Consider the following 449,648-nt stretch of genomic DNA (forward strand, 5'->3'; position numbering starts at 1 on the left):
GCGGACGTAAAAAAGGCGGGAGCAATGGCTTGCTTCCGCCTTTTTTGTTTCACGCGCAGATCACTGCTTCTCGAGCAACCATTTGCGTTCACCCGGGCTGAACTGCGGCTGTTCATCCGCCAGCGCCGTGTTCACGGCCTGCAAAATTTCCAGCTCCTTGCCCTTGCGAACGAAGATCCAGTTGTTGCCCTGGCCGTTCTGCTGCAGCCACATGCTGTCGTTGCCGCTGCTCATCGATGCGCAGTCGCCCGCCAGGCACAAGGCGTAGCGGTCGGCACCCGGCAGGCCGGAGACTTGTCCGTCAGCCTGGAATTGCACAGTGGCGCCTTCGCCCTGGCCGCTGGCGATGGTCCAGTTGCCGCCCAGGTAGGCCGAGTACAGCGCACGTTCGAAGCTGGCGCCGATCGGTGCGCCTTCCGGCACCGGAATCTGCGCGCGATCGAAGAGCTGCTGGGGTTCGTTTTCGCTGGCAGCCTGATGCAACTGACCGCCGTCGCGTTTCAGTTCGCTGCCGGAGCTGCCGTAGAAGTCGACTTTCCAGGCGCCGGACTGTTCGCCCTGCAGCCGTCCTTCGACGTTCTCGAAACCGTTGGTGAAGCGGGCCTGGCCGGCCTTGGTGTTGATGTCCCATTCCAGGTTCGGGCCGTAGGCCTGAAGCGCTTCACGCAGGGGGCCGCCCTTGGCGGCGGCATCGATGGCGACCTGATTGATCCAGGTGCCGCTGATGTCACGGTCGGCAGGGTTGCTGGCGCAACCGCCGAGGAAAATGGCGAGCAGCGAGAGAGCAAGCGCTTTGCGCATGGTGGAATCCTTTCAAAACCTTTTCTTTACCGCAGAGCAGTCGGCGCGACCTGAAGGGCCGCGCCGTGCGCATTACTCGATGACCAGAATGGCATCCATTTCAACCTGCGAACCCTTTGGCAGGGCAGCCACGCCGATGGCGGCGCGCGCTGGGTACGGCTGGTCGAAGTATTTGCCCATGATCTCGTTGACCTTGGCGAAGTGGCTCAGGTCGGTGAGGAAGATGTTCAGCTTGACGATGTCCTTGAACGAACCGCCGGCGGCTTCGGCCACGGCTTTCAGGTTCTCGAAGACCTGGACGGTCTGGGCTTCGAAGCCTTCGACCAGTTCCATGGTTTTCGGGTCCAGCGGGATCTGGCCCGACATGTAGACAGTGTTGCCAGCCTTGATCGCCTGGGAGTAAGTGCCGATGGCGGCCGGGGCCTTGTCGCTGGTGATAACGGTCTTGGTCATGTATGACTCCTTGTAATGGTGGGCTCAGGCACGCATGCGGGTGATGCGGATCACCCCGGTCAGTGCGCGCAGTTTCTTGATCACGCGGGCCAGGTGCACACGGTCGTGGACGCTGACCACCAACTGAACGACGCTGATGCGGCCATCGCGCTCGTCCATGCTGATTTTCTCGATATTGCCGTCGGCCGCGTTGACGCTGCTGGCCAGCAGGGCGATCAGGCCGCGCTGGTGTTCCAGCTCGACGCGCAGTTCGACGTTGAATTCGCCGGTGACATCCTTGGCCCACGAGAGCTGGATGCATTTTTCGGGGTTGTGGCGGATTTCGCTGATATTGCGGCAGTTGTCCAGGTGCACGACCATGCCTTTGCCCGCCGACAGGTGACCGACAATCGGGTCACCCGGGATTGGCGTACAACATTTGGCGTAACTGAGGACCAGACCTTCGGTACCGCGAATCGCCAGCGGGCCTTCCGGGCTTGGCAATTGTTCGCCTTCGCCCAACAGGCGACGCGCCACGACGTAGGCCATGCGGTTGCCCAGGCCGATGTCTTCGAGCAGGTCTTCGATCAGTTCGAGACGGTACTCGGTGAGCATCGCCTTCACGCGTTCGGCCGGAATCTGTTCCAGCGCGCTGTCGAAACCGTTGAGCACCTTGTTCAGCAGGCGTTCGCCGAGGCTGATGGATTCGGAGCGGCGTTGCAGTTTCAGCGCATGGCGGATGTGGGTCCGCGCCTTGCCGGTGACCACGAAGTTGAGCCACGCCGGGTTCGGCCGAGCGCCGGGAGCGCTGACGATCTCGACCGTGGAGCCGCTTTGCAGCGGTTCGGACAGCGGCGCGAGACGACGGTTGATCCGGCAGGCGATGCAGCTGTTGCCGACGTCGGTGTGTACCGCGTAGGCGAAGTCGACCGCCGTGGAGCCTTTGGGCAGCTCCATGATCCGGCCTTTGGGCGTGAACACGTAGACCTCGTCCGGGAACAGGTCGATCTTCACGCTCTCGATGAATTCCAGCGAGTTGCCGGCACGTTGCTGCATTTCCAGCACGCCCTTGACCCACTGACGGGCCCGGGCATGGGTGCCTTTCGGCTGCTCGTCGCCGCTGGATTTGTACAGCCAGTGGGCGGCGATGCCGTTGTTGGCCATCTCTTCCATTTCGCGGGTGCGGATCTGGATTTCGATCGGTACGCCGTGCATGCCGAACAGGGTGGTGTGCAGCGACTGATAGCCGTTGGCCTTGGGGATCGCGATGTAATCCTTGAAGCGACCCGGCAACGGTTTGTACAAATTATGCACAGCACCCAGCACGCGGTAGCAGGTATCGACCTTGTCGACGATGATCCGGAACGCGTAGACGTCCATGATCTCGTTGAAGGCTCGACGCTTGCCGCGCATTTTCTTGTAGATGCCGTAGAGGTGTTTCTGGCGACCGCTGACTTCACCCTGGATGCCGTCGATGGCGAGGCAATGGCCAAGGGATTCTTCGATCTTGTTGACGATTTCCTTGCGGTTGCCCCGGGCGCGTTTGACCGCCTGGTAGATCCGCGCGGAACGCATCGGGTGCATGGCCTTGAAGCCGAGGTCTTCGAACTCGATGCGGATCGCGTGCATGCCCAGGCGGTTGGCGATGGGTGCGTAGATCTCGAGGGTTTCCTTGGCGATGCGCCGGCGCTTTTCGCCGGACAGCACTTCCAGCGTGCGCATGTTGTGCAGGCGGTCGGCGAGCTTGACCAGGATCACGCGAATGTCGCGTGCCATGGCCATGGCCATTTTCTGGAAGTTTTCAGCCTGGGCTTCGGCCTTGGTCTCGAAGTTCATCTGGGTCAGTTTGCTGACCCCGTCGACCAGTTCGGCCACGGTTTCACCGAACTGCGCTTGCAGCGCTTCCTTGGCGATACCGGTGTCTTCGATCACGTCATGCAGCATCGCAGCCATCAGGCTCTGATGGTCCATGTGCATGTCGGCAAGAATGTTTGCCACGGCAAGGGGATGCGTGACGTACGCCTCGCCACTGCGGCGGCGTTGGCCGTCGTGGGCTTGTTCGGCGTAGAAATACGCTCGGCGGACCAGGTTGACCTGGTCATTGCCGAGGTAGGTCGATAAGCGATCGGCGAGGGCGTCTATGCTCGGCATGATGTCTCCTGCCGTAGGCTGTGATCCCGCGCCGTGCTACGTCGACCAGGCATAGGCTTAGACGGCCTCGTTGGACTCGTCCTCGAACGCAGCGAAGACCGGGTCTTCGTGGACGATTTCCTGCTCGGCGATGAACTCGTAGCTCATCAGGCCTTCAGCGATTTCACGCAGCGCAACTACGGTCGGTTTGTCGTTTTCCCACTGTACCAGGGGCTCTTTGCCGCCGGTGGCCAGTTGACGGGCACGCTTGGTAGAGAGCATGACCAGCTCAAAGCGGTTTTCCACGTGTTCTAGGCAGTCTTCAACGGTTACGCGGGCCATGGTATTCCTCGGAGCGAATGCAATATGCGCGCTGCCCGGTTGGGCGAGCGGACTCAACAGTTTAAAAAATCACCAGCGATTAGGGAAGCGCTGATTTTTTGACCAGACTCTTCAACGCGCTGCAAGTGCCAATGTAAAGCCCTTGCAGCGGTTTTGGGAAGTGCTGTTTCAGCCCAGCAATTCAGCCAGCAATTTGCCGAAACGCACCTGTTGGCGTTTCTGTTGCAGCTGATTGGCGCGGAAAATCGCTTTCAGATCGTCCAGCGCGTGGGCGAAATCGTCGTTGATGATCAGGTAGTCGTACTCGACGTAGTGGCTCATCTCGCTGACGGCTTCACGCATCCGGCCGTCGATGATCTCGTCGCTGTCCTGGCCACGGTTGGTCAGGCGCTGGTGCAGGGCCTGCAGCGATGGCGGCAGGATGAAGATCGAGCGGGCCTGGGGCATCAGCTTGCGCACTTGCTCGGCGCCTTGCCAGTCGATTTCCAGAATCAGGTCGTGACCTTCATCCAGAGTCTGCTGCAGGCGGCTTTGCGAGGTGCCGTAGAAGTTGCCGAAAACTTCGGCGCGTTCGAGGAAGTCGCCGTGCTCGCCCATCTTCACGAACTCTTCGCGGCTCACGAAGTGATAGTTCACGCCGTCCACTTCGCCCGGGCGCATGGCGCGGGTGGTGTGGGAAATCGAGACGCGGATTTCCGGGTTGGCGTCGGTCAGGGCCTTGACCAGGCTGCTCTTGCCCGCGCCCGAAGGGGCGGAAATGATGTACAGGGTGCCGGTGCTGTGGGTCATGTCTGTTGCCTTACTCAATATTCTGCACTTGTTCGCGCATCTGCTCGATCAACACCTTGAGGTTGACCGCCGCCTGGGTGCTGCGCGGGTCGAAGGCCTTGGAGCCCAGTGTGTTGGCTTCGCGGTTGAGCTCCTGCATCAGGAAATCCAGGCGCCGGCCGGCGGCACCGCCGGATTTCAGCACCCGGCGAACTTCGATGATGTGGGTGCTCAGGCGATCCAGTTCTTCAGCCACGTCGCTCTTTTGCGCGAGCATGACCATTTCCTGTTCCAGACGCTGCGGGTCCATCTCGGCCTTCATGTCAGCGAAGCGGTCGAGGACTTTCTGGCGCTGGGTGGCGAGCATCTGCGGAACCAGTTCGCGCAGGGTCACCACGTCTTCCTCGATGGAGGTCAGGCGATCGTTGATCAGACGTGCCAGCTCCGCGCCTTCGCGCTCGCGGCCGGCCTTGAGGTCTTTCAGGCCTTGATTGAACAGGGCCAGCGCCTCGGCGTTCAGCGCTTGCGGGTCGGTGGCGTCGGCGACCAGCACGCCCGGCCAGGCCAGCACTTCCAGCGGGTTCAGCGCCGCCGGGTTCTTGATCAGGCCGGCGACGGTTTCGGCAGCGGCGACCAATTGTGCAGCGCGCTCGCGATCCACTTGCAGCGGCTTGCCGGTGCTTTCCTCGGTGAAGCGCAGGGTGCATTCCAGTTTGCCGCGCGACAGGCCCTGGCGCAGGGCTTCGCGGACGGCGCCTTCGAGGTCGCGAAACGATTCCGGCAGGCGCAGGTGGGGTTCCAGGTAGCGGCTGTTGACCGAGCGCAGCTCCCAGCTCAAGGTGCCCTGAACGCCGGCTTTCTCGACGCGGGCGAAGGCGGTCATGCTGTGCACCATGGGGTGACCTCGCGATACAGATCGGCGCGAATTGAAGCTTCGCAGCTCGATATCAATGAATTTAAGCCGACTGGCAGCAAAGGCGCAGGATTGTAGCGCAGTGCGGCAGATGCGCCCAAACACACGGTGTGACAAAGGGCTGCAGGCCGTCGGCGAAGCGCGTTTCAGGGCCCTGGATCGACGGCCGGAATTTTTAGGCAGTGCCCAGGCGCGGTGCGCAGCTCTATAATGCTCCGCAGTTTTCCGTCCCCAGTACAGGTATCTCCTATGAAACGTCCAAGTGGTCGCGCTGCCGATCAGCTCCGCTCGATCCGCATTACCCGCAACTACACCAAGCACGCCGAAGGATCGGTACTGGTCGAATTCGGTGATACCAAAGTCATCTGCACCGTCAGCGTCGAGAACGGCGTACCGCGTTTCCTCAAAGGTCAGGGCCAGGGCTGGCTGACCGCCGAGTACGGCATGCTGCCGCGCGCCACCGGCGAGCGTAACCAGCGTGAAGCGAGCCGCGGCAAGCAGGGCGGCCGCACCCTGGAAATCCAGCGTCTGATCGGTCGCTCCCTGCGCGCTGCGCTGGACATGTCCAAGCTGGGCGACGTCACCCTGTACGTCGATTGCGACGTGATCCAGGCCGACGGCGGCACCCGCACTGCGTCGATCACCGGCGCCATGGTTGCGCTGGTCGATGCGTTGAAAGTGATCAAGAAGCGCGGCGGCCTGAAGGGCGGTGACCCGCTCAAGCAAATGATCGGTGCCGTTTCCGTGGGCATGTACCAGGGCGAACCGGTGCTGGATCTGGACTATCTTGAAGACTCCGCCGCAGAGACTGACCTGAACGTGGTGATGACCAGCACCGGCGGCTTCATCGAAGTGCAGGGCACTGCCGAAGGCGCACCGTTCCAGCCTGAAGAGCTGACCGCGATGCTGGAGCTGGCCAAGAAAGGCATGAACGAGATCTTCGAACTGCAAACGGCTGCACTGGCCGACTGAGCCGGTTCGTAACCCGCAAGGAGGACGTGATGAGTGATGAGCAAGAGTTGCTGCCCAAGCCGAGCCACGAGGTTCGCCAGTGGGCAATGTTTTGTCACTTGTCCGCCTTGCTGGGGATCTGGGTTCCGTTCGGCACGCTGATCGGTCCGTTGATCCTGTGGCAGATGAAGCGCGAGACGGATCCGTTTATCGATGCCCAGGGCAAGGAAGCGCTGAATTTTCAGATCACCGTGGCGATTGCTTCGATGATCTGCTTCCTGCTGATGGTGCTGATCATCGGATTCGTGTTGTTCGGCCTGCTCGCCATTGGCGCGCTGGTGTTGACGATCATCGGCGGCGTAAAAGCCAATGAAGGTTTTCCGTACCGTTACCCATTTACCTGGCGCTTGATCAAATAGCATTCAGCCGAAATGTGCATGTTGGAATAATTAGTTCTGCATGTTTAAAAGCCCTGACTTGTCAGGGCTTTTTTGCAACTAAATAAACCTGAATTCCTCGTAGGAATAATCTGCCTGCGATGAATGGCAGAAGAATTTTATATATTCATCAGCCTTACATTTTTAGTCACAACTGCAATGCCTTGATACGGCCAAAGGTCATTGGCAGCATGACTTTGCGCTTGTTAAGGTTGTCGCACGTCATATTCCTTCAGAAATATTTCGATATATTCAGGCCATCGAAGGCTCTTGAATTTCAGTGTTTCCAGTGTTGAAACAGCCAGCCGATTCGTGAGGCGTATCCAGGGAAAAGTTCGCCTCCGACTATATAGCCAAGAATAATCCCGATGATTCAGCTCGATTTTTACGGCACGCTCGTGGCCGCTTCCCTTGTACTTCTGCTGGGGCGTGGTCTTGTTACCCGTGTTGGTGTACTGCGCAATTTCAATATTCCCGAACCTGTCGCGGGTGGCCTGTTGGTTGCTCTGGTTCTTCTGGTATTGCGAGCGCTCGATATAGAAGTCCGGTTCGATACCTCGTTGCAGGCGCCGCTGATGCTGGCGTTTTTTGCCACTATCGGTCTGAGTGCAGACTTCGCCAGCCTGAAGAAGGGCGGTCGCGTAGTCGGGATATTTCTATTGGCGGTCACCGGCCTCCTGATCCTGCAGAACGCCATGGGCATCGGACTCGCCACAATGCTTGGGCTCGATCCGCTGATGGGGCTGTTGACGGGCTCAATCACGCTGGCCGGTGGTCACGGAACTGGCGCCGCGTGGGGAACGGTATTCAGCGAGAAATACGGTCTGGCTTCAGCCTCCGAGCTGGCAATCGCCTCGGCGACATTCGGTCTGGTGCTGGGTGGGCTGATCGGCGGGCCGGTTGCTCGTCTGCTGATCAAGCGGGTCGAGGTGCCGGGTTGCCACGCGCAGGAGGCGCCGCGCCTGCCAAAGGGTTTTGAACAGCCGAACAAGGAGCGTTCGATCACGCCATTCTCGTTCATCGAAACCCTGGCACTGATCGCGGTCAGCCTGCTGGTCGGCACTCTGTTGAACGGGCTGCTGCATGGCACGGCATTCGAGTTGCCGACATTCGTTTGTGTCTTGTTCGTGGGCGTCGTGCTGCGCAACGGCCTCTCTGCGTTTGGTCTGTATCAGGTCTTCGAGCGGGAAGTCTCGGTGCTGGGCAACGTCAGCCTGTCGCTGTTTCTGGCGATTGCGCTGATGTCGCTCAAGCTGTGGGACCTGGCAGCGCTGGCGTTGCCGATCTTCATCATTCTGGCGGTACAGACACTGGTCATGGCGCTGTTCGCGGTATTCGTGACGTTCAGGGTGATGGGCCGCAACTACGATGCGGCGGTGCTGGCGGCCGGCCATTGCGGTTTCGGCCTCGGTGCGACGCCGACCGCCATCGCCAACATGCAAGCGGTGACGCAGCGTTACGGGCCTTCGCAGATCGCGTTTCTGGTCGTGCCGATGGTGGGGGCATTCTTCATCGATATCATCAATGTCATCGTGATCAAGTTGTACCTGGCGCTGCCGTTTTTCGCTGCGGTCTAAAGCACATTTCAGACTGAGGCTGATGCATAAAAAATGCCCGTATCCTGCGATACGGGCATTTTTTCTACTGCGAAACGACGCTTAGATGGTCAGCGTCCAGTCGTAGTCGACGATCAGCGGCGCGTGTTGCGAGAACCGAGGCTGACGCGGCAGGCGTGCGCTGCGCACGAAGCGCCGCAGGCCCGGGGTCAGGATCTGGTAGTCGAAGCGCCAGCCAAGGTTCAGCATCTCGGCCTGTTCGTTGTCCGGCCACCAGCTGTACTGGTCGCCTTCGCGGCTGACTTCGCGCAGGGCGTCGACGTAGCCCATGTTGCCGACAATCTCGTCCATCCAGGCGCGTTCTGGCGCCAGGAAGCCCGGAGATTGCTGGCTGTCGCGCCAGTTCTTGATGTCGAGCTTCTGCTGCGCGACGTACAGCGAGCCACAATAAATGTACTCGCGACGTTTGCGCCGCTGTTTGTCCAGGTACTTGCCGAAGTCGTCCATGAGCTTGAACTTCTGGTTCAAGTCCTCATCGCCGTTCATCCCCGAAGGAAGCAGCAAGGTGGCAATACTGACTTTGTCGAAATCTGCTTGCAGGTAGCGCCCGTAGCGGTCGGCCGTCTCGAAACCGAGACCGCTGATGACAGCCTTCGGTTGCAACCGCGAATACAAAGCCACGCCGCCTTGGGCAGGGACTTCAGCATCGCAGGCATAAAGGAAGTAGCCGTCCAGTTGGAAGGCTGGGTCATCCAGTTCAAAGGCGGAGGCACGGGTGTCCTGCAGGCAGATGACGTCGGCATTCTGTGCTTGCAGCCAACTGAGCAAACCGCGCTCGACTGCAGCCTGAATACCATTGACGTTCACACTGATGATCCGCATAAATGGCCCCAAAAATCGCGTGCGTGTATGATACACGGCGTCAAGCTAATTAGCTAAATCCGTGGTATTTGGGGTTTTTTTCATGCAAGCGTATCAGCGCGATTTCATTCGTTTTGCCATCGATCGCGGCGTTTTGCGCTTCGGTGAGTTCACCCTGAAGTCCGGACGCACCAGTCCTTACTTCTTCAACGCCGGCCTGTTCAACTCGGGTTCTGCACTGGCGCAGCTGGGTCGTTTCTACGCCGCAGCCATCGCCGAGAGCGGTATTCCGTTCGACGTGCTGTTCGGCCCGGCCTACAAAGGCATCCCGCTGGCGGCAACCACTGCCGTGGCGCTGGCCGAACACCACAACCGTGACCTGCCATGGTGCTTCAACCGCAAGGAAGCCAAGGCCCACGGCGAGGGCGGCAGCCTGGTCGGCGCACCGCTGACCGGTGAAGTGCTGATCATCGACGACGTGATCACCGCCGGCACCGCGATCCGTGAAGTGATGCAGATCATCGCTTCCCAGGACGGCGCCAAGGCCGCCGGCGTGCTGATCGCCCTGAACCGTCAGGAGCGCGGCAACGGCGAGCTGTCGGCGATTCAGGAAGTCGAGCGCGATTTCGGCATCCCGGTCATCAGCATCGTGTCGCTGAACCAGGTGCTGGAATTCCTGGCTGACGATCCGCAGCTCAAGCAGCACCTGCCAGCCGTTGAAGCCTATCGCGCCCAGTTCGGCGTCTGATCACTTCTTCCAGGCAAAAAAAGACCCCGCTCAGTCAGGCTGAGCGGGGTTTTTTTATTTACGCGATCGCTTAAGGACGCTTGCGATTGCTGATCAGCGTGCCCACACCGGTGTCGGTGAAGATTTCCAGCAGGATCGCGTTCGGTACACGACCGTCAATGATCAGCGAGCTGCCCACGCCGCCCTGAACCGCTTCCAGTGCACAACGGATCTTTGGCAGCATGCCGCCGTAGATGGTGCCGTCGGCGATCAGGTCGTCGACCTGCTGGGTGCTCAGGCCGGTCAGCACGGTGCCCGACTTGTCCATCAGGCCGGCGATGTTGGTCAGCAGCATCAGCTTCTCGGCTTTCAGCGCTTCAGCAACCTTGCCGGCCACCAGGTCAGCGTTGATGTTGTACGACTCGCCGTTTTCACCCACGCCAATCGGCGCGATCACCGGAATGAAGTTGCCTTTGACCAGCAGGTTCAGCAGTTCGGTGTTGATCCCGACCACTTCGCCCACCTGACCGATGTCGATGATTTCCGGCTGGGTCATCTCCGGGGTCTGGCGGGTGACGGTGAGCTTCTTCGCACGAATCAGCCCGGCGTCTTTGCCGGTCAGGCCGATGGCGCTGCCGCCGTGACGGTTGATCAGGTTGACGATGCTTTTGTTGACCTGGCCGCCGAGGACCATTTCCACCACGTCCATGGTCGCCGCGTCGGTGACGCGCATGCCGTCGACGAAGTGGCTTTCGATCGACAGGCGCTTGAGCAGATCACCGATCTGCGGGCCGCCGCCGTGAACCACGACCGGGTTGATGCCGACGGCTTTCATCAAGACGATGTCGCGGGCGAAGCCGGTTTTCAGCTCCTCGCTTTCCATCGCGTTGCCGCCGTATTTGATCACCAGGGTCTTGCCGACATAACGTCGGATGTAAGGCAACGCTTCGGACAGGACCTTGGCGGTTTGGGCGGCGGCTTCGCGTTCGAGGGTCATTCAGGGCTCCGGGTGAATCAGAACGGTAGTTGGAGATCAGGTGCAACGCGTTTCAACTGGGCATGGAACACAGCCTTGATGCGCTGCAATTCAGCCTCGTCATCGGCCTCGAAGCGCAGCACCAGCACCGGTGTGGTGTTGGAGGCGCGCACCAGGCCCCAGCCTTTGGCGTAATCGACCCGCACGCCGTCAATGGTGGTCAGGTCGGCGCCTGGACCCCACTGCGCATCGTGCAGTGCATCAATGATGCTGAATTTGCTCTCTTCGGTCACATGGATATTGATTTCCGGCGTGGAAATATCGTTCGGGAAGGTCGCGAACAGCGTTTCCGCGTCGGATTTTTCCTTGCTGAGGATTTCCAGCAGCCGTGCGGCGCTGTAAATGCCGTCGTCGAAACCGAACCAGCGTTCCTTGAAGAAGATGTGCCCGCTCATTTCTCCGGCCAGCAATGCGCCGGACTGTTTCATTTTCTTTTTGATCAACGAGTGACCGGTCTTCCACATTAACGACTGGCCACCGTATTCCTTGATCAGCGGAATCAGGCGACGGGTGCATTTGACGTCGAAGATGATTTCCGCGCCCGGATTGCGCGCCAGCACGTCGCGGGCAAACAGCATCAGCAGACGATCCGGGAACACGATGGTGCCGGTGTTGGTCACCACGCCGACGCGGTCGCCGTCGCCGTCGAAGGCCAGACCGATGTCAGCTTTGGTTTCCTTGACCTTGGCGATCAGGTCGACGAGGTTTTCAGGCTTGCCCGGGTCCGGGTGGTGGTTCGGGAAGTTGCCGTCGACTTCGCAGAACAGCGGGATGACTTCGCAGTTCAGCGCTTCGATCAGTTGCGGGGCGATCACGCCGGCCGCGCCGTTGCCGCAGTCGACCACGACTTTCAGGCGCCGGGCCAGTTTGATGTCCTGGACGATTTCGGTGGTGTAGCGGTCGAGGATCTCGACCTGGGTCACGCTGCCCTGGCCGCTGCTCAGGTTGCCGGTCTTGAGGCGCTCGTGCAGGGCCTGGATCTGTTCGTTGGCGAGGGTGTCGCCGGCGATCACGATCTTGAAGCCGTTGTAGTTCGACGGGTTGTGGCTGCCGGTGAGCATTACGCCGGATTTGCCGGCCAGCACGTTGGCGGCGTAGTACAGCGCCGGGGTCGGCACCAGGCCGACGTCGCTGACATGGCAGCCGCTTTCGGCGATACCGCGGATCAGCTCGGCAACCAGCTCGGGGCCGGACAGGCGGCCGTCACGGCCGACGGACACGTTCGGTTCACCCTGGGCCAGGCTCTGGGAGCCGATGGCGCGGCCGATCCAGTAAGCGGTTTCGGCATTGAGGAATTCCGGCACGGTGCCGCGAATGTCATAGGCGCGGAAGATGCTGTCGGGAAGCTTCGGGGCGACTTGGGCGGGGGTGCTCATCTGCGGAAATGCTCCATCTCGAAAGTGGCGGGACACACCGACGAATCATCTCGGCGGCAGGCTCAAACTGAAGGGTATGACGGCGGTTTTCACAGAGAGTTCGTGGTGTGAAAGGGCCATGACGCCTTGTCCGGCGTGGCTTTGGCCTGCCAATGCCTTGATTTTCGGCGCTAAACCTTGCAGATGACATTTTGAATTTCGTGGCAAGCAACGCGTACTCGCCACGACAGGTTTTCAGCCGATTACTTGGTGCCGGAGTGGCCGAAACCGCCAGCGCCACGCTCAGTTTCGACGAACTCTTCAACCATTTCGAAGTGCGCCTGCACCACCGGCACCAGCACCAGTTGCGCCAGACGTTCGCCGACCGGCATGGTGAATTCGGTCTGGCCCCGGTTCCAGCAGGACACCATCAGCGGGCCCTGGTAGTCGGAGTCGATCAGGCCGACCAGATTGCCCAGCACGATGCCGTGCTTATGGCCCATGCCCGAGCGCGGCAGGATCAGCGCGGCGAGGTTCGGGTCACCGATGTACACCGACAGCCCGGTAGGGATCAGCACGGTTTCACCCGGCTTGATCACGATGTCCTTTTCCAGCATGGCGCGCAGGTCGAGGCCGGCGGAGCCCGGTGTGGCGTATTGCGGCAGCGGGAATTCGGTACCGATGCGTGGGTCGAGGATCTTGGCTTGCAAAGCGTGCATGTAAATTAAACCTGGTTCAGACGTTCGGCGATAAAAGTGACGAGCTGGCGAGCAATCTTGCTCTTGCTGGTCTGGGCGAAAACCGTGGCGTGCAGCCCACGGTCGATGACGCTGCAGGCGTTTTCTTCGCTGTTGAAACCGATGCTCGGGTTGGCGACGTCGTTGGCGACGATCAGATCGAGATTCTTGTCCTTCAGCTTGCGTGCAGCGTAGTCGAGCAGGTGTTCGGTCTCGGCGGCGAAGCCGACACTGAACGGACGGTCGGGACGGGTCGCGATGGTGGCCAGGATGTCCGGGTTACGCACCATTTGCAGGACGAAGCCGTCACCGCTCGTAGGGTCTTTCTTCAATTTTTGCGGGGCGACGACTTCCGGACGGTAGTCCGCAACCGCCGCCGAGGCGATGAAGATGTCGCAAGGGATCGCGGCTTCGCAGGCAGCGAGCATGTCGCGGGCGCTGACCACGTCGATGCGGGTGACGCGATCCGGCGTCGGCAGGTGCACCGGGCCGCTGATCAGCGTGACGCGGGCGCCGGCTTCCACCGCCGCTTCCGCCAGGGCGAAGCCCATTTTGCCGGAACTGTGGTTGGTGATGTAGCGCACCGGGTCGATGTTTTCCTGGGTCGGGCCGGCGGTGATCACCACATGCTTGCCGGTCAGTGCCTGACGCTGGAAGCAGTCTGCCGCGAGCTGGGCCAGGTCGGTGGCTTCCATCATGCGGCCCATGCCGACGTCGCCGCAGGCCTGGCTGCCGGAGGCCGGGCCGAAGGTCTTCAGGCCACGGCTTTCAAGGAGTTGCAGGTTGGCCTGGGTCGCCGGGTCGCGCCACATGGCCTGGTTCATGGCCGGGGCGACAGCGACGATGGCGTCGGTGGCCAGCACCAGGGTGGTCAGCAGATCGTTGGCGATGCCCTGGGCCAGTCGGGCCAGCAGGTCGGCGGTGGCCGGGGCGATCAGCACCAGATCGGCCCATTTGGCCAGTTCGATGTGGCCCATCGCCGCTTCGGCGGCCGGGTCGAGCAGATCCAGGTGAACCGGGTGGCCGGACAGGGCCTGCATGGTCAGCGGGGTGATGAATTCGCTGCCGCCACGGGTCATGACCACGCGCACTTCGGCGCCCTGATCGATCAGGCGGCGCACAAGGTCGGCGCTCTTGTAGGCAGCGATACCGCCGCCGACGCCCAGAACGATGCGTTTCCGATACAGCCGCTGCATAGGTCTGCCTTTCATTTCGTTGGTGACATGCGTGGCGAAACCCCCTCCCCAGGGTGAATTCGCCCGCAAAAAAGATGGGCTACGATATCACAGCGACCGCTACGGAACAGCGGCGCCCACAGACAAGGAATGTGTATGAGTATTCGCGATTGGCCGGCGGCGGAAAGGCCGCGGGAGAAGCTGTTGGAACAGGGCTCGGGAAGTCTTTCCGATGCCGAATTGCTGGCGATTTTTCTACGCACCGGCGTATCCGGTAAAAGCGCGGTGGATCTGGCGCGACACTTGTTGAGTCAGTTCGGCAGCCTGCGGGCGTTGCTGGAGGCAGATCTCGGCGCGTTCAGCGAGCAATTGGGCCTGGGGCCGGCGAAGTTTGCCCAACTGCAGGCTGTGCTGGAGATGGGGCGGCGACATCTGGCCGAGCGCATGCGGCAGAAAACGGCGCTGGAGAATCCACAGGTGGTCCGTGATTACCTCAAGGCCATGTTGCGCCACGAGCCGCACGAGGTGTTCGGCTGCCTGTTTCTGGACTCCAAACATCAGGTGCTGACCTTTGAAACGCTGTTTCGCGGCTCGATCGACAACACTGCGGTGCATCCCCGGGAAGTGGTGAAGCGCTCGCTGGCCAATAACGCGGCAGCCGTGATCCTGTGCCATAACCACCCGTCGGGTAACACCGATCCCAGTCAGGCTGATCGATTATTGACCAAGCGATTGCAGAAGGCTTTGGAGCTGATCGACGTTCGGGTGCTCGATCACTTCGTCGTTGGCGATGGGGAACCGTTGTCGATGGCGGAGTGTGGCTGGATGTAGCTTGCAGCGACTGCAGTCGCTGCAAGCCGGGGCGGATTACTTGAGGGTGACCTTGGAGTAATCCTGCCGCCCGAACGGGCTCACCGAGTAACCCTGCACGTCTTTACGCGTCAGGGCGTAGGCGGTCGGATGCGCCAGCGGCAACCACAGCGCCTGTTGCTGGATCTGCGCCTGCGCCTGTTCGTAGAGCTTGGTGCGCACGCCCTGCTCACTGGTGGTCTTGCCGGCGCTGATCAGTTTGTCCAGGTCGGCGTTGCAGTAGCGGGCGAAGTTGGTGCCGGACTTCACTGCCGCGCAGGAAAACTGCGGGGTGAGGAAGTTGTCCGGGTCGCCGTTGTCGCCGGCCCAGCCCATGAACAGCAGGTCATGCTCGCCAGCCTTGGCACGACGAATCAGTTCACCCCATTCGATCACGCGGATTTCCGCCTGAATGCCGATTTCCGCCAGATCCGATTGCAGCAGTTGTGCACCCAGGCTCGGGTTCGGGTTGAGCAGGCTGCCGGACGGACGCGTCCAGATGGTGGTCTGGAAACCGTCCTTCAGTCCGGCCTTGGCCAGCAAGGCCTTGGCTTTTGCCGCGTCATGCGGGTAACCCGGCAGATTCTTCGCGTAGCTCCAGGTGTTCGGTGGGTACGGGCCGTTGGCGGGTTCGGCGGTGTCTTCGAACACAGCTTTCAGGTAGTTGGCCTTATCGAAGGCGAGGTTGATCGCCTGACGCACTTCCGGCTTGTCCAATGGTGGATGCTGACTGTTGATGCCAACGAAAGCAGTCATGAACGCGTCAGTCTTTTCGACTTTCAGCGTCGGCTCTTCCTTCGCGGCCTGTACGTCCAATGGTTTTGGCGACAGGGCGATCTGACACTCGTTACGCCGCAGTTTTTGCAGGCGCACGTTGGCGTCCGGGGTGATGGCGAAGATCAACGGATCCACCGCAGGCTTGCCGCCAAAGTAGTCCGGGTTGGCCTTGTAGCGGATCGAGGCGTCTTTCTGGAACCGGGTGAACACGAACGGGCCGGTGCCGATCGGCTGGCTGTTGAGCTTGTCGGTCGCGTTGGCCTTGAGCAGCTTGTCGGCGTATTCGGCGGAATAGATCGAGGCGAAACCCATGCTCAGGGTCGCCAGGAACGTTGAGTCCGGATGATCGAGGGTGAAGCGCACGGTCAGCGGGTCCAGTGCGTCGATCTTCTTGATCAGGCTCGGCAACTGCATCGATTGGGCGTGTGGAAAGCCGCTCTGGGCAACCTTGTGCCACGGATTGGCCGGGTCGAGCATGCGGTCGAAGCTGAATTTGACGTCTTCGGCAGTCAGTTCACGGGTCGGCTTGAAGTACTCGGTGCTGTGGAACTTCACCTGCGGGTGCAGTTTGAATATATAAGTCAGGCCGTCGGTGCTGACTTCCCAGCTGTCGGCCAGGCTCGGGACCACTTTGCCGGTTACCGTATCGAAGTCCACCAGGCGGTTCATCAGCACATCGGCCGAGGCGTTGGTGGTGGTCAGCGAGTTGTACTGCACCACGTCGAACCCTTCGGGGCTGGCCTCGGTGCACACGCTCAGGGCGGCGGCATGGGCCAGGGGGCTCAGCAATAACGGGGCGAGCAACAGGGGGAGGGCAGCGAGGCGCATGGTCGGCTTCCTTTACAGATCGAAGGCCCATCTGCAAGTGCAGTCTGGAAAAGGCCTACCCTAGTGGTCGCGATTGCAAATGACTATCCCCTTTTTGCATTTTCGGGGCCTGAAGACTGAGGATTTGTCGGAAGTGGCGGCAGGAAAAGTCTCGAATGCGGGTATGATCGGTTTTCTTCGACGAATGGTAAAAATTGCCGCCAGCCTTTGCCCAAGGCGCTTGCAGGCAGAAAAAGCGGCTTTTTGGCCATTCATTGCACACGGAAAGTTGTTGCTCCGTGGTCTTTCTGGTATAAAGCAGCGCTCTTTTCTAGGGGCCCGGTTCCTTCGCTTGTAGGTGTAGCCGGTAAGACCTCTAAAGAATCGCGGCGCCTGGCGCCACAATGACTAGAGATTAAGCGGCCAACCCATGCCGGGTTGGGCATGTGGTTTTAGAGGGCTGAGGCATGTCTAGAGTATGTCAAGTTACCGGTAAGGGTCCGGTAACCGGGAATAACATTTCCCACGCAAACAACAAAACCCGTCGTCGTTTCCTGCCGAACCTGCAGCATCACCGCTTCTGGGTTGAAGAAGAGAAACGTTTCGTACGCCTGCGCGTTTCCGCCAAAGGCATGCGTATCATCGACAAGCGTGGCATCAGCGTTGTGCTGGCCGAGCTGCGTCGCGACGGCAAGATTTAAGGGAGCTAATCATGCGTGAATTGATTCGTTTGATTTCGAGCGCCGGTACTGGTCACTTCTACACTACCGACAAGAACAAGCGTACTACCCCGGACAAAATCGAGATCAAGAAATATGATCCGGTTGTTCGCAAGCACGTGATCTACAAGGAAGGCAAAATCAAGTAATTGATTTTTCCCGACTTACGAAAAAGGCCCGTATCTCACGATACGGGCCTTTTTTGTTGCCTGGCGAAAGGCTTCAGGCCTTCTGTTCGAAGATCACGTAGACCTTGCGGCATGCCTCCAGCACTTCCCAGGTGCCACGGAAGCCAGCCGGAATCACGAAGCGGTCGCCGACACGCAAAGTCTTGGCATTGCCTTCGCCGTCACGCAGCACCGAAACGCCCTGGAGGATTTCGCAGTATTCGTGTTCGGTGTAATTCACCGTCCACTGACCCACCGCACCTTCCCACACGCCGACGCCCATTTGCCCGCAAGGGCTGTCGTACTGATTGAACACCGCTTGTTCGGGATCGCCCTTGAGTACTTTGGCCGGGTCCGGGCGGTAGCGATCGGCCTGGTCCATGGTCAGGCTGATGTCGACGACGTTCTGGATGTTCATTGTTGTTTTCTCCTGTGATGACGGCGCGATGGCTTGAAAGGGCCAAAGTCTATGTTGATTAAATTGAACGCCGCAAGGCGATATAGAAGCCTTATGTCAAATATATTGAAACAACCCCGGCCGCTGGTTTAGGGTGGCGGGTGCCTTGGGCCGAAAACAGGCTGGCCGGGCAGAATTCCTGAGGACGCCGGCGAAGATCGCGCGGCGCTCGTATTCAACAAGAGGAGGACACTCGAATGACCACCCTGACTCGTGCCGACTGGGAACAACGCGCCCGCGACCTGAAGATCGAAGGCCGCGCCTACCTCAATGGCGAGTACACCGATGCCGTCTCCGGCGAGACCTTCGAGTGCATCAGCCCGGTCGATGGCCGTCTGCTGGGCAAGATTGCCAGCTGTGACGCCGCCGATGCCCAGCGCGCCGTGGAAAACGCCCGCGCCACGTTCAATTCCGGTGTCTGGTCGCGCCTGGCGCCGACCAAACGCAAAGCCACCATGATCCGTTTCGCCGGTCTGCTCAAGCAGCACGCCGAAGAGCTGGCCCTGCTCGAAACCCTCGACATGGGCAAGCCGATCAGCGATTCGCTATACATCGACGTGCCGGGTGCCGCGCAAGCCCTGAGCTGGAGCGGTGAAGCGATCGACAAGATCTACGACGAAGTCGCCGCCACCCCGCACGACCAACTGGGTCTGGTAACCCGCGAGCCAGTGGGCGTGGTCGGTGCCATCGTGCCGTGGAACTTCCCGCTGATGATGGCCTGCTGGAAGCTCGGCCCGGCGCTGTCGACCGGTAACTCGGTGATCCTCAAGCCGTCGGAAAAATCCCCGCTGACCGCCATCCGCATCGCCGAACTGGCGGTCGAGGCCGGCATACCGAAAGGTGTGCTGAACGTGCTGCCGGGTTACGGCCACACCGTCGGCAAGGCGCTCGCTCTGCACAATGACGTCGACACCCTGGTGTTCACCGGTTCGACCAAGATCGCCAAGCAACTGATGATCTACTCCGGCGAATCGAACATGAAACGCGTCTGGCTGGAAGCCGGCGGCAAGAGCCCGAACATCGTGTTTGCCGATGCGCCGGACCTGCAAGCCGCCGCCGAATCCGCCGCCAGCGCCATCGCCTTCAACCAGGGCGAAGTCTGCACCGCCGGCTCCCGTCTGCTGGTCGAGCGTTCGATCAAGGACAAATTCCTGCCGATGGTGATCGAGGCGCTGAAAGCCTGGAAACCGGGCAACCCGCTGGACCCGGCCACCAACGTGGGTGCGCTGGTCGACACCCAACAAATGAACACTGTGCTGTCCTACATCGAGTCGGGCCACACCGACGGCGCCAAACTGGTGGCCGGCGGCAAGCGCATCCTTCAGGAAACCGGTGGCACCTACGTCGAGCCGACGATTTTCGACGGCGTGAGCAATGCGATGAAGATCGCTCAGGAAGAGATCTTCGGCCCGGTGCTGTCGGTCATTGCCTTCGATACCGCCGAGGAGGCGATCAACATCGCCAACGACACGCCTTACGGTCTGGCGGCAGCGGTCTGGACCCAGGATATCTCCAAGGCGCACCTGACCGCCAAGGCACTGCGTGCCGGCAGCGTGTGGGTCAACCAGTACGATGGCGGCGACATGACCGCACCGTTCGGCGGCTTCAAGCAGTCGGGCAACGGCCGTGACAAGTCGCTGCACGCGTTCGACAAATACACCGAGCTGAAGGCGACCTGGATCAAGCTGTAAAACGTTGAGGGAGCCTGCTCAGGCGGGCTCCCGAACGATACAAAGATCCCTGTGGGAGCGAGCTTGCTCGCGATAGCGGTGTATCCGTCAGCAAATCGGCTGAATGTGAAACCGTTTTCGCGAGCAAGCCCGCTCCCACAGTGTTTTGTGGTGCACATAAAAATTATCCACAGGAGCGTGGACCATGCGTTGGGCGACGTATTTCGCCGTGTTGGCGTCTGTCTTGAGTGTTGGCCTGGCCCTTGGCGTCAGCATGCCGCTGGTGTCGTTGCGTCTGGAGGGCTGGGGTTATGGTTCGTTCGCCATCGGCGTGATGGCGGCGATGCCGGCCATTGGCGTGTTGCTGGGGGCGAAGGTTTCCAGTCATCTGGCGGCGCGCTTCGGCACGGCGAATCTGATGCGTCTGTGCCTTTGGGGCGGGGCGTTGTCCATCGGTTTTCTGGCGCTGCTGCCGAGCTACCCGATCTGGCTGGTGCTGCGGCTGATGATCGGGGTGATCCTGACCATTGTCTTCATCCTCGGCGAGAGCTGGATCAATCAACTGGTGGTCGAGCAGTGGCGCGGGCGATTGGTGGCGCTGTATGGCAGCAGTTATGCGCTCAGCCAGCTGTCCGGCCCGTTGCTGCTGGGCGCACTTGGCACCGAGCATGATTACGGCTTCTGGGTAGGTGTCGGCCTTTTGATCGCTGCGCCACTTCTGTTGCTGGGTCGCAGCGGTGCGCCGAGCAGTGAAGCCAGCAGCGTGACCTTCGGCGATCTGTGGGGGTTCAGTCGCGAATTGCCGGCAATTGCCTGGGCGGTGTCGTTGTTCGCCGCGTTCGAGGCGATGATCCTGACCCTGTTGCCGGTGTACTGCCTGCAACAGGGCTTCACGGCGGAAATAGCGCTGGCGATGGTCAGCACCGTGGTGGTGGGCGACGCGCTGCTGCAATTGCCCATCGGTGCGCTGGCCGACTACCTGTCGCGGCGAACCTTGTTCGCCGGTTGCGCCGTGGTGCTGATGCTGTCGAGTCTGGCGATCCCGATGCTGATCGACACCCTGCTGATCTGGCCGTTGTGGGTGCTGTTCGGCGCCAGTGCCGGTGGCTTGTTCACCCTGTCGCTGATCCTGATCGGCGAGCGCTACCGTGATGACGCGCTGGTGCGCGCCAATGCGCATGTCGCGCAGCTGTGGGGTGTTGGTTGCCTGATTGGCCCGTTGGCGGCGGGGGCGGGCAGCCAATGGATCAGCGGGCACGCGTTGCCGTGGTTCATGGCGGCCGGGGCGTTCGGGCTGGTGATTCTGCTGTCGCGGCAGGGGGCGTTCGGCAAGGTGCCGGAGCCTGCCTGATGACCCGGCTGGAGCGGACGGCTACAGCATCCGCTCCAGTCCCACCGTGGTGCTGAACCACGCATTGAAGCGCCGCCACCAGCTGCCGGGTTCCTTGGTCAACGTGTGCATCTGACCGTTGTCTTCGGTGACCCAGACGACTTTCCCGTCCTGAAGTTTTGCTTCATAGCTCAGCGCTGGCGCCATGCCCTGCAAGGCCAGTTCCCGAACGTGGGCAGCCAGTTCGGGACTGTCCACCAGCACCCCGACTTCGGTGTTCCACAGCACCGAGCGCGGGTCGAAATTGAACGAGCCGATGAACGCTTTTTTTCCGTCGAAGATCATCGCCTTGCTGTGCAGGCTGGAATCCGAGCCGCGAAACGATTTGCTGTAAAACAGGTGCGGGCCGCTGCCGAAGTTATCCCCGGGCTGGCGCCGCAGCTCATACAACTTCACGCCATGTTCCAGCAATGCCTTGCGATAGGGCGCGTAACCCCCGTGCACCGCCGGCACGTCGGTGGCTTCCAGCGAGTTGGTCAGCAGGCTCACCGAAACGCCCGCATCGGCACGGCCAGTCAAGTAAACCAGCCCTGGCTGACCCGGCACGAAGTAGGCGGAAATCATCATCAGCTCCTTGGTGACGCCCCGCAGCTCCGGTGCCAGTTGTGTGGTCAGCAGCAGTTGCGGATCCGGCTCGCCGTCCGCCAGCACCTTGCTCGGTGCATCCCACAGCGCCTGGTTCCAGGCCCAGATCAGCTCCCGGCGCCAGATGTCCATGCGCGGATGGGTAGTGAAGGTCATCAATTGCTGATACAGCGCGTGGTTCTGTTTGCGGGTTTCTTCGAGGGACTCTTCCAGGCGCGTGCGGGTGTTCTGCAGATCTTTGGCCGAGGGCTTGCTGGAGAGAAATTCCTCGATCGGCTTGCTCAGGGCGCTGTTCCAGTACTGATCGAAGCCGTGCCCGAGCTGTTCGGCGACCGGCCCGACGCTGAGCATGTCGATGTCGGTGAAGTTCAGGTTGGGCTCGGCATCGAAATACTCGTCACCCAGATTGCGCCCGCCGACAATGGCGGCGCTGTTGTCCGCCAGCCACAGTTTGTTGTGCATGCGCCGGTGTTGCTGCGACAGGTTGAACAGGCGGCCTGCGGCACGGGTCACGCCAGTGCTGCGGCCCAGGTGCAGTGGATTGAACAGGCGGATCTGGATATTCGGATGCGCCGCCAGCGTGGCGATGATCAGGTCGAGGCCGTCGCTGGTGGTGTCGTCCAGCAGGATGCGTACCCGTACGCCACGGTCGGCAGCCTTCAGCACTTCTTCCACCAGCATCCGCGTACTGATGCCGTCGTGGACGATGTAGTACTGCAAATCGAGGCTGCTCTGGGCGTTGCGGATCAACTCGGCACGGGCGGTGAAGGCTTCGGTGCTGTTGGACAGCAGGCGAAAGCCGGACTGGCCTTTGTACGGCGCCGCCTGGGCCTGGATAGAGCGGCCGAAGCTCGATGCAGAGGCCGGCAATGCCTGGCTTGGCTCGCGCGGCACGTCGAGGGTCGCGCAACCGCCCAGGAACGAGGCGAGTAGCAGCAGAGCGAGTAGGGGCTGTCTGAAGCTCACGTAGGATCGTTCCGATTGGCGGCAAGGGTCGGCATATGGACGCGGGTCTCTGGAAAAAGGTCAGTCGGCTTCAGCGAGCAGCTTGATCGCCGCCGCACCGACTTTGCGCACGGCTTCTTCGATGAGCGGTGTCGGCTTGGCAGCGTAGTTCATGCGCAGGCAATTGCGGTACTTGCCCGAGGCGGAAAAAATACTGCCGACAGCAATCTGTACGCCTTGATCGTGCAGTGCGCGATTCAGTTTCAGCGTATCGAAACCTTCCGGCAGTTCGACCCAGAGCATGAAGCTGCCCTGCGGGCGGCTGGCGCGAGTGCCGGCCGGGAAATAACGGGTCACCCAATCGATCATCACGTCGCGATTACGCTGATATTGCGTACGCATCCGCCGCAAATGTGGTTCGAAGTGCCCGGCTTTCAGAAACTCGGCGATGGCGATCTGCGGTTGTGGCGCGGTGGAGCCGGTGCTGATGTATTTCATGTGCAGCACCCGCTCGAGGTATCGACCCGGCGCGACCCAGCCGATACGCAGCCCCGGCGCGAGGGTCTTGGAGAACGAACTGCACAGCAACACACGGCCGTCTTCGTCGAAGGATTTGATCGTACGTGGGCGCGGATAGGTGTAGGCCAGTTCGCCATACACGTCGTCCTCGATGATCGCCACGTCGAAGCGCTGGGCCAGCGTCAACAACGCGCGTTTGCGCGACTCCGGCATGATGTAGCCGAGGGGGTTGTTGCAGTTGGGCGTGAGCTGGATGACCTTGATCGGCCACTGCTCCAGTGCCAGTTCCAGGGCTTCGAGGCTGATGCCGGTGAGCGGGTCGGTGGGGATTTCCAGGGCTTTCATGCCCAGCCCTTTGAGGGTCTGCATGGCGCCGTGAAAGCTTGGCGAATCCACCGCGACGATGTCCCCCGGCTCGCAGATCGCGTGGATGCTGGTGGACAGCGCTTCGTGGCAACCGGTGGTGACGACGAGGTCGCTGGCGCTCAACTGGCAACCCGAATCGAGCATCAGCCGGGCGATCTGCTCGCGCAGTTCGAGGGTGCCGTGGATATTATCGTAATACAGACCGGGCATGTCCTGGCGGCGACTGATACGGGCCAGCCCGCGCAGCAGCGGCTTCATCGTCGGTGACGAGATGTCCGGCATGCCGCGACCGAGCTGCACCACGTCCTTGCGCGGCACGGCGCGAATCAGTTCCAGCACCTGATCCCACTGGGAAATCTCCACCGGACGCTGGGCCGGACGCCCGATGGCCGGCAGTTCCGGTAGCTCGCGGCCAACCGGCACGAAGTAGCCGGACTTGGGTTTTGGCGTGGCCAGGCCGCTGTCTTCCAGCATTCGATAGGCCTGCTGCACCGTGCTCAGGCTCACCCCATGTTCTACGCTCAAGGCGCGCACCGACGGCAGGCGATCGCCAGGACGGTAGAAGCCTTGTTCGATGCGGGTGCCGAGCAACTCGGCAAGGTTCACATACAGGGTCATGGCACTGCCTCGATGCAGGTGATTCGAAAAACCAGTACAGATGCGGCGTAAATCGACAATTCAGTCCCGGAGACAGCAAATCTGTATGGAAATAATACAGATGTGTTGAATCTGTAATGCTTTTGTCGGCCCGCGCATCATGGAATCTCTGGCTACCCAAGTAAACAGGAGCGACAAAAATGAACGGCTTGAGCGATGTGCGGCTGACGTTACACAGTCAGGAACTGGAGGCAGGGCAACAGGACAACGCGCGCAACGAGATGCTGCGCAACGCGCCGTCCGGCCTGAGTCGCTGGGGTCTGTTCTGGCATCGTCTGCACACACGCAAAGCGTTGCTGGGCCTGACACCGGAACAGCTCAAGGATGTCGGGCTGACCCGGGAGCAGGCGCTGGAGGAGGGGTTGAAGCCGTTCTGGCGGATCTGAGATCTGTATCAGGATTGTTCCCACGCTCTGCGTGGGAACGATCTCAGACCAGTTCTTTGAGCCGATGCCACAACATCCCCAACGCCAGCAACGGCGAGCGCAGATGCTTGCCGCCTGGGAAGGTGATGTGTGGCACTTTGGCGAACAGATCAAAGCCGCCACTGTGCTGGCCGCTGATGGCCTCGGCCAGCAACTTGCCCGCCAGGTGCGTGGCATTCACGCCGTGGCCGGAATAGGCCTGGGCGTAATACACGTTCGGCTGATCGCTTATCCGGCCAATCTGCGGCAGGCGGTTGGCACCGATGCCGATCATCCCGCCCCACTGATAATCGATCTTCGCCGAGGCGAGCTGCGGGAACACCTCCAGCATCTTCGGCCGCATGTACGCGCCGATGTCTTTCGGGTCTCGCCCCGAGTAATGGCAGGCACCGCCGAACAACAGGCGACGGTCCGCCGAGAGCCGGTAGTAATCCAGCGCCACCCGTTGATCGCAGACCGCCATGTTCTGCGGCAGCAGGGCGTGGGCCTGTTCTTCGCTCAGTGGTTCAGTGGCGATGATGTAGCTGCCGGCCGGCAGCACCTTGCCGCTGAGTTGCGGATTCAGATTGTTGAGATAGGCATTGCAGCCCAGCACAAGGGTCTTTGCCCGCACCGAACCTTGCGCCGTATGGACCCGGACTTCGGGGCCGTAGTCGATGCGGGTGACCGCCGATTGCTCGAACAGCTTCACCCCCAGTTGCTGCGCTGCTGCGGCTTCGCCTAGTGCCAGGTTCAGCGGATGCAGATGGCCGGAACCCATGTCGATCAAGCCACCGACATAGCGTTTGGAGCCGACCACGGTGTGCATCTCGTTGGCCTGCAGCAGGCGGGTTTTGTAGCGGTAACCGAGGCCGCGCAACTCTTCAGCGTCTTCGGCAAAGCCTTCCAGGTCGGAAGGTTTGTTGGCGAGGTCGCAGTAACCCCAGGTCAGGTCGCAGGGGATCTGAAACTTCTCGACGCGCTGTCGGACGATTTCCACCGCTTCCAGTCCCATGAGTTTCATCTGACGCACACCGTCGGCGCCGATCACGTTGGCGAACTGATCGAGGCCGTGACCGACCCCGCGAATCAACTGTCCGCCGTTACGGCCGCTGGCTCCCCAGCCGATCCGGTGCGCCTCCAGCAGCACCACGCTCAAGCCGCGCTCGGCCAGTTCCAGCGCGGTGTTCAGCCCGGAGAAGCCGCCACCGACCACGCACACGTCCGCGATCAGCTCACCTTGCAGCACCGGATGGTTGGGCTGCGGCAGGCTGCTGGCGGCGTAATAAGAGGCAACGTGGGGTTGGCTCGCGAAGGCTTGGGCGCGGGCATTCATGGGCGTCATCCTGAGCGGGTGTCGAGAAAATTTGACGGAGCATAAGCCGCAGGCCCGAGGCCGGGCAACATTGGTCGGCCTGTGGTGTCTGGATCGCGGCTTTTGCGGCACAATTGCCGCCTATTCCGCTCCGGTTACCGCTGCAATGAGCTGCAACAGTCAGAAAATCCGCACCCTGCGTCAGCAGATTCCCACGTTCGAGTGCGTGCCGGGCTGTCACGACTGCTGCGGGCCGGTGACCACTTCGCCCGAGGAAATGTTCCGGCTGCCGCGCAAGACCCGCGCCGAGCAGGATGCGGCCATGGAAGAACTCAACTGCGTACACCTGGGGCCGAACGGCTGCACGGTGTATGACGAACGGCCGCTGATCTGCCGCTTGTTCGGCACCACCCGGACCTTGCCGTGCCCCAACGGCCGGCGGCCGGTGGAGCTGATTCACCCACGGGTCGAGAAGCAGGTGTTCGAATACATGGCCGAGAACCGGCAGGTGCTGGTCTGAGCGATCAGTCCGGAATCGGCAGGCTCAGACTCTCTTTCACTTCTTCCATCACGATGTAGCTCTTGGATTCGCGCACGTGCGGCAGCTTGAGCAGGATGTCGCCCAGCAGCTTGCGGTACGAAGCCATCTCGGAAATCCGCGCCTTCACCAGATAGTCGAAATCCCCTGACACCAGGTGGCACTCCAGCACGTGGGGCAGTTTCAGCACGGCGCGTCGGAACTCTTCGAACGTGTCGCCGGATTTGTAGTCGAGGCTGATCTCGACGAACACCAGCAGGCTGCCCTTCAAGTGCTGCGGATTCAGCCGGGCGTTGTAGCCCATGATGATCCCCTCGCGCTCCAGCCGCCGCACCCGCTCCGTGCATGGCGTGGTGGAGAGCCCGACCTTCTCGCCCAGTTCAGTGAATGAAATCCGCCCGTCCGCCTGCAGGATCCGCAAGATGTTGCGGTCGATCTTGTCCAGCTCACGTTTGGTCTGAGTGTTGGTACGCATAGGGGATGCGCCTCCGTGAAAAGGGTTTTTGCCGAGAATTGTCGCCAAATATAGGCGCTTATACAGTGAAAAGCACTGGCGAATCTTTTTTACACTGCGCGCATCATTGCTCTAACAACAGACGTACGCGGCACGCCGCGAGAGGGATACAAAAATGCGCGTTATGGTCTTGGGTAGCGGCGTCATCGGTACCGCCAGTGCTTACTATCTGGCCCGTGCCGGGTTTGAAGTGGTGGTGGTCGACCGGCAGCCAGCCGCGGCCATGGAGACCAGTTTCGCCAACGCCGGCCAGGTCTCGCCGGGCTATGCCTCGCCGTGGGCTGCGCCGGGCGTTCCGCTCAAGGCCATCAAGTGGCTGCTGCAACGCCACGCGCCGCTGGCGATCAAGGCCACCGCCGACATTGACCAGTACCTGTGGATGGCGCAGATGCTGCGCAACTGCACCGCCAATCGTTACGCGGTGAACAAGGAGCGCATGGTGCGTCTGTCCGAGTACAGCCGCGACTGCCTCGATGAACTGCGCGCCGAAACCGGCATTGCCTACGAAGGCCGCAGCCTGGGCACTACCCAGCTGTTCCGCACTCAGGCGCAACTTGATGGCGCCGCCAAGGACATCGCCGTCCTGAAAGAGTCTGGCGTACCGTTCGAAGTCCTCGACCGCGCCGGCATTGCCCGCGTCGAGCCGGCGCTGGCCAGCGTCACCGACATCCTCGCCGGTGCCCTGCGCCTGCCGAACGACCAGACCGGCGACTGCCAGATCTTCACCACCCGCCTCGCCGAAATGGCCGTGAACCTGGGTGTGGAATTCCGTTTTGGTCAGGACATCCAGCGCCTCGACTTCGCCGGTGACCGCATCAACGGCGTGTGGATCGACGGCAAGCTGGAAACCGCCGACCGCTACGTGCTGGCCCTCGGCAGCTACTCGCCGCAATTGCTCAAGCCGCTGGGCATCAAGGCCCCGGTTTATCCGTTGAAGGGCTACTCGCTGACCGTGCCGATCACCAACCCGGCCATGGCCCCGACTTCGACCATTCTCGACGAGACCTACAAGGTCGCGATCACCCGTTTCGACAACCGCATCCGCGTTGGCGGCATGGCGGAGATCGCCGGTTTTGACCTGTCGCTGAACCCGCGTCGGCGCGAAACCCTGGAGATGATCGTCAACGACCTTTATCCTCAGGGCGGCAATCTGGCCGAAGCGAGTTTCTGGACCGGCCTGCGTCCAACCACGCCGGACGGCACCCCGATCGTCGGCGCCACCCCGTTCAAGAACCTGTTCCTGAACACCGGTCACGGCACCCTCGGCTGGACCATGGCGTGCGGCTCCGGTCGCTTGCTGGCTGACCTGATGGCGAAGAAAAAGCCGCAGATCAGCGCCGAAGGCCTCGATATTTCCCGTTATGGCAACAAGACCCAGGAGTCCGCAAAGCATGGCAATCCAGCGCCAGCTCACCAATGAGCGCATGAGTCAGATCGTCAGCCACAACGGTACGGTGTATCTGTCCGGGCAGGTCGGCGATGACTTCAACGCCGGTGTCGAACAGCAGACCCGCGACGTACTCGCCAATATCGAGCGTCTGCTGGATCTGGCCGGGACTGACAAGCAGCATCTGCTATCGGCGACGATCTACCTGAACGACATCGAGGCGCACTTCGCCGGAATGAACTCGGTGTGGGATCAGTGGCTGCCCAAAGGCGCCGCGCCGGCCCGGGCCACCGTCGAAGCGAAGATGGCCAAGCCGAGCATTCTGGTCGAGATCTCCATCGTCGCCGCGTTGCCGTAAACCGTTGTAAAGATCCCTCTCCCGGTGCTGTTGGCGGTTCACGTCGTCAGCCAGCGCCGGTTTTTATTCCCATGACCGCCAAGAAGTCTGCTGCCATGCGTCCTGCCCGTGCCCTGATCGATCTAGAAGCCCTGCGTCACAACTACCGTATCGCCCGTGAAATCACCGGTGCCAAGGCACTGGCGGTGATCAAGGCCGACGCCTACGGCCATGGCGCAGTGCGTTGCGCCCAGGCGCTGGAGGCTGAAGCGGACGGCTTCGCGGTGGCGTGTATCGAAGAAGCCCTGGAGCTGCGTGCCGCCGGGATTCGTGCGCCGGTGCTGTTGCTTGAAGGCTTTTTCGAGGCCGATGAGCTGGCGCTGATCGTCGAGCACGATTTCTGGTGCGTGGTGCATTCGCTGTGGCAGCTCGAAGCCATCGAGCAAGCGGCGTTGAGCAAACCGATCACCGTGTGGCTGAAACTCGATTCGGGCATGCACCGCGTCGGCCTGCATCCGAAGGATTACCCGGCGGCTTACCAGCGTCTGCTGGCCAGCGGCAAAGTGGCGAAAGTCGTGCTGATGAGCCACTTCGCCCGGGCCGATGAGCTGCATGAGCAAAGCAGTGCCGATCAGGTTGCCGTGTTCGAAGCCGCACGTCAGGGCCTGGCGGCCGAAGTCAGCCTGCGCAACTCGCCGGCGGTGCTGGGCTGGCCGCAGATTCACAGCGACTGGGTACGCCCGGGCATCATGCTCTACGGCGCCACCCCGTTCGAAGAAGCCAACGCCGTGGCCGATCGCCTGCAGCCGGTGATGACCCTGGAATCGAAAGTCATCAGTGTGCGCGAACTGCCGGCCGGCGAGCCGGTGGGCTATGGCGCAAAATTCATCACCGACAAACCGATGCGCATCGGCGTGGTCGCCATGGGTTACGCCGACGGTTACCCGCGTCAGGCACCGACCGGTACCCCGGTGATGGTGGCCGGCAAACGCAGCCGCATTCTGGGCCGCGTGTCGATGGACATGCTGTGCATCGACCTGACCGACGTACCGGAAGCAGGCCTGGGTTCGACCGTCGAGCTGTGGGGCAAGAACATCCTCGCCAGCGACGTGGCGAAGTGGGCGGACACCATTCCGTACCAGATCTTCTGCAACCTGCGCCGGGTCCCAAGGCTCTATTCCGAGGGTTGAGGCCCGGGCCGGGCCCAAGTGTTGTAAATACTGAACGCTGTCGCCATGATAACGCTCAATATTTCTACAACACTCAGGAGGCCCAAGCCTTGGACGTCGGTGAACGACTGCAATCGATCCGCAAGCTCAAAGGGCTTTCCCAGCGTGAGCTCGCCAAGCGCGCGGGCGTCACCAACAGCACCATTTCGATGATCGAAAAGAACAGCGTCAGTCCTTCGATCAGTTCGCTGAGGAAAGTGCTGGGCGGGATTCCCATGTCCATGGTCGAGTTCTTTTCCGAAGAAATCCTCCAGGAAAAACCGACCCAGATCGTCTACAAGGCCAACGAGCTGATCGACATTTCCGACGGTGCCGTGACCATGAAACTGGTCGGCCGCGCGCACCCGAGCCGGGCCATCGCGTTCCTTAATGAAATCTATCCACCGGGCGCCGATACCGGCGAAGAAATGCTCACCCATGAAGGCGAGGAAACCGGGATTCTGGTGGAAGGTCGTCTGGAACTGGTGGTGGGCCTTGAAACTTTTATCCTCGAAGCCGGCGACAGCTACTACTTTGAAAGTACCAAGCCGCATCGTTTCCGTAATCCGTTCGACGCACCGGCGCGACTAATCAGCGCAGCCACGCCGGCGAACTTTTAAACCGAGAGACGCCAGGCCACTGCGGCAAAGGTGTCCGGACTGTTTGACCGATGCGCAACAAGACCCCTTTAACTTTGGGGTTGTTTCAGTGTGGCGGGCTACCCGCTATACTTGCGCCCGCCTGCGAACCGTGGCCGCAGGCGTGAATAGCCACCATTGAGGGTGAACGCGTGAATCTAATTATGAAAATGCTGGCTGCACCAGCAACCGTACTGGCCCTCTGGGCTGTCAGCGCTCAAGCTGCGACGAATGACGACATTGCCAAACGCCTCGAGCCTGTCGGCCAGGTGTGTGTTCAAGGGCAAGAGTGCAAGGGGATGGAAGTCGCCGCTTCGGCAGGCGGCGGTGGCGGCGCCAAGACGCCGGATGAAGTGATTGCCAAACATTGCAACGCTTGCCACGGCACCGGCCTGCTGGGCGCACCGAAAATCGGTGACGCGGCAGCCTGGAAAGACCGTGCCGATCACCAGGGTGGCCTCGACGGCCTGCTGGCCAAAGCCATCACCGGCCTGAACTCGATGCCTCCAAAAGGCACCTGCGCCGATTGCTCGGATGACGAGCTGAAGGGCGCGATCCAGAAGATGTCCGGCCTGAAATAAGCCACGCTTCTGACGAAAAAAACCGTCTTCGGACGGTTTTTTTGTGCCTGCGATTCCGGCCTGAGGCTGTTCATTGCAGCAAACAACCGGCAATCTCGGTCGTACCTCTATTCACGGAACGGGCAGGAGGCTTCAGATGGTGCAGTTGTGTTCGATCGAACAGGCAGTGGACGACGTGCTGGCACGGTTGCCGGCGCATATCCACATGGGTCTGCCGCTGGGGCTGGGCAAACCCAATCCCTTCGTCAACGCGCTGTACCGGCGGGTTGCCGGATTGCCCGAGCGGCAGCTGACGATCTACACCGCCCTGTGCCTCGGTCGTCCGGCCCTGGGCGATGGCTTGCAGAAGCGCTTCATCGAACCCTTCGTCGAGCGGGTGTTCGGTGATTACCCGGAGCTGGATTTCCTCGCCGATCTGCGCCGTGACAGCCTGCCGGCCAACATCCGCATCGAGCAGTTCTTCATGCAGCCCGGCAGCCTGCTCAATAGCGCGCCGGCCCAACAGGATTACGTCAGCAGCAACTACAGCCACGCGGCCCGCGACATCAACGCCGCCGGGCTGAACCTAGTGGCGCAGTTGCTCGCCAGCAGCAGCGAACATCCCGACCGCCTGAGCCTGAGCTGCAACCCGGACATCACCCTCGACCTGTTCCCGATGATCGCCAAGCGCCGGGCGTCGGGGGAGACGATTCTGCTGGTCGGCCAGGTGCACACCGAGTTGCCGTACATGCCGGGCGATGCCGAAGTCGACATCGACACCTTCGACGTGCTGATCGACGAGAAGGACAGCAGCACGCTGTTTTCCACACCGAACATGCCCGTCGGCTTTCAGGATCACTTCATCGGTCTGCACGCCAGCACCCTGGTACGTGATGGCGGCACCTTGCAGATCGGCATCGGCTCGATGGGTGATGCGCTGACCGCTGCGTTGCTGGCGCGTCAGGCTGATAATGCCGGCTACCGGGAGTTGCTGGCCGATGTGAACCTCAGCCAGTGGGCGCAACTGATCGAACGCGAGGGTGGCACTGAGCCGTTCGCCAAAGGCCTTTACGGCTGCAGCGAAATGTTCGTCAACGGTCTGCTGGTGCTGGCGGACGCCGGGATCATCCGGCGCAAGGTCTACCCGGACGTGCAGACTCAGGAGCAGGCCAACGCCGGCACCCTCGACGAGGCGGCGCAAACCGACGGCATTTCAGTGCATGGCGGTTTCTTCCTTGGGCCGCGCAGTTTCTATGAGCGTTTGCGCGAGCTGCCCCACAGCAAACGTCTTGAATTCAACATGACCCGCATCAGCTACATCAACGAGCTGTACGGTCAGGAAGAACTCAAACGCCTGCAACGCGTTGATGCGCGGTTCATCAACACTGTGTTCACCATGACCCTGCTCGGCGCGGGTGTAGCGGATCAACTGCAGGATGGTCGGGTGCTGAGCGGCGTCGGCGGGCAATACAACTTCGTCGCCCAGGGCCATGCGCTGCACGATGCGCGGTCGATTCTGCTGCTGCGCAGCTGGCGCGAATCCGGTGGCGATGTCAGTTCGAACATTGTCTGGGAATATGGCCACTGCACGATTCCACGGCACCTGCGCGACATCGTGGTGACCGAGTACGGCATCGCCGATCTGCGTGGCAAGTCCGATGCGGTGGTAATCGAAGCGTTGCTCAATATCAGCGACTCACGCTTCCAGCAGGGCCTGATCGAACAGGCGCAGAAGGTCGGCAAACTGCCGAAGGACTTTCGCCTCGATCCGCGCTTTACCGACAACACCCCGCAACGCTTGCAGGCGATTGCTGCGCGGCATCCGAACCTGTTTCCGGAGTATCCGCTGGGCTGCGATTTCAATGAGGTCGAGAAGGATCTGTTGCGGGCGCTGAACTGGCTGAAGAGCAAGTTCAAACTGACGGAGATTCTGGAGCTGGGCAAGGCAGCGCTGGATGCGCCGGAGGCTTCGCTGTATCCGGAGCATCTGGCGCGCATGCAGCTCACCCACCCGGAAGGCCTGAAGGAAGACCTGTTTCAGCGGTTGTTGCTCACTGGCCTGAAGGCCACCGCGCAGTAGCATCCGCCGCATCCATGGATGCGGCGGCAAGCTTGTGCCTTTCAGCGATTACTCGATGAAAGTAACCACGCCATCCTTCAGCGATTTCACGCGAGCCAGCGACTCGACGCGGTAACCCTGCGAATCCAGTTCCGCACGGCCGCCCTGGAACGACTTCTCGATCACGATGCCCAGGCCTGCGACGGTGGCGCCGGCCTGCTTGATGATCGAGATCAGCGCCTGGGACGCCTTACCGTTGGCCAGGAAGTCGTCGATGATCAGCACGCGGTCGCTGCTGGTCAGGTGACGCGGGGAGATGGCCACGGTGCTTTCGGTTTTCTTGGTGAACGAGTATACGGTCGCCGACAGCAGGTTTTCAGTCAGGGTCAGGGACTGTTGCTTGCGGGCGAAGATCACCGGCACGCCGAGGTTCAGACCGGTCATGATCGCCGGGGCGATGCCCGACGCTTCGATGGTGACGATCTTGGTGATGCCGGAATCCTTGAACAGCGAGGCGAATTCGTCGCCGATCAGCTTCATCAGGGCCGGGTCGATCTGGTGGTTCAGGAAGGCGTCGACCTTCAGGACCTGGTCGGAAAGCACGATGCCTTGTTCGCGGATTTTCTGGTGCAATGCTTCCATGAAGCTGTCCTCATTTGGCGCTTTGTGCGCCGAAGGTCTAGTAAAAAGTGGTCAATTCTAGCGCTTTAACATCGCGCGTATATCAGCCAGTGCGCTGTTGCCCCGCACGGCTTTGACTTCGGTCGGTGTGTCGTCGTTGCCTTCCCAGGCCAGGTCGTCCGGCGGCAGCTCATCGAGGAAGCGGCTGGGCGCGCAGTCGATGATCTCGCCGTATTGTTTGCGCTTGGCGGCGAAGGTGAACGCGAGGGTCTGGCGCGCGCGGGTAATGCCCACGTAGGCCAGGCGGCGTTCTTCTTCGATGGTGTCGGCTTCGATACTGGAACGGTGCGGGAGGATTTCCTCTTCCATGCCCATGATGAACACGTAAGGGAATTCCAGTCCCTTGGACGCATGCAGGGTCATCATCTGCACGCCTTCGGCGCCGTCTTCCTCTTCCTGCTGACGTTCCAGCATGTCGCGCAGGACGAGTTTGCCGATGGCGTCCTCGACGGTCATTTCGCCGTCTTCGTCTTTTTCCAGGGTGTTCTTCAAGGCCTCGATCAGGAACCAGACGTTGCTCATCCGGTAGTCCGCGGCCTTGTCGCTGGAACTGTTGGTGCGCAGCCAGTTCTCGTAGTCGATGTCCATGACCATGCTGCGCAGGGCGGAGATCGGGTCTTCGCCGGCGCACTGCTCGCGCACCTTGTCCATGAAGCGCTTGAAGCGCGACAGGCGATCGGTGAAGCGACTGTCCAGATGTTCGCCCAGGCCGAGTTCGTCGGTGGCGGCGTACATCGAGATCTTGCGTTCGGTGGCGTAGTTGCCGAGTTTTTCCAGGGTCGTCGAACCGATTTCCCGGCGCGGCACGTTGATTACGCGCAGGAAGGCGTTGTCGTCGTCCGGGTTCACGATCAGGCGGAAGTAGGCCATCAGGTCTTTCACTTCCTGGCGCCCGAAGAAGCTGTTGCCGCCGCTCAGGCGGTACGGCACTTGATGGTGCTGCAGTTTCAGCTCGATCAGCTTGGCCTGGTAGTTGCCGCGATAGAGGATCGCGAAATCGCTGTACGGACGGTCGGTGCGCAAGTGCAGGCTGAGGATTTCCATGGCCACGCGCTCGGCTTCGGCGTCCTCGTTGCGGCAGCGGATCACGCGGATCTCGTCACCGTGGCCCATCTCACTCCACAGCTGCTTTTCGAATTCGTGGGGGTTGTTCGAGATCAGTACGTTGGCACAGCGCAGGATGCGGCTGGTGGAGCGGTAGTTCTGCTCCAGCATCACCACTTTCAGGGACGGATAGTCGTCCTTGAGCAGCATCAGGTTTTCCGGCCGCGCGCCACGCCAGGCGTAGATCGACTGGTCGTCGTCGCCCACCACGGTGAACTGGTTGCGTTTGCCGATGAGCATTTTCACCAGCAAATACTGGCTGGCGTTGGTGTCCTGGTATTCGTCCACCAGCAGGTAACGCACCTTGTTCTGCCACTTTTCGAGGATGTCGGCGTGTTCTTCGAAGAGTTTTACCGGCAGCAGGATCAGGTCGTCGAAGTCCACCGCGTTGAACGCCTTGAGCGTGCGCTGGTAGTGGGTGTAGACGATGGCGGCGGTCTGTTCCTTGGGGTTGCGGGCGTTTTCCAGGGCCACGGCCGGCAGGATCAGGTCGTTTTTCCAGGCGCCGATCATGTTCTTGATCTCGTCGACGCCGTCGTCGCCTGCGTATTCCTTCTGCATGATGTCGGTCATCAGCGACTTGACGTCGGTTTCGTCGAAGATCGAGAAACCGGGTTTGTAGCCCAGCCGTTCATGTTCCTTGCGGATGATGTTCAGGCCCAGGTTGTGGAAGGTACAGACCGTCAGGCCGCGACCTTCGCCGGCACGCAGCAGGGTGCCGACCCGTTCCTTCATCTCGCGCGCGGCCTTGTTGGTAAAGGTCATGGCGACGATGTACTGGGCACGGATGCCGCAATTCTGGATCAGGTGCGCAATCTTGCGCGTGATCACGCTGGTCTTGCCGGAGCCAGCACCGGCGAGCACCAATAGAGGGCCGCCGACGTAGTTCACGGCTTCTTGCTGCCGGGGATTGAGTCGGGACATACGAAAATTCGGGAGTCGTTGACGAAATGGGCCGGCATTTTAACAGGCTCAGCGATTTGTGCTGCTCTCTCCGACTTGTGACGCACCACGCGATTCAAATTTGCCGGTTTTGATACTTTCACGCAGGATGCGCGGTGATTTTGCGGCTAATGTTCTCATTCGTGACACAAAATAACGTTTTGATAACCGTTGTCATTTGGTCATTGGTTGGCAGAACGGCATAATGCCCGCCGCCCACATCATTGCAGAGTCTAGGGAGTCAGCTTGACTACGCCTGTCGAACCCTTGCGTTTGCTGCTACTGGCCGAAGAGCCAGCGTGGACAGCGTTATTGCGCGAGTGTCTGGCTCCGTTGGGGAGCGCGGCGGTGCTGATCAGCGCGCCGAGCTGGGAGTCGGTCAGCAGTCTGTTCGAAGACAACCGCCATGCGGTGTTGTTGACCGTTCCCGCCTTGCAGCCGGCCCCCGGCCGTTGCAGCCTGCCGACGGTGTTGCTGCTGGAACACGAACCGGCGACCGCGCCCGATGGCGTCAGCGACTGGCTGGTGTTCGATGCCCTCGATGCCGGCATGCTTCGTCGTTGCCTGCGCCATGTGCGCGAACGCGGCGTGCTGGAAAACACCCTGCAACGCCTGGCCGAACAGGATCCCTTGACCGGCATCGCCAACCGTCAGGGCTTTCAGACCTTGCTGACTGCGCGCCTCGCCGAAAATGACGGTCGCGGCCTGGCCCTCGGGCACCTCGATCTCGACAACTTCCGCTACGCCAACGACGCCCTCGGTCATCAGGCCGGCGACCGGTTGATCCTGCAAGTGGTCGCCCGGCTGAAAAGCCAACTGGAGGCCGGCGATCAACTGGCGCGCCTGGGCAGCGATGAATTTGCCCTGCTGATCGACACCCGCCGTGCTCCGCAACGGGCCGAATGGATGGCCGAACGCATCACCGAAGCCCTGGCCGAGCCTTACTGGATCGACGGTGAAAGCCTGCTGATCGGCTCCAGTCTGGGCATTGCACACGCCCGCGCCCAAGGTGGCGCCGATCCATTGATGTGGCATGCGCATATCGCCATGCAACAGGCCAAAAGCACTCAGGGCTGCACTTTTCACATCTTCAACGAACGAATCAACCGTAACGCCCGGAGCATTGCGGATCTGGAAAGCGAACTGCGCCGGGCGTTGCGCCGCGACGAACTGGAGCTGCATTACCAGCCACGCCTGGACATGCAGGACGGCCAGATCGTCGGCCTCGAAGCCCTGGTGCGCTGGCGTCACAGCGAACGCGGCCTGTTGCCGCCAAGCGAATTCGTGCCGCTGGCCGAGCAGAGCGGTCTGATCGTGCCTCTGGGTTACTGGGTGATTTCCCGGGCCCTGCGCGACATGCAGGCGTTGCGCGAGCGCGGATTGCCAGCGCTGCACATGGCGATCAACCTGTCGTTCCGCCAGTTTCAGGACAGCCAGTTGCTGCCGACGCTCAGCCGCTTGATCGCCGAGCGTGGGGTCGAGGCGCAATGGCTGGAATTCGAACTCACCGAAACCGCCGTGATGCGCCGCAGCGACCTGGTCAAACAAACCATGGACGCTCTCGGCCGCCTCGGCGTGCGCTTTTCGCTGGATGATTTCGGCACCGGGTTTTCGTCGTTCGTGCACCTCAACAGCCTGCCGATCACCTTGCTGAAGATCGACAAGAGCTTCGTCGGCGGCATGGAACAGCGCGAAGAGAACCGCAAGCTGGTGCACGCAATGATCAACCTCGCGCACAACCTGCACCTGGAAGTGGTGGCCGAAGGGGTGGAAACCCGGGAGCAACTGGACCTGTTGCGCGGATTCGGCTGCGATCAGGTACAGGGTTACCTGATCAGCAAGCCGTTGCCGTTGGCGGAACTGGTTGACTATCTGATTGCTGACGCCAGCCAGCCTCCGCTGGGAATTGTGGTCTGACTAAAAGGCTTGCGGGAGCAGGATTGCTCCCGTAGCCCGTCACTCCGGCTGAGCGATCTTGAATCCTCGAGATTGCGGCTCCAGTCGAATCATCCGCTTCATCTTCCATTCGAACGCCAGCGTCAGGCTGATCGCCGCGCAGGCCAGGCCCAGCGCCAGACCCCACCAGACGCCGGTCGGCCCCCAGTGCAGATGGAATGCCATCATCCACGCCGCCGGTGCGCCGATCAGCCAGTAGCAACCGAGCCCGACCAGGAAGGTGGTCTTGGCATCCTTGAGCCCACGGATGCAGCCCATGGCAATCGTCTGCGTGCCGTCGAACAGCTCGAACCACGCCGCCACCGCCAGCAGGCTCACCGCCAGCCGAATCACCTCGGCAAACGCCGGGTCGTTATGGTCGAGGAACAAACCGACCAGCTGATTCGGCAGCAACCAAAACACCATCGCAAACCCCAGCATCACCACTGCACCGAAGACGATGCCGACCCGCCCGGACATCCGCGCATCGTTCAATTGCCCGGCACCGTAATGCTGGCCGACGCGCATTGTGATCGCGTAGGACATTCCCGCCGGCACCATGAACGCCACCGAGACGATTTGCAGGGCGATCTGGTGCGCCGCCAGTTGGGTACTGCCCATGGTGCCCATGCACAGCGCCGCGAAGGCGAACAGCCCGACTTCCACCGCGTAGGTTCCGCCAATCGGCAGGCCCAGGCGCCAGAGTTCTTTCAGGTACTGCCGGTTCGGCCGCGACAGGCCCTCGCGCAGCGGGTAAGCGTCATAGGCCGGATGCCGGCGGATATGCCACGCCAGCCCCAGCGCCATGCAGTTGGCGACTATCGCCGTAACCAGCCCGATCCCCGTCAGCCCCAGTTTCGGCAGGCCGAACATACCGGTGATCAACGCGTAATTGAGCAGGAAGTTGGCCACGGTGCCGGCGAGGCTGATGACCATCACCGGCGTCGCCCGGCCGATGGCACTGGTGAAACCGCGCAGGGCCATGAAGCTCAGGTAGCCGGGCAGGGCAAACGGCAGGGCGATCAGAAATTGCCCGGCCGCGTTGACGTTGGTCTCGGTCTGGCCGAACAGCAACAGCACCGGTTTGAGGTTCCACAGCAGCAGCCCGGCGCCTAGCGCCATCAGCCACGCCAGCCACAACCCGGCCTGGGTCAGTTTAGCGGCGCCGATGATGTCGCCGGCACCCTGACGGATTGCCACCAGAGTGCCGACCGCCGCGATCACGCCGATGCAGAAGATCGACACGAACGAGTAACTGGCCGCGCCCAGACCGCCGCCGGCCAGCGCTTCGGGACTGAGGCGGGCCATCATCAGGGTGTCAGTCAGCACCATCAGCATGTGCGCCAACTGCGAGGCAATCAACGGCCCCGCCAGCCGCAGGATGGCCCAGAGTTCGGTACGCACAGGACGCTGCATGGTGTTCACATCCGTATAAAAGAGGGAGCAAGAGACCGTCGATTCTCAAGGTTTGGCGCGGGTTGCACAAAGGGATAAAAAGGATGGGTGGCATGATTCAAACTCATCCAGGAGCAATTCTGCTAAGTTGGCGCAATCCCGCCATTGGAGCGCTGTGCATGTCCCGTCGTCTTCCACCCTTGTATGCCCTGCGTGCATTCGAAGCTGCGGCGCGGCACAGTTCGTTCACCCGCGCCGCCGAAGAGTTGTCGATCACTCAAAGTGCGGTGAGCCGGCATATCCGCACGCTCGAAGAGCACTTCGCCTGTCGGCTGTTCCACCGCAGCGGACGCAACCTGCAACTGACCGAGTCGGCGCGTCTGCTGTTGCCGGGCATTCGTGAGGGGTTCGCCGCACTGGAGCGAGCCTGCAATACCTTGCGCGCCGAAGATGACATCCTGCGCATGAAAGCCCCGTCGACCCTGACCATGCGTTGGTTGCTGGCGCGGCTCAGTCGCTTCCGCCATTTGCAGCCGGGTAATGAAGTGCAACTGACCAGTGCCTGGATGGACGTGGACTCGGTGGACTTCAACAACGAACCGTTCGATTGCGCGGTGCTGCTCAGCGACGGGCATTTTCCGCCGGACTGGGAGGCCAGCCTGTTGTTCCCGGAAGAGCTGATCCCGGTAGGTGCGCCCAATCTGCTCAATGATCAGCCCTGGGATGTGGCCCGACTGGCCTCCACCGAATTGCTGCACCCGACCCCGGATCGCCGCGACTGGCGCAGCTGGCTGGAGCACATGGGGTTGTCGGATCAGGTATCACTCAAGGGCGGGCAGGTGTTCGATACCCTGGAACTGGGGATGATCGCGGCCGCCCGGGGTTATGGCGTGTCCATGGGCGATCTGCTGATGGTGGCCGAGGATGTGGCGCAAGGACGTTTGAGTCTGCCGTGGCCGACGGCGGTCGCCAGCGGCCTGAATTACTACCTGGTGTGGCCAAAGACCCGTCCGGGAGGTGAACGTTTGCGCCGGCTCAGTGATTTCCTTCAGGGCGAAGTGCGGGCGATGGAACTGCCGGTGGTCGCGCGCTTGAGCTGAAACGTTCGAGCCGCCACAATGCCGGCCCCGGGCCATAACCCTGCTGTGCGCTCAAGTATTCGCTTTCACCGCCGAATACGTCCAAGTGGAACCGTCGTGCCGGTTCTGCGCATCACCCCCATTATTAGAATTTTTCCGAGCCGCGATCAGGGAGGATCCGCAGACTCGGCCAGGAGCTGTCCATGTCTCAACCTCGCGCCCGGATCGCCTCGCAGCTGGGCCTTGCGCTCGCCGTGATACTGGCGGTTGTCATCAGTGGCAGTACGGTGTTCGCCCTGCGTTCGCTGGACACCGCCAACCTCGCCACCCGTGAAGAACATCTGGCCAGCGAAGCACGTCTGCTCGCCGACCAGTTGAGCACCTTCCACGGCACGCTGCGTGAAAGCACCCAGCGTCTGAGCGGGTTGTTCGAGAAGCGCTTCAGCGCGGGACTGAGCATTCACCCGGACGAGCCGGTCAGCGTGGCGGGCACCCAGACCCCGGGCCTGCACCTGGGCAGCGAAGTGTTGAACAACAACTTCAAGGAAGTCGACGAGTTCAAGCAGATGACGGCGGGCGTTGCCACGCTGTTCGTGCGCAGCGGCGAAGACTTCGTGCGGGTCAGTACCTCGCTGACCAAGCAGGACGGCAGCCGCGCCATCGGCACCTTGCTCGATCACGCCCACCCGGCTTACGCGAAGTTGATGGCGGGGCAAGGCTACGTCGGCCGCGCGCTGCTGTTCGATCGTTCCTACATGACTCAGTACACCCCGGTGCGTGACAGCAGCGGCAAGGTGATCGCTGTGTTGTTCGTCGGCTTCGACTACACCGACGCGCAGAACGCTCAGTTCGACAACCTCAAGCGCTTCCGCATTGGCCAGAGCGGTTCCCTGGCGCTGCTGGACGAGCAGAACAAATGGCTGGTCGCGCCAGCGGGCGTGCAGGCGCCGGATCAAGCGGTGCCCGTGGTGAATGGCCTGGCGAAAGCACCGGGCAAGGGCCGGTTCTGGAGCGACAAGTCCGAAGACTTCTACAGCATCGCCGTGCCGTTCGAAGGTGGGCCGTGGTCGGTGGTGGCGAGCATGCCGAAGTCCGAGATCCGCGAAGTGACCTGGAGTGTCGGCATCCAGTTGGCCATCGGCAGTCTGCTGGCGATGCTGATCGCGGTCGGTTCGGCAGTGTGGCTGCTGCGTAGCAAGCTGCAGCCGCTGGGTGATCTGGTGCGTCAGGCCGAAGCCCTGGGTGCCGGCGATCTGAGCGTGCGCCTGAATGTGTCGAGCAACGATGAAATCGGCCAGTTGGCCCGTGCCTTCAACCAGATGAGCCAGGCCCTGTCGACCATGGTCGAGCACATCCGTCGCGCTTCGGAAGAGGTCAACAGCCGTGCGCAGGCACTGTCCGGTCTGTCCGGTGGCGCCTATGAAGGCATGGAGCAGCAGTCCGGCGAAATCACCAGCATGGCGGGTGCGGTTGAAGAGTTTTCCGCCACCTCGCTGAACATTGCCGACAACATGGGCAACACCCAGCGTCTGGCCCAGGAAAATGCCCAGCAGACCCAGATCGGTCGCAGCTCGATGGAAGAAGCCTCTTCCTCGCTGGAGCAGATTGCCGGCGCGCTGAACACCACGGCGACCGTGATCAACACCCTTGGTCAGCGCTCCCAGGAAATCGGCGGCATCGTCAGCGTGATCACCTCGATTGCCGAACAGACCAACCTGCTGGCGCTCAACGCGGCCATCGAAGCGGCCCGTGCCGGCGAGCAAGGTCGCGGCTTTGCCGTGGTGGCCGATGAAGTGCGTAATCTGGCGTCGCGCACCCGCCAGGCGACCGATGAAATCTCCGGGATGATCCACAGCATCCAGCAGGAAACCGGCAACGCTATCAGCACCATGGAACAGGGCAACGTGCTGATGCAGGAAGGCCTGTCGCGTAACGCCAACGTTGCTTCGGCGCTGGCGCGGATCGATGAGCAGAGCCGCTCGGCGGGTCAGCAGTTCGCCGCGATCACTACCGCGACTCAGGAGCAGAGCAGCACCGCGACGCTGCTCAGCAGCAATCTGCAGAGCATTGCGATGGCCAACAGTGAGCAGCGTGAGGTGGTTTCCAATCTGGCGGTAACCGCTAAAGAGCTGGAGAAGCTGGCGGCGGATTTGCGTTCCGAGGTTGATCGCTTCCGCTGATGCGTCTCTGAAAAAGCTATCGCGAGCAGGCTCGCTCCCAAAGGATCTGTGTTGGTCCTGTGAGAGCGAGCCTGCTTGCATTTGGGCTCTCCAAAAACTCAGTACCTACTGAGTCGCCGGCCGATACTGCAACGCTTCGGCCAGATGCGCGCGATTGATATCCGCGCACGTTTCCAGATCCGCCAGCGTCCGCGCCACCTTGAGCAACCGATGCGCCGAGCGCAGCGACAGGGTTAGCCTTTCGCACGCCGTTTCCAGCCAGGTTTCATCGGCTGTGGATAACTTGCAGTGCCTCTTTAGTCCCGGCAAATCGAGAAACGCATTGGCGCAACCCTGGCGCTTTTGCTGGCGTTCGCGGGCCTCGGCGACCAACGCCGCCGCACTGGCACTGTCCTCTCCCGGTTTCACCGCTGGGTTCAACGCTGTGGCTTCCCGCGCCACCGTCAGGTGCAAGTCGATCCGGTCCAGCAACGGCCCCGACAGCTTGTTGCGGTAGCGCTGCACCATGTCCGGTGTGCACGAGCACTTGCCGCTTGGCTCGCCAAGATATCCACAGGGGCAGGGATTCATCGCCGCCACCAGCTGGAATCGTGCGGGAAACCTTACCCGCTCCTTGGCTCGGGCAATCACGATGCAGCCGGATTCCAATGGTTCGCGCAAAACCTCTAGCACCTTGCGATCAAACTCCGGCAATTCATCGAGAAACAGCACACCGTGATGGGCGAGGGTGATTTCGCCGGGTTGCGGTTTTGAGCTGCCGCCGACCAGTGCCGGTCCGGAGGCCGAGTGATGCGGCTGGCGGAACGGACGCTGCGGCCAATGAGTGAGCGGCGTGCCGCTGGCGACAGACTGAATCGCCGCTACCTCCAGCGCTTCACTCTCGGCCAGCGGTGGCAGCAATCCCGGCAAACGACTGGCCAGTAGCGTCTTGCCCGTCCCCGGCGGCCCGCTGAACAGCAGATTATGTGCGCCGGCAGCGGCAATCAGCAGCGCCCGTTTGGCGGCGAGTTGGCCTTGCACTTCATTCAGGTCGGGATAGGGTTTGGTGGCATGGATCAGCCCATCCGAGACATAAGGCTCAACCGGCGTATGCCCATTGAAATGCGCCACTGCCTCCAGCAGATGATCCACCGCAATCACCCTCAGTCCCGACGCCAGACAAGCCTCCTCGGCATTCGCCCGTGGCACCACCAGCGTCCTCCCGGCCTTGCGCGCCGCCAGCGCCGCCGGCAACACCCCGCGCACCGCCCGCACTGCGCCGGATAACGCCAGCTCACCCAGGCATTCCACATCATCCAGCGTCAATGTCGGCACCTGCACACTCGCCGACAGAATCCCCAGCGCAATCGCCAGATCGAACCGCCCGCCATCCTTGGGCAGATCCGCCGGCGCCAGATTCAGGGTGATCCGCCGCGCCGGAAACTGCAGCCCGGAATTGATGATCGCGCTGCGCACCCGGTCCTTGCTCTCCTTCACCGCTGCTTCGGGCAGGCCGACCATGGTCAGAGAGGGCAAGCCATTGGCCAGATGGACTTCAACGGTGACGGCGGGCGCATCCACGCCAATCTGGGCGCGGCTGTGGACGATGGCGAGGGACATGGTCGTTCCTTGAGTTGAATCGGGGGCCGCTTCCTGCGGTTTTTTAAGGGTAGTCGGGGAGGAGGGAGTTGAAGGGACAGTTGCCTGGGCAAAGCTTCACTGGATGTTGCCGGAATCGAAACGACTAGTCTTCAGGCGTAAAAAAACCGCCTACTAGACGGTCTTTTAATGCGGGATTCAGGTTCCGCCACCGGCGAGCCAGCCATCAGGCTCCAATTCTTTGCCATAGGCTGCTGCGACCTTCAAAAAGTGCCGCTGACTGGCAGAAACCGTATCGGCCAAACTGGGCGTTTCCGCACGAAGCCTGGATGCGAGTAACGGCTGTTTTTTCTGTTTCTTCTGTTTCATAGACACCTCTCGTGTCTGTGTTCTGTTTGGATCAGGCCGCAGAGGGTAGCGAAGGCTGGGATACTCACGTAATCAGGCGTGGGGGTCAGTCCTTGTAGGACGGTACTTATGTAAGTGAAGGACGTTGGTTCGGGCGAATTCAGGTTGATACGGCTTGGGAGCTAAAAGTTCGCTGCGACTACTCCACAGAAAACCGATTGTCGCACCTATCTCGAGGCGAAAAAAAACCGCCTTGAGGAGGCGGTTTTTAGTTGCAGGCTTCGGTGAGGCCAAGGCCTGCGCATCCTTAGTGGACACACTCACGTTCGCTGAGGGTATGCAGGTTTGCTTCTTGATGCAAGCGTCAAAGCCACTTGGCGCCCATCAGGACATGAGGTGTCAGATAAGCCGGGAAAACATGCTTAATGGCTTGATACAACTTGTTTAAATGCATTTTGAAGGACTGCAATACCATCCGCTGCGACGATGCCCACTCATGGAGTGTTCACGGAGTGTGGCCGGGAGCGTAAAAATTTCATGTCCCTCGACACGGTGTGAGACCCGTGCCGGTGCTTTTTCGGGGGATCCACACCCGGCCGCCTTGGTGGGCACACTCACGTGTAGTCCCGAAGGTGTTCGTACGCCGGAAAGAGCATCGGAGGTTTGGCCCCACGCAAGGAGGGCCAAAATATGTCTAAGTTTCTTAAACATATGTGGCGCCTCGTCAGGATCGCGCTATGGGCTTTTCGCCTGTACGAGATTCTGCGAGACCGTTGGAATAATTCGCTGTAGGAATTGAACCGACGGAAACCGCTCCTGCCTCGGCAGGAGCGGTTTTAGCTTCTTGTCTCACTCAGCCGGCGGCGTCAACTTCGCTTCCATCTCCGCTACCTTCGCCTCAAGGCTCTCAAGCCGGGCGCGAGTGCGCGCCAGTACCACCATCTGACTATCGAATTCTTCCCGGCTCACCAGGTCCAGTTTGCTGAAGGCACTTTGCAGCAGCATCTTGAACTGGCTTTCGATTTCGGCTTTTGGCAATGGCGTGTCGCCGCTGAACAGGCGGGAGGCGGTGCCGCTCAGGGCGTCGAGGAAGTCTTTGGGCGCGAGCATGGGATATGTCCTGGAAACAATGGCCGGCAGTGTATCACGCAGTGTCTATAGTCATTCGCGCGGGCCGGGATGCACGCTTTTCGCGCAAAAGGACGAACGGCTGCGCACCGTTGTTGTGCGTATCCCGTGTGCCATTTCGGTGATGGCATCGATGGCCGCGGCCAAGGGATTGAAATCAGGGGATTTTGGCGAGATGGCAAGCTTTCTGCTTAGTCGGTAGTGACCCATGCACTGATGCAGTCGCTGTGACGAATGCAGTGCGCCGGACGGGACGGGGAGTTTCGTCGGGAGCGGTTAGCTGGCGTCAGTCGGGCGGGTAGGGCCGACGATGCGTTACAAAGCCAGGCACTGCGCTTAGACTTGAGTCGGGTTTGTTTTCCTGGGGCAAGTCCACCAATTCGGGAGAGAGTTTCATGAAGCTAGTCACTGCCATCATCAAGCCGTTCAAGCTGGACGACGTGCGCGAGTCGCTGTCCGAAATCGGCGTGCAGGGCATTACCGTAACTGAAGTCAAAGGCTTCGGCCGGCAGAAGGGTCACACCGAGCTGTATCGCGGCGCGGAGTATGTGGTCGATTTTCTGCCCAAGGTGAAAATCGACGTTGCCATCGACGACAAGGATCTGGATCGGGTTATCGAGGCGATAACCAAGGCTGCCAACACCGGCAAGATCGGTGACGGCAAGATCTTCGTGGTCAATCTGGAACAGGCGATTCGCATCCGTACCGGCGAAACCGATACCGACGCGATCTAAACGCCGCCACAAACCCAACGCCCCAGGAGAAAACAATATGACTCTGCGTAAATTCGCAGGGCTAGGCGCCCTGTTGTCCATCGTAATGCCCGGCCTGGCTCTGGCGGCAGATCCGGTGGCGCCTCCAGTCCTCAATTCCGGCGATACCGCCTGGATGCTGACCTCGACGGCCCTCGTGCTGTTCATGACCATTCCGGGCCTCGCGCTGTTCTACGGCGGCATGGTGCGGTCGAAAAACATTCTTTCCGTGATGATGCAGTGCTTCGCCATTACCGGCCTGGTCACCATCCTGTGGTTCATTTATGGCTACAGCATGGCGTTCGACACCACCGGGATGGAAGCCAACGTCGTCAACTTCAACTCCTTCGTCGGCAGTTTCGGCAAGGCCTTCCTCGCGGGCGTCACCCCAGCCAGTATTACCGGCCCGACGGCGCTGTTCCCTGAAGCGGTATTCGTTACCTACCAGATGACCTTCGCCATCATCACCCCGGCGCTGATCGTCGGTGCCTTCGCCGAACGTATGAAGTTCTCCGCGATGCTGGTGTTCATGGGCGTCTGGTTCACCCTGGTTTACGCGCCGATTGCACACATGGTCTGGAGCGGCCCGGGTTCGCTGTTGGGTGACTGGGGCGTGCTCGACTTCGCCGGCGGCACCGTAGTGCACATCAACGCCGGTATCGCCGGTCTGGTGGCGTGCCTGGTACTGGGCAAGCGCAAAGGTTTCCCGACTACCCCGATGGCGCCGCACAACCTCGGTTACACCCTGATGGGCGCGGCGATGCTGTGGGTCGGCTGGTTCGGCTTCAACGCAGGTTCCGCTGCAGCCGCCAACGGCACCGCCGGCATGGCGATGCTGGTCACTCAGATCGCAACCGCCGCCGCTGCACTGGGCTGGATGTTCGCCGAGTGGATCACCCACGGCAAACCGAGTGCACTGGGTATCGCGTCGGGCGTGGTTGCCGGTCTGGTTGCAATTACTCCGGCGGCGGGCACCGTGGGCCCGATGGGCTCGCTGATCATCGGTCTGGCCGCTGGCGTGGTGTGCTTCTTCTGCGCCACCAGCCTGAAACGCAAACTCGGCTATGACGACTCCCTGGACGCCTTCGGCGTGCACGGTATCGGCGGTATCCTCGGCGCAATCCTCACCGGTGTGTTCGCTGCACCTGCGCTGGGTGGCTTCGGCACCGTCACCGACATTGCTTCCCAAGTGTGGATTCAGTGCAAAGGCGTCGGCTTCACGGTGATCTACACCGCGATCGTTACCTTTATCATCCTCAAGGTGCTGGATGCCGTAATGGGTCTGCGCGCTACCGAGGAAGAAGAATCGGTAGGCCTGGACCTGGCACAACACAACGAGCGCGGCTACAACCTGTAAGAACGCGCCTCAAAAAACTTGCCCGGTTCGCCGGGCATTTTTTTGTCCGGAATTTGTCATCCCTGATGTGGCTGAATGGATTTTTCGTACTGCTTTGGTCGTGTTTACGACGGGTGTTTTTCTACGGCCAATGGCTTACATCATTGAAGGAATATTAGGGCCTTTGTTTTTTTTCAGAGCGCGCTAGAATGCGCCCCGAACGTGCGGAGAACTGTATGTGGCAACAGACTCTGATAACCCTGCGGGCACGGCCCCGGGGCTTTCATCTGGTAACGGAAGAGTTGCTCGCCGGACTGCCCGAACTCAAGGCATGCCGGGTCGGTCTGTTGCATTTGTGGCTACAGCATACCTCGGCGTCGTTGACCATCAACGAGAACGCCGATCCGGCGGTACGTCGCGACTTCGAACGATTTTTCAATCGTCTGATCCCACAAGGAACAGACGGCTATGAGCATAACGACGAAGGCCTGGACGACCTCCCGGCGCACTTCAAGGCCAGCGTGCTGGGCGGCCAGATCAGTTTGCCGGTAACGGCGGGTCGACTGGCACTGGGCACCTGGCAAGGCGTTTACCTGGGCGAGCATCGCGATCATGGCGGTGCCCGTAAAGTCCTCGCCACCTTGCACGGTGAAGGGGCATAAACCGTTGGTCACCAATGGTTACCGATTTTTTTACGGCGACTTTCGACAGTCGTCAAAGCTGGTCTATAACTAATCTGCTTTTCGCAAGTCATGAGGTAGAACATGAGCGACGATGATCTGGAAAACGACGACCTCGAAGTAGGCGACGAAGACGAGGCCGAAGACGGTCTGGAAGCGGCAGCGGAAGACGTTGCTGAAGACGATGGCGGTGACGATACGCCGGCCCCTGCTGCCAAAGGCAAGGCCAAGGCTGCGGTGTCGGTCGACGAGTTGCCGAGCATCGAAGCCAAGAACAAGGAGCGCGACGCCCTGGCCAAGGCCATGGAAGAGTTCCTTGCCCGTGGCGGCAAAGTGCAGGAAGTGGAGGCCAACGTGGTCGCCGATCCGCCCAAGAAGCCGGACAACAAGTACGGCAGCCGCCCTATCTGAGGCGTGCCGCTTGCTTGCTGAAAAAGCCCGCCGTCGCTGCGGGCTTTTTCATGGGCGAAAGAAATCTAGCCGCGGCTGTTCCAGCGGGCGAGCACGGCGGGAAGGTCGGTCAGGCTGCGAATCTCCGCATCCGGCAAGCGCTCCGCTTCCCAGACCTTGCCTGCCGGGTTGAACCAGATCGCACGCAAGCCCGCCTGCTGTGCTCCGGCAATGTCATCCCCCGGATGATCGCCGATATGCACCGCCGCTTCGGCACTCACGCCACCGCGCTGCAGGGCTTCATGAAACAGGCGCGCATCCGGCTTGGCGATACCGATGTCTTCGGCGCACAGCGCAAATTTGAAGTAATCCGCCAGCCCGAGACGACGCACATCGGCATTGCCGTTGGTGACCACGCCGAGGGCGTAGTGTTTGGCGAGGGTTTCCAGGATCGGCTCGACTTCCGGGAATACCTCGATCTGATGCCGCGCATGCAGAAACACTTCAAAACTCTTGTCCGCCAGATTCGACGCTTCGTCGTGGGCATATCCGGACTCTTCCAAAGCATGGAACAGCACTCGCCGGCGCAACGCGCTGATGCGGTGCTTGAGACCCGGTTCGCTGGCCAGCACGCGCTCGCGGATCGACCACAGATGTTCCACCGGCACCGCGCCAAGTTTCGGCGCATGTTCGCTCAGCCATTCGCGCAAAACCGCTTCGGCGCTGACGATCACCGGGGCGGTGTCCCACAGGGTGTCGTCGAGGTCGAAGGTGATCAACTGGATACTCATGAATCATCGCCTTTCATGCGTTTGGCCCGTGGGTGGGCGCTGTCGTAGACCGCCGCCAGATGCTGGAAGTCCAGGTGGGTATAGATCTGGGTGGTCTTGATATCCGAGTGGCCGAGCAGTTCCTGCACCGCGCGCAGGTCCTGGGAGGACTCCAGCAAATGGCTGGCGAAAGAGTGCCGCAGCATGTGCGGATGCAGGTTCTGCCCCAGTTCGCGCTCGCCGGCCAGTTTGACCCGTACCTGAATCGCTCGTGGCCCGAGGCGCCGGCCTTGCTGGCTGACGAACACCGCGTCGTCCGCCGGGTTGGTCAGCGCCCGCAACGGCAGCCATTGCTCCAGCGCTTCCCGGGCCTTTTTGCCGACGGGCAACAGACGCGTCTTGCTGCCCTTGCCGAGCACCTGAACCATGCCGTCGGCGAGGTCGAGCTGATCGAGGTTGAGCCCGGTCAGCTCCGACAGGCGCAGGCCCGAGGAATAGAACAATTCCAGAATCGCCTGATCGCGTCGGGCCAGAAAGTCGTCCTCGACCGCGCCTTCAAGCAGTTGCAGCGCCCGGTCGGTGTCGAGGGTTTTCGGCAGGCGGCGCTCGCCTTTGGGCGGTGTCAGGCCGGTGGCCGGGTCGTGATCGCAGAGACCTTCGCGATTCAAATAATGATAGAGCCCGCGCACTGCCGAGAGCAGGCGTGCCAGGCTGCGGGAGGACTGGCCCTGGGCATGCAGGCGGGCGATCAGGCTGCGCAGGCGCTGGATGTCCAGGGCCTGCCAGCTGCCGACGTTCTGTTTGTTGCACCAGCCGAGGACTTTATCGAGGTCGCGGCGGTAGGCCGACAGCGTGTGCGGCGACACCTGCCGCTCACTGCGCAGGTGTTCGCAGTAAGCGTCCAGTTGTCGTTCCATGCTCAGCGTACCGAGCGCAGGGAGCTGTTGACCCGTGGCAGCACGCGGCCCATGACTTCGGCGATGTAGCTAAGGAACAGCGTGCCGACCGAACTTTTGTAGTGCTGCGGATCACGGCTGGCGATGGCCAGGATTCCGTGAATGCCCTGGTGGCTGACGGCGACCACGGCGGTGGAACCGATCTGCTTGCGCTGTTCTTCGCCGAACAGGAAGTCCAGCTCGTGTTCACGCAGGCTGCCGCTGACGCTCTTGCCTTCGGTGAGCAGGCCGCCGATGGCAGTCTGCGCGTCGGCGTGAGTGACCCAACGGCCGACCGGAGCCGGGTTGTCACCAAGCAGGATCAGGCTGACGAAGGGCACCTGAAAGTCCTGGCGCAGACTGTCTTCGACGCTGATTACCACGTCTTCCAGTGTAGCGGCGTCCATCAGGGCGAGGATCAGGCGGCGGGTCTTGTCGAACAGGCGATCGTTGTCCCGGGCCACGTCCATCAAGTGCGAGAGGCGGTGACGCATCTCGATGTTGCGGTCGCGCAGGATGGACATCTGTCGCTCGACCAGCGACACGGTATCGCCGCGACGATGGGGGATGCGCAGGGACGGCAGCAGCTCTTCGTGCTCGACGAAGAAGTCCGGATGAGCCTCCAGGTACGCGGCAACCGCTGCCGCCTCCAGGCTCTCGGACGCTGTTTCACCGGACTGTCGGGCGGGTACCTGAGGCTTATCGGTCATGGCTTCTGCTCACTCAAAGACGGACTTGTCCTTCGTATACACGCACTGCCGGACCGGTCATCAGCACCGGTTGGCCGGGGCCTGCCCATTCGATGGACAGGCGCCCGCCCGGCAGGTCGATCAATAGCGGCGAATCCATCCACCCCTGGCTGATCGCAGCTACAGCAGCAGCGCAGGCGCCGGTGCCGCAGGCCTGGGTTTCCCCGGCACCGCGTTCCCAGACGCGCAGTTGTGCGCGATTACGGTCGATGACCTGGAGAAAGCCGACATTGACCCGCGCCGGAAAGCGCGGATGGTGTTCGATCTTCGGCCCCAGCTCATGCACCGGTGCGGTGTTGATGTCCTGCACGCGCAGTACTGCGTGGGGGTTGCCCATCGACACTGCCGCCAGTTCCACCGATGTACCGTCGACATCGACCTGATAGCTCAGGGCCTGCTCGCTCGCCTGGAACGGAATGTCCGCCGGCACCTGACGCGGCGCGCCCATGTTCACGCCGATCTGGCCGTCGTTACGCACGTCCAGCTCGATGATGCCGCCCTTGGTCTCGACGCGGATCTGCCGCTTGGCGGTCAGGCGCTTGTCGAGCACGAAGCGGGCGAAGCAGCGTGCACCGTTACCGCACTGTTCGACTTCGGAGCCGTCGGAGTTGAAGATCCGGTAACGGAAATCCACGTCCGGATTGCTCGGCGCCTCGACGATCAGCAACTGGTCGAAACCGATGCCGGTGTGCCGGTCGCCCCACATTTTTGCGTGCTTGGGCTGAATGTGCGCGTGCTGGCTGACCAGGTCGAGGACCATGAAGTCGTTGCCCAGGCCGTGCATCTTGGTAAAACGCAGCAGCATGGGGTTACTCCGGCAGCAGGCTTTCGCCGGCAAACAGCTCGGCCACGGTCTCGCGGCGACGCACTTCAAATACCTGATCGCCATCTACCAGCACTTCGGCGGCACGACCGCGAGTGTTGTAGTTGGAGCTCATCACAAAGCCGTAGGCACCGGCCGAATGCACAGCCAGCAGGTCGCCTTCTTCCAGCGCCAGTTCGCGATCCTTGGCGAGGAAATCGCCGGTCTCGCAGATCGGGCCGACCACGTCGTACTTGCGTGCTGCGGTGTCGCGCGGCTTGACCGCCGTCACGTCCATCCACGCCTGGTACAGAGCCGGGCGGATCAGGTCGTTCATCGCCGCATCGACGATGGCGAAGTCTTTGTGCTCGGTGTGCTTGAGGTACTCGACCTGGGTCAGCAGCACGCCGGCATTGGCGACGATGAAGCGGCCCGGTTCGAACACCAGCGCCAGGTCACGACCGACCAGACGCTCGCGCACGGCCTTGATGTAATCGGCGGCCAATGGCGGCTCTTCATCGCGGTAACGCACACCCAGGCCACCACCGAGATCGATGTGGCGCAGGTGGATGCCGCAATCGCCCAGGCGATCCACCAGATCGAGCAGGCGATCGAGCGCATCGAGGAACGGTGGCAGGGTGGTCAGTTGCGAGCCGATGTGGCAGTCGACGCCGACCACTTCCAGGTTCGGCAGGTGCGCGGCACGCACGTACACGTCTTCGGCGTCGGCGATGGCGATGCCGAACTTGTTCTCTTTGAGACCGGTGGAAATGTACGGGTGGGTGCCGGCATCGACGTCCGGGTTCACGCGCAGGGAAATCGGTGCACGAACGCCCAGTTCGGCGGCGACTACTTGCAGGCGCTCCAGCTCGTCGGTGGATTCGACGTTGAAGCAATGCACGCCGACTTCCAGCGCGCGACGCATGTCGTCACGGGTCTTGCCGACGCCGGAGAACACGATCTTGTCAGGGCTGCCGCCGGCGGCCAGGACGCGTTCCAGCTCGCCACGGGAGACGATGTCGAAACCGGCGCCGATGCGGGCCAGGACATTCAGTACACCGAGGTTGGAGTTGGCCTTGACCGCGAAGCACACCAGGTGCGGCATGCCGGCCAGCGCATCGGCATAGGCCAAGTACTGGGCCTCGATGTGGGCGCGGGAGTAGACGTAGGTCGGTGTGCCGAAGCGGTCGGCGATGGCGGACAGCGCCACACCTTCCGCGAACAGTTCCCCGCCACGGTAGTTAAAAGCGTCCATGGCGATCCCTTATTGGTAAACGTCGTGCTTGTGTGCTTTGGACGACTGCTTTTGCGAAGACTGGGCTTGTGCAGCCGGGTCCTGATCGTCATCCGGCAGGTACAGCGGGCCTTTCTGACCGCAGGCCGAAACGAGACAGGCAACCGCGACGAGCGCAGCAAGGGAAGAGATCAGGCGCTTCATGGCGAAATCCTTGAATATGCGTTAATTGCGCCGGAGTATACCGGCCACCCGGCAGCTTGCCTATGCGACGGAACTCCCGTCCGGCGGGGCTCGCCCGCAGGCGGGTCGATCAAGTGCAATCCTTGTGGGAGCGAGCCTGCTCGCGATGGCATCGACATATTCAACATCCGGGTGTCTGATCCACCGCAATCGCGAGCAGGCTCGCTCCCACAAGGGACAGTGCAGACAGGGTTGTTGGTCGTTATCCTTTGCAATCGGCTGGCAGCGTCCGTATCTTGCGGCGCTTGAGCCTGATCAGACATTTTTTGAGGTTGCCGCAATGAGTTTGTCCGAAGCCCGTTTCCATGATCTGGTCGATGCCACCCAGCAAGCGCTGGAGGACATCTTTGATGAAAGTGGCCTGGATCTGGATATGGAGAACTCGGCCGGTGTGCTGACTATCAAGTTCGACAACGGCAGTCAGTTGATCTTCAGCCGTCAGGAGCCTCTGCGTCAGTTGTGGCTGGCTGACCGTTCCGGTGGTTTCCATTTCGACTATGACGAGCAGGCCGGCAAGTGGGTCTGCGAGAAAACCGAAGAGCTGCTGGGCGAAATGCTGGAGCGCATCGTCTGGGAGCGCGCCGGCGAAAAACTCGATTTCGACGAAATCTGAGATGACGACCGCGCCACGCCCTGCCAAGCCGCTCTACAGCAACGTCAGCCCGGCCGTGCCTTCGCCGTGCACCGGCGTGTGTCGGCTGGATGAGCAGAAGGTCTGTCTCGGCTGCATGCGCCATGTCGAAGACATTCGTGAATGGCGATCAGCCAATGACGAGCGCCGTCGGGTGATTTGCGCGCAAGCGACTCACCGCAGGCAGCACTCCGGGACGTAGCTTGTATATTTTTTGAGCTGTGATAGTGTCCGGAAACGCCTCAACCCATCGAGGCCTGGTGAAAACCCCGTCTTTTTTGGCGGGGTTTTGCTTTTTTTGTGTGCAGAAGAAAGGAGTCTGCCCGGATCATGACCGCACCTTCCATCACCCTTACCCGTCTGGACGTGCAACGTCTGGAACGCCTGATCGACAGCCTGGATGACTCGCTGCCGGGCGTGATCGCGCTGCAAACCGAGCTGGACCGCGCCGATACCCTGGTCGGCCACGATGAAGTGCCCGCCGATGTCGTGACGATGAATTCCCGTGTGCACTGTCGCGAAGAAGGCAGTGGCAAGGACTACCACCTGACCCTGGTCTATCCGAAGCACGCCAACGCCGATGAAGGCAAGATCTCGATCCTGGCCCCGGTCGGCAGCGCGCTGCTGGGCCTGAAGGTTGGTCAGCACATCGACTGGCCGGCACCGGGCGGCAAGACCCTGAAGCTGACCTTGCTGGAAGTCGAATCGCAGCCGGCCAACGGCGGCGATTTTCCGGAGTAACCCCGCCTCAGACCTGCTCGAGCGCCTCGTTCAGAGAGCGTTCCAGGTCGGCCTTGTAACGCAGATACAGATTGCTCGAACTCTGCCCGTCACCGATCACACCCGACAGGTCCAGGTCGGTGATGTAGCAGCGGTAGCGCTCGGTTTCCCGGCGCTGACCGACGATTTCCCGGGCGACCACGCTGAACAGCTGGTCGCCATGTTCCAGTTCGCAGAACTCCCGCTGATTGCAATACAACGTGACCTGCACTTCGCCCGGTGCGGCTTTGCCGATGATCGCCTGCACGTCGTAGAACGGTTTGTTGACTGGCGTCTGCGGCGCCGGGCGCATTTCGACCCGTCGTGCGCGCCCCGGTCCTGATGGCAATAACTGGTAATACAAGATTTCAAGGCTGGCGGCATGGTTTGAATCCATGGGCAGCAGTGCTTCGCGCCGGAACTGGATCGATTGCAGGAAACGCTGCAACGGCACCAGCAGACTTTGCTCGTCGTGATAGGGCAAATGCTGTTGCCACAGTGCGTTGAATTCGTCGAGCACGTACAGCTCGGCCGTTTGCTCGGTGATCCGGTAAAACACCTGAATGCATTCGGGCTGGCCCATCGGCAGGATCAGCGCGAGGTCGTGGTCTTCCAGCGCCATCGGGTCCAGGTGCAGCGGGCTGTAGCGCGGTTGCTCCTCGCCGAGGTAATCGAGCAGTGCCGGCAGGGTGGCGAGGGCGACATGGCTGACCTGGCCCGGCACCAGTTCCAGCACGTGATAGTGCTGCTGCACCTGAATCAGGTAGCGGTGATTCAAGTCGCTGAGCAGCAGGTTCTGTGCGGTATCGACGATCTCTTCCACCCGGCGGGCGATGAATTGCGCGCGGTTGTGGCAGAAGCAACGCACTCGCAGCGAGGGCTGTTGCGGTCCGCGCGGCAGGTTGTTGAGGTAATCGCGCAGGCAGTCGAGCAGCGCATGCGGGCCGTCGAAGCGGTTGACCAGCACTTCGTTCCAGCTGTTGAGCGTGACCTGATCGAGGGTCAGCACCAGGTTCTCGCGCACGCCGGCATAGCTCAGGGAGTCCGTGCGTTCGGTGGTCATCAGGATGTTCAGGTCGCGGTGATGCTTGAGCGGATCGACCCCGACATTCACCAGAATCAGCACTTCGCTCGGCACGCTGGCCCTCAGCAGCGGTTCTTCGGCAACGGTCGGCAAGGGCAGGGCGATGCTCTGCTGCAGGCTGCCGAGCAGATTGAACAGCTCGAACTCGCTCATGTCGCTGGTGCCGGGGTGCAGGGCCAGTCGGGTGCTGCTGTCGATCACGCCGTTGCGATGACACCAGGTCAGCAGTTCCAGCAACTGGCGGCTGCGCTTGATCGGCGCGAAATGCTCCCACTCCAGCGCCGTCAGGCTGCCGTTGTACAGGCCCCACTGGGTTTGCCCGGGTTCCTTTTTATTTGGCGACTGCACCAGGGTCAGGGTGTCTTCGGCCAGGTCCGGGGCGATGCCGGGATTGATGAACTCGACTTTGTCGGCCTTGCGTTCGAACGCGGCATACAGGCGCCGACCGAGAACGTTGAGGTCACGTTTGTTGATCAGGCTGACGGTCTGCTCGGTGCGGGCGAACTGGGTCAGGAAGCGATAGCTGTAATTCAGCTCGTTGACCAGAGCCCGGCGCTCGGCGCTGACCTGTCGCACTTTCCACTGGCTGCGGCTGTCGAGCAGCGCCAGTTGCCGCTGATCCCAGTGCCATTCGCTGGCCAGTCTTTCCAGCAACGAACGCTGCCAGCTCTGGGTGCGGCTGTTGCCGGTGAGCTTGCGGTTGACCTTGAGGTACAGCGCACGGCGTACCAGTTCCAGGCGTTCGGGTTCATTGCGGGCGGTGAGGTATTCCTCGATCCGGCGGTAAACCACCATGTACGGATCCAGCTCGTCGAGGTCGAGCCGGTTGGCGAATACCGCCTGCTTGAAGCGCAGGCTCAGGCACTGCACCTGCGGATGTTCGCTGGCGTAGACCTCGATCAGCAGCAGCTTGAGCACCGACTTGTAAGGCGACTCGATGCCCTTGAACAACTGCCACAGCCCGGCGCCCACGAATTCGCCCGGCGGAATGTGCGCCAGTGGGCCGAGGTCGAGGGTTTCATCGTTGCGGATGAAACGCTTGGAGATCAGGGTGTGGGTGTACTGGTCGTATGCGCGCTCTTCGTAGACCGGCACCAGCCACCAGATCGGCGTGCGCCCGGCCAGCCAGATCGCGGTGCGGTAGAACTCGTCCAGCAGCAGATAGTGCTGGGTGGTGCCGCAATCTTCGGAACTGAGCTGGGTATCGCGCTCGCCTTTGACGAAACGCACCGGGTCGATCAGAAAGAAATGCGCCTCCGCACCCTGACTCGCGGCCCAGGCTTCGAGCAACTGGCATTTTTTACGCAGCTCGGCGAGTTCGCTGTCGCTCAGGTCGGGTGCGTGGCAGACCCACACGTCCATGTCGCTCTGGTCGGCCTGGGCCAGGGTGCCAAGACTGCCCATCAGGAACAGTCCGTGAATCGGTCTTGGCGGGTTGCTGCCGTGGCGCGGCTTGTAGGAAAACGAACGCGTCAGGCGCTGGGCTTCGGTGAGTGCGTCGGCGTCCGGCTCGTAATTCGACAACCCGGCCGGCGTGCTGCCCGAAACATAGCCGGGCAGCAGTGGATGATTGACGTGGAAAAACAGCGGCAACAGGGTCAGCACGCTTTGCTGGCGCGTCGACAGGCCTTCGAGGGCCCGGTTCAGGCGGCCTTCGTTGAGTTTGAGAAAGCGTGCGCGCAGCTGGCTGAGTACCTTGCGGTCGATTCCCTCGTCCAGGTCGGGGCGGATTTCATGGGTGCGGGTCATGTCGACTCAAACCGGCTCGCAGGGCTCGGAGGCAGAGGGTCACGGAATGCGAGGGAGTTTAGCGCCTGTGCAACGCGAGCATTAAGCTGAATTTGTTTTTTGACGCCAGATTTCCACCGCGTGACGGTGGCGTGCGGCCGGGCTGGCCCGCGGAAATCCCGTGGCGGAGGTTTCCGTGGGCAAAGTCGGGAGGATCAGGCGGTTTGTTGCTCTTTCAGAATCGTCAGTACGGTCTGCACGTTTTGTGCGGCATCACGACCGAGACTGGTCAGGTAACCGCCATCAGGCTGGTCTGTCAGTTCTTTTTCAAAGAGGCGTTGGGCAGCAGCGATGTGCTTCGGGGCAGCGGTCTGATGAATTTTCAGACCTTCCTGGGAACTGTCCAGGTTGAAGAGTGCGAGGACTTCCAGTTCGGCAACCAACTCAGGGGTAAGCGACATAAGGACTCCAGACTTTCTAGGAATTGGACGACAGCGCCCCTAAGGTGAACCTGCCGGCGCGGCCTGTCCAGTGTGCGCCAGGGTTTTTGTCTCGGGGGTGGATTCCAGTGTAGTCAGGGGCCGGGAGAAGGCCGGATGGAAGGGTGACAAATTGTGTGGGAGCCAGGCAGCTCCCACATCGGGCTGCCCGGTTAAGCCTTTTCCGGTGGCAACTCAGGCAGGGCGCGAAGGGCCGCTTCGTACCATTCGGTATTGAACGCGCGGTCGTCATCGAGCATGGCGTCGATTTCGTAGGCCAGGACGTGGGCCATCAGGTTCAGGATGTCTTCGCGCTCGTAACCGACGAGGGTCAGTTTGTTGAACGTGGCCTTGGCCGCTGGCGGGTTGTCGCTTTCGATCTGGTTTTCGATGGCTTCGATCAAAGTGCTCTCGGTGAACTCTTCTTCGTCGTTATCGATGTCTGTCGGCTCGCTCATGGCAGGCTCCTCAAGGAAAGGCGCAGTTTACCCGCATTCAGCGGCGTGATGCTGCTGGCGGGATTCTCCGGAGCGATCTATAAACAGGCACTGCCCACCCCGCACGGCCTGGAGGCTATGTGATGTTCAAGCTCTACGGATTCTCAGTCAGCAACTACTACAACATGGTCAAACTGGCGCTGCTGGAAAAAGGCCTGCCGTTCGAGGAAGTCACGTTCTATCCGACGCCTACGCCTGAGTCTCTGGCCATCAGCCCGCGCGGCAAGGTGCCGGTGCTGGGCGCCGAAGGTGGCTACATCAACGAAACGATGGTGATGCTCGAATACCTCGAAAGCAGCCAGAAGGGTGTTCCGCTGCTGCCGGCCGAGCCGTTTGCGCGCGCCCAGGTGCTGGCGGTGGCCAAGGAAATCGAGCTGTACATCGAGTTGCCGGCCCGTGCCTGTTACGGCGAAGCGTTTTTCGGCGCGGCACTGCCGGAGGCGATCAAGGAGAAGACCAAGGCTGAATTGCTGCTGGGGTTTGCGGCGCTGGGCCGTCACGGCAAGTTTGCCCCGTATGTGGCGGGCGACAGTTTGAGCATCGCTGACTTGTACTTCCTCTACAGCGTGCCGTTGGCGGCTGCGGTGGGGCACAAACTGTTCGGTCTGGATCTGTTGGCTGACATGCCGAAGGCCAAGGCACTGCTGGAGCGACTTGAGCAGAATCCGCATGTACAGAAGATTGCAGCGGACAAGGAAGCGGCGATGCCGACGTTTTTGGCGATGATCGCAGCCAAAAAGTAGAAATTTGTTCTGACGCGAGTTCGCGAGCAAGTCGATGATTCGACTTGCCCGCGATGCTTTTAGCGGCTGGCGATCAATGCCTGACCGCGAGCTACGGCAGCCTTGACCTGCGCCGGCGCAGTGCCGCCGATGTGGTCACGGGCATTCACCGAGCCTTCCAGGGTCAGCACGGCAAACACGTCCTGCTCGATCTGGTCGCTGAACTGACGCAGTTCTTCCAGGCTCATCTCCGCCAGATCCTTGCCGGTGTCGACGCCGTATTTCACGGCATGGCCGACGATTTCGTGGCAGTCACGGAACGGCAGGCCGCGGCGAACCAGATAGTCGGCCAGATCGGTGGCGGTGGAGAAGCCGCGCAACGCCGCTTCACGCATGATCGCGTGCTTCGGTTTGATCGCCGGGATCATGTCGGCAAAGGCACGCAGCGAGTCGCGCAGGGTGTCGGCGGCGTCGAACAGCGGTTCCTTGTCTTCCTGGTTGTCCTTGTTGTAGGCCAGCGGCTGGCCTTTCATCAGGGTCAGCAGGCCCATCAGAGCGCCGAACACACGGCCGGTCTTGCCACGTACCAGTTCCGGCACGTCGGGGTTTTTCTTTTGCGGCATGATCGAGCTGCCGGTGCAGAAGCGGTCCGGCAGATCGATGAACTGGAACTGCGCGCTGGTCCACAGCACCAGCTCTTCGGAGAAGCGCGACAGGTGCATCATCGCGATGCTCGCCGCCGAGCAGAATTCGATGGCGAAGTCACGATCGGACACGTTGTCCAGCGAGTTGCCGCCGACAGCGTCGAAGCCCAGCAGTTGTGCGGTGTATTCGCGGTCGATCGGGTAGGTGGTGCCGGCCAGCGCGGCGCTGCCCAGCGGCATGCGGTTGGTGCGCTTGCGGCAGTCGACCAGACGCTCGTAGTCGCGGCTGAGCATTTCGAACCAGGCCAGCATGTGGTGACCGAAGGTCACAGGCTGTGCGGTCTGCAGGTGGGTGAAGCCCGGCATGATGCTCGCGGCCTCACGCTCGGCCTGCTCCAGCAGGCCTTTTTGCAGGCGGGTGATCTCGGCCAGGATCAGGTCGATCTCGTCGCGCAGCCACAGGCGGATGTCGGTGGCGACCTGGTCGTTGCGGCTGCGGCCGGTGTGCAGCTTCTTGCCGGTGATGCCGATGCGGTCGGTCAGGCGTGCCTCGATGTTCATGTGCACGTCTTCGAGGTCCACGCGCCAGTCGAACTGGCCGGCCTCGATTTCGCCCTGGATGGTCTTCAGGCCATCGATGATGCTGTCGCGCTCGGCATCCGTCAGCACGCCGACCTTGGCCAGCATGGTGGCGTGGGCGATCGAGCCCATGATGTCGTGGCGATACAGGCGCTGGTCGAAAGTGACGGAGGCGGTGAAGCGGGCGACGAAGGCGTCGACGGGTTCACTGAAGCGGCCGCCCCAGGACTGATTGGTCTTGTCAGTGCTCATGAATTCGCTCGTATCGGCTTGAAGAAAGAAGGCGTGAAACGCTGGCGCGGATAATAACAGGGTTGCCAATCCTGTCGTTGACACTGGTCGATACGTTTTTTTCTCATCTCTGCGTTCATAGTCGCCGCCGGTTCCGGGGGATTTGCGCAAGGATATTTTCCGATTGAGCAATATCGGCCCGGCGAGCGTCTACAGTAGGACTAAGGGTCGGCGCGACTGTGGATCGTGCAAAGGTCTGGCCGCCGACTATAAGAAGAGAGGGGTGGGTGTTTTGACCATCGGCATACCCTGCGTAAAACGCAGACAGACGCGAGCTTCGAGTGGTGCGTCCCGGGTGTCGGCAAATATTGCCGGCCGACGTACGGCACTTTTTGGCGCTCGCGCTAGTCTTAGCGTGGATCGCGGTGACGGACGTCACTCCACTTGTCTACGCTATCCTTGTGCGAGACTCACGCAGGAATCCAGCGCAATATGAATGTCCTGATCGTTGATGACGAACCACTGGCCCGCGAGCGCCTCGCCCGAATGGTGAGCGAGCTCGAGGGCTACACAGTCCTGGAGCCCAGCGCCACCAATGGCGAAGAGGCGTTGGCACTGATCGACAGCCACAAGCCGGATATCGTGCTGCTCGATATCCGCATGCCGGGCCTCGACGGCCTGCAAGTGGCTGCCCGGCTGTGCGAACGCGAAACCCCGCCCGCCGTGGTGTTCTGCTCCGGTATCGATGAATTTCCCTTGGAGGCCCTGCAGGCCAGCGCCGTGGGCCATGTGGTGAAACCCGTGAGAACCGAACATCTGCAGGAAGCCCTGAAAAGGGCCGAACGTCCGAATCGGGCTCAGCTATCGGCCCTGACCCGTCCCGCCGCCGAAAGCGGCAATGGTCCGCGCAGTCATATCAGCGCCCGAACCCGCAAAGGCATCGAACTGATCCCGCTGGATCAGGTGGTGTATTTCATTGCCGATCACAAATACGTGACCCTGCGTCATGAAGCCGGTGAAGTCCTGCTGGACGAGCCGCTCAAGGCCCTGGAAGACGAATTCGGCGAGCGCTTCGTGCGGATCCATCGCAACGCGCTGGTGGCTCGGGACCGCATCGAGCGGCTTCAACGCACACCACTGGGGCACTTCCAGCTGTTCCTCAAAGGCCTGAACGGTGATGCGCTGATCGTCAGTCGCCGGCATGTGGCGGGCGTACGTAAAATGATGCAAGGGCTTTAGTCCGCAGGCGTCGGGCGGCTCTCAATTCTTTTCACCAGGCATTGCCGGCCAGGGAGGCCACGCCGTTTCTGATTCAGGTCAAAGTGGATTTGGCTGAGCTGTTATTATCCGCCGTATCTATTCAGTACGGATTGATCCATGTCCTCTCGCGAAATCCGCATCGCCACCCGCAAAAGTGCACTGGCCCTCTGGCAGGCCGAATACGTCAAAGCCCGTCTGGAAGCAGCCCACCCGGGACTGCTGGTGACGCTGGTGCCCATGGTCAGTCGCGGCGACAAGCTGCTCGATTCCCCCCTGTCGAAAATCGGCGGCAAGGGCCTGTTCGTCAAGGAACTGGAAACCGCGCTGCTGGAAAACGAAGCCGACATCGCCGTCCATTCGATGAAAGACGTGCCGATGGACTTCCCCGAAGGTCTCGGTCTGTTCTGCATCTGCGAGCGCGAAGACCCGCGCGATGCCTTTGTCTCCAATACTTTTTCCAGCCTTGATGCGTTGCCGGCCGGCAGCATCGTCGGTACCTCCAGCCTGCGTCGCCAGGCACAGTTGCTGACCCGTCGTCCCGACCTGGAAATCCGTTTCCTGCGCGGCAACGTCAACACCCGTCTGGCCAAGCTCGATGCCGGCGAGTATGACGCGATCATCCTCGCGGCGGCCGGCCTGATTCGCCTCGGCTTCGAAGATCGCATTACCTCGGCGATCAGCGTCGACGACAGCCTGCCGGCCGGTGGCCAGGGCGCGGTGGGTATCGAATGCCGCAGCGCCGACACTGAAATCCACGCCTTGCTCGCACCTTTGCATCACGCCGATACGGCTGACCGTGTGAGCGCCGAACGTGCCCTCAACAAACACTTGAATGGCGGTTGCCAGGTGCCGATTGCCTGCTACGCCGTGCTCGAAGGCGAGCAATTATGGCTGCGTGGTCTGGTCGGCGAGCCGAGCGGTGGCAAGCTGTTGAGTGCCGAAGCCCGGGCGCCGCGCTCTGACGCTGAAGCGCTGGGTGTGCAGGTGGCTGAAGATTTGCTGCGCCAGGGTGCCGACGACATTCTCAAGGCTGTCTACGGCGAGGCAGGTCACGAGTGACGACCTGGCGCCTGCTGCTGACGCGCCCCGCTGACGATTGCGAGGCGCTGGCCGAGGTACTGGCCGGGCAGGGGATTTTCAGCAGTTGCCTGCCGCTTTTGGAGATCGCGCCGCTGCCGGTCTCTGACACAATGCGCCAGACCTTTGCCGGATTGTCGCGCTTTAGCGCGGTGATCGTGGTCAGCAAGCCGGCGGCGCGCATCGCTGGGCAATTGATCGATGCCGTGCCGGGCATGCCCTGGTTCAGCGTTGGCGCAGCGACGGCGCAGATTCTTCGGGATCGGGGTCTCGATGCGCATTGCCCGGACGAGGGCGATGACAGTGAAGCCTTGCTGCAATTGCCGCGTCTGCTCGAGGTCGTTGCACAGCCCGGCGCGCAGGTGTTGATCCTGCGCGGAGAGGGTGGTCGCGAGCTGCTGGCCGAGCGCCTGCGCGCGCTTGGTGCTAGTGTCGAGTATCTGGAACTGTACCGCCGTGACCTGCCGGACTATCCGCCGCGGGAACTGCCCCGACGGATTGCGGCGGAACGCCTGAACGGGCTGGTGGTCAGCAGTGGACAGGGTTTTGAGCACCTGCGTCAGTTAGCCGGTGATACTTGGCCGGTGCTTGCGCAGATGCCGTTGTTTGTTCCAAGCCCAAGGGTCGCCGAGCAGGCACGTGCCGCCGGGGCCCGAACAGTTGTGGATTGTCGCGGCGCCAGTGCCGCGGCCTTGCTGACGGCGTTACGGGAGCATCCCGTGCCCGTTCTCTAATGCAAAGGATGGATACGTGAGCGAAACAGCCTTGCCTAAAGATGACGTTCAACCTGTGATTGATGCACCGGTTGATGCACCGCCACCGGCCGCTGAACCGCGCCGAGGCAACGGATTGGCCATAGTCGCGCTGCTGCTCGGCGCCGCCGGTATTGCGGTGGGTGGCTGGGGTGTCTGGCAGGTGCGACATCTGCAAGCCAACACGCAGGAGCAATTGAGTCAGGTGCAGGCGTTGAATGATCAGGCCCAGAACCTGAAACTCAACGAGCAGCGTCTGACCGAACGTCTCGGACAACTGCCGGGCGCTGACGAGCTCGCCGAGCGCCAGCGTCTGGTCACGCAACTCCAGGGCGATCAGCAGCGCCTCAATCAGCGCCTGGAAACCGTCCTCGGGGCTAGCCGCAAGGACTGGCGTCTGGCCGAGGCCGAGCATCTACTGCGACTGGCCAGCCTGCGTCTTTCTGCCTTGCAGGACATCAGCAGCGCTCAGGCTCTGGTGCAGGGTGCCGACGATATTCTGAAGGAGCAAAACGATCCCGGTTCGTTTGCCGCGCGTGAGCAAGTGGCGAAAACCCTGGTGGCGTTGCGCAGTACCGAGCAACCCGATCGTACTGGACTGTTCCTGAAGCTGGGCGCGCTGCGCGATCAGGTCATCGGGCTCACCGAACTGGCGCCCGAATACAAGGATCGCGGCGATTCGCTGCTGGGCCTGACCTCCGACGGCGACGGTGCCAGTCGCTGGTCGCAGTGGTGGGATCAGATCTCGCGCTACATCCGCATCGATTTCAATGCCGACAAGAACGTGCGGCCGCTGCTTGCCGGCCAGAGCCTGAGCCAGGTGCGTCTGGCCCTCAGCCTTTCGCTGGAGCAGGCGCAATGGGCGGCGCTCAACGGTCAGGCAGCGGTCTACACCCAGGCACTGACTGAAGCGCGGGACGTGCTCAAGGGTAATTTCAACCCGGACAACCCGCAGAGCAAAATCATGCTTGAGCAGGTCGCGGAGTTGAGCAAGCAGCCGGTCACGGTTGTTACGCCGGATCTGGCGGGCACCCTCAGCGCCGTGCAGGCCTATCTTGAGCGCCGTAACGTCAACGCTGAAGACTCGGTGAAACCCTTCGCCAAACCTGCCGCCACCGCGCAGGAGGCCACGCCATGAAGCGTCTGTACGTCATCGTGTTTCTGGTGATCGCTGCGACGGCGGCCCTTGGTCTGGCGATTGCCGAGCATTCCGGTTACGTATTGGTGGCCTACAAAAGCTTCCGCTATGAGTCGAGCCTGTGGGCGACGTTGGCGCTGGTGGCGGTGCTCTGGCTGCTGATCTGGGGCATCAAGGCGCTGGTCGAGCTGGTGCTGACTTCCGGTGGCGTGGTCAATCCATGGTCGCGCCGCAACCGCAGCCGTCGTGTGCAAGTGGCGATCGAGCACGGTCAACTGGACCTGGCCGAAGGTCGCTGGGCCAGCGCCCAGCGTCACCTTTATCGGGCTGCCGAGGCCGAGCGCCAACCGTTGCTGTATTACCTCGGTGCCGCCCGTGCTGCCAACGAGCAAGGCAATTACGAGGAAAGTGATCGTCTGCTGGAGCGCGCACTCGAGCGTCAGCCTCAGGCCGAACTGGCGATTGCCTTGAGTCATGCGCAACTGCAAACCGACCGTGGTGATACCGAAGGTGCGCTGGTGACCTTGCAGGCCATGCGCGAGCGTCATCCGCACAACGTCCAGACCCTGCGTCAGTTGCAGCGTCTGCATCAGCAGCGCGGTGACTGGTCGGCGGTGATCCGCATGCTGCCCGAGCTGCGCAAGGACAAGGTCCTGCCGCCTGCCGAACTGGCCGAGCTGGAGCGTCGCGCCTGGGGAGAGAACCTGTCGCTGGCGGCACATCGCGAAGAAGATGGCGCGGTCGGTCTGCAATCGCTTAATCGCGCCTGGCAGCAACTGACCTCGTCACAGCGTCAGGAGTCGCCACTGGTACTGGCCTACGCCGAGCAACTGCGTCAGCTCGGCGCGCAGGTCGAGGCGGAAGAGGTGTTGCGCAACGCCCTCAAGCGTAAGTACGACAGCCACCTGGCGCGCCTTTATGGCCTGGTGCGCGGCAGTGATCCGGCGCGTCAATTGCAGGTGGCCGAGGGCTGGCTCAAGGAGCATCCCGCCGACCCGAGCCTGCTGCTGACGCTCGGCCGACTGTGCCTGCAAGCCAGTCTGTGGGGCAAGGCGAGGGACTATCTGGAAAGCAGCCTGCGTACGCAGCGCAACCCGGAAGCCTGCGCGGAGCTGGCGCGACTGCTGGCCCGGCTGGGTGATACCGAGCGCAGCAACCAGCTGTTCCAGGAAGGTCTGGGATTGTTGGACGAACGCCTGCTGGCCGCGCCTTTACCGGTGCAGGCTCACGCCTGAGTGGATGGGGGAGTGCGCTCCCTCGCCCATATTCTCGACTGAATAGTTACCGCTATTTCACTTCTGAGGCAAAGTCCTACAGAGCCCTACATTCTTTCCTCTCGCCTCTGTCGGGATTTCCCTACATCTCTGGTGAAGTGTCGCCAGTGACCTGCCTTGAAAGGCCGAGGCCCTTTCCTCTACCGTAACTGCCTGTCTTTATTGTTACGGATAACCCATGTCGTTGACCTGCTCACGCTCCCTGTTTTTTATGGCTTTCACGGCGGGAACACTGGCGCTGGGAGCTTCCTATTACCTCGAGTACGCGGTGGGTCTCGTGCCGTGCAGCCTGTGCCTGGTGCAACGGCTTTTCCTGAGCATTCTCACCACCTGCTGTGGTGTGGCGGCGGTGCACGGGCCAGGGCGCTTCGGCCTTTCGCTCTACTGGTCCGGTGCGCTGGCGGCCAGTCTCGGCGCAACCATGGCTGCATGGCGGCAGGTGCTCCTGCAAAGCGATTCGCTGCATCATCTGGCACAGTGCGCGCCCGGCACCGAGGAATTATTCAGTCACCTGCCTTGGCTTTGCGCCCTGGCGCGGATGTTCACTGACAGCGAGGATTGCTCGCAAATGTCCTGGACGCTGTTCGATCTGAGCGTTCCGGAGTGGAGCCTGCTGTTCTTCGTCGCCATGTCGATTCTTGCGGTTTACCAATTGCTGCGACTGGCCTGGAGCGCTCTGCAGCGACCGCTCAGCGGCGAAGCGTCGCACCGGGGGCTGGTCAGGGATTAAACACTTGTATGAACTTTCTCTCCTGCGTACCTTGAAGCCACAGGCGTGCGGGCATAATCTGGCCCGCACGTGTCATTGGATTTGTGTTGCTCGATGACGCTCTGCCCGAACGCCTCTCAAAGCAATAGCCACAAGAAGGGGCGCGGGTGTAGGGCAGCATGACCCACAAGGGAAGAGAGATCGCCATGCTCGAAAGTTGTCAGAATGCTCAGGAACGTTGGGGTGGAGTTCATCTGCTGATCGACCGCTGGCTCCAGGAGCGTGAGGAACTGATCGCTGCCTACGACAAGCTGGGCGCAGAACCTCAGGCACTGTCCGAAGATCGAAAGCCCTTGCAGGAATTCTGCGGCGTACTGGTCGATTACGTGTCGGCCGGGCACTTCGAAATCTACGAACAGCTGACGGGCGAAGCCAAGGCCTTCAACGACAAGCGCGGCCTGGAACTGGCCGAGACGATCTACCCGCGCATCGATGTCATCACGGAAAAACTGCTGGCCTTCAACGATCTTTGCGATGAAGGCAAATGCGTTGCCGAAAAATTCAAGGAGCTGGGTGGGCTGCTCCACGAGCGCTTCGAACTGGAAGACTGCCTGATCGAAGTGCTGCATACCGCCCACAAGGAAGAGGATCCGGTTCAGGCCTGAACCGGTCCCGCAAGACACAAGAACGGTGCGCCAACAGCGCACCGTTTTTTATTGGGCGATCAACTGGTCGCGCCACGCAATTCGACTTCGAACACCAGCGGTGTGAACGGCGCGATCAAGTCGCCGGCACCATCGGCGCCGTAAGCCTGATCCGATGGAATCACCAATCGCCATTTCGCACCCACCGGCATGTTTTGCAAGGCAGTGCGCCATCCGGCGATCACGCTGTCGAGATTGAACCACTGCGGCTGAGTGTTCTGGTCGAACACGGTGCCATCCGGCAGCCGACCGATATACAGCACTTGTACTTTCCCGTCAGGGCCGGCCTTTGGGCCAGTACCCGGTGCCAGTTCGGTCAGCAGGATGCCGTCGGCCAACGTCTTCACCCCGGGCTTGGCTTTTTCTGCGGTGAGAAAGCGTTGTTCGTTTTCCATCGCAGCTTCAGTCGAAGGGATGGCTGCATGCTCGGCCGTCTGCGATTCGTGATCCGCCAGAATCTGTTCGATCCGCGCCTCGCTCAAAGCGAGCGGCTTGCCTTGATAGGCCTGTTGCAAGCCTTCGATCAATGCCTGGATCTGCAGTTGCGGAACCTCCTGGCGCAGCCGTTCACCGAGGCTCGCGCCGAGACTGTAGGCCAGGTCGTGGGCATCGTTCGCGGTGTTTTTTTCGTCGGCCTGGACCGCCGAAAAGATCATGCAGAGGGATAAAAAAAGGTAGCGCGACATGGGCACTCTCCGTCCTGAATTGCGGTGGATTATGCCAGCGCGAAGCTCTGCAACGGTGAACTGCTTTGAGCAATGTGCAGAAGTTTTTCGTGAGCCTGCAACCGAGTGCATTCGATACTGTCAACATGCCCTAGCGGCGGTAGCAGCAGAGGTCTAGTATGAGCCGCACTCACGTCAGCCAGGAGGTAAACCATGTCGGCCACCAAGAAGCCTGTAAACACTCCGTTGCACTTACTCCAACAGCTCTCGGGCAGCCTGCTCGAACATCTGGAAAACGCTTGCTCCCAAGCCTTGGCTGATGCTGAAAAACTGCTCGCCAAACTGGAAAAGCAACGCGGCAAGGCACAAGAAAAACTGCACAAATCCCGCACCAAATTGCAGGACGCAGCCACAGCCGGTAAAGCCAAGGCGCAGACCAAGGCCAAGGCTGCCGTGAAGGAACTCGAAGACCTGCTCGATGCGCTGAAGGATCGTCAGTCCGACACCCGCAGCTACATTCTGCAACTCAAGCGCGATGCCCAGGAAAGCCTGAAACTGGCCCAGGGTGTCGGTCGTGTACAGGAAGCCGTCGGCAAGGCGTTGTCCCTGCGCTCGGCAAAACCGGCAGCGGCGCCCGCGAAAAAAGCGGCCGCCAAACCTGCCGCAAAAGCACCGGCCAAAGCGCCAGTGAAAGCCGCCGCAAAACCTGCAGCGAATAAACCCGCAGCCGCAAGCACTGCGAAACCTGCGGCTAAAACCACCGCTGCAAAACCAGCTGCCGCCAAGCCGGTTGCCGCAAAACCAGCCGCTGCCAAACCTGCTGCGCGAACCGCTGCTGCAAAAGCGGCTCCGGCAAAAACCGCAGCTGCCAAACCGGCTGCTAAACCAGCCGCCAAAACCGCCGCCAAACCGGCAGCAAAACCAGCAGCCAGAACTGCTGCTGCCAAGCCTGCGGCCAAAACCGCTGCCAAACCGGTTGCAGCCAAACCCGCTGCCAAAGCTGCAGCGAAACCAGCGGCCAAGCCTGCGGTAAAAGCAGCGGCCAAACCTGCTGCTGCCAAGCCTGCTGCGAAACCAGCCGCCAAACCGGCTGCCGCTGCCAAGCCTGCAACTGCCGCCGCCAAACCAGCGACCGCCGCTAAACCGGCCGCCAAGCCAGCCGCAAAACCTGCTGCAAAACCAGCAGTGAAAAAACCAGCCGCTGCCAAGCCAGCGGCAGCCAAACCGGCCACCGCTCCTGCTGCCAAACCTGCCGCTCCGGCAACCCCGGCTGCGACTACAGCACCTGCATCGGCCGCCACTACCTCGACCACCGCAACCACGCCATCCTCGGCGCCGGTGTCGAGCGTCGCCAGCAACCCGTCCAGCGCTTCCTAAGCGCCGGTCGCCGCGACGCGCAGCACTTGCAGCGCGTCGCGGTTCAGGTTGGCCGCAGGGCCGGCCAGCACTTCCAGCCAGTCACTCGATTCCTTCGAGTTACGCTTCCATCCCTGTGCTACGCCTTCAAGTCGCGACAGCAACGCGCGCTCCGCCTCCAGTTCCAGCCCCTTGATCTGCTCGCGCATACCCTTGAGCACAGGATCGGTGTCGGCCAGGTCTTTCCACTGCATGCGCATCGCGCGCAGCGGTTGAACCACCTCTTTGTCCCAAGGGATGGTCAGCTCTTGAAGCTGCCTCGTGCGTACCTCGTCGCAGGTCGCATCGCGCTGTTCCAGCCACAAACCACACAGCATCAGGCACACATTGGCCCCCGCCGATTGCAGGCGCAGGCAGGCCTCCTCCACGCCGGGGCGGGCGTAGACGGCAAGGGCAAAGCTCCACAGGTCAGAGGACATCGTGCTACTCGCGCCAGTTGTGAGCGAAGCTGGTAGACTCCGCCGCCATTATGATCCGACTTCAGAACCTGACTTTACAGCGTGGCCCGCAACGTCTGCTAGAAGACGCCGAGCTGACCCTGCACGCCGGCCACAAAGCCGGCCTCATCGGTGCCAACGGCGCCGGCAAATCCAGCCTGTTCGCCTTGCTCCGCGGTGAGTTGCACCCGGACTCGGGCGACTGCCTGCTGCCGGCCGACTGGCGTATCGCCCACATGCGCCAGGAGGTCGACACCCTCGAGCGTCTGGCGGTGGATTACGTGCTCGATGGCGACCTGCGCCTGCGCGAGGTCCAGCGTGATCTCGCAGCGGCCGAAGAGGCCCACGACGGGGCTGCTCTGGCACGCCTGCACGCGGAACTCGACAGCGCCGACGGTTACACCGCCGACGCGCGGGCGCGCAAGTTGCTGGCCGGTCTCGGTTTCACCAACGAGCAGATGGATCGTCAGGTAGGAGATTTCTCCGGTGGCTGGCGGATGCGTCTGAACCTTGCGCAGGCTTTGATGTGCCCGTCAGACCTGCTGCTGCTCGACGAACCGACCAACCACCTGGACCTCGACGCCATCATCTGGCTCGAAGAGTGGCTGAAAAGTTACCCCGGCACCTTGTTGCTGATTTCCCACGACCGGGATTTCCTCGATGAAGTCGTCGATCACGTGGCTCACGTCGATCAGCGCAAACTGGTGCTCTACCGTGGCGGCTACACCGCGTTCGAACGCGCCCGTGCCGAGCGTCTGGCCCAGCAGCAACAGGCCTACGAGAAGCAGCAGGCGCAGCGTGCGCACATGGAAAGCTACATCGCCCGGTTCAAGGCCCAGGCCACCAAGGCCCGTCAGGCCCAGAGCCGGATCAAGGCGCTGGAGCGCATGGAAGAGCTGTCGGCGGCCCACGTCGATTCGCCATTCGATTTTGTGTTCCGCGAGTCGACCAAGATCTCCAGCCCGCTGATCGACCTGTCCGATGCGCGTCTGGGTTATGGCGAGAAAACCGTGCTGGAGAAGGTCAAGCTGCAACTGACCCCCGGTGCGCGAATCGGTCTGCTCGGCCCCAACGGCGCCGGTAAATCGACTCTGATCAAGAACCTCGCCGGCGAGCTGTCGCCGCTGGCCGGGCGCCTGACTCGCGGCGAGAACACGGTGGTCGGCTACTTCGCCCAGCATCAGCTCGATTCGCTGGATGCCAAGGCCAGCCCGTTGCTGCACCTCCAGCGTCTGGCGCCGACCGAACGCGAGCAGACCCTGCGCGACTTCCTTGGCGGTTTCGACTTCCGTGGGGCGCGGATCGACGAGCCGGTGCTGAATTTCTCCGGTGGCGAAAAGGCCCGTCTGGCCCTGGCGTTGATCGCCTGGGAACGGCCGAACCTGTTGCTGCTCGACGAACCGACCAACCACCTGGACCTGGAAATGCGCCTGGCGCTGACCATGGCGTTGCAGGAATTCAGTGGCGCGGTGCTGGTGGTTTCCCACGATCGGCATCTGCTCAAGAGCACCACCGACAACTTCTTCCTGGTCGCGGACGGCAAGGTCGAAGAGTTCGATGGCGACCTCGAAGACTACGCCCGTTGGCTGGTCGAGTACCGTCAGCGCAACGCCCCGGTCAGCAACACGCCGGTGAACCCGGACAAGACCGACAAGAAGGCCCAGCGTCAGGCCGCCGCTGCGTTGCGTCAGCAACTGGCGCCGCACAAGCGCGAAGCCGACAAGCTCGAAGCCGAGCTGGGCAAGCTGCACGAGAAACTGGCCAAGGTCGACGCCAGCCTCGGCGACAGCGATCTCTACGAGCCGGCGCGCAAGAACGAATTGCGTGACCTGCTGGCTGAACAGGCCAAACTGAAAGTCCGCGAAGGCGAACTTGAAGAGGCGTGGATGCAGGCGCTGGAAACCCTGGAAACCATGCAGGCGGAGCTGGAGGCGCTGTCCTGATGGACGCGTTCAAGCTACCGCTGCCGGCGGTGTGGATCGAGCCGATCTGGCTGGGTGTGCAGATTCTGCTAATCCTGCTGGCCGGCTATTTCGCCCAACGTGTCGTCGCCCGATTCCTGACCCGCCTGGGCGAGAAGTATCCGTTCCCGCCGCAGTTGCTGATGCCGCTGCGCGGTGGTCTGCGCTGGCTGATCATGGGCAGTGCACTGATCTTCGTGCTGGAACGGCTCGGGGTCTCGGCCACGGTATTGTGGACAGCGTTGTCGGGCTTCGTCGCGGTGGCGGCGGTGGCGTTCTTCGCCATGTGGAGTGTGCTGTCGAACCTGCTCTGCGCGATTCTGATCTTCACCGTCGGCCCGTTTCGTCTGGGCGATGTGGTGGAGCTGGTGGACACCACCGACAAGCCCGGCGTCAAAGGGCGGGTGGTGGCGATCAATCTGCTCTACACCACGCTGATCGAGGCCGAAGAGCTCGGCACCGGCAGCGCCATGGTGCAGGTCCCCAACAGCCTGTTCTTCCAGCGTTCGGTGCGACGCTGGCGTGGCACGGATGTATTCCCTTCCAGCGGTTTCGAAAAGTGATCGGGCGCCGGCCACGTTGGTCGGCGGCCGCAACATCCTGAAAAAATCGGTAGTCATCCAGCCTGAATCCCATTAGCTTGGACGTTTGTCACGAGTCTGAGTCGAGGTGTGCGATGGAGCTTCAAACATGGCTGGCGTTTTTTGCCGCGTGTTGGGTAATCAGCCTTTCTCCGGGCGCCGGCGCGATTGCGTCGATGTCCAGCGGTCTGCAATACGGTTTCTGGCGCGGTTACTGGAACGCCCTGGGCCTGCAACTGGGCCTGGCCCTGCAGATTGCCATCGTCGGTGCCGGTGTCGGCGCGATCCTCACCGCTTCGGCCACGGCGTTCCATGCGATCAAATGGTTCGGCGTCGCCTACCTGGTTTACCTGGCGATCAAGCAGTGGCGCGCACTGCCGATGGATATGAGCGATGACGCGGCGGTACGCCCGATCGGCCGGCCGATGGCGCTGGTGTTCCGTGGGTTCCTGGTCAACATCAGCAACCCCAAGGCCCTGGTGTTCATGCTGGCGGTGCTGCCGCAGTTCATCAATCCTCACGCACCGCTGCTGATCCAGTATGTGGTGATCGGCGTGACCATGATCTGCGTAGACCTGATCGTCATGGCCGGCTACACCGGTCTGGCGTCGAAGGTGCTGCGTCTGCTGCGCACACCGACCCAGCAAAAACGCATGAACCGCACCTTTGCCGGGCTGTTCATCGGTGCAGCGGCGTTCATGGCGACGTTGCGCAAAGCCGCCGCGTAAAGCGGGCAGGCATAAAAAAAGGCGACCTTTTCAGGTCGCCTTTTTCGTTTCCGGCGGTCGGTCAGTGAAGAATCACTGGCGCCGTATCACGCGGCAGATTGTTGCGCTGCTGCGGTTCACGCGGCTGCTCGTAACCGCCACCGCCGAGCTGCATGCTCAGTTGTCCGGCTACGTCTTCACCCAACGCCTTCGAGACATCACGCACTACCCGTGGGCGGTTCAGCGAGATCTTGATGTCGCGGTGGTTCACCAGTTTGGTGTCCTGCGCTTCTCCCATCGCCGTGAAGGCCGAGGTGATCTCGTAGGTCTTGGTGTTGATCAGGCTGAAATCCGCCACCAGCGTCAGGCCCAGTACGGCTGAATAGCTGTCGGTATTGGCCAGCTCGTTCATGTCCTGGGTGAAGTCGATGTCGGAAACCGTACCGAACAGCACGTAGTCGGCGCCCTTGAAGTTGCCGGCCTTGATCCGCTTGATCACATCGTAGATGTCACCCTTGGACGAGGCGGTGTACGGCGTGCCCTGAATCAACTGGAACATGCCGGTGCGCAGGATTTCACCCTTGATGTCGCCGGTGAATTTGCGCAGTTCGGCCTGCTCGATGTAACTGGTGTTGGATTCGAACTCGTCGTAGCTCGAAGAACCGCTGGAGCTGTAGTAGCCCTCGCGGTAATTGTTCTTCGACGAAACGACGTGGATGTATTGCTCCACGCGTTCCTGGTACGCCAGATCCGTTACCGCGACTTTCGGGGCCGCTTGCGCGCTGAACGCGCAAGCCAGGGCCATCATGCCAATCCATGCGCGCATCGATTAACGCTCCGTGGTTTTGCGGATCTCTTTCTCGTCCATCCACTCGGCCAGACCGCTTTCAACGTCGATCAGTTGCAGGCTGAATTTGTAGAAGACGTCCTTGTAGTCGCTGCTGCGCTTGACGATCGAGCTGATCGAACCTTCAAGACGGTATTTGGCAGCGATCATGTTGCCAGTCTTGGCCACGGTGCTCTTCTTGTACAGGCCGCTCTGGTTTTGCAGCTTGAGCTGGTCGACCTGGCTCTGCATCGCGGTGTTGTCGCTGGCGAAACGGGCGGTGCCGGACTTCATCAGCTGAGTCTTGATGCTGGTGGTGATTTCACGGGTGTCGATGTATTCGCTGGTCTTGTTCTTCACGTCGTAGACCTGCACCACCGGGCGGCCCTGCAGAATGCCGGACTGGGCCAGGGAGCGGGTCATCGATTCGGCGATCATCTGCAGGTCGGTCGAGCCGAACTCGTTGGTCACGGTTTCAACGGCCTTGGTGTCGCCGTAGCTGATGTTTTTGCTGCCCAGGGTCGGCGAAGTGTTGGCGCAACCGGAGGCCAGCAGGGCGAGGACGGCGATGAAGGAAAAGCGTGCAAACATGGGAATGCTCTCTGAATCGGGAATAGGGTGTCGGGCTTAAGGCGTCTTGAGTTCCAGACGGAAATCCACGGCTTTCGGTGTCGGGGCGATGCCCTGGATGAAGCTGGTCTGGGCGCCGTACATCATCTGGCTCTTCCAGACTTCTTCTTCGGCGATCGGGAAACCTTCCGCGCCGAGCCAGGCGAAGCGGTAGTAGAACGTCTTGTTGCTGTTGAGGGTGTTGGTCAACTGCACATTGACGGTCATGAAGCCGTTCTCACGGGCGACGCGCATGGCGCCGACCGCGATGTGTTTCTGCGGGCCCATGGCCACGACCTTGCTCGCGGCGCTGCCCGGCTCCGGCGGTGGCGGGGTGGCGCAGCCGCTGGCCAGCACGGCGAGGGCGGCGACGGCGAAGAGTTTGAAACGCATGCAAAGACTCCGTTCTTAAGGTTGTTTGAGGCTGGCTACGGCGGTGGTGCCGGCGCTCGGGGTCACGTGGGCGGCGAGGCCGGCGGCGAACACCTGATTGCCGACGGCGCGCAGGGTGACGACCTGGTAACGCTGATCGACGGTAACTTTGACCTGCGTGCCACCCACGGCGCTCGGCAGAGTAACCTGATGCTCACCCTTTTTCAGGCGCAGACGTACCACTTGAGTGGTGTCCGGCAGGGTACGCCATGTACGGGTATCGGCACCTTCGAGCACCGCTGAAGAGATACCCACGGCCAGACCCGCCAGCGGGTTGGTTTCGTTGATCTTCTTCTGCGCCACGCCTTTGGTGATTGCCCGCACCATGGTGCGCACGATGATGCCCGGCATGTCATCGCGCAGGGCGCGGCGGGACATGGCGGTGGTGCTGTTGAGGGCGGTCAGGTTCAGTTGCTGGCCGTCGACGCCGATCTGCGCGAAGGTCGCGGTGGAGGTGTCAGGCTTGATGATCGGGAACGACAGCGGGGTGATCACCACGTTGTTGGAGATCGGCAGCGGCAGCGGTACGCGGATCGAGTCGCGGGCCGGTGCCAGACCGCTTTGCACCACGATCAGGACGTCGCTGTCATCGCTCTTGACCGGTTTGTCGAGGTTGACCAGCGCCTGCTCCAGCAGCGGCGTGTTCGGACGCAGCTCGGCCGCCTTGCGGTAGCCCGGCGCAGCCAGGTCTTTTTCATCCAGGGCTTCGTAGACGAAACCGGCCAGGTAATGGCTGAACGCACTCTGGTAGCTGTTCTTCAGGCCGACCACTTCCGGCGCGTCGAGGCTGGCGACCGGGTAGCCCTGCAGGTCTTTGTACTGGGTCTTGATGCCTTCTTTCTCGGCTTCCTCTTCGCTCTTGAGGTATTCCTTGTCACGCAGGTCGGCGATCACGGCTTCACGTTCGTGAGTCTTCTTGATCGCGGTGCGGGCGCCGTCGAAATCGTTGACCGCCAGCAGGTTCAGGGCCATCTGCGTGGTCAGCATGACTTTTTCGTAGTCGTAGCCTTCGTAGCGACGGACCTTGTCGTTGACCAGGAAGCTGCCGAACTGGGCCAGGTATTTGTCGGTGTCGAGCTTGACCGAATCTTCCCACTTGCCCACCACCTGGTCGGCGCTGGTCCAGGCGTTCTGGCTGCCGGACAGGTCGCCCTTGGCGCGCAGCAGTTCACCTTTCTCGAAGTAATAGAGCAGGTCCTTGTCCGGGCCGGTGTTGTTCTTTTCCAGCAGGGTCAGGGCGGCGTCGACGTTGCCGGTAGCCAGTTGCTGATTGGTCTGGGCCAGTTCGGAATCGTAGTTGCGAAACGCCGAACAGCCGGACAGCAGAGTGACTGCGCCAAGCGCGATCAGAGTGGGAGCGCGGAATGCCATGGGGTACTTCTTCCATGAGTAGCGACAGCCTCGGGTGCGGGTCGGGCTGCTGGGACCGATCGGCAGTGGCGCTGGCCTCCTGCCAATTCCTCATAAACAGAGGAGCTTTAATGCCGCGTCGCGATAACGAGGGCGCGGCATTATAAGCGGGCGATGCTGGCTATGTAATAGCTTTTTAATTGCACTGGTTAGTTAGATGCCATTACTTATTTCAGGCCGGATACCACGCGGCTTTCCACTGAAACGGGCGCCTGGAAAGCACTGCCGTTGGCATAGATTCGGTCGCCCAGGGCACGCAGGCCGATGATCTGGCGATCCTGATCGATGCGGATTTTCAGCGGTGCGACACCGGGTGCGGTTGGCAGGCTGATCGAGTGTTCGCCTTTCTTCAGACGCAGGCGCAACACTTGAGTGAGGTTGGGCAGGGTGCGCCACGTACGGGTGTCTGCGTGCTCGAATCCATCGTAATGGGTCACGTACGACGCCTTCGCCGGGTTGCGCCGATTGTCGGTGCCCTGGACGTCTGCGGCGAGGAACGCTCGATAGGTGGTGCGCTGAATGATCCCGGGCATGTCGTCACGCAGGGTGCGCAGGGACATGTCGGTGATGTTGTTGACCGTGATCAGCTTCTTTTGGCGGCCATCGAGGTTTATCTGATTGAAGGGCTGGGTGGAGGTGTCGGGCACCATCACCGGAAACGACACATTGGCGACGATTACCTGACCGTCTTCAAGCTTCACCGGATATGGCACGCGCACCGAGCTGCGAGCCGGTGCCAGCCCGCTTTGCACGATGATCAGCACGTCGCTTTCGCCGGCCTTGAGCCCGGGGCTGTCGAGGTCACGCAAGGCCTGTTGGAAGAACGGCATGTCAGGACGCAGTTCAATGGCCTGACGATAACCCGGGGCCGCCAGATCCTTTTCGCCCAGGGCTTCATAAGTGAAGCCGGCCAGATAGTGGCTGAACGCACTTTGATAGCCGTTCTTCAGGGCGATGACCGCCGGCGAGTCCAGCATGACCACCGGGTAACCTTGCAGGTCCTTGTAATGCACACGGGCGCCCTGGTCCTTGGCGGCGTTTTCAACACGCTCGTATTCGAGCTCTCGCTGCCGGGCGATCAGTGTTTCGCGCTCGTGGGTCTTCTTGATGTCCGCACGAGCGCCATCGAAGTCATTCACGGCCAACTGATTCAGGGCCATTTGCGTGGTCAGCATGACCTTCTCATAGTCATAGCCATCGTAGCGACGAATCTTGTCGTTGATGATGCTGCCCCATTGATTGCCCAGGGCGGAAAGCAGCTTGTCGCCAGTGGTTTCAATGGCGTCCTGGCGCTGGATCACCATCTGTTCGGCGTTGCGCCAGGCGACCTGACTCTGTGGCAACTCGCCGGCGGCGCTGAGCACTGCACCTTTTTCGAAGTAATACAGCAGGTCTTTTTCTTCATCCGGGTTATGCGCCTCGATCAGGGCCAGCGCACCGTCGGTGTTGCCCGCTTTCAACTGATCGGTTGTCTGTTCCAGTTCCAGGTCGTAATTGCGGTAGGCCCCGCAACCGCTCAGTTGCAGGACCGCGCTCAACAGCAAGGGGAACAGCAGGCAATGGCGCATGACCACGAGATTTTCCTTAATCGAAAGGGACGAAAGGCGACGCAGTATAGAGGCGAGTGATGGCTATGTGCTGCAGCACAATGCGCATAATTCCGGTGCGTCCAATGAGAAAGCTTGAGTCGGGCTCCCCCGACGTGAACAATGTGTTACTTCGCATTTCCAATTGAGACCCCTTCATGACTGCCTCGTCCCGATTCCTGGCCTGGCTGGTGTTCCCGTTGTTTGCCCTGAGCAGCTTCAATCTGCTGGCCGATACCGTGGAAGGCGCGCCGCAAGCGCTGCACCTGCTCGATTACATCAGCGCCGATTACCCGCCAACGGTAGAGGCAGGCAAGGTCATCGACGATGCCGAATACCGTGAACAACTGGAGTTCACCCGGGCGCTGCAGGGCTTGATTGCCGGCATGCCGGCCAAACCGGAGAAGGCCGGCCTGGAGCAGGGCATCGACGCCCTGCTGGCTGCCATCACCGCGAAGCAGGACGGCGCGGACGTCGCCCGTCAGGCCCGGCAACTGGGGGCGAAACTGGCGGTGGCCTATGAGGTCAGCCAGGCGCCGATCATCACCCCGGACCCGACCCGTGGTGCGCCGCTCTATACCCAGCACTGTTCGGTGTGTCATGGCGCCAACGGCGCCGGCGATGGCCCTGCGGGTGTCGGTATGGAGCCCGCGCCGGCCAACCTGCGTGATGCCAGGCGTCTGGATCATCTGAGCCTCTACGCGATCTACAACACCCTCGGCCAGGGCGTCGAAGGCACCGACATGCCGGCCTTCGCCGATCAACTGGACGACCGTCAGCGCTGGGACCTGGCGACCTACATCGCCCAGTTCAGTGCCGACCCGGCCACGGCCAAATCCGAAAAGACCTACAACATCGCCGACCTCGCCCGTCAGACGCCGGCCGAAGTGCAGGCCGCCGAAGGCCCGGCCGCCGCCGCGACTTTCCGCGCACAACGGGCACAACCACCGCAGGTCAAGCGTGGCCCGGCGCAGTTGCTCGACTACACCGCCGCGACTCTGGACAAGAGCCTTGCCGCCTACCGCGCCGGCGAGCGTGATCAGGCGTATGACTTGTCCGTCGCCGCCTATCTGGAAGGCTTCGAACTGGTTGAAAGTTCGCTGGATAACGTCGACGCCAATGTGCGCAAGGACACCGAAAAATCCCTGATGGCCTACCGGCAATCGCTGCAGGACGGCTTGTCGGCGGAGCAGGCCGAGCAGCGTCTCGACGCGGCCAAGGCCAAGCTCAAGGAGTCCGCCGATTTGCTGGGCAGCGACGGTCTGAGCTGGTCGCTGAGCTACATCTCCGGGCTGCTGATTCTGCTGCGCGAAGGCCTGGAAGCGATTCTGGTGCTGGCGGCGATCCTCGCGTTCCTGCGCAATACCGGCCAGCAATCGGCGGTGCGCAGCGTCAATGTCGGCTGGGGCCTGGCGCTGTTGGCCGGTCTCGGTACCTGGGCGCTGGCGGCGTACGTGATCGATGTCAGCGGTTCCCAACGCGAACTGCTGGAAGGCGCCACGGCGCTGTTCGCCAGTGTCATGGTGCTGTGGCTCGGGGTGTGGATGCACGACCGTCGCCACGCGGCAGCCTGGCAGGATTACATCAAGCAGAGCCTGGTCGGTGGCGGCGGGCGTTTCGGCTTCGCGATCCTGGCGTTCTTCTCGGTGTACCGCGAGCTGTTCGAAGTGATCCTGTTCTACGAAACACTGTGGCTGCAGGCCGGTCCTGCCGGACATGACGCGGTACTGGCCGGTGGTGCGACGGCGCTGGTGCTGCTGTTCGGTCTGGCGTGGGTGATCCTGCGCGGCTCGGCGAAACTGCCGCTGGCGCTGTTCTTCAGCATCAATGCGGGGCTGCTGTGCGCGCTGTCGGTGGTGTTTGCCGGTCATGGTGTGAAGGCGTTGCAGGAAGCCGGGATCTTCGGCACCCGGCCGGTGGCGTTCTTCGATTTCGAATGGCTGGGGATTCATGCCGACGCCTACTCGCTGGCGGCGCAGGCCGTGGCGATAGCGGCGATTATCGTGCTGTACGGCCGCAGCCGGGTGGCGGAAAAGCGCCGAGTGGCGGCCTGAGATGATGCGCGTATGGATCGATGCCGACGCCTGCCCGAAGATGGCCAAGGAGTTGGTGGTCAAGTTCGCCCTCAAGCGCCGCTTCGAGGTGGTGCTGGTGGCGGGGCAGCCGCAAAGCAAACCGGCGCTGGCGATCGTCAAGCTGATCGTGGTGCCGAGCGGTCCGGATGCGGCGGATGATTATCTGGTGGAGCACGCGGTGCCGGGCGAACTGGTGATCTGCAGCGATATCCCGCTGGCCGACCGGCTGGTGAAGAAGGGCGTGGCAGCGCTGGACCCGCGAGGCAAGGAGTTCGACGCGCAGAACATGGGTGAACGGCTGGCGACACGCAACCTGTTCACCGATCTGCGCGAGCAGGGCCAGGTCAGCGGCGGCCCGGCGCCGTTCGGTGACCGGGAGAAGCAGGCGTTCGCCAATGCTCTGGACCGGATCCTGACGCGGCTGGCGCGCCAGTCCTGAGTCTTTGATCGTTCCCACGCAGAGCGTGGGAACGATCGCTATCGCCAATCAGGCGTCGTTTTCGTGGGTCAGCTCAAGCACGCGATCCACCAGCTTGTTGATCCCCGAAGCCGCTTCACTGATCGACTGCGCCAGCATGTAGGCCGGGGTGGTCACCAGTTTGCGCGCCTTGTCTTCGATGATGTCGGTCACGGCGCAGTCTTCGTGGGTGGCGCCCATCTTGCCGATGGCCTTGGCCGTCTCCGCGTCATTGCCGATGGTGCAGGTCACGCCCGGGCCGTAGATCTTGGCGGCCAGTGCCGGCGAAATGCACATCAGGCCCACCGGTTTGCCCGCTTCGGCAAACGCCTCGGTCAGCGCCAGCACGTCCGGCTGAACGCAGCAGCCAGCGCCGTCGACGGCGAAGTTCGACAGGTTCTTCGCTGCACCAAAACCACCGGGCACGATCAGCGCATCGAAATCATCGACATCGGCTTCACGGACATCCTTGACGTTGCCCCGGGCGATGCGCGCCGACTCCACCAGCACGTTGCGCGACTCGGGCATCTCTTTGCCGGTGAGGTGGTTGATCACATGCAATTGCGCGATGTCCGGGGCGAAACACTGCACCTGGGCGCCGCGCTGATCGAGGCGCAACAGGGTGATGACACTTTCGTGGATCTCGGCGCCGTCGTACACGCCGCAACCGGACAGGATCACTGCAACTTTTTTGCTCATGGGTTTCTCTCCAGATTCATGGCGCTAAATGTCCACTAATTTGTCGTTCGTTGCCATAGGGCCAGGTCGTGGCTACACCTAGGATCTGTGCACACGGATCTCGATCAGGGCGCGTCATGAACTTCATTCTGTATGCGGTGCCGTTTTTCTTCGTATTGATCGCGGCCGAGCTGATCGCCGACCGTTGGCGCGGGGTGAGCAACTATCGCCTGGCCGATGCGGTGAACAGCATCAGCACCGGGGTGTTGTCGACCACCACCGGCCTGCTGACCAAAGGCGTGGGGCTGGTGACCTATGGGTTTGCCCTGGAGCATCTGGCGCTGCTCAGGTTGCCGGGGGGCAGTGTCTGGACGTGGGTCTTCGCTTTTGTCCTCTACGACTTCTGCTACTACTGGCTGCACCGCATGGGGCACGAGCGGAACATTCTCTGGGCCGCTCATTCGGTGCATCACCAGAGCGAGGACTACAACCTGTCCACCGCCTTGCGCCAGACCAGTACCGGGTTTCTGCTGGGCTGGATCTTTTACCTGCCGATGGCCGTGCTTGGCGTGCCGCTGCTGGTGTTCGTCAGTGTCGCAGCGATGAACCTGCTGTATCAGTTCTGGGTGCATACAAAGCACATTCCCAAGCTCGGCTGGTTCGAATGGATCTTCGTCACGCCGTCCAATCATCGGGCTCACCATGCACAGAACGCTCTCTACATGGATCGCAACTACGGCGGGGTGTTCATTATTTGGGATCGTCTGTTCGGCTCGTTCCAGGAAGAGGACGACAACGAACCGGTGATTTTCGGCGTGACCACACCGCTGGCGAGCTGGAATCCGCTGTGGGCCAATGTGCAGTTTTACGCGCAGCTGTGGGACGACGCGCGGCGCGCCGGGAGCAAACGGGACAAGCTGCGGATCTGGTTCATGCGTACCGGATGGCGCCCGGCGGACGTGGCGGCGAAGTACCCGATGCACAAGCCGGACTTGAGCCGGTTCCGCAAATTCGAAGTGCCGTTGGGCGCCCGACAGCAGTGGTACGTGCTGCTGCAATTCGGCGTGTATGTGGCGCTGGGCAGTTACCTGATGAATCTGGAGCGCAGCCTGTCGACCGGCGCTCTGGTGCTGGGCTGGGGCGCGGTGGCGTTCGGTTTGTTTGTGTTGGGCGTGGCCCTGGAGAATCGCCCGTGGGCGTTGAGGCTGGAGTTGCTGCGGCTGGCGGCGAATCTGCCGCTGGTGTGGCTGGCGCCGCAGGTCGGGCTATGGCCGGCCAGCCCCGAGGTCTGGGCCGGCCTGCTCGGTTACAGCCTGCTCAGTGGCATCGGGCTGTATTACTGCCGCCAGCGGTTTACTCGGCTGGCGTCTTAGGTTCGGCGGATTTGGCCTGTTCGGCTTTGTGCCGTTCGGCCTTGGCCAGTTGCTCGGCCTGCTCGTCCTCGTAGACCTTCTTGGCCAGCCGGGCATTCTTGAACCGGCGGCGCAGCCACAGGCCGACGCCCAGCACCAGCAGCGCACCGAGCACCCACAGTTCATATTTCTTGATGCTGCCCAGCATGCCTTCAAGCACCGCACCGAAGTGGTATGCAGCGGCAGCCAGGGCGGCGGCCCAGATCGCCGCACCAATGCCGTTCAACAGCAGATAGCGTCCCGGCGGGTAGCCCGACAGGCCGATCGCCACCGGCATCACCGTGCGCAGGCCGTAAACGAAGCGGAAGCTCAGGACCCAGATGTCCGGGTGCTTGCGGATATGCTCCAGCGCGCGGTCGCCCATCATTTGCCAGCGCGGTTTGCGCGCCAGCAACTTGCGCCCGTGCTTGCGGCCCAGGAAGTACCACAGCTGATCGCCGGCATAGCTGCCGAAGAACGCCACGACCACCACCAGGTTGATGTCCATGTAACCACGGAACGCGAGGAAGCCCGCGAGCACCAGGATGGTTTCGCCTTCGAAGAACGTGCCGAGAAACAGGGCAAAGTAGCCGAAGTCATGCAGAAATTGTTGGAGCATTGTCTGGGTGCTGGCGAAATGAACGCGCAGCCTAACCCTTCGGACACATTCAGGAAAGTGTCGAAATGTGTCTCGACGTTAACATTTCCTACAACGACAATGGATTGCGGCTACATGTCACAGGGGTGCACATAACTGTAATACGACCGTCATAATGGCCGCTTATAACTGCCACACTCGCCCGTCTGCGCGGGCTCAGGAGTCTGCCGTGAGCTTTACCCCAGCCAACCGCCTGTTCCCTGCCACCCGCCTGCGTCGCAATCGCCGTGATGATTTTTCCCGGCGGCTGGTGCGTGAGAACGTGTTGACGGTCGATGACCTGATCCTGCCGGTGTTCGTGCTCGACGGTGAAAACCGCCGCGAAGCCGTGGCTTCGATGCCGGGTGTCGAGCGCCTGACCATCGACCTGCTGCTTGAAGAAGCGGCGAAATGGGTCGAGCTGGGGATTCCGGCGCTGGCGCTGTTTCCGGTCACGCCACCTGAACTCAAATCCCTTGATGCCGCCGAAGCGTGGAATCCCGAAGGCATCGCCCAGCGCGCCACCCGTGCCCTGCGTGACCGCTTCCCGGAGCTGGGGGTGATCACTGATGTCGCCCTTGATCCGTTCACCACTCATGGTCAGGACGGCATTCTCGACGAAGAAGGCTACGTGCAGAACGACATCACCGTCGATGCACTGGTCAAACAGGCGTTGTCCCACGCCGCCGCTGGCGCCCAGGTGGTGGCCCCGTCGGACATGATGGACGGTCGCATCCAGGCGATTCGCGAGGCGCTGGAGCTGGCCGGTCACGTCAACGTGCGGATCATGGCTTACTCGGCCAAGTACGCCAGTGCCTATTACGGTCCGTTCCGCGATGCCGTAGGTTCGGCCGCGAACCTGGGCAAGGCGAACAAGGCTTCCTACCAGATGGACCCGGCCAACAGCGACGAAGCGTTGCACGAAGTGGGCGCGGACTTGTCTGAAGGCGCGGACATGGTCATGGTCAAACCCGGCATGCCTTATCTGGATATTTTGTTCCGGGTAAAAGATGCCTTCAAAGTGCCGACGTTCGTCTATCAGGTTAGCGGCGAATACGCCATGCACATGGCGGCGATCCAGAATGGCTGGTTGAGCGAAGGCGTGATCCTCGAATCCCTGACCGCCTTTAAACGTGCCGGCGCTGATGGCATCCTGACTTACTTTGCTGTCCGTGCCGCTCAATTGTTACGAGAGCAGAAATAGCCCTCCCAGGAACATTCGATGAATACCGAAGGACTCACTGAAGTTGCCGTAAAAGAAGCTCAACCCGTGGTCGAGCAGATTACCGAAACCCCGCCGGAACTGGAGCCTGCGCCACCCGCGCAGGCGGCAGAGCCCGCTGCGGCGGCCCCGGCGATCGCGATTCCCGGCCTGGATGACAGCAGCCTGTATATCCACCGGGAATTGTCGCAACTGCAGTTCAACATCCGCGTGCTGGAACAGGCGCTGGACGAGTCCTACCCGTTGCTGGAGCGGCTGAAGTTCCTGCTGATCTTCTCCAGCAACCTCGACGAATTCTTCGAGATCCGCGTCGCCGGCCTCAAGAAGCAGATCACCTTCGCCCGTGAACAGGCCGGCGCCGACGGCCTGCAACCGCATCAGGCCCTGGCCCGCATCAGCGAACTGGTGCACGGTCATGTAGACCGCCAGTACGCGATCCTCAACGACATCCTGCTGCCGGAGCTGGAAAAGCATCAGGTGCGCTTCATCCGTCGCCGTTACTGGACCACCAAGCTCAAGACCTGGGTGCGCCGTTACTTCCGCGACGAGATCGCGCCGATCATCACCCCGATCGGCCTCGACCCGACGCACCCGTTTCCGTTGCTGGTGAACAAGAGCCTGAACTTCATCGTCGAGCTCGAAGGCATCGACGCCTTTGGTCGCGACTCCGGTCTGGCGATCATCCCGGCGCCGCGTCTGCTGCCACGGATCATCAAGGTGCCGGAAGAAGTCGGCGGCCCTGGCGACAACTATGTGTTCCTGTCGTCAATGATCCACGCTCACGCCGATGACCTGTTCCAGGGCATGAAGGTAAAAGGCTGCTACCAGTTCCGCCTGACCCGGAACGCCGACCTTGCGCTCGACTCCGAAGACGTCGAAGACCTGGCCCGCGCCCTGCGTGGCGAGTTGTTCTCCCGTCGTTACGGTGACGCCGTGCGCCTGGAAGTCGCCGACACCTGCCCGAAACACCTGTCGGACTACCTGCTCAAGCAGTTCAACCTGAGCGAGACCGAGCTGTATCAGGTCAACGGCCCGGTCAACCTGACGCGTCTGTTCAGCATCACCGGTCTGGACAGTCATCCGGAGCTGCAATACACGCCGTTCACCCCGCAGATCCCGAAACTGCTGCAGAACAGCGAGAACATTTTCAGCGTCGTCAGCAAACAGGACATCCTGCTGCTGCACCCGTTCGAGTCGTTCACCCCGGTGGTCGACCTGCTGCGTCAGGCCGCGAAAGACCCGCACGTTCTGGCCGTGCGCCAGACCCTGTACCGCTCCGGCGCCAACTCGGAAATCGTCGATGCGCTGGTGGACGCCGCGCGTAACGGCAAGGAAGTGACGGCGGTCATCGAGCTGCGGGCGCGCTTCGACGAAGAATCCAACCTGCAACTGGCCAGCCGACTGCAGGCGGCCGGTGCGGTGGTGATCTACGGCGTGGTCGGCTTCAAGACCCACGCCAAGATGATGCTGATCCTGCGTCGCGAAGCCGGCGAGATCGTGCGTTACGCGCACCTCGGCACCGGTAACTACCACGCCGGCAACGCCCGTCTGTACACCGACTACAGCCTGCTGACCTCCGACGACGCCTTGTGCGAAGACGTCGGCAAACTGTTCAGCCAGTTGATCGGCATGGGCAAGACGCTGCGCATGAAGAAGCTGCTGCACGCGCCGTTCACCCTGAAGAAGGGCATGCTCGACATGATCACCCGCGAGACGCAATTCGCGCTCGACGGCAAACCGGCGCACATCATCGCCAAGTTCAACTCGCTGACCGATCCGAAGATCATCCGCGCGCTGTACAAGGCCAGCCAGTCCGGCGTGCGCATCGACCTGGTGGTGCGCGGCATGTGCTGCCTGCGTCCAGGCATCGCCGGGGTTTCGCACAACATTCACGTGCGCTCGATCATCGGTCGCTTCCTTGAACACACCCGGGTGTTCTACTTCCTCAACGGTGGCGAGGAGCAGATGTTCCTCTCCAGCGCCGACTGGATGGAGCGCAACCTCGACAAGCGCGTCGAGACTTGCTTCCCGGTGGAAGGCAAGAAGCTGCTGACCCGGGTCAAGAAAGAGCTGGAGCTGTACCTGACCGACAACACCCACAGCTGGAGCCTGCAGTCGGACGGCCGCTACATCCGCAACACGCCGACCGGCAACCAGAACCCGCGCAGTGCGCAGGCGACGCTGCTGGAGCGGTTGGGCAGCCCGATTCTGCCGGTGAGCAGTTGACCGCAGGTCTCAAGGCAATAAAAAAAGGCGATCCATCCGGATCGCCTTTTTTGTGCCTGCCTTTGACTCAGTGCACGGTCAGGACAACGCCCACCCGCGTCAGCCACTCGGCCTCAAGCGCGAAATCCGCCTGGGTCAGCTGGTTTTCATCCAGCCAGTTCTCCGGGAATTCCACGTCGAGGTTGTCGCCATTGGCGTGCAACGCGACCTGCGGCATGGTCTGGGTGCCGCGAATGTGGTGGAACAGGATCGCGAAGCGCAGCAGCACACACAGGCGGATCAGCTTGTCGCCGTCCTCGCCGAACTCGGCGAACTTGTCCTTGGGAATGTTGCGGCGGTGGCCGCGCACCAGCAAGGCGAGCATTTGCTGGTCTTCGCGGGAGAACCCGGCGAGGTCCGAGTGCTCGATCAGGTAGGCGCCATGCTTGTGGTAGTGGTAGTGAGCGATGTCGAGCCCGACTTCGTGCACTTTCGCCGCCCAGCCCAGCAGTTCGCGCCAGATGCCGTCGTCCAGCTCCCAGTCCACGGCAACTTGGTCGAAGGCATGCAGGGCTTTGCGCTCGACCCGTGCGGCCTGTTCCAGGTCGACGTGGTAGCGCTCCATCAGCGAGGTCAGGGTGCGCTCACGCACATCTTCGTGATGATGACGGCCGAGCAGGTCGTAAAGAACGCCTTCACGCAGCGCACCTTCGCAGTGATCCATGCGTTGCAGTTCGAGGGCGTCGAAGATCGCTTCGAGGATCGCCAGACCGGCCGGGAAGATCGCACGACGGTCAGGCTTGATGCCTTCGAAGTCGATCTTGTCGACGTCGCCGAGCTTGAACAGGCGACGCTTGAGCCACGCCAGACCTTCGGCGTTCACTTCGCCAGTGCCATGTCCGCCGGCCTTCAGCGCCAGGCCGATAGCGCGGATGGTGCCCGAGGAGCCGATGGCTTCATCCCAGGTCAGGCGGTGCAGGGCGTGCTCGATGCTCATGATTTCCAGCCGCGCCGCCGTGTAGGCCTGGGCGTAGCGGGCCGGGGTGATCTTGCCGTCCTTGAAGTAGCGCTGGGTGAAACTCACGCAGCCCATTTGCAGGCTTTCGCGCAGCAGCGGCTCGAAACGCTGCCCGATGATGAATTCGGTACTGCCGCCGCCGATGTCGGCGACCAGACGTTTGCCCGGGGTATCGGCGAGGGTGTGGGACACGCCGAGGTAGATCAGGCGCGCCTCTTCACGGCCGGAGATGACTTCCACCGGGTGCCCGAGGATTTCTTCGGCGCGGTGGATGAACTCCAGGCGGTTGCGCGCTTCGCGCAGGGCGTTGGTGCCGACGATCCGCACGGCGCCCAGCGGCATACCGTTGATCAGTTGGGCAAAACGCTTCAGGCAATCGAGCCCGCGCTGCATGGATTCTTCGTTGAGATGGCGCTCATCGTCGATGCCGGCGGCCAGCTGAACCTTCTCCCCGAGACGTTCGAGAATACGGATTTCGCCGTTCTGGGCCTTGGCCACGACCATGTGGAAGCTGTTGGAGCCCAGGTCGATCGCAGCGATCAGGGACAGATTCTTGGCTTGGGATTGCGGCATGGTCTGGGGGTCTCGGTCGATAACCCTGACATCGTGCCACGATCAAAGGCTGCCGCCAACGCGCATGGTTCAAACCCTTGATTTAGCGCACTGATGGCCTGCTTTCAGCCTGTGGCTTCTGCGGTTCCGATGAAGTTCGCCAGCTCCGGCGTCTGCGGATCGGCAAACAGCACCTTCGGGTCGCCCACCTCATGCACCTTGCCCTGATGCATGAACACCAGTTTGTCCCCGACCTCCCGGGCGAAGCGCATTTCGTGGGTGACCATGATCAGGGTCATGCCTTCCTTCGCGAGCTGGCGGACCACGCTGAGCACTTCGTTGACCAGTTCCGGGTCCAGCGCCGAGGTGATCTCGTCGCACAGCAGCACCTTGGGCGACATTGCCAGCGCCCGGGCAATCGCCACGCGCTGTTGCTGGCCCCCGGAAAGCCGATCCGGGAACGCATCGAATTTTTCACCCAGGCCGACGCGCTCCAGCATCTGCCGCGCCAGTTCTTGCGCCCTGGCCTTGGGCACTTTCTGCACCACTTGCGGCGCGAGCATCACGTTTTCGCCCACCGTCAGGTGCGGGAACAGGTTGAACTGCTGAAATACCATCCCGACTTTCTGCCGCAGGCTGCGCAGGTCGGCGCGGGCGGCGTCGAGGTATTCGCCGTCGACTTCGATCACGCCGTCGTTGATCGACTCAAGGCCATTGAGGGTGCGCAGCAGGGTGGATTTGCCCGAGCCGCTGCGGCCGATGATCGCCACCACCTGACCTTCCTCGACGCTCAGGTCGATGCCTTTGAGTACGTGGTGATCGCCGTAGTATTTATGCAGGGCGGAAATTCTAAGCAGAGGCATGCAGTCTCCTTTCCAGGTAGCGCGCACTGAGGGACAGGGGGTAGCAGAGCAGGAAATAGCCAGCGGCAACGAGGCCGTAGACCATGAACGGTTCGAAGGTGGCGTTGGCGAGCATGCCGCCGGTCTTGGTCAATTCGGTGAAGCCGATGATCGAGGTCACGGCGGTGCCTTTGACCACCTGCACCGAGAAGCCCACGGTCGGCGCCACGGCGATGCGCAGCGCTTGCGGCAGGATCACGTAGCGCAGTTGCTCCAGCGGATTGAGCGCCAGGCTCGACGAAGCCTCCCACTGGCCATTGGGAATCGCCTCGACGCAACCGCGCCAGATCTCCGCCAGATAGGCGCTGGTAAACAGCGTCAGAGCAATCGCCGCCGCCATCCACGGCGAAATCTCGACCCCGGCCAGCGCCACGCCGAAAAACACCAGAAACAGCTGCATCAACAGCGGCGTGCCCTGGAACAGTTCGATCCAGGTGCGGGCGATGCTGCTGGGTAGCGGGTTTTTCGAGATGCGCATGATCAGGATCAGCAACCCGACGATCCCGCCGCCGATGAACGCCACCAATGACAGCGCCAGCGTCCACTGCAGGCCGGTGAGCAGGTTGCGCAGGATGTCCCAGAACGTGAAGTCGCTCATTGGCTGCACCTTGCGCTGCTTTTCGACAGGTAGCGCCGGCCGAGCCAGTTCAGCAACTGACGGATCAGCAGCGCCATGCACAGATAAATGAGGGTGGTCAGGGCGTAGGTTTCAAAGGCGCGGAAGTTGCGCGACTGAATGAAGTTGGCGGCGAAGCTCAATTCCTCGGTGGCGATCTGCGAACACACTGCCGAGCCGAGCATGACGATGATGATCTGGCTGCTCAGGGCCGGCCAGACCTTGCCCAGTGCCGGCAGCAGCACCACGTGCCGGAACGCTTCGAAACGGCTCATCGCCAGTGCTGCCGCGGCTTCCAGTTGCCCGCGCGGGATCGCCTGTATGCCGGCGCGGATGATCTCGGTCGAGTACGCACCGAGGTTGATCACCATCGCCAGCACCGCCGCCTGCCACTCGGAAATCTGCACGCCGAGGGACGGCAGGCCGAAGAAGATGAAGAACAGTTGCACCAGGAACGGCGTGTTGCGGATCAGCTCCACATACACGCCGAAAATCGCCGAGAACGGGCGGATGTTCCACGCCCGCACCAGCGCCCCGACGATGCCCACGCCTACGCCAAACAGCGCGCCAATGGCCGTCAGCTCAAGGGTGAACAGCGCCCCGCGCAACAGCAGGTCGGTGTTTTCCATCACCGGCAAAAAATCGAACTGATAGGCCATGAAAGTCTCCCGCGTCGCCGGTCAGAGGTCGGCCGGCAGCGGCTCTTTGAGCCAGGTCTGCGCGTTCTTTTCCAGCGCGCCGTCAGCCTTGGCGCTGGCCAGGATCTCGTTGACCTTGCCCAGCAGCGCCGGCTCGTTCTTGTTCACGCCGACGTAGACCGGCGAATCCTTGAGCTTCACTTTCAGCGCGGGCACGCGTTTCGGGCTCTTTTCGCTGATTGCGACCATCACCACGTTGCCGCTGGCGATCAGATCGACCTGGCCTGCGAGGTAGGCGGCGATGGTCGAGTTGTTGTCTTCGAAGCGTTTGATGGTCACGCCTTCGGGGGCGACCTTGGTCAGTTCGATGTCTTCGATGGCGCCACGGGTGACGCTGATGGTCTTGCCCTTGAGATCGTCCAAAGTGCTGACCACTGCATCCGGCGGGCCGAACACGGCGAGGTAGAACGGCGCGTAGGCACGGGAAAAGTCGATGACCTTCTCGCGCTCGGGATTCTTGCCGAGGCTGGAAATCACCAGATCGACCTTGCCGGTGGTGAGGAACGGGATGCGGTTGGTGCTGTTGACCGGGGTCAGTTCGAGTTTGACCTTGAGCTGGTCGGCCAGCAGTTTCGCGGTGTCGATATCGAGGCCGCGCGGCTTCATGTCCGGGCCGACCGAGCCGAAGGGCGGGAAGTCCTGAGGCACGGCGACTTTGAGGGTGCCGCGTTTGACCACGTCGTCCAGACCGTCGGCATGGGCGGGGGCCTGGCTCAGCATCAGACCGGCAAACAGGGCGGCGAGGAGGGCGCTGTAACGCTTCGTCATGGACAATCTCCGGATCGGCGGGAAGTGAAATCTGCGATCGGACAGAGCACGGGCCGTGCCAAGCCAGCAATCTGGTCCCGCAAAGCCACGGGTTTAGCGGGTTTGTTCGGTCTTACTGGTCTGAACAGTCAGGTCGGGTTTCGCACTGCGATAGCGCATCCATGCGCACCGTCGAACCCCGCTGGGGCACGACTTGCCTGATGCCTCGAATAGCTTTACAACTGGCCGCACCTTGGCCTGGTCCGTCTGGAAAACCATGAACTCGATCTCCCGCGCCGTACCCGAAGTGGCGCTGCAAGCGATCCGTAAACTGATTACCGAGCAGGGCTTCGGCCCCGGCGATGCGCTGCCCTCGCAACGGGATCTGGCGGTGCAGCTGGGGGTCAGCCGGGCGTCGCTGCGCGAGGCGTTGTCGTCCTTGAGTGCGCTGGGCGTTGTCAGCATCCAGCCGGGCAAGGGCGTATTCGTGCAGTCGCCGGTGGAGCTGCCACGCGGGGAGGGCGCGCCGGCCTGGCCGTTCGCAGCCCAGGCCTCGCCGCTGGAGATCTTCCAGTTGCGCTATGCGCTGGAAGGGTTCGCGGCCGGGCTGGCGGCGGTGACGCTGAGCACGTTCGATCTGGACGAACTGGAGGACAATGTCGCCGCCATGCGTGAGCAACTGCGTGCCGGCGACTTCGAGGCGGCGGCGAAACTGGACTTCGAATTCCACCAGCGGATCCTGCGGGCCAGCGGCAATCAGGCCATGCTGAGCATCCTCACCGCCAGCGCCGAGATCTTTCTGGAGAGCCAGAAACTACCGTTCATCCGCGCCGAACGGGCCATGGAAACCTGGCAGGAACACCGCAAGATCCTCCGCGCCCTGGCCCGCCGGGCCTCCGCAGCCGCCCAGAAAGCCATGCAGGAGCACGTGCGCAACGCAGCGCTGCGCACCGGAATTTCCTTCATTGCCCCCGCCGGCGCGTGACTTGAGCTATACCCAAACTCATCGAGTGCCATAGCAAGACTCAATCATCTGCGGCTTCCTGAACAAGGGAAGGGCGGCTATGATGGGCCACGTTTTTTTGCTTACAACCTGGAGAATTCCATGAGCAGCGATCTGATCAAACACGTTAGCGACGCTAGCTTCGAAGCCGACGTACTCAAGGCCGAAGGCGCTGTCCTGGTCGACTACTGGGCTGAATGGTGCGGCCCTTGCAAAATGATCGCTCCGGTTCTGGACGAGATTGCAGAGACTTACAAAGGCAAGCTGACCGTTGCCAAACTGAACATCGACGAAAACCAGGAAACCCCGGCCAAGCACGGCGTACGTGGTATTCCGACCCTGATGCTGTTCAAGAACGGCAACGTGGAAGCGACCAAGGTCGGCGCTCTGTCGAAGTCGCAACTGGCTGCTTTCCTCGACGCCAACATCTAAGCGTCGCGGTAAAGACTGTCCTCAAAAAGCCCCGCAAATCGCGGGGCTTTTTGCGTATTCAGGGCTAGACGCTCCGAAACTCAGGTGATACATTCGGCCCCGCACTGGTTTCTCCACTGCCCCCTGCTAGCCGTCGCCGACGCACTCCTTTTCGAACAAGTACGCGATCCTGTCGCCTTCTCCGCGGCGCGGCCTCATTAAGCCAAAAGCTTAATTTCCCCCCCTCCATAAATGATTACGTCATTCCTATATGAATCTGACTGAACTCAAGCAAAAGCCGATTACCGAACTGCTCGAATTGGCCGAACAGATGGGCATAGAAAATATGGCCCGTTCGCGCAAGCAGGACGTGATTTTCTCCCTGCTGAAAAAGCACGCTAAAAGCGGTGAGGAAATCTCCGGTGATGGCGTGCTGGAGATTCTCCAGGACGGCTTCGGCTTCCTGCGCTCCGCTGACGCTTCCTACCTCGCCGGCCCTGACGACATCTACGTCTCGCCGAGCCAGATCCGCCGTTTCAACCTGCGCACCGGTGACACCATCGTTGGCAAGATCCGGCCGCCGAAGGAAGGCGAGCGTTATTTCGCCCTGCTCAAGGTCGACACGATCAACTTCGATCGTCCTGAGAACGCGAAGAACAAGATTCTCTTCGAGAACCTGACCCCGCTGTTCCCGAACGTGCGCATGAAGATGGAAGCCGGTAACGGTTCCACCGAAGACCTGACCGGTCGAGTGATCGACCTGTGCGCCCCGATCGGCAAAGGCCAGCGTGGTCTGATCGTTGCTCCGCCGAAAGCCGGTAAAACGATCATGCTGCAGAACATTGCAGCGAACATCGCCCGTAACAACCCTGAAGTTCACCTGATCGTGCTGTTGATCGACGAACGTCCGGAAGAAGTGACCGAAATGCAGCGCACCGTGCGCGGCGAAGTGGTTGCCTCGACCTTCGACGAGCCGCCGACCCGTCACGTGCAGGTTGCTGAAATGGTGATCGAGAAGGCCAAGCGCCTGGTCGAACACAAGAAGGACGTGGTGATCCTGCTCGACTCCATCACCCGTCTGGCCCGTGCCTACAACACCGTGATCCCGAGCTCCGGCAAGGTGCTGACCGGTGGTGTCGATGCCCACGCCCTGGAGAAGCCGAAGCGTTTCTTCGGTGCTGCGCGTAACATCGAAGAAGGCGGCTCGCTGACCATTATCGCCACCGCGCTGGTTGAAACCGGCTCGAAGATGGACGAAGTGATCTACGAAGAGTTCAAGGGTACCGGCAACATGGAACTGCCTCTGGACCGTCGCATCGCCGAGAAACGTGTATTCCCGGCCATCAATATCAACAAGTCCGGCACTCGCCGTGAAGAGTTGCTGACCGCCGACGACGAACTGCAGCGTATGTGGATCCTGCGCAAGCTGCTGCATCCGATGGACGAAGTGGCGGCCATCGAGTTCCTGGTCGACAAGCTGAAAACGACCAAGACCAACGACGAATTCTTCCTTTCGATGAAGCGCAAGTAACATCGTCGGTAGAGTCCGGAAAAAGGCGTCCCCAGGGGACGCCTTTTTTTTGCCTGTTTTTTGTCCTGGCTATGGGAGGTTCGCGATCTGGTAAGGTCAGTGTGTTGGCAAAACAACAATCAGCCCCCGAGGCTGTACAAAAAACAACCATCTGATTGGCATCAAGGATTTATGAGCACTCTCGCTTATCGAAGGGATATCGACGGCTTGCGCGCAGTCGCAGTGATTGCCGTGGTGCTGTTCCACTTTGGCGTCCCGGGATTCACCGGCGGATTTGTCGGTGTGGACGTGTTTTTTGTGATTTCCGGCTACCTGATCACCTCGATCATCTGGAACCAGCGCCAGGCTGGGCGTTTCAGCTTCGTCGAGTTCTGGGCCCGGCGTGCCCGGCGGATCCTGCCGGCGCTGTTTGCGATGATCGTCGCGGTGCTGGCGGTGGGCTGGTTCCTGCTGGCGCCCAAGGACTACGAGGAACTCGGGCGCTCGGTGCGTTACCAGGTGACCTTCGTCTCGAACATTCTGTTCATGCGTCAGGACGGCTATTTCGACGTCGCGTCGGATCTCAAGCCGCTGCTGCACACCTGGTCGCTGGCGGTGGAAGAGCAGTTCTACATCCTTTTCCCGCTGTTGCTGACGCTGTTGTCGAGCCGACTGAAACACTGGCGGCTGGCACTGTTCGGCGTATTGCTGCTGTCGTTCGGGCTGAGTGTGTGGGCGGTCCAGCATTATCCGGAGAAGGCGTTCTTCCTGTTGCCGATGCGGGCGTGGGAGTTGCTGGCCGGTGCGATGCTTGCCGTCGCGCCCCGGCATTCATGGCGTCTCAAACCGATGGCTGCGCAGTGGCTGAGCCTGCTGGGTATGGCGCTGATCCTGCTGGCCGTCTTCGGGTACGACAAACGCACGCCATTTCCCGGTGTCGCCGCGCTGCTGCCGGTGCTGGGCGTGGTGGCGCTGATCCTCGCCAACGGTCATCGAGAGACGCTGATCGGTCAATTCTTGAGCAGTCGGGTGATGGTCGGCCTCGGCCTGATTTCCTATTCCTGGTACTTGTGGCACTGGCCGGTGTTTGTGTTTTCCAGTTATGCCAGCGTCGAGGAGCCGGGTGTGCCGGACATCGCAGGGTTGATCCTGCTGACGCTGGTGCTGGGTTATCTGTCATGGAAGTTCGTTGAAACACCGTTCCGCGAGCGTCGCCTGCTGGCCGGGCGTCGACAGGTTCTGCTGGCCGGTTTCTGCGGCATCCTGGTGCTCGGACTGGCCGGGCAAGCCCTGCGCTGGACCGATGGCTTGCCGTCGCGTCTGTCCGAACAGGCGCTTCAATATGCCAAGGGCCGCGAGTGGCGGCCGGAGCTGATGGCGTGCCTGACCGATGACAAGGCACCGGACGACAAACTGTTCTGCCATTACGGTGTGGAAAACCTGCCAGCCCAGGCGATGGTCTGGGGCGACAGCCACGCTACGGCATTCATTCCAGTGCTGGAGGACGGTGCGCAAGCCCATGGCGTCAGTGTGATCCTCGCCAGCTCTGCCGGTTGTATTCCGGTCGAAGGGCTGGAAACCGATGCGGCCTGCACGCATTTCAATCGGCGTGTCGAGCAGCGGTTGAGCGCGCAACGTATCAGCGATGTGGTGCTGGTCGCACGTTGGAGCCTCTATCTGTATGGCGACGCCAAAGGCGATCTCGACCACGTGCTCAGAAAGCCGGATGGCAAATACGACCGTGCCGTCGCTGAACAACGTCTGGCCGATGGTCTGCGCGCGCAGCTTGCTCAATTGCGTGAGGGCGGGCATCGGGTCTGGCTGGTGAAGGAGGTGCCATTGCAGGCGTTCAGCCCGCCGTATCGCCTGACACGCCTTGCAATGCTGGGCCACCCGGTGGATGGCGTTGGCCTGACCATCGGCGAACATGACAAGCGTCAGGCATTCATCAGCCGCTTGTTCGCCCAACTGGCGCAGGATCCGATGGTGCGGGTGATCGATCCGGCGCCACGGCTTTGCGATGAAAACGGTCTGTGTCGCGCCGAGCTCGACGGCTATTCGCTGTACAAGGATGACAATCACCTGTCGGAAGTCGGCGCGCGATTCGTGGCGCCGATCCTCGAACCGCTGTTTGTCAGCCTGCAGGCCGGCAAAAATCCGGGTAACGGCCAGGTGAATGCAGCCAAGTAAGCAGTGACGGGCTGCCAGCGACCGGCATAGCAGGTAGGATGTACGCCTATTTTGAGGGTGCCATCGTCAATGAAATTCAAGGATCTTCGGGATTTCGTGCAGCAGCTTGAGCAGCGCGGAGAGTTGAAACGCATCCAGATTCCCGTCTCGCCGGTGCTGGAAATGACCGAGGTGTGCGACCGCACACTGCGGGCCAAGGGCCCGGCGCTGCTGTTCGAGAAACCCACCGGCTATGACATTCCGGTGCTCGGCAACCTGTTCGGCACCCCCGAGCGGGTCGCCATGGGCATGGGTGCCGAGTCCGTCAGTGAGCTGCGCGAGATCGGCAAGCTGCTGGCGTTCCTCAAGGAACCGGAACCGCCGAAGGGCTTGAAGGACGCGTGGTCGAAGCTGCCGATCTTCCGCAAGATCATCGCGATGGCGCCGAAAGTCGTCAAAGACGCGCCGTGCCAGGAAGTGGTCATCGAAGGCGATGACGTCGATCTGGCGATGCTGCCGGTGCAGACCTGCTGGCCGGGCGACGTGGCGCCGCTGATCACCTGGGGCCTGACCGTCACCAAAGGCCCGAACAAGGACCGGCAGAACCTCGGCATCTACCGTCAGCAAGTGATCGGCCGCAACAAGGTCATCATGCGTTGGCTTAGCCACCGTGGCGGTGCGCTGGATTTCCGTGAGTGGTGCGAGAAACACCCGGGCCAGCCATTCCCGGTGTCCGTGGCCCTTGGCGCGGATCCGGCGACTATTCTCGGCGCCGTCACCCCGGTGCCGGACAGCCTCTCCGAATACGCCTTCGCCGGTCTGCTGCGCGACAGCCGCACAGAGCTGGTGAAGTGCCGCGGCAACGACCTGCAAGTGCCGGCCACCGCTGAAATCATCCTTGAAGGTGTGATCCATCCGGGTGAGATGGCCGACGAAGGCCCGTACGGCGACCACACCGGCTACTACAACGAAGTCGACAGCTTCCCGGTGTTCACCGTCGAGCGCATCACCCACCGGATCAAGCCGATCTACCACAGCACCTACACCGGCCGTCCGCCGGATGAGCCGGCGATTCTCGGCGTGGCGCTGAACGAAGTGTTCGTGCCGATCCTGCAGAAGCAGTTCCCGGAGATCACCGACTTCTACCTGCCGCCGGAAGGCTGCTCGTACCGCATGGCCGTGGTGACGATGAAGAAGTCGTATCCGGGCCACGCCAAGCGCGTGATGCTGGGTGTCTGGTCGTTTTTGCGACAGTTCATGTACACCAAGTTCGTTATCGTCACCGACGACGATATCAACGCGCGGGACTGGAACGACGTGATCTGGGCCATCACCACGCGCATGGACCCCAAGCGCGACACGGTGATGATCGACAACACGCCGATCGACTACCTCGACTTCGCTTCACCGGTGTCGGGCCTCGGCTCGAAGATGGGCCTGGATGCGACCCACAAGTGGCCGGGCGAAACCACTCGCGAATGGGGCCGCGTCATCGTCAAGGATGACGCTGTCACCCAACGGATCGATGCCATCTGGAATCAGTTAGGAATAGATTGATGCGTGTAACCCTGCAGCCCTCCGGAGCGGTGCTCGAGATACGGCCCGGAGAGCGGATTCTCGATGGTGCGCGGCGCCTGGGCTACGAATGCCCGCAAAGCTGCCGCAACGGCAATTGTCATGTATGCGCAGCGCTGCTGGTGGAAGGCCGGGTCGAACAGGCCGGCAAGGTGCATGACCACGGCGAGTTCTACACTTGCATAGCGCAGCCGCTGGAAGACTGCATCCTGCTGTGGGATGGCGTGCTTGCGCTGGGAGAACTGCCGGTGCGCAGCCTGTCGTGTCAGGTCATCGAATGCCGGGACGTCGGTGGCGACACCTGGCGCGTGCGCCTGCGGGCGCCGGCCGGCAAGCCGCCGCGTTATCACGCCGGTCAGTACCTGATGATCGAGCGCGAGAGCGGCGAGAAATCAGCCTTTTCCATGGCCTCGGCGCCCCACGGCGGTCGAGATCTGGAAATCCACGTACTGGCGCGCGAAGCCAGTGCCCTGAGTCTGATCGAGCAACTGCAGCGCAATTCCATGGTGCGGGTCGAACTGCCGTTCGGCGACACCCATCTCGCGGAGTTGCCGGACGGGCCGCTGGTGCTGATCGCCGCCGGCACCGGCATGGGCCAGATCCACAGCCTGATCGAACATTGCCGGGCCAACGGCTTCAAGCATCCGGTGCATTTGTACTGGGGCGTGCGTCGTCCGGAAGATTTCTATGAAATCGAGCATTGGGACGAATGGCTGAAGCTGCCCAACCTGTTCCTGCACAAGGTCGTCAGCGATCAATGCGGCTGGGAAGGGCGCTGCGGGATGTTGCATGAGGCGGTGTGCGAGGACTTCCCGGATCTGAAATCCCTGCATGTCTACGCCAGCGGCTCGCCGGCGATGGTCTACGGCACCCTGGATGCGCTGGTGGAAGCCGGGATGGATGCCCACCAGATGCGCGCCGATGTGTTTGCATACGCGCCGCGCTCTTGAGCCGCGCTGTACCTTTCTAGAACCGCACGCCCGTTGTCACCATGGCCGCGTTGGCGCCGAGAAACACCAGCTCGGCGCCCAGCGGGCCATAGTGGGTGCCGACCGACGGAATGATCACCGGTGCAACGCCGAAGTGATTGAGCGGGATCTTGTCCTTGTAGTCACCCCGATAGCCCTGCAACAACCCGCCCGTGAGTTTCACGTACACCGGATAATCGGCGCTCTCGAAGCGTTTGCCGGCATAGGCGTAATTGGAGCGCTGACTGAACGAGTTACGGAAAGTTGCCCCGCCAAATACCCAGCCGGAAGCCTGATTGCGTTCAATCCCGATCAAGTCCTGATGATTATTGTGTTCGGGGTCGGGTGAGTAATGTTTGGTGTAGACACTGGTTTGTGCGTACCAGAAACCTTTGTCTTCCTGGGAGTCATCCGTGGCCAGTGCCTGGCCGGTCTGAATCAATAAAAGTGCGGCCAAAAGCCTCGTTGTGTTCATCGTGCAGCCTCGGTTGAACGGGTTGGCTTGCGCCAGAGGAAAGCCGTTTTACGCAGGCGTTCAGCGACGGTAAATATGGGAAGTCCGAAATTTTAGTAGGAAAAATCCCGGGACTTCATGAACGAATCCTGAACGAAGAGAGGGCTTAACGATATTTCATTCGGGTATTTAAGATATCTGCGCAATGGTATTAGGCTATATCAAACAAGATAGCCCTCGCGGATAACCCCGAATTAGCGCTATCAAAGGTGTCATACATCCTTTAGCACTTTTCGTTTTACAGTTACTGCTATATGTTCTATCAAGCGAATTGTGCTTACATCTTGTAATACTTGCGGGGCCGAACACTTCCGTCATGACAGCCATAGAATCTGCTTTTCTGAATCTGGCTTACCCTCCGCGGCTCGATCTGGGTCCGCAGCTGACTCACGAACAACTTCTCGCTTCCATGCAATCGACCATGGCACGCCACAAGGGCGGGCCGGTGTGGCTGTTCGCGTATGGTTCGCTGATCTGGCGGCCTGAGTGTTCGGCGGTGGAACGGGTGCGCGGGCGAGTACATGGCTACCATCGCGGCTTGTACCTGTGGTCCCACGAACATCGCGGTACGCCGGAAATGCCGGGGCTGGTGTTCGGTCTGGATCGCGGCGGTTCGTGCAGCGGCTTTGCCTACCGGTTGCCGGAAGACAACCTCGACAGTGCGCTGTATGCGCTGTGGAAACGCGAGATGCCGTTCCCGTCCTATCGCCCGCACTGGCTCAACTGCCGTCTTGAAGATGGCAGCCAGGTACAGGCCTTGGGGTTCGTGTTGGAGCGACACCTGCCCAGCTATGCCGGCAATCTGCCGGATCATGTGCTGAGCCAGGTGTTCGAAAGCGCTTGCGGGCGTTACGGCACCACTCGCGATTATGTCGAGCAGACCGCTCACGCCCTGCGCAGCCACGCCATGCCAGACCGGAATCTGGAGGCGCGGCTCAAGCGCTGCAAGTCAAAAGCCGATCAGGCGACTGCTTCGCGGCTCTGACTGGCGACTTGCTTGTGCCACAGGGTCGGGGCCAGGAAGGCCATCGACAGCAGGCAAGCGCCCACCAGCAGCACGAAACCGCCATCCCAACCGAAGTGGTCCACGGTGTAGCCCATGGCGGCACTGGCCGCGACCGAACCACCCAGATAACCGAACAGGCCGGTGAAGCCTGCGGCAGTGCCGGCGGCTTTCTTCGGTGCCAGTTCCAGCGCCTGCAGACCGATCAGCATCACCGGGCCGTAGATCAGGAAGCCGATCGAGAACAGCGCGATCATGTCGATGGTCGGGTTGCCGGCCGGGTTCAGCCAGTAAACCAGGGTCGCCACGGTCACCAGGGCCATGAACACCATGCCGGTCAGGCCACGGTTGCCACGGAAGATCTTGTCCGACATCCAGCCGCACAGCAATGTGCCCGGAATGCCCGCCCACTCATAGAAGAAGTACGCCCACGAAGTCTTGTCGACGTCAAAGTGCTTGGCTTCCTTGAGGTAGGTCGGCGCCCAGTCCAGTACGCCGTAGCGCAGCAGGTAGACGAACACGTTGGCCATGGCGATGTACCAGAGCATTTTGTTGCGCAGCACGTATTTGACGAAGATTTCCTTGGCGCTGAATTCGTCTTCGTGGCTGGCGTCGTAGCCTTCCGGGTAGTCGTTCTTGTACTTCTCGATCGGCGGCAGGCCAACCGATTGCGGGGTGTCACGCATGGTAATGAAGGCAAATGCCGCCACCGCCAGGGCTACCGCCGCCGGTACATAGAACGCGGCGTGCCAGTCGTTGAACAGGCCCATGCCGATCAGGAACAGCGGGCCGATCAGGCCGCCGCCGACGTTGTGTGCCACGTTCCACACGGACACCACGCCACCGCGCTCCTTCTGCGACCACCAGTGCACCATGGTCCGTCCGCTCGGCGGCCAGCCCATGCCCTGGGCCCAGCCGTTGATGAACAGCAGGATGAACATCATGGTCACGCTGGACGTTGCCCAAGGTGCGAAACCGAAAATGAACATCACCCCCGCCGAAACCAGCAGGCCGAACGGCAGGAAGTAGCGCGGGTTGGATCGGTCGGAGACCAGGCCCATGAGGAACTTGGACAAACCGTAGGCAATGGCGATGGCCGACATCGCCAGACCCAGTTCGCCGCGGGTGTAACCCTCGTCGATCAGGTACGGCATGGCCAGGGAGAAGTTTTTGCGCAGCAGGTAGTAACCCGCGTAGCCAAAGAAGATACCGGCGAAGATCTGCCAGCGCAGGCGTCGGTAGGTACTGTCTATTTTTTCTTCAGGCAATGGAGCCTGATGTGCGGCAGGTCGAAAGAAAGCAAACATTCAAGAGCTCCAGATTTCTTGTTTTGACTGCGGATGCGAATGTTACAGTTTCGTTACCGAAAATAGCACCGGTTCCCATCGGCAAAACAGCGGAAAATGTTGGAAGTCGCATGTTCTTTTACGAACCTGTCGCTCTGCTGTAAGAACAGGGCGTTTTCACCACTTATGAACATGGGGTGGCATAGACTCGCGATCCGTCGATCGACTGATCAGCAGAGATGAATGATGGCTTTGAAGGTTCGCATGCTCATGCGCCGATTATTAGCGGTGGCGGTTATCGCCGCTGCGGTGCTGGGATTGATTTACGCCGATCACCCTGCCCGGTCCGGTTTGCGCAATGCCACGGTGCTGATCATCCGTCATGCGGAAAAGCCGACTGAAGGATCGGTGCTCAATGCCCGGGGCGAAGAGCGGGCTCGCGCCTATGCCGACTATTTCAATCCATTGAAGCTCGATGGCCAGACACTGACTCCGGAACGGCTGATTGCCGCCGGCGACACTCCCGAGAGCTCCCGCTCACGTTTGACCCTGACGCCGCTGGCCGAGCGTCTGAACCTGTCTATCGAGCAGCCCTACATCAACGGCGACGTACATGAGCTGGTCAAGCTGTTGCGCAAGAGCAATCAGGCGCCGGTCATCCTGATCGCCTGGCACCACGGGCGCATCAACAAACTGATTGGTGCGTTTGGTGGCGACAGCACGGCCCTGATGGGGCAGAAAAAATGGCCGGACGAGGTGTACGACTGGATGCTCGTGCTGCGTTTCGATGACAAGGGCCAGATCATCAAGGCTGATAGCCGGAAGGTTCTGGAGCACCTGTTGCCGGGCGACGCTGTGGATTCTCCCGGCAACAAATGACGGCTCCGAGGTGCTTCAGCGCACCTGCACCACAACCTTGCCCACAGCCTTGCGCTGTCCAAGATCATTGATCGCCTGTGCCGCCTCGCTCAGTGGATACACCTGCGACACCAGCGGCTTCAGCTTGCCCTCGGCGAACCAGGCGAACAGTTGCTGGAAGTTCGCTGCGTTGTCCTGTGGCTGGCGTTGGGCGAAAGAGCCCCAGAACACACCGAGCACCGCTGCACCCTTGAGCAGTGCGAGGTTGACCGGGAGTTCGGGGATGCGGCCGCTGGCGAAGCCGACCACCAGCAGGCGGCCGTTCCAGGCGATGGCGCGGATGGCCTGGTCGAACAGGTCGCCGCCGACCGGGTCGTAGATCACGTCGGCGCCCTGGCCGTCGGTCAGGCGTTTGATTTCGTCCTTGAGGCTGGTTTCGCTGTAGTTGATCAGTTCGTCGGCACCGGCAGCCTTGGCCACGGCGAGTTTCTCGGCGCTGCTGGCGGCGGCGATGACCCGGGCGCCCATGGCTTTGCCGATTTCGACGGCGGCCAGGCCAACGCCGCCGGAGGCACCGAGTACCAGCAGGGTTTCCCCCGGTTGCAGGTTGCCGCGCTGCTTGAGTGCGTGCATCGAGGTGCCGTAGGTCATGCTGAACGCGGCGGCGGTGTTGAAATCCATCGACGGCGGGATCGGCAGCACGTTATAGCCCGGCACCGCCACCTGCTCGGCGAAGCTGCCCCAGCCGGTCAGGGCCATGACCCGGTCGCCAATCTTGAGGTGACTGATCTTTTCGCCGACTTCGCGGACCACGCCAGCCGCTTCGCCACCCGGGGAAAACGGGAAGGGCGGCTTGAACTGGTACTTGCCCTCGATGATCAGCGTGTCCGGGAAGTTGACCCCGGCGGCGTGCACGTCCAGCAGGATTTCATTCTTCTTCGCGACAGGACTGGCGACGTCTTCCAGCACCAGCGATTCGGCAGGGCCGAAGGCTTTGCACAGCACGGCTTTCATCAGGGCTATTCCTTTGGGAGTGATGGCCGATAAGTGTAGGTGTGGCAGTCAACGGGTCAACGAGCATGCCCGGCCCTGATAGTCCGCCATAAGCTTGTGCTTGCGCGGCGGGTCGTTATGCTAGGCCGCAAACCGGATAAGGAGCGAATTGTGAAAGCGTGGATCATGTTGTTGCTGGCCCTGTCTCTGCCTGTGGCAGCGCTGGCCGAAGAAGCCAAAGAAGGCGAGGCGCCGAAGGTCAACTACATCACCCTGAGTCCGCCGTTCGTGGGCAACTACGGGCTGGACGGCACGCCGAAGCTCAAGGTCTACAAGGCCGACGTGGCGTTGCGGGTGACCGGCGACGAAGCGACCAAACTGGTCAAGGCCAACGAGCCGCTGATCCGCAATCAACTGGTGGCGCTGTTCACCCAGCAGACCACCGACGCGATGGGCAGCATCGAAGGCAAGGAAAAGCTGCGTCAGGAAGCCTTGAAACAGACCCAGCAAGTGATGAATGACGAGACCGGCAAGCCGGTGGTTGAAGATCTGTTGTTCAACAACCTGATCATTCAATAACAACTTTGCTGTCCGGGCTGGCCAAATCGCGAGCAGGCTCGCTCCCACAGGGTTCATGTTGATCACAACGTTGTGATTCAACAAAGATCCATTGTGGGAGCGAGTCTGCTCGCGATGGCATCTAGAGCGGCACCAACCGTCTACGGATTCAACGCGATAACCGCCGCCCATTGCTCGGCCGTCACCGGCATCACCGACAGCCGCGAGCCCTTCTGCACCAGTGGCATCTCGGCCAGCGCGGTCTGCTGCTTCAGATAATCCAGCTTCAACACCCGGGCAAACGTCTCGACATGGGCGACATCGATCGCACTCCAGGCGTTTTTCTCCGGCGTGGCTTTGGGGTCGAAGTAGTGGCTCTCCGGTTCCAGTGCGGTGGGATCCGGGTACGCGGCTTCGATGATCCTGCCGATTCCGGCAATCCCCGGCTCCGGGCAGCTGGAGTGATAGAAAAAGAACTCATCCCCCACCGCCATGGCCCGCAGGAAATTGCGCGCCTGATAGTTGCGCACCCCGTCCCAGCGCGCCTTGCCGAGTTTTTCCAGACCCTTGATCGAGAGTTCGTCGGGCTCGGATTTCATCAGCCAGTAGGCCATGGTGGTTGCTCCTGAAACGGTCATTGGGCAGGTTGTCGGGCAATTTTATGACAAACCGACAGTCGGTTGACGCCAGCATTTGCGCAGAGGTTCACGTTGTCGCAAAATGCCGGCCTTTAAAGCTTGACGCTGCTGCACGGCCTACGAATGGAAACCGCTGCTGTCATCGTGATGATGTGCCTTGAGGGGGGCAATCGATGAAACGCAAACCGGATTTGCTGTGGACTTTGGTGATTTTGTTCGGCCTTGGCGTCGTGACCACCGGTTATGCGCAAAGTCTGTGGGCCAACAAGGCCGATGCTCCGATTGAAGTGGCGCAACAAGTACAGCAGTCGACTGCGTTCAAACGCTGATCCCGTCTTCCCGACGCCGCTGATTCCCTCGCGGCGTCTACCCTGCGAAATACCACGCCTTGTCGGTCACCGTTCCCTGCAACGGTACATCCCAGCTGGCCTGCGCCAGTCGTTCGACTTTCTGACATTCATGGGCCAGACCCAGCAGCGTCGGCTTGCGCCAGTTCTGGCGGCGAGCCAGATACGCGAGGCTGCGATCGTAGAATCCGCCGCCCATCCCCAGGCGTCCGCCGACATCGTCAAATCCCACCAATGGCAACAACACCAGATCCAGTGCCCAGATCTTGCGCTGACGGGCGACATTGACCCGAGGCTCGAGAATACGGAAACGGTTGGGCCGCAGCTTTTCGCCGGGGCGGATCTGCTGAAAGACCATTTTGGTCCGCGGCCAGGCACTCAACACCGGCAGGTAGGTTTTCTTGCCGCGGCGCTGGGCGGCGCGCAGCAACAGGCGCGGGTCGATCTCGCCGTCGGTGGGCAGGTACAGGGAAATGTGTTTCGCCCGGCGAAAGTGCGGGTCTTGCGCCAGTTGTTTGTACAGACCTTCGGCGGCCTTACGTTGCTGACTTGGCGTCAGGGAGCGGCGGGCCTTGCGCAGCAGGCGGCGCAGTTGGGGACGGGGCAGCAGCGCGGGTTCGGTCATGGTCGGCTTCGGCAGGGTGGGGACGAAAACGTACGCATAAAAAATCCGATGCCGGCATGCACCGGCATCGGATTCGAATCAGGCTCCCCGGATGAGCCGCTGTCGACTTAGCCCTTGAACCCGAGAGTTCAAGGTGGAGGATGCAGTAGGCTTTAAGGCTTTCCGTCTGGCGGACATGCACACCAGCCCAACGTGCAACCCCCAGGGTAGTGCAAATCGGCTCAGGGACATCGTCAACTGGCAAGCACCCCAGGGAGTGCGGCGAGTATACCTCAAGCGGCCTGGCGAATCAGCCCTTGCTGATGTCCGGATCGTCGGCCAACACCAGATCGACACGATCGAGCAAGTCACGCACCTGTTCACGGGTCGAGCCGCTGGCCTGGATGTCCGGACGCTCTTCTTTGTGCAAGAGATCGTGGGTGATGTTCAGGGCGGCCATCACGGCGATGCGGTCGGCGCCGATGACTTTGCCGCTGCTGCGGATCTCGCGCATCTTGCCGTCCAGGTAACGCGCGGCACTGACCAGATTGCTGCGTTCTTCCTGGGGACAGATGATCGAATATTCTTTGTCGAGGATCTGCACGGTAACGCTATTGCTTGAACTCATGAGTCTTGCTCCAGGGCCTTGAGGCGCGAAATCATCGACTCGACCTTACGCCGGGCGATTTCGTTTTTTTCAATGAGGTGCGCGCGTTCCTCGCGCCAGGTCTTTTCCTGAGCTAGTAAGAGTGCGTTTTGACTCTTTAGTTGCTCGACCCGAGTAATCAGCAGTTCGAGTCTGGCCATCAGCGCTTGCAGGTCGGTGTCTTCCATTGTGTCCACTGATTCGGTCTGATGGGTTTGGCTGGGGGACAGCCTTTAATGGTCTTGGCGAGTCTGTCGATGTAGGATACAAGGCCTTCATTCTAGACATAGCGCCGTCTGGCGCCTAGCTGCCCATGCCCATTCAGAATTCCCCGTACCAAGCCTTCGCCACCCTGCTGACTGCCAGCGGTCACAACGTCTCGCCTGCCGAACTGCATGGCCTGCTGCTCGGCCGCAGCTGCGCCGGTGCCGGCTTCAATGCCGAAGAGTGGCTGATCGACGCCGCCGAGCTGCTCGAAAGCGAGCCGCAGGACAACGTTCGCAACGCGCTCATCGGCCTGCAGGAAATGGTCAAGGGCGAGCTCACCGGCGACGACGTGACCGTCGTGCTGCTGTTGCCGACCGATGACGTGCCGCTGGCCGATCGCGCTGCCGCACTGGGCGAATGGTGCCAGGGCTTCCTCACCGGTTTCGGCCTGAACTGCCGCGACAGCAGCATGCTGAGCACCGAGGCCACCGAGGTGTTGCAGGATCTGGCAGCGATCTCCCAGGTGCAAGATGCCCTGGAAGAATCCGAAGACGGCGAAAGCGACTACATGGAAGTCATGGAGTACCTGCGTGTAGCGCCGCTGCTGCTGTTCTCCGAAACCAAGAAAGCCGACGTGCCGCCAGCCGCCAAGCCGTCGCTGCACTGATCGCGTGCCAGGGAAAGCCATCTGCCCATGATCCATATCCCGAAAGCGGAATACGCCCGTCGCCGCAAGGCACTCATGGCGCAGATGGAACCCAACAGCATCGCCATCCTGCCCGCCGCTGCGGTTGCCATTCGCAACCGTGACGTCGAGCACGTCTACCGCCAGGACAGCGATTTCCAGTACCTGAGCGGTTTCCCCGAGCCGCAGGCAGTCATCGTCCTGATGCCCGGTCGTGAGCACGGCGAATACGTGCTGTTCTGCCGTGAACGCAATGCCGAACGGGAACTCTGGGACGGCCTGCGCGCCGGCCAGGAAGGCGCGATTCGCGACTTTGGCGCCGACGACGCGTTCCCCATCACCGACATCGACGACATCCTGCCGGGCCTGATCGAAGGTCGCGACCGGGTGTATTCGGCCATGGGCAGCAACCCGGAATTCGACCGTCATCTGATGGACTGGATCAACGTGATCCGCTCCAAGGCGCACCTCGGCGCCCAGCCGCCGAACGAATTCGTTGCCCTGGATCACCTGCTGCACGACATGCGCCTGTATAAATCGGCAGCAGAAGTGAAGGTGATGCGCGAAGCGGCGCGGATTTCCGCCCAGGCTCACATCCGCGCGATGCAGGCCAGCCGTGCAGGGCTTTACGAGTACAGCCTCGAAGCCGAGCTGGATTACGAGTTCCGCAAGGGCGGGGCGAAGATGCCGGCCTACGGTTCGATCGTCGCTGCCGGGCGCAACAGCTGCATCCTGCATTACCAGCAGAATGATGCGTTGCTCAAGGACGGTGACCTGGTGCTGATCGACGCCGGTTGCGAAATCGACTGCTACGCCAGCGACATCACCCGTACGTGGCCGGTCAACGGCAAATTCTCGGCCGAGCAGAAAGCGATCTACGAATTGGTATTGGCCTCGCAGGAAGCCGCGTTCGCCGAAATCGCCCCGAACAAGCACTGGAACCAGGCGCACGAAGCCACGGTTCGGGTGATCACCGCCGGGCTGGTGCAGCTGGGGTTGTTGCAGGGCGAGGTGGACGAGTTGATCGCCTCCGAGGCCTACAAGGCGTTTTACATGCACCGCGCCGGCCACTGGCTGGGCATGGATGTGCATGACGTCGGCGAGTACAGGGTCGGCGGCGAATGGCGGGTGCTGGAAGTCGGCATGGCGCTGACCGTGGAGCCGGGCATCTACATCGCCCCGGACAATCAGAACGTAGCGAAGAAATGGCGCGGCATTGGCGTGCGCATCGAGGACGACGTGGTAGTGACCAAGAGCGGTTGTGAAATCCTGACCGGCGGTGTGCCGAAAACCGTCGCCGAGATCGAAGCCCTGATGGCGCAAGCACGGACCTGCGCGGCATGAGTCGGGTCAATCTGGCAATCATCGGTGGCGGCCTGGTCGGCGCCAGTCTGGCGTTGGCCTTGCAGGCCGGAGCCAAGGCCCGGGGCTGGAAGATCGTGCTGATCGAACCGTTCGCCCCCGGCGACAGCTGGCAGCCGAGCTACGACGCACGTTCGTCGGCGCTGTCCTTTGGCTCGCGGCAGATTTATCAGCGGCTGGGCGTGTGGCAGGAAATCTCCCGCCGCGCCGAGCCGATCAAGCAGATTCATGTGTCCGACCGTGGACGTTTCTCCACTGCCCGACTGTCGGCGATGGAAGAGGGCGTTCCGGCGCTCGGCTATGTGGTGGAAAACGCCTGGCTCGGTCATAGCCTGTGGCAACACCTCGACAAAGACGTGATCAGTTGGCGCTGCCCGGCGGAAGTCACCCGCATGGAGCCGCTGCCGGACGGCTATCGCCTGACCCTCAACGATGAGACCACGGTCGAATGCGATCTGGCGGTGCTCGCCGATGGCGGCCGTTCGGGTCTGCGCGAACAACTGGGCATCAATGTGCGCAAGCGCCCGTACAACCAGAGCGCGCTGATCGCCAACATCACCCCGAGCGAAGCGCACAACGGCATGGCTTTCGAGCGCTTTACCGACGAAGGCCCGATGGCGCTGCTGCCGCTGCCGGAAAACCGCTGCGCGCTGGTCTGGACCCGTCTGGGGATGGACGCGCAACGTCTGGCGGAGCTGAGTGATCGTGATTTCCTCAGCGAGCTGCAAGGTGTGTTCGGCTATCGCCTCGGTACTTTGAAACAGGTCGGCGCGCGGCATCTGTATCCGCTGTCGCTGGTAGAGGCCGAAGAGCAGGTGCGATCGCATCTGGCCGTCCTCGGCAACGCCGCCCACAGCCTGCACCCGATTGCCGGGCAGGGTTTCAATCTGTCCCTGCGTGATGCCGATGCCTTGGCCGCCGCGCTGCTGGCCAGCGATAAACCGCTGGGGGATTTCGCCACGCTGCAGGCCTATCGCGAGCGCCAGCGCCTCGATCAGGACCTCACCGTAGGTTTTTCCGATCAGGTCACGCGCCTGTTCGGCAGTACTCAGCCGCTGGTGTCGCTGGGGCGCAACATCGGCCTGCTCGGCCTCGATCTGCTGCCGCCGGCCAAACGCTGGTTCGCCCGTCAGGCCATGGGGCTGGGGACGCGTCCGGATGCGTGAGTGGCTGATCAAACAGTTTGGCAAGGCGCGGCTGATGCGCTGGATCATGACGTTCTACCCGCCGTACTTCGGCGCCGGTGTCCGGGTGAAGCACATCAGCGATGACTTTCGTGACATCCAGGTCTCGATGGGCCTGGGCTGGTACAACCGCAATTACGTCGGCACCCAGTTCGGCGGCAGTCTGTATTCGATGGTCGATCCGTTTTTCATGTTGATGCTCATGGAGAACCTCGGGTCGAAGTACATCGTCTGGGACAAGGCTGCCGACATTGATTTCATTGCGCCGGGCAAAGGCCCGGTGTTCGCCCGGTTCAACATCGACGACACCCTGCTCGACGAGATCCGTCGGCAGACCGCCAGTGGCGAGAAATACCTGCCGCAGTTGCAGGTCGACATTCATGACGGCGCCGGCAACCTGGTGGCGCGGGTCGGTAAAACCCTTTACGTGCGGCTCAAGCCGCAAGCGAGACAGGCTTAAAGCATGGAAATGCGCGCAGATGTGCTGATTGTCGGAGCCGGAATGGTCGGCAGCGCCCTGGCGCTGGCGTTGCAGGACAGCGGGCTGGAAGTCATGCTGCTCGACGGCAGCCCGCTGAGCGTCAAACCCTTCAATGGCGATGCGCCGTTCGAGCCGCGAGTCAGTGCGTTGTCGGCGGCCAGCCAGCGGATCCTCGATCGCCTCGGCGTGTGGGACGGCATCGTCAACCGACGCAGCAGCCCTTACACCGACATGCATGTCTGGGACGGCAGCGGCACCGGGCAGATCCATTTCTCGGCCAGCAGCGTGCACGCCGAAGTGCTCGGCCACATTGTCGAAAACCGCGTGGTCCAGGATGCCTTGCTCGACCGTCTGTACGATTGCGATCTCGGCCTGCTGGCCAATGCGCGGCTGGAGCAGATGCGCCGCTCCGGTGACGACTGGCTGCTGACCCTGGCCGACGGTCGCACCCTGCGCGCGCCGCTGGTGATCGCGGCAGATGGTGCCAATTCCGCCGTACGTCGTCTGACCGGCGTCGCCACTCGTGAGTGGGATTATCTGCATCACGCTATCGTCACCAGCGTGCGCAGCAGCAAACCGCACCGCATGACCGCGTGGCAGCGTTTCACCGATCACGGGCCGCTGGCGTTTCTGCCGCTGGAGCGTGACGGCCAGCAGGACTGGTGCTCGATCGTCTGGTCGACCACGCCGAGCGAAGCAGAACGGCTGATGGCGCTGGATGAAGCGGATTTCTGCCGTGAACTGGAGCGTGCCTTCGAAGGTTGCCTCGGCGACGTCATCAGCGCCGACCCGCGTCTGTGCGTGCCGCTGCGTCAACGCCACGCCAAGCGCTACGTGGCCGAAGGCCTGGCGTTGATCGGCGATGCCGCGCACACCATCCACCCGCTGGCGGGGCAGGGCGTGAACCTCGGTTTCCTCGACGCCGCTGTATTGGCCGAAGTGCTGTTGCAAGCCAACGAACGCGGCGAACGCCTGGCGGACGTGAAAGTGCTGAGCCGCTACGAGCGTCGGCGCATGCCGCACAACCTGGCGCTTATGGCAGCGATGGAAGGCTTCGAGCGGTTGTTCCAGGCCGATCCGCTGCCGCTGCGCTGGTTGCGCAACACCGGACTGAAAATCGTCGAGCAGATGCCCGAGGCCAAAGCGCTGTTCGTACGCGAAGCATTGGGGCTGACCGGGGACTTGCCAGCTCTGGCCAAGGTCTGACGAACGTCGTGCAACATCTGGTAACTCCTTGGGAAAGTGTTCGATTGAGCTGGTAAATGTGAGTCCTTATCATTTGGACCACTTTTCCCGACCGAGAGATCACTCCCATGTTGGCATCCAAGCGTGTTCTGACCGCACTGGCCCTGACCCTGATCGGCAGCACTGCCGCCCAGGCCGCCGACGAGGTGGTGGTCTACTCGTCGCGTATCGATGAGCTGATCAAACCGGTGTTCGATGCCTACACCGCCAAGACCGGGGTGAAGATCAAGTTCATCACCGACAAGGAAGCGCCGCTGATGCAGCGGATCAAGGCCGAAGGCGAGAACGCCACCGCCGACCTGCTGCTGACCGTTGATGCCGGCAACCTCTGGCAGGCCGAACAGATGGGCATTCTCCAGCCGTTCACTTCGAAAACCATCGACGCCAACATTCCCCTGCAATACCGCTCGTCCAGCCACGCCTGGACCGGTCTGAGCCTGCGCGCACGGACCATCGCCTATTCCACCGAGCGCGTGAAGCCGGGCGAGCTGACCACCTACGAAGCGCTGGCCGACAAGAACTGGGAAGGCCGTCTGTGCCTGCGGACGGCGAAGAAGGTCTACAACCAGTCGCTGACCGCCACCATGATCGAAGTCCACGGCGCCGAGAAAACCGAGAAGATCCTCAAGGGCTGGGTCAACAACCTGTCCACCGACGTGTTCTCCGACGACGTTGCGGTGCTGGAGGCGATCAACGCCGGCCAGTGCGACGTCGGCATCGTCAACACCTACTACTACGGTCGCCTGCACAAGCAGAAACCGGATCTGCCGGTGAAGCTGTTCTGGCCGAACCAGGCGGATCGCGGTGTGCACGTCAACCTGTCGGGCATCGGTCTGACCAAACACGCGCCGCACCCGGAAGCCGCCAAGGCACTGGTCGAGTGGATGACCACGCCTGAGGCGCAGAAGATCTTCGCTGACGTGAACCAGGAATTCCCGGCGAATCCGGCGGTGAAACCTTCGGAAGAAGTGGCGGCGTGGGGGCAGTTTGTCGCCGATACGCTGCCGGTCGAAGTGGCGGGCAAGCGACAGGCTGAGGCGATCCGGATGATGGATCGGGCGGGCTGGAACTGACGCTGCGAGTCGAATCGCCGCAAGCGTGACGCGCAGCGTCACACGATACGTGCCCACGCAACGCGTGGGCACAATCATTCAACGAGAGTTTTTCCTTGGCCCACCCCGCCCAGCGCCGCTGGTACCCCATCGTCTTCGCCATCGCCGCGTTGGTGCTGCTCCCTCTCAGCGTCCTCCTGCTGTCATGGCAGACCATCGACCAGCAGATCTGGTCCCACCTGTGGGAAACCCAGATGCCACGCCTGCTGGGCAACACCCTGACGCTGGTCTTCGGCGTAGGTGTCGGTGTGACGTTGATTGGCGTAAGTCTCGCCTGGCTCACCAGCCTCTGCGAATTCCCCGGCCGGCGCTGGCTCGACTGGGCGTTGATGCTGCCGTTCGCGATCCCGGCCTACGTGCTGGCGTTCGTGTTCGTCGGCCTGCTGGATTTCGCCGGTCCCGTGCAAAGCCTGCTGCGCGAATGGTTCGGAACCGGTCTGCGTCTACCGCGCGTGCGCTCCACCGGCGGGGTGATCCTGGTGTTGGTGCTGGTGTTCTACCCCTACGTTTATCTGCTGGCGCGCACCGCGTTTCTCGCTCAAGGCAAAGGCCTGATGGAAGCGGCGCGGGTGCTCGGCCAGTCACCGTGGCAGGCGTTCTGGCGCGTGGCATTGCCGATGGCGCGACCGGCCATCGGCGCTGGCGTGGCGCTGGCACTGATGGAAACCCTGGCGGATTTCGGCGCGGTGTCGGTGTTCAACTTCGACACGTTCACCACCGCAATCTACAAGACCTGGTATGGCTTCTTCAGTCTGTCGAGCGCTGCGCAACTGGCCAGTCTGTTGTTGCTGGTGGTGATGCTGGTGCTGTACGGCGAACGTCGCGCCCGCGGTGCCAATCGGGCGAGCAACGAGCGGCCGCGGGTCAAGGCGTTGTATCACCTGCGCGGGCCCAAGGCCTGGGCGGCAACCGGCTGGTGCAGTCTGGTGTTCGCCTGTGCGTTTGTCATTCCGGTGCTGCAGTTGATGGTGTGGTTCTGGCAGCGCGGGCGTTTCGATCTGGATGAGCGTTACGCCGGGCTGATTCTGCACACCCTGTATCTGGGCGGCATGGCGGCGTTGATCACGGTGAGCGTGGCGATGTTGCTGGCGTTCGCCCGACGTCTGGCGCCGACCCCGGCGATCCGTTCCGGCGTCAGTCTGGCCAACCTCGGCTATGCGTTGCCGGGCTCGGTGCTGGCGGTGTCGATCATGCTGGCTTTCAGTTATCTGGATCGTGAGCTGGTGATTCCGCTGTCCGGCTGGCTCGGCGGTGCGGGTAAACCGTTGCTGCTGGGCAGTCTGGCGGCGTTGCTGATGGCTTATCTGGTGCGCTTCGTGGCGGTGGCCTACGGGCCGCTGGAAAGCAGTCTGGCGCGTATACGGCCTTCTTTGCCTGAAGCGGCACGTAGCCTGGGTGTCAGTGGGCCGCGACTGTTTTTCAAAGTGTATCTGCCGTTGCTGCTGCCCGGCACGCTCAGCGCCGCGCTGCTGGTGTTCGTCGATGTACTCAAGGAAATGCCCGCCACCCTGCTGATGCGCCCGTTTGGCTGGGACACGCTGGCGGTGCGCATCTTCGAGATGACCAGCGAAGGCGAATGGGCGAGGGCGTCGTTGCCGGCGCTGACGCTGGTGCTGGTCGGGTTGTTGCCGGTCATCGGACTTATCCGCCGCTCGGCGCACCGAAACACTTAGTCGTCAGTCCTGAATCATGCGGCTACAATGCGCGGCATTCGGTGCGGTCCGTCTGACAGACCCTGTCGCTGAAATCGGCTGAAAGCCTTCTTCTACAGGGCTTTCAAACCGTGCAGCAGCGCTCCGCACCTTCGCCACGCCCGGAAGGAGAAACCCATGGGACAGCGTACGCCTCTGTATGACCTGCATCTCGCCCTCGGCGCGAAGATGGTCGATTTTGGCGGTTGGGACATGCCACTGCATTACGGCTCGCAGGTCGAGGAGCACCACGAGGTGCGTCGCGATTGCGGGGTGTTCGATGTATCCCACATGACCGTGATCGATGTCGCCGGTAACCAGGCCAAGGCCTGGCTCCAGCATTTGCTGGCCAATGACGTCGAACGCCTGCACAGCCCCGGCCGTGCGTTGTACAGCACGATGCTCAACGAGCGCGGCGGCATCGTCGACGACATGATCGTCTATCGCCTCGAGGACGGTTACCGACTGGTGGTCAACGCCTCGACCCGCGATCAGGATCTGGCCTGGATGCAGGCTCATCTCACCGGCTTCGAGGTGCAGCTGCAAGAGCGCGCGGATCTGGCGATGCTCGCCATTCAAGGCCCCCATGCCCGGCACAAGATTGCCGAACTGGTAACCCAGTCCCGCGCCAATCTGATCCAGATGCTCAAGCCATTCGAAGGCCAGGTCGATGGCGACTGGTTCATTGCGCGCACCGGCTACACTGGCGAGGATGGTCTGGAAATTGCCCTGCCGGCCGACCAGGCCCCCGGATTCTTCAACGATCTGGTGGGCGCCGGCATTTCTCCCATTGGGCTCGGTGCCCGCGACACCTTGCGGGTGGAGGCGGGGATGAACCTCTACGGACAGGACATCCATCAGGACGTTTCGCCGCTGGCCTCGAACATGGCCTGGAGCATCGCCTGGGAACCGGCCACGCGCCGCTTCATCGGTCGCGATGCGCTGGAAGCGGAAAAAACCGCCGGCGTGCAGCACAAGCTGGTGGGTCTGGTGCTCGAGGAACGCGGTGTTTTGCGTGCGCATCAGGTGGTTCGTATCGCTGATGTTGGCGAAGGAGAGATCACCAGTGGTAGTTTCTCTCCTACGCTTAGCAAGTCGATTGCCCTGGCGCGTGTACCGATGGCGACTGCCGACCGCGCCGAAGTGGAAATCCGTGGCAAGTGGTATCCGGTGCGAGTGGTCAAACCGACCTTCGTCCGTCACGGCAAAACCTTGATCTAACCTTTTCCGGCGGGCACGACCGCTGACAATTTCTTGAGGACACCGAGCATGAGCAATATCCCCGCCGACCTGCGTTTTGCCGAAAGTCATGAATGGGCGCGCCTTGAAGCCGACGGCACCGTCACCGTGGGCATCAGCGATCACGCACAGCAAGCGCTGGGCGACGTGGTGTTTGTCGAGCTGACTGAAGTCGGCAAGGTGTTTGCTGCCGGTGATGCGGCAGGTGTTGTCGAGTCGGTGAAAGCCGCTTCCGACATCTACTCCCCGGTCGGCGGTGAAGTGATTGCGGTCAACGAAGAGCTGGCGGATTCGCCGGAGCTGCTGAACGAAGAACCGTACAGCTCGTGGATCTTCAAGCTCAAGCCAAGCGACAAGTCCGAGCTGGACAAGCTGCTCGACGCCGCTGCCTACAAGCAGTCCATCGGCGAGTAAGCGTCACGCAACACCGCAAAGCCCCGATCCGTCGGGGCTTTTTTGTGGGCGCAGCTTTTTATCGGGGACGGCTCAGGCGTTGCCCAATACCGCTTTGACCGCCGCCACCGAGCGCTCGACATCGGCTTTGGTCATGGTCGTGAACATCGGCAACGACACGATCAACCGGCCGACCCGTTCGGCAACCGGCAACATCCCTTCCTTGAAACCGCGCTCGCGGTACAGGCTCAGCAAATGGATCGGTGGATAGTGATAACCGATGCCGATCCCCAGCGCCTGAATCTGCTCCATGAACGTGGCCCGCGCCGGCAAGCCGTCTTTGCGCTCCGGCAATACCAGCTGGAACAGGTGCCAGTTGCTGTTGGTGAAATCGGCCGGCGGCAGTTGCGCGCCGTACGTGGCTTCGAAGTCGTCGCCAAAGCATTTGAAGTAGTGGCGGGCCAGTTCCTGGCGATGGGCCGTCAGCGCTTCGATGTGAGCGAACTGGCCGAGGCCGATGGTCGCTGCGACGTCGGTCATGTTGAACTTGCCGCCCAGCACATCGACGTCCAGGCCGTCGAAGCCGGTGCGGGTGACGCCCTGCAGGCGATATTTCTCCGCCAGACGCGCTTCCTCGGGCGTGTTCAGCACCAGGCAGCCACCCTCGGAGCAGGTCACGTTCTTGTTGGCCTGGAAGCTGAACGACACGAAGTCACCGGTGGCGCCGATGCGCTGGCCGTTCCAGCTCGAACCCAGGGCCTGGGCGGCGTCTTCGACGATGCGCAGGTTGTGCTTTTTGGCGATGGCGTACAGGCGCTCCATGTCCACCGGCAGCCCGGCGAGGTAGACCGGGATGACGGCTTTGGTGCGCGGCGTGATGGCCGCTTCCAGTTTATCCAGGTCGATGTTGCGGGTGACCGGATCGATGTCGGCGAACACAGGGGTGGCGCCCACTTCAAGAATCACGTTGGCTGTGGCCACCCAGGAGATCGGCGTGGTGATCACTTCGTCACCCGGTCCGATGCCGGCGATGCGCAGGGCAATCTCCATGGTGCAGGTGCCGGAGTTGAAGGTACGTACCGGACGACCGCCGAAATACTCCGACAGTTGCGCTTCGAAGGCCTGGACCTTCGGCCCGCTGGTGATCCAGCCGGAACGCAGGACATCGCCGACGGCAGCGATGGTGGCTTCGTCGATGACAGGTTTGGAAAACGGCAGAAACGGCAGTTGGCTCATGAGGATTCGATCATCCAAGGGTTGGGCGCGTGTTACAGGTGCCACAGCATGCCCCGTTCGACCACCCGCCGCCAAGCCGTCCACGACAGTATCGACTGCTATGCTGGTTTGACCGTGTTGCATTGACGCCGAGCGCCAGCCAAGAGAGAGCCCGTCATGTCCCAGTTGCCGTCCTTGAGCCAGTTACGCGACCCCCATGCCTTCCTGCGCCGTCACCTCGGCCCCGATGCCGCCGAGCAGCAGGCCATGCTCGACAGTCTGGGCCTGGGCAGCCGGATCGAACTGATCGAGCAGACCGTTCCGCCCGCCATCCGTCTCAACCGCGAACTGGACCTGCCGCCCGCGCTGGACGAGCAGGCCGCGCTGACGAAACTGCGCGGGTACGCCGAGCAGAATCAGGTCTGGACCAGCCTGATCGGCATGGGTTACCACGGCACCCTCACGCCGACGGTCATTCTGCGCAACGTGCTGGAAAATCCCGGCTGGTACACAGCCTATACACCGTACCAACCGGAAATCGCCCAGGGCCGGCTCGAAGCGTTGCTCAACTTCCAGCAACTGACCATCGACCTCACCGGTCTGGAACTGGCCAACGCTTCGCTGCTCGATGAGGCGACTGCGGCCGCCGAGGCCATGGCGCTGGCCAAGCGTGTGGCGAAGTCGAAGAGCAATCTGTTTTTCGTCGATGAAAACTGTCATCCGCAAACCATTTCGGTGGTGCAGACCCGCGCCGAGGGCTTCGGTTTCGAGCTGATCGTCGACGCTGTGGATAACTTGAAGCAGCACCAGGTATTCGGCGCTCTGCTGCAATATCCCGACACCCACGGCGAGGTCCGCGACCTGCGTCCGTTGATCGATCACCTGCATGCGCAACAGGCACTGGCCTGTGTCGCGGCCGATCTGCTGAGTCTGTTGATGCTGACCCCGCCGGGTGAACTGGGCGCCGATGTGGTGTTCGGCTCATCCCAGCGTTTCGGCGTACCGATGGGGTACGGTGGGCCGCATGCGGCGTTTTTCGCCAGTCGCGAGGAGTACAAACGGGCGATTCCCGGGCGCATCATCGGCGTGTCGAAAGACGCGCGGGGCAACGTTGCGCTGCGCATGGCCCTGCAGACCCGCGAGCAGCACATCCGCCGGGAGAAGGCCAATTCGAACATCTGCACCGCTCAAGTACTGCTGGCCAACATCGCCAGTTGCTACGCGGTGTACCACGGGCCGGAAGGCCTCAAGCGTATTGCCCAGCGAGTCCATCGGTTGACCTGCATCCTCGCTGCCGGCCTCGAGCGGCATGGCATCAAACGCATCAACGAGCATTATTTCGACACGTTGACCCTGGACGTCGGTGGCGCGCAGACCGCGATCATCGAAAGCGCTCAGGCTGCGCAGATCAATCTGCGGATTCTCGGTCGCGGCCACCTGGGCCTGAGCCTCGATGAAACCTGTGACGAGAGCACCGTCGGCAAACTGTTCGATGTGCTGCTGGGTGTCGATCATGGGCTCAACGTCGAGGAACTCGAGGCCGAAGCCTTGGTTTCCGGGATTCCTGACAACCTGCAACGCAGCTCGCCGTACCTGCGCCACCCGGTGTTCAACGCCCATCACAGCGAAACCGAGATGCTGCGCTACCTCAAGCAACTGGAGAACAAGGATCTGGCGCTCAACCAGTCGATGATTCCGCTTGGCTCCTGCACCATGAAACTCAACGCCACCAGCGAGATGATCCCGATCACCTGGCCGCAGTTCGCCAACCTGCACCCGTTCGTGCCCCGGGAGCAGGCCGTCGGTTACACGCTGATGATCGAAGAGCTGGAACGCTGGTTGTGCGCGATCACCGGGTTCGATGCGATCTGCATGCAGCCCAACTCCGGGGCCCAGGGCGAATACGCCGGGTTGCTGGCGATCCGCAAATACCACGAAAGCCGCCACCAGGGCGGGCGCGACATCTGCCTGATCCCGTCTTCGGCTCACGGCACCAACCCGGCCTCGGCGCAGATGGCCGGGATGCGCGTGGTGATCGTCGAGTGCGACGAGGCGGGCAACGTCGATCTGGATGACCTGAAATCCAAGGCATCCGAGGCGGGAGACAAGTTGTCGTGCCTGATGGCGACCTACCCGTCGACCCACGGCGTGTACGAGGAAGGCATCAGCGAAATCTGCGAAGTTATCCACAAGCACGGCGGCCAGGTGTACATGGACGGTGCCAACCTCAATGCCCAGGTCGGGCTGGCGCGGCCGGCGGACATCGGCGCCGACGTCTCGCACATGAACCTGCACAAGACTTTCTGCATCCCCCACGGCGGAGGCGGGCCGGGCATGGGACCGATCGGCATTCGCGCGCATCTGGCACCGTTCGTCGCCAATCACCCGGTGGTGCCGATCGACGGCCCACAGCCGCAGAACGGCGCGGTGAGCGCAGCGCCCTGGGGCAGTGCGAGCATTTTGCCGATCAGCTGGATGTACATCGCCATGATGGGGCCGCAACTGGCGGACGCCAGCGAAGTGGCGATCCTTGCGGCGAATTATCTGGCGCAGCATCTGTCCGGCGCCTTCCCGGTGCTCTACACCGGGCGCAATGATCGGGTGGCCCATGAATGCATTCTGGATCTGCGGCCGCTGAAAGCGCAGACCGGCATCAGTGAGGAGGACATCGCCAAGCGCCTGATGGATTACGGCTTCCATGCGCCGACCATGTCGTTCCCGGTGCCGGGTACCTTGATGGTCGAGCCGACCGAGAGTGAATCCAAGGCTGAACTGGACCGCTTCATCGGCGCCATGTTGAGCATCCGTGCGGAAATCACCGAAGTGCAGAACGGTAACTGGCCGGCCGAGGACAATCCGCTCAAGCGGGCGCCACATACGCTGGCCGATATCACCGGCGTCTGGGAACGGCCCTACAGCATCGAGCAGGGCATCACGCCGGATGCGCACACAAAGGCGCACAAGTACTGGCCGGCGGTAAACCGGGTGGACAACGTCTATGGCGACCGCAATCTGTTCTGCGCCTGCGTGCCGGTGGACGATTACCGCTGATCGGCGGGCAAAAAAATGCCGCTCAAATGAGCGGCATTTTTGTGGGCGACAGATTTATTCCGAAGCCACGGCGTTCTTCGCCAGGATCGCGTTCGCCAGTTCCATGTCCGTCGCCTGCAGGCCCGGGTTGTCGGCGCGGACTTTCTGCATCGCGGCTTCCAGGTACGGGCCACGGATGCCGCCATCGCTGGCAACGAAACTGCCGGCGTCATCCTGGGCGGCGACGATCAGCTTGTGATCCTTGAAGGTCAGGTACGTCGAGCCGGTGGTGGCGCCGGACGAAATGACGTTACGCCAAAAGCTGTCAGCCATTGCCGAACCGACGGGCAGAGACAGCAGGGCAAGGGTGGCGACAGCAAGTTTGAGACGCATGAGGGATGACTCCACTGGTGTTGAATAACGGCTTGGATCGTCATTTCGACGATCCGGTTCCGTGAAGGGCTATTTCTGCTCGCTCTGCGGCGTCACCCGCAGCACCTCCTCGATGGTTGTCAGGCCCGCCGCGACTTTCTGCGCGCCGGACAGCCGCAGGCTGCGCATGCCTTCCTTGAAAGCCTGGCGGCGGAGCGCCGTCAGATCGGTATCGGGGCTGATCAGCCCCTTGAGGCTGTCGGTCAGCTGCATGATTTCGTAGACCCCGGCGCGGCCGTGATAGCCGGTGTCTCGACATTCCAGGCAGCCGATGGCCCGTTGCGCGTTGCCCGGCAGCGGCGCCTGCCACGGCCGGGTCAGGGTTTGCCAGTCCTCCTCGGCGACAGGCAGCGGCGCCTTGCAGTGCGGGCACAGTGTGCGCACCAGACGCTGGGCCATGACCCCGAGCACCGTGGCCTTGATCAGGTAATGCGGCACGCCGAGTTCCAGCAGGCGGCTGATGGCGCTGGGTGCGTCGTTGGTGTGCAGGGTCGAGAGCACCAGGTGCCCGGTCAACGCAGCCTGGATCGCCATTTCGGCGGTTTCCAGGTCGCGGATCTCGCCAATCATGATGATGTCCGGGTCCTGCCGCATCAGCGCTCGCACCCCGGCGGCGAAGGTCAGGTCGATGTTGTGTTGCACCTGCATCTGATTGAAGGCCGGCTCGACCATCTCGATCGGGTCCTCGATGGTGCAGAGGTTGACCTCCGGGGTCGCCAGCTTTTTCAGGGTGGTGTAGAGCGTGGTGGTCTTGCCCGAACCGGTCGGGCCGGTCACCAGAATGATGCCGTTGGGCTGCCGGGTCATGTCCTGCCAGCGCCGCAGGTCGTCGGCGGAAAACCCGAGCTGGTCGAAATCCTTGAGCAGCACTTCCGGGTCGAAGATCCGCATCACCATCTTTTCGCCGAACGCGGTGGGCAGGGTCGACAGGCGCAACTCGACCTCGCCGCCGTCCGGGGTCTTGGTCTTGACCCGGCCGTCCTGGGGTTTGCGCTTCTCGGCGACGTTCATCCGGCCGAGGCTTTTCAGGCGACTGACGATGGCCATCGTCACCTGCGGCGGAAACTGATAGACGTTGTGCAGCACGCCGTCGATGCGAAACCGTACCGTGCCTTGCTCGCGCCGTGGCTCGATGTGGATATCGCTGGCCCGCTGCTGGAAGGCGTACTGGAACAGCCAGTCGACGATGTTGACGATGTGCGCGTCGTTGGCGTCCGGCTCCTGATCGCTGGCGCCGAGGTTGAGCAACTGTTCGAAGTTGCCGAGGTTGCTGCCCGGCTGGTCGGCATTGCTGGCGCCGCTGACCGATTTGGCTAGGCGAAAGAACTCGACGCTGAAGCGCTGGATGTCCGCCGGGTTGGCCACCACCCGTTTGACCGGCAGTTTCAGCACGTGGGTCAGATCGGCTTCCCAGCCCCTGACGTAAGGCTGGGCGCTGGCCACGGTCACCGCATCGCGATCAACCGACACCGCCATGATCTTGTGGCGCTGGGCAAAGGCATAGGACATCAGCGGCGTGACGGCGGCGACGTTGATCTTCAACGGGTCGATCCGCAGGTACGGCTGGCCGGCCTGCTGCGCCAGCCACAGGGTCAGGCTTTCCAGGTCCAGGTGCTTGCCCGGGCGGCTGAGGTCGTCCAGTTGCTGGCCGGCGATGAATTCCAGCGGATGTATCTGACCGTGGGTCGCCTGCCGACGGCGGGCATTCAGTGCGTGTTCGGCCGAGTCCTGGCTGATGAAGCCCTGGGCGACCAGTTCACGCAAGACATCATTGAGATCCAGCCAGCGGTCCTGAGTGGCGAGTTGAACGGACATGCGGGCTCCTTTTGAACGACAGTCCGCAAAGGATAGTCGTGGCCCCGCCGACCGTTGGGCCACTACCCGACAAAGGCGTTTCCGCTTTTGTCAGCCAGCCGCCTGAGCCGGCGCGTCCCACGCCGCATCGGGGTTCTGCAGATTCACCGAGCAGACGCTGATCAGGTTACGAAGTTTTTCCGCGATCACCTGGGCGCGGTGCCAGCTCAGGCCACCCATGACGATGTCGATGGACAGCAGGTCGTCCAGACGCTGGACATTGACCTGTTCCGGGGTGAGGAACTGCAGGGCGAACAGGTTCAGCACCCGCACCAGCAGATCCGGTTCGGCCTCGGCCAGTATCTGGTACTGCGCAAGGCAATGGGCGTTGCTGACGTTCCACACATCGGCACGGGGCGCTGGGGTGTTGACGGCTTCGAGGTGTGGCATGGCGAGTCTCCGGAATCAGTGGAGAAATTTTTACATTCGATGCCGGGCATTTCTTGTCTAAGATGAGCCGATTGGCCGGTTGATAGGGTTGATCAATTCGGTATTGGCTGATTCTGAGGATTATTTATGCACAGCGAACTGGACAGCTACGACCGGCGCATTCTCGCCCTGCTGCAAGAGGACGCTTCCCTGTCCAGCGCACAGATCGCCGAACAGGTGGGCCTGTCGCAATCGCCGTGCTGGCGGCGGATTCAGCGGATGAAGGAGGAGGGGATCATTCGCGGCCAGGTGACCTTGCTCGATCGCAAGAAAATCGGCCTGAACACGCAGATCTTCGCCGAAATCAAACTCAACGCCCACGGTCGTTCGAACTTCACCGAATTCACCGAGGCGATTCGCGGTTTTCCGGAAGTACTGGAGTGTTACGTGTTGATGGGGGCGGTGGATTTCCTGCTGCGGATCGTCGCGGCAGATATCGAGGCATATGAGCGGTTCTTCTTCGAGAAGCTGTCGCTGGTGCCGGGGATTCAGGAAGTGAACTCGATTGTGGCGCTGTCGGAGATCAAGTCGACGACGAGCCTGCCGGTACTGCGCTGAATATGCTGGCCTCATCGCTAGCAGGCTAGCTCCCACAGTTGGAACGCATTTCTCTGTGGGAGCGAGCCTGCTCGCGAAAGGGGTGTTACATGCGCAGCAGCATTTTCCAGGCGCGATTCTGGTAAACCGCAATCGCCTGATGCTTGCGTGCATCGAGCAGCTCATCGGTGATGGTCGGCTCGTTGGCCAGTTGCGCCAGTTTGTTCAGCTCGCCGTACAGACGATCCATTTCCGGGATTTCCAGCACGTTGCGCGCGTGGTGCAGCCAGACCTGGATGCGTTCGATGCGCGGCAGCTGCTCGGCCAGATCTTCCGGCTGCTGCTGATAACGCTGCAATTGCAGGGAAGTGGCTTCTTCGCCCAGCAGGCGCGGCAGCCAGCTCTGCAATTGCGCGGCACCCTGGCGATTGCCACGGGTGTTGCGGTCGGCAGCCCAGGTGCGGGCCAGCAACCAGCGCGACGTGTTCAGCGAGAACAGGCCCCAACGCGGATCTTCCAGTTCCTCGAGGAACTGCTCTGGCGCGGCTTTGCGCACGTCTTCGTCTTCAAGGCCGACCTGCACCAGCGGGCGCCAGTCTTCCAGCAATGCATCCAGCGCCACGCGCAGGTCGTGGGTCGACTGACGCGGCGCGGCCTGGCCGAGGCTGCTCAGCAGGGCGCGCATTTCCGCGAGGCTCTCGACCCAGTCCTGCAGCAGGCGCCAGTGGCCGTTGAAGCGATACTGTTCGGCCAGACGCTGGCTGCTGCCGAGCAGGTGCCAGCTCAGGGCGGCGAAGGCATCGTCCAGCGGGGTTTCGGCGGTGATGGCCGGCGCCGGCAGACTCAGCGAGTAGCTGTTGGCGTCGTACAGGCGATAACCGCGCTCGGCCTTGCTGATGTCGCACGGCATCAGGACCAGGGTTTCGGCCAGTTCGGCGGCCAGTTCCAGCAGCGCGGCAGGCTCGCCTTCGCGCAGTTCCAGTTCCAGCTCGCAGATTTCTTCTTTCTGTTTGCCGACCACCACGTGACCCAGGTCCAGCGCGGCTTCGATGACCACTTTGGTCTTGCCACGGCCCCAAGCGATTTCGGCGCGCTCGCGGACGAAGTCGGTGGTGAAGATCGGCTTAAGGGTTTTCTTGTCCAGCTCGGCGAGGGACTCGGGCCAGCATTCGCCGTCGAGTTTCTTCACGTCGAGCTTGGCCTTGGGCAGGTGCCAGTCGTATTCGTTACGCTCGGACAGGCCGGCAACGCTCTGGCCACGGGTCTTGAGGGTCTGAATCACTTCTTCGCCGTCCTTGCGCAGGCGCAGGGCAACCTTGGCCCGGGCCAGGTCACGCTCGGGCGTGTCGAAGTATTGATTCATCAACTCACGGCGTTCCCAGCCACTTTTGTTGCGTTTTTTCAGGAGAGGGTGCTCGCGCAGGGCGGCGAGGGTTTCGCGGCTGACGCGGAGTTTGATTTCGGTTTCTTTCTGCATGGCCGGAAAATCCAGGATCGGGAGCGCAGCCGGGGGAATGTGTGGCTGCCAAGGTCGTGCAGTGTACAGGACTGAACCTTCCTACGCTTTGCGGCGGTTTATTCTCGGCGCCGGATGGTTCTATGATGGACTTCAATCCGGGAGTTGGAGTCAGCGATGCCTTTGCCATCCATGCAAGACCAGTTCGCTGCACTGATCGCCGTGCCGTCGGTCAGCTGCACCCAGCCGAACCTGGATCAATCCAACCGGGCGGTGATCGATCTACTCGCGGGTTGGCTCGGCGATCTGGGTTTCAGCTGCGACATCCAGCAGGTCAGCCCCGGCAAATTCAACCTGCTCGCCAGTTTCGGCAGCGGCCCCGGCGGGCTGGTGCTGGCCGGGCATAGCGACACCGTGCCCTACGACGATGCGCTGTGGAAAACCGATCCGTTGAAACTCACCGAAGTCGACGGCCGCTGGGTCGGCCTCGGTAGTTGCGACATGAAGGGCTTTTTCGCGCTGATCATCGAAGCCGTGCAACCGCTGCTAGACCAGCCGTTCAAGCAACCGCTGCTGATCCTCGCTACCTGTGATGAAGAAAGCTCGATGTCCGGCGCCCGGGCGCTGGCCGAAGCGGGGCGGCCGCTGGGCCGGGCGGCGGTGATCGGCGAGCCGACCGGGCTCAAGCCGATCCGCATGCACAAGGGCATCATGATGGAGCGCATCGATATCCTCGGGCAGAGCGGCCATTCGTCGGATCCGCGTCTGGGGCACAGCGCTCTGGAAGCCATGCACGACGCCATCGGCGAACTGCGTGGCCTGCGCCTGCTGTGGCAGCGCGAATTCAACAACCCGCAGTTCAGCGTGCCGCAGCCGACCATGAACTTCGGCTGCATCCATGGTGGCGACAACCCCAACCGCATCTGTGGTCAGTGTTCGCTGGAGTTCGATCTGCGACCGTTACCGGGGATGGACCCCAAAGTCTTGCGCACCGAAATCCTGCGCAAGCTCAACCCGGTCGCCGAGCGGCATCAGGTGAAGATCGATTACGCGCCGCTGTTTCCCGAGGTACCGCCGTTCGAGCAGTCCGAGGACGCCGAGCTGGTGCGAATCGCCGAAAAACTCACCGGCCATACGGCCGAAGCGGTAGCGTTCGGCACCGAAGCGCCTTATCTTCAGCGCCTTGGCTGCGAAACCATCGTGCTCGGCCCCGGCGACATCGCCTGCGCCCATCAGCCGGACGAGTACCTTGAAATGTCACGTTTGCAGCCTACCGTGCATCTATTGCGGCAGTTGATCGAACATTACTGTCTCAAAGCTGTATAAATTGCCGTCCTGCCAACCCGTATTCATGAGGAGAGCGCGCGTGTCGCCAAGCCTGTTCCGACGATAACCATCAGCCCGCTGTGCGTTTTCCGTTTCGCCCTTTTTCCGGCTGCTATTTATTACAGGCCCAGGTTCATGCCCGAATACGTCAATTGGCTTCGTCACGCGTCTCCTTATATCAATGCCCACCGCGACTGCACCTTCGTCGTCATGCTGCCCGGCGACGGCGTGGAGCATCCGAATTTCGGCAACATCGTCCATGACATCGTGCTGCTGCACAGTCTTGGCGTGCGACTGGTGCTGGTGCATGGCTCACGTCCGCAGATCGAAACCCGCCTCGCCGCGCGCGGCCTGACCCCGCATTACCACCACGGCATGCGCATCACCGATGCCGCGACGCTGGAGTGCGTGATCGACGCGGTCGGTCAACTGCGCATCGCCATCGAAGCGCGGCTGTCGATGGACATGGCCTCGTCGCCGATGCAGGGCTCGCGCCTGCGCGTGGCCAGCGGCAACCTGGTGACTGCGCGGCCGATCGGCGTGCTGGAAGGTGTCGACTATCACCACACCGGTGAAGTGCGCCGGGTCGACCGCAAGGGCATCAACCGTCTGCTCGACGAGCGCTCCATCGTGTTGCTGTCGCCGCTGGGTTACTCGCCGACCGGTGAGATCTTCAACCTGGCCTGCGAAGACGTCGCCACCCGCGCCGCCATCGACCTGGGCGCCGACAAACTGCTGCTGTTCGGTGCCGACCTCGGTCTGATTGACGAAAACGGCAAACTGGTGCGCGAGCTGCGCCCGCAACAGGTGCCGGCGCATTTGCAGCGTCTGGGCAGCAACTATCAGGCAGAACTGCTGGATGCCGCCGCCGAAGCTTGCCGTGGCGGTGTGGCGCGCAGTCATATCGTCAGTTATGCCGAGGACGGCGCGCTGCTGACCGAACTGTTCACCCGTGACGGTGGCGGTACGCTGGTGGCCCAGGAGCAATTCGAACTGGTGCGTGAGGCGGCGATTGAAGACGTCGGCGGCTTGCTCGACCTGATCAGCCCGCTGGAAGAACAGGGGATTCTGGTGCGTCGCTCTCGTGAAGTGCTGGAACGCGAGATCGAGCAGTTCAGCGTGGTCGAGCGCGAAGGGATGATCATCGCCTGTGCGGCGCTGTATCAGATTGCCGATTCGGATGCCGGTGAACTGGCGTGCCTGGCGGTGAATCCTGAGTACCGCCATGGCGGTCGCGGTGATGAATTGCTCGAGCGCATCGAGACCCGGGCCCGGGCGCAGGGCCTGAAGACTCTGTTCGTCCTCACCACTCGCACCGCCCACTGGTTCCGCGAGCGCGGCTTCGAGCCGAGCAGCGTCGAGCGCCTGCCGGCGGCCCGGGCTTCTCTCTATAACTATCAGCGCAATTCGAAGATCTTCGAAAAGTCCCTGTGATGTGCGATTGCCCCCACGGGATGCGTGGGGGCAATGCTTTTATTCAGCTACAAACTTCGCACTGACATAAGGTGAGTAATCGGGCAGGACGCTTTCGACCTTGCCTTGTTCCTTCAAAAATTTTGCCGTCTCGCCAATCGCCTTCGCCGTGCCGCCGTCCAGCAGCGCCGTGGTCTGTTGCGCCTTGGCATCGGGGAACGCCGAACCCGCGAGCAATTCCGGGACGTCGGCGGCGTTGGCACCAGTCAGTTTGGCGATTTTCTGCACCGGTACCGAGTCGGCAGTCCAGCTGTCTTTATGGGCGGCGTAGTCGGCGAACGAGTCCAGCGTCACTTTGGCGAATTTGGCCACGACCTCCGGATGTTTCTCGGCAAAGTCCTTGCGCGCGACCCAGACTTCGAAGGTCGGCGCGCCCCACTGGCCTACCTGGGCGGCGTCGGTCAGGGTTTTGCCGGTCTTGCGGATTTCACCCAGTGCCGGCGACCAGACAAAGGCGCCATCGATGTCCCCGCGTTTCCAGGCTGCCGCGATTTCTGCGGGTTGCAGGTTCACCACTTTGACTTTCGAGGTGTCCAGGCCCCAGTGCTTGAGTGCACCAAGCAGGCTGTAGTGGGAGGTGGAGACAAAGGGTGTGGCGATGGTCTTGCCGATCAGATCATCTGGTTTGTCGATACCACTGCCGTTGCGCACCACCAGGGCTTCGGCGGCATTGATCTGTGCCGAAACGATGAAGGCAACAATCGGCAGATTACGCGAAGCGGCGGCCGCCAGCGGACTGGAACCGAGGTTGCCGATTTGTACGTCACCGGAGGCGATGGCTGTCACTACTTCCGGACCGCTATTGAAACGGCGCCAGTCGATTTTCTCGCCTATGGTCTTCTCGTAAACGCCATCGGCCTGGGGGACTTTGCTTGGATCGATGCCGGTCTGGTAGCCGACAGTGAGGCTGGAAGCATGGACAGAAAAAGAAATCAGCGCTGACACACAAACTGTAACAAATTGACTAGATAGTGCACGTTTGGCCATGATGGCGTCGCCTTTTCGATAGGGTTTGACGAATCGGGGTTTCGCCAAAGCTAAACGATCTAAAAAAAGGCTAATAAATACCATTTAGGAATGAGCTTAGGCGCCGATACGCTGTATCCCGGTACAGATGGCCACTATTTGGACATATTCCTTAACGGTATTAAAAAGAATTAATAAATTCTTTTTGGGTTTATCTGGAAGTCTTTACCCTGCAAGGACCAAATAACTGCGATTAGACCTTGGTCGTAGACACACAAGGTTACGATTGACTTGTCAGTCACGGTCTGGCGCTAATCGCGCATCTTAGGATCCAGGGGCATCAGACTCCGGACCAGGAACACAAGAATTAGAAACGAGAGGAGCGATACATGAACAAGTCCACCTTGGCCCTGGCCGTGGCCGTAGGGGTTATTGCGCAGCAGGCAGGCGCAGCCGGTTTCATCGAAGACAGCAAGGCCACCTTGGGGCTGCGTAACTTCTACATCAACACCGACAACCGTGATGGCACTGGTCCGAACAAGAACGAAGAGTGGGGCCAAGGCTTCGATCTGCGTTTCATCTCGGGTTACACCCAGGGCACCGTCCAGTTCGGCGTTGACGCCATCGGTCTGTACGGCCTGCGTCTGGATTCCAGCCCGGACAAGAGCGGCAACTCGACGGGTACCGCTTCCGGCGGCACCATTTTCCCGAGCGATGGCAACCGTGCCGTGCATGACTTCGCCAGCCTGGGCCTGACCGGTAAGGTCAAGATCTCCCAGACCGAGCTGAAGGTCGGTACCCTGATGCCGAACAACCCGGTCATCAAGTACAACGATGGTCGTCTGCTGCCGCAAACCTTCACCGGTGGCGAGCTGAAGTCCAACGAAATCAAGGACCTGACCCTGACTGCCGGTCAGATCGAATCCGCCAAGGGCCGTAACTCCAGCAACGACGAAAACCTGTCGATCGCTGGTGCGAACGCCGGTTCGAACTACGACAAGGGCGTGTTCAGCAACAAGTTCTACTACGCCGGTGCTGACTACAAGCTGACCAAGGACCTGACCGCCTCGTACTACTACGGCGAGCTGAAAGAGTTCTACTCGCAGAACTTCCTGGGTCTGGTACACAACTGGGCCATCGGTCCGGGCGTACTGAAAAGCGACCTGCGCTACTACCGCAGCCGTGACAACGGCAACAACGGTGACACGCCTGCGTACTTCACCAGCGGCTACTACGGCGGCAAGACCGTCAAGGGCAAGGTCGACAACGATCTGTACAGCTACCTGGCACTGTATTCGGTTGAAGGTCACACCTTCGGCGCCGGCTACCAGTACACCAAGGGCGACAGCGACTTCCCTTGGCTGAACCAGGGTGACGGTTCGTCCAACAGCACCATCACCGACATGCAGATCCAGAAGTTCGGTCGTGCCGGCGAGCGTACCTGGCAGGCTCGCTACGCCTATGACTTCGCCAAGGTCGGCGTACCTGGCCTGACCGCCGGTGTGATCTACCTGCGTGGCGATAACATCGACACTCCGCTGGGCGAAAAAACCGAGTGGGAACGTGACCTGACCGTTGGTTACGTGATTCCGGAAGGCCCGCTGAAGAACCTCGGCGTTGCCTGGAAGAACGCCATGTGGCGCACCGACCTGGCGAACACCCGTTCCCAGGACGAAAACCGCCTGATCGTCAGCTACTCGATCCCGCTGCTGTAATAGCGCTCGAGCAACCGACGTAAAAAAGCCCCGTCCGGCATCGCGCCGGACGGGGCTTTTGTGTTTTCGGGTCAGGCCCACCCCCGTAGACCTTTCCCGACATTTCCCTCTTTACAGCAACTCAAGGCCTTCTCGAACCTTGGGGCCGATGTTCGGCGCGTTGCCGGCGAGCGTCCAGTGAACAGAAGTTTAATATTCGTAAATGATCTAGATATCTAGTTATTTATTCTTTTTATGAATTGCAAATCCCGAGCTACAGTTGAGGTCTCCAACAACTCATCAGGAGCAGCACCATGAGCCTCAGACTCGGCGATATCGCCCCCGATTTCGAACAGGATTCCAGCGCCGGCAAGATTCGTTTTCACGAATGGCTGGGCAATAGCTGGGGCGTGCTGTTTTCCCATCCGGCGGACTTCACCCCGGTGTGCACTACGGAGCTGGGCTTCACCGCCAAGCTCAAGGATGAGTTCACCAAACGCGGCGTGAAAGCCATCGCGCTGTCGGTCGATCCGGTGGATTCGCACCACAAGTGGATCGAAGACATCAACGAAACCCAGAACACCCTCGTCAATTTCCCGATCCTGGCCGATGCCGATCGCAAGGTGTCCGATCTCTACGACCTGATTCACCCGAATGCCAGCGACACCCTGACCGTGCGCTCGCTGTTCGTGATCGATCCGAACAAGAAGATCCGCCTGACCATCACCTACCCGGCGAGCACCGGGCGCAACTTCCACGAAATCCTGCGGGTAATCGACTCGCTGCAACTCACCGATAACTACAAGGTGGCCACCCCGGCCAACTGGCAGGACGGTGACGAAGTGGTGATCGTGCCGTCGCTCAAGGATGAAGACGAAATCAAGCAACGCTTTCCGAAAGGCTATCGCGCGGTGAAGCCGTACCTGCGCCTCACGCCACAGCCGAACAAATAACCTTTCTCGGATCGCTCCCAGGCTCTGCGTAGGAGCGATCGGCAAAAACCACGATGCAGGGTTTCAGGCCGTTTTCACGGCCTGTTTTTTTGCCCGGAGAAAAGTGAAACGCATATCTCCATAAAGAATAACCAAATGAATAAATATGATTTATGGATATATGAATCAGCTGATAAGGTCACTCTCATTGAAGCGAGATCGCAACCCGCGAATCGCCGGTAATGCTCAAGGAATCGTCTGAATGCTGGTCGTCTCACTCGGTGGCAGTCCCAGTCAACGCTCCCGTTCCGGGGTGTTGCTGGAGCGCTCGCAACGCTGGTTACAGCAGCAAGGGGTGGAAGTGGTGAGTTATCAGGTGCGGGACTTCCCCGCCGAAGACCTGCTCCACGCCCGCTTCGACAGCCCGAAGGTGCTCGACCTGCTGCAACAGATTGAAAACGCCGATGGCCTGCTGATCGCGACGCCGGTCTACAAGGCGTCGTTCTCCGGCGCACTGAAGACCCTGCTGGATCTGCTGCCGGAACGCGCACTGAACCACAAGATTGTCCTGCCGATGGCCACCGGCGGCAGCATCGCCCACATGCTGGTGGTCGATTACGCCCTCAAACCGGTGCTGTCGGCGTTGAAGGCCCAGGAAATGCTGCAAGGGATTTTTGCCGAGGACAGCCAGATCGCTTACGGCGAAGGCAGTGCTGCGGCGCAGCTGGCGCCGGCTCTGGAACAGCGGCTGCACGAAGCGCTGGACCAGTTTGTCAGCGCCATGGCCCGCCGGCCGAAGCCGCTGGAGCCGGGTCTGTTGAATGAACGTTTGTTGAGTGCTCGCTGGAGCATTTGAGCCACATCGAAACTTGAAGTACTGGCCTTACTCGCCCGCCAACGGGCAAGCAGGTGCAGCCAAAACCCAACAGCAAAAAGGAGAGCGCTATGCGCACTGTATTTTTGCGTCGTGGTCTGGTCGCTCTGTTTGCTGCGGCTGTCACCTTCGGCGCCATCACTCAAGCCCAAGCCGAGACGTTACGAATCGGTTATCAGAAGTACGGCACTCTGGTGCTGCTCAAGGCCAAGGGCACCCTGGAAAAACGTCTCGCCGCCCAAGGCGTCGACGTGCAATGGACTGAGTTCCCCGGCGGCCCGCAACTGCTGGAAGGTCTGAACGTCGGTTCCATCGACTTCGGCGTCACCGGCGAAACCCCGCCGGTCTTCGCTCAGGCGGCCGGTGCCGACCTGCTCTACGTCGCTTACGAGCCGCCCGCACCCAACAGCGAAGCGATCCTCGTGCCGAAAGACTCGCCGATCAAATCGGTGGCGGATCTGAAGGGCAAGAAAGTCGCCCTGAACAAAGGCTCCAACGTCCACTACCTGCTGGTGCGTGCGCTGGAAGACGCCGGCCTCAAGTACACCGACATTCAAACCGTATTCCTGCCGCCGGCCGATGCCCGCGCCGCGTTCGAACGTGGCAGCGTCGACGCCTGGGTCATCTGGGACCCGTACCAGGCCGCCGCCGAGCAACAGCTGCAAGCGCACACCCTGCGCGACGGCAAAGGCATCGTCGACAACCACCAGTTCTACCTGGCGACCAAACCCTACGCACAGAAAAATCCAGAGGTGATCAAGACCCTCGTGGAAGAAGTGCGCGCCGTCGGTGAGTGGTCCAAGGCCAATCCACAAGACGTCACCCAACAGGTCGCGCCGCTGCTCGGCTTGCCGGCAGACATCACCCTGACCTCGGTGAAACGCCAGGGCTACGGCGCGTTGTTCCTGACCCCGGAAGTGGTCGCCGCGCAACAGAAAATCGCCGACACCTTCTACCAGCTCAAGCTGATTCCCAAGCCGTTGAGCATCAAGGACGTGATCTGGACCCCACCGGCCGCTGTGGCCCAAAGCTCGGTCACCCAAGCCCAGTAAATCGAATCCCCAAGGAGACCACTCCATGAGCCTCAACATCTTCTGGTTCCTGCCTACCCACGGCGACGGCCATTACCTTGGCACCGCCGAAGGCGCCCGCGCCGTCGACCACGGCTATCTGCAACAGGTCGCGCAAGCAGCGGATCGCCTGGGCTTCGGCGGCGTGCTGATTCCCACCGGCCGCTCCTGCGAGGACTCGTGGCTGGTGGCCGCATCGCTGATCCCGGTGACTCAGCGTCTGAAGTTTCTGGTCGCCCTGCGCCCCGGGATCATTTCCCCGACGGTGGCAGCGCGTCAGGCCGCGACCCTGGATCGTCTGTCTGGCGGTCGTGCGCTGTTCAACCTGGTGACCGGTGGCGATCCGGAAGAGTTGGCCGGCGACGGTCTGTTCCTTGATCACGAAGCGCGCTATCAGGCGTCGGTGGAATTCACCCGGATCTGGCGCCGGGTGCTGGAAGGCGAAACCGTGGATTACGACGGCGAGCACATCAGCGTGAAGGGCGCCAAATTGCTCTATCCGCCGATCCAGCAACCGCGCCCGCCGTTGTACTTCGGCGGATCTTCGGAAGCCGCACAGGATCTGGCCGCCGAACAAGTGGAAATGGTCCTGACCTGGGGCGAGCCGCCAGCAGCGGTGGCCGAGAAGATCGAACAGGTTCGCGCCAAAGCGGCCAAGCTCGGTCGCACCGTACGCTTCGGTATTCGTCTGCATGTGATCGTGCGGGAAACCAACGCCGAAGCCTGGCAAGCGGCGGACCGTCTGATCTCGCATCTGGACGACGACACCATCAAGCGTGCCCAGGCTTCGCTGGCGCGGTTCGACTCGGTCGGCCAGCAGCGCATGGCCGCGCTGCATGGTGGCAGCCGCGACAACCTCGAAGTCAGCCCCAACCTTTGGGCCGGCGTCGGTCTGGTGCGCGGCGGTGCCGGGACGGCACTGGTTGGCGACGGCCCGACTGTGGCCGCTCGCGTGAAGGAGTACGCGGCGCTGGGCATCGATACCTTCATCTTCTCCGGTTATCCACATCTCGAAGAGTCGTATCGCGTGGCCGAGCTGCTGTTCCCGCACCTCAATGTCGAGCGTCCGGAACTGCCGAAAAGCGCGGGTTACGTCAGCCCGTTCGGCGAGATGGTGGCCAACGACATTCTTCCCAAAGCCGCGTCCCAGAGCTGAGGCGCCGCCATGAAGAAATTTATCCACAGCCTCGCGCCCTGGGCGTTGCCGGTGTTGCTGCTGGCGGTGTGGCAGTTGTCGGTGTCGGCGGGCTGGTTGTCGACGCGGATTCTGCCGGCACCGGTGGCGGTGATCGAAGCGGGCGTGAGCCTGGTGCGCAGCGGCGAAATCTGGACGCACCTGGCAATCAGCGGCTGGCGCGCCGCGCTGGGCTTCACCATCGGTGGCAGCATCGGCCTGGCGCTGGGCTTCATCACCGGTCTGTCGAAATGGGGCGAGCGCCTCCTCGACAGCTCGGTGCAGATGATCCGCAACGTGCCGCATCTGGCGCTGATTCCGTTGGTGATCCTGTGGTTCGGCATCGATGAGTCGGCGAAGATTTTCCTGGTGGCGTTGGGCACGTTGTTCCCGATCTACCTCAACACCTATCACGGCATCCGCAACGTCGACCCGGCGCTGGTGGAAATGGCCCGCAGTTATGGCCTGTCCGGTTTCAGCCTGTTCTGGCAGGTGATTCTGCCGGGTGCACTGCCTTCGATTCTGGTCGGTGTGCGCTTCGCCCTGGGTTTCATGTGGCTGACGCTGATCGTGGCGGAAACCATCTCCGCCAGCTCCGGCATCGGTTATCTGGCGATGAACGCCCGGGAGTTCCTGCAGACCGACGTGGTGGTACTGGCGATTCTGCTCTACGCGGTGCTCGGCAAACTGGCCGACCTCGCGGCCCGTGGACTTGAGCGTGTGTGGTTGCGCTGGCATCCGGCGTATCAAGTGGCGAAAGGAGGTGCGGCATGACGGCTCAACAACCTCCACGCCTGCTGCGCGGGATTCCGCTGGCGGTGCGCAACCTGCAAAAGACCTTCGGCGCGCGGCAGGTGCTGCGTGACATCGACTTGCACATTCCGGCGGGGCAGTTCGTCGCCGTGGTCGGGCGCAGCGGATGCGGCAAAAGTACCTTGCTGCGCTTGCTCGCCGGCCTCGATCAACCCTCCGGCGGCGATTTGCTGGCCGGGGCTGCACCGCTCAGCGATGCCCGTGAAGACACCCGATTGATGTTCCAGGAAGCGCGGCTGCTGCCGTGGAAAAAGATCATCGACAACGTCGGTCTCGGCCTCAAGGGCAACTGGCGTCCTCAAGCCCTGGAAGCGCTGGATGCCGTCGGCCTGGCGGATCGCGCCAATGAGTGGCCGGCGGCATTGTCCGGCGGGCAGAAGCAGCGTGTGGCGCTGGCCCGGGCCTTGATCCATCAACCGCGTCTGCTGTTGCTCGACGAGCCGCTGGGCGCACTGGACGCGCTGACCCGGATCGAGATGCAGCAACTGATCGAGCGTCTCTGGCAACAGCATGGCTTCACCGTGTTGCTGGTGACCCACGATGTCAGCGAAGCGGTGGCGATTGCCGACCGGGTGATTCTGATCGAGGACGGCGAAGTCGGTCTCGACCTGCAAGTGGAGCTGCCGCGCCCTCGGGTCCGTGGCTCCCATCGGCTGGCGGCGCTGGAAACCGAAGTACTCAACCGAGTGTTGTCCCTGCCCGGCGAGCCGCCGGCGCCGGAACCCGTTTCACCCTTGCCTACGCAACTGCGTTGGGCTCAATAACTCAAGCAAACGACAGGAATCAATGCCATGACTATCAAAGCCATCAACGTACGCAACCAGTTCAAAGGCGCGATCAAGGAGATCGTTCTCGGCGACGTGCTGTCGGAAATCGACGTGCAGACCGCCTCCGGCATCGTCACTTCGGTGATCACCACCCGTTCGGTCAAGGAGCTGGAGCTGGAGGTCGGCAGCGAAGTGATCGCCTTCGTGAAATCCACCGAGGTGTCCATCGCCAAGTTATAAGCCTGTGAGTAAAAAACAACCCCGGAGGGTGTGAGCCCTTCGGGGTTTTTCTTGGCTTGAGATCGGTGGTGCTGCCTTCGCGAGCAAGCTCGCTCCCACAGTGATTTGTGGTGCTCGCAGAATCTGTGGGTGGCACTGAACCTGTGGGAGCGAGCTTGCTCGCGATGAGGCCGGCGAATGTGCTAGAGGATTCTTTTGGGCAGATAGGGCGGCAGATACAAGCCGATGTAGGCATCGAACACGCGCATCCCTTCCTCGGCCATGCGCGGGGTGATCTGCCCGTGCTGCTGCACCGAGCGGGCGTAGACGCGGTCGCCCAGTTCCATCGCCAGCGCGAACACGTCCACGTCATCCGGCAGCTTGGGAAGTTCGAAGTGATGATCGAACAGCTTGTGCATCAGGTCGCCCAGTTCGAGGTCGTGCTGGCGGTCGGCCTGGGTAACTTCGGTAAGGCCGTGCTGCGCGAGGATGAGTTGGCGGGCGGCGGCGTCTTCGTCGTAGATCTCCAGCATCCGTTGCTCGACCAGCCGGGACAGGTCGCGCCAGTCGCGCAGGGCGTCGTGATCGATCGGCGCTTGCAGGCAGGCGCGGAAGGCGGCGTGGACATCTGCCGTCAGACCTTCGAGCAACGCCGGGACGCTGGCGAAGAAGTGGTAGACCGAGGAGGGCGGGATCTGCGCCCGTTCGGCCACGCTGTAGACCGACAGGCTCGCCACGCCCTCGGCGGCCAGCAGCGTGCGCGCGGCGTCGAGTATCGAATCGATTCGTGCCTGACTGCGGGCACGGGGTTTGCGGACGGGGGCGGGACGCGTCATGAAAGTCTCCTGCGGGGCAGCGGGCATTGTACGCAGAGCTTGAATCTCTGCCACAGAGGCCAATAAAAAAACGCCGCGGGCTGTGAAGCCAACGGCGTTTTCATGTGCTGCAGTCCGCTTAAACGGTGTGCAGGTACCAGTTGTATTCAAGGTCGGAGATGGAGTGTTCGAACTCCTCCAGCTCGCTTTCCTTGCAGGCGACGAAGATATCGATGTATTTCGGATCGATGTACTTGGCCATCACCTCGCTGTCGTCCAGCTCGCGCAGGGCATCGCGCAAGTTGTTCGGCAGGCTCTGCTCGTTCTGCTCGTAGCTGTTGCCTTCGGTCGGGGCCGGTGGCTCGATCTTGTTGGTCAGGCCGTGATGCACGCCCGCCAGTACCGAAGCCATCAGCAGGTACGGGTTGGCGTCGGCGCCGGCAACGCGGTGTTCCAGGCGGACCGCGTCGGCGGAGCCGGTCGGTACGCGCAGGGCCACGGTGCGGTTGTCCAGGCCCCAGCTCGGCGAGTTCGGCACATAGAACTGTGCGCCGAAACGACGGTAGGAGTTGACGTTGGGGCAGAGGAAAGCCATCTGCGCGGGCAGGGTCTCGAGCACACCGCCGATCGCGTGACGCAGCGCGGCGTTCTGCTCGGGATCCTCGCTGGCAAAAATGTTTTTGCCATCTTTGTCGAGAACCGAAATGTGCACATGCAGACCGTTGCCTGCCTGGCCAGGGTACGGCTTGGCCATGAAGGTGGTGTCCATTTCATGGTCGTAGGCGATGTTCTTGATCAGACGCTTGAGCAGGACCGCGTAGTCGCAGGCCTTGATCGGGTCGGCGACGTGGTGCAGGTTCACTTCGAACTGCGCCGGGGCACTTTCCTTGACGATGGCGTCGGCCGGGATGCCTTGCTCTTTCGCACCTTCCAGAATGTCCTGGAGGCAGTCGACGTATTCGTCGAGGTCGTCGATCAGGTAGACCTGGGTCGAATGCGGGCGTTTGCCGGAGATCGGCGAGCGTGGCGGCTGAGGGCGGCCGTTCACGTTTTCCTGGTCGATCAGGTAGAACTCGAGTTCGAATGCGGCGCAGATGGTCAAGCCAAGCTCGTCAAACTTTGCAACAACTTGACGGAGCACTTCGCGCGGATCGGCGAAGAAAGGGTCGCCTTCGAGTTCGTGCATGGTCATCAGCAGTTGCGCGGTAGGACGCTTTTGCCATGGCTCGTTGCACAGGGTATCGGGGATTGGATAGCAGATACGGTCGGCGTCGCCGATGTCCAGGCCCAGGCCGGTGCTTTCCACCGTCGAACCATTGATATCCAGAGCAAATAGAGAGGCCGGCAGGTTGATGCCTTTCTCGTAAACCTTGTGGAGGCTGGTGCGTTCGATGCGCTTGCCGCGCACCACACCATTCATATCCGCAATCAGAAGGTCAACGTACAGAACCTCAGGATGTTCCTTAAGGAACGCGTTCGCTTCGTTAAGCTGAACGGCACGCGGGGGTACCGACATGATGCAACACCTTTGTTGTTAAAAATATCAATCATTGATCTTTTCTGGTTTCAGTCAACCCGAACGGCATGCCGAAGTCAAGCGAGGCCTTTTTTGCCCCGAAAAAGCGCCGCGAGGGCATTTATGGGGCACTTTGGGGCATTTTTTCATCCGTGAAAGACGCGCCACCCGCAGGCTTGAGCAGGCCGTGTTGTATTTTTTACGGGGGTGTTGTGTAAAAAAATGAACAAGGCTAAGCTCGGGTCAAACCCATAACAGCAATAATACCGGGGTGCTTCATGTCTCGCCTGCCGTTAATCGGCGTCACCGACTGCTCCGTGCAGTGCGGTCTGCATGCTTATCACATCAGTGGCGACACGTCCGTCCGCAGCGCAGCCGACAGCCAGGCTCGCATTCTGCCAGCGATCTCTTTGTCCATGGCGGATCAGGCGCCGGCGTCCGATATTCTGGACGCGGGGAAGGGCATCCTCTTCAGCGGTTCTCCTTTCAATATAGATCTCTTTCCTGCTCCCGGCCTGCACCGCGCCCGTCGCCGTGCCCGTGATTCTGCACACCCTGGATGTGCACAGGAAATGCAACGCCAGCGTAAAGGGCAGGTAAGCTCCTCCTTCATTGTCGATGCGCGGTGCCAGGCGTAAGCCGGTACTGCGCGCAAACAAGCCCCCTTTAACGCGACGCCCCGTGCGTCAAACCTGCCTGACACGTGTCAGGAGACTCAGCCCAGAGGCATTTATGAGCAACAACCTCGACCAGCTCACCGATTGGTTGAAAGACCACAAGATCACAGAAGTCGAATGCATGATCGGCGACTTGACCGGCATTACCCGGGGCAAGATCTCGCCGACCAACAAGTTCATCGCCGAAAAAGGCATGCGCCTGCCAGAGAGCGTTCTGTTGCAAACGGTGACCGGCGACTACGTCGAAGACGACATCTATTACGAACTGCTCGACCCGGCCGACATCGACATGATCTGCCGCCCCGACCAGAACGCCGTGTACCTGGTGCCATGGGCCATCGAGCCGACCGCCCAGGTGATCCACGACACCTACGACAAGCAAGGCAACCCGATCGAGCTGTCGCCGCGCAACGTGCTCAAGAAAGTCCTGAAACTCTATGCCGACAAGGGCTGGCAGCCGATCGTGGCGCCGGAAATGGAGTTCTACCTGACCAAGCGCAGCGACGACCCGGACTATCCGTTGCAGCCACCGGTCGGCCGCTCCGGGCGTCCGGAAATCGGTCGCCAGTCGTTCTCGATCGAAGCGGCGAACGAATTCGATCCGCTGTTCGAAGACGTCTACGACTGGTGCGAATTGCAGGAGCTGGACCTCGACACGCTGATCCACGAGGACGGCACCGCGCAGATGGAAATCAACTTCCGTCACGGCGATGCCCTGTCTCTGGCCGACCAGATTCTGGTGTTCAAGCGCACCATGCGTGAGGCTGCTCTCAAGCACAACGTGGCCGCGACCTTCATGGCCAAGCCGATGACCGGCGAGCCGGGCAGTGCGATGCACCTGCACCAGAGCATCATCGACATCGAGACCGGCAAGAACGTGTTCTCCAATGACGACGGCACCATGAGCCAGCTGTTCCTGCACCACATCGGTGGCTTGCAGAAGCTGATCCCGGAACTGCTGCCGCTGTTCGCACCGAACGTCAACTCGTTCCGCCGCTTCCTGCCGGACACCTCGGCACCGGTGAACGTGGAGTGGGGCGAAGAAAACCGCACCGTGGGCCTGCGCGTACCGGATGCCGGCCCGCAGAACCGCCGGGTGGAAAACCGCCTGCCGGGCGCCGACGCCAACCCGTATCTGGCGATTGCCGCGAGCCTGCTCTGCGGCTACATCGGCATGGTCGAAGGCATCAACCCGAGCGCGCCGGTGGTGGGCCGTGGTTACGAGCGCCGCAACCTGCGCCTGCCGCTGACCATCGAAGACGCGCTGGAGCGTATGGAAAACAGCGCAACCATCGAGAAATACCTCGGCAAGACCTTCATCACCGGCTATGTCGCGGTCAAGCGGGCCGAGCATGAAAACTTCAAGCGCGTGATCAGTTCCTGGGAGCGTGAGTACCTGCTCTTCGCCGTCTGATACGCCGGGCGCGGCGGCCAGCCGCCGCGCCTTCACCGATAACAAGGAGAATTGGCATGACCAGCAACAACCCGCAAACCCGTGAGTGGCAAGCCCTCAGCAGCGATCACCACCTGGCCCCGTTCAGCGACTTCAAGCAGCTGAAAGAAAAGGGTCCGCGGATCATCACCAACGCCAAGGGCGTGTACCTGTGGGACAGCGAGGGCAACAAAATCCTCGATGGCATGGCGGGTCTGTGGTGCGTGGCGATCGGTTATGGCCGCGATGAGCTGGCGGATGCTGCCGCCAAACAGATGCGCGAACTGCCTTACTACAACCTGTTCTTCCAGACCGCGCACCCGCCGGCACTGGAACTGGCCAAGGCCATCGCCGACGTGGCGCCGGAAGGCATGAACCACGTGTTCTTCACCGGCTCCGGCTCCGAAGGCAACGACACCATGCTGCGCATGGTTCGCCACTACTGGGCGATCAAGGGCCAGCCGAACAAGAAAGTCATCATCAGCCGCAAGAACGGCTACCACGGTTCCACCGTGGCCGGCGCGAGCCTGGGCGGCATGACCTACATGCACGAACAGGGCGACCTGCCGATTCCGGGCATCGTCCACATCGCCCAGCCGTACTGGTTCGCCGAAGGCGGCGACATGACCCCGGAAGAGTTCGGGATCTGGGCCGCCAATCAGCTGGAAGAGAAGATTCTGGAAGTCGGCGTCGACAACGTAGGTGCCTTCATTGCCGAGCCGATCCAGGGCGCCGGCGGTGTGATCATTCCGCCAGACACCTACTGGCCGCGCATCAAGGAAATCCTCGCCAAGTACGACATCCTGTTCGTGGCGGACGAAGTGATCTGCGGTTTCGGCCGTACCGGCGAATGGTTCGGCAGCGATTTCTACGACCTCAAGCCGCACATGATGACCATCGCCAAGGGCCTGACGTCCGGCTACATCCCGATGGGTGGCCTGATCGTGCGTGACGAAGTGGTGGCGGTGCTCAACGAGGGCGGCGATTTCAACCACGGCTTCACCTACTCCGGTCACCCGGTGGCGGCGGCGGTGGGTCTGGAAAACATCCGGATTCTGCGCGACGAGAAAATCATCGAGCGCGCCCATGAAGAAACGGCACCGTATTTGCAGAAACGTCTGCGCGAACTGAACGATCACCCGTTGGTGGGGGAAGTGCGCGGAGTCGGTCTGCTGGGGGCCATCGAGCTGGTGCAGGACAAGGCCACTCGCAAGCGTTACGAAGGCAAGGGTGTGGGCATGATCTGCCGCCAGTTCTGCTTCGACAACGGACTGATCATGCGCGCCGTGGGCGACACCATGATCATTGCGCCGCCGCTGGTGATCAGCAAGGCGGAGATCGATGAGCTGGTGACCAAGGCACGCAAGTGCCTGGACCTGACCCTCAGTGCATTGCAGGGCTAAGTGCTAGGCTCTGAGCGATGGAGCTGTTGCGCTGTCGCTCGGAGCAGTTGGAAAGGCTGGTCTTTTCTTGAAAGACCGCCTCGTATCTTGCCAGACTAGCCGCGGTTCCAGTTGTCCGGGTTCGGCCGCTGAACAAAGTGGTTCAAAAAAGAAAAATTTGGAGCATGACGCATGAAGGCATTAGGTAAAAAGCTTGCTGGCAAGACACTTCTGGCCCTGTCCGTCGCGGGCATGATGGCGGGCGCGGTTCACGCGGACGACAAAGTGCTGCACGTCTACAACTGGTCCGACTACATCGCTCCGGACACCATCGCGAACTTCGAGAAAGAGTCGGGGATCAAGGTGGTCTACGACGTATTCGATTCCAACGAAACCCTGGAAGCCAAGCTGCTGGCGGGCAAGTCCGGCTACGACGTGGTCGTGCCGTCCAACAACTTCCTGGCCAAGCAGATCAAGGCCGGCGTGTACCAGGAACTGGATCGCTCCAAGCTGCCTAACTGGAAGAACCTGAACCAGGACCTGCTCAAGGCCGTGTCGGTCAGCGACCCGGACAACAAGCACGCCTTCCCGTACATGTGGGGTTCGATCGGCATCGGCTACAACCCGGAGAAGGTCAAGGCTGCGCTGGGCGTCGACAAGATCGATTCCTGGGACGTGCTGCTGAAGCCGGAAAACATCGCCAAGCTCAAGGGCTGCGGCGTGAGCTTCCTCGATTCGCCGACCGAAATGCTGCCGGTCGCGCTGCACTACCTGGGCCTGCCAACCGACTCCCAGAAGAAAGAAGACATCAAGAAAGCCGAGGACCTGTTCCTCAAGATTCGTCCTTCGATCACCTACTTCCACTCCTCCAAGTACATCTCGGACCTGGCCAACGGCAACATCTGCGTAGCGGTCGGCTACTCGGGTGACGTGCAGCAGGCCAAGTCCCGTGCCGCCGAGGCCGGTGACAAGGTGAAAGTCAGCTACGCCATTCCGAAGGAAGGCGCTGGCAGCTTCTTCGACATGGTCGCCATTCCGAAGGATGCCGAAAACGTTGAAGGCGCCTACAAGTTCATGACCTTCCTGCAGAAGCCTGAAGTCATGGCCGGCATCACCAACGCCGTACGCTTCCCGAACGGTAACGCTGCTGCAACACCACTGGTAGAGAAAGACATCACCAGCGATCCAGGCATCTACCCGCCAGCCGACGTGCAGGCCAAGCTGTATGCCATCGCCGATCTGCCGGCGGCAACCCAGCGTGAAATGACGCGCAGCTGGACCAAGATCAAATCCGGCAAATAAGCCGGTTTGAAGCCGCAACCGCTGGCCGTCGCCTTCACCCGGGCGGCCAGCGGTGCAATTAAATGACAGAAAGTTTTGCTGGAACGGTTTTTCGAGGGTAAGTTGCGCGCCGGTTTTGTTGCCGGGCAACCGTGACTGTCATGCAGCGCGGGGCAACTTGGGCCCAACTAAATTAGAGGACCTCCACTTGCCTATTTTTTCTTCTTTGCGCAATGCCCTGCTGGCCGCTGCCGGCCTGACGTTCGCTGTCGGTGCCCAAGCCGCCGGTACTGTGCATATTTATAACTGGTCGGATTACATCGGCGAGACCACCCTGGCCGATTTCCAGAAAGAAACCGGGATCAAGCCGGTCTACGACGTGTTCGATTCCAACGAAACCCTGGAAGGCAAACTGCTCGCCGGGCGTACCGGCTACGACGTGGTCGTGCCGTCGAACCACTTCCTTGGCAAGCAGATCAAGGCGGGCGCGTTCCAGAAGCTCGACAAGGCGCAACTGACGAACTACGCCAATCTCGACCCGGTGCTGCTCAAGCGCCTGGAACAGAACGACCCGGGCAACCAGTACGCCGTGCCGTACCTGTGGGGCACCAACGGCATCGGCTACAACGTCGACAAAGTCAAAGCCGTGCTCGGCGTCGACAAGATCGATTCCTGGAGCGTGCTGTTCGAACCCGAGAACATCAAGAAGCTGCACAGCTGCGGCGTGGCGTTCCTCGATTCGGCCGATGAAATGATGCCGACCGTGCTCAACTACATGGGCCTGAACGCCAACAGCACCGATCCCAAGGATTACGAGAAAGCCACGGCCAAATTGCTGGCGGTGCGCCCTTACGTGACCTACTTCCACTCCTCGAAATACATCGGCGACCTGGCCAACGGCGACATCTGCGTGGCCATCGGTTTCTCCGGCGACATCTTCCAGGCCAAGCACCGTGCCGAAGAAGCCAAGAAGGGCGTCAACATCGCCTACGCCATCCCGAAAGAGGGCGGCGCCCTCTGGTTCGACATGCTGGCGATTCCGAAGGATTCGGCCAACGTCAAAGAGGCCCACGCCTTCATCAACTATTTGCTGAAACCTGAGGTGATTGCCCAGGTCAGTGATTACGTCGGTTACGCCAACCCCAACCCGGGTTCGGACAAGCTGATGGAGCAGTCCATCCGCACCGACGAAGCGGTTTATCCACCGCAGGCCGTCCTCGACAAGACCTATGTGTCGATCGAGTTGCCACCGAATATTCAGCGTTTGATGACCCGCAGCTGGACCAAGGTCAAGTCGGGTAAATAACGCGCAAACCATCCTGGGTTCGTCTTGCGTGGGCGAACTGCACTCTTTTTTTTCTGGGAGTTTCGTAAATGGCAGTTGCCTCCGGCGCCTATAAGAAAGCCCTCGAGGGCGACCAGACACCGAAACAGGTGCTGGTTAAAATCGACCGGGTCACGAAGAAGTTCGACGAGACGGTTGCCGTGGACGATGTGTCCCTGGAAATCAAGAAGGGCGAGATCTTCGCCCTGCTCGGCGGTTCGGGATCGGGCAAATCCACTCTGCTGCGGATGCTGGCAGGGTTCGAACGGCCCACGGAGGGGCGCATTTTCCTCGACGGCGTCGACATCACCGACATGCCGCCGTACGAGCGACCGATCAACATGATGTTCCAGTCCTACGCCCTGTTCCCGCACATGACCGTGGCGCAGAACATCGCGTTCGGCCTCAAGCAGGACAAGATCCCGGCAGCCGAGATTGACGCCCGCGTGGCCGAGATGCTCAAACTGGTGCAGATGAGCCAGTACGCCAAGCGCAAGCCGCACCAGTTGTCCGGCGGCCAGCGTCAGCGTGTGGCGCTGGCGCGTTCCCTGGCCAAGCGGCCGAAGCTGTTGCTGCTCGACGAGCCGATGGGCGCATTGGACAAGAAACTGCGTTCGCAGATGCAGCTGGAGCTGGTGGAAATCATCGAGCGCGTCGGCGTGACATGCGTGATGGTGACCCACGACCAGGAAGAGGCCATGACCATGGCCGAGCGCATCGCGATCATGCACCTGGGCTGGATCGCCCAGATCGGCAGCCCGATCGACATCTACGAGACCCCGACCAGCCGTCTGGTCTGCGAATTCATCGGTAACGTGAACATCTTCGAAGGCGAAGTGATCGACGACGCCGAAGGCCACGCGACCATCACCTGCAAGGACCTCGACCGGCAGATTTACGTCGGCCACGGCATCAGCACCTCGGTGCAGGACAAGTCCGTGACCTACGCTATCCGTCCGGAGAAGCTGCTGGTCACCGCCGAAATGCCGACCTGCGAATACAACTGGTCCAGCGGCAAGGTGCACGACATCGCCTACCTCGGCGGGCACTCGGTGTTCTACGTCGAATTGCCGAGCGGCAAGCTGGTGCAGTCGTTCGTGGCCAACGCCGAGCGCCGTGGCGCACGTCCGACCTGGGGCGATCAGGTGTACGTGTACTGGGAAGATGACAGCGGCGTGGTACTTCGCTCATGAACATGCGCAAATTCAAACGCCGGCTCAATCGAATAATTCCCGGTGGCCGCCAACTGGTCATCGGGGTGCCGTTCATCTGGCTGTTCCTGTTCTTCATGCTGCCGTTCTTCATCGTTCTGAAGATCAGCTTCGCCGAAGCGGACGTGGCCATCCCGCCGTACACCGAGATCTACACCTACGCCGAGCAGAAGCTGCAGTTGCTGCTGAACCTGGGCAACTACGCGATGCTCGGAGACGACGAACTGTACATCTCGGCGTACCTCGGTTCGCTGAAGATGGCGTTCTTCAGCACGCTGCTGTGCCTGCTGATCGGCTACCCGATGGCCTACGCCATCGCCAGCGCCCGCAAGGAAGTGCAGACGGTGCTGGTGCTGCTGATCATGATGCCGACCTGGACCGCGATCCTGATCCGCGTCTATGCGTGGATGGGCATCCTCAGCAACAACGGCCTGCTCAACGGTTTCCTGATGAGCATGGGCTTGATTGACGAGCCGCTGCAGATCCTCAACACCAACCTCGCGGTGTACATCGGCGTCGTCTATTCGTACCTGCCGTTCATGATCCTGCCGCTGTACGCCAACCTGGTGAAGCACGACACCAGCCTGCTGGAAGCCGCGTCCGACCTGGGTTCGAGCACCTTCAACAGCTTCTGGAAAATCACTGTTCCGCTGTCCAAGAACGGGATCATCGCCGGCTGTATGCTGGTGTTCATCCCGGTGGTGGGCGAGTTCGTGATCCCGGAACTGCTCGGCGGTCCGGAAACCCTGATGATCGGTAAAGTGCTCTGGCAAGAGTTCTTCAACAACCGTGACTGGCCGGTGGCGTCCGCCCTGGCGGTGGTGATGCTGGCGATCCTGATCGTGCCGATCATCCTGTTCAACCGCAGTCAGGCCAAGGAAATGGAGGGTAAAGAATGAAGCGCTTCCGTTTCTCCAGCCTGATGCTGGTGCTCGGCCTGTTGTTCATCTACCTGCCGATGCTGATCCTGGTGATCTACTCGTTCAACGCCTCGAAGCTGGTGACAGTATGGGGCGGCTGGTCGATCAAGTGGTACGTCGGCCTGCTCGACAACACCCAGTTGATGGGCTCGGTGGTGCGCTCGCTGGAAATCGCCTGCTACACCGCCGTCGCGGCAGTGGCGCTGGGTACGCTGGCGGCATTCGTGCTGACCCGCATCACCCGTTTCAAGGGCCGTACGCTGTTCGGTGGCCTGGTCACCGCGCCGCTGGTAATGCCCGAGGTGATTACCGGTCTGTCGCTGTTGCTGCTGTTCGTAGCCATGGCACAGATGATCGGCTGGCCCCAGGAGCGTGGCATCGTCACCATCTGGATCGCCCACACCACGTTCTGTGCGGCGTATGTGGCGGTGGTGGTGTCGGCGCGTCTGCGTGAACTGGACCTGTCGATCGAAGAGGCGGCGATGGACCTGGGCGCGCGGCCGTGGAAGGTGTTCTTCCTGATCACCATCCCGATGATCGCGCCGTCGCTGGCAGCGGGCGGCATGATGTCGTTCGCCCTGTCGCTGGACGACCTGGTGCTGGCGAGCTTCGTGTCCGGCCCGGGTTCGACGACCCTGCCGATGGAAGTGTTCTCGGCGGTGCGTCTGGGCGTGAAGCCTGAGATCAACGCCGTGGCCAGCCTGATTCTGCTGGCGGTGTCGCTGGTGACCTTCATGGTCTGGTTCTTCAGCCGCCGTGCCGAAGAGTCGCGCCGCAAGGCGATCCAGCAAGCCATCGAAGAAGGCGCTGCCGATTCGTGGAAACAACCGGACGTGCGCCGGGCGCAGACGCCGGAAGCGGCTTAAGTCTGCAAACACAAAAAACCTCGCGACCGGTAACGGCCGCGAGGTTTTTTTATGCCCGTCAGGAAACCCAGGGCGACTGGCGAATGACCTCGACGAAATTCATCGGCTTGAACCCCGGCGCCTGATCCTTCAGCACGTCGGTCTTCACATTGCCGAACGTGGTCTGCGGACGATGACGCAAGCCGTCGGCAAACGCGCAGATGATGCACTCCTTGAAACCCTCGCCCCGTGGATGCGCATGCACCACCGCCTCGCGCTGCACCGTGGTGAACGCCGCGTAGTCCATGCCCAGTACATCCATCTCGACACCCGCCGTCACCAGCGCCACGGTCGGACGCAGATGCTTCGGTACGCCCGGCGTGGTGTGCAGGGCGATCGACAGCCAGACCTGTTCGATGTCGTCGTCGCTCAACCCGTAGGGCTTGAGAAACGCCACTGCCGCGTTGGCGCCATCGACTTCGAAGCGCTCGTCATCGCTGCGGTGACCTTCGACCAGACCCAGATCGTGAAACATCGCGCCGACGTACAGCAGCTCCGGATCGTAGGCCAGTTGCCGGCGTTCGCCGCTCAAGGCGCCGAACAGAAACACCCGGCGCGAGTGGTGGTAAAGCAGGTCGGATTCGATGTCGCGGATGTATTCGGTGGTGGCCCGGGCCAGGGCGCTGTTGGGGATCTGGATACCGGCGATGGTCGTGGTCATGTTGAGCTTCCTCGTCGAAAACGCCGTCACGGCGCTGATGGAGAAAGTCTGTTCCCGGGGGCAAAACCGGACAATCGATCCATGGCTGCGATCCTTGCCATTCCACCTGCAAATCGTGCCAGCTCGCTTCTGCCGCGCGGATTGGCTAGGGTTGGCGCTGATCCGCCATTCCCAGGGAGCCGACATCACCATGAACAGAACCGTCGCCATCGTGGTGTTCCCCGGCGTGCAGGCGCTGGACGTCAGCGGGCCCATGGACGTGTTCGCCGAGGCCAATCGCTTCCTGGCGCTGGAGGATCATTACCGGCTCGAAGTGATTGGTGTGGAGCGCGGATTGATGGCTTGCTCCAACGGGCTGACCCTGAGTGCTCATCGGCATTTCAGCGACGTGCAGGAAGCCTGCGATTTACTGCTGGTGGCGGGTGGGCCGCAGTTGCCGTTCCTGGATTTCGGCAGCACGTTCGATGCCTGGTTGCGCGAGGCTTGCGGGCGGGCCCGGCGGTTCGGTTCGATCTGCAACGGTGCGTTCATGCTCGCCCGTGCCGGGTTGCTGGACGGGCGCACGGTCACCACTCACTGGAATGACGCCGAGGCGCTGGCGCAGTTGTGCCCGTCCAGTCGGGTCGAAGCTGACCGGCTGTACGTCGAGGATGACCAGCTCTACACCTCGGCGGGTGTGACGGCGGGGATCGATCTGTCGCTGTACCTGCTGGCGCGTGATTACGGAGCCGAAGTGGCGCTGAGCGTGGCCAAGCGGCTGGTGGTGTTTACTCAGCGCTCGGGTGGGCAGTCGCAATTCAGCCCGTTCCTCACGCCCCACGCCGAACCGACGTCGGCGGTGGCGATGGTGCAGTTGTATGTGCTGGCCAACCTCACCGGCGACCTGACCATCGCCGACCTGGCGAATGCCGCGAACATGAGTGCGCGGAATTTCTCCCGGGTGTTTGCCCGGGAAGCGAAAGTCACCCCGGCGGAGTTCGTCGAACGGGCGCGGGTGGATGCGGCGCGGGTGATGCTCGAAAGCACCACTGCGCCGCTGAAGACCGTGGCGTATCAATGCGGGTTTCGTGATGCGCAACATATGCGCAGCGTGTTCAACCGGAGGCTGGGGGTGACGCCGCAGCAGTTTCGGTTGAATTTTGCGGCGATGGTTTGAGCGGCGCTTATTGCGCCGCTCGCGCCGGCAACAGCTTCAAGGTGCTGCGCGTATTCGCCGTCACCTCTTCATCACTGAAATGCGCCTGCACATACATCCCGTCCACATACGCCTCCGCCTGATCGTCATAGTGGCTGTCGAACGGCACGCCGCTCTGGCCGACCGGGTTGATGGTCAGGCTGTGGGCAGGATCAGCGAAGTCCACCAGCCGCCGGGTCGACGGCCCATAGGTCACCGGCCACGGCGCTGGTCCGATCTTCGCCGAGAGGTTGTTCGGTACTTCATGGGAGCCCGGTGCGGCGAATGGGCCGACATTGAAAATCCGGTCCAGCGGTTTCTGCTGCCCCAGCGGATGACCATGGGTCAGCGTGTGTGCCTTGCCCCATTGCCAGCCGGAGGCATCGTCGCCGAGGGTCTGTTTCAGGTGCGTGATGCTGGCCTGCCACGCGGTGCGCACGGTGTCGGCGCGAGTTTCCTTGCCCGGGGTGTTGCGGTTGTCCCACCACGGTGAGTCGGCGTTCGCCGCCAGTCGCGGCAGCGCTGCGTCGAGCACCCGGGTCGACAGCAGAGTCTCGAACATGTCGTTACCCAGCTCATCGCGCATCGCCGCGTCGGCCAGGTCGTAGAGGAACTGGTTGAACACCGTCGCGCTGACCGAATCCAGCGGGTAGTCGCCTTGCCACTGCGCCAGTTGCTCGACCAGTTTCAGCTGCGCCGGGTCGGTCACCACTTCACGCAGTACCGGCAACAACGGCGCCAGCACGCGCGGGCCATAGCCGGTGGTGGTGCCCAGTTGCAGCTTCTGGTTGGCTTCGTTATCCCACTTCACATTCTTGTCGGCGAGCTGGCGGTTAAGTTGCTGGCCACGGTCGGCGAGGTTGTAGTAACCGGGAATCTCCATGCCGGTCGGCGATACGGGCTGGAAGTTGGCCGAGACGATATAGCCCCGCGCCGGGTTCTCCTCCTGCGGGTTGGCGCTGAACGGGAAGTAGCCGTCCTTGTCCGCCTGATTGCTGCTGCCGTCGAGGATGAACTCGGGTTTGACCCCGGCCGGCCGCTTGGGCAGCAGCGCCGAAGCCCACCAGGCGATATCGCCCTTGGCGTTGGCGTAGACGATGTTCAGCCCCGGTGCCTGCACCTTGGCCGCTGCGGCGCGGGCCTTGGCCAGGGTGTCGGCGCGGTTGAGCTGGTAGAAGCCTTCGAGAATCGGGTTCGGCGTTTCGAGGAATGCCCACCACATCGCGATCGGGGTTTTCCTGGCCGCAGTGCCAAGGGCGTCGTTGACGATGGGCCCGTGAGGCGACTGGCGCAGGGTGATGGTCACCGGCGCCTGGCCTTTCACCGCGATCTGCTGCTCGGTGCTGACCATGTCGGTCCACTGGCCGTGATACCAGACCTGATTCGAGTTGTCCGGATTGACCTTCTCGGCGATCAGGTCCAGGTCATCGTTCTGGAACATGGTCAGGCTCCAGCCGAAATCCAGGTTGTGCCCCAGAAACGCAAACGGCACCAGCGCCTGATGATGGCCGTAGAGTTCAAAACCCGGTGCCGACAGCTGCGCTTCGTACCACACCGACGGCACCGAGAAACGGATGTGTGGATCGCCGGCCAGCAAAGCCTTGCCGCCCTTGCTGCGACTGCCGGCGATCACCCAGGCGTTGCTGCCTTCGAATTGCGGCAGACCGTTGTCGATCAGCGCCTGCTCACTGAGGCGGGCGAGGGCGTTCAGGTCTTTCCAGTCATCGGCAGCGAGGGCCGGTGGAGTGCCGGCGCGGCCCTTGGCGAGCACGCCCTTGGGCTGCCAGTCGAGGTCGAAGACGTTGAGGTAGTCGGCGCCGAGCTGATCGCGCACGTAGGTCAGCAACGGTTCGGTGCGAAACGCGGCAGCGAAGCTGTAAGCCATGTAGCCGGCGACGCTGATGGTGTCTTCGGCGGTGAACGGCCGCTTGGGGATGCCCAGCACGTCGAACTCGACCGGGGCTGCGTGCGAGTCCTGATACTGGTTGATGCCGTCCAGATAGGCTTGCAGGGCCTTCCACGCCGGTGACTGCTTGTCGAGGCCGGCCACGTAACTGGCGGCGCGCTCACGGATGCGCAGGCTGCGGAACAACTTGTCGGTGTCGAGCAGCTTCGGCCCGAGCACTTCCGCCAGTTCGCCACGGGCGAGGCGGCGCATGGCTTCCATCTGGAACAATCGGTCTTGGGCGTGCACGTAGCCGAGGGCGCGATAGAGGTCGGTTTCGTTTTCGGCACGGATGTGCGGCACGCCGCGCTCGTCGTAACGCACCGTCACTGATCCCTGCAGGTTGCGCAACTCCACCTGGCCCTGACGCGTCGGTTGCTTGCTGTACACGTACCAGCCGCCGGCGGCGAGCAGGACAACGATGAGCAAGGCAAGAACGGTGAAGACGCGTTTCATGGTGACTCCTTGTGCATTCGGGATTGCCGCCCGTCGGGCTGCAAACAATTAGCACACGCCTCGTGTGCCGTGCATCGCTGTCCTTGAAATGTCCGGAATGCCTTACTTCGTCTCCACCGGCCACGGGCAGTAGCAACCGACCGCGAGCGTGTGGGTGGCATTCACCGGACGATCATCACTCAACGCCTGCAGGATCGGTTCGATAAAACTGTTGCTGGAGTTACAGGTCAGCCCTTCGCTGTAAGGCCCGAAGTACGCCAGTTTGCCGCTGCGGTCCCAGATCGCCACGGCCGGGCTGGCGGGGATCTGTTCGGAGCCGGGCAGCACCGCGATGGTCTTGAGATTGCTGAGGGTGGCGGGCAACTGACCGTGGCTGCCGGCCTTCTGCACGGCGAAGAACTCCACGCCCTTGGGGCCGAACTGTTCGACCATCTCGGTCAGGTGCTGTTGATTGCCGACGTTGCACGGGCAGGCCGGGTCCCAGAAATGCACCAGGCGGATATTGCCGGGGCCGGCGAGGTCGTCGGGCAGGCGCAGCGGGTCGCCGGAAAACACCGCGGTGTGTTCGCTGAACGCCCGCAGATAGCGGCCCTGAAACCAGTCGTACGCGGCCCACAGCACACCGGCACACACGATGGCGAGCAGGCTGGCAAACAGTGCGGTGCGGTAGGGCGGGCGCATGGTTTTCGGTCCTCGAGAGCGCGCTAGCTTGCCATGCTTGCTTCTACAGATGAATATCGCAGGCCGATAAAGTCTGTTTACCGTTCTGGAATTGCCCATGTCTGTTGCTTTCGATCCCGATCATCTGCGCGCAAGCCTCAAGCCGTTGGCCGAGTGGCAGCCGTTGTCCGAGGAGGCGAAGGCGTATCAGCGGTTCTACCAGACCGACTTCCCGGAGCGCGATGTCTGGCGTGGCATGGGCCGCTTCGACGTCGATGGTTATGAACTCGTCAGCCATTGCTGGTGGCCGGCGGAAACGGCCAAGGCCACGCTGTTTCTGGTGCACGGTTTTTATGACCACACCGGCCTCTACCGGCATGTGATCGAGTGGGCGCTGGATCTGGGGTTTGCGGTGATTGCCTGTGACTTGCCCGGGCATGGCCTGTCGAGCGGGCCACGGGCGAGCATCCGCGATTTCTCCGAGTATCAGGATGCGCTGCAGGGGTTGTTCGCCGAGGCGCGCTCGATTGCGTTGCCGCAGCCGTGGCACCTGTGCGGGCAAAGCACGGGCGGTGCGATCATTGTCGATCACGTGCTCAATCACGGTGAGAACAGCCCGGCCCAGGGTCAGTTGATTTTGCTGGCGCCGCTGGTGCGCCCACGGGCCTGGGGTTGGTCGCAGTTCAGTTATTACCTGTTGCGGCCCTTCGTTCGGGGCATCGCCCGGCGCTTCAGCGAGAACTCCAACGACCCGGATTTCCTGCCGTTCCTGCAGGCCGATCCGTTGCAGCCAAAGCGCCTGCCGACCGCGTGGGTCGGGGCGTTGTCACGCTGGATCAAACGGGTGGAATATGCGAAGAAAAGTCCGCGCCGGCCGCTGATCGTCCAGGGTCAGGCAGACATGACCGTGGACTGGCAGCACAACCTGCAAGTGATGAAATGGAAGTTCGACCGGCCGCAGATTCTGCTGCTGGCCGAGGCGCGGCATCACCTGGCCAATGAAACGGCAGAGATGCGCGAGGAGTATTTCGAGTTCTTGAACAAGCGGATCAAGGGCCGCAATCCCTAGATCACTGACTGAGGTTCGAGGTGCTCTGGCCGACGGCCAGCCCGGCACGAATCGCCGCCAGCGCGGCCTGATAGTAGGCCTTGCCCTCGGTGGACTCGGCAAAGGTCGCGAACTCTTCCAGCTCTTCATCCGACAGATCGCGATAAACGTACAGCAGCGTGTTGTTCAGGTCGGCGCCGATCTGATCCATCAGGCGCTGACGTTGACCGTTCAACATGCCCTGAGCCTGACCGCCACCGAGCAGGCCGGGAATCATCGAACTCAGGCTGTCCGCTGCCACGCCGGCAATCGCCAGGCTGACTTCGGCACCGGCCTCGCGGGCAGGCAGGGCCTGGGCGAGGTGGCCGATGATCAGCAGGCGGCTGTCGCTGGCCGGCATCTTCGGCAGGCCCTTGGCGTTTTTCGCCAATTGATCGCGACGGGTCGCCAGCAGTTCGGCGGCGACGATCTTCTTGCCCAGCGGCGACTGAAAGAACGACAGGGCCGGTTTCGGATCGGCGAGGTTCTTGCGCAGTTGCGCTTCGGCCCGTTGATCCACGGCCTGCGGAGCAAAACGCTGATTGCTGTTGTTCACCAGCGCCTGAAACACCGCCGGCGGCAGGCTGCTCTGGTAACGCTGTTGCGCGGCGCTCAGGGCGTCATTGAAATGCGCACGTTGGTCCGGCCAGCCGGCGACCTTGTACAACTGGTCGTGGCCGTCTGCCCAGGCGGGCAAAACGCAGAACATCAACAGTGAAAAAAGCAAACGGCGCATAGGGACTCCTGTCGGCAGCGGACTATTCTCCGTGCGGTGCCAGTACTTGTCGAGAATTCGTATCAAGCCGCCGCGTGGCTCTGTCGGAATTCTTGCCGCAGGCATACTATGCGCGCCATGCAAATATCCTCTGAACACCCGCTGCTGTTACGTATCGTCGACGACCTGGCCGAGCGTGGCTGGTCGCAGCAGAACATATTCCTGCCTGCGGATCTGACCCGCGCGCTGGCCGCCGAGTGCCGTAAACGTGAGGCCGAAGGTGAACTGGCACCGGCGGGCGTCGGGCGCGGGCCGTTTTCGGAGGTCCGCGAGGGCATTCGCGGCGACCATATCCAATGGATCGATCCCGGCCAGGCCGAGGCCAGCGACCGTTATCTGAACCTGATGGACAGCCTGCGCGAGGCGCTCAATCGCGGGCTGTTCCTCGGTCTGGAAGACTTCGAATGCCATTTCGCCCTGTACCCGCCGGGTGCGTTCTACCGCAAGCACGTCGACCGTTTTCGCGACGATGACCGGCGCATGGTTTCGGCGGTGATCTACCTCAACGATGGCTGGCTGCCGGAGGATGGCGGGCAGTTGCGCATGTATCTGGAAGGTGACCGGGTCCATGACGTGCAACCCTCCGGCGGTTGTCTGGTGGTGTTCCTCTCTGGTGAAGTGCCCCACGAAGTGTTGCCGGCGCAACGCGAGCGCTTGTCGTTGACCGGCTGGTTCCGTCGTCGCGGCAACGAGCCGTTCTGAGATGCAGAAGATCCTCGTCAGTCGCTGCCTGCTCGGCCATCGCGTGCGTTACGACGGTGGGGCCAGCGGGCCGTTCGATCTGCTGGAACAGTGGATCAGTGAGGGACGCGTCGTACCGTTGTGCCCGGAAGTGGCCGGCGGCTTGCCGACGCCTCGGGCGGCGGCGGAGATTCCGGGCGGGCAGGGCAGTGAAGTGCTCGATGGCCTTGCGGCGGTGATCACCACCGAAGGCGAGGACGTCAGTACGCAATTTCTCAACGGTGCTCGCCAGGCACTGGAGCTGGTGCAGAAGCACGGGATCCGGGTGGCGGTGCTCAAGGCCAACAGCCCTTCGTGCGGGAATCTGCTGACCTATGACGGGACGTTCAGTGGGGTGAAGGTGAGTGGCGAAGGGGTTACTGCTGCGTTGCTGAAGCGCCATGGCGTGCAGGTCTTCAGCGAACTCGAACTGCCGCAGGCTGCACAAGCGCTCAAGGCACTCGACTAGACACCGTCACTTCAGGTCTTCAGAGGCCTGCACGCTCAACCACTTCTGCGACAACGCCTCCAGCCGCCCATCCGCCCTGATCCGCTGCAACGCATTCTCTAAACTCGCCTGAAACGCCGGGTTGCCCTTCTGAAACGGAATCGCCAGATCCACCGGCGGCCCGACCTTCGGTTTCTCTTCCGTCAGCGCCTGGACCAGCACCAGCGGGCGGGGCTGTTCATCCTTTTTCGCCAGCAACTGCGCATTGACCTGCGTGTAAGGTTGGCTCACGTCGAAACGATCCTTGAGTTCCGGGGTCAGTGCTATGTGGTTGAGCGCGACGTCGTACTTGCCGCTTTCGACGCCCTGGAGCAGATCGGCTTCGTCGGTGACGATGAAGTCGGCGCGCACATCCAGCTCGTTGGCCAGCTGTTGCCCAAGCTCGACCTCGAACCCCGTGAGTGTGTCGCCGTCCTTGAAATTGAAGGGCGGTGTATTAGCCTCTAGGGCTATGCGCAACTCGCCACGGTCGTTGACGTCATCAATCAGTTCGGCTTGAGCCAGAGGGCTCAGAAGGGGTAGCAGGCAGATCAGGCCAGGCAGAAAACGCATGGTCACTCCTTTGAAATCATTGTCGCGGCCTGTTGGTCAGGCTCGCTTTGCTATGGTTGTCGAGTGCCTTCGACAACGAATGGTCATGAAGTTGTCATGACCGCGCGGATTTTACGGAAAAACTGGAGAAGAGAATGAAAACATTCATGTCACGTGCTGCTTTGGCTGGTTTGCTGATGGGCGTTTCGGTGCTGGCCAGTGCGGCCACGCCTGCGCCGAAGGGGGCCGAAGTGTTCATCGTTTCTCCCGAAGACGGAGCAAAGGTTTCGCAGACCTTCACCGTCAAGTTCGGCACCAAGGATGTCGCGCTGGCACCGGCCGGTGATGCCACGCCGAATACCGGTCACCACCATCTGCTGATCGACGCCAAGGAAATCGTTCCGGCCGGCGCAGTGGTGCCGACCGACGCCAACCACATGCACTTCGGCAAGGCCCAGACGTTCGCGGAAATCAAACTGGCCCCAGGCAAGCACACCCTGCAGCTGGAGCTGGGCGACAAGAACCACATGGCTTTCGACCCGCCCGTGGTCTCGAAGAAAATCACCATCACCGTGGAATGATTTTTCCACCGGCATGAAAAAGGGAGCCCCGAGGGGCTCCCTTTTTTGTGGCTCAGCGCCGGATCAGAACAACACGCGGCTACGGATGGTGCCGTTGACGTGTTGCAGCTTCTCTTGCGCCAGCTCCGAGTACTCGGCGTCGACGTCGATCACCACGTAGCCGACCTTCTCGTTGGTCTGCAGGAACTGACCGGAGATGTTGATGCCGTTTTCGGCGAAGACCTTGTTGATCTCGCTCATCACACCCGGGATGTTCTCGTGGATGTGCAGCAGACGGTGCTTGCCAGGGTGAGCCGGCAGGGCCACTTCCGGGAAGTTCACGGACGATACCGAGGTGCCGTTGTCGCTGTACTTGACCAGTTTTTCTGCCACTTCCAGACCGATGTTGGCCTGCGCTTCAGCGGTGGAGCCACCGATGTGCGGGGTCAGGATCACGTTGTCCAGGCCGCGCAGCGGGCTTTCGAACTCTTCGTCGTTGGAGCGTGGCTCGACCGGGAACACGTCGATGGCGGCGCCGATCAGGTGCTTGTCCTTGATCGCAGCAGCCAGGTGATCCAGCTCGACCACGGTGCCGCGTGCCGCGTTGATCAGGATGCCGCCCTTCTTGATGGCGCGGATTTCCTTCTCGCCGATCATCCACTGGGTCGCAGCGGTTTCCGGAACGTGCAGGGTGACGATGTCGGACATGCCCAGCAGCTCGTGCAGGTTGCCGACCTGGGTCGCGTTGCCCAGCGGCAGCTTGGTCACGGTGTCGTAGAAGAACACCTGCATGCCCAGACCTTCAGCCAGGACCGACAGCTGAGTACCGATCGAGCCGTAGCCGACGATGCCCAGTTTCTTGCCACGGATCTCGAAGGAGTTGGCTGCGGACTTGATCCAGCCGCCACGGTGGCAGGAAGCGTTTTTCTCAGGGATGCCGCGCAGCAGCAGGATCGCTTCGGCCAGCACCAGCTCGGCCACGGAGCGGGTGTTGGAGTACGGTGCGTTGAACACGGCGATGCCGCGCTCGCGGGCCGCTTCCAGGTCGACCTGGTTGGTGCCGATGCAGAAACAGCCGACTGCCACCAGCTTCTTCGCGTGATCGAAGATCTCTTCGGTCAGTTGGGTGCGCGAACGAATGCCGATGAAGTGAGCGTCAGCGATCTTTTCCTTGAGCTGGTCTTCCGGCAGGGAGCCAGTCAGGTATTCGATGCTGGTGTAGCCCGCCGCCTTGAGGACGTCGACAGCCGATTGGTGGACGCCTTCGAGAAGAAGGAACTTGATCTTGCTCTTATCGAGAGAAGTCTTGCTCATCTGCGTAAACCTGTATCCCGGAGAAAAATGGCAGGGAGGGGAGCAGCCTGGAGCTGACCCGCACGGCAAGAATGCCGTCGCCGCAGAACAGGCCTTGGGCACTGGCCTGCGGGGTCGGTATGCTAGCATAGCCGCCCCGCTAATCACTCATTCCTGCGACGTGAAGCGTTCTCAGGATGACCATGAATTGTTCGAGAGTTCTGTCGATGACCAATCCTGCCCTGATTGATGAACTGAAGACCCTGGTCGAGCCTGGCAAGGTCCTGACCGATGCCGACTCCCTGAACGCGTACGGCAAGGATTGGACCAAGCACTTCGCCCCGGCGCCAAGCGCCATCGTGTTTCCCAAGAGCATCGAGCAGGTGCAGGCCATTGTCCGCTGGGCCAACGAACATAAAGTGGCGCTGGTGCCATCGGGCGGGCGCACCGGTCTTTCCGCCGCTGCCGTTGCCGCCAATGGCGAAGTGGTGGTGTCGTTCGACTACATGAACCAGATTCTCGACATCAACCTCACCGACCGCACCGCCGTGTGCCAGCCGGGCGTGGTCACCGAGCAATTGCAGAACGCGGCCGAGGAACATCACCTGTACTACCCGGTGGACTTCGCTTCGGCCGGTTCCAGCCAGATTGGCGGCAACATCGGCACCAATGCCGGCGGAATCAAGGTCATTCGCTACGGCATGACCCGCAACTGGGTGGCGGGCATGAAAGTGGTCACCGGCAAGGGCGATGTGCTGGAACTGAACAAGGACCTGATCAAGAACGCTACCGGCTATGACCTGCGACAACTGTTCATCGGCGCCGAAGGCACCCTCGGTTTCGTGGTCGAAGCCACCATGCGCCTGGATCGTGCACCGAAAAACCTCACCGCGATGGTCCTCGGCACCGCCGATTTCGACTCGATCATGCCGGTACTCCACGCCTTCCAGGGCAAGCTCGACCTGACCGCGTTCGAATTCTTCTCCGACAAGGCATTGGCCAAGGTCATGGGTCGTGGCGACGTGCCGGCACCGTTCGAGACCGACTGCCCGTTCTATGCCTTGCTGGAATTCGAGGCGACCACCGAAGAAGTGGCAAACAGTGCCCTGGAAACCTTCGAGCATTGCGTGGAGCAGGGCTGGGTGCTGGACGGCGTGATGAGCCAGAGCGAAACCCAGTTGCAGAATCTGTGGAAGTTGCGCGAGTACATCTCCGAAACCATCTCCCACTGGACGCCATACAAGAACGACATCTCGGTCACCGTGTCGAAAGTCCCGGCATTCCTGCGAGAAATCGACGCGATCGTCGGCAAACACTATCCGGATTTCGAAATCGTCTGGTTCGGCCACATCGGCGACGGCAACCTGCACCTGAACATCCTCAAGCCGGACAACCTGAGCAAGGACGAGTTTTTCGCCAAGTGCGCCACCGTCAACAAATGGGTGTTCGAAACCGTCGAGAAGTACAACGGCTCGATCTCCGCCGAACACGGTGTGGGCATGACCAAGCGCGATTACTTGACCTACAGCCGCTCGCCGGTGGAAATCGAATACATGAAAGCGGTCAAGGCAGTGTTCGACCCGAACGGCATCATGAACCCGGGCAAGATCTTCGCGGTTTGATTGGCAATCCCTGATGAATCAATGAAGGCAGGAGTCGGTAATGAGCTATCAGCACCAGTATGTCGACGGTACGCGGATTCATTTTCCGCTGGGGAAAGTGGTGTGCATCGGCCGCAACTACGCCGAACACGCCAAGGAACTGGACAACCCGGTCCCTACCGAGCCGCTGCTGTTCATCAAGCCGGGCAGTTGCGTGGTGCCGCTGGAAGGCGGTTTCAGCATTCCGACCGAGCGCGGCTCCGTGCATTACGAAGCGGAAATCGCCGTGTTGATCGGCAAGCCGCTGTCGACCAAACCGAGTCGTGAAGAAGTGCTGGACGCGATCTCCGGTTTCGCCCCGGCGCTGGACCTGACCCTGCGCGACAAGCAGGCCGAACTCAAGTCCAAGGGCCTGCCGTGGGAAATCGCCAAGTCGTTCGACGGCGCGGCGGTGATTGCCCCGTTCGTGGCCGGCAGCACCTTTGCCGACCTGACCGACATCGGCATCCGCCTGACCATCAATGGCGAAGTGCGCCAGGACGGCAACAGCAGCGCGATGCTCAACCCGATCGTGCCGATGATCCAGCACATGGCCGGTTGCTTCTCGCTGCAGGCCGGTGACGTGATCCTCACCGGCACGCCGGTGGGCGTGGGGCCGCTGAACGTTGGCGATGACATCGTGCTGGAACTGCCGGGCGCCAGTCGCTTCACCAGCAGCGTGCGCTGATCCGGGCATCGCGTTCCCGAGCGGGAGGTCGCCGGTTTGAGTTGAAAGCTCAAGCCGGCAACCTCCCGTTTTTGTTTTGTGATCGAGCCTGCAAAGACGCAGGGCAATCCCGCCATTTGCCGTTTTTTTCACATCTTGTCCGGATAATTCCGGTCATCCTGGCGTCTGAGCCGGCCTCTTTGTGCTATTACCCATAGCCTGAATTTTCGGAACGCGTCCTCTGATGTCATCTCAAACTCAGCTCAACCCTGCCCGTCGTTCACGTTTCGCCCTGCGCTGGTATTACTGGCTGTTGCTGGTGGTTGCTGCCGCTTACGGTCTGGCGCATGCCATGCATTGGGATGACCGCGGCCTGCTCTGGGTGCGCGAGCGATTTGAAAGCCCGACCGAGCGCAAGGAAAGTGTCTGGCTGCCGGACTATCGGGTGGTGATTGACGGCAAACTGCTGCCGGGCATGGAAAAGGACGAGGCCTCGGACCTGTCCTACGACCCGCAGACCAAGACCCTGTTTTCGGTGATGGGCAAGAATCCGTTCCTGGTCGAGCTGACCTTGCAGGGCGACGTGCTGCGCAAGATGCCGCTGGTGGGCTGGATCAATCCGGAAGGCGTGACGGTCATGGGCAATGGCTTGCTGGCCATCGTCGACGAGCGTGAGCACATGCTGTCGATCGTCAAGGTCGATGCCGATACCCGCGAGCTGAAGCGCGACGATTTCCCGAAATACGACCTCGGTCCGTCGAAAAACCAGAACAAGGCCTTCGAAGCCATCACCTGGGACGCCCGCAATCAACGACTGTTGCTGGGCGAAGAGCGTCCACCGGCGTTGTTCACCTGGAAAAGCGACGGCAGCCAGACCCTCACCGGCGACAAGCAGAAGCTGCCAAACGACGATCTGGACATCCGCAACCTCTCGGCGCTGGCGATTGACCCGCGCACCGGCCATACCCTGGTGCTGTCCGCCGACTCGCACCTGCTGCTGGAGCTGGACGAGAAGGGCGAGCAAGTCAGCTTCATGACCCTGCTCGGCGGTTTCAACGGCCTCAAGAACACCATTCCCCGCGCCGAAGGCGTGACCATGGACGAGCAGGGCACGCTGTACATGGTCAGCGAGCCGAACCTGTTCTACCGCTTCGAAAAGCAGAAATAACCAGCCCGCCGCCGCAAGGTTGTCGTTCCGGGCAAGTGGCCTTTAAGCTTCGATTCAGACAGGCGTGATATTTCATCCGCCTGTTTTGATCCCGAGCCCTGTCCGCATGCGTCGATTTGCCCGTCCCAAGCCACTTCTGATCATCCTTTCGGTGATTGCCCTGATCGCATTGATTGCGATCGGCCAATACCTGCGTCTGTTCGAGCGCGCCTGGTTCAACCTGCAAAGTCACTGGCAGCCCCACAGCATTGAAGCGATCAATCTGGATCAGTACCGCGTGGACATCGAGGCCCGGGTCATCGAGGGGCTTAACGATGACGTCTCCGCGCTGACCTACGATCCGGTGCGCAAGAGCCTGTTCACCGTCACCAACAAGAATGCCGAGCTGATCGAGCTGTCGCTGGAGGGCCGGATCCTGCGTCGTGTCGCGTTGATCGGCTTCGGCGATGCGGAAGCGGTGGAATTCATCAGCGCCGATACCTACGTCATCAGCGACGAGCGTCAACAGCGTCTGATCAAGATTCATCTGGAGCAGGGCACGACGTTCCTTGATGCGGCGGACGCCGAGCAGATGACGCTCGGCGTGCACATGAGCGGCAACAAGGGATTCGAAGGCCTGGCCTACGACTCGGTGGGCAAGCGTCTGTTCGTGGCCAAGGAGCGCGATCCGATGCTGATCTACGAAGTGCACGGCTTTCCGCACTTCAATCCGGAGAAATCCTACGCGGTGCATGTGATCAACAACCCCAAGCGCGACGCCGGGATGTTCGTGCGTGACCTGTCGAGCCTGCAATACGACGAGCGCAGCGGCCATCTGCTGGCGCTGTCGGACGAGTCGCGGCTGATTCTGGAACTGGATGTGGACGGGCGCCCGTTGAGCACGATGTCGTTGAGCGGTGGCCGGCAAGGACTGAAGAAAACCGTGCCGCAGGCGGAAGGTATCGCGATGGATGATGACGGGACGTTGTATCTGGTGAGCGAGCCGAATCTGTTTTATGTCTTCAGAAAGCCAGAGCAGAACTGACATTCTTCTTTGACCCCCTGTGGGAGCGGGCAGGCTCCCACAGGATCTTCAGGCTTACTCGGCCTTCAAAGTCTTCACGCCTTCGCTGGTACCCAGCAACAGCAGATCCGCAGGACGTGCCGCGAACAGGCCGTTGGTGACCACGCCGACGATCGCATTGATCTGCGCTTCCAGCTCCACCGGGTTGGTGATCTGCAGGTTGTGCACGTCGAGGATGATGTTGCCGTTGTCGGTCAGCACGCCTTCACGGTAGACCGGATCGCCGCCCAGCTTCACCAGTTGGCGGGCGACGTGGCTGCGCGCCATCGGAATGACTTCCACCGGCAGCGGGAACGCGCCGAGCACCGGCACCAGTTTGCTGCCGTCGGCGATGCAGATGAAGGTCTTGGCCACGGCCGCGACGATCTTCTCGCGGGTCAGGGCTGCGCCGCCGCCCTTGATCAGGTTCAGGTGCTCGTCGCTTTCGTCGGCGCCGTCGATGTAGAACTCCAGGTCGCTGACGGTGTTCAGTTCGTACACCGGAATCCCGTGGCCCTTGAGGCGCGCGGCGGTGGCTTCGGAGCTGGCGACCGCGCCATCGAACGCACCCTTGTGCTGGGCCAGGGCGTCGATAAAGCAGTTGGCGGTGGAGCCGGTGCCGACGCCGATGATGCTCTTGTCGTCGAGTTTCGGAAGGATGAAGTCGACGGCGGCCTGGGCTACGGCCTGTTTGAGTTGATCCTGGGTCATGCGGGCTCCGGAAGCGGGCAAGGTAAGAACGGAAAGGCCGGCATTATAGCCGCAAGCCGGGCTAAAACCTCTGGATTCGTGTGGTCGTGCGCCCAAAAGCCGGGTTAGACTCGTTGGTCCCGCCCAATCGCCAGTGATGCTTTCCGATGCTCGAACAGTACGTCAAGAAGATCCTCACCTCGCGCGTTTATGACGTTGCCGTAGAAACCCCGCTGCAGAACGCTCGCCAGCTCTCCGAGCGGCTGGGCAACGACATCTGGCTCAAGCGCGAAGACTTGCAGCCGGTGTTCTCGTTCAAGATTCGCGGCGCCTACAACAAGCTGACCCAGTTGAGCGACGAAGAACGCGCCCGTGGCGTGGTCACCGCGTCGGCGGGCAACCATGCGCAGGGCCTGGCCCTGGCGGCGAAAGTGCTGGGCGTGAAAGCGACCATCGTGATGCCCAAGACCACCCCGGAAATCAAGGTCGAAGGCGTGCGTTCCCGTGGCGGCAAAGTGGTGCTGCACGGGGATTCGTTCCCGGAAGCCCTGGCCTACTCGCTGAAACTGGTCGATGAAAAAGGCTACGTCTACATCCACCCGTACGACGATCCGCACACCATTGCCGGGCAGGGCACCGTGGCGATGGAAATCCTGCGCCAGCACCCGCAGCCACTGGACGCGATCTTCGTGCCGGTGGGCGGCGGCGGCCTGATCGCCGGCATCGCGGCCTACGTGAAATACCTACGGCCGGACATCAAGGTCATCGGCGTCGAGCCCGACGACTCCAACTGCCTGCAGGCAGCGATGGCGGCGGGCGAACGCGTGGTACTGCCGACCGTGGGCATCTTCGCCGACGGCGTGGCGGTGGCGCAGATCGGCCAGCACACCTTCGATATCTGCAAGGATTACGTTGATGAGGTGATCACCGTCAGCACCGACGAGATCTGCGCGGCGATCAAGGACATCTACGACGACACCCGCTCGATCACCGAGCCGGCTGGCGCCCTCGGCGTGGCCGGGATCAAGAAGTACGTCGAACAGCGCGGCGTCAGCGGCAAGACTTTCGTCGCCATCGATTCCGGGGCCAACGTCAACTTCGACCGCTTGCGCCACGTTGCCGAGCGCGCCGAGCTGGGCGAGGGCCGCGAAGCGATCATCGCCGTGACCATTCCGGAGAAGGCCGGCAGCTTCAAGGCGTTCTGCGAAGCCATCGGCAAGCGCCAGATCACTGAATTCAACTACCGCTACAACACCGGCAGCGAAGCGCACATCTTCGTCGGCGTGCAGACTCACCCGGAAAACGATCCGCGCAGCGCACTGCTGGCGAGCCTGACCGAGCAAGGTTTCCCGGTACTCGACCTCACCGACAACGAACTGGCCAAGCTGCACATCCGTCACATGGTCGGCGGGCGTGCGGCGCAGGTGGTCGATGAAGTGGTGCTGCGCTTCGAGTTCCCGGAGCGTCCGGGCGCGCTGTTCAACTTCCTCAACAAGCTCGGCGGGCGCTGGAACATCTCGATGTTCCACTACCGCAACCACGGCGCGGCGGACGGTCGTGTGGTCGCCGGCCTGCAGGTGCCTCACGACGAGCGACATCTGGTTCCCGCAGCACTGGCGGAAATCGGCTACCCGTACTGGGACGAAAGCGACAACCCGGCCTATCAGCTGTTTCTTGGCTGAGCGGCTACGCTGATGGGCAGGCCATAAGGAAATTCGACAATGGAAACGTTAACTGCCCTGAAAACGGCGCACATGGTCGCTACCGTGGTTTTGCTGGCGAGTGCGCTGGGGCTGGGCGTCTGGGTTTTGCTGGCCCGGCGCAAGGGTGATGCGACGGCGGGCAGCCGCACCTTGCAGCGGCCACGGGTGTTCGTCTGGCTGCTGATGGGCCTGGCGCTGCTGAGCATGCCGTTCACCGGCTGGTGGATGGTGCATCTGGTGGGCTGGCCGTTGGGGCAGACGTGGATTCTGGCCTCCAGCGTGCTGTACACCGTGGCGGCGCTGGCGTGGTTCTGGCTGCTGGTGCGCTTGAACCGCTTGCGCAAGACGCCGGGCGGTGTGGGCAGGTTCAGCTTTGCCCTGGCGCTGTTCAGTTTTGTCTGCTTTGTCGCGATTGCCGGGTTGATGGGCGCCAAGCCGGTTTAAAGCCCGGCGCCCGATCTCGAGATCAATCGCGCAGCGAGATGACCGACCAGCCACGCTTCTCGGCTTCGGCCCGCAGATTCGGATCCGGATCAACAGCGACCGGATTCACCACCTGCTCCAGCAGCGGCAAGTCGTTCATCGAGTCGCTGTAGAAGTAGCTGTCTTCCAGCGAATGCCCGGTCTCTTCCAGCCAGCGGTTCAGGCGCGTCACCTTGCCTTCGCGGAAGCACGGCACGTCGGTGCTGCGCCCGGTGTAGCGGCCGTCCTGCATCTCGCACTCGGTGGCGATCAGGGTTTCAACGCCCAGGCGCACGGCGATCGGTGCGGTGACGAAACGGTTGGTGGCGGTGATGATCACCAGTTTGTCGCCGGCGTCGCGGTGCTTTTTCAGCAGCTCGACCGCTTTTGGCAGCATCAGTGGCTCGATGCAGTCGCGCATGAAATCGCTGTGCCATTGCTCGAGCACGGCCATGTCGGTGCGGCCGAGGATTTCCAGGCAGAAGTTCAGGTACGCGGCGTTATCCAGTTTGCCCGCCAGGTAATCCTGGTAGAACTCGTCGTTGCGCGCCTTGTAGGCGATCGGGTCGAGGAAGCCGCGTTCACACAGATAGTCGCCCCAGGCGTGATCGCTGTCGCCGCCCAGAAGGGTGTTGTCCAAATCGAATAAAGCCAGGCGCATTGCAGTTACCCGCTGAAAAGTCAGTAAAAAGGCCACAAGAATACGGTCTTTTCACAAGAGTGCACATAAGCTCGGAACCTTCGTTGCCGCCTTCACAAGCTTTGTGGAACAATGCGGCGACATGCGTTTGCGAGGTTGTTGCCGTGATCGACCCCGATGGTTTCCGTCCTAATGTCGGGATCATTCTGACGAATGACGCCGGACAGGTGCTATGGGCTCGCCGTATCAATCAAGATGCCTGGCAGTTTCCACAGGGAGGAATCAATCCCGAGGAGACGCCGGAAGACGCCTTGTACCGCGAGTTGAACGAAGAAGTGGGCCTGGAACGCGAAGATGTTGAAATTCTCGCCTGTACCCGGGGCTGGTTGCGCTATCGTTTGCCGCAACGTCTGGTGCGAACCCACAGCCAACCGCTGTGCATCGGCCAGAAACAGAAGTGGTTTCTCCTGCGCCTGATCTCCAACGAGCAGCGGGTGCGGATGGATTTGACCGGTAAACCGGAGTTCGATGGCTGGCGCTGGGTCAGCTATTGGTATCCGCTGGGCCAGGTGGTGACATTCAAGCGCGAGGTGTATCGCCGCGCTCTCAAAGAGCTTGCCCCGCGCCTTTTAGCGCGCGACTGACGACGGAGTTCGACCCCGAGCCATGCTCAATACGCTGCGCAAGATCGTCCAGGAAGTTAACTCCGCCAAGGATCTCAAGGCGGCGTTGGGGATTATTGTGTTGCGCGTCAAAGAGGCCATGGGCAGCCAGGTCTGCTCGGTCTATCTGCTTGATCCCGAGACCAACCGCTTCGTCCTGATGGCCACCGAGGGCTTGAACAAGCGCTCGATCGGCAAGGTCAGCATGGCACCCAACGAAGGTCTGGTCGGCCTGGTCGGCACGCGTGAAGAACCCCTGAACCTCGAAAACGCCGCGGATCACCCGCGCTACCGCTACTTCGCCGAGACCGGCGAGGAGCGCTACGCCTCGTTCCTCGGGGCGCCGATCATTCACCACCGCCGCGTCGTCGGCGTGTTGGTCATCCAGCAGAAAGAACGCCGCCAGTTCGATGAAGGTGAAGAAGCCTTCCTCGTGACCATGAGCGCGCAGCTCGCCGGTGTAATCGCCCATGCCGAGGCCACCGGTTCGATCCGTGGCCTGGGCCGTCAGGGCAAGGGCATCCAGGAAGCCAAGTTCGTCGGTGTTCCGGGCTCGCCGGGTGCGGCGGTCGGTACGGCGGTGGTCATGCTGCCGCCAGCCGACCTCGATGTCGTGCCGGACAAGTCTGTCGACGACATCGATGCCGAAATAAAACTGTTCAAGAAGGCGCTTGAAGGCGTGCGCGCCGACATGCGCAACCTGTCGACCAAACTGGCCACCCAGTTGCGTCCCGAAGAACGCGCGTTGTTCGACGTGTACCAGATGATGCTCGACGACGCGTCCCTCGGGAACGAAGTCAAAACCGTGATCAAGACGGGTCAGTGGGCCCAGGGCGCGCTGCGTCAGGTGGTGACCGACCACGTCAATCGTTTCGAATTGATGGACGATGAATACCTGCGTGAGCGGGCGTCGGATGTGCGTGACCTCGGTCGCCGTCTGCTGGCCTACCTGCAGGAAGACCGCACGACCAACATGGTTTTCCCCGACAACACCATCCTGGTCAGTGAAGAGCTGACCGCCACCCAGCTCGGTGAAGTGCCGGAAGGCAAGCTGGTGGGGTTGGTCTCGGTACTGGGTTCGGGTAACTCCCACGTCGCGATCCTGGCCCGGGCCATGGGTATTCCGACGGTGATGGGTGTCGTCGACTTGCCGTACGCCAAGGTCGATGGCATCCCGATGATCGTCGACGGGATCAAGGGCGAAATCTACACCAACCCGAGTGAAGTGCTGATCAAGCAATTCGCCGACGTGGTGGAAGAAGAGAAGCAACTGGCGCTGGGCCTCGATACCCTGCGCGACTTGCCGTGTGTGACCCTCGACGGTCACCGCATGCCGCTGTGGGTCAACACCGGCCTGCTGGCGGACGTGGCGCGGGCGCAGAAGCGTGGTGCCGAAGGTGTCGGTCTGTACCGCACCGAAGTGCCGTTCATGATCAACCAGCGCTTCCCGAGCGAGAAGGAACAACTGGCGATCTATCGCGAGCAGCTCGCCGCGTTCCACCCGCAACCGGTGACCATGCGTACGCTGGACATCGGCGGTGACAAGGCGCTGTCGTACTTCCCGATCAAGGAAGACAACCCGTTCCTTGGCTGGCGCGGGATCCGCGTCACCCTCGACCACCCGGAAATCTTCCTGGTGCAGACCCGTGCGATGCTCAAGGCCAGCGAAGGCCTGAACAACCTGCGGATCCTGTTGCCGATGATCTCCGGCATCCACGAGCTCGAAGAAGCGTTGCACCTGATCCACCGGGCCTGGGGCGAAGTGCGCGACGAAGGCACCGATGTGCCGATGCCGCCGGTGGGCGTGATGATCGAGATTCCGGCGGCGGTCTACCAGACCAGAGAGCTGGCGCGGATGGTGGACTTTCTGTCGGTGGGTTCCAACGACCTCACCCAGTATCTGCTGGCCGTGGACCGCAACAACCCGCGTGTGGCCGACCTCTACGACTACCTGCACCCGGCGGTGCTGCAAGCCTTGCAGATCGTCGTGCGCGACGCCCATGCCGAAGGCAAGCCGGTGAGCATCTGCGGCGAGATGGCCGGTGACCCGGCGGCAGCGGTGCTGTTGATGGCGATGGGCTTCGACAGCCTGTCGATGAACGCCACCAACCTGCCGAAGGTGAAGTGGATGCTGCGTCAGATCAACCTGAGCAAGGCCAAGGATCTGCTGGCGGAACTGATGACCATCGACAACCCGCAAGTTATCCACAGCTCGCTGCAACTGGCGCTGAAGAGTCTCGGGTTATCGCGGATGGTCAAACCGCTCTGAACAAAAGATCGCAGCCTTCGGGCTGCGATTTTCAGAGATTGATCTCCACTTCCCCCAGATGCCCGCCGTACGGCCCGAAACTGCGTTCCACCATCCGCCGCGTCCCGTCCGCCTGCACGATCAGCGCCGTACTCGCCCGCGTTCCGTAGCTCTGGCTGGCAATGAACACACTCGACAGCAGCGATTCGGTCGCCAGCCCCACGCCGGTATCCGGCAGCTCGGCGAAAGGTGCCGTCTGCGCATCCCCCAGCAACGCGAGCAATTGCTTGGGCTGCGGATCATCCAGCACCGCACTCAATGCCGCCTTGGCCTTGAGCAGTTTCGGCCACGGTGTATCCAGCCCCGCGTTTGAAAGTCCATAAATGCCCGGCTGCAACATCACCGGTTCCGAAGACCGGGCGTTGAAATGCCACATCTCGTGGGCATTGCCCAGCAGCAGATTGAACCCGGCATATTCCGGCGAACGGGCGACAACGTCGGACAAATAGTCATCGATCGACAGGTTTCCGGTCAGAAACCCCGCCACCAGTTCACCCCGGGAACGCCGGGCCGGAGGCTGATGCGGATCGCGGATATTGGTCAGCGCGGCAAAGCGGCCGCTGGCGCCGAGGCCGAGCCAGGTGCCGCCGGCCTCCAGATCCCGTCCGGCATGAACCTGCGGCGACTCGGGCCACTGGGCCAGCGGCAGGCTGGGCCGGGCGTAGAATTCGTCACGGTTGGCCGCGACGATCAGCGGCTGGGCATGCCCGGGCCGCCAGGCGAAAACAATCAGGCACATAAGGTGGTCCTTGTGTGTTTTTTGCCCACTCTACGCAGACATCGTCCGTGCATCCATCGCCAGTGGAGCCGAAGGCCATGCATCCGTTACCATGCCGCTCCGGTTTTGGGATGCGCCTCTGGAGGCAGTCATGGAATTTCTGCTCTATCTGGCGCTGGGTGCCTGTGCAGGCGTACTGGCGGGGCTGTTCGGGGTTGGCGGCGGGATCATCATCGTCCCGGTGCTGGTTTTCAGTTTCACCTTGCAGGGCTTCGATCCGTCGATCCTGACCCACCTGGCCGTCGGCACGTCGCTGGCGACGATCATCTTCACCTCGGTCAATGCCGTGCGTGAGCATCATCGGCGCGGGGCGGTGCGCTGGCCGATTTTCGCCTGGATGACCGTCGGGATCCTGCTCGGTGCCGGTTTCGGTGCGCTGACCGCTGAAGCGATCTCCGGGCCCAACCTGCAGAAGATCATCGGTGTGTTCGCCCTGGTGATCGCGGCGCAGCTGGCACTGGACGTCAAACCCAAGGCCAGTCGAACGGTGCCGGGCAAATTCGGTCTGACCGTGGCCGGCAGTGTGATCGGCTGGGCGTCGGCGATTTTCGGCATTGGCGGCGGCTCGCTGACCGTGCCGTTCCTGACCTGGCGCAGCGTGCCGATGCAGCAGGCCGTGGCGACTTCGTCGGCCTGTGGCCTGCCGATCGCCTTGGCAAGTGCAATAAGTTTCATGATTCTGGGCTGGCATGATCCGTTGCTGCCGGCCCATAGTCTCGGGTTTGTGTATCTGCCGGCGCTGCTGGGCATTGCGCTGACCAGCATGGTGTTCGCCCGGATCGGCGCGCGGCTGGCGCACAAGTTGTCGCCGAAGTTGCTGAAACGGCTGTTCGCCGCTTTGCTGTTCTGCGTGGGGCTGAGCTTTCTGTTCTGAGGCGTCTGTTCCGAGCAGGCCACAATCCTGGCTTAATCCTGAGGTGGCAGCGTCGCCCGGGAATTTTGAAGATTTGAACTCTAACGAGGAGTCGCAATGCTGCCTTACCCGCAGATCGACCCGGTGGCCCTGGCCATCGGTCCGCTGAAAATCCATTGGTACGGCCTGATGTATCTGGTCGGCATCGGCGGTGCGTGGCTGCTGGCGTCGCGCCGGCTCAACCGTTTCGACCCGACCTGGACCAAGGAAAAACTCTCCGACCTGGTGTTCTGGCTGTCGATGGGGGTGATTGTCGGCGGGCGACTGGGCTATGTGCTGTTCTACGATCTGAGCGCCTACATCGCCAACCCGACGCTGATTTTCGAAGTGTGGAAGGGCGGCATGTCGTTCCACGGCGGCTTCATCGGCGTGATGCTGGCGGCGTTGTGGTTCGGCAAGCGTAACGGCAAGTCGTTCTTTCAGCTGATGGACTTCGTGGCGCCGATGGTGCCGATCGGTCTGGGCGCCGGGCGTATCGGCAACTTCATCAACGCCGAGCTGTGGGGCAAGGCCACCGACGTGCCGTGGGCCATGGTGTTCCCGCCGTTCAGCGACCCGGCGCAACTGCCGCGTCACCCGTCGCAGCTGTATCAGTTCGCGCTCGAAGGCGTGGCACTGTTCCTGATCCTCTGGCTGTTCTCGCGCAAGCCGCGCCCAACCATGGCGGTCTCGGGCATGTTCGCTCTGTTCTATGGCATCTTCCGTTTCATCGTCGAATTCGTCCGCGTGCCGGACGCGCAATTGGGCTACCTGGCCTGGAACTGGCTGACCATGGGTCAGATCCTCTGCGTACCGATGATCATCGGCGGGCTGTTCCTGATCTGGCTGGCCTACCGCCGTGCCCCGTCGGCGCCGGTTGCACCGACAGCTTAAATATTCGAACCCCGGCGCAGTTGGCCGGGGCTCAAGGACACAGGTAACTCATGAAGCAATATCTCGATCTGGTGTCGCACGTCATCAACAACGGCACCAAACAGGCCAACCGTACCGGCGTGAACACCATCAGCTTTCCGGGCGCGATGCTGCGCTTCGATCTGCAGGAAGGTTTCCCGGCGATCACCACCCGCAAGATGGCCTTCAAATCGGCCATCGGCGAGATGTGCGGCTTTCTGCGTGGCGTGAACAACGCCGCCGAATTCCGTGCGCTGGGCTGCAAGGTCTGGGATCAGAACGCCAACGAAAACGCCCAGTGGCTGGCCAACCCGTTCCGCCAGGGCGAAGACGACCTCGGCGAAATCTACGGCGTGCAATGGCGCAAATGGCCGGCGTACAAGCAGATCCCGCTGAGCAACACCGCCGCCATCGAACAAACCCTGAGCAACGGCTACAAGCAGATTGCCCAGGGCGAAGAAGACGGCCAGGCCTACGTGGTGCTGTACAAAGCCATCGATCAGGTGCGCCAGTGCGTCGACACGATCATCAAGGACCCGGGCAGCCGCCGCATCCTGTTCCACGGCTGGAACTGCGCCCAGCTCGATGAAATGGCTCTGCCGCCGTGCCACCTGCTGTACCAGTTCCACCCGAATGTCGAGACCAAAGAGATTTCTTTGACCCTCTACATCCGCTCCAACGACCTGGGTCTGGGCACGCCGTTCAACCTCACCGAAGGCGCTGCGCTGCTGAGCCTGATCGGTCGCCTGACCGGCTACACGCCGCGCTGGTTCACCTATTTCATCGGTGACGCCCACGTTTACGAAAACCACCTCGACATGCTCAACGAACAGCTCAAGCGCGAGCCGTTCGCCATGCCGAAGCTGAAGATTTCGGATCGTGTGCCGGAGTTTGCCAAGACGGGCGTGTACCAGCCGGAATGGCTGGAGCTGGTGGAACCGAGCGACTTCTCGCTGGAAGGCTACGAGCACCATGCACCGATGACTGCGCCGATGGCGGTCTGATGCACGAGTGACAAAACACTGAGGGAGCCAGATGGCTCCCTCAGTCGTTTCCGGGGTTCTTAATGGCCGTGACTGCGGCCCACGTGGGAATGCTCGACCTCCGTCGCCACAACCCCGCCACTCACCTCCAGCCGTTGCAAGATCCCGCATTGATCCGCTTCCGGCCCTTCGCCACAACGCTGGCGCAGGTCGAGCAGTTGCGTCTGCAACGCCAGCAACCCGTCGATCCGCGCCTTGACGTGCTGGATGTGCTCGTCGATCAGCGCATTCACGCTTTCGCACTGATCCTGCGGGCTGTCGCGCAAGGCGAGCAGGCTGCGGATTTCTTCGAGGGTCATGTCGAGGGTGCGGCAGTTGCGGATAAAGGTCAGGCGTTCGGCGTGGGCCTGGGTGTAGACGCGGTAGTTGCCGTCGCTGCGAGCTGGCTCCGGCAGCAGGTTTTCGCGCTCGTAGTAGCGGATGGTTTCCACGGCGCAATCGGTCTGTTTCGCCAGTTCTCCGATCTTCATGACGGCAATCTCCAAAAGGGTGCTTGACCCTATAGTGGCTACAGGGTCTTTACTTGGCAACAGGCACCTTCATGGACGCGACCAATGAGCGATTCCCAGCACACCCACAAATCCCACGCGGGACACGACCACAGCCACAAATTGCAGCCTGTGCATAAACACGACCACGGCGCTGATTCCTGCTGTGCATCAAAAGCCGCAGCCCCGTCGCTGATTCAACTTAGCGAGGCGAAAAGCGCCGACGCCCGGTTGAGCAGTTTCCGTATCGAAGCGATGGATTGCCCGACCGAACAGACGCTGATCCAGAACAAGCTCGGCAAACTGGCCGGGATCCAGCAGCTGGAATTCAACCTGATCAACCGCGTGCTCGGCGTGACTCACAGCCTGCCGGACACCGCGCCGATCATCGACGCGATCAAATCCCTCGGCATGCAGGCCGAGCCACTGGAAGCGGGCGTTGATGCCCCGGCCGCCGCCCCGGTGAAAAAACACTGGTGGCCACTGGCGCTGTCCGGCGTCGGTGCGCTCGCTGCCGAAGTGATCCACTTCACCAGCACTGCCCCGACCTGGGTGGTGGCGATCATCGCGCTGATCTCGATCCTCAGCGGCGGCCTGACCACCTACAAGAAGGGCTGGATCGCCCTGAAGAACCGCAACCTCAACATCAACGCCCTGATGAGCATCGCCGTGACCGGCGCCGTGTTGATCGGCCAGTGGCCGGAAGCGGCGATGGTGATGTTCCTGTTCACCGTGGCCGAGCTGATCGAAGCACGCTCGCTGGACCGCGCGCGCAACGCCATCAGTGGTCTGATGCAGATGACGCCAGAACAGGCAACTGTGTTGCAGGCGGACGGCAACTGGGTCGAACTGGATGTGAAAAGCATCGATCTCGGCGCCCGTGTGCGAGTGAAGCCCGGTGAGCGTATTGCGCTGGACGGTGAAGTCGTCAGCGGCAGCTCGACCATCGATCAGGCGCCGATCACCGGTGAAAGCCTGCCGGTGGAAAAAACTGTCGGTGACAAAGTGTTCGCCGGCACCATCAACCAGGCCGGTTCGCTGGAATACACAGTGACCGCAGCGGCGAACAATTCCACCCTGGCGCGGATCATCCACGCCGTGGAACAGGCGCAAGGCGCGCGGGCGCCGACTCAGCGCTTCGTCGATCAGTTCTCGAAAATCTACACCCCGGTGGTCTTTGTTCTGGCCCTGGCCGTGGCGATCATCCCGCCGCTGTTCATGGGCGCTGCATGGTTCGACTGGATCTACCGCGCTTTGGTGCTGCTGGTGGTCGCGTGCCCGTGCGCACTGGTGATTTCCACCCCGGTGACCATCGTCAGCGGCCTCGCCGCAGCGGCGCGCAAAGGCATTCTGGTCAAGGGCGGCGTGTACCTGGAGGGTGGTTTCAAGCTCGACTATCTGGCCCTCGACAAGACCGGCACCATCACCCACGGCAAACCGGTGCAGACCGATTACCTGTCCCTCGACCCGACAGCCGACGCCACAGCCCCGGCCATTGCCGCCGCGCTGGCCGGGCGTTCCGATCACCCGGTGTCGCTGGCCATCGCCAATGCGGCTGTGGATAAAGGGTTCGCGCCGCTGGTTGTGGGTAACTTCGAAGCCCTGGCCGGGCGCGGTGTGAAAGGTGAGGTCAACGGGCAGGCCTACCATTTGGGCAATCACCGACTGGTGGAAGAACTGGGCCTGTGCTCGCCGCAACTGGAAGAAAAGCTGTTCGCGCTGGAGAAACAGGGCAAGTCCGTGGTGTTGCTGCTCGACCGTTCCGGCCCGCTGGCGCTGTTTGCCGTGGCCGACACCGTCAAGGAAACCAGCCGCGAGGCGATCCGCCAGTTGCACGATCTGGGCGTGAAAACCCTGATGCTGACCGGCGACAACGTCCACACCGCGCAGGCGATTGCGGCGCAGGTCGGGATCGATCAGGCCAAAGGCGACTTGTTGCCGACCGACAAACTGCAAGCCATCGAAGACCTGTATGCGCAGGGCCGTCGGGTCGGCATGGTCGGCGACGGCATCAACGATGCGCCGGCACTGGCGCGGGCCGAGATCGGTTTTGCGATGGCAGCGGCCGGTACAGATACGGCGATTGAAACCGCCGATGTCGCCCTGATGGACGACGATCTGCGCAAGATTCCGGCCTTTATCAGCCTGTCCCGCAACACGGCCAGCATCCTGAAACAGAACATTGCGTTGGCATTGGTGATCAAGGCTATCTTTCTTGGGGTAACCTTCGCCGGGCTCGCCACCATGTGGATGGCGGTGTTTGCCGACATGGGCGTAAGCCTGCTGGTGGTGTTCAACGGTTTGCGCCTGCTGCGCAAATAGAGGAAGAGGGACAGTTGTGCTGAGTGCCGAGCTGAAAGCGTTTTACATGGTGGCCCGCCTGGGCAGCATCACGCTGGCGGCGAAAAAGCTCGGCCTCAGCCAACCGACCGTGACCACCCAGATCCGCAATCTGGAAAGCCAGTATTCGGTGGAACTGTTCTACCGTGGTGGCCGGCGCCTGAGTGTCAGCGACGAAGGCGCGCGGCTGTTACCGATGGTCAAGGCGCTGTTGCAGCAGGAGGCCGATATCGAATTCTTCCTGCGCAACAGCGGCCAGGTGCAGGGCACGCTGCGCATCGCCGCCACGGCGCCGTATTACATCCTCGATCTGGTGAAGACCTTTCGCGAGCGCCTGCCGCAGGTGGAGGTGTCGGTGGAAATCGGCAATTCACAGCAAGTGCTGGAAGCGCTGGAGGATTACCGGGTGGATGTCGCGGCCTCGTCGCAGTTGCTCGACGATGCGCGGCTGATCCGCCGGGTGCTCGGCAGCGATCCGCTGGTGCTGGCGGTGCATCGCAATCACCCGCTGGCGACGCACGACCATGTGACGCTGAACGCGCTGGCCGGGCATACCCTGTTGATGCGTGAACCGGGCTCGACCACCCGTCGCCTGACCGAAGAGTTGCTGGCCGGCGCGGGAGTCAGTTTCGGGCCGTTGCTGGAGATCGGCAGCCGCGAATCGATCCGCGAAGCGGTGCTGCGCAACATCGGCATCAGCATCATCGCCCGTCAGGAAGTGCCGCACGATCCGCAGTTGCGGGTGCTGACCCTGGAGAATGCACCGCAGATTCCTGAATATCTCTACTGTCTCAAGGAACGCAAGAACGCCCGGTTGCCGGCAGCGTTTCTCGGGCTGGCGCAGGAAATGTCTCCGGCCTGATCAACCCAAATCCCTGAATACCACTATCGGTCGTTTTTGCCTTGTTGCCATATGACCGACGCATTACAACTCTAGGATTCGTCTCATCTGCTTGATGAGGCCTGTCCATGAACCCTGCAATCGCAACTGCCCTGACCAACCCCGGCGCCCCGATGAAAGTGCGCGGCGTGCAGAAGCGCTTCGGCGCCTTCACGGCGCTGGATAACGTCTCCCTCGATGTCGCGGCCGGTGAGCTGGTGTGTCTGCTCGGCCCGTCGGGTTGCGGCAAGACCACGCTGCTGCGTTGCATCGCCGGTCTGGAGAAGCAGGACAGCGGCGAGTTGTACCTCGGCGATCGCGACGTTTCCCACCTCGCGCCGCAGGCCCGGGACTACGGCATCCTGTTCCAGTCCTACGCGCTGTTTCCCAATCTGACCGTCGAAGCGAATATTGCCTACGGCCTCGCCGGCAGTGGTCGCGATGAAGTGCGCCGTCGTGTCGGTCAGATGCTGGAGCTGGTCGGCCTCAGCGGCAGTGAGAAAAAGTACCCGGGCCAGTTGTCCGGCGGCCAGCAGCAGCGTGTGGCGCTGGCCCGTGCCTTGGCGCCGGCGCCGTCGCTGCTGTTGCTCGACGAACCGATGTCGGCCCTCGATGCCCGGGTCCGCGAGCATCTGTGCACCGAGCTGCGCCAACTGCAACGCAACCTCGGCATCACCACCCTGATGGTCACCCACAATCAGGACGAAGCCATGCTGATGGCCGACCGCATCGCCGTGATGAACAACGGCAAGGTCGAGCAGTACGCCACCCCGCAGGAAATCTACAACCGCCCGGCCACGCCGTTCGTGGCCGAGTTTGTCGGCCAGGGCAACTGGCTGCCGTTCCAGCGCAGCAGCGACAGCCACGCCAAGGTCGGCGGGATGAACCTGCGCCTGGCCGACGGCAGCGTCCATAGCCCGTCGGGCCGACTGTTCTGCCGCCCGGAAGCGATCAACGTCAATCCGCTGGTGCATGAGGAAAACCTGTTCCCGGCCAAGGTCCGCGAGATCACTTTCCTCGGCAACCGCTGCCGCATGAGCTTCGAACTCGATCAATTGCCCGGCCACGCCTTGCTCGCCGAACTGGCGCCTGAAGCCATGCCGCGCCTCGGCGCCCAGCAGATCATGGTCGCCTTGCCGCCACGCAGCCTGCAGGTGTTTGCCTGATGAACAGCAACCTCGCACTGCCGCTACCGCAAAAGCAGGCGCGGCAGGTGTCCGGGGCCGAGGTCGGTGACCGGATCTTCGTCCACGGCGGCAAACTCCTGCTGCTGGTGCTGCTCGGTGTGGCGGTGCTGTTGCCATTGCTGGCGATCTTCTGGCGCGGTTTCAGCAGCGAAGCCGGGCAGGGCGGTGGCTGGCTCGCCGCGAAGGAGCTGGTGACCAGCGACAATTTCCACTGGCTGCTCGGTAACAGCCTGAAAGTTTCCCTCAGCGTGGCGGCGATCGTCGTACCGCTGGCCTACCTGTTTGCCTACGCCTTGCAACGCACATTGATTCCGGCAAAAGGCATCTGGCGCGGGATTTCCCTGCTGCCGCTGATGGCTCCATCGATGCTGCCGGGGATTGCGCTGGTCTATCTGTTCGGCAATCAGGGCATGTTGCGCGGGCTGCTGTCGGACAACATCTACGGCTTCTGGGGGATTGTTCTGGGTGAGGTGATCTACACCTTCCCACACGCCTTGATGATTTTGCTGTCAGCCCTGTCGCTGGCGGATGCGCGACTGTTCGACGCTGCGTCGAGCATGGGCGCCAGTCCTGCGAAAGCCTTTCGCAGCATTACGTGGCCGGCGACTCGCCAGGCCGTGTTCGCCGCGTTCTGTCTGGTGTTCACCCTGACCATCACCGATTTCGGTGTGCCGGTGGTGGTCGGTGGCGACTATCAAGTGCTGGCGCTGGAAGCCTACAAAGCGGTGGTCGGCCAACAACAATTCGGTCGCGGCGCCTTGATCGGCATGGTTCTGCTGCTGCCGGCACTGTTCAGCTTCGGTGTCGATGCCTGGCTGCGTCGTCGTCACGGCGACTCCATGAGCGGCCGCGCCCAGGTGTTCAAACCGGCGCCGTCGAAGAAGCGCGACGCCTGTTATCTGGCCATCGTCCTGCTGATCAGCGCGGCGTTGCTGCTGGTGTTCGGCATGGCGGTGTTCTCGTCGCTGGTGAAGTTCTGGCCGTACAACCTGTCGCTGTCGCTCAACCACTACCAGTTCAACGAAACCGCCGGCGGTGGCTGGCTGGCCTACGGCAACAGTTTGAAGATGGCGCTGGGCACGGCGTTGATCGGTAGCGTGCTGATCTTCACCGGCGCCTACCTGATGGAAAAGACCCGCAGCCAGCGCGGGCTGAATCTGACGCTGCGCATGCTCAGTTTCGTACCGATGGCGGTGCCGGGCCTGGTGCTGGGTCTGGGTTATGTCTTCTTCTTCAACCTCACCGGCAACCCGCTGCACGTGTTGTACGGGACCATGACCCTGCTGATCGTCTGCACCATTGCTCACTATCTGACCACTGCGCAGATGACCGCCACCACCGCGTTGCGTCAACTCGATGCCGAATTCGAAGCCGCCGCGCTGTCGCTCAAGGCGCCTCTCTACCGGCATTACCTGCGGGTCACCGTGCCGATCTGCCTGCCGGCGCTGCTGGACATCGTGCGCTACCTGTTCGTCTCGGCGATGACCACCGTTTCCGCCGCAATCTTCCTCTACAGCCCCGACACCATCCTCGCGGCGGTGGCGGTGCTGAACATGGATGACGCCGGCAACGTCGGCGGCGCGGCGGCGATGTCGACCCTGATTCTGTTCACCTCGGCGGGCGTGTCCTTGCTGCTGGCGTGGGCTTCGCGCGGCTTGCTGCGCCGTTCCCAGGCCTGGCGGCAAACGGCGCCCGGTCACTGATTCCAACCCCGTTCAACTCACCTACAGGAAAACGATCATGTTCAAGCCTATGGCCCTGGCCGCTGCTGTGCTCGCTACTTTCAGCCTGAATGCCTTCGCGGCAAAAACCGAGTTGACGGTGTACACCGCCCTCGAAGCCGAACAGCTGACCGCCTACAAGGCTGCGTTCGAAAAAGCCAACCCGGACGTCGAGATCAAGTGGGTACGCGACTCCACCGGGATCATCACCGCCAAACTGCTGGCCGAAAAAGAGCGTCCACAGGCTGACGCGGTGTGGGGCCTGGCGGCGTCGAGCCTGGCGATCCTCGACCAGCAAGGCATGCTGCAAAGCTATGCGCCGAAGGACCTGGGCAAGATCGGCGCAAACTACCGCGACGCCGCCAACCCGCCAGCCTGGGTCGGTATGGACGTCTGGGCCGCGACCATCTGCTTCAACACCGTCGAGGCCGAGAAGCAGGGCCTGACCAAACCGGTGAGCTGGCAGGACCTGACCAAGCCTGAGTACAAAGGCAAGATCGTGATGCCGAACCCGGCCTCGTCCGGCACCGGTTTTCTCGACGTCAGCGCCTGGCTGCAAACCTTCGGCGAGAAACAGGGCTGGGCCTACATGGACGGTCTGCACCAGAACATCGGCCAATACGTTCACTCCGGTTCCAAGCCTTGCAAACTGGCGGCGGCGGGCGAATTCCCGATCGGGATTTCCTTCGAGTACCCGGCCGTTCAGCTGAAGCGCCAGGGCGCGCCACTGGACATCATCCTGCCGAAGGAAGGCCTTGGCTGGGAGATCGAAGCGACTGCCGTGATCAAAGGTACGCCGCATGAAGAGGCTGCGAAGAAACTGGCCGACTTCTCCGCCAGCGCCCCGGCGATGGATCTGTACAAGGAAAACTTCGCCGTCCTCGCCCAGCCGGGCATTGCCAAGCCGCAGACCGAACTGCCGGCCGACTACGAGCAGCGCCTGATCAAGAACGACTTTGCCTGGGCCTCGAAGAACCGCGACGAGATCCTGACCGAATGGCGCAAGCGCTATGACGGCAAGTCCGAAAAAGTCGCTGCCAAGTAAGATCTTCATCGACTGACAGGGCCCCATCGCTGGCAAGCCAGCTCCCACAGATTTGGCGGTGCTCACACAATGTGTGTTTCACACCGGCCAATGTGGGAGCTGCGGTTCGACGATTCGACTTGCCAGCGATGGCGGTCTCGCATTCAGAGCACTTCTCAATGACACAACACAAAGACTTGCTGATTGTAGGCGCCGGCATCCTGGGCCTGTCCCACGCTTATGCCGCCGCCAGACGCGGTCTCAAAGTCACGGTTTTCGAGCGCACCGCCACGCCAATCGGCGCCTCGGTACGCAACTTCGGCCAGGCCCTGGTCACCGGCCAGCCACCGGGCCCGATGCTCGAACTGGCCAAGGCCAGCCGCGAAATCTGGGGCCAGTGGGCGCAGCTCGCCGGCCTGCAACTCAAGCGCAACGGCTCGTACCTGTTCGCCCGCACCGAGGCCGAAGAACATTTGCTCGAAGCCTTCTGCGCCGGTCGCGCCGTTGAGCACGACTACCGCGTCGAATTGCTGCGCGGTGCCGCGCTGCGTGATCTGTACGGCGGCCAGTTCAGCCATCACCGCGCCGCACTGCACGGCATGGACGATCAACAGCTGTATTCCCGGGAAGCGATTCCGGCGCTGATCGAATACCTGCGCCGCGAACTCGGCGTCGAGTTTCACTTCTCGACGCTGGTACGCGATGTCGAACCGGGGAACCTGCACAGCACCGCCGGGATCTTCACCGCCGAGCAGATCATCGTCTGCTCCGGCCACGATTATCAGACCCTGCTGGCCGAGCCGATTGCCGCCCTCGACCCGCAGATCTGCCGCCTGCAAATGCTCCGCGCCCGGCCGCAGATTGACCTGAACCTGCAACACGCCTTGCTCACCGGCCTCAGCTGCGTGCATTACGGTGCCTTCGCCGACTTGCCGGAAGCGGCGGCGGTGCAGGCGCAGATCCTGCGTGAGCAACCGCACTTGCAGGAAAACGGCATTCACCTGCTGATCAGCCCGACGCCTTACGGCGAACTGATCATCGGCGACTCGCACCATTACGGCAGCGATCCGTCACCGTTCAACGCCGAGCAGGTCGACAACTGGATGCTCGAACTGGCCGAACAGACCCTCGGCTGCAAGGTGCAAGTGGTCGAGCGCTGGCAGGGTGTCTATGGTTCCCGGGGGCCGGGGCCGTTTTCGTTCCTGCGTCCGGCGCCGGGGCTGAGTGTGGCGCTGATGCACAGCGGCGTCGGCATGAGCGTCGGCCCGGCCATGGCCGAGCGCAATGTCGCACAGCTTTTTGGAGAGCGTTGATGTTGAATCACGAGCAAGTCATTGACCGGGTGTTCGGGCTCTATGAGCGGTTCGGCGCCAGCGACTACATCGGCGAACCGGTGTCGCAGATCGAGCACATGTCCCAGGCGGCGCAACTGGCCATCGCCGAAGGCTTTGACGATGAAGTGGTACTCGCCGCGTTCTTCCACGACATCGGCCATTTGTGTGCCGAAGGCGCGGAGAACATGGGCGGTTATGGCGTGGTCAGCCACGAACGCCTCGGTGCAGATTATTTGCGAGAGGCCGGATTCAGCGAGCGCCTGGCACGGCTGGTGGAATATCACGTCCAGGCCAAGCGCTATCTGACGCTCAGGGAACCGGGCTATTACGAACGCTTGAGCGAAGCCAGCCGCCGCACCCTGGAATATCAGGGCGGGGTGATGACCGAGGCTGAAGCCGATGCGTTCGAGCAGGACCCGCTGTGTGCCGTCAGCCTGCGGATGCGTCAGTGGGATGAGCTGGCGAAGGAGATGGCCGTGCCGGTGATGGATTTGGGCGTGCTGAAAGACAAAGCGGCGCGGGTTCTGGCGGCCTGAGGTCAGCCGCTACAAATCTACAGCCAACGACTCGATCTGCTCCTGCCGTTCCGCCTGATTCAGCTTCGGATGAGGATTGAGCGAAGACCACTGCGGATGCGCCCGGGCCTTGCCCAAAGCCTCGGGCAGCTTGCCTTCGCGCCAGGTTTTGTCCTGCGGCGTTGCCACCTGAATGCTGTCCAGTGCCGCATGACCCCGAGCATTCAGCGCCTGCAGCAGTTGTCGCTGACGCAGAGCCAACAAGCGCAGCACGTTGTCATCGACCGTCAGTTCCCGCTGCCCTTTGATCTTGCCCAGCAGACGATTGCCATAACTGCGGGCGGTTTGCAGAGCGCCGCCGGCAATCGCGCCGGCCAGGGCGGCGGCGCCGAGGGTGATGCCGCCCACCAGCAAATCCACCCCCGCACCGGCGGCCGCACCGGCCGCAATCCCGCCGCCGACCCGCACGCCCAGTTGTTTGAGGGTTTCCGGGTTGAACAGGTCATCGCCCCAGCGGCCGTCGAGCAACGGCAGATCGCTGGCGGCGGCGTCTTGCGGGCGGAAGGCGTAGAGCTTGAGCAGTGCTTCGACGCATTTTTGTTCGCGCTGGCGCACGGCCTTGCGCAGTTCGCTGATGGCCTGTTGTTCCTGCTCGGCGTTGCTCGCCACGCTGCGTCGGCACGCGGCGCAATCGATCAACAGTTCGGCGATCAGGCGCGCCGCGCTTTGCTCGCGGGCGAGGCGTTGGGCTTGTTGATCGGCGATCAGCCGTTCAAGTTGCGGACGGGCGTTTTCCAACAGCAACGCGAGGCTTTCATACAGCCGCCGCTCTCCGTCCTCGGGCGGGGCGACGCTGTCGAAACGCACCAGTGCATGCAGGCCGAGACGCGCCAGCGCTTCACGCCAGTCCGGTTCGCGGTGGTTGGCGCTGCTGACGAAATTCAGCACCGGCAGCAACGGTTTGCCGCAACTGGCCAGCACTTCCAGTTCGTCGCGGTACTTGGCCAGCACCGGTTCGCGGGCGTCGATCACATACAGGCCGGCATCGGAGTCGAGCAGTTGCCGCAGCACTTTGGCTTCCTGTTCGAAACGCTGGCGCGCTTCGCTGCCATCGAGAAACCGCGCCAGCCGCGCCGGGCCGTCGAGGCGTTCGCCGGGGCGCTCCAGTCGCTCGAGAAAATCCAGCAGGGCGATGGCGTCTTCCAGGCCCGGTGTGTCGTAGAGGTCGAGCAGCGGTTCGCCATCCACCGACAACCGAGCGCCTTCGACATGCCGCGTGGTGCTCGGCCGATGGGAGACTTCGCCGAAGCCGACGTCGCGGGTCAGGGTGCGCAACAGCGACGTCTTGCCGACGTTGGTGTGGCCGACCACCGCCAGTTTCAGCGGCGCTTTCCAGGCATCAGTCATGTCCGTGCTCCAGCCAGTTCAACGGGGCGCAATCGGCAAACGGCAGCTCCAGCTGTTGCAGCGCCACGTGCCAGTCACCGAGGCGCTCGGCGTCCAGCGCCTGTCCTTGTGGCGCCTGCAACAGCCAGACCCGGGTCGCGGCGGCATTGCGCGCCAGTTCGGCGATCAGTGCCAGGCTGCCGCGATCCGGCGAGCGTCGTGGGTCGCAGGCAATCGCGAGACGTGCCGGCGGGAAACGGCTGAGCTGTTCGAGCAGTTTGTTGCGCGATTCCCGGCTGTCGAGGATGCCGGCGTTGCTGACGTTTTTCGGCAGCGCCGGTGGCCATGGGTGTTGATCGTCGAGCTCGATTGCCACCAGCAACGCGCCATCGCTGGCGTGTTCGCCAACGGTGCTTTCGACGCGGTGCAATTGCGCAGGCTCGGGGTCGGTGATGCCGAGGCGTTCGCTGGTCGGCATCAGGCGTTCGCGCAGTTGGGCGTAGCCGGGCAGGTTCAAGTCCAGGCGCAACGCAGCCTTGCCGCTGTTCCAGCGCCAGAAGCAAAACAGCGCCAGCAGCAGACGCGGCAGCACGCCGTACACCACCAGCACGCCGACCAGCCAGGTCGCCCAGGCCTGACGGGCGCTTTCGATGTTCAGCGCGGTGTCGCCGCTGGCGCGGATCATGTCCACGGTCGGCACGTTGAAGCCCAGCAGCGCCGGCAATGCGCCGAGGGCCTGGGTCATGTTGATGAACGTGTCGGCGCTGAGAATCGTGGTTTCCCAGACGAAGCCGTAGCGCCGGGTCGCCATCAGCGTCAGCAGCAGAACCAGCGCGCTGACCATCGCCAGCAACCACAGGCCATTGACCAGTGTGCCGAGCGCCCAGCGATTGAGTTTCTTGCGTTGCAGCATCAGCAACAAGGCCGGAGCCAGTTGCGCCGCCTTGGCGTCGCGGGCGAGTTTTTCACTGAGCCACAGCCACAAGCGGCCGAGGGTGGCGCCGTGTTCGCCAGCGAAGACCAGCCCCAGCGCCCAGCTCAACAGCAAGATCAGATTCAGCCCGAGCAGACTGCCCAGGGCCCAGAACACATTGACCGGCGTCTGTCCCAGTGCGGCGAAAGCCAGGCCGGCACCGCTCAGTACCGCGAAGATCGCCAGCAGCACCAGCGCCAGACGCGCGCCTTGCAGCCAGTGTTTGAGCGCAGAGGTCAGGCCATCGCGCTCGGCCAGCCAGAGGGCGCGGCGTTGAATGCGTCCCGGCAGGTCGCCGCCGGCCGCGCGGGCCAGGCGATTGGCTTCCTGATCGTCCAGCGGGCCTGCGTGTTCTTCGCGCAGGCGCACGGTTTCGGTGAGCCAGAGGTTTTGCAGTGGAGTCAGTTCAGTCACGCGGCATCCCGATGCTTGATTGAGCCGTGAGCATAACCGCTGTGGCGCTTATCGGGGTAAGCGCGGCTCTGGTATCCTCGCCGGCATGACTAAATCACTCCCCCTCAGCCTGATCGCGGCCCTCGGTGAAAACCGCGTGATCGGCGTCGACAACAGCATGCCCTGGCACCTGCCGGGGGACTTCAAATACTTCAAGGCCACGACGCTCGGCAAACCGATCATCATGGGTCGCAAGACCTGGGATTCGCTGGGTCGTCCGTTGCCGGGCCGTCTGAACATCGTAGTCAGCCGTCAGCAGGATCTGGTGCTGGAAGGTGCGGAAGTCTATCCGTCGCTGGAAGCCGCCGTGGTTCGCGCCGAAGAATGGGCGAAAGAACAGGGCGTCGACGAGTTGATGCTGATTGGCGGGGCGCAACTGTATGCGCAGGGACTGGCCCAGGCGGATCGTCTGTATCTGACCCGTGTCGCGTTGAGCCCGGAAGGCGATGCGTGGTTTCCGGAGTTCGATCTGAGCCAGTGGAAACTGGTATCGGACGTGCCGAATCCGGCTGAAGGCGACAAACCGGCTTACCACTTCGAAGTCTGGGAAAAAGCCTAAGAGCATCGCTGGCAGGCCAGCTCCCACATTGGAATGCATTTCCCTGTGGGAGCGAGCCTGCTCGCGATAGCAATCTGTCAGACGCTACTTACGCCTGAGCAAGCTCCGCATGCTCATCGGCCTCCAGCAGGGCCTTGTCGGTCTGCTGCATCACCTGGCTGGTAATCGCGCCAGCGGTGATCGAACCACTTACGTTCAGCGCCGTACGACCCATGTCGATCAGCGGCTCGACCGAAATCAGCAACGCCACCAGCGAAACCGGCAAGCCCATGGCCGGCAGCACGATCAGTGCCGCGAAGGTCGCGCCGCCGCCCACGCCCGCCACACCGGCCGAACTCAAGGTCACAATCGCCACCAGCGTCGCGATCCACAGCGGATCCAGCGGGTTGATGCCGATCGTTGGTGCAACCATCACCGCCAGCATCGCCGGGTACAGGCCGGCGCAGCCGTTCTGGCCGATGGTCGCGCCGAAGGACGCGGCGAAGCTTGCCACCGATTGCGGAATGCCCAGACGACGGGTCTGCGCTTCGATGCTCAGCGGGATGCTCGCCGCGCTGGAGCGACTGGTGAAGGCGAAGGTCAGCACCGGCCAGATCTTGCGGAAGAAACGCAGCGGGTTGATCCCGGCCGCCGAGACCAGCAGACCGTGCACGACGAACATCAGGCCCAGACCGAGGTACGACACCACCACGAAACTGCCGAGCTTGATGATGTCCTGCAGGTTGGAACCGGCCACCACTTTGGTCATCAGCGCCAATACGCCGTACGGGGTAAGCTTCATCACCAGGCGCACCAGGCGCATCACCCAGGCTTGCAGGGTGTCGATGGCGTTGATCACTTTCTGACCTTTCTCGGTGTCATCCTTGAGCAGTTGCAGCGCGGCAACCCCCATGAACGCGGCGAAGATCACCACGCTGATGATCGAGGTCGGCTTGGCCCGTGCCAGGTCGGCGAACGGGTTCTGCGGGATGAACGACAGCAGCAGTTGCGGCACATTCAGGTCGGCGACCTTGCCGGCGTAGTCGGTCTGAATGGTTTGCAGACGGGCCATTTCCTGCGTGCCGGCGACCAGGCCTTCGGCGGTCAGGCCGAACAGGTTGGTCAGGCCGATGCCGATCAGCGCCGCAATCGCCGTGGTAAACAGCAACGTGCCGATGGTCAGGAAGCTGATCTTGCCCAGCGACGACGCGTTGTGCAGACGGGCTACGGCGCTGAGGATCGAGGCGAACACCAGCGGGATCACGATCATCTGCAGCAGCTGCACGTAACCGTTGCCCACCAGATCGAACCAGCCGATCGAGGCTTTCAGCACCGGGTTGCCAGCACCGTAGATCGTGTGCAACGCGACGCCGAACGCCACACCCAGCACCAGGGCGAGCAGGACTTTTTTCGCCAGGCTCCACGAGGTGTGGCGGGTTTGCGCCAGACCGAAGAGCAGGGCGAGGAACACCAGTAAGTTGAGAATCAGAGGCAGATTCATGAGGACTCCAGAAAAGACTGTGCCAACAACCTTCCGGGGCTGTTGCGAACCGGCAAGCCTAACAGTTTGATTTCCAATGATTTAATACCGAAATCAAAGGTCGTCCGTCGTTTTTGGAATAAGCGGGTGTCGCTCTCGGGGATGCAGTTGGCGCAAAAGGGACGTGGACGGTCGCTGACAGACGGTAACTGTCACACTGATTTGTTAGCGTCGATCTCTTTCAATCGGGGAGAAACGCAGAATGAAGTTCGCACCTAAATTGCTGGCTGCCGCACTCTGCTTCGGCCTTGTTGGCCAAGCGTTCGCCACTGACCTCAAGCACTGGCCGGCGGACCAGGCCAAGGCGCTCGACGCGATGATCGCGGCCAACGCCAACAAGGGTAACTACGCGGTGTTCGACATGGACAACACCAGTTACCGCTACGACCTCGAAGAGTCGTTGCTGCCGTTCATGGAAAACAAGGGCCTGATCACCCGTGACAAGCTCGACCCGTCGCTGAAACTGATCCCGTTCAAGGACACCCCCGACCACAAGGAAAGCCTGTTCAGCTACTACTACCGCCTCTGCGAAGTCGACGACATGGTCTGCTACCCATGGGTGGCGCAGGTGTTCTCCGGCTTCACCCTCAAGGAACTCAAAGGCTACGTCGACGAAATGATGGCCTCGGGCAAACCGGTGCCGGCGACGTATTACGAAGGCGATGTGGTGAAGAACATTGACGTGCAGCCGCCGAAAGTCTTCACCGGTCAGGCCGAGCTGTACAACAAACTGATGGAGAACGGCATCGAGGTCTACGTGATGACCGCCGCCTCCGAAGAGCTGGTGCGCATGGTCGCGGCCGATCCGAAGTACGGCTACAACGTCAAACCGCAGAACGTGATCGGCGTGAGCACCTTGCTGAAGAACCGCGAGACCGGCGAACTGACCACTGCGCGCAAGCAGATCACCGCCGGCAAGTATGACGAGAAGGCCAACCTTGGCCTCGAACTGACCCCGTACCTGTGGACCCCGGCGACCTGGATGGCCGGCAAGCATGCGGCGATCCTGACCTACATCGACGAATGGAAAAAACCGGTGCTGGTGGGCGGTGACACCCCGAGCAGCGACGGCTACATGCTGTTCCACAGCGTCGACGTGGCCAAGGGCGGCATTCACCTGTGGGTCAACCGCAAGGACAAGTACATGACCCAGCTCAACGGCATGATGGCCAAGCACGCAGCGGCCCAGGCGAAAGAAGGTTTGCCGGTGACGGCGGACAAGAACTGGGTGATCGTGAAGCCGGAAGAGATCCAGTAAGCCTCAAGGCAAAAAAATGCCCCGCACTTGGCGGGGCATTTTTGTTTCTGCGATTTGACGCTTACAGGCCGTCGAGCATCGCCTTGTTACGCACCGCACCCTTGTCGGCGCTGGTTGCGAGCAGGGCGTAGGCCTTGAGGGCGGTGGTCACTTTACGTGGACGCTTCTCGATCGGTTTCCAGCCTTTCTTGTCCTGCTCGACCCGGCGTGCCGCCAGTTCTTCGTCGCTGATCAACAGGTTGATCGAGCGGTTCGGAATGTCGATCAGCACCTTGTCACCGTCCTGCACCAGACCGATCGCGCCGCCAGCTGCAGCCTCAGGCGAAGCGTGGCCGATGGACAGACCGGAAGTGCCGCCGGAGAAACGGCCGTCGGTCAGCAGGGCGCAGGCTTTGCCCAGGCCCTTGGATTTCAGGTACGACGTCGGGTAGAGCATTTCCTGCATGCCCGGGCCGCCTTTCGGGCCTTCGTAGCGAATGATGACGATGTCGCCTTCCTTCACTTCGTCGGCGAGGATGCCGCGCACGGCGCTGTCCTGGCTTTCGAAAATCTTGGCGTTGCCTTCGAAGACGTGGATCGACTCGTCGACACCGGCGGTTTTCACCACGCAGCCGTCCAGGGCGATGTTGCCGTACAGCACGGCCAGGCCGCCTTCTTTCGAATAGGCGTGTTCGAAGCTGCGGATGCAACCGTTTTCACGGTCGTCGTCCAGGGTTTCCCAGCGGGTCGACTGGCTGAACGCGGTTTGCGTCGGAATGCCGGCCGGGCCTGCCTTGAAGAAATGGTGCACGGCTTCATCGTCGGTCTGGGTGATGTCCCACTTGGCGATGGCTTCTTCCATGCTGCGGCTGTGCACGGTCGGCAGGTCGGTGTGCAGCAGGCCGCCACGGGCCAGCGAACCGAGGATGCTGAAGATGCCGCCGGCGCGGTGCACGTCTTCCATGTGGTACTTCTGGATGTTCGGCGCGACCTTGCACAGCTGCGGCACCTTGCGCGACAGACGATCGATGTCACGCAGGTCGAAGTCGATCTCGGCTTCCTGGGCGGCGGCCAGCAAGTGCAGGATGGTGTTGGTCGAACCGCCCATGGCGATGTCGAGCATCATCGCGTTTTCGAACGCCTTGAAGTTGGCGATGTTGCGCGGCAGTACCGACTCGTCGTTCTCGCCGTAGTAGCGTTTGCACAGTTCGACGATGGTGCGGCCGGCCTGCAGGAACAACTGTTCGCGGTCGCTGTGGGTGGCCAGGGTCGAACCGTTGCCCGGCAATGCGAGGCCCAGGGCTTCGGTCAGGCAGTTCATCGAGTTGGCGGTGAACATGCCGGAGCACGAACCGCAGGTCGGGCAGGCGCTGCGCTCGTACTCGGCAACCTTCTCGTCAGAAGCGCTGGAGTCGGCGGCGATGACCATGGCGTCGACGAGGTCGAGACCGTGGCTGGCCAGTTTGGTCTTGCCGGCTTCCATCGGGCCGCCGGAAACGAAGATCACCGGGATGTTCAGGCGCAGGGCGGCCATCAGCATGCCGGGGGTGATTTTGTCGCAGTTGGAGATGCAGACGATGGCGTCGGCGCAGTGGGCGTTGACCATGTACTCGACGGAGTCGGCGATGATCTCGCGGCTCGGCAGCGAATACAGCATGCCGTCGTGGCCCATGGCGATGCCGTCGTCCACGGCGATGGTGTTGAATTCTTTCGCCACGCCACCGGCGCGTTCGATTTCACGGGCAACCAGTTGGCCCAGATCCTTCAGGTGCACGTGGCCCGGTACGAACTGGGTGAAGGAGTTGGCAATGGCGATGATCGGCTTCTTGAAGTCGTCATCTTTCATCCCGGTGGCGCGCCACAGTGCGCGGGCGCCGGCCATGTTGCGGCCATGGGTGGATGTTTTCGAGCGGTAATCTGGCATGGAGCACTCCGGGCGGCTAATCAGGTATCAAAAGGGAGTGAGCTTCTATTGACGTCTGGAACACTCAGAAATGGCCGTGTGTCCTGAAGTTGCCGATGACGTTGCGGGATCGCCGCTGGTCTCAGCCTGAGCTCATAAACCCGCCGGGGATGAATGGCGATGAATCTCGCGATTCTACACCGCTGGCGTCAGGAGGGAATGGCGCAAAACGTTGTTCCAGTGCTGACGCCGCGTGTGGAATGACGACCGGCAGGATTAATCGCTGTGTGGTTGCCCCACCAGATCGTTGCGCCGACTGATCCGCGCGTTCAATGCCAATGCTACCCCGCTGAGTATCACGAAGCTGTAGCCCAGCGTGGATTGCAGATTGGCCGGGCTAAGGCTGATCAAGGCACTGATCAACCCGCCGCAGATGAAGATGATCGTGCTGCCGGCCGAAGCCGAAGTGCCGGCGTTGTCCGGAAACAGGCTCATGGCCCGGGAGGTGGCAGCCGGCCGGGCGATGGTGGTGCCGGCGGTGCAGATCAGCATCGGGATCAGCACGGTTGCCGGTGCCAGTGCAAAACTCGACGACAGGTACAGCATGGTCACGCCGGCGAACAGGATCAGGCTCAGACCGACAACCATCTGCTGGCCGCTGCTGATGCGCCTGCTCAGCACGCTGGCGAGGATGCCTCCGGTGACGTAAGCCGCACCGTAGATCAGCAGGATCAACGAGAACTCGTAGGCGGACAATTGCAGCCGGTCCATGAAGATCAGCGGCGAGATCACTATGAATGAAAAGTGGCAGGCGAACGCAAATGCCGAAATCAGCCAGTAGCCGACGAAGTCGAAATCTCCCAACACCCGTCGGTAAGCCGTGAGGAAGTTTGTGCGTGTGCCGCGGGTGGTTGGTCGGGTGTTCTCCAGAAACAGCCAGGCCTTGAGCAGTACGACAGCTGATAACGCGATGAACACCCAAAAGCTGCCACGCCATCCCAGTGTTGCCTGCAGGAACGTACCGGCAAGAGGCGACACCGAGATGAAAATCCCGCCGGCGGTCACCATCAGGATTCGCAGGCGATCGCGTTCCTCGCCTTCGAACAGATCCTGGACCAGCGCCTGGGACAGCACGAAGCAACCGCAGCCCAGCGCCTGCACGACCCGGAACATCAGGAACAGCGAATAGTCAGTGGTCATCACGCAGCCGAGGGCGCCAAGCATTGAAACGCTCATGCCCGCGAGCAGCAAACCCTTTCGCCCGATCACATCCGACAGCGGCCCGATCAGCAACTGAGCGAAAGCGATGCCGACGGCGAACAGGCTGATGGACAGCGCGATGTCCGCCGGGGTGCTGCGAAAGTGTTCAGCCAGAGCCGGAAACGAAGGCAGCAGGACATCCAGCGGAAAAACACCCAGCAACACCATCGCCAGCAACAGGCTGACGGCCCCGCGACGCTGTCGGGTCGTCACCCCGGATTTTCCTTTATCCATCGATCAATCCCGCCCTGGCGAAAAGTATCTGGTTGTAAGGTTCAGCGAAAAATCCGGCTTTCTTCAGTGCATTCAATGTGGCGATGCTGCCCGTCCGGGCACGTCGTCGGGAGGCTTGCGCTGTTGTCAGGCTTTCGAGTATTTCCAGCACGGCACCGTTGGCAATCCCGGCATCGCACAGACTTTGTCGCAGCCACTGTTCATCGGTTTCGAAGAAAATCCCGAAGATCTCGAGCAGGGTGGTGGCGGCGAACGTTCGTTGCTGCAGCCCCAGATGCAACCAGAGGTAATGGAACACTTCGGTGAAGTAGCGACTGTGGCGCGCCTCGTCGGTGAGGTGATCGCGCAGCATGTCGTTGACCCCGGACACCAGGCTGTCCCGGCAGACGTCGAGCAGTTCCCGGGCAATGATGGTTTCCGAGACGAAGCCGAGCAGAAACCCTGTCAGCGGTCGCTGCTGCGGGAGGGTTTCGTCGATCAGCCTGATCATGCGGGTGATCCGCCTGGGCATCACCGGGCGCCCGGTGATGCCGTAGAACCCGGCGATCTGTTCCGCGACCTGATTTGAGAACAGGGCGTGGTAGCCCTCATCGGTGTAGAGCTGCAGCGCGGCGGATTTCATGGGTGGCGGAACATCGACCGGCAGTCCGCCGTGGACGATGACTTCCACGGCGCGATTGACGATGCGGTGTTCGAGCAGGGTGGTGTAGTCGAGAAAGTGCACCAGATGATTGGCCGTGAGCCGGTGCACTACCGAGCGGCCCGCAGCTTCGATGGCCGGGTGGGCGAGGTAGGGCAGAAATGCCGGCGGGAACCAGTGACGGGTTTCCAGTTGTTGCGCTATGTCATCCGGCAAGCGGTAATCGTGGGCACTGGCACGCACGGATGCGCGAGTGTTCCAGTCGCCCAGTGAAAACTCGAAGGCCGGGGCCTGGGAGAGAAGGCTCATGCTGGCGTCTCACGCAGCAGATCGCGCATTTCCTGGCACATCGCCTGACCGTCGCTTTCTCCGCAACCGACGAAGAACAAAGGTTGTTCCGCACTGTTCTCGAGTTTCAGCAACGTCTCGACCAGGTCGTCGGAAAACGCACCGGTCAGCCAGGTGTTCATGCCCAGGGCAGTGGCCACCAGTTGAAACGTCTGTGAGAGGTGCCCGGATTCGACGAATGCCATTCGGTAGGCGCGCGAGTGCGGGTATTTCCACCAGAGCCTGTCGAAGCGGGCGGTGATGAACAGGCCCAGTGGCAGATTATTGATGAAGTGCTGACCTCCCAGCAGATTGCCCGGCGCTGTGTCGGGCAAGGGGTTGACCAAGCTCAGGGCGTGTTCGGCCGGGTGGTAGGCGTATACGCCCGGTGGCAGTCCGTCGACGTTCTGCACCAGCACAAAACCGGCGCAGGCATTGAGGCCGCCCCCGGAAGGGCTGCTGCGCCGCGCGCCAAGCCCTTCGGCGATGCTGTCGTCGCGGTCGGCTTCGCGTTCTCGCAGGTAACCGAGGGACAGGTACAGCAAGGTGCCGACATCGTCCAGCGACAGGGGGGCGCCGGTGAAGGATCGGCAAGTCTTTCGCCGGATCAGTGAACCCGACAGGCTGTCGTCCTTCAATGCCAGAGATGCGGGCAGGGCGATGAGTGCGTTCGGGCCGGTGTCTGCAGGGACGTCCGACGGAGGCGAAGTGGCAAGCACTGTGGTGCAGTGTTCGAGGTATTGCCTGGACCATTCCTGAATATTTCGGGGCGTGTGTTCGCAGGGAATGTTCCGCGTGCCGATATGGTAGATCCTGGACAGTTCATCCCAGCCCCAGTCCGGCGCTGCGATTTTTGTAGAAGTCAGTATTCCGGCATTTAGAAGTTGCGCGTCTATTGTGTTGTCGCTGTCATATAAGGCTGGCTCGTGAATAAGTTGTGCCAGTCGAAAAGAGTATTCGAGGTCAAGTTCGTGCTGGGTATGGTCTTTGTAGTTCCAGACTATCTGGCCGGGCGTTCGTGGCAGTATGAATAAATAAGGATTTATATGCATGTTGGGGCACGCTGCTCTGGATGAGTGTTTTGCCAGAGGCGCTGGGTAGCCGGCATACCCAGCGCCAACCTTACTTAACGGGCTTTAGGTGCGACCAGAAAAGCCAGGTTTGCGAGGGTGCGGGATTCCAGAGTAATTGCTTTCATGATTGAACTCCTTGTTCGTTGTTGCTTCGTGGTTAGTTGGTGCCACCTTCGTGGTGACGACTTAATAATAGTTTGTAATGGATTAATCGCAAGCAAATATTAAGTAGGAATAATCCAGTAATTTTGTCGGAGTGATCTTTGGCTGGAAGTAAGTGTGTAAGTTGAATGCCACTAAATAGAATAGTTAAGGAAATGTCCTGCACGACGGCAGGACGATAAATGTAGGAAAGCAAAGTGCAAGACAAAAAGAAGGGGAGCCCATGGGCTCCCCTTTCGACAGCATCAATGCCGTGCGTCTGTCAGCTGTTCGGCAGCAGACGGCAGGTGATGCTCTTGATGTAGCGGGTTTCCGCAATGGCCGGGTGCACCGGGTGATCCGGGCCCTGACCGCCGCGTTCCAGCAACTGGATGTTGCGATCCAGGTGACGGGCGCTGGTCAGCAGGATGTTCTGCAGATCGTCTTCCGGCAGGTGCATCGAGCACGAAGCGCTGACCAGGATGCCGTCCTTGTTGAGCAGGCGCATGGCTTGCTCGTTCAGGCGGCGGTAGGCGCCTTCACCGTTTTTCATGTCCTTCTTGCGTTTGATGAACGCAGGCGGGTCGGCCACGATCACGTCGAAGCGTTCTTCGCTGGCCTTGAGTTCCTTCAAGGCTTCGAAGACGTCGCCTTCGATGCAGGTCATCTTGTCAGCGAAACCGTTCAGCGCGGCATTGCGCTCGACGCCGTCGAGGGCGAAGCCCGAGGCATCGACGCAGAACACTTCGCTGGCGCCGAATGCGGCAGCCTGCACACCCCAGCCACCGATGTAGCTGTACAGGTCCAGCACGCGTTTGCCTTTGGCGTAAGGCGCCAGGCGTGCGCGGTTCATTCGGTGGTCGTAGAACCAGCCGGTCTTCTGGCCCTGGATCACCGGGGCTTCGAATTTCACGCCGTTCTCTTCCAGAGCAACCCACTCCGGCACCAGGCCGAACACGGTTTCGGTGTAGCGTTCCAGACCTTCGGCGTCACGGGCGGCGGAGTCGTTCTTGAACAGAATGCCGCTCGGCTTGAGCACCTGGGTCAGTGCCGCGATCACGTCATCTTTATGGGCTTCCATGGTGGCGGAAGCGATCTGCACCACGAGGATGTCGCCGAAACGGTCGACCACCAGACCCGGCAGCAGGTCGGAGTCGCCGTAGACCAGGCGATAGAACGGTTTGTCGAACAGGCGCTGACGCAGGGAAAGCGCCACGTTCAGGCGGTGCACCAGCAGCGACTTGTCCAGCGGCAGCTTGATGTCGCGCGACAGCAGGCGGGCGCAGATCAGGTTGTTCGGGCTCATGGCCACGATGCCCAGCGGCTTGCCGCCGGCGGCTTCGAGGATGGCCTGGTCGCCGGCCTTGAAGCCGTGCAACGGGGTGGCGGCCACGTCGATTTCGTTGCTGTAGACCCACAGGTGGCCGGCGCGCAGGCGACGGTCGGCGTTGGCTTTGAGGCGCAAGCTAGGCAGGGACATGACGTCGCTCCGGAAAAAAGAGCGGGAGTATACCGTGTTGCGACGCAGGCGGGTTCGGTGCTGGACATGTGGCGTACAGGCGCGGCGCGCAAACGGACGAAGGCAGAATTCTGTCCATGGTCTTGAATGAAAGTTTCCGCCGATCTGCCCCTGATGTGTCGTTCGTCGGTTTTTAGGGGTTAGAATCGCCGCCTGTCCAAGAGTATGTACTTATGTCCCAAGAGCTGACCACCGAACAGATTCAACAGTCCCTGCAAGGCATCAGCGTGCCGGCGCAACCGCAGATCATGGTGGATCTGCAAATGGAGCAGTACATGCCCGACCCGGATCTGGAGACGATCGCCAAGCTGATCTCCCAGGATCCCGGCCTGTCCGGCTCTCTGCTGAAAATCGTCAATTCGCCGTATTACGGTCTGAGCAACAAGATCACCTCGATCAAGCGCGCGGTGAACCTGCTGGGCAGTCGTTCGATCATCAATCTGATCAACGCGATGTCGATCAAGGGCGAGATGAACGATGACACCATCGTCACGCTCAACCGTTTCTGGGACACCGCCCAGGACGTGGCCATGACCTGTCTGACCCTGGCCAAGCGCGTCGGTACCGAGGCGAGCGACGAGGCTTACGCCTTGGGCCTGTTCCATGACTGCGGCGTGCCGCTGATGCTTCAGCGTTTCCCGGATTACATGACGACGCTCGAAAAGGCCTACGCCAACGCGAGTGCCGAACGCCGGGTCGTGGACACCGAGAACGATGTCTACAACACCAATCACTCGGTGGTCGGTTACTACACTGCCAAGTCCTGGCGCCTGCCGGAGCATGTCAGTGCGGCCATCGCCAATCACCACAACGCCATGGCGATCTTCAGCGATGAGACTTCGCGCAACAGCCAGATGAAAAACCTGCTGGCGATCCTGAAAATGGCCGAGCATATCTGCGCGTCGTACCGGGTGCTGGGCAACCAGAGCGAAGACTTCGAGTGGCAGGCGGTCGGGCCGCTGGTGCTTGAATACATCGGTCTTTCGGATTACGACTTCGAAACCCTGAAGCAGACAATCCGCGAACTCGGCGCACACTGATCAAGACACTCAAGATTCGAGACGCTCATGCCTGAATTGCCGGAAGTCGAAACCACCCGCCGCGGCATCGCCCCGCACCTGGAAGGCCAGCGCGTCAGCCGGGTGATCGTGCGTGACCGGCGGCTGCGCTGGCCGATTCCCGAAGACCTCGATGTGCGCCTGTCCGGCCAGCGCATCGTGCTGGTCGAACGGCGCGCCAAGTACCTGCTGATCAATGCCGAAGTCGGCACGCTGATCAGCCATCTGGGCATGTCGGGCAATTTGCGATTGGTAGAGGTCGGGATGCCGGCAGCCAAGCATGAGCATGTCGACATCGAACTGGAGTCCGGTCTGGCCCTGCGTTACACCGATCCGCGGCGTTTCGGCGCGATGCTCTGGAGCAACGACCCGCTCAATCACGAATTGCTGATTCGCCTGGGGCCGGAGCCGTTGACCGATCTCTTCGACGGCGAGCGGTTGTATCAGCTGTCACGTGGCCGGTCGATGGCGGTCAAGCCGTTCATCATGGACAACGCGGTGGTGGTGGGGGTCGGCAATATCTACGCGACCGAAGCGCTGTTCGCCGCCGGCATCGATCCGCGCCGCGAAGCCAAGGGCATTTCCCGGGCGCGTTATCTGAAGCTGGCGATCGAGATCAAACGCATCCTCGCCGCCGCCATCGAGCGCGGCGGCACCACGTTGCGCGACTTCATCGGTGGCGACGGACAGCCGGGGTATTTCCAGCAGGAGCTGTTTGTCTACGGCCGCGGTGGCGAACACTGCAAGGTCTGTGGCACGGGCCTGCGGGAAGTGAAGCTGGGCCAGCGGGCCAGTGTCTTCTGCCCACGCTGCCAGACCTGACGAAAAGCTGAAAAAGTCCTACGGTCTATAGTGAGTTGTCTCACTGTTCAGCCCGAAGGATCGTGCCATGAAGTCCTCGCAAGCCCTGCTCCTCGCACTGCTGCTGTGTTCCAGCCTGATCGTTCAGGCCACGGAAGGCGGCAGCGGTGATCCGCGATACGCCATCCAGAATCCACCGGCCTACGCCATGATCGGCGATCTGCTGATTGCCCGTCCCTTGCTGGTGGCGGCGACAGTGATCGGTGCAGGCGTGTTTGTGGTGTCGTTGCCGTTTACCGCGCTGGGTGGCGGTGTCGGCGATGCGGGGGAGGCGCTGGTGGTGGCACCGGCGAAAGCGGCGTTCGTGCGTTGCCTGGGCTGTACCGGGGAAGGATTCGAGCAGCGTGAATGACGTGATCGCAGCCTGGCGCTGCGATCACGGTCAGAGACTCAAGCCTTGCCGGTAATCTTGCGGTATTTCTCCATCAACTGTTCTTCAGTCTCCGGATGGGCTTCGTCCAGTGGAATGCAATCCACCGGGCAGACCTGCTGGCACTGCGGTTCGTCGTAGTGGCCGACGCACTGGGTGCACAGGTTCGGGTCGATCACGTAGATCTCTTCGCCCTGGGAAATGGCGGCGTTCGGGCACTCAGGTTCGCAGACGTCGCAGTTGATGCAATCGTCGGTGATGATCAGGGACATGCTAACTCCAGCCGGGGCGGGGAGCCCGGGCGCTATGAATCAATGCGCGCAATTGTGCCGCATTGGCGCCCGCAGTGCACGCGGGCGCCGTTTGAACGGTCGTTACTTCTTGAAGCGCAGGGTCAGGGCGTCAGCCACGGCCGGGTGGACGAACTTGCTGATATCGCCGCCCAGGGCTGCAATTTCCCGCACCAGGGTCGAGGAAATGAACGAATAACGCTCGGACGGGGTGAGAAACAGGCTCTCCACATCCGGCGCCAGCTGGCGGTTCATGTTGGCCAGCTGGAATTCGTATTCGAAGTCCGACACCGCGCGCAAACCACGCAGGAACACATTGGCGTTCTGCTCCTTGGCGAAATGCGCCAGCAGCGTCGAGAAGCCGACCACTTCCACGTTGGGCAGGTGTTTGGTGACCTCGCGGGCCAGCTCGACCCGTTGTTCCAGCGGGAACAGCGGATTCTTCTTGGGGCTGGCGGCGACGGCGATGATCACATGGTCGAACAGGCGCGAGGCGCGTTCGACCAGATCGCCATGGCCCTTGGTAATAGGGTCGAAGGTACCTGGGTACAACACTCGGTTCATCGCGTCGTCCTGGCGGGAATCCGTTGGGGAGTCGGATGGTATCGCAGCCGTCCCGGTCGGCCAAGTCGCCTTTTGGGTAAGAAAGCACTATGGACTGTACGAATCTTCGGCTTTTTCACGGGTTTTTCAGCCGTTCGCCGAGGGATGTCGCCAGTTGCGCCGTCAGACCATACACCGACAACTGCGGGTTGGCGCCGATGCTGGTGGGGAACAGCGAGCCGTCGTGAATCGACAGATTGCGCAGCTGATGATGGCGGCCAAGGCTGTCGGTGACGGCGGTTTTCGGGTCTTCGCCCATTGCGCAACCGCCCATGACGTGGGCGCTGCCCAGGCGGGTGCGGTACAGCTCAAGGCTCAAGCCGTCGATCATTTTGCGCGCCTCGGCCAGGCTGTTCACATAACGCGCATCGGCGTGCATCGGCATCACCGCTTTGGCGCCGCCGGCGAACTGGATCTCGGCCATGACGTGGAAGGCCCGGCGCAAACCGTCCCAGGCGTAGGACGAAACCTGATAGTCGAGCACCGGCGAACCATCCCCGCGCAACTCGACACTGCCGCCCTGGCTGTCCTGATGAAAGCCGTCACGCAACAACGCCAGCATGGCGTGGGTGTGCGGAAGATCCGCCATGTGCTGTGCGTTTTCCTGGCCGAAGCCGCCGAGCAGGGTGGCGGCCAGCGCCGGGTGCAACGGCGGTACTTCGAGTTTGAAGGCCATCGGCCCGGTAGTGCCGTCCTTCCACTGGAAATGGTCGGAGTAGATCGACTGCGGCGCTCCGTAAAACGGGTTGATGATCTCGTCGAAGCGCCCGGCGGACATGTTCACCGGGTGCAGAAAGGTGCGTTTGCCGAGGCGTTGATGCGGATCCGGCGCGTCCGAGCGCAGCAGCAGGGCAGGGCTGTTGATACCGCCGCCGGCCAGCACGCAATGGCGGGCCTTGACCGTGATCTTGCGCCCGGTCGGCTCGACGCAGCGCTCGTCCATCGCCACGCACTGCAGCCCGGTGACCTTGTCACCGTTGATCAGCAGTTTTTCGGCGCGGGCCAGATAGAGCAGCTCGCCGCCCTTTTCCAGGGTCGCCGGAATGGTCGTGACCATCATCGACTGCTTGGCGTTGGTCGGGCAGCCCATGCCGCAGTAGCCGAGGTTCCAGCAGCCGCGCACGTTGCGCGGGATCACGTGCCAGCTGTAGCCGAGTTGTTCGCAGCCTTTGCGGATTACGTCGTTGTTGGCGTTGGGCGGCACCATCCACGGGGCGACGCCGAGGCGTTGCTCCATTTTTTCGAACCACGGCGCCATGTCGGCGGGGCTGTGGCCATTGACGTTGTGTTCTTTGGCCCAGTGTTCGAGGGTCGGCTCGGGCGTGCGAAAACTCGAAGTCCAGTTGATCAGAGTTGTGCCGCCGACCGCACGACCCTGAAGGATGGTGATCGCGCCGTCCTTGCTCATGCGGCCGATGCCTTCCTGATAGAGGCTGCTGTAAGCCTTGTCTTCCAGCATCTTGAAGTCGCTGCTGGTCTTGAGCGGGCCTTCTTCGATCAGCAGCACTTTATAGCCGGCGGCGCTGAGGATTTCCGCCGTGGTGCCGCCGCCGGCACCGCTGCCGATGATGGCAACGTCGGCTTCCAGGGTCAGGTCGTCGGTCAGTTGCGCGCCGTTGTAGGTTTTCCAGCCACGGGCAAGGCCTTCGCGAAACGGGTCGGGTACGGGCATCAATCAGGCTCTCTTATTATTGTTCGGAGGCGTCGCAGGTCTTAAACCGTGGGCGGGCCGGGGTAACCGCAGTGCGCCCAGGACTCGGCGCGGGTGTACCAGGCCATCATCACCATTTGCTGCAGGGAGCTGTGGCCCATGCGCAGCAGGCTCAACGAACTGTTTTCCCAGCGCTCGAGAAAGTGCCGGATCGCCTCGGGGCTGGCGTTTTCCCAACTGCCCCAGATGCCGGTCAGCGGTCCCCGGGTCACGGCCATGCCCAGCACATCGAACAGTTGCCGGGTGAGCTTGAGCATTTCCGGTGACAGGTGATCGAGGCTGTAGTCCAGGGACTTCAGGGTTCCGTCGACAGCGGCGGGCATCTTTTCCACCGCGACGGCGCCCTCCAGCATCACCGGAATCAGCGCACGCAGAAACAGCAGGTCACCGCTGCGCAACGTGGCGAATCCGTTGGCCGACACGCTCGATGAGCAGCCGCTGAGGCTGGCACCAAGGCCGGCAGTGGCGAGGAAAGCCGTGGCGCCGAGGCTGAACTTCAGCAGGCCACGGCGCGAGAGGGCAGGTGTTTCGGTCAGGCTTGGGTGCATTGTTGTTATTACCCGGCGGTGACGTTAGCGAATGAACAGTTTCTGGATCAGTTTCTGAATGGATTTGCCGTACGGCGGGTAAATCAGCTTCGCCGCGTTGAAGCGCTGTTTAACCAGCACACCCTTGGCCTTGCTGAAGGTCAGAAAACCTTCGTGCCCGTGGTAATGCCCCATCCCCGACGGCCCGATGCCGCCGAAGGGCATGTCGTCCTGGGCTACATGCAGCAGCGTGTCGTTGAGGCAGACGCCGCCGGAGTGGGTTTCGTGGAGCACGCGATTCTGTTCGCGTTTGTCGTAGCCGAAGTAGTAAAGAGCCAGAGGACGTGGGCGCTGATTGATGTAAGCAAATGCCTGATCCAGATCCCGGTACGGCACGATCGGCAGCAGCGGGCCGAAGATTTCGTCCTGCATCACCGTCATCTCGTCGCTGACGTTCAGCAGCAGGCTGTGCGGCATGCGCCGGCCCTGGCCCTGCTCGAACAGCGGAATCAGCAGTGCGCCCTTGCTGGTGGCGTCGCTGAGGTAGCTGTTCAGTCGAGCCAATTGGCGCTCGTTGATGATCGCGGTGTAGTCCGGGTTGTCGGCGAGTGTCGGATAAAACCCGCGCACGGCCTGGCGATAGGCTTCGACGAAGCCGCCGACCCGTTCTTCCGGCACCAAGACGTAGTCCGGCGCCACGCAGGTCTGGCCGGCGTTGAGGGTCTTGCCGAAGGCGATGCGTTCGGCGGCGTCCTTGAGCGGCACGTCGTGGGAGACGATGGCCGGGGATTTGCCGCCCAGTTCCAGGGTCACCGGCGTGAGGTTTTCCGCCGCCGCGCGCATCACGTGCTTGCCGATGCTGGTGGCGCCGGTGAACAGCAGGTGATCGAAGCGCAGTTTCGAGAACGCCACGCCGACATCGGCCTCGCCCAGCACCACGCAGACCAGGTCTTCGGGGAAAATCCGCGCCAGCAATTCCTTGAGCAGCATGCCGGTGGCCGGGGTCGATTCGCTGAGCTTGAGCATCACCCGGTTGCCTGCCGCGAGCGCGCCGGTCAAAGGGCCCATGGCCAGGAACAACGGGTAGTTCCACGGCACGATGACGCCGACGACGCCCAGCGGCTGATACACCACTTTCGCCGATGCCGGCTGGAAGGCGACGCCGACCTTGCGCCGTGAAGGTTTCATCCACTGGCTGATATGCCGGCTGGCGTAATGAATGCCGTGCAGACTCGGCATCAGCTCGGCGAGCAGGGTTTCATCGGCGCTGCGGTGGCTGAAATCCGAACTGATCGCCTCGATCAATGCCTGCCGTTCGCTGCTCAGCAGATCGCGCAAGGCCTTGAGCCACTGCTGACGCTGGGCGGCAGGCGGCATCGGGTTGGCGGCGTAGGCGGCGCGCTGCGCGTCGAACAACCGGTTGAGCTCTTCCAGCGGCTGTTGCAACGATTGCAGGTAGGCAATATCGGCGGTCATTGTCGGCTCCGGATTTGTTGTCGTGAGGAACTTTCTAGAGTCTATGCTCTAGAAAGTCAAATGACTTCCTTGGGCATCATGGTTTTATCCCGTTCCGGTTAGGTCGTAAGATGCCCCCCAACGCACTCTGAATTAAAGCTCAAGCCATGGCCCCACGGATCAAAACCAGCGAGCGCATCGTGCAGAACAGCCTCGAGCTGTTCAATCAGCAGGGCGAGCGCAGCATCAGCACCAATCACATCGCGGCCCACATGGAGATTTCTCCGGGCAACCTGTACTACCACTTCCCCAACAAGCAGGCGATCATCGCCGTGTTGTTCAGTGAGTACGAAAGCCTTGTGGACAGCTTCCTGCGCCCGCCTCAGGGGCGTGCGGCGACGGTCGAAGACAAGCGTTTCTACCTCAAGGAACTGCTGTCGGCGATGTGGCGCTACCGCTTTCTGCACCGGGATCTGGAGCACCTGCTCGACAGCGATCCGGACCTGGCCGGGCGTTACCGGCGCTTTTCCCAGCGCTGCGTGATTCAGGGCGCGGCGATCTATGAAGGTTTCGTCGCTGCCGGCATCCTGAAGATGGACCGGGTGCAGATCGAATCCCTGACCCTCAACGCGTGGATCATCCTCACCTCCTGGGTACGCTTTTTGTGCACGACCCGGGAAAATTCCAATCACCTCAGCGAGCAGGCCATTAAACGTGGCGTGTATCAGGTGCTGGTGCTGGAAGCGGGATTTGTCACCGATCAGGCCCGTGATGAGGTCAATGCACTGTTCGAAGAATTCTACGTACCGTTGGCCCAGGCCCTTGAAGAAAGGTCCTGACCCATCCGCTCACAGGAGTCGTTCGCTATGCCGATTGCGCAACTGATCAGCCCGACCACGCTGGATGCCCGCAAGGAGCAACCGGGGCTGGTGATTCTCGATTGCCGTTTTGCCCTCGAAGACCCGGATTACGGCCAGCGCAGCTATGCCGAAGGGCACATTGCCGGGGCGAGTTTCGCCGATCTTGAACGTGACCTGAGCGGGCCGGTGACCAAGGGCGTGACCGGACGTCATCCGCTGCCGGAGCCGGCGGCGTTGATCGAGCGCCTGCAAGCCTTCGGTATCAGCAACGACAGCGACGTGGTTCTGTATGACGACGGCCCCGGTGCCTACGCGGCCCGGGCCTGGTGGTTGCTGGCATGGCTGGGCAAGCGCGACGGCGTGTTCATTCTCGATGGCGGGCTCAAGGCCTGGCATGCGGCCGGCCTGCCGCTGAGCCTGGATGCGCCTTCGGTGGCGCGCGGGACGTTCAGCGGGCAGCCGGACAAACATCTGCTGCTCAGCGCCGAGCAATTGCAGCAGCGCCTCGGCCAACCGGCCCTGACCCTGCTCGATGCCCGCGCCCTGCCAAGGTTCAAGGGTGAAGTGGAGCCGATCGACCCGATCGCCGGGCACATTCCCGGCGCGCAATGCGCGGCGTTTACCGACAACCTGGGCAGCGACGGACGTTTCCTGCCGGCGGATCAACTCAAGCAGCGCTTTGCCGCGAAACTCGGCGAGCGTTCGCCGAACGATCTGGTGGCGTATTGCGGTTCCGGGGTGACGGCGTGTCACAACCTGTTTGCCCTGTGTCTGGCGGGTTATCCGTTGGGTACGCTGTATGCCGGATCGTGGAGCGAGTGGATCAACGAGCCGTCGCGCGGTATCGCCACGGGCGAGTAAGCGCGTTCAGCGCTCCAGCCGCGCACTGCGATAGGCCGCTGGCCCCACGCCATAAACCTGTTTGAACTGCCGGCTCAGATGGCTCTGGTCGGCAAAGCCCAGTTGCGTGGCGACTTCCACCGGCAGGCAGCCGCTCTGCAACAAACCCCGTGCGCAGGCGATCCGCTGTTGCATCAGCCAGGTGTGCGGCGGCATGCCGGTGGCGCGGCGGAATACCCGGGCGAAGTGGAAGGGCGACAGGTTCACCGCTGCCGCCAGTTCTTCCAGGGAGGGGGGCGCCGCCAGTTGTGCGTGCAGCAACTCCTTGGCCATCACCACTGCGCGGTGTTCTTTTCCGGGTTTGCCGTTGATCTGCACCGCCGCGTGACGTTGCAGCAGCAGCATCATCATTTCGCGCCACACCGTCTGCTGCTGCAGCGCGGTGGCGGGGCTTTCCAGCAAGCGGTGCAACTGGCTGAAGCCGTTGACCAGATCCGGGTCGCGATACAGCGTCGCGCCAAAGGCCGGCATTGGTGCGGTTGGCAGCTCCAGTTCTTCAAGCAGCGAAACAATCTTGTCGGTATCCGGATAGAACGCCCGGTACAGCCAGCCGTCCTCGGTGCCTTTGTGGCCGGTGTGCAATTCATCCGGGTTGATCAGCACCAGCGTTCCGCTGCCAGCCAGGTGTTCGGCACCGCGATAACGGTAGCGCTGGGCGCCGGCCATGATCATGCCGATCACGTAGCCGTCGTGGACGTGCGGGGCGAAACGATGCTCGATGTAGCGCGCCGAGAGCAGCTCGACGCCGGCCAATGGCGCGGTTTGCCAGAAACGGATCGACTCGCCCTGATCGCTCATGCCGTCACCCGCGCCCCGATTCGGCCAGCCATTGGGGGATGCGCCGCTCCAGGTAATAACCCGGTTGGCGGAATGAGCCGTCGACGAAGCCGACATGCCCGCCCCGGGCCTGCAATTCAAACGCGGTCGAACTCGACAACTCACTGGCCTGCGGCAGGCTGTGGGGAAATACGAACGGGTCGTCCGCCGCCTGAATGATCAGGGTCGGCGTGCGGATCTCGCCCAGAAAGTAGCGGCTCGATGCCCGCCGATAATAATCCTCGGCATCGGCAAACCCGTGCAGCGGCGCGGTCACCCGGCCATCGAAATCCCAGAAGGTGCGCATGTTTTCCAGCGAGCCGAGGGCGGCCAGTGCGGCAAGACCATCCTCACGGCCGTCGTGCTGGAACTGGCGCTGCTTGTTCTTGATGTAGGCCACCATCTCGCGCATGAAATGCGCCTGATAGACCTTCGAAAACCCCTGGCCGATACGGTCGGCGCATTGATCCAGTCGAAACGGCACCGACACCGCTACCGCGCCAAGTACACCGCTGGCGCTACCGGTTTCCCCCAGATGCTTGAGCAGCACGTTGCCGCCAAGGGAATAACCGACCGCATACAGCGGCGCCAATGGCCGCTTGGCTTTCAGGTGCTTGATGGTTTCGGCGAGGTCTTCGCTGGCACCGGAATGGTAGCTGCGCGGCAACAGGTTCGGTTCGCCCGAACAGCCGCGCCAGTTCAGCGCCACACTGGCCCAGCCTTGGGCGGCGAGCGCTGCCTGAATCCCGGCGACGTAAGGCGAGTTGGAAGAGCCAGTCAGCCCGTGCAGCACCAGCACCAGAGGCGCTTCGGCGCTGTGCGGGCCATGCCAGTCGAGGTCGAGAAAATCGCCGTCCTCCAGCCACACGCGTTCGCGCTGGCGATCAAGGTGCACGGTCTTGCGCCACAGCGGCCCCCACAAGGTTTGCAGGTGCGGATTGCCGAGGCCGAAGGCGGGGATGAACGGTTTTGACGAAGGGGACACGATTGCTCTCGATGCAGCGCAGCGAGCCTCGGCTGAAGCTCGCCGCTTTTTCAGGCCGGTCGGTTAACCGGCGATCACTGCCATACGTTGCCACAACGCGTAGTACACCCGCCCGGATTTCTGTTCACGGTGCAGGCGCCAGTTGCCTGGCAGGCCGAGGGTCGATGGCGCGGTTTCGCTTTCAGTGTAGATCCACGAATCATCGGCCAGCCATTGGCGCTCTTCCAGCAGCGCGCAGACGGCAGGCAGCAGGTTCTGGTTGAACGGCGGGTCGAGGAACACCAGGTCGAACGCGGTCGCGGTCTGGGTTTCCAGGTAGCGCAAGGCGTCGGCGGTCTGCACCTGGCCGTTGGTGCAGCGCAGGGTGCCGAGGTGTTCTTTCAGGCTGGAGACGGCGACATGGCTGGCATCCAGCGCCTGGCCCATGGACGCGCCACGGGACAATGCTTCCAGAAAAAGCGCGCCGCTGCCGGCGAACGGATCGAGCACCTTGGCCCCGGCAACGTACGGCGCGAGCCAGTTGAACAGAGTTTCACGCACACGGTCCGGCGTCGGGCGCAGGCCCGGTGCATCCGGGAAGCTCAGTTTGCGGCTGCGCCACTCGCCGCCGATGATGCGCAACTGGTTCACACCGTTGTGCAGTTTTTGTACAGGTTTCTTTGGACTGGCCATTAATGCTCCGGAACCCCGAGCGGCTGCTCGGCAGGTTTATCAGATGGGGCCGGTAACGGCTTTTGCGGCACGGTCGGGCCAGCGCTGACGATGACCATTTTGTCCGTGCTCAAGTGTTTGTTCAGGGCGTCGCGGACCTGCTCGACCGTCAGGCTCTGGGACTGACGCATGAAGTCGTCCAGATAGCTCAGCGGCAGATTGTAGAAGCCCATGGCGCCGAGCTGGCCGACGATATCGGCGTTGCTGGCAGTGGACAGCGGGAAGCTGCCGGCCAGTTCGCGCTTGGCGTCGTCGAGTTCTTTCTGGGTCGGGCCAGTCTTCAGGTAGTCGGCGAGCACGTCCTGCACCAGTTTCAGGGTGCCTTCGCTCATTTCCGCGCGGGTCTGCAGATTGATCATGAACGGGCCGCGTGCCTGCATCGGGCTGAACGCCGAATACACGCCGTAGGCCAGGCCACGCTTCTCGCGGACTTCGCTCATCAAGCGAGTGCCGAAGCCACCGCCGCCGAGGATCTGGTTGCCCATCGACAGTGCGGCGTAGTCCGGGTCGTCACGGTCGATGCCCAGTTGCGCGAGCATCAGGTTGGTCTGCTTCGACGGGAACTCGATGTGACCGACGCTGGCCTTCGGCTCCTGCGGCTGAGCGATCTTCGCCAGCGCCGGGCCTTTCGGCAGGGCGGCGGAGACCTGATTGGCAATCGCCTCGGCTTCGCTGCGGGACAGATCGCCGACCAGCGCAATCACCACGTTGCCGGCGGCATACGCTTTGGCGTGGAACTCACGCAGTTGCGCCAGGGTGATCTTCGGCACGCTTTGCGCGCTGCCATCGCTGGAGTGCGCGTACGGGTGATCGCCGTACAGGCGCTTCATCAACTCCAGGCTGGCGAGTTTGCCGGGGTTCTGTTTCTGGTACTCGAAACCGGCGAGCATCTGGTTCTTGATGCGTGCGAAGGAGTCGGCGGGGAAGGTCGGTTTACCGATCACTTCCGAGAACAGTTTGAGTGCCGGCTCGCGTTTGTCGGCGGCACTCAGGCTGCGCAACGAAACGATGGCCATGTCCTTGTAGGCGCCGTTGCCGAAATCCGCGCCGAGGCCTTCGAAGCCCTGGGCAATGGCGCCGACATCCTTGCCGGCCACGCCTTCGTTGAGCATGGCGTTGGTCAGCAGGGCCAGGCCCGGCGCGTTGTCGTCCTGGCTGCTGCCGGCGGAAAAGATCAGGCGCATGTCGAACATCGGCAGTTCGCGAGCTTCGACGAACAGCACCTTGGCGCCTTCGGCGGTGTTCCAGGTCTGTACGTCGAGTTTGCGGCTGGCCGGGGCCTTGCCGTCGAGTTCGGCCAGCGATTGCAGCTTCTGGCTGGACTTGGCGTTATCCAGCGCTTCGCTGGCGTTGCTGTTGTCGCTCGGCGCCAGATACAGCGCGGCGGAGCCAATGACTGCCACGGCGATCAGGCCGAGCAGCAGGCGTGGGGTTTTGCGCTCACTCATGAGTCGTCTCCAGTGGCAGGACGTGGGCGACGCTGAGACGTTCGCGGGTGAAATACAGCTTGGCGGCGTTCTGGATGTCTTGCGGGGTGACGCTTTCCAGATCGGCCAGTTCTGTGTCCATCAATTTCCACGACAGGCCGACGGTCTCCAGTTGGCCGATGGCGGTGGCCTGGCTGGTGATCGAATCGCGTTCGAAAACCAGGCCGGCGATGACTTGCGCACGCACGCGCTCCAGCTCTTCAGCGGACGGTGCAGTGGTTTTCAGCTGTTTCAGCAGTTTCCACAGGCCGGCTTCAGCCTGGGCCATGGTCTTTTTCTTCTGGGTGTTCGGCGTGGCCGACAGGGTGAACAGGCTGTCGCCGCGAGTGTAGGCGTCGTAGCTCGACGAACCGCCGGACACCAGCTCTTCGCCGCGCTCCAGCTGGGTCGGGATGCGTCCGCTGTAACCGCCGTCCAGCAGCGCCGAGATGAGGCGCAAGGCGTTGATCGAGCGCTTGTCTTCGGCGGTGGCCAGGCTCGGCACGTTGAAACCGAGCATCAGGCTGGGCAGTTGGGTCTGCACATGCAGGGTGATCTGGCGTTCGCCGGGTTCGGCCAGTTCCAGCGGTTGCTTCGCTGGCGGCACGTCGCGTTTCGGGATCGGCCCGAAGTAGCGCTGGGCGAGGGTTTTCACTTCGTCCGGGGTCACGTCGCCGACCACCACCAGCGTGGCGTTATTCGGCACATACCAGGATTGGTACCAGTGGCGCAGCTCTTCGACTTTCATCCGGTCGAGGTCGGCCATCCAGCCGATAGTCGGCGTGTGATAACCGCTGGCCGGGTAGGCCATGGCCTTGTAGCGCTCGTAGGCCTTGGACATCGGCTTGTCATCGGTGCGCAGGCGGCGCTCTTCCTTGATGACTTCGATTTCCTTGGCGAACTCGTCGGCCGGCAGGCGCAGATTGGCCATGCGGTCGGCTTCCAGTTCGAAGGCTACGCCCAGACGGTCGCGGGCCAGCACCTGGTAGTAGGCGGTGAAGTCATCGCTGGTGAAGGCGTTTTCTTCAGCGCCGAGGTCACGCAGGATCAGCGAGGCTTCGCCGGGGCCGACTTTCTCGCTGCCCTTGAACATCATGTGCTCGAGGGCGTGGGACAGACCGGTCTGGCCCGGGGTTTCGTAGCTGGAGCCGACCTTGTACCAGACCTGCGACACCACCACTGGCGCGCGATGGTCTTCGCGCACGACGACTTTCAGACCGTTGTCGAGGGTGAATTCGTGGGTCGGTTGCAGGTCGGCCGCCAGGGCCGAAAGGGGCAGACAGACTGTGCTGAGCAGCAGGCCTGCGGCGCGGCGGGCTAGAGCATTCATTCGTTTTTAAACCTGTTCGGCTGCCCGCTTGGTCTTAGCCTAGGCGGGCGAGGAGGTGCTAGGATACTGATCCGTTTTACTGGCGGCCACGCCTATCAGGCCACTGATCGGTCTATAGGTTGTACGGGTTACCGGCAGAAGCTTTGAGTTTGTCAGCTAAACTCTGCGTTTTCGCCGACGATGCCGTTCCAGTCCTTCGTATTTACAGACCTTTGAGGTGCTTTTGGCGCCTCGACAAAATGTTGCGCGTGAACAAGCTGGGTGAAACACAGTCTGTTCTGCATCGAATATTTATTTGCCGGGGCGCCCCTGTGGCGCGTCGCTACCGTGAGATAGCCGTCCTCCATGTTTGGTTCCAACGACGACAAGAAGACCCCAGCTGCGGCTGGCGAGAAGAAAAGCCTGTTCGGATGGCTGCGCAAAAAGCCGCAGGAACCCGTCGTCGAACAGCCGACTGCCATTCCTGAGCCAGCCCCGGCACCAGCACCTGTCATAGAAGAAGTGCCGGCGCCGGTTGTGCTGCCGATTGCCGAACCGGTGTTGCAACCGGTGGCCGAAGTCGAGCCTGAGGCGCCGGCTGCCGCTGAGCTGCCGCTGACCCCGGCTGCCCAGCCATGGTTGACCTTGCCCGTGGCGGAAGAGCCGGTGGCGCTGGTCGAAGAGGCTGCGCCGCACATCACGCCGCCGATTCCGGCAGCGGTTGCATTCACTCCCGAGCCTGTTCAAGCGCCGGTGGTCGAACCTGCTCCTGTCATTCCCGAGCCGGTGGTCGCTGCGCCGGTTGCACCGATTGTCACTGCGCCCGAGCCTGCACCTGCACCTGCACCTGCACCTGCACCTGCACCTGCACCTGCACCTGCACCGGTCGTCGCTGCGCCTGTCGCTGTCGTCGAAACCCCGGTGGAGGCGCCTCGCACCGAAGAAACCAAGGCCGGCTTCTTCGCCCGCCTCAAGCAAGGCCTGTCGAAGACCAGCGCCAGCATCGGCGAGGGCATGGCCAGCCTGTTCCTCGGCAAGAAGGCCATCGATGACGATCTGCTCGACGATCTCGAAACTCGTCTGCTGACTGCCGACGTTGGTGTCGAAGCCACTTCGGTGATCATCCAGCGTCTGACCCAGAAGGTCGCACGTAAAGAGCTGGCCGATTCCGACGCGCTGTACAAATCCCTGCAGGCCGAGCTGGCCGCGATGCTCAAACCGGTCGAGCAGCCGCTGAAGATTGCTTCGCAGAACAAGCCGTTTGTGATCCTCGTGGTTGGCGTCAACGGCGCCGGCAAGACCACCACCATCGGCAAGCTGGCGAAGAAGCTGCAACTGGAAGGCAAGAAAGTCATGCTCGCCGCCGGTGACACCTTCCGTGCTGCGGCGGTCGAGCAGTTGCAGGTCTGGGGCGAGCGCAACAAGATTCCGGTGATCGCCCAGCACACGGGCGCGGACTCGGCTTCGGTGATCTTCGACGCCGTGCAGGCCGCCAAGGCCCGTGGCATCGATGTGCTGATCGCCGACACCGCCGGTCGCCTGCACACCAAAGACAACCTGATGGAAGAACTGAAGAAGGTTCGCCGGGTGATCGGCAAGCTCGACGCCGATGCGCCGCACGAAGTGCTGCTGGTGCTCGACGCCGGTACTGGCCAGAACGCCATCAACCAGGCCAAGCAATTCAACCAGACCGTCGAACTGACCGGCCTGGCGCTGACCAAGCTAGACGGCACCGCCAAGGGCGGGGTGATTTTCGCCCTGGCCAAGCAATTCGGCCTGCCGATCCGCTACATCGGCGTCGGTGAAGGCATCGACGATCTGCGTACCTTTGAAGCCGAACCCTTTGTCCAGGCACTGTTTGCCGAGCGGGAGCGTTCATGATTCGTTTCGAACAGGTCGGTAAGCGCTACCCGAACGGTCACGTCGGCTTGCATGAGCTGAGCTTTCGAGTCCGTCGCGGCGAGTTCCTGTTTGTCACCGGCCACTCCGGTGCCGGTAAATCCACGTTGTTGCGCCTGTTGCTGGCGATGGAGCGTCCGACCAGCGGCAAACTGCTGCTGGCCGGGCAAGACCTGAGCACCATCAGCAATGCGCAGATTCCGTTTCTGCGTCGGCAGATCGGTGTGGTGTTCCAGAATCACCAGTTGCTGTTCGATCGCACGGTGTTCAACAACGTCGCGCTGCCGTTGCAGATCCTCGGGCTATCCAAGGCGGAAATCGCCAAGCGCGTCGATTCGGCACTGGAGCGCGTGGCGCTGTCGGACAAGACCGATCTGTACCCCGGCGATCTGTCCACCGGTCAGCAACAGCGCGTCGGCATCGCCCGCGCCATCGTGCACCGCCCGGCCCTGCTGCTGGCGGACGAACCGACCGGTAACCTCGACCCGCGTCTGGCGGCCGAGATCATGGGCGTGTTCGAAGACATCAACCGTCTGGGTACCAGCGTGCTGATCGCCAGTCACGACCTGGCCCTGATTGCGCGCATGCGCCATCGCATGTTGACCCTGCAACGCGGCCGATTGATCGGCGACGGGGAGGCAGGCGAATGAGTGCAACACGTAGTCCGAAGGTTTCCGAGCGTGTGGCCCCTAAGGCCGCCGATCCGCAGCCGCCGAAGAAGAAAAAGCACGACGAGGACGATGGTCCGGATTTCGCCACGCTGTTCCACGCCTGGATCGAAAGCCACCGTGCCAGCCTGCTGGACAGCCTGCGTCGCCTCGGCAAGCAGCCGATCGGCAGCTTCTTCACCTGCATGGTGATGGCGGTTGCACTGAGCCTGCCGATGGGCCTGTCGTTGTTGCTGAACAACGTCGAGCGTCTGGGCGGTTCGTGGCAGCGTGCGGCGCAGATCTCGCTGTATCTGGAGCTTGACGCCAGTTCGGCTCAGGGCGAGAAGCTGCGGGATCAGATCAAAGGCATGCCCGGCGTCGCTGATGCTGAATATGTCGGTCGCGATCAGGCGCTGGAAGAATTCCAGCAGCAGTCCGGACTGGGCGAAGCACTGCGCGAGCTGCCGGAAAACCCGCTGCCGGGCGTTGTGCTGGTGACGCCGAACGAGGTCGACAAGCCGACCCTGGAAGCATTAAGACAAAAACTTTCCGAACTGCCCAAGGTACAACAGGCGCAACTTGATCTAGTCTGGGTCGAGCGTCTGGCGGCCATCCTCAAGCTCGGCGACCGCTTTGTCTTCGGTCTGACGGTGTTGCTGGTTTCCGCATTACTTTTGGTGATAGGCAATACCATTCGTCTTCATATTGAAAACCGCCGCACCGAGATAGAAGTGATTAAACTCGTCGGCGGCACCGACAGTTATGTGCGTCGTCCCTTCCTTTATATGGGCGCGTTGTATGGCTTCGGTGCGGGGCTGCTGTCCTGGGGTGTGCTGGCGTTCGGCCTGAACTGGCTGAACGACGCGGTGGTCGGGCTGGCCGGCTTGTACGGCAGTGATTTCGCACTGGCCGGAGTGCCAGTTGCCGACGGTCTGTCGCTCTTGCTTGGCGCGGTGCTGTTGGGTTATATCGGTGCATGGATTGCAGTCGCACGTCATCTCAGGGAGCTGGCGCCGAAGTAGAATCTTTTTTGCGCGTGATTGACCTTGCGGTTTTTTGGGAACTTGTACCTGAGTTCCCGGTCAATTTTTCGCAGTGCCGAAAGGCGCGAGTATGTAAGTCGGAGGTTTTTTCGTATGACCAATTCTTTGCAACCTGCGTATGCATTGGTTCCGGGCGCAAACCTGGAAGCCTATGTGCACACCGTCAACAGCATTCCATTGCTGACGCCGGAGCAGGAGCGTGAACTGGCCGAGAGTCTCTACTATGAGCAGGATCTTGGGGCGGCTCGGCAGATGGTGCTCGCCCACCTGCGATTTGTCGTACACATTGCCCGTAGCTATTCCGGCTACGGTCTGGCTCAGGCTGACCTGATCCAGGAAGGCAACGTCGGCCTGATGAAGGCCGTGAAGCGTTTCAACCCGGAAATGGGCGTACGTCTGGTGTCCTTCGCGGTGCACTGGATCAAGGCCGAGATTCACGAATTCATCCTGCGCAACTGGCGGATCGTGAAAGTCGCGACCACCAAGGCCCAGCGCAAGCTGTTCTTCAACCTGCGCAGCCAGAAGAAGCGTCTGGCCTGGCTGAACAACGAGGAAGTCCACCGTGTGGCGGAAAGCCTCGGCGTCGAGCCCCGTGAAGTGCGTGAGATGGAAAGTCGCCTGACCGGTCATGACATGGCCTTCGACCCGGCTGCCGAAGCTGACGACGACAGTGCTTTCCAGTCGCCGGCCAACTACCTGGAAGACCACCGGTACGACCCGGCGCGTCAACTGGAAGATGCCGACTGGAGCGACAACTCCAATCACAACCTGCACGAAGCGCTGGAAGTGCTGGACGAGCGCAGCCGCGACATCCTCTACCAGCGCTGGCTGGCAGAAGAGAAAGCCACGCTGCACGACCTGGCGCAGAAGTACAACGTGTCGGCCGAGCGGATCCGTCAGCTCGAGAAGAGCGCGATGAACAAGCTCAAGTTGTCGATCGCCGCGTAACCGGTGGTCCGGCAATAAAAAACGCCCCGATCAGTGATGATCGGGGCGTTTTTGTGTGCGCTTCAGAAACTCATTGGGCCCAGGGTGCGCGGCGTGAATCATCGAGTGTCAGCAGATAGCTGTCGCCACCCAACTGGCTCATCTGCTGGCGAATCCATCCGGCCCGACGCGAAACGTAGGAAGTCGGGTGACTGGCGCTCCAGACCCGGGGATTGGGTAGCACGGCTGCCAGATAGCTCGCCTGCTGGCGGGACAATGACTTGGCAGAAACGCCAAAGTGATGCCGTGCCGCTGCTTCAGCGCCAAATACGCCGTCATCCCACTCGACACTGTTCAGGTACACCTCAAGTATCCGCTGCTTGGGCCAGAACACTTCGATCAGCGCGGTGAACCAAGCTTCCAGGCCTTTGCGCAGATAGCTGCGGCCGGACCACAAGAACAGGTTCTTCGACACTTGCTGGCTCAGGGTACTGGCGCCGCGAATCGAGCCGCCGAGTTCGTTGTGGGCCAGTGCGGCCTTGATCGCACTCAGGTCAAAACCCCAGTGCTCGGGGAATTTCTGGTCTTCGCCGGCAATCACCGCGACCTTCAGGTCATCGGAGATCTCGTCCCACGGCTTCCAGGTGCGTTGCAGATCGATCGGCTCGCCGTCGACCCAGGATTCGATCTTGCGCTCGATCATCAGCGCCGTGCCCGGTGGCGGCACAAAGCGAAACACCAACACCAGCAATACGCTGCCGCCCGCGAACCAGAGCAGGGCCTTCGTGAAACGACGGAGAAATAAACGCAGCATAGAGATGGCTTGGCCGAACCGGTTGAGCGGGCCATTATACAGACCCTGCCGATCGAGTCTGAGTGGAGTTCTACATGCTGCGTAGCTTTCTGATGCTGGCTGCCTTCTTTGGTTTCACCGGTGTCGGCCTCGGCGCATTCGCCGCCCATGGCCTGAAAAACCGCCTGACCCCCGAGTACCTCGCAATCTTCCACACCGGCGTCACCTATCAACTGGTGCATGCGCTGGCGCTGTTCGGTGTGGCGCTGCTGGCCACGCAGCTTCAGGGTCGCTTGGTCGCCTGGGCCGGTATCTCGTTCACCGTCGGCATCCTGCTGTTTTCCGGCAGTCTGTACCTGCTGACCACCGTCGGCATCGGCAAGCTCGGCATCATCACTCCGTTCGGTGGCCTGGCGTTCCTGATCGGCTGGCTGTGCCTCGGACTCGCCGCCTGGCGCCTGCAGCCAACCGCTTGACGCTTGGTGCTGACCTTTAGGTCATGATCGGGCTAGAATGCCACCCCCTAAAAAGTGATGGCGGCGTTGCGCATGCGCATTCAGTTGAACGGTGAATCCTTTGAACTGCCCGACGGTGAAACCGTTGCGGCCCTGCTGACCCGTCTGGACCTGACCGGACGCCGCGTCGCGGTCGAACTCAATCTGGATATCGTCCCGCGCAGCCAGCATGCCGACACCACATTGAATGACGGCGACAACGTCGAAGTGGTGCATGCCATCGGCGGCGGCTAGTCGCCAGGCCTGCATGGGCCGAGAATTCTGCAAGACCCTCACCCCAACAGAGGATTTCCCATGAGCATCGTTCGTAGCGACAAGCCTTTCGTTCTGGCCGGTCGTACTTACCAGTCGCGTTTGCTGGTCGGTACCGGCAAGTACCGTGACATGGAAGAAACCCGCCTGGCCATCGAAGCCTCGGGTGCCGAGATCGTCACCTTCGCGGTGCGCCGCACCAACCTGGGCCAGATCGAAGGCGAGCCGAACCTGCTCGAAGTGCTGTCGCCGGATCGCTACACCTTCCTGCCGAACACCGCTGGCTGCTACGACGCGGTCGAGGCCGTGCGCACCTGCCGCCTGGCCCGTGAACTGCTCGATGGCCATAATCTGGTGAAGCTGGAAGTGCTGGCCGACCAGAAAACCCTGTTCCCCAACGTGATCGAAACCCTCAAGGCCGCCGAAGTACTGGTCAAGGAAGGCTTCGACGTGATGGTTTACACCAGTGATGACCCGATCATCGCCCGGCAACTGGCGGAAATCGGCTGCATCGCGGTCATGCCGCTGGCCGGCCTGATCGGTTCGGGCCTGGGGATCTGCAACCCGTACAACCTGCAGATCATCCTCGAAGAAGCCAAGATCCCGGTGCTGGTGGATGCCGGTGTCGGTACCGCTTCCGATGCCACCATCTCCATGGAGCTGGGCTGTGACGCCGTGCTGATGAACTCGGCCATCGCCCACGCCCAGCAGCCGATCATGATGGCCGAAGCCATGAAACACGCGATCGTCGCGGGCCGCCTGGCCTACCTCGCCGGCCGCATGCCGAAAAAACTCTATGCCAGCGCCTCTTCGCCGCTGGATGGTCTGATCAAGTAAGAGCTATTGATGACTGAATCGAACGACACGCCAATCCAGACGGAAGAAGGCGACGAGCGCCAACACCGCCGCATCAAGAGTTTTGTGATGCGCGCCGGGCGCATGACCGAAGGCCAGCAGCGTGGCCTGGATCAGGGCGCGCCGAAGTTCGTCCTGCCGCTGGCCGATGCGCCGGTGGATTACGATCAGGTGTTCGGCCGTTCCGCGCCGCGTTCGCTGGAGATCGGTTTCGGCATGGGCCACTCGCTGCTGGAAATGGCAGCCGCTGCGCCGGAACAGGATTTCATCGGTGTCGAGGTTCACCGTCCGGGTGTCGGCGCGCTGCTCAATGGCGTGCTGACCCAGGGCCTGACCAACCTGCGGGTCTACGATTGCGACGCGATCGAAGTACTGAACCGCTGCATCGCCGACAACAGCCTCGATCGCCTGATGCTGTTCTTCCCGGATCCGTGGCACAAGAGCCGTCACCACAAGCGCCGCATCGTTCAAGCGTCTTTCGCTGAACTGGTGCGCAGCAAGTTGAAGGTTGGCGGCATTCTGCACATGGCCACCGACTGGGAACCGTATGCCGAATACATGCTGGAAGTGATGAACGTCGCCCCGGGCTATCGCAACCTCGCCGAAGACGGCAAGTGCGTACCACGCCCGGCCGAACGCCCGATCACCAAGTTCGAACGCCGTGGCGAACGTCTTGGGCATGGCGTGTGGGATCTGAAGTTCGAGAAACTCGCTTAAGCATCACGCAATAAAAACTGTGGGAGCGAGCTTGCTCGCGATTGCGGTCTGACAGTCAACGAAGATGTTGAATGTTATGACGCTTTCGCGAGCAAGCTCGCTCCCACAGTTGTTTTGTGTGTGCTGAAAATCAGCGGCGGTCGGCGACCACGCCGATCAAAACCAACACCACCAACAACACCGGCGCCAGACTGTAGTTGTTGAACTGGCTCAGCCCCTTCACCACCCAAGGGGTGGCGTAGATCAGCGCCGCGCCGCTGCCGATCATGCACAGCTGGGCCATCAGCGGGACGCGCAGGGCGCCGGCGATGCTGCCCAGGCGTTGCTCGACCCAGCCTTTGAAGTCGGCGCCGAACAGCACCAGCAGGCAGCCCACCAGGGCCAGCGCGATTTCCGAGAGGTTGCTGCGGCTCCAGCGGGAGACAGTGGCGAGCAGGTCGAGTATCAAATCCATGCGGTTTCCCCGGGAGCCATTCAGCTCAGAAATTTCTGCAGCAAATCGTTGAGAAAGAGTTGTCCGCGCTCGGTGGCCGCCAGACGTGACGGTTCGACCTGCAATAGACCGCTTTGTTCGGCCTCGCGCCGGTGTTCGTCGAGGCTTTCCAGCGGCAGGCCGGTGCGCTCGGGATACAGGCGTGATTCGACGCCGGCGGTCAGGCGCAGGGCGTTCATCAGGAACTCGAAGGGCATCTCGTCGTTGGTCAGGGCTTTCTCGCCGGCCTGGAAGCTTTTGGCCGGGTTGAGGTAGTCCTTCGGCAAGCGCGTCTTCCAGGTGCGTACGATGCGCCCGTCCGGATGGCTGAGCTTGCCGTGGGCGCCGGCGCCGATGCCGATGAAGTCGCCGAAACTCCAGTAGTTGAGGTTATGCCGCGCCGGACGACCCGGTTGGGCGTAAGCGGAAACTTCGTATTGCGCGTAACCGTGTTCGGCCAGCAGCGCCTGTCCGGCCTCTTGAATGTCCCACAACGTGTCGTCTTCCGGTAGCACCGGCGGCTGGTTCCAGAACACGGTGTTCGGCTCCAGCGTCAGCTGATACCAGGAAATGTGCGTCGGTTTCAGTTCGATGGCCTGGCGCAGATCGCTCAAGGCATCGTCCAGCGACTGGTCCGGCAGGCCGTGCATCAAGTCGAGGTTGAAGTTATCGAATCCGGCCTGGCGCGCCATGCCGGCGGCACGCACCGCTTCATCGCCGTTGTGGATGCGGCCGAGGGCCTTGAGCTTTTCCTGCTGGAAGCTCTGGATACCGATCGACAGGCGATTGATCCCCAGTTTGCGGTAAGCGACGAACTTCTCTTGCTCGAAAGTCCCGGGGTTGGCTTCCAGGGTGATTTCGATGTCATCGGCAAACGGGATGCGGTGTTTCACGCCTTCGAGCAAGCGGCCCAGTGCTTCGGCACTGAACAGGCTCGGTGTACCGCCGCCAAAGAAGATCGAACTCAACTCGCGGCCGTACACCGCGTGCAGATCCTGATCCAGGTCGGCGAGCAGCGCATCCACATATTCCCGTTCCGGCAGCACCGGGCTGGCAGTGTGGGAGTTGAAATCGCAATACGGGCATTTGCGCACACACCACGGGATGTGGATGTACAGCGCCAGGGGCGGCAGCGTCGGCAACGGCGCCCGAGGCGAAGAGGCGGCGCCACCGACGATCAGTGGCGACGCAGAAGAATCACGGGTCATTTCAAGCCCAGACGCTGGCGCAGCAGATCCATTGCACGGGCGCGGTGGCTGATCTGGTTCTTGTCGCTCGGGCTCAGCTCGGCGCTGGACACGTTACGCTCCGGCACCCAGAACAGCGGGTCGTAGCCGAAACCGTGCTCGCCGCTGGCGGCGGTCAGGATGCGCCCGTGCCACAGGCCTTCACAGAGGATCGGCAGCGGATCGTCGGCATGACGCACCAGCGCCAGCACGCAGACGAACTGCGCGCCGCGCTCGGCTTCAGGCACGTCCTTCAAGGCGTCGAGCAGTTTGGCGTTGTTCGCCGCGTCGCCCTTGCCGTCGGCGTAGCGCGCGGAGTAGATGCCCGGCGCACCGCCGAGGAAATCTACCGCCAGACCCGAATCGTCGGCCAGCGCCGGCAGCCCGGAGATGCGCGCGGCATTGCGCGCCTTGAGGATCGCGTTCTCGACGAACGACAGACCGGTTTCTTCCGGCTCCACGCTGCTGAACTCGCCGATCGAGCGCAATTGCACCGATTCGCCGAGCATGGCCTGGAGTTCCTTGAGTTTGCCGGCGTTATGGCTGGCCAGTACGAGTTGCTTGAGGTTCATCATTCGCCGGGGAAAAGCTCTTGGTTGAAATTGATGGTGTTGATCTTGTCACCGTTCTGCACCTTGATTTCGAAGGTGCGGGTTTCCTGCTGTTCCACCGGGTACTGGGCGATGTAATAGATTGCGCCCTGTTCGGTGACCTGGCGGAAATTCAGGGTCACGGTCTGGCTGGTCAGATCTTTCACAGTGCCGGTGACGTTGGCGATCAACGGCTTGCCGTCCTTGATCACCGAGACATTGATCACGCCCTGATTCTTGCTGCGGATCAGCTCGGCAGCCTTGGCGATGTCCGGTTGCAGGTAGGTCGAGTTGAAAGTGTTGTAGTGCACCGTCACGTCGCCGAAGGTTTCCTGGCGCTCGCTCTTGATGGCATCGGCTGCCATGGCCGACAGGCTCAGGCAGGCGGCCAGCAGCGTGGTAATCAGGCGTCCCATGTTCGTTCTCCTCGCAATGTCGTGGTTCAGACCGCGATTTTGTGATCCTGCAGCCCCGGGCTGCTGACGCGGTAGATACCGATCTCACCTAACAGATTAGGCCATAGCTTACTGGCCCACCCGTGGCGGTGCTGTTGATCCACGGCAAGCCGATCAATGACCTTCGCTTCACGTTCGCGACAAAGTTCTTCAAAGTCTTCGAAGGTGCAGAAGTGAATGTTCGGCGTGTTGTACCAGGTGTACGGCAGGAACTCGGACACCGGCATCCGGCCCTTGCTCGCCAGATACCAGCGGCAGCGCCAGTGGCCGAAGTTGGGGAAGGTGATGATGCACTGGCGACCGACCCGCAGCATTTCGTCGAGGATCTTGTCCGGGTAGTGCACGGCCTGCAGGGCCTGAGTCATCACGACCACGTCGAAGCTGTTGCTGGCGAAGTTGCCCAGACCCTTGTCCAGGTCCTGCTCGATGACGTTGATGCCCTTGGCCACGCACTCGGCAATGTTGTCCGGGTCGTTTTCCAGGCCATAACCGGTGACCTGCTTGTGGTCGCGCAGCCAGGTCAGCAACTCGCCGTCACCGCAACCGAGGTCGAGCACGCGGCTGCCGGCGGGGATCCATTCCTGGATGATTTCCAGATCAGCTCTCATGGCTTGTTCACACCGTAATTCGGTTCATGTAATTGCCGAACGCCTGCAAATAACGCGGGATCGGAATCAGGAAGGCGTCGTGGCCCTGAGGCGCGTCGATTTCCAGGTAGCTGACGTCCTTGCGCGCGGCCATCAGTGCGTCCACCAGTTCCCGCGAGCGGGCCGGAGAGAAGCGCCAGTCGGTGGTGAACGACATCACGCAGAACCTGGCTTTCGCGCCTTCGAAGGTTTTCGCCAGGTTATCGTCGAAGTTCGCCGCCGGATCGAAGTAGTCCAGCGCCTTGGTCATCAACAGATAGGTGTTGGCATCGAAGCGCCCGGAGAATTCTTCGCCCTGATAGCGCAGGTAGCTTTCGACCTGAAACTCGACACTGTGGAAGTCGTAGTTGAGCTTTTCGCTCTTCAGGCCACGACCGAATTTCTCGCCCATGGAGTCGTCGGACAGGTAGGTGATGTGCCCGACCATTCGCGCCAGCATCAGTCCGCGCTTGGGAATCACGCCTTGTTCCTGGAACGAGCCGCCGTGGAATTCCGGGTCGGTGAGAATCGCCTGACGCGCCACTTCGTTGAAGGCGATGTTCTGCGCCGACAACTTGGGGGCCGAGGCGATGGCCAGGCAGTGGCGAACGCGATCCGGGTAAGTGATGGTCCATTGCAGCGCCTGCATGCCGCCGAGGCTGCCGCCGATAACCGCCGCCCACTGGCCGATGCCGAGCAGGTCGGCCAGCCGTGCCTGGCTGTGCACCCAGTCTTCCACGGTCAGCACCGGGAAATCGGCGCCAAACGGCTTGCCGGTGTCCGGGTTGAGGCTGCTCGGGCCGGTGGAGCCGTTGCAGCCGCCGAGGTTGTTCAGGCTGACCACGAAGAACTTGTTGGTGTCGATCGGTTTGCCGGGGCCGATGCAGCTGTCCCACCAACCGGGCTTGCGGTCGTCGACGCTGTGGTAACCAGCGGCATGGTGGTGGCCGGACAAGGCGTGGCAGATCAACACGGCGTTGCTCGCTTGCGCGTTCAGTGTGCCGTAGGTTTCGTAGATCAGGTCATAAGCGGCCAGCGAACGGCCGCAGGCCAGGGCCAGCGGTTCGCTGAAGTGCGCCGTTTGCGGCGTCACCAGACCAACAGAATCGGGGGGAAAGGCAGTTGGCATCGACCCTGCTCTCGTTGAAATGAGGCGTAAGTCTAAAGAGCATGGGGGTTAGCAGCAAGCAGCCCTCACCCTAACCCTCTCCCGGAGGGAGAGGGGACTGATCTCGGTGTTCTTTGGAGCTGCACCGGCCTGAGTCATCGAGTTAAACCCAGGGTTTGAAAACAACACAAATCGGCTCCCTCTCCCTTGGGAGAGGGCTGGGGTGAGGGGCAGGAGGCACTGCGGTTGTTCAGGAGGAGCGCGCGACCAATCCCGGCAAATCCGGCATCTTCTTCGGCGAGCATATCTTCACCCGCTTCTGCCGGTTCAACTCACCACTGATCAGACTCACCTGACTCTTGGAAACCCCAAAAGCCTTGGCCAGAAACCCCATCAGATACGCATTGGCCTTGCCCTCGACCGGCGGAGCGGTCAGGCGGATTTTAAGGCGATCACCGTGCAGCCCGGCGAAGTCATCGCTGCGGGCTGCCGGTTGCAGGTGACACTCGAGGATCAGGTCGTCACCGTCCCAACGGAACCAGCTCACATCAACAGGCGCAGGATTTCCGGCATCATCGTCATCGCCGCGAGGTTGTTGATCACCAGCATGTCGATCAGCTTCAGCGCGAGGAAGGCGAAGATCGGCGACAGGTCCAGGCCGCCCATGCTCGGCAGGAAGCGACGGAACGGCGCCAGGGCCGGTTCGCAGATCTGGTTCACCAGCTCGGCGCCCGGGTTATGGCTGCCCGGAGCGACCCACGACAGGATCACGCTGATGATCAGGGCGAAGAAGAAAATCTTCAGGAACAGCGCGGTCACGCCGATGATCGACCAGATGAACAGTTGCAGCGGGTTGCCAGTGGTGCCGTAGGTCAGCAGCAGGGTCAGTGCCATCAGTGCCAGTTGTACGAGGATTGCCAGCACCAGCGAGGACATGTCGAGGCCGAACAGGCTCGGGATGATCCGGCGCAGTGGCTTGAGCAGCGGCTGGGTCGCCTTGACCACGAACTGGCAGAGCGGGTTGTAGAAGTTCGCTCGTACCAGTTGCAGGACGAAGCGCAGCAGCACGATCAGCAGGTACAGGCTGCCGAGGGTTTGCAGCACGTAGACCGCTGCGGTGTTCAATCCAATCATGTAAGGCTCCTTATTTGCCCAGTTGTTCGGCCATCTCGGCCGAGCGGTGCGCGGCGGCGCCGAGTGCTTTTTCCACCAGGGCTTCGAAGCCGCCGGCCTGGAACGATTTGATCGCAGCTTCAGTGGTGCCCGCTGGCGAGGTCACGCGGCGGCGCAGTTCGGCGGCGTCGACGTCGCTGGAAACGGCCATGTGCGCGGCGCCCAGCGCGGTTTGCAGGGTCAGTTGCTCGGCGGTTTCCTTCGGCAGGCCGAGTTTGACGCCGGCAGCGGTCATGGCTTCGATCAGCAGGAAGAAGTAGGCCGGGCCGGAACCGGAGACGGCAGTGACCGCGTCCAGTTGCTGCTCTTCGTTCAGCCACAGGGCGATGCCCACGGCGGACAGCAGCTCTTCAGCCTGCTGGCGTTGTTCGGCGCTCACTTCGCCGGTGGCGTACAAGCCGCTGACGCCCTGACGCAGCAGCGCCGGAGTGTTGGGCATGCAACGCACGATCGGCTGCTCGCCAAGCCATGCAGTCATGCTGGCGCAGGTGATGCCGGCGGCGATGGACACCACCAGTTGATTCGGCTTCAGGCTTGGGCGAATCGCTTCGCACACGGCCTTCATGGCCTGCGGCTTGACTGCCAGCACGACAACGTCGGCGCCGTCGATGGCCTGGGCATTGTCGGCGAAGGTTTCGATGCCGTGCTCGGCGCTGACCCGGTTGCGGGTCTCTTCGCCCGGATCGCTGGCGCGGATGTGTGCGGCTTCCAGACCCTTGGCCCGCAGGCCGCCGATCAGGCTGGCGGCCATGTTGCCGGCACCGATAAAGGCAATACGCGTGTTGCTCATGTCAGGTCCTTATCTGGAAATCATCAAGATTGGGAGTAGTCGCGAGCGCCAAACAGGGCCGTACCGATACGGACCCAGGTGGCGCCCTGGGCAATGGCCGACTCGAGGTCGTGGCTCATGCCCATGGAAAGTGTGTCGAGCGGCAGATCGAGGCCGGCCTGCAATTTCTGGACAGCGGCAAATGCGGCATCCTGCTCGGCGCGATCTTCGGTCGGCTCGGGAATCGCCATCAGCCCGCGCAACTTCAAGCGCGGCAGGGCGCTGATGGCCAGGGCCAGGGCCGGCAGGTCGGCCGGGGTGCAGCCGGACTTGCTGGCCTCACCGCTGACATTGACCTGAATGCAGATGTTCAGTGGCGGCAGATCTGCCGGACGTTGCTCGGACAGACGTTGGGCGATTTTCAGGCGATCCACGGAGTGCACCCAGGCGAAGTGCTCGGCAATCGAGCGGGTCTTGTTCGACTGAATGGGGCCGATGAAGTGCCAGATCAAGGGCAGGTCGGCCAGTTCGAGCTGTTTGCCCAAAGCTTCCTGCAGATAGTTCTCGCCAAAGTCGCGCAGGCCGGCGGCGTACGCTTCGCGCAGGGCTTGGGCGGGTTTGGTCTTGCTCACGGCCAGCAGCTGGACGCTGTTTTCATCGCGGCCGGCGGCTTTGACGGCTGCCTTAATGCGCGAACTAACCTGGAGAATGTTGTCTGCTATCGTGGACATCAAGAGGCGCCAGCGGTCTGAAGGTTCGCGGCATTCTACTGGAATTGAGGGACGCTATGGATATCACTGAACTGCTGGCCTTCAGCGCCAAACAGGGCGCTTCCGACCTGCACCTGTCGGCCGGACTGCCGCCGATGATCCGCGTGGATGGCGATGTGCGGCGGATCAATCTGCCGGCGCTGGATCACAAGCAGGTGCATGAGCTGATCTACGACATCATGAACGACACCCAGCGGGTGGAGTACGAGAAACATCTGGAAACCGACTTTTCCTTCGAGGTGCCGGGCGTAGCGCGGTTTCGGGTCAATGCCTTCAACCAGAACCGTGGCGCCGGCGCAGTGTTCCGCACCATCCCGTCGAAAGTGCTGAGCATGGAAGACCTCGCCATGGGCGACGTCTTTCGCAAGATCACCGACGCCCCGCGTGGTCTGGTGCTGGTGACCGGGCCGACCGGTTCCGGCAAGTCCACCACCCTGGCGGCGATGATCGATTACCTCAACACCCACCGTCATCACCACATCCTGACCATCGAAGACCCGATCGAATTCGTCCACGAATCGCGCAAATGCCTGATCAATCAGCGTGAAGTCCACCGCGATACCCGCAGTTTTGCCACGGCACTGCGCTCGGCGCTGCGGGAGGACCCGGACGTGATCCTGGTGGGCGAGATGCGCGACCTGGAAACCATCCGCCTGGCGCTGACCGCTGCGGAAACCGGGCATCTGGTGTTCGGCACGCTGCACACCACCTCGGCGGCCAAGACCATCGACCGGGTGGTGGACGTGTTCCCGGGGGATGAGAAGTCCATGGTGCGCTCGATGCTGTCGGAGTCGTTGCTGGCCGTGGTGTCGCAGACGCTGATCAAGAAGATCGGCGGCGGCCGGGTGGCGGCCCACGAGATCATGCTGGGAACGTCGGCGATCCGGAACCTGATCCGCGAGGACAAGGTGGCGCAGATGTATTCGGCGATCCAGACCGGCGGGGCGCTGGGGATGCAGACACTCGACATGTGCCTGAAGGATCTGGTGACCATGGGCCTGATCAGTCGCGAACACGCGCGGGAGAAGGCGCGGACGCCGGATAATTTCTAGTGGCGAAAAAAAACGCAGCCCGAGGGCTGCGTTTTTTGTGATCTGCAAGGATCAGCGTTGAACCACGCGCATTTGCTTGCCGCCCGGCTCTTTCGGCAGCACGCGCTTGGCAACCACGTAATGCTGTTCCCAATACGGCTTGTTCAGCGTATCGATGCTCACCGCTTTGCCACGGCGCGGCGCGTGGATGAAGCGGTCGTTGCCCAGGTAGATGGCAACGTGATTGACCCGACGGCTCTTGATGTTGAAGAAAATCAGGTCGCCAGGCTTGAGGTCCTTGCGCTCGACTTTCTCGCCATGACCGCTGGCCATGGCATTCGAGGTGCGCGGCAGGTCGAAAGTCGCGTCGTTGAACGCGTATTTCACCAGGCCGCTGCAGTCGAAGCCTTTACTCGGGCTGCTGCCGCCCCAACGGTAAGGTGTACCGAGGACGTTCACCGCACGACTGAGGACGTTGCTGCTTTCCTTGTTCGCCATCGGTGGAACCAGCTTGCCGTGACTCTTGCTGGCGAGCGTGGTGTGTTTCGTTTGTTTGCCTTTGTTCGAAGGAGCAGAGGCATGGGATTTGGGAGTGAAACCGTTAACGTTGGGAAGACGTTGCTCACGATTGGTGGCGTGGGCGGCCAGTGGCATTAATAGGCAAATAGTTAGCCATGTCTTGAAAAATGGACGCATTAGGCAGGGCTCTTATGTGTTAGCGCGCAACTTTATAACAGCTTTTTTGTCCCTTCCGAGGCCGTTGGTCGATTCAAAAGGCGGGCAACGGAACCAAACAAGCGGCAAATAGACGCAATTGTCGGACAGAAGTCAGGTGCTATAAGGCTTTGACGGACCACAAGGTAGCATTTGCCGTACGTCGGCTACATGTAAAAAAGTCACAAAGAATTAAAGAAAATTTATCTATCGCGTGTATCGAGGTCTTCATGAACCGCTATCAACTGCCCCGTGTGAAGGAAAAGGACACCCATAGCAAGGTGATCGGATACCTGTTGTGGATCTTCGGTTTTACCGGGTCGCACCGCTTCTATTACGGCAAGCCGGTGACCGGCACGATCTGGTTTTTCACCTTCGGCCTGCTGGGAATTGGCTGGCTGATCGACGTGTTCCTGATCCCGGCGATGGACCGGGAAGCGGACCTGCGCTTTGCGGCGGGGCCCATCGAATACAACGTGGCGTGGATTCTCCTGACGTTCCTCGGCGCGTTCGGCGTGCACCGGATGTATCAGGGCAAGTGGATCACAGGTTTGCTGTACCTGCTGACCGGCGGGTTGTTCTTTCTGGGTGTGCTGTATGACTTCTGGACGCTGAATGATCAGGTGTCGGTGCGTAATGCCGAAGGGCGGGGCGCTTTTCAGTAAGTGATGGCGAGGGGAGAACCGCCGGCGCAGTTCGTGCGCTGGCAGGTGCCCCTTCGACTTCCGGTCTTGCATCTGTGCTATTTCGATTGCGCGAAGGTTTGCATTTGGAAAGCGACAAACGTAAGGGCAGTGACACCATAAAGTATTGCAATGACGGTGTGATGGGGCATGGACCAGTACACAATCCTGTCAACCAGAATCAATAGCGATAGTGTTGCAGTCAAGTAGGCTGATATTTTCAGTAACAGACCTCCGGGCGAATTGGTGTGTGCCCAGCCTAATAGGAGAATCTGCAGTAGGTGCATTATTGCAAGTGTCAGGAAAATCATCAGCGTCACACCAATGGGCAAGCCAATTGAATCCTGGCTTATGTCATAAGTTTGTGATTTGAGATTTTCTATTAGTACGAGCACTCCTGCACAAGATGTAAGTACGAGAGCGATCGGGTATAGATATCTCAATAATCTGCAGGTCCTGTCCATTCGCTCTCCATCGTTCGGATGTCTGTAAGAATGCTGAAGCTTACTGGGCAGGATTAAACCCGGTTCCGCTCAGCCTTATTTTATGGTCGCCGAAAATGTCGATCTCATAATGCGTTCCGGAAAATACTCTACCTGCTGTTGTTAATAACTCAAGGGCAGTTGATCTGTTGCTTGCGTCGAAGTCGTAAGTGTCAGTATAAGCTCTGATAACGCCATCAAAAACCCAGGATCCTGTGTTGTCTCTGGTGAAGTTTCCTTCCATCTTTATCGTTATTCTTCCTAGATAAGCTCCGGTGACGTTGCTGTCATTGATGGTAGCGTAAGGAATCCTGGGGTCGGACAAGTAATAAGTACCAGCTTCTCGAGTGCTTGCAATAGAGCTTGCCAGTAATGGCAGTTCATTGGCTCTGACGTTCAGGCCAATGTTGTTGATGTTGACCCTCATCCTCTCACCATTTCCCCAGAGATAATGAGCGAAGGCTTTGATCGGGCTGAAGGTGCCTCCGGAAAGCTCGGTTGTGAGCGTTTCGTAATTCAGGTTGTACGGAGCCGTCGCTGCGACTTTGATCAAAGCTTCTATGGGGCTTAGTTTTTGCTGTGCCGCAAATGAATCAGCCAAGCTGAAGTTAATGACTTTGTTCTTGAAATAACCATGGCTGATAATGGTGGAGCTGTTCAATAAGAAGTTGTCGCTTTCCGTGATCCTCCAGAGATCGCGGATTCCACCCAGAGCATCGTTGTTAATTGCCTTGTTCACCATTTGCAGTTCATAGGTGAAGGCTTTGATTCCGGATTTCATCTCAAGCCAGGCATGAAACATATCCATTTCTGCTGAGGTTATTGCGGGACCATTGCTCAGTGGCAGTGAATAGGTTTGACCGTCATGGGTGATGATGGCCTCTCCTGCGCCCTGCCAATCTGCTGTTGCATAGGTTCCCCATCTGAAACCGGAGTCGACTGTAAAACCGCCAGAGTTTCCTGTTGTACCTCTGGTGATAATAGGGGGAAGCGTAAGTCCATTTTTCATGTGCTTATCCTTGTGGGTATTAGTTATCCTTCTGACGGTTTCATGTTAATGACTCTATGTAGATGTTACCTATGAGAACTTTGTAGGCTGTTTCTGATTGTATCGAGGCTGTTTTTACAGGGCGGGTGTGAAGCGTCGGAGATTTCTATATGGCGGGTAGCCGCTTTCCTGCGCCACTTGGTGCAGATCTATCGGCAGGCGTCGGGTGAGGGAGATGTGATGTTGCGAACAGTGACTTTGAGCGAAACTTTTCCAATACGGATGTTTGTCGCTATCCAATGAAGTCAAAGAGGTAGCAGGCCATTGCAGCCTGCTACCTCCAGTCTTCATGCCTGATGGCTGATCCGGCCATCCACCAGCGTGTAACGCACCACACCCGGCAGGCTGTGGCCGAGGAACGGGCAGTTCTCGCCCTTCGACAGCCAGCTCTCGCCGGCCACGGTCGAAGCCTTCGGATCGAACAGCACGATATCCGCCGCGCCGCCCACTGCCAGCTTGCCTGCCGGCAGGCGCAGGGCCTCGGCCGGGCCGGCGCTCAGGCGTGCCAGCAGGGTCGGCAGGTCCAGCAGACCGTCCTCGACCAGCGTCATCGCCAGCGGCAGCAGCAGTTCGACGCTGCTGATGCCCGGTTCGGTTGCGCCGAACGGTGCCAGTTTCGCATCGCGCTCATGGGGCTGGTGATGGCTGGAAATCGCCGAAACCACCCCGGACTTCACTGCTTCACGCAGACCGTCGCGATCCGCGCGGGTGCGCAGCGGCGGTTGCACGTGATACAGGCTGCTGAAGTCGATCAGCGCTTCGTCCGTCAGGATCAGCTGATACAGGGCGACATCCGCCGTGACTTTCAGGCCACGGGCTTGGGCCTGAGCGATCAGGGCCACGCCGCGAGCGCTGGTCAGTTGACTGAAGTGCGCGCGCACGCCGGTCTGCTCGACCAGCAGCAGATCCCGAGCCAGGGCCACGGTTTCAGCGGTTTCCGGGATACCCGGCAGGCCGAGGAAGCTGGCGGTGGCGCCTTCGTGGGCCAGGCCACCGTCGGCAAGGTCGTGATCCTGGGAGTTGAAAATCACCGTCAGGTCGAAGGTTGCCGCGTAATCCAGCGCCCGGCACAGGGTGCGGGTGTTGCGGAAGCTCTCCAGACCGTTGCCGAACGCCACGCAACCGGCGTCGCGCAGGGCAACCAGCTCGGCCAGCTGCTCGCCGTCCAGGCCTTTGCTCAGAGCGCCGATCGGGAACACCTTGGTGTTGCCGGCCTCGCGGGCGCGGTCGAGGATCAGCTCGGCCACGGCGGAGGTGTCGAGCACCGGTTTGGTTTTCGGCGGGCAGCACAGGCTGGTCACGCCACCGGCTGCAGCCGCGCGGGTTTCGCTGGCGATGGTGCCTTTGCGGCTGTAGCCCGGCTCGCGCAGGGCAACGTTCAGGTCGACGAGGCCCGGAGCGGCGACAAGGCCTTGGGCGTCGATGGTTTCCACAGCGGAGAAACCGGCCGGTGCCGCGCCGAGGGCGACGATCTTGCAGGCTTCAACGTGAATATCGGTGATTTGATCCAGGCCGCTGCTTGGATCGATGACGCGGGCGCCGAGAATGCTGAGCTTCACTGGGCGTTCTCCTGCTCGAATTGACGCTGCGCGGTTTGTCCGCTCATGGCCATGGACAGCACGGCCATACGGATCGCGATGCCATAGGTAACTTGATTGAGGATTACCGAGTGCGGGCCGTCGGCCACCGCCGACTCGATCTCCACGCCACGGTTGATCGGCCCAGGGTGCATGACGATGCAATCGGGCTTGGCGCCGGCCAGGCGCGCGGTGGTCAGGCCAAACAGGCGGTAGAACTCGCCTTCGCTCGGCAGCAGGCCGCCGGTCATGCGCTCACGCTGCAGGCGCAGCATGATCACCACGTCGACGTCTTTCAGGCCTTCGGTCATGTCGGTGTAGACCTTCACGCCGTACTGCTCGATGCCGATCGGCAGCAGGGTTTTCGGCGCGATCACGCGGATGTCCTGGCAACCGAGGGTCTTCAGGGCGAGCATGTTCGAGCGCGCCACCCGCGAATGCAGGATGTCGCCGACGATGGCTACCGAGAGGTTTTCGAAGCTGCCCTTGTGCCGACGGATGGTCAGCATGTCGAGCATGCCCTGGGTCGGGTGGGCGTGACGGCCGTCGCCGCCGTTGATGATCGCCACCTGCGGGCAGACATGCTCGGCGATGAAGTGCGCAGCGCCCGAATCACCGTGGCGTACGACGAACATGTCGGCGGCCATGGCTTCGAGGTTGCGCAGGGTGTCGAGCAGGGTTTCGCCCTTGCTGGCCGACGAGGTCGACACGTTCAGGGTGATCACGTCCGCCGACAGCCGCTGGGCCGCCAGTTCGAAGGTGGTGCGGGTGCGGGTGGAGTTTTCGAAGAACACGTTGCACACGGTCTTGCCGCGCAGCAACGGGACCTTCTTCACGGCCCGGGCACCGACTTCGAGGAACGAGTCGGCGGTGTCGAGGATTTCCGTCAGCAACTCGCGGCGCAGGCCGTCGAGCGAGAGGAAGTGGCGCAGCTGGCCCTGATCATTGAGCTGCAGCGGGCGCTTGGTATCTAGAGGCGTCATCGCGAAGGGGACTCTCAATAGGGCGGATTAAAGGGCAAGGTCTTGCAGTTCGAGGGCCAGCTCCGGGCCGGACAGCTTGACCCGTTCGTGAGCGGCCAGCGACAGGGTCGCGCCGACCACGTTCGGGCGGATCGGCAGTTCACCGGCGTCCAGGTCCAACAGGCAGACCAGCGTCACGCTGGCCGGGCGGCCGTAGTCGAACAGTTCGTTCATGGCGGCGCGGATGGTCCGGCCGCTCATCAGTACGTCGTCGATCAGCACCAGATGCTGGCCTTCGATTTCGAAGGGCAGGGCGGACGGGCGCACTTGCGGGTGCAGGCCGTTCTGGCTGAAGTCGTCGCGGTAGAAGGAGACATCCAGCGTACCCAATGGCGCATCGTTGCCCAGCTCTTCGAGCAGGGCCTGGGCGACCCAGACACCGCCGGTGCGGATGCCGATGTAACGCGGTTCGCTGATACCACGCTGGGCAAGGTGCGCCTTGAGGCGTGTCGCCATCTGGCTGATCAGATCGGCGGGATTGGGCAGGCTCATGGTTGCTCCTTCTCGGGGTCGAGCCGGTTCTCGCGAACCGGGGCTCGGGTTGTAGCCAAAAGAAAAGCGCCGTAGCGCTTGTCAGGATTCAAACAGTGCGGTGTTTTCGTCGAGCCAGCCCTGCAGCAGCAGGGCGGCGGCGATGGCGTCCACCGGGTTGTCGCGGTAACTGCCTTTCTGCCCGCCGCGCACCAGTCGTTCGCCCTTGGCTTCGAAGGTCGTCAGGCGCTCGTCGTGGGTATAGAAGGGCAGGTTGTAGCGGCCGTTGAGGCGGCGGGCGAATTTCTCGGCGCGGGCGCACATCTCGCTGGGCGTGCCGTCCATGTTCAGCGGCAGGCCGACCACCACGGCATCGGGTTTCCATTCCTTTATAAGGGCTTCGACCTGATTCCAGTCCGGCACGCCGTTCTGCGCCTTCAAGGTACACAGCTCGCGAGCCTGGCCGGTAATCACCTGGCCGACCGCCACGCCGATCTGTTTGGTGCCGTAGTCGAAGCCGAGGATCAGGCGCAGGGCCATCAGGCGTGCCCTGCCTGGCTGGTCAGCAGGTTGAGGTTGATCCCCAAGTGCTTGGCCGCCGCTTCCAGGCGCAGTTCGCTGCTGGTGTTGAACAGGATGTCGGCGTCGTACGGGCAGGTCAGCCAGGCGTTGTCGGCCATTTCAGCCTCCAGTTGACCGGCTTCCCAACCGGCGTAGCCGAGGGTGATCAGGCTTTTCGCCGGGCCGACGCCGTCGGCGATGGCGAACAGCACGTCTTGCGAGGTGGACAGTGCAAGGTCGCCCTCCAGCTCGACAGTGGCCTGGAACGTCTTGCCCGCCGGATGCAGCACGAAACCGCGATCGGTCTGCACCGGGCCGCCGATGAAGATCGGCACATGCTGGCACAGCGCTGGCGGATCGATGTCCGGGCGCAGTTGCTCGAGGATGTCGGCCAGATTCAGCTCTTGCGGTCGGTTGACCACCAGCCCCATTGCGCCATTGGCCGTGTGCTCGACGATGTAGGTCAAGGTGTGGGCAAAGTTCGGGTCGGCCATGTGTGGCATGGCGATCAGGAAGTGATGCTTGAGGTAGCTGGGGCTGACGTTTTTCATGTGCGGTAGTGTGGCGTTCGGGGGGCGAACTGACAAGCTGGAGCGGTCAAAAGATCGGCTCAGTTGCTGGACAGCCGGTCGCCCCGGGCGAATTTCCAGGTGCGGATGATTTCCAGTCGGTCGATGTCCGACAGGTCGCCGGTAAACGGTGCGAAAGGCGCGGCCAGCCGCACGATGCGCTGCGCCGCCTGATCCAGCAGCGGCTGGCCGGAGGATTCCAGCACCAGCACTTCATACAGCGAGCCGTCGCGGTTGATCGACACCATCAGGCGCAGATTGCCGTAGATCTGTTGGCGACGGGCTTCGTCGGGGTAATTGAGGTTGCCGATGCGCTCGACCTTCTTGCGCCATTCGTCCTTGTACCAGGCGCCCTTGTCGCGCATGGTCGAGGCCGCGCTCAGGCGGTGGATGCGCGGGCGCTTGGCGTACAGCTGTTGTTCGTTGGCCAGTTCGGCTTCGAGGCTGGCGATGTCGCTGGAGAGCTGCGAGCTGTCGAAAGTCGGGGCATCGACCGTCGGTTTGGTCTCGGTCTTGGCTTCTTCTTTCTTGGTCGGCGCTTTTTTCGGTTTCGGCGCGACGGTGGTCACGGCCGCCTTGGGCGCCGCTTCCTGCACTTCCGGCTTGGCGGCCGGCGGCGGGGTGACTTTCTTGACCTGATTGTCCTGGAACGGCGCGACCTCGGTGGTCTTGGGGATCGCCTTCTTGTCGAGGGTGCCGCTGCCTTCCTGGTTTTCCTGAGCGAGGAAATCGGCCTTCTTGGGCTTGGTTTCGCTCTTGAAGGTAGCGAGGGTGATTTCCAGGGTTTTGCTGATCTGCTTGGGCTCGACCATGGTGAAGCCCACGCCGAGCAGCAGCGCCAGATGGATCAACGCCGCGAGAAACAGGGTAAATCCGAGGCGATCGACCGGGCGCACGCCGCGGTGGGCGAGTTCAGCAGGCAGATCGGACGGAAGTGTCATGACAAGAAAACCAACATCGCGTTTTTCACAGGCCGCGCATGATAACGCAATGTTGGTTTCACGCCTTGGGCTTCAAGCATCAAGCGACAGGCTGCATGTGATGTGCATCAAGCTTGCAGCTTTTTCTCGATGGCATCCATCAGCATTCCGCCGATGTCGGTGCCGAAGGCATTGTCGATCTCGCGGATGCAGGTCGGGCTGGTGACGTTGATTTCGGTCAGGTGCTCGCCGATCACGTCGAGGCCGACGAACAGCAGGCCCTTCGCGCGCAAGGTCGGGCCGACCTGAGCGGCGATCCAGCGATCCTTGTCGGTCAGCGGACGGGCTTCGCCTCGGCCGCCGGCGGCGAGGTTGCCACGGGTTTCGCCCTGGGCCGGAATCCGCGCCAGGCAGTAATCCACCGGCTCGCCGTCGATCATCAGGATGCGCTTGTCGCCGTCCTTGATTGCCGGCAGGTAGGCCTGGCCCATGATCTGCTGGGTGCCGAGGGCGGTCAGGGTTTCCAGAATCACCGACAGGTTCGGATCACCGACGCGGTGACGGAAGATCGAAGTACCGCCCATGCCGTCCAGCGGCTTGAGGATCACGTCGCCATGCTTGGCGGCGAATTCACGCAGCACGTCGGCGCGGCGGCTGACCACGGTTGGCGGCGTGCACTGCGGGAACAGGGTGGCGAACAGCTTTTCGTTGCAGTCGCGCAGGCTCTGCGGCTTGTTGACCACCAGTACGCCGGCGGTTTCGGCCTGTTCGAGCAGGTAGGTGGAGTAGACGAACTCCATGTCGAACGGTGGATCCTTGCGCATCAGGATCACGTTCAGGTCGCTCAGCGGCAGATCCTGTTCGGCGCCCAGTTCGAACCATTTTTCCGGGTTGGCGAAGACTTTCAGCGGCTTCATCCGTGCCCGTGCCTGACCTTCACCTTGATAAAGGTCTTTCTGTTCCATGTAGAACAGTTCCCAGCCGCGCTTCTGCGCCGCCAGCAGCATGGCCAGCGAGCTATCCTTTTTATAGGAAATGCTGGCGATTGGGTCCATGACTATCCCGACGCGAACGCTCATTGGGTTTTCCTCGAAAATTGGCTACCGGATCGGTATGAAAAAAGTGCCGCCAGAGTGGCTCCGGGCGGGTTTTCGGTCAAGGAAAAACCCGTCGATAGATTGCTTCTGGAGACTGTGCTAAAAAGGCTCCCAGCCGTGCTGGCCCTTGAACATCAAGGGTTTCCAGCCATCAGTCATCGCAAAACGGACAAATTGATTCGCAAAGGCGACGGTAGAGCCCCCTTATGGAACAGCAGTCCAGCGCCTTGAAGGTCATGGTGATCGACGACTCGAAAACGATTCGTCGCACCGCCGAGACCCTGTTGAAAAATGCAGGGTGCGAAGTCATCACGGCGATTGACGGTTTCGACGCCCTGGCGAAGATCGCCGACAACCACCCCGGGATCATTTTTGTCGACATCATGATGCCGCGTCTGGATGGTTATCAGACCTGCGCTTTAATCAAGAACAACAGTGCCTTCAAGGCGACGCCGGTGATCATGCTGTCGTCCCGCGACGGGCTGTTCGACAAGGCCAAGGGGCGGATTGTCGGTTCCGATCAATTTTTGACCAAACCTTTCAGCAAGGAAGAACTGCTCGACGCGATTGCGGCCCATGTTCCGGGCTTTGCCGCTGATTTGCCGCAGTAAGACACGCACAGTGACGCTCGGCCAGCGGGCCCGGTGTCGACAAGAAAAATGGGGAAGACCATGGCACGTATTCTGATCGTCGATGACTCGCCGACCGAAATGTACAAACTGACCGGCATGCTGGAAAAGCACGGCCACGAAGTGTTGAAAGCCGAAAACGGCGCCGACGGCGTGGCCCTGGCCCGTCAGGAAAAACCCGACGCGGTGCTGATGGACATCGTCATGCCCGGCCTCAACGGTTTCCAGGCGACCCGCCAACTGACCAAGGACGCTGAAACCAGCCATATCCCGGTCATCATCATCACCACCAAGGATCAGGAGACCGACAAGGTCTGGGGCACTCGCCAGGGCGCCAGGGATTACCTGACCAAACCGGTCGACGAAGACACGCTGATCAAGACCCTGAACAACGTGCTGGCCGGTTGATCGCGCCGCCATGAGCGAGTCGCTGACCGCGTTCGAACTGTTGTGGCAGATCGACCAGCGCTGTCGCCTGCTGGCGGCGGAGCTGCCGTCGCAACCCGCGCGCCAGGATCGCTGGAGCGGCATCGGCTTTCGCCTCGGCGAGCACTGGTACGTCGCGCCGATGGGCGAGGTCAGCGAAGTGCTGCCCGAGCCGCGCTTCACCCAGATGCCGGGGGTAAAGCCCTGGGTCAAGGGCGTCGCCAATCTGCGCGGGCGGTTGTTGCCGATCATGGACCTGTGCGGATTCTTCGGCCATGAGCTGTCACCGATGCGCAAGCAGCGGCGGGTATTGGTCGTGGAACATCAGGACGTTTTTGCCGGTGTACTGGTCGATGAGGTTTTCGGCTTGCAGCACTTCGAGCAGGACAGCTTCGAACCCGTCTCGATTCGCAAGCGGCAAGGCTCCAAGGGCGAGTTCGTCAAAGGCTATTTCCGGCGCGAGCAGAACTGGCGGGTTTTCAGCCTGTTTGCGCTGGCGCAGTCACCGAGTTTCATGCACGTCGCGGTTTAACAGGCGAGGACCGATGATCAAAGCAAAAACCAGCAAGCCCGCAGAAGGCTCGCGCAGCCGCTCGCAGATCATCGTGCTGTTCATCGCGCTGATCGTGTTCATCATGCTGCTGTTCGCCAATTTCGCTTACCTCAACACCCAGGCCAACTACGACAAGCAGTACATCGGTCACGCCGGCGAGCTGCGGGTGCTGTCGCAACGGATCGCCAAGAACGCCACCGAAGCCGCCGCCGGCAAGGCTGCAGCGTTCAAGTTGCTCAGCGATGCGCGCAACGATTTCGCCCAGCGTTGGGGTTACCTGAAGAAGGGCGACCCGGCCACCGGCCTGCCACCCGCGCCGTCCACCGTGCGCCCGGAAATGCGCGCCGTGCAGCTGGACTGGGAACGCCTGCTGAAAAACACCGACGCCATCCTGTCCAGCGAACAGACAGTGCTGTCCCTGCATCAGGTCGCTGCGACCCTGGCCGAAACCGTGCCGCAGTTGCAGATCGAATACGAAAAGGTCGTCGAAATCCTCCTGCAACGCGGCGCCCCGGCGGCGCAGGTGGCGATGGCCCAGCGGCAGTCGCTGTTGGCCGAGCGGATTCTCGGTGCGGTCAACACCGTGCTCTCCGGCGATGAAAACTCGCAACAGGCGGCCGATGCCTTCGGCCGTGACGCCACGCGCTTCGGTCAGGTGCTCAACGGCATGTTGCAAGGCAACCCGACGCTGAAGATCAGCCAGGTCGAGGACCGTGATGCCCGTGCGCGTCTGAGCGAAATTGCCGAGCTGTTCCAGTTCGTTTCCGGTTCGGTGGATGAAATCCTCGAAACCTCGCCGGAGCTGTTCAAGGTCCGCGAGTCCGCGACCAACATCTTCAGCCTGTCGCAGACCCTGCTCGACGAAGCCTCGCACCTGGCCACAGGTTTCGAGAACCTCGCCGGCGGGCGCAGTACCGACACCATCGGCGGTTACGTGCTGGGCCTGCTGGCGCTGGCGTCGATCATCCTGATCGGCATGGTCATGGTCCGGGAAACCAACCGTCAGTTGCGCGAGACCGCCGAGAAGAACGAGCGCAACCAGAACGCGATCATGCGTCTGCTGGACGAAATCGAAGACCTCGCCGACGGCGACCTGACGGTGACCGCCTCGGTGACCGAAGACTTCACCGGGACCATCGCCGACTCGATCAACTATTCCGTCGACCAGTTGCGCGATCTGGTGGCGACCATCAACCTCACCGCCGGCCAGGTCGCCGCCGCCGTGCAGGAAACCCAGGCCACCGCCATGCACCTGGCCCAGGCCTCGGAGCATCAGGCCCAGCAGATTTCCGAAGCCTCGACGGCGATCAACGACATGGCCCAGTCCATCGATCAGGTGTCGGCCAACGCTGCCGAATCCTCGGCGGTGGCCGAGCGTTCGGTGGAAATCGCCAACAAGGGCAACGAGGTGGTGCACAACACCATCCACGGCATGGACAACATTCGCGAACAGATCCAGGACACCGCCAAACGCATCAAGCGCCTGGGCGAGTCGTCCCAGGAAATCGGCGACATCGTCAGCCTGATCGACGACATTGCCGACCAGACCAACATCCTTGCGCTCAACGCGGCGATTCAGGCGTCGATGGCCGGTGACGCCGGGCGCGGTTTTGCGGTGGTGGCCGACGAAGTGCAACGGCTGGCCGAACGTTCGTCCGCCGCGACCCGGCAGATCGAGACGCTGGTGCGGGCGATCCAGACCGACACCAACGAAGCCGTGATTTCCATGGAACAGACCACCACCGAAGTGGTGCGCGGTGCGCGGCTGGCGCAGGATGCCGGTGTGGCCCTGGAAGAAATCGAAGGCGTGTCCAAGACCCTCGCGGCGCTGATCCAGAGCATTTCCAACGCGGCGCAGCAGCAGACGTCTTCGGCCGGGCAGATTTCCCTGACGATGAACGTGATCCAGCAGATCACCTCGCAGACTTCGTCCGGCTCCACGGCCACCGCCGAAAGCATCGGCAACCTGACGAAAATGGCCAGCCAGTTGCGGCGTTCGGTGTCCGGGTTCACCTTGCCGGCGGCGGTAACGCCCGCCACGGGCAAGGCGTGAGGCCTGCGGGCGAGATCATGTCGAGCGGAGTGGTTATGGGCGACCGGCACGACTACGTGGCCCTCGAATGGGTCAAGGGCGAAATTGCCGAAACGCTGAGGCAGGCGCATCAGGCCATCGAAGCCGTGCTCGACGATCCGCAGTCGGTGCCCGGGCTGGACGAGTGCCTGGCGTGCATCCATCAGGTCCACGGCAGTCTGCAGATGGTCGAGTTCTACGGCGCGGCCTTGCTCGCCGAAGAGATGGAGCATCTGGTCGAAGCCCTGCAGAACGACCGCGTCAGCCACCGCGACGAAGCCTTGCACCTGCTGTTGCAAGCCTTCGGCCAACTGCCGACCTACCTCGACCGCGTACAAAGTGCTCGCCGTGACTTGCCGCTGGTGGTGCTGCCGCTGATCAACGATCTGCGCAGCGCCCGGGGCGAAAGCCTGTTGTCCGAGACCAGCCTGTTCAGCCCGCAATTGCCGGAGTTGCCGCCGCTGAGCCAGGACGCGCTGGCCCTGCTGGAACCGGCGGATCTGCCCAATGTGTTGCGCAAGTTGCGGCAGATGTTGCAGATGGCGTTGGTGGGCCTGCTCCGCGAACAGGACGACCAGACGCACCTCGGTTACCTGAGCAAAGTCTTCACCCGCCTCGAAGCCTTGAGCGGCGATTCACCCTTGAGTCCGTTGTGGCAAGTCGCCTCGGCGCTGGTCGAAGGCATGCGCGAAGGGCGGATCGCCAACAGCCCGGCCCTGCGCAGTCTGTTCAAGGACGCCGACAAGGAACTCAAGCGCCTGCTCGAACAAGGCATGGCCGGCCTCAACCAGCCACCGCCGCCCGAGCTGTTCAAAAGCCTGCTGTTCTATATTGCCAAAGCCGAACATCCCACCGGGCAGATGCTGACCATGAAAGATCGCTACTCTCTGGACGACGCGTTGCCCGACAGCGCGATGGTCGACGAAGAACGCGCGCGCCTGGCCGGCCCCGACCGCGATGCGATGCGCTCGGTGCTCGCGGCGTTGTGCGAAGAGCTGGTGCGGGTCAAGGAGCGCCTCGACCTGTTCGTGCGCAGCGACCGCCAGCACACCTCGGATCTGGACAGCCTGCTGGCGCCGCTGCGGCAGATCGCCGACACCCTCGCGGTGCTCGGTTTCGGCCAGCCGCGCAAGGTCATCATCGATCAATTGGCGGTGGTGCTCAGCCTCGCTCAGGGCCAGCGCGAACCGAACGACGCCACGCTGATGGATGTCGCCGGCGCCTTGCTCTATGTCGAAGCGACCCTGGCCGGGATGGTCGGCACGGTGGAACCGGAAAGCCCGGAAGACTCGCGCCTGCCGACCACCGATCTGACGCAGATCCACCAGATCGTGATCAAGGAAGCACGCATCTGCCTGCAACAGGCCAAGGACATGATCGTCGACTACATCGACGCCGACTGGGATCGCCAGCAACTGCAACCGTTGCCGGCGCTGCTGACCCAGGTGCGTGGCGCGCTGGCGATGATTCCGTTGACCCGTGCGGCGAGCCTGCTGGAAGCCTGCAACGGCTTTATTCGCGAGCATCTGCTGCTCGATCCCCACGAGCCGGGCTGGCAGCAGCTGGATAACCTCGCGGATGTCATCACCAGTATCGAGTATTACCTCGAACGCCTGACCGATGACCCGCAGGCGCCGAGCGAGCAATTGCTCGATGTCGCGCAGAAGAGCCTGGCCCGTCTCGGCTACTTTCCTGACGAGCCGCCCAGCGAACAGCATGTGCCCGTGCTTGAGGACGTGCTCAGCCCCAGCGAAGCACTGGTGATGCAGGACCTGCAGGAACTCGATGACCCGCAAATCGCCCAGTCGCTGGCCGATGTGCTGGCCAGCCCGGTGTCGGCAGTCAACCCGCCCGCGTTGACCACGCCCGGCAGCCTGCTGCCGCCACCCGCCGATGAAGAACCGGTGGACGACGAGTTGCGTGAAGTGTTCCTCGAAGAGACCGAGGAAGTGCTCGATGTGCTGCGCGACTACCTGCCGCGCTGGACCGCCGACCCGCAGGACCGCGCAGCCCTGAGCGAACTGCGTCGGGCGTTCCACACCCTGAAAGGCAGCGGGCGAATGGTCCGTGCGCTGGTGCTCGGCGAACTGGCCTGGGCGGTGGAAAACCTGCTCAATCGTGTGCTGGAACACAGCGTCGAACCGGGCCCGGCGGTGCAGCAACTGCTCGCCGATACGCTGCTGTTGCTGCCGGACCTGATCGCCGAATTCGCCATCAATGGTCAGCGTCAGCGTCAGGATGTCGATCACCTCGCGGCCCGGGCCCACGCCTTGGCCAAGGGCGACACGCCGCTGCCGGCCGAAGACGTGGAAGACGTCGCGGCGCTCGATCCGCTGTTGCTGGAGATTTTCCGCAACGAAGCCGAAACCCACCTCGCCAGCCTCAACCGCTTCCTCGATCAGGCCGCCGAACACGTGCCGTTGCAGGCCAGCGATGAACTGCAGCGAGCGCTGCACACCCTCAAGGGCAGCGCGTCCATGGCCGGCGTATTGCCGATCGCCGAACTGGCAGCGCCGCTGGACAAACTGGCCCGGGAATTCAAGGCTCATCAACTGGCCCTGGACCTCGACGAAGTTGAACTGCTGCTGGAAGCCGAAGGCCTGTTCCGCGTCGGTCTGCGCCAGCTCAAACACGACCCACTGGCACCGATTGTCGGTGCGCAGTCGCTGATCAAACGCACCGAAACCCTGCTGAGCGAACGCCTCGAATCCATCCTCAATGCTCCGAGCAGTGCTCTGCGGGTCAAGCGCGATCCGCAGCTGATCAACAACTTCCTCGCCCAGGGCATGGACATCCTGCTCGACGCCGAAAACCTCTTGCAGCGCTGGCAGCAGCATCCCGGCGAACGCCAGGAACTCAGTGCGCTGCTGGATGAACTGACGACCCTCGGCGAGGCCGCGCACCTGGCGGATCTGCTGCCGGTGGACGTGTTGTGCGAAGCCTTGCTGGATTTGTATGGCGCGGTGGAAGAAAGCAGCCTGGCGGTCAGCGAGCGGTTTTTCCATGAGGCGCAGCAGGCCCACGAAGCGCTGATCAACATGCTCGACGAACTGGCTGCCGGCCAGGAAATCACCCCGCAACCGCAGCGCATCCGTGCGCTGCACGAACTGCTCGACGAAGGACTCGACCCGTCGGCCATGGGCCTGATCCGCAGCGACGGCAGCCGTACCCTGAGCATTTCCGAACTGGGCAGCGCCACTGCCGAACTGCAAAAAAGCACCAGCGGAATCGGCGCGGATGACGAGATCGTCGAGATCTTCCTCGAAGAAGCGGTGGACATTCTCGACAGCGCCGGGCAAGCCTTGCAGCGCTGGTTGAACGACCCGGAAAACGGCGCGCCGCTGTCGTCGCTGCAACGGGACTTGCACACCCTCAAGGGCGGTGCGCGGATGGCCGAGGTCGAGGCGATCGGCGACCTGGCCCAGGAGCTGGAAAACCTTTACGAAGGACTGGTGGATCGCCGCTACACCCACAGCGACGCTCTGGGCCGACTGTTGCTGCAAAGCCATGAACGACTGGCGTTGTACCTCGATCAACTGCATGACCATCAACCGCTGAAACCGGCGCCGGACCTGATCGACGCGATCCGCCAGTTCCGTCAGGGCCAGTCAGGCGCTTCCGAGACGCCGCCGGAGGCCGCCAGCCATGACGCCGCCGGACACGACCCGGAGCTGCTGGAAATCTTCCTCGAAGAAGGTTTCGACATCATCGAAAACTCCGGCGCCGCGCTGTTGCGCTGGCAGGCCGAACCCGGCAACCGCCAGGAAGTGGAAACCCTGCTGCGCGATCTGCACACCCTCAAGGGTGGCGCGCGGATGGTGGAAATCGGCCCGATTGGCGACCTCGCCCATGAGCTCGAATACCTTTACGAAAGCCTGTCCTCCGGCACCCTGCAAAGCAGCGTCGAACTGTTTGCCCTGTTGCAGCGCGGCCATGACCGGTTGGCGCAGATGCTCGATGCGGTGCGCGCCGGCCAGCCATGCCCGCCGGCGGATCGACTGATCGGCGCAATCCAGAATTTCAGCCACCCGGTGGCGGTGGAAACGCCTGCGCCGATACTGCCGGTGCCCTTGAAGACCGAACCTGCCGCGCCCGCTGCCGAGGCCGGCGCGGACATGGTCAAGGTCTCCGCCGAACTGCTCGATGAGCTGGTTAACCTTGCCGGCGAAACCTCGATTTTCCGTGGGCGTATCGAGCAACAGGTCAGCGATGCGCAGACCGCGCTGAACGAAATGGAAACCACCATCGAGCGTATGCGCGACCAGTTGCGCCGGCTCGACACCGAAACCCAGGGGCGGATCCTCAGTCGTCAGCAAGTGGACGCCGAACGCCTGGGCTACGAAGAATTCGATCCACTGGAAATGGATCGTCATTCGCAGTTGCAGCAGTTGTCCCGGGCGCTGTTCGAATCCGCCTCCGACCTGCTCGACCTCAAGGAAACCCTCGACCGCCGCACCCACGACGCCGAGAACCTGCTGCAACAGCAAGGCCGGATCAACACCGAATTGCAGGAAGGCCTGATGCGCACGCGTATGGTGCCGTTCGAGCGCATGTTGCCGCGACTCAAGCGCATCGTCCGTCAGGTCGCTGAAGAGCTGAACAAGGACGTGGCGTTCACCGTCGGCAACGCTGAAGGCGAGATGGATCGCAACGTTCTCGAACGCATGGCGGCGCCGCTGGAGCACATGCTGCGCAACGCCGTCGACCATGGTCTGGAACCCGCCGAGGTGCGACTCGCTGCCGGCAAACCGGCTCAGGGTCAGATTTCCCTCGACCTGTCCCGCGAGGGTGGCGACATCGTTTTCGACATCCGCGACGACGGCGCCGGCGTGCCGCTGGACGCCGTGCGACGCAAGGCGATCAAGCGCGGCCTGCTGGCGCCGAACGCGGAAATCAGCGACCGCGAAGTGTTGCAGTTCATCCTGCAACCGGGATTCTCCACCGCCGAGAAAATCACCCAGATTTCCGGGCGCGGCGTGGGCATGGACGTGGTCCACGAAGAAGTGCGGCAACTGGGCGGCACCATGAGCATCGACTCAGTGCCGGGGCAGGGTGTGCACTTTCGTATTCGCCTGCCGTTCACCGTGTCGGTCAACCGTGCGCTGATGGTGCAGTGCGGTGAGGATCAATACGCAATTCCGCTGAACACCATCGACGGCATCGTTCGCGTGTTGCCGAATGAACTGGACGGGCATTTCCGTCACGATCCGCCGCGCTACGAGTATGGCGGCCAGCGTTATGAACTGTGCTATCTGGGCGAACTGCTGAAAACCGCGCCACGGCCGAAATTGCTCGGCCAGAGCCTGCCGCTGCCGGTGCTGCTGGTGCAATGCAACGACCGGCACATCGCGGTGCAGGTCGACGCCATGGCCGGCACTCGGGAAATCGTGGTCAAGAGCCTCGGCCCGCAGTTCGCGGCGGTGCAGGGCGTGTCCGGGGCGACGATCCTCGGCGATGGCCGGGTGGTGCTGATTCTCGATCTGCTGGCGCCGATCCGCGCGATGCAGGCGCGGTTGCCGCAGCGTCCGGCCGGTCACGAAATCGAGAGCGAGCCGCAAAAACCGTTGCTGGTGCTGGTGGTCGACGACTCGGTCACCGTGCGCAAGGTCACCAGTCGTCTGCTCGAACGCCACGGCATGAACGTACTGACCGCCAAGGACGGGGTCGATGCGATGTTGCTGCTGGAAGAACACATGCCGGACCTGATGCTGCTCGACATCGAAATGCCGCGCATGGACGGCTTCGAAGTGGCGACCCAGGTGCGCCACGATGAACGCCTGCAACACCTGCCAATCATCATGATCACCTCGCGCACCGGCCAGAAACACCGCGACCGAGCCATGGCCATCGGCGTCAACGACTACCTCGGCAAGCCGTACCAGGAATCGGTGCTGCTCGAAAGCATTGCCCTGTGGAGCAAAAAACATGCATGAGCGGCGTCATAACCAACGCTCCAGTCAACTCACCGGGCTGTTGCTGCCGCTGGCGGATCGCAACCTGATCCTGCCCAATGTCGCCGTCGCCGAGCTGATCGACTACCAGTCCAGCGCTTTCGATCTCGATACACCGCCGTGGTATCTGGGCCGGGTGACCTGGCGCGAGCGGCAGATTCCGCTGCTGAGTTTCGAGTCGGCGTGCGGCAACAAGATCGTCATCGGCGAACGGGCACGGATCGTCATCCTCAACGCCCTCGGCGGATTGCCGACGCTGCGTTTCATTGCCTTGCTGGTGCAGGGGATTCCGCGTTCGTACAAGCTCGACAGCCAGTTGAGTTATGTCGACGTGCCGCTGTGCGCGCTGGAGCAGGCGGCGGTGCAGGTCGGGGAACAGGTGGCGAAGGTGCCGGATCTGTTGGCGCTGGAGACGTTGTTGGTGGATGCCGGCCTGGCGTGATCGTTACTCCAGGCGTAACGATCACGCGCCGCGCTTGATTGATGCCCCCACCCGACACTCCTAAGGTAGCTCCACGACAGCGAACCCCGTGGAGTGAGCATGACAACAACAATTTCCCCCGACTCGCGCTGGACGCGGCGGCGCGACGAGAAGCAGCGGCGCCTCGACAAGGTGCGCGGGCTGGCCGACGGTGCGGTGTTGCCCAGCGACAGGATCGTCGCGGCGCTTGAGGCGCTGATCCTGCCCGGCGACCGTGTGGTGCTGGAGGGCAACAACCAGAAGCAGGCGGATTTTCTTTCCCGTGCTTTGGCCAAGGCCGATCCTGAAAAGCTCCACGACCTGCACATGATCATGCCCAGCGTCGGCCGCTCCGAGCATCTGGACCTGTTCGAACGCGGCATCGCCCGCAAGCTCGACTTTTCCTTTGCCGGCACCCAGAGCCTGCGCATCAGCCAGTTGCTTGAAGACGGCCTGCTGGAAGTCGGCGCGATCCACACCTACATCGAACTCTACGCCCGGCTGGTGGTGGACCTGATTCCCAACGTCGTGCTCTCGGCCGGGTTCATGGCCGACCGTGCCGGCAACATCTACACCGGCCCGAGCACCGAAGACACCCCGGCGCTGATCGAACCGGCGGCGTTCAGCGACGGCATCGTCATCGTCCAGGTCAATCAACTGGTGGACGACGTCAGCGAACTGCCTCGTGTGGACATTCCTGCGTCGTGGGTGGATTTCGTGGTGGTGGCGGACAAACCGTTCTACATCGAACCGCTGTTCACCCGCGATCCGCGCCACATCAAGCCTGTGCACGTGTTGATGGCGATGATGGCGATTCGCGGCATCTACGAAAAACACAATGTGCAGTCGCTGAACCACGGCATCGGTTTCAACACAGCGGCCATCGAATTGATCCTGCCGACCTACGGCGAATCCCTCGGCCTCAAGGGCAAGATCTGCCGCAACTGGACCCTCAACCCGCACCCGACGCTGATCCCGGCCATCGAAAGCGGCTGGGTCGAAAGCGTGCACTGCTTCGGCACCGAACTGGGCATGGAAAACTACATCGCCGCCCGTCCCGACGTGTTCTTCACCGGCCGCGACGGCTCGCTGCGTTCCAACCGGATGTTCTGCCAACTGGCCGGGCAATACGCGGTGGACCTGTTCATCGGCGCGACCCTACAAGTCGATGGCGATGGCCATTCCTCTACCGTGACCCGTGGGCGCCTTGCCGGTTTCGGTGGCGCACCGAACATGGGCCACGATCCGCGCGGCCGGCGTCACGGCACCCCGGCGTGGCTCGACATGCGCCATGACGATTCGCAGCAACCGATGCTCGAACGCGGCAAGAAGCTCGTGGTGCAAATGGTCGAGACCTTCCAGGAGGGCGGCAAACCGACTTTCGTCGAAACCCTCGACGCGGTGGAAGTAGCGAAGAAAAGCGGCATGCCGCTGGCACCGATCATGATCTACGGCGACGACGTCACCCACCTTCTTACTGAAGAAGGCATCGCCTACCTGTACAAGGCGCGTTCGCTGGAAGAGCGTCAGGCGATGATCGCCGCCGTCGCGGGTGTCACCGCCATCGGCCTGCGCCACAACCCGAAAGACACCGAGCGCATGCGCCGCGAAGGGCTGATCGCCTTGCCCGAAGACCTCGGCATCCGTCGCACCGATGCCACCCGCGAATTGCTCGCGGCGAAGAGCGTGGCCGATCTGGTCGAGTGGTCCGGCGGCCTCTATAACCCGCCCGCCAAGTTCAGGAGCTGGTAATGCACGCACTCAACCTGAAAGCGAAACCTGTTTCCTTGGCCGACCGGTTAGCGGATCTGGCCGTGGATGCGCTGATCGACGAAGCCGACCTGTCGCCGAAACCGGCGCTGGTCGACCGTCGCGGCAACGGTGCGCACACCGACCTGCACCTGGGATTGATGCACGCCTCGGCGTTGGCGTTGTGGCCGGCGTTCAAGGAAATGGCCGAGGCCGCGCTGGAGTTTGGCGAGATCGGCTTGCCGCTGCGCGAAGCCATTGGGCGCATCGGCCGTGAAGGCGAACAAGCCATGCTCGCCACCACCCACGGCGTGAATACCCATCGCGGGGCAATCTGGGCGCTGGGCCTGTTGGTCACGGCTGCTGCGCTGGAGACGAAATCCACCAGCGCTGGCGCCGTTACTCTGCGCGCTGCACGTCTGGCGTTGCTCGATGACCGTGATGCGCCGCGCCCGCTGAGCCATGGCGCGCAAGTCGCCCAACGCTACGGCGCTCGCGGTGCCCGGGAAGAAGCGCAGCTCGGCTTCCCGTCCGTGGTGCAACGCGGTCTGCCGCAGCTCAAGCGCAGCCGCGCCGCCGGCCATGGCGAACAGAACGCCCGGCTCGATGCCTTGCTCGCAATCATGACCGACCTTGCCGACACCTGCGTGCTGTACCGCGCCGGCGAACCGGGCCTGCACGCCATGCAACACGGCGCCCGGGCGGTGCTCGATGCCGGTGGCAGTGCCAGCCTCACAGGTCGCCGCCGCCTGCACGAACTGGATCAACAACTTATCGCATTGAATGCCTCGCCCGGTGGCGCCGCCGACTTGCTCGCCGCCACGCTGCTGCTCGACCGGTTCGAGCGCGACGGCATCCTTCAGGGAGCGTTTTGATGGAAACCTTATCCTTTGAATTCCCCGCCGGGCAGCCGCCACGCGGTCGGGCGCTGGTCGGTTGTGTCGGCTCGGGCGATCTGGAAGTGCTGATCGAACCGGGCCTCGCCGGCAAGCTCACAATCAATGTGCAGACCTCGGTCAACGGCGCGCAGCAGCGCTGGCAGCATCTGTTTGCACGGATGTTCGACGGCACCACACCGCCGGCGATGGCCATCGATATCCACGACTTCGGTGCGACGCCGGGCGTGGTTCGCCTGCGACTGGAACAAGGCTTCGAGGAGATCGGCCATGACTGATACCTCGGCACTTCTGCACAAACATTCGTTCGTCGAACTCGGCGCACGGCAGCGGGCAAAAGCCTTGCTCGACGCCGGCACCTTCCGCGAACTGCTCGATCCCTTCCAACGCGTCATGTCGCCGTGGCTCGAACGGCAGGGCGTAGTGCCGCAGGCCGATGACGGCGTGGTGATCGCCAAGGGCAGCCTTGACGGTTTGCCGGTGGTGATCGCGGCGATTGAAGGTGCGTTTCAGGGTGGCAGTCTCGGTGAAGTCGGCGGCGCCAAAATCGCCGGCGCGCTGGAACTGGCCGCCGAAGACAACCGCAAAGGCATTCCGACCCGCGCCATCCTGCTGCTGGAAACCGGCGGTGTGCGCTTGCAGGAAGCCAACCTCGGGCTGGCTGCGATTGCTGACATCCACGCGGCAATTGTCGACTTGCAGCAGTACCAACCGGTGGTTGGTGTGGTGGCCGGCAGCGTCGGTTGCTTTGGCGGGATGTCGATTGCCGCCGCCCTGTGCAGCTACTTGCTGGTGACCCAGGAAGCACGCCTCGGCCTGAACGGCCCGCAGGTGATCGAGCAGGAAGCCGGGATCGAGGAATACGACTCCCGCGACCGGCCCTTCATCTGGAGCCTGACCGGTGGCGAGCAACGTTTCGCCAGTGGCCTGGTGGACCGTTATGTCGCCGATGACGTGGCGCAGATTCGCCAGCAGGTCGGCGAGTTGTTGCAACAGGGCTTGCCGCTGCAACCGCGCAGTCAGCGGGCCGAGTGGTTCCTGCAACGGCTGACGAGCCTGGACACTGACAAGCAAATCGAGCCTTCGGTGGTTCGCGATCTGTATCAAGGAGAGCGCTCATGAGCGGTTATTCCGTGCGCGGTTTGAACTGGTTCAACGCCCTGAGCGCTGGCGCGAATGCCGTTGAAGGTTTGCCGCCCTCGCTGAAGGTCGCCGACGGGGCACTCGGGCGTTTTATCGCCGTGGTCGCCGATCCGGACAACCGTTTCCCTCGGGCTCGCAACGGCGAAGTCGGATTGCTCGAAGGCTGGGGCCTGGCCAAGGCTGTGGATGATGCGATCACCGCCGACCAAGACAAAACGCAAAAACGTCCCTTGATCGCCATCGTTGATGTGCCGAGCCAGGCCTATGGTCGCCGCGAAGAAGCCCTCGGCATTCATCAGGCCCTGGCGGGTGCGGCGGACGCCTACGCTCGCGCGCGTCTGGCCGGGCATCCGGTGATTGCGTTGCTGGTGGGCAAGGCCATGTCCGGGGCGTTTCTCGCTCATGGAAATCAGGCCAATCGCTTGATCGCCCTGCGTGATCCGGGGGTGATGGTGCATGCGATGGGCAAGGCTTCGGCGGCGCGAGTGACCTTGCGCAGCGTCGAAGAGCTGGAAGCCCTGGCCTCCAGCGTGCCGCCGATGGCCTATGACATCGACAGCTATGCCAGCCTCGGATTGCTCTGGGAAACCCTGTCGGTGCAGCAGATCGAACAGCCGACAGCGGAGGATCTGGCACGAGTCGGCGAATGCCTGAAGCAAGCCATCGGTGATATTGGCGCAACGGATCTGAGCAATCGTCTCGGCGCGAAAAACCGTGAAGCCTCCAGCCGTGTGCGTGAACTGCTGAGGGCGCAGTGGTGAACATGCCTCTGGCCCACGACCTGCTGTGGGGCATGACGCCGGCGCAGTTGCCGGCGGATGCGCCGCAGTGGGCGATTGATTCGCTGGCTGCCGGGCAGCCGGTGGTGGTGCGGCGGGCGCTGAGTGAAGACGGGTTCGTGGCGGTGGGCGTGCGCGGTCGTTTGCGCGAGCAGCGGCTGGCGGCGTTCATGCCTGTCGATTCGATTGCCTGTCGGGTCAGTCCCGAGGCGCTTTGTCAGGTCGAGAGCGAGCGTGATCTGCCAGTCATGCAGGCGCTCCGGCAACTGCGGCCGATGCTCGATGATTGCGGTTGGATCTGGGGCGTCAGTGGCAGTGCCGGGTTTGAACTGGCGAGCGGGTTTGCAGCCATGCACGAGGCCAGCGATCTCGACTTGATCCTGCGTACACCGCAACTCATCACCCGTAATCAGGCACGCAAACTGGTTGCGATTTTCGATCAAGCAATCTGCCGGGTCGACATGCAATTGCAGACGCCATTCGGTGCCGTCGCCCTGCGCGAGTGGGCCGGAAACGCTTCGCGGGTGCTGCTGAAAAACGCCCATGAAGCCTGTCTGGTCAGCGACCCATGGAACCCGCAGGAGCAGGCAGCGTGAGCAGTCTGCTGGTGTTTCCCGGCCAGGGTGCGCAGCAGCCCGGCATGCTCCAGCGTTTGCCTCGGGAAACGCTGATCGAGGCCAGCGATAGCCTGGGGGAAGATGTCTTGCGGCTGGATTCGAGCGAAGCGTTGCGCAGCACCCGGGCGGTTCAGCTTTGCTTGCTTATCGCCGGCGTCGCGGCCTCGCGGCAGTTGCTGCAGGACGAACTCACCGCAGATTACGTCGCCGGTCTGTCCATCGGTGCGTATCCGGCAGCGGTTGTCGCCGGAGCGTTGCGCTTCAGTGATGCGCTGCATCTGGTCAGCCTGCGCGGTGAGTTGATGCAGCAGGCTTATCCACAGGGCTTCGGCATGACCGCGATCATTGGTCTGCAATTATCCACAGTCGAAACGCTGCTGGCGCAGGTGCACGGCGCAGAAACACCGGTGTACCTGGCCAACATCAACGCCGATAACCAGGTGGTGATTGCCGGCAGCGACAAGGCGATGCAAGCAGTCGCCGAGCTGGCGCGCAGCCGTGGCGCCGGGCTGGCAAAACGTCTGACGGTCAGCGTGCCGTCGCACTGCCCGCTGCTGGATGAACCTGCGCAAACACTCGCCGAAGCGTTCAAAAAGGTAGAACTGAAAACACCGAAAATCGCTTACCTGAGCGGCAGTCGCGCAAGGCCTGTGACCAAGGTAGAAGCGCTGCGCGACGACCTCGCCTTCAACATGTGCCGCGTGGTGGACTGGCGCGGCACCGTGCAAAGCGCCTACGAGCGCGGCGTGCGACTACAGATCGAACTGCCGCCCGGTGCGGTGCTGACCGGGCTGGCGCGCCGGGTGTTCGAACAGGGCACTGTCACTGCCTTCGACAGTGCCCGGCTCGACACCTTGCAGACGCTGTTGCGTGAGGAGGAGGGCAGAAGAATCTAAATCACCGACTCAGGCTTCGAACAACAAAAACAACATTCGACGATGCACTTTGAGGACTACAACAATGATTATTTACGGTGTGGCGCTGCTGGCGATCTGTACGCTGGCAGGGGTGATCATGGGTGACCTGCTCGGCGTGTTGCTGGGGGTCAAATCCAACGTCGGCGGGGTCGGCATCGCCATGATCCTGTTGATCTGTGCGCGGCTGTGGATGCAAAAACGCGGCGGCATGACCAAGGACTGCGAGATGGGCGTCGGCTTCTGGGGCGCCATGTACATTCCGGTGGTGGTGGCGATGGCCGCACAACAGAACGTCGTCACCGCCCTGCACGGCGGCCCGGTGGCGGTGCTGGCGGCAATCGGTTCGGTGGTGGTCTGTGGTTGCACCATTGCCCTGATCAGCCGCACCCACAAGGGTGAACCCTTGCCCGACGAGCCGACGGAAGTCTCCCCGGTCGGCACACCGGTAGGAGGTCGCTGACATGTGGGATCTCATTGAAAAAGGTCTGGAACACAACGGTCTGATCACTGCGTTCGCCTTCGTCGGCGTGATCATGTGGGTCTCGGTGATTCTCTCCAAACGCCTGACGTTCGGGCGGATTCACGGCTCGGCGATTGCCATCGTCATCGGCCTGGTGCTGGCCTGGGTTGGCGGCACCATGACCGGTGGGCAGAAAGGCCTGGCGGATCTGTCGCTGTTCTCCGGCATCGGCCTGATGGGCGGCGCGATGCTGCGGGATTTCGCCATCGTTGCTACCGCGTTTGAAGTGCAGGCGACCGAGGCGAAGAAGGCCGGGTTGATTGGCGTGATCGCGCTGCTGCTGGGCACGATCCTGCCGTTCATTGTCGGCGCGTGCATGGCTTACGCGTTCGGTTATCGCGATGCCGTGAGCATGACCACCATCGGCGCAGGCGCGGTGACTTACATCGTCGGCCCGGTGACCGGCGCGGCGATTGGCGCGACCTCGGATGTGATGGCGCTGTCGATTGCCACCGGGTTGATCAAGGCGATTCTGGTGATGGTCGGCACCCCGGTGGCAGCGCGCTGGATGGGCCTGGATAACCCGCGTTCGGCGATGGTGTTTGGCGGGCTGGCCGGGACCGTGAGTGGCGTGACGGCGGGGCTGGCGGCGACGGATCGGCGGTTGGTGCCTTATGGGGCGTTGACGGCTACGTTTCATACCGGGCTTGGGTGCTTGCTCGGGCCATCGCTGTTGTTCTTCATTGTTCGCGGGATTGTTGGCTGACTTCTGAAGATCGTTCCCACGCAGAGCGTGGGAACGATCATTGTGAGCCTTGGCGATTGGCATACATCCGACACTCCGCCAGCAACGCCAGCAAATTCGGATCCCGTTCCTTGGCCTTCAAAAACACCACCCCGATGTGCTGCTGCAACCGGTACTTCTCCTGCAACGGAATCAGCTTCACCCGATTCTCGTACACCGCTGCAATCCTCCCCGGCAGCAACGCATAACCCACCCCCGAGCTGACCATGCTCAGCAGGGTGAAGATGTCGTTGACCTGCATCGCCACTTTCGGCTCGAACCCTGCTTGCCTGAACACCCGGATACCGTCCTGATGGGTGGCGAAGCCTTGCGTCAGGGTGATGAAGGTTTCGTCGCGCACCTCTGCCAGATCCACTTCGTTGCGCTGGGCGAAGCGGGAATCGGCCGGGGTGGCGAGGAAGATGTCGTCGGAAAACAGCGGAATCTGCTCGCAGTCCGGATCGTTGACGCTGTCGTCCAGCGACACCAGGATCGCGTCGACTTCCATGTTTTTCAGCTTGTAGAGCAGGTCGATGTTCGAGCCGAGGATCAGGTCGATGTTGAGTTCGCTGCGGCGGATCTTCAAACCCATGATCAGCTGCGGCACGGTCTTCACCGTCAGCGAATACAGCGAGCCGAGCTTGAAGCGTTCGGCCGAGAACCCGGCGGCTTCGCGGGTCAGGCGCACGCTTTCGACCACATCCTGAATCAGCTTCTGCGCCCGCTCTTCGAGTACGTAGGCACTTTCCAGCGGCGTCAGGTTGCGTCCTTCGTGCTTGAACAGCGGGCAGCGCAAGGCGCTTTCCAGCGAATGGATCGCGCGGTGCACGCTGACGTTGCTGGTCTGCAACTCGGCGGCGGCGCGGGCGAGGTTGCCGGTGCGCATGAAGGCGAGGAACACCTCGAGTTTCTTCAGGGTCAATTCTTCGTCGATCAGCATGGCGCGGACTCTTCTTGGTATCGCTCGATTGTGCCCAAATATCAGGACAGGTGCAGGCCCGCGTTGAACGGAAACATTGCGCTTTTACGCTCAAGGCCCGAGCCTTGCGCGCTGCGGTAATGAAATCGAGGTGTGCGACACATGTATCACGGAGAAAAACTGAACGCCTGGACGCATCTGGTCGGGGCGGTAGCGGCGTTTGTCGGGGGCGTCTGGATGCTGGTGATCGCCAGCCTCGACGGCAGCCCGTGGAAGATCGTCAGCGTGGCGATTTACGCCTTTACGTTGCTGGTGCTCTACAGCGCATCGACCGTGTACCACAGCGTGCGCGGGCGCAAGAAAGCGATCATGAAGAAGGTCGATCACTTTTCGATCTACCTGCTGATCGCCGGCAGTTACACGCCGTTCTGCCTGGTGACCCTGCGCGGGCCGTGGGGCTGGACGTTGTTCGGGATCGTCTGGGGGCTGGCGCTGATCGGCATCCTGCAAGAGATCAAGCCGCGCTCGGAGGCGCGAATCCTGTCGATCGTGATCTACGCAGTGATGGGCTGGATCGTGCTGGTGGCGGTCAAGCCGCTGATCGCAGCGCTCGGGACGGCGGGGTTTGCCTGGCTGGCCTCGGGCGGCGTGCTATACACCGTGGGGATCATCTTTTTTGCCCTCGACCATCGCTTGCGGCATGCCCACGGGATCTGGCATCTGTTTGTGATCGCCGGGAGCCTGCTGCACTTTGTGGCGATTCTGTTTTACGTCCTTTAAGGGCGCATCAGTCGGTCGAGTTGTTCCCGGGCGCGCTGACTGAAGATCTCCAGCAAATCATTCAAGGTGTGGGGCGGTGGCTCGGTGGCGCGGGTCACGGCGTACAGCGTGATCGGCAGCGGTGGGGCGAGCGGGCGGATAGTGGTGGTGGCCGATGAGGCACCGAGCGCGGTGAACGGATCAATCACCGCCACGCCAGCTCCGGATTCAACCATCGCCCGGGCCAGTGAGTACGTCTGCACGGCGATCCGCACCCGAGGCGGTGGCTCGACCGCTTCCAGATAATTGTCGAGGCGCGCAGCCAGTGGATCGGCGCTGGACAGCCCGATCAGCGGCGCCCCGGCCAGAGCCATCAGCGGCAACGGCTGACCGGCGTCTTCCTCCGGCCAGTAACCTTCCGGCGCCAGCGCTACCAACACACCCGCTGCCAATGCCTGCGCCTTCAGCCCCGGATGATCCGGCAACTGCAACGTCAGCGCCACGTCCACTTCGCGCATCAGCAGGTTCTGCATCAGCTCGCGGCTGTGGGCGCTGGACAGTTCGCAGGCGATGTCCGGGAACTGCGCTGTCCATTGCCGGATCGCCGGCGGCAGCAACGACAGCGCCAGCGCCGGGGTCGCGCCGATCCGCAGGCTGCGGCCGGGTTCGCGGCGCAGGCTCTGGGCCAGGCGCCGTACGCCTTGCAGGCTTTCCGTGACCTTGTCGACTTCGCGCTCCAGTTCAAGCGCTTCCGGGGTCGCCTGCAATTTGCCGCGCACCCGCAGAAACAGCGGAAAGCCCAACTGCTGCTCGGCGTGCTGCAGCACCTTGGTCACCGCCGGTTGCGAGACGTGCAGCAACTGCGCAGCGGCACTGACCGAGCCGGTCTGGCGGATGGCCTGGAAAATCTCGATGTGACGAAGGCGCATGGCAAGTCCATAACCTTTGTTTATAGGTCTGGCATCTTTATTCATTGTTCGGCGCCTGTCACCTCACCCTAACCTCGGCCTCGTCTTCAAAAAGAATTAGGGACGGACATGGCTCAGCGTGTGTGCATCATCGGCGGCGGCGTGATCGGGTTGGCAACGGCCTATGCGCTGGTGCGCGACGGCTTCGAGGTGACGGTGGTCGAGGCGCGGCAGTCGCTGGGCAGCGAAACCAGTTTTGCCAACGGCGGCCAGTTGTCCTACCGCTATGTGGCGCCGCTGGCCGATGCCGGCGTGCCGTTGCAGGCCATCGGCTGGATGCTGCGCGGCGATTCACCGCTCAAGCTGCGCCCGCGCCTGGACCCGGCGCAGTGGCGCTGGATGGCGTCGTTTCTCGCTGCGTGCCGTACCTCGGTCAACCGGGAAAACGCTGCGCATCTGTTGCGTCTGGCGCTGTTCAGCCAGAGCACGCTGAAACACTGGCGTGAGGACGACGGACTCGCCGGCTTCAACTGGCGGCGCAACGGCAAACTGGTGACCTTTCGCAACGCCGCCAGCTTCGACCATGCACGCAAGGGCCTGGCCGACCCGCAGCAACAGCAGGTGTTGTCCGCTGCCGAATGTGCGCAACTCGAACCGGCATTGACCAAGGCACCGTTCGTGGGCGCGATCTACACGCCGGATGAAGAAGTCGGCGACTGCCACGGTTTTTGCCAACAGTTGGCGGCGCGATTGAAGGCGTCAGGCCGCTGCGAGTTTCGCCTCGGTCAGACAGTCACCGGCATCCGTCACAGCCACGGCACCGTCACGGCCATTGAGCTAGGCGATGAAGCGCTTGCGGTCGAACAACTGGTGATCGCCGCCGGCCATCGCAGCCCGTCGCTGGCGCTGCCTGGCCTGCGCCTGCCGCTCTATCCGCTGAAGGGCTACAGCCTGACCGTGCCGATTGGCAGCGAGCATCGGGCGCCGGACGTGAGCATCACCGACTACGACCGCAAGATCGTCTACGCGCGCATCGGCGAACAGTTGCGCGTGGCGGCCATGGTCGACATCGTTGGTTTCGATCCGGCGGTGGACCCCGAGCGACTGGCACTGATCAAGCGCCAGGCCCGCGACACCTTTCCCGATGCCGGCAACTACGACGCCGCCGTCGAATGGGCCGGCATGCGCCCGGCCACCCCCACTGGCGTTCCGCTGCTGGGCGCCACCGCCTATCGCAATCTGTGGCTCAACCTCGGCCACGGCGCGCTGGGTTTCACCTTGGCCTGCGGCAGTGGGCAGTTGCTCAGCGAACTGATCGCCCAGCAGCGCACATCCATTGATCTGCACGGGTTCAATCCCCGTGCGGCGTGAACATCCAACTTCGAAAAGGATTGATCCATGAGTATTCAACGCTTGCACACCAACCCGCGCCTGTCCGGCGCCGTGACCTTCGGCGACCTGGTGTTTCTTTCCGGCCAGGTCCCGGGCGATGCCAGCGATGCAGGCAATCAGACCCGCGAAGTGCTGGCGAAGATCGACGCCTTGTTGGCCGAGGCCGGCAGCGACAAGGATCACCTGCTCAGTGCAACCATCTACCTGAAAGACATCACCGCCGACTTCGCCGCGATGAACGAGGTCTGGTCAGCGTGGCTGTCACCGGGACAGGCGCCAAGTCGCACCACGGTACAAGCCGAACTGGCGCGACCGCAGGTGCGGGTGGAAATCACGGTCACGGCGGTGCGTCGCTAAAACACTCAACACCCACAACGGAGAATAACAATGCAAAAAATCACGTTGCTCGGCTGCACACTGGCGCTGGTTTTCGGTGCTCAGGCACAGGCCAATGAAGTGTCGCTGACCGGTACGCTTGGCAAGATCGCCAGCGCCAACAGCATCACCTTGGGGTATCGCGATGCGTCGGTGCCGTTCTCGTATGTGGGCGATCACACCGGGCAGCCGATGGGGTATTCGGTGGAGCTGGCGGGCAAGATTGTCGAGCGTATCAAGCAGCAACTGGCGCTGCCGGAGCTGAAGGTGAAGTACAACCTGGTGACATCGCAGACGCGGATTCCGCTGGTGCAGAACGGCACGGTTGATCTTGAGTGCGGCTCCACCGGGGTGACGGCCGAGCGGCAGAAACAGGTCGCGTTCTCCTACGGTTTTATCTATGTCAAAGGGCAGTTGCTGACCGCCAAGGACAGCGGCATCCACAGCTTCGATGACCTGCGCGGCAAGAACGTGGTGACCACCGCCGGCACCACCAACGAGCGCTATTTGAAGAGCTACAACCTCGACCACAAATTGAACATGTTCGTGATCAGTGCCAAGGATCACGGCGAGGCGTTCCAGATGCTGCAATCGGGGCGCGCGGCAGCGTTCTACATGGACGACGCATTGCTCTACGGTGAACGGGCCAAGGCGCGGGATCCGCACAACTGGGTCGTGGTGGGGGAGGAGCAATCGCGGGAAATCTACAGCTGCATGGTGCGCAAGGATGACCCGCAATTCCTCGCGCTGGTGAACGGCGCGCTGGCGGATCTGTACAGCTCGGGGGAGATCAACGGGATCTACCGCAAGTGGTTCGAACAGCCGATCCCGCCGAAGGGTTTGAACCTTGAGTTCCCGATGACCAGCGAACTCAAGGCAATCATCGCCAGACCGATCAGTGATCCGGTGCAGTGACGGCTTAGAAATCACCCCACAGTTGCTGCGCCACTGCCAGCGCCACAACCGGCGCGGTCTCGGTGCGCAGCACGCGCGGGCCGAGGCGGGCGGCGTGGAAACCGTTGGCCTTGGCCTGCTCGACTTCGGCGTCGGACAAACCGCCTTCGGGGCCGATCAGGAACGCCAGAGACGATGGTTTGGCATGGCTGACCAACGGCTCGGCCACCGGGTGCAGGACCAGTTTCAGTTCGGCTTCGGTCTGTTTCAGCCAGTCGGCCAGCAGCACCGGCGGATGTATCACCGGAACCCGAGAACGACCGCATTGCTCGCAGGCGCTGATCGCCACCTGACGCCAATGCAGCAGGCGTTTGTCGGCGCGTTCGTCCTTGAGCCGGACTTCGCAGCGTTCGCTGAAAATCGGAGTGATTTCATTCACGCCCAGTTCGGTGGCTTTCTGGATCGCCCAGTCCATCCGCTCGCCCCGGGACAGACCCTGGCCGAGATGGATGTGCAACGGTGATTCGATCTGGCCGGCGAACTGCTCGTCGATCTGCACCACGACACGCTTCTTGCCGACTTCCACCAGCGATCCGCGAAATTCATGGCCGGAGCCGTCGAACAACTGCACCGCATCGCCCTCGGCCATGCGCAGCACGCGGCTGATGTAATGCGCCTGGGCTTCCGGCAGTTCGTGTTCGCCGGTGCTGAGCGGGGCGTCGATAAAGAAGCGGGACAGTCTCATTCGGAGTCTCGAAAAAATTGTAAAAGTCTGGCGGCCCTATCACTGGCAAGCCAGCTCCCACAGGTCTACGCAATTCCCTGTGGGAGCTGGCTTGCCAGCGATGACATTAGTCCGATCACCGCTGAAGCTTAAGTGAAATAGATCAGCCCGGATCACGGAACCCGGGATGGAAATCCTTCGGCACGGACACGCTGACGCTGTCACGGGTGGCGATGTCGATGCCTTCGCTGGCGACTTCGGCGAGGAAGTCGATCTGCTCCGGGGTGATCACGTACGGCGGCAGGAAATACACCACGCTGCCCAGCGGACGCAGCAACGCGCCACGCTCCAGGGCATGCTGGAACACCTTCAGGCCGCGACGTTCCTGCCATGGGTAGGCCTCTTTCGTGGCCTTGTCCTTGACCATCTCGATGGCCAGCACCATGCCGGTCTGACGGACTTCCGAAACATTCGGATGATCCACCAGATGCGCCGTCGCAGACGCCATGCGTTGCGCCAGCGCCCGATTGTTCTCGATCACGTTGTCCTGTTCGAAAATATCCAGGGTCGCCAATGCCGCCGCGCAGGCCAGCGGGTTGCCGGTGTAGCTGTGTGAATGCAGGAAGGCGCGCAGGGTCGGGTAATCGTCGTAGAACGCGCTGTATACCTCATCGGTGGTCAGGCACGCCGCGAGCGGCAGATAACCACCGGTCAGGGCTTTGGACAGGCACAGGAAGTCCGGGCGGATGCCGGCCTGTTCGCAGGCGAACATCGTCCCGGTGCGTCCGAAACCGACGGCGATTTCGTCGTGGATCAGGTGCACGCCGTAACGATCACAGGCCTCGCGCAGCAGCTTGAGGTACACCGGGTGATACATGCGCATGCCGCCGGCGCCCTGGATCAGCGGCTCGACGATCACGGCCGCGACGCTGTCATGATTTTCCGCCAGCGTCTGCTCCATGGCCGCGAACATGTTGCGCGAGTGTTCTTCCCAGCTCATGCCCTGCGGGCGCAGGTAGCAGTCCGGGCTCGGCACCTTGATGGTGTCCATCAGCAGCGCTTTGTAGGTCTCGGTGAACAGTGGCACGTCGCCGACTGCCATCGCCGCCATGGTCTCGCCGTGGTAGCTGTTGGTCAGGGTGACGAAGCGCTTCTTGCTCGGCTGGCCGCGGTTGAGCCAGTAGTGAAAGCTCATTTTCAGCGCGACTTCGATGCAGGACGAACCGTTATCGGCGTAGAACACCCGGTTCAGGCCTTCCGGCGTCATCTTCACCAGACGCTCGGACAGCTCGATCACCGGCTGATGGCTGAAACCGGCCAGAATCACGTGTTCCAGCTGATCGACCTGATCCTTGATGCGCTGATTGATGCGCGGATTGGCGTGGCCGAACACGTTGACCCACCAGGAACTGACGGCATCCAGGTAGCGCTTGCCTTCAAAGTCCTCAAGCCACACGCCTTCACCGCGCTTGATCGGGATCAGCGGCAGCTGTTCGTGGTCTTTCATCTGGGTGCAGGGATGCCACAGCACCGCGAGATCGCGTTGCATCCACTGGTTGTTCAGGCCCATGTTCAGTCTCCTCGAGGCGGCTCGCGTCAGGCGCGGGCAAACAATCGCGCAAGCCTATGCAATGCGTCGCGCCGGGACAACCCATTGCGTCGATTGAGCTACTTTGTATGGGCCGATAGACGTCGCTGGCGGCGTTTTGATGGCTGACGTATTCTTCGCGGTTCTTTGGGTCGACTGACCCGCAAAACTGCTTTTTCCTACGTGTTTTTCCGGAGTTCGCTGAATGTCTGTCGGTTGGCTGCGCGCCTGTGCGCTTGTGGTGTTGGGGCTTTTCAGCGTTACGGCGCTGGCCAAGGAAAAAACCGCGATCGTGATCGGCGGCGGCCTGTCGGGCCTGACCGCGGCTTACGAACTGCAGAACAAGGGCTGGCAGGTCACGCTGCTGGAAGCCAAACCGAGCCTGGGCGGTCGCTCGGGCATGGCCACCAGCGAGTGGATCGGCAACGACAAGGCCCAGCCTGTGCTGAACAAGTACGTCTCGACTTTCAAGCTGAGCACCACGCCGGCCCCTGAATTCGTGCGTACCCCGGGTTACCTGATCGATGGCGAGTATTTCTCAGCCGCCGATCTGGCCACCAAGCAACCGGCCACCGCGCAGGCGTTGAAAACCTTCGAGAAAACCCGTGACGATCTGGCGCGTTCGATCGACGATCCGCAGAACCCGGCGGCGACCAACACTCTTCACGCGCTGGACCAGATCAACGTGTCGAGCTGGCTCGACAAGCAGAACCTGCCTGCCACCGCGCGTCAGCTGATCAACCAGGATATCCGCACCCATTACGACGAACCGTCGCGTCTGTCGCTGCTGTACTACGCACAGCAGAGCCGCGTTTATCGCGGCGTGTCCGACCGTGACATGCGCGCTTCGCGTCTGGTCGGCGGCAGCCCGGTGCTGGCCCAGGCCTTCGTCAAGCAGCTGAAAACCATCAAGACCAGCTCGCCGGTTTCCGCGATCGTCCAGGACAAGGACGGCGTGACCGTCAAGGTCGGCAGTGTGGGCTATCAGGCAGACTACGTCGTACTGGCGGTGCCATTGCGCGCCCTCGACAAGATCCAGCTGACCCCGGCCCTGGATGCCCAGCACCTGGCCGCGATCAAGGGCACCAACTACGGCTGGCGCGACCAGATCATGCTGAAGTTCAAGACGCCGGTCTGGGAAAGCAAGGCGCGGATGTCCGGCGAGATCTACAGCAACACCGGTCTGGGCATGTTGTGGATCGAGCCGGCCCTGAAGGGCGGCGCCAACGTGGTGATCAACCTGTCCGGCGACAACGCCCGCGTCATGCAGGCCTTCGGCGACAAGCAGATGGTCGATCAGGTGCTGATTCGTCTGCACGCGTTTTATCCACAGGCCCGTGGCGCGTTCACCGGTTATGAAATCCGCCGCTACAGCACCGACCCGTCGACTGGCGGTTCGTACCTGGCCTTCGGCCCGGGCCAGATCAGCAAGTACTGGCGCCTGTGGGAGCGTCCGCTGCAGCGCGTAGCGTTTGCCGGCGAGCACACCGACACCCTGTATCCGGGCACCCTGGAAGGCGCGCTGCGCACCGGTCAGCGTGCGGCCAGTCAGGTTGAAGACCTGGCGGCAGGCAAATCCTTCGAACCGATCAAGGTCGGCCCGGCGGCCGCCACCGCAGCAGCGGCAGCGGGTGCGGCCACGGCGGCGAAGAAAGGCAACTTCTTCACCAACCTGTTCGGTGGTTCGGATGACGAGAAGAAACCAGAGCCAGTGAAAGCCCCAGAGCCGACACCTGCTCCAGCCGCTCCGGCGCCTGCACCGACTCCGGCCCCTGCGCCAGCCCCGGTTGAAGCGCCGAAGCCTGCGGCTCCGGTGAAAGCCGAGCCAGCCAAGAAAGCACCGGCCAAGCCAGCAGCGAAAAAACCTGCGGCCAAGACCGAGGCGAAAAAAGCCCCGGCCAAACCGGCAGCGAAAAAGTCTGAACCGGCGAAGAAGCCAGCGGCCAAACCGGCTGCGGCCCCGGCGGCAGCGACCGATACCAAAGCGCAGTAAGGCTTTGCGGTGAATGAAAAAGCGCGGCTTTCAGGCCGCGCTTTTTTATTGCCTGTGAAACAGCGAGCATCCTGTGTTTGCTCGCTCGCCAGCTAATCTCCCGTCACACTTTTCACCTTTAATCTTTCCTTAACTCACTTGTTCAAGACTCTTGATCGTATTTCTCGATATTTCAAAGCGAAATTTTCCGCTTTAATTCGATAGATAACTCGCTAGTCTTGGTTCGCAGTTCTCACAGGATTTGGGCAATGCAGCTACGTAACTCTTCTTCGCGCTACGGTTGGGTCAGCATCTTCATGCACTGGGGTGTGGCGCTGGCGGTCTTCGGGCTGTTCGCGCTGGGCTTGTGGATGGTGGGGCTGGATTACTACAGCACCTGGCGCAAAGACGCGCCGGATCTGCACAAGAGCATCGGTCTGGTGCTGCTGGCTGTGATGGTGTTGCGGGTGCTGTGGCGCTTTATCAGTCCACCGCCGCCAACGCTGCAGAGCTACAGCCGCATGACCCGCATCGGCGCCAGGTTCGGCCACGGGTTTCTGTACCTTGCGCTGTTCGCCGTGATGATTGCCGGTTACCTGATTTCCACCGCAGACGGTGTCGGGATTCCGGTGTTTGGCCTGTTTGAAGTTCCTGCACTGGTTTCCGGACTACCGGATCAGGCAGATACCGCCGGGGTGATTCACTTGTACCTGGCGTGGGCGCTGGTAATTTTTTCCGGCCTCCATGCGTTGGCAGCATTGAAGCACCACTTTATCGATCGTGATGCGACCCTCACTCGAATGCTCGGTCGCAAAGCCTGAAGCTCAACCTCGACTCAAAGGAAAAGAAAGCATGTTGAAAAAGACTCTGGCCGCTCTGGCAATCGGTTCTGCCGTGCTGTCCGCCAACGTAATGGCCGCTGACTACACCGTCGACAAAGAAGGCCAGCACGCCTTCGTCGACTTCAAGATCAGCCACCTGGGCTACAGCTACATCACCGGTACCTTCAAGGACATCAGCGGCAAGTTCAGCTTCGATGCTGCCAAGCCTGAAGACAGCAAGATCGAGTTCGACGTGAAAACCGCCAGCGTGTTCACCAACCACGCCGAGCGTGACAAGCACATCGCCAGCAAAGACTTCCTGGACGTGGGCAAATTCGCTGACGCCAAGTTCGTCTCCACCAGCGTCAAATCCACCGGCAAGAACGCCGATGGCAAAGACACCGCCGACGTGACCGGTGACCTGACCCTGCACGGCGTGACCAAGCCGATCGTGGTCAAGGCCACTTTCCTGGGTGAAGGCAAGGATCCATGGGGCGGCTACCGTGCCGGCTTCGAAGGCACCACCAGCATCAAACGTTCTGATTTCGGCAAGATGATGGACCTGGGTCCACAGTCCGACAAAGTCGACCTGTACATCTCGTTCGAAGGTGTCAAAGCGAAGTAATTTTCGCCAGACATACAAAAACGCCCCCGGTCTTGCGACCGGGGGCGTTTTTTATTGCCTTGTCGAAACTCAGCGATTGCGGGTCAGCAAGGCCGGTTTCTCACCGCGTGGGCGGCTTGGCAGTTGATCGAGCTGCTCAGGCGTCGGGAAGCGGTCGGCTTTCGATTCCTTGTGCATGATCTTCGGGCCGCTGCTGCGCGGGTTCTGCACGGCCGGTTCGGCACGTTGCTGATCGTCACGGGCCGGACGGCGGTTGCGCGAGTTTTCGTCGCGGCGACCCTGGCCGTCACGCGGGGCACCGTTGCGCGGGCCGTTGCGTTTGCCCGGCGGGGTGCCGGTGCTCGAACCGTTGCTGTTGCGCGGGCCGTTCTGACGACCTTGCGACTGACCGCCGCGTGGAGCGCCCGAACCTGCACCCTGCGCCGGAGCGCCTGGGCGACGGTTGCGACCACCGGCCGGAGCCTGCTTCGGCACGTAATCAACGCGGTTACCGAAGTTATCGATATCGTCGTCGAGGAACTCGTCCGGTGCACGATCAGCCGCAGCACGTGGCGGCTGGCTTGGCTGACGCTGTTCGCGGGCCGGGGTGCCTTCGCGTGGTTTTTGCTGACGGGCTGGACGCTCGCCACGCTCACCGCGTTCGCCGGCAGGTTTTTCCTTGCCCTTGTCCTTGCCTTTGTCTTTACGACCGCCACCACCGCCGCCGCCATTCGGGCCGTCGCCGCGCGGGCCACGACCGTTACGCGGGTTGCGCATGTCCGGACGCTCGCGCACTTCAGGTTTCTCGGCCTCGATGGTGCTGGCATCGAAGCCCATCAGGTCGCCGTCGGCGATTTTCTGCTTGGTCATGCGTTCGATGCTTTTCAGCAGTTTCTCTTCGTCCGGCGCAACCAACGAGATCGCTTCGCCCGAACGACCGGCACGGCCGGTACGACCGATGCGGTGCACGTAGTCTTCATCGACGTTCGGCAGTTCGAAGTTGACCACGTGTGGCAACTGGTCGATATCCAGGCCGCGGGCCGCGATGTCGGTGGCAACCAGAATGCGTACCTGGTTGGCCTTGAAGTCGGCCAGGGCTTTGGTGCGGGCGTTCTGGCTCTTGTTGCCGTGGATCGCCACAGCCGGCAGGCCGTGTTTGTCCAGGTACTCGGCCAGACGGTTGGCGCCGTGCTTGGTGCGGGTGAACACCAGCACCTGTTCCCACGCGCCGGCGGTGATCAGGTGAGCCAGCAGCGCACGCTTGTGGCTGGCCGGCAGGCGGAAGACGCGTTGTTCGATGCGCTCGACCGTGGTGTTCGGCGGCGTCACTTCGATGCGTTCCGGGTTGTGCAGCAGCTTGCCGGCGAGGTCGGTGATGTCTTTGGAGAAGGTCGCCGAGAACAGCAGGTTCTGGCGCTTGGCCGGCAGGCGGGCGAGGACTTTCTTCACGTCATGGACAAAGCCCATGTCGAGCATGCGGTCGGCTTCGTCCAGCACGAGGATTTCAACGTGGGACAGATCGATGCTGCCCTGGCCGCACAGGTCGAGCAGACGACCCGGGCAGGCAACCAGTACGTCCACACCACGGGACATTGCCTGAACCTGCGGGTTCATGCCGACGCCGCCGAAGATGCAGGCGCTGACGAATTTCAGGTCACGGGCGTAGATCTTGAAGCTGTCGTGTACCTGGGCCGCGAGTTCGCGGGTCGGGGTCAGGACCAGGACGCGCGGCTGGCGCGGGCCGTGGCGCTGGGATTTGTCCGGGTGACCGTTGGGGAACAGCCGCTCCAGGATCGGAAGGGCGAAACCGCCGGTTTTACCGGTACCTGTCTGTGCCGCAACCATCAGGTCGCGACCTTGCAACACGGCGGGAATGGCCCGCTGTTGCACCGGAGTAGGCTCGGTATAGCCCGCGTCTTCGATAGCGCGGACCAAAGCCTCGGAGAGACCGAGGGAAGCAAAGGACATGAGTAATCCTGTTTTAGTTAGGGCTTGGCCCAATGGGAGTCTTGCCTGGCGCGAATGGCGTTTAAGAGGACGCAATCCCGTCCGGTCCTGCTGCGGTTCCGAAGGCACGTCCGGAGCGCTCGCGCGGGCTGAAAAGCTGCGCTGTAGCGGGTCGGGAGGCCTGTAACGGTTCCGGGCGTCCGGGCGTGAGCCTGGCGGGAACGCCGGAGTATAACAGAGCAATCACCGCGCGCCGCTTTCCTGCTGCTCAACGGTTTTGCCGCTGGCGGTGGCGCTGCTCAAGGGTTTTTCCGAAACCGGGGCTGCACCGTAGCGCGCGCTCAACTCGGCATAGGCCGGTTCACGCTTGAAACGCTTGAGCTCGGCGCCGAAGCGTTGCACCAGCAAATCCATCCCCGCATTGCGCCGTACGGCCAGAAACTGGCTCTGGCGGCTGATGACGGTGGGGTTTTCGGTGATCTGATCGCGGATATTCAATTCATCGAGCAAATGCTGACCCACGCGGCGATCGGTGATCAGCAGGTCGATGCGCCCGCGCACCAGTTTGCCGAAATTGGCTTCGTGGGTCGGGGCCGGTTCCCGGTTGAACAGGGTCGATTCACTGAAGTCCGGGCTGTACAGATAACCCGGCGAGGTGCCGATGGTCAGGCCCTTGAGGTCTTCAAGACTGCGAAAAGGGTGCGGTCGGTCGTTGGCGTAGAACATCACGAACTCGACGTCCGACAGCGGTTCGCTTGGGTAGAGCAGGGTGGCGTCGCGTTCGTCGCTGTGAAAGATGTCCAGCGCACCGTCGGCCTGGCCGGTTTCGAGCATCGACAGGCAACGCTTCCATGGCAGGAACTGCCACTCGACATCGATGCCCAGACGTTTGAACACGATGGCGGTGGTTTCGTAGTCCAGCCCGAGGTTCTTGCCGTTTTCTTCGTAAACGTACGGCGCCCAGGGTTCGGTGACGATACGCAGCTTCTCGCCTCGAGCCGCAAAGCTCAGGCAAGCAAAAACCAGCACGGCGAATAACTGCGTGATCAAAGGCATGACTTGAGATTACGACGAGAAACGCCAAAGAGCCAGAAACTGGCTGCAGAAGCTCTGTTTCGGGCCTTAAAAGCAAAAGATCGCAGTTGCGACAACCCACCAGGAGCTGTCGAAACTTGCGATCTTCTGTTGTTGCATGAAGCGTTCAGCTTGAAGCGTACAGCGGTCTCAGCGTGGCAACTTCAGGTTGTTCCAGATCGCCAGGCTCGGTTCGGCCTGGTTCATGGAATAGAAGTGCAGGCCAGGCGCGCCGCCTTGCAGCAGGCGTTCGCACATTTCGCTGACGACTTGTTCGCCGAAGCGCTGAATGCTCTGGCTGTCATCGCCGTAGGCTTCCAGTTGCTTGCGGATCCAGCGCGGGATTTCCGCACCGCAGGCATCGGAGAAGCGCGCGAGTTTGCTGTAGTTGGTGATCGGCATGATCCCCGGTACGACTGGAATGTCTACGCCCAGCGCCTGCAAACGATCGACGAAGTAGAAGTAGCTGTCGGCGTTGAAGAAGTACTGGGTGATCGCGCTGTCGGCGCCGGCACGGGCCTTGCGCACGAAGTTGGCGAGATCGTCTTCGTAGTTGCGCGCTTGCGGATGCATCTCCGGGTAGGCGGCGACTTCGATGTGGAAATGATTGCCGGTTTCTTCACGAATGAATTCAACCAGTTCATTGGCGTGACGCAGCTCGCCGCTGGTCATGCCCATGCCGGACGGCAGGTCACCGCGCAGAGCGACGATGCGCTTGATGCCGGCAGCCTTGTACTCGTTCAGCAGGCCGCGCAGGTCGTCCTTGCTGTCGCCGACGCACGACAGGTGCGGTGCGGCGGGGACTTTGACTTCGCTTTCCAGCTGCAACACGGTGTTCAGCGTGCGGTCACGGGTCGAGCCGCCCGCGCCGTAGGTGCAGGAAAAGAAGTCAGGGTTATAGGTGGCCAGCTGACGGGCAGTGGCGAGCAGTTTTTCATGCCCGGCATCGGTCTTGGTCGGGAAGAACTCGAAGCTGTAGCGACGGTCTTGGGACATCGGGGGACCTCCAGTCACGAGCGGCAAGCTACAAGCTTCGAGAGAAGCGGAGGTGCGCTGATCTCTCGTGCGTGAAACCTGCTGCCTGAAACTGTTTTGAAATAGGGGCAGAGCTCTCAAGCTTCGTACGGCAAGTTCGGCTTTTGACCTTGCTTGCCGCTTGAAGCTTGAAGCTCGCAGCTGCTCTTAGTAGCGGTAAGCGTGCGGCTTGAACGGGCCTTCGACGGTCACGCCGATGTAGTCAGCCTGTTGCTTGGTCAGTTGAGTGACCACGCCGCCGAAGCCGCGAACCATTTCCAGGGCCACTTCTTCGTCGAGTTTCTTCGGCAGTACTTCAACGGTCAGGCGCTCGGCTTTCTGGGCTGGCGACAGGTCGGCGTACTTCTGGCCGAACAGGAAGATCTGGGCCAGAACCTGGTTGGCGAACGAACCGTCCATGATACGGCTTGGGTGACCAGTGGCGTTGCCCAGGTTCACCAGACGGCCTTCGGCCAGCAGGATCAGGTAGTCGTCGTTCTGCGCGTCGAAAGCGCCCGGGCCGGTACGGTGGATCTTGTGTACCTGTGGCTTCACTTCTTCCCATGCCCAGTTCTTGCGCATGAAAGCGGTGTCGATTTCGTTGTCGAAGTGACCGATGTTGCAGACAACGGCGCGCTTCTTCAGGGCTTTGAGCATGTTCGCGTCGCAAACGTTGACGTTACCGGTGGTGGTCACGATCAGGTCGATCTTGCCCAGCAGCGCTTTGTCGATGCTTGCTTCGGTGCCGTCGTTGATACCGTCGATGAACGGCGAAACCAGTTCGAAACCGTCCATGCAGGCCTGCATGGCGCAGATCGGGTCGACTTCGGACACTTTAACGATCATGCCTTCCTGACGCAGGGACTGGGCCGAGCCCTTGCCCACGTCACCGTAGCCGATGACCAGCGCTTGCTTGCCGGACAGCAGGTGGTCGGTACCACGCTTGATGGCGTCGTTCAGGCTGTGACGGCAGCCGTACTTGTTGTCGTTCTTGGACTTGGTCACCGAGTCGTTGACGTTGATGGCCGGGATGCGCAGTTCGCCCTTGGCCAGCATGTCCAGCAGACGGTGTACGCCGGTGGTGGTTTCTTCGGTCACGCCGTGAACGCGGTCCAGAACCTGTGGGTACTTGTCGTGCAGCAGCTGGGTCAGGTCGCCGCCGTCGTCGAGGATCATGTTGGCGTCCCATGGCTGGCCATCCTTCAGGATGGTCTGCTCCAGGCACCACTCGTACTCTTCTTCAGTCTCGCCTTTCCAGGCGAAAACCGGGATGCCGGCAGCGGCGATGGAAGCGGCGGCCTGATCCTGAGTCGAGAAGATGTTGCAGGACGACCAGCGAACTTCGGCACCCAGGGCAACCAGGGTTTCGATCAGCACGGCGGTCTGAATGGTCATGTGGATGCAGCCGAGGATTTTTGCGCCTTTCAGCGGCTGCTCGGAAGCGTACTTGCGACGCAGACCCATCAGGGCCGGCATTTCCGATTCGGCGATGATGGTTTCGCGACGGCCCCAGGCAGCCAGGGACATGTCGGCAACTTTGTAATCGTTAAAATCTGCAGGCGTGATAACAGCGCTCATGAGAGCCTCCATTCGTAATGTATGCGAATGGGCGCCGTTGTGCGTTTAGTGTCCGGCCTGAGCCAGTCAACGCCCCATCCGAGCCTGACAGGTTGAACCTGCTGCAGCGCCCCTCGGACAGGTGGCGGGAAAACGGTATCAAGCGAACGTTACCGTTTTGAAACGGGGGCGATTATAGCCGTCTAGACTGATCTTCCAAAGGGTTTCTGTCGGCCAGATGAAGATCATTAATAGCGACCATAGTAGAAGCCTCATGGAGCATGACCGCTCAGTCTGCCAAGATGGCCCCATCATTCGGCAAGACGCTCAGGAGTGAAGATGAATTTCCACACCCGCAAGTGGGTAAAACCCGAAGACCTCAACCCCAACGGCACCCTGTTCGGCGGCAGCCTGCTGCGCTGGATCGACGAAGAGGCGGCGATCTACGCCATCGTTCAACTGGGCAACCAGCGCGTGGTGACCAAGTATATTTCCGAGATCAACTTCGTCAGCGCCTCGCGCCAGGGCGACATCATCGAACTGGGCATCACCGCCACCGAGTTCGGCCGCACCTCGATCACCCTGACCTGTGAAGTGCGCAACAAGATCACCCGCAAGAGCATCCTGACGGTCGAGAAGATGGTCTTCGTCAACCTCGGCGAAGACGGCCTGCCGGCGCCGCACGGGCGGACAGAGATCAAGTACGTCAAAGACCAGTTCAAGGATGAAACGCCCGTTACCGAGTAATCGGCGCGTCCCGTAGAACGGAAGCCGAATGGCGCGTGTCGTAGCTTTATGATCCCGCCACCGGTTTCCCGCCATGACTACGCCAACAGACGGCAAGACCCCCGACCTCTCGGCCAAGGAACAACACGAAGTCGAGAAAAACCAGCCGCCCCGGGCGGCGGTCCTGCATGAAATCATCCGCAAACAGGGCGACCAGGAACTGGAGCGCAGCATCGCCGCGCTGTGGTGGTCGGCGTTGGCGGCCGGGCTGACCATGGGCCTGTCGCTGATGGGCATGGGCCTGCTCAACTCCCGCCTGCCCGAGGGCGACGAGTTCAAGGTGATCGCCAGCTTCGGCTACTGCGCCGGTTTTCTCGCTGTGATCCTCGCACGCCAGCAATTGTTCACCGAAAACACCCTGACCGCTGTTCTGCCGGTCATGACCAAACCGACGCTCGGCAATTTCGGCCGCTTGATCCGGCTCTGGACCGTCGTGCTGTTCGGCAACCTGTGCGGGACGATTCTGGTGGCCTACGTGATGCTCGAACTGCCGATCTTCGACAGCAAGACCGATGCGGCTTTCCTCGAAATCGGCCGCAAGGTCATGGAAAACCATGCGAGCCAGATGTTCGCCAAGGGCATCGTTTCCGGCTGGATGATCGCCACCATGGTCTGGATGATCCCGTCCATGGAGAGCGCGAAGATGTGGATCATTATCCTCATCACCTACCTCATGGCGCTGGGCGACTTCACGCACATCGTGGTGGGTTCGGCGGAAGTGTCGTATCTGGTGTTTGCCGGTGAATTGCCGTGGAGTGATTTCTGGGCGGTGTTTGCCGGGCCGACCTTGGCGGGGAATATCATCGGTGGCAGTTTCATCTTCGCCCTGATCAGCCATGCGCAGATCCGCAGCGAAAGCGGCAAGCCGAAGGAGTCTGCGGATCAGGCGGAAAAGCCCGACCCGCAGCAGATCAATAAATGATCAGTGGTGCGCAGGTTCGGCAATTGTTGCCGGTTCATCGCGGGTGGCGTGCTTGACCAGTTTGCCAATGGTCAGACCCTGCAGCAGGATCGACGACAGCACCACGATGTAGGTGATGCTCAGTAGCAGATCGCGCTCCGGGCCCAGCGGCAGGGCCAGGGCCAATGCCACCGAAACCCCGCCGCGCAAACCGCCCCAGGTCAGGATCCGGATGGTGCCGCGCGGAACGGTGCGCCAGCGCCGCAACAGGACAATGGCCGGGGCCACGGTGAGCAGGCGCGACAGCAGAATCGCCAGCGCCAGCAGGCTTGCCGCCGCCACGTGCAGCCAGTTGAACGGCAGCAGCAACAGCTCCATGCCGATCAGCGCGAACAGCAGGGCGTTGAGCATGTCGTCGAGCAACTCCCAGAAACCGTCCAGGTACTTGCGCGTCATGTCGTTCATCGCCAGGTTGCGCCCCAGGTTACCGATGATCAGACCGGCGACCACCATCGCAATCGGTGCCGAGACGTGCAGTTCGGTGGCCATTGCCGAGCCGCCGATCACCAGCGCCAGGGTCAGCATGACTTCGATCTGGTGCTGCTCGATGCTCTTGATCATCAAGTACACCAGATAACCGATCAGCCCGCCGAACAGCACGCCGCCGATGGCTTCGTGGGCAAACAGCATGGCGGTGGCGCCGATGGTCGGGGTTTCACCCAGTTGCGCGATGCCCAGCAACACGGTGAACACCACCACGGCAGTGCCGTCGTTGAACAGCGATTCGCCGACGATGGTGGTCTTCAACGGCTTCGAGGCGTTGGCCGTCCGCAACACGCCGAGTACCGCGATCGGGTCGGTCGGGGAGATCAGTGCGCCGAACAACAGGCAGTAGAGGAAGCTCACGTGCCAGCCGAACAGGGCGAAGATGTAGTAGGCGAGGCTGCCGATCACGGCGGTGGCGATCAATACACCGAAGGTCGCCAGCAGGCCGATGGGCCAGCGATAGCTGCGCAGGTCGTTCAGGTTGACGTGCAAGGCGCCGGCGAACAGCAGGAACGACAACATCCAGTTCATCAGCAGATCGCCGAAGTCGATCTGGCCGATCAGTTGCTGCACGCGCTCTTCGAGGCCGGGATAACCCAGCAGGCTCAAGCCTTGCAGCAACAGGGAAAACATCAGTGCGGTAACCATCACGCCGATGGTCGGCGGCAAACCGATGAAGCGGAAATTCACGAAAGTGAGGAGGGTGGTGAGGCAGATGAAAGCGGCGACAAGTTCAAGCATCCGGGGTCCTTTGGATGGGGGGTGAAAAGACAGCGCACCTGTTCATGGGCGCAAGGGTTGGATGGGTAGACACCGGGCGGGGGCACAATTGTGTGACCCGGGCAGGTTTTTTTGGCATTTGTCTGTGCGCAACCGGGTGTGGCGAGGTCGCTTGACGTATAAACAGCGCCTGACACATCGCGAATCAAAGACCTGATCAAATGGCTCGGGTTCAAAAACAAGAATGAAGGAGTGACACGTGCTGGCGACAGCTCTGGTGTTGGTGGCGGCGCTGTTGCACGCCGCGTGGAATACCCTGATCAAGTTCAGCGCCGAGCGGTTGCTGGTGGTGGCCTGCATGGACACCGTGGCGCTGTTGTTCGTCGCGCTGGCGTTTCCTTTCATCAGCCTGCCGCCGCAGGAAATCTTGCCGTGGATTCTGGCGTCGGCGGCGTTCGAGCTGCTTTATCGCTACCTGTTGATCCAGGCCTATCGGGTCGGCGACCTGGGGCTGGTCTATCCGTTGATGCGCGGATTGTCGCCGCTGGTGGTACTGGCGCTGACCCTGATCTTCGCCGGCGAAGTGCTGAGCACCCAGCAGATCTTCGGAATCATGCTGATTCCGCTGGGCATGGCTTGTCTGCTCTGGCAGGGCGGCGGCGGGAAACACCTGCCGTGGTCGATGCTGCCGGTGGTGGCGCTGATCGGGCTGTGCATCGGCTGCTACACCTACATCGATGGTCAGGCTTTGCGGCGCTGGTCGCATCCGCTGGATTACCTGGTCTGGGTCACGCTGCTCAGCGCCTGGCCGTTCCCGATGCTGGCGTGGGTCGCCAAACGGCCGGCGTTCCTGCAGTTCTGGCGCGAACAATGGAAGCTGGGGCTGGCGGTCGGGTTCTGCGTGTTGTTCAGCTACGCTCTGGTGCTGTGGGCGATGCAACTGGGGTCTATTGCCGAAGCGGCGGCGTTGCGTGAAATCAGCGTGATTCTGGTGGTGCTGTTTGGCATGCGCTACTTGAAAGAACCTTTCGGCCGGCCACGGCTCTTAGCCTGTGGGCTGGTGCTGATCGGCATGCTGGTGATGAAGTTCTGACCCGCCAACTCTAAAAACTGAAAAAGGACGGCGTTATGACGGTGGCTCTGTGGTGCGTTTTCATTGCGATCTTTCTGCCCTATGTGTGCACGGGCGTGGCCAAGGCTGTCGGTGGTTACCGGCTGAGCGACAATCACGATCCCCGGGATTTTCTCGAAAGCCTGAACGGTGTGGCGCGACGGGCCCATGCGGCGCAACTGAACAGTTTTGAAGTGACGCCGGCCTTTGCGGCGGCGGTGATCGTTGCGCACCTGGTGGGCACGGCGCAGCTGGTGACGGTGAATGTGCTGGCAGTGCTGTTCATCACCAGTCGCCTGCTTTACATCATTTGCTATCTGGCGGACTGGGCGATTCTGCGGTCGCTGGTGTGGTTTGTCGGGATGGGGCTGATTGCCAGTTTCTTCTTCGTATCGGTCTGACGCTGAAAGGATCGCAGGCTGACGAGGCCTGCGATCCCTTGCGTTTCGCTTACTGCTTGTCGGCCACCTGCGGCACTTGCGGCAATGCCGCGCCTTTTGGCCAGAGCATCCAGATCTGCCCCTGCTGCTTCATGTCGCCGGCCAGTTGCCCGGCGGCATCGCCGGTGCCCCAGAACAGATCCGCACGAACTTCGCCGGCAATCGCGCCGCCGGTGTCCTGCGCAGCCACCGGGCGTACCAGTGAGGTGCCGTCAGGGCGGGTGGTCGACAGCCACAACAGGCTGCCCAACGGAATCACCTTGCGATCCACCGCCGCGCTGTAACCGGCGGTCAGCGGCACATTCAACGAGCCGCGCGGGCCTTCGTTGCTGTCCGGGTTGCGGGTGAAGAACACGTAGCTCGGGTTGCTGCCCAGCAACTCCGGAATGCGCGACGGATTGGCCTTGGCCCAGTTGCTGATGGCGCCCATGGTCACGTCTTCTTTCTTCAGCTCACCCTGTTCCACCAGCCAGCGGCCGATTGGCCGGTACGGGTGGCCGTTCTGGTCGGCATACGCAATGCGCAGTTGCCGGCCGTCATCGGTCTGAATCCGCCCCGAACCCTGGATCTGCAGGAATTGCAGGTTCATCGGGTCAGTCAGCCACGCCACCACCGGTGCCTTGACGCCTTTGGTCTCGATGGTAGCTGCGTCGTCATAGGGTTTGAGCACGCGACCTTCGAGGCGTCCGCGCAGGCGTTTGCCTTTCAGCTCGGGGTAAATGCTGTCCAGGGACACGATGATCATGTCTTCAGGCACACCGTACACCGGCACGTTGGCGGTCGCGGTTTGCGTCAGGCTGCCGGGGTAGACCGGTTCGTAGTAGCCGGTGATCAGGCCGTTGGGGTTGTCATTTTCGGCGCGCAGGCCGAACACATCGAGGTTTTGCTTGAGGAACGTGCGGATATCGCCAGCGCTTTGCGGCACATTGGCCGCCGCCGCGCAGGTGGCGCCCCAGACCGGGTCAGCCTTGAGCCGGGTGCAGGCACTGCGCCACGAACCAAAACCGGCCACCAGATCGTTGTCGGAAACCGCAGGCAGGGCTTCCCAGGTGGCGCTGGAGTAAGTGGCCAGTGCGTGGGTTTTCGGCTTGGCACTGTCGCCCCCGGTGCAGCCGGCGAGGATCGCCAGCAGCGGCAGGGTTGCGATGAGCGGGTGACGCCAGGCCTTGAAACGGCTGTTCATGGAGAATTTCCTGTGTCGGTTGCAAGCGTGCTCCATGCGCGCCAGCAACCCATATTATTAATAGGGCTATTGGTGTTTGGCGGTGACGCGAGGATACTGGCCGCCGAATTCCGTGACCTGAAGCCACCATGACTCTTAAAAGACTTTCTGTTGTATTGCTGGCCTGTCTGACCTTGTCCGCCTGCGGCGGTGTTGATCCCAATTCCCCACTGGGTCAGCGCAAGGCGATCTTCAAGCAGATGCTCAAGACCGGCGAAGACCTGGGCGGCATGCTGCGTGGGCGCATCCCCTTCGACGGGCCGAAATTCACGGAAGGCGCGGTCAAGCTCGATGCGCTGTCCCATGAACCGTGGAAGCATTTTCCGTCGGTGCGTGAAGAAGATCACACCAGCGCCAAGGACGATGTCTGGCAGCGACAGGCACGTTTCCAGGAAATGGCCCGCACTCTTGAGGCGGCCACCGGTGAGCTGGTGATCGCCAGCAAGGTTCAACCGTACAAGGCCAGCAACCTGGGGCCGGCGGTGCAGAAGGTCGAAGATGCCTGCAGTGCCTGTCATAAAGAGTTTCGGGATCATTGATCCTGAGGTGCGGTGACGGAGAGGACTCTTTCACCGCACATTGCCTGGCGGATTACTTGTCCAGTTCGTCCAGCGCGTCCTGCAATTCCTTGCGCGACTCGGCGAGTTTGTTTTTGCGCTTGTCGATCTTCTCCGGGTCGCCTTTCTTCATGGCCTTGTCGAGATCGGCCTGACGCTTGCTCACTTCGTGCTTGGCGTCGAGCACCTTGTTTTCACGTTCCTTTTTCAGGCCAGCGTCGGTGCAGTGTTCGGTGACTTCGCGCAGGGCGGTTTCGAGGCCAGCCTGCTGGTCGGCGTTGCCGCGGGATTTGGCCTGTTCGATCTGATTGATGATGCCTTGCTTCTTGGCGGCGCAACCGGTGAGGCCCGGGGCGTCTTCGCCAGCCATCGCGGGTGCGGCCATTACGGCGCAAAGAGTCAGCATGGCGAGCGGTGCGAGAAATTTCATAAAAGCTCCATGTGCAAAGGCAATCGGGTCGGGAAAGCACTGCGCTGTTGGAGCGCTTCGGCGACCGTTGGGTTCCCGGCGTACCGGGATGCATGTTCAGAAACCGTCGATTCCGGCGGCGCGTAAGGTTTCACTCAGGGCCAGCACCTGCGGGTCGCGGAAAAAAGCGCTCAATTGCGCCGCGCGACCGGGGCCGATTCCGGGTTCTGCCTGCCATTGTTCGGTATTTCGTTGTGCCAGCGCTTGCCATGAATCAGCCAAAGCAGCCTGACCGGTCGGCGGCAGCCCCAGGGCCTTGAGCCACTGGGCGAACGGCCGCTGGCGAGCGCTGTGAAAACTGTGGAGCAGGCGGGCGCTGCTGCGCTCGCCGAGGCCGGCAATCTTAGCAAGCTCTGGCTCGTCGAGGGCCAACCAATCCAGCAGGTTGTTCAGGCGGCCTGTATCCAGAAGTTTCTCCCACGTACCGCGCCCGACATGGGGCAGTGCCAGCCCTTGCTTGCCGCCAAGCCAGGTCAGGCGCGCGAGGAACTGACTTTCGCACCCGGGCGTCGGTTGCCAGCAGCTTAGCGGGTGAAAGTCGCTGGCGAGCGGGACGTTCAATTCGACGCGTTCCGTGCTGCGCAGCACGACGCTGTCGAGTCGCGGAATCGTCAGACCGGCCAAGCTGATCGCCACTTGATCGCCGGGACGAATGTCCAGTTCCTGCCAGCGTTTGAGCGAGCTGACGCTGACCCGTCTGATCTGGCGGTCGTCGAGCATGACCGGCGCCAATTCCAGCACAGGAGTGATGCGCCCGGTTCGGCCGACCTTGAAATCGATCTTGCGCACATCGGCCAGCGCCTGGGCGAACGGGTATTTCCAGGCCACGGCCCAGAAAGGCGAGCGCGCCTGCCAGCGTTCGGCAGCAGGACGCTGGCTTTGACGCAGGACGATGCCGTCGCTGGCAAAGGGCAGTGGCGAGCGATACCAGTGATCGCGCCACTTTTGTGCATCGTCAAGATCACCAACGGGGTGGCTGTAAGGTTCTGTCGTGGCAAAGCCCAGTGTTGCCAGACCCCTGATTCGCTCTGTCAGGCTGTTCGACCCCAGCGGCCAGTCCCAGACAAACAGCCCGATACCCGCTGCCTGTTCGGCACTCAAGTCCTTGCGGCCCATCAGGCCGGCGACGGTTGCGCGGGCGTTGGCGCTGCCGACGCGAGCCTGGATATGGTCGTTCAGTCGCCAATAGAGTTCGCCCTGTACCGACAGATCCAGCGGTTGGGTCAGTTGCCGGGGAATGGCGTTGATCTTCTGTGCCGATGCGGTCCAGTCCTGCCCGCGAACGCCGTCGCCGCGACTGATCGCCTGCTGCAACCGCCCGGCGCGATAGATCAGCGTGACGGCCACACCATCGACCTTGGGTTGCGCCCAGACGTCCTTGCGGTCGCGCAGCCAGGCTTCGATGTCGGTTGCGTCGTGAAGCTTGTCGAGGCCGGTATGGGCGATCGGATGTGCGACCGGACCAGCCGCAGTCCGTAACGGCTTGGGCGGTGAAGGAAGCTTGAAGCACTCGCGCCATTCGCCGAGCCGGATGCGGGACTGGTCATAAAGTTCGTCGGCGATCAGTGACCGGCCTTCGCGGTGATAGGCGTCGTCCCATTGATCGATCTGCTGTTGCAGGGCAGTGATTTCGCTTCGGGCCCGGTCGGCTGGCCAGGTGGGGCAATCGCCAGCGAAGGCGCCGAGGTGGGCGCAGAGCAGCAGGAAAGTGCAAAACAGGCGCAGTGTGGCAAGCATCGTGAGCGTCCTTGCTCAGGGAGATACCTGAAGGCTAGCCGGGATTTTCCAGCGGGCCGCTCGGCTGTTTTGCCGGGTGTTTCGCGGCCATGAAAAAGCCCCGCACGGCGAACCGTGCGGGGCTTTTTGTACCGCCAGGAAAATTACAGGCCGGCAGCAGAACGCAGAGCGTCGGCGCGGTCGGTTTTTTCCCAGGTGAAGGTGGAGAAGGTGTCTTCGCCAACAGTCTTGGTCTGCGGAGCACGGCCGAAGTGGCCGTAGGCTGCAGTCTCCTGGTACATCGGGTGCAGCAGGTCGAGCATGGTGGTGATCGCGTATGGACGCAGGTCGAACACTTCGCGGACCAGTTTGATGATCTTGTCATCGCTGATCTTGCCGGTGCCGAAGGTGTTCAGCGAGATCGAAGTAGGCTGGGCCACACCGATCGCGTAGGAAACCTGGATCTCGCAACGCTCGGCCAGGCCGGCCGCCACGATGTTCTTGGCAACGTAACGGCCAGCGTAGGCAGCCGAACGGTCAACCTTCGATGGATCTTTACCGGAGAACGCGCCGCCGCCGTGACGGGCCATGCCGCCGTAGCTGTCGACGATGATCTTGCGACCGGTCAGACCGCAGTCGCCAACCGGGCCGCCGATGATGAACTGGCCGGTCGGGTTGATGTGGAACTGGGTGTCCTTGCTCAGCAGTTCGGCAGGCAGCACGTGCTTGACGATCAGTTCCATCACGCCTTCGCGCAGGTCTTTGTACGACACTTCAGGGTTGTGCTGGGTCGACAGAACAACAGCGTCGATACCCACAACCTTGCCGCCTTCGTAACGGCAAGTCACTTGCGACTTGGCGTCCGGGCGCAGCCAAGGCAGCAGACCCGATTTGCGGGCTTCGGCCTGGCGCTGAACCAGCTGGTGCGAGAAGGTGATCGGTGCTGGCATCAGCACGTCGGTTTCGTTGCTGGCATAGCCGAACATCAGGCCCTGGTCGCCGGCGCCCTGATCTTCAGGCTTGGCACGGTCAACACCCTGGTTGATGTCAGGGGACTGCTTGCCGATGATGTTCATCACACCGCAGGTGGCGCCGTCGAAGCCGACTTCGGAGCTGGTGTAGCCGATGTCGCAGATCACGTCACGAACGATCTGCTCCAGGTCGACCCAGGCGCTGGTGGTCACTTCACCGGCAACGATGGCCACGCCAGTCTTGACCAGGGTTTCCACGGCAACGCGTGCGTGCTTGTCCTGGGCGATGATGGCGTCCAGCACTGCATCGGAAATCTGGTCGGCGATTTTGTCCGGATGTCCTTCAGACACGGACTCGGAGGTGAAGAGGGAGTATTCGCTCATCTCGATGTTTTCCTGAATTTACCGATGGTGAGTGTCGCCAGCCGGTCGCTGAAAATGGCGAACCTGGATCTGGAAACCATTACGTAAGCCTACATAGAGGCTTTCCCCGGGAACGAGTCCCGCAGCGGTGGCCCAACGGGCCAGATCGTCCTGTTCAAACCCCAACCACAGATCACCGCAGGCCTCCCTGGCCCAACTCTGGTTGTGGCTACATAACTCTGTCACGAGCAGGCTACCGCCCGGTTGCAGCAGGCTGGCCATGTGCTTGAGCGCTTCGGCCGGCGCGGCGAAATGGTGCAACACCATGTTCAACACCACGCAATCGGCCTGAAGGCTCACGCCATTCAATGCATCGGCCAATTGCAGGCTGACGTTAGTCAGCTTTTCACGTTCACATACCTGACGGGCCAGTTCGAGCATCGCCGCGCTGTTGTCCAGTGCGGTTACGGTGCCGAAGCGGCGCGCCAGTTCCGGCAGGAATGCACCATCGCCGGGGCCGACTTCAATGGCCGTGGCAGCGCCATTGAAGTTCAGTTTGTCGAGCAGGGCCAGCACGCTTTCACGGTACTGCGGCAGGCCGGCAATCAAATCCTGCTGGGCGCGGAATTTCTCCGCGACCCGTGCGAAAAAGTCCTGGCTGTTGGCAGCACGCTGCCCATGGACCTGTGCGATCCGCGTTTCCACGTCGGCCGGCAGCGCCAGATTGTCGACTTCTTCTAACAACGCCGCGTGCAACTTGCCGCCCAGCAACTCGGTATGGGGCAGGGCGCGGCGATAGAAAACCGCATTGCCTTCGCGGCGAGTCGCCACCAGATCGGCTTGTGCCAACACCTTGAGGTGATGGCTCATGCCGGACTGGCCGATATCGAAAATCTGCGCCAGTTCCAGTACGCCGAACGAATCGTTGGCCAGGGCGCGCAATACATTCAACCGCAGCGGATCACCGCCGGCCTTGCACAGGGCCGCCAGCTCGTCGCAATCGTCATGGCGAATGGAAGGCACGCGTAAGTTCATAGGGCCAGCAGTCTAGAGACGGCCGGAAAACACCGCAAGGCCAATATCAAAAAGTTTTGATATTGCTCGATGGGTGGCACTTTTTATTGCACTTCTCACTGACCGGTTAACTCTACAGACGAACAGCGGAAAGGTTTCACCAGCCGAAACCGATGTTATCCATTGGAAAAACGCCTCCGGATGACTATCTGTCATTGCCCCGAGGCGCTCGGGTGAGGGAAAATGCCCTCCTTTTTTCCGTTTCAATCTATTCACACCCAGGAGATCAGCGATGCCTAGCCGTCGTGAGCGTGCCAACGCCATTCGTGCCCTCAGCATGGATGCCGTGCAAAAAGCCAACAGCGGCCATCCCGGTGCCCCTATGGGTATGGCAGATATTGCCGAAGTGCTTTGGCGCGACTACCTCAAGCACAACCCGAGCAATCCATCCTTCGCCGACCGTGACCGCTTTGTGCTGTCCAACGGCCACGGCTCGATGTTGATCTACTCGCTGCTGCACCTGACCGGTTACGACCTGTCGATCGACGACCTGAAACAGTTCCGTCAACTGCACAGCCGCACCCCGGGCCACCCGGAATTCGGTTACACCCCGGGCGTCGAGACCACCACCGGCCCGCTGGGTCAGGGTCTGGCCAACGCCGTGGGCTTCGCCCTGGCAGAAAAGGTACTGGGCGCGCAGTTCAACCGTCCTGGCCACAACATCGTCGACCACCACACCTACGTGTTCCTGGGTGATGGCTGCATGATGGAAGGCATTTCCCACGAAGTCGCTTCCCTGGCCGGTACCCTGGGCCTGGGCAAGCTGATCGCCTTCTACGATGACAACGGCATCTCCATCGACGGCGAAGTCGAAGGCTGGTTCACCGATGACACGCCGAAGCGTTTCGAAGCCTACAACTGGCAGGTGATCCGCAACGTCGACGGTCACGACCCGGAAGAGATCAAGACCGCCATCGAGACCGCTCGCAAGAGCCCGCTGCCGACCCTGATCTGCTGCAAGACCACCATCGGTTTCGGTTCGCCGAACAAGCAGGGCAAGGAAGATTGCCACGGCGCCCCGCTGGGTGACGCGGAAATCGCCCTGACCCGTCAGGCGCTGAACTGGAACCACGGTCCGTTCGAAATCCCGGCCGACATCTATGCCGAGTGGGATGCCAAGGAAAAGGGCCGCGCCGTCGAGTCCGAGTGGGACCAGCGTTTCGCTGCCTACTCCGCCGCGTTCCCGACCGAAGCCAACGAATTGATCCGTCGCCTGAGCGGCGAACTGCCGACTGACTTCTCCGAGAAGGCCGATGCCTACATCGCTGAAGTCGCGGCCAAGGGCGAAACCATCGCCAGCCGTAAAGCCAGCCAGAACGCCCTGAACGCGTTCGGCCCGCTGCTGCCGGAAGTGCTGGGCGGTTCGGCTGACCTGGCCGGCTCCAACCTGACTCTGTGGAAAGGCTGCAAAGGCGTCAGCGCCGAAGACGCCAGCGGCAACTACATGTACTACGGCGTGCGCGAATTCGGCATGACCGCGATCATGAACGGCGTTGCCCTGCACGGCGGTCTGGTGCCTTACGGCGCGACCTTCCTGATGTTCATGGAATACGCCCGCAACGCAGTGCGCATGTCCGCTCTGATGAAGCAGCGTGTGATCCACGTCTACACCCACGACTCCATCGGTCTGGGCGAAGACGGCCCGACGCACCAGCCGATCGAGCAACTGACCAGCCTGCGCAGCACGCCGAACCTCGACACCTGGCGTCCAGCCGATGCCGTTGAATCGGCCGTGGCCTGGAAAAACGCTCTTGAGCGCAAGGACGGCCCGTCGGCGCTGATCTTCTCGCGTCAGAACCTGCAGCATCAAACCCGTGATGCCGGCCAGATTGCCGACATCAGCCGTGGCGGTTATGTGCTGAAGGACTGCGCAGGCGAGCCTGAGCTGATCCTGATCGCTACCGGTTCGGAAGTCGGCCTGGCCGTTCAGGCCTACGACAAACTGACCGAGCAGGGCCGCAAGGTTCGCGTGGTTTCCATGCCATGCACCAGCGCGTTCGACGCTCAGGACGCCAGCTACAAGCAATCGGTTCTCCCATTGCAGGTTGGCGCGCGTATCGCGATCGAAGCGGCCCACGCCGACTTCTGGTTCAAGTACGTGGGTCTGGAAGGTCGCGTGATCGGCATGACCACCTACGGCGAATCGGCTCCGGCTTCGGCACTGTTCGAAGAGTTCGGCTTCACCCTGGAAAACATCCTGGGTCAGGCTGAAGAGCTGCTGGAAGACTGATCCAGAAAAGGTGTCGCCTGGACTGACGCATTCGCGAGCAAGCTCGCTCCCACAGGGTTATGTATGACTCATGTGGGAGCGAGCTTGCTCGCGATAGCGATGGTTCAGGCGCCATCGCATCAACGGATACACCACGGTAATCGAGAACCCCATGCCTCAACCGCGTCCCTACAAAGTTGCACTCAACGGCTACGGCCGGATTGGTCGTTGCGTCTTGCGTGCGTTGTTCGAGCGAGGCGATAAGGCCGGGTTTGAAATTGTCGCGATCAACGATCTGGCCGACATGGCCAGCATCGAATACCTGACACGCTTCGACTCCACCCACGGCCGGTTCCCGGGCGAGGTGAAGGTCGACGGCGACTGTCTGCATATCAATGGCAACTGCGTGAAGGTTCTGCGCAGTTCCACCCCCGAAAGCATCGATTGGGCGTCCCTGGGCGTCGATCTGGTGCTCGAATGCTCCGGCGCCTACCACACCCGTGAAGACGGCCAGCGTTTCCTTGACGCCGGCGCGCCGCGGGTGCTGTTTTCGCAGCCGATGGCCAGCGAGGCGGATGTCGACGCCACCATCGTCTACGGCGTCAATCAGGATTGCCTGACCGGCGATGAATTGCTGGTGTCCAACGCCTCCTGCACCACCAACTGCGGCGTGCCGCTGTTGCGTCTGCTGGACAAGGCGATCGGCCTGGAATTCGTGTCGATCACCACGATCCACTCGGCGATGAACGATCAACCGGTGATCGACGCCTATCACCACGAAGACCTGCGCCGCACCCGTTCGGCGTTCCAGTCGGTGATCCCGGTGTCCACCGGTCTGGCGCGGGGTATCGAGCGCCTGCTGCCGGAACTTGCCGGGCGAATCCAGGCCAAAGCCGTACGCGTGCCGACGGTCAACGTGTCCTGCCTCGATATCACGATGCAGACCGCGAGCGACACCGACGCCGGCGAGGTCAACCGGATCCTGCGCGAGGCTGCCACCAGCGGCCCGCTCAAAGGTCTGCTGGCCTACACCGAGCTGCCCCACGCAAGTTGTGATTTCAACCATGACCCACATTCGGCCATCGTCGATGCCAGTCAGACCCGCGTTTCCGGCCCCCGGCTGGTGAACATCCTGGCCTGGTTCGACAACGAATGGGGTTTTGCCAACCGAATGCTGGATGTTGCAGAACACTATCTGCAGACAGCGACTTCAAAAAAACCGTAGGAAGTGCGACCCATGACCGTGTTGAAGATGTCCGACCTCGATCTGCAAGGTAAGCGCGTATTGATCCGCGAAGACCTCAACGTCCCAGTCAAGGACGGTGTTGTCACCAGCGATGCGCGTATCCTGGCTTCGCTGCCGACCATCAAGCTGGCCCTGGAAAAAGGCGCGGCCGTGATGGTCTGCTCGCACCTGGGTCGTCCGACCGAAGGCGAATTCTCCGCCGAGAACAGCCTCAAGCCTGTCGCCGACTACCTGAGCAAGGCCCTAGGCCGCGAAGTGCCGCTGGTGGCCGACTACCTGGGCGGCGTTGACGTCAAGGCCGGCGACATCGTGCTGTTCGAAAACGTGCGCTTCAACAAGGGCGAGAAAAAGAACGCCGATGAACTGGCCCAGCAATACGCCGCCCTGTGCGACGTGTTCGTGATGGATGCTTTCGGTACTGCTCACCGTGCCGAAGGTTCGACCCACGGCGTGGCCAAGTTCGCCAAAGTCGCCGCTGCCGGCCCGCTGCTGGCCGCTGAACTCGATGCACTGGGCAAAGCCCTGGGCGCCCCGGCCAAGCCGATGGCGGCCATCGTTGCCGGCTCCAAGGTCTCGACCAAACTCGACGTGCTGAACAGCCTGAGCCAGATCTGCGATCAACTGATCGTCGGCGGCGGCATCGCCAACACCTTCCTCGCCGCTGCCGGTCACCCGGTCGGCAAGTCGCTGTACGAGCCGGACCTGCTGGACACCGCCCGCGCCATCGCCGCCAAGGTCAGCGTGCCGCTGCCGGTCGACGTTGTGGTTGCCAAGGAATTCGCTGAAAGCGCTGAAGCGACTGTGAAGCTGATCGCTGACGTCGCTGCCGACGACATGATTCTGGACATTGGCCCGCAAACCGCCGCCAACTTCGCCGAACTGCTGAAGTCGTCGAAAACCATCCTGTGGAACGGCCCGGTCGGCGTGTTCGAATTCGACCAGTTCGGCAACGGTACCAAAGTGCTGGCCGAAGCCATCGCCGAAAGCGCGGCGTTCTCGATTGCCGGCGGTGGCGACACCCTGGCGGCCATCGATAAATATGGCGTGGCTGAAAAGATCTCCTACATTTCCACCGGCGGTGGCGCGTTCCTCGAATTCGTCGAAGGCAAGGTGCTGCCGGCCGTTGAAGTCCTGGAAAGCCGGGCCAAGGCCTGAGGCCGCCCGTTTGGCCAGGCAAAGGAGTGTTCAGATGGTCAAGTCGTTAGCGCTGTTGTTGCTGACCGGTACATTGGCAGCCTGCGGGAGTAACCCGAAGGCTGCGCCGGAGCCGGCCCCCGGCGAGGCACAGAAAGGCTGCTACCAGGCCGACTGGCAGGCCGAAACCAACCCGGTGCTGAACAAGCGCTCGGGGCCGGAAGGCCTGGACAAATACGAGACGCAAACCCCGGCCAAGGAACATGGTTGCCCTTGACCGGTCTGACTCTTTAACTCAGGGCCGGCGGTGTGCGCTGCCGGTCGAGGAACACGGATGAAAGGCTTGATCGCCGTTGCGGCACTGGGATTGTTGGGTGGTTGTGCGCAGTGGAACCCGTTCCAGTCGTCCGCCCCTGTGGATAACTGGACCACCTGGACCTGCGACAGCCAGGCCAAGGTGCTGTGGCGCTACACCGATGCCGGCCAGAAGGCAGTCGATGTGCGACTGGGCGGCGGCGATCAGGTCTATCGCCTGAAAGAAGAGCCGGGCGCCTCGGGCGCGCTGTACAGCGACGACATGCTGGCGTTTCACATCAAAGGTAATGAAGGCCTGGTCTACTGGGTCGCTACCAATGATCTGATCGGCCGGGGCTGCAAAGCCGAATAAAACAGAATTTGCTGTATCGAATCACCAGGCCGGGCCTCAACCCCCGATCTGCAATCACTTGAATAGCCGCCGCCGCTCCGGCAGGCTGGCACGATTAACGACCCAAACCGGGAGAGACACACACAATGGCACTTATCAGCATGCGCCAGATGCTGGACCACGCAGCCGAGTTCGGCTACGGCGTTCCAGCCTTCAACGTCAACAACCTTGAGCAGATGCGCGCCATCATGGAAGCCGCTGACAAGACTGACTCCCCGGTGATCGTCCAGGCTTCGGCCGGCGCTCGCAAATACGCCGGCGCGCCGTTCCTGCGTCACCTGATCCTGGCCGCGATCGAAGAATTCCCGCACATCCCGGTGTGCATGCACCAGGACCACGGCACCAGCCCTGACGTCTGCCAGCGCTCGATCCAGCTGGGCTTCAGCTCGGTAATGATGGACGGCTCCCTCGGTGAAGACGGCAAGACCCCGACCGACTACGAATACAACGTTCGCGTAACTCAACAAACCGTCGCCATGGCTCACGCCTGCGGCGTTTCGGTTGAAGGCGAGCTGGGCTGCCTGGGCTCCCTGGAAACCGGCATGGCCGGTGAAGAAGACGGCATCGGCGCCGAAGGCGTTCTGGACCACAGCCAGATGCTGACCGACCCGGAAGAAGCCGCTGACTTCGTCAAGAAGACTCAAGTTGATGCCCTGGCCATCGCCATCGGCACCAGCCACGGCGCCTACAAGTTCACCAAGCCGCCTACCGGTGACGTGCTGGCCATCGACCGCATCAAGGAAATCCACAAACGCATCCCGAACACCCACCTGGTGATGCACGGTTCCTCGTCGGTTCCACAAGAGTGGCTGGCGATCATCAACCAGTACGGCGGCGACATCAAAGAAACCTACGGCGTACCGGTTGAAGAAATCGTCGAAGGCATCAAGCACGGCGTGCGCAAGGTCAACATCGACACCGACCTCCGTCTGGCATCCACCGGCGCCATGCGTCGCCTGATGGCCACCAACCCGAGCGAATTCGACCCGCGTAAATTCTTCGGCGAAACCGTGAAGGCGATGCGCGATGTATGTATCGCTCGTTACGAAGCTTTCGGCACTGCCGGCAACGCTTCGAAGATCAAGCCGATCTCGCTGGAAAGCATGTATCAGCGTTATCTGAAGGGTGAGTTGAACGCCAAGGTCAATTGAGACTGGGTGTTGAGCTGAATTAAAAGAAACCCGCTGAGAGGCGGGTTTTTTTTGCCTGGAGTTTCACGGTGAGCTCATATTTCTGCTGGGTGAAATGTCACCTGTAACGGACAAAATCTGGATTGGCTTGGCCGAAGTCCGATATGAGTGACATTTTCATGGTCGGCCCAACTTGTCGCGATTTAGTGGGAGGTTGGCGGTTAAATAAATCTGTCCCCTTTTGCTGTCCCCTTTTGCTAATCCACGCAATTTTTCCGGCGTCACCGTGAGCGGTGTGTGCGTAGGGCATCGGCATGACTAATTCAATTTGCTTTAAGGCGGCTATCGCCATTTGTTATAAAAAACTGTCAGCTTTTACAGTTTTTTAAAGTGCTGAGCGCGCTTAGATTTAAATGGTCCGAAGTTTGATTTTTGAAAGTTTGGATCGAGCACGCCTTTTTGGCGCTGTTACTTAATCTGGAAAGGAAAAATATCATGGCCTATCTATCTACTTACAAAGGTTATGAAATTCATCAAGATCTGACAGGTGGCTACTACGATAACAATGGAAATTTAGTGGGACAGTCCGTCGGCTATACCTACAGAAAACCGGGAGGAGACGTCATCGGAATGGTACAGTCTTCAGTTGAAGAGGCTAAAAATAAGATTGATGGATTGATTAATCCACCGAAAAAAACTGATCTGTTTCCTCGTTAAAGCTAAGATCATCACGGTTGAATGAATCTGGACCCTTTGATTGTCGAGTTGAACGAAGCCCGCCGTGAGGCGGGTTTTTTTCTGGGTTTTATGTCGAGCTGATATTCCTGCTGGGTGAAATGTCACCCGCAACGAACAAAATCTGGATTTTTTGCCGAAGTCCGATATGGGGGCGTTTTCATAGTCTGCGCAACGTGTAGCAGTTTTAGTGTGAGGTTGGCGGTTAAATAATTCGAAGTTTAAATAAAATTGTCCACTTTTGTTCAAGCCTTGGCGAATCATCAGGCGCGAGTGAACGCTGAGTCGTTTGTTGATATGCAGCGAGAATGGGATGCGGGACGGGGAGTGGCGCTAAATGACTCCGTCGGCTCAGGAATGAAGCGAAAGCTAATCCGAACGACCCGTATTTGATAGCTGTTGGCTGAGTTGAAACTGAAGTGAAGCGGGGGGCAGATAAATAAATCTGTCCCCGTTGGTTGCGTTGGTTTTTCCTTTGGCTTCTGATTTATGCCGGTTTATACGTATATTTTTTTACATTGACAGTTTGAGTAGACTCTTCTACCTCTTCTTGCGCAGTGAAGCTAAATTTCAATGCGTAAGTATTCAAGGGGCTACTAATATAATCTCCTTTTAATTCTTGCCCATTGGAACCCTCAACATATTCGGGGTTATGGTATCGGTCCCAAATCCAAGAAACATTATCTGGTTCAGGGGGGATGTAGGGCTTCGCGGTGGTTGGTGCGGGGGGGGCTGACGGAATACTGGAGATTTCGATAATCTCGGCCACTCCCTGCCAGACAATTGGGGGGATTTTTGTGGGAATGCTTACATACATGCTGGGTGAGAATTCAGGTTCAAACGGCTTGAGAAAATAATAGTCAAAGTTATCTAGGACTATCGCTGAGATATTGTTAGGTAGAATGCTCTCGATTAGATCAGTTGCAACTTTTTTTACTTTTATGCTTGTGTTGTCAGTCGATACAATGGTGCCCTCCACCAGTTTGTTTTTAATTGTAATTGCGCTTAGCCGATGACCGTTTCGCAGGATTACCACACGTGATACGTTTTGTTTTGTGTTCATTTCAGTTGCTCCATGCTCTTAGATGGCTGAGAGTCGTCGATTACGGTAACTGTATAGTGAAATAGAACGACTTAACTATGTAGATAATATTGCTCGCGTTGTCTGTTACTGAGCCGTAGCAGTCGATTAGCCCGGCACCCAGCGTGGTCATGGAGGGCACTCCAATATATATCTTGCCAGGTGTGTTGCTCGTTAATGTTTGTTGATGTGCGAAACTGTTCGCCGGTAGACCCGTGGTGGCGTTGTCGGCATAAACATCCGCTATCATTCCAGGTGAATAAGGTATGGTGGAGGGGAGTTTGAGGTTGCAGCCACCTAGTCGCTGATACGTTCCATAGGGTTTGTTATACAACTGATAGGCAACGTTGTTAGGGTCTCTGCAGTTAATACCCATTATCGGGGATCCCGGAAGATTGGTGTCGGAGTAAAATAACTCAAAGGGCTCATTGACTATCCTGTATGTGGTGGGCATGGCCGGATTCCTGATTTTGATGTGGGAGGAAACATTGATTTTGTGGAGTATTTTGTTTGGAGGGATGGAGAAAAGAGGACGGGTTTATTTGTTTTGCATTTGTGCAAAATTATATGATAAATAAGTCAGTCCCATTTTTTAGTCCCATTTTTTAACTAACGTTGGTTGACAAGGCGTTACTCCAGCCTGAGGTAACGCCATTATTGTTTGTTCTGGCAACAACTGTAATCGGACCTTGGCGTACACTGCTCAGCCCACCGGTAAAGCGGCCATCCGGTTGGATGGCAAGCGAACCGATTAAAGTCCCGATCCCCGCTTCATGCACATCAAGTCGATTGTATGGGGTGCCATTTCCTTCGATATAAATGGAAGAATTTCCTCCAAGTAATTGGGTGAGGACAGGAGCACTGTTCTGAGGAGTGGCCGTCGCTGCTGCGTCAGGACTCTCTCCATTGGTCACTGCCCACTGACTTTTGTCGGGATTGAAGGGTAAAGACGAAAATGCCGCAAAAGCACCATTAGCATCGGCATACGCACTTGCGACTACTCGCCAACTGGCAACGACACCCGCCAATTCATAGTGCCACATATAGAGTGCTGCTCCAGGCTGTGCGGACGACGGCGGGCCGCCGATTATCGTTTCTGCGCCGCTGTTGGTTGCCAAGGTAAATAGATGAAATGCCATGATTGATTCCTTTCGGAAAATTTTAAATAACTGTTTTTTGAGGAGGCTCTTTCGTGACGATACTCAAGCCTTTTATATGGCTTGGGTTCTGTAGTAGATGAGCTACCTCAGCCTGTTGCTGATAAGTTTATGACTCGACGTAATCCCGCATCTGATTTACCGCCAGTTCCCAAAGCACCACCACTTGCGCGATTCCCAGCACAGTTTGCGGTGGGGTGAGCGCAGTATCGCGGTGAAGTAGTTGAGCATTCCGCTGGTGGGGCTGAGGTGTTCTTTGGCGTTGGCCAGATAAATAAATCCGTCCCTCCGTTTGTTGTCTCACGTTTGTTTTCTTGTGTTTTATTTAGTGAAGGTGATGTTGTATGTTTTACCTATATTCGGTCCTCCACGATCTACGCGGACAGTGCCGTTCAAATTGGAGTAACTTCTATCAGGTGAACTCATGCTGATAATAAGGACGTTGTATTCCGGGGCTCCTGCTTGTGCTCGAAGGTTGAAGGATACAGCGGATTCATCCGATAAATTTTGATAGGCGAAACTCCCGTCAACGGTAAAGGTAAGTCCGTAATAATCCATTGTGGCCTGTGAAATGTTACCTGTTTGCGGGTCGGAAACAATAATGCTGAGAGTGGCGTTGTGACTCTCGCCGGCATCATACACTCGCCCGTAATAGGTTCCGTTCGGATTGACTTGGCCCATGATCTTTCTCCTTGATGTCTTCGTGGAATATTTAAAATTTAGGAACTTCTTCCTGTGCTGTTCATGATGTTAGTTTTTAACTCGAGCTGCAGCACCTGTTATAAATGACAGTTTTTAATAATTATTTGGAATGATTCTTGGTTTTTTTGATATTTGGATAAGAGTAGCGAAGAAAGGCAGCTGGTTTGTTTTTTTGAATATGAAAAATTCGGACGCAGATGCTTGGGGAAATGCTGAGAGTAATGGAGGGGGCGACTCAATGAGTTCGCCCCTTTTTGCACTTATTACTTCGGCTCGACGTGATCCAACGCCTGATTCACCGCCAGTTCCCCAAGCATCACCACTTGTGCGATACCCAGCGCGGTTTTGCGGTGGGATGGCGGGAGTATCGCGGCGAAGTTGTTGAGCATTTCGCTGGCGGAGCCGAGGGTTTCGCTGGCGTTGGCCAGCAGGGATTCGGTGTTGCAGGCGGGGTTGGCGAAGTACATGGGGTCGGGTTCGTTGACTGTGGCCATGATGCGGGCGCCGGGGCATAGGTAGTGATCGAGGGCGCGTTCGGCGGCTTCGTTGAGTTTTTTGGGGTCGAGGGAATCGTAGGGGGAGGCCGGATCTGTTTCTGGCGGATGAGGCGTTGATTTAGTCATTTGCTCGAAACCTGATTTGGAGTGCCCCCGCTCTGGCTACTAATCAAAGTGGAGGCAACTGTACGCAGGTTAGTAGACCGGGGTTTCGAGCAAGCCGGCGCACCCGAAGGTGCCCTGCGCACAGTCGCCATCGAGCGCAGATATTGAAATACCTGACTGACAGATGCTTGTGCACCAAGCTTGAAACCACAGGCTACTAAACCCGATCACTGCGAATCAGTGACCCGAATCAAGTTACCGACGGCCCTCCAGTCGCACAAGCCGGCGGATTCTGGCGTACCGGTAGGCAGCGACGCAAGCCGTTGTAGGCTTCAGGAAGTAACGCGAACTGCCTTTAAACAGAAGCCTTAAACGGTCGCGCCGTCGCTATTTATCGTGATCGATATCCAGCTTGCTGAAGGTCACTTGCCCACCCTCGCTGGTGTACCCGGTGTTGTCCTGCACATACACGCCCGCCTTGAAATACAGCGGCTTGTTGCGCCACGTTGCGCTGATCTGCGAGTCCCACTGATACCCGGCCGCACTGATACCCAGCGCACCACCGGGGCTGAGGTGAATCAGGTAATTGAATTCGCGATCCAGTTTGATTCCGGTCGCCAGGGTAATCACCCGGCCTTCGTCGTCATCCGGGTGCATCCTCACCTTGATCACCAGGTTGCCGGAATCCAGTTTGCTCTTGTACTGATACTCGAGTTTCACCAGCGGCTTCTGGCTTTCATAGGCGTGGATCTGGCCGATGACGATCTTGCCGGAACTGGGCACCTTGTTGACCGAAAGGGTCGCGCGCAGCAGGTTGTCGGCGTCCGGGTAGTACCAGTTGCGCAATGTTCCGTTGCTGAAGGTTTCGCGCAGTTCGGTACGCGGGTAGATGGCGTTTTCGGTTTTCGAGCCGGTCACCGGGGACCAGAAGAACAGGGTTCCGGTGTCGGAATGGAAGTACTGATCCTTGAAGCCGTTCACCAGTTTGGAGGTTTCGACGGTGTAGGGCGGGCTGCCAACGGGAACGCTGAGGTTCCAGGTTGCGAGGTCGATCATGTCGGTTCTTCCACTCTGTTTCTGCTGCACGCGCGTGCCAGAAGCTCTAGCCCGCGCCTCTTGGGGGCGGCCTTTATAAGCGTAGAGGGATTTTTTGTTAACGGCCGTCTGGCGGATGATTGGCGCCAACATCCTGTCGAAATGCCATGTTTCCCGGTTTTCGGGGGCTGCAGCGATGACCGTTAGTCGGCTACTTACCGGTTTGGTTAAATGATGGCCTGATGACAGCTACTGCTTTTTCGGATCCAGGACTAGAGTGAAGGCTCAGTAACAGTACGGTTTTCACGAGAAACCGGCCGCGTCCCGATTGGATGTCCGACAAGAGAAGCAGCATGGAATGCGCGCAAACCCAGCCAGGTGAAGGCAGCTCCGTCCTTTTGATCGTTGATGATTACCCTGAAAATCTGATCAGCATGCGCGCGTTGCTGCAGCGCCAGGACTGGCAGGTCATGACCGCGGCTTCCGGTTTCGAAGCCCTCAGCCTGTTGCTCGAACACGACATCGACCTGGTGCTGCTGGATGTGCAGATGCCGGGCATGGACGGTTTTGAAGTCGCGCGCCTGATGCGCGGCAGCCAGCGAACGCGGCTCACTCCCATCATTTTCCTCACCGCCAACGAACAGTCCCAGGACGCCGTGATCAAGGGCTATGCCAGTGGCGCGGTGGATTACCTGTTCAAACCGTTCGACCCGCAGATTCTCAAGCCCAAAGTCCAGGCGTTGCTGGAGCATCAGCGCAATCGCCGGGCATTGCAGCGCCTGAGTCAGGATCTGGAATCGGCGCGGGCCTTCAATGCATCGGTGCTGGATAACGCCGCCGAAGGGATTCTGGTATTGGCCGAGGATGGTTTGATCCGCTTTGCCAACCCGGCGATTTCCCGATTGCTCAATGCGCCGGTGAAGGAACTCGAAGGGCAGGAGTTTCTCGATTTCCTGCAGAAACCGCACATTCCGCTGTGGGCCGATTCCGAGTTTTATGCCGGTTACAAACGTGGCGAGACGCTGCGTTTACACGACGCGTTGTTGCGTACCGCACCGGGCCAGCAAGTGCCAGTGGCGCTGTCCTGCGCGCCGTTGCCGAGTGAGCAGCATGCGATGGTGGTGACGGTGCTGGACATGTCGGTGGTGCGGCATCTGCATCAGCAGTTGGAATTTCAGGCCGTTACCGATCCGTTGACCGGCCTGCTCAATCGTCGCGGCTTCTACCAGACGGTGGAGAACCTGCTGTTGCGCGGTGAGCGCAGTGATAGCAGTTGGGTGTTGATGTACCTCGATCTCGACGGCTTCAAACGGGTCAATGATTCTCTCGGCCACGACGCCGGCGACCGGGTGTTGCGCTGGGTCTCCGAACAACTGAAAGCCTGCCTGCGGCCGTTCGACATTCTGGCGCGGATGGGCGGTGATGAGTTCACCGCGCTGCTGGATCTGGAGTTCCCCGAACAAGCGGCGAAGATTGCGGAAAAGCTCATCGAGCGGGTGTCGATCTGTCAGCAGATCGAAGGCATGGACATCGCCCTCGGCGCCAGTATCGGTATCGCCACGTACCCGGATTGCGGCAACAACCTCGACGGTTTGATGCGCGCCTCGGACATCGCCATGTACGAAGCCAAGCGCGCCGGGCGTCAGCAATATCGCTTCTACGATCACGAAATGAACGGCCGCGCACGCTCGCGACTGATGCTGGAAGAGAGCGTGCGCAACGCCATCGAGAACCGCGATTTCAATCTGGTGTATCAGCCGCAAGTGGCAATTGGTGACGGCCGGATTCGTGGTTTCGAAGCACTGCTGCGCTGGCAGCATCCGAGCGTCGGCGACGTGCCGCCGGGGCTGTTCCTGCCGTTGCTGGAAGAGGCGACGCTGATCAGCCGGCTCGGCAGCTGGATCTATCACCGCAGCGCCGGGCAGCGTAAGGCCTGGGAGTCCGAGTTTTCCAGGGATCTGGTGCTTGGGGTGAGCCTGAGCAATACCCAGTTCGGTCTGCCGAATCTGGTGACCGAGTTGCGCCAGGTGCTGGAGCGCCATGGTTTGCAGCCGCATCAGATGGAAGTGGAAGTGACCGAAGAGGCGCTGACGATCAACCCGGACGAAACCCGCAAACAGCTGAAGCTGCTGCGCAATCTCGGGGTGCGGGTGGCGCTGGATGATTTCGGCTCCGGGTCCTGCTCGCTGTCGCATCTGCGGGATCTGGAGCTGGATACGCTCAAGCTCGATCGCCACCTGATCGCGCGATTGCCCGATTCGTCGCGTGATGCTTCGCTGGTGCGCACGGTCATCGAGTTGTGCAAGGAATACGGGTTGTTGGTGATTGCCGAAGGCGTGGAAACCGTCGAGCAATATCAATGGCTGCAAGCCCATGGGTGTGAGTATGTGCAAGGCTTCCTGGTGGCGCGGCCGTTGGTCGCCGAGGACGCGACGCGCTTCGCCGAGCCGTTCGACTGGAGCGCGTTGGCCGGTTGAATTCGCTACACTGGCGGCCTTTTCATGACCCGTGCCGCCCATGACTGCGTTGAAATACCTCCAGGCCTATCCCGCGCAATTGCAGGATCAGGTGCGCCAATTGATTGCCGAAGATCGCCTCGGTGATTACCTGAGCCAACGTTATCCGGGTCGCCACGATGTGCAGAGCGACAAGGCGTTGTACGGCTACGCGCTGGACCTGAAACAGGAATACCTGCGTAACGCCCCGGCCATCGACAAGGTTCTGTTCGACAACCGCCTCGACCTGACCCACCGCGCCCTCGGCCTGCACACCACGGTGTCGCGAGTGCAGGGCGGCAAGCTCAAGGCCAAGAAAGAGATTCGCATCGCCTCGCTGTTCAAGGAGGCCGCGCCTGAATTTTTGAAGATGATCGTCGTGCATGAACTGGCGCACTTCAAGGAGTCGGATCACAACAAGGCGTTCTATAAATTATGTGAGCACATGCTGCCGGGCTATCACCAGATCGAGTTCGATCTGCGGGTGTACCTGACGTGGCGGGACATGCAATAAGACATCAAACAACGGAGCGCATGCATGGACGTGAGCAAGACCAAGAGCAGTTTCTACCGGCGCTTGTACGTGGCTTACCTGATCGACAGTGGCCTGGCCAGCAGCGTACCGGCGCTGACCGACGTCACCGGCATGCCCCGGCGCACGGCGCAGGACACCATTGCGGCATTGGCGGATCTGGATATTGTCTGCGAGTTCGAGCAGGAAGAGGGCGCACGCAATCATGCGGGGCGCTATCGGATTCGTGAGTGGGGGGCGATTGATCGGGGGTGGATCGAGCGCAATTTGCGGCAGATCAAGGCTGTGCTTGAGTATCCCTGACCGATGTAGTCCCTTCGCGGGCACGCCCGCGAAGGGACAATCTCAAGACCGCCGCATCCCGATATGCGGAATGTCATCCTCAAGATATTCCTCACCCGCCACCACAAACCCATACCGCCCGTAATACCCCTGCAAATGTGCCTGAGCCGACAGATAGATCGGCACTTCAGGCCAGCGCTTTTCGGCCTGTTTCAGCGCCTGCTCCATCATTTCATGCCCCAGGCCTTTGCCACGTCCGGCGGGCGCCGTCAGTACCCGGCCGATCACCACGTCGCCGCCCTGGGATTCCGGGTCCAGCAAGCGCAGATAAGCCACCAGTTGATCACCCTCCCAACCCATCAAATGGCAGGTGTCCCCGTCCAGATCCTGCCCGTCCGGGTCCAGGTAGGCGCAGCGCTGTTCGACCACGAATACTTCCGAGCGCAATTTCAAAATGGCGTACAGCTGTTCCAGTCCCAGATCGCTGTGATGTTTGCAGACCCACTCGATTGTCATCTTCCGATTCCTTGAACTACGTCGTCCGATACTAAGCGCCACGTCGAAATATGTCTGTATGGCTGAGAAATCTGTGACAAAGGCCAAAATGCCATCATTCCCTTCTGGCGGCGCCGACATCTTTGTGTAATCTGCTGAGAAGCGCTGTGCAACGGCTTCAATGAGCTAATGTTAGGGCCTGGGATTCGCCGGTACGGGGCCTTGGGGTTTTGACTGAAAACACGCCGGGCGGCCCGCCCGCTAAGGATTTTCAAGCATGCCGCGATTGCATCGAGCGTTGGCTTTGATCGGATTGCTGTTGCTGGGTCAAAGCGCTGCAGCGGAGAAACTGCGTCTGGTCTTCGACGTCTGGCCACCCTTTACCGATGACACGCTGGTCAACGGTGGGTTGGCCACGGACATCGTCAGCACGGCCCTGGCCCGGGCCGGTTATGCCAGCGATTACGAACAGGTGCCGTGGGCGCGGGCGCTGCTCGGGGTTGGCGAGGGGCGTTACGACGTGCTGGTCAACGCCTGGTACAACGACGAGCGTACGAAGCTGGGGCAGTTTTCCGACGAGTACTTGCTCAACCGCGTGCGTTTTCTCAAGCGCAAAGACACGCCCATCGAATACAACAACCTGCAGGAACTGCACACCTACCCGATTGCCGTGGTGCGGGGCTACGCCTATTCGGCGCCGTTCGATGCCGACACCGCGCTGCAGAAAGTCCCTGTGCATAACTTCGCCATGGCCGTGCGCATGCTGGCGGCGGACCGGGTCAAGCTGACCCTGGAAGACGAATACGTCGCCCGCTATTACCTGGCCCGTGAATCACCGAAAGTGCGCAACGCCGTGGAGTTCCTGCCCAAGCCTCTGAGCGAGAACAGCCTGCACATTCTGGTCAGCCTGAAGAACCCGCAGCACGAACAGATCGTGGCCGGGTTTGACAAGGCGATTGCGGCGATGAAGGCCGATGGCAGCTATGACAAGTTGCTCAGGCAGCATGGCATGTGAAGCGGCTCAATCCTCGGCGGTGTCCTTGATCAAGTGCGCCGCCAGCGTCCGCAACGGGCCTAGCTGACGGCAGATCAGCGCCAGTTGCGTCTGCACCAGCCGCTGGCCTTCATCGATCTCGTCCGCCATCTGCTCCAGTTCATTGGCCAGCGCCTCTTCCTCATCGCTCTGGATCGCAATCGGCTGCTTGCTCGCCAGCCCTTGGGCGATCTCGTCGATGCTGCTGGCCAGTTTCACCCCGGCGCCATCGATCAGATGTTCACGCACTTCGGCCGGCAACTGGGTTTCCCGGTGTGCGCCGAGGCCCGACAGATAACTGAGCAAGGTGTGTGACAGCACCAGGAAACGGAAGCCGACGTCGGCCTCTTTGCGGAAATGCCCCGGCTCCATCAGCATGTTCGCCAGCGTGGTCGACAGCGCCGCGTCGGCGTTGTGCGCGTTGCGCCGGGCGAGGCGATAGGCGAGGTCGTCGCTCTTGCCGGCGGCGTATTGCTGCATGATCTGGCGCAGGTAGATGCTGTTGCAGGTCAGGGTGTTGGCCAGCACTTTGTTCAGGCGCCGACCCTGCCAGTCCGGCAGGAACAGGATCACTGTCAGGCCTGCGATCAGGCTGCCCAGCAGGGTATCGAACAGGCGCGGCACGAACAGCCCGTAACCGTCGCCGACCTGGTTGAAGCAGAACAGCACCATGATCGTGATCGCGGCCGTCGCCACGGTGTAGCGGGTGGTGCGGTTGGTAAAGAACACCACGCCTGCGGCGATGGCGAAGCACGACTGCACCAGCGGGCTCGGGAACAGATCGAACAGCGCCCAGGCGATGGTCAGGCCGATGGCGGTGCCGAGAATCCGCTGACCGAGTTTGCGCCGGGTGGCGCCGTAGTTCGGCTGGCAGACGAACAGCGTGGTGAGGATGATCCAGTAACCCTGCGACGGGTGAATCAGATGCACCATGCCGTAACCGATACTCAGCGCCAGCGGCAGGCGCAGGGCATGGCGGAACAGCAATGACGTCGGCGTCAGCTGCGTGCGCAGACGAGTCAGGACATCCTTGAAGTTGCGTGGCGAACGGTCGAGCAGGCTGCTGTCGGTGGCATCGGCCAATGCGTCGGGGTTGCTGGCATCGCTGAGCAAGCGGTCAAGAGTGCCGAGGTTGGCCGCCAGTGCCCGCAGCGAACGCAGCAGCCCGCGCCAGGCCGGGTTGCTCTGGATGCGCAGGTGTTCGAGGGAGGCGTGCAGATCGCTCAGGGCTTCGGCGAATGTCGCGTCGTAGATGAACGGCTGGCGCATCTGGATCGATTCGGCCAGCGCCCGGCAGGCCTTGCCTTGCTGGCGCAGCAGGCGTTGGCAGCGGAACAGCACGTCGCTGTGGAAAAACGCCTCGGCCAGCGCGTTGTAAGGGTAGTGCGAAGAACTGGCGCGCTCGTGAATGTCCTGGGCGAGGAAGTAAAGCTTCAGGTAACGGCTGACTTTCGAGCCGGGGCGACCGTTGCCGACGCGGTGCAGGATGATTTCCTTGGCGCTGTTCAGTGCCGCCACGACCCGGCCGTTTTGCTGGGCCAGTTCCAGTCGCCGCGCTTCGACGTCCAGTTGACGGATCGGCTCGAACAGCGAGGCTTTCAACTTCAGGTAATAACCCAACTCACGGAACAGCCGCGCCAGACTTTGCTGTACCGGCTGGTTGGAGAACATCGCCTGCCACAAAACCGACAGCAAGCCGTACCACGCGGCACCGGCCACCAGCAGCATCGGCTCGTGCCAGAAATCAGTGACCGCGCCACCGCGCTGGTCCACGCCGATCATGGTGTAGACGGAGAGAATCAACGTCGCCGAAGCAATCGCCCCGTAACGCTCGCCGAGCGCACCGAGCATGGTCAGGCCGAAACTGGCCAGCGCCAGAGCGATGACGAACACGATGGGGTAGGGGAACAGTAATTCCACAGATAGCGCCGCAACGCTGAAACACACCAGCGTCACCGCCAGTGCGTTGAGGCGGCCCTGCCAGCTGTCGTCGGTCTCGGCCAGGGCGCTGGCGATGATCCCGAGGAACAGCGGGATCAGCAGCCCCATTTCATCCTGATACCAGCACAGCGCCATGCTGCCGGTCAGGGCGATGAACACCCGCACGCTGTAGCTGAATTTATCCAGCGCCCACAGGCGCCGCAAAGACTGACGAAACGAGGTCGAGGACATGAAGTGCGAAGGCCTTCCGAGGCGATGCCGCTAAATTGAGCCAGTAATGACGCCGACGCAATGGCGCCGATCACATCTGACAGCAAAAAGTGTTCCTCACGGCCTTCAGGTCAGACGTATTGCGCCGCTGCGTAACCCGATGCCCAGGCCCACTGGAAGTTGAAACCGCCCAGATGCCCGGTGACGTCCAGCACTTCGCCGACGAAGTAGAGCCCCGGGCTTTTCAGCGATTCCATGGTCTTGGACGAGACTTCGCGGGTGTCGACGCCACCGAGGGTGACTTCGGCGGTGCGGTAGCCTTCGGTGCCGGCCGGGACGACTTTCCAGCTGCCGAGCTTCTCGGCGATCTCCGCCAGTTCGGCGTGGGTGTATTGCTTCATCGGTTTGGAGACGAACCAGTTGTCCGCCAGCAGGTTGGCCATCTTCTTGGTGAAGATTTCACCCAGCAGGGTTTTCAGTTCACTGTTCGGACGTTCGGCGGTCTGCTGTTGCAGCCAGCTCGCGGCGTCGTGATCCGGTAGCAGGTTGATCTCGACCGTGTCGCCCGGCTCCCAGAACGAGGAAATCTGCAGAATCGCCGGGCCGCTCAGGCCGCGGTGAGTGAACAGGATGTTCTCGCGAAAGCTCTGGTCGTTGCAGCTGACCAGGCAATCCACCGAGGTGCCGGACAGTTCGGTGCACAGATCCTTGAGCTGATCGGTGATGGTGAACGGCACCAGACCGGCACGGGTCGGCAGCAGGTCGTGGCCGAATTGCTTGGCGACCTGATAACCGAAACCGGTCGCGCCCAACGTCGGGATCGACAGGCCGCCGGTGGCGATCACCAGCGACTGGCACTGGATCTGGCCGAGGGTGGTGTCGAGCAGGTAACCGCCCTCGACTTTCTCGATGGTCTGGATCGAGGTGTCGAGGTGCAGATTGACGCCGACCTGATCGCACTCGTCCAGCAGCATGCCGAGGATGTCGCTGGATTTGTTATCGCAGAACAACTGGCCGAGTTTCTTCTCGTGATAGGGCACGCCGTGCTTGGCGACCATGCCGATGAAATCCCACTGGGTGTAGCGGGCCAGCGCGGATTTGCAGAAGTGCGGATTCTGCGAGAGGAAATTGCCCGGCTCGGTGTACATGTTGGTGAAGTTGCAGCGCCCACCGCCGGACATCAGGATTTTCTTGCCGGCCTTGTTCGCGTGGTCGAGCAGCAACACCTGACGCCCGCGCCCGGCGGCGGTCAGTGCACACATCAACCCTGCGGCGCCAGCGCCAATGATCACGACTTCGGTAGAGCGCAAAACGGTGTCCTCACACAACGATCAGTATCGGTTTCGGTAACGCTCAGGTCAGAGGACGCGAACGCGCAGCGAACGACCCTTGATCTTGCCGTTGTTCAAGCGCTGCAGCGCCTGCATGACCACGGTGCGCTCGACGGCCACGTAGGACTGGAAGTCGAAGATCGCGATCTTGCCGACCTGGGTGCCCGGAATCCCGGCTTCACCGGTCAGTGCGCCGAGAATGTCGCCCGGACGCACTTTGTCCTTGCGCCCGCCGGCGATGCACAGCGTGCTCATCGGCGGTTGCAGCGGTGCACCGCCCTGGGATTTCAGGTTGTCCACCTGATCCCAGTTCAGCGGGGTTTTCTGCAGTTGTTCGATGGCCTGGGCGCGATGCGCTTCCGACGGCGCCACCAGGCTGACCGCGATGCCTTTCTCGCCGGCACGACCGGTACGGCCGACGCGGTGAATGTGGATTTCCGAGTCCCGGGCCAGCTCGACGTTGATCACCATGTCCAGCGAGTCGATGTCCAGGCCACGGGCGGCGACGTCGGTGGCCACCAGCACCGAAGTGCTGCGGTTGGCGAACATCGCCAGAACCTGATCGCGGTCACGCTGCTCCAGATCGCCGTGCAGGCCGACGGCGGAAATGCCTTTGGAAGTCAGGTGATCGACGGTTTCCTGCACTTGCTGCTTGGTGAAGCAGAACGCCACGGTGGAGGCTGGACGGAAGTGGTGCAGGACCTTGGTCACCGCACTCATGCGCTCTTCCGGGGAAATCTCGTAGAAGCGCTGCTCGATCTGGGTGTCGTCGTGGAATGCTTCGGCCTTGACCGTTTGCGGATCACGCATGAACTTCGAAGCGAGTTGCTTGATGCCCACCGGATAGGTGGCCGAGAACAGCAGGGTCTGACGGCGGGTCGGGGTCTGCTCGATGATGTCTTCGATGGCGTCGTAGAAACCCATGTCGAGCATGCGGTCGGCTTCGTCGAGGATCAGCGTGTTCAGGCCGTCGAGCACCAGCGAACCCTTGCGCAGGTGCTGCTGGATACGCCCCGGTGTGCCGACGATGATGTGCGCGCCGTGCTCAAGCGAGGCGATCTGCGGGCCGAACGACACGCCGCCGCACAGGGTCAGGACCTTGATGTTGTCTTCGGCACGGGCCAGACGACGGATTTCCTTGGCGACCTGGTCGGCCAGCTCGCGGGTCGGGCAGATGACCAGAGCCTGGCAACCGAAGTAGCGCGGATTGATCGGGTTCAGCAGGCCGATGCCGAACGCGGCGGTCTTGCCGCTGCCGGTCTTGGCCTGGGCGATCAGGTCCATCCCCTTGAGGATCACCGGCAAGCTCTGCGCCTGGATCGGCGTCATCTGGGCATAACCGAGAGATTCGAGGTTAGCCAGCATGGCGGCGGACAGCGGCAAAGTATTAAAAGCGGTGGCGATGGTGGTCACGGGACTGGCCTGCAAAACAAAATGTCGCGCAGTGTAGCAGCCCCGTGCCACTTTCCTCGAAAGTTCTGGACGAACAGCGGTTAATGTTCGATGTGTTCGTCCGGATGTTCATCGGGACGTTTGACGCGCCGGCCGTCTTCTTTCGAGAGTTGCGAGAAGATGGTCGCCGCCAGCATCGCCATCACACCCACGGTGACGAACGTCAGCTGGAACGCGCCCAGCACGGTTTCAACGCCATCATTGCCGATTTCCGCCGTGAAGCCGCCGAGCAGGGCACCGGCGCAGGCCACCCCGAGACTCAGCGACAACTGCGCAACCACCGACAACAGACTGTTGCCGCTGCTGGCGCTGGCGTCGTCGAGATCGATCAGGGTCACGGTGTTCATCGCAGTGAACTGCAGCGAGTTGATCGCGCCGAGAATCGCCAGCAGGCACAACAGCAGCCAATACGGTGTCTGCTCGCTGACCAGGCCCATGCTCGCCAGCATGATCCCCAGCGCCAGCGTGTTGCCGGTCAAAACGATTCGATAGCCGAGACGCTCGATCAGCGGCCGCGCCATCCACTTGGCAAACATCGCTGCAGCGGCCAGCGGCAGCATGCTCATCCCGGCCTGCGACGGTGAATAACCCAGCGCCACCTGCAGCAGCAACGGCACCAGAAACGGCAACGCACCGCTGCCCAGACGGGCGAACAGGTTACCGATGATCCCCACCGCAAACGTCCGGGTCTTGAACAGCGAAGGCGCGAACAACGGATTCTCGACACGCCCTGCGCGCAGCCAGTACGCCGCCAGACAGGCCATGCCGCCGAACAGCAGCAACATCACCCGCAGGTGCGGCAGATGCAATTCGCCAAGGCCTTCCATGGCGATGGTGATCAGAATCATCGCCGCGCCGAACAGCAGGAAACCCAGACTATCGAAGCGCGTGCGCTCGGTGCCGCGCAGGTCGGGAATGAACTTCCACACCGCGTAGCAGCCGATGACGCCCACCGGCAGGTTGATCAGGAAGATCCAGTGCCATGTCAGGTATTGCACCATCCAGCCACCCATGGTCGGGCCGATCAGCGGGCCGAGCAGGCCGGGAATGGTGATGAAGCCCATGATCCGTACCAGCTCCGAACGCGGGTAGGCGCGCAGTACCACCAATCGCCCGACCGGCAGCATCAGTGCACCGCCGAGGCCCTGGATGACCCGGGCGCCGACCAGCATGGTCAGGCTGCTGGACAGGGCGCAGAGCAGCGAGCCGATGCTGAACAGCAGGATCGCGCCGAAGAAGATTTTCTTGGTGCCGAAGCGGTCGGCGATCCAGCCCGAGGCCGGAATCAGCAACGCCACGGTGAGCATGTAGGCGATGACCACACCCTGCATGCGCAGCGGGTCTTCGGCCAGATCCCGGGCCATGGCCGGCAGGGCGGTGTTGAGGATGGTCCCGTCGAGGGACTGCATGAAGAAAGCGATGGCGACGACCCACGGCAACCAGCGGGCGGTGATGGCGTCGAGAGGCGGGCGGTTGGGCATGGAACCTCTTGTGGTGTGGGGCTGTGAATGATCGTTCCCGCGCCAGGCGCGGGAACGATTTGTATCAGAGGGTCAAGGTCAGTCGGCTCACCAACGCCCCCGGCAACAACGCCGACGACGTATTGCGCTGACTGTAGGTGCTTGCCGACAGTAGCAACTCGCGCTCGGTGGTCAACGCTTCCAGCTGCGAACCCAGCAGGCTGTAGGCACTGTCGTCAAAACGCATGGTGCTGACCGGCGCCTGAATCTCGCCGTTCTCGACCCAGAACGTGGCAAACCGGGTCATGCCGGTCAGGCGCGCCGCCGGTTGATCCGAGAAGTTCAGATACCACAGGTTGCTGATGTAGAGCCCGGTGCCCAGTTGCTTGAGAATCTCCGCTTGCGGCAGATCACCGGCGCCCATGTTCAGCGCGCTCGGCGATTCGCCACCGCCGGCACCGTTGGCCGTCAGACCGTATTCGGCAGCACTGCGCGAACCGACAAGTTGATCGCCGGCCTTGCCTTCGATGATCAACCGCAGGTCACTGCGCGGATAACCTTCACCGGAAAACGCCGGGCTCAGCGAGCCGCTGACTTTTTCGTCGAGGGACACCAGCGGGCTGAACGCCTGATCGCCGGCATACAGCTTCTGCAACGGGCTGCTCTTGCTGGCAATCGACTGGGCCGAGAAACCGCCCCAGCACAACATGCCCATGATTTCTTCCAGGGCTGCCGGTGCCAGATAGGCGCGGTATTGTCCCGGTGGCAGGGTGCGCAACGGACGACCGAGAAACTCAAGCTGCTCGCGGGCCTGCTGGAAGCGTTTGGCGAAACCTTCGCTGCTCCACTCGTGCCCGGCGTAGCTGGCTTTCACCGCTTCGCCGTTCTCGTGGAACAGGCTGAAGTCGAAGTTGAAGCTGTTGGCCTGATGCCAGCCGAATGCCCCCGAGGAACTGGCGAAACCACGGCTGATCGGGCCGGCAGCGTAGAAACCGACCAGATCCAGCCCTTCGGCCGCCTCGGCGATTTCAGCGACCACCTGCTCGGTGTCCGGCAGCGGATGTTCCTGCACATTCTGGCTCTGCCAGCCGTTGTGGTTGAGCAGCAGGTACGGATCCTGCGGCAGCAGCGGCAGGGTTTCGCGCAGTTGTTGCAGGCCTTCGGCGAGGCGTTGCAGGTCGGTTGCCTGTTCGCCGGACAGGGTGATGTGCAGGTCGGCATGGCGGCCGTCGTCAATCAGTTTCAGACCGATACCGGCTTGTTGCACTTGCCCGGCCTGACGCACCTTCGCGTGATTGAAGCGCACGAAGGCCGACGATTCGGCGTCGTAACTCAGCGTGAATTGTTCCGGCTCGCGCACGGCATCGCGCAGCCAGTTGACCAGCACCTTGAAGGCCTCGACCTGGCTCTTGGAAATACTCATCAGGCGTCTCCCCCAAACACATCAACATTGCTGAACACGCAGGCCGGCGAAGCGTGGCCGACGCGGATCACCTGGTTCGGTTCGCCCTTGCCGCAGTTCGGCGTGCCCAGCACTTTGGTGGTGCCGGCGTTGCCGACCGCGCGCAGGCTCTTCCAGAAGTGCGCGGAAATGCCCCGGTAGTTGGGGTTTTTCACCACACCCTTGAGTTCGCCGTTTTCAATCAGCTGGCCCCATTCGCAGCCGAACTGAAATTTGTTGCGAGCATCATCGATCGACCACGAACGGTTGGTGCTCATCAGGATGCCGTTTTCGATGCTGCCGATCAGTTGCTCCAGCGACTGGTCGCCCGGCTCGATGTTGAGGTTGGCCATGCGGTCGATCGGCGGTCGGTTCCAGCCGCAGGCGCGGCTGTTGGCGACACCGTCCAGGCCCGCGCGGAACTGCGACAGCGCACCGCCCAACGGCCGCACCAGCAGACCTTCGCGAATCAGGAATTGCTTGCTGGCTTTGGAGCCGTCGTCATCGTGGCCATAGCTCGCCAGCTCTTCGGGAATGTCCGGATCGAAGGTCACGTTGAGCAGCTTCGAGCCGTATTGCAGGCTGCCGAAATCCGAGGTTTTGACGAAGCTGGTGCCGGCGTAGTTGCGCTCGTCGCCGAGAATCCGGTCCAGTTCCAGCGGGTGGCCGATGGATTCGTGGATCTGCAGCATCATCTGGTCGGGCATCAGCAGCAGGTCACGCGGACCTTGCGGCGTATTGGGTGCGAGCAGCAGTTGCAGCGCCTGATCGGCGACTTGCGGGCCGGCGCCGATCAAACCGCAGCGGCTGATCACGTCGGCGCCACCCTGCTGGCCGAAGTTCTCACGGCCGAGGCTGCGGGTCTGGCTGTCGTTGCCGTCGTAGGCGGTGACATCCAGGCCCGGATAGACGAAGCGCTGGGCCTGGCGCAATTCGGCCCCGGCGCTGCTCAGGTAGATCTGTTCGACATGGGTGATGCCGATGCTCACTTCCCAGTTCACCAGGCGCTCATCCTTTGGCACCGAGGCGGATTCCGCGCCGAGCAGCTCGAAGCATTCGCTCAGGGACGGGAAGGGTTGTTCCAGATTGGGTGAAAAGTAGTCGGCGCGGTCGCTGGACACCGGCTGCTGGCTCAGGTCGAGCAGGGCGTGGGGCTTGATCCGCCGGGCTTGCTGTTCGGCGCGCTCGAGAGCGGCTTGCAGGCCTTGTTGCGACAGGTCATTGGTCGCGGCGTAGGCTTCGACGCCGTTGACGCGAACGGTGAGCATCGCGCCTTCGTCGCGGCTCAGGCTCGGCGGTTCGGCGACGTTCTTGCGCACCGACAGGTACTGGCCGGACTCGCGTACATACCGCAAGGAAAAAAACTCGGCGCCCGTGCGCAAGGCAGCGAAGCGCTGCTTGAGCTGGGGGTGGAAATCGAACATCAGGGAACCTCCTTGTTATGGGAGTAGCGGCGAAGCGGATTCGGCGGGGAGGGGTGAAACGATTGCGCGAGGACTAGAGTAGGCCTGCGTCGGGGTAGGATCAAGTGAAGAGGGGGGGTAGGAGGATTTACTGCTTTGAGTCGGCTGATCGTTCCCACATTGCGTGGGAACGATCACCGCCCGGTATTACGACTTACTGAGCAACCGCACTCACATCACGCAGTGCCTTGCCTTTCACCGGCGCATCGCCAGCGACGTAGTACGGCGCCTTGCTGCGTGGCAGTGGCTGACGGCCACGGATCTTGTCGGCGATTTTCTCGGCCATCATGATCGTCGGCGCGTTCAGGTTGCCGGTGGTGATGATCGGCATGATCGAGGCATCGACCACTCGCAGACCCTGCATGCCATGCACGCGGCCCTGGCCGTCCACGACCGCCATCTCGTCGGTGCCCATCTTGCACGAGCAGGACGGGTGGAACGCGGTTTCGGCGTGCTCGCGGATGAACTTGTCCAGCTGCTCATCGGTTTGCACTTCGATGCCCGGGCTGATTTCGCGGCCACGGAAAGCGTCCAGTGCAGGCTGTTGCATGATTTCACGGGTCAGGCGGATGCCGTCGCGGAATTCCTGCCAGTCCTGCTCGGTGGCCATGTAGTTGAACAGGATGCTCGGGTGCTGGCGCGGGTCTTTCGACTTGACCTGGATGCGACCACGGCTCGGCGAACGCATGGAACCCATGTGCGCCTGGAAACCGTGCTCTTGCACACCGTTGCTGCCGTTGTAGTTAATCGCTACCGGCAGGAAGTGATACTGGATGTTCGGCCATTCGAACTCTTCGCGAGTACGGATGAAACCGCCGGCTTCGAACTGGTTGCTGGCGCCGATGCCGGTGCCGTTGAACAGCCACTCGGCACCGATGGCCGGCTGGTTGTACCAGAGCAGCGACGGGTACAGCGAGACCGGTTGGGTGCAGGCGAATTGCAGGTACAGCTCGAGGTGATCCTGCAGGTTTTCGCCGACGCCCGGCAGATCGTGAACGACCGGGATGTCGAGGCTTTCCAGCAGTTTCGCCGGGCCGACGCCGGAGCGTTGCAGCAGTTGCGGCGAAGCGATCGCGCCGGAGCAGACGATGACTTCTTTACGGGCGCGGGCTTCAACGCGCTCTTCGGCAGCGCCGACCAGGTAACGCACGCCAATGGCGCGCTTGCCTTCGAACAGAACCTTGTCAGTCAGGGCGTGAGTGACGATGGTCAGGGTCGAACGCTTTTTGGCCACGTCCAGGTAACCACGGGCGGTGGAAGCACGACGGCCTTTCGGCGTCACGGTGCGGTCCATCGGGCCGAAGCCTTCCTGCTGGTAGCCGTTCAAGTCTTCGGTACGCGGGTAACCGGCCTGCACGCCGGCTTCAACCATGGCGTGGAACAGCGGGTTGTTGCCAGCCTTCGGCGTGGTCACGCTGACCGGGCCTTCGCCACCGTGGTAGTCGTTCGGACCGATGTCGCGGGTTTCCGCTTTACGGAAGTACGGCAGGCAGTCGAGGTAAGTCCAGTCTTCCAGGCCTGGCAGTTTTGCCCAGCCGTCGTAGTCCATCGCGTTGCCGCGGATGTAGCACATGCCGTTGATCAGCGAGGAACCGCCGAGGCCCTTGCCGCGACCGCATTCCATGCGACGACCGTCCATGTACGGTTCCGGATCGGTTTCGTACGCCCAGTTGTAGCGACGGCCCTGCAGCGGGAATGCCAGTGCGGCCGGCATCTGCGTGCGGAAGTCCATGCGGTAGTCCGGGCCGCCCGCTTCGAGCAGCAGGACGGTGACGCCTTCGTCTTCAGTCAGACGGGTCGCCAGGGTGTTACCGGCAGAGCCGGCACCCACAATGATGTAATCGAATTCCTGGGACATTGAATGCACCCTCTTTGAAAGTTGGTCAGGTCAGACAGCCAGCGCTTCCCTTGCGGGAGCGGCGATCAGACATGCCCGCGAAGACGGCTTCGCGGGCAGCGCACGATGGCGGGTCTTAGAACACCGAGACGTAATCGCCCAGCTCGACCTGTACCGATTTGATGCGAGTGAAGTTGTTCAGCGAGCTGATGCCGTTCTCACGGCCGACGCCCGACTGCTTGTAACCGCCAACCGGCATTTTTGCGTCGGACTCGCCCCAGGCGTTGATCCAGCAGATACCGGCTTCCAGTTGATGAATCACGCGGTGGGCGCGGTTCAGGTCGCGGGTGACGATACCGGCGGCCAGGCCGAAGTCGGTGTCGTTGGCGCGGCGGATCACTTCTTCTTCGGTTTCGTAGGTCAGGATCGCCATTACCGGGCCGAAGATTTCTTCACGGACGATGGTCATGTCGTCGGTGCAGTCGGTGAAAACGGTCGGTGCCACGAATGCGCCTTTGGCGAATTCGCCGTCGGTCATGCGCTCGCCGCCGCACAGAACGCGGGCGCCTTCTTCTTTACCCTTGGCGATGTAGCCCAGCACGTTTTCCATGTGCGCGAAGCTGACCAGCGGGCCGAAGTTGGTGTTTTCGTCTTCCGGGTTGCCAACGCGGATGCGCGCAACGCGCTCGACGATCTTGGCTTCGAAAGCAGCTTTCAGGTGGCTCGGCACGAACACGCGAGTGCCGTTGGTGCAGACCTGACCGGAGCTGTAGAAGTTGGCCATCATGGCGGTGTCGGCGGCGCGATCCAGGTCGGCGTCGTCGCAGATGATCAGCGGGGACTTGCCGCCCAGTTCCATGGTCACGTCTTTGAGCGACGAAGCCGAAGCGCTGGCCATTACCTTTTTGCCGGTGTCGGTGCCGCCGGTGAAGGAGATTTTTTCGATGCGTGGGTGTTCGGTCAGCCAGGTGCCGACTTCACGGCCGCTGCCGGTCAGGACGTTGAACACGCCATTCGGAACGCCGGCTTCGGTGTAGATCTCGGCCAGTTTCAGGGTGGTCAGCGAGGTGACTTCGCTTGGCTTGAAGATCATCGCGTTACCGGCCGCCAGGGCTGGAGCGGATTTCCACAGGGCGATCTGGATCGGGTAGTTCCACGCGCCGATACCGGCAACCACGCCCAGCGGCTCGCGACGGGTGTAGACGAATGCGGTGTCACGCAGCGGGATCTGCTCGCCTTCGATGGCGGGTACCAGACCTGCGTAGTATTCCAGCACGTCGGCGCCGGTGACGATGTCGACGTACTTGGTTTCGGAGAAGGCTTTACCGGTGTCCAGGGTTTCCAGGGCAGCCAGTTCATCGTTGCGCTCGCGCAGGATGTCGACGGCGCGACGCAGGATGCGCGAACGCTCCATGGCGGTCATCGCGGCCCAGATTTTCTGGCCTTTTTCGGCGCTGACGACAGCGCGCTCGACGTCTTCCTTGGTCGCACGTTGCACTTGTGCGAGGACTTCACCATTAGCCGGGTTGATGGCTTCGAAGGTGGCATCGCTGCCGGCGTCGGAGTACGCGCCATCGATGTAGAGTTTTTGCAGTTCGAAACGGGCCATAGTGTCCTCGCAAGTGCATAAGTGGTTGGCGTTGACCACCGCGATCAGGCTGCGGTGGCGTTCAGGGGCCGAGCGTTTTCTGTGTGCTCTAGCTCACCTTCTTGGCCAATTGGAAATCCATGTATTCGTAAGCGATCTGTTGCGCCTGCGCAGTGTCGAAAGCGTCTCCCGACAGCGCGCCGCGCAACCACAAGCCGTCGATGAGAGCTGCCAGTCCACGGGCGGCGGTGCGCGCATCTTCGAGCGGCAACACACGGCGGAACTCGCAGCACAGGTTGGAATACAGACGGTGATCGTTGATCCGCTGCAACCTGTGCAAAGACGGCTGGTGCATGCTGGTGGCCCAGAAGGCCAGCCAGGTTTTCATTGCCGGGCCATTGACCTGGCTGGCGTCGAAGTTGCCTTCGATGATCACCTGCAGATGCGCCCGGGGGCTGCTGTCTGCCAGCGCCTGACGGCGCGCGGTGACGTTCTCGCTGAGGACGCTCATCAGATACCGCATCGTGGCGGCAATCAGGCCGTTCTTGTCCTGAAAATAGTGACTGATGATGCCATTCGAGACACCGGCCAGACGGGCGATCAGCGCAATGCTGGCGTCCCCCATTCCGACCTGATCGACCGCCTGCAAAGTGGCTTCGATCAGTTGTTGGCGGCGGATGGGTTGCATACCGACCTTGGGCATCTTGCACATCTCCTTAGGCCTTCCGACGGGCGATGAACGCCGATCGGATTGAGGGCCAGTCTATTTTGTTTTGATTGAACGTTCAATCAACAAAGAATAAGATCTGCGACAAATCGTCGCTGCCTACAGATTTTTCCTACGAGTAAGTGGCGATAAACCGACATCCGAAAATGCTCGAAACCTGCGCGGGGCAAGGCGCGGTTCGACGTTCGATGGACGTGTTGAATGGGCAAGACGCTCGAGGCCAGGTTTCGGATGAACGTCCGGACCTCGGCCACGACGGCGATTCGCGGTGCCATCTCTGCAGGTTCGGGCTTTTTTCGGGGTGTCTTTATATCACCCGCCGGTCGGCTGCCAACTAACCGATTGGTCGGGTTCCGTGTTGCCTTGTGTTCTTCTCTCGCACTGCCTGGAGCATTTGTGCCATGAGTTCTGCCTCGCTTATAAAGACCCCGCCCGAGAAGGTGACGGTCAACGGTTGGGTGTTCTACACCTCTACCGTGCTGATTCTGTTGTTGACCGCCATTCTGATCATCGCCCCGCAAGAGGCCGGCAGAATGTTGGGAGTGGCTCAGGCCTGGTTGTCCCGCAGCTTCGGCTGGTACTACATGGTGGTGATCGCCGCTTACCTGGTTTTCGTGGTGGGCCTGGCGTTTTCCTCCTACGGCAAACTCAAACTGGGTAGCAAGGACGACACCCCTGATTTCAGCTACGGCGCCTGGGCGGGGATGCTGTTCTCGTCGGGTATCGGTATTTCGCTGCTGTACTTCGGCGCGTCCGAGCCGCTGGATCACTACTTCAACCCGCCGGAAGGCGCGTCGGCCACCAACCTGGCGGCACGTCAGGCTGTTCAGCTGACCTTCCTGCACTGGGGCCTGCACGGCTGGGCGATCTACGCGCTGGTCGGTCTGGCCGTGGCCTATTTCGCTTACCGTCACAACCAGCCGCTGGCACTGCGTTCGGCGCTGTACCCGCTGGTGGGCGAGCGTTGGGTCAAGGGCGCTGCCGGTCATGCGGTAGACGGCTTCGGCATGTTCGTGACCCTGCTGGGTCTGGTGACCAACCTGGGGATCGGCTCGCTGCAAGTGTCCTCGGGCCTGGAAAACCTGTTCGGCATGGAGCACAGCAACACCAACCTGCTGATCGTGATCATCGTGATGAGCACCGTGGCGACCATCGCCGCCGTGTCCGGTGTGGAAAACGGCATCCGTCGTCTGTCCAACCTCAACATCATCCTGTTCAGCGGCCTGCTGATTTTCGTCCTGCTGTTCGGCCCGACCCTGCACCTGCTCAACGGCTTCGTGCAGAACATCGGCGACTACCTCAACGGCGTGGTCATGAAGACCTTCGACCTGTACGTCTATGAAGGCGACAGTGCCAAGTCCGACCGCTGGCTGGGCCTGTGGACTCTGTTCTACTGGGCATGGTGGATTTCCTGGGCCCCATTCGTAGGCATGTTCATCGCGCGTATTTCCCGTGGCCGTACCGTGCGTGAACTGGTGGCCGGCGTGCTGCTGATTCCGCTGGGTTTCACCCTGGCGTGGCTGTCGATTTTCGGTAACTCGGCACTGGACCTGGTGATGAACCACGGTGCGGTGGAACTCGGCAAGACGGCGCTGGAACAGCCGTCGATGGCGATCTATCAGCTGCTGGAACACTACCCTGCGTCGAAAGTCGTCATCGGTGTGTCGATCTTTGTAGGTTTCGTGCTGTTTCTGACCCCGGCCGACTCCGGCGCGGTGATGATGGCCAACCTTTCCTGCAAGGGCGGCACTGTCGATGAAGACGCCCCGCACTGGCTGCGGATCTTCTGGTCGGTCGTGATCACCCTGGTGACCATCGGCCTGCTGTTCGCCGGTAACTTCGAAGCCATGCAAACCATGGTGGTGCTGGCCGGTCTGCCGTTCTCGGTGGTGCTGGTGTGCTTCATGTTCGGCCTGCACAAGGCGATGCGTCAGGACATGCAAATCGAACAGGAGCAGGCGCAACTGGCTGAGCGCGGTCGTCGTGGTTTCAGCGAGCGTCTGACTCAACTGGATCTGCAACCGAGCCAGTCGGTGGTGCAGCGCTTCATGGACAAACACGTCACGCCGGCGCTGGACGATGCGGCTGCCCAGTTGCGTGCCCAAGGCCTGGAAGTGCAGACGCTGCTGGGTAAATCCAAGCGTTGCATGGGCGTGCGCGTCGAGATGGAAGAGGGCAACCCTTTCGTCTACGAAGTGAGCCTGGACGGTTATCTGGCGACCCCGACCGAATCGGCCCAGTCCGATGAAGCGCGCCAGCGTTACTATCGCGCCGAGGTGTATCTGCACAACGGCAGCCAGGATTACGACCTGATGGGCTTCACGCAGGATCAGATCACACGCGATGTGCTCGATCAGTTTGAAAGCCATCGGCAGCTCCTTGGCCGGGTGTACAGCTAAAAGCGATTGTTCATTCCCACGTCCTGCGTGGGAATGATGAAAACAAAAACGCCGCGATCCTCTCGCGGCGTTTTTGTGTCTGCTGTCTTTACCCCAGGTTCTTGCCGAGCAGCGCGTGATACAGCTCGCTGTCCCCGAGAATCCCCACCACATGATTGTTGTCGTGCAGCACCAGCTTGTTGCCGGTCTGATAACGAATCTGCAACGCGTCACGCATGCCGATGTTCGAGTCCACGAGCGTCGGACGGCGATCGAGGCCCTCAACCGCTTGCCCCGGCACCCAGTTCTGCAGGTCGAGTACCGAGCCGTTCTTGCGTGCACCCTTGATGGTGTTGCCTTCGGCCAGGTCCAGCCATGAGTCGCCGCCTGGATCGAGGCACACAGAACCATTGATGCGTTTGCAGTTGTCCAGAGTGCGCATCAGGCTGCGACCGCAGAGCACGTTCAGCGGGTTGGTGTGGGCGACGAAGGTGCGCACGTAGTCGTCCGCAGGATTGAGCACGATCTCTTCCGGCACGCTGTACTGGATGATCCGGCCGTCTTTCATGATCGCGATGCGGCTGCCCAGTTTCAGCGCCTCGTCGAGGTCGTGGCTCACGAACACGATGGTCTTGCTCAGCTTGCGTTGCAGTTCCAGCAATTCGTCCTGCAGGCCCTGGCGGATCAGCGGGTCGAGGGCCGAGAACGGTTCGTCCATCAGCAGAATGTCGGCGTCCATCGCCAGTGCACGGGCCAGGCCCACACGCTGCTGCATGCCGCCGGACAGTTCGTTGGGTTTCTTGTTGCGCCACTGGGTCAGGCCCACCAGCTCAAGCTTGTCATCCACCAGCTTGCGGCGTTCTTTCTCGGGACGGCCCTGCATTTCCAGACCGAAGCTGATGTTCTCGCGCACGGTCAGCCACGGCATCAGGGCGAACTTCTGGAACACCATCGCAATGCGCTTGGTGCGCATCATTTTCAGTTCGGCCGGGCTGCAGGACGCGATGTCGATCTGTTTGCCTTCATGCTCGACGAACAGCTTGCCACGGCTCACGGTGTTGAGGCCGTTGATGCAGCGCAGCAGGCTGGACTTGCCGGAGCCGGACAAACCCATCAGTACGCAGATTTCACCTTTCTCGATATCCAGGCTGGCCTTTTCAACGCCGACAATCTGCCCGGTCTTTTTCAGGATCTCGTTGCGGGTCATGCCCTGATCCAGCAGCTTGAGTGCCTCGCGCGGATCCTTGGCGAAGATAACGTCTACGTTATCGAAGCGGATTATGCTCATGCGTCACCCCCTACTTTGGCGTCGGGTTGTTTGCAGATACGGTCGAGCATGATCGCCAGCAGTACGATCGCCAGGCCCGCTTCGAAGCCCAGGGCGATATCAGCAGTGTTCAGTGCGTTGACCACCGGTTTGCCGAGTCCGTCGGCGCCCACCAGTGCCGCGATCACCACCATCGACAGCGACAGCATGATGCACTGGGTGATGCCGGCCGCGATGCTCGGCATGGCGTGGGGCAGTTCAATCCGTGAAAGCAGTTGGCGACGCGAGCAGCCGAAGGCCTTGCCGGCGTCCATCAGTTCTTCCGGGACATCGCGGATGCCCAGGTAGGTCAGGCGGATCGGCGCAGCGATGGCGAACACCACCGTGGAGATCAGGCCCGGGACCACGCCCAGCCCGAAGAGGGTCAGGGTAGGAATGAGGTAAACGAAGGTCGGTACGGTCTGCATCAGATCGAGCACCGGCCTCATCAAAGTGTAGAATATCGGTTTGTGCGCGGCGACGATGCCCAGCGGCACGCCGATGACCACGCAGACCAGGGTCGCGAACATGACCTGGGCGAGGGTTTCCATGGTTTCCTGCCAGTACCCCAGGTTGAGGATCAGCAGAAAGGAGGCGATCACGAAGGCGGTGAGGCCCCATTTGCGTTGAATGAAGTGCGCGAGCAGAGCGATGAGGCCGATCAACACCAGCGGGTTGAACCAGGTCAGCGCAAACGTCACGCCGTGGATCATCGTTTCCAGGGTCACGGCGATTGCGTCGAAGGTGCTGGCGCCGTGTTGCGTCAACCATTCAACGAAGCCCGCGATGTACTGGCCTAAAGGGATTTTCTGATCAATCAGCATGGTAGTGAACGTCCGCATGCAAGGAAATAAACAGCCCGGACGGCCGGAGCCGTCCGGCATAAGCGATTACTGAGCAAGTTTGGCTTTCACGGCCTCCAGGCCAGGTTTACCGTCAATGGTGGTCACGCCAGCGAGCCAGGTATCGAGCACCTGTGGATTCTTTTTCAGCCAGGCCTTGGCGGCCGCGTCAGGCTTCATCTTGTCGTCGAGGATGTTGCCCATCAGGGTGCTTTCCATGTCGACGGTGAACTCCAGATTCTTCAGCAACTGACCGACGTTGCTGCATTCCTCGACGTAGCCCTTGCGGGTGTTGGTCGCGACAGTAGCGGCGCCGAAATCCGGGCCGAAGAAGTCGTCGCCGCCGGTCAGGTATTGAATCTTGAAGCGCTTGTTCATCGGGTGCGGCGCCCAGCCGAGGAACACCACGGCGGTGTCGCGCTTCTGCGCACGGTCGACCTGCGAGAGCATGCCCGCCTCGGACGATTCGACGACCTTGAAACCGGCGTCTTTCAGGCCGAAGGCGTTCTTGTCGATCATGCTCTGGATCAGGCGGTTGCCGTCGTTGCCAGGCTCGATGCCGTAGATCTTGCCGTCGAGCTCTTTCTTGAATTTGGCGATGTCGGCGAAGTCATGCAGGCCCTTGTCGTACAGCGCCTGCGGTACGGCGAGGGTGTATTTGGCGCCCTTGAGGTTGGTGCGCACCACTTCCACGGTGCCGGCATCACGGTAGGCCTTGATGTCGTTTTCCATGGTCGGCATCCAGTTGCCGAGGAACACGTCCATGTTCTTGCCGTCGGCCAGCGACTTGTAGGTCACGGGCACGGAGATCATGGTGGTCTTGGTCTTGTAGCCGAGGGCGTCGAGCACCACGCTGGTGGTCGCGGTTGTTGCGGTGATGTCGGTCCAGCCGACATCGGAGAAGTTAACGGTACTGCACTGCGCCGGTTCTGCAGCTTGCGCCAGTAACGGCAGACTCAGCATGGCGGCCAACAACAACGACGGGGAACCTTTCATGGATGGACTCCTTGGTGTTTTTTTTGGCAGTGTTCCGACTGGACCACCGCACTTATAGGTTGCGGTTGGATGGCGTTCTGGAGACAGCTCTGTCACGGCGCCTTGCAATCGAGTCGATACGATCATGTACCAGTGAAAATCTGACGCCTACAGGGTGCGTCGTATCCAGTACAGGGATGGTCGCATCCAGTGTCAGTGACGTCGTTTACAGCTTTTTTCAGCCCTGTTTGGCCATCTGAACCGCATAAAAACGGCGAAAACACGGGCGAAAACCGGCACGGCGTTCGTGGGCATGAGTGCGTCGGTGTCAGACGCCGTGCGACCCGGGAAAAGCCTGATGATGCGGGCATTCCGGCGGATCGCAGCTTGAGCGTAGCAGCTCCGCCAGCGGGCGCTTCACGCCCCGGACCGGCACTCTCAGGAGCTCTGCATCAATGGCTATCAGCGTTTTCGACCTGTTCAAAATCGGCATTGGTCCCTCCAGTTCTCACACCGTCGGGCCGATGCGCGCCGCGGCGCTGTTCGTCGAGTCGCTGCGCGACAGATTCCTGCTGGAGCAGGTTCGGCGGATCGAAGTGCAACTGTTCGGTTCGCTGTCGGCCACCGGTGTCGGTCACGGCAGCGACAACGCGGTGATCATGGGCCTGATGGGCGAGTGGCCGGACGCGATCGACCCGTCGCAGATCGGCCCGCGGATCCAGGCCCTGCGCGAAACTCACACCCTTTTACTGGATGGTCGTTTGTCGGTGCCTTTTATATGGGCCCGCGACATGCGTCTGATCGACGAGAATCTGCCGTTCCATCCCAACGCCATGACCCTGGTTGCCGAAGGCGATCACGGCGAGATTCATCGCGACACCTACTATTCGGTCGGCGGCGGTTTTGTCGTCGATGAAGCGCAGGCGTCCAGCGGTGTGGTGGATCTGGATCGCACCGAATTGCCCTATGACTTCTCCAGTGCGGTCGAGCTGCTGGAGCTGTGCAAGCAGAACAACCTGCGCGTGGCCGAACTGATGATGGCCAACGAGAAAGTCTGGCGCAGCGAAGAGGAAATCCGCGCCGGGCTGATGAAGCTCTGGCGGGCGATGCAGGATTGCGTCGAGCAGGGCCTCAAGCACGAAGGCATCCTGCCCGGCGGCCTCAATGTGCGCCGGCGTGCGGCCAAGTTGCACCGCAGTCTTCAGGAATTGAACAAGCCCAACGTGATCGGCTCGACCCTCAGCGCGATGGAGTGGGTCAACCTGTTCGCCCTGGCGGTCAATGAAGAGAACGCGGCCGGCGGGCGCATGGTCACGGCACCGACCAACGGCGCGGCCGGGATCATTCCGGCGGTGCTGCACTACTTCATGAAATTCAGCGAAGCGGTAACCGACGCCAACGTGGTGGATTATTTCCTCGGGGCGGCGGCGGTGGGGATTCTGTGCAAGAAGAACGCTTCGATCTCCGGTGCCGAAGTCGGTTGCCAGGGCGAGGTCGGTTCGGCCTGCGCAATGGCGGCGGCGGGGTTGGCGGAAATCCTTGGAGCAAGCCCGGAGCAATTGTGCAACGCGGCGGAAATCGGCCTCGAGCACAACCTCGGCCTGACCTGCGATCCGGTGGGCGGTCTGGTCCAGGTGCCGTGCATCGAGCGCAATGCGATTGCGGCGGTGAAAGCGATCAACGCGGCGCAGATGGCCTTGCGCGGCGATGGTCAGCACTTTATTTCGCTGGACCGGGTGATCCGCACCATGCGCGATACCGGCGCCGACATGCATGACAAATATAAGGAAACTTCACGCGGTGGATTGGCGGTCAGCGCGGTTGAGTGCTGATACGCCGACAGCGCCAGACCAGTCAAAACTGCGCACCAAGTGAGCATCGACAATAAAACGCGCCACCTTTTGGCGCGTCGCAATCAGATAAGAGTGTTTCCCACCAACATGCCCGGATTCGCACCGGCTACCGTCCGTCATCCGTGCCAGCGGTGACACTGTAGGACAATCCCCCGCAGCCCTGTTCCCACAAGTGCTACCGATCTGCTCACGCACGCCGGGGCAGGGCTTTCACCGCCGCTGATGGCACTTCGAACAACCTTTCGTCGGACGGCTTGTATAGACGCGTCGCGACGTCGTTTTCAGGAGTTATTGAACAGCCATTCAATTTTAGGCATGGCAATTGCTCTGTCATAACAAAGCCCCGTCTCACGCAAGAGAACGATGGCAATAACAAGAGCCTCCGCCTGAGGCCATCACCTGCTTTGTGTGAGGAGATACCGCGATGACGTCGTTCAACTCCGGGGCTCAACCCCAGAACCGTGCGCCTCAATCCATCGGCTTTCTGCTGCTGGACAATTTCACGCTGATTTCCCTGGCTTCCGCAGTCGAACCGCTGCGCATGGCCAACCAGTTGTCCGGTCGCGAGCTGTATCGCTGGACCACCCTCACCGTCGACGGTGGCCAGGTCTGGGCCAGTGACGGTCTGCAGATCACCCCCGACGCCTCCATGCACAAAGCCCCGGCCCTCGACACCATCATCGTGTGCGGCGGGATCGGCATTCAACGCACCGTTACCCGTGAACACGTCTCGTGGCTGCAAAGCCAGGCGCGCCAGTCCCGTCGCCTCGGCGCCGTGTGCACCGGCAGCTGGGCACTGGCCTGCGCCGGCCTGCTCGACGGCTTCGATTGCAGCGTGCACTGGGAATGTCTGGCAGCGATGCAGGAAGCTTTCCCGCGCGTGGCGATGAGCACCCGTCTGTTCACCCTCGACCGCAACCGTTTCACCAGCTCCGGCGGCACCGCGCCGCTGGACATGATGCTGCACCTGATCAGCCGCGATCACGGCCGTGAACTGTCCGCCGCGATCTCCGAGATGTTCGTCTACGAGCGTATCCGCAACGAGCAGGATCACCAGCGCGTGCCGCTCAAGCACATGCTCGGCACCAATCAGCCGAAACTGCAGGAAATCGTCGCGCTGATGGAAGCCAACCTGGAAGAGCCGATCGACCTCGACGAACTGGCGGTGTACGTCGCCGTGTCCCGTCGCCAGCTCGAGCGCCTGTTCCAGAAATACCTGCACTGCTCGCCGTCGCGTTACTACCTCAAGCTGCGCCTGATCCGTGCCCGGCAACTGCTCAAGCAGACGCCGATGTCGATCATCGAAGTGGCATCGGTCTGCGGGTTCGTGTCGACGCCGCACTTCTCCAAGTGCTACCGCGAATACTTCGGCATTCCGCCGCGTGACGAGCGCGTAGGCTCCAACACCACCCAGCAGGTGGCGATGCTGCCGCTGCCGCAGGCCATCGTGATGTCGCCGCTGTCCGGGCCGATGTCGGCGCTGAGCCAGGCGCGCAACGAGTCGACCTTCGCCAGCGTGCGTCTCTGAAACGAAAGATCGCAGCCTGCGACAGCGCCTTCAGGGAAGGCACTTTCGCAGGCTGCGATCTTTTTTTCGGTCAGGTATCAGGCGCGGGTCTGCTGGTACTGCGCCAGGGCCGGCAGCAACTGCTTGTCGATGGCTTCACGCACGATCGGCTGGATACTCGCGCTGCTGGTGTACATCTGCTTGACCATGGTGCGCAGCGTGTTGGCCCGCACATCGTCCAGACCGCGCACGGCGCACTCGCAGGCTTGCTGTGCGGTAGAGCCCGACGGTACTTCGAATCCCAACGACTTGAGTTGGCCCAACAGGTCTTCCTGATCGATCAAATCGGCATACATCATGACGCGAATCCTTCTTTGGCAACGGAGGTCGTGACTCGATTCTGGTAGGCCTGTACAGGCACGGCAAGGGCGATTTGTCGCAGTGGCCGCGACGACTATGAACAGGTCGTTTTCGGCTAACTCGCCGACAAGAGGAGTGGGCACACTGGCCTCAGCTCGCTTCACGAAGGTTTGGTCACCCTCGGCATGGCAGCTCCTCAACAGTACCCTCGCCCCGATCCTGTCACGGCTTGTATCGGGGCTTTTTTTGCCTGCGAATAACAATGACGCGGTCTAGCGCTGAAGCACCAGAATCCGCGACAGCAACTCGTCCCTGTCGATGTAGCAGCCCTGGAAATGCCGGGCCCCGGTGGACGGGTCGAACGCATTGCGCGCATGCAGGGTGCGGCGGTTGTCGAAGCACCACAACTCGCCCGGATTGAGCCGCTGCATCACCCGGAAGCGTGGCTCGCGGGTCATGGCGATGAAGCGTCGATACGCGCGATACAGCAGCGGCATTTGCTCCACGGACGTGTCGAACGCACCGCGCAGAAAGTTGGCCATGCGGATTTCCGCAACCCGACCCAAGGCATCGAGGGCGATGATCGGCGCGAGGCAGCGATAGTCGCTGTGGCGGTCCTTGTTGCGAAACTCCACCGGGATCTCGCACATCGCCTGAAACGATGCGGGATCCTCCAGACGCAACGCTTCGGCAATCGCAAAACCGTCGACGAAAATGCTCTCGCCACCCTCGGCGTCGTTCACCAGGCAATGCAGAAATTGCAGCCCCGGTTGCAGCTCGCGGGTCGGCAGGTCGGTGTGCAATGGCAGGTTGAATGCGGTGTAGGCGTTGCTGTCGGCATCGGCCTTGGATTGCACGTTGAACAGCACACCGAAATTGCTCTCGCGAATGAACGAAATGCGCTCGGCGATCAGCTTCAGCGAGCCGGGTTCGGTGGGCACGCCGCGCACCTGGGTCAGGCCGATATCGCGCACGGCAAGCAACCATTGCAGCAGCGCAGCGTTGTCGTTCATCAGGGCTGAATAGTCGAACACCGGCAGCTGCAAATCGCTGTGCCACAGAAACGGTTTTGGCTTGGTGGCGAGGCGCTCGGCACGGGATTCGTCGTCATAGGCGTGGGCCCGCAACCAGCCCGCATCGAAGCGACTCAGGTGGCCGTCCTGCCAGTCGATGCGCAGGCAGCCATCGGTGTCGATATAGGCGGCAGAGGGCGACAGATCCTGCGCCGCATCGACAATCTCGAACACTTGCTCGCGGGTAACGCTGTAGACGCACTGCGGACACGGGCAGTTATCCCGCAGCCACACGTGGTGAAACGGGCTGACGCGCCCGTCGGCCCATTCGATCAGAACGCGATCCGCCAGGTTCTGCACGCCGTTCAGCGCGCTGATCAACGGATAAGTACGGAAATCGGCAACTGCAGCGGCGGTTTGCATGGCGGCTCCTTGCGATGAATGAATTTACCGGGCTGGGGGCAGGGCGATGACCCGGCCGATGTAAGCCGGGGCGGGCAGGTCGGCCTGCTCGGCGACGATGGCTTGCAGACGGCCCAGGGTGTCCGGGGTAAACGGTGCGGAACGCGGCCCGGCGAGGTCGACGTGGAGCAGCATCTGTTCGTTGCCGGCCAGTTCCTTGTCACCGCCGGCCAGGTGCAGGCTGTGATAGAGGTGCAGGCGTTTCTGGTCGTGGCCGATGATCTGCGTGCGCACTTCTACCTCGGCATCGAGCTTCACTTCGTGCAGGTAGTTGAGGTGCAGTTCGAGGGTGAACAGCGAATTTCCGCTGGCTTCGCGGTGGTTGCTGTCCATGCCGAGGCGATCCATCAGGGCGTCGGTGGCGTAACTGAAAATCAGCAGGTAGAAGGCATCGCGCAGGTGGCCGTTGTAGTCGACCCAGTCGGGGATGATGCGGGTCTGGTAAGTGGTGAGGGTGGGCATGTTTATCTCCAGGCACGAGCGCTCCCGCGCTTTGCGCGGGAACGCTCAATCTGCAATTACTCGCTGAAACTCATTCCATGCTTTTCTTTGGTGGTCTTCACCGCCTCAAGCACCGCCAGCAGACAATCATCACGATAGCGCTCCAGCGCCGAAATACTGTGGCGGCCCAGTTGATCGCTGGTGCCATCCACCACATCGTCGATCAACTTGTCCGTCAGTTCTGGTGCCGGCAGGTACGTCCACGGCAACTGCAACGCCGGGCCGAACTGCGACATGAAGTGACGCATGCCGGCATCGCCACCGGCCAGGGTGTAAGTCAAAAACGTACCCATGAACGACCAGCGCAGACCGGCGCCAAAGCGGATCGCGTCATCGATTTCACCGGTGGTCGCCACGCCGTCGTTGACCAGGTGCAGCGCCTCGCGCCACAGCGCTTCGAGCAGGCGGTCGGCGATGAAGCCGGGCACTTCCTTGCGTACATGCAGCGGGCGCATGCCGAGGGATTCGTAGACTTTCATCGCCGCTTGAACCGCTTCCGGCGCGGTGTTCTTGCCACCGACCACTTCCACCAATGGCAGCAGGTAAACCGGGTTGAACGGGTGGCCGACCACGCAACGTTCCGGGTGGGTCGAGCTCTCGTAGAACTCGCTCGGCAACAGGCCCGAGGTGCTGGAGCCGATCAGGGCATTGGGCTTGGCCGCCGCGCTGATTTTGCTGTGCAACTCCAGTTTCAGTTCGAGGCGTTCCGGAGCGCTTTCCTGGATGAAATCCGCGTCGCGCACACACTCTTCAATGGTCGTCACAAAACGCAGGCGATCCTGCGAAGCGCCTGGCGCCAGGCCGTTTTTTTCCAGCGCGCCCCAGGCATTGGCCACGCGTTTGCGCAGCGCCGCTTCGGCACCCGGCGCCGGGTCCCAGGCCACCACGTCGAGGCCATGGGCGAGGGCGCGGGCGACCCAACCGCTGCCGATGACGCCGCTGCCCAGTGCTGCGAAGGTTTTGATTTCGGTGATAAAGCTCATGGTCACTTCCTGGAATGAGGCAAAAAACGGTGGGCGCCAATGACCCGCCCACCGGGGGAAAGGGTGATTTCAGCCGCGCTGGGTCAGGCCCATCTTCTTGCGACCTTCCGCCGGGGTCAGCACCCGGGCGCCGAGGCGGCTGAGGATCTCGGTGGCGCGTTCGACCAGTTGGCCGTTGGTTGCCAGCACACCTTTGTCCAGCCACAGGTTGTCTTCCAGACCGACCCGCACGTTGCCGCCAAGCAGCACCGCTTGCGCGGCCATCGGCATCTGCATCCGGCCGATGCCGAAGCCTGCCCAAACAGCGTCGGCCGGCAGGTTGTCGACCATGGCTTTCATGGTGGTGGTGTCGGCCGGCGCGCCCCACGGGATGCCCAGGCACAGCTGGAACAGCGGGTTGTCGAGCAGGCCTTCCTTGATCATCTGTTTGGCGAACCACAGGTGACCGGTGTCGAAAATCTCCAGCTCCGCTTTCACGCCCAGCTCGGTGATTCGCTTGGCGCCGGCACGCAACTGGGCCGGGGTGGAGACATAAATGGTGTCGCCGTCGCCGAAGTTCAGGGTGCCGCAATCCAGCGTGCAGATTTCCGGCAGCAGCTCTTCGACATGGGCCAGACGGGTCAGCGGGCCGACCAGATCGGTGTTCGGGCCGAACTCCATCGGGTTCTCGCCCGGGCCGATTTCCAGGTCGCCGCCCATGCCGGCGGTGAGGTTGACGATGATGTCGACGTCGGCTTCGCGGATGCGCTCCATGACTTCGCGGTACAGCGCCACGTCACGGCTGAACTTGCCGGTCTGCGGGTCACGGACGTGGCAGTGCACGACGGTGGCGCCGGCCTTGGCCGCTTCGACGGCGGCTGCGGCGATCTGCTTTGGAGTGACCGGCACATGAGGGCTCTTGGCGGTCGTGTCGCCAGCACCGGTGAGTGCGCAGGTGATGATGACGTCGTGGTTCATGGTGCGTTTTCCTTCAGGCGTGATGGGTCTGTCCGCAGCCCTGGGCGGGCTGCGAAGTGGTTCGTTCGTTGCGCTTTATTTGCTGGTGAGCTGGAGGTTTTCAGCCGCCGGTTTGCCATCGAAGGTCGTTACGCCTTCGAGCCAGCGCTGTTTGTCCTGCGGGTGATCCTTGAGCCATTGCCTGGCCGATTCGAACGCGTCCTTGTGATCGAGCAGCGGTTGCATCATCCGGCTCTCGTCTTCGGCGGTGAACGTCAGGTTGCTCAGCAGGCGACCGACGTTCGGGCATTGTTCGGCGTATTTCGGCGCGGTGACGGTCCACACGGTGGCCATGCCTTCGTTCGGGCCGAGGGCGTCGTCGCTGCCGGTCAGATAAGTCATCTGCACATTGACGTTCATCGGGTGCGGCGCCCAGCCGAAGAACACCACGGCTTCCTTGCGGCGCACAGCGCGGTCGACGGCGGCGAGCATGCCGGCCTCACTCGATTCCACGAGCTGGAACTTGCCGAGGCCAAATTGATTCTTGGCAATCATCGCCTTGATCTGGGTGTTGGCGCCCGAGCCCGGCTCGATGCCGTAGATCTTGCCGCCCAGTTCTTTCTCGAACTTGGCGATGTCGGCGAAGGTTTTGAGGCCCTTGTCCGCCAGATAGGTCGGTACGGCGAGGGTGGCGCGGGCGTCTTTCAGGCTCGGCGCCGGAAGAACCTTGACCTGATTGGCATCGACGAACGGGGTGATGGTCTGGGTCATCAGGGGGTTCCAGTAGCCGAGGAACAGATCCAGACGCTGGTCGCGGATGCCGGCGAAAATGATTTGCTGGGAGGCGCTGGTCTGTTTGGTGCTGTAGCCGAGGCCGTCGAGCAGAACCTGAGTCATGGCGCTGGTGGCGATCACGTCGGTCCAGTTCACCACGCCCATGCGCACGTTCTGGCACGAGGCAGGTTCGGCCGCCATGACACTGGCGCTTAAAAACGCGGTACCGCTGAGTGCGAGAACACAGCTGCTGATCAGTCGTTTCATGTCGGGTTCCTCGGCAGGTCGTTATTGTGGGTCCCGGCGTCTGATGCGCCGGTGATGCTCAAATTACGCAGCAATGCCCCCGTAAAAACGCACTGCGGCGACCAGCTCTTGCACTGCAGCGACCTGTGCTCTTGAATGCCGCCGACAACTGGCGTATCAACGTTGCACGCTACCCGCTGACCGAGTGCGCACCATGTCCCAGGATTTCTACTTTCTGTTGATGCCGGGTTTTTCCGCCATCGGTTTCATCTCTGCGATCGAACCGCTGCGGGTGGCCAACCGCTTTCGCGGCGAGTTGTATCGCTGGCACGTGTTGAGTGCCGATGGCGGGGCGGTGCTGGCGAGCAACGGGATGTCGGTCAACGCCGACGCGGCATTGGAACCGCTGAAGAAAGGGGCGACGCTGCTGGTGGTCGCCGGGTTCGAACCGCTGAAATTCGCCACCCCGGCGCTGGAGCACTGGCTGCGACGGCTGGACAACGAAGGCGTGACCCTCGGCGCCATCGACACTGGCAGTTTCGTCCTCGCCGAGGCCGGCCTGCTCGACGGCCATCGCCTGACCCTGCACTGGGAAGCCATCGACGCCTTCAAGGAATCTTATCCACAGCTCAGCGTGACCCAGGAACTGTTCGAGATCGACCGTCGGCGCATCACCTCCGCCGGTGGCACCGCCTCCATCGACCTGATGCTCGATCTGATCGCCCAGGCCCACGGCCCGCAACTGGCGATCCAGGTCAGCGAGCAGTTTGTATTGGGGCGGATTCGTCCGCGCAAGGACCACCAGCGCATGGAAGTCGCCACGCGCTACGGCATCAGCAACAAGAAGCTAGTGCATGTGATCGGCGAGATGGAGCAGCACAGCGAACCACCGTTGACCACCCTGGAGCTGGCGGAGTCGATCAAAGTGACGCGGCGGCAACTGGAGCGGTTGTTTCGGCTGCATCTGAACGACACGCCGAGCAACTTCTATCTGCGCTTAAGACTGGAAAAGGCCCGGCAGCTGTTGCGCCAGACCGACATGAGCGTGCTGGAAGTCAGCATCGCCTGCGGGTTTGAATCACCGTCGTACTTCACCCGCAGCTACCGGGCGAAGTTTGCCCGGTGTCCACGGGAAGATCGGCGCACCGCTCAAGCCTGAGTTATTTCTTCATCAACGCCGAACACGCCGCTTTGTAAGCCTCATGCTGATACTTGTTCAGCGTGCCCGGCAGCTCGAAATTGTGCTTCTTGGCCTGGGCATTGATCGTCTGCGGCGACAGCAGGGTCACCTCGCAACCGTCCAGCAACTGAAACACGCCCTCGATCTTGAACGTGGTCGGGCCGCCGGCAAACTCGCCCTTCTTGCTGCGCTTCTTGATCGCGATTCGATCGATGGCGTTCTCGCGCACGAACGACGCGACCTGCGCGGCGAATAGTTTGACGTTGGCCGCCTCATCGTCATCATCCAGCGCGATTTTCTTGGTGCTCAGAGCGACATGGATCAGCACCGAACCGTCGAGGGACGCCACGGCTATGATCGCTTCACTGCCTTTGATTTCGATACCGCAGATGTTCATGTGAATCCCTTGATTGGCTGGAGAGTTGCAGCTTACAGCTCAAGCTGGTTGGCGGTGATACCAAACGCCGCTGCAATCTTCTCGCGAGTGGCCTTGCGCGGCTTCGCCACGGTTTCCTGCTGGGCGAAGGCTGGTTGCGAAATGCCCATGCGTTTCGCCACTTCTTCCTGAGTCAGGTTGAGATGTTCGCGCCAGGCCCTGATCGGAGTTGCCCCATCGACAATGCGACTGACCACCTCATGGGGGATCAGGTCAGGCTCCATTTTCTGTGCGACATACTGTGCGTAGGGAATGACCACGAAAGCGGGCTTGCCCTCGGAATCATTGATGATTTGGATGTCAGTAAGTGCGTTCATCGCGTTTTTTTACCTCTTGAATACTGACCACTTTGATCGCGCCATCCCAGTCGAACATGACTCGGTAATTACCGACACGCAGTCGATACGCGTAGTCATGACCAACCAGTGCTTTCACATTGCCCACATCAGGCATGTCAGCAAGCACCGTGATGGCATCTCTGACCTGACACTGATGAACGGAATGCAATTTCAGGAGTGGCTTAACGGCCCTTCGAGTCCAGTGGATGCCGTTCATGGCAGAATATAAGTCTTTTATAAGACTTGCGAATCTTTGCTTATATTTTTCAGGTGGCCAATAAACAACGTTCGACCGAATGTTGCAGGTTGCATTGCGGGGAAAATTTCGGGCTTGGCTGTCATCCATGAATTACACAGAGGTAAATACCGTTCATCTGAAACTGGGGGCGACCTGTTATTTCTGACAGTAGATCCTTATCGACATTGCCTTGAAGATTGATGCGAGGGCCATCACCGGCTCTGAACCCAAGAACGACTGTTCCGGCAAAGGAGCCGCACAATGATAGTCAGGAAAAACATTCGCTCACATACGGCAGTCGAGCGGGCAGCGTTCATCAACTGTCTGCTCACCCTCAAGCGTAATGGGGGGTACGACAAATATGTGCACTGGCATCACCAAGTGATGAAACCCACCGTGCATCCTTGGGAACCGCAAGATCCTGAGTATCGAAACGGAGCCCACCTTGGCCCGGCATTTCTGCCATGGCATCGAGAAATGCTGATGCAGTTTGAGACGGATTTGCGCGCGATTGACCCTCAAGTGACTCTGCCATATTGGGACTGGACTGAAGATGCGTCGGATCCGACAAGCTCACCCGTCTGGACGGATCAATGGATGGGCGGCAATGGCAGTCAAGGTGATCATGACCGAGTACAGACCGGACCTTTTGCTCACCAGAACGGAAACTGGCCGGTTCCTGCCTACCCGGAAAACGGTGAGACGGAACCTGGTCTCAAGCGTCAGTTCGGGGTTTTTGTGACCTCGCTTCCGACGTCGGCAGACGTGGGCATGGCGATGCGAGAGTGGTTATATGACACGCCGCCATATGATTCCGGTCCATATACCAGGGGATTTCGCAATCGACTGGAGGGGTGGATCACGCAACGAGGTGATCCTCAAGTCACGACCCCGGGTTCGCAGCTGCACAACCGCGTCCATCTGTGGATAGGGGGCAACATGTTGGCCATGACATCCCCCGAGGATCCGGTGTTCTTCCTGCACCATTGCAATATCGACAGGATCTGGGCGAATTGGCAGGCACAAATGGCGCTGGACAATCCGCGATGGGCTCCGCATTACACGCCGATCAGTGGTGGGCCGCGCGGTCATAACCTTGATGACACGCTGGCGCCATGGATGAGAACCATCAGAGACGTCATGGACATCCGAGCACTGGGCTATGAATACGCACCCGTCCAGCCGTTGCAGAAGCGTCCATTCAAGTCGCCCTTCATGGCTTCATGACGTGTCAACGTTCCTGCACGACTCGTGCAGGAACACTCCTCACTCCTGCCCAATCGACTCCAAAAACTCCGACCGCTCATCGCTCATCCGCGCCACGCAATCGTTCTGCGCAATCTTGAACGCCTTGCTGCCGTCCGTCGCCGGGAAGGCTTCGACGGCGCAGTCGGCGTCGCGGGTTTTCAGCCATTGTTGCTGGGCGGTCTTGAGTTTGGCGGTGATGTCGGCCAGTTGCGCCGGGTTCTTGCCGTAGGTCGATTGCATGCGCTCGTTCAGGCTTTTGTAGTTGTCCTTGAGCAGGTCTTCGGCGGTGGTGCGGCTGTAGGTCGAGCATTCCAGGGTCTGGACGTCGTTTTCCACCGCGTCGCACGGGTTGTTGTCGGACTCTTCGGCGGCGTGTACGCCGGTCGCAATCAGTGCCAGGGCCAGGAAGATCGATTTCATTGATGTCGCCGCTCTAATCCAGTGGTGTTTCCGAGATGCGGCAGATTCTGGCTCAAGCTCGCGGGCTTGAACAGGTGGCTGGTCGGACCGGTTGGCGACGCTTTGTCGCGGATTGACGCTTTCGGCAATTCCCCTGTCGTTTTTGCACCCGGCTGGTCGCGCACCGAGGCATATGCTGGCCCCAAAGCGCCGGCAGACGATTCGGCGCATGAATCGCCAATAAGGGGACGCCTGATGAGCCCAGCCGAATTACACGCCGACAGCATCGTTATCGACGGTCTGATCATTGCCAAATGGAACCGCGAGCTGTTCGAAGACATGCGCAAGGGCGGTCTGACGGCGGCCAACTGCACCGTGTCGGTGTGGGAGGGCTTTCAGGCCACGGTCAATAACATCGCCGCCAGCCAGAAGCTGATCCGTGAAAACAACGACCTGGTGATCCCCGTCCGCACCACCGCCGACATCCGCAAGGCCAAGGAGCAGGGCAAGACCGGCATCCTCTTCGGCTTCCAGAACGCCCACGCCTTTGAAGACCAGATCGGCTATGTCGAGGTGTTCAAGCAGCTCGGCGTCGGCATCGTGCAGATGTGCTACAACACCCAGAACCTGGTGGGCACCGGTTGCTACGAACGTGACGGCGGCCTGTCGGGCTTCGGTCGCGAGATCGTCGCCGAGATGAACCGCGTCGGCGTCATGTGCGACCTGTCCCACGTCGGCTCCAAGACCTCCGAGGAAGTCATCCTGGAATCGAAAAAACCGGTCTGCTATTCCCACTGCCTGCCGTCGGGGCTGAAAGAGCACCCGCGCAACAAGTCCGATGAGGAACTGAAATTCATCGCCGACCACGGCGGTTTCGTCGGCGTGACCATGTTCGCGCCGTTCCTCGCCAAGGGCATCGATTCGACCATCGACGACTACGCCGAAGCCATCGAATACACCATGAACATCGTCGGCGAAGACGCCATCGGCATCGGCACCGATTTCACCCAGGGTCACGGTCAGGACTTCTTCGAATACCTGACCCACGACAAGGGCTACGCCCGCCGTCTGACCAACTTCGGCAAGATCATCAACCCGCTGGGCATCCGCACCGTCGGCGAGTTCCCGAACCTGACCGAAACCCTGCTCAAGCGCGGCCACTCCGAGCGAGTCGTGCGCAAGATCATGGGCGAAAACTGGGTCAACGTCCTCAAGGACGTCTGGGGCGAGTAAGCCGCCGCTTCCCGAATACTTTCCCCCGGCCGTCCGCGCCGGGGGCAACACCCAAATTTTTCTGGAGTTAAGTTTCCATGGCCAAGATCGCCCCGCAATTGCCAATCGAAGTCGACAGCGAGACCGGTGTCTGGACCTCCGACGCCCTGCCGATGCTGTACGTGCCACGCCACTTCTTCGTCAACAACCACATGGGCATCGAGGAAGTGCTGGGCGCCGACGCCTACGCCGAGATCCTCTACAAGGCCGGCTACAAATCCGCCTGGCACTGGTGTGAAAAAGAAGCCGAATGCCACGGTCTGGAAGGCGTCGCGGTGTTCGAGCACTACATGAAGCGCCTGTCGCAGCGCGGCTGGGGTCTGTTCAAGATCCAGGACATCGACCTCGATAAAGGCACCTGCAGCGTCAAGCTCGAACACTCGGCGTTCGTCTACGTCTACGGCAAGGTCGGGCGCAAGGTCGACTACATGTTCACCGGCTGGTTTGCCGGGGCGATGGATCAGATCCTCGCCGCGCGCGGCAGCAAGATCCGCACCGTGGCCGAGCAGGTCTACGGTGGCTCCGAAGAAGGCCACGACGACGGCCTGTTCACCGTCAAGCCGTTGTAAGTCGAGGAACCCGCCATGGCTTTCGAAGCAATGTTCCAGCCAATTCAAATTGGCAAACTGACCATCCGCAACCGCGTGCTCAGCACCGCGCACGCCGAGGTCTACGCGACCGACGGTGGCATGACCACCGAACGGTACGTCAAATACTACGAAGAGAAAGCCAAGGGCGGCATCGGCCTGGCGATCTGTGGCGGTTCGTCCGTGGTGGCGATCGACAGCCCGCAGCAATGGTGGAGTTCGGTGAACCTGTCCACCGACCGGATCATCCCGCACTTCCAGAATCTCGCCGACGCCATGCACAAGCATGGCGCCAAGATCATGATCCAGATTACCCACATGGGCCGTCGCTCCCGTTGGGACGGTTTCCACTGGCCGACCCTGATGTCGCCGTCGGGCATCCGCGAACCGGTGCACCGCGCGACCTGCAAGACCATCGAGCCGGAAGAAATCTGGCGGGTGATCGGCAACTACGCGCAAGCGGCTCGCCGCGCCAAGGCCGGTGGTCTGGACGGCGTCGAACTGTCGGCCGTGCACCAGCACATGATCGACCAGTTCTGGAGCCCTCGGGTCAACAAGCGTACCGATGAATGGGGCGGCACTTTTGAAGGCCGGATGAAGTTCGGTCTGGAAGTCCTGAAAGCCGTACGTGCCGAAGTCGGTGACGACTTCTGCGTCGGCATGCGCATCTGCGGTGACGAGTTCCACCCGGATGGTCTGTCCCACGAAGACATGAAGCAGATCGCCAAGTATTACGACGACACCGGCATGCTCGATTTCATCGGCGTCGTCGGCTCGGGTTGCGACACCCACAACACCCTGGCCAACGTGATTCCGAACATGAGTTACCCGCCGGAGCCGTTCCTGCACCTGGCGGCCGGGATCAAGGAAGTGGTCAAGGTTCCGGTGCTGCACGCGCAGAACATCAAGGACCCGAACCAGGCCACGCGGATTCTCGAGGGTGGTTACGTCGACATGGTCGGCATGACTCGCGCCCACATCGCCGACCCGCACCTGATCGCCAAGATCAAGATGGGCCAGATCGACCAGATCAAGCAGTGTGTCGGCGCCAACTATTGCATCGACCGTCAGTATCAGGGTCTGGATGTGCTGTGCATCCAGAACGCCGCGACTTCCCGTGAGTACATGGGCGTGCCGCACATCATCGAGAAATCCACCGGGCCGAAACGCAAGGTGGTAATCGTCGGTGCTGGCCCGGCGGGGATGGAAGCTGCCCGTGTGGCAGCCGAACGTGGCCACGACGTGACCCTGTTCGAGAAGAAAGAATTCATCGGCGGGCAGATCACCACCGCTTCGAAAGCGCCGCAGCGTGACCAGATCGCCGGCATCACCCGCTGGTTCCAGCTGGAGCTGGCGCGGCTGAAAGTCGACCTGCGTCTGGGCGTTGCCGCAGATGCCGACACCATCATGGACCTGCGCCCGGACATCGTGGTGCTGGCGGTCGGCGGGCATCCGTATCTGGAGCAGAACGAACACTGGGGCGCCGCCGAAGGGCTGGTGGTCAGCAGCTGGGACGTGCTCGACGGCAAGGTCGCGCCGGGCAAGAACGTGCTGGTCTACGACACCATTTGCGAGTTCACCGGGATGTCGGTGGCCGACTTCCTCGCCGACAAGGGCAGCCAGGTCGAGATCGTCACCGACGACATCAAGCCGGGCGTGGCCATCGGCGGTACGTCGTTCCCGACCTACTACCGCAGCATGTACCCGAAAGAAGTGATCATGACCGGCGACATGATGCTGGAGAAGGTCTACCGCGAAGGCGACAAACTCGTCGCCGTGCTGGAGAACGAATACACCGGCGCCAAAGAAGAGCGGGTGGTGGATCAGGTGGTCGTCGAGAACGGCGTGCGTCCGGATGAAGAAATCTACTACGCCCTCAAGGACGGCTCGCGCAACAAGGGCCAGATCGATGTCGAGGCGCTGTTCGCGATCCAGCCGCAACCTTCGTTGAGCAGCAATGGCGACGGTTACCTGCTGTTCCGCATCGGTGACTGCGTGGCGCAGCGTAATACTCATGCTGCGATCTATGACGCCCTGCGGTTGTGCAAAGACTTCTAAAGGTTTGCACATGACCCTGTGGGAGCGGGCTTGCCCGCGAATGCATTCTGTCAGTCACCGCTGCATCGACTGACCCGGCGCTTTCGCGAGCAAGCTCGCTCCCACAGGAACACGCCGAACGTGTTTCTCCAGGCTGTACTGGTGGGAGCTTCACCATGTTGAACACCCTTCTTCCAATCCTGTTGTTCGCAGCCCTGGCCCTCGCGGTGCTGGGTGCGTTGCGGCGGGTGGCCATGTGGCGTCGGGGCCGGGCCTCGAAGGTCGATCTGATCGGCGGCCTGTTCGCCATGCCCAAGCGTTACATGGTCGATCTGCACCACGTGGTGGCGCGGGACAAATACATCGCCAACACCCACGTCGCCACGGCGGGCGGTGCGGTGGCGTCGATCGTGCTGGCGATTCTGGTGCACGGTTTCGGCCTGCACAACCGCATTCTTGGCTACGCGTTGCTGCTGATGACGGCGGTGATGTTCGTCGGGGCGATCTTCGTTTATCGGCGTCGGCTCAACCCGCCGTCGCGGCTGTCGAAAGGCCCGTGGATGCGCCTGCCGAAAAGCCTGCTGGCGTTCTCGGCGTCGTTTTTCCTGGTGACCTTGCCGGTGGCCGGGATCCTGCCGGAGAACTTCGGCGGCTGGGTGCTGGCGGCGATTCTCGGCGTCGGCGTGTTGTGGGGCGTGTCGGAGCTGTTCTTCGGCATGACCTGGGGCGGTCCGATGAAGCACGCCTTCGCCGGTGCGTTGCACCTGGCCTGGCACCGCCGCGCCGAACGTTTTGGTGGTGGCCGTTCCACCGGTTTGAAACCGCTGGACCTGAATGATCCGAGCGCGCCGCTGGGCGTGGAAAAACCCAAGGATTTCACCTGGAACCAGTTGCTCGGTTTCGACGCCTGCGTGCAGTGCGGCAAGTGCGAAGCGGCGTGCCCGGCGTTCGCCGCCGGCCAGCCACTGAACCCGAAAAAACTGATTCAGGACATGGTCGTCGGCCTTGCCGGCGGCACCGATGCCAAATTCGCCGGCAGCCCTTATCCGGGTAAACCGGTGGGCGAACACAGCGGCAATCCGCACCAACCGATCGTCAACGGTCTGGTCGACGCCGAAACCCTGTGGTCGTGCACCACTTGCCGCGCCTGCGTCGAGGAATGCCCGATGATGATCGAGCACGTCGATGCCATCGTCGACATGCGTCGTCACCTGACCTTGGAAAAAGGCGCGACCCCGAACAAGGGCGCCGAAGTCCTGGAAAACCTGATTGCCACCGACAACCCTGGCGGTTTCGCTCCGGGCGGGCGGATGAACTGGGCGGCGGACCTGAACCTCAATCTGCTCGGCGAGAAGAAGTCCACCGACGTGCTGTTCTGGGTCGGCGACGGCGCCTTCGACATGCGTAACCAGCGCACCTTGCGCGCCTTCGTCAAAGTGCTGAAAGCGGCCAAGGTCGACTTCGCGGTGCTCGGGCTGGAAGAGCGTGACAGCGGCGATGTGGCCCGACGTCTTGGTGACGAAGCAACGTTCCAGTTGCTCGCCAAACGCAATATCCAGACCCTGGCCAAATACAGCTTCAACCGCATCGTCACCTGCGATCCGCACAGCTTCCATGTGCTGAAAAACGAGTACGGCGCCTTCGACGGCAACTACCTCGTGCAGCACCACAGCACCTACCTGGCGGAAATCATCCAGGCCGGCGCGCTGAATCTCGGTCAGCACAAAGGCAACAGCGTGACTTATCACGATCCGTGCTACCTCGGTCGCTACAACGGCGAGTACGAGGCGCCGCGCGAAGTGCTACGCGCCCTCGGCATCGAGATCAAGGAGATGCAACGTTCCGGCTTCCGTTCGCGCTGCTGCGGCGGCGGTGGCGGGGCGCCGATCACTGACATTCCGGGCAAGCAGCGGATCCCCGACATGCGCATGGAAGACATCCGCGAGACCGGCGCCGAACTGGTGGCGGTGGGTTGTCCACAGTGCACGGCGATGCTCGAAGGCGTGGTCGAACCGCGTCCGCTGATCAAGGACATCGCCGAACTGGTGGCCGACGCGTTGCTCGAAGACGCCGCGCCGAACAAGCCTGCCACCCCGGCCAAACGTGAACCTGCGGAGGCCCACTGATGAGCGACATTATCCGCCGCGACCCCCGCGCCGAATGGATCGCACGTAACCGCCTGCATCCGCTGCACGCGGCCATGCAACCGGCGCAACACAGCTGGATGGGCCCCAACGGGATCATCCGCAAGAACCTGCACGGCATCGGTTTCATCGGGCCAAACGGCATCAAACGCATCGACCGCAGCGGCGCCCAGCAGGGTGGTGCGGTCATGCGCTCGGCAGCGGTCGAAGTGCAATTGCCGCTGCATCAAGTGCCGGCCCCGGCGTTCTATATCAGCGTGGTGCCGGACATGGTCGGCGGCCGTTTGAGCAGCCACGACCGCGACCTGCTCGGCCTGGCTCATCAACTGGCCGGCAGCGACGGCGCGGTGCTGGCGGTAGTGTTCGGCGAGCACAAGGAAAACGCTTTCGCCACGGCAGGCGTTGACCGTTTGCTGGTGCTGGAAGGGGAAGAATTCAGTGGTTATGCACCGGAGCAACGCATCCAGGGCCTGCGGGCTGTGGATAACCAGTTCAACCCGCGCCACTGGCTGTTGCCGGACAGCCGCAGCGGTGGCGGCGAACTCGGTCGGCGCTTTGCCGCCGCACTGGGCGAGCGCCCGGCCACACGGGTGTGGCAGGTCAAGGATCAGGAGTGCATCGGCCGCGCCGGTGCCGGGTTGCAGGATCTGGCCCGCCCGGTGGCGCGCTTGATTTTGGCGTCCGCCGAATGTGCGGAACCGGTCAGCGAAACCCGCCACGAAGCATTGCCGGTTGAGTTATCCACACCGGCGGCGCGCAGCCTTTCGCGAATCGAGGATCTGGGGACGGTGGCGGTGGACCCGGCGGCGATTCCGATGGCCGAAGCCGAGTTTATCTTCTCCGGCGGCAACGGGGTCAAGGATTGGGAGCTTTTCCACAGGACCGCCGCCGCTCTCGGCGCCACCGAAGGCGCGTCGCGGGTGGCCGTGGACGACGGCTTCATGACCCGCGACCGTCAGGTCGGCGCGTCCGGCACCTGGGTCACGGCGCGGGTTTACGTGGCCGTGGGGATTTCCGGGGCGATCCAGCATCTGCAGGGCATCGGCGCCTGCGACAAGGTGGTGGCGATCAACCTCGATCCGGGCTGCGACATGATCAAGCGTGCCGACCTGTCGGTGATCGGCGAAAGCGCGGAAATTCTCCAGGCCTTGATCGCGGCGGTAGAGGCTTACCGCAACGAAGCCAAGCGCGATGCGGCTTAAGGAACGGTTATGAGCACAAAGATCATCAGTCTGGTTTCAATCGGCGCCCACCCGACCTCGGGCCGCCCGCGTCGTGCCGAACAGGATGCGCGGGCGGTGGAACTCGGCTTGCAACTGGCTGGGGATAACCTGCAAGTGCTGCATGCCGGCGACATTGGCGAACCTGCGTTGCGCGCTTATCTGGGCATGGGCCTGGAACAGATGCATGTGCTGGAACAACCGGCCGGTGCGGATGCGTTGCCGGCGTTGACCGACTATTTGCGTGATGCCGGCGCTCAGGTGGTGTTGACCGGCAGTCAGGCGGAAACCGGTGAAGGTTCGGGGATGCTGCCGTTCCTGCTGGCCGAAGGGCTGGGTTGGCCATTGGTCGTCGGTTTGGCCCAGGTCGAGTCGATCAACGACGGCTCGGCGCTGGTGCTGCAAGCGTTGCCCCGTGGGCAGCGGCGCCGGTTGAAGGTGCGCCTGCCGTTTCTGGCGACTGTGGATAACGCCGCGCCCAAGCCTCGGCAAAGTGCTTACGGGCCGGCGCGGCGGGGCGTTCTTCAGGCAAAAGACGTGGAGGTGGTGGACGACGAATTACTTGCGTTGGCGACCCTGCAACCGGCCAAACCCCGACCGAAACGCTTGAAGGTGATCAAGGCCAAGAGCGGGGCTGACCGGATGAAAGCGGCGACGGCCAAGGCCAGTGGCGGTGGTGGGCAGGTGCTCAAGGGCGTGACTGCCCAAGCGGGGGCGGAAGCCATTCTCAAACTGCTGCTTGAAGAAGGTGTTGTCCGCTGAATGTCTGTTCGGCCCCTCTTCTGTCGGAAGAGGGGCGTTTACCCACAATCCCTGTTGGCGGATCTGTGGATAACGTGTTCGCCCATCCCTGAACCCCACGCCAATCAAGCCTTCCAGCCCTCAGGTCAAAAAACGATCAGCCTAACTTGCGGTTTTTTCGGGCTTTTTCCCAAGGATAACTTCTCAAGTTGCCCCCAATCTCTGTTGGCCCTTCTGTGGATAAGATGTTCGCTATCCGCTGCAGGCCATATAAATCGTGGCTTACGATGGGTTGATCGAAAAATGATCAATTCGACCTTTTGAAACAATAATCTTCACGTAAACCCCGATTTATCAAGCCCTCCAGCGCTTTTCCACAGCACCCGCGAAGTTACCCCCGAACTCTGTTGGCGCTTCTGTGGATAAGGTGTTCGCCATCCTCTGCAGGCCATGTATTACGTGCTCTTCAAGGTGTTGATCAAAAAACAGACAATCAGCACCGAAAACCGTGCTTCTGGATAAGTCACGGTTTTTCTTCACAAAACCCCGATTATTTTCCAAGGTCATCCACAGTTGTCCCCATTTGCTGTGGGTGGCTATGTGGATAACTTGTTCGCCAAACCCTGCAAGCCCCGCAGGCTATAGTCCAAATGGCAATTGATCAGATTTCATACAGTTCTAAGAGCCTGCCTTGACTTCAATCCGGCCGCTGTCTTCACTCCAATGGCACAAGGACCGCCGTCACTTATCCACATCTGGTTCAGGGAGAACGCGTGATGGATACCCAGCCACATCGCTCACCCCTCAATCCCCGCTTGCTGTCAGCCCCGAAGCCGCGCACGCGCACCTTGCGTCGTGCCGCCAATCAGCATGCCCGTCTATAGCGCCTGAACCCTGCCACACCGCTGTACTGCCGCCGGGCCTGCCCGGGGGCCAGGTGCCCGTTCGCCCATTGATTGCAGGCAACCGCAGAGTTGCCCCATCTGCCTGAGAGAGGAACCACCTCATGACACGGATCGCAACGCCCATCAGCGACATCAAGGAACACTACGACGTGATCGTCATCGGCTCCGGGTACGGCGGCGGCATTGCCGCTTCGCGCCTGTCTCGGGCCGGTAAAAAGGTGTGCCTGCTGGAGCGCGGTCGGGAAATCCAGCCCGGCGAATATCCCAACACCATGATCGCTGCGACCGAAGAGTTGCAGGTGCACGACCCGGACGGCCACATCGGCTCACGCACCGGGTTGTTCGATCTGCACGTCAACGCGCAGCAGAACGTGGTGGTCGGTTGTGGCCTCGGTGGCACGTCGTTGATCAATGCCAACGTTTCGCTGGAGCCGACAGCCGATGTGTTCAAGGATCCACGCTGGCCATTGGCGGTGCGTGAGGACCAGGATGGCTTGCTCAAGGAGGGCTACAGAAAGGCCCGGGAGATGCTCAAACCCAACGCTTATCCGAACAGCGCACCGAACCTGCCCAAGCTGGATGCCAACAAAAAGTCCGCGGACTTCCTCAAGCAAGGCGCGAACTTTTACAAGCCGCCGATCAACGTGACCTTCGACAAACTGCCGAACAACCTCAACCATGTCGGCGTCGAGCAACTGCCGTGCAACCACTGCGGCGACTGCGTTTCGGGCTGTAACAACAAGGCCAAGAACACCACGCTGATGAACTATCTGCCGGACGCCACCAATCACGGTGCGGAGATTTTCTGCCAGGCCCAGGTGCGGCATCTGGAGCGCGACGGCAACGGCTGGATCGTGCACTTCCAGTACCTCGACAGTGGCCGCGAGAAATTCGACGCGCCGACGCTGTTCGTGAAAGCCGACATCGTCGTGGTGTCTGCCGGGACCCTCGGTTCCACCGAGATTCTGCTGCGCTCGCGGGAAAAGGGCTTGGTGATGTCCGGGCAGCTCGGCGAGAACATGAGCGGCAACGGCGACATCCTCGGCTTTGGCCACAACTGCGAGCAGACCATCAACGGCATCGGTTTCGGCACGCACTCGGCCAAGGAGATGAAACCGGTCGGCCCGTGCATCACGTCGATCATCGACATGCGCAACGAAGGTGATCGCAGCAGTCGCATGGTCATCGAGGAGGGCTCGATCCCCGGCGCCCTCGGGCGGCCGATGGTCCCGGCGATGGCCGGGTTCGCTGAGATGATCGGCGTACCCACCGACGACAGCTTCAGCGGCAAAGTGAAGTACAAGGAGCGCGAAGCCGAAAGCTTCCTGCGCGGCCCGTACTACGGCGCGCTGCACAACATGCAGACGTACCTGATCATGAGCCACGACAGCGGCCAGGGGCGCATGGTCCTCGATAACAAGGACCAGCTGCGCATCGATTGGCCGGGCGTTGGCGAACAGGAAAACTTCAAGATCGGCAACGAACGGCTGTACCAGAGCACCAAGGCCTTGGGCGGGATCTGGGTCGAGAACCCGATCTGGACCAAACTGCTCAAGCACAGCATCGTTTCGGTGCATCCGCTGGGCGGTTGCGTGATGGGTGAAGACGCTGCGCAAGGCGTGGTCAACCACAAGGGCCAGGTGTTCAGCGGCGCAAGCGGCAGCGATGTCTACGCCAACCTGTACGTGACCGACGGCGCGGTGATTCCGACGTCACTGGCGGTCAACCCGCTGCTGACCATCTCCGCCGTCAGCGAGCGCAACATGGGCCTGCTGGCCGCCGACCGTGGCTGGACGATCGATTACACACTGCCTTCGGCGCCGCGCAAACAACCGGTGCCACCGACTCTCGGCGTGCAATTCACCGAGACCATGAAGGGCTACTTCTCCCGGGCCTTCACCGCTGCGCAGAGTACGGATCTGAAGGTTTACGAAGCGGCGGCCAAACGCGGCGAGGCGGACAACTCGCCGATCGATTTCACCCTGACCATCACCGCCAGCGACCTCAACCGGATGATCAAGGAGCCGGAGCACGCCGCGACCATCGTCGGCACGGTGATCGCCCCGGCGCTGTCGCCGCAGCCGCTGACCGCCAGCAACGGCGTGTTCAATCTGTTCGAGCAATTCGAGCAGCAGGTCGATACGCGCCACATGAAATACGACATGAAACTGACCGCCGAGGATGGCAACGACTATTTCTTCAGCGCGTTCAAAACCGTGCCGGAAGACAACGGCGTGCTGAACATCTGGCATGACACCAGCACCCTCTACGTCACGCTGTATCGCGGCCCGGACAAGTCCGGCGAAGTCATCGGCTCGGGTGTGATGCATATCAAACCGGCGGATTTCGCCAAGCAGATGACCACCATGAAAGTCCTCAATGCGCGCAACGAGCGTGAGCGCATCGAAGGGCTGGCGCGGTTCGGCAAGTTCTTCGCCGGGATTCTCTGGGAGAGTTACGGCGGGGTGTTCGCCGGGGACAAGTACTTCAATCCCGACGCGCCGCCACGCTTGAAACGGCCGCTGGATGCGCCGACGCCGGATGTGCATTTCTTCCCCACCGAGGACGGTGTGGAACTGCGCCTGAGCCGCTATCAGGCCGGCAGCAAAGGCCCGGTGATGCTGGTGCACGGGTTGGGTGTGGGCTCGAACATCTTTTCCACCGACACCATCCAGACCAACCTGCTCGAATTTTTGTGCAAGCACGACTACGACGTGTGGCTGCTGGATTTCCGCGTGAGCATCCTGCTGCCGGCGAGCAAGAAGGAATGGAACGGCGACCAGATCGCCCAGTACGACTTCAAGGCTGCCATCGGGCAGATCCAGCAGCAGACCGGCGCGAAGGACGTGCAGTGCGTGGTGCATTGCTACGGCGCAACGACCTTCTTCATGTCGTTGCTGGCCGGTTTGCAGGGCGTGCGTTCGGTGGTCTGTTCGCAGATCGCCGCCGACACGGTCGTCGCGACGGCGACGGGGCTGAAGGCCGGTCTGCACTTGCCGGGGATGCTCGACGCCATCGGCATCAAATCCATGACCGCCTACGCCGACAGCAAGGAAAACTGGTTCAACCGCCTCTACGACAAGGCCCTCAACGGCTACGCCCGGATCGAAGCCCAGGGTTATTGCACCAACCCGGTGTGCCACCGCATCACCTTCATGTACGCCTCGCTGTACCGCCACGACACCCTCAACGAGACGCTGCATGACAACCTGCACGAACTGTTCGGCGAGTCGAACATCGAGACCTTCGAACACCTGGCGCTGATCGTGCGCAAAGGGCATCTGGTGGACTTCAAGGGCAACGATGTGTACATGCCGCACTTCGACCGGCTGACCATGCCGATCTGCTTCATCAGCGGCGCGGAAAACCAGTGCTACCTGCCGGAAAGCACGCTCAAGACCTACCAGCGGGTCTGCGAGAAACACGGGCCGGAGCGCTACAGCCGGCATGTGGTGCCGGGTTACGGCCACATCGATTGCATGTTCGGCAAGAACGCGGTGGTCGATGTGTATCCGATCATCCTTGAACACCTGGAGAAGACGGCCCTCGGTTGACTCGCAACCGAGTCGACTGCAATCGCGAGCAGGCTCGCTCCCACATTGGAATGCGATGCGAATTTGTGGGAGCTGGCCTGCCAGCGATGGCGGGGTATCGGGCGCTACACCTCTCCGGTCTGTACAAGGAAATGGATGACATGGACAGCTACATCCGCTGGTTTCAACGTTTCATCTGGCTCGGCATTGCGATGAACATGGTGTTCGCGATCCCGGCGCTGTTCGCGCCGGGGTTGCTGACATCGGTGGTCGGCCTGCCGCCGCAACTCTCCGACCCGTGGCTGGAAAACGCCGGGATGCTGCTGGTGGGCATCAGCGTGTTCTACATGCCGTCGGGCTTCAACGCGCCACGCTACGTGGTGCATTCCTGGCTGTGCGTGCTGACGCGGCTGATTGCCGTGGCGTTCTGGATCTACCTGATCGACACCAGCAGCCAGGGCTCGGTGTTCGTACCGATGCTGATGGGCGATCTGAGTTTCTTCCTGATCCTCGGCATTCTGCTGTACCTCGGCACCACCCCTGAAAACCGACCATTGGCGCTGCTCTGTGACGGCTGGCGCGAATGGCGGGCGGCGTGGGCGCGGCATTGGCAGAACCACGCGTTCAAGGTCGGTACGCTGGTGGTCGTCGCGCTGTTGGCGTTCATCGGTTACCAGACCTGGTATCAGATGCTGCGGGTGGTGCCGGAGCAGGAATACGCCTCCGATGAAGATCACTACAAATACGCCGCTATTGGCCTGGGCATCGAAGCACGGATCCCGTATTACCTGTTCTCCGTACTGCCGCAGATGTGCCCGGAGAAGATGCCGAAACCCGGCGGCTGGGAAGTCTTCGGCTTCCTGTTCGAGAACGGCAAGGACCTGCCGATCGGCATGGCCAAGCGGCAGATCGGTTACCCGACCGTCGAGCCGAACTGCGCTTTGTGTCACACCGGTTCCTACCGGGCGAATGCCAGCAACGTTGCGGTCAATGTGCCGAGTGCGCCGGCCAATACCCTGCAACTGCAGGCTTTCCAGTGGTTCGCCTACGATTGCGCCAGCGACCCGAAATTCACCACCGACGCGGTGATGGCGGCGATCAACAGCAAGTTTCAGCTCGGCTTTTTCGAGCGGCTCTACAACCGTTACCTGATCATCCCGATGGCCAAGACCGCGCTGCTCAAACAGAAGCAGGCCTACGCCTGGCAGAAATTGCGTCCGCCGCAGGGGCCGGGGCGTACCGACACCTTCAACCCGACGAAAATGGTGGTGTTCGGCTTCCCGGATGACTCGACCATCGGCACGGTCGACCTGCCGCAAGTGTGGAACCAGAAACCCCGGGAATCGATGTACCTGCACTGGGACGGCAATAACAACAAGATCCACGAGCGCAACTACGCCGCCGCCATGGCCGTGGGGGCGACGCCGGAATCGGTGCTGCCGCCGAGTTTCAACCGCGTGACCAACTGGCTGCTCGGGCACAAGGCGCCGGCGTGGCCGTGGGCGCTGGATCAGGCCAAAGTCGCCCAGGGCAAGCCGATCTGGGAGGCCAATTGCGCCGGTTGCCACGACTTCGGTCGCGCCGACACCGGGCAAGTCACCACCAACATCGACCAGCTCGGCACCGATCCGCATCGCCTCGACTCGTTCACCACCGGGCTGGTGGCGGCGTTCCACACTTTCAAGAAACCACCGTTCGATTTCGGTGCCTATCGCAAGACCCAGAGCTACAGCAACACGCCCACCGACGGCATCTGGCTGCGCGCGCCTTATCTGCACAACGGCTCGGTGCCGACCCTGTGGGACTTGCTGCAACCACCGGAAAAACGTCCGCAGGTGTTCATCACCGGCTCTGACATCTACGACCCGGTCAATGTTGGTTTCGTCACCAGTGGCGCCCAGGCCAAAGCCTCGGCGGACTTCAAGTACGACACACGCCTGGAGGGCAATCACAACACCGGTCACCTGTATGGCACGACGCTGTCGGACGACGACAAACGCGCGCTGATCGAATTCATGAAAACCCTGTGAACCCTTACGGATAGAGGATTACGCCATGTCAGCGGTCGGTCATCTGAAACATGAAATCGACAAGGTCAAGGTTCGTCTGCACGGCCTGTTCACGCGAGTGGAAATGGCCTGGATGAAGCTCATCAGCGAACTGGAACCCGAGGAATTCCAGGCCATCATCAAGCTGCTCCAGCGCGGTCACGATCAGGCGCAGTACGTGCTGAAAAACGGCGAGTTGCCGGATGACGAGCCGGCGGTGCCGTGGGAGTTGTCCCACGGGTTGTCGATCCTGCGCATCGGCAATGCAACGCCGTTGCCGCAGTCCCCCGATCAACTGCAAACCAAAGTGCTCAAGGACGGCACGCTGCTCGGCTGCCGCAAGTGGGAACTGCTGGACCTGCTGTGGAGCGAAGCGCTGCTCAAATGGATCGAAAACCTGCGCCATCACGCGACCTTCGGCACCGACCCGGCACTGGTGACCATGGAGCGCGAAGTGACGTTGGCGATTGCCGGCGACTGGGGCACCGGGCCGTTCAACAGCCACGCACCGGCGGTGTCGGTGGCCAACCAGATGCAACTGGCCAATGCCGACTTCACCATTCACCTGGGGGATGTCTACTACGCGGGCACCCATTCCCAGGAGGACACCGACATGTCCGGCTGGCCGATGGGTACCCACGGCTCGTTCACCCTCAATTCCAACCACGAGATGTACAGCGGCGCCCACGGTTATTTCAAGGAACTGGCCGCGCGCTTTCCGGGGCAGCAGGGCACCAGCTACTTCGCCCTGATCAATGACGACTGGCTGATTGTCGGGCTGGACACGGCCTATGCCTCGGACGTGATGAACCTGTACATGGACGGCACGCTGAACGAACCGCAAATCGCCTGGATGAAGGGCTTGCCCAAGCGCAAAAAACTGATGGTGCTCAGTCATCATCAGGGTTTCGACATCACCGGGCACAACAAGACCGCGCTGTATCAACCGGTGTGCGATGCGCTGGGGCGTGAGCCGGATTACTGGTACTGGGGGCATCTGCACAACGGCATCGTCTACGCCACCCAGGGCGGACTGCACGCGCGCTGCGCCGGCCACGGGGCGATTCCCTATGGCACCACCAGCGAGCTGAACGGGCATCCACGGATACTGTTTTCCGAGACCCAGGATGCGAAGGATCCGGACTATCCGCTAAGGGTTTTGAACGGGTACGCGAAGATCAGGTTGGTGGGGGAGGAGATTTTCGAGGAGTTTATTGGCGAGGATGGCAGTGTGAGGTGGTCATCCAAGTGATGCGATGACAACGATGACGCCATCGCCAGCAGGCTGGCTCCCACACTGGATCTCTGGTGAACAGATATCTCCTGTGGGAGCCAGCCTGCTGGCGATGCTTTTGCTTTTATCCTTGGACCGGCACGCCTTTGAGGTACGGCGCAGGCTCGGCGCCGAGGTTGCTCAGCATCCGCTCGCTGTACCAGTCGACGAAGTTGACCACGCCGAACTCATAAGTCTTGGAGTACGGCCCCGGCTGGTACGCGGTGGAGTTGATCCCGCGCTGGTTTTCTTCGGCCAGGCGACGATCCTGATCGTTGGTCGCGTCCCACACCTTGCGCATGCGCTCGACGTCGTAGTCCACGCCTTCCACGGCATCCTTGTGCACGATCCACTTGGTGGTGACCATGGTTTCCTGGGCGCTGATCGGCCACACGGTGAACACGATGATGTGATCGCCCATGCAGTGGTTCCACGAGTGCGGCAGGTGCAGGATACGCATCGAGCCCAGGTCCGGGTTCTTGATCCGGCCCATCAGTTTGGCGCAGCCCTGTTTGCCGTCCATGGTCATCGACACGGTGCCTTTGAGCAGCGGCATGCGCACGATGCGGTTGCGCAGGCCGAAACTGGCGTGGGCATAAGGGATCTTTTCGGCTTCCCACGCGGCAGCAGAGGCGGCGACGTGGTCCTTGAACGCTTGGTCGGCACGCGGGTCGGTGACGTCGTCCCACTCCAGCAGGGTTTTCAGCAATTCCGGGTGCGAACCGTTGCAGTGGTAGCACTCGCGGTTGTTTTCCAGCACCAGTTTCCAGTTGGCCTTTTCCATCAAGGTGGTGGTAATCGCCACCTTGGTGTTCTCCATGTCGTAGGGTTCCATGTAGTGGTTCAGGGTCGAGAGGAAGTCATCGATGGCCGGCGGGCTCTCCGCCAGGCTGATGAAGATGTAGCCGCCGGCTGTCTTCACGTTCACCGGCTTGAGGCCGTACTGCTTCATGTCGAAGTCGGCGCCCATTTCGGTGCCGGCGAACAGCAGGCGACCGTCCAGCTCGTAGGTCCACTGGTGGTAGTGGCAGACCAGTTTGGCGACCTTGCCCTTGTCGCTGGTGCACAGGCGCGAGCCACGGTGGCGGCAGACGTTGTGGAACGCGTGCACCACGCCTTCGGCGCCGCGAATGACGATGATCGGGTTCTTGCCGATCTGCAGGGTGATGTAGTTGCCCTTGGCCGGGATTTCGCAGGTCATGCCGGCGATCAACCACTCTTTCTGGAAGATCTCCTGCATGTCGATATCGAACAGGCGCTCGTCACTGTAGAACGGTTGCGGCAGCGAATAGGTGCGCTCGCGTTCCTGCAGCATTTGTGCGGTGGCCTTGCGTGCGGGTTCCAGCAGGTCGCCCAGGCTGAGTTTTGCGGTGTCCATCGATGAATTCCTCAAGGCCATCTGCGTGGCCGCGAAAGTGGCTGATCGGGTGTGCGGCTAAAGGGTGCAACGCAAGGTGTAAAGAATCGGTTTGTAATAGGGGCGAGTGTGGGGCCGGCGCAGGCGAGAACCTTATCCATGGGCGACATGGTGCAATCTGTTCCCGACGCGCAACCCCCGGTGGTTGGGGGCTGGTCGCGATAAGTATGTGAATGTCGCGGATAGGTAAACGGGCCGTTCGCGCTATACGCAGAATCGCCACATGAAGGCCGACAGTCGGCCGTGGAGAACAGCATGTCGAACAGCTTCCTGAATCCGGTCACCACCCAGACCTGGGCCAATGGCCGACACATCGTCCGTTGCGTCAAAGTCATCCAGGAAACCTGGGACGTGCGCACCTTCTGTTTCATGGCCGACCAGCCGATCCTGTTCTTCTTCAAGCCCGGGCAGTTCGTGACCCTGGAGCTGGAAATCGAAGGCCAGCCGATCATGCGTTCGTACACCATCTCCAGCTCGCCGTCGGTGCCATACAGCTTTTCGGTGACCATCAAGCGCGTGCCGGGGGGCAAGGTGTCCAACTGGCTGCACGACACCCTGCACGAAGGCCAGGAGCTGGCGGTGCACGGCCCGGTCGGGCTGTTCAACTCCATCGACTTCCCGAGCCCGAAAGTGCTGTACCTCAGCGGCGGCGTCGGCATTACGCCATGCATGTCCATGGCGCGCTGGTTCTACGACACCAACGGCAACGTCGACATGACGTTCATCCACAGCGCCCGCTCGCCCAAAGACATCATTTACCACCGCGAGCTGGAACACATGGCGTCGCGGATCGACAACTTCAGCCTGCACCTGATCTGCGAGAAACACGGGCTGGGCGAGCCGTGGGCCGGTTATCGCGGCTACCTCAACCACAAAATGCTGGAACTGATGGTGCCGGACTTCCTCGAGCGCGAAGTCTTCTGCTGCGGCCCGACGCCGTACATGACCGCGGTCAAGCGCCTGCTGGAAAACGCCGGTTACGACATGAAGCGCTATCACGAGGAATCCTTCGGTGCCACGCCACCGGAAGCTCGCGCCGATGCGGTGGAACAGGCCGAACAGGCCGCCGAAGCACCGGAAATCCCGGTGGCGGATCTGCACCTGGTGGAATTCACCTCATCGGACAAGAGCATTCGCGTGGCCCCGGGCGAGACCGTGCATGCGGCGGCTGCGAAGGTCGGCCTGATGATCCCGAAAGCCTGCGGCATGGGGATCTGCGGGACGTGCAAGGTGCTCAAGCTCGGCGGCGAAGTGGAGATGGATCACAACGGCGGGATTACCGAGGACGACGAGGCGGAGGGGTACATTCTTTCTTGCTGCAGCGTGCCGAAGGGGGATGTTCGGATCGAGTACTGACAGGCGCCGCAATTCCCTGTAGGAGCGAGCCTGCTCGCGATGAGGCCGGGACATTCAATGATGGTGTCGACGGCCCACTGCTATCGCGAGCAGGCTCGCTTCTACAGGGGAAATCAGACGGGGATTTTCAATTGATATTTAAATTATGTTGAGTACTCCGAGAGCCCCCAAAGCAAAAAAAGTGATACCGCTAAATAACTGACATCTGTGGAGTGTAAGCAGTGTGCGCTTAAAGTCGGGTGGGAATTTTTTAATGTCTTCCGCACTCAATCTCTCATGATAAATATGGATTTCCGGACGTTTCAGGAAACGGGAAATCTCTCCCATCATGTAGATGCGTCCCCACATGCCTCCATGCCATAGCATCATAAGACTGTAGCGGATCGGGCTGTTTTTAAGGCTCCTCATGATTAGTCTTATTTTCGTTTTTGCGATGTATAGCCAGATGCAATTAACGATCAGGAGTGCGGCGAAATTTATGATGCTCACGAGGATTAATGCATCTTTTACAGTTTCAAAGTTCATCTGATCCTCTCGTAAATCCGCTCGCCTGCACGCTCACCGCGATTTTCACCGATGTATCCGCCCGTAAAAGATACAGCTCCCGCAGCCAGCACCCCGCACAACACCCCACCGATTCCTGCACTCGTAACCCCGATTGCCACGCAAATTGTCGGGGCTGCGGCTGCACCCAGAGCAGAACCGATAGCCCCACCCAGAAAACTTCCGGCTTCGGTGTATTTCACCTTTTCGCATGCCTCGGCACTCCCGTTCGTACAAACATCCTGAACCTTCATTGCCGAGGCTCCGCCACTCACGGCCGTACCAATCCATCCGCCATATTTGACGTATTGCGAGGCTTTCACTACGCCTTGAATGTGAGTGGCATAACCGGGAATCCGGCTGATCGCGTCGGCCTTTCTCCAACGGTGGACGAGATTGGACGTATCGATGCCCAGCGCGGCTTTCAGATTTGGATGGTCAGGAAAACCAATTGCCCGTTTAGTCAGAAAGTTGAGTTGAATATCAAGGCGGGCCAGCAATGTTTTACGTTCACTGAGGAATGCCTGTGTGCTCCCCTTTCCCTCGAAAGTTCGGACGTGCAGGGTTTCCAGATCACGTAAAACAGTTTTGATGCCATCCAGATGGTTAGCGGCCATAGCGGTAACAACCCCAATAACTTTTGACCCATCTGAAAGCGTCCTTCTGATGACCTCATAGTGCTGCGCAAAAAAGTCCGCCTCTTCCAGCGTCAACGGCGCCAGCGCCATGCTGACGATGTGCGCGGTTTCCATCAGCAATGATTCTTCATAGGTGCATTGCTGATTGTCCGGGTCGCTCAGGACAATCAGCGTTCCGGCTTTCACCACGTCTTCCAGCGGATTGAGGCTTTTGAATTTAGCGATGACATTCGAGTTGGGCGACGGAAACAGTTGCGCCTGCAGTTTCTCGGCGGACAGACTTTTGGGCACGATGTAGAACCCTGGCTCCTCCGGTGTCGGCAATTCCTGGGGCCAGTGTTCGCGGGGGAAAAATCGCAAGTCGTTGACCGGATGCGCAGAAGAGCGCGGAGCTGAGTTCAGGCGCGTCACTTTCAGATTTTGCTGGCGAACGGCCCGCAGTAAACGTTGCGGATCGGGGTTCGCTGCGGCATGTGGAAGCATCGACAGGCGTGGTGTCCTGGCCGCGCCGGTGAGCGCGCCGTGACTGGTTTGCTGCAGGGCCCGGGACTGGTTCAACAGGTTTCGTTGTTCCTGCGCAAGCGCATTGATCCCTTGCTGCGGCGTCAGGCGTCCGTCCGCTACCTCCTCGGTAATTCGCTTGGCGAAGTACGCGACTTGTTGATGGAATTGCACACGTGCAATGCCATACGCCAGATGACGGTTTCCGATGGTCAGTGCCTGCCCAAGCAGGTTGCCGGCGGCGTCCTGTACATCGCACAGATCATGCTGCCGTGAACTCAACCCGCTTCGCCCCACGAGGTATAGCCAGTGGTGCCTGCAATGTGGTGTACCCAACTGATGCCGCGGTAACGGATGGCCAGTTGTTCTTGGGGCTGGGCATCGTTTTGCAGAATCACGTGGGGCACATCCTGCGACAGTTCAGCGAGAACCGCCCCGTCGAGGGTGATCGAATAGAATTTTTCCTGCTGCCCCTGGGGCGACGTGCGGTAGAGGCTGATCGTGCAGTCCAGTTCTTCGCTGTTCGAATGCGCCTGAGCCAGCAATGGGGAAGATTTGTCGACCGCTTTGGTGATGATGACCGGCTGATGGACGGGTTTGCCGAGATTGGCGTCGCGGCGAATTTCATGGCTCAGGGCGAACACCATGATTTCATCGGTATGGGCCGTCTGGTATTTGTTGCCGACCGATTCCGGCGTCGAGCATCCGGCTGAAATAAGGCCCTGGATCTTGCCGGTGATGGTCATGTAGGCAGGGTTCGCCATAGTCTGCACTCCTCGAAAATGGAGTCGGCAGTCTATGGCGAGGCTTGTTTGAGTGATGTAGGACCTGGCGTAGGTCGTTTCTGAAAATGCTCAGTCGATAAACAGGTCAGGCATCAGTTTCGCGTTGCTGTCCGGTTCAAACCGATAGTGTTCGAATTCACTCACACCGTTCTCCCGCAAAATCTCCTCATCAATCAACAACCGCCCGGTAATCCGCCGCCCGCTGCTGCCCAGAATCACATGCGCCGCATCCGCCATGATCTGCGGCGTGCGCGCATGCTTGAACGACTCCCGGTTGCCCAGCTGAAACTCGATCGCCGCCGTGGCAATCATGGTCTGCGGCCACAGCGAATTCACACTGATCCCGTAGTTGGCGAATTCCTCGCTCATGCCGACGGTCAGCATGCTCATGCCGTACTTGGTTACGGTGTAGGGGCTGTATTGCGCGAACCATTTGCTGGCCATGTTCAGTGGCGGCGACAGGTTGAGAATGTGCCCGGTGGACTTCTTCAGATAGGGCAGGGCCGCCTGGCTGCAGAGCAGAACTGCGCGGGTGTTGATCTGGTGCATCAGGTCGAAGCGCTTGAGCTCAATGTGCTGCACACCGGTCAACTTGATCGCCCCGGCATTGTTCACCAGTGCGTCGATCCCGCCGAAGTGTTCGTTGGCCTGGGCCAGCGCCTGACGCACTGCCTCTTCATCACGCACATCCAGTTGCAACGCCAAAGCCTTGCCCCCGGCCGCCTCGACTTCAGCGGCGACGCTGTGAATGGTGCCGGGCAACTTGGCGTGCGGTTCGGCGCTCTTGGCGGCGATCACGATATTGGCCCCGTCCCGCGCAGCCCGCAGCGCAATCTCGCGCCCGATGCCACGGCTGGCGCCGGTGATGAACAAGGTTTTGCCTTTTAGCGACATGCGCAAGCTCCTGCTTATTGTTATGTGAGCGATGGCTCGACAGACAATGTAGACGATGGAGCTGAAACGGGAGGAGGTGAGCGGTGGCGGGGAGCAGGCTCCCGCGCCACGGGGAGGCGATCAGGCCGACATGACTTCGCGAATGTCGCGCGCCAGTTCACGCACGCGTTCTTCTTCGGTGTCCCACGAGCACATGAAGCGCGCGCCGCCCTTGCCGATGAAGGTGTAGAAGCGCCAGCCGCGAGCGGTCAGGGCGGCGATGGCCGGTTCCGAGAGTTGCAGGAACACACCGTTGGCCTGCACCGGGAACATCAGTTCCACGCCCGGGATGTCGCTGACCAGTTCTGCCAGCAGTTGTGCGCAGTGGTTGGCGTGGCGGGCGTATTTGAGCCAGGCGTCGTTTTCCAGGATGCCGACCCACGGTGCCGACAGGAAGCGCATCTTCGACGCCAGTTGCCCGGCCTGTTTGCAGCGGTAGTCGAAGTCTTCGGCCAGTTTGTGGTTGAAGAACAGAATCGCCTCACCCACCGCCATGCCGTTTTTCGTACCGCCGAAGCACAGCACGTCGACGCCGGCCTTCCAGGTCAGGTCCGCCGGCGAGCAGCCGAGGAATGCGCAGGCGTTGGAGAAGCGGGCGCCGTCCATGTGCAGGTTCAGGCCCAGTTCCTTGCAGGTGTCGCTGATGGCGCGGACTTCTTCCGGGGTGTAGACGCTGCCGACTTCGGTGGCTTGGGTCAGGGTCACCACGCGCGGTTTCGGGTAGTGGATGTCCTGGCGCTTGAGCGCAACTTCGCGGATCGAGGCCGGGGTGATCTTGCCGTTTTCGGTGCCGGCGATCAGCAGTTTCGAGCCGTTGGAGAAGAACTCCGGCGCGCCGCATTCGTCGGTTTCGACGTGGGCGGTTTCCGAGCAGATCACGCTGTGGTAACTCTGGCACAGCGACGACAGCGCCAGGGAGTTGGCGGCGGTGCCGTTGAAGGCGAAGAACACTTCGCAGTCGGTCTCGAACAGCTTGCGGAAATAATCCGAGGCGCGTGCTGTCCACTCATCGTCGCCATAAGCGCGCTGGTGGCCGTGGTTGGCCTGTTCCATGGCAGCCCAGGCTTCGGGGCAGATACCGGAGTAGTTGTCGCTGGCGAATTGTTGGCTCTTGTCGGTCATGGCCGGCTTCCGTGATCGAGGCGCTTGTGGCGCTTCGTGGGGTCAATGATGGTGCGCACTGTACCGAAGATCATCCGGGGAGCACACGGGATGTCGCTGTCAGAACTTTACAAGGATGCGAGCCGATTATGCACCTGAGCCGGCGCGACGGCGCACTCGATCTGCTCAAGTGGCTGGCGCTGCTGAGCATGCTGCTCGATCACCTGCGATATGTCGGGATCAGCGCCGATTGGCTGTATGTACCGGGGCGGCTGGCGTTCCCGTGGTTCTGTCTGGCGATGGCGGCGAACCTGGCGCGGGACGGCGCGCGCAAGACCGAATGGCGCTATCTGGGCTGGTTGCTGCTGTTCAGTCTGTTCAGCGAGATTCCCTACCGTTTGTACATTCCCGATCCCGACACCTTGAACGTGATGCCCACGCTGGCGCTGGGTTTGCTGGCGGCGCGGGGCTGGCAGGATCGGGCACTGGTTTCGCGCTTGCTGGCGGTCGGGGCCTTGCTGGTGGCCACGTTGTTCCCGGAGCGACTGATGTTCGGTCTGTTCGGCGTCCTGCTGCCATTGGCGATGTTGCTGGTGTTTCGCAAACCCTGGTATTTCAGCCTGCTGCCGGGACTGGTGTGTCTGGCGGCGAATCAGTGGCAGGTGCTCTTCGAATCCGCGCAGTTCGGCAACCGTGTGGCGCTCCTCGGCATTGCGACCTGCCTGATGACGCCAGTGTCCGGAATGTTCCTGTTGCGACATGCCACTTTCCTCCGCGCGCCACCCCTGCGGCGCTGGGCGTATGCGCTCTATCCCGCGCATTTCCTCGTTCTTCTGGCCTTGCGCCAGCTGCTTGTTTGAGTCCGTCGCTGTCGCCATGTCGTAAACGCACCTTTGCGTGGCGTCCGTAGGCATTTGGCCTCCCTGCGCCGGCCATACCATCGGCATCAAAGGGCACTGCCATCATTGCCAGTGCCTTACCGAGACGAATGGCGCACAGATGCCGCTGGGAGAGACGCGATGTTCAGCAAGCAAGACCGGATCCAGGGTTACGACGATGCACTGCTGGCGGCGATGAATGCCGAGGAGCAACGTCAGGAAGATCACATCGAGCTGATCGCGTCGGAGAACTACACCAGCAAACGCGTGATGGAAGCGCAAGGCAGCGGCCTGACCAACAAGTACGCCGAAGGTTATCCGGGCAAGCGCTACTACGGTGGCTGCGAGCACGTCGACAAGGTTGAAGCGCTGGCCATCGAACGCGCCAAGCAACTGTTCGGCGCCGATTACGCCAACGTCCAGCCGCACTCCGGTTCTTCGGCCAACAGCGCCGTGTACCTGGCGCTGATCCAGGCCGGCGACACCATTCTCGGCATGAGCCTGGCCCACGGCGGTCACCTGACCCACGGCGCCAAGGTCTCGTCTTCGGGCAAGCTGTACAACGCCGTGCAGTACGGCATCGACACCAAGACCGGCCTGATCGATTACGACGAAGTCGAGCGTCTGGCGGTCGAGCACAAACCGAAAATGATCGTTGCCGGTTTCTCGGCCTACTCGAAAACTCTGGATTTCCCGCGCTTCCGTCAGATCGCCGACAAGGTCGGTGCGCTGCTGTTCGTCGACATGGCTCACGTCGCCGGTCTGGTGGCTGCCGGTCTGTACCCGAACCCTCTGCCGTACGCCGACGTGGTCACCACCACCACGCACAAGACCCTGCGCGGTCCTCGTGGCGGCCTGATCCTGGCCAAGGCCAACGAAGAAATCGAGAAAAAGCTCAACGCGGCGGTATTCCCCGGCGCCCAGGGCGGCCCGCTGATGCACGTCATCGCCGGCAAGGCCGTGTGCTTCAAGGAAGCGCTGGAGCCTGGCTTCAAGGCCTATCAGCAACAAGTGATCGACAACGCCCAGGCGATGGCGAGCGTCTTTATCAAACGTGGCTACGATGTAGTGTCCGGCGGCACCGACAACCACTTGTTCCTGGTCAGCCTGATCCGTCAGGGCCTCACCGGTAAAGACGCCGACGCCGCCCTCGGTCGCGCCCACATCACCGTCAACAAGAACGCCGTACCGAACGACCCGCAGTCGCCGTTCGTCACCTCTGGCCTGCGCATCGGCACCCCGGCGGTGACCACCCGCGGCTTCAAAGTGGCGCAGTGCGTGACGCTGGCCGGCTGGATCTGCGACATCCTCGACAACCTCGGCGATGCCGATGTCGAGGCCAACGTCGCCCAGCAGGTTGCGGCCCTGTGCGCAGACTTCCCGGTTTATCGCTGAGCGTTCTGGAGTAAATGACTATGCAACGCTATTCGGGCTTCGGCCTCTTCAAGCACTCCCTCAGCCACCACGAAAACTGGCAGCGCATGTGGCGCACGCCGACCCCGAAAAAGGTCTACGACGTGGTCATCGTCGGCGGCGGCGGGCACGGTCTGGCGACTGCCTACTATCTGGCGAAAGAGCACGGCATCACCAACGTGGCCGTGGTCGAGAAGGGCTGGCTGGGCGGCGGTAACACCGCGCGCAACACCACCATCGTTCGCTCCAACTACCTGTGGGACGAGTCGGCGCACCTGTACGAACACGCGATGAAACTGTGGGAAGGCCTGTCTCAGGACCTGAACTACAACGTGATGTTCTCCCAGCGCGGCGTCTACAACCTGTGCCACACCTTGCAGGACATTCGTGATTCCGAGCGTCGGGTCAGCGCCAACCGCCTCAACGGCGTCGACGGCGAGCTGCTCAACGCCAAGCAAGTCGCGGACGAGATCCCGTACCTCGACTGCTCGAAAAACACCCGCTACCCGGTGATGGGCGCAACCGTCCAGCGTCGCGGCGGCGTGGCCCGTCACGATGCCGTGGCGTGGGGCTTTGCCCGTGCCGCCGACGCCCTGGGCGTGGACTTGATCCAGCAGACCGAAGTGATCGGTTTCCGCAAGGAAAACGGCGTGTGCATCGGCGTCGAAACCAACAAGGGTTTCATCGGCGCCAAGCGCGTCGGCGTGGTCACCGCCGGTAACTCCGGGCACATGGCCAAACTCGCCGGTTTCCGTCTGCCGATCGAATCCCACCCGCTGCAGGCGCTGGTGTCCGAGCCGATCAAGCCGATCATCGACAGCGTGATCATGTCCAACGCCGTGCACGGTTACATCAGCCAGTCCGACAAGGGCGACCTGGTGATCGGCGCCGGTATCGACGGCTACAACGGCTACGGCCAGCGCGGTTCGTACCCGGTGATCGAGCACACCATCCAGGCCATCGTCGAGATGTTCCCGGTGCTGTCGCGGGTACGCATGAACCGTCAGTGGGGCGGCATCGTCGACACCACGCCGGACGCCTGCCCGATCATTTCGAAAACCCCGGTCCCGAACATGTTCTTCAACTGCGGTTGGGGCACCGGCGGCTTCAAGGCCACACCGGGCTCGGGCAACGTGTTTGCTGCGAGCCTGGCCAAAGGTGAAATGCACCCGCTGGCCGCACCTTTCTCCATCGACCGTTTCCACAACGGTGCGTTGATCGACGAACACGGCGCTGCGGCTGTCGCCCACTAACAGGAGAAATCCCATGTTGCATATCTTCTGTCCTCACTGCGGCGAACTGCGCTCCGAAGAGGAATTCCACGCATCCGGCCAGGCGCACATCCCGCGTCCGCTGGATCCGAACAGCTGCACCGACGAGGAGTGGGGCGACTACATGTTCTTCCGCGACAACCCTCGCGGCCTGCACCACGAGTTGTGGGATCACGTCGCCGGTTGCCGCCAGTACTTCAACGTCACCCGCGACACCGTGACCTACGAGATTCTCGAAACCTACAAGATCGGCACCAAGCCGCAATTCACCGACAAGGCTGACCCTGCGAAAACAGCCACGCCGGCGCTGGGAGAGAAGGTATGAGCCAGACCAATCGCCTGTCCAACGGTGGACGGATCGACCGCAACAAAGTGCTGAGCTTCACCTTCAACGGTCAGAGCTACAAAGGCTTCGAGGGCGATTCGCTGGCCTCGGCGCTGATCGCCAACGGCGTCGACATCATCGGCCGCAGCTTCAAGTATTCGCGCCCTCGCGGCATCTTCGCCGCCGGTGCCGAAGAGCCGAACGCGGTGCTGCAGATCGGTGCGACCGAAGCTACCCAGATCCCTAACGTGCGCGCCACGCAACAGGCGTTGTACCAGGGTCTGGTCGCCACCAGCACCAACGGCTGGCCGAGCGTCAACAACGACATGATGGGGATTCTCGGCAAGGTCGGCGGCAAGCTGATGCCACCGGGTTTCTACTACAAAACCTTCATGTACCCGCAATCGTTCTGGATGACCTACGAGAAGTACATTCGCAAGGCCGCAGGTCTTGGCCGCTCGCCGACCGAAGTCGATCCGGACACCTACGACTACATGAACCAGCACTGCGACGTGCTGATCGTCGGCGCCGGCCCGGCCGGTCTGGCCGCTGCTTTGGCTGCCGCGCGCAGCGGTGCCCGGGTGATCATCGCCGATGAACAGGAAGAGTTCGGCGGCAGCCTGCTCGACTCCCGCGAAAGCCTCGACGGCAAGCCTGCTGTGGAGTGGGTCGCCAGTGTGGTTGCCGAATTGAAGAACACTCCGGACGTGCTGCTGTTGCCCCGCGCCACGGTCAACGGTTACCACGACCATAACTTCCTGACCATTCACGAGCGTCTCACCGATCACCTCGGCGACCGCGCGCCAATCGGTCAGGTGCGCCAGCGCATCCATCGCGTCCGCGCCAAGCGTGTGGTGCTGGCCACCGGCGCTCACGAGCGTCCGCTGGTCTACGGCAACAACGACGTGCCGGGCAACATGCTGGCCGGTGCGGTTTCGACCTACGTGCGCCGTTACGGCGTGGCGCCGGGCAAGAAGCTGGTGCTGACCACCAACAACGATCACGCCTATCGCGTAGCGCTGGACTGGCTCGACGCCAGCCTGCAAGTGGTAGCCATCGCTGATGCCCGCAGCAATCCGCGTGGCGCATTGGTTGAAGAAGCCCGCGCCAAAGGCATTCGAATCCTCACCGGCAGCGCCGTGATCGAGGCCCGTGGCAGCAAGCGTGTGACCGCTGCTCGCGTGGCCGCCATCGATGTAAAAGGCCATGCCGTGACCAGTCCCGGCGAATGGCTGGACTGCGACGTGATCGCCAGCTCCGGCGGCTACAGCCCGGTGGTGCACCTGGCGTCGCACCTCGGCGGCAAGCCGATCTGGCGCGAAGACATTCTCGGTTTCGTACCGGGCGAAGCACCGCAGAAACGCGTGTGCGTCGGCGGCATCAACGGCGTCTACGGTCTTGGCGATTCCCTGGCCGACGGTTTTGAAGGCGGCGTGCGCGCCGCAGCCGAAGCCGGTTTCCAGACCGTCGAAGGCGTGTTGCCGAAAGCTCTGAGCCGCCACGAAGAACCGATGCTGGCGCTGTTCCAGGTGCCGCACGAGAAGGGCACTTCCCGGGCACCGAAGCAATTCGTCGACCTGCAGAACGACGTCACCGCCGCCGCCATCGAACTGGCGACCCGCGAAGGTTTCGAGTCGGTCGAGCACGTCAAACGCTACACCGCGCTGGGCTTCGGCACCGATCAGGGCAAGCTCGGCAACGTCAACGGTCTGGCCATCGCCGCCCGTTCGCTGAACGTGACCATCCCGCAGATGGGCACCACGATGTTCCGTCCGAACTACACGCCGGTGACATTCGGCGCGGTAGCGGGCCGTCACTGTGGGCACATCTTCGAACCTGTGCGTTACACCGCACTGCATCAATGGCACCTGAAAAACGGTGCCGAGTTCGAAGACGTCGGCCAGTGGAAACGTCCGTGGTACTTCCCGAAAAACGGCGAAGACATGCATGCCGCGGTCAAACGCGAATGCAAGGCTGTGCGCGACAGCGTTGGCCTGCTGGACGCTTCGACCCTGGGCAAGATCGACATCCAGGGCCCGGATGCCCGCGAGTTCCTCAACCGCGTGTACACCAACGCCTGGACCAAGCTCGACGTGGGCAAGGCCCGTTACGGCCTGATGTGCAAGGAAGACGGCATGGTCTTCGACGACGGTGTGACGGCGTGTCTGGCCGACAACCATTTCGTCATGACCACCACCACCGGCGGCGCGGCTCGCGTACTGCAGTGGCTGGAGCTGTACCACCAGACCGAATGGCCAGAGATGAAGGTCTACTTCACCTCCGTCACCGACCACTGGGCGACCATGACCCTGTCCGGCCCGAACAGCCGCAAGCTGCTCAGCGCCGTGACCGACATCGACCTGGCCAACGAAGCGTTTCCGTTCATGACCTGGAAAGAAGGTCTGGTCGGCGGTGTGCCGGCGCGGGTGTTCCGCATCTCGTTCACCGGTGAGCTGTCGTACGAAGTCAACGTCCAGGCCGACTATGCGATGGGAGTGCTGGAAAAAATCGTCGAGGCCGGCAAGCAGTACAACCTGACCCCGTACGGCACTGAAACCATGCACGTCCTGCGGGCCGAGAAGGGTTTCATCATCGTCGGCCAGGACACCGACGGCTCGATGACGCCGGACGATCTGAACATGGGCTGGTGCGTCGGTCGCACCAAACCGTTCTCTTGGATCGGCCAGCGCGGCATGAACCGTGAAGACTGCGTGCGTGACCAGCGCAAACAACTGGTGGGCCTGAAGCCGATCGATCCGAACGTCTGGCTGCCGGAAGGCGCGCAACTGGTGTTCAACACCAAGCAGACGATCCCGATGACCATGGTCGGCCACGTGACCTCCAGCTACGCGCACAACTCCCTCGGTTATTCGTTTGCCATGGGCGTAGTGAAGGGCGGTCTGAAGCGTCTGGGCGAGCGGGTGTTCGCACCGCTGGCCGACGGCAGCGTGATCGAGGCGGAAATCGTTTCTTCGGTGTTCTTCGATCCGAAGGGCGATCGCCAGAACATCTAATTGATCGCTCCCGTGCCTGGCGCGGGAGCGGCACAGAATTCAGGAAGGGTGCTTTATGACCGCAGCCAACGTGTACCAACAACGCCCGACCACCGGGGCCAAGGCCGAGTCGTCGCTGCACCATGCAGACCTCGCCAGCCTGGTCGGCAAGGGCCGCAAAAGCGCCGGTGTCACCGTGCGCGAGAAAAAACTCCTGGGGCATCTGACCATTCGTGGTGACGGCCACGATGCCGCGTTCGCCGCCGGTGTGCACAAGGCCCTGGGCATCGAGTTGCCGGGCGCCCTGAGCGTGATCGTCAAAGGCGAAACCAGCCTGCAGTGGATGGGCCCGGACGAGTGGCTGCTGATCGTGCCGAGCGGCGAGGAGTTCGCTGCCGAGCAGAAACTGCGCGAAGCGCTGGGCGATCTGCACATCGCAATCGTCAACGTCAGCGGCGGCCAGCAGGTGCTCGAGTTGAGCGGCCCGAACGTGCGTCAGGTGCTGATGAAGTCCACCAGCTACGACGTGCACCCGAACAACTTCCCGGTCGGCAAGGCCGTGGGCACGGTGTTCGCCAAGTCGCAGCTGATGATTCGCCACACCGCCGAAGACACCTGGGAACTGCTGATTCGTCGCAGCTTCTCGGATTACTGGTGGTTGTGGTTGCAGGATGCGTCCGCCGAATACGGCCTCAGCGTACAGGCTTGATGATCGTTCCTGCGCTGTGCGTGGGAACGAGTAGAGGAGAAAAACAACAATGAGCCGCGCCCCGGATACATGGATTCTGACCGCCGACTGCCCCAGCGTTCTCGGCACCGTGGACGCGGTGACGCGTTTTCTTTTCGAGCAGGGCTGCTACGTCACCGAGCACCACTCGTTCGACGACCGGCTCTCGGGTCGTTTTTTCATTCGTGTGGAATTCCGTCAGCCCGACGGTTTTGACGAGCAGTCCTTCCGTGCCGGCCTCGCCGAACGCGGTCAGGCGTTCGGCATGATCTTCGAGCTGACCGCGCCGAACTACCGGCCGAAAGTGGTGATCATGGTCTCCAAGGCCGATCACTGCCTCAATGACTTGCTCTACCGCCAGCGCATCGGCCAGTTGTCGATGGACGTGGCGGCGGTGGTGTCGAACCACCCGGACCTCAAGCCGCTGGCCGACTGGCACCAGATTCCCTACTACCACTTCCCCCTCGACCCCAACGACAAACCGGCCCAGGAGCGGCAGGTGTGGCAGGTGATCGAGGAGGCCGGCGCCGAACTGGTGATCCTCGCCCGCTACATGCAGGTGTTGTCGCCGGAGCTGTGCCGCAAGCTCGATGGCAAGGCGATCAACATTCATCACTCGCTGCTGCCGGGCTTCAAGGGCGCCAAGCCGTATCACCAGGCCTACAACAAGGGCGTAAAACTGGTGGGCGCAACCGCGCACTACATCAACAACGACCTCGACGAGGGGCCGATCATCGCCCAGGGCGTCGAGGCGGTGGATCACAGTCATTACCCCGAAGACCTGATTGCCAAGGGCCGCGACATCGAAGGCCTGACCCTGGCCCGGGCCGTGGGGTATCACATTGAGCGGCGGGTGTTCCTGAACGCCAACCGCACCGTCGTTCTTTAAGTCATAACAACGCAGGACCAACAAGCAATAACCCGAGCACTTAACGCGCTGCCTGCCTGGGCGGCGCGGTTCCATAAAAACAACAGCGAGGTGAAAGCATGTCTGGCAATCGTGGTGTGGTGTATCTCGGCGCTGGCAAGGTCGAAGTACAGAAAATCGACTATCCGAAAATGCAGGATCCGCGCGGCAGGAAGATCGAGCACGGTGTCATCCTGCGTGTGGTTTCAACCAACATTTGCGGCTCCGACCAGCACATGGTGCGCGGTCGTACCACTGCTCAGGTCGGTCTGGTGCTGGGGCACGAGATCACCGGTGAAGTGATCGAGAAGGGCAGCGACGTCGAAAGCCTGAAAATCGGCGACCTGGTGTCCGTTCCGTTCAACGTGGCTTGCGGGCGCTGCCGTTCCTGCAAGGAGCAACACACCGGTGTCTGCCTGACCGTCAATCCGGCTCGCGCCGGCGGTGCCTACGGTTACGTCGACATGGGCGACTGGACCGGCGGCCAGGCCGAGTACGTGCTGGTGCCGTACGCCGACTTCAACCTGCTGAAACTGCCGGACCGCGACAAGGCCATGGAGAAAATCCGTGACCTGACCTGCCTCTCCGACATTCTGCCGACCGGTTACCACGGTGCCGTTACTGCTGGCGTCGGCCCGGGCAGCACCGTTTATATTGCGGGCGCCGGTCCGGTTGGTCTGGCGGCGGCTGCTTCGGCCCGTCTGCTCGGCGCAGCGGTGGTGATCGTCGGTGACGTCAACACCATCCGCCTGGCCCACGCCAAGGCTCAGGGTTTTGAAATCGTCGACCTGTCGAAAGACACCCCGCTGCACGAACAGATCGCCGCGCTGCTGGGCGAACCTGAAGTGGATTGCGCGGTGGACTGCGTGGGCTTCGAAGCTCGCGGCCATGGTCACGACGGCGTCAAATCCGAAGCCCCGGCCACGGTGCTCAACTCGCTGATGGGCGTGGTGCGCGTCGCCGGCAAGATCGGTATCCCGGGCCTGTACGTGACCGAGGATCCGGGTGCTGTCGATGCTGCTGCGAAAATGGGCAGCCTGAGCATCCGCTTCGGCCTCGGCTGGGCCAAATCCCACAGCTTCCACACAGGGCAAACCCCGGTGATGAAGTACAACCGCCAGCTGATGCAGGCAATCATGTGGGACCGCATCAACATCGCCGAAGTGGTGGGTGTGCAGGTCATCAGCCTCGACCAGGCACCTGAAGGTTACGGCGAGTTCGATGCGGGCGTGCCGAAGAAGTTTGTGATTGATCCGCATAAGTTATTTAGTGCGGCGTAAGTTGTAACCACGAAAAAGGACGGCCGGTCAGGTCGTCCTTTTTGGCGGAATTGTCTCGTTCCGTCTTCGATACTTTCGACTAATTGAACGCGCACTTTTGGACGTCACCGTCCTTCGTTGCGCAATCATCGTTTTTCCAGTCTGGTCCGGTCAGATTGATCGGCGATCCTTTTTTCAAGACCAGTGAAGCTCCAATTTCCGATCCTTTGCTTTCGTATTGGCAGATGACTCTGGCCGCATTAGTAGTCGTTTCTTTTGCTCGTGCGGCTGTGAAGGGGAGTGCCTGGACATCGCTTTCACTGGCGCTGCCGGGATCAACATCAACTTCAACCGTGCCATAGGGGCTCGTTGCTTCGAATTTACCGTCACTCAGTTTTTTGAATGACGTGGCCTCCAGGCAGTCCGCGTAGACAGTGCTGCTGAGCGTCAGGGCGATGACTGAACCGGCAATCAGATATTTGAGCATGGGTCGTACTCCGTTACTGGGTTGGAGGACACATGTTCAGATGCTCTCGTTTTTGAAGGTACTGTCAGATCTGACAGTCAATAAGCCTGTTTTGGAATAAAGGATGCGTTGGCAATTACTCTTGAGGGAGAGAGCGTCGTTGTCCGCTCCCGATCTCATTCAAAGCGCCGCCAACGCTCCTTGATACAGCACCGGCCCTGTCGGTTGCCCGGTCGGCGATCCACCCTTCGGCTCAAGACTCACCGCCAGCGCAATCGGCTTGCCGATCAGCGCCTTCTGCGCCTCACTCAATTCAACCTTGCCTTTACCGCCCGCTGGGATCACGCCCAGCGAGATCGGCTTGCCATCGGCCGGAATCGCCCACAGTTCCAGACTGCGCTGAGGGTCGACAGCCGCCAGCGTCAGCGGCTCGACTTGCAGGTAATTGTCATGGGCCTCGACCTTCAGCGCCGGTTGCGCATCGGCGCTCAGCAGGGTGGCGCGGTAGCGGGCGTCGTCGTGGGTGTACAGCGAGCCGAGGAAGACCAGCACCACGATGGAGGCCAGTGCCGCCGTCACCCGCAGCCAGTTCCAGAACGGACGTTTCTCGGGCACATGCAGTTCTTGCGGTTCGATCCGCGCGGTAACGCCATGCCACACGCGCTCCGGCACCGGAACCTCAGGCAACGTTTCGGTGAGGCTGGCGAGGCTTTCCTGCCAGTGCGCCAGTTCGGCGCGCAGGGCGGCGTCCTCCAGCAGCAGTTGCTCGAAACGCCGACGGGCCGGCGCAGCCATCAGGCCGACGGCGTAATCGGCGGCGAGGGCGCGGCGCAGGGCTGGGGTCTGGTAGTTCATGATTCAAGGCACCGGCGCAGACGTTCCATGCCACGGCGAATCCATGACTTGACCGAGCCCAGTGGCGCCGCCAGATGCTCGGCCAGTTCCGAGCAGGACAAACCCTGAAAGTAAGCCACGGTGATCGACCGACGCTGCATGCCTTCAAGGGTTTCCAGGCAGCGGTTCAGGGCTGTGGCTTCGCGGGCGCTGTTCAACAGGTCATGGGCCGAGGGATTTTCATCCACCAGGGCTTCCTGCTCGAAATCAGTCAAAGGCCGGTCGCGATGCTTGCGCAACTGGTCGATGGCCTGATTGCGAGTGATGTTGATCATCCAGGTCATCGGTGCCGACAGGTGCGATTCGTAGCGCGAGGCGTTGTTCCAGATCCGCACGAAGCTCTCCTGCAACACTTCTTCGGCCAGATCCGGGCGCCCCATGAACCGCAGGGCCACACCGTGCAGGCGCGGGCCCACGCTGCGGTACAGGGTTTCGAAGGCACGGCGGTCGCCCAGTGAGCACTGGGCCAGCAATTGCCGGAGCTGATCGGTGTCGGCGAGGGTAATGACGAGTCTCCAGACAGGGCGGGTGCTGGTTTCGGATAGTTCACAGGCTAGTTCAGCGACAGCACTCGTGCCATTCATGGTTCGATTTCCGGGGTTTCACATTTCCTATACGCGAGCCGGCTCAAGATGGATGCACTACGCTCGGAACAGGCTGGCGAATTGCCGGTCAAACCGACAGTTTTGCCACCCGTGACGGGCGGTTTTTCATGACGAAAGAGGATGTCTGGATGAAGATTTCACGCGGTTTCGCACTGGCTTCGCTGATGACGGTTGTGGCGAGCCCGGTTTTCGCAGGTTTCAGCCTGGATGACGTGACCAAGGCAGCCTCAAGCATGCAGGGCGGTAACGCAGCCACCGCCGCCGCGCCGACGTCGGAAACGGCCGGTCTGCTGCAAGCGGTCACCGGTCTGGGGGTTACACCGCAACAAGCCGTCGGTGGCACCAGTGCAATGTTCGGCCTGGCGAAGAACAAGCTCAGCGGCAGCGATTATTCGGAACTGGCCAAAAGCGTGCCGGGGCTCGACAAACTGTCGGGCGGTGCCGGTCAGTTGGGCGCGCTGAGCAGTGTGCTCGGTTCTTCCGGCAAGTCGGCGGGACTGGATAACGCGCTGGGCAATGTGAAAAGCACCAGTGACCTGAACAGCGCGTTCGGCGCACTGGGCATGAACGACAGCATGGTCGGCCAGTTCGCCCCGGTCATTCTTAAATACCTCGGTGACCAGGGCGTTGGCGGTTCGCTGCTGAAAACCCTTGGCGGTGTCTGGGGCGTCGGCGGCTGACCGACCCCGGTTGATCAGCCGCGTTCGTCGCGCAGTTCGGCGATGCGCTGGTCTTTCTCGGTCCAGAGCTGGTTGACCCAGCTCTGGACCTTCTCGCGAAACACCGGATCGTTTTCGTAGTCGCCCTGCCACAGTGCCGGGTCGAGTTCACGAGTACGGATATCGATGATCACCCGCGGCACGTTGCCGCTGATCAGATCCCAGAACCCCGGAATCTTCGACTGTGGATAAACCACGGTCACATCGAGAATCGCGTCAAGCTGTTCACCCATCGCCGCCAGTACAAACGCCACGCCGCCGGCCTTGGGCTTGAGCAAGTGGCTGAAAGGTGACTGCTGCTGAGTGCTTTTGGCCGCGGTGTAGCGGGTGCCTTCCAGATAATTCACCACCGTCACCGGCTGGCGCTTGAACAGCTCGCACGCGGCTTTGGTGATTTCCAGATCCTTGCCGGTCAGTTCCGGGTGTTTCGCCAGGAACGCCTTGGTGTAGCGCTTCATGAACGGGTAATCCAGCGCCCACCAGGCCAGGCCGAGGAACGGTACCCAGATCAGTTCCTTCTTGAGGAAGAACTTGAAGAACGGCGTGCGCCGGTTGAGGGTCTGGATCAGCGCCGGGATGTCGACCCAGGACTGATGGTTGCTGATCACCAGATACGACGTGTCGCCACGCAGATCATCGCCGCCACGGATGTCCCATTGCGTCGGGATGCACAGGCGGAAGATCAGTTTGTCGATCTCTGCCCAGGTCTCGGCGATCCACATCACCGCCCACGAGGCGTAATCGCGAAAGCGTCCCGGCAGGATCAGCTTGAGCAGGGCGAACACCATCAGCGGGCCGAACAGCACCAGGGTGTTGAGCAACAGCAGCAGGGTGACGAGACAGCCGGTGAGCAGGCGGCGCATAAGCAACTCTTGAAAGCGGATGGGCGCGCCATGATAAGTGGCTTCGGGCGACAGGCCAAATCATGGGTTACGAATGTTTCACCTTTGGCGCGTTAGCCTTGCGGGAACGATCAAGCGAACAGCGGTCTAAAATCTCGCGTCAGACGCCCCCATTTTCCAAGGAAGCCCATTACGTGAAATCCCTCCTTGCATTGCTTTCCCTCGTTGCCCTGCCGGTGCTGGCCGCCGAGCCGACCCTGTACGGGCGCTACGAATACATCGCGCTGCCGGAAATCGGCGGCCAAGTGCTCAAGGCGAAAATGGACACTGGCGCGCTGACCGCCTCGCTGTCGGCCAAGGACATCGAGACCTTCACCCGCGACGGCGAAGACTGGGTGCGTTTCCGCCTCGCCACCAAGGACGCCAGCAACAAGGTGTTCGAACACAAGATCGCGCGGATCAGCAAGATCAAGAGCCGCTCCGACGAGGACGACGAGGATCGCGACACCACGGAAGCCGCCAAGCGTCCGGTGGTGGACCTGGAGCTGTGCCTGGGCAACGTCAAGCGTACTGTTGAGGTCAACCTGACCGACCGCAGCCATTTCAACTACCCGTTGCTGATCGGCGCCAAGGCCTTGCGCGAGTTCGGCGCAGCGGTAAACCCGGCGCGTCGCTTTACTGCGGATAAACCGGACTGCTGATCGAGCGTCGCGTCTCGCAAATGCTGTTCCTTTTTGACGGTGCCTGTTGCCGTCATGCTGCGTTGCCGCTCCTCCCCATAGCCAGCTATGGCTCGTCGCGGCGCCTTGCCTGACGACAACAGTCACTCGTCAAAAAAGGAACGCATTTGTGAGACGCGACGCTGGTGGTCTCATTGACGTAACGTCAGGCTTGGGGCACCGTTCGCGCACTCATTCCACAGGCTCGGACGCCATGCCTCATATCCTGATTGTCGAAGACGAAGCGGCGATTGCCGACACGCTGATTTTTGCCTTGCAGGGCGAGGGCTTCACCACGACCTGGCTGAGCCTCGGCGCGCAAGCGCTGGAATATCAGCGCCAGACACCGGCGGACCTGATCATTCTCGACATCGGCCTGCCGGATATCAGCGGCTTCGAAACCTGCAAGCAACTGCGCCGGTTCAGCGAAGTGCCGGTACTGTTCCTCAGCGCCCGGGATGCCGAGATTGACCGGGTGGTGGGCCTGGAAATCGGCGCCGACGATTACGTGGTCAAACCGTTCAGCCCACGGGAAGTGGCGGCGCGGGTCCGGGCGATTCTCAAGCGCATGGCGCCGCGCCCGCCGGCCGAAGCCTGGTCGGGTGTATTTCGCATCGATCCCGAGCGTGTGCAGATCAGCTATCGCGGCCAGGCCTTGAGCCTGACCCGTCACGAATTCCGTCTGCTGCAATGCCTGCTCGAACAACCCGAGCGGGTGTTCAGCCGCGAGCAACTGCTCGATGCGCTGGGCGTGGCGGCGGACGCCGGCTACGAGCGCAGCATCGACAGCCACATCAAAAGTGTGCGCGCCAAGTTGCGCCTGATTCGCGCCGAAGCCGAACCGATCCAGACCCATCGCGGCCTCGGCTACAGCTACAGCCCGGGGCACAGCTGATGTCATTGGGGCTGCGGATTTTCCTGGTGTACGTGCTGTTTATCGGCCTCACCGGTTATTTCGTGCTCAACACCGTGATGGAGGAAATCCGCCCCGGCGTGCGCCAGTCCACCGAGGAAACCCTGGTCGATACCGCCAACCTGATGGCGGAAATCCTCAAGGACGATTTCAAGGCCGGCACCCTCAGCCAGAATCGCTGGCCGGAACTGCTCCGCGCCTATGGCGAGCGCCAGCCGAAAGCGACGATCTGGGGCCTGCCGAAAAACCAGGTCAACCACCGTATCTACGTCACCGATGCCAAGGGCATCGTGGTGCTGGATTCCAGTGGCCTGGCGATCGGCCAGGATTATTCGCGCTGGAACGACGTCTACCTGACCCTGCGCGGCGAATATGGCGCGCGGTCCAGCCGCAGCGATCCGAATGATCCGAACTCCTCGGTGATGCACGTCGGTGCGCCGATCCGCGACGATGGCCGGATCATCGGCGTGGTCACCGTGGCCAAACCCAACAGCTCGCTGCAACCCTATGTTGACCGTACCGAGCGCCGCCTGCTGGGGTATGGCGCCGGACTGATCATTCTGGGTCTGTTGTTCGGTGCGCTGTTGTCCTGGTGGCTGAGCCGGGCGCTGCACCGTTTGACCCGTTATGCCGAGGCGGTGAGCGAAGGGCGCCGGGTGGAAGTGCCGCATTATCGCGGTGGCGAGCTGGAGCAACTGGCGAGCGCCGTGGAACAGATGCGTACCCAGCTTGAAGGCAAGGCCTACGTCGAACGTTACGTCCACACCTTGACCCATGAATTGAAGAGCCCGCTGGCGGCGATTCGCGGTGCTGCCGAGTTGCTGCAGAGCGAAATGCCATTGACGCAACGCCAGCGTTTCGTCGGCAACATCGACAGCGAAAGCGCGCGCATGCAGCAGTTGATCGAGCGCTTGCTGAATCTGGCGCAAGTGGAGCAGCGGCAAGGCCTTGAAGAGCGCGTCACGGTGCCTTTGGCGGCATTGCTCGATCAGTTGCTGCAGGCACAGATGGCGCGCATCGAAGGCCGGCAACTGCGGGTCGAGCAAAACATTTCCGTAGACCTGTCGCTGACCGGTGAGCCGTTCCTGCTGCGTCAGGCACTGGGCAATCTGCTGGAAAATGCCTTGGATTTCACACCGCCAAACGGTTTGCTGCGCTTCAGTGCCGAGCGGGTTGGCGAGCAGATCGAGATTCGTCTGTACAACGAGAGCGCCCCGATTCCCGAATACGCCTTGCCGCGTCTGAGTGAGCGTTTCTATTCGTTGCCACGCCCCGACAGCGGACGTAAAAGCACGGGCCTGGGGCTTAATTTCGTCGAAGAAGTGGTCAAGCTGCACGGCGGTTCGATGCACATCGGCAACGTCGAAGGCGGGGTGGAAGTCATCCTGCACCTGTAGTCTCCACACAAACTCCACATTCCTCCCATATTTCCCCCACACCCGCCTCGCAGACTCTGCCCATCGAAACAGGGAGAGTCCCCATGAACAAAAATCTGACCATGAAGCTCGGGGCGATTGCCCTGCTGATCCTGCTGTTGCTGATTCCGCTGCTGATGATCGATGGCATCATCGACGATCGCCAGCAACGGCGCGACGGTGTGCTTGAAGACATCGCCCGCAGCTCAAGCTACAGCCAGCAGATCAGCGGCCCGGTGATGGTGGTGCCGTACCGCAAAGTGATACGCACCTGGAAGACCCGGGAAAAAAACGGCGAGCAATATCTGGAGCTCAGCGAAGAACGGGGTCGCCTGTACTTCCTGCCGGAGCGCTTCGAACTCGACGGCCAGGTGCAGACCGAGCTGCGTGCCCGGGGCATCTACGAGGCGCGGCTGTTCCACGCAGAAAACCGCATCAGCGGGCATTTCTCGCTGCCGGCGCAGTTGGGCATCACCGAAGACTTCACCGATTACCACTTCGATGCACCGTTTCTGGCGATCGGTATCAGCGATATTCGCGGGATCGAAAATGCCCTGAAACTGGAGCTCGGTTCGCAACGCCTGGACTTCGTGCCCGGCACGCAAGTGGGCTGGCTCGGCGAAGGTGTTCGGGCGACGCTGCCGGCACTCGATACAACTCAGGCCACGGAACTGGCCTTCGGTTTCGACCTGCGCTTGCAGGGCACCGGCTCGTTGCAGGTGCTGCCCGTGGGCAAGACCAGCCGCGTGAACCTGGCCGCCAACTGGCCGCACCCGAGCTTCATCGGCAACTTCCTGCCGGCCAAACGAGAAGTCACCGATCAGGGCTTCACTGCCGATTGGCAGACCTCGTTTTTCTCCACCAACCTGCAAGAGGCCATGAACCGCTGCGCTTCGGGCAACGATTGCGAGGCGTTCAACGGCCGCAGTTTCGGGGTGAGCTTCATCGATCCGGTGGATCAGTACCTGAAGAGTGACCGGGCGATCAAATATGCGCTGCTGTTCATTGTCCTGACGTTCGCCGGTTTCTTCCTGTTCGAAGTGCTGAAAAGCCTGGCGGTGCACCCGGTGCAATACGCGTTGGTGGGTGTAGCGCTGGCGTTTTTCTACCTGTTGTTGCTGTCGCTGTCGGAACACATCGGGTTTGCCCTGGCGTATCTGCTGTCGGCCAGTGGTTGTGTGTTGTTGATTGGCTTCTATGTCTGCCATGTGTTGCGCAGTGTGCGTCACGGCTTGAGTTTTTCCGCGGGGCTGGCGGCGTTGTATGGCTTGCTCTTCGGCTTGCTGAGCGCCGAGGATTACGCGCTGCTGATGGGCTCGCTGTTGCTGTTCGGCCTGCTGGGTGTGTTCATGGTGCTGACCCGTAATCTGGACTGGTACGGCGTCGGGCAGAAACCGGCCAAACCGCTGGAATTTGATCTCGGAGCGGTGCAATGAGCCGGTTCGTGGGGTTGCGTGAGGAGCAGCGGGAGGCAGAGGTGTTGATGACGCTGATCTTTGCGTCGTTGCCTCCCGTCCCGAGCTTCACACCTTCGGCATTGTCGCAATCATCGACGGACGCTGGCTCACTTCAAAGAACCAGTTGGCCAGTTGCGGGTTGGCTTCACGCCAGCCCAGATCCGGGAAGCGCAGATCCAGATAACCCAGTGCGCAGGCCACGCTGATCGCGGCAACATCGAAATGGCTGGTCAGTTCGGCAATGGCGTCGTGCTCCAGCAACGCCAGGGTGCGGCGGATCTTCTCGCGCTGGGCCTCGAGCCATTCGTCCCAGTGCTTCTCCGGTGCGCGCAGCACTTGCTCGTAACGCACCATCACCGAGGCGTCCATGATCCCGTCGGCCATCGAGGCCAGGGTCAGGCGCCGCCAGCGGGCCGAGCCGTCGCGAGGGATCAGCGGGTTGCCGACGTGCTGGTGGTCGAGGTAATCGAGGATCACCCGGCTGTCATGGATGACGTTGCCGTCGGCCAGGCGCAGGGCCGGGATCTTGCCCAGCGGGTTGTCTTCGTTCAGCGCGGCGTTGGGACTGACCGGTGTCAGGACGCAGTCCTGCAGGGCGACGCGATCCTGCTGGCCGGTCTCGTGCAGCAGCACCATGACTTTGCGCACGAACGGGGACAGGGTGTTGTGGAACAGGGTCATGCTGGGAGCGGACATCGGCAGGGTCTCGGTCAAGGGCAATGAACGGGCAGCATAGCGCGTTGCCCGTCAGGCTCAAGCCAATCAGCGCCGTTGCAACAGACCGCGCAAGGCGAGGGCGGCCGGCACACCCAGGCCGATCCAGCTCAAACCGTCCCAGACCCCGTCGCCCAGCAGCGCGGCGAATAGCCCCGCCGCACTGAGCAACGCGATCACCAGCGGTGTGCTGAAGACTTTCCAGAAATTCGACTGACGCGGTTTCATGCCGAAGCCTCCGTTGTTTCCAGCACCGGCTTCGCCGCTTTACGTCGCACGATCCACAAGTACACGCCACTGCCGAGGACGATGATGGTCAGCACGTCCAGCGTGGCCCAGAGGATTTTCATCGGCATGCCGCCGTAGTCGCCAAAGTGCAGCGGCTGCGACATGCCCATGGCGTCCATGTACCACGGCCGCTCAGCGACTGCCGTGACCTGCAAGGTGCTGGCGTCGATCAGCACCGGCGTCAGCAGATGCGAGGTCAGGTGGGTGCCGCCCTTCATGAACACCGAGTAATGGTGCTCGCTGGAAAACCGGGTGCCGGGGAAGGCGATGAAGTCCGGTTTCATCCCCGGAGCGACTTCGCCGGCAATCTCCAGCAGGCGGGTGGCCGGGGCGAGGTGCGTCAGCGGCGGCGCATCGCGGTAGGGCGCGATCATGGCGTTGAGCGAATCGTTGCGCCAGGCCGCGATGATCAGGTCGGCACAGGCGCTGATCACTCCGGTGACTCCCACCACCAGCGCCCAGGTAAGGGTCACCACGCCGATCAGGTTGTGCAGGTCGAGCCAGCGCAGGCGGGTGGATTTGTCCCGGCGCACGGTGCCGAAATCGAGACGGCGCATGAACGGCAGGTACAACACCGTTCCGGACACGATGGCGACCACGAACAGCACACCCATGAACGCCAGCAGCAACTTGCCCGGCAGACCGGCAAACATGTCGACGTGCAGGCGCAGGATGAACAGCATCAGGCCACCATTGGCCGACGGGGTTTCCAGGGCTTCGCCGGTGCGCGCGTCGAGCATGAAGGTGTGCGAGGAGTTCGGCTCGGTGCCGGCGGTCTTCGCCATGATCGTCAGCACGGTGTTCGGCTCGTCGTCTTCGAAACCGAAGTACTGCACGACTTCACCGGGGCGATGGGCCTCGGCGGCTTGTACCAGTTGCGCCAGATTCAGGTGCGGCGTGTCGGCCGGCATCTCGCGCACTACCAGAGCGTCACCGAGCAAGTGCTCGATCTCGTGATGGAAAATCAGCGGCAGGCCGGTCAGGGCCAACAACAGCAAAAACACGGTGCAGATCAGGCTGGTCCAGGTGTGGATGAACGACCAGCGACGGATTGTTTTACTTTTCATTTCATGACCTTCAAAAACACCAAAGCCGTCCACGAGGGACGGCCTGGTTGCAGGGCCTGTTTCAGCTCAAGCGATTACCACTTGTAGGTGGCGCTGGCGACGACACTGCGCTGGTCGCCGTAGTAGCAGTAGAAGCTGTCGCAGGTGGAAATGTAGTCCTTGTCGAACAGGTTGGTGGCGTTGAGGGCCAGCGATGCGCCCTTCAAGCTGTTGTCCAGGCGGCCGAGGTCGTAATGCACGCTGGCATCGAACACGGTGTAGGCGTCAGCCTTGCCCAGCCAGGTATTGGCCTTGTCGCCGTAGGTGTTGCCGGTGTAGCGCACACCGCCACCGATACCGAAGCCGTCGAGCACGCCGCTGTGCCAGGTGTAGTCGGTCCACAGCGAGGCTTGCTGGTTCGGCATCAGTTGCAGGCGGTTGCCCTTGTCGACGCCGTTCTGCACTTCGGACTTGGCCAGGGTGTAGGCGGCGATGACTTTCAGGTTTTCGGTGACGTCGGACGTGGCTTCCAGCTCCAGGCCTTTGACCTTCACTTCGCCGGTCTGGCTGGTGATCGATACGCCGTTGACGAAGGAGCTTACCGAAACGTTTTTCTGGGTCAGGTCATACACGGCGGCGGACAGCAGGGTCTTGCTGCCGGGCGGTTGGTACTTGATGCCCAGTTCCCACTGCTTGCCTTCGGTCGGCTTGAGCGATTCCGTGGAGGAGGCGTCCGCGCCACTGGTGGGCTGGAAGGATTCGGCGTAGGAAATGTACGGTACGAAACCCGAGTCGAACACGTAGCTCAGTGCCGCGTTGCCGCTGAAGGCCTTGTCGCGGTCGGTGTTGGTCGCGTCGGCCTTGTTGATGAACTTCGTACCGGTGTGCACCCAGTCTTCACGACCACCGAGGGTCAGGCGCCATTGGTCGAGGGCCATCTGGTCCTGCACGTACACGCCGGTCTGGTTGGTCTTCTGCTCATAGTCGTAGAAGGCGGTGGAGCGCGCCGGACGCACGATCGGCTGACCGTAGATCGGGTTGAGCACGTTGGTGGTCAGGCCGTCACCGAAGATCGAGGTGTAGTTGTTGTTGCTGCGCTGGTGATCCAGACCCAGCAACAGGGTGTGGCGGATGTCGCCGGTGGCAAAGTCGGCCTGGAAGTTGTTGTCCACGGCGAACTGGCTGATGTCCTCATTGACACTGGTACTGGTGCGGCCAACGTTGCCGGCGTTGTCCACCTGAGTGTACGGGTACGAGCCCGGGGTCAGGCTCTGGAACGACAGCTCCGACTTGGTGTAGCGCAGGTTCTGCTTGAACTGCCACACATCGTTCAGGCGATGTTCGAAGGCATAACCCAGCGCGTAATAAGTGCGGTCGTAGTATTCCCAGTCCGGATCGCCGAGGTTTTTGTGGTGGGAAACCTTGCCGAACGGCATGTCGATCTTGGTGCCCTGCACCGGCAGGAACTGGCTGGTGATGCCGGTATCGTCGCGGGTGAACTGGGTCAGCAGGGTGAATCTGGTGTCGTCGTCGATGTTCCAGGTCAGGCTCGGCGCGATGTTGTAGCGCTTGTTGTCGACGTGATCGACCTGCGTGCCGCTGTCACGAACCACGCCGCTGAGGCCGTAGAGGAACTGGCCGGCGTCGTCGATCTTGCCGGTGCTGGCGAAGTTGATCTGACGGTGGTTGTCGCTGCCGTATTGCAGCTGGATTTCGCTGCTCTGCACATCGCTCGGGCGACGGCTGACCATGTCCAGCAAGCCGCCCGGCGGGGTCTGGCCGTAAACCGACGAGGCCGGCCCGCGTAGCAGGGCGAGGCGGTTGAGGTTCCAGGTTTCCTGTTTCGGGTTGGCGTACACGCCTTTTGGCAGCGGCAGGCCATCGAGGAACTGGGTCGGTTCGAAGCCACGCACGCGCAGCCAGTCGGCGCGGGTATCGCTGCCGTAGCTGCTGGCGGTGATGCCCGGCATGTAGCGCACGGCGTCATCGAGGCTGTGCACGCTGCGGTCGTCCATCTGCTGGCGGGTGGCGACGGAGATCGAACGCGGCGCTTCGACCAGAGCGGTGTCGGTCTTGGTGCCGGCGGCGGTACGGGTGGCGGTATAGCCTTCGACCGGGCCCCAGGCGCTCTCAGTGTTTTCCACACCGATCACCGAAGTCTCCGGCAGGGCCATCACGCCTTCAGGTACGGCGATCAGGGTGTAAGTGCCGGTGCTGCTCTGCTCCAGTTGCAGGCCGGTGCCCCGCAGGGCAGCGCTCAGTGCACCTGCCGCGTCATATTGGCCGTTGACCGGCGCCGAGGTCTTGCCCGCTGCCAGCGACGGATTCAGCGACAGCGTGAGGCCGCCCTGGCTGGCGATCTGGTTCAGGGTGGTGGACAACGGCGCGGCCGGCAGGTTGTAGGCGCGAACGCTCGACGCCTGTTCAGCGGCGATCAACTGGCTGCTGGCCAGCGGGGTGCAGAGGGCAATGGCGACCGCCAGCAAACTGGGGCGCAACAAGGTGTCTAGCGAACGGGACATACGGCGGCTCCTGAATGGAAATATTTCTCAATTGCCTGTGTGCCGGACGAGATTCGAAAAGTGATAGGGCTGGATGAAAATAATTTCGATTAACGGACGGCATGGCGGCTGAAGTCAGCAGAAAGTCCGTTTTCATGGGGGGCGAGCAGGTAACGCGGTGTCTCAGGGCTTCGGATCAGCCTTGGCCACGGTGACCCACCACGGCGTGTGCTGCTCGATCTGCACCGGCAGGGTCGGGAGCAGGGCGCTCAGAGCCTTGTCTGTATCGTGTAGCGGGAAACTGCCGGTGATGCGCAGGTCGGCCACTTCCGGCGCAATGCCCAGGTGGCCGCGACGATAGCGGCCGAGTTCATGCACCAGGTCTTCCAGGCGGGCGTTGTCCACCACCAGCATGCCGCGCGTCCAGGCATCGGCGCCGGGGTTGAGCGCCACCACCGAATCCAGACCGTTATTGCGGATCAGCACTTGCTGGCCTTCACGCAGGATCTGTTCCTGCGGATCGGATTGCGGATGCGCCGCGACCGCCGATTGCAATACGCTCAGGCGCGTGCCCTGTTCTTCGCGCTTGACCAGAAACCGTGTGCCCAGCGCACGCATGCGGCCTTCGCGGGTTTCGACGATGAACGGTCGCGCATCGCCATGACCGGTCTCGATGAGGATTTCGCCTTCCTGCAACACCACCAGTCGCTGCTTTTCATCGAACCGCACATCCATGGCGCTGTGGGTGTTGAGATTGACCACGGTGCCGTCCGCCAGGCGCACGGTGCGTTGCTCACCGGTGGCGGTGCGCTGGTCGGCGAGCCAGTAATCCAGCGGCAGATAGTGCTCTGCGGCAAACAGCGACAGGCCGATCACCGCGACAACACTGGCCAGACCACTGCCGAGCTTGCGTACACGCCGGCGAATGCCTTCGCGCGATTGCAGCAACGCGGCGCGGGCAGGACCGCTGGCTACGCTGAAACGCTGGTCGAGCATGCCCAACTGGCGCCAGGCCCGGGCGTGTTCTTCGTTGGCCGCGTGCCATTTGGCAAATTCTTCGCGCTCCAGTGGCGTGCTGGAATCGAGGGTCAATTGCCAGGCAATTGCCGCGTCCAGCACATGAGCCGGCACCGGTCTGGAACTGGCCGGATTCATGTCGGTTCACCGTACAAGGCGATGTAGCACTGGCGTATACCCTGGGCCAGATACTGGCGTACGCGCGGCACCGACACGCCGAGTTTGTCGGCTATCTCTGCGTGGGTCAGGCCGTCGAGACGGTTATAGAGGAACGCAGCGCGGGCCTTGGTCGACAACTGGCCGAGCATTCGGTCGATGGCTTTGAGGTCTTCGAGTATCAGTTGCTGCTCTTCCACCGACGGCTGCTCGCCTTCGGGAATCAGCATCAGTTCGGCGAGATAGGCCTGTTCCAGCGCCGCGCGACGGAAGTAGTCGAACAGCAGGCCTTTGGCGATCGCCACCAGAAAGGCCCGGGGCTCGCGGGGTGTCAGCAGTTCCTCGCGACCGAGCAGGCGCACGAAGGTGTCCTGGCTCAGGTCTTCGGCGCGTTGCGGACAGGCCACGTTGCGCCGCAGCCAGGCCAGCAGCCAGCCGCGATGGTCGCGATACAACGCACCGACGAGCTCACTGTGAGGGCTTTGGGCTGACGACACGAAGGCACCGACTGGGAAATGTTAACCAACGAGAATTGTTCGCGATTGTGGCAGAGGTGGGAATGGTTAGCAATTGGCCACCGGTCGGGTTGTCGGGCGACAACCCGGGGCTCAGAACGAATGCGTGTGCTGGCGGCGCTTCCACTGGCTCAGGCGTTGTTGCAGATTCAATGGGCTGTGAATCTGCTGCTGGCGTGCCCGGCTGAACAGAATCAACGCCAGTTCCGCCGTAGCCAGTGCGTCGGCGCTGGCGTGGTGACGCTCGAACACTTCGAGCTTGAACCAGTTGATCCACTCATCCAGACCTGCCTCGCGAATGTGAGCCTGCGGGCAAACCAGCGGTGCAATGTCGGCGACATCCAGAAATACCTGCTGCAACTTGTGGCCCAAATGCTCCTTCACCGCCCGGCCCAGCATGTGCTGATCGAACGGCGCATGAAACGCCAACACCGGACTGTCGCCGATAAACTCCAGCAGTTCGAGCAATGCCTCGGCCGGTTCGCTGCCTGCTGCAATCGCATTCGGGCCCAGCCCATGAATCAATACGCTGGGACCGAGTTTGAGTTCACGACATTGCAGCGTTCGTTCGAACTGCTGGCTGAAATCGATGGCGCCGTCTTCGATTACCGCCGCGCCAATCGACAGCACCCGGTCCTTGTTCAGGTTGAGCCCGGTGGTTTCCAGATCCAGCACGACCCAGCGCTGTTCGCGCAGGCTGCACTCGCTCAGTTCGCGGACCGCGGGCAGTTGCGCCAGGCGTTGTCGCAGATCGTCCGGCAGAACGGGGCTGGCCGGACGCAGCCAGGAGAACAGACTCATAGCTGATACCGCAGGGTCAGGCTGCTTTGCAGGCGTTGGGCCTGGCGCAGGGATTCACGCAGGATGCGCCGGTCCAGATGATTGAGGCTGTCCGGATCGACCCGGTTCGAATACGGCAGGTTTTCCCGGGTCTGCAGTTGATGCTGTTGCATCCGTGTCTGCTGGATGAAGTGATAGGCCTCTTCGTAAGCGGCGCCATCCAGTCGCTCGATGACTTCTTTATCGACCAACTGGCGGAAACGTTCGAGGGTGTTGTTGGCATCGATGCCGTTGGCCAGTGCCAGCAGGCGTGCGCCATCGACAAACGGCGTCAGGCCCTGAATCTTCAGGTCCAGCGTGGCTTTCTCGCCGTTCTTTTTCGTCAGCACAAATTCACGGAAACGCCCCACTGGCGGACGGTTGCGCAGGGCGTTCTCGGCCATCATGCGCTGGAACAAACGATTGTCGCCGACCTGATCGAGAATCCCCCGACGCAATTGCTCGCAACCCTGTTCATCGCCCCAGACCACCCGCAGGTCGAAATAAATGCTGGAGCCCAACAGGTTTTCCGGCGTCACCTCGCGGATGAACGCGGCAAAACGCCGGGCCCATTCTGCACGGGACAAACACAGCTGCGGATTGCCGGCCATGACGTTGCCCTTGCACAGGGTGAAGCCGCATTGCGCCAGGCTGTTATTGATCTGCTGGGCGATGGGCAGCAACTTGCCGCGAATCTCGGCGGCATGGGCCGCATCCCGGGCTTCGAACAGAATGCCGTTGTCCTGATCGGTGTGCAGGGTCTGCTCGCGCCGGCCTTCGCTGCCGAAGCACAGCCAACTGAACGGCACGCCGGGGTCGCCTTTCTCGGCGAGGGTCAGCTCGATCACCCGGCACACGGTGTGATCGTTGAGCAGGGTGATGATGTGAGTGATCTGTGTCGAAGAGGCGCCGTGAGCGAGCATGCGCTCCACCAGTTGGCCGATCTCGCCGCGCAGGGTCACCAGTTGTTCAACCCGCTGGGCACTGCGGATGGTCCGCGCCAGGTGCACCAGATCGACCCGTTGCAGCGAGAACAGATCCCGTTCGGAAACCACGCCGCACAATCGCTGATCCTTGACCAGGCAGACGTGGGCGATGTGCCGTTCGGTCATGGCAATCGCTGCGTCGAAGGCGCTGTGATCCGGCGACAGATAGAACGGCGAGGGCGTCATGTGGCGTTCGATCGGTTCGTTGAAGTCGCCGACGCCTTCCGCCACCACATGCCGCAGGTCACGCAGGGTGAAAATCCCCAGCGGCGCCTTGTGTTCATCCACCGCGACGATGCTGCCGACCTGTTGTTCGTGCATCAGCTTCACCGCTTCACGCAACGGTGTGGTCGGACTACAGATCACCGGATGACGCATGGCCAATTCGCCGAGGCGGGTGTTCAGCGAATACTGGGTGCCGAGGGTTTCCACGGCTTTTTGCTGGACCTGCTGGTTGACCTGATCGAGCAGGCTGCTGACCCCGCGCAGGGCGAAGTCGCGGAAGGTGTTGGAGAGGGCGAACAGCTTGATGAACGCCAGTTTGTTCAGTTGCAGGCAGAAGGTGTCTTCGCCGGCCAGGTGTTCGGTGCGGGTCGCCCGTTCGCCAAGCAGCGCGGCGAGGGGGAAACACTCGCCGGTAGTGATTTCAAACGTGGTTTCGGTGCCGCCCTTGGCCGTGTGCGGACGCTCGCCGACCACCCGACCCTGCTTGACGATGTAGAAGTGTTCAACCGGCCCGTCGGCGGGTTTGATGATGCTCTCGCCCTGACCGTAGAAACGCAACTGGCATTGTTCCACCAGATAGGCGAGGTGGGCGTGTTCCATCTGATTGAAAGGGGGGAAGCGCTGGAGGAATTGCAATGTGCCCTGAATGTTCTGCAACACCGCGGTTTTCCCTGCCTGGGTGAAGGCGTCCGCTTTACTCATAACCATTACCGCAGTCTTTTTCGAATTGTTGTTATTGGATCGTTGCAGCCATGGTCGACCCCGGCGCGCAGGGTGCCCATTGGACGTAAGTCTAGGTTTGGCATGCCGTTGGGTAGTTTTCGGATATGCCCTACACAAACAGTCGGAAATTCTCGGGTTCGCCCCTTGGAAAAAAATCCGACGAAGTGCACATTGAAGCTCTGCCCAGCGATGTCTGACCACTGTGCCAGGGGATCGATTTTGAAAACGTAGAGAACGCCATGTCCGACCACGATATTTTGAGCGACGCCGAGCGGGAAGCGCTCAGCGCCGTCATGCTGGAACCCGACCTGCCGCCGCAGCGGGTACTGATCGTTGATGACGACAAGGACGCCCGCGAGCTGCTGTCGGAGATCCTGGCCCTTGATGGCATTCGTTGCATGACGGCGGCCAGCGGCGAGTCCGCGCTGAAGATGATCGAGGAAAAGCCTTCGATCGGCCTGGTGATCACCGATCTGCGGATGGGCCATGTCGACGGGCTGGACCTGATTCGTCAGGTGCGAGAGTCGGCGCGGGCCGCGATGCCGATCATCATTGTGTCGGGTGATGCCGACGTGAAGGATGCGATTGCGGCGATGCATTTGAGCGTGGTGGATTTTCTGCTCAAGCCGATTGATACCGCCAAATTGCTTGGACTGGTCAGGCATGAGTTGGGGATTGAGTAGTAGTTACCTTCTGTCTGAATTCATCGCGGACTGTCAGATCTGACAGTAGGCGAGCTTGGGTCGGAGCGTGTTCACTGATTTTGGAGCGCTGGTGTTAGGCCAGAGCATCATCTTGTGAACAGGAATTCATCATGAATCAATCAAAAAAAAGTGCAGACGGACCCAGTGCCAGCGTTAGTTACGTCTTAGAAAATTTAACTGACTCGTTTGAAACGACAAAGGTTTCCGGGACGACGAGTAGAGTCATCATTTCGGCTGGAGGCTCACGAACCGAAAACATTGCGCTGCATTTTAAATCAGGCCAATTGGACCCAGGCACACGGACTCTCAATTTGGCTGATGTTGAGCGCGTTGTATTTTCACCGAAGCCTCTGGTGGAATATGCCGACACTCCATCAGGCAACATAAAGGTGACTGTGACGTTGGTTGGAGATGAATATTACTTGTTTGAAGGGACGGTCACGGATGGCAAAGTCAGCAACGCAGGTAAAACGATCCTGTTCTCCGCGACATATGAATGTAGATTTCCCGAGGCTTAAAAAAAGCCCTGATCGAAAGATCAGGGCTTTTTCATGTCCGGCATTCGCGCAGGTTACAGGCCGTTGGCAGCTTTGAACTCGCGACGGCGACGGTGCAGGACCGGCTCGGTGTAGCCGTTCGGCTGCTTGGTGCCTTCGATCACCAGTTCGACCGCCGCCTGGAAGGCGATGTTGCTGTCGAAGTTCGGTGCCAGCGGACGGTACAGCGGGTCGTTGGCGTTCTGACGGTCCACCACCGGCGCCATGCGCTTGAGGCTTTCCATCACTTGCGCTTCGGTCACGATGCCGTGGCGCAGCCAGTTGGCGATGTGCTGGCTGGAGATACGCAGCGTTGCACGGTCTTCCATCAGGCCGACGTCGTTGATGTCCGGCACTTTCGAGCAACCCACGCCCTGATCGATCCAGCGCACCACGTAACCGAGAATGCCCTGGGCGTTGTTGTCCAGTTCGTTCTTGATCTGCTCCGGCGTCCAGTTCGGGTTGACCGCCAGCGGAATGGTCAGGATGTCATCGACCGAAGCACGGGCACGTTTGGCCAGCTCGGCCTGACGGGCGAACACGTCGACCTTGTGGTAGTGCAGCGCGTGCAGTGCAGCGGCGGTCGGCGATGGAACCCAGGCAGTATTGGCGCCGGCCAGTGGGTGAGCGATTTTCTGTTCCAGCATTGCTGCCATCAGATCAGGCATTGCCCACATGCCTTTACCGATTTGCGCACGACCCTGCAGGCCGGTGCTCAGACCGATATCGACGTTCCAGTTCTCGTAGGCGCCAATCCACTTCTCGGCCTTCATGTCAGCCTTGCGCACCATCGGGCCGGCTTCCATGGAGGTGTGGATTTCGTCGCCGGTGCGGTCGAGGAAGCCGGTGTTGATGAACACCACGCGCTCGCTGGCCGCCTGGATGCAGGCCTTGAGGTTGACCGTGGTACGGCGTTCCTCGTCCATGATCCCGACTTTCAGGGTGTTGCGCTTGAGGCCCAGCACGTCTTCGATGCGACCGAACAGCTCGTTGGTGAACGCCGCTTCTTCCGGGCCGTGCATCTTCGGTTTGACGATGTAGACCGAACCGGTGCGGGTGTTCTTGCGCGAAGTGTTGCCGCTCAGGTTGTGCATCGCCGCGAGGCAAGTCACCAGACCGTCGAGGATGCCTTCCGGCACTTCGTTGCCGTGCTTGTCGAGGATCGCGTCGATGGTCATCAGGTGACCGACGTTACGCACGAACAGCAGCGAGCGACCGTGCAAGGTCAGTTCGCTACCATCGACCTTGGTGTAGGTGCGGTCCGGGTTCATGGTGCGGGTGAAGGTCTGGCCACCCTTGGAAACGGATTCCGCCAGGTCGCCCTTCATCAGGCCCAGCCAGTTGCGGTAGATCACAACCTTGTCGTCGGCATCGACGGCGGCCACGGAGTCTTCGCAGTCCATGATGGTGGTCAGTGCCGCTTCCATCAGGATGTCTTTGACGCCGGCGGCGTCAGTCTGGCCGACCGGGGTGCTGGCGTCGATCTGGATTTCGAAATGCAGACCGTTGTTCTTCAGCAGGATCGCGATCGGCGCATTGGCGTCGCCCTGGAAACCGATCAGTTGCGCATCATTGCGCAGGCCGCTGTTGCTGCCGCCCTTGAGGGTGACGACCAATTTGCCGTCAGCGATCTTGTAGCCGGTGGAATCGACGTGGGAGCCGGCCGCCAGTGGCGCCGCTTCGTCGAGGAATGCACGGGCGAAGGCGATGACTTTGTCGCCACGCACCTTGTTGTAGCCTTTGCCTTTTTCCGCGCCGCCGGCTTCGCTGATGGCGTCGGTGCCATACAGGGCGTCGTACAGCGAACCCCAGCGGGCGTTCGAGGCGTTGAGGGCGAAGCGGGCGTTCATCACCGGAACCACGAGTTGCGGGCCGGCGGTACGGGCGATTTCGTCATCGACGTTTTGCGTCGTTGCCTGGAAATCAGCCGCTTCTGGCAGCAGATAACCGATCTCTTGCAGGAAGGCTTTGTAGGCCACGGCGTCGTGCGGCTGACCGGCACGGGTCTGGTGCCAGCCATCGATACGGGCCTGGAAGTCATCGCGTTTGGCGAGTAGGGCTTTGTTCTTCGGCGCCAGGTCGTGAATGACCTTGTCGGCACCTTCCCAGAATTTGTCGGCGGTGAGGCCGGTACCGGGAATGGCTTCGTTGTTCACGAAGTCGAACAGGACTTTGGCGACCTGCAGGCCACCGACTTGAACGTGTTCAGTCATTGCTTGCCTCACTCTGCTCAGCTATTTCGCTTTTCAGCTCTTCAATTTAACAATGAAGCCTCTGGCCATTTAAACCACAAACCCCTCGACCAGTACATGCCATCGCTGGCGGCTGGGCTGGGACCAATCAACGGCTTGGGGGCCTTGCTGACGGGGCTTTCAGGGTTGCGAACGTGCCTTGGGCAGACATCGATCCAACGTTATGTAGTGCGCGCTGCGGCATACTACATGATGACTTGCGGTTGTGAAAATCAGACTAATTACGTCGTTCTGCGACCCCATGACGCATTGCGGTCACGGCGCGGAACGGGATGTTCTCAAAAAACCAATGGATTGTTCCAGCTAAATATCAAAAGTTGTACACATAAATACTATGTGTCTGCTATGGCCCCTCGTTTGCCGTCATCACGGCAGCGCCGGCCGGCTTGCCTATACTTGCTTTTCTATAACAAAAGTCATGACAAGAGGGCTGCGCCATGGATCACCTCGTACTCACCGTCTTCGCGCCGGACAAGCCCGGGCAGGTCGAGCGCATCGCCCAATGCATCGCCGAGCACGGCGGCAACTGGCTGGAAAGCCGCATGTCGCGAATGGCCGGGCAGTTCGCCGGGATCCTGCGGGTCGGTGTGCCGGCGGAGGCTTACGATGAATTAGTCGATGCCCTACAAGCTTTGTCGACTCAGGGGATTCGCGTGCTGGTGGCCGAAAGCGGTATCGAGCAGGCGTGCACCTGGAAGCCGATTGCCATGGAACTGGTGGGGAATGATCGTCCGGGCATCGTGCGCGACATCACCCGGTTGTTGAGCGAGCAGGGCGTGAACCTCGAACGACTGGTAACCGAGGTGCGCCCGGCACCGATGAGCAGCGAGCCGCTGTTCCACGCCGAGGCGATTCTGGCGGTACCGCTGACTCTTTCACTGGACGTGCTGCAATCGCGCCTGGAAACCCTGGCCGATGACTTGATGGTGGAGTTGGTGCTGCGCACCGACTTGTGAGGACGGATCGGGTTATCCAGTTTAAACGTGCACCTGCCTGTGGATAACCTGTAGAGACTGCCTTCCAGGCCACGTCCGCCGTGGCTTGGCGATGATTGATCAAAAAACCGCCAGCATTCAGTGACTTGCGCACAAACGGCGGGGATCACGCTGTGGATAACCTTGGGAAGGAACGATGCAGGCCACGAGAACCGTGGCCTGTGGAGGTTTGTGTATTTTTTGATCAGCTGCGCCGACGCAGACTTATCCACGCATCGACGCTGTACACCGCCAGACCGGCCCAGATAAACATGAAGGCGATCAGTGTGCTCGACGACAAATGCTCACCGAACAGGAGCACGGCTTGCAGCAACACCAGGGTCGGCGCCAGGTATTGCAGGAAACCGAGCGTGGTGTAAGGCAGATGCCGCGCGGCGGCGTTGAAGCACACCAGCGGCACCAGCGTCACCGGACCGGCCGCCACCAGCCACCAGGCTTCGGAGGTGGTCCAGAACGCGGCCTGTGCACTGGTGGCGGTCGGATTGAACAGCAGCCACGCGAGGGCGATCGGCACCAGCATCCAGGTTTCCACCACCAGCCCCGGCAGTGCCTTGACCGGCGCCTGCTTGCGGATCAGCCCGTAGAAACCGAAGGTCAGTGCCAGCACCAGCGACACCCACGGCAGACTGCCGACCTGCCACACCTGCTGCGCCACGCCGACCGCCGCCAGACCAACCGCCAGCCACTGCATGCGCCGCAGGCGTTCGCCGAGGATCAGCATGCCCAGCAGCACGTTCACCAGTGGGTTGATGTAGTAACCCAGACTCGCTTCCAGCATCCGGCCGTTGTTCACCGACCAGACGTAGGTCAACCAGTTGGCCGCGATCAAGGTGCCGCTCAGCGCGAGAATCGCCAGGCGTTTCGGGTTGTCGCGCAGCTCCTGCCACCAGCCCGGATGTTTCCAGACCATCAGCAACAGCGCGCCGAACAGCGCCGACCACAACACCCGGTGGATGATGATCTCCACCGCCGGTACTTCGGCGATGGCTTTGAAGTAGAGCGGGAACAGTCCCCAGATGATGTAGGCGCTAAGGCCCAGAATGTACCCGCGACGCGGGTTGGCGGCTTGCATGCAGAATCCTTGCTTAGGCAGCTAACAAAGCAGCGATTGTACGGGCAGTTGTATAGACGTGTCGTGTCAGAAAAGCTTCAACGGCTCTTCATTCAACGCCGCCAGTTGTTCACGCAACGCCAGTACCTGATCACCCCAATACCGCTCGCTGCCGAACCACGGAAAACTGCGAGGAAACGCCGGATCGTCCCAGCGTCGGGCCAGCCAGGCGCTGTAGTGCATCAGGCGCAGGGCGCGCAGCGGTTCGATCAATGCCAGCTCGCGCGGGTCGAAATCGTGGAATTCGTTGTAGCCGTCCATCAATTCCGACAGCTGCCCGAGACAATCCTGACGGTCGCCGGCGAGCATCATCCAGATGTCCTGTACCGCCGGGCCCATGCGGCAGTCGTCGAGGTCGACGATGTGGAACATCTCGTCGCGGCACATCATGTTGCCGGGGTGGCAGTCGCCGTGCATGCGAATGTTCTGGTGCGGCGTGGCGGCATAGACATCTTCCACACGCTTGAGCAGGTCGCGGGCGACGGACTCGTAGGCCGGCAGCAGGCTTTTCGGAATGAAGTTGCCTTCCAGCAAAGTGGTCAGCGACGCATGGCCGAAGTTCTGCACAGCCAGCGCTTCGCGGTGTTCGAACGGTTTGGTTTCGCCGACCGCGTGCATGCGTCCCAGCAACTGGCCGAGACGATACAACTGATCGAGATTGCCCGGCTCCGGCGCCCGGCCACCGCGACGGGGAAACAGGGTGAAACGGAAACCGGCGTGTTCGTGCAGGGTCTGGCCGTTGTGGACCAGTGGCGCGACCACCGGGATCTCGACGTCGGCCAGTTCGAAGGTGAACTGGTGTTCTTCGAGAATCGCTTCGTTGGTCCAGCGCTGCGGGCGATAGAACTTGGCGATCAGCGGTTCGGAGTCTTCGATGCCGACCTGATAGACGCGGTTTTCGTAACTGTTGAGCGCCAGGATGCGCGCGTCGCTCAGAAAACCGATGCTTTCGACGGCATCGAGCACGAGGTCTGGGGTGAGGGTTTCAAACGGGTGGGCCATGCTGACTCCTGCGCGCGGCAGGCTGCCGCGTCCGGCCCAGCATGGTAGCGCAGACGCGCTGTCTTGAGTGGGATCGTTCCCGTGCAGGGCACGGGAACGATCAGCGCGTCGCCGAATCAGGCGCCGACGATCCCGCCATCCTCACGGGTAATCGCCATCACCGAAGAGCGCGGCTTGCCGTTCGGCAAATGCTCGGGGAAGGTCGAGCCGCCGTTCTCGCCCGGATGCTGAATCCCTACAAACAGGGTTTTCTGGTCCGGCGAGAAACTGATCCCGGTGACTTCGCAACCGATCGGCCCGACCATGAACCGGCGAATCTCACCGGTCTTGGGATCGGCGCAGAGCATCTGGTTGTTGCCCATCCCGGCAAAGTCCCCGGCGTTGCTCGAATCGCCGTCGGTGAGAATCCACAGTCGGCCAGCCTTGTCGAAACCGAGGCCGTCCGGGCTGTTGAACATGTTCTGCGGGGTGATATTCGACGAGCCGCCCTTCGGCGTGCCGGCGTGTACGCCCGGGTTGCCGGCCACCACGAACAGATCCCAGCCGAAGGTCTTCGAACCGTGATCGTCGCGGTCGGTACGCCAGCGCAGAATCTGCCCGTAGACGTTCTTCTCGCGCGGGTTCGGGCCGCCCACCGGTTGACCGTCTTCGCCGCGCTTGGCGTTGTTGGTCAGGGTGCAATAAACCTGGCCGTCCTTCGGGCTGACCACGATCCATTCCGGGCGGTCCATGCGCGTGGCGCCGACCACACTGGCGGCGAGTCGCGCGTGAATCAGCACTTCAGCCTGATCGGCAAAACCGCTGCTGGCGTCGATGCCGTTCTTGCCGTAGGTCAGTTCGATCCACTGGCCCTGGCCTTTCGGGTGGTCGGGGTTGCCGTCGCCGGCGTCGAACTTAGCCACGTACAGGGTGCCGTGATCGAGGATGTCGCGGTTGGCCTTGGCGTTGCGGTGGTTGATGCGGTCGCGGCTGACGAACTTGTAGATGAACTCGCCGCGTTCGTCGTCGCCCATGTACACCACGGCGCGACCGTCGTCGGTCTCGGCCAGGGCAGCGTTTTCATGTTTGAAGCGACCGAGGGCTGTGCGTTTGACCGGGGTCGATTGCGGGTCGAACGGGTCGATTTCCACCACCCAGCCGTGACGGTTGAGCTCGTTCGGGTTCTTTGCCATGTCGAAGCGCGGATCGAACGGATGCCAGTTGATCTCGCGGCTGGCGGCAGTCACGCCGTAGCGTTTCTGCGCCGGGTCGAATTGCTGCTGGGCGTTGCTGCTGCCGAAGCAGTCGGTGAAGTTCTCTTCGCAGGTCAGATAAGTGCCCCACGGGGTTTTGCCGTTGGCGCAGTTCTGGAAGGTGCCGAGGACTTTCTTGCCGTGCTTGTCGGCGCTGGTTTTCATCAGCTCGTGGCCGGCTGCCGGGCCGCTGATGCGCAGCGGCGAGTTGCCGTGGATGCGTCGGTTGTAGCGTGAACCCTGAACGAACTGCCACTGACCGTTCTTGCGCGCCACTTCGATCACCGACACACCCTCGCAGGCCAGGGCCTTGCGCACGTCTTCCGCCGACTGCGGCAGGCCGCCGTGGGGGTAGAGGTAGCGGTAGTTGGTGTATTCGTTGTTGATCGCCATCAGCGCGCGATTCTTGTCGTCCGGGAAGGCGAACAGGCTCATGCCGTCGTTGTTGTCACCGAACTGCACTTCCTGTGCGGCTGCGGTGCCGTTGCCGCTCGGGTCGAAGGCCGGGCCGTTCTTGTGCAGGGGCTGACCCCAACTGATCAGCACCGACGACTTGTAGCCCTTGGGCAGGCTGATGACGTCGGTGGTGGCGGCCGGAATGCTGTCGAAGCCCAGCAGGCGGCTGTTGCCGGCGCTGACACCGGTGGCCAGGGCGCTGCGGCTCAACAGACTGCCACCAAGAAACATCGCCGCGCCGCACAGTGCGCCGGCACCGATGAAACCGCGACGGCTCATGCCGACCATTTTTTCCAGGTCAGTGGATTGGTTTTCTTCTAATAGGCTCACATCAGGCTCCCTGCTTGGTTTTGGCAGCCACCTTAATGAGAGGCGATGAAGCTTTTGTTGCAGGGATCCGGGCTAGAGCGGTGTGCCGATCAGCACATTGGACGGCGAGAACTGCACTTGTACCGGCTGGTCGACGTTCAGTTTGTGGGTGCGCAGGTGCAGCGGCTCAGCCAGGGCGCAGAGTGTCTGGCCATTGGGCAGGGCGATGCGCACTTCGCTGGGGCCGTCCTCGGCGTCGAGAATCGCTTCGAGGGTGCCCTCGAGAAGATTGTGACCAGATGTTGCAGCTTGCCCGTTGCCCAGCAATTCAAGCCAGCCAGCCTTGATCAATGCCACCACTTCGGTGCCCGGTTGCAGCTCCAGATGCACGGTGCTGTCGTGGGTGATTTGCGCATCGATGCACAGGCCTTCGGCCAGTTCGAGGCGGATCAGGTCATTGCGGCCCTGATGCTCGATGCTGACGACCTTGCCGTGCAATTGGTTGCGGGCGCTGGTCCGGAGCATCAAGCGACCGAGCAGATCCAGATCGCTGGCGTCTTCGGCGGCTTCCAGCACCTGAGCCTGCAAGGCTTGCAGCTTTTGATAAAGACGCAGCACCCGTTCGCCTTCGCTGGACAGTTTCGCACCACCGCCGCCCTTGCCGCCGACAGCCCGTTCGACCAAGGGTTTCTGCGCCAGATTGTTCAACTCATCGATGGCGTCCCACGCCGCCTTGTAACTCAGGCCCGCGCTTTTCGCGGCGCGGGTGATCGAGCCCTGTTCGGCGATGTGTTGCAGCAGGGCGATGCGCTGCGGGCGGCGGACGATGTGCTGGGACAACAGGGAAGGCAAGGACATGTCGGGTGCTTTGTGCTGGGTTGATGGAGGAGGAAGTTGGCCGCTTGGCGCGTATGAGTCAAGCCGCGTCGCCAGGTTTCGGTGTTCGGGCCAGGCAGTAGACGTCGACCCGCGCGGCGCCAGCGTCCACCAGCAGCCGGGCCAGTGCCTGGGCGGTGGCACCGGTGGTCAGCACATCATCGACCAACGCCAGATGCCGACCTTGTACATGAGCGTCTGGCAAAAGATCAAAGGCGTTGCGCAGATTGCGTTTGCGCGCCTTGGCGTCGAGTGCCTGCTGGGCACTGGTGTCCTGGATACGGCGCAGGGCATTTTCTTCACAGGGCAGATCCAGTTGCTTGCCGAGCCACCGCGCCAGCATGGCTGCCTGATTGAATCCGCGCTGCCGCAGGCGTTTGTTCGCCAATGGCACTGGCAACAAGGCGTCCGGGCGAGGCAGGCCCTCGTCGAAGCGATGTTGCAGGAATTGCCCGAGAACCTCGCCCAACAGGCGGCCAAACGGCCATTTTGCGTTGTGCTTGAAACGGGTGATCAAGCTGTCCACCGGGAAGCCGTAGGGCCAGGGCGCTACTACCTGCTCAAAGGCGGGCGGATCTTTCAGGCAGCCGCCGCATGTCAGGCCCGCTGCGGGCAGGGGCAATGCGCAGGTCATGCATTGATCGCCAAGCCAGGGCAGGTCGGTTTCACAGGCTACGCAGAGCGGCGTTTCAGTTTCCGCCGGCTCATCGCAAATCAAACAGCGATGGTTATTATTTAACCAGATGTAAACCGGCCTATCTTGATGTGGTTGACAGTGCATGGCTCTTCCTTAAATATGCCGAACATCCGTGTCGTGCCTGTGGGTATTCCGTTTCCCCAGGCGCAAGCCAAGCATAACCAAGGAATCGCCCATGAGCGCCAGCACCACTGCCACCCTGCGTCACGACTGGTCTTTGGCCGAAGTCAAAGCACTCTTCGTTCAGCCATTCAACGACTTGCTGTTCCAGGCGCAGACGGTGCACCGCGCGCATTTCGACGCCAACCGCGTCCAGGTTTCCACCCTGCTGTCGATCAAGACCGGCGCCTGCCCGGAAGATTGCAAATATTGTCCGCAGTCCGGTCACTACAACACCGGCCTGGAAAAAGAAAAGCTGATGGAAGTGCAGAAAGTCCTCGAAGAGGCTGCCCGCGCCAAGGCCATCGGCTCGACCCGTTTCTGCATGGGCGCGGCGTGGAAGCATCCGTCGGCCAAGGACATGCCCTACGTGTTGAAGATGGTCGAAGGCGTGAAAGCCATGGGCCTGGAAACCTGCATGACCCTCGGCCGTCTCGATCAGGACCAGACTGAAGCGCTGGCCAAGGCCGGCCTCGACTACTACAACCACAACCTCGACACCTCGCCGGAGTTCTACGGCAGCATCATCACCACTCGCACCTACAGCGAGCGTCTGCAGACCCTGGCCTACGTGCGCGATGCCGGCATGAAAATCTGTTCCGGCGGCATTCTCGGCATGGGCGAGTCTCTCGATGACCGCGCAAACCTGCTGATCCAGCTGGCCAACCTGCCGGAGCACCCGGAATCGGTGCCGATCAACATGCTGGTGAAAGTCGCCGGCACGCCGCTGGAAAACGCCGACGATGTCGATCCGTTCGACTTCATCCGCATGCTCGCCGTGGCGCGCATCCTCATGCCGCAATCCCACGTGCGCCTGTCCGCCGGTCGCGAGGCGATGAACGAGCAGATGCAGGCCCTGGCGTTCTTCGCCGGCGCCAACTCGATTTTCTACGGCGACAAACTGCTGACCACCGCCAACCCGCAGGCCGACAAGGACATGCAGCTGTTTGCGCGTCTGGGCATTCAGCCGGAAGCCCGTGAAGAACATGCCGACGAAGTGCATCAGGCTGCCATCGAGCAGGCGCTGGTGGAGCAGAAGAGCAGCGAGCAGTTCTACAACGCGGCGGTCTGATCGCCCGTTCTTTCAGGCGCTGCCTCGGGCGGCGCCTGCTGATTCATTTGCCACCCGTGAGGCTTGCATGTCTTTCGATCTCGCCGCACGCCTTGCTGCCCGTCGTGCCGAAAATCTCTATCGCCAGCGACCGCTGCTTGAAAGCCCTCAGGGGCCGCAAGTGGTGGTCGACGGTCAGCCGTTGCTGGCGTTCTGCAACAACGATTACCTGGGCCTGGCCAATCATCCCCAAGTGATCGAAGCCTGGCGTGCCGGTGCTTCGAAGTGGGGCGTTGGCGGCGGTGCTTCGCATCTGGTGATCGGCCACAGCGGCCCGCATCATGAGTTGGAGGAAGTCTTGGCCGACCTTACCGGACGGCCACGTGCGCTGTTGTTCACCACCGGCTACATGGCCAACCTCGGCGCGGTCACGGCGCTGGTCGGGCAGGGCGACACGGTGCTGGAAGACCGGCTCAATCATGCGTCGTTGCTGGACGCCGGATTGTTGTCCGGTGCGCGCTTCAATCGCTATCTGCACAACGACGCCGACAGCCTGGCCAAACGTCTGGAGAAAGCCACCGGCAATACGCTGGTGGTCACCGACGGTGTGTTCAGCATGGACGGCGATCTCGCCGACCTGCCGGCGCTGGCCCGAGAGGCCAAGGCCAAAGGCGCTTGGTTGATGGTCGATGACGCCCACGGTTTCGGTCCGCTGGGCGCGAACGGTGGCGGGATCGTCGAGCATTTCGGCTTGAGCCAGGAGGATGTGCCGGTGCTGGTTGGCACTCTTGGCAAAGCGTTCGGCACGGCGGGCGCGTTTGTCGCTGGCAGTGAAGAACTGATTGAAAGTCTGATTCAGTTTGCCCGTCCCTACATCTACACCACCAGCCAGCCGCCGGCGCTGGCCTGCGCGACCCTTAAAAGCCTGGAGCTGCTACGCAGCGAGCACTGGCGCCGCGAGCATTTGCAGACGCTGATCCGCCAGTTCCGCCGTGGCGCCGAACAGATCGGTCTGGAGCTGATGGACAGCTTCACGCCGATCCAGCCGATCATGATTGGCGATGCCGGCCGCGCCGTGCGTTTGTCGCAGATGCTGCGCGAGCGAGGGCTGATGGTCACCGCGATCCGTCCGCCGACCGTGCCGGCCGGCAGTGCGCGGCTGCGGGTCACCTTGACCGCCGCCCACAGTGAGGCGCAGGTGCAACTATTGTTAGAAGGACTGGCCGATTGCTTTGCCCAACTCAAGTCGGAGCCAAGCCATGCGTGATCGACTGATTCTGCTCCCCGGCTGGGGCCTCGGGGTTTCCCCGCTGGAGCCGTTGGCGGCGGCGCTGCGTGGGCTCGACGAACACCTGACGGTGGAAATCGAACCGTTGCCGGAGCTGGAATCCAGTGATCCTGCAGACTGGCTCGACGAACTCGATGAGCGCATTCCCCAGGATGTCTGGCTCGGTGGCTGGTCGCTGGGCGGCATGCTGGCTTCTGAGCTGGCGGCGCGGCGTGGCGAACATTGCTGCGGCTTGCTGACGCTGGCGAGCAATCCTTCTTTTGTCGCCCATGAGCAATGGCCGAGCGCGATGCCGGCGGAAACCTTCGATGCATTTCTGGCCGGTTGCAGTGCTGACCCGCGCCAGACCCTCAAACGTTTTTCTCTGCTGTGTGCTCAAGGTGCGCAAGACCCGCGCGGCGTGTCGCGGCTGTTGCTCGGCGGCGCGCCGAACACTTCACCGGCGGCGCTGATGGCGGGTCTGGAGTTGTTGGCGCAGATCGATACGCGCAATGCCTTGCAGGTGTTTCGAGGTCCGCAATTGCATCTGTTTGCCGGGCTGGACGGGCTGGTGCCGGCGGAGGCTGCGGGCGAGTTGTTCGCGTTGCTGGCGGATGTCGAGGTCGGGCTGATCGAGCAGGCCAGCCATGCGTTTCTTCTGGAGGACCCCCACGGTGTGGCCGGTGCGATCCAGGCGTTTTTAAGTGAGTGTGGTGATGACTGATTTGTCTCTTGCTGCGCTGCCCGGCGGCTTGCCTGACAAGCGCCAGGTCGCGGCTTCCTTTTCCCGTGCAGCGGCCAGCTACGACAGCGTCGCCGAGTTGCAGCGTGATGTTGGTACGCAGTTGCTGAATCGCTTGCCGGAGGACTTTCTGCCGCCGCGCTGGCTGGATCTCGGCTGCGGCACCGGTTATTTCACTCGGGCGCTGGCCGATCGTTTTGCGGGTAACGAAGGGCTGGCGCTGGACATCGCCGAAGGCATGCTCAATCACGCCCGGCCGTTGGGCGGGGCCACACACTTTATTGCCGGCGATGCCGAACGTTTGCCGTTGCAGGATTCGACCTGCGATCTGATCTTTTCCAGCCTCGCCGTGCAGTGGTGCGCAGACTTCGAAGCGGTGCTCGGCGAAGCCTTCCGGGTGCTCAAACCAGGTGGGATTTTCGCGTTTGCTAGTCTTTGTGTAGGGACGCTGTACGAATTGCGCGACAGCTGGCGTCAGGTCGATGGCCTGGTGCATGTCAACCGCTTCCGCGAGTTCGCCCGGTACGAACAATTGTGCGCGGCCAGTGGTCTGCGCACGGTCAGTCTGGAGAATCAGCCGCATGTGCTGCATTACCCGGATGTGCGCAGCCTGACACACGAACTCAAGGCGCTGGGCGCGCATAACCTGAACCCCGGTCGACCGGGTGGATTGACCGGGCGCGCTCGGATTCTGGGTCTGGTCGAGGCTTACGAGCAGTTCCGTCAACCTGCGGGACTGCCGGCGACCTATCAGGTGGTCTACGCCGTGTTGGAGAAACCCTTATGAGCGCAGCCTATTTCATCACCGGAACCGACACTGACGTCGGCAAGACCACCGTTGCTGCCGGGTTGCTGCATGCCGCCAGATCGGCAGGGTTGAGTACGGCGGCGGGCAAACCGGTGGCGTCCGGTTGTGTCGTGACGCCCAGAGGCCTGCGCAATTCCGATGCCTTGGCGCTGCAGGCCGAGTGTTCTTTGCCGCTGACTTATCAACAGGTCAATCCGGTAGCGTTCGAGCCGGCGATCGCACCGCATCTGGCGGCGCGAGAGGCAGGCGTGGCGCTGACCGTGCAATCACTGCTGGCGCCGATGCGCGAGATTCTGGCCATGAACGCCGACTTCACTTTGATCGAAGGCGCGGGCGGCTGGCGGGTGCCGTTGGCGGATCAGGACAATCTTTCGGACCTGGCCATTGCGTTGCAGTTGCCGGTGATTCTGGTGGTGGGCGTTCGTCTGGGGTGCATCAGTCATGCATTGCTGACTGCTGAAGCGATTGCCCGTGACGGGCTGCAACTGGCCGGTTGGGTGGCGAACATCATTGATCCGAAGACATCGCGACTGGAGGAAAACCTCGCGACACTTGCCGAGCGGATTCCGGCGCCGTGCCTGGGGCGGGTGCCGAAACTCAAGGCCATCAGCGCCGAGGCGGTCGCCGAGCATTTGCAACTGGATCTGCTCGACTGATTTTGGCTATGACAAGGCACTGTGCCATTAGTGTTTTTGACGGGTGTTTTTCTGACGCCTCTGGTTCAATGACAGCCATTGATCCTTCCCAAGGATGAGAGCTCCCATGGAAATCTCCGGAAACACAGCTTTTTATGCAGGTCTGAGCACCATTCAGACCGGGCAAAACCGCGTCGATCAGGCCGCCAGCCAGATCGCCAACAACACCATCGAGCGTTCGGTCACCAGCCAGTCTTCCGAGGCCCAGATCGATCGCCTGCGCGGTATCGATCGCAGCCAGCAAATGGATCCGGGCAGCGCTATGGCCGAGATGGCCCAGGGCAAGTTTCAAGTGGAGCTGGGCACGAAAGTCGCCAAGGCTTCCGATGAAATGCTCGGTACGATCATCGATACGTTCGCCTGATTTTCTGATATCCGCTGAGCCAGACGCCGCGACTGTTCGCGGCGTTTTTCGTTGTAAGTCCTTCTCCCTCAACTAATCTTTTTTCATTGCACATGGCTCGTCCGGGCGCATGTCGTGGTGCTGTGTCCGGCGTTCGGAAAATGTGATGACGAATGGCAAAAGAACGACGCTTGACAAGATTTCGGCGTAAACGTATGTTTCAAACAACTGTTTGACCGTCACAACAAATCAATGCGGTCGTTCATTCCCGGTTACATCAGCAGAGGTTTATCGCTATGCCTGACTACAAGGCCCCCTTGCGTGATATTCGCTTCGTTCGTGACGAACTGCTCGGCTACGAAGCGCACTATCAGAGCCTTCCAGCGTGCGCAGAGGCAACGCCGGACATGGTTGACGCCATTCTCGAAGAGGGCGCCAAGTTTTGTGAGCAGGTGCTGGCACCGCTGAACCGCGTGGGCGACATCGAAGGTTGCACCTGGAGCGAGTCCGGCGTGAAAACCCCGACCGGCTTCAAAGAGGCCTACAAGCAATTCGTCGAAGGCGGCTGGCCAAGCCTGGCCCATGACGTCGAGCACGGCGGTCAAGGCCTGCCTGAGTCGCTGGGTCTGGCTGTAAGCGAAATGGTCGGCGAAGCCAACTGGTCGTGGGGCATGTACCCGGGCCTGTCGCACGGTGCAATGAACACCATTTCCGAGCACGGGACCCCAGAGCAGCAGGAAGCCTATCTGACCAAACTGGTCTCCGGCGAATGGACCGGCACCATGTGCCTGACCGAGCCGCACTGCGGCACCGACCTGGGCATGCTGCGCACCAAGGCCGAACCTCAGGCCGACGGTTCCTACAAGGTTTCCGGCACCAAGATCTTCATCTCGGCCGGTGAACACGACATGGCCGACAACATCGTCCACATCGTACTGGCCCGCCTGCCGGATGCACCGGCCGGCACCAAAGGCATTTCCCTGTTTATCGTTCCGAAGTTCCTGCCGAATGCCGATGGCACCGTTGGCGCCCGCAACGCTGTGAGCTGCGGTTCGCTGGAACACAAGATGGGCATCCACGGCAACGCCACTTGCGTGATGAACTTCGACGGCGCCACCGGTTTCCTGATCGGCCCGGCGAACAAAGGCCTGAACTGCATGTTCACCTTCATGAACACCGCACGTCTGGGTACCGCGCTGCAAGGTCTGGCCCACGCCGAAATCGGCTTCCAGGGCGGCTTGAAATACGCTCGCGATCGTCTGCAAATGCGCTCCCTGACTGGCCCGAAAGCGCCCGAAAAGGCCGCTGACCCGATCATCGTGCACCCTGACGTACGCCGCATGCTGTTGACCATGAAAGCATTCGCCGAAGGCAACCGTGCGATGGTGTACTTCACCGCCAAACAGGTCGACATCGTCAAATACGGCGTGGACGAAGAAGAGAAGAAGAAAGCCGACGCATTGCTGGCCTTCATGACGCCGATCGCCAAGGCGTTCATGACCGAAGTCGGTTTCGAATCCGCCAACCACGGCGTGCAGATCTACGGCGGCCACGGCTTCATCGCCGAGTGGGGCATGGAGCAGAACGTTCGCGACAGCCGCATTTCGATGCTGTACGAAGGCACCACCGGCATCCAGGCACTCGACCTGCTGGGCCGTAAAGTGCTGATGACTCAAGGCGAGGCTCTGAAAGGCTTCACCAAGATCGTCCACAAGTTCTGCCAGAACAACGAAGGCAACGAAGCCGTCAAAGAATTCGTCACCCCGTTGGCTGCTCTGAACAAAGAGTGGGGCGAGCTGACCATGAAGGTCGGTATGGCCGCCATGAAAGACCGCGAAGAAGTCGGCGCGGCCTCCGTGGACTACCTGATGTACTCCGGTTACGCCTGCCTGGCCTATTTCTGGGCCGACATGGCGCGTCTGGCTGCTGAAAAGCTGGCTGCCGGCACTACCGATGAGGCGTTCTACACCGCCAAGCTGCAAACCGCGCGCTTCTACTTCCAGCGCATCCTGCCGCGTACCCGTACGCACGTGGCAACCATGCTGTCGGGTGCCAACAACCTGATGGACATGAAGGAAGAGAACTTCTCGCTGGGCTACTAAGCCTTAACGCGGTCGTTCTGCAAACCGCTGCTCCTTCGGGGGCAGCGGTTTTTTTGTGCCCGGATTTCCCCAATCCCGGGGCTGATTCCCCAGCGTAGATGACGGCTTTGCTCAGCCGATCCCCTGTGCTTATTGATTCAAGATGTTTCCAGAAGAGTGGCCAATTAATTGCACTGCCCGAATTACCGGTGCTAACGAGAACTGCCTGCTCAAAGAAGCATGACGCCCCGGCACTTAACAACAACAGTCAGGGTGAAGCCTATGAACATCAGTCGACTCGCTCGTTTGACCTTCTGGTTACCCATCGCGCTGTCAGTCCACAGCGCATGGGCCGCCGACCCCGCCGAAGTCGATCCTCCCGTGCCGGAGGTTCCGTCGCTGCAGTCGTTGCGCGGGATGGTGCCGCCCGATCCGTCCGGGACCGAAGGCGGACGCAAGGTCGACTTGATGACCGACTACGTGCTCAACCGCTCTGCCGCAATCCTGTTGGGCAAGGCGTTGTTCTGGGACATGGAGATCGGCAGCGACGGCGCGACTGCATGCGCCTCCTGCCACTACCATGCCGGCGTCGATCACCGCATCACCAACCAGATCAACCCCGGCCAGGCCAACACCAACGCCAACGTCGCGTCGATTTTCAACAAGCCGTTTGTGGCCTCCGACATTCCCGGTGACGTGGCGACCTACTCAACGTCGTCCGGTGGCAAGGGCGGGCCGAACTACACGCTGAAGAAAACCGACTTTCCGACTCATGTGCTGAGCAATCCGCTGGAGCGCAACTCACCGATCGTTTTCTCGACTGACGATGTGGTCGGTTCCCAAGGCGTGTTCGATGCCAACTTCGTCAAACCCAACCAGCCGCGTTTCGACAAATGCACCCAGCAGCCGGACGGCCTGTTTCAGGTCGGCGGCATAAACGTTCGCCGCAGCACCGGACGCAATGCGCCGTCGGTGATCAACGCCGCATTCAACGTGCGCAACTTCTGGGACGGCCGGGCCAACAACGTTTTCAACGGATTTTCGCCGTTCGGCAATCGCGACCCGGATGCGGGGATCTACGTGACCAGCGAACGCAGCACGGTCGCGACCAAAGTCAGGCTGGCACTCAACGATGCGTCTGCCGCCTCGCAAGCTGTCGGCCCGCCCGGCAGCCCTGTGGAAATGTCCTGCGGTGGCCGTACCTTTGCCGACATCGGTCGCCGGATGCTCGACACGCTGATGCTCAAGCAGCAACGGATTTCCTCCAGCGACTCTGTGCTGGGCCCAGTGTCCGGTGCGCGGCGTCCGACTTATCGCGAACTGATCAAGAATGCCTTCCAGCCCCGGCTGTGGAACGCCACGCAAAACGTGTTGGTGGGCGGGGCGCCGTACACCCAGATGGAAGCCAACTTCCCGCTGTTCTTCGGCCTGGCGATCCAGATGTACGAAGCCACGCTGATCTCCGATCAGGCACCGATCGATGCTTACCTGCAAGGCGATCACACCGCCATGAACGCGCAGCAGGTCGAGGGCATGAACCTGTTCCTCGGCAAGGGCAAATGCGTCAATTGCCACGGCGGCGCTGAGCTGACCAACGCGGCCAGCCGTTTGCTGATGCACCCGCGTGAGCGCATTGAGCGGATGGTGATGGCCGACAACCTGACGACCCTCTACGACAATGGCTTCTACAACACCGGTGTCCGCCCGACTTCGGAAGATCTGGCTCTCGGTGGTGCGGATGCCTGGGGTAATCCGTGGTCGTTCACCCGCCAGTACAACACGGTGCTGCAGGGCGGAAAATCCGTCGATCCGCTGGATGTCGACGTGTGCACCTTCGAAGCTCCGCTGAGTGCAGCGATTCCGTGCGATGCCACGCTCAAGCCGAATGTCGGGTTCCGCGATTCGGTGGACGGCGCATTCAAGACCCCGACCCTGCGCAACATTGCCCTGACCGGCCCGTACTTCCACAACGGCAGTCGCGCCACGCTCAAACAGGTCATGGAGTTCTACAACCGTGGCGGCGACCGGCGCGGTGAGGATGCCAACAACACCAGCGGCTTCGAGCACCCGGCGGTGAATCAGCACAACACCTCCAACCTCGATCCGGACATGACGGCGCTGAACCTGACGCCCGAAGAAATCGACGCGCTGGTGAAATTCATGGAGGTCGGCCTGACCGATCCGCGCGTCGCCTGGGAACGGGCGCCATTCGATCATCCGTCGCTGGTGATTCCGCAGGGCCACGTCGGTGATGAAAATGCCGTGACCCAGCGCCCGGCCAGTCCGAAAGTCACGACTCGTCAGGCAACGGATGCGGTGCTCAATCTCAAGCCTTATGGCGCTGAAGGCCGGCCGGCGGCGGAGGGACCGTTGCAGCCGTTCTACAACGATCTTTGAGGGGAAATGATCGTCATGGCCATCACGCATGGTGGCCATGACGAAAGTTTCATGCCCGCCAAGGAAAAAACCTTGATTGGAGGCTCAGAAACCGGGGGATCCGGCCGTTAAAGAGACAACCTGTGATCTGGATCACATTGTGTGTGCTTAACTGGCCACATTGCAGGCACAATGCCATCTCTTTGCCAAGACGGTCGGAGCTTTACCCTTGCCGCGTTCTTCCGCTGTACGTTTCAGTCATTTCATTCCTTCACTGCTGTTGTTGCTTGCGGGGTTGGCGGCTGCGTACGTCAAAGACCTCAACGTGTTCTTCACCTCGCTGTTCAACGTGTTGCCAACCTTGGTGCTGTTGCTCGGCGGGTCGTATTGCGCGGTTTACCGACGCCAGCGCGAACTGTTTCTGATGGTCACGGTGTACATCGCCTACTTCCTGCTCGACACCCAGACCGACTATTACCGCGACAACGGCAAGGTGCGCGAAGACGCGGCCGTGGTGTTCCATCTGGTGTGTCTGCTGCTGCCCTTGTTGTTCGGTCTGTTTGCGGCGTGGCAGGAGCGCACGCACCTGTTTCAGGACATGGTGGCGCGGTTTGCCGTGCTGCTGGCGTTTGGCAGCGTGGCGCTGGGGCTTGAGCAAAGTTACCCGCAGGCGTTGCTGATGTGGCTATCGGAGATCCGCTGGCCGGCCCTGCACGGTGCGTGGATGAGCCTGATCCAGATGTCCTATCCGGTGTTCCTCTCGGCGTTCCTGTTGCTGGCCTGGCAGTACTGGCGCAACCCGCGTCCGCTGCACGCGGCGCAACTGGTGGGGTTGCTCGGGGTGTTCTGGATGTTGCCGAAAACCTTCATCCTGCCGTTCACCCTGAACATCATGTGCAGTCAGGTGATGTTGATGATCGCCGCTGCGGTGGCGCACGAGGCTTATCAAATGGCCTTCCGTGACGAGCTCACCGGTCTGCCGGGCCGTCGCGCACTCAACGAACGGATGCAGCGGCTGGGTCGCAACTACGTGCTGGCGATGAGCGACGTCGATCACTTCAAGAAATTCAACGACACCCATGGTCACGACGTGGGTGACCAGGTCTTGCGACTGGTCGCCAGCAAGCTGTCCAAAATCAGCGGTGGCGGCAGGGCGTATCGCTACGGTGGTGAGGAATTTGCCCTCGTGTTTGCGGGCAAGACCCTTGAAGAGTGCATGCCGCACCTGGAAGTCATCCGCGAGTCGATTGCGTCCTACAACATCCAGCTGCGCAATCAGGAAAACCGCCCGCAGGACGATCAGCAGGGGCGTCAGCGACGGGGCGGCTCCGGTGCGTCCAGTGTATCGGTCACGGTCAGTATCGGTGTCGCCGAACGGGTCGAGCAGCGTACCCCGGAAGACGTGCTCAAATCCGCCGACCAGGCGCTCTACGCCGCCAAGGGCGCGGGACGCAACTGCGTGATGGCGTTCGGGCAGAACCGCCGTGGAGCGGTGCGCATGGACAGCGCTGCGGGTTGAGTGATGACGGCGCATTCAGCGTCTGGACAGTGATTGTGGGGCAGGGTGGCCGGCAGTAGGGTGAAACGATCTGCTGACGGAGAAGCCACCATGCCCGAGTACAAAGCTCCCCTGCGCGACATGCGCTTTCTGATCGACCACGTCTTCGACTTCCACACCCGGTACGCGGCCCTCGGCGCCCATGACGCCAGCCCGGACATGGTCAACGCGATCCTCGAGGAGGGCGCGAAGTTCTGTGAGAACGTTCTGGCACCGCTCAATCGCAGCGGTGACGAAGAAGGCTGCCATTTCGACAACGGTGTGGTGACAACGCCTGCAGGCTTCAAGCAAGCCTTCGCACAATACGTGGAAGGCGGCTGGCACGGTCTGGCAGCGGATCCGGCCTACGGCGGCCAAGGCCTGCCGAGTTCGCTGGGGCTGGTGATCAGCGAAATGGTCGCCTCCAGCAACACCTCCTGGGGCATGTACCCGGGCCTGACCCACGGTGCCATGTCGGCGATCCACGCCCACGGCACCGACGAACAGAAAAACACCTATCTGCGCAAACTCACCGCCGGGCAGTGGACCGGCACCATGTGCCTGACCGAAGCCCATTGCGGCACCGACCTGGGCATCATCAAGACCCGCGCCGTGCCCCGGGCCGACGGCAGTTATGCGATCACCGGCAGCAAGATTTTCATCTCCGCCGGCGAACACGACATGAGCGACAACATCATTCATCTGGTGTTGGCCAAACTGCCGGATGCCCCGGCCGGGACCAAGGGGATTTCGCTGTTCATCGTGCCGAAATTCCTGCCGGATGCAGCCGGTGAGGCGGGGGAACGCAACGGCGTTTCCTGCGGTTCGATCGAGCACAAGATGGGCATCAAGGCCTCGGCCACCTGCGTGCTGAACTTCGATGACGCCAAAGGCTTCCTGATCGGCGAGCCGAACAAAGGCCTGAATTGCATGTTCACCATGATGAACCACGCGCGCCTCGGCACCGGGATGCAGGGCCTGTGTCTGGGCGAGGCAAGTTTCCAGGGCGCAATCAAATACGCCAACGACCGTCTGCAGATGCGCGCCTTGACCGGCGCCAAAGCCCCGGATAAACCGGCCGACCCGATCATCGTCCACCCGGACGTGCGGCGCATGCTGCTGACCATGAAAGCCTTCAACGAAGGCAACCGCGCGCTGACCTATTTCACCGCGCAGTTGCTCGATGTCGCGCACTTGAGCCCGGACGCCGACGCGCGTCAGGAGGCCGAAGATCTGTTGGCGTTTCTGACGCCGATCTGCAAGGCGTTCATGACCGACACCGGGCTGGAAGTGACCAACCACGGCATGCAGGTGTTCGGTGGCCACGGTTTCATCCGTGAGTGGGGCATGGAACAACTGGTTCGCGATTGTCGGATCGCGCCGATCTACGAAGGCACCAACGGTATTCAGGCGTTGGATCTGCTGGGGCGCAAAGTCCTTGGCAGCCAGGGCAAGCTGCTGCGCAATTTCACCAAAATCGTCCACAAATTCTGTGCGGCGAATGCCGGGCATGCGCAACTGGGCGGGTTTGTCGCGCAGCTCGATGGCCTCAATCAGCAGTGGGGCGAGCTGACCCTGCAGGTCGGCATGGCGGCGATGAAGAATCCGGATGAGGTCGGCGCCGCGTCGGTGGATTACCTGATGTACAGCGGTTACATCGTCCTCGGCTATTTGTGGCTGCGTATGGCGCTGGTCGCTCAGGCGCAGTTGGAGTGGGGCGAGGGTGATGGCGATTTCTGCCAGGGCAAACTGGCGACGTGCGAGTTTTACTTCAAGCGGTTGTTGCCACGTACTGCGGCGCATCGTGGGGCCATCGAGGCAGGCAGTGATTGCCTTATGAAACTGCCGGCGCAATTGTTCTCGCTGTAAAACGTCACTGTTAAACAAAAGAGCCCGCTGATTGCGGGCTTCTTTTTGGGCACAAGGCAGTGACTAAAAATAACAAAACAGTCATGGCCTGACCCTATGTGTCGCAAAAGTTGTTGGGTTACACTCCAGCTCAACGAAATCACCCTTCCACGAATCACCTGTTTAGATCTTTGCGAGGTTTGCCATGGCTGACTACAAAGCGCCGCTGCGCGATATGCGCTTCGTCCTCAATGAAGTGTTCGAAGTCGCCAAACTCTGGGCCGAACTGCCGGCCCTGGCCGAGACCGTCGACGCGGAAACCGTTGAAGCCATTCTCGAAGAAGCCGGCAAGGTCACCAGCAAAAGCATCGCGCCCCTGAGCCGTGCGGCCGACGAAGAAGGCTGCCACTGGGCCGACGGTGCCGTCACCACGCCGGCCGGTTTCCCACAGGCCTATCAGACTTATGCCGAAGGCGGCTGGGTCGGTGTTGGCGGTGATCCGGAATACGGCGGCATGGGCATGCCCAAAGCCGTGTCGGCTCAGGTCGAAGAAATGGTCAACTCCGCCAGCCTGTCCTTCGGTCTGTACCCGATGCTGACGGCCGGCGCCTGCCTGTCGATCAACGCCCACGCCAGCGAAGAGCTGAAAGCCGCGTACCTGCCGAACATGTACGCCGGCGTCTGGGCCGGTTCCATGTGCCTGACCGAACCGCATGCCGGTACCGACCTGGGCATCATCCGCACCAAGGCCGAACCTCAGGCCGACGGTTCCTACAAGGTCAGCGGCACCAAGATCTTCATCACCGGCGGTGAGCACGACCTGACCGAAAACATCATCCACCTGGTGCTGGCCAAGCTGCCGGACGCACCGGCGGGGCCAAAAGGCATTTCGCTGTTCCTGGTGCCGAAGTTCATGGTCAATGCCGATGGCAGCCTGGGCGCGCGCAATCCGGCGAACTGCGGTTCGATCGAACACAAGATGGGCATCCAGGCTTCGGCCACTTGTGTGATGAACTTCGACGAAGCCGTGGGTTACCTCGTCGGGGAGCCGAACAAGGGCCTGGCCGCGATGTTCACCATGATGAACTATGAGCGTCTGGGCGTCGGTATCCAAGGCCTGGCCACTGGCGAGCGCTCGTACCAGAACGCCCTCGAATACGCCCGTGACCGCCTGCAAAGCCGTGCGCCGACCGGCGCGCAGAACAAGGACAAGGTGGCCGACCCGATCATCGTTCACCCGGACGTGCGTCGCATGCTGCTGACCATGAAAGCCTCGAACGAAGGCGGCCGCGCGTTCTCCACCTACGTGGCGATGCAGCTCGATACCGCCAAGTTCAGTGAAGACGCCGCCACCCGCAAGCGTGCGGAAGACCTGGTTGCCTTGCTGACGCCAGTGGCCAAGGCATTCCTGACCGATCTGGGTCTGGAAACCACCGTCCACGGCCAGCAGATCTTCGGCGGCCACGGCTACATCCGTGAGTGGGGCCAGGAGCAACTGGTGCGTGACGTGCGCATCACCCAGATCTACGAAGGCACCAACGGCATTCAGGCGCTTGACCTGGTGGGCCGCAAGATCGTTGGTAGCGGCGGCGCGTTCTACAAGTTGTTCGCCGACGAGATCCGCCATTTCACCGCGACTGCCAGTGCTGATCAGGGCGAGTTCACCAAACCGCTGAATGACGCCGTCGACAACCTCGACGAGCTGACTTCGTGGCTGCTGGACCGGGCGAAAACCAACCCGAACGAAATCGGCGCTGCGTCGGTCGAGTACCTGCAAGCCTTCGGCTACACCGCTTACGCCTATATGTGGGCATTGATGGCCAAGGCGTCGCTGGGCAAGGAGGCGCAGGACGATTTCTACGCGAGCAAGCTCGGCACGGCGCGGTTCTATTTCGCCCGTCTGCTGCCGCGGATTCACTCGTTGAGCGCGTCGGTGAAGGCTGGCAGCGAGTCGCTGTTCCTGCTGGATGCTGCGCAGTTCTGATGATGTAACGTCATGTAAGCGATCTCTTACATGACGTGCTGCTGTTCTCCCATAGGCGTAGATTGGATCCAGAGCTAATCTACTTTCCATGGACGTCGCGCAGGAAGCGCAAAGCAACAACACGGACACGTAAGGATTCTGCCAGGGTGGCGGAGTGAAATGGATGTCAGGGAAACAGTCTGCAAAGCCCCGCTTCGGCGGGGTTTTCTTATGCCCGCAGAAAAGTTTTCAGCTCAGCGAATCCAGACCTGGCGCAGCGTTGAGCGGCTTTTCCTCGCGCTGCATCACTTCCTCCAGCAACGTCCGCAGCAAGGCCAACGACGCCTGCTGACGCTGCACATCGCGACACACCAAGCCCACCTTCAGCGGCACCCGGGGTTCGCTGATCGGTTTCCACAGCAAGTCCTGATCGTCGTACTCCTTCTGTGAGCGCCCCGGCAGCACCGTCGCCAGCCGTGTGTGCGGCAGGCTGTCGAGAATCCCCACCATGTTGTTCAGTTCCGCCTGTACCTGCGGGCGGCGCCCGAGGCTGGCCAGTTGTGCCTGCCAGATCTGGCGGATCTGGAATTCCTCGCCCAGCAGCAACATGGGCAATTCTGCAGCCTGGCTCATCGAGACTTTCTTGAATTCCCGCAGCGGATGATCTGCCGGGATGACCAGTGTCAGTTCATCTTCGTACAGCATCACACCGTGCAGCCCCGGCTGGCGTGGCGGCAGATAGCTGATGCCGATATCCAGCGAACCGTTGAGCAGTCGTCGCTCGATCTCCAGCCCCGTCAGTTCATAAATCTGTACCACCAGATGGGGCTGGGCCTTGCGTACTCTTTCAAGCATTTGCGGCACCAGGCTGGTGTGCACGGTTTGCAGCACACCGATCGCCAGCGTACGCAGCGCCTGGCCCTTGAAATTGCCCAGCGCTTCACGCGCCCGCTGCATGCCGTCGAGCAATGGCAGCGCGTGGTTGTACAGCGTGTGGGCGGCCAGGGTCGGCAGCAGGCGTTTGCTGCTGCGTTCGAACAGGGTGACGTCGAGGTTCTGTTCCAGATGGCGGATCTGCTGGGACAGCGCGGGTTGAGAGATCGACAGGCGCTCGGCGGCACGCCCGACATGGCCTTCTTCGTAGACCGCGACGAAATAACGCAGTTGTTTGAAATCCATAAGTGATACTTATCGAAAATGCTGGGAAATCGAAATGGCTCGGCGCCTTGAAGACGCCTAGTCTAACCGCATTCACAAGGCTTACAGGGCCGGAAAGCGCAATGACCAGCGTTTGCTTCGAAAGTGTTTACATAGGCAGTTCAAAAAACCTCAATCGAGGTTTTTTTCAATGAATCTGTTCAGCTTGCGGCGCCAGGCGCCGAGCCTCGATGACCTGGCTTTTAAAACCCATGAATCGGATGCCGCTGATGGCCTGAATGCCGAGCGCCTGATGCCCAGCGTCGAGCGCCCGCAGCAGGTTTTTGTTCGCGGCCAGGGATCCTGGTTGTGGGACAGCAATGACCGCGCCTACCTGGACTTTTCCCAGGCCGGCGGCGCCAACAGCCTGGGCCACAGCCCTTCGGCGCTGGTCAAAGCCATCGCGGGTCAGGCCCAGGCCCTGATCAATCCCGGATTCAATCTGCACAACCGCGGCATGCTCAGTCTCGCCGAGCGTTTGTGTGCCAGCACTTCCAGCGATCAGGCGTATCTGCTCAATAGTGGCAGCGAAGCCTGTGAAGCCGCGATCAAACTGGCGCGCAAATGGGGCCAGCTGCATCGCGGCGGCGCCTCGCGGATCATTGTCGCCAGACAAGGCTGTCACGGACGTAGTCTGGCGACGATTTCGGCGTCGGACAGTTGCAACCTGCACAATCGCTTCGCACCGCTGCTGCCGGGCTTCGATCTGGTGCCGTTCAACGACCTGCCGGCGCTGCATGCAGCCGTCGATGCGCAGACCGTGGCGATCATGCTCGAACCGATCCAGAGCGATGCCGGTGTCATTCCAGCGACCGAGCATTACCTCAAGGGTGTCGAGCGCCTGTGCCGTGAACTGGGAATTCTGCTGATCCTCGACGAAGTGCAGACCGGCATCGGCCGCTGTGGCACCTTGCTCGCCGAACAATCCTACGGCGTTCGCGCCGATATCGTCGTGCTCGGCAAGGGCCTTGGCGGTGGCGTACCGCTGGCTGCGCTGCTGGCGCGAGGCAAGGCGTGCTGTTTCGACTTCGGCGAGCTGGGCGGTACGCATCACGGCAACGCCCTGATGACCGCTGCCGGCCTGGTGGTACTCGACAGTGTGCAGGACCGCGCCTTCCTCGAACAGATCCGGGACAACGGCCAGCATCTGCGCGAAGGGCTCGCCCGTCTGGCCCATCGTTATGAACATGGCGAGTTGCGCGGGCAAGGGCTGTTCTGGGGACTGACCCTGTCGGAAGACTCCGCCGAGGCCGTGGTCAAAGCCGCGCTTCATGAAGGCTTGTTGCTCAACGCCCCACAAGCCAACTGCCTGCGCTTCACCCCGGCGCTTACCGTCAGCAAGGCCAACATCGACGAAATGCTCCTGCGCCTGGCCCGCGCCTTCTCCCGGGTACGCACGGCGCAACTGCAATGCCGCAAAGGGATTGCCGTCTGAGCTGAAGTTTCCCACCCGAATTCAAGAACCGTCTCGCGGTATAACGCACGCCCTACGCCTGATTCTTTTGGCGTGGGGCGTTTTTTTGTGGCCGGGTAATGGCAAGTAGATGGCGAGATCACGGGTTGCACTGAACCCTGACAAACGGCACAGGTCGATTAGCTTGTATGGCTCAGTCGAGCCAGCCCCCCAATCAGGAGCTGCCCCATGGACTTCATCCGCATCATCATCGCCATTATCTTGCCGCCGCTGGGTGTGTTTCTGCAGGTCGGGTTCGGCGGCGCGTTCTGGCTGAATATCCTGCTGACGCTGTGCGGTTACATCCCTGGGATCGTGCACGCGGTGTACATCATCGCCAAGCGCTGAGTTTCAGTCCGCCAGGCCCATGACTCGCCGATAGAAACGCCATTCCTGCTCCAGCGCATGGGCCTGATTGACGGCCCGGCGGAAGCCGTGGCGTTCGTCGGCGTAGTAATGCGCTTCGACCTCGATGCCGTTGTGCTCCAGGGCCGCGACCATGTCGCGGGTCTGTTGCGGCACGACCACGGCGTCCAGTTCACCCTGAAAGAAAATCACCGGCACGCGAATGTTGCCGGCGTGCAGCAACGGTGTGCGGGCGGCGTAGCGTTCGGCGTCTTGCTCGGGATCGCCGATCAGCCAGTCCAGATAATCGCCTTCGAACTTGTGTGTCGCGCGGCCAAGCGCTACCGGGTCGCTGACGCCGTACAGGCTGGCGCCGGCGCGGAACACTTGATGGAACGCCAGTGCGCACAGCGTCGTGTAACCACCGGCGCTGCCGCCACGGATGAATGCACGCTCGCCGTCGATCATGCCGCGATCATTCAGGTAGGCCACCACCGCACAGGCATCCTCGACATCCACCGCGCCCCAACTCAGATGCAACGCCTGCCGATATTCCCGGCCATAGCCGCTGCTGCCACGGTAGTTGAGGTCGGCGACGGCGAAGCCGCGTTGCGTCCAGTACTGGATGCGCGGGTCGAGCATCGGGTAGCAGGCCGACGTCGGGCCTCCGTGAATGAACACCACCAGCGGCGGTTTGGCATCGCCATTGGTGGCCGGATAAAAGAAGCCGTGCGCTTCACCTGAACCGCTGGGATAGCGCAGGGTTTGCGGTCGGCTGATGCGCTCGGGGGGCAACGGTGCGACGCCGCCGGCCAGCACTTTCACTTCACGGGATTCGCGATCAATGGCGAGTACCGCTGAAGGGCTGATCGGTGAAGCGGCGATGCAGTAAATGAATTGATCATCGACCGCCAGATGACGGAAACGGCTGTAGTCGCCGGTGAAGTCTTCGCCGTTGAGCGCCAGACGACCAAAACCGCCTTCGCTCCAACTTGCCAAAAAGCCTTCGTCGATGGGCAGCCAGGTGCAGCCGCCGAGTTGCCACGGCGCCGGCGCGTGATCGGCTTCGGCACAGGGCAACATTCGCAAGCCTTCTGCGGACTCGATCCACGGTTGCCAATATCCGTCACGATCAGTCAGACAGCCCAATCGGCCACTGGCATCGAAGCGCGGTTGCTGGATCGACTCTTCAAGCGTTTCACCGGCCACGCAACGTGGGGCAGAAAATCCACTACTTGCGAGCTCGGCGAGCATCAAACGGGTGGACGTCCACGGCTGATGCGGGTGGCTCCACTCGATCCATGCCAGGCGCTGACCGTCCGGGCTGATGATCGGCGATGCGTAAAAGTCTGCGCCTTCAACCAGCATGTGGCGGGAGCCAGTCGCAAGATCGATGGCCACCAGCCGATGGCAATCACCGTTCTCTTCAACGGCCAGCACCTGCCCGTTGGCAAAATGCAGATCGCCATACCGACACTCGCTCGACGTCAACGCCTCAGGCTCGCCATCCAGCGTCTGGCGATACAGCTGCTGATCCGCCTCGTTGACGAAAACCACGCCATCAGGCGTCAGACAAAACGCCCCACCGCCATATTCGTACACACGGCTGCGCACGCTGAATCCCGCAGGTGTCAGGCATTTCGCTACGCCATCGCGCCAGTGCCAGATCCGGCACGCGGCGTCTGCCGGCCGGTATTCGTTCCAGAACAAACCATGGGCGCCGAGCTGCAGTTCGGCGAAATCCACACCGGCAGCAACGGCGGCAGTGGCGCTGAAGGGCTCAGCCTTTGGCGATGAGGCGCGAGTTTCGTTCATTGCGAAAGGCCAGTTGTTCGATGGTCTGGGTGGCGTGCTCGGCTTCTTCGCGGGCCTTGAGGATCACGCCGTGATGTTCGGACTTGCTGCACACAGGGTCTGCATTGCTGGCATCGCCGGTGAGCATGAACGCCTGGCAGCGGCAGCCGCCGAAGTCCTGTTCTTTCTCGTCGCAGGAGCGGCACGGCTCGGGCATCCAGTCATAACCGCGAAAGCGGTTGAAGCCGAACGAGTCGTACCAGATGTGCTGCATGCTGTGGTCGCGCACATTGGGAAATTGTACCGGCAGCTGTCGGGCACCATGACAGGGCAGGGCGGTGCCGTCCGGCGTGACCGTCAGAAACAGACTGCCCCAGCCGTTCATGCAGGCTTTCGGGCGCTCTTCGTAGTAGTCCGGGGTGACGAAAATCAGTTTGCACGGATGCCCTTCGGCTTCCAGCTTGGTGCGGTATTCGTTGGTGATGCGTTCGGCGCGGACCAGTTGCTCTTTGGTCGGCAACAGGCCGACACGATTGAGCTGCGCCCAGCCGTAGAACTGGCAGGTGGCGAGCTCGACGAAGTCCGCCTCCAGTGCAATGCACAGCTCGATGATGCGGTCGATCTTGTCGATGTTGTGCCGATGGGTGACGAAGTTCAGCACCATCGGATAGCCGTGGGCCTTCACGGCGCGGGCCATTTCCAGTTTCTGCGCAAAGGCCTTTTTTGATCCGGCAAGCAGGTTGTTCACTTGCTCGTCGCTGGCCTGGAAACTGATCTGGATGTGATCGAGCCCGGCCTTCTTGAAGTCGCTGATCTTCTGCTCGGTCAGGCCGATGCCGGAGGTGATCAGGTTGGTGTAGAAACCCAACTGGCGCGCTTCACGGATCAGTTCGGCAAGGTCCTGGCGCACCAGCGGTTCGCCCCCGGAAAAGCCCAGTTGTGCCGCGCCCATCTCCCGCGCTTCGCGGAACACCTTAATCCATTGCTCGGTGCTCAGCTCTTTGCCCTGTTCCGCGAAATCCAGCGGATTGGAGCAGTACGGGCATTGCAGCGGGCAGCGATAGGTCAGCTCGGCGAGCAGCCACAGTGGCAGGCCGATTTCCGGTTTGGCCGGGACTTGCACCGATGACTCAGGCAAGTTCGATCCAGTGCTGCGCACGGGCAACCTCCATGAATTGCTCGATGTCGTCACCGAGCTCGGGTACGCCGGGGAACTGTCTGTCGAGTTCGGCGATGATCGCCGCGACATCTCGCTCACCGTCGATCAGGCCGCCGATCAACGCAGCACTTTCGTTGAGCTTGATCATGCCTTCCGGGTACAGCAGCACATGGCCTTTCTGCGCCGGTTCGTACTGGAAGCGGTAGCCGGGACGCCAGGTCGGGGTCTTGCTGCGGTCGAAACTCATAAGGCGATTCCTTTATGCCAGACCCGTTGATCGGTGACGCTGTGATACGGCGGGCGGTTCAGTTCGTAGGCCATGCTCATGGCATCGAGCATGCTCCAAAGGATGTCCAGTTTGAACTGGAGAATTTCCAGCATGCGCTCCTGGCCTTCGCGGGTCTTGTAGTGTTCGAGCGTGATCGCCAGACCATGCTCGACATCGCGCCGGGCCTGACCGAGGCGAGTGCGGAAGTACTCGTAGCCAGCCGGGTCGATCCACGGGTAATGCTGCGGCCAGCTGTCGAGGCGCGACTGGTGGATCTGCGGCGCGAACAGTTCGGTCAACGAACTGCTGGCGGCTTCCTGCCAACTGGCGCGGCGGGCGAAGTTGACGTAGGCGTCCACGGCGAAACGCACGCCGGGCAGCACCAGTTCCTGGGAGCGCAGTTGATCCGGATCGAGGCCGACGGCCTGGCCGAGACGCAGCCAGGCTTCGATGCCGCCGTCTTCGCCGGGGGCGCCGTCGTGGTCGAGCAGGCGCTGAATCCACTCGCGGCGGATCTCGCGATCCGGGCAGTTAGCCAGGATCGCCGCGTCTTTCAAGGGGATGTTCACCTGATAGTAGAAGCGGTTGGCAACCCAGCCCTGGATCTGCTCACGGGTGGCCCGGCCTTCATACATCGCCACGTGATACGGGTGATGAATGTGGTAATAAGCGCCCTTGGCGCGCAGGGCCGCTTCGAATTCGGCGGGGGACAGCGGGGTGTCGGTCATTGCGGTTCTCCGGGCCATTCTTTACAGGACGATGCTCATGCCGTCATACGCCACTTCAACATTGCGTCGCACCAATTCCGCGCGCTCCGGTGAGTCTTCGTCGAGAATCGGGTTGGTGTTGTTGATGTGGATAAGTACCTTGCGCTGCTCGGGAAGCTGTTCCAGCACTTCGAGCATGCCGCCGGGGCCGTTCTGCGCCAGGTGGCCCATTTCACGGCCGGTGCGAGTGCCGACGCCACGGCGCTGCATTTCATCGTCGTCCCACATCGTTCCGTCCACCAGCACGCAGTCGCTGCCGGCCATTATTTCCAGCAATGGTGCATCGACTTTGCCCAGGCCTGGGGCGTAGAACAGTTTGCCGCCGGTGCTGAGGTCTTCGACGATCAGGCCGATGTTGTCGCCCGGATGCGGGTCGAAGCGGTGCGGCGAGTAGGGCGGTGCGGCGCTGCGCAATGGCAGCGGGGTGAAACGCAGGTTCGGGCAGGCAGCGACGGTAAAGCTCTGGTCGAGTTCGATGCGGTTCCAGTCCAGCCCGCCGTTCCAGTGCTTGAGCATGGTGAACAGCGGGAAACCGGTGCTGAGGTCTTCGTGGACCATGTCCGTGCACCAGACCTGATGCGGGCAGCCTTCGCGCAGGCTGAGCAGGCCGGTGGTGTGGTCGATCTGGCTGTCCATCAGGATGATCGCGCTGATGCCGGTGTCGCGCAGGGCACGGCCCGGTTGCATCGGGGCGAAGCTCTGGAGCTGCGCGCGGATGTCCGGCGAGGCGTTGCACAGCACCCAGTTCACGCCGTCATCGGAAATCGCGATGGACGATTGGGTACGGGCCTGGGCATTCAGGCTGCCGTCGCGAAAACCGGCGCAATTGACGCAGTTGCAGTTCCACTGCGGAAAACCGCCACCGGCGGCCGAACCCAGAATCTGGACGAACATGAACGCTCCATCATTTCAACGCTGAAAATAAAACGCCCCGGCGAGCCGAGGCGTTGCACTGCAGTGTTCTGCTTGAGGCAGGACTCAGCGGCTGGCGAAGTACATGGTGACTTCGAAGCCGATGCGCAGGTCGGTGTAAGCAGGTTTGGTCCAGGCCATCGGGTGACTCCTTTTTCAGGTGGGTGAGATAGCGCTATCCATAGGTATAGTCCACGGCAGCGCAGGGATGTTCCAAATAGTTAGGTGGCTATGTTACTCAAAATGTCAGGGGGTTGGCCCGTGAATCTTTGAGAAAGCTCCTTGCAGCCCCGGTAATGATCATTTTGCCGCTTGCCAGGGCTCGCCCGGCGCAGGGGCGTTGGACAGGCCGTGCCAGCCGCCCTCGGCGCGGATCAGGCGCTGTGCGGCGGCCTGCAATGCCGGGCGATCCAGTTGAACGATGGCGCTACGCAATTGCACCAGATAATCCGACGAGTGGCCGGCGAGGCGGGCCTGCCACAGGAGCTCGGCCGCCTCTTTGCCGGACAGGGCGCTGTCATCGAACTGATCGGTAAGCGTCTGGCGTTGCTGGGTGAGGCTGGCGTCATCGAGTTGTTCGATAAGGGCTGGCAGGCCATTGAGAAACTGCTGAATGTGATTGAGCAATTGCGCTGCGGTAGCCGAGGGCGATTGCACGCCGAACAGCAATCCAGTCTGGCCATGGATCTGGTGCAACCCGCTGAACACTGCATAACCGAGTTGCAGTTCGACTCGCAGACGTTGGTAAAACGGCGTCTGGCACAGGTGCGCGAGCAGGCGCCACGCGGCTTCGTCGTCGATTTCCTGGCTGGCGGTCGGGCAGAACAGCAACAAGGCGTGTTCGCTGGAAGCACTTTCGATCTGGCGCCACAGGTAACCGGTGTTGATTGCTGACGGTGCGGGCAATTGATTGTCCGGTGTGCCGGGGATGCGACTCAGCGCCAGGCCCATGGCGGGTTGGGTCTGTGGGTTGAGGCTCAATGCCAGGCCATCCCAGCGGGAAGTTGTCCACAGGTGCGTGGCGTCATCGGATTCACCTGCCACTGGCAGGCACTGTTCGGGTAGTACTTTGAGCAGTTGGCGGATCGGTATCAGCGCAGGTTGCAGCTCGCCATTCGCGGAATCGACGCCCACTTGTGTCAGAGATTTCAGCGCATGTTCCAGCACAGCGGGCAGCGTGTCCTGCAGACCGGTCACTTTCAGCAACCACTGATTACCCGTGGTGCTGAACGACAACTCGACCCCGGCCTGACGTGCTTCATCCGACATTTCCCGCAGACTGCGTTGCAGTTTCGCTTGCAGCTCGGCCGTGGCCGCTGCTTCCGTTTGCCAGCGCACATACACCGCGCCTACGTCGCTGTTATCCGGCAGTGCCTGACTGAACTGCATCGGCGAGCGTTCACGGCGGCTGCGCGAGCGATCCTGAGCGAACGTGCGCAGACCCCGGTGAGCGCTGGTCTGGCCACGGATCAAGCCGGCGTTGGCCAGCGGTTCGGCTGTGCGCAGGAACGGGTTGGCAGCCGGCAGATGCCAATGGGGACTGAAGTTATCCACAGTGCCAATTATGCCGAGAGTCTCTTTGAGTGCCGTAACGGCCGATTCAGGCAGGCCGCTTTCGAGTTGTTCGCTGTCGAGGCGAGCGAGTTGCAGCGCACTGCTGACTTGCTGTTGACGCTGAAGCTGTTCCGCGTATTCCGCACGCAATGCTGGCCAGTCCTGCTGCGCTGCGAAGAAGCTCAGCCAGTCGAGAGATTGTGCGCGGATGGCGTCGAGTGATCCGGATGCCGCAGTGAGTTGAAGATGCAGCAAAGCCTGCCCGGCAAACTGATAGAGCGGAAACGCCTGTAACCCTTGCGCCAGACCCTGCTGCTGCAAATGCGCGAGCAACCCACCGGGTTTGGCGTTGTTCAACCAGTGACAGAGAAACGCCAGCGCTTCGGCCGATGACTTCGGCAGGTATTCCAATGCAAACAGCAGATTGCCGTGTCGCTCGCCGACCTGTTGATAACTTGCCTGCGGGTTGTCCATCAAGCGAACGGGCGCTGCCTGCTCAGTTTTATCCCCAGGTGTCAGCGCAGCAGCAAACTGCTCGGCCAGCGTTCGCAGCTCTTCAATGTTCTGCGGTCCTACCAGGCTCAGTGTCATCTGCCCGGTGCGATAAAACTGCTGGTGGAAGTCTTTCAACGCCTGCTGAAACTCCGCCTGCTCTACTGGCAGGCTGTCGCGATTCCCGGCATGAAAGCCGCGCAACGGATGCGCTGCTGACAGCCCTTCGAACAGCGCTTCTTTCTGCTGAGCATCGGTGTCCTGTGACCATGCGACAAACTCTGCCTGCAAGACTTCCCGTTCCCGCAACTGATCGTCCGGATTCATACGCGGACGGGCTAGCATGTCCGACAGGCGCTCCAGCCCGCCGCTGAAGGACGCCGGCGGCAATTCAAAGAAGAAATCGGTGGTGCGCTCGCGAGTGCTGGCGTTCACCTGGCCGCCGTGACCTTGTACGTAGGCTATCAGCCCTTGCTGTGCAGGAAAACGCTCGGTGCCGAGGAACAGCAAATGCTCAAGGAAGTGCGCCAGTCCTGGCCACGCCAACGGCACGTCATGACTGCCGGCAGCCACCCGCAACGCGGCGGCGCTGCGCTTCAGGCCGGGCACGTGACGCAGGGTCACGCGCAAGCCGTTGGCCAGGGTTTCGGTGTGGGGGCGGGGATAAGTCGGCGCAGGCATGGGCACTTCCGGAACAGTGAAGTGCCAATGCTAGCGGATTAGCGCTTGTTGAGCGCGTCGTAAAGTTCAGGGCGGCGGTCGTTGAAGTAGCGGTTGGCGCTGCGGGAGTCGACCATCAACTGGCGATCCAGCTCACCGACGATCAAGGCTTCGTCCAGTCCGGCCTGGGCGATGCGGCTGCCATCCGGCGCGGCAATGCTGCTTTGCCCGCAGTAATGGATGTCGCCTTCGTGGCCGCAGTAGTTGGCGTAAGCCACGTAGCACTGGTTTTCAAAGGCGCGGGAGCGCACCGAGACGTCGGCAATGAAATCGAAAGGAATCATGTTCGCCGTCGGCACCAGAATCAGCTCGGCACCTTCAAGGGCCAGGCGCCGGGCATTCTCCGGGAACTCCAGGTCGTAGCAGATCAGAAACCCGAGCTTCCAGCCGTTGAGCTCGACGATGGGGAACTCGCCATCGCCGGGGCTGAACATCGAGCGGTCCAGATCACCGAACAGATGCGTCTTGCGGTAATTGCACAGGCGCTCGCCGTTCGAGTCGATCAACTGTACGGCGTTGTAGATCTGCCCTTCGGCGGTGCGCTCAGGGTAACCGTAGAGAATCGCCAGGCCGGCAGCCTTGGCGATTCGTCCGACTTGCTGCGCCCATTCACCGTTGTAGACCTCGGCCAATGTCGCGACCGCCTCCTTGCCGATGTTGTAGCCGGTCAGGAACATCTCCGGCACCACCAGCAAATCGGCACCTTTGGCCTCCATCGCCAGTTGATGCAGGCGCTGGAGGTTGGCGGCCGGTTCCAGTGGCAGCGGTGGACATTGGTAAAGGGCTACACGCATCAGGGATTCCTCTTACTCGGGCAGGGCGATCGGGCCGATGTCATTGAACACATCACCCGGACCGGGGTTCTCTTTATGTGTGGACCCGCCAAAGTGCTTCATGATTCCCCACACCGCGTTGAGCGACGTCTGCACCGCACCTTCGACCCAGGCCGGCGTCCACGAGACGTCGTCGCCGGCGATGAAAATCCCGCGCTGCTCCGGCGGCATGTCGTCCTGCATGAAGTGCGCATACATGCGCTGGTTGTAGCGATAGTGGCCGGGCAGGGCGCCCTTGAACGCACCGAGGAAATGCGGGTCGGCTTCCCACGACACGGTGATTGGATCGCCGATGATCCGCGCGGCGATGTCGACTTTCGGGTAGATCTTCTTCAACGCGTCCAGCGCCAGTTTCACGCGTTTTTCCACCGGGTGCGGGAGCATCTTCAGCGCATCGCTCATCCACGAGTACGACAGGCAGATCACGCCCGGCTTGTCGTCGCCGTTGTCGAACAGATAGGTGCCACGGGTCAGGCGATCGGTGAGGGTCATGCTCATCAGGTCGCGGCCGGTTTCCGGGTCCTTGTCCTTCCAGAACGGGCGGTCGACCATTACGAAGGTCTTCGACGATTGCATGTAGCGCGTACGGTCGAGGGCCATCCACATCTTTTGCGAGAACAGGGTTTCGTCGCATTCGATCTGGGTGGTCAGCAGCCAGCTCTGGCAGGTGGTCAGTACGGCGGCGTATTCGCGAGTGTCGCCGTTGTTGTCGGTAACCGCGAAACGTCCGTCAGGCGCGTGGGCGATTTTCTTCACTCCGGAGCGCGGCGCGCCATGGTGCAACGACTTGAGGCTGGTGCCTTGCGGCCAGTGTACGCAGTGCTCCGGCGCATGACGCCAGATACCTTGTGGCACTTGTTCCACACCACCGACCACCAGGTGTTGGTGATCGTCGCAGTTGGTCATCACCACGCGGAAGATCTCCAGCATCGAGTTGGGGAAGTCCGAGTCCCAGCCGCCGGTACCGAAACCGACCTGACCGAACACTTCGCGGTGATGGAACGACAGTTTGGCGAAGGCTTTTGACGTGGCGACGAAGTCATAGAAGGTGCGGTCGTCCCACAGTGGCACCAGGGTGTTCCACAGTTCCTTGAGGCGTGGCACGTCACGGTCGCGGATGGCTTGCTGGATATCGGCGAACTGCGAGCCGGCCTCCAGAGCGTCGGCCCAGGCGTCCGCCACTTCCTGGAACAGTGCAGGAAGATCCTTCAGGCTCTGTGCGTAATGAGTTTTGCCTTCCAGGTCGATCACGGTGCTGCCGGAGGCGGGTGTCAGCGGGTTCGGGAAGGGCTTGGTCTCCAGGCCGAGTTTGTCGACGTAGTGATAGAACGCGGTGGAAGACACCGGGAAGCGCATGCCGCCAAGCTCGGCGACGATGCCGTCAGTGCCGTTGAATGCCTGGGAGCGCAGACGGCCGCCAAGCTTCGAGGCCTCATAAACGACGGGTTTCAGGCCGAGCTTCATCAGCTCGTAAGCGGCCACCAGACCTGCGATGCCGGCACCGACAATCGCTACTTCGGCACCGTGGTTGTGCTCGGGAATGCTGCCCAGACCGGCCGGGTGTTCGATCCAGTCGTCGAAGGCGAAAGGAAAGTCCGGGCCGAAGATGGTGATCGGTTTCTTACCGTCTGCAGGATGGCGATTGTTCTTGTTCATGGCTGACCTTGCTGGCGACCCGACGCCGGATGCGCGTCTGAGTATAGGAAAAGATGCCAGCCATTCTAGGGAGAGTAGAACACGTTAATAAGACGCAAAGTGTCGTCGATTTGAGTGTTTGTGCTGCAATATGACGAAGATATTGGTCAGACTGGATGCCCGCGATCAATCTTGCTGCTGAGGATGATCGAGGTCGTGGTCTTCTCGACGCCGTCTACGCTGCCGATCTGATCCAGAAGTTGATCGAGCTGTTCCGGCGAATCGGTTCGCAGCCACGCCACATAATCGAATTCACCACTCACCGCACACAACTGCTGCACCTGGGCCATCGCGCTTAACCGCCGCAACACCTCTTTGCCGGAGCGCGGCTGCACCTTGATCCCGACGTACGCCTGCAATCCACCATCCACCACGCGCTGACCCAGGCGCACGCCATAGCCGGTGATGACTTTGGCCTTTTCCAGCCGCGCCAGTCGCGAAGTCACGGTCGTGCGGGCGATCCCCAGTTGCCTGGCCAGCATCGCCACGCTCTCGCGGGCGTTGATTTGCAGGGCAGCGATCAGCTGGCGGTCGATTTCATCGAGCACGGGTGGGCGGATGTCGGGCAAGGGCAGGCTCCAGCGGTACGGATCAATTGGGCTGCATGTTACAGGCTCATTGGGCGAGGCGCCTGCGGTCGATAATCGAATGAGATCTTCTAGTACTCCTGTGGTTCGCCGTGCCTTGGCTCAGAGAACAAGTTGGGCGTCAGCGCTTTGGCGGCATTGGCCTGCTGTTATTGGCAAGTACCCAAGGTAATACGTGCGGGTCTTCGATACCGGTAACGAAGGGGAAATCTAGAAAAGCCAATTTGCTAGAGGTTTTTGCTCAGGTGGATGACTTATGTTTCGCTGAAAATGAATAAACAGCAATTTCTGGGGATGGTGGGCGGAGCATGGCAGTCTCTTGTTCTATCCGAGAGGTGCAATGTGATTGGGTATGAGATGTCAGATTGGACTGGAGTGTTGGTAGGAAAAAACCGAGGCCTACGTAGTTTTTTCTTAGCCACGCGAAATATGAAGAATAGGGAGTTGCCTTTTAACTCGACATGCAGCATCTTCTGATGATCTATGGTTGCGATTGGGGCAAGGAAGCATCTGGAGGTAAAATGCTCTTCGCATGTTTTTGTTGCTTAAAATGAATGTGGCGATGTTTTTTGTGAGAGGTAGTTGTTCGTGGTGACTGTGGGTTGTAACTGCTTTTGATATGTTGATGTGGATTGGTAGTAAATTCTTTTTATTTTTATCGCGGGCTGGTGGTTAAAATGCTGATTACGAAGCTGACATTGAAAAATTGGCGGAACTTTAAACGGTTGGAAGTTCCGATGCAGAATAGAACCTATATTATAGGTGCTAACGCGTCGGGTAAATCTAATTTGCTAGACGTATTTAGATTTCTTAGAGATGTATGTAAGCCTGCCGGTGGAGGGTTGCAAAAAGCAATCGAAGACAGGGGGGGGATTAAAAAATTAAGATGTTTACAGGCGCGGTCAGATATTGAGGTAAAAATTGATATTGAGATCTCCGATGAGGTGGGAGAGGCGCCGGTTTGGGAGTACTCTCTCGGATTTAAAGGGGAGGGTACTGGTGCGCAGCGAATTTTTGTAACACGTGAAGTCGCAAAATATAAAGGGCAGATTGTCTTGAATCGCCCTGATAAAGACGACGCTGGCGACAAGGTGCGTCTTACTCAAACTGCTCTTGAACAAATCAATGCGAATAAGAAGTTTCGTGATGTGGCAGATTTTTTCGGGAGCACTACATACCTTCATCTTGTACCTCAATTACTTAAGTATGCGGATATATCTGGAAGAATTCTTGAGGATGACCCATTTGGTCAAGGGCTGCTGCAGCGTATCTCGAAAACTCCTGGTCGTTCCAGAGATGCGAAACTGAGACGCATCCAAGCGGCATTGGAAGTTGCGGTTCCACAGTTTAAAGAACTAAAATTTGAACTGGACAAAGTAGATGGAACCCCTCATTTGATGGCGTCCTATCAGCACTGGCGAAATTATGGGGCTTGGCAAAGAGAGGATCAATTTTCGGATGGTACGCTTCGATTGATTGGTCTTTTGTGGATGTTGCAGGAGAATAACTCTCTCCTTTTGCTAGAAGAGCCAGAGCTTTCCCTTAATGACTCAATTGTCACCCATATTCCTCTTATGGTAGATCGGATTTTGCGTAAGCAGAAAGCTCTTGGTAGGCAAGTTATCATAACAACGCATAGTGAGGCGTTGTTGAAGAATCCAATTGATGGTAACTCAATAATTCTATTGCAAACTGGTGCGGACGGTACGATTGCACGTGTACCTGACGAGGTTGAAACCCAGCTTATGGGAGCCGGCCTAACGCCAGCCGAAATTATGCTGCCAAAGGCAAGGCCAAATGATCTGGATCAACTGGGATTGCTTTGATGCCTGTTTTTATCGTCGGTGAGGATCAGCTATGTGCAGAGCTTGCACAGGCAATAGTGCTTCAATCTGGTAAAGCTGTAGAAATTCAAAGTGCTTTGGTCGCGAATGGGTGTGCTCCATTCAAAACTATGATCGAGAAAATGAATAATGTTGCCCGAAATGTAATGCCTGTTTTTATGCTCGCAGATGCAGATCAGGCACCTTGCGTCGTCACACAGCGCAATCAATGGATGCCGGCTAATCCGGCTCAAAATTTTTCTCTTCGTTTGGCTGTCCGTGAGGCTGAAGCGTGGATCTTGGCTGATCACGAGGGGTTGTCTGAATTCGCGGGTTTCAGTGCGGCTCTCATGGATCGGGCTCCCGATGAGTTAAATGACCCGAAGCAAGAGTTGTTACGGTTGATCAGAAGGTCAAAACGCCGTGATTTACGAGAGGAAATGCTGCCTAAAAAGGGAGCGAAAAACCTCGTGGGCTTGGGATACAACCTGCATTTGACAAGATTTGTCAGAGAGCACTGGAGCGCTGACCGAGCGTCTCAACGGTCTCCAAGCCTCGCCAGATCAATACCACGAGTGTTGGCGCTACTTTGAGTCTGGACAGATTATGGACGCCGTATTGCAGTCTTCCCTCTGAGATAGATTGCTAGGCTTTGTCAGAAAGACGAAAGCCGCGCAATGCGCGGCTTTCAATTTGGTGGGCCCACACGGACTTGAACCGTGGACCAAAGGATTATGAGTCCTCTGCTCTAACCAACTGAGCTATAGGCCCTCAGTAGGCCGCGGATTATAGCGACGGTTTCTCGGCTGTGCTATCCGAAAAATCTGATACGGCTATGCGAAGAAACGTCGCGGCGAATTCCTCCGGTGGCAGCGGCAGGCTGACGATGTAGCCCTGGATCTGCTCGCAGCCTTCGGCGGCAAGGAATTGTTGTTGGGCCTGGGTTTCCACGCCTTCGGCGATCACGGTGAATTGCATGCTGCGGCCCAGGGCAATGATGGCGCGGACAATCGCCGCGTCGTGGGGGTCGTCGGGCAAGCCGCGGACGAAGGACTGGTCGATCTTGAGGATGTCCAGCGGCAGGCGTTTGAGGTAACTCAGCGAGGAATAACCGGTGCCGAAGTCGTCGATGGCCAGTTGCACGCCGAGGTGTTTGAGTTGGTGCAGCACCGCCAGTGCCTCTTCGGCCTGGCTCATGATGAAGTTTTCGGTAATTTCCAGTTGCAGTAAATCCGGTCTCAGACGGTTGTCCTTGAGCAGTTGTTCGATGCGCCCCAACAGGTTCGGCTGACGCAATTGTGCGCCGGCGAGGTTGACCGAGAGCGGGCCCAGGGAGTCGTAGATCTGGCCCCACTCGAACATCTGCCGGCAGGCGGTTTCCAGCACCCAGTCGCCGATTTGCAGAATCATCCCGTTCTCTTCCGCCAGCGGTATGAAGTGCTCCGGAGGTACCTCGCCGAAGGTCGGGTGCCGCCAGCGGATCAGGGCTTCGGCCCCGACCAGGCTGTGATCGTCGAGGCTGATTTTCGGCTGGTAGTAGAGGTACAGCTCTTCGCGCTCGATGGCCCGGCGCAGTTCATGCTCCAGCGCCACCCGTTCGCTGGCCTGGGCGGTGAGGTCGCGGGTGTAGCTTTCGACGCGGTTGCGACCCTTGGCCTTGGAACGGTACATCGCGGCATCGGCGTTCTTGATCAGAGTGGCGACGTCGCAGCCGTCACGCGGATAGAGGCTGGTGCCGATGCTGGCGCTGATGAAAAACTCGTGCTCGCCGGCCTGGAATGGCGCTCCGAAACAGTTCAGCAGTTTGGTGGCGATGTTGTCGGCATCACCGGCCTGTTGCAGTCCCGGCAGCAGGATGATGAATTCGTCGCCACCCAGTCGCGCCACAGTATCTATATCGCGCAACTGTTCCTTGAGGCGAACGGCGATGCCCTTGAGCAGCAGGTCGCCAACCGGATGGCCGAGGCTGTCGTTGATGTGTTTGAAGCGATCGAGGTCGAGGAACAGCACCGCGCCCAGTCCGCCGTTCTCTTGCTGGCCATTCAGTGCCGTCAGCAGACGGCTTTCGAACAGCGTGCGATTCGGCAGACCGGTCAGTGGATCATGGTGAGCCTGGTAATCGAGTTTGGCCTGGGCGTGCTTGAGACTGGAGATATCGGCAAACACCGCGACGAAGTGGGTAATGAACCGGTCGCGGTTGCGCACGGCACTGATGGTCAGCCAGCTCGGGTACAGCTCGCCATTCTTGCGCCGGTTGGAGATTTCGCCCTGCCAGTGGCCTTCGTCAGTCAATTGGTGCCACATCGCTGCATAGAATGCGCTGTCGTGCAGCCCGGAAGCCAGCAGGCGTGGGGTATGGCCCAACGCCTCGCTTTCGCTGTAACCGGTGATTTCGGTAAAGGCGCGGTTCACGGCACTGATGTGCTGTTGAGTGTCGGTGATCAATACGCCTTCGGCGGTGCTCTCGAACACCGTTGCGGCCTGTTGCAGCTTTTCCTGCATCAGGTGGCGTTCGGTGATGTCCCGGGCGATGGTCAGCATGCAGTCTTCGTCGCCGATCGGCAGCGGACGGCTGGACACTTCGCAGAGGCGGATTTGCCCGTCGCTGCGGCGGATGTGGCAGGTGAAATCGCGAACGAAACCGTCACGGTGCAGCAGATCGAGCATCTGTTTGCGTTCGTTGAGATTGACCCAGATCCCCAGATCCAGTGCCGAGCGGTCCACCGACATGGCGCTGTTGAAACCGGTGATGCGGCTGAAACCTTCGTTGACCTCCAGCAGCAGGCCATCGCTCTGACGCGACAGCAACAGGCCGTCCGGCGAGGCGTGGAAGGCCTTGGCGAACTTCTCTTCGGAGGTTTGCAGTTGCTGCTGGGTTTCCTTGAGCTGGGTAATGTCGCGCACCACCACGACCAGCGCCGGTGTGGTGTCGAGTTCGAACGGTTCGGCGGAAATCAGCCCGGTGAACACCTGCCCGTTGCTGCGACGAAAGGGCATCTCCAGGTTGCGAATGCTGCCGGCCTGCAAGCGTTGCAGCAGGCCGGGGCCAACCCCGGGAATGCCCCAGATATTGAGCTCGGTAGCAGTCTGGCCAATGACGTCTTCGGCTTTCAGCCCGATCTGTTCTTCAAAGGCTTCGTTGACCTCCAGCAGACAGCCGTCGGACAGCCGCGCGATCACCAGAATGTCCGGGCATTGCTGGAACACCGAGGCGAACTTCTGCTCCGACAGGCGCAGGGCCTCTTCGGTACGCTTGGTTTCGCTGATGTCGATCATCAGGCCGCGCATCACCGGCTCGTGGCCGTGCTCGATAAGGCTGACGATGTCTCGCACCCACAGGCAACGGCCGTCGGCGGTGATCACCCGGTAATCGAGACTGTGATCGCGCCCGGCGAGGACTTCGTGATCGCAGAAACTCTGCGCGCGGGTCAGGTCGGCGGGATGGATGATGTTGCGCCAGAAGCCCGGAATCAGCCAGTGCGACAGGGGATAACCCAGCAGATCCTCGGCGTGGGGCGATACGTAGCTGTAGGTGAAATCGCTGATCCGCGCTTCCCAGGCAATGGCCGACAGGCTCTCTACCAGCCCGCGATAGTGGTACTCGCTGCTGCGCAGCTCCTGTTCGAGGTCGATGCGTCGGGCGATTTCCGAGCTCAAGCGGCGGTTGATGCGAATCACCACTGCCAGGATGATCACCAGCAACAGCAGGCCTGGCAGGCCATAGACCAGCAGATCCGACCAGAATGTCCGATGATCGAGGACGTTACCCACCCAGTGTTCCTGGATGCTACTGATCTGCTCCGGGGACATGTCGGCCAAGACCTTGTCCAGAATGCCCACCAGCATTTTGCTGTCTCGGGGAACTCCCATTGCCAGTTGATAGCGATAAGGAGTTTCGCCACTGACATACAGCCCGTCGAGCTTGAGCTGGCGCAGGCTCCAGACACTGGAGGCGAGATCGCCGACCACCGCGTCCACTTCGTCAGTGGCCAGGGCCTGCAGCGCCGAGCTGACATTGGGCATGGCCACCAGATTCAGATCGGGATGATGGGTGCGCAACAGCTCATGGGGAGCATAGTTTTCGACGACGGCGATCTTAAGCCCATACAGATCCTCGATCTTGCGCGGTTGCGGCCCGCCAACGTGGGCGAGGATGACGATCGGAAAATCCAGGTAGGGTCGGGTGAAGGCAAGGTAATTCTGGCGTTCCGGGGTGGACATGATGCCCGGCAGCAGATCGATCGTGCCGTTTTTGGCCTGTTCGAGCACGGCTGTCCAGCTCGAGGGTTCGATGGGCGTAAGTTTGATGGCCAGACGCTGGCGGATCACGTCGATATAGTCCGCCGCCAGGCCCTGATAGCGGTTCTGGTCATCGCGAAACTCGAATGGCGGCCACGAAGCATCGACACCCAGGCGCAAGTCCGGGTGAGCCGCCAGCCAGCTACGTTCTTCGTCGGTCAGAGTCAGCGCGTCAGCCGTTGCGGTCCAGATCATCAGTGACAGCAAAAAAAGCACGGACGCCAGTCTGGGCATAACGGTCTCGTTATGGCACGGGGGAATGTTTCGAGTGTAGACGGGCTGTGCGCGGGGGGAGGGGGGAGCTAGGTATTTAATCTGCCATATAAACAAAACCCCCGGCCTGGGCCGGGGGTTTTGGTATCACTCGTCGAGGAACGAACGCAGGTGTTCGCTTCGCGTCGGGTGGCGCAGCTTGCGCAGCGCCTTGGCTTCGATCTGACGGATCCGCTCACGGGTCACGTCAAACTGTTTGCCGACTTCTTCGAGCGTATGGTCGGTGTTCATGTCGATACCGAAACGCATGCGCAGTACCTTGGCTTCACGGGCAGTGAGGCCGGAGAGCACTTCGCGAGTCGCTTCTTTCAGGCTCTCGACAGTGGCGACATCGATTGGCGACTGCATGGTCGAGTCTTCGATGAAGTCACCCAGATGAGAGTCTTCGTCATCACCGATCGGGGTTTCCATGGAGATCGGCTCTTTGGCGATCTTCAATACCTTGCGGATCTTGTCCTCAGGCATTTCCATGCGTTCACCCAGCTCTTCCGGGGTCGGTTCGCGACCCATTTCCTGCAGCATCTGCCGGGAAATACGGTTGAGCTTGTTGATCGTCTCGATCATGTGCACCGGAATACGGATGGTGCGAGCCTGGTCGGCGATCGAGCGAGTGATCGCCTGACGGATCCACCAGGTGGCATAGGTCGAGAACTTGTAACCACGACGGTATTCGAACTTGTCCACCGCTTTCATCAGACCGATGTTGCCTTCCTGGATCAGGTCGAGGAATTGCAGGCCACGGTTGGTGTACTTCTTGGCGATGGAGATCACCAGACGCAGGTTCGCTTCAACCATCTCTTTCTTCGCGCGGCGGGCTTTCGCCTCACCGATCGACATGCGACGGTTGATGTCCTTGATCTCGGCGATGGTCAGGCCGGTCTCGGTTTCCAGTGCGGTCAGCTTCTGCTGGCAACGGATGATGTCCGGTTGCACACGGCCGATGGCTTCGGCGTACTTGCTCTTGCCTTTGGCCAGGGCGTCGGACCAGCTTTCGTCGACTTCGTTGCCCGGGAACTGGCGCAGGAAATCGGCACGCGGCATACGCGCATCACGTACGCACAGCTGCATGATCGCGCGCTCTTGCTGACGCAGACGATCCAGGGCACTGCGAACACGCTCGACCAGGGCTTCGAATTGCTTCGGCACCAGTTTGATCGGCATGAACAGATCGGCCAGGGCCAGCAACTCGGCAACCGCTGCCTTGTTGTGACGACCGTGCTTTTTCAGGGCCTTGCGGGTGATTTCCATCTGGTCGGCCACGGCGCCGAAGCGCTGGGCAGCAATGACCGGATCCGGACCGCTTTCGGCTTCTTCTTCGTCGTCGGAAGCTTCGGCGTCATCGTCCTCGGAATCGTCGTCCGCTTTCGCGGCTTTCGCATCGATCGGCGGTGGCACTTCGGCAGCCGGCGGCGTAATGCCGTCGTCCGGGTCGATGTAGCCGCTCAGAACGTCGGACAGGCGACCGCCTTCGGTGGTGACCCGAGTGTACTCGGAGAGAATATGGTCAACCGTGCCGGGGAAGTGCGCGATTGCGCTCATCACCTCACGGATGCCCTCTTCGATACGCTTGGCGATTTCGATTTCGCCTTCACGAGTCAGAAGCTCGACCGTACCCATTTCACGCATGTACATGCGCACTGGGTCAGTGGTGCGACCGATATCGGTCTCGACCGCTGCCAACGCGGCGGCTGCTTCTTCCGCAGCGGCCTCGTCGGTATCGGCGTCGGCCAACATAAGGGCGTCCGCATCCGGAGCACTCTCGTGTACGGGGATCCCCATGTCGTTAATCATGCGGATGATGTCTTCCACCTGCTCCGGATCTGAAATATCCTCGGGCAGGTGGTCGTTGACCTCGGCGTAAGTCAGATACTTCTGCTCACGACCCAGTTTGATCAACTCAATAATACGAGACTGCTGTTGCGCTTTTCCGGACATAACACCCTATCCACTGAAGGTCTTGGCGGGCAAAAAACAAGCCGAGGATTATACCTGAGCTATGACCTCACGCGCCAGTTGAGGTCGGGTTTGATGCAGGAACATCCCGTTTGAGCAATTCGAGCAGCAAAGATTTTTCTTCGGTGCTCAGATCGCTTTGACGTGATTTCCTGAGAAGTTGTTCCAGCTTTCGCTCGCGCTGGCGGGCTGACAAGCTAGTTATGGTGTCGAAAAACTGTTGTTCAAGGTTTTCTCCGTTGATCAACCACTCCTTTTCTGCCAGGCGGGTCAGCAATCGACCTTGTTCGGTGCCATGCCATCGCGAGATCAACTGAAAAGAGTTTAGCTGAGGATTCTTTTGCACGGCTTCCAGTGAGGCCACCAGAAGCTGGGTGTTGGTATTGTCTTCATCCGCAAAGTGGCTGGCCGTCTCGACCTTCAGCGCCAGTTGCGGGTGATGGATCACCGTTCGCAGGGCAGCCATGATCGGTGGCTCGACGGGAGCCGGCACTCTCGGGGCGCGCGGTTGATCGCGATCACCGCCACGCTTGCCGTTCTTGTCCCAGGGCTTTTTGTCCCATTTCTTGCCGCCGGCACCGGGTTTCTTCGGCGTCCATTCCTGCTGCGGCACATACATGTCCTGTGCCTGCGGCTGATGGTAGTCGCTGAAGTCCGGCATTGCGTCGTAATCGATGCCGGGGTCGTAGGCGGGCGGCGCTTCCTGCGGTGTGCTCTGGGCCAGCTGGCTGACGGTCTCGCTGCTCAGGCCGGTGATTTCGGTCAGGCGCTGACGCATCAGGATTCGCAGGTTTGCCCCTGGCACTTTATCGATCAGCGGCGCGGCAAGCGTCGCCATGTGCGCCTTGCCTTCGAGCGAGCGAGGGTCGGCTTCTTCGGTCAGTTGCTGGAAGAAATAGTCTGCCAGTGGCTGCGCGTGCTGATTGATCCGCGCACGGAAGGCGTCGGTGCCTTCAGCGCGGATCAAGGTGTCCGGGTCTTCGCCTTCGGGGAGGAACAGGAAGCGTGCGCGGCGACCGTCCTGCAGGCTGCTCAGCGTGGCTTCCAGTGCACGCCATGCGGCGTTGCGGCCGGCCTGGTCGCCGTCAAAGCAGAACAGCACGTTCGGTACGACCCGAAAAAGGCGCTTCAGATGCTCTTCGCTGGTGGCTGTGCCCAGGGTCGCGACGGCATTGCGCAGGCCTTGCTGGGCCAGGGCGATGACGTCCATGTAGCCCTCGACGACGATGATTTCGTCGAGGTTGCGGTTGTTCTTGCGGGCTTCGTAGAGGCCGTAGAGTTCCTGGCCTTTATGAAATACCGGGGTTTCCGGTGAGTTCAGGTATTTCGGCTTGTCGTCGCCGAGGACCCGACCGCCGAAGGCGATGATGCGCCCGCGAGTATCGCGGATCGGAAACATCACGCGATCGCGGAAGCGGTCATAGCGCTTGCCGGTTTCGGCGTTCTCGATCAGCAGGCCGGCGTCGATCATGGCTTTCTGCTGCAGGGTGTCGCTGCTCAGGTGCTTGAACAGGTTGTCCCAGCCTGGCGGGGCGAAGCCGAGGCCGAAGTCCCGCGCAATCTCCCCCGTCAGTCCGCGGCCCTTGAGATAATCCACGGCAGCCTTGCGTGCCGGGTGGCTCTTGAGCGCCTGGCGGTAAAAGTCTGCAGCGGCAGTCAGCAGTGGATAAAGCGGCGAATCGGTCGGCTGTCGCGGTTTGTGCGAGCGGCCACCTTCTTCGCGGGGCACTTCCATGCCGGCGGCTTTGGCCAGGTCCTCGACCGCCTGGGGAAAGTCCAGGTTGTCGTGGTCCATGAGAAAACCGAGCGCGTTACCGCCGGCGCCGCAACCGAAGCAGTAATAGAACTGCTTGTCGGGGCTGACGCTGAACGACGGGGTTTTCTCTTTGTGGAACGGGCAGCAGGCGGTGTAGTTCTTGCCGGCCTTCTTCAATTGCACGCGCGAGCTAACCACGTCGACGATGTCGGTGCGGTTCAGCAGGTCGTCAATGAAGCTCTGGGGAATCAGCCCGGCCATGGCGTTCTCGTCGTCTGCGCTGTAATGAGTCCGATGCGATGGGCGGCCGGACGCGGGTCATGCTTGAAAGCGCACAAAGAGTGCGGCTCGACCGGTGTCGTCTGCGTAATCGCTGTCGGGAAGTGTATCTGCCGAAAATCCACTGACGTTAGTACCTATCAGTCTTCGACTTTATGAAAGTGTTGCGCTGAATCCGCTGACGGCCGGTTGAAGGCCTCGGATAGCTCATGAAGCGGGCACGCAAGCAGGTGCCTTGGGCTGATCGTCGTAAGAGGAATCAGTGGGTGTGCTCGTCAGTAGCCTTGAAAGGCTCGTCAGAAAAGACGTGCACCGCTGGCAAAAGAGCCAGGCCTGACGCGGTGAAGCGGATTTGTCTCGGTCGCGTGTGCGGCTTCGACGGTGAAGCATCAAGCGTTTTACGCAAATGCCATTAGCCCGGCTGAGGGCCGGGCTTGGCAGAAGCTTGCTACGATCGTCTGTGTATTAGTACAGACGAACGGCGCGGCGCTGTTCGCGCTGAACTTTCTTGGCGTGACGCTTAACAGCGGCTGCTGCCTTGCGCTTACGCTCGGAAGTTGGCTTCTCGTAAAATTCGCGGCTACGAACTTCAGCCAGTACACCGGCTTTTTCGCAGGAGCGCTTGAAACGACGCAGAGCTACGTCGAAGGGTTCGTTCTCTTTAACTTTGACGGCTGGCATCCAGAGCTACCTTCATTCATTACCGGGGTCAACATCCTCGCGGCAAAAGAGCACTTGAAGACGTCGGTTTTTAAGGGTTGCGGATGTTAACCCCTCAACGCTCGGAATGCAAAGCCTCTGATCGAAAACCGCTGGTCGGGGCATCCAGTGGCGACTATTATGCGCGCCTTCGAATTCAGCCTAAACAAGGCGCAAACCCATGCTAGTACTGGGATTAGAAACCTCTTGCGACGAAACCGGCGTCGCTTTATACGACAGTGAGCGTGGCCTGCTGGCCGACGCACTGTTCAGTCAGATCGACCTGCACCGCGTCTACGGCGGCGTGGTGCCGGAGCTGGCCTCCCGCGATCACGTCAAGCGCATGCTGCCCTTGATCCGTCAGGTGCTGGCCGAGGCTGACTGCGTGCCGACCGAGATCGACGCCATCGCCTACACCGCTGGTCCTGGCCTGGTCGGTGCGTTGCTGGTGGGGGCTTCGTGCGCCCAGGCGCTGGCGTTTGCCTGGGGTATTCCGGCCCTCGGTGTGCACCACATGGAAGGCCACTTGCTGGCGCCGATGCTGGAGCCAAAACCGCCGGAGTTTCCGTTCGTCGCTTTGTTGGTCTCCGGTGGTCATACGCAGCTGGTTCAAGTCGATGGCATCGGCCAATACAGCCTGCTGGGCGAAACCCTCGATGACGCAGCGGGCGAAGCTTTCGACAAGACCGCGAAGATGATGGGCCTCAATTATCCGGGCGGGCCGGAAATCGCCAAGCTGGCAGAGAAGGGCGTCGCAGGACGTTTCACCTTCCCGCGTCCGATGTGCGATCGCCCGGGCCTGGATTTCAGCTTCAGCGGCTTGAAGACTTTTGCCCTCAACACCTGGCAGCAGTGCGTCAGCGTCGGGGACGACAGCGAGCAAGCCCGTTGCGACATCGCGCTGGCGTTCCAGCAGGCCGTGGTGGAGACTTTGACCATCAAGTGCAAGCGTGCGTTGAAGCAGGCCGGCATGAAGCGTCTGGTGATCGCCGGTGGCGTCAGCGCCAACAAGGCATTGCGGGTTTCACTGGAGAAAATGCTCGGCGACATGAAGGGCGATGTGTTCTATGCCCGGCCCGAGTTCTGCACCGACAACGGCGCGATGATTGCGTTTGCCGGTTGCCAGCGTCTGCAGGCCGGCCAGCAGGAAAGCCTGGCGATCAGCGTGCAGGCGCGCTGGCCGATGGAGCAGTTGTCGGCGTTGTGATGAACGGTGTTCGCGAACGGTATTTAAAAATGCCGTTCGCGCCCGGCAAACAGGTCGCGTAGATTGCCCCGGTGGCGCCACACGATCAGCAGCGTAAGCGTGCTCATCGGCAGCAGCGCCTCTGGCTCCTGCCAGGCCAGCAATGGCAGGGTCAGAGGTGTGGCAATCAAAGCTGCCAGCGAGCTGGTGCGGGTCAGGTAGAACGTCAGCAGCCAGGCGCACACCGCCAGCAGTGCGGCGGGTGGATACAGACCCAGCAGCATGCCGGCCGCCGTGGCGACGCCCTTGCCACCGCGAAAGCGGAAGTACAGCGGGAACAGGTGACCGATCACGGCGCAGACGCCGATCCACGCCTGATCCTGCAGCGAAAGGCCAGCTGCCGATGCGATCAGTACCGGCAGCAGGCCTTTGCACAGATCACCCAGCAGGGTCAGGATCGCGAGTTTGCGACCGGCCAGGCGCAGCATGTTGGTGGCACCGGCATTACCCGAGCCACTCATTCGCGGATCCGGATTTCCGGTCAGGCGGCTGAGCAAAATGGCGAAGGACAGCGAGCCGAGCAGGTAGGCGAGAATCGCCAGTAACCAAAACATGCTAACTATTCCGGGCGAGGACGCCCTGATTCTAACGGCGCATTGCGCCCTTGTCGTGCAGCGGAGAGAAGTGCTTGGACAGAGTGTTTATCGAGGGCCTGGAAGTCGACACCGTGATCGGTGCCTACGACTGGGAGCGCGGCATCCGACAGTGCTTGCGTCTTGATCTGAGCTTCGCCTGGGACAATCGCCCGGCTGCTGCCGGTGACGACCTGACCCTGGCACTCGATTACGCCAGTGTTTCCGCGCGGATCCAGGCCTTTGCCGAGCAGGCACAGTTCCAGTTGGTCGAGACCTTCGCCGAGCGCCTGGTCGAAGTGCTGATGGCCGAATTCAAGATCACCTGGGTGCGCCTGAAGCTGACCAAGCCTGGCGCGGTCCCGGCCGCCAAGGGTGGTGTCGGTGTGGAGATCGAGCGCGGATGTCGCTGACTCAGGTCTACCTCGGGCTCGGTAGCAATATCGAGCGCGATACTCATTTGCGAGCCGGTCTGGATGCCTTGGCCGGTTTCCTGGTGGATATCCGCTGCTCGGCGGTGTTCGAAAGCCAGCCGGTGGGGATCAAGAGCGGCCCGTTCTTCAATTTCGTGGTGTCGGCCTACACCGATCTGCCGCTGATGGAGCTGGATCGACGGCTGAAATTCATCGAGGCGGATAACGGTCGTTATGCCCCGGAGCGCAAGGGATTGCCGCTGGATATCGACGTCCTGCTGTACGGCGAGCTGGCAGGCAATTTCGACGGGCTGATCCTTCCCCGGGCCGAAATTCTGAAAAATGCCTTCGTGTTGTGGCCGTTGTCGCTGATTGCGCCGGATCGGGTGCATCCAGGTGTGGGAAAAAGCTTTGCCACGCTGTGGTCCGAGGCGCAGATCGATCAGGTGCTGGCACCGGTCGGGTTTGAATGGCGCGGTATTCAGCTCACGCCTGCGGATTTATTGAACTGACTGACGCCATCGCGACCGGTTCGCGATGGCGTCAGGTGTTTTCAGGACGACGCTGATTCCTTGTAAGCCTTCAACGCCTTGAGCCGTTCACGCTTGAGCGCTTCGCCCAGCTCCGGGCCCTTGAAACCTTTCTCCAGCAGCGGCTGTACCGCAACGCCCCGAGCGGCGCTGGCTGCACCGCGCAGGTAATCCGCCTGTGGATAACTGCGCTGCTCAAGTCCTTTGCGGCCTCGGGCATCCATCTCGCATGCGACGATAAATTCTTCGAAACGCTGCGGTCGGCGATAAACATCAAAGCTCTGCAGCAATTCCAGCAAGGTCGACGCCTTCAGCTCCAGGGCGCGATGGCCGTGGGTGTGATACTGGCCGACCAGCAGGGCCAGTTCCTGACAGTCCTTCGGTGCCTTGAAGCGTTCGTTGACCGCTTTGATCAGCTTCAGGCCCTTGTGCTCGTGGGCGATATGCCGCGGCCATTCCTCTTCCGGGGTCAGGCCCTTGCCGAGATCATGCAGCAGGCAGGCCCAGCGCACCGTCAATGGTTGCTGGTGCAGGGCGGCTTGCTCAAGCACGCTCAGTGTGTGAATGCCGCTGTCGATTTCCGGGTGATGGATTTCCGGTTGCGGTACGCCGAACAGGGCGTCGACCTCCGGCATCAGCACTTTCAGTGCGCCGCAATCGCGCAGTACCTGAATGAACACCTGCGGCTGACTTTCCATCAATGCGCGGGAAATCTCTTTCCAGCTGCGTTCGGCGGTCAGGGCCTCCAGTTCGCCGGATTCGCTGAGCTGGCGCATCAACTCAAGGGTCTCGGGGGCAACCTTGAAACCGAGTTCTGCGTAACGAGCCGCGAAGCGGGCAACACGCAAGACTCGCAGGGGATCTTCGGCGAACGCGGGGGAAACGTGACGCAGGATCCGGTCATCGAGATCGCGCTGGCCGTGATAGGGATCCGTCAGGTTTTGCTGATCGTCCTCGGCCATGGCGTTGATCGTGAGGTCGCGACGGATCAGATCTTCTTCAAGCGTGACCTCGGGGCTGGCGTGAAAGGTGAACCCGCCATAACCGCGACCGCTCTTGCGTTCGGTACGGGCGAGGGCGTACTCCTCGCCGCTTTTCGGGTGAAGAAACACAGGGAAATCCGCACCGACCGGGCGAAACCCTTTGGCGAGCATTTCTTCTGCGGTGGCGCCGACCACCACCCAATCGATATCGGTGACCGGTTTGCCCAGCAGGCGATCACGCACTGCACCGCCGACCTTGTAAATCTGCATAAAAAACCTCCGTTGGCCCGACAGGATAACCCTTGCGCCGGACTTTCGGAGGCCAGAACGGGATCAAAGATGAATGACAGCCAGATCGAGCCGACCGTAATCCCCCTCGCCGTGTTCGCTGCGGGGCGGTACATGGTGGGTTTTCATGATCTGGTCGCCCTGCAGGGTTTCCAGATGAATGTCGAAACCCCATAGCCGATGCAGATGTTTGAGTACCTCGTCGGTGGAGTCGCCCAGCGGTTTGCGGTCGTGCTGCTGGTGACGCAGGGTCAGAGAACGGTCACCGCGCCGGTCGATGCTGTAGATCTGCACGTTCGGTTCACGGTTGCCGAGGTTGTACTGCGCGGCCAGGGTCTCGCGGATGATCCGGTAGCCGCCCTCGTCATGGATGGCGGGCACCAGCAGATCGTCCTTCTGGTCGTCATCGAGGATGCTGAACAGTTTCAGGTCGCGGATCACCTTGGGTGACAGGTACTGCAGGATGAAACTCTCATCCTTAAAGCTGCTCATTGCGAACTTGATGGTCGACAGCCAGTCGGTACCGGCGATTTCCGGGAACCAGCGACGGTCTTCTTCCGTCGGTTCTTCGCACATGCGCCGGATGTCGCGGTACATGGCAAAGCCCAGTGCATAAGGATTGATGCCGTTGTAGTAGGGACTGTCGAATCCCGGCTGGAACACCACGCTGGTGTGGGACGTCAGGAACTCCATCATGAAACCGTCGGTGACCAGCCCTTCGTCATACAGGTCGTTCATCAGCGTGTAGTGCCAGAAAGTCGCCCAGCCTTCATTCATCACCTGAGTCTGGCGCTGTGGATAGAAATACTGGGCGATCTTGCGCACGATGCGCACGATTTCCCGTTGCCACGGCTCCAGCAGCGGTGCGTGTTTCTCGATGAAGTACAGGATGTTTTCCTGAGGCTCGGCCGGGAACCGTGCGTTGTCCTTGTCGCTGTATTTGTCCGCGCCTTTGGGGATGGTTCGCCACAGGTCGTTGATCTGCTTCTGCAGGTGTTCTTCACGATCCTTCTGCCGGCGCCGCTCTTCCTCGGCAGAAATCGGATACGGGCGTTTGTAGCGGTCGACGCCGTAGTTCATCAACGCATGGCAGGAGTCGAGCAGGTCCTCGACCGCGTCGATCCCGTGGCGCTCCTCGCACTGCATGATGTACTGCTTGGCGAACACCAGGTAGTCGATGATCGAACTGGCATCGGTCCAGGTGCGGAACAGGTAGTTGCCCTTGAAGAAACTGTTGTGGCCATAACAGGCATGGGCCACCACCAGTGCCTGCATGCAGATGGTGTTCTCCTCCATCAGATACGCGATGCACGGGTCGGAGTTGATCACGATCTCGTAAGCCAGCCCCATCTGCCCGCGACTGTAGGATTTCTCGGTGCTGAGGAAGTGTTTGCCATAGGACCAGTGGTGATAGCCCAACGGCATGCCGACCGAGGCGTAGGCGTCCATCATCTGTTCGGCGGTGATCACTTCAATCTGGTTGGGATAGGTGTCCAGGGCGTACCCGGCCGCGATCCGGGCAATTTCGCGGTCGTAGGTCTGGATCAGCTCGAATGTCCATTCGGAGCCGGTGGAAATGGGTTGGCGCTTCTGCTCTTTGGCGGTCATGTCACTAACCTGCGCTGGAAGAGTTCACGGAAGACCGGATAGATATCTCCGGCCGAGACCAGCTGCTGCTGGGCAAAAGTGTCGGAAAAGGCTTCGGCGATGCGCTCGTACTCGTACCACAGAGCCTGATGTTCGCGCGGGGTGATCTCTACGTAAGTGTAGTACTGCACGAACGGCATGATCTGGTTGATCAGGATGTCGCGGCAGATCGGCGAATCGTCGTTCCAGTTGTCGCCGTCGGAGGCCTGGGCGGCGTAGATGTTCCATTCGTTGCTCGGGTAGCGCTCGGCCATGATCTCCTGCATCAGTTTCAGGGCGCTGGAAACGATGGTGCCGCCGGTTTCCCGCGAATAGAAAAACTCTTCCTCGTCCACTTCCCGGGCGCTGGTGTGGTGGCGGATGAACACGACGTCGATCTTGTCGTAGTTCCGCTTCAGGAACAGGTACAGCAGGATGAAAAAGCGCTTGGCGATGTCCTTGGTCGCCTGGGTCATGGAGCCGGAAACGTCCATCAGGCAGAACATCACAGCCTTGGAGCTGGGGTTCGGCTGCTTGATCAGCAGGTTGTACTTGAGGTCGAAGGTGTCGAGGAAGGGCACGCGATGAATGCGCGCACTGAGTTTCTCGATTTCCGCTTCGAGGTTCTGAATGTCGCCGAAATTGTCCGGTTCTTCGCGTTTCAGGCGTGCCAGCTCTTCCTTGGCCTCACGCAACTTGGCGCGGCTGCTGCCGGACAGTGCGATCCGCCGGGCATGGGCCGAGCGCAGGGTGCGGATGATATTGATCCGGGACGGGTTGCCCTCGTTGCTGATCCCGGCGCGAACAGTCTTGAAGGTATCGGTACCGGTCAGGTTGCGTTTGACCAGGTTCGGCAGTTCGAGGTCTTCGAACATGAACTCGAGGAATTCTTCCTGGGTGATCTGGAAGACGAATTCGTCCATGCCTTCGCCGGAGTTGCCGGCCTTGCCCGGCCCTCGGCCTCCGCCACCTCCCGGCGGGCGGGCGATGTGTTCGCCGGCGGTGAATTCCTTGTTGCCGGGATGAACCACGGTCTGCTTGCCGCCGCGACCATGGTGAAGCACCGGCTCGTCGATGTCGCGACCGGGAATGCTGATCTGCTCGCCGTGCTCCATGTCGGTGATGGAGCGCCGGCTGACCGCCTCTTCGACAGCCTTCTTGATGTGGTCACGGTAACGTCGCAGGAAGCGCTGACGGTTCACCGTGCTCTTGTTCTTGCCATTGAGACGTCGGTCGATCACATAGCTCATGACTGCTCCTTAGAAGCTGTCCTGCAAAGGGCGAGCGGTCATGCAGCGTTTAACCGAATGCCTGGGGACGCAAACGCTCCCCCAAGCGCTTTGGGTGCTGCCTGAACCTCGCTACCGCCTTTCGAACACCTTCCAGAGGCCTGTGTAGCAGAAAATGCGCACACAGGCCTCGGGCTGACGACAACCGGTCTGACCGGCCGCGGTTTACTGTGATTTTCTGACCCGCAGATACCACTCGGAGAGCAGTCGTACCTGTTTGTCGGTGTAGCCGCGTTCGACCATTCGTGTAACGAAGTCGTTGTGTTTCTGTTGATCCTCTTTGCTGGCCTTGGCATTGAAGCTGATGACCGGCAGCAGGTCCTCGGTGTTCGAGAACATTTTCTTCTCGATGACCACCCGCAGTTTTTCGTAGCTGAGCCAGGTCGGGTTCTTGCCGTTGTTGTTGGCCCGGGCGCGCAACACGAAGTTGACGATTTCGTTGCGGAAATCCTTCGGATTGCTGATGCCGGCCGGTTTCTCGATCTTTTCCAGTTCCTCGTTGAGGGCGACGCGGTTGAGGATCTCGCCGGTTTCCGGATCGCGATACTCCTGATCCTGAATCCAGAAGTCAGCGTACAGCACGTAGCGGTCGAAGATGTTCTGGCCGTACTCGCTGTAGGACTCGAGGTAGGCGGTCTGGATCTCTTTGCCGATGAATTCGATATAACGCGGCGCCAGGTACTCCTTCAGATAACGCAGGTAGCGCTCGCGGGTTTCGGCCTGGAACTGTTCCTGTTCGATTTGCTGTTCCAGTACATAGAGCAGGTGTACCGGGTTGGCGGCGATTTCATGGGGATCGAAGTTGAAGACCTTGGACAGGATCTTGAACGCGAACCGGGTCGACAGACCGTTCATGCCTTCGTCGACGCCCGCTGCGTCGCGGTATTCCTGGATCGACTTGGCCTTCGGATCGGTGTCCTTGAGGTTTTCGCCGTCATACACGCGCATCTTGGAATAGATGTTGGAGTTTTCCGGCTCCTTCAGGCGTGACAGAACGGTGAACTGCGCCAGCATCTTCAGGGTGTCCGGCGCGCAATGGGCCTTGGCCAGAGAGCTGTTGAACAGCAGCTTGTCGTAGATCTTCACTTCGTCGCTGACCCGCAGGCAGTATGGCACTTTGACGATGTAGATCCGGTCGATGAAGGCTTCGTTGTTCTTGTTGTTGCGGAAGGTGTGCCATTCCGATTCGTTGGAGTGGGCCAGCAGGATACCGGTGAACGGAATCGCGCCCAGACCTTCGGTACTGTTGTAGTTGCCTTCCTGGGTGGCGGTCAGCAAAGGGTGCAGCACCTTGATCGGTGCCTTGAACATTTCGACGAATTCCATCAGGCCCTGGTTGGCCCGGCACAGCGCACCGGAATAGCTGTAGGCATCGGCGTCGTTCTGCGGGAATTCTTCCAGCTTGCGGATATCGACCTTGCCCACCAGCGCGGAGATGTCCTGGTTGTTCTCGTCGCCCGGTTCGGTCTTGGCCACGGCGATCTGGTTGAGGATCGACGGGTACAGCTTGACCACGCGGAACTGGCTGATGTCGCCACCGAATTCGGCCAGGCGCTTGGTGGCCCATGGCGACATGATGGTGTTCAGGTAGCGGCGAGGGATGCCGAAGTCCTCTTCGAGGATCGCGCCATCTTCGGTGGCGTTGAACAGACCCAGTGGAGATTCGAATACCGGTGAGCCCTTGATGGCATAGAAGGGCACTTTTTCCATGAGCTGTTTCAGCTTCTCGGCCAGGGACGATTTACCGCCACCGACGGGGCCGAGCAGGTAGAGGATCTGTTTCTTTTCCTCGAGACCCTGGGCGGCATGGCGGAAATACGACACGATCTGGTCGATGCATTCTTCCATCCCGTGGAAGTCTTCAAAGGCCGGATAGCGACGGATCACCTTGTTGGAAAAGATTCGCGACAGCCTCGAATTGGTCGAAGTGTCGAGCAGCTCCGGTTCGCCGATAGCCATCAACAGACGCTCGGCGGCGGAAACGTAGGCGCTGCGATCCTTTTTGCACAGTTCCAGGTATTCCTGCAGCGAGAATTCTTCCTGGCGTGTGGACTCGAAGCGTTGTTGGAAGTGGCTAAAGATACTCATGACGTCACCTCGCTCGATACGTGGAGCCGACGCCGGATCACTCAGTCGATGCTGGCAAGCAGCCGCGATGGCAGCTGTTGTTTACCCCCCAGAACCCTTCCGCGATCGACAACCGCGAAAGTCACTCCCGATGACCCGTGCGCCGGTGTACCGGCTCTCCCCTGTTTTGGATGGCCTGGGCTTAAGGATAGTTGGGAATTCGGGAGGTAAAGGCGAGATACGTAATTAGTTGTGGCAGACCGTTCGTCTGCCACCGCGCGAGCCCACGGGAGCCGGGGCTTGCACGTTACAAAAAAATTATTCGGAGGTGCCTTGCGCGGTTTCCGAAGGAAAAGTCGTACGCCACAGCTCGAAGCCGCCGTCCATGCTGTAGACGTCGGAAAAGCCCTGGCTGACAAGATACGCCGCGGCACCCTGGCTCGAATTGCCGTGGTAGCAGACCACGACGGTCGGGGCATCGAGGTCGGCACCCTGAATGAAGGCGTGCAGGGAATGATTGTCCAGATGCTTCGAGCCGCTGATGTGCAGCGCCGCGAATGTGGCTGGGTCACGGACATCGACGACCACGGCACCTTGCTCGCGCAGGGCCTGGGCCTGTTCCGGGGGGATTCGTTTGAATTCGCTCATGGCGGGTTCCTGTGGCTCGGCTGAAAACGCAGTCTAACGCGGGGCGCTGACTGGCGAGGATTCGGTGATCGGTGGTGCGACGGGAGGCAGGACGCCGCCGTGTTCGTCGCATTTGCACGACAGCCGTTCAAAGCTGTCGACGTTCATCAGGGTCAGGCTGCCACCCCACACACAACCGGTGTCGAGGGCGGAGATGCCGGGCTCGTGGACATCGCCCTCAAGCGCCGCCCAGTGGCCGAAAATGATCCGCAGGCCACGGGTCTTGCGTTCCTTGTGCTGGAACCACGGTTTGTAGCCCGGTGGCGCCGTGTCCAGACCTTCCTTGCTCTTGAGGTCGAGCTTGCCTTCGGCGGTGCAGAAGCGCATGCGCGTGAAGTAGTTGGTGATGACCCGCAGGCGGGCCACGCCTTTGAGCTCGCTGTCCCACTTCGCCGGTTCGTTACCGTACATGCCGTCGAGGAAGGCCGGAAGCAGATTGTCGTCGCGCAGGGCGGTCTCGACTTCTTCGGCGTACTTCAGGGCTTTGCGCAACGACCATTGCGGCGGGATGCCCGCATGAGTCATGGCGACTTCACGTTGCTCGTCGTAGTGCATGAGTTTCTGCTGACGCAGCCACTCCATCAGTTCGGCGCAGTCCGGTGCTTCGAGAATCTCGCGCAGGGTGTCGGACTTTTTCATGCGCTCGATGTTTTTCGCCGCCGCCAGCAGGTGCAGGTCGTGATTGCCGAGGACGCAGACCAGCGACTCACGCATGCCATAGAGGAAACGCAGGGTTTCCAGCGATTGCGGGCCACGGTTGACCAGATCGCCCACCAGCCACAACCGGTCCACTGCCGGGTCGAACGCGACTTGCCTGAGCAGGCACTTGAGCGGTTCAAGGCAGCCTTGCAGGTCGCCGACGGCGTACGTCGCCATTAGTGCAGGGCTCCGGGAACGGCCAGGCGGAAGGGTTTGATGATCGCATCGAAATGCTTGCCGTCGCTGGCGACCATTTCATAGCTGCCCTGCATGGTGCCGACCTTGGTGGTCATGACCGTGCCGCTGCTGTAGGTGTGGCTTTGTCCCGCGTCGATCAAGGGCTGCTGGCCGACCACGCCGGCGCCGCGCACTTCTTCGACATGCCCGTCGCCATCGGTGATCACCCAATGCCGGGACATCAGTCGGGCCGGTTGCTCGCCATTGTTCTGCACAGTGATGGTATAGGCGAAGGCGAAGCGGTCATGCTCGGGTTGCGATTGGTCTGCCAGGTAGTGAGTAACGACACTGACATCGACCTGATAACGAGGATCAGACATGCAAAAGGCCTTAAGGACAAAGCGGGACGCGGGGGGAGCCGATGGATTGAGTCTAGGCAAGTATCGGGCAGGAGACCAGAGCGGCGTCCTGCCCGAGCGCGATGCTTGCCTGTCAGTCGGCTGCAGGTGTTTTCGCGGGCTGTTCGGCAAGCTTGTCGGCCAGACGCACGAATGCGGCCAGATCGAGCTGTTCGGGACGCAGGCTGCCATCGACACCGGCGGCCTCGATTTCAGCGTTGCTCAGCAATTGCTTGAGGGTATTGCGTAGGGTCTTGCGGCGCTGATTGAAAGCTTCGCGCACGACGCGCTCCAGCAGGCGGTGATCCTTGGCCGGGTGCGGCAGTACCGCGTGCGGCACAAGACGCACGATGGCCGAGTCGACCTTCGGCGGCGGGTTGAAAGCCCCCGGGCCGACGTTGAACAGATGTTCGACCCGGCAGTGGTACTGAACCATGATCGACAGACGGCCCCAATCGCCGCCACCCGGGCCGGCGGCCAGACGCTCCACGACTTCCTTCTGCAACATGAAGTGCATGTCGCGAATGATGCCGGCGTTGTTCAGCAGGTGGAAAATCAGCGGCGTGGAGATGTTGTACGGCAGGTTGCCGACCACACGCAGGCTGTTCGGCGCAGCATTCAGGGTGTTGAAGTCGAACTTCAGCGCATCGCCCTGATGCAGGTTGAAGTTGCTCTTGCCGGCGAACTGCTGGTTGAGGATCGGGATCAGGTCCTTGTCCAGCTCCACCACGTCCAGCTGTGCGCCAGAGTTGAGGATGCCGGCGGTCAGCGCGCCCTGGCCCGGGCCGATTTCCAGCATCCGGTCGTCAGGCTTGGCACTGATGGAGCGCAGGATGCGGTCGATGACGCCGGCATCGTGCAGGAAGTTCTGGCCAAAGCGTTTGCGCGCCTTGTGTTGGTATTGCTCGGTCATAAACGGGTCTCGGCCATCTGGTAGGCGGTTTCCAGGGCGACCTGCAGGCTGCCGGTGTCGATCTTGCCGCTGCCGGCCAGATCCAGGGCGGTGCCATGGTCGACGGAGGTGCGGATGATCGGCAGGCCCAGGGTCACGTTGACCGCTGCGCCGAAGCCTTTGTACTTGAGCACGGGCAGGCCCTGGTCGTGGTACATCGCCAGCACTGCGTCGCAGTGCTCCAGATATTTGGGGGTAAACAGAGTGTCGGCAGGCAGCGGGCCACGAAGGTCCATGCCCTCGCCGCGCAGGCGCTCCAGGGTGGGTTCGATGATGTCGATTTCTTCATGGCCCAGGTGTCCGCCTTCACCGGCGTGCGGGTTGAGCCCGCAGACCAGGATGCGTGGTTGGGCGATGCCGAATTTGTCTTGCAGGTCGGCGTGCAGAATCCGCGTGACCCGTTCCAGTCGCTCCGGCGTGATCGCATCGGCGATGTCGCGCAAGGGCAGGTGAGTGGTGACCAGTGCCACACGCAAACCGTGGGTGGCGAGCATCATCACCACCTGGGCGGTGTGGGTCAGGTCGGCGAGGAATTCGGTGTGGCCGGAAAAAGCGATGCCCGACTCATTGATCACGCCCTTGTGCACCGGGGCGGTGATCATCCCGGCGAAGTCGCCGTTCAGACAGCCATTGCCGGCGCGGGTCAGGGTTTCAAGAACGAATGCGGCGTTGGCCTTGTCCAGTTGCCCGGCGACCACGGGGGCGCTGAGCGGGGTGTCCCAGACGTACAGGCTGTTGGCAGGCGCCGGGGCGTCCGGCCAGTTGTCAGGCGCCACTTCCAGCAAGCTGACGACCAGCCCCAGCTGCGCGGCCCGCTCTTGGAGCAGGTCGCGGCTGGTGATGGCAATCAGGGGATGTGGCTGGGCTTGCGAGGCGAGCAGCAGGCACAGGTCGGGACCGATGCCGGCTGGTTCGCCGGGTGTCAGCGCGAAACGCTTCGGTTTCACTGCGCTGCCTGGTCTGCACCAGGGAGTTTGATCTCTACGTACGCTTCGTCACGGATCTGACGCAGCCAGGTTTGCAGCTCTTCGTCGTATTTGCGGTTGCGCAGTACGGTCATGGCTTGCTGCTCGCGGGCCTGTTCGGTGCTGTCGGTGGCGCGACGGCCAAGGACTTCCAGAACGTGCCAGCCGTACTGGGTCTGGAACGGCTTGGACAGCTGACCCTGTGGGGACTTGGCCATCACGGCGCGGAATTCCGGTACCAGTGCGTTCGGGTCGATCCAGTTCAGGTCGCCGCCGTTGAGGGCAGAACCCGGGTCTTCCGAGTATTTCTTCGCCAGTTCGGCGAAATCTTCGCCAGCTTCGATGCGGTTATACAGCGACTGGGCCAGTTCCTTGGTCTTGGCTTCGTCACGAACCGGACTTGGCTTGACCAGGATGTGGCGCACATGCACTTCGTCACGCATCTGGCTTTCGCCGCCGCGTTTTTCCAGCAGCTTCAGGATGATGAAACCACCCGGAGTGCGCGCTGGCTGAGTGATGTCGCCCGGCGACATGGCGCTCAGTTCACGATCGAACGGCGGTGGCAATTGAGCGGCTTTACGCCAGCCCATGTCGCCGCCTTCCAGGGCGTTGTCGCTGCCGGATCTGGCAACGGCCAGTTGACCGAAGTCAGCGCCTTGCTTGAGTTGCTGGTAAACCTCCATCGCCTGGCGTGCGGCGCTCTGAATCGCTTCAGAGTTGGCGCTTTCCGGGGTCGGAATCAGGATGTTGGCCAGGTGCAGCTCTTCCGACAGTTGCATCTTGCCCAGGTCGGAGGCGAGGAAGTTCTTCACTTCCTGTTCCGATACCTGAATGCGTTCTGCAACACGGCGCTGGCGTACTCGGCTGATGATCATTTCCTTGCGGATCTGCTCACGGGCGCCTTCGTAGCTCAGGCCGTCTCGGGCCAGAGCCGCGCGGAACTGGTCGACAGTCATGTTGTTGCGCTGGGCAATGGTGCCGACAGCCTGGTTCAGTTCTTCATCGGTGATGCGGATACCGGAGCGTTCGCCGATCTGCAGCTGCAGGTTTTCGACGATCAGGCGCTCGAGCACCTGCTGATCCAGCACGCCCGGAGGCGGCAAGCCGCCACCGCGCTTGGCGATGGTTTGCTGAACTTCGTGGACGCGTTGATCCAGCTGGCTCTGCATGACCACGTCGTTGTCGACGATGGCCACAACCTTATCGATGGACTGCACCGCGGCGTTGGCCGCGGTACCCAGGAACAGCGCGCCCAGCATCAGCGGGCGCAGACAATCAGAAAGCTTGGTCTTCACGTTGACGATAACCTTGGATGCCTTTGTCGAGGAAGCTCTCTACCTTGGCGCCAGTGAGGCCGCCGAGTCCCTTCAGAACAATTTGGAGGAAGACGCCGTGGTCGCCTTTTTCGTTTTGCGGAGCTTCCTGACTGAACTCGTCGTAGGAAACCCAGTAACGGTTGATCAGGCGCAGTTTCCAGCAGCAGTTGTCGTACTCGAAACCACCGAAGGCTTCCAGCGTACGGTTGCGGTTGTAGTCGTACTGCCAGCGGCTGATCGCGCTCCACTGCGGAACGATCGGCCAGATGACCGAGAAGTCATGCTGCTGGATCTTGTAGTAGTCCTTCACGTACCCAGGCTGGCCCGGGGTGCCGTAGTCACCACCGCCCACCGACCATTTACCGGTGTTCTGGTCGTAACGAACCTGGTCGTTGCGATAGCGATAACCGAGGTTGACCACCTTGTTCGGGTTGTCTTCAGGCTGGTAGTGGAACATCGCGCTGCCGGAACGAGGGCTGCGGCTGTCCGGATCCCAGTTGTAGTCGGCCGTGGTGCGCCAGTCGCGGTTCCAGCGGTATTCGTACTCCAGCGCATAAGGCGAAACATTGGAATGCGCGTCGTCGCGGGTTTTCGGGTCGATACCCGGCAACTGGACTTCGCGATCCTTGAAGTACAGCGCCTGACCGACACTGATGCGTTGACGCTCGAAACCGTCGTCTTCAATCCAGCGGTTGGTTATACCCAGCGACAGTTTGTTCTCGTCACCGACACGGTCGGAACCGGAGAAGCGGTTGTCGCGGAACAGCGACGCATAGTTGAAGGTGTATTCACCGGTGTCGAATACCGGAATGTCACCTTGATCTTTCTCAGGCACATAGAGGTAGAACAGGCGAGGTTCCAGGGTCTGGCGATAGTTCTTGCCGAACCAGGTGGTATTGCGATCGAAGTAGAGACCGCTGTCGATGCTGACGATCGGTACGCCGCGATTCTCGTTGCTGTTGAACCGGCCGTTCAGCTTCTGTTGCTCGGGGCTCAAGGCAGCGATCTGCGACTTGCCGGTACCGTCCAGGTCAAGCTGGTACTGGGTGTACTGGTATTTGATCGATGGCTTCAGGAAGCCATAAGTCCAGTCCATCGGCAGGCTGATAGCCGGTTTCAGGTTGAGTCGGTCACCCGTGGCTCGGGCCAGACCGGTCACGTTGTTATCCAGTCGACGCTCGACAGAACCGTCTTCATTGACGAAGTTGCCATCTTTCAGATCGCGGTCAAAGCGAACCAGCTCCGTCTCGTAATCGAAACGCAGGCCCTGAGGATTGTATGGCAGCTGACCATTGAAAGTGATCTGTGGCAGACGGTCATATGGCGTGATGTTCGAAACGGTCGCCAACTGGTACGCCTGAGCATTCAAGCGTGCGGTATAGCTGTCGCCACGATAGCTGATGGCGCCTTGCTGGTTCACGTAGTCGGCGCTTTTGACACCGATCTGATCGGTCGTCAGATCCTGGAAGTAATACGGATCGCTGATCTTGGTGTAGTCGACCTCGGTGAACACGCGGGAGTCGAGACCACCCTTGTGCTGCCAGTTGTACATGTAGCGATTTTTTTCGTAATCGGTCTGCTTGCTGCGATCGGTGTCTTCGTCGTTGAGGTACGCAGCACCGAACTGACCTTCGCTGGACTTGGTCAGGTAACGGAATTCGCCTTCCATCAACAGGCCGCGCTTGCTCATGTAGCGCGGGTACAACGTGGCATCGTAGTTCGGTGCCAGGTTGAAGTAGTACGGGGTGACCAGCATGAAGCCGGTGTCGCTGCCGGTGCCGATGGTCGGCGGCAGGAAGCCCGACTGACGGCGGTCGTCGATCGGGAAGTAAATGTACGGGGTGTACAGGATCGGAATGTCCTTGACCCGCAGCGTCACGTTGGTTGCGGTACCGAAGCCGGTGGCAGGGTTCAGGGTGATGTTGTTGCCCTTGAGCTGCCAGGCGTTGCTGTTCGGTTCGCACGTGGTGTACGTGCCGTCCTTCAAGCGGATGATCGCGTTTTCGGCGCGCTTGGCGTACAGCGCGTTACCGCGGATGCGCGATTTGTGCATCACGTATTCGGCGTTGTCGACTTTCGCTTCACCGGTGTCGAGCTGCACATCGGCGTGGTCGCCGACGATCAGCGCGCCGTTGTCGCGGATGCGCACGTCGCCCTTGAGTTCGGCGCGGCTCTCGGCCTGGTAGAGGCTGGCTTCCTGGGACTCGACCTGCATGCTGCCCTGGCGCAGGACCACGTCACCGGCCAGCGTGCCGACCTGATCTTCGGTGTTGTAGCGCGACGCTTTCGCGCCGATGAAGGTCGGGGCGTCACTTTTATTCGTCTTGTCATTCATGCCAGGACGAATCGGTTCGATATAGGAACCAGAGCAGTAAGGACCTGTCTCGGCCAGTTGGGCGGCGGTGAGCTTCTCGCGCGGAACCCAGTCGAGGTGACTGTAGTCTTCGCTACGGGATTTCAGACCGCGACCCTTGGACTCGGTGACCAGCACGGGTTTGGGACCGGAGTCCGAAACGCTGCCGTTCTCGGCCGGGGTTTCGCCGGTGGCGCTGACAGCGCTGCCGTCATGCACCGGGCGCGGCGGCAATGCCGCTGCCGGCGTCTTCGGCGAACAGGCCCAGCCGCCCGTAGCCGAGACGGCGCAGTCATACTGCTCGGCGGCGACAACGAATGAACTGGCCAGAGGTTGCATAGCCAGCAGACTGCCGGTTACCAACAACGGAAATTTTTTACGAAACGCGGGGGATTTCAATGCCATCTTATTAGTCCGGGCTTCCTGCGTGCCATCTGCCCGCGGTGTGGGCCGCACGCCTCTCGATGGTCTGAAAAAGATGCTGGATAATAAAGCATGACCCGCTTGACGGCTAGCGCCGTCGGAGACCCTTGCAATGCCTGACCAAGATGTACGCTTGCAACACCTGAAAGTTTGGCTCGATGAACAGTTGGCGACCCTTTTTGCCGAACAGGGCTGGGGTGCCGTACCCCCGGCCACGTTGACCGCGGCCAGCAGCGACGCGAGTTTCCGCCGTTATTTCCGCTGGGAAGGAGCCGGTCGCAGTTTCGTCGTGATGGACGCACCGCCCCCCCAGGAAAACTGCAAACCGTTCGTGGATATCGCCTTTTTGCTGGCGAAATCCGGTATCAACGTGCCGAAAATTTATGCAGAAGACCTCGATCGCGGATTTCTTTTGCTCAATGACCTGGGCAACAAGACCTATCTCGACGTGATCAATGGCGAAAATGCCGACGCATTGTTCAGCGACGCCTTGCAGGCACTATTGGCATTTCAGCAGTTGCCGATGGTGGCACCGCTGCCGAGCTATGATGTTGCGCTGCTGCGCCGTGAGCTGGAACTGTTCCCCGAGTGGTACGTGAAGCGCGAGCTGGGTGTGGAATTCGACGCCACGCAACAGCAACAATGGCAGCAGGTCAGCGATCTGCTGATCGACACCGCGCTGGCCCAGCCCAAAGTGCTGGTGCACCGCGACTACATGCCGCGCAACCTGATGCTCAGCGAACCGAACCCCGGCGTGCTGGATTTCCAGGACGCGGTGTACGGCCCGGTGACCTACGACGTGACCTGCCTGTTCAAGGATGCCTTCCTCAGCTGGCCTGAAGAACGTGTGCGCGGCTGGCTCGAAAGCTACTGGCAGCAGGCGACGGCACTCAACATTCCGGTACAGCCGGATTTCGAAGATTTCCTGCGCGCCAGCGACCTGATGGGTGTACAGCGTCACTTGAAGGTCATCGGGATCTTCGCCCGCATCTGTCACCGCGATGGCAAGCCTCGATACCTGGCCGACGTGCCGCGTTTCTTCGCTTATATAGAAGCGGTGATCGCACGCCGTCCGGAGTTGGCGCAACTGCAGGCGCTGCTGGTCAGCCTGCGTGCCGGAGTGACGGCATGAAGGCAATGATTCTGGCGGCCGGCAAAGGCGAGCGCATGCGCCCGCTGACCCTGACCACCCCCAAACCGCTGGTGCGTGCCGCTGGCGTGCCATTGATCGAGTATCACCTGCGCGCCCTCGCGGCGGCGGGTTTCAGCGAAATCGTGATCAACCATGCCTGGCTCGGCCAGCAGATCGAAGATTACCTGGGCGACGGCTCGCAATTCGGCCTGAGCATCCGTTATTCGCCCGAAGGCGAGCCGCTGGAAACCGGTGGCGGCATCTTCCGCGCCTTGCCGCTGCTCGGTGACGAAGCGTTCCTGGTGGTCAACGGCGATATCTGGACCGATTACGACTTCAGCGTGCTGCACCAGCCGATCTCCGGACTGGCGCATCTGGTGCTGGCGGACAACCCGGCCCATCACCCGAGCGGTGACTTCAGTCTGATCGGTGATCAGGTACAGGACGGCCAACCGGATGCGCCGACCCTAACCTACAGCGGTATCGCCGTGCTTCATCCGCAACTGTTCGACGGCTGCACGGACGGCGCCTTCAAACTGGCACCATTGCTGCGCAAAGCCATGGCGGACGGGCAGGTCAGCGGTGAGCGACTGAAAGGTCAGTGGGTCGATGTCGGTACGCACGAGCGTCTGGCTGAAGCCGAAACCTTGATAGAAGCGAGTCGCTGATATGTTGTGGCCAGGGACTCTGATTGGAGCCGGAGCGGGTTTTGCTGTCGCCAGCATTCCGGGGGCCATGCTTGGGGCTTTGTTGGGGCAGGCGCTGGACCGGCGCCTGCATTTGCAGAGCTGGGGACATTTGCGGGAAAAGCTCGGCGGCCAGCCGATGCTGCGTAACGACGAGTTGTTGTTCGTCCTGCTCGGGCGTCTGGCCAAGAGCGACGGGCGGGTCACCGACGGGCATATCCAGCAGGCGCGTCAGGAGATGCGCGCGCTGGACATGAGCGAGCCGGCGCAGCGCCGGGCCATTGCCGCGTTCAATCGCGGCAAGTCCGGTGGGGATCGTCTGCGCGGTTATCTGCGGCGTCTGAGTGCTCAACCCCATGCTGCCGAAGGGGTGTTGCGTGCCTGCTGGCGGATGGTCTGGGCCGACGGTCGGGCCGGCAGCAGCGAGCGCGAACTGCTGGCGCAGTGGGGCAAGTGGCTGGGCTGGACGACTCACCAGATTCAGGCGCTGGCGGCGGATTACGAGCCGCACAAGCGCCCGATCGTCAGCGCGGCGGTGAGTTATCAGGATGCGATGCGACTGCTCGGCGTGTCGGCGACCAGCGAACCGGCACAGATTAAACGCGCCTATCGTCGCCTGCTCAGTCGTCATCATCCGGACAAGGTGGCCGGGGCGGGGGCGACGGCGGCCCAGGTGCTCGAGGCGACCGAAAAGACCCGCGAATTGCACAATGCCTACACATTGATTCGCGAGCGGCGGGATTTCCGCTAGATGAAAAAAAGATCGCAGCCCAGGCTGCGATCTTTTTTTGTGTGGTCGGTCAGTCCGGGTTTTGCGGATTCAACCAGCCGCGCACCCGGCGGAACAATTGCTCCTGCTCGGCCTTGTTGTCGGGCAGCGCCTTGAGCGCGACCTGGCTGAACGACGACGTCTTCAAGCGCTTGCTGGCCTGCAAACGCTCCAGTGCGGCGTTACGATCCAGCGGCTTGTCCATATAGAAGATATCGGCCGTCGGCAGCTTCAGCAGTGGCGTCAGTTCTGCCAGTTCAGGCTTGGCCTTGGGCGGCACTTGTGCGGCGACCATCAGCAGCTTTTCCACTTGCGCGGTCTGCTTTTCGTTGAGGAACCGTGCGGCCCAATAGGCGCCAGTGCCGTGACCCAGCACCACGATGCTGTGTGCGCCTTGCTGTTCGGCGTAGGCAATCGCCGCGTCGATGCGGGCGAAGATTCGCTCGGCGTCGGCCTTGGCCTGTTCTTCAGTGGTCTCGGCAACGACTTTGTCAGCCACATCGGCTTCACCGCCGGCGGCTTGCTCGATCGGTTGGGCGGTGGTCGAATCCTTGCTGCCTGCATCGGCGGTTTTCGGCGCTACGGGTGCTTCGACCACGCGCGGTGCGATGGCATCGCTTTGCAGGTCGGGCAGGGTGATACTCAGGCTGTTCCACTCGACGTCCGGCAATTTACGCCGCAGCGGGCCGATCGCCTGGGGCCAGTCAGCGGTTTCGCCGGCACCGGGGATGAGGATCACCACGCCTTTGGGGTCGGCGGTGTTGGCCGGTTTCCACAGGGCGAGGAAGGTGTCGCTGCCGGCCTGCAACTGTTGTTGTTCCTGGGTCGGGACTTTGCGTTCGAGTGCCGAGGCTTCTTCCTGACTACGCTCAAGCAGTGGCTGGCGTTCGACCGGTTTTTCTTCGGCGGGTTTTTCCGCGGCAGGGGCGGGTGCCGGATCGGCGGCTTCGACGGAAAAGGCACAAGGCAGGATCAGCGACAGGCACAATGCTGGCATTGCCAGGCGAGAGACAGGGGGCATCGGTTATTCCAGGCCAGAAAGTATCCCGGCAGCCTAATGGGTTGGTCAGAATTTGTCAGTGTATGGGATTTCAATGATGCGTTTTTGCTGCCTGTGGGTTATCGGCTGTCTGGCGTTTCCCTTGATGGGCTGGGCCGCGCCTGCGCCGCCGAGCCATGTTGCGCAGCTGTCGGCGAGCCAGCATCAGTGGCTGGCCGAGCACAATGAACTGCGTGTCGGCCTGATTCTGCAGGCGCCGTACGCACAATACGACCGGCGCTTGCAGCGGCTGTCCGGGGCCAATGTCGAGTTGATGAAGTGGATGGCCAAGGCCCTCGACATCGAACTCAGCTGGCGCAACTTCCCCGATCTGGAACAACTCGAAGCCGCTGCGCGGGACGGCGAGATCGATATCGCCCCGGGCCTGACCCAGACACCTGGCTCACTGCGTCTCTGGCAATTCTCCGATCCCTATATGCGCGTGCCGCAACTGGTGGTCAGCGATCAGAAAGTCAGCAGTTCGGTCGAGCTGGAAAAACTCGACAGCCAGTCTCGGGTAGCCGTGCGCATGCCCAGCGTCACCGCTGATTACCTGCGCGGCAACTATCCCCATCTGAATCTGCAAGGCGTACCGCTGGAGCGTCAGGCGTTGCAGTTGCTGTTGAGTCAGCAGGCGTCTTACGCGGTGGTGGACGAAGCGCAATTGGGGCGGCTGTCGACAGAGCCGGAGTTTGCCGGGCTGGTAGTGGTCGGCGACATCGGTTTGCCGCAACTGCTGCGGGTCGCCACCCGTCGTGACTGGCCGGAGCTGGCCGGGATCGTCGAAAGCGCCTTGCGGGCGATCCCGGCGAAAGATCTGGAGCGCCTGCACACGCAATGGCTGCAACCCAAATACCCGAGGCTCTCGGAATCGCCGGGGTTCTGGCAGAACCTGAGCCTGTTGTTCGCCGTGTTGCTGCTCAGTTGTGCGGCGATTGTTTTTTGGCAGCGGCGTCAGCAACGCAGTCTCGAACAACGCCTGCTCGCCGCCCGGGAAGACATCGCCCTGCGCGCGGCCAGCGAAGAAGCCTTGCGCCTGACCCAGTTTTCCATCGACCAGAGCACCGTCGGCATTCTCTGGGTCAACTGGGACAGTCACGTGCGTTACGCCAACCGAGCGGCGGAACACATGCTCGGTTATCCACAGGGCGCACTGATCGAGCGACCGCTGATCGATTTCGAACCTGGCCTGCACATGGATCGCTGGCTCAATTTGTGGAAGCGCGCCAGGGCCAGCGAAGAAGGGCCCCTCAGTTTCGAGACGAACTGCGTGCGGGCCGATGGCAGTGTGTTGCCGGCGGATGTGTCGCTGAGTTTTCTGCGCTTTCGCGACAGCGAATATCTGGTGGTTTATCTCACTGACGTCACCGAACGCCGGCGGGCCCTGGCCGCGTTGCAGGAAAGCGAGGCGCGCTTGCAGGGCATCGCCGCCAACGTGCCGGGGCTGGTGTTCCGCCTGGAGCGGGCGCCGGTGACCGGGCAGATCGACTTTGCCTACATCAGTGAGGGCAGCGAAAGTCTGGTGGGCTACGCACCGGCCGCCATCGCCCATCGCGACATGGGGTTGCGCAGCCTGGTGCATCCGGACGACAAGGCCGGTTATCACCAGACGCAGGACCATGCACTGGACACCGACAGCGACTGGTCGTGGCAGGGGCGGATCCTGACGCGCCAGGGCGAGCAGCGCTGGGCCGAGATCAAGGCCATCACCCGGCAACTGGAGGACGGCGCCTACGTCTGGGACGGCATCGTCTGGGACATTACCGAAAGCAAGCGTATCGAACTGGAGCTGGCGGCATCGCGCGAACAACTGCGCGAACTGTCGGCGCACCTCGAAAGCGTTCGAGAGGAAGAAAAGGCGCGCATTGCCCGCGAAGTTCACGACGAACTGGGGCAGATGTTGACGGTGCTGAAACTGGAGACCTCGATGTGCGAACTGGCCTACGCGCAACTCGACCCCGGTCTGAATGAACGCC

416 protein-coding genes, 1 tRNA gene, 1 other RNA gene, 2 pseudogenes and 1 riboswitch (1 of these 421 running past the window's edge) are annotated in these 449,648 nt (G+C 61.3%); of the genes and pseudogenes, 215 read left to right on the top strand and 205 right to left on the bottom strand.

Features of this window, described 5'->3' with window-relative positions; all coding sequences use genetic code 11:
• Positions 1–60: 60 nt before the first annotated feature.
• The 6 genes from M5B44_RS15935 to M5B44_RS15960 all read right to left on the bottom strand — a co-directional run bounded on the left by M5B44_RS15935 (position 61) and on the right by M5B44_RS15960 (position 5,368).
• Positions 61–801: a hypothetical protein gene (locus M5B44_RS15935; RefSeq protein ID WP_114886331.1), complete on the bottom strand. Its 741-nt coding sequence runs from the start codon at positions 799–801 to the stop codon at positions 61–63.
• A 72-nt stretch (positions 802–873) separates the two neighbouring features.
• Positions 874–1,254 carry a RidA family protein gene (locus tag M5B44_RS15940; protein ID WP_003229509.1) on the bottom strand — a complete coding sequence of 127 codons (381 nt, stop codon included), beginning with the start codon at positions 1,252–1,254 and terminating at the stop codon, positions 874–876.
• A gap of 24 nt (positions 1,255–1,278) precedes the next feature.
• Complete coding sequence (spoT, locus tag M5B44_RS15945; RefSeq protein ID WP_007954439.1) at positions 1,279–3,384, bottom strand: bifunctional GTP diphosphokinase/guanosine-3',5'-bis pyrophosphate 3'-pyrophosphohydrolase; 2,106 nt, start codon at positions 3,382–3,384, stop codon at positions 1,279–1,281.
• Positions 3,385–3,441: 57 nt separating this feature from the next.
• Positions 3,442–3,705 carry a DNA-directed RNA polymerase subunit omega gene (gene rpoZ, locus M5B44_RS15950; protein WP_003229503.1) on the bottom strand — a complete coding sequence of 88 codons (264 nt, stop codon included), beginning with the start codon at positions 3,703–3,705 and terminating at the stop codon, positions 3,442–3,444.
• Positions 3,706–3,873: 168 nt separating this feature from the next.
• Entirely contained in the window at positions 3,874–4,494 is a 621-nt protein-coding gene (gene gmk / locus M5B44_RS15955) for a guanylate kinase (protein ID WP_025112706.1), read from the bottom strand.
• Between the two features lie 10 nt (positions 4,495–4,504).
• Positions 4,505–5,368 (bottom strand): YicC/YloC family endoribonuclease, encoded by an 864-nt coding sequence (locus M5B44_RS15960; RefSeq protein WP_007954440.1) that lies wholly within the window; start codon positions 5,366–5,368, stop codon positions 4,505–4,507.
• 267 nt (positions 5,369–5,635) lie between these two features.
• Between M5B44_RS15960 and rph the strand changes: the two genes are divergently transcribed.
• The 3 genes from rph (at position 5,636) to gltS (ending at position 8,351) form a co-directional block, all read left to right on the top strand.
• Positions 5,636–6,358, top strand: a complete 723-nt coding sequence (gene rph / locus M5B44_RS15965; protein WP_085708868.1) for a ribonuclease PH — start codon at positions 5,636–5,638, stop codon at positions 6,356–6,358.
• Between the two features lie 29 nt (positions 6,359–6,387).
• Entirely contained in the window at positions 6,388–6,756 is a 369-nt protein-coding gene (locus M5B44_RS15970; RefSeq protein WP_085708869.1) for a DUF4870 domain-containing protein, read from the top strand.
• A gap of 386 nt (positions 6,757–7,142) precedes the next feature.
• Positions 7,143–8,351, top strand: a complete 1,209-nt coding sequence (gltS, locus tag M5B44_RS15975; protein ID WP_248739838.1) for a sodium/glutamate symporter — start codon at positions 7,143–7,145, stop codon at positions 8,349–8,351.
• 81 nt (positions 8,352–8,432) lie between these two features.
• Here the strand turns inward: gltS and M5B44_RS15980 are convergent, their stop codons facing one another.
• Positions 8,433–9,212, bottom strand: a complete 780-nt coding sequence (locus M5B44_RS15980) for an exodeoxyribonuclease III (RefSeq protein ID WP_007920349.1) — start codon at positions 9,210–9,212, stop codon at positions 8,433–8,435.
• Positions 9,213–9,294: 82 nt separating this feature from the next.
• On the opposite strand from M5B44_RS15980, the gene pyrE reads away from it, so the two are divergent.
• Complete coding sequence (gene pyrE / locus M5B44_RS15985) at positions 9,295–9,939, top strand: orotate phosphoribosyltransferase (protein ID WP_007954442.1); 645 nt, start codon at positions 9,295–9,297, stop codon at positions 9,937–9,939.
• 70 nt (positions 9,940–10,009) lie between these two features.
• Here the strand turns inward: pyrE and argB are convergent, their stop codons facing one another.
• From argB to coaBC, 4 genes and pseudogenes are all read right to left on the bottom strand, one after another.
• The gene (gene argB / locus M5B44_RS15990) at positions 10,010–10,915 is read right to left on the bottom strand and encodes an acetylglutamate kinase (protein WP_119426808.1); all 906 of its coding nucleotides are present in this window, start codon (positions 10,913–10,915) and stop codon (positions 10,010–10,012) included.
• 17 nt (positions 10,916–10,932) lie between these two features.
• A pseudogene (locus M5B44_RS15995) lies at positions 10,933–12,336 on the bottom strand (phosphomannomutase/phosphoglucomutase); the annotation flags it as partial.
• A gap of 236 nt (positions 12,337–12,572) precedes the next feature.
• A complete protein-coding gene (gene dut / locus M5B44_RS16000) occupies positions 12,573–13,028 on the bottom strand; it encodes a dUTP diphosphatase (protein ID WP_248739839.1) in 456 nt (151 codons plus the stop codon).
• A gap of 5 nt (positions 13,029–13,033) precedes the next feature.
• Complete coding sequence (gene coaBC / locus M5B44_RS16005) at positions 13,034–14,242, bottom strand: bifunctional phosphopantothenoylcysteine decarboxylase/phosphopantothenate--cysteine ligase CoaBC (RefSeq protein ID WP_085708873.1); 1,209 nt, start codon at positions 14,240–14,242, stop codon at positions 13,034–13,036.
• Positions 14,243–14,377: 135 nt separating this feature from the next.
• On the opposite strand from coaBC, the gene radC reads away from it, so the two are divergent.
• Entirely contained in the window at positions 14,378–15,052 is a 675-nt protein-coding gene (gene radC, locus M5B44_RS16010) for a RadC family protein (RefSeq protein ID WP_248739840.1), read from the top strand.
• A 36-nt stretch (positions 15,053–15,088) separates the two neighbouring features.
• On the opposite strand, the gene M5B44_RS16015 is transcribed toward radC, so the two are convergent.
• Positions 15,089–16,675 (bottom strand): ABC transporter substrate-binding protein, encoded by a 1,587-nt coding sequence (locus M5B44_RS16015; RefSeq protein WP_248739841.1) that lies wholly within the window; start codon positions 16,673–16,675, stop codon positions 15,089–15,091.
• 446 nt (positions 16,676–17,121) lie between these two features.
• Here M5B44_RS16015 and rpmB point away from each other — a divergent pair, with 446 nt between their 5' ends.
• Entirely contained in the window at positions 17,122–17,355 is a 234-nt protein-coding gene (rpmB, locus tag M5B44_RS16020; protein WP_003229474.1) for a 50S ribosomal protein L28, read from the top strand.
• A gap of 11 nt (positions 17,356–17,366) precedes the next feature.
• On the top strand, positions 17,367–17,522 hold the full coding sequence (rpmG, locus tag M5B44_RS16025; RefSeq protein ID WP_003177274.1) for a 50S ribosomal protein L33: 156 nt from the start codon (positions 17,367–17,369) through the stop codon (positions 17,520–17,522).
• Positions 17,523–17,595: 73 nt separating this feature from the next.
• Here rpmG and M5B44_RS16030 read toward each other — a convergent pair whose 3' ends face one another.
• The gene (locus tag M5B44_RS16030) at positions 17,596–17,958 is read right to left on the bottom strand and encodes a cupin domain-containing protein (RefSeq protein WP_248739842.1); all 363 of its coding nucleotides are present in this window, start codon (positions 17,956–17,958) and stop codon (positions 17,596–17,598) included.
• A gap of 236 nt (positions 17,959–18,194) precedes the next feature.
• Between M5B44_RS16030 and M5B44_RS16035 the strand changes: the two genes are divergently transcribed.
• Complete coding sequence (locus tag M5B44_RS16035; protein ID WP_085708877.1) at positions 18,195–19,688, top strand: aldehyde dehydrogenase; 1,494 nt, start codon at positions 18,195–18,197, stop codon at positions 19,686–19,688.
• A gap of 184 nt (positions 19,689–19,872) precedes the next feature.
• Positions 19,873–21,018 carry an MFS transporter gene (locus tag M5B44_RS16040; RefSeq protein ID WP_248739843.1) on the top strand — a complete coding sequence of 382 codons (1,146 nt, stop codon included), beginning with the start codon at positions 19,873–19,875 and terminating at the stop codon, positions 21,016–21,018.
• 21 nt (positions 21,019–21,039) lie between these two features.
• On the opposite strand, the gene M5B44_RS16045 is transcribed toward M5B44_RS16040, so the two are convergent.
• Together M5B44_RS16045 and M5B44_RS16050 are read right to left on the bottom strand one after the other, a co-directional pair.
• The gene (locus tag M5B44_RS16045) at positions 21,040–22,608 is read right to left on the bottom strand and encodes a phospholipase D family protein (RefSeq protein ID WP_248739844.1); all 1,569 of its coding nucleotides are present in this window, start codon (positions 22,606–22,608) and stop codon (positions 21,040–21,042) included.
• Positions 22,609–22,668: 60 nt separating this feature from the next.
• Positions 22,669–24,090 carry a PLP-dependent aminotransferase family protein gene (locus M5B44_RS16050; RefSeq protein WP_114886319.1) on the bottom strand — a complete coding sequence of 474 codons (1,422 nt, stop codon included), beginning with the start codon at positions 24,088–24,090 and terminating at the stop codon, positions 22,669–22,671.
• A 179-nt stretch (positions 24,091–24,269) separates the two neighbouring features.
• On the opposite strand from M5B44_RS16050, the gene M5B44_RS16055 reads away from it, so the two are divergent.
• Positions 24,270–24,515 (top strand): DUF1127 domain-containing protein, encoded by a 246-nt coding sequence (locus M5B44_RS16055; RefSeq protein WP_248739845.1) that lies wholly within the window; start codon positions 24,270–24,272, stop codon positions 24,513–24,515.
• Positions 24,516–24,558: 43 nt separating this feature from the next.
• On the opposite strand, the gene M5B44_RS16060 is transcribed toward M5B44_RS16055, so the two are convergent.
• A complete protein-coding gene (locus M5B44_RS16060; protein ID WP_248739846.1) occupies positions 24,559–25,869 on the bottom strand; it encodes an NAD(P)/FAD-dependent oxidoreductase in 1,311 nt (436 codons plus the stop codon).
• A gap of 145 nt (positions 25,870–26,014) precedes the next feature.
• Between M5B44_RS16060 and M5B44_RS16065 the strand changes: the two genes are divergently transcribed.
• Complete coding sequence (locus M5B44_RS16065; protein ID WP_248739847.1) at positions 26,015–26,368, top strand: YkgJ family cysteine cluster protein; 354 nt, start codon at positions 26,015–26,017, stop codon at positions 26,366–26,368.
• 4 nt (positions 26,369–26,372) lie between these two features.
• Here M5B44_RS16065 and M5B44_RS16070 read toward each other — a convergent pair whose 3' ends face one another.
• Positions 26,373–26,861 carry an Lrp/AsnC ligand binding domain-containing protein gene (locus M5B44_RS16070; RefSeq protein WP_003177284.1) on the bottom strand — a complete coding sequence of 163 codons (489 nt, stop codon included), beginning with the start codon at positions 26,859–26,861 and terminating at the stop codon, positions 26,373–26,375.
• A gap of 154 nt (positions 26,862–27,015) precedes the next feature.
• On the opposite strand from M5B44_RS16070, the gene dadA reads away from it, so the two are divergent.
• From dadA to M5B44_RS16100, 6 genes are all read left to right on the top strand, one after another.
• Positions 27,016–28,320: a D-amino acid dehydrogenase gene (dadA, locus tag M5B44_RS16075; protein ID WP_085731396.1), complete on the top strand. Its 1,305-nt coding sequence runs from the start codon at positions 27,016–27,018 to the stop codon at positions 28,318–28,320.
• A complete protein-coding gene (locus M5B44_RS16080) occupies positions 28,292–28,645 on the top strand; it encodes a RidA family protein (RefSeq protein WP_039765240.1) in 354 nt (117 codons plus the stop codon). Before dadA ends, M5B44_RS16080 begins: the two co-directional genes overlap by 29 nt.
• 95 nt (positions 28,646–28,740) lie before the next feature.
• Positions 28,741–29,814: an alanine racemase gene (gene alr / locus M5B44_RS16085; protein WP_248740065.1), complete on the top strand. Its 1,074-nt coding sequence runs from the start codon at positions 28,741–28,743 to the stop codon at positions 29,812–29,814.
• Between the two features lie 89 nt (positions 29,815–29,903).
• A complete protein-coding gene (locus M5B44_RS16090; protein WP_003229444.1) occupies positions 29,904–30,452 on the top strand; it encodes a cupin domain-containing protein in 549 nt (182 codons plus the stop codon).
• A 182-nt stretch (positions 30,453–30,634) separates the two neighbouring features.
• Positions 30,635–31,051 carry a c-type cytochrome gene (locus M5B44_RS16095; RefSeq protein WP_025112727.1) on the top strand — a complete coding sequence of 139 codons (417 nt, stop codon included), beginning with the start codon at positions 30,635–30,637 and terminating at the stop codon, positions 31,049–31,051.
• Between the two features lie 136 nt (positions 31,052–31,187).
• Positions 31,188–33,110, top strand: coding sequence for an acetyl-CoA hydrolase/transferase C-terminal domain-containing protein (locus M5B44_RS16100; protein WP_248739848.1), 1,923 nt, complete (start codon positions 31,188–31,190; stop codon positions 33,108–33,110).
• Positions 33,111–33,158: 48 nt separating this feature from the next.
• Here M5B44_RS16100 and M5B44_RS16105 read toward each other — a convergent pair whose 3' ends face one another.
• Entirely contained in the window at positions 33,159–33,731 is a 573-nt protein-coding gene (locus M5B44_RS16105; RefSeq protein ID WP_007920398.1) for a xanthine phosphoribosyltransferase, read from the bottom strand.
• 57 nt (positions 33,732–33,788) lie between these two features.
• The gene (rep, locus tag M5B44_RS16110) at positions 33,789–35,798 is read right to left on the bottom strand and encodes a DNA helicase Rep (RefSeq protein ID WP_248739849.1); all 2,010 of its coding nucleotides are present in this window, start codon (positions 35,796–35,798) and stop codon (positions 33,789–33,791) included.
• Positions 35,799–36,062: 264 nt separating this feature from the next.
• Between rep and M5B44_RS16115 the strand changes: the two genes are divergently transcribed.
• Positions 36,063–37,733 carry a putative bifunctional diguanylate cyclase/phosphodiesterase gene (locus M5B44_RS16115; RefSeq protein ID WP_085708896.1) on the top strand — a complete coding sequence of 557 codons (1,671 nt, stop codon included), beginning with the start codon at positions 36,063–36,065 and terminating at the stop codon, positions 37,731–37,733.
• 39 nt (positions 37,734–37,772) lie between these two features.
• Here the strand turns inward: M5B44_RS16115 and M5B44_RS16120 are convergent, their stop codons facing one another.
• A complete protein-coding gene (locus M5B44_RS16120; protein WP_248739850.1) occupies positions 37,773–39,167 on the bottom strand; it encodes a NorM family multidrug efflux MATE transporter in 1,395 nt (464 codons plus the stop codon).
• A 158-nt stretch (positions 39,168–39,325) separates the two neighbouring features.
• Between M5B44_RS16120 and M5B44_RS16125 the strand changes: the two genes are divergently transcribed.
• Together M5B44_RS16125 and M5B44_RS16130 are read left to right on the top strand one after the other, a co-directional pair.
• Positions 39,326–40,246: a LysR substrate-binding domain-containing protein gene (locus M5B44_RS16125; protein WP_085708898.1), complete on the top strand. Its 921-nt coding sequence runs from the start codon at positions 39,326–39,328 to the stop codon at positions 40,244–40,246.
• Between the two features lie 182 nt (positions 40,247–40,428).
• Complete coding sequence (locus M5B44_RS16130; protein WP_134828493.1) at positions 40,429–42,405, top strand: methyl-accepting chemotaxis protein; 1,977 nt, start codon at positions 40,429–40,431, stop codon at positions 42,403–42,405.
• Between the two features lie 105 nt (positions 42,406–42,510).
• Here the strand turns inward: M5B44_RS16130 and M5B44_RS16135 are convergent, their stop codons facing one another.
• The 3 genes from M5B44_RS16135 to M5B44_RS16145 form a co-directional block, all read right to left on the bottom strand.
• Positions 42,511–44,004 (bottom strand): YifB family Mg chelatase-like AAA ATPase, encoded by a 1,494-nt coding sequence (locus M5B44_RS16135; RefSeq protein ID WP_248739851.1) that lies wholly within the window; start codon positions 44,002–44,004, stop codon positions 42,511–42,513.
• Positions 44,005–44,181: 177 nt separating this feature from the next.
• The gene (locus M5B44_RS16140) at positions 44,182–44,352 is read right to left on the bottom strand and encodes a hypothetical protein (protein WP_167443788.1); all 171 of its coding nucleotides are present in this window, start codon (positions 44,350–44,352) and stop codon (positions 44,182–44,184) included.
• Positions 44,353–45,180: 828 nt separating this feature from the next.
• On the bottom strand, positions 45,181–45,441 hold the full coding sequence (locus tag M5B44_RS16145; RefSeq protein WP_007920416.1) for an accessory factor UbiK family protein: 261 nt from the start codon (positions 45,439–45,441) through the stop codon (positions 45,181–45,183).
• Positions 45,442–45,854: 413 nt separating this feature from the next.
• Between M5B44_RS16145 and glnK the strand changes: the two genes are divergently transcribed.
• The 4 genes from glnK to sutA all read left to right on the top strand — a co-directional run bounded on the left by glnK (position 45,855) and on the right by sutA (position 48,638).
• Complete coding sequence (glnK, locus tag M5B44_RS16150) at positions 45,855–46,193, top strand: P-II family nitrogen regulator (protein ID WP_002555808.1); 339 nt, start codon at positions 45,855–45,857, stop codon at positions 46,191–46,193.
• A 37-nt stretch (positions 46,194–46,230) separates the two neighbouring features.
• On the top strand, positions 46,231–47,568 hold the full coding sequence (locus M5B44_RS16155) for an ammonium transporter (protein ID WP_119426782.1): 1,338 nt from the start codon (positions 46,231–46,233) through the stop codon (positions 47,566–47,568).
• 215 nt (positions 47,569–47,783) lie between these two features.
• Positions 47,784–48,209 carry a secondary thiamine-phosphate synthase enzyme YjbQ gene (locus tag M5B44_RS16160; protein ID WP_248739852.1) on the top strand — a complete coding sequence of 142 codons (426 nt, stop codon included), beginning with the start codon at positions 47,784–47,786 and terminating at the stop codon, positions 48,207–48,209.
• 102 nt (positions 48,210–48,311) lie between these two features.
• The gene (gene sutA, locus M5B44_RS16165; RefSeq protein WP_007951900.1) at positions 48,312–48,638 is read left to right on the top strand and encodes a transcriptional regulator SutA; all 327 of its coding nucleotides are present in this window, start codon (positions 48,312–48,314) and stop codon (positions 48,636–48,638) included.
• Positions 48,639–48,703: 65 nt separating this feature from the next.
• Here sutA and M5B44_RS16170 read toward each other — a convergent pair whose 3' ends face one another.
• From M5B44_RS16170 to lptM, 6 genes are read right to left on the bottom strand one after another with little or no spacing between them, the layout of a single operon-like run.
• Positions 48,704–49,408 (bottom strand): HAD family hydrolase, encoded by a 705-nt coding sequence (locus tag M5B44_RS16170; RefSeq protein ID WP_248739853.1) that lies wholly within the window; start codon positions 49,406–49,408, stop codon positions 48,704–48,706.
• Complete coding sequence (gene xerC / locus M5B44_RS16175; protein ID WP_114886293.1) at positions 49,405–50,304, bottom strand: tyrosine recombinase XerC; 900 nt, start codon at positions 50,302–50,304, stop codon at positions 49,405–49,407. Before xerC ends, M5B44_RS16170 begins: the two co-directional genes overlap by 4 nt.
• A gap of 2 nt (positions 50,305–50,306) precedes the next feature.
• Positions 50,307–51,032 carry a DUF484 family protein gene (locus M5B44_RS16180; protein ID WP_114886291.1) on the bottom strand — a complete coding sequence of 242 codons (726 nt, stop codon included), beginning with the start codon at positions 51,030–51,032 and terminating at the stop codon, positions 50,307–50,309.
• Between the two features lie 13 nt (positions 51,033–51,045).
• Entirely contained in the window at positions 51,046–51,876 is an 831-nt protein-coding gene (gene dapF, locus M5B44_RS16185) for a diaminopimelate epimerase (RefSeq protein WP_114886289.1), read from the bottom strand.
• A 4-nt stretch (positions 51,877–51,880) separates the two neighbouring features.
• Entirely contained in the window at positions 51,881–53,128 is a 1,248-nt protein-coding gene (gene lysA / locus M5B44_RS16190) for a diaminopimelate decarboxylase (RefSeq protein WP_085708925.1), read from the bottom strand.
• 9 nt (positions 53,129–53,137) lie between these two features.
• A complete protein-coding gene (gene lptM / locus M5B44_RS16195) occupies positions 53,138–53,311 on the bottom strand; it encodes an LPS translocon maturation chaperone LptM (RefSeq protein ID WP_134828489.1) in 174 nt (57 codons plus the stop codon).
• A 319-nt stretch (positions 53,312–53,630) separates the two neighbouring features.
• Here lptM and cyaY point away from each other — a divergent pair, with 319 nt between their 5' ends.
• From cyaY to rnk, 3 genes are all read left to right on the top strand, one after another.
• A complete protein-coding gene (cyaY, locus tag M5B44_RS16200) occupies positions 53,631–53,963 on the top strand; it encodes an iron donor protein CyaY (protein WP_114886277.1) in 333 nt (110 codons plus the stop codon).
• Between the two features lies 1 nt (position 53,964).
• On the top strand, positions 53,965–54,183 hold the full coding sequence (locus M5B44_RS16205; protein ID WP_248739854.1) for a DUF1289 domain-containing protein: 219 nt from the start codon (positions 53,965–53,967) through the stop codon (positions 54,181–54,183).
• Between the two features lie 128 nt (positions 54,184–54,311).
• Positions 54,312–54,722: a nucleoside diphosphate kinase regulator gene (rnk, locus tag M5B44_RS16210; RefSeq protein ID WP_085708929.1), complete on the top strand. Its 411-nt coding sequence runs from the start codon at positions 54,312–54,314 to the stop codon at positions 54,720–54,722.
• Positions 54,723–54,729: 7 nt separating this feature from the next.
• Here rnk and M5B44_RS16215 read toward each other — a convergent pair whose 3' ends face one another.
• From M5B44_RS16215 to M5B44_RS16225, 3 genes are all read right to left on the bottom strand, one after another.
• Positions 54,730–57,573, bottom strand: coding sequence for a class I adenylate cyclase (locus tag M5B44_RS16215; protein ID WP_248739855.1), 2,844 nt, complete (start codon positions 57,571–57,573; stop codon positions 54,730–54,732).
• 194 nt (positions 57,574–57,767) lie between these two features.
• Positions 57,768–58,013 (bottom strand): TIGR02647 family protein, encoded by a 246-nt coding sequence (locus M5B44_RS16220; RefSeq protein WP_007951883.1) that lies wholly within the window; start codon positions 58,011–58,013, stop codon positions 57,768–57,770.
• 191 nt (positions 58,014–58,204) lie between these two features.
• Positions 58,205–58,489 carry a hypothetical protein gene (locus tag M5B44_RS16225; RefSeq protein ID WP_102620727.1) on the bottom strand — a complete coding sequence of 95 codons (285 nt, stop codon included), beginning with the start codon at positions 58,487–58,489 and terminating at the stop codon, positions 58,205–58,207.
• 122 nt (positions 58,490–58,611) lie between these two features.
• On the opposite strand from M5B44_RS16225, the gene M5B44_RS16230 reads away from it, so the two are divergent.
• Positions 58,612–59,271, top strand: a complete 660-nt coding sequence (locus M5B44_RS16230) for a glutathione S-transferase family protein (protein ID WP_248739856.1) — start codon at positions 58,612–58,614, stop codon at positions 59,269–59,271.
• Positions 59,272–59,330: 59 nt separating this feature from the next.
• On the opposite strand, the gene argH is transcribed toward M5B44_RS16230, so the two are convergent.
• Complete coding sequence (gene argH, locus M5B44_RS16235; protein WP_103368168.1) at positions 59,331–60,725, bottom strand: argininosuccinate lyase; 1,395 nt, start codon at positions 60,723–60,725, stop codon at positions 59,331–59,333.
• Between the two features lie 343 nt (positions 60,726–61,068).
• On the opposite strand from argH, the pseudogene M5B44_RS29080 reads away from it, so the two are divergent.
• The 8 genes and pseudogenes from M5B44_RS29080 to rsd all read left to right on the top strand — a co-directional run.
• Positions 61,069–61,200, top strand: a pseudogene (locus M5B44_RS29080) (sensor histidine kinase); the annotation flags it as partial.
• A complete protein-coding gene (locus M5B44_RS16245; protein WP_085708933.1) occupies positions 61,197–61,943 on the top strand; it encodes a LytR/AlgR family response regulator transcription factor in 747 nt (248 codons plus the stop codon). The pseudogene M5B44_RS29080 and the gene M5B44_RS16245, both read left to right, overlap by 4 nt.
• A 138-nt stretch (positions 61,944–62,081) precedes the next feature.
• Positions 62,082–63,023: a hydroxymethylbilane synthase gene (hemC, locus tag M5B44_RS16250; protein WP_248739857.1), complete on the top strand. Its 942-nt coding sequence runs from the start codon at positions 62,082–62,084 to the stop codon at positions 63,021–63,023.
• Positions 63,020–63,775: a uroporphyrinogen-III synthase gene (locus tag M5B44_RS16255; protein WP_248739858.1), complete on the top strand. Its 756-nt coding sequence runs from the start codon at positions 63,020–63,022 to the stop codon at positions 63,773–63,775. Before hemC ends, M5B44_RS16255 begins: the two co-directional genes overlap by 4 nt.
• A gap of 16 nt (positions 63,776–63,791) precedes the next feature.
• Entirely contained in the window at positions 63,792–64,931 is a 1,140-nt protein-coding gene (locus M5B44_RS16260; RefSeq protein ID WP_248739859.1) for a uroporphyrinogen-III C-methyltransferase, read from the top strand.
• A complete protein-coding gene (locus M5B44_RS16265) occupies positions 64,928–66,166 on the top strand; it encodes a heme biosynthesis protein HemY (protein WP_248739860.1) in 1,239 nt (412 codons plus the stop codon). Before M5B44_RS16260 ends, M5B44_RS16265 begins: the two co-directional genes overlap by 4 nt.
• A gap of 217 nt (positions 66,167–66,383) precedes the next feature.
• Positions 66,384–66,935: a disulfide bond formation protein B gene (locus M5B44_RS16270; protein WP_248739861.1), complete on the top strand. Its 552-nt coding sequence runs from the start codon at positions 66,384–66,386 to the stop codon at positions 66,933–66,935.
• 185 nt (positions 66,936–67,120) lie between these two features.
• Entirely contained in the window at positions 67,121–67,579 is a 459-nt protein-coding gene (gene rsd / locus M5B44_RS16275) for a sigma D regulator (protein ID WP_085708939.1), read from the top strand.
• Positions 67,580–67,638: 59 nt separating this feature from the next.
• On the opposite strand, the gene M5B44_RS16280 is transcribed toward rsd, so the two are convergent.
• Entirely contained in the window at positions 67,639–68,304 is a 666-nt protein-coding gene (locus M5B44_RS16280; RefSeq protein WP_248739862.1) for an FKBP-type peptidyl-prolyl cis-trans isomerase, read from the bottom strand.
• Between the two features lie 192 nt (positions 68,305–68,496).
• On the opposite strand from M5B44_RS16280, the gene M5B44_RS16285 reads away from it, so the two are divergent.
• A complete protein-coding gene (locus tag M5B44_RS16285; protein WP_248739863.1) occupies positions 68,497–69,660 on the top strand; it encodes an AlgP family protein in 1,164 nt (387 codons plus the stop codon).
• Here M5B44_RS16285 and M5B44_RS16290 read toward each other — a convergent pair.
• Complete coding sequence (locus M5B44_RS16290; RefSeq protein WP_248739864.1) at positions 69,657–70,118, bottom strand: TIGR02444 family protein; 462 nt, start codon at positions 70,116–70,118, stop codon at positions 69,657–69,659. The two genes, M5B44_RS16285 and M5B44_RS16290, sit on opposite strands and share 4 nt — an antisense overlap.
• 50 nt (positions 70,119–70,168) lie before the next feature.
• Between M5B44_RS16290 and M5B44_RS16295 the strand changes: the two genes are divergently transcribed.
• The 3 genes from M5B44_RS16295 (at position 70,169) to M5B44_RS16305 (ending at position 73,406) form a co-directional block, all read left to right on the top strand.
• The gene (locus M5B44_RS16295; protein WP_085708944.1) at positions 70,169–72,079 is read left to right on the top strand and encodes an ATP-binding cassette domain-containing protein; all 1,911 of its coding nucleotides are present in this window, start codon (positions 70,169–70,171) and stop codon (positions 72,077–72,079) included.
• Positions 72,079–72,660, top strand: coding sequence for a mechanosensitive ion channel family protein (locus M5B44_RS16300; RefSeq protein ID WP_248739865.1), 582 nt, complete (start codon positions 72,079–72,081; stop codon positions 72,658–72,660). Before M5B44_RS16295 ends, M5B44_RS16300 begins: the two co-directional genes overlap by 1 nt.
• 113 nt (positions 72,661–72,773) lie before the next feature.
• Positions 72,774–73,406 (top strand): LysE family transporter, encoded by a 633-nt coding sequence (locus M5B44_RS16305; RefSeq protein ID WP_085708946.1) that lies wholly within the window; start codon positions 72,774–72,776, stop codon positions 73,404–73,406.
• A gap of 61 nt (positions 73,407–73,467) precedes the next feature.
• On the opposite strand, the gene M5B44_RS16310 is transcribed toward M5B44_RS16305, so the two are convergent.
• The 5 genes from M5B44_RS16310 to M5B44_RS16330 form a co-directional block, all read right to left on the bottom strand.
• Positions 73,468–74,211: a penicillin-binding protein activator LpoB gene (locus tag M5B44_RS16310; RefSeq protein ID WP_192552539.1), complete on the bottom strand. Its 744-nt coding sequence runs from the start codon at positions 74,209–74,211 to the stop codon at positions 73,468–73,470.
• A 3-nt stretch (positions 74,212–74,214) separates the two neighbouring features.
• Positions 74,215–74,802 (bottom strand): penicillin-binding protein activator LpoB, encoded by a 588-nt coding sequence (gene lpoB, locus M5B44_RS16315; RefSeq protein WP_007951848.1) that lies wholly within the window; start codon positions 74,800–74,802, stop codon positions 74,215–74,217.
• Positions 74,803–74,838: 36 nt separating this feature from the next.
• Complete coding sequence (locus tag M5B44_RS16320) at positions 74,839–75,213, bottom strand: YcfL family protein (RefSeq protein WP_085708948.1); 375 nt, start codon at positions 75,211–75,213, stop codon at positions 74,839–74,841.
• 15 nt (positions 75,214–75,228) lie between these two features.
• Entirely contained in the window at positions 75,229–76,623 is a 1,395-nt protein-coding gene (locus M5B44_RS16325; RefSeq protein ID WP_085708949.1) for a COG3014 family protein, read from the bottom strand.
• Between the two features lie 206 nt (positions 76,624–76,829).
• The gene (locus M5B44_RS16330) at positions 76,830–78,230 is read right to left on the bottom strand and encodes a COG3014 family protein (RefSeq protein ID WP_248740066.1); all 1,401 of its coding nucleotides are present in this window, start codon (positions 78,228–78,230) and stop codon (positions 76,830–76,832) included.
• Positions 78,231–78,406: 176 nt separating this feature from the next.
• Here M5B44_RS16330 and M5B44_RS16335 point away from each other — a divergent pair, with 176 nt between their 5' ends.
• Both M5B44_RS16335 and M5B44_RS16340 read left to right on the top strand, forming a co-directional pair.
• Positions 78,407–80,302 carry an FTR1 family protein gene (locus M5B44_RS16335; protein ID WP_248739866.1) on the top strand — a complete coding sequence of 632 codons (1,896 nt, stop codon included), beginning with the start codon at positions 78,407–78,409 and terminating at the stop codon, positions 80,300–80,302.
• A 4-nt stretch (positions 80,303–80,306) separates the two neighbouring features.
• Positions 80,307–80,762 (top strand): YaiI/YqxD family protein, encoded by a 456-nt coding sequence (locus tag M5B44_RS16340; protein ID WP_085746828.1) that lies wholly within the window; start codon positions 80,307–80,309, stop codon positions 80,760–80,762.
• Between the two features lie 48 nt (positions 80,763–80,810).
• Here the strand turns inward: M5B44_RS16340 and elbB are convergent, their stop codons facing one another.
• On the bottom strand, positions 80,811–81,479 hold the full coding sequence (elbB, locus tag M5B44_RS16345; protein WP_085731453.1) for an isoprenoid biosynthesis glyoxalase ElbB: 669 nt from the start codon (positions 81,477–81,479) through the stop codon (positions 80,811–80,813).
• A gap of 116 nt (positions 81,480–81,595) precedes the next feature.
• On the opposite strand from elbB, the gene M5B44_RS16350 reads away from it, so the two are divergent.
• Complete coding sequence (locus M5B44_RS16350; protein ID WP_248739867.1) at positions 81,596–82,831, top strand: sterol desaturase family protein; 1,236 nt, start codon at positions 81,596–81,598, stop codon at positions 82,829–82,831.
• Here the strand turns inward: M5B44_RS16350 and M5B44_RS16355 are convergent.
• Positions 82,812–83,468, bottom strand: coding sequence for a DedA family protein (locus tag M5B44_RS16355; RefSeq protein ID WP_085708953.1), 657 nt, complete (start codon positions 83,466–83,468; stop codon positions 82,812–82,814). The two genes, M5B44_RS16350 and M5B44_RS16355, sit on opposite strands and share 20 nt — an antisense overlap.
• Before the next feature lie 208 nt (positions 83,469–83,676).
• Between M5B44_RS16355 and hemB the strand changes: the two genes are divergently transcribed.
• Both hemB and ppk1 read left to right on the top strand, forming a co-directional pair.
• Positions 83,677–84,690 carry a porphobilinogen synthase gene (gene hemB / locus M5B44_RS16360; protein WP_007951836.1) on the top strand — a complete coding sequence of 338 codons (1,014 nt, stop codon included), beginning with the start codon at positions 83,677–83,679 and terminating at the stop codon, positions 84,688–84,690.
• An 18-nt stretch (positions 84,691–84,708) separates the two neighbouring features.
• On the top strand, positions 84,709–86,934 hold the full coding sequence (ppk1, locus tag M5B44_RS16365; protein ID WP_085708954.1) for a polyphosphate kinase 1: 2,226 nt from the start codon (positions 84,709–84,711) through the stop codon (positions 86,932–86,934).
• 67 nt (positions 86,935–87,001) lie between these two features.
• On the opposite strand, the gene ppx is transcribed toward ppk1, so the two are convergent.
• The 5 genes from ppx to M5B44_RS16390 all read right to left on the bottom strand — a co-directional run bounded on the left by ppx (position 87,002) and on the right by M5B44_RS16390 (position 91,467).
• On the bottom strand, positions 87,002–88,504 hold the full coding sequence (ppx, locus tag M5B44_RS16370) for an exopolyphosphatase (protein ID WP_248739868.1): 1,503 nt from the start codon (positions 88,502–88,504) through the stop codon (positions 87,002–87,004).
• Between the two features lie 104 nt (positions 88,505–88,608).
• Positions 88,609–89,346 carry an amino acid ABC transporter ATP-binding protein gene (locus M5B44_RS16375; RefSeq protein ID WP_248739869.1) on the bottom strand — a complete coding sequence of 246 codons (738 nt, stop codon included), beginning with the start codon at positions 89,344–89,346 and terminating at the stop codon, positions 88,609–88,611.
• Complete coding sequence (locus tag M5B44_RS16380) at positions 89,333–89,983, bottom strand: amino acid ABC transporter permease (protein ID WP_085606037.1); 651 nt, start codon at positions 89,981–89,983, stop codon at positions 89,333–89,335. The genes M5B44_RS16375 and M5B44_RS16380 overlap by 14 nt, the downstream gene beginning before the upstream one ends.
• Positions 89,980–90,660 carry an amino acid ABC transporter permease gene (locus M5B44_RS16385; protein WP_248739870.1) on the bottom strand — a complete coding sequence of 227 codons (681 nt, stop codon included), beginning with the start codon at positions 90,658–90,660 and terminating at the stop codon, positions 89,980–89,982. The genes M5B44_RS16380 and M5B44_RS16385 overlap by 4 nt, the downstream gene beginning before the upstream one ends.
• A gap of 21 nt (positions 90,661–90,681) precedes the next feature.
• On the bottom strand, positions 90,682–91,467 hold the full coding sequence (locus M5B44_RS16390; protein ID WP_248739871.1) for a transporter substrate-binding domain-containing protein: 786 nt from the start codon (positions 91,465–91,467) through the stop codon (positions 90,682–90,684).
• 256 nt (positions 91,468–91,723) lie between these two features.
• On the opposite strand from M5B44_RS16390, the gene M5B44_RS16395 reads away from it, so the two are divergent.
• The 6 genes from M5B44_RS16395 (at position 91,724) to M5B44_RS16420 (ending at position 99,064) form a co-directional block, all read left to right on the top strand.
• Positions 91,724–92,431: a FadR/GntR family transcriptional regulator gene (locus M5B44_RS16395; RefSeq protein ID WP_248739872.1), complete on the top strand. Its 708-nt coding sequence runs from the start codon at positions 91,724–91,726 to the stop codon at positions 92,429–92,431.
• A 120-nt stretch (positions 92,432–92,551) separates the two neighbouring features.
• Complete coding sequence (gene trxA, locus M5B44_RS16400; RefSeq protein ID WP_003206727.1) at positions 92,552–92,881, top strand: thioredoxin TrxA; 330 nt, start codon at positions 92,552–92,554, stop codon at positions 92,879–92,881.
• Between the two features lie 250 nt (positions 92,882–93,131).
• On the top strand, positions 93,132–94,391 hold the full coding sequence (gene rho / locus M5B44_RS16405) for a transcription termination factor Rho (protein WP_007951825.1): 1,260 nt from the start codon (positions 93,132–93,134) through the stop codon (positions 94,389–94,391).
• 171 nt (positions 94,392–94,562) lie between these two features.
• A complete protein-coding gene (locus tag M5B44_RS16410; RefSeq protein ID WP_248739873.1) occupies positions 94,563–96,560 on the top strand; it encodes an acyltransferase family protein in 1,998 nt (665 codons plus the stop codon).
• A gap of 69 nt (positions 96,561–96,629) precedes the next feature.
• Positions 96,630–98,096 carry a 4-hydroxy-3-polyprenylbenzoate decarboxylase gene (gene ubiD, locus M5B44_RS16415; protein WP_007951823.1) on the top strand — a complete coding sequence of 489 codons (1,467 nt, stop codon included), beginning with the start codon at positions 96,630–96,632 and terminating at the stop codon, positions 98,094–98,096.
• The gene (locus M5B44_RS16420) at positions 98,096–99,064 is read left to right on the top strand and encodes a CDP-6-deoxy-delta-3,4-glucoseen reductase (RefSeq protein ID WP_085708962.1); all 969 of its coding nucleotides are present in this window, start codon (positions 98,096–98,098) and stop codon (positions 99,062–99,064) included. Before ubiD ends, M5B44_RS16420 begins: the two co-directional genes overlap by 1 nt.
• A 16-nt stretch (positions 99,065–99,080) precedes the next feature.
• Here M5B44_RS16420 and M5B44_RS16425 read toward each other — a convergent pair whose 3' ends face one another.
• Positions 99,081–99,557 (bottom strand): sn-glycerol-3-phosphate transporter, encoded by a 477-nt coding sequence (locus M5B44_RS16425; RefSeq protein WP_248739874.1) that lies wholly within the window; start codon positions 99,555–99,557, stop codon positions 99,081–99,083.
• Positions 99,558–99,912: 355 nt separating this feature from the next.
• On the opposite strand from M5B44_RS16425, the gene M5B44_RS16430 reads away from it, so the two are divergent.
• Positions 99,913–100,581, top strand: coding sequence for a gamma-glutamylcyclotransferase (locus M5B44_RS16430; RefSeq protein ID WP_085708964.1), 669 nt, complete (start codon positions 99,913–99,915; stop codon positions 100,579–100,581).
• Here M5B44_RS16430 and glpT read toward each other — a convergent pair.
• On the bottom strand, positions 100,557–101,906 hold the full coding sequence (gene glpT, locus M5B44_RS16435) for a glycerol-3-phosphate transporter (protein ID WP_085708965.1): 1,350 nt from the start codon (positions 101,904–101,906) through the stop codon (positions 100,557–100,559). The two genes, M5B44_RS16430 and glpT, sit on opposite strands and share 25 nt — an antisense overlap.
• Positions 101,907–102,131: 225 nt before the next feature.
• Between glpT and M5B44_RS16440 the strand changes: the two genes are divergently transcribed.
• The gene (locus M5B44_RS16440; protein ID WP_248740067.1) at positions 102,132–102,764 is read left to right on the top strand and encodes a flagellar basal body-associated protein FliL; all 633 of its coding nucleotides are present in this window, start codon (positions 102,132–102,134) and stop codon (positions 102,762–102,764) included.
• Positions 102,765–102,779: 15 nt separating this feature from the next.
• Here M5B44_RS16440 and M5B44_RS16445 read toward each other — a convergent pair whose 3' ends face one another.
• The gene (locus M5B44_RS16445; protein ID WP_248739875.1) at positions 102,780–103,757 is read right to left on the bottom strand and encodes an NADPH:quinone oxidoreductase family protein; all 978 of its coding nucleotides are present in this window, start codon (positions 103,755–103,757) and stop codon (positions 102,780–102,782) included.
• Between the two features lie 150 nt (positions 103,758–103,907).
• Between M5B44_RS16445 and M5B44_RS16450 the strand changes: the two genes are divergently transcribed.
• Positions 103,908–104,315, top strand: a complete 408-nt coding sequence (locus M5B44_RS16450; RefSeq protein ID WP_065259922.1) for a flagellar basal body-associated protein FliL — start codon at positions 103,908–103,910, stop codon at positions 104,313–104,315.
• 140 nt (positions 104,316–104,455) lie between these two features.
• Here the strand turns inward: M5B44_RS16450 and M5B44_RS16455 are convergent, their stop codons facing one another.
• Positions 104,456–104,908 carry an EVE domain-containing protein gene (locus tag M5B44_RS16455; RefSeq protein WP_248739876.1) on the bottom strand — a complete coding sequence of 151 codons (453 nt, stop codon included), beginning with the start codon at positions 104,906–104,908 and terminating at the stop codon, positions 104,456–104,458.
• 197 nt (positions 104,909–105,105) lie between these two features.
• Here M5B44_RS16455 and M5B44_RS16460 point away from each other — a divergent pair, with 197 nt between their 5' ends.
• Positions 105,106–105,261, top strand: a complete 156-nt coding sequence (locus tag M5B44_RS16460; protein ID WP_007911192.1) for a hypothetical protein — start codon at positions 105,106–105,108, stop codon at positions 105,259–105,261.
• Between the two features lie 37 nt (positions 105,262–105,298).
• On the opposite strand, the gene M5B44_RS16465 is transcribed toward M5B44_RS16460, so the two are convergent.
• The 4 genes from M5B44_RS16465 to M5B44_RS16480 all read right to left on the bottom strand — a co-directional run bounded on the left by M5B44_RS16465 (position 105,299) and on the right by M5B44_RS16480 (position 106,717).
• On the bottom strand, positions 105,299–105,904 hold the full coding sequence (locus tag M5B44_RS16465; RefSeq protein ID WP_248739877.1) for a 5-formyltetrahydrofolate cyclo-ligase: 606 nt from the start codon (positions 105,902–105,904) through the stop codon (positions 105,299–105,301).
• 80 nt (positions 105,905–105,984) lie between these two features.
• A non-coding RNA gene (ssrS, locus tag M5B44_RS16470) (6S RNA) lies at positions 105,985–106,163 on the bottom strand.
• A 30-nt stretch (positions 106,164–106,193) separates the two neighbouring features.
• Positions 106,194–106,511 carry a cell division protein ZapA gene (locus tag M5B44_RS16475; protein WP_007967943.1) on the bottom strand — a complete coding sequence of 106 codons (318 nt, stop codon included), beginning with the start codon at positions 106,509–106,511 and terminating at the stop codon, positions 106,194–106,196.
• Positions 106,508–106,717 (bottom strand): TIGR02449 family protein, encoded by a 210-nt coding sequence (locus tag M5B44_RS16480; RefSeq protein WP_007940359.1) that lies wholly within the window; start codon positions 106,715–106,717, stop codon positions 106,508–106,510. The genes M5B44_RS16475 and M5B44_RS16480 overlap by 4 nt, the downstream gene beginning before the upstream one ends.
• Before the next feature lie 125 nt (positions 106,718–106,842).
• On the opposite strand from M5B44_RS16480, the gene M5B44_RS16485 reads away from it, so the two are divergent.
• From M5B44_RS16485 to gcvH, 9 genes are all read left to right on the top strand, one after another.
• Positions 106,843–107,403, top strand: a complete 561-nt coding sequence (locus tag M5B44_RS16485) for a YecA family protein (protein WP_085708970.1) — start codon at positions 106,843–106,845, stop codon at positions 107,401–107,403.
• A 27-nt stretch (positions 107,404–107,430) separates the two neighbouring features.
• Entirely contained in the window at positions 107,431–108,765 is a 1,335-nt protein-coding gene (gene pepP / locus M5B44_RS16490) for a Xaa-Pro aminopeptidase (RefSeq protein ID WP_248739878.1), read from the top strand.
• Entirely contained in the window at positions 108,762–109,949 is a 1,188-nt protein-coding gene (gene ubiH / locus M5B44_RS16495) for a 2-octaprenyl-6-methoxyphenyl hydroxylase (protein WP_114886219.1), read from the top strand. Before pepP ends, ubiH begins: the two co-directional genes overlap by 4 nt.
• Positions 109,942–110,427 (top strand): DUF4442 domain-containing protein, encoded by a 486-nt coding sequence (locus tag M5B44_RS16500; protein ID WP_114886216.1) that lies wholly within the window; start codon positions 109,942–109,944, stop codon positions 110,425–110,427. Before ubiH ends, M5B44_RS16500 begins: the two co-directional genes overlap by 8 nt.
• 9 nt (positions 110,428–110,436) lie before the next feature.
• A complete protein-coding gene (locus tag M5B44_RS16505) occupies positions 110,437–111,654 on the top strand; it encodes a 2-octaprenyl-3-methyl-6-methoxy-1,4-benzoquinol hydroxylase (RefSeq protein ID WP_248740068.1) in 1,218 nt (405 codons plus the stop codon).
• Between the two features lie 107 nt (positions 111,655–111,761).
• Complete coding sequence (locus tag M5B44_RS16510) at positions 111,762–112,766, top strand: extracellular solute-binding protein (RefSeq protein ID WP_085689889.1); 1,005 nt, start codon at positions 111,762–111,764, stop codon at positions 112,764–112,766.
• Positions 112,767–112,861: 95 nt separating this feature from the next.
• Complete coding sequence (locus M5B44_RS16515; protein WP_248739879.1) at positions 112,862–114,478, top strand: ABC transporter permease; 1,617 nt, start codon at positions 112,862–112,864, stop codon at positions 114,476–114,478.
• 156 nt (positions 114,479–114,634) lie between these two features.
• Positions 114,635–115,717: a glycine cleavage system aminomethyltransferase GcvT gene (gene gcvT, locus M5B44_RS16520; RefSeq protein ID WP_248739880.1), complete on the top strand. Its 1,083-nt coding sequence runs from the start codon at positions 114,635–114,637 to the stop codon at positions 115,715–115,717.
• Between the two features lie 48 nt (positions 115,718–115,765).
• Complete coding sequence (gene gcvH / locus M5B44_RS16525; protein ID WP_085708978.1) at positions 115,766–116,149, top strand: glycine cleavage system protein GcvH; 384 nt, start codon at positions 115,766–115,768, stop codon at positions 116,147–116,149.
• A gap of 72 nt (positions 116,150–116,221) precedes the next feature.
• On the opposite strand, the gene M5B44_RS16530 is transcribed toward gcvH, so the two are convergent.
• Positions 116,222–117,364 (bottom strand): DegT/DnrJ/EryC1/StrS family aminotransferase, encoded by a 1,143-nt coding sequence (locus tag M5B44_RS16530; RefSeq protein ID WP_248739881.1) that lies wholly within the window; start codon positions 117,362–117,364, stop codon positions 116,222–116,224.
• Positions 117,365–117,520: 156 nt separating this feature from the next.
• Between M5B44_RS16530 and gcvP the strand changes: the two genes are divergently transcribed.
• Positions 117,521–120,394, top strand: coding sequence for an aminomethyl-transferring glycine dehydrogenase (gcvP, locus tag M5B44_RS16535; RefSeq protein ID WP_248739882.1), 2,874 nt, complete (start codon positions 117,521–117,523; stop codon positions 120,392–120,394).
• 54 nt (positions 120,395–120,448) lie between these two features.
• Here the strand turns inward: gcvP and M5B44_RS16540 are convergent, their stop codons facing one another.
• From M5B44_RS16540 to M5B44_RS16550, 3 genes are all read right to left on the bottom strand, one after another.
• Entirely contained in the window at positions 120,449–120,766 is a 318-nt protein-coding gene (locus M5B44_RS16540) for a DUF2388 domain-containing protein (protein ID WP_007951791.1), read from the bottom strand.
• 69 nt (positions 120,767–120,835) lie between these two features.
• The gene (locus M5B44_RS16545) at positions 120,836–122,620 is read right to left on the bottom strand and encodes a GspE/PulE family protein (protein WP_248739883.1); all 1,785 of its coding nucleotides are present in this window, start codon (positions 122,618–122,620) and stop codon (positions 120,836–120,838) included.
• A gap of 90 nt (positions 122,621–122,710) precedes the next feature.
• The gene (locus tag M5B44_RS16550; RefSeq protein WP_085708982.1) at positions 122,711–123,049 is read right to left on the bottom strand and encodes a hypothetical protein; all 339 of its coding nucleotides are present in this window, start codon (positions 123,047–123,049) and stop codon (positions 122,711–122,713) included.
• Positions 123,050–123,175: 126 nt separating this feature from the next.
• On the opposite strand from M5B44_RS16550, the gene M5B44_RS16555 reads away from it, so the two are divergent.
• Positions 123,176–123,646: an Lrp/AsnC family transcriptional regulator gene (locus M5B44_RS16555; protein WP_007951785.1), complete on the top strand. Its 471-nt coding sequence runs from the start codon at positions 123,176–123,178 to the stop codon at positions 123,644–123,646.
• Positions 123,647–123,731: 85 nt separating this feature from the next.
• Here M5B44_RS16555 and M5B44_RS16560 read toward each other — a convergent pair whose 3' ends face one another.
• Positions 123,732–125,102 carry an inorganic triphosphatase gene (locus tag M5B44_RS16560; RefSeq protein WP_248739884.1) on the bottom strand — a complete coding sequence of 457 codons (1,371 nt, stop codon included), beginning with the start codon at positions 125,100–125,102 and terminating at the stop codon, positions 123,732–123,734.
• A 156-nt stretch (positions 125,103–125,258) separates the two neighbouring features.
• Between M5B44_RS16560 and argE the strand changes: the two genes are divergently transcribed.
• Entirely contained in the window at positions 125,259–126,407 is a 1,149-nt protein-coding gene (gene argE / locus M5B44_RS16565) for an acetylornithine deacetylase (protein ID WP_248739885.1), read from the top strand.
• A 135-nt stretch (positions 126,408–126,542) separates the two neighbouring features.
• Positions 126,543–127,841, top strand: coding sequence for an amino-acid N-acetyltransferase (argA, locus tag M5B44_RS16570; protein ID WP_007951778.1), 1,299 nt, complete (start codon positions 126,543–126,545; stop codon positions 127,839–127,841).
• A gap of 39 nt (positions 127,842–127,880) precedes the next feature.
• Here the strand turns inward: argA and tauA are convergent, their stop codons facing one another.
• Positions 127,881–128,870 carry a taurine ABC transporter substrate-binding protein gene (gene tauA, locus M5B44_RS16575; RefSeq protein ID WP_134828671.1) on the bottom strand — a complete coding sequence of 330 codons (990 nt, stop codon included), beginning with the start codon at positions 128,868–128,870 and terminating at the stop codon, positions 127,881–127,883.
• Positions 128,871–129,235: 365 nt separating this feature from the next.
• Here tauA and M5B44_RS16580 point away from each other — a divergent pair, with 365 nt between their 5' ends.
• From M5B44_RS16580 to M5B44_RS16615, 8 genes are all read left to right on the top strand, one after another.
• A complete protein-coding gene (locus M5B44_RS16580; RefSeq protein WP_134828448.1) occupies positions 129,236–130,561 on the top strand; it encodes an OprD family porin in 1,326 nt (441 codons plus the stop codon).
• Positions 130,562–130,854: 293 nt separating this feature from the next.
• A complete protein-coding gene (locus M5B44_RS16585; RefSeq protein WP_248739886.1) occupies positions 130,855–131,493 on the top strand; it encodes a peroxiredoxin in 639 nt (212 codons plus the stop codon).
• Positions 131,494–131,734: 241 nt separating this feature from the next.
• On the top strand, positions 131,735–132,328 hold the full coding sequence (ssuE, locus tag M5B44_RS16590; RefSeq protein ID WP_085708988.1) for an NADPH-dependent FMN reductase: 594 nt from the start codon (positions 131,735–131,737) through the stop codon (positions 132,326–132,328).
• Positions 132,329–132,417: 89 nt separating this feature from the next.
• The gene (locus M5B44_RS16595; protein ID WP_085708989.1) at positions 132,418–133,398 is read left to right on the top strand and encodes a sulfonate ABC transporter substrate-binding protein; all 981 of its coding nucleotides are present in this window, start codon (positions 132,418–132,420) and stop codon (positions 133,396–133,398) included.
• Between the two features lie 25 nt (positions 133,399–133,423).
• Positions 133,424–134,572, top strand: a complete 1,149-nt coding sequence (gene ssuD, locus M5B44_RS16600; protein ID WP_248739887.1) for an FMNH2-dependent alkanesulfonate monooxygenase — start codon at positions 133,424–133,426, stop codon at positions 134,570–134,572.
• Positions 134,573–134,581: 9 nt separating this feature from the next.
• The gene (gene ssuC, locus M5B44_RS16605; RefSeq protein WP_248739888.1) at positions 134,582–135,364 is read left to right on the top strand and encodes an aliphatic sulfonate ABC transporter permease SsuC; all 783 of its coding nucleotides are present in this window, start codon (positions 134,582–134,584) and stop codon (positions 135,362–135,364) included.
• Positions 135,361–136,167 (top strand): aliphatic sulfonates ABC transporter ATP-binding protein, encoded by an 807-nt coding sequence (ssuB, locus tag M5B44_RS16610; RefSeq protein ID WP_248739889.1) that lies wholly within the window; start codon positions 135,361–135,363, stop codon positions 136,165–136,167. The genes ssuC and ssuB overlap by 4 nt, the downstream gene beginning before the upstream one ends.
• A 27-nt stretch (positions 136,168–136,194) precedes the next feature.
• The gene (locus M5B44_RS16615; protein WP_007953520.1) at positions 136,195–136,410 is read left to right on the top strand and encodes a TOBE domain-containing protein; all 216 of its coding nucleotides are present in this window, start codon (positions 136,195–136,197) and stop codon (positions 136,408–136,410) included.
• Positions 136,411–136,592: 182 nt separating this feature from the next.
• On the opposite strand, the gene M5B44_RS16620 is transcribed toward M5B44_RS16615, so the two are convergent.
• Together M5B44_RS16620 and M5B44_RS16625 are read right to left on the bottom strand one after the other, a co-directional pair.
• The gene (locus M5B44_RS16620) at positions 136,593–137,225 is read right to left on the bottom strand and encodes a TetR/AcrR family transcriptional regulator (protein WP_085708993.1); all 633 of its coding nucleotides are present in this window, start codon (positions 137,223–137,225) and stop codon (positions 136,593–136,595) included.
• A 118-nt stretch (positions 137,226–137,343) separates the two neighbouring features.
• Positions 137,344–138,720, bottom strand: a complete 1,377-nt coding sequence (locus M5B44_RS16625; protein WP_085581012.1) for a glutamine synthetase family protein — start codon at positions 138,718–138,720, stop codon at positions 137,344–137,346.
• A 278-nt stretch (positions 138,721–138,998) separates the two neighbouring features.
• Between M5B44_RS16625 and M5B44_RS29085 the strand changes: the two genes are divergently transcribed.
• From M5B44_RS29085 to M5B44_RS16665, 8 genes are all read left to right on the top strand, one after another.
• Entirely contained in the window at positions 138,999–139,358 is a 360-nt protein-coding gene (locus M5B44_RS29085) for a glutamine amidotransferase (protein WP_412546974.1), read from the top strand.
• A 94-nt stretch (positions 139,359–139,452) separates the two neighbouring features.
• On the top strand, positions 139,453–140,811 hold the full coding sequence (locus tag M5B44_RS16635) for a glutamine synthetase family protein (RefSeq protein WP_011336448.1): 1,359 nt from the start codon (positions 139,453–139,455) through the stop codon (positions 140,809–140,811).
• 56 nt (positions 140,812–140,867) lie between these two features.
• The gene (locus tag M5B44_RS16640) at positions 140,868–142,232 is read left to right on the top strand and encodes an aspartate aminotransferase family protein (RefSeq protein WP_248739890.1); all 1,365 of its coding nucleotides are present in this window, start codon (positions 140,868–140,870) and stop codon (positions 142,230–142,232) included.
• Between the two features lie 171 nt (positions 142,233–142,403).
• Positions 142,404–143,513: a polyamine ABC transporter substrate-binding protein gene (locus tag M5B44_RS16645; RefSeq protein ID WP_085708996.1), complete on the top strand. Its 1,110-nt coding sequence runs from the start codon at positions 142,404–142,406 to the stop codon at positions 143,511–143,513.
• Between the two features lie 187 nt (positions 143,514–143,700).
• A complete protein-coding gene (locus M5B44_RS16650; protein ID WP_085708997.1) occupies positions 143,701–144,798 on the top strand; it encodes a polyamine ABC transporter substrate-binding protein in 1,098 nt (365 codons plus the stop codon).
• 68 nt (positions 144,799–144,866) lie between these two features.
• Complete coding sequence (locus M5B44_RS16655) at positions 144,867–146,009, top strand: ABC transporter ATP-binding protein (protein WP_085708998.1); 1,143 nt, start codon at positions 144,867–144,869, stop codon at positions 146,007–146,009.
• Positions 146,010–146,044: 35 nt separating this feature from the next.
• Positions 146,045–146,926, top strand: a complete 882-nt coding sequence (locus M5B44_RS16660; RefSeq protein WP_170931574.1) for an ABC transporter permease subunit — start codon at positions 146,045–146,047, stop codon at positions 146,924–146,926.
• Positions 146,923–147,813 (top strand): ABC transporter permease subunit, encoded by an 891-nt coding sequence (locus M5B44_RS16665; RefSeq protein WP_085709000.1) that lies wholly within the window; start codon positions 146,923–146,925, stop codon positions 147,811–147,813. Before M5B44_RS16660 ends, M5B44_RS16665 begins: the two co-directional genes overlap by 4 nt.
• Before the next feature lie 58 nt (positions 147,814–147,871).
• Here M5B44_RS16665 and M5B44_RS16670 read toward each other — a convergent pair whose 3' ends face one another.
• Positions 147,872–148,513: an HD domain-containing protein gene (locus M5B44_RS16670; RefSeq protein ID WP_248739891.1), complete on the bottom strand. Its 642-nt coding sequence runs from the start codon at positions 148,511–148,513 to the stop codon at positions 147,872–147,874.
• A 190-nt stretch (positions 148,514–148,703) separates the two neighbouring features.
• On the opposite strand from M5B44_RS16670, the gene M5B44_RS16675 reads away from it, so the two are divergent.
• A complete protein-coding gene (locus M5B44_RS16675) occupies positions 148,704–149,669 on the top strand; it encodes a GlxA family transcriptional regulator (protein ID WP_248739892.1) in 966 nt (321 codons plus the stop codon).
• A 7-nt stretch (positions 149,670–149,676) separates the two neighbouring features.
• Here M5B44_RS16675 and M5B44_RS16680 read toward each other — a convergent pair whose 3' ends face one another.
• Together M5B44_RS16680 and M5B44_RS16685 are read right to left on the bottom strand one after the other, a co-directional pair.
• Positions 149,677–152,088 (bottom strand): penicillin acylase family protein, encoded by a 2,412-nt coding sequence (locus M5B44_RS16680; RefSeq protein WP_248739893.1) that lies wholly within the window; start codon positions 152,086–152,088, stop codon positions 149,677–149,679.
• Between the two features lie 102 nt (positions 152,089–152,190).
• The gene (locus tag M5B44_RS16685) at positions 152,191–152,769 is read right to left on the bottom strand and encodes a DUF6436 domain-containing protein (protein ID WP_114886176.1); all 579 of its coding nucleotides are present in this window, start codon (positions 152,767–152,769) and stop codon (positions 152,191–152,193) included.
• Between the two features lie 97 nt (positions 152,770–152,866).
• On the opposite strand from M5B44_RS16685, the gene M5B44_RS16690 reads away from it, so the two are divergent.
• Positions 152,867–153,817: an alpha/beta hydrolase gene (locus M5B44_RS16690; RefSeq protein WP_085709009.1), complete on the top strand. Its 951-nt coding sequence runs from the start codon at positions 152,867–152,869 to the stop codon at positions 153,815–153,817.
• Between the two features lies 1 nt (position 153,818).
• Here M5B44_RS16690 and M5B44_RS16695 read toward each other — a convergent pair whose 3' ends face one another.
• Positions 153,819–154,571, bottom strand: a complete 753-nt coding sequence (locus tag M5B44_RS16695; protein WP_085731514.1) for a DUF2059 domain-containing protein — start codon at positions 154,569–154,571, stop codon at positions 153,819–153,821.
• Positions 154,572–154,679: 108 nt separating this feature from the next.
• Between M5B44_RS16695 and M5B44_RS16700 the strand changes: the two genes are divergently transcribed.
• Positions 154,680–155,312, top strand: coding sequence for a 2OG-Fe(II) oxygenase (locus M5B44_RS16700; RefSeq protein WP_248739894.1), 633 nt, complete (start codon positions 154,680–154,682; stop codon positions 155,310–155,312).
• Between the two features lies 1 nt (position 155,313).
• Positions 155,314–155,799: a DUF523 domain-containing protein gene (locus tag M5B44_RS16705; RefSeq protein WP_248739895.1), complete on the top strand. Its 486-nt coding sequence runs from the start codon at positions 155,314–155,316 to the stop codon at positions 155,797–155,799.
• Between the two features lie 6 nt (positions 155,800–155,805).
• Here the strand turns inward: M5B44_RS16705 and M5B44_RS16710 are convergent, their stop codons facing one another.
• Positions 155,806–156,390: a transporter substrate-binding domain-containing protein gene (locus M5B44_RS16710; protein WP_248739896.1), complete on the bottom strand. Its 585-nt coding sequence runs from the start codon at positions 156,388–156,390 to the stop codon at positions 155,806–155,808.
• A 134-nt stretch (positions 156,391–156,524) separates the two neighbouring features.
• Here M5B44_RS16710 and M5B44_RS16715 point away from each other — a divergent pair, with 134 nt between their 5' ends.
• Entirely contained in the window at positions 156,525–156,950 is a 426-nt protein-coding gene (locus M5B44_RS16715; protein ID WP_085709014.1) for a DUF4399 domain-containing protein, read from the top strand.
• Positions 156,951–157,013: 63 nt separating this feature from the next.
• Here M5B44_RS16715 and serA read toward each other — a convergent pair whose 3' ends face one another.
• Positions 157,014–158,243 carry a phosphoglycerate dehydrogenase gene (gene serA / locus M5B44_RS16720; protein ID WP_085709015.1) on the bottom strand — a complete coding sequence of 410 codons (1,230 nt, stop codon included), beginning with the start codon at positions 158,241–158,243 and terminating at the stop codon, positions 157,014–157,016.
• Between the two features lie 206 nt (positions 158,244–158,449).
• On the opposite strand from serA, the gene M5B44_RS16725 reads away from it, so the two are divergent.
• From M5B44_RS16725 to M5B44_RS16740, 4 genes are all read left to right on the top strand, one after another.
• Positions 158,450–159,844, top strand: a complete 1,395-nt coding sequence (locus M5B44_RS16725) for an FAD-binding oxidoreductase (protein ID WP_248739897.1) — start codon at positions 158,450–158,452, stop codon at positions 159,842–159,844.
• Positions 159,845–159,884: 40 nt separating this feature from the next.
• Positions 159,885–160,550 (top strand): fumarylacetoacetate hydrolase family protein, encoded by a 666-nt coding sequence (locus M5B44_RS16730; protein WP_085709017.1) that lies wholly within the window; start codon positions 159,885–159,887, stop codon positions 160,548–160,550.
• 223 nt (positions 160,551–160,773) lie between these two features.
• Positions 160,774–161,697: an SdiA-regulated domain-containing protein gene (locus M5B44_RS16735; RefSeq protein WP_248739898.1), complete on the top strand. Its 924-nt coding sequence runs from the start codon at positions 160,774–160,776 to the stop codon at positions 161,695–161,697.
• A gap of 106 nt (positions 161,698–161,803) precedes the next feature.
• Positions 161,804–162,721: an SdiA-regulated domain-containing protein gene (locus M5B44_RS16740; RefSeq protein ID WP_248739899.1), complete on the top strand. Its 918-nt coding sequence runs from the start codon at positions 161,804–161,806 to the stop codon at positions 162,719–162,721.
• 54 nt (positions 162,722–162,775) lie between these two features.
• Here M5B44_RS16740 and rpiA read toward each other — a convergent pair whose 3' ends face one another.
• On the bottom strand, positions 162,776–163,450 hold the full coding sequence (gene rpiA, locus M5B44_RS16745) for a ribose-5-phosphate isomerase RpiA (protein WP_114886163.1): 675 nt from the start codon (positions 163,448–163,450) through the stop codon (positions 162,776–162,778).
• Between the two features lie 146 nt (positions 163,451–163,596).
• Here rpiA and ilvA point away from each other — a divergent pair, with 146 nt between their 5' ends.
• A complete protein-coding gene (gene ilvA, locus M5B44_RS16750; RefSeq protein WP_248739900.1) occupies positions 163,597–165,111 on the top strand; it encodes a threonine ammonia-lyase, biosynthetic in 1,515 nt (504 codons plus the stop codon).
• A 39-nt stretch (positions 165,112–165,150) separates the two neighbouring features.
• The gene (locus tag M5B44_RS16755) at positions 165,151–165,576 is read left to right on the top strand and encodes a DUF2269 domain-containing protein (protein WP_119427503.1); all 426 of its coding nucleotides are present in this window, start codon (positions 165,151–165,153) and stop codon (positions 165,574–165,576) included.
• 22 nt (positions 165,577–165,598) lie between these two features.
• Here M5B44_RS16755 and M5B44_RS16760 read toward each other — a convergent pair whose 3' ends face one another.
• Positions 165,599–166,255, bottom strand: coding sequence for an HAD family hydrolase (locus tag M5B44_RS16760; RefSeq protein WP_085709023.1), 657 nt, complete (start codon positions 166,253–166,255; stop codon positions 165,599–165,601).
• A gap of 143 nt (positions 166,256–166,398) precedes the next feature.
• On the opposite strand from M5B44_RS16760, the gene M5B44_RS16765 reads away from it, so the two are divergent.
• Positions 166,399–166,878: an RNA pyrophosphohydrolase gene (locus M5B44_RS16765; protein ID WP_003229203.1), complete on the top strand. Its 480-nt coding sequence runs from the start codon at positions 166,399–166,401 to the stop codon at positions 166,876–166,878.
• A 22-nt stretch (positions 166,879–166,900) separates the two neighbouring features.
• Entirely contained in the window at positions 166,901–169,165 is a 2,265-nt protein-coding gene (gene ptsP, locus M5B44_RS16770; RefSeq protein WP_085709024.1) for a phosphoenolpyruvate--protein phosphotransferase, read from the top strand.
• 31 nt (positions 169,166–169,196) lie between these two features.
• Here the strand turns inward: ptsP and M5B44_RS16775 are convergent, their stop codons facing one another.
• Positions 169,197–169,943 carry an NRDE family protein gene (locus M5B44_RS16775; protein ID WP_248739901.1) on the bottom strand — a complete coding sequence of 249 codons (747 nt, stop codon included), beginning with the start codon at positions 169,941–169,943 and terminating at the stop codon, positions 169,197–169,199.
• 130 nt (positions 169,944–170,073) lie between these two features.
• On the opposite strand from M5B44_RS16775, the gene M5B44_RS16780 reads away from it, so the two are divergent.
• The 3 genes from M5B44_RS16780 to M5B44_RS16790 all read left to right on the top strand — a co-directional run bounded on the left by M5B44_RS16780 (position 170,074) and on the right by M5B44_RS16790 (position 172,790).
• On the top strand, positions 170,074–170,856 hold the full coding sequence (locus M5B44_RS16780) for a sulfite exporter TauE/SafE family protein (protein ID WP_134828427.1): 783 nt from the start codon (positions 170,074–170,076) through the stop codon (positions 170,854–170,856).
• Positions 170,857–170,952: 96 nt separating this feature from the next.
• Entirely contained in the window at positions 170,953–171,768 is an 816-nt protein-coding gene (gene lgt, locus M5B44_RS16785; protein WP_065258902.1) for a prolipoprotein diacylglyceryl transferase, read from the top strand.
• A gap of 50 nt (positions 171,769–171,818) precedes the next feature.
• Complete coding sequence (locus tag M5B44_RS16790) at positions 171,819–172,790, top strand: thymidylate synthase (RefSeq protein WP_011336420.1); 972 nt, start codon at positions 171,819–171,821, stop codon at positions 172,788–172,790.
• 59 nt (positions 172,791–172,849) lie between these two features.
• Here M5B44_RS16790 and cadR read toward each other — a convergent pair whose 3' ends face one another.
• A complete protein-coding gene (gene cadR / locus M5B44_RS16795; RefSeq protein WP_064600182.1) occupies positions 172,850–173,299 on the bottom strand; it encodes a Cd(II)/Pb(II)-responsive transcriptional regulator in 450 nt (149 codons plus the stop codon).
• An 84-nt stretch (positions 173,300–173,383) separates the two neighbouring features.
• Between cadR and M5B44_RS16800 the strand changes: the two genes are divergently transcribed.
• From M5B44_RS16800 to M5B44_RS16830, 7 genes are all read left to right on the top strand, one after another.
• The gene (locus M5B44_RS16800) at positions 173,384–175,639 is read left to right on the top strand and encodes a heavy metal translocating P-type ATPase (protein ID WP_248739902.1); all 2,256 of its coding nucleotides are present in this window, start codon (positions 173,384–173,386) and stop codon (positions 175,637–175,639) included.
• A 16-nt stretch (positions 175,640–175,655) separates the two neighbouring features.
• Positions 175,656–176,519, top strand: a complete 864-nt coding sequence (locus M5B44_RS16805) for a LysR family transcriptional regulator (RefSeq protein ID WP_248739903.1) — start codon at positions 175,656–175,658, stop codon at positions 176,517–176,519.
• A gap of 107 nt (positions 176,520–176,626) precedes the next feature.
• Positions 176,627–177,703: a putative 2-aminoethylphosphonate ABC transporter ATP-binding protein gene (locus tag M5B44_RS16810; RefSeq protein WP_085709030.1), complete on the top strand. Its 1,077-nt coding sequence runs from the start codon at positions 176,627–176,629 to the stop codon at positions 177,701–177,703.
• Positions 177,703–179,427, top strand: a complete 1,725-nt coding sequence (locus M5B44_RS16815) for a putative 2-aminoethylphosphonate ABC transporter permease subunit (RefSeq protein ID WP_248739904.1) — start codon at positions 177,703–177,705, stop codon at positions 179,425–179,427. Before M5B44_RS16810 ends, M5B44_RS16815 begins: the two co-directional genes overlap by 1 nt.
• A gap of 37 nt (positions 179,428–179,464) precedes the next feature.
• A complete protein-coding gene (locus tag M5B44_RS16820; protein WP_192552510.1) occupies positions 179,465–180,490 on the top strand; it encodes a putative 2-aminoethylphosphonate ABC transporter substrate-binding protein in 1,026 nt (341 codons plus the stop codon).
• A 158-nt stretch (positions 180,491–180,648) separates the two neighbouring features.
• Positions 180,649–181,782, top strand: a complete 1,134-nt coding sequence (locus M5B44_RS16825; RefSeq protein WP_248739905.1) for a TIGR03364 family FAD-dependent oxidoreductase — start codon at positions 180,649–180,651, stop codon at positions 181,780–181,782.
• Positions 181,782–182,339 carry a phosphonate degradation HD-domain oxygenase gene (locus M5B44_RS16830; RefSeq protein ID WP_248739906.1) on the top strand — a complete coding sequence of 186 codons (558 nt, stop codon included), beginning with the start codon at positions 181,782–181,784 and terminating at the stop codon, positions 182,337–182,339. Before M5B44_RS16825 ends, M5B44_RS16830 begins: the two co-directional genes overlap by 1 nt.
• 9 nt (positions 182,340–182,348) lie before the next feature.
• Here the strand turns inward: M5B44_RS16830 and M5B44_RS16835 are convergent, their stop codons facing one another.
• Positions 182,349–183,725: a GTPase/DUF3482 domain-containing protein gene (locus M5B44_RS16835; protein ID WP_248739907.1), complete on the bottom strand. Its 1,377-nt coding sequence runs from the start codon at positions 183,723–183,725 to the stop codon at positions 182,349–182,351.
• Positions 183,718–185,091 carry a DUF2868 domain-containing protein gene (locus tag M5B44_RS16840; RefSeq protein WP_248739908.1) on the bottom strand — a complete coding sequence of 458 codons (1,374 nt, stop codon included), beginning with the start codon at positions 185,089–185,091 and terminating at the stop codon, positions 183,718–183,720. Before M5B44_RS16840 ends, M5B44_RS16835 begins: the two co-directional genes overlap by 8 nt.
• 85 nt (positions 185,092–185,176) lie before the next feature.
• Between M5B44_RS16840 and M5B44_RS16845 the strand changes: the two genes are divergently transcribed.
• Positions 185,177–185,689 (top strand): dihydrofolate reductase, encoded by a 513-nt coding sequence (locus M5B44_RS16845; RefSeq protein WP_248739909.1) that lies wholly within the window; start codon positions 185,177–185,179, stop codon positions 185,687–185,689.
• A gap of 88 nt (positions 185,690–185,777) precedes the next feature.
• On the opposite strand, the gene M5B44_RS16850 is transcribed toward M5B44_RS16845, so the two are convergent.
• A complete protein-coding gene (locus M5B44_RS16850; RefSeq protein WP_248739910.1) occupies positions 185,778–187,169 on the bottom strand; it encodes an L-cystine transporter in 1,392 nt (463 codons plus the stop codon).
• Positions 187,170–187,410: 241 nt separating this feature from the next.
• Here M5B44_RS16850 and M5B44_RS16855 point away from each other — a divergent pair, with 241 nt between their 5' ends.
• The gene (locus M5B44_RS16855) at positions 187,411–188,466 is read left to right on the top strand and encodes a haloacid dehalogenase-like hydrolase (RefSeq protein WP_248739911.1); all 1,056 of its coding nucleotides are present in this window, start codon (positions 187,411–187,413) and stop codon (positions 188,464–188,466) included.
• 61 nt (positions 188,467–188,527) lie between these two features.
• Here M5B44_RS16855 and ilvD read toward each other — a convergent pair whose 3' ends face one another.
• The 5 genes from ilvD to M5B44_RS16880 form a co-directional block, all read right to left on the bottom strand.
• Positions 188,528–190,369: a dihydroxy-acid dehydratase gene (gene ilvD / locus M5B44_RS16860; RefSeq protein WP_248739912.1), complete on the bottom strand. Its 1,842-nt coding sequence runs from the start codon at positions 190,367–190,369 to the stop codon at positions 188,528–188,530.
• A 255-nt stretch (positions 190,370–190,624) separates the two neighbouring features.
• Positions 190,625–191,842, bottom strand: a complete 1,218-nt coding sequence (locus M5B44_RS16865; protein ID WP_248739913.1) for an MFS transporter — start codon at positions 191,840–191,842, stop codon at positions 190,625–190,627.
• The gene (locus M5B44_RS16870) at positions 191,835–192,791 is read right to left on the bottom strand and encodes a diiron oxygenase (protein WP_248739914.1); all 957 of its coding nucleotides are present in this window, start codon (positions 192,789–192,791) and stop codon (positions 191,835–191,837) included. The genes M5B44_RS16865 and M5B44_RS16870 overlap by 8 nt, the downstream gene beginning before the upstream one ends.
• Positions 192,788–193,861 (bottom strand): SagB family peptide dehydrogenase, encoded by a 1,074-nt coding sequence (locus M5B44_RS16875; protein WP_248739915.1) that lies wholly within the window; start codon positions 193,859–193,861, stop codon positions 192,788–192,790. Before M5B44_RS16875 ends, M5B44_RS16870 begins: the two co-directional genes overlap by 4 nt.
• A 445-nt stretch (positions 193,862–194,306) precedes the next feature.
• Positions 194,307–195,503 carry a class I SAM-dependent rRNA methyltransferase gene (locus tag M5B44_RS16880; protein ID WP_085709044.1) on the bottom strand — a complete coding sequence of 399 codons (1,197 nt, stop codon included), beginning with the start codon at positions 195,501–195,503 and terminating at the stop codon, positions 194,307–194,309.
• A 266-nt stretch (positions 195,504–195,769) separates the two neighbouring features.
• Here M5B44_RS16880 and M5B44_RS16885 point away from each other — a divergent pair, with 266 nt between their 5' ends.
• The 3 genes from M5B44_RS16885 to M5B44_RS16895 all read left to right on the top strand — a co-directional run bounded on the left by M5B44_RS16885 (position 195,770) and on the right by M5B44_RS16895 (position 197,813).
• The gene (locus M5B44_RS16885) at positions 195,770–196,582 is read left to right on the top strand and encodes an HDOD domain-containing protein (protein WP_248740069.1); all 813 of its coding nucleotides are present in this window, start codon (positions 195,770–195,772) and stop codon (positions 196,580–196,582) included.
• A gap of 27 nt (positions 196,583–196,609) precedes the next feature.
• The gene (gene mutM / locus M5B44_RS16890; protein ID WP_085709046.1) at positions 196,610–197,422 is read left to right on the top strand and encodes a bifunctional DNA-formamidopyrimidine glycosylase/DNA-(apurinic or apyrimidinic site) lyase; all 813 of its coding nucleotides are present in this window, start codon (positions 196,610–196,612) and stop codon (positions 197,420–197,422) included.
• A gap of 67 nt (positions 197,423–197,489) precedes the next feature.
• Positions 197,490–197,813, top strand: a complete 324-nt coding sequence (locus M5B44_RS16895) for a multidrug transporter (RefSeq protein ID WP_085709047.1) — start codon at positions 197,490–197,492, stop codon at positions 197,811–197,813.
• A 38-nt stretch (positions 197,814–197,851) separates the two neighbouring features.
• On the opposite strand, the gene M5B44_RS16900 is transcribed toward M5B44_RS16895, so the two are convergent.
• The 5 genes from M5B44_RS16900 to M5B44_RS16920 form a co-directional block, all read right to left on the bottom strand.
• A complete protein-coding gene (locus M5B44_RS16900; RefSeq protein ID WP_003195146.1) occupies positions 197,852–198,103 on the bottom strand; it encodes a YfhL family 4Fe-4S dicluster ferredoxin in 252 nt (83 codons plus the stop codon).
• A gap of 102 nt (positions 198,104–198,205) precedes the next feature.
• The gene (coaD, locus tag M5B44_RS16905; RefSeq protein WP_003229157.1) at positions 198,206–198,685 is read right to left on the bottom strand and encodes a pantetheine-phosphate adenylyltransferase; all 480 of its coding nucleotides are present in this window, start codon (positions 198,683–198,685) and stop codon (positions 198,206–198,208) included.
• A 115-nt stretch (positions 198,686–198,800) separates the two neighbouring features.
• Positions 198,801–200,396, bottom strand: a complete 1,596-nt coding sequence (locus tag M5B44_RS16910) for a GMC family oxidoreductase (protein WP_248739916.1) — start codon at positions 200,394–200,396, stop codon at positions 198,801–198,803.
• A gap of 41 nt (positions 200,397–200,437) precedes the next feature.
• Entirely contained in the window at positions 200,438–200,983 is a 546-nt protein-coding gene (locus M5B44_RS16915; protein ID WP_248739917.1) for a twin-arginine translocation pathway signal protein, read from the bottom strand.
• A gap of 24 nt (positions 200,984–201,007) precedes the next feature.
• Positions 201,008–202,438: a coniferyl aldehyde dehydrogenase gene (locus tag M5B44_RS16920; RefSeq protein ID WP_248739918.1), complete on the bottom strand. Its 1,431-nt coding sequence runs from the start codon at positions 202,436–202,438 to the stop codon at positions 201,008–201,010.
• A 146-nt stretch (positions 202,439–202,584) separates the two neighbouring features.
• Between M5B44_RS16920 and M5B44_RS16925 the strand changes: the two genes are divergently transcribed.
• Positions 202,585–203,256, top strand: a complete 672-nt coding sequence (locus tag M5B44_RS16925; protein ID WP_248739919.1) for a TetR/AcrR family transcriptional regulator — start codon at positions 202,585–202,587, stop codon at positions 203,254–203,256.
• 27 nt (positions 203,257–203,283) lie between these two features.
• Positions 203,284–204,138: a sulfurtransferase gene (locus tag M5B44_RS16930; RefSeq protein WP_248739920.1), complete on the top strand. Its 855-nt coding sequence runs from the start codon at positions 203,284–203,286 to the stop codon at positions 204,136–204,138.
• Between the two features lie 6 nt (positions 204,139–204,144).
• Here the strand turns inward: M5B44_RS16930 and M5B44_RS16935 are convergent, their stop codons facing one another.
• The 5 genes from M5B44_RS16935 to M5B44_RS16955 all read right to left on the bottom strand — a co-directional run bounded on the left by M5B44_RS16935 (position 204,145) and on the right by M5B44_RS16955 (position 209,485).
• Positions 204,145–204,975: an AraC family transcriptional regulator gene (locus M5B44_RS16935; protein ID WP_248739921.1), complete on the bottom strand. Its 831-nt coding sequence runs from the start codon at positions 204,973–204,975 to the stop codon at positions 204,145–204,147.
• A gap of 4 nt (positions 204,976–204,979) precedes the next feature.
• The gene (locus M5B44_RS16940) at positions 204,980–205,978 is read right to left on the bottom strand and encodes a hydrolase (protein WP_248739922.1); all 999 of its coding nucleotides are present in this window, start codon (positions 205,976–205,978) and stop codon (positions 204,980–204,982) included.
• Between the two features lie 63 nt (positions 205,979–206,041).
• Complete coding sequence (gene rsmD, locus M5B44_RS16945) at positions 206,042–206,650, bottom strand: 16S rRNA (guanine(966)-N(2))-methyltransferase RsmD (RefSeq protein WP_248739923.1); 609 nt, start codon at positions 206,648–206,650, stop codon at positions 206,042–206,044.
• On the bottom strand, positions 206,650–208,137 hold the full coding sequence (locus M5B44_RS16950; RefSeq protein WP_248739924.1) for a M16 family metallopeptidase: 1,488 nt from the start codon (positions 208,135–208,137) through the stop codon (positions 206,650–206,652). Before M5B44_RS16950 ends, rsmD begins: the two co-directional genes overlap by 1 nt.
• A complete protein-coding gene (locus tag M5B44_RS16955; protein ID WP_248739925.1) occupies positions 208,130–209,485 on the bottom strand; it encodes a M16 family metallopeptidase in 1,356 nt (451 codons plus the stop codon). The genes M5B44_RS16950 and M5B44_RS16955 overlap by 8 nt, the downstream gene beginning before the upstream one ends.
• A 345-nt stretch (positions 209,486–209,830) precedes the next feature.
• On the opposite strand from M5B44_RS16955, the gene ftsY reads away from it, so the two are divergent.
• From ftsY to rpoH, 4 genes are all read left to right on the top strand, one after another.
• Positions 209,831–211,345, top strand: coding sequence for a signal recognition particle-docking protein FtsY (gene ftsY, locus M5B44_RS16960; RefSeq protein WP_248739926.1), 1,515 nt, complete (start codon positions 209,831–209,833; stop codon positions 211,343–211,345).
• Positions 211,342–212,013, top strand: coding sequence for a cell division ATP-binding protein FtsE (ftsE, locus tag M5B44_RS16965; RefSeq protein WP_008065082.1), 672 nt, complete (start codon positions 211,342–211,344; stop codon positions 212,011–212,013). The genes ftsY and ftsE overlap by 4 nt, the downstream gene beginning before the upstream one ends.
• Positions 212,010–213,035: a permease-like cell division protein FtsX gene (gene ftsX / locus M5B44_RS16970; protein ID WP_248739927.1), complete on the top strand. Its 1,026-nt coding sequence runs from the start codon at positions 212,010–212,012 to the stop codon at positions 213,033–213,035. Before ftsE ends, ftsX begins: the two co-directional genes overlap by 4 nt.
• 114 nt (positions 213,036–213,149) lie before the next feature.
• Positions 213,150–214,004, top strand: a complete 855-nt coding sequence (gene rpoH / locus M5B44_RS16975) for an RNA polymerase sigma factor RpoH (RefSeq protein ID WP_003229146.1) — start codon at positions 213,150–213,152, stop codon at positions 214,002–214,004.
• A gap of 70 nt (positions 214,005–214,074) precedes the next feature.
• Here the strand turns inward: rpoH and mtgA are convergent, their stop codons facing one another.
• Positions 214,075–214,797, bottom strand: coding sequence for a monofunctional biosynthetic peptidoglycan transglycosylase (gene mtgA / locus M5B44_RS16980; RefSeq protein ID WP_248739928.1), 723 nt, complete (start codon positions 214,795–214,797; stop codon positions 214,075–214,077).
• A gap of 74 nt (positions 214,798–214,871) precedes the next feature.
• Between mtgA and M5B44_RS16985 the strand changes: the two genes are divergently transcribed.
• The 4 genes from M5B44_RS16985 to trmB all read left to right on the top strand — a co-directional run bounded on the left by M5B44_RS16985 (position 214,872) and on the right by trmB (position 217,115).
• Positions 214,872–215,252 carry a DUF423 domain-containing protein gene (locus M5B44_RS16985; RefSeq protein ID WP_248739929.1) on the top strand — a complete coding sequence of 127 codons (381 nt, stop codon included), beginning with the start codon at positions 214,872–214,874 and terminating at the stop codon, positions 215,250–215,252.
• Between the two features lie 72 nt (positions 215,253–215,324).
• A complete protein-coding gene (gene thiS / locus M5B44_RS16990; RefSeq protein WP_007953386.1) occupies positions 215,325–215,525 on the top strand; it encodes a sulfur carrier protein ThiS in 201 nt (66 codons plus the stop codon).
• A gap of 60 nt (positions 215,526–215,585) precedes the next feature.
• A complete protein-coding gene (locus M5B44_RS16995; RefSeq protein ID WP_007953385.1) occupies positions 215,586–216,380 on the top strand; it encodes a thiazole synthase in 795 nt (264 codons plus the stop codon).
• A 9-nt stretch (positions 216,381–216,389) separates the two neighbouring features.
• Positions 216,390–217,115: a tRNA (guanosine(46)-N7)-methyltransferase TrmB gene (gene trmB, locus M5B44_RS17000; RefSeq protein ID WP_085646976.1), complete on the top strand. Its 726-nt coding sequence runs from the start codon at positions 216,390–216,392 to the stop codon at positions 217,113–217,115.
• Between the two features lie 130 nt (positions 217,116–217,245).
• On the opposite strand, the gene M5B44_RS17005 is transcribed toward trmB, so the two are convergent.
• The 10 genes from M5B44_RS17005 to M5B44_RS17050 form a co-directional block, all read right to left on the bottom strand.
• Positions 217,246–217,569: a DUF3392 domain-containing protein gene (locus tag M5B44_RS17005; protein WP_248739930.1), complete on the bottom strand. Its 324-nt coding sequence runs from the start codon at positions 217,567–217,569 to the stop codon at positions 217,246–217,248.
• Positions 217,570–217,589: 20 nt separating this feature from the next.
• Positions 217,590–218,795 (bottom strand): radical SAM family heme chaperone HemW, encoded by a 1,206-nt coding sequence (gene hemW, locus M5B44_RS17010; RefSeq protein WP_248739931.1) that lies wholly within the window; start codon positions 218,793–218,795, stop codon positions 217,590–217,592.
• Positions 218,792–219,388 carry an RdgB/HAM1 family non-canonical purine NTP pyrophosphatase gene (gene rdgB / locus M5B44_RS17015; RefSeq protein ID WP_085709065.1) on the bottom strand — a complete coding sequence of 199 codons (597 nt, stop codon included), beginning with the start codon at positions 219,386–219,388 and terminating at the stop codon, positions 218,792–218,794. Before rdgB ends, hemW begins: the two co-directional genes overlap by 4 nt.
• Positions 219,385–219,819, bottom strand: a complete 435-nt coding sequence (locus tag M5B44_RS17020; protein WP_085709066.1) for a DUF4426 domain-containing protein — start codon at positions 219,817–219,819, stop codon at positions 219,385–219,387. Before M5B44_RS17020 ends, rdgB begins: the two co-directional genes overlap by 4 nt.
• A gap of 26 nt (positions 219,820–219,845) precedes the next feature.
• Entirely contained in the window at positions 219,846–220,466 is a 621-nt protein-coding gene (gene metW / locus M5B44_RS17025) for a methionine biosynthesis protein MetW (RefSeq protein ID WP_085709067.1), read from the bottom strand.
• A gap of 7 nt (positions 220,467–220,473) precedes the next feature.
• Positions 220,474–221,613 carry a homoserine O-succinyltransferase MetX gene (gene metX / locus M5B44_RS17030; RefSeq protein ID WP_248739932.1) on the bottom strand — a complete coding sequence of 380 codons (1,140 nt, stop codon included), beginning with the start codon at positions 221,611–221,613 and terminating at the stop codon, positions 220,474–220,476.
• A 229-nt stretch (positions 221,614–221,842) separates the two neighbouring features.
• Positions 221,843–222,139, bottom strand: coding sequence for a DUF167 domain-containing protein (locus M5B44_RS17035; protein ID WP_248739933.1), 297 nt, complete (start codon positions 222,137–222,139; stop codon positions 221,843–221,845).
• Positions 222,136–222,726: a YggT family protein gene (locus M5B44_RS17040; protein WP_085709070.1), complete on the bottom strand. Its 591-nt coding sequence runs from the start codon at positions 222,724–222,726 to the stop codon at positions 222,136–222,138. The genes M5B44_RS17035 and M5B44_RS17040 overlap by 4 nt, the downstream gene beginning before the upstream one ends.
• Positions 222,727–222,736: 10 nt before the next feature.
• Complete coding sequence (gene proC / locus M5B44_RS17045) at positions 222,737–223,555, bottom strand: pyrroline-5-carboxylate reductase (RefSeq protein ID WP_085731569.1); 819 nt, start codon at positions 223,553–223,555, stop codon at positions 222,737–222,739.
• A 23-nt stretch (positions 223,556–223,578) separates the two neighbouring features.
• Positions 223,579–224,265, bottom strand: coding sequence for a YggS family pyridoxal phosphate-dependent enzyme (locus M5B44_RS17050; protein ID WP_248739934.1), 687 nt, complete (start codon positions 224,263–224,265; stop codon positions 223,579–223,581).
• Positions 224,266–224,321: 56 nt separating this feature from the next.
• On the opposite strand from M5B44_RS17050, the gene M5B44_RS17055 reads away from it, so the two are divergent.
• Positions 224,322–225,356 carry a type IV pilus twitching motility protein PilT gene (locus M5B44_RS17055; protein WP_248739935.1) on the top strand — a complete coding sequence of 345 codons (1,035 nt, stop codon included), beginning with the start codon at positions 224,322–224,324 and terminating at the stop codon, positions 225,354–225,356.
• 51 nt (positions 225,357–225,407) lie between these two features.
• On the opposite strand, the gene M5B44_RS17060 is transcribed toward M5B44_RS17055, so the two are convergent.
• Positions 225,408–226,031 (bottom strand): C40 family peptidase, encoded by a 624-nt coding sequence (locus M5B44_RS17060; RefSeq protein ID WP_096817610.1) that lies wholly within the window; start codon positions 226,029–226,031, stop codon positions 225,408–225,410.
• Positions 226,032–226,279: 248 nt separating this feature from the next.
• Between M5B44_RS17060 and M5B44_RS17065 the strand changes: the two genes are divergently transcribed.
• The gene (locus M5B44_RS17065; protein ID WP_119427539.1) at positions 226,280–226,714 is read left to right on the top strand and encodes an NINE protein; all 435 of its coding nucleotides are present in this window, start codon (positions 226,280–226,282) and stop codon (positions 226,712–226,714) included.
• 522 nt (positions 226,715–227,236) lie between these two features.
• Here the strand turns inward: M5B44_RS17065 and M5B44_RS17070 are convergent.
• The 8 genes from M5B44_RS17070 to gshB form a co-directional block, all read right to left on the bottom strand.
• Positions 227,237–228,223, bottom strand: coding sequence for a lipid II-degrading bacteriocin (locus M5B44_RS17070; RefSeq protein WP_248739936.1), 987 nt, complete (start codon positions 228,221–228,223; stop codon positions 227,237–227,239).
• A 326-nt stretch (positions 228,224–228,549) separates the two neighbouring features.
• Positions 228,550–229,821: a dihydroorotase gene (locus M5B44_RS17075; RefSeq protein ID WP_248739937.1), complete on the bottom strand. Its 1,272-nt coding sequence runs from the start codon at positions 229,819–229,821 to the stop codon at positions 228,550–228,552.
• Positions 229,818–230,822: an aspartate carbamoyltransferase catalytic subunit gene (locus M5B44_RS17080; protein WP_025109148.1), complete on the bottom strand. Its 1,005-nt coding sequence runs from the start codon at positions 230,820–230,822 to the stop codon at positions 229,818–229,820. The genes M5B44_RS17075 and M5B44_RS17080 overlap by 4 nt, the downstream gene beginning before the upstream one ends.
• Before the next feature lie 27 nt (positions 230,823–230,849).
• A complete protein-coding gene (pyrR, locus tag M5B44_RS17085) occupies positions 230,850–231,353 on the bottom strand; it encodes a bifunctional pyr operon transcriptional regulator/uracil phosphoribosyltransferase PyrR (protein ID WP_248739938.1) in 504 nt (167 codons plus the stop codon).
• A gap of 81 nt (positions 231,354–231,434) precedes the next feature.
• Positions 231,435–231,872 (bottom strand): Holliday junction resolvase RuvX, encoded by a 438-nt coding sequence (ruvX, locus tag M5B44_RS17090; protein WP_085709079.1) that lies wholly within the window; start codon positions 231,870–231,872, stop codon positions 231,435–231,437.
• On the bottom strand, positions 231,872–232,444 hold the full coding sequence (locus tag M5B44_RS17095) for a YqgE/AlgH family protein (RefSeq protein WP_085709080.1): 573 nt from the start codon (positions 232,442–232,444) through the stop codon (positions 231,872–231,874). Before M5B44_RS17095 ends, ruvX begins: the two co-directional genes overlap by 1 nt.
• A gap of 59 nt (positions 232,445–232,503) precedes the next feature.
• The gene (locus M5B44_RS17100; protein ID WP_248739939.1) at positions 232,504–233,403 is read right to left on the bottom strand and encodes an energy transducer TonB; all 900 of its coding nucleotides are present in this window, start codon (positions 233,401–233,403) and stop codon (positions 232,504–232,506) included.
• Positions 233,404–233,510: 107 nt separating this feature from the next.
• Positions 233,511–234,461 carry a glutathione synthase gene (gshB, locus tag M5B44_RS17105; protein ID WP_248739940.1) on the bottom strand — a complete coding sequence of 317 codons (951 nt, stop codon included), beginning with the start codon at positions 234,459–234,461 and terminating at the stop codon, positions 233,511–233,513.
• Between the two features lie 224 nt (positions 234,462–234,685).
• Here gshB and pilG point away from each other — a divergent pair, with 224 nt between their 5' ends.
• The 15 genes from pilG (at position 234,686) to madM (ending at position 251,896) form a co-directional block, all read left to right on the top strand.
• Positions 234,686–235,090, top strand: coding sequence for a twitching motility response regulator PilG (pilG, locus tag M5B44_RS17110; protein ID WP_085709083.1), 405 nt, complete (start codon positions 234,686–234,688; stop codon positions 235,088–235,090).
• A gap of 60 nt (positions 235,091–235,150) precedes the next feature.
• Positions 235,151–235,516: a twitching motility response regulator PilH gene (pilH, locus tag M5B44_RS17115; RefSeq protein ID WP_011336365.1), complete on the top strand. Its 366-nt coding sequence runs from the start codon at positions 235,151–235,153 to the stop codon at positions 235,514–235,516.
• A 10-nt stretch (positions 235,517–235,526) separates the two neighbouring features.
• Positions 235,527–236,066, top strand: a complete 540-nt coding sequence (locus M5B44_RS17120) for a chemotaxis protein CheW (protein WP_248739941.1) — start codon at positions 235,527–235,529, stop codon at positions 236,064–236,066.
• Between the two features lie 13 nt (positions 236,067–236,079).
• Positions 236,080–238,140, top strand: coding sequence for a methyl-accepting chemotaxis protein (locus M5B44_RS17125; RefSeq protein WP_248739942.1), 2,061 nt, complete (start codon positions 236,080–236,082; stop codon positions 238,138–238,140).
• Between the two features lie 35 nt (positions 238,141–238,175).
• The gene (locus M5B44_RS17130; protein ID WP_248739943.1) at positions 238,176–244,091 is read left to right on the top strand and encodes an Hpt domain-containing protein; all 5,916 of its coding nucleotides are present in this window, start codon (positions 238,176–238,178) and stop codon (positions 244,089–244,091) included.
• Complete coding sequence (locus M5B44_RS17135) at positions 244,084–244,551, top strand: chemotaxis protein CheW (RefSeq protein ID WP_248739944.1); 468 nt, start codon at positions 244,084–244,086, stop codon at positions 244,549–244,551. Before M5B44_RS17130 ends, M5B44_RS17135 begins: the two co-directional genes overlap by 8 nt.
• A gap of 99 nt (positions 244,552–244,650) precedes the next feature.
• Positions 244,651–246,321 carry a malonate decarboxylase subunit alpha gene (mdcA, locus tag M5B44_RS17140; RefSeq protein WP_248739945.1) on the top strand — a complete coding sequence of 557 codons (1,671 nt, stop codon included), beginning with the start codon at positions 244,651–244,653 and terminating at the stop codon, positions 246,319–246,321.
• Complete coding sequence (locus tag M5B44_RS17145) at positions 246,321–247,193, top strand: triphosphoribosyl-dephospho-CoA synthase (protein ID WP_248739946.1); 873 nt, start codon at positions 246,321–246,323, stop codon at positions 247,191–247,193. The genes mdcA and M5B44_RS17145 overlap by 1 nt, the downstream gene beginning before the upstream one ends.
• The gene (locus tag M5B44_RS17150; protein WP_003229075.1) at positions 247,193–247,492 is read left to right on the top strand and encodes a malonate decarboxylase subunit delta; all 300 of its coding nucleotides are present in this window, start codon (positions 247,193–247,195) and stop codon (positions 247,490–247,492) included. The genes M5B44_RS17145 and M5B44_RS17150 overlap by 1 nt, the downstream gene beginning before the upstream one ends.
• A complete protein-coding gene (locus tag M5B44_RS17155; protein WP_248739947.1) occupies positions 247,485–248,336 on the top strand; it encodes a biotin-independent malonate decarboxylase subunit beta in 852 nt (283 codons plus the stop codon). The genes M5B44_RS17150 and M5B44_RS17155 overlap by 8 nt, the downstream gene beginning before the upstream one ends.
• Positions 248,333–249,118: a biotin-independent malonate decarboxylase subunit gamma gene (gene mdcE / locus M5B44_RS17160; protein WP_248739948.1), complete on the top strand. Its 786-nt coding sequence runs from the start codon at positions 248,333–248,335 to the stop codon at positions 249,116–249,118. The genes M5B44_RS17155 and mdcE overlap by 4 nt, the downstream gene beginning before the upstream one ends.
• The gene (locus M5B44_RS17165; protein WP_248739949.1) at positions 249,112–249,732 is read left to right on the top strand and encodes a malonate decarboxylase holo-ACP synthase; all 621 of its coding nucleotides are present in this window, start codon (positions 249,112–249,114) and stop codon (positions 249,730–249,732) included. The genes mdcE and M5B44_RS17165 overlap by 7 nt, the downstream gene beginning before the upstream one ends.
• Positions 249,729–250,649: a malonate decarboxylase subunit epsilon gene (gene mdcH, locus M5B44_RS17170; RefSeq protein WP_248739950.1), complete on the top strand. Its 921-nt coding sequence runs from the start codon at positions 249,729–249,731 to the stop codon at positions 250,647–250,649. The genes M5B44_RS17165 and mdcH overlap by 4 nt, the downstream gene beginning before the upstream one ends.
• 64 nt (positions 250,650–250,713) lie before the next feature.
• A complete protein-coding gene (gene madL / locus M5B44_RS17175) occupies positions 250,714–251,130 on the top strand; it encodes a malonate transporter subunit MadL (RefSeq protein WP_248739951.1) in 417 nt (138 codons plus the stop codon).
• 1 nt (position 251,131) lies between these two features.
• Positions 251,132–251,896, top strand: a complete 765-nt coding sequence (gene madM, locus M5B44_RS17180; RefSeq protein WP_085709095.1) for a malonate transporter subunit MadM — start codon at positions 251,132–251,134, stop codon at positions 251,894–251,896.
• 37 nt (positions 251,897–251,933) lie between these two features.
• Here madM and M5B44_RS17185 read toward each other — a convergent pair whose 3' ends face one another.
• Positions 251,934–252,854, bottom strand: a complete 921-nt coding sequence (locus tag M5B44_RS17185) for a LysR substrate-binding domain-containing protein (RefSeq protein WP_248739952.1) — start codon at positions 252,852–252,854, stop codon at positions 251,934–251,936.
• A gap of 141 nt (positions 252,855–252,995) precedes the next feature.
• On the opposite strand from M5B44_RS17185, the gene trhA reads away from it, so the two are divergent.
• Positions 252,996–253,613 carry a PAQR family membrane homeostasis protein TrhA gene (gene trhA, locus M5B44_RS17190; RefSeq protein ID WP_011336351.1) on the top strand — a complete coding sequence of 206 codons (618 nt, stop codon included), beginning with the start codon at positions 252,996–252,998 and terminating at the stop codon, positions 253,611–253,613.
• On the opposite strand, the gene M5B44_RS17195 is transcribed toward trhA, so the two are convergent.
• Entirely contained in the window at positions 253,610–254,521 is a 912-nt protein-coding gene (locus tag M5B44_RS17195) for a LysR family transcriptional regulator (RefSeq protein ID WP_248739953.1), read from the bottom strand. The genes trhA and M5B44_RS17195 overlap by 4 nt on opposite strands.
• Positions 254,522–254,629: 108 nt before the next feature.
• Here M5B44_RS17195 and M5B44_RS17200 point away from each other — a divergent pair, with 108 nt between their 5' ends.
• Genes M5B44_RS17200 through M5B44_RS17210 form a run of 3 tightly spaced genes read left to right on the top strand, consistent with a single transcriptional unit; the run spans position 254,630 to position 257,182 of the window.
• Positions 254,630–255,871, top strand: a complete 1,242-nt coding sequence (locus tag M5B44_RS17200) for a D-amino acid dehydrogenase (protein WP_248739954.1) — start codon at positions 254,630–254,632, stop codon at positions 255,869–255,871.
• Between the two features lie 27 nt (positions 255,872–255,898).
• Positions 255,899–256,249 carry a RidA family protein gene (locus M5B44_RS17205; RefSeq protein ID WP_248739955.1) on the top strand — a complete coding sequence of 117 codons (351 nt, stop codon included), beginning with the start codon at positions 255,899–255,901 and terminating at the stop codon, positions 256,247–256,249.
• 30 nt (positions 256,250–256,279) lie between these two features.
• Complete coding sequence (locus M5B44_RS17210; RefSeq protein ID WP_248739956.1) at positions 256,280–257,182, top strand: transporter substrate-binding domain-containing protein; 903 nt, start codon at positions 256,280–256,282, stop codon at positions 257,180–257,182.
• A 4-nt stretch (positions 257,183–257,186) separates the two neighbouring features.
• Here the strand turns inward: M5B44_RS17210 and M5B44_RS17215 are convergent, their stop codons facing one another.
• Positions 257,187–257,906, bottom strand: a complete 720-nt coding sequence (locus tag M5B44_RS17215; RefSeq protein WP_248739957.1) for a 16S rRNA (uracil(1498)-N(3))-methyltransferase — start codon at positions 257,904–257,906, stop codon at positions 257,187–257,189.
• Between the two features lie 142 nt (positions 257,907–258,048).
• Positions 258,049–259,455 carry an adenosylmethionine--8-amino-7-oxononanoate transaminase gene (locus tag M5B44_RS17220; RefSeq protein WP_248739958.1) on the bottom strand — a complete coding sequence of 469 codons (1,407 nt, stop codon included), beginning with the start codon at positions 259,453–259,455 and terminating at the stop codon, positions 258,049–258,051.
• Between the two features lie 223 nt (positions 259,456–259,678).
• Between M5B44_RS17220 and M5B44_RS17225 the strand changes: the two genes are divergently transcribed.
• The 3 genes from M5B44_RS17225 (at position 259,679) to M5B44_RS17235 (ending at position 262,891) form a co-directional block, all read left to right on the top strand.
• Positions 259,679–261,466, top strand: coding sequence for a flavin monoamine oxidase family protein (locus M5B44_RS17225; protein WP_248739959.1), 1,788 nt, complete (start codon positions 259,679–259,681; stop codon positions 261,464–261,466).
• A gap of 248 nt (positions 261,467–261,714) precedes the next feature.
• Positions 261,715–262,266, top strand: a complete 552-nt coding sequence (locus M5B44_RS17230; RefSeq protein ID WP_114886050.1) for a cytochrome b — start codon at positions 261,715–261,717, stop codon at positions 262,264–262,266.
• Between the two features lie 31 nt (positions 262,267–262,297).
• On the top strand, positions 262,298–262,891 hold the full coding sequence (locus M5B44_RS17235) for a YceI family protein (protein ID WP_085731599.1): 594 nt from the start codon (positions 262,298–262,300) through the stop codon (positions 262,889–262,891).
• 69 nt (positions 262,892–262,960) lie between these two features.
• On the opposite strand, the gene M5B44_RS17240 is transcribed toward M5B44_RS17235, so the two are convergent.
• The 4 genes from M5B44_RS17240 to ahcY all read right to left on the bottom strand — a co-directional run bounded on the left by M5B44_RS17240 (position 262,961) and on the right by ahcY (position 268,483).
• Positions 262,961–264,838 (bottom strand): DEAD/DEAH box helicase, encoded by a 1,878-nt coding sequence (locus tag M5B44_RS17240; protein WP_248739960.1) that lies wholly within the window; start codon positions 264,836–264,838, stop codon positions 262,961–262,963.
• A 222-nt stretch (positions 264,839–265,060) separates the two neighbouring features.
• Positions 265,061–265,873 carry a substrate-binding periplasmic protein gene (locus M5B44_RS17245; RefSeq protein WP_085709105.1) on the bottom strand — a complete coding sequence of 271 codons (813 nt, stop codon included), beginning with the start codon at positions 265,871–265,873 and terminating at the stop codon, positions 265,061–265,063.
• Positions 265,874–266,041: 168 nt separating this feature from the next.
• Positions 266,042–266,887 (bottom strand): methylenetetrahydrofolate reductase [NAD(P)H], encoded by an 846-nt coding sequence (metF, locus tag M5B44_RS17250; RefSeq protein ID WP_114886047.1) that lies wholly within the window; start codon positions 266,885–266,887, stop codon positions 266,042–266,044.
• Between the two features lie 186 nt (positions 266,888–267,073).
• Complete coding sequence (gene ahcY, locus M5B44_RS17255; RefSeq protein WP_127800358.1) at positions 267,074–268,483, bottom strand: adenosylhomocysteinase; 1,410 nt, start codon at positions 268,481–268,483, stop codon at positions 267,074–267,076.
• A 22-nt stretch (positions 268,484–268,505) separates the two neighbouring features.
• A riboswitch (S-adenosyl-L-homocysteine riboswitch) is annotated at positions 268,506–268,604 on the bottom strand.
• A 197-nt stretch (positions 268,605–268,801) separates the two neighbouring features.
• Between ahcY and M5B44_RS17260 the strand changes: the two genes are divergently transcribed.
• Together M5B44_RS17260 and M5B44_RS17265 are read left to right on the top strand one after the other, a co-directional pair.
• Positions 268,802–269,209 (top strand): acyl-CoA thioesterase, encoded by a 408-nt coding sequence (locus tag M5B44_RS17260; protein WP_007959686.1) that lies wholly within the window; start codon positions 268,802–268,804, stop codon positions 269,207–269,209.
• 73 nt (positions 269,210–269,282) lie between these two features.
• Complete coding sequence (locus M5B44_RS17265; RefSeq protein WP_085709107.1) at positions 269,283–270,170, top strand: formate/nitrite transporter family protein; 888 nt, start codon at positions 269,283–269,285, stop codon at positions 270,168–270,170.
• Here M5B44_RS17265 and M5B44_RS17270 read toward each other — a convergent pair whose 3' ends face one another.
• Positions 270,171–271,436: a cation:proton antiporter gene (locus M5B44_RS17270; RefSeq protein ID WP_248739961.1), complete on the bottom strand. Its 1,266-nt coding sequence runs from the start codon at positions 271,434–271,436 to the stop codon at positions 270,171–270,173.
• Positions 271,437–271,674: 238 nt separating this feature from the next.
• On the opposite strand from M5B44_RS17270, the gene M5B44_RS17275 reads away from it, so the two are divergent.
• Together M5B44_RS17275 and M5B44_RS17280 are read left to right on the top strand one after the other, a co-directional pair.
• Positions 271,675–272,508 carry an EamA family transporter gene (locus tag M5B44_RS17275; protein WP_248739962.1) on the top strand — a complete coding sequence of 278 codons (834 nt, stop codon included), beginning with the start codon at positions 271,675–271,677 and terminating at the stop codon, positions 272,506–272,508.
• 35 nt (positions 272,509–272,543) lie between these two features.
• Positions 272,544–272,927, top strand: a complete 384-nt coding sequence (locus M5B44_RS17280) for an MAPEG family protein (RefSeq protein WP_085709110.1) — start codon at positions 272,544–272,546, stop codon at positions 272,925–272,927.
• A gap of 49 nt (positions 272,928–272,976) precedes the next feature.
• Here M5B44_RS17280 and M5B44_RS17285 read toward each other — a convergent pair whose 3' ends face one another.
• A complete protein-coding gene (locus M5B44_RS17285) occupies positions 272,977–274,149 on the bottom strand; it encodes a murein transglycosylase A (protein WP_248739963.1) in 1,173 nt (390 codons plus the stop codon).
• A gap of 128 nt (positions 274,150–274,277) precedes the next feature.
• Between M5B44_RS17285 and M5B44_RS17290 the strand changes: the two genes are divergently transcribed.
• A complete protein-coding gene (locus tag M5B44_RS17290) occupies positions 274,278–274,727 on the top strand; it encodes a c-type cytochrome (RefSeq protein ID WP_114886040.1) in 450 nt (149 codons plus the stop codon).
• Positions 274,728–274,779: 52 nt separating this feature from the next.
• Here M5B44_RS17290 and M5B44_RS17295 read toward each other — a convergent pair whose 3' ends face one another.
• The 4 genes from M5B44_RS17295 to M5B44_RS17310 form a co-directional block, all read right to left on the bottom strand.
• A complete protein-coding gene (locus M5B44_RS17295) occupies positions 274,780–275,175 on the bottom strand; it encodes a DUF1090 domain-containing protein (protein WP_085709113.1) in 396 nt (131 codons plus the stop codon).
• A gap of 96 nt (positions 275,176–275,271) precedes the next feature.
• Complete coding sequence (ligB, locus tag M5B44_RS17300; RefSeq protein WP_248739964.1) at positions 275,272–276,951, bottom strand: NAD-dependent DNA ligase LigB; 1,680 nt, start codon at positions 276,949–276,951, stop codon at positions 275,272–275,274.
• 143 nt (positions 276,952–277,094) lie between these two features.
• The gene (gene metK, locus M5B44_RS17305; RefSeq protein WP_027610621.1) at positions 277,095–278,285 is read right to left on the bottom strand and encodes a methionine adenosyltransferase; all 1,191 of its coding nucleotides are present in this window, start codon (positions 278,283–278,285) and stop codon (positions 277,095–277,097) included.
• A gap of 18 nt (positions 278,286–278,303) precedes the next feature.
• Complete coding sequence (locus M5B44_RS17310; protein WP_085709116.1) at positions 278,304–279,299, bottom strand: ArsR/SmtB family transcription factor; 996 nt, start codon at positions 279,297–279,299, stop codon at positions 278,304–278,306.
• A 271-nt stretch (positions 279,300–279,570) separates the two neighbouring features.
• On the opposite strand from M5B44_RS17310, the gene tkt reads away from it, so the two are divergent.
• From tkt to M5B44_RS17345, 7 genes are all read left to right on the top strand, one after another.
• Positions 279,571–281,568: a transketolase gene (gene tkt, locus M5B44_RS17315; protein ID WP_248739965.1), complete on the top strand. Its 1,998-nt coding sequence runs from the start codon at positions 279,571–279,573 to the stop codon at positions 281,566–281,568.
• A 151-nt stretch (positions 281,569–281,719) separates the two neighbouring features.
• A complete protein-coding gene (epd, locus tag M5B44_RS17320; RefSeq protein WP_134828368.1) occupies positions 281,720–282,772 on the top strand; it encodes an erythrose-4-phosphate dehydrogenase in 1,053 nt (350 codons plus the stop codon).
• Positions 282,773–282,784: 12 nt separating this feature from the next.
• Positions 282,785–283,948 carry a phosphoglycerate kinase gene (locus M5B44_RS17325; RefSeq protein ID WP_011336326.1) on the top strand — a complete coding sequence of 388 codons (1,164 nt, stop codon included), beginning with the start codon at positions 282,785–282,787 and terminating at the stop codon, positions 283,946–283,948.
• Between the two features lie 34 nt (positions 283,949–283,982).
• Positions 283,983–284,204, top strand: coding sequence for a hypothetical protein (locus M5B44_RS17330; RefSeq protein ID WP_085688661.1), 222 nt, complete (start codon positions 283,983–283,985; stop codon positions 284,202–284,204).
• A gap of 57 nt (positions 284,205–284,261) precedes the next feature.
• Positions 284,262–284,594 (top strand): MliC family protein, encoded by a 333-nt coding sequence (locus M5B44_RS17335; RefSeq protein ID WP_114886030.1) that lies wholly within the window; start codon positions 284,262–284,264, stop codon positions 284,592–284,594.
• A gap of 125 nt (positions 284,595–284,719) precedes the next feature.
• On the top strand, positions 284,720–285,784 hold the full coding sequence (fba, locus tag M5B44_RS17340; protein ID WP_007959708.1) for a class II fructose-bisphosphate aldolase: 1,065 nt from the start codon (positions 284,720–284,722) through the stop codon (positions 285,782–285,784).
• 474 nt (positions 285,785–286,258) lie between these two features.
• Positions 286,259–286,480 carry a hypothetical protein gene (locus tag M5B44_RS17345; protein WP_248739966.1) on the top strand — a complete coding sequence of 74 codons (222 nt, stop codon included), beginning with the start codon at positions 286,259–286,261 and terminating at the stop codon, positions 286,478–286,480.
• Positions 286,481–286,985: 505 nt separating this feature from the next.
• Here the strand turns inward: M5B44_RS17345 and M5B44_RS17350 are convergent.
• The 5 genes from M5B44_RS17350 to M5B44_RS17370 form a co-directional block, all read right to left on the bottom strand.
• Positions 286,986–287,561, bottom strand: coding sequence for a hypothetical protein (locus tag M5B44_RS17350; protein WP_248739967.1), 576 nt, complete (start codon positions 287,559–287,561; stop codon positions 286,986–286,988).
• A gap of 623 nt (positions 287,562–288,184) precedes the next feature.
• Positions 288,185–288,718, bottom strand: a complete 534-nt coding sequence (locus M5B44_RS17355) for a hypothetical protein (RefSeq protein WP_248739968.1) — start codon at positions 288,716–288,718, stop codon at positions 288,185–288,187.
• Positions 288,719–289,057: 339 nt separating this feature from the next.
• A complete protein-coding gene (locus tag M5B44_RS17360) occupies positions 289,058–289,417 on the bottom strand; it encodes a hypothetical protein (protein WP_248739969.1) in 360 nt (119 codons plus the stop codon).
• A 284-nt stretch (positions 289,418–289,701) separates the two neighbouring features.
• Positions 289,702–290,061, bottom strand: coding sequence for a DUF6124 family protein (locus M5B44_RS17365; RefSeq protein ID WP_248739970.1), 360 nt, complete (start codon positions 290,059–290,061; stop codon positions 289,702–289,704).
• A gap of 366 nt (positions 290,062–290,427) precedes the next feature.
• Complete coding sequence (locus tag M5B44_RS17370) at positions 290,428–291,096, bottom strand: polysaccharide lyase family 7 protein (RefSeq protein ID WP_085709123.1); 669 nt, start codon at positions 291,094–291,096, stop codon at positions 290,428–290,430.
• A gap of 332 nt (positions 291,097–291,428) precedes the next feature.
• On the opposite strand from M5B44_RS17370, the gene M5B44_RS17375 reads away from it, so the two are divergent.
• From M5B44_RS17375 to M5B44_RS17385, 3 genes are read left to right on the top strand one after another with little or no spacing between them, the layout of a single operon-like run.
• A complete protein-coding gene (locus M5B44_RS17375; protein WP_248739971.1) occupies positions 291,429–293,552 on the top strand; it encodes a putative bifunctional diguanylate cyclase/phosphodiesterase in 2,124 nt (707 codons plus the stop codon).
• Positions 293,553–293,592: 40 nt separating this feature from the next.
• Positions 293,593–294,084, top strand: a complete 492-nt coding sequence (locus M5B44_RS17380; protein WP_114886018.1) for a M48 family metallopeptidase — start codon at positions 293,593–293,595, stop codon at positions 294,082–294,084.
• A gap of 24 nt (positions 294,085–294,108) precedes the next feature.
• Positions 294,109–294,405: a winged helix-turn-helix domain-containing protein gene (locus M5B44_RS17385; RefSeq protein ID WP_008033286.1), complete on the top strand. Its 297-nt coding sequence runs from the start codon at positions 294,109–294,111 to the stop codon at positions 294,403–294,405.
• 42 nt (positions 294,406–294,447) lie between these two features.
• Here the strand turns inward: M5B44_RS17385 and M5B44_RS17390 are convergent, their stop codons facing one another.
• Positions 294,448–294,900: a GNAT family N-acetyltransferase gene (locus tag M5B44_RS17390; protein WP_085709127.1), complete on the bottom strand. Its 453-nt coding sequence runs from the start codon at positions 294,898–294,900 to the stop codon at positions 294,448–294,450.
• A gap of 256 nt (positions 294,901–295,156) precedes the next feature.
• Here M5B44_RS17390 and M5B44_RS17395 point away from each other — a divergent pair, with 256 nt between their 5' ends.
• Complete coding sequence (locus tag M5B44_RS17395) at positions 295,157–295,894, top strand: substrate-binding periplasmic protein (RefSeq protein WP_248739972.1); 738 nt, start codon at positions 295,157–295,159, stop codon at positions 295,892–295,894.
• A gap of 6 nt (positions 295,895–295,900) precedes the next feature.
• Here the strand turns inward: M5B44_RS17395 and yccS are convergent, their stop codons facing one another.
• The 9 genes from yccS to betI form a co-directional block, all read right to left on the bottom strand.
• Positions 295,901–298,084 carry a YccS family putative transporter gene (gene yccS, locus M5B44_RS17400; RefSeq protein ID WP_134828362.1) on the bottom strand — a complete coding sequence of 728 codons (2,184 nt, stop codon included), beginning with the start codon at positions 298,082–298,084 and terminating at the stop codon, positions 295,901–295,903.
• A 110-nt stretch (positions 298,085–298,194) separates the two neighbouring features.
• A complete protein-coding gene (locus tag M5B44_RS17405; RefSeq protein ID WP_248739973.1) occupies positions 298,195–299,373 on the bottom strand; it encodes an NAD(P)/FAD-dependent oxidoreductase in 1,179 nt (392 codons plus the stop codon).
• 48 nt (positions 299,374–299,421) lie between these two features.
• The gene (dbpA, locus tag M5B44_RS17410; RefSeq protein WP_085709131.1) at positions 299,422–300,807 is read right to left on the bottom strand and encodes an ATP-dependent RNA helicase DbpA; all 1,386 of its coding nucleotides are present in this window, start codon (positions 300,805–300,807) and stop codon (positions 299,422–299,424) included.
• Positions 300,808–300,887: 80 nt separating this feature from the next.
• Positions 300,888–302,327, bottom strand: coding sequence for a multidrug transporter subunit MdtD (gene mdtD, locus M5B44_RS17415; protein ID WP_085709132.1), 1,440 nt, complete (start codon positions 302,325–302,327; stop codon positions 300,888–300,890).
• Between the two features lie 64 nt (positions 302,328–302,391).
• Positions 302,392–303,729, bottom strand: coding sequence for a TldD/PmbA family protein (locus M5B44_RS17420; RefSeq protein ID WP_248739974.1), 1,338 nt, complete (start codon positions 303,727–303,729; stop codon positions 302,392–302,394).
• Entirely contained in the window at positions 303,729–305,171 is a 1,443-nt protein-coding gene (locus M5B44_RS17425; RefSeq protein ID WP_248739975.1) for a TldD/PmbA family protein, read from the bottom strand. The genes M5B44_RS17420 and M5B44_RS17425 overlap by 1 nt, the downstream gene beginning before the upstream one ends.
• A gap of 193 nt (positions 305,172–305,364) precedes the next feature.
• Entirely contained in the window at positions 305,365–307,068 is a 1,704-nt protein-coding gene (gene betA / locus M5B44_RS17430) for a choline dehydrogenase (protein WP_248739976.1), read from the bottom strand.
• A gap of 115 nt (positions 307,069–307,183) precedes the next feature.
• Entirely contained in the window at positions 307,184–308,656 is a 1,473-nt protein-coding gene (betB, locus tag M5B44_RS17435) for a betaine-aldehyde dehydrogenase (RefSeq protein WP_085709136.1), read from the bottom strand.
• Positions 308,657–308,744: 88 nt separating this feature from the next.
• Positions 308,745–309,338, bottom strand: a complete 594-nt coding sequence (betI, locus tag M5B44_RS17440; protein ID WP_085688616.1) for a transcriptional regulator BetI — start codon at positions 309,336–309,338, stop codon at positions 308,745–308,747.
• A 425-nt stretch (positions 309,339–309,763) separates the two neighbouring features.
• Here betI and betT point away from each other — a divergent pair, with 425 nt between their 5' ends.
• On the top strand, positions 309,764–311,761 hold the full coding sequence (betT, locus tag M5B44_RS17445; protein ID WP_085709137.1) for a choline BCCT transporter BetT: 1,998 nt from the start codon (positions 309,764–309,766) through the stop codon (positions 311,759–311,761).
• 88 nt (positions 311,762–311,849) lie between these two features.
• Here the strand turns inward: betT and choV are convergent, their stop codons facing one another.
• The 3 genes from choV to M5B44_RS17460 form a co-directional block, all read right to left on the bottom strand.
• Positions 311,850–313,028, bottom strand: coding sequence for a choline ABC transporter ATP-binding protein (choV, locus tag M5B44_RS17450; protein WP_085709138.1), 1,179 nt, complete (start codon positions 313,026–313,028; stop codon positions 311,850–311,852).
• A complete protein-coding gene (choW, locus tag M5B44_RS17455) occupies positions 313,025–313,870 on the bottom strand; it encodes a choline ABC transporter permease subunit (protein ID WP_248739977.1) in 846 nt (281 codons plus the stop codon). Before choW ends, choV begins: the two co-directional genes overlap by 4 nt.
• A 66-nt stretch (positions 313,871–313,936) precedes the next feature.
• Positions 313,937–314,884 (bottom strand): choline ABC transporter substrate-binding protein, encoded by a 948-nt coding sequence (locus M5B44_RS17460; protein ID WP_169432241.1) that lies wholly within the window; start codon positions 314,882–314,884, stop codon positions 313,937–313,939.
• 434 nt (positions 314,885–315,318) lie between these two features.
• Between M5B44_RS17460 and M5B44_RS17465 the strand changes: the two genes are divergently transcribed.
• Positions 315,319–316,695, top strand: a complete 1,377-nt coding sequence (locus M5B44_RS17465) for an L-serine ammonia-lyase (protein WP_248739978.1) — start codon at positions 315,319–315,321, stop codon at positions 316,693–316,695.
• Positions 316,696–317,140: 445 nt separating this feature from the next.
• Entirely contained in the window at positions 317,141–318,244 is a 1,104-nt protein-coding gene (locus M5B44_RS17470) for a GlxA family transcriptional regulator (RefSeq protein WP_065260190.1), read from the top strand.
• 77 nt (positions 318,245–318,321) lie between these two features.
• Here the strand turns inward: M5B44_RS17470 and M5B44_RS17475 are convergent, their stop codons facing one another.
• From M5B44_RS17475 to M5B44_RS17500, 6 genes are all read right to left on the bottom strand, one after another.
• The gene (locus M5B44_RS17475; protein ID WP_085688602.1) at positions 318,322–318,582 is read right to left on the bottom strand and encodes a hypothetical protein; all 261 of its coding nucleotides are present in this window, start codon (positions 318,580–318,582) and stop codon (positions 318,322–318,324) included.
• Between the two features lie 273 nt (positions 318,583–318,855).
• Positions 318,856–320,019 carry a gamma-butyrobetaine dioxygenase gene (locus M5B44_RS17480; RefSeq protein WP_248739979.1) on the bottom strand — a complete coding sequence of 388 codons (1,164 nt, stop codon included), beginning with the start codon at positions 320,017–320,019 and terminating at the stop codon, positions 318,856–318,858.
• A gap of 24 nt (positions 320,020–320,043) precedes the next feature.
• A complete protein-coding gene (locus M5B44_RS17485; RefSeq protein ID WP_248739980.1) occupies positions 320,044–320,520 on the bottom strand; it encodes a thioesterase family protein in 477 nt (158 codons plus the stop codon).
• 56 nt (positions 320,521–320,576) lie between these two features.
• The gene (locus M5B44_RS17490; protein WP_248739981.1) at positions 320,577–321,542 is read right to left on the bottom strand and encodes an L-carnitine dehydrogenase; all 966 of its coding nucleotides are present in this window, start codon (positions 321,540–321,542) and stop codon (positions 320,577–320,579) included.
• Between the two features lie 69 nt (positions 321,543–321,611).
• Positions 321,612–322,499 (bottom strand): 3-keto-5-aminohexanoate cleavage protein, encoded by an 888-nt coding sequence (locus M5B44_RS17495; RefSeq protein ID WP_064380223.1) that lies wholly within the window; start codon positions 322,497–322,499, stop codon positions 321,612–321,614.
• Positions 322,500–322,574: 75 nt separating this feature from the next.
• On the bottom strand, positions 322,575–323,519 hold the full coding sequence (locus M5B44_RS17500; protein ID WP_248739982.1) for a choline ABC transporter substrate-binding protein: 945 nt from the start codon (positions 323,517–323,519) through the stop codon (positions 322,575–322,577).
• 193 nt (positions 323,520–323,712) lie between these two features.
• Here M5B44_RS17500 and M5B44_RS17505 point away from each other — a divergent pair, with 193 nt between their 5' ends.
• On the top strand, positions 323,713–324,657 hold the full coding sequence (locus M5B44_RS17505) for a GlxA family transcriptional regulator (protein ID WP_085688589.1): 945 nt from the start codon (positions 323,713–323,715) through the stop codon (positions 324,655–324,657).
• A gap of 1 nt (position 324,658) precedes the next feature.
• Here M5B44_RS17505 and M5B44_RS17510 read toward each other — a convergent pair whose 3' ends face one another.
• From M5B44_RS17510 to M5B44_RS17520, 3 genes are read right to left on the bottom strand one after another with little or no spacing between them, the layout of a single operon-like run.
• Positions 324,659–325,075 (bottom strand): DUF3010 family protein, encoded by a 417-nt coding sequence (locus tag M5B44_RS17510; RefSeq protein ID WP_248739983.1) that lies wholly within the window; start codon positions 325,073–325,075, stop codon positions 324,659–324,661.
• Between the two features lie 32 nt (positions 325,076–325,107).
• Entirely contained in the window at positions 325,108–325,431 is a 324-nt protein-coding gene (locus M5B44_RS17515) for a helix-turn-helix domain-containing protein (protein ID WP_169432232.1), read from the bottom strand.
• Positions 325,415–325,669, bottom strand: coding sequence for a type II toxin-antitoxin system RelE family toxin (locus M5B44_RS17520; protein ID WP_248740070.1), 255 nt, complete (start codon positions 325,667–325,669; stop codon positions 325,415–325,417). Before M5B44_RS17520 ends, M5B44_RS17515 begins: the two co-directional genes overlap by 17 nt.
• A 282-nt stretch (positions 325,670–325,951) precedes the next feature.
• Here M5B44_RS17520 and M5B44_RS17525 point away from each other — a divergent pair, with 282 nt between their 5' ends.
• Positions 325,952–326,917: a tyrosinase family protein gene (locus tag M5B44_RS17525; protein WP_248739984.1), complete on the top strand. Its 966-nt coding sequence runs from the start codon at positions 325,952–325,954 to the stop codon at positions 326,915–326,917.
• Positions 326,918–326,956: 39 nt separating this feature from the next.
• Here the strand turns inward: M5B44_RS17525 and M5B44_RS17530 are convergent, their stop codons facing one another.
• Positions 326,957–327,358: a lysozyme inhibitor LprI family protein gene (locus M5B44_RS17530; protein WP_248739985.1), complete on the bottom strand. Its 402-nt coding sequence runs from the start codon at positions 327,356–327,358 to the stop codon at positions 326,957–326,959.
• 234 nt (positions 327,359–327,592) lie between these two features.
• Here M5B44_RS17530 and M5B44_RS17535 point away from each other — a divergent pair, with 234 nt between their 5' ends.
• From M5B44_RS17535 to M5B44_RS17575, 9 genes are all read left to right on the top strand, one after another.
• Positions 327,593–328,570, top strand: a complete 978-nt coding sequence (locus M5B44_RS17535) for a dipeptidase (RefSeq protein WP_248739986.1) — start codon at positions 327,593–327,595, stop codon at positions 328,568–328,570.
• A 77-nt stretch (positions 328,571–328,647) separates the two neighbouring features.
• Complete coding sequence (locus tag M5B44_RS17540) at positions 328,648–329,178, top strand: DUF5943 domain-containing protein (RefSeq protein WP_007959778.1); 531 nt, start codon at positions 328,648–328,650, stop codon at positions 329,176–329,178.
• Between the two features lie 15 nt (positions 329,179–329,193).
• On the top strand, positions 329,194–331,254 hold the full coding sequence (gene dgcA, locus M5B44_RS17545; RefSeq protein ID WP_248739987.1) for a dimethylglycine demethylation protein DgcA: 2,061 nt from the start codon (positions 329,194–329,196) through the stop codon (positions 331,252–331,254).
• A gap of 155 nt (positions 331,255–331,409) precedes the next feature.
• On the top strand, positions 331,410–333,359 hold the full coding sequence (gene dgcB, locus M5B44_RS17550) for a dimethylglycine demethylation protein DgcB (RefSeq protein WP_248739988.1): 1,950 nt from the start codon (positions 331,410–331,412) through the stop codon (positions 333,357–333,359).
• Positions 333,359–334,579, top strand: a complete 1,221-nt coding sequence (locus M5B44_RS17555) for an electron transfer flavoprotein subunit alpha/FixB family protein (protein WP_248739989.1) — start codon at positions 333,359–333,361, stop codon at positions 334,577–334,579. The genes dgcB and M5B44_RS17555 overlap by 1 nt, the downstream gene beginning before the upstream one ends.
• Positions 334,580–334,588: 9 nt before the next feature.
• Entirely contained in the window at positions 334,589–335,359 is a 771-nt protein-coding gene (locus tag M5B44_RS17560) for an electron transfer flavoprotein subunit beta (protein WP_248739990.1), read from the top strand.
• Positions 335,360–336,344: 985 nt separating this feature from the next.
• Complete coding sequence (locus tag M5B44_RS17565) at positions 336,345–339,797, top strand: alpha/beta fold hydrolase (protein ID WP_248739991.1); 3,453 nt, start codon at positions 336,345–336,347, stop codon at positions 339,795–339,797.
• 140 nt (positions 339,798–339,937) lie between these two features.
• The gene (locus tag M5B44_RS17570) at positions 339,938–341,806 is read left to right on the top strand and encodes a hypothetical protein (protein ID WP_248739992.1); all 1,869 of its coding nucleotides are present in this window, start codon (positions 339,938–339,940) and stop codon (positions 341,804–341,806) included.
• A 25-nt stretch (positions 341,807–341,831) separates the two neighbouring features.
• Positions 341,832–343,076 (top strand): metallophosphoesterase family protein, encoded by a 1,245-nt coding sequence (locus tag M5B44_RS17575; protein WP_248739993.1) that lies wholly within the window; start codon positions 341,832–341,834, stop codon positions 343,074–343,076.
• A 106-nt stretch (positions 343,077–343,182) separates the two neighbouring features.
• Here the strand turns inward: M5B44_RS17575 and gbcA are convergent, their stop codons facing one another.
• On the bottom strand, positions 343,183–344,475 hold the full coding sequence (gene gbcA / locus M5B44_RS17580; protein ID WP_248739994.1) for a glycine-betaine demethylase subunit GbcA: 1,293 nt from the start codon (positions 344,473–344,475) through the stop codon (positions 343,183–343,185).
• Positions 344,476–344,769: 294 nt separating this feature from the next.
• Between gbcA and gbcB the strand changes: the two genes are divergently transcribed.
• The gene (gene gbcB, locus M5B44_RS17585; RefSeq protein ID WP_248739995.1) at positions 344,770–345,870 is read left to right on the top strand and encodes a glycine-betaine demethylase subunit GbcB; all 1,101 of its coding nucleotides are present in this window, start codon (positions 344,770–344,772) and stop codon (positions 345,868–345,870) included.
• A gap of 521 nt (positions 345,871–346,391) precedes the next feature.
• On the opposite strand, the gene M5B44_RS17590 is transcribed toward gbcB, so the two are convergent.
• From M5B44_RS17590 to M5B44_RS17605, 4 genes are all read right to left on the bottom strand, one after another.
• Positions 346,392–347,834, bottom strand: a complete 1,443-nt coding sequence (locus tag M5B44_RS17590; protein WP_248739996.1) for a hypothetical protein — start codon at positions 347,832–347,834, stop codon at positions 346,392–346,394.
• On the bottom strand, positions 347,831–348,316 hold the full coding sequence (locus M5B44_RS17595; RefSeq protein WP_248739997.1) for an Hcp family type VI secretion system effector: 486 nt from the start codon (positions 348,314–348,316) through the stop codon (positions 347,831–347,833). Before M5B44_RS17595 ends, M5B44_RS17590 begins: the two co-directional genes overlap by 4 nt.
• A gap of 90 nt (positions 348,317–348,406) precedes the next feature.
• Entirely contained in the window at positions 348,407–349,231 is an 825-nt protein-coding gene (locus M5B44_RS17600) for an SDR family oxidoreductase (RefSeq protein ID WP_248739998.1), read from the bottom strand.
• 120 nt (positions 349,232–349,351) lie between these two features.
• Entirely contained in the window at positions 349,352–350,392 is a 1,041-nt protein-coding gene (locus M5B44_RS17605) for a low specificity L-threonine aldolase (protein ID WP_007959802.1), read from the bottom strand.
• Positions 350,393–350,520: 128 nt separating this feature from the next.
• On the opposite strand from M5B44_RS17605, the gene M5B44_RS17610 reads away from it, so the two are divergent.
• The 8 genes from M5B44_RS17610 to fdhA all read left to right on the top strand — a co-directional run bounded on the left by M5B44_RS17610 (position 350,521) and on the right by fdhA (position 360,165).
• Entirely contained in the window at positions 350,521–351,231 is a 711-nt protein-coding gene (locus tag M5B44_RS17610) for a TraX family protein (RefSeq protein ID WP_248739999.1), read from the top strand.
• A 159-nt stretch (positions 351,232–351,390) separates the two neighbouring features.
• Positions 351,391–352,644, top strand: coding sequence for a serine hydroxymethyltransferase (gene glyA, locus M5B44_RS17615; protein WP_114885977.1), 1,254 nt, complete (start codon positions 351,391–351,393; stop codon positions 352,642–352,644).
• 20 nt (positions 352,645–352,664) lie between these two features.
• Positions 352,665–353,915 carry a sarcosine oxidase subunit beta gene (locus M5B44_RS17620; protein ID WP_003206307.1) on the top strand — a complete coding sequence of 417 codons (1,251 nt, stop codon included), beginning with the start codon at positions 352,665–352,667 and terminating at the stop codon, positions 353,913–353,915.
• A 13-nt stretch (positions 353,916–353,928) separates the two neighbouring features.
• Positions 353,929–354,258: a sarcosine oxidase subunit delta gene (locus M5B44_RS17625; RefSeq protein WP_085709160.1), complete on the top strand. Its 330-nt coding sequence runs from the start codon at positions 353,929–353,931 to the stop codon at positions 354,256–354,258.
• Positions 354,255–357,272, top strand: a complete 3,018-nt coding sequence (locus tag M5B44_RS17630) for a sarcosine oxidase subunit alpha (RefSeq protein WP_248740000.1) — start codon at positions 354,255–354,257, stop codon at positions 357,270–357,272. Before M5B44_RS17625 ends, M5B44_RS17630 begins: the two co-directional genes overlap by 4 nt.
• A 55-nt stretch (positions 357,273–357,327) precedes the next feature.
• Positions 357,328–357,960 carry a sarcosine oxidase subunit gamma gene (locus M5B44_RS17635; RefSeq protein WP_096817792.1) on the top strand — a complete coding sequence of 211 codons (633 nt, stop codon included), beginning with the start codon at positions 357,328–357,330 and terminating at the stop codon, positions 357,958–357,960.
• A 49-nt stretch (positions 357,961–358,009) separates the two neighbouring features.
• The gene (gene purU / locus M5B44_RS17640; protein WP_007959808.1) at positions 358,010–358,867 is read left to right on the top strand and encodes a formyltetrahydrofolate deformylase; all 858 of its coding nucleotides are present in this window, start codon (positions 358,010–358,012) and stop codon (positions 358,865–358,867) included.
• A gap of 98 nt (positions 358,868–358,965) precedes the next feature.
• Positions 358,966–360,165, top strand: coding sequence for a formaldehyde dehydrogenase, glutathione-independent (gene fdhA / locus M5B44_RS17645; protein WP_011336270.1), 1,200 nt, complete (start codon positions 358,966–358,968; stop codon positions 360,163–360,165).
• A 79-nt stretch (positions 360,166–360,244) separates the two neighbouring features.
• Here fdhA and M5B44_RS17650 read toward each other — a convergent pair whose 3' ends face one another.
• The 3 genes from M5B44_RS17650 to M5B44_RS17660 form a co-directional block, all read right to left on the bottom strand.
• Positions 360,245–360,631 (bottom strand): hypothetical protein, encoded by a 387-nt coding sequence (locus tag M5B44_RS17650; RefSeq protein ID WP_248740001.1) that lies wholly within the window; start codon positions 360,629–360,631, stop codon positions 360,245–360,247.
• Between the two features lie 159 nt (positions 360,632–360,790).
• Positions 360,791–361,465, bottom strand: a complete 675-nt coding sequence (locus tag M5B44_RS17655; protein ID WP_248740002.1) for an anti-sigma factor domain-containing protein — start codon at positions 361,463–361,465, stop codon at positions 360,791–360,793.
• Complete coding sequence (locus M5B44_RS17660) at positions 361,462–362,088, bottom strand: sigma-70 family RNA polymerase sigma factor (protein WP_248740003.1); 627 nt, start codon at positions 362,086–362,088, stop codon at positions 361,462–361,464. Before M5B44_RS17660 ends, M5B44_RS17655 begins: the two co-directional genes overlap by 4 nt.
• Before the next feature lie 149 nt (positions 362,089–362,237).
• On the opposite strand from M5B44_RS17660, the gene M5B44_RS17665 reads away from it, so the two are divergent.
• Positions 362,238–362,789, top strand: coding sequence for a DUF2780 domain-containing protein (locus M5B44_RS17665; protein WP_085709166.1), 552 nt, complete (start codon positions 362,238–362,240; stop codon positions 362,787–362,789).
• Between the two features lie 14 nt (positions 362,790–362,803).
• Here M5B44_RS17665 and M5B44_RS17670 read toward each other — a convergent pair whose 3' ends face one another.
• Positions 362,804–363,691 (bottom strand): acyltransferase, encoded by an 888-nt coding sequence (locus M5B44_RS17670; RefSeq protein WP_248740004.1) that lies wholly within the window; start codon positions 363,689–363,691, stop codon positions 362,804–362,806.
• Between the two features lie 173 nt (positions 363,692–363,864).
• Between M5B44_RS17670 and M5B44_RS17675 the strand changes: the two genes are divergently transcribed.
• The 4 genes from M5B44_RS17675 to creD all read left to right on the top strand — a co-directional run bounded on the left by M5B44_RS17675 (position 363,865) and on the right by creD (position 368,153).
• Positions 363,865–364,371, top strand: coding sequence for an ATP-dependent zinc protease (locus tag M5B44_RS17675; RefSeq protein ID WP_102619757.1), 507 nt, complete (start codon positions 363,865–363,867; stop codon positions 364,369–364,371).
• Positions 364,372–364,603: 232 nt separating this feature from the next.
• Positions 364,604–365,284 carry a two-component system response regulator CreB gene (gene creB, locus M5B44_RS17680; protein ID WP_248740005.1) on the top strand — a complete coding sequence of 227 codons (681 nt, stop codon included), beginning with the start codon at positions 364,604–364,606 and terminating at the stop codon, positions 365,282–365,284.
• A complete protein-coding gene (gene creC / locus M5B44_RS17685; RefSeq protein ID WP_248740006.1) occupies positions 365,284–366,699 on the top strand; it encodes a two-component system sensor histidine kinase CreC in 1,416 nt (471 codons plus the stop codon). The genes creB and creC overlap by 1 nt, the downstream gene beginning before the upstream one ends.
• An 83-nt stretch (positions 366,700–366,782) precedes the next feature.
• On the top strand, positions 366,783–368,153 hold the full coding sequence (creD, locus tag M5B44_RS17690; protein WP_248740007.1) for a cell envelope integrity protein CreD: 1,371 nt from the start codon (positions 366,783–366,785) through the stop codon (positions 368,151–368,153).
• Positions 368,154–368,240: 87 nt separating this feature from the next.
• Here the strand turns inward: creD and M5B44_RS17695 are convergent, their stop codons facing one another.
• The 8 genes from M5B44_RS17695 to M5B44_RS17730 form a co-directional block, all read right to left on the bottom strand.
• Positions 368,241–368,870: a glutathione S-transferase gene (locus M5B44_RS17695; RefSeq protein WP_248740008.1), complete on the bottom strand. Its 630-nt coding sequence runs from the start codon at positions 368,868–368,870 to the stop codon at positions 368,241–368,243.
• Between the two features lie 66 nt (positions 368,871–368,936).
• A complete protein-coding gene (locus tag M5B44_RS17700; RefSeq protein WP_248740009.1) occupies positions 368,937–369,116 on the bottom strand; it encodes a hypothetical protein in 180 nt (59 codons plus the stop codon).
• The gene (locus M5B44_RS17705; RefSeq protein ID WP_248740010.1) at positions 369,113–370,243 is read right to left on the bottom strand and encodes a PepSY-associated TM helix domain-containing protein; all 1,131 of its coding nucleotides are present in this window, start codon (positions 370,241–370,243) and stop codon (positions 369,113–369,115) included. The genes M5B44_RS17700 and M5B44_RS17705 overlap by 4 nt, the downstream gene beginning before the upstream one ends.
• A gap of 74 nt (positions 370,244–370,317) precedes the next feature.
• Positions 370,318–372,744, bottom strand: coding sequence for a TonB-dependent siderophore receptor (locus M5B44_RS17710; RefSeq protein ID WP_248740011.1), 2,427 nt, complete (start codon positions 372,742–372,744; stop codon positions 370,318–370,320).
• 162 nt (positions 372,745–372,906) lie between these two features.
• Positions 372,907–373,878: a FecR family protein gene (locus M5B44_RS17715; RefSeq protein ID WP_085709176.1), complete on the bottom strand. Its 972-nt coding sequence runs from the start codon at positions 373,876–373,878 to the stop codon at positions 372,907–372,909.
• Entirely contained in the window at positions 373,875–374,393 is a 519-nt protein-coding gene (locus M5B44_RS17720) for an RNA polymerase sigma factor (RefSeq protein WP_114885954.1), read from the bottom strand. Before M5B44_RS17720 ends, M5B44_RS17715 begins: the two co-directional genes overlap by 4 nt.
• Positions 374,394–374,504: 111 nt before the next feature.
• Complete coding sequence (locus tag M5B44_RS17725) at positions 374,505–375,212, bottom strand: PolC-type DNA polymerase III (protein ID WP_248740012.1); 708 nt, start codon at positions 375,210–375,212, stop codon at positions 374,505–374,507.
• On the bottom strand, positions 375,209–377,149 hold the full coding sequence (locus tag M5B44_RS17730; protein ID WP_248740013.1) for a putative nucleotidyltransferase substrate binding domain-containing protein: 1,941 nt from the start codon (positions 377,147–377,149) through the stop codon (positions 375,209–375,211). The genes M5B44_RS17725 and M5B44_RS17730 overlap by 4 nt, the downstream gene beginning before the upstream one ends.
• A gap of 254 nt (positions 377,150–377,403) precedes the next feature.
• Between M5B44_RS17730 and M5B44_RS17735 the strand changes: the two genes are divergently transcribed.
• Positions 377,404–377,847, top strand: a complete 444-nt coding sequence (locus M5B44_RS17735; protein WP_248740014.1) for a response regulator — start codon at positions 377,404–377,406, stop codon at positions 377,845–377,847.
• A 131-nt stretch (positions 377,848–377,978) separates the two neighbouring features.
• A complete protein-coding gene (locus M5B44_RS17740) occupies positions 377,979–378,386 on the top strand; it encodes a hypothetical protein (RefSeq protein ID WP_248740015.1) in 408 nt (135 codons plus the stop codon).
• A 53-nt stretch (positions 378,387–378,439) separates the two neighbouring features.
• On the opposite strand, the gene M5B44_RS17745 is transcribed toward M5B44_RS17740, so the two are convergent.
• Entirely contained in the window at positions 378,440–380,617 is a 2,178-nt protein-coding gene (locus M5B44_RS17745) for a malate synthase G (RefSeq protein ID WP_085709182.1), read from the bottom strand.
• Positions 380,618–381,093: 476 nt separating this feature from the next.
• On the opposite strand from M5B44_RS17745, the gene M5B44_RS17750 reads away from it, so the two are divergent.
• Positions 381,094–381,612 carry a glycine cleavage system protein R gene (locus tag M5B44_RS17750; protein ID WP_085731674.1) on the top strand — a complete coding sequence of 173 codons (519 nt, stop codon included), beginning with the start codon at positions 381,094–381,096 and terminating at the stop codon, positions 381,610–381,612.
• Between the two features lie 223 nt (positions 381,613–381,835).
• Here M5B44_RS17750 and rarD read toward each other — a convergent pair whose 3' ends face one another.
• From rarD to M5B44_RS17775, 5 genes are all read right to left on the bottom strand, one after another.
• On the bottom strand, positions 381,836–382,723 hold the full coding sequence (gene rarD, locus M5B44_RS17755) for an EamA family transporter RarD (RefSeq protein ID WP_248740016.1): 888 nt from the start codon (positions 382,721–382,723) through the stop codon (positions 381,836–381,838).
• A gap of 66 nt (positions 382,724–382,789) precedes the next feature.
• Positions 382,790–383,764: a serine/threonine protein kinase gene (locus tag M5B44_RS17760; protein WP_134828323.1), complete on the bottom strand. Its 975-nt coding sequence runs from the start codon at positions 383,762–383,764 to the stop codon at positions 382,790–382,792.
• Positions 383,765–383,880: 116 nt separating this feature from the next.
• On the bottom strand, positions 383,881–385,782 hold the full coding sequence (locus M5B44_RS17765) for a PhoX family protein (protein WP_248740017.1): 1,902 nt from the start codon (positions 385,780–385,782) through the stop codon (positions 383,881–383,883).
• A 72-nt stretch (positions 385,783–385,854) separates the two neighbouring features.
• Positions 385,855–386,619, bottom strand: a complete 765-nt coding sequence (locus M5B44_RS17770; RefSeq protein ID WP_248740018.1) for a TOBE domain-containing protein — start codon at positions 386,617–386,619, stop codon at positions 385,855–385,857.
• A gap of 58 nt (positions 386,620–386,677) precedes the next feature.
• Entirely contained in the window at positions 386,678–387,418 is a 741-nt protein-coding gene (locus M5B44_RS17775; protein ID WP_248740019.1) for a ComF family protein, read from the bottom strand.
• A 91-nt stretch (positions 387,419–387,509) separates the two neighbouring features.
• Here M5B44_RS17775 and bioB point away from each other — a divergent pair, with 91 nt between their 5' ends.
• The 11 genes from bioB to M5B44_RS17830 all read left to right on the top strand — a co-directional run bounded on the left by bioB (position 387,510) and on the right by M5B44_RS17830 (position 402,225).
• On the top strand, positions 387,510–388,565 hold the full coding sequence (gene bioB, locus M5B44_RS17780) for a biotin synthase BioB (protein ID WP_085731680.1): 1,056 nt from the start codon (positions 387,510–387,512) through the stop codon (positions 388,563–388,565).
• A gap of 67 nt (positions 388,566–388,632) precedes the next feature.
• The gene (gene bioF, locus M5B44_RS17785; protein WP_248740020.1) at positions 388,633–389,811 is read left to right on the top strand and encodes an 8-amino-7-oxononanoate synthase; all 1,179 of its coding nucleotides are present in this window, start codon (positions 388,633–388,635) and stop codon (positions 389,809–389,811) included.
• Positions 389,804–390,535 carry an alpha/beta fold hydrolase gene (locus M5B44_RS17790; RefSeq protein ID WP_134828319.1) on the top strand — a complete coding sequence of 244 codons (732 nt, stop codon included), beginning with the start codon at positions 389,804–389,806 and terminating at the stop codon, positions 390,533–390,535. Before bioF ends, M5B44_RS17790 begins: the two co-directional genes overlap by 8 nt.
• Complete coding sequence (gene bioC, locus M5B44_RS17795; RefSeq protein WP_248740021.1) at positions 390,528–391,340, top strand: malonyl-ACP O-methyltransferase BioC; 813 nt, start codon at positions 390,528–390,530, stop codon at positions 391,338–391,340. The genes M5B44_RS17790 and bioC overlap by 8 nt, the downstream gene beginning before the upstream one ends.
• Positions 391,337–392,017, top strand: a complete 681-nt coding sequence (bioD, locus tag M5B44_RS17800) for a dethiobiotin synthase (protein ID WP_248740022.1) — start codon at positions 391,337–391,339, stop codon at positions 392,015–392,017. Before bioC ends, bioD begins: the two co-directional genes overlap by 4 nt.
• A 106-nt stretch (positions 392,018–392,123) precedes the next feature.
• Positions 392,124–392,420, top strand: a complete 297-nt coding sequence (locus tag M5B44_RS17805) for a pyrroloquinoline quinone biosynthesis protein PqqE (protein WP_085709192.1) — start codon at positions 392,124–392,126, stop codon at positions 392,418–392,420.
• A gap of 275 nt (positions 392,421–392,695) precedes the next feature.
• Positions 392,696–394,501, top strand: coding sequence for a phenylacyl-CoA dehydrogenase (locus M5B44_RS17810; protein WP_248740023.1), 1,806 nt, complete (start codon positions 392,696–392,698; stop codon positions 394,499–394,501).
• A 261-nt stretch (positions 394,502–394,762) separates the two neighbouring features.
• Positions 394,763–396,877 (top strand): cytochrome-c peroxidase, encoded by a 2,115-nt coding sequence (locus tag M5B44_RS17815; RefSeq protein ID WP_248740024.1) that lies wholly within the window; start codon positions 394,763–394,765, stop codon positions 396,875–396,877.
• 208 nt (positions 396,878–397,085) lie between these two features.
• The gene (locus M5B44_RS17820; RefSeq protein ID WP_114885924.1) at positions 397,086–398,375 is read left to right on the top strand and encodes a GGDEF domain-containing protein; all 1,290 of its coding nucleotides are present in this window, start codon (positions 397,086–397,088) and stop codon (positions 398,373–398,375) included.
• A 90-nt stretch (positions 398,376–398,465) separates the two neighbouring features.
• The gene (locus tag M5B44_RS17825; RefSeq protein ID WP_248740025.1) at positions 398,466–400,262 is read left to right on the top strand and encodes an acyl-CoA dehydrogenase C-terminal domain-containing protein; all 1,797 of its coding nucleotides are present in this window, start codon (positions 398,466–398,468) and stop codon (positions 400,260–400,262) included.
• 184 nt (positions 400,263–400,446) lie between these two features.
• Positions 400,447–402,225 (top strand): acyl-CoA dehydrogenase C-terminal domain-containing protein, encoded by a 1,779-nt coding sequence (locus tag M5B44_RS17830; RefSeq protein ID WP_248740026.1) that lies wholly within the window; start codon positions 400,447–400,449, stop codon positions 402,223–402,225.
• Between the two features lie 228 nt (positions 402,226–402,453).
• On the opposite strand, the gene M5B44_RS17835 is transcribed toward M5B44_RS17830, so the two are convergent.
• Positions 402,454–403,383: a LysR family transcriptional regulator gene (locus tag M5B44_RS17835; RefSeq protein WP_248740027.1), complete on the bottom strand. Its 930-nt coding sequence runs from the start codon at positions 403,381–403,383 to the stop codon at positions 402,454–402,456.
• 169 nt (positions 403,384–403,552) lie between these two features.
• On the opposite strand from M5B44_RS17835, the gene M5B44_RS17840 reads away from it, so the two are divergent.
• Together M5B44_RS17840 and M5B44_RS17845 are read left to right on the top strand one after the other, a co-directional pair.
• Positions 403,553–404,836, top strand: coding sequence for an aspartate aminotransferase family protein (locus M5B44_RS17840; RefSeq protein ID WP_248740028.1), 1,284 nt, complete (start codon positions 403,553–403,555; stop codon positions 404,834–404,836).
• A 207-nt stretch (positions 404,837–405,043) separates the two neighbouring features.
• Complete coding sequence (locus M5B44_RS17845) at positions 405,044–405,202, top strand: YqaE/Pmp3 family membrane protein (RefSeq protein WP_065259115.1); 159 nt, start codon at positions 405,044–405,046, stop codon at positions 405,200–405,202.
• Between the two features lie 3 nt (positions 405,203–405,205).
• On the opposite strand, the gene M5B44_RS17850 is transcribed toward M5B44_RS17845, so the two are convergent.
• The 10 genes from M5B44_RS17850 to M5B44_RS17895 form a co-directional block, all read right to left on the bottom strand.
• On the bottom strand, positions 405,206–407,014 hold the full coding sequence (locus M5B44_RS17850) for an alpha/beta hydrolase family protein (protein ID WP_248740029.1): 1,809 nt from the start codon (positions 407,012–407,014) through the stop codon (positions 405,206–405,208).
• Positions 406,980–408,116 (bottom strand): pyrroloquinoline quinone biosynthesis protein PqqE, encoded by a 1,137-nt coding sequence (gene pqqE / locus M5B44_RS17855; RefSeq protein ID WP_412546975.1) that lies wholly within the window; start codon positions 408,114–408,116, stop codon positions 406,980–406,982. Before pqqE ends, M5B44_RS17850 begins: the two co-directional genes overlap by 35 nt.
• A gap of 7 nt (positions 408,117–408,123) precedes the next feature.
• Positions 408,124–408,399, bottom strand: a complete 276-nt coding sequence (pqqD, locus tag M5B44_RS17860; RefSeq protein WP_007959876.1) for a pyrroloquinoline quinone biosynthesis peptide chaperone PqqD — start codon at positions 408,397–408,399, stop codon at positions 408,124–408,126.
• Positions 408,396–409,148, bottom strand: coding sequence for a pyrroloquinoline-quinone synthase PqqC (gene pqqC, locus M5B44_RS17865; RefSeq protein ID WP_011336228.1), 753 nt, complete (start codon positions 409,146–409,148; stop codon positions 408,396–408,398). Before pqqC ends, pqqD begins: the two co-directional genes overlap by 4 nt.
• 21 nt (positions 409,149–409,169) lie before the next feature.
• Positions 409,170–410,081 (bottom strand): pyrroloquinoline quinone biosynthesis protein PqqB, encoded by a 912-nt coding sequence (gene pqqB, locus M5B44_RS17870; protein ID WP_007959878.1) that lies wholly within the window; start codon positions 410,079–410,081, stop codon positions 409,170–409,172.
• Between the two features lie 84 nt (positions 410,082–410,165).
• Entirely contained in the window at positions 410,166–410,240 is a 75-nt protein-coding gene (gene pqqA, locus M5B44_RS17875; RefSeq protein WP_003444522.1) for a pyrroloquinoline quinone precursor peptide PqqA, read from the bottom strand.
• 159 nt (positions 410,241–410,399) lie between these two features.
• Positions 410,400–412,826, bottom strand: coding sequence for a pyrroloquinoline quinone biosynthesis protein PqqF (gene pqqF / locus M5B44_RS17880; RefSeq protein ID WP_248740031.1), 2,427 nt, complete (start codon positions 412,824–412,826; stop codon positions 410,400–410,402).
• Between the two features lie 38 nt (positions 412,827–412,864).
• Complete coding sequence (locus M5B44_RS17885; protein ID WP_007959880.1) at positions 412,865–413,659, bottom strand: carbon-nitrogen hydrolase family protein; 795 nt, start codon at positions 413,657–413,659, stop codon at positions 412,865–412,867.
• A gap of 12 nt (positions 413,660–413,671) precedes the next feature.
• The gene (locus M5B44_RS17890) at positions 413,672–415,354 is read right to left on the bottom strand and encodes a flavin monoamine oxidase family protein (RefSeq protein ID WP_248740032.1); all 1,683 of its coding nucleotides are present in this window, start codon (positions 415,352–415,354) and stop codon (positions 413,672–413,674) included.
• Between the two features lie 146 nt (positions 415,355–415,500).
• Positions 415,501–415,962 carry an Lrp/AsnC family transcriptional regulator gene (locus M5B44_RS17895; RefSeq protein WP_007959884.1) on the bottom strand — a complete coding sequence of 154 codons (462 nt, stop codon included), beginning with the start codon at positions 415,960–415,962 and terminating at the stop codon, positions 415,501–415,503.
• 695 nt (positions 415,963–416,657) lie between these two features.
• Between M5B44_RS17895 and M5B44_RS17900 the strand changes: the two genes are divergently transcribed.
• Together M5B44_RS17900 and M5B44_RS17905 are read left to right on the top strand one after the other, a co-directional pair.
• On the top strand, positions 416,658–417,806 hold the full coding sequence (locus tag M5B44_RS17900; RefSeq protein WP_248740033.1) for an AAA family ATPase: 1,149 nt from the start codon (positions 416,658–416,660) through the stop codon (positions 417,804–417,806).
• Positions 417,806–418,396, top strand: coding sequence for a DUF4276 family protein (locus tag M5B44_RS17905; RefSeq protein ID WP_248740034.1), 591 nt, complete (start codon positions 417,806–417,808; stop codon positions 418,394–418,396). Before M5B44_RS17900 ends, M5B44_RS17905 begins: the two co-directional genes overlap by 1 nt.
• 101 nt (positions 418,397–418,497) lie before the next feature.
• Here the strand turns inward: M5B44_RS17905 and M5B44_RS17910 are convergent.
• From M5B44_RS17910 to rpsU, 5 genes are all read right to left on the bottom strand, one after another.
• Positions 418,498–418,574 (bottom strand) — tRNA-Ile (locus tag M5B44_RS17910).
• A 15-nt stretch (positions 418,575–418,589) separates the two neighbouring features.
• A complete protein-coding gene (locus tag M5B44_RS17915) occupies positions 418,590–422,336 on the bottom strand; it encodes a bifunctional diguanylate cyclase/phosphodiesterase (RefSeq protein ID WP_248740035.1) in 3,747 nt (1,248 codons plus the stop codon).
• 126 nt (positions 422,337–422,462) lie between these two features.
• The gene (gene rpoD, locus M5B44_RS17920; protein ID WP_085709208.1) at positions 422,463–424,310 is read right to left on the bottom strand and encodes an RNA polymerase sigma factor RpoD; all 1,848 of its coding nucleotides are present in this window, start codon (positions 424,308–424,310) and stop codon (positions 422,463–422,465) included.
• A 67-nt stretch (positions 424,311–424,377) separates the two neighbouring features.
• A complete protein-coding gene (gene dnaG, locus M5B44_RS17925) occupies positions 424,378–426,345 on the bottom strand; it encodes a DNA primase (RefSeq protein WP_248740036.1) in 1,968 nt (655 codons plus the stop codon).
• Positions 426,346–426,828: 483 nt separating this feature from the next.
• Positions 426,829–427,044, bottom strand: a complete 216-nt coding sequence (gene rpsU, locus M5B44_RS17930; protein WP_002551877.1) for a 30S ribosomal protein S21 — start codon at positions 427,042–427,044, stop codon at positions 426,829–426,831.
• A gap of 199 nt (positions 427,045–427,243) precedes the next feature.
• On the opposite strand from rpsU, the gene tsaD reads away from it, so the two are divergent.
• Entirely contained in the window at positions 427,244–428,269 is a 1,026-nt protein-coding gene (tsaD, locus tag M5B44_RS17935; protein WP_248740037.1) for a tRNA (adenosine(37)-N6)-threonylcarbamoyltransferase complex transferase subunit TsaD, read from the top strand.
• Positions 428,270–428,292: 23 nt separating this feature from the next.
• On the opposite strand, the gene plsY is transcribed toward tsaD, so the two are convergent.
• Positions 428,293–428,862 carry a glycerol-3-phosphate 1-O-acyltransferase PlsY gene (gene plsY / locus M5B44_RS17940; protein ID WP_085709211.1) on the bottom strand — a complete coding sequence of 190 codons (570 nt, stop codon included), beginning with the start codon at positions 428,860–428,862 and terminating at the stop codon, positions 428,293–428,295.
• 74 nt (positions 428,863–428,936) lie between these two features.
• Here plsY and folB point away from each other — a divergent pair, with 74 nt between their 5' ends.
• Entirely contained in the window at positions 428,937–429,293 is a 357-nt protein-coding gene (gene folB, locus M5B44_RS17945) for a dihydroneopterin aldolase (RefSeq protein WP_248740038.1), read from the top strand.
• Complete coding sequence (gene folK, locus M5B44_RS17950) at positions 429,284–429,805, top strand: 2-amino-4-hydroxy-6-hydroxymethyldihydropteridine diphosphokinase (RefSeq protein ID WP_248740039.1); 522 nt, start codon at positions 429,284–429,286, stop codon at positions 429,803–429,805. Before folB ends, folK begins: the two co-directional genes overlap by 10 nt.
• A gap of 41 nt (positions 429,806–429,846) precedes the next feature.
• Here the strand turns inward: folK and M5B44_RS17955 are convergent, their stop codons facing one another.
• The 11 genes from M5B44_RS17955 to M5B44_RS18005 all read right to left on the bottom strand — a co-directional run bounded on the left by M5B44_RS17955 (position 429,847) and on the right by M5B44_RS18005 (position 444,028).
• A complete protein-coding gene (locus tag M5B44_RS17955) occupies positions 429,847–431,076 on the bottom strand; it encodes a multifunctional CCA addition/repair protein (protein ID WP_248740040.1) in 1,230 nt (409 codons plus the stop codon).
• 63 nt (positions 431,077–431,139) lie between these two features.
• Positions 431,140–432,702: a SpoVR family protein gene (locus M5B44_RS17960; RefSeq protein ID WP_248740041.1), complete on the bottom strand. Its 1,563-nt coding sequence runs from the start codon at positions 432,700–432,702 to the stop codon at positions 431,140–431,142.
• A complete protein-coding gene (locus M5B44_RS17965) occupies positions 432,699–433,970 on the bottom strand; it encodes a YeaH/YhbH family protein (protein WP_085709216.1) in 1,272 nt (423 codons plus the stop codon). The genes M5B44_RS17960 and M5B44_RS17965 overlap by 4 nt, the downstream gene beginning before the upstream one ends.
• A 204-nt stretch (positions 433,971–434,174) precedes the next feature.
• On the bottom strand, positions 434,175–436,097 hold the full coding sequence (locus M5B44_RS17970) for a PrkA family serine protein kinase (RefSeq protein ID WP_011336211.1): 1,923 nt from the start codon (positions 436,095–436,097) through the stop codon (positions 434,175–434,177).
• 297 nt (positions 436,098–436,394) lie between these two features.
• Positions 436,395–436,724, bottom strand: coding sequence for a thiosulfate sulfurtransferase GlpE (gene glpE, locus M5B44_RS17975; protein WP_007959911.1), 330 nt, complete (start codon positions 436,722–436,724; stop codon positions 436,395–436,397).
• A 33-nt stretch (positions 436,725–436,757) separates the two neighbouring features.
• Positions 436,758–437,639 (bottom strand): symmetrical bis(5'-nucleosyl)-tetraphosphatase, encoded by an 882-nt coding sequence (locus M5B44_RS17980; protein ID WP_248740042.1) that lies wholly within the window; start codon positions 437,637–437,639, stop codon positions 436,758–436,760.
• Positions 437,639–438,019 (bottom strand): Co2+/Mg2+ efflux protein ApaG, encoded by a 381-nt coding sequence (gene apaG, locus M5B44_RS17985; protein ID WP_085709218.1) that lies wholly within the window; start codon positions 438,017–438,019, stop codon positions 437,639–437,641. Before apaG ends, M5B44_RS17980 begins: the two co-directional genes overlap by 1 nt.
• A 112-nt stretch (positions 438,020–438,131) precedes the next feature.
• Positions 438,132–438,950 (bottom strand): 16S rRNA (adenine(1518)-N(6)/adenine(1519)-N(6))-dimethyltransferase RsmA, encoded by an 819-nt coding sequence (gene rsmA, locus M5B44_RS17990; RefSeq protein WP_085731707.1) that lies wholly within the window; start codon positions 438,948–438,950, stop codon positions 438,132–438,134.
• Positions 438,947–439,936 carry a 4-hydroxythreonine-4-phosphate dehydrogenase PdxA gene (pdxA, locus tag M5B44_RS17995; protein ID WP_248740043.1) on the bottom strand — a complete coding sequence of 330 codons (990 nt, stop codon included), beginning with the start codon at positions 439,934–439,936 and terminating at the stop codon, positions 438,947–438,949. Before pdxA ends, rsmA begins: the two co-directional genes overlap by 4 nt.
• Positions 439,933–441,249, bottom strand: coding sequence for a peptidylprolyl isomerase SurA (gene surA, locus M5B44_RS18000; protein WP_248740044.1), 1,317 nt, complete (start codon positions 441,247–441,249; stop codon positions 439,933–439,935). The genes pdxA and surA overlap by 4 nt, the downstream gene beginning before the upstream one ends.
• Positions 441,230–444,028, bottom strand: a complete 2,799-nt coding sequence (locus M5B44_RS18005; protein ID WP_248740045.1) for an LPS-assembly protein LptD — start codon at positions 444,026–444,028, stop codon at positions 441,230–441,232. The genes surA and M5B44_RS18005 overlap by 20 nt, the downstream gene beginning before the upstream one ends.
• Before the next feature lie 130 nt (positions 444,029–444,158).
• On the opposite strand from M5B44_RS18005, the gene M5B44_RS18010 reads away from it, so the two are divergent.
• Genes M5B44_RS18010 through M5B44_RS18020 form a run of 3 tightly spaced genes read left to right on the top strand, consistent with a single transcriptional unit; the run spans position 444,159 to position 446,615 of the window.
• Complete coding sequence (locus M5B44_RS18010; protein ID WP_248740046.1) at positions 444,159–445,178, top strand: aminoglycoside phosphotransferase family protein; 1,020 nt, start codon at positions 444,159–444,161, stop codon at positions 445,176–445,178.
• Complete coding sequence (gene murU / locus M5B44_RS18015) at positions 445,175–445,846, top strand: N-acetylmuramate alpha-1-phosphate uridylyltransferase MurU (RefSeq protein ID WP_248740047.1); 672 nt, start codon at positions 445,175–445,177, stop codon at positions 445,844–445,846. The genes M5B44_RS18010 and murU overlap by 4 nt, the downstream gene beginning before the upstream one ends.
• Before the next feature lies 1 nt (position 445,847).
• Positions 445,848–446,615 (top strand): TerB family tellurite resistance protein, encoded by a 768-nt coding sequence (locus tag M5B44_RS18020; protein WP_248740048.1) that lies wholly within the window; start codon positions 445,848–445,850, stop codon positions 446,613–446,615.
• 49 nt (positions 446,616–446,664) lie between these two features.
• Here the strand turns inward: M5B44_RS18020 and M5B44_RS18025 are convergent, their stop codons facing one another.
• A complete protein-coding gene (locus tag M5B44_RS18025) occupies positions 446,665–447,654 on the bottom strand; it encodes an alpha/beta hydrolase family protein (RefSeq protein WP_248740049.1) in 990 nt (329 codons plus the stop codon).
• 73 nt (positions 447,655–447,727) lie between these two features.
• Here M5B44_RS18025 and M5B44_RS18030 point away from each other — a divergent pair, with 73 nt between their 5' ends.
• A protein-coding gene (locus M5B44_RS18030) for a PAS domain S-box protein (protein WP_248740050.1) crosses the window boundary here: on the top strand, positions 447,728–449,648 show its 5' portion. Its footprint extends 479 nt past the window's final position; the window shows 1,921 of its 2,400 coding nt (coding positions 1–1,921); its start codon is at positions 447,728–447,730; its stop codon lies off the right edge, out of view.

This window comes from Pseudomonas sp. MWU12-2029, assembly GCF_023242425.1.
GTDB lineage: Bacteria > Pseudomonadota > Gammaproteobacteria > Pseudomonadales > Pseudomonadaceae > Aquipseudomonas > Aquipseudomonas kribbensis.

What these genes read in the sequence shown, in the direction of transcription:
- M5B44_RS15935 (WP_114886331.1), bottom strand. Translation starts at nt 801, where the DNA reads ATGCGCAAAGCGCTTGCTCTCTCGCTGCTCGCCATTTTCCTCGGCGGT.
- M5B44_RS15940 (WP_003229509.1), bottom strand. Translation starts at nt 1,254, where the DNA reads ATGACCAAGACCGTTATCACCAGCGACAAGGCCCCGGCCGCCATCGGC.
- spoT (WP_007954439.1), bottom strand. Translation starts at nt 3,384, where the DNA reads ATGCCGAGCATAGACGCCCTCGCCGATCGCTTATCGACCTACCTCGGC.
- rpoZ (WP_003229503.1), bottom strand. Translation starts at nt 3,705, where the DNA reads ATGGCCCGCGTAACCGTTGAAGACTGCCTAGAACACGTGGAAAACCGC.
- gmk (WP_025112706.1), bottom strand. Translation starts at nt 4,494, where the DNA reads ATGACCCACAGCACCGGCACCCTGTACATCATTTCCGCCCCTTCGGGC.
- M5B44_RS15960 (WP_007954440.1), bottom strand. Translation starts at nt 5,368, where the DNA reads ATGGTGCACAGCATGACCGCCTTCGCCCGCGTCGAGAAAGCCGGCGTT.
- rph (WP_085708868.1), top strand. Translation starts at nt 5,636, where the DNA reads ATGAAACGTCCAAGTGGTCGCGCTGCCGATCAGCTCCGCTCGATCCGC.
- M5B44_RS15970 (WP_085708869.1), top strand. Translation starts at nt 6,388, where the DNA reads ATGAGTGATGAGCAAGAGTTGCTGCCCAAGCCGAGCCACGAGGTTCGC.
- gltS (WP_248739838.1), top strand. Translation starts at nt 7,143, where the DNA reads ATGATTCAGCTCGATTTTTACGGCACGCTCGTGGCCGCTTCCCTTGTA.
- M5B44_RS15980 (WP_007920349.1), bottom strand. Translation starts at nt 9,212, where the DNA reads ATGCGGATCATCAGTGTGAACGTCAATGGTATTCAGGCTGCAGTCGAG.
- pyrE (WP_007954442.1), top strand. Translation starts at nt 9,295, where the DNA reads ATGCAAGCGTATCAGCGCGATTTCATTCGTTTTGCCATCGATCGCGGC.
- argB (WP_119426808.1), bottom strand. Translation starts at nt 10,915, where the DNA reads ATGACCCTCGAACGCGAAGCCGCCGCCCAAACCGCCAAGGTCCTGTCC.
- dut (WP_248739839.1), bottom strand. Translation starts at nt 13,028, where the DNA reads ATGCACGCTTTGCAAGCCAAGATCCTCGACCCACGCATCGGTACCGAA.
- coaBC (WP_085708873.1), bottom strand. Translation starts at nt 14,242, where the DNA reads ATGCAGCGGCTGTATCGGAAACGCATCGTTCTGGGCGTCGGCGGCGGT.
- radC (WP_248739840.1), top strand. Translation starts at nt 14,378, where the DNA reads ATGAGTATTCGCGATTGGCCGGCGGCGGAAAGGCCGCGGGAGAAGCTG.
- M5B44_RS16015 (WP_248739841.1), bottom strand. Translation starts at nt 16,675, where the DNA reads ATGCGCCTCGCTGCCCTCCCCCTGTTGCTCGCCCCGTTATTGCTGAGC.
- rpmB (WP_003229474.1), top strand. Translation starts at nt 17,122, where the DNA reads ATGTCTAGAGTATGTCAAGTTACCGGTAAGGGTCCGGTAACCGGGAAT.
- rpmG (WP_003177274.1), top strand. Translation starts at nt 17,367, where the DNA reads ATGCGTGAATTGATTCGTTTGATTTCGAGCGCCGGTACTGGTCACTTC.
- M5B44_RS16030 (WP_248739842.1), bottom strand. Translation starts at nt 17,958, where the DNA reads ATGAACATCCAGAACGTCGTCGACATCAGCCTGACCATGGACCAGGCC.
- M5B44_RS16035 (WP_085708877.1), top strand. Translation starts at nt 18,195, where the DNA reads ATGACCACCCTGACTCGTGCCGACTGGGAACAACGCGCCCGCGACCTG.
- M5B44_RS16040 (WP_248739843.1), top strand. Translation starts at nt 19,873, where the DNA reads ATGCGTTGGGCGACGTATTTCGCCGTGTTGGCGTCTGTCTTGAGTGTT.
- M5B44_RS16050 (WP_114886319.1), bottom strand. Translation starts at nt 24,090, where the DNA reads ATGACCCTGTATGTGAACCTTGCCGAGTTGCTCGGCACCCGCATCGAA.
- M5B44_RS16055 (WP_248739845.1), top strand. Translation starts at nt 24,270, where the DNA reads ATGAACGGCTTGAGCGATGTGCGGCTGACGTTACACAGTCAGGAACTG.
- M5B44_RS16060 (WP_248739846.1), bottom strand. Translation starts at nt 25,869, where the DNA reads ATGAATGCCCGCGCCCAAGCCTTCGCGAGCCAACCCCACGTTGCCTCT.
- M5B44_RS16065 (WP_248739847.1), top strand. Translation starts at nt 26,015, where the DNA reads ATGAGCTGCAACAGTCAGAAAATCCGCACCCTGCGTCAGCAGATTCCC.
- M5B44_RS16070 (WP_003177284.1), bottom strand. Translation starts at nt 26,861, where the DNA reads ATGCGTACCAACACTCAGACCAAACGTGAGCTGGACAAGATCGACCGC.
- dadA (WP_085731396.1), top strand. Translation starts at nt 27,016, where the DNA reads ATGCGCGTTATGGTCTTGGGTAGCGGCGTCATCGGTACCGCCAGTGCT.
- M5B44_RS16080 (WP_039765240.1), top strand. Translation starts at nt 28,292, where the DNA reads ATGGCAATCCAGCGCCAGCTCACCAATGAGCGCATGAGTCAGATCGTC.
- alr (WP_248740065.1), top strand. Translation starts at nt 28,741, where the DNA reads ATGCGTCCTGCCCGTGCCCTGATCGATCTAGAAGCCCTGCGTCACAAC.
- M5B44_RS16095 (WP_025112727.1), top strand. Translation starts at nt 30,635, where the DNA reads ATGAAAATGCTGGCTGCACCAGCAACCGTACTGGCCCTCTGGGCTGTC.
- M5B44_RS16100 (WP_248739848.1), top strand. Translation starts at nt 31,188, where the DNA reads ATGGTGCAGTTGTGTTCGATCGAACAGGCAGTGGACGACGTGCTGGCA.
- M5B44_RS16105 (WP_007920398.1), bottom strand. Translation starts at nt 33,731, where the DNA reads ATGGAAGCATTGCACCAGAAAATCCGCGAACAAGGCATCGTGCTTTCC.
- rep (WP_248739849.1), bottom strand. Translation starts at nt 35,798, where the DNA reads ATGTCCCGACTCAATCCCCGGCAGCAAGAAGCCGTGAACTACGTCGGC.
- M5B44_RS16120 (WP_248739850.1), bottom strand. Translation starts at nt 39,167, where the DNA reads ATGCAGCGTCCTGTGCGTACCGAACTCTGGGCCATCCTGCGGCTGGCG.
- M5B44_RS16125 (WP_085708898.1), top strand. Translation starts at nt 39,326, where the DNA reads ATGTCCCGTCGTCTTCCACCCTTGTATGCCCTGCGTGCATTCGAAGCT.
- M5B44_RS16130 (WP_134828493.1), top strand. Translation starts at nt 40,429, where the DNA reads ATGTCTCAACCTCGCGCCCGGATCGCCTCGCAGCTGGGCCTTGCGCTC.
- M5B44_RS16135 (WP_248739851.1), bottom strand. Translation starts at nt 44,004, where the DNA reads ATGTCCCTCGCCATCGTCCACAGCCGCGCCCAGATTGGCGTGGATGCG.
- M5B44_RS16140 (WP_167443788.1), bottom strand. Translation starts at nt 44,352, where the DNA reads ATGAAACAGAAGAAACAGAAAAAACAGCCGTTACTCGCATCCAGGCTT.
- M5B44_RS16145 (WP_007920416.1), bottom strand. Translation starts at nt 45,441, where the DNA reads ATGCTCGCGCCCAAAGACTTCCTCGACGCCCTGAGCGGCACCGCCTCC.
- glnK (WP_002555808.1), top strand. Translation starts at nt 45,855, where the DNA reads ATGAAGCTAGTCACTGCCATCATCAAGCCGTTCAAGCTGGACGACGTG.
- M5B44_RS16155 (WP_119426782.1), top strand. Translation starts at nt 46,231, where the DNA reads ATGACTCTGCGTAAATTCGCAGGGCTAGGCGCCCTGTTGTCCATCGTA.
- M5B44_RS16160 (WP_248739852.1), top strand. Translation starts at nt 47,784, where the DNA reads ATGTGGCAACAGACTCTGATAACCCTGCGGGCACGGCCCCGGGGCTTT.
- sutA (WP_007951900.1), top strand. Translation starts at nt 48,312, where the DNA reads ATGAGCGACGATGATCTGGAAAACGACGACCTCGAAGTAGGCGACGAA.
- M5B44_RS16170 (WP_248739853.1), bottom strand. Translation starts at nt 49,408, where the DNA reads ATGAGTATCCAGTTGATCACCTTCGACCTCGACGACACCCTGTGGGAC.
- xerC (WP_114886293.1), bottom strand. Translation starts at nt 50,304, where the DNA reads ATGGAACGACAACTGGACGCTTACTGCGAACACCTGCGCAGTGAGCGG.
- M5B44_RS16180 (WP_114886291.1), bottom strand. Translation starts at nt 51,032, where the DNA reads ATGACCGATAAGCCTCAGGTACCCGCCCGACAGTCCGGTGAAACAGCG.
- dapF (WP_114886289.1), bottom strand. Translation starts at nt 51,876, where the DNA reads ATGCTGCTGCGTTTTACCAAGATGCACGGCCTGGGCAACGACTTCATG.
- lysA (WP_085708925.1), bottom strand. Translation starts at nt 53,128, where the DNA reads ATGGACGCTTTTAACTACCGTGGCGGGGAACTGTTCGCGGAAGGTGTG.
- lptM (WP_134828489.1), bottom strand. Translation starts at nt 53,311, where the DNA reads ATGAAGCGCCTGATCTCTTCCCTTGCTGCGCTCGTCGCGGTTGCCTGT.
- cyaY (WP_114886277.1), top strand. Translation starts at nt 53,631, where the DNA reads ATGAGTTTGTCCGAAGCCCGTTTCCATGATCTGGTCGATGCCACCCAG.
- M5B44_RS16205 (WP_248739854.1), top strand. Translation starts at nt 53,965, where the DNA reads ATGACGACCGCGCCACGCCCTGCCAAGCCGCTCTACAGCAACGTCAGC.
- rnk (WP_085708929.1), top strand. Translation starts at nt 54,312, where the DNA reads ATGACCGCACCTTCCATCACCCTTACCCGTCTGGACGTGCAACGTCTG.
- M5B44_RS16215 (WP_248739855.1), bottom strand. Translation starts at nt 57,573, where the DNA reads ATGACCCGCACCCATGAAATCCGCCCCGACCTGGACGAGGGAATCGAC.
- M5B44_RS16220 (WP_007951883.1), bottom strand. Translation starts at nt 58,013, where the DNA reads ATGTCGCTTACCCCTGAGTTGGTTGCCGAACTGGAAGTCCTCGCACTC.
- M5B44_RS16225 (WP_102620727.1), bottom strand. Translation starts at nt 58,489, where the DNA reads ATGAGCGAGCCGACAGACATCGATAACGACGAAGAAGAGTTCACCGAG.
- M5B44_RS16230 (WP_248739856.1), top strand. Translation starts at nt 58,612, where the DNA reads ATGTTCAAGCTCTACGGATTCTCAGTCAGCAACTACTACAACATGGTC.
- argH (WP_103368168.1), bottom strand. Translation starts at nt 60,725, where the DNA reads ATGAGCACTGACAAGACCAATCAGTCCTGGGGCGGCCGCTTCAGTGAA.
- M5B44_RS16245 (WP_085708933.1), top strand. Translation starts at nt 61,197, where the DNA reads ATGAATGTCCTGATCGTTGATGACGAACCACTGGCCCGCGAGCGCCTC.
- hemC (WP_248739857.1), top strand. Translation starts at nt 62,082, where the DNA reads ATGTCCTCTCGCGAAATCCGCATCGCCACCCGCAAAAGTGCACTGGCC.
- M5B44_RS16265 (WP_248739860.1), top strand. Translation starts at nt 64,928, where the DNA reads ATGAAGCGTCTGTACGTCATCGTGTTTCTGGTGATCGCTGCGACGGCG.
- M5B44_RS16270 (WP_248739861.1), top strand. Translation starts at nt 66,384, where the DNA reads ATGTCGTTGACCTGCTCACGCTCCCTGTTTTTTATGGCTTTCACGGCG.
- rsd (WP_085708939.1), top strand. Translation starts at nt 67,121, where the DNA reads ATGCTCGAAAGTTGTCAGAATGCTCAGGAACGTTGGGGTGGAGTTCAT.
- M5B44_RS16280 (WP_248739862.1), bottom strand. Translation starts at nt 68,304, where the DNA reads ATGTCGCGCTACCTTTTTTTATCCCTCTGCATGATCTTTTCGGCGGTC.
- M5B44_RS16285 (WP_248739863.1), top strand. Translation starts at nt 68,497, where the DNA reads ATGTCGGCCACCAAGAAGCCTGTAAACACTCCGTTGCACTTACTCCAA.
- M5B44_RS16290 (WP_248739864.1), bottom strand. Translation starts at nt 70,118, where the DNA reads ATGTCCTCTGACCTGTGGAGCTTTGCCCTTGCCGTCTACGCCCGCCCC.
- M5B44_RS16295 (WP_085708944.1), top strand. Translation starts at nt 70,169, where the DNA reads ATGATCCGACTTCAGAACCTGACTTTACAGCGTGGCCCGCAACGTCTG.
- M5B44_RS16300 (WP_248739865.1), top strand. Translation starts at nt 72,079, where the DNA reads ATGGACGCGTTCAAGCTACCGCTGCCGGCGGTGTGGATCGAGCCGATC.
- M5B44_RS16305 (WP_085708946.1), top strand. Translation starts at nt 72,774, where the DNA reads ATGGAGCTTCAAACATGGCTGGCGTTTTTTGCCGCGTGTTGGGTAATC.
- M5B44_RS16310 (WP_192552539.1), bottom strand. Translation starts at nt 74,211, where the DNA reads ATGCGCGCATGGATTGGCATGATGGCCCTGGCTTGCGCGTTCAGCGCG.
- lpoB (WP_007951848.1), bottom strand. Translation starts at nt 74,802, where the DNA reads ATGTTTGCACGCTTTTCCTTCATCGCCGTCCTCGCCCTGCTGGCCTCC.
- M5B44_RS16320 (WP_085708948.1), bottom strand. Translation starts at nt 75,213, where the DNA reads ATGCGTTTCAAACTCTTCGCCGTCGCCGCCCTCGCCGTGCTGGCCAGC.
- M5B44_RS16325 (WP_085708949.1), bottom strand. Translation starts at nt 76,623, where the DNA reads ATGGCATTCCGCGCTCCCACTCTGATCGCGCTTGGCGCAGTCACTCTG.
- M5B44_RS16330 (WP_248740066.1), bottom strand. Translation starts at nt 78,230, where the DNA reads ATGCGCCATTGCCTGCTGTTCCCCTTGCTGTTGAGCGCGGTCCTGCAA.
- M5B44_RS16335 (WP_248739866.1), top strand. Translation starts at nt 78,407, where the DNA reads ATGACTGCCTCGTCCCGATTCCTGGCCTGGCTGGTGTTCCCGTTGTTT.
- M5B44_RS16340 (WP_085746828.1), top strand. Translation starts at nt 80,307, where the DNA reads ATGCGCGTATGGATCGATGCCGACGCCTGCCCGAAGATGGCCAAGGAG.
- elbB (WP_085731453.1), bottom strand. Translation starts at nt 81,479, where the DNA reads ATGAGCAAAAAAGTTGCAGTGATCCTGTCCGGTTGCGGCGTGTACGAC.
- M5B44_RS16350 (WP_248739867.1), top strand. Translation starts at nt 81,596, where the DNA reads ATGAACTTCATTCTGTATGCGGTGCCGTTTTTCTTCGTATTGATCGCG.
- M5B44_RS16355 (WP_085708953.1), bottom strand. Translation starts at nt 83,468, where the DNA reads ATGCTCCAACAATTTCTGCATGACTTCGGCTACTTTGCCCTGTTTCTC.
- ppk1 (WP_085708954.1), top strand. Translation starts at nt 84,709, where the DNA reads ATGAATACCGAAGGACTCACTGAAGTTGCCGTAAAAGAAGCTCAACCC.
- ppx (WP_248739868.1), bottom strand. Translation starts at nt 88,504, where the DNA reads ATGCCGCAATCCCAAGCCAAGAATCTGTCCCTGATCGCTGCGATCGAC.
- M5B44_RS16375 (WP_248739869.1), bottom strand. Translation starts at nt 89,346, where the DNA reads ATGCCTCTGCTTAGAATTTCCGCCCTGCATAAATACTACGGCGATCAC.
- M5B44_RS16380 (WP_085606037.1), bottom strand. Translation starts at nt 89,983, where the DNA reads ATGAGCGACTTCACGTTCTGGGACATCCTGCGCAACCTGCTCACCGGC.
- M5B44_RS16385 (WP_248739870.1), bottom strand. Translation starts at nt 90,660, where the DNA reads ATGGCCTATCAGTTCGATTTTTTGCCGGTGATGGAAAACACCGACCTG.
- M5B44_RS16390 (WP_248739871.1), bottom strand. Translation starts at nt 91,467, where the DNA reads ATGACGAAGCGTTACAGCGCCCTCCTCGCCGCCCTGTTTGCCGGTCTG.
- M5B44_RS16395 (WP_248739872.1), top strand. Translation starts at nt 91,724, where the DNA reads ATGAACTCGATCTCCCGCGCCGTACCCGAAGTGGCGCTGCAAGCGATC.
- trxA (WP_003206727.1), top strand. Translation starts at nt 92,552, where the DNA reads ATGAGCAGCGATCTGATCAAACACGTTAGCGACGCTAGCTTCGAAGCC.
- rho (WP_007951825.1), top strand. Translation starts at nt 93,132, where the DNA reads ATGAATCTGACTGAACTCAAGCAAAAGCCGATTACCGAACTGCTCGAA.
- M5B44_RS16410 (WP_248739873.1), top strand. Translation starts at nt 94,563, where the DNA reads ATGAGCACTCTCGCTTATCGAAGGGATATCGACGGCTTGCGCGCAGTC.
- ubiD (WP_007951823.1), top strand. Translation starts at nt 96,630, where the DNA reads ATGAAATTCAAGGATCTTCGGGATTTCGTGCAGCAGCTTGAGCAGCGC.
- M5B44_RS16420 (WP_085708962.1), top strand. Translation starts at nt 98,096, where the DNA reads ATGCGTGTAACCCTGCAGCCCTCCGGAGCGGTGCTCGAGATACGGCCC.
- M5B44_RS16425 (WP_248739874.1), bottom strand. Translation starts at nt 99,557, where the DNA reads ATGAACACAACGAGGCTTTTGGCCGCACTTTTATTGATTCAGACCGGC.
- M5B44_RS16430 (WP_085708964.1), top strand. Translation starts at nt 99,913, where the DNA reads ATGACAGCCATAGAATCTGCTTTTCTGAATCTGGCTTACCCTCCGCGG.
- glpT (WP_085708965.1), bottom strand. Translation starts at nt 101,906, where the DNA reads ATGTTTGCTTTCTTTCGACCTGCCGCACATCAGGCTCCATTGCCTGAA.
- M5B44_RS16440 (WP_248740067.1), top strand. Translation starts at nt 102,132, where the DNA reads ATGGCTTTGAAGGTTCGCATGCTCATGCGCCGATTATTAGCGGTGGCG.
- M5B44_RS16445 (WP_248739875.1), bottom strand. Translation starts at nt 103,757, where the DNA reads ATGAAAGCCGTGCTGTGCAAAGCCTTCGGCCCTGCCGAATCGCTGGTG.
- M5B44_RS16455 (WP_248739876.1), bottom strand. Translation starts at nt 104,908, where the DNA reads ATGGCCTACTGGCTGATGAAATCCGAGCCCGACGAACTCTCGATCAAG.
- M5B44_RS16460 (WP_007911192.1), top strand. Translation starts at nt 105,106, where the DNA reads ATGAAACGCAAACCGGATTTGCTGTGGACTTTGGTGATTTTGTTCGGC.
- M5B44_RS16465 (WP_248739877.1), bottom strand. Translation starts at nt 105,904, where the DNA reads ATGACCGAACCCGCGCTGCTGCCCCGTCCCCAACTGCGCCGCCTGCTG.
- M5B44_RS16475 (WP_007967943.1), bottom strand. Translation starts at nt 106,511, where the DNA reads ATGAGTTCAAGCAATAGCGTTACCGTGCAGATCCTCGACAAAGAATAT.
- M5B44_RS16480 (WP_007940359.1), bottom strand. Translation starts at nt 106,717, where the DNA reads ATGGAAGACACCGACCTGCAAGCGCTGATGGCCAGACTCGAACTGCTG.
- M5B44_RS16485 (WP_085708970.1), top strand. Translation starts at nt 106,843, where the DNA reads ATGCCCATTCAGAATTCCCCGTACCAAGCCTTCGCCACCCTGCTGACT.
- pepP (WP_248739878.1), top strand. Translation starts at nt 107,431, where the DNA reads ATGATCCATATCCCGAAAGCGGAATACGCCCGTCGCCGCAAGGCACTC.
- ubiH (WP_114886219.1), top strand. Translation starts at nt 108,762, where the DNA reads ATGAGTCGGGTCAATCTGGCAATCATCGGTGGCGGCCTGGTCGGCGCC.
- M5B44_RS16500 (WP_114886216.1), top strand. Translation starts at nt 109,942, where the DNA reads ATGCGTGAGTGGCTGATCAAACAGTTTGGCAAGGCGCGGCTGATGCGC.
- M5B44_RS16505 (WP_248740068.1), top strand. Translation starts at nt 110,437, where the DNA reads ATGCGCGCAGATGTGCTGATTGTCGGAGCCGGAATGGTCGGCAGCGCC.
- M5B44_RS16510 (WP_085689889.1), top strand. Translation starts at nt 111,762, where the DNA reads ATGTTGGCATCCAAGCGTGTTCTGACCGCACTGGCCCTGACCCTGATC.
- gcvT (WP_248739880.1), top strand. Translation starts at nt 114,635, where the DNA reads ATGGGACAGCGTACGCCTCTGTATGACCTGCATCTCGCCCTCGGCGCG.
- gcvH (WP_085708978.1), top strand. Translation starts at nt 115,766, where the DNA reads ATGAGCAATATCCCCGCCGACCTGCGTTTTGCCGAAAGTCATGAATGG.
- M5B44_RS16530 (WP_248739881.1), bottom strand. Translation starts at nt 117,364, where the DNA reads ATGAGCCAACTGCCGTTTCTGCCGTTTTCCAAACCTGTCATCGACGAA.
- gcvP (WP_248739882.1), top strand. Translation starts at nt 117,521, where the DNA reads ATGTCCCAGTTGCCGTCCTTGAGCCAGTTACGCGACCCCCATGCCTTC.
- M5B44_RS16540 (WP_007951791.1), bottom strand. Translation starts at nt 120,766, where the DNA reads ATGCGTCTCAAACTTGCTGTCGCCACCCTTGCCCTGCTGTCTCTGCCC.
- M5B44_RS16545 (WP_248739883.1), bottom strand. Translation starts at nt 122,620, where the DNA reads ATGTCCGTTCAACTCGCCACTCAGGACCGCTGGCTGGATCTCAATGAT.
- M5B44_RS16550 (WP_085708982.1), bottom strand. Translation starts at nt 123,049, where the DNA reads ATGCCACACCTCGAAGCCGTCAACACCCCAGCGCCCCGTGCCGATGTG.
- M5B44_RS16555 (WP_007951785.1), top strand. Translation starts at nt 123,176, where the DNA reads ATGCACAGCGAACTGGACAGCTACGACCGGCGCATTCTCGCCCTGCTG.
- M5B44_RS16560 (WP_248739884.1), bottom strand. Translation starts at nt 125,102, where the DNA reads ATGCAGAAAGAAACCGAAATCAAACTCCGCGTCAGCCGCGAAACCCTC.
- argE (WP_248739885.1), top strand. Translation starts at nt 125,259, where the DNA reads ATGCCTTTGCCATCCATGCAAGACCAGTTCGCTGCACTGATCGCCGTG.
- argA (WP_007951778.1), top strand. Translation starts at nt 126,543, where the DNA reads ATGCCCGAATACGTCAATTGGCTTCGTCACGCGTCTCCTTATATCAAT.
- M5B44_RS16580 (WP_134828448.1), top strand. Translation starts at nt 129,236, where the DNA reads ATGAACAAGTCCACCTTGGCCCTGGCCGTGGCCGTAGGGGTTATTGCG.
- M5B44_RS16585 (WP_248739886.1), top strand. Translation starts at nt 130,855, where the DNA reads ATGAGCCTCAGACTCGGCGATATCGCCCCCGATTTCGAACAGGATTCC.
- ssuE (WP_085708988.1), top strand. Translation starts at nt 131,735, where the DNA reads ATGCTGGTCGTCTCACTCGGTGGCAGTCCCAGTCAACGCTCCCGTTCC.
- M5B44_RS16595 (WP_085708989.1), top strand. Translation starts at nt 132,418, where the DNA reads ATGCGCACTGTATTTTTGCGTCGTGGTCTGGTCGCTCTGTTTGCTGCG.
- ssuD (WP_248739887.1), top strand. Translation starts at nt 133,424, where the DNA reads ATGAGCCTCAACATCTTCTGGTTCCTGCCTACCCACGGCGACGGCCAT.
- ssuC (WP_248739888.1), top strand. Translation starts at nt 134,582, where the DNA reads ATGAAGAAATTTATCCACAGCCTCGCGCCCTGGGCGTTGCCGGTGTTG.
- ssuB (WP_248739889.1), top strand. Translation starts at nt 135,361, where the DNA reads ATGACGGCTCAACAACCTCCACGCCTGCTGCGCGGGATTCCGCTGGCG.
- M5B44_RS16615 (WP_007953520.1), top strand. Translation starts at nt 136,195, where the DNA reads ATGACTATCAAAGCCATCAACGTACGCAACCAGTTCAAAGGCGCGATC.
- M5B44_RS16620 (WP_085708993.1), bottom strand. Translation starts at nt 137,225, where the DNA reads ATGACGCGTCCCGCCCCCGTCCGCAAACCCCGTGCCCGCAGTCAGGCA.
- M5B44_RS16625 (WP_085581012.1), bottom strand. Translation starts at nt 138,720, where the DNA reads ATGTCGGTACCCCCGCGTGCCGTTCAGCTTAACGAAGCGAACGCGTTC.
- M5B44_RS29085 (WP_412546974.1), top strand. Translation starts at nt 138,999, where the DNA reads ATGTCTCGCCTGCCGTTAATCGGCGTCACCGACTGCTCCGTGCAGTGC.
- M5B44_RS16635 (WP_011336448.1), top strand. Translation starts at nt 139,453, where the DNA reads ATGAGCAACAACCTCGACCAGCTCACCGATTGGTTGAAAGACCACAAG.
- M5B44_RS16640 (WP_248739890.1), top strand. Translation starts at nt 140,868, where the DNA reads ATGACCAGCAACAACCCGCAAACCCGTGAGTGGCAAGCCCTCAGCAGC.
- M5B44_RS16645 (WP_085708996.1), top strand. Translation starts at nt 142,404, where the DNA reads ATGAAGGCATTAGGTAAAAAGCTTGCTGGCAAGACACTTCTGGCCCTG.
- M5B44_RS16655 (WP_085708998.1), top strand. Translation starts at nt 144,867, where the DNA reads ATGGCAGTTGCCTCCGGCGCCTATAAGAAAGCCCTCGAGGGCGACCAG.
- M5B44_RS16665 (WP_085709000.1), top strand. Translation starts at nt 146,923, where the DNA reads ATGAAGCGCTTCCGTTTCTCCAGCCTGATGCTGGTGCTCGGCCTGTTG.
- M5B44_RS16670 (WP_248739891.1), bottom strand. Translation starts at nt 148,513, where the DNA reads ATGACCACGACCATCGCCGGTATCCAGATCCCCAACAGCGCCCTGGCC.
- M5B44_RS16675 (WP_248739892.1), top strand. Translation starts at nt 148,704, where the DNA reads ATGAACAGAACCGTCGCCATCGTGGTGTTCCCCGGCGTGCAGGCGCTG.
- M5B44_RS16680 (WP_248739893.1), bottom strand. Translation starts at nt 152,088, where the DNA reads ATGAAACGCGTCTTCACCGTTCTTGCCTTGCTCATCGTTGTCCTGCTC.
- M5B44_RS16685 (WP_114886176.1), bottom strand. Translation starts at nt 152,769, where the DNA reads ATGCGCCCGCCCTACCGCACCGCACTGTTTGCCAGCCTGCTCGCCATC.
- M5B44_RS16690 (WP_085709009.1), top strand. Translation starts at nt 152,867, where the DNA reads ATGTCTGTTGCTTTCGATCCCGATCATCTGCGCGCAAGCCTCAAGCCG.
- M5B44_RS16695 (WP_085731514.1), bottom strand. Translation starts at nt 154,571, where the DNA reads ATGCGCCGTTTGCTTTTTTCACTGTTGATGTTCTGCGTTTTGCCCGCC.
- M5B44_RS16700 (WP_248739894.1), top strand. Translation starts at nt 154,680, where the DNA reads ATGCGCGCCATGCAAATATCCTCTGAACACCCGCTGCTGTTACGTATC.
- M5B44_RS16705 (WP_248739895.1), top strand. Translation starts at nt 155,314, where the DNA reads ATGCAGAAGATCCTCGTCAGTCGCTGCCTGCTCGGCCATCGCGTGCGT.
- M5B44_RS16710 (WP_248739896.1), bottom strand. Translation starts at nt 156,390, where the DNA reads ATGCGTTTTCTGCCTGGCCTGATCTGCCTGCTACCCCTTCTGAGCCCT.
- M5B44_RS16715 (WP_085709014.1), top strand. Translation starts at nt 156,525, where the DNA reads ATGAAAACATTCATGTCACGTGCTGCTTTGGCTGGTTTGCTGATGGGC.
- serA (WP_085709015.1), bottom strand. Translation starts at nt 158,243, where the DNA reads ATGAGCAAGACTTCTCTCGATAAGAGCAAGATCAAGTTCCTTCTTCTC.
- M5B44_RS16725 (WP_248739897.1), top strand. Translation starts at nt 158,450, where the DNA reads ATGACCAATCCTGCCCTGATTGATGAACTGAAGACCCTGGTCGAGCCT.
- M5B44_RS16730 (WP_085709017.1), top strand. Translation starts at nt 159,885, where the DNA reads ATGAGCTATCAGCACCAGTATGTCGACGGTACGCGGATTCATTTTCCG.
- M5B44_RS16735 (WP_248739898.1), top strand. Translation starts at nt 160,774, where the DNA reads ATGTCATCTCAAACTCAGCTCAACCCTGCCCGTCGTTCACGTTTCGCC.
- M5B44_RS16740 (WP_248739899.1), top strand. Translation starts at nt 161,804, where the DNA reads ATGCGTCGATTTGCCCGTCCCAAGCCACTTCTGATCATCCTTTCGGTG.
- rpiA (WP_114886163.1), bottom strand. Translation starts at nt 163,450, where the DNA reads ATGACCCAGGATCAACTCAAACAGGCCGTAGCCCAGGCCGCCGTCGAC.
- ilvA (WP_248739900.1), top strand. Translation starts at nt 163,597, where the DNA reads ATGCTCGAACAGTACGTCAAGAAGATCCTCACCTCGCGCGTTTATGAC.
- M5B44_RS16755 (WP_119427503.1), top strand. Translation starts at nt 165,151, where the DNA reads ATGGAAACGTTAACTGCCCTGAAAACGGCGCACATGGTCGCTACCGTG.
- M5B44_RS16760 (WP_085709023.1), bottom strand. Translation starts at nt 166,255, where the DNA reads ATGCGCCTGGCTTTATTCGATTTGGACAACACCCTTCTGGGCGGCGAC.
- ptsP (WP_085709024.1), top strand. Translation starts at nt 166,901, where the DNA reads ATGCTCAATACGCTGCGCAAGATCGTCCAGGAAGTTAACTCCGCCAAG.
- M5B44_RS16775 (WP_248739901.1), bottom strand. Translation starts at nt 169,943, where the DNA reads ATGTGCCTGATTGTTTTCGCCTGGCGGCCCGGGCATGCCCAGCCGCTG.
- M5B44_RS16780 (WP_134828427.1), top strand. Translation starts at nt 170,074, where the DNA reads ATGGAATTTCTGCTCTATCTGGCGCTGGGTGCCTGTGCAGGCGTACTG.
- lgt (WP_065258902.1), top strand. Translation starts at nt 170,953, where the DNA reads ATGCTGCCTTACCCGCAGATCGACCCGGTGGCCCTGGCCATCGGTCCG.
- M5B44_RS16790 (WP_011336420.1), top strand. Translation starts at nt 171,819, where the DNA reads ATGAAGCAATATCTCGATCTGGTGTCGCACGTCATCAACAACGGCACC.
- cadR (WP_064600182.1), bottom strand. Translation starts at nt 173,299, where the DNA reads ATGAAGATCGGAGAACTGGCGAAACAGACCGATTGCGCCGTGGAAACC.
- M5B44_RS16800 (WP_248739902.1), top strand. Translation starts at nt 173,384, where the DNA reads ATGAGCGATTCCCAGCACACCCACAAATCCCACGCGGGACACGACCAC.
- M5B44_RS16810 (WP_085709030.1), top strand. Translation starts at nt 176,627, where the DNA reads ATGAACCCTGCAATCGCAACTGCCCTGACCAACCCCGGCGCCCCGATG.
- M5B44_RS16815 (WP_248739904.1), top strand. Translation starts at nt 177,703, where the DNA reads ATGAACAGCAACCTCGCACTGCCGCTACCGCAAAAGCAGGCGCGGCAG.
- M5B44_RS16820 (WP_192552510.1), top strand. Translation starts at nt 179,465, where the DNA reads ATGTTCAAGCCTATGGCCCTGGCCGCTGCTGTGCTCGCTACTTTCAGC.
- M5B44_RS16825 (WP_248739905.1), top strand. Translation starts at nt 180,649, where the DNA reads ATGACACAACACAAAGACTTGCTGATTGTAGGCGCCGGCATCCTGGGC.
- M5B44_RS16830 (WP_248739906.1), top strand. Translation starts at nt 181,782, where the DNA reads ATGTTGAATCACGAGCAAGTCATTGACCGGGTGTTCGGGCTCTATGAG.
- M5B44_RS16835 (WP_248739907.1), bottom strand. Translation starts at nt 183,725, where the DNA reads ATGACTGATGCCTGGAAAGCGCCGCTGAAACTGGCGGTGGTCGGCCAC.
- M5B44_RS16845 (WP_248739909.1), top strand. Translation starts at nt 185,177, where the DNA reads ATGACTAAATCACTCCCCCTCAGCCTGATCGCGGCCCTCGGTGAAAAC.
- M5B44_RS16850 (WP_248739910.1), bottom strand. Translation starts at nt 187,169, where the DNA reads ATGAATCTGCCTCTGATTCTCAACTTACTGGTGTTCCTCGCCCTGCTC.
- M5B44_RS16855 (WP_248739911.1), top strand. Translation starts at nt 187,411, where the DNA reads ATGAAGTTCGCACCTAAATTGCTGGCTGCCGCACTCTGCTTCGGCCTT.
- ilvD (WP_248739912.1), bottom strand. Translation starts at nt 190,369, where the DNA reads ATGCCAGATTACCGCTCGAAAACATCCACCCATGGCCGCAACATGGCC.
- M5B44_RS16865 (WP_248739913.1), bottom strand. Translation starts at nt 191,842, where the DNA reads ATGGATAAAGGAAAATCCGGGGTGACGACCCGACAGCGTCGCGGGGCC.
- M5B44_RS16870 (WP_248739914.1), bottom strand. Translation starts at nt 192,791, where the DNA reads ATGAGCCTTCTCTCCCAGGCCCCGGCCTTCGAGTTTTCACTGGGCGAC.
- M5B44_RS16875 (WP_248739915.1), bottom strand. Translation starts at nt 193,861, where the DNA reads ATGCATATAAATCCTTATTTATTCATACTGCCACGAACGCCCGGCCAG.
- M5B44_RS16880 (WP_085709044.1), bottom strand. Translation starts at nt 195,503, where the DNA reads ATGTCCCTGCCTAGCTTGCGCCTCAAAGCCAACGCCGACCGTCGCCTG.
- mutM (WP_085709046.1), top strand. Translation starts at nt 196,610, where the DNA reads ATGCCTGAATTGCCGGAAGTCGAAACCACCCGCCGCGGCATCGCCCCG.
- M5B44_RS16895 (WP_085709047.1), top strand. Translation starts at nt 197,490, where the DNA reads ATGAAGTCCTCGCAAGCCCTGCTCCTCGCACTGCTGCTGTGTTCCAGC.
- M5B44_RS16900 (WP_003195146.1), bottom strand. Translation starts at nt 198,103, where the DNA reads ATGTCCCTGATCATCACCGACGATTGCATCAACTGCGACGTCTGCGAA.
- coaD (WP_003229157.1), bottom strand. Translation starts at nt 198,685, where the DNA reads ATGAACCGAGTGTTGTACCCAGGTACCTTCGACCCTATTACCAAGGGC.
- M5B44_RS16910 (WP_248739916.1), bottom strand. Translation starts at nt 200,396, where the DNA reads ATGCCCGTACCCGACCCGTTTCGCGAAGGCCTTGCCCGTGGCTGGAAA.
- M5B44_RS16915 (WP_248739917.1), bottom strand. Translation starts at nt 200,983, where the DNA reads ATGCACCCAAGCCTGACCGAAACACCTGCCCTCTCGCGCCGTGGCCTG.
- M5B44_RS16920 (WP_248739918.1), bottom strand. Translation starts at nt 202,438, where the DNA reads ATGACCGCCGATATTGCCTACCTGCAATCGTTGCAACAGCCGCTGGAA.
- M5B44_RS16925 (WP_248739919.1), top strand. Translation starts at nt 202,585, where the DNA reads ATGGCCCCACGGATCAAAACCAGCGAGCGCATCGTGCAGAACAGCCTC.
- M5B44_RS16930 (WP_248739920.1), top strand. Translation starts at nt 203,284, where the DNA reads ATGCCGATTGCGCAACTGATCAGCCCGACCACGCTGGATGCCCGCAAG.
- M5B44_RS16935 (WP_248739921.1), bottom strand. Translation starts at nt 204,975, where the DNA reads ATGAGCGATCAGGGCGAGTCGATCCGTTTCTGGCAAACCGCGCCATTG.
- rsmD (WP_248739923.1), bottom strand. Translation starts at nt 206,650, where the DNA reads ATGGCCAGTCCAAAGAAACCTGTACAAAAACTGCACAACGGTGTGAAC.
- M5B44_RS16950 (WP_248739924.1), bottom strand. Translation starts at nt 208,137, where the DNA reads ATGAGTGAGCGCAAAACCCCACGCCTGCTGCTCGGCCTGATCGCCGTG.
- M5B44_RS16955 (WP_248739925.1), bottom strand. Translation starts at nt 209,485, where the DNA reads ATGAATGCTCTAGCCCGCCGCGCCGCAGGCCTGCTGCTCAGCACAGTC.
- ftsY (WP_248739926.1), top strand. Translation starts at nt 209,831, where the DNA reads ATGTTTGGTTCCAACGACGACAAGAAGACCCCAGCTGCGGCTGGCGAG.
- ftsE (WP_008065082.1), top strand. Translation starts at nt 211,342, where the DNA reads ATGATTCGTTTCGAACAGGTCGGTAAGCGCTACCCGAACGGTCACGTC.
- ftsX (WP_248739927.1), top strand. Translation starts at nt 212,010, where the DNA reads ATGAGTGCAACACGTAGTCCGAAGGTTTCCGAGCGTGTGGCCCCTAAG.
- rpoH (WP_003229146.1), top strand. Translation starts at nt 213,150, where the DNA reads ATGACCAATTCTTTGCAACCTGCGTATGCATTGGTTCCGGGCGCAAAC.
- mtgA (WP_248739928.1), bottom strand. Translation starts at nt 214,797, where the DNA reads ATGCTGCGTTTATTTCTCCGTCGTTTCACGAAGGCCCTGCTCTGGTTC.
- M5B44_RS16985 (WP_248739929.1), top strand. Translation starts at nt 214,872, where the DNA reads ATGCTGCGTAGCTTTCTGATGCTGGCTGCCTTCTTTGGTTTCACCGGT.
- thiS (WP_007953386.1), top strand. Translation starts at nt 215,325, where the DNA reads ATGCGCATTCAGTTGAACGGTGAATCCTTTGAACTGCCCGACGGTGAA.
- M5B44_RS16995 (WP_007953385.1), top strand. Translation starts at nt 215,586, where the DNA reads ATGAGCATCGTTCGTAGCGACAAGCCTTTCGTTCTGGCCGGTCGTACT.
- trmB (WP_085646976.1), top strand. Translation starts at nt 216,390, where the DNA reads ATGACTGAATCGAACGACACGCCAATCCAGACGGAAGAAGGCGACGAG.
- M5B44_RS17005 (WP_248739930.1), bottom strand. Translation starts at nt 217,569, where the DNA reads ATGGATTTGATACTCGACCTGCTCGCCACTGTCTCCCGCTGGAGCCGC.
- hemW (WP_248739931.1), bottom strand. Translation starts at nt 218,795, where the DNA reads ATGACCCGTGATTCTTCTGCGTCGCCACTGATCGTCGGTGGCGCCGCC.
- rdgB (WP_085709065.1), bottom strand. Translation starts at nt 219,388, where the DNA reads ATGATGAACCTCAAGCAACTCGTACTGGCCAGCCATAACGCCGGCAAA.
- M5B44_RS17020 (WP_085709066.1), bottom strand. Translation starts at nt 219,819, where the DNA reads ATGGGACGCCTGATTACCACGCTGCTGGCCGCCTGCCTGAGCCTGTCG.
- metW (WP_085709067.1), bottom strand. Translation starts at nt 220,466, where the DNA reads ATGAGAGCTGATCTGGAAATCATCCAGGAATGGATCCCCGCCGGCAGC.
- metX (WP_248739932.1), bottom strand. Translation starts at nt 221,613, where the DNA reads ATGCCAACTGCCTTTCCCCCCGATTCTGTTGGTCTGGTGACGCCGCAA.
- M5B44_RS17040 (WP_085709070.1), bottom strand. Translation starts at nt 222,726, where the DNA reads ATGATTGGATTGAACACCGCAGCGGTCTACGTGCTGCAAACCCTCGGC.
- proC (WP_085731569.1), bottom strand. Translation starts at nt 223,555, where the DNA reads ATGAGCAACACGCGTATTGCCTTTATCGGTGCCGGCAACATGGCCGCC.
- M5B44_RS17050 (WP_248739934.1), bottom strand. Translation starts at nt 224,265, where the DNA reads ATGTCCACGATAGCAGACAACATTCTCCAGGTTAGTTCGCGCATTAAG.
- M5B44_RS17055 (WP_248739935.1), top strand. Translation starts at nt 224,322, where the DNA reads ATGGATATCACTGAACTGCTGGCCTTCAGCGCCAAACAGGGCGCTTCC.
- M5B44_RS17060 (WP_096817610.1), bottom strand. Translation starts at nt 226,031, where the DNA reads ATGCGTCCATTTTTCAAGACATGGCTAACTATTTGCCTATTAATGCCA.
- M5B44_RS17065 (WP_119427539.1), top strand. Translation starts at nt 226,280, where the DNA reads ATGAACCGCTATCAACTGCCCCGTGTGAAGGAAAAGGACACCCATAGC.
- M5B44_RS17070 (WP_248739936.1), bottom strand. Translation starts at nt 228,223, where the DNA reads ATGAAAAATGGACTTACGCTTCCCCCTATTATCACCAGAGGTACAACA.
- M5B44_RS17080 (WP_025109148.1), bottom strand. Translation starts at nt 230,822, where the DNA reads ATGACGCCTCTAGATACCAAGCGCCCGCTGCAGCTCAATGATCAGGGC.
- pyrR (WP_248739938.1), bottom strand. Translation starts at nt 231,353, where the DNA reads ATGAGCCTGCCCAATCCCGCCGATCTGATCAGCCAGATGGCGACACGC.
- ruvX (WP_085709079.1), bottom strand. Translation starts at nt 231,872, where the DNA reads ATGGCCCTGCGCCTGATCCTCGGCTTCGACTACGGCACCAAACAGATC.
- M5B44_RS17095 (WP_085709080.1), bottom strand. Translation starts at nt 232,444, where the DNA reads ATGAAAAACGTCAGCCCCAGCTACCTCAAGCATCACTTCCTGATCGCC.
- M5B44_RS17100 (WP_248739939.1), bottom strand. Translation starts at nt 233,403, where the DNA reads ATGACACTTCCGTCCGATCTGCCTGCTGAACTCGCCCACCGCGGCGTG.
- gshB (WP_248739940.1), bottom strand. Translation starts at nt 234,461, where the DNA reads ATGAGCGTTCGCGTCGGGATAGTCATGGACCCAATCGCCAGCATTTCC.
- pilG (WP_085709083.1), top strand. Translation starts at nt 234,686, where the DNA reads ATGGAACAGCAGTCCAGCGCCTTGAAGGTCATGGTGATCGACGACTCG.
- pilH (WP_011336365.1), top strand. Translation starts at nt 235,151, where the DNA reads ATGGCACGTATTCTGATCGTCGATGACTCGCCGACCGAAATGTACAAA.
- M5B44_RS17120 (WP_248739941.1), top strand. Translation starts at nt 235,527, where the DNA reads ATGAGCGAGTCGCTGACCGCGTTCGAACTGTTGTGGCAGATCGACCAG.
- M5B44_RS17125 (WP_248739942.1), top strand. Translation starts at nt 236,080, where the DNA reads ATGATCAAAGCAAAAACCAGCAAGCCCGCAGAAGGCTCGCGCAGCCGC.
- M5B44_RS17130 (WP_248739943.1), top strand. Translation starts at nt 238,176, where the DNA reads ATGGGCGACCGGCACGACTACGTGGCCCTCGAATGGGTCAAGGGCGAA.
- M5B44_RS17135 (WP_248739944.1), top strand. Translation starts at nt 244,084, where the DNA reads ATGCATGAGCGGCGTCATAACCAACGCTCCAGTCAACTCACCGGGCTG.
- mdcA (WP_248739945.1), top strand. Translation starts at nt 244,651, where the DNA reads ATGACAACAACAATTTCCCCCGACTCGCGCTGGACGCGGCGGCGCGAC.
- M5B44_RS17145 (WP_248739946.1), top strand. Translation starts at nt 246,321, where the DNA reads ATGCACGCACTCAACCTGAAAGCGAAACCTGTTTCCTTGGCCGACCGG.
- M5B44_RS17150 (WP_003229075.1), top strand. Translation starts at nt 247,193, where the DNA reads ATGGAAACCTTATCCTTTGAATTCCCCGCCGGGCAGCCGCCACGCGGT.
- M5B44_RS17155 (WP_248739947.1), top strand. Translation starts at nt 247,485, where the DNA reads ATGACTGATACCTCGGCACTTCTGCACAAACATTCGTTCGTCGAACTC.
- mdcE (WP_248739948.1), top strand. Translation starts at nt 248,333, where the DNA reads ATGAGCGGTTATTCCGTGCGCGGTTTGAACTGGTTCAACGCCCTGAGC.
- madL (WP_248739951.1), top strand. Translation starts at nt 250,714, where the DNA reads ATGATTATTTACGGTGTGGCGCTGCTGGCGATCTGTACGCTGGCAGGG.
- madM (WP_085709095.1), top strand. Translation starts at nt 251,132, where the DNA reads ATGTGGGATCTCATTGAAAAAGGTCTGGAACACAACGGTCTGATCACT.
- M5B44_RS17185 (WP_248739952.1), bottom strand. Translation starts at nt 252,854, where the DNA reads ATGCTGATCGACGAAGAATTGACCCTGAAGAAACTCGAGGTGTTCCTC.
- trhA (WP_011336351.1), top strand. Translation starts at nt 252,996, where the DNA reads ATGTATCACGGAGAAAAACTGAACGCCTGGACGCATCTGGTCGGGGCG.
- M5B44_RS17195 (WP_248739953.1), bottom strand. Translation starts at nt 254,521, where the DNA reads ATGCGCCTTCGTCACATCGAGATTTTCCAGGCCATCCGCCAGACCGGC.
- M5B44_RS17200 (WP_248739954.1), top strand. Translation starts at nt 254,630, where the DNA reads ATGGCTCAGCGTGTGTGCATCATCGGCGGCGGCGTGATCGGGTTGGCA.
- M5B44_RS17205 (WP_248739955.1), top strand. Translation starts at nt 255,899, where the DNA reads ATGAGTATTCAACGCTTGCACACCAACCCGCGCCTGTCCGGCGCCGTG.
- M5B44_RS17210 (WP_248739956.1), top strand. Translation starts at nt 256,280, where the DNA reads ATGCAAAAAATCACGTTGCTCGGCTGCACACTGGCGCTGGTTTTCGGT.
- M5B44_RS17215 (WP_248739957.1), bottom strand. Translation starts at nt 257,906, where the DNA reads ATGAGACTGTCCCGCTTCTTTATCGACGCCCCGCTCAGCACCGGCGAA.
- M5B44_RS17220 (WP_248739958.1), bottom strand. Translation starts at nt 259,455, where the DNA reads ATGGGCCTGAACAACCAGTGGATGCAACGCGATCTCGCGGTGCTGTGG.
- M5B44_RS17225 (WP_248739959.1), top strand. Translation starts at nt 259,679, where the DNA reads ATGTCTGTCGGTTGGCTGCGCGCCTGTGCGCTTGTGGTGTTGGGGCTT.
- M5B44_RS17230 (WP_114886050.1), top strand. Translation starts at nt 261,715, where the DNA reads ATGCAGCTACGTAACTCTTCTTCGCGCTACGGTTGGGTCAGCATCTTC.
- M5B44_RS17235 (WP_085731599.1), top strand. Translation starts at nt 262,298, where the DNA reads ATGTTGAAAAAGACTCTGGCCGCTCTGGCAATCGGTTCTGCCGTGCTG.
- M5B44_RS17240 (WP_248739960.1), bottom strand. Translation starts at nt 264,838, where the DNA reads ATGTCCTTTGCTTCCCTCGGTCTCTCCGAGGCTTTGGTCCGCGCTATC.
- M5B44_RS17245 (WP_085709105.1), bottom strand. Translation starts at nt 265,873, where the DNA reads ATGCCTTTGATCACGCAGTTATTCGCCGTGCTGGTTTTTGCTTGCCTG.
- metF (WP_114886047.1), bottom strand. Translation starts at nt 266,887, where the DNA reads ATGTCCCAAGACCGTCGCTACAGCTTCGAGTTCTTCCCGACCAAGACC.
- ahcY (WP_127800358.1), bottom strand. Translation starts at nt 268,483, where the DNA reads ATGAGCGCTGTTATCACGCCTGCAGATTTTAACGATTACAAAGTTGCC.
- M5B44_RS17260 (WP_007959686.1), top strand. Translation starts at nt 268,802, where the DNA reads ATGAATTTCCACACCCGCAAGTGGGTAAAACCCGAAGACCTCAACCCC.
- M5B44_RS17265 (WP_085709107.1), top strand. Translation starts at nt 269,283, where the DNA reads ATGACTACGCCAACAGACGGCAAGACCCCCGACCTCTCGGCCAAGGAA.
- M5B44_RS17270 (WP_248739961.1), bottom strand. Translation starts at nt 271,436, where the DNA reads ATGCTTGAACTTGTCGCCGCTTTCATCTGCCTCACCACCCTCCTCACT.
- M5B44_RS17280 (WP_085709110.1), top strand. Translation starts at nt 272,544, where the DNA reads ATGACGGTGGCTCTGTGGTGCGTTTTCATTGCGATCTTTCTGCCCTAT.
- M5B44_RS17285 (WP_248739963.1), bottom strand. Translation starts at nt 274,149, where the DNA reads ATGAACAGCCGTTTCAAGGCCTGGCGTCACCCGCTCATCGCAACCCTG.
- M5B44_RS17290 (WP_114886040.1), top strand. Translation starts at nt 274,278, where the DNA reads ATGACTCTTAAAAGACTTTCTGTTGTATTGCTGGCCTGTCTGACCTTG.
- M5B44_RS17295 (WP_085709113.1), bottom strand. Translation starts at nt 275,175, where the DNA reads ATGAAATTTCTCGCACCGCTCGCCATGCTGACTCTTTGCGCCGTAATG.
- ligB (WP_248739964.1), bottom strand. Translation starts at nt 276,951, where the DNA reads ATGCTTGCCACACTGCGCCTGTTTTGCACTTTCCTGCTGCTCTGCGCC.
- metK (WP_027610621.1), bottom strand. Translation starts at nt 278,285, where the DNA reads ATGAGCGAATACTCCCTCTTCACCTCCGAGTCCGTGTCTGAAGGACAT.
- M5B44_RS17310 (WP_085709116.1), bottom strand. Translation starts at nt 279,299, where the DNA reads ATGAACTTACGCGTGCCTTCCATTCGCCATGACGATTGCGACGAGCTG.
- tkt (WP_248739965.1), top strand. Translation starts at nt 279,571, where the DNA reads ATGCCTAGCCGTCGTGAGCGTGCCAACGCCATTCGTGCCCTCAGCATG.
- epd (WP_134828368.1), top strand. Translation starts at nt 281,720, where the DNA reads ATGCCTCAACCGCGTCCCTACAAAGTTGCACTCAACGGCTACGGCCGG.
- M5B44_RS17325 (WP_011336326.1), top strand. Translation starts at nt 282,785, where the DNA reads ATGACCGTGTTGAAGATGTCCGACCTCGATCTGCAAGGTAAGCGCGTA.
- M5B44_RS17330 (WP_085688661.1), top strand. Translation starts at nt 283,983, where the DNA reads ATGGTCAAGTCGTTAGCGCTGTTGTTGCTGACCGGTACATTGGCAGCC.
- M5B44_RS17335 (WP_114886030.1), top strand. Translation starts at nt 284,262, where the DNA reads ATGAAAGGCTTGATCGCCGTTGCGGCACTGGGATTGTTGGGTGGTTGT.
- fba (WP_007959708.1), top strand. Translation starts at nt 284,720, where the DNA reads ATGGCACTTATCAGCATGCGCCAGATGCTGGACCACGCAGCCGAGTTC.
- M5B44_RS17345 (WP_248739966.1), top strand. Translation starts at nt 286,259, where the DNA reads ATGGCCTATCTATCTACTTACAAAGGTTATGAAATTCATCAAGATCTG.
- M5B44_RS17350 (WP_248739967.1), bottom strand. Translation starts at nt 287,561, where the DNA reads ATGAACACAAAACAAAACGTATCACGTGTGGTAATCCTGCGAAACGGT.
- M5B44_RS17355 (WP_248739968.1), bottom strand. Translation starts at nt 288,718, where the DNA reads ATGGCATTTCATCTATTTACCTTGGCAACCAACAGCGGCGCAGAAACG.
- M5B44_RS17360 (WP_248739969.1), bottom strand. Translation starts at nt 289,417, where the DNA reads ATGGGCCAAGTCAATCCGAACGGAACCTATTACGGGCGAGTGTATGAT.
- M5B44_RS17365 (WP_248739970.1), bottom strand. Translation starts at nt 290,061, where the DNA reads ATGACTAAATCAACGCCTCATCCGCCAGAAACAGATCCGGCCTCCCCC.
- M5B44_RS17370 (WP_085709123.1), bottom strand. Translation starts at nt 291,096, where the DNA reads ATGATCGACCTCGCAACCTGGAACCTCAGCGTTCCCGTTGGCAGCCCG.
- M5B44_RS17375 (WP_248739971.1), top strand. Translation starts at nt 291,429, where the DNA reads ATGGAATGCGCGCAAACCCAGCCAGGTGAAGGCAGCTCCGTCCTTTTG.
- M5B44_RS17380 (WP_114886018.1), top strand. Translation starts at nt 293,593, where the DNA reads ATGACTGCGTTGAAATACCTCCAGGCCTATCCCGCGCAATTGCAGGAT.
- M5B44_RS17385 (WP_008033286.1), top strand. Translation starts at nt 294,109, where the DNA reads ATGGACGTGAGCAAGACCAAGAGCAGTTTCTACCGGCGCTTGTACGTG.
- M5B44_RS17390 (WP_085709127.1), bottom strand. Translation starts at nt 294,900, where the DNA reads ATGACAATCGAGTGGGTCTGCAAACATCACAGCGATCTGGGACTGGAA.
- M5B44_RS17395 (WP_248739972.1), top strand. Translation starts at nt 295,157, where the DNA reads ATGCCGCGATTGCATCGAGCGTTGGCTTTGATCGGATTGCTGTTGCTG.
- yccS (WP_134828362.1), bottom strand. Translation starts at nt 298,084, where the DNA reads ATGTCCTCGACCTCGTTTCGTCAGTCTTTGCGGCGCCTGTGGGCGCTG.
- mdtD (WP_085709132.1), bottom strand. Translation starts at nt 302,327, where the DNA reads ATGCCCAACCGCCCGCCTCTCGACGCCATCACCGCCCGCTGGTTGCCG.
- M5B44_RS17420 (WP_248739974.1), bottom strand. Translation starts at nt 303,729, where the DNA reads ATGAGTATTTCCAAGAGCCAGGTCGAGGCCTTCAAGGTGCTGGTCAAC.
- M5B44_RS17425 (WP_248739975.1), bottom strand. Translation starts at nt 305,171, where the DNA reads ATGTTCGATTTCCACCCCCAGCTCAAGCAGCGCTTCGCTGCCTTGCGC.
- betA (WP_248739976.1), bottom strand. Translation starts at nt 307,068, where the DNA reads ATGTCCCAGGAATTCGATTACATCATTGTGGGTGCCGGCTCTGCCGGT.
- betB (WP_085709136.1), bottom strand. Translation starts at nt 308,656, where the DNA reads ATGGCCCGTTTCGAACTGCAAAAACTCTACATCGATGGCGCGTACTCC.
- betI (WP_085688616.1), bottom strand. Translation starts at nt 309,338, where the DNA reads ATGCCCAAGGTCGGTATGCAACCCATCCGCCGCCAACAACTGATCGAA.
- betT (WP_085709137.1), top strand. Translation starts at nt 309,764, where the DNA reads ATGAGTTCTGCCTCGCTTATAAAGACCCCGCCCGAGAAGGTGACGGTC.
- choV (WP_085709138.1), bottom strand. Translation starts at nt 313,028, where the DNA reads ATGAGCATAATCCGCTTCGATAACGTAGACGTTATCTTCGCCAAGGAT.
- choW (WP_248739977.1), bottom strand. Translation starts at nt 313,870, where the DNA reads ATGCTGATTGATCAGAAAATCCCTTTAGGCCAGTACATCGCGGGCTTC.
- M5B44_RS17460 (WP_169432241.1), bottom strand. Translation starts at nt 314,884, where the DNA reads ATGAAAGGTTCCCCGTCGTTGTTGTTGGCCGCCATGCTGAGTCTGCCG.
- M5B44_RS17465 (WP_248739978.1), top strand. Translation starts at nt 315,319, where the DNA reads ATGGCTATCAGCGTTTTCGACCTGTTCAAAATCGGCATTGGTCCCTCC.
- M5B44_RS17470 (WP_065260190.1), top strand. Translation starts at nt 317,141, where the DNA reads ATGACGTCGTTCAACTCCGGGGCTCAACCCCAGAACCGTGCGCCTCAA.
- M5B44_RS17475 (WP_085688602.1), bottom strand. Translation starts at nt 318,582, where the DNA reads ATGATGTATGCCGATTTGATCGATCAGGAAGACCTGTTGGGCCAACTC.
- M5B44_RS17480 (WP_248739979.1), bottom strand. Translation starts at nt 320,019, where the DNA reads ATGCAAACCGCCGCTGCAGTTGCCGATTTCCGTACTTATCCGTTGATC.
- M5B44_RS17485 (WP_248739980.1), bottom strand. Translation starts at nt 320,520, where the DNA reads ATGCCCACCCTCACCACTTACCAGACCCGCATCATCCCCGACTGGGTC.
- M5B44_RS17490 (WP_248739981.1), bottom strand. Translation starts at nt 321,542, where the DNA reads ATGAGCTTTATCACCGAAATCAAAACCTTCGCAGCACTGGGCAGCGGC.
- M5B44_RS17495 (WP_064380223.1), bottom strand. Translation starts at nt 322,499, where the DNA reads ATGAACCACGACGTCATCATCACCTGCGCACTCACCGGTGCTGGCGAC.
- M5B44_RS17500 (WP_248739982.1), bottom strand. Translation starts at nt 323,519, where the DNA reads ATGAAACGACTGATCAGCAGCTGTGTTCTCGCACTCAGCGGTACCGCG.
- M5B44_RS17505 (WP_085688589.1), top strand. Translation starts at nt 323,713, where the DNA reads ATGTCCCAGGATTTCTACTTTCTGTTGATGCCGGGTTTTTCCGCCATC.
- M5B44_RS17510 (WP_248739983.1), bottom strand. Translation starts at nt 325,075, where the DNA reads ATGAACATCTGCGGTATCGAAATCAAAGGCAGTGAAGCGATCATAGCC.
- M5B44_RS17515 (WP_169432232.1), bottom strand. Translation starts at nt 325,431, where the DNA reads ATGAACGCACTTACTGACATCCAAATCATCAATGATTCCGAGGGCAAG.
- M5B44_RS17520 (WP_248740070.1), bottom strand. Translation starts at nt 325,669, where the DNA reads ATGAACGGCATCCACTGGACTCGAAGGGCCGTTAAGCCACTCCTGAAA.
- M5B44_RS17525 (WP_248739984.1), top strand. Translation starts at nt 325,952, where the DNA reads ATGATAGTCAGGAAAAACATTCGCTCACATACGGCAGTCGAGCGGGCA.
- M5B44_RS17530 (WP_248739985.1), bottom strand. Translation starts at nt 327,358, where the DNA reads ATGAAATCGATCTTCCTGGCCCTGGCACTGATTGCGACCGGCGTACAC.
- M5B44_RS17535 (WP_248739986.1), top strand. Translation starts at nt 327,593, where the DNA reads ATGAGCCCAGCCGAATTACACGCCGACAGCATCGTTATCGACGGTCTG.
- M5B44_RS17540 (WP_007959778.1), top strand. Translation starts at nt 328,648, where the DNA reads ATGGCCAAGATCGCCCCGCAATTGCCAATCGAAGTCGACAGCGAGACC.
- dgcA (WP_248739987.1), top strand. Translation starts at nt 329,194, where the DNA reads ATGGCTTTCGAAGCAATGTTCCAGCCAATTCAAATTGGCAAACTGACC.
- dgcB (WP_248739988.1), top strand. Translation starts at nt 331,410, where the DNA reads ATGTTGAACACCCTTCTTCCAATCCTGTTGTTCGCAGCCCTGGCCCTC.
- M5B44_RS17555 (WP_248739989.1), top strand. Translation starts at nt 333,359, where the DNA reads ATGAGCGACATTATCCGCCGCGACCCCCGCGCCGAATGGATCGCACGT.
- M5B44_RS17560 (WP_248739990.1), top strand. Translation starts at nt 334,589, where the DNA reads ATGAGCACAAAGATCATCAGTCTGGTTTCAATCGGCGCCCACCCGACC.
- M5B44_RS17565 (WP_248739991.1), top strand. Translation starts at nt 336,345, where the DNA reads ATGACACGGATCGCAACGCCCATCAGCGACATCAAGGAACACTACGAC.
- M5B44_RS17570 (WP_248739992.1), top strand. Translation starts at nt 339,938, where the DNA reads ATGGACAGCTACATCCGCTGGTTTCAACGTTTCATCTGGCTCGGCATT.
- M5B44_RS17575 (WP_248739993.1), top strand. Translation starts at nt 341,832, where the DNA reads ATGTCAGCGGTCGGTCATCTGAAACATGAAATCGACAAGGTCAAGGTT.
- gbcA (WP_248739994.1), bottom strand. Translation starts at nt 344,475, where the DNA reads ATGGACACCGCAAAACTCAGCCTGGGCGACCTGCTGGAACCCGCACGC.
- gbcB (WP_248739995.1), top strand. Translation starts at nt 344,770, where the DNA reads ATGTCGAACAGCTTCCTGAATCCGGTCACCACCCAGACCTGGGCCAAT.
- M5B44_RS17595 (WP_248739997.1), bottom strand. Translation starts at nt 348,316, where the DNA reads ATGGCGAACCCTGCCTACATGACCATCACCGGCAAGATCCAGGGCCTT.
- M5B44_RS17600 (WP_248739998.1), bottom strand. Translation starts at nt 349,231, where the DNA reads ATGTCGCTAAAAGGCAAAACCTTGTTCATCACCGGCGCCAGCCGTGGC.
- M5B44_RS17605 (WP_007959802.1), bottom strand. Translation starts at nt 350,392, where the DNA reads ATGACCGACAAGAGCCAACAATTCGCCAGCGACAACTACTCCGGTATC.
- M5B44_RS17610 (WP_248739999.1), top strand. Translation starts at nt 350,521, where the DNA reads ATGCACCTGAGCCGGCGCGACGGCGCACTCGATCTGCTCAAGTGGCTG.
- glyA (WP_114885977.1), top strand. Translation starts at nt 351,391, where the DNA reads ATGTTCAGCAAGCAAGACCGGATCCAGGGTTACGACGATGCACTGCTG.
- M5B44_RS17620 (WP_003206307.1), top strand. Translation starts at nt 352,665, where the DNA reads ATGCAACGCTATTCGGGCTTCGGCCTCTTCAAGCACTCCCTCAGCCAC.
- M5B44_RS17625 (WP_085709160.1), top strand. Translation starts at nt 353,929, where the DNA reads ATGTTGCATATCTTCTGTCCTCACTGCGGCGAACTGCGCTCCGAAGAG.
- M5B44_RS17630 (WP_248740000.1), top strand. Translation starts at nt 354,255, where the DNA reads ATGAGCCAGACCAATCGCCTGTCCAACGGTGGACGGATCGACCGCAAC.
- M5B44_RS17635 (WP_096817792.1), top strand. Translation starts at nt 357,328, where the DNA reads ATGACCGCAGCCAACGTGTACCAACAACGCCCGACCACCGGGGCCAAG.
- purU (WP_007959808.1), top strand. Translation starts at nt 358,010, where the DNA reads ATGAGCCGCGCCCCGGATACATGGATTCTGACCGCCGACTGCCCCAGC.
- fdhA (WP_011336270.1), top strand. Translation starts at nt 358,966, where the DNA reads ATGTCTGGCAATCGTGGTGTGGTGTATCTCGGCGCTGGCAAGGTCGAA.
- M5B44_RS17650 (WP_248740001.1), bottom strand. Translation starts at nt 360,631, where the DNA reads ATGCTCAAATATCTGATTGCCGGTTCAGTCATCGCCCTGACGCTCAGC.
- M5B44_RS17655 (WP_248740002.1), bottom strand. Translation starts at nt 361,465, where the DNA reads ATGAACTACCAGACCCCAGCCCTGCGCCGCGCCCTCGCCGCCGATTAC.
- M5B44_RS17660 (WP_248740003.1), bottom strand. Translation starts at nt 362,088, where the DNA reads ATGAATGGCACGAGTGCTGTCGCTGAACTAGCCTGTGAACTATCCGAA.
- M5B44_RS17665 (WP_085709166.1), top strand. Translation starts at nt 362,238, where the DNA reads ATGAAGATTTCACGCGGTTTCGCACTGGCTTCGCTGATGACGGTTGTG.
- M5B44_RS17670 (WP_248740004.1), bottom strand. Translation starts at nt 363,691, where the DNA reads ATGCGCCGCCTGCTCACCGGCTGTCTCGTCACCCTGCTGCTGTTGCTC.
- creB (WP_248740005.1), top strand. Translation starts at nt 364,604, where the DNA reads ATGCCTCATATCCTGATTGTCGAAGACGAAGCGGCGATTGCCGACACG.
- creC (WP_248740006.1), top strand. Translation starts at nt 365,284, where the DNA reads ATGTCATTGGGGCTGCGGATTTTCCTGGTGTACGTGCTGTTTATCGGC.
- creD (WP_248740007.1), top strand. Translation starts at nt 366,783, where the DNA reads ATGAACAAAAATCTGACCATGAAGCTCGGGGCGATTGCCCTGCTGATC.
- M5B44_RS17695 (WP_248740008.1), bottom strand. Translation starts at nt 368,870, where the DNA reads ATGTCCGCTCCCAGCATGACCCTGTTCCACAACACCCTGTCCCCGTTC.
- M5B44_RS17700 (WP_248740009.1), bottom strand. Translation starts at nt 369,116, where the DNA reads ATGAAACCGCGTCAGTCGAATTTCTGGAAAGTCTTCAGCACACCGCTG.
- M5B44_RS17705 (WP_248740010.1), bottom strand. Translation starts at nt 370,243, where the DNA reads ATGAAAAGTAAAACAATCCGTCGCTGGTCGTTCATCCACACCTGGACC.
- M5B44_RS17710 (WP_248740011.1), bottom strand. Translation starts at nt 372,744, where the DNA reads ATGTCCCGTTCGCTAGACACCTTGTTGCGCCCCAGTTTGCTGGCGGTC.
- M5B44_RS17715 (WP_085709176.1), bottom strand. Translation starts at nt 373,878, where the DNA reads ATGAATCCGGCCAGTTCCAGACCGGTGCCGGCTCATGTGCTGGACGCG.
- M5B44_RS17725 (WP_248740012.1), bottom strand. Translation starts at nt 375,212, where the DNA reads ATGAGTCTGTTCTCCTGGCTGCGTCCGGCCAGCCCCGTTCTGCCGGAC.
- M5B44_RS17730 (WP_248740013.1), bottom strand. Translation starts at nt 377,149, where the DNA reads ATGGTTATGAGTAAAGCGGACGCCTTCACCCAGGCAGGGAAAACCGCG.
- M5B44_RS17735 (WP_248740014.1), top strand. Translation starts at nt 377,404, where the DNA reads ATGTCCGACCACGATATTTTGAGCGACGCCGAGCGGGAAGCGCTCAGC.
- M5B44_RS17740 (WP_248740015.1), top strand. Translation starts at nt 377,979, where the DNA reads ATGAATCAATCAAAAAAAAGTGCAGACGGACCCAGTGCCAGCGTTAGT.
- M5B44_RS17745 (WP_085709182.1), bottom strand. Translation starts at nt 380,617, where the DNA reads ATGACTGAACACGTTCAAGTCGGTGGCCTGCAGGTCGCCAAAGTCCTG.
- M5B44_RS17750 (WP_085731674.1), top strand. Translation starts at nt 381,094, where the DNA reads ATGGATCACCTCGTACTCACCGTCTTCGCGCCGGACAAGCCCGGGCAG.
- rarD (WP_248740016.1), bottom strand. Translation starts at nt 382,723, where the DNA reads ATGCAAGCCGCCAACCCGCGTCGCGGGTACATTCTGGGCCTTAGCGCC.
- M5B44_RS17760 (WP_134828323.1), bottom strand. Translation starts at nt 383,764, where the DNA reads ATGGCCCACCCGTTTGAAACCCTCACCCCAGACCTCGTGCTCGATGCC.
- M5B44_RS17770 (WP_248740018.1), bottom strand. Translation starts at nt 386,619, where the DNA reads ATGTCCTTGCCTTCCCTGTTGTCCCAGCACATCGTCCGCCGCCCGCAG.
- M5B44_RS17775 (WP_248740019.1), bottom strand. Translation starts at nt 387,418, where the DNA reads ATGCACTGTCAACCACATCAAGATAGGCCGGTTTACATCTGGTTAAAT.
- bioB (WP_085731680.1), top strand. Translation starts at nt 387,510, where the DNA reads ATGAGCGCCAGCACCACTGCCACCCTGCGTCACGACTGGTCTTTGGCC.
- bioF (WP_248740020.1), top strand. Translation starts at nt 388,633, where the DNA reads ATGTCTTTCGATCTCGCCGCACGCCTTGCTGCCCGTCGTGCCGAAAAT.
- M5B44_RS17790 (WP_134828319.1), top strand. Translation starts at nt 389,804, where the DNA reads ATGCGTGATCGACTGATTCTGCTCCCCGGCTGGGGCCTCGGGGTTTCC.
- bioC (WP_248740021.1), top strand. Translation starts at nt 390,528, where the DNA reads ATGACTGATTTGTCTCTTGCTGCGCTGCCCGGCGGCTTGCCTGACAAG.
- bioD (WP_248740022.1), top strand. Translation starts at nt 391,337, where the DNA reads ATGAGCGCAGCCTATTTCATCACCGGAACCGACACTGACGTCGGCAAG.
- M5B44_RS17805 (WP_085709192.1), top strand. Translation starts at nt 392,124, where the DNA reads ATGGAAATCTCCGGAAACACAGCTTTTTATGCAGGTCTGAGCACCATT.
- M5B44_RS17810 (WP_248740023.1), top strand. Translation starts at nt 392,696, where the DNA reads ATGCCTGACTACAAGGCCCCCTTGCGTGATATTCGCTTCGTTCGTGAC.
- M5B44_RS17815 (WP_248740024.1), top strand. Translation starts at nt 394,763, where the DNA reads ATGAACATCAGTCGACTCGCTCGTTTGACCTTCTGGTTACCCATCGCG.
- M5B44_RS17825 (WP_248740025.1), top strand. Translation starts at nt 398,466, where the DNA reads ATGCCCGAGTACAAAGCTCCCCTGCGCGACATGCGCTTTCTGATCGAC.
- M5B44_RS17830 (WP_248740026.1), top strand. Translation starts at nt 400,447, where the DNA reads ATGGCTGACTACAAAGCGCCGCTGCGCGATATGCGCTTCGTCCTCAAT.
- M5B44_RS17835 (WP_248740027.1), bottom strand. Translation starts at nt 403,383, where the DNA reads ATGGATTTCAAACAACTGCGTTATTTCGTCGCGGTCTACGAAGAAGGC.
- M5B44_RS17840 (WP_248740028.1), top strand. Translation starts at nt 403,553, where the DNA reads ATGAATCTGTTCAGCTTGCGGCGCCAGGCGCCGAGCCTCGATGACCTG.
- M5B44_RS17845 (WP_065259115.1), top strand. Translation starts at nt 405,044, where the DNA reads ATGGACTTCATCCGCATCATCATCGCCATTATCTTGCCGCCGCTGGGT.
- M5B44_RS17850 (WP_248740029.1), bottom strand. Translation starts at nt 407,014, where the DNA reads ATGAACGAAACTCGCGCCTCATCGCCAAAGGCTGAGCCCTTCAGCGCC.
- pqqD (WP_007959876.1), bottom strand. Translation starts at nt 408,399, where the DNA reads ATGAGTTTCGACCGCAGCAAGACCCCGACCTGGCGTCCCGGCTACCGC.
- pqqC (WP_011336228.1), bottom strand. Translation starts at nt 409,148, where the DNA reads ATGACCGACACCCCGCTGTCCCCCGCCGAATTCGAAGCGGCCCTGCGC.
- pqqB (WP_007959878.1), bottom strand. Translation starts at nt 410,081, where the DNA reads ATGTTCGTCCAGATTCTGGGTTCGGCCGCCGGTGGCGGTTTTCCGCAG.
- pqqF (WP_248740031.1), bottom strand. Translation starts at nt 412,826, where the DNA reads ATGCCTGCGCCGACTTATCCCCGCCCCCACACCGAAACCCTGGCCAAC.
- M5B44_RS17885 (WP_007959880.1), bottom strand. Translation starts at nt 413,659, where the DNA reads ATGCGTGTAGCCCTTTACCAATGTCCACCGCTGCCACTGGAACCGGCC.
- M5B44_RS17890 (WP_248740032.1), bottom strand. Translation starts at nt 415,354, where the DNA reads ATGAACAAGAACAATCGCCATCCTGCAGACGGTAAGAAACCGATCACC.
- M5B44_RS17900 (WP_248740033.1), top strand. Translation starts at nt 416,658, where the DNA reads ATGCTGATTACGAAGCTGACATTGAAAAATTGGCGGAACTTTAAACGG.
- M5B44_RS17905 (WP_248740034.1), top strand. Translation starts at nt 417,806, where the DNA reads ATGCCTGTTTTTATCGTCGGTGAGGATCAGCTATGTGCAGAGCTTGCA.
- M5B44_RS17915 (WP_248740035.1), bottom strand. Translation starts at nt 422,336, where the DNA reads ATGCCCAGACTGGCGTCCGTGCTTTTTTTGCTGTCACTGATGATCTGG.
- rpoD (WP_085709208.1), bottom strand. Translation starts at nt 424,310, where the DNA reads ATGTCCGGAAAAGCGCAACAGCAGTCTCGTATTATTGAGTTGATCAAA.
- dnaG (WP_248740036.1), bottom strand. Translation starts at nt 426,345, where the DNA reads ATGGCCGGGCTGATTCCCCAGAGCTTCATTGACGACCTGCTGAACCGC.
- rpsU (WP_002551877.1), bottom strand. Translation starts at nt 427,044, where the DNA reads ATGCCAGCCGTCAAAGTTAAAGAGAACGAACCCTTCGACGTAGCTCTG.
- tsaD (WP_248740037.1), top strand. Translation starts at nt 427,244, where the DNA reads ATGCTAGTACTGGGATTAGAAACCTCTTGCGACGAAACCGGCGTCGCT.
- plsY (WP_085709211.1), bottom strand. Translation starts at nt 428,862, where the DNA reads ATGTTTTGGTTACTGGCGATTCTCGCCTACCTGCTCGGCTCGCTGTCC.
- folK (WP_248740039.1), top strand. Translation starts at nt 429,284, where the DNA reads ATGTCGCTGACTCAGGTCTACCTCGGGCTCGGTAGCAATATCGAGCGC.
- M5B44_RS17955 (WP_248740040.1), bottom strand. Translation starts at nt 431,076, where the DNA reads ATGCAGATTTACAAGGTCGGCGGTGCAGTGCGTGATCGCCTGCTGGGC.
- M5B44_RS17960 (WP_248740041.1), bottom strand. Translation starts at nt 432,702, where the DNA reads ATGACCGCCAAAGAGCAGAAGCGCCAACCCATTTCCACCGGCTCCGAA.
- M5B44_RS17965 (WP_085709216.1), bottom strand. Translation starts at nt 433,970, where the DNA reads ATGAGCTATGTGATCGACCGACGTCTCAATGGCAAGAACAAGAGCACG.
- M5B44_RS17970 (WP_011336211.1), bottom strand. Translation starts at nt 436,097, where the DNA reads ATGAGTATCTTTAGCCACTTCCAACAACGCTTCGAGTCCACACGCCAG.
- glpE (WP_007959911.1), bottom strand. Translation starts at nt 436,724, where the DNA reads ATGAGCGAATTCAAACGAATCCCCCCGGAACAGGCCCAGGCCCTGCGC.
- M5B44_RS17980 (WP_248740042.1), bottom strand. Translation starts at nt 437,639, where the DNA reads ATGGCGACGTACGCCGTCGGCGACCTGCAAGGCTGCCTTGAACCGCTC.
- apaG (WP_085709218.1), bottom strand. Translation starts at nt 438,019, where the DNA reads ATGTCTGATCCTCGTTATCAGGTCGATGTCAGTGTCGTTACTCACTAC.
- rsmA (WP_085731707.1), bottom strand. Translation starts at nt 438,950, where the DNA reads ATGACCGAGCAATACCAACACAAGGCGCGCAAACGCTTTGGCCAGAAC.
- M5B44_RS18005 (WP_248740045.1), bottom strand. Translation starts at nt 444,028, where the DNA reads ATGGCATTGAAATCCCCCGCGTTTCGTAAAAAATTTCCGTTGTTGGTA.
- M5B44_RS18010 (WP_248740046.1), top strand. Translation starts at nt 444,159, where the DNA reads ATGCCTGACCAAGATGTACGCTTGCAACACCTGAAAGTTTGGCTCGAT.
- murU (WP_248740047.1), top strand. Translation starts at nt 445,175, where the DNA reads ATGAAGGCAATGATTCTGGCGGCCGGCAAAGGCGAGCGCATGCGCCCG.
- M5B44_RS18020 (WP_248740048.1), top strand. Translation starts at nt 445,848, where the DNA reads ATGTTGTGGCCAGGGACTCTGATTGGAGCCGGAGCGGGTTTTGCTGTC.
- M5B44_RS18025 (WP_248740049.1), bottom strand. Translation starts at nt 447,654, where the DNA reads ATGCCCCCTGTCTCTCGCCTGGCAATGCCAGCATTGTGCCTGTCGCTG.